The 341841-nt window shown below is 71.2% G+C and carries 347 protein-coding genes and 1 tRNA gene; 184 read left to right on the top strand and 164 right to left on the bottom strand.

The window, feature by feature from the left end:
• Nucleotides 1-27: 27 nt before the first annotated feature.
• Both ACLF3M_RS03605 and ACLF3M_RS03610 read left to right on the top strand, forming a co-directional pair.
• Nucleotides 28-927, top strand: coding sequence for a polysaccharide deacetylase family protein (locus tag ACLF3M_RS03605; RefSeq protein WP_430655480.1), 900 nt, complete (start codon nt 28-30; stop codon nt 925-927).
• A complete protein-coding gene (locus ACLF3M_RS03610) occupies nt 924-1814 on the top strand; it encodes a polysaccharide deacetylase family protein (protein WP_430655481.1) in 891 nt (296 codons plus the stop codon). The genes ACLF3M_RS03605 and ACLF3M_RS03610 overlap by 4 nt, the downstream gene beginning before the upstream one ends.
• Here the strand turns inward: ACLF3M_RS03610 and ACLF3M_RS03615 are convergent.
• Complete coding sequence (locus ACLF3M_RS03615; RefSeq protein ID WP_430655482.1) at nt 1802-2710, bottom strand: isocitrate lyase/PEP mutase family protein; 909 nt, start codon at nt 2708-2710, stop codon at nt 1802-1804. The two genes, ACLF3M_RS03610 and ACLF3M_RS03615, sit on opposite strands and share 13 nt — an antisense overlap.
• A gap of 172 nt (nt 2711-2882) precedes the next feature.
• Here ACLF3M_RS03615 and ACLF3M_RS03620 point away from each other — a divergent pair, with 172 nt between their 5' ends.
• The 10 genes from ACLF3M_RS03620 to ACLF3M_RS03665 all read left to right on the top strand — a co-directional run bounded on the left by ACLF3M_RS03620 (nt 2883) and on the right by ACLF3M_RS03665 (nt 12002).
• A complete protein-coding gene (locus ACLF3M_RS03620; RefSeq protein WP_430655483.1) occupies nt 2883-4811 on the top strand; it encodes an elongation factor G in 1929 nt (642 codons plus the stop codon).
• Nucleotides 4812-4900: 89 nt separating this feature from the next.
• Nucleotides 4901-5242, top strand: a complete 342-nt coding sequence (locus ACLF3M_RS03625) for an STAS domain-containing protein (protein ID WP_430655484.1) — start codon at nt 4901-4903, stop codon at nt 5240-5242.
• Complete coding sequence (locus tag ACLF3M_RS03630; RefSeq protein ID WP_430655485.1) at nt 5232-5672, top strand: ATP-binding protein; 441 nt, start codon at nt 5232-5234, stop codon at nt 5670-5672. Before ACLF3M_RS03625 ends, ACLF3M_RS03630 begins: the two co-directional genes overlap by 11 nt.
• Before the next feature lie 99 nt (nt 5673-5771).
• Nucleotides 5772-6827 carry a phosphate ABC transporter substrate-binding protein PstS gene (gene pstS / locus ACLF3M_RS03635; protein WP_430655486.1) on the top strand — a complete coding sequence of 352 codons (1056 nt, stop codon included), beginning with the start codon at nt 5772-5774 and terminating at the stop codon, nt 6825-6827.
• Nucleotides 6828-6831: 4 nt separating this feature from the next.
• Nucleotides 6832-7797 (top strand): phosphate ABC transporter permease subunit PstC, encoded by a 966-nt coding sequence (pstC, locus tag ACLF3M_RS03640; protein WP_430655487.1) that lies wholly within the window; start codon nt 6832-6834, stop codon nt 7795-7797.
• A gap of 4 nt (nt 7798-7801) precedes the next feature.
• Nucleotides 7802-8713 carry a phosphate ABC transporter permease PstA gene (pstA, locus tag ACLF3M_RS03645; RefSeq protein ID WP_430655488.1) on the top strand — a complete coding sequence of 304 codons (912 nt, stop codon included), beginning with the start codon at nt 7802-7804 and terminating at the stop codon, nt 8711-8713.
• Between the two features lie 14 nt (nt 8714-8727).
• Nucleotides 8728-9552: a phosphate ABC transporter ATP-binding protein PstB gene (gene pstB / locus ACLF3M_RS03650; RefSeq protein ID WP_430655489.1), complete on the top strand. Its 825-nt coding sequence runs from the start codon at nt 8728-8730 to the stop codon at nt 9550-9552.
• A 13-nt stretch (nt 9553-9565) separates the two neighbouring features.
• Nucleotides 9566-10288, top strand: coding sequence for a phosphate signaling complex protein PhoU (gene phoU / locus ACLF3M_RS03655; RefSeq protein WP_430655490.1), 723 nt, complete (start codon nt 9566-9568; stop codon nt 10286-10288).
• 6 nt (nt 10289-10294) lie between these two features.
• On the top strand, nt 10295-11005 hold the full coding sequence (gene phoB, locus ACLF3M_RS03660) for a phosphate regulon transcriptional regulator PhoB (protein ID WP_430655491.1): 711 nt from the start codon (nt 10295-10297) through the stop codon (nt 11003-11005).
• Nucleotides 11006-11024: 19 nt separating this feature from the next.
• A complete protein-coding gene (locus ACLF3M_RS03665; RefSeq protein WP_430655492.1) occupies nt 11025-12002 on the top strand; it encodes a 1-aminocyclopropane-1-carboxylate deaminase/D-cysteine desulfhydrase in 978 nt (325 codons plus the stop codon).
• On the opposite strand, the gene ACLF3M_RS03670 is transcribed toward ACLF3M_RS03665, so the two are convergent.
• Nucleotides 11999-13000, bottom strand: coding sequence for a hypothetical protein (locus ACLF3M_RS03670; protein WP_430655493.1), 1002 nt, complete (start codon nt 12998-13000; stop codon nt 11999-12001). The genes ACLF3M_RS03665 and ACLF3M_RS03670 overlap by 4 nt on opposite strands.
• Before the next feature lie 145 nt (nt 13001-13145).
• Between ACLF3M_RS03670 and ACLF3M_RS03675 the strand changes: the two genes are divergently transcribed.
• Both ACLF3M_RS03675 and recQ read left to right on the top strand, forming a co-directional pair.
• Nucleotides 13146-13562: an OmpA family protein gene (locus tag ACLF3M_RS03675; RefSeq protein WP_430655494.1), complete on the top strand. Its 417-nt coding sequence runs from the start codon at nt 13146-13148 to the stop codon at nt 13560-13562.
• A gap of 77 nt (nt 13563-13639) precedes the next feature.
• Nucleotides 13640-15445, top strand: coding sequence for a DNA helicase RecQ (recQ, locus tag ACLF3M_RS03680; protein WP_430655825.1), 1806 nt, complete (start codon nt 13640-13642; stop codon nt 15443-15445).
• Nucleotides 15446-15561: 116 nt separating this feature from the next.
• On the opposite strand, the gene ACLF3M_RS03685 is transcribed toward recQ, so the two are convergent.
• Nucleotides 15562-15831, bottom strand: coding sequence for a hypothetical protein (locus ACLF3M_RS03685; protein WP_430655495.1), 270 nt, complete (start codon nt 15829-15831; stop codon nt 15562-15564).
• A gap of 56 nt (nt 15832-15887) precedes the next feature.
• Nucleotides 15888-17117, bottom strand: coding sequence for an amidohydrolase family protein (locus ACLF3M_RS03690; protein WP_430655496.1), 1230 nt, complete (start codon nt 17115-17117; stop codon nt 15888-15890).
• Nucleotides 17118-17219: 102 nt separating this feature from the next.
• Between ACLF3M_RS03690 and ACLF3M_RS03695 the strand changes: the two genes are divergently transcribed.
• Entirely contained in the window at nt 17220-17843 is a 624-nt protein-coding gene (locus ACLF3M_RS03695; protein WP_430655497.1) for a TetR/AcrR family transcriptional regulator, read from the top strand.
• Nucleotides 17840-18307 carry a cupin domain-containing protein gene (locus ACLF3M_RS03700; RefSeq protein ID WP_430655498.1) on the top strand — a complete coding sequence of 156 codons (468 nt, stop codon included), beginning with the start codon at nt 17840-17842 and terminating at the stop codon, nt 18305-18307. The genes ACLF3M_RS03695 and ACLF3M_RS03700 overlap by 4 nt, the downstream gene beginning before the upstream one ends.
• A 27-nt stretch (nt 18308-18334) precedes the next feature.
• On the opposite strand, the gene ACLF3M_RS03705 is transcribed toward ACLF3M_RS03700, so the two are convergent.
• The 4 genes from ACLF3M_RS03705 to ACLF3M_RS03720 form a co-directional block, all read right to left on the bottom strand.
• Nucleotides 18335-19897 carry an acyl-CoA synthetase gene (locus tag ACLF3M_RS03705; protein ID WP_430655499.1) on the bottom strand — a complete coding sequence of 521 codons (1563 nt, stop codon included), beginning with the start codon at nt 19895-19897 and terminating at the stop codon, nt 18335-18337.
• A gap of 86 nt (nt 19898-19983) precedes the next feature.
• Nucleotides 19984-21651, bottom strand: a complete 1668-nt coding sequence (locus tag ACLF3M_RS03710) for an FMN-binding glutamate synthase family protein (RefSeq protein ID WP_430655500.1) — start codon at nt 21649-21651, stop codon at nt 19984-19986.
• 85 nt (nt 21652-21736) lie between these two features.
• Complete coding sequence (locus tag ACLF3M_RS03715; protein WP_430655501.1) at nt 21737-23476, bottom strand: thiamine pyrophosphate-binding protein; 1740 nt, start codon at nt 23474-23476, stop codon at nt 21737-21739.
• Between the two features lie 2 nt (nt 23477-23478).
• A complete protein-coding gene (locus ACLF3M_RS03720) occupies nt 23479-24315 on the bottom strand; it encodes a hypothetical protein (protein ID WP_430655502.1) in 837 nt (278 codons plus the stop codon).
• Between the two features lie 91 nt (nt 24316-24406).
• Here ACLF3M_RS03720 and ACLF3M_RS03725 point away from each other — a divergent pair, with 91 nt between their 5' ends.
• Nucleotides 24407-25390, top strand: a complete 984-nt coding sequence (locus ACLF3M_RS03725) for a thiamine pyrophosphate-dependent dehydrogenase E1 component subunit alpha (RefSeq protein WP_430655503.1) — start codon at nt 24407-24409, stop codon at nt 25388-25390.
• A gap of 1 nt (nt 25391) precedes the next feature.
• Complete coding sequence (locus ACLF3M_RS03730) at nt 25392-26366, top strand: alpha-ketoacid dehydrogenase subunit beta (RefSeq protein ID WP_430655504.1); 975 nt, start codon at nt 25392-25394, stop codon at nt 26364-26366.
• Nucleotides 26367-26510: 144 nt separating this feature from the next.
• Here ACLF3M_RS03730 and ACLF3M_RS03735 read toward each other — a convergent pair whose 3' ends face one another.
• Entirely contained in the window at nt 26511-27680 is a 1170-nt protein-coding gene (locus ACLF3M_RS03735; protein WP_430655505.1) for a multidrug effflux MFS transporter, read from the bottom strand.
• 161 nt (nt 27681-27841) lie between these two features.
• Here ACLF3M_RS03735 and ACLF3M_RS03740 point away from each other — a divergent pair, with 161 nt between their 5' ends.
• Genes ACLF3M_RS03740 through ACLF3M_RS03755 form a run of 4 tightly spaced genes read left to right on the top strand, consistent with a single transcriptional unit; the run spans nt 27842 to nt 32138 of the window.
• The gene (locus ACLF3M_RS03740) at nt 27842-28882 is read left to right on the top strand and encodes an ABC transporter ATP-binding protein (RefSeq protein WP_430655506.1); all 1041 of its coding nucleotides are present in this window, start codon (nt 27842-27844) and stop codon (nt 28880-28882) included.
• Between the two features lie 30 nt (nt 28883-28912).
• On the top strand, nt 28913-30229 hold the full coding sequence (locus ACLF3M_RS03745) for an ABC transporter substrate-binding protein (protein ID WP_430655507.1): 1317 nt from the start codon (nt 28913-28915) through the stop codon (nt 30227-30229).
• 50 nt (nt 30230-30279) lie between these two features.
• A complete protein-coding gene (locus tag ACLF3M_RS03750; RefSeq protein WP_430655508.1) occupies nt 30280-31236 on the top strand; it encodes a carbohydrate ABC transporter permease in 957 nt (318 codons plus the stop codon).
• Nucleotides 31236-32138, top strand: coding sequence for a carbohydrate ABC transporter permease (locus ACLF3M_RS03755; protein WP_430655509.1), 903 nt, complete (start codon nt 31236-31238; stop codon nt 32136-32138). Before ACLF3M_RS03750 ends, ACLF3M_RS03755 begins: the two co-directional genes overlap by 1 nt.
• Nucleotides 32139-32208: 70 nt before the next feature.
• Here ACLF3M_RS03755 and ACLF3M_RS03760 read toward each other — a convergent pair whose 3' ends face one another.
• On the bottom strand, nt 32209-32970 hold the full coding sequence (locus tag ACLF3M_RS03760; protein WP_430655510.1) for an SDR family oxidoreductase: 762 nt from the start codon (nt 32968-32970) through the stop codon (nt 32209-32211).
• A gap of 68 nt (nt 32971-33038) precedes the next feature.
• Between ACLF3M_RS03760 and ACLF3M_RS03765 the strand changes: the two genes are divergently transcribed.
• Nucleotides 33039-34079, top strand: a complete 1041-nt coding sequence (locus ACLF3M_RS03765) for a C-terminal binding protein (RefSeq protein ID WP_430655511.1) — start codon at nt 33039-33041, stop codon at nt 34077-34079.
• Between the two features lie 150 nt (nt 34080-34229).
• Here the strand turns inward: ACLF3M_RS03765 and ACLF3M_RS03770 are convergent, their stop codons facing one another.
• Nucleotides 34230-34793 (bottom strand): cupin domain-containing protein, encoded by a 564-nt coding sequence (locus tag ACLF3M_RS03770; protein ID WP_430655512.1) that lies wholly within the window; start codon nt 34791-34793, stop codon nt 34230-34232.
• 79 nt (nt 34794-34872) lie between these two features.
• Between ACLF3M_RS03770 and ACLF3M_RS03775 the strand changes: the two genes are divergently transcribed.
• Complete coding sequence (locus ACLF3M_RS03775) at nt 34873-36306, top strand: NAD-dependent succinate-semialdehyde dehydrogenase (protein ID WP_430655513.1); 1434 nt, start codon at nt 34873-34875, stop codon at nt 36304-36306.
• A 53-nt stretch (nt 36307-36359) separates the two neighbouring features.
• Here ACLF3M_RS03775 and ACLF3M_RS03780 read toward each other — a convergent pair whose 3' ends face one another.
• Together ACLF3M_RS03780 and ACLF3M_RS03785 are read right to left on the bottom strand one after the other, a co-directional pair.
• Nucleotides 36360-36737, bottom strand: a complete 378-nt coding sequence (locus ACLF3M_RS03780; RefSeq protein WP_430655514.1) for an endonuclease domain-containing protein — start codon at nt 36735-36737, stop codon at nt 36360-36362.
• A 94-nt stretch (nt 36738-36831) separates the two neighbouring features.
• Complete coding sequence (locus ACLF3M_RS03785; RefSeq protein WP_430655515.1) at nt 36832-37848, bottom strand: Rieske 2Fe-2S domain-containing protein; 1017 nt, start codon at nt 37846-37848, stop codon at nt 36832-36834.
• Between the two features lie 221 nt (nt 37849-38069).
• On the opposite strand from ACLF3M_RS03785, the gene ACLF3M_RS03790 reads away from it, so the two are divergent.
• Genes ACLF3M_RS03790 through ACLF3M_RS03800 form a run of 3 tightly spaced genes read left to right on the top strand, consistent with a single transcriptional unit; the run spans nt 38070 to nt 41642 of the window.
• Nucleotides 38070-38885: a creatininase family protein gene (locus ACLF3M_RS03790; RefSeq protein ID WP_430655516.1), complete on the top strand. Its 816-nt coding sequence runs from the start codon at nt 38070-38072 to the stop codon at nt 38883-38885.
• Nucleotides 38878-40239 (top strand): FAD-binding oxidoreductase, encoded by a 1362-nt coding sequence (locus ACLF3M_RS03795; protein WP_430655517.1) that lies wholly within the window; start codon nt 38878-38880, stop codon nt 40237-40239. The genes ACLF3M_RS03790 and ACLF3M_RS03795 overlap by 8 nt, the downstream gene beginning before the upstream one ends.
• On the top strand, nt 40236-41642 hold the full coding sequence (locus ACLF3M_RS03800) for an FAD-binding oxidoreductase (RefSeq protein ID WP_430655518.1): 1407 nt from the start codon (nt 40236-40238) through the stop codon (nt 41640-41642). Before ACLF3M_RS03795 ends, ACLF3M_RS03800 begins: the two co-directional genes overlap by 4 nt.
• A 55-nt stretch (nt 41643-41697) precedes the next feature.
• Here ACLF3M_RS03800 and ACLF3M_RS03805 read toward each other — a convergent pair whose 3' ends face one another.
• From ACLF3M_RS03805 to ACLF3M_RS03815, 3 genes are all read right to left on the bottom strand, one after another.
• Complete coding sequence (locus ACLF3M_RS03805; protein ID WP_430655519.1) at nt 41698-42636, bottom strand: alpha-E domain-containing protein; 939 nt, start codon at nt 42634-42636, stop codon at nt 41698-41700.
• A 5-nt stretch (nt 42637-42641) separates the two neighbouring features.
• Nucleotides 42642-44126, bottom strand: a complete 1485-nt coding sequence (locus tag ACLF3M_RS03810) for a circularly permuted type 2 ATP-grasp protein (RefSeq protein WP_430655520.1) — start codon at nt 44124-44126, stop codon at nt 42642-42644.
• Nucleotides 44127-44270: 144 nt separating this feature from the next.
• On the bottom strand, nt 44271-44993 hold the full coding sequence (locus ACLF3M_RS03815) for a DUF1194 domain-containing protein (protein ID WP_430655521.1): 723 nt from the start codon (nt 44991-44993) through the stop codon (nt 44271-44273).
• Nucleotides 44994-45092: 99 nt separating this feature from the next.
• On the opposite strand from ACLF3M_RS03815, the gene ACLF3M_RS03820 reads away from it, so the two are divergent.
• Entirely contained in the window at nt 45093-46142 is a 1050-nt protein-coding gene (locus tag ACLF3M_RS03820) for a hypothetical protein (protein WP_430655522.1), read from the top strand.
• A gap of 137 nt (nt 46143-46279) precedes the next feature.
• On the opposite strand, the gene ACLF3M_RS03825 is transcribed toward ACLF3M_RS03820, so the two are convergent.
• A complete protein-coding gene (locus tag ACLF3M_RS03825) occupies nt 46280-46885 on the bottom strand; it encodes a nucleoside 2-deoxyribosyltransferase (RefSeq protein WP_430655523.1) in 606 nt (201 codons plus the stop codon).
• 41 nt (nt 46886-46926) lie between these two features.
• Here ACLF3M_RS03825 and ACLF3M_RS03830 point away from each other — a divergent pair, with 41 nt between their 5' ends.
• Nucleotides 46927-47721, top strand: a complete 795-nt coding sequence (locus ACLF3M_RS03830) for an alpha/beta hydrolase (RefSeq protein WP_430655524.1) — start codon at nt 46927-46929, stop codon at nt 47719-47721.
• Nucleotides 47718-49409, top strand: coding sequence for an adenine deaminase (gene ade / locus ACLF3M_RS03835; RefSeq protein ID WP_430655525.1), 1692 nt, complete (start codon nt 47718-47720; stop codon nt 49407-49409). Before ACLF3M_RS03830 ends, ade begins: the two co-directional genes overlap by 4 nt.
• 116 nt (nt 49410-49525) lie before the next feature.
• Here ade and ACLF3M_RS03840 read toward each other — a convergent pair whose 3' ends face one another.
• Nucleotides 49526-51862: a bifunctional salicylyl-CoA 5-hydroxylase/oxidoreductase gene (locus ACLF3M_RS03840; protein WP_430655526.1), complete on the bottom strand. Its 2337-nt coding sequence runs from the start codon at nt 51860-51862 to the stop codon at nt 49526-49528.
• 114 nt (nt 51863-51976) lie between these two features.
• Here ACLF3M_RS03840 and ACLF3M_RS03845 point away from each other — a divergent pair, with 114 nt between their 5' ends.
• From ACLF3M_RS03845 to ACLF3M_RS03870, 6 genes are read left to right on the top strand one after another with little or no spacing between them, the layout of a single operon-like run.
• Nucleotides 51977-52708 carry an SDR family NAD(P)-dependent oxidoreductase gene (locus ACLF3M_RS03845; protein ID WP_430655527.1) on the top strand — a complete coding sequence of 244 codons (732 nt, stop codon included), beginning with the start codon at nt 51977-51979 and terminating at the stop codon, nt 52706-52708.
• Nucleotides 52705-53217, top strand: coding sequence for a MarR family winged helix-turn-helix transcriptional regulator (locus ACLF3M_RS03850; protein WP_430655528.1), 513 nt, complete (start codon nt 52705-52707; stop codon nt 53215-53217). Before ACLF3M_RS03845 ends, ACLF3M_RS03850 begins: the two co-directional genes overlap by 4 nt.
• Complete coding sequence (locus ACLF3M_RS03855) at nt 53214-54041, top strand: enoyl-CoA hydratase family protein (RefSeq protein ID WP_430655529.1); 828 nt, start codon at nt 53214-53216, stop codon at nt 54039-54041. The genes ACLF3M_RS03850 and ACLF3M_RS03855 overlap by 4 nt, the downstream gene beginning before the upstream one ends.
• Nucleotides 54041-55201: an acyl-CoA dehydrogenase family protein gene (locus ACLF3M_RS03860; RefSeq protein ID WP_430655530.1), complete on the top strand. Its 1161-nt coding sequence runs from the start codon at nt 54041-54043 to the stop codon at nt 55199-55201. The genes ACLF3M_RS03855 and ACLF3M_RS03860 overlap by 1 nt, the downstream gene beginning before the upstream one ends.
• 17 nt (nt 55202-55218) lie before the next feature.
• Nucleotides 55219-56859, top strand: a complete 1641-nt coding sequence (locus ACLF3M_RS03865) for a benzoate-CoA ligase family protein (RefSeq protein WP_430655531.1) — start codon at nt 55219-55221, stop codon at nt 56857-56859.
• On the top strand, nt 56856-57254 hold the full coding sequence (locus ACLF3M_RS03870) for a RidA family protein (RefSeq protein ID WP_430655532.1): 399 nt from the start codon (nt 56856-56858) through the stop codon (nt 57252-57254). The genes ACLF3M_RS03865 and ACLF3M_RS03870 overlap by 4 nt, the downstream gene beginning before the upstream one ends.
• Here ACLF3M_RS03870 and ACLF3M_RS03875 read toward each other — a convergent pair.
• Nucleotides 57248-57475, bottom strand: a complete 228-nt coding sequence (locus ACLF3M_RS03875) for a hypothetical protein (protein WP_430655533.1) — start codon at nt 57473-57475, stop codon at nt 57248-57250. The two genes, ACLF3M_RS03870 and ACLF3M_RS03875, sit on opposite strands and share 7 nt — an antisense overlap.
• Before the next feature lie 334 nt (nt 57476-57809).
• Here ACLF3M_RS03875 and ACLF3M_RS03880 point away from each other — a divergent pair, with 334 nt between their 5' ends.
• Genes ACLF3M_RS03880 through ACLF3M_RS03895 form a run of 4 tightly spaced genes read left to right on the top strand, consistent with a single transcriptional unit; the run spans nt 57810 to nt 61782 of the window.
• Nucleotides 57810-59027 carry an NADP-dependent isocitrate dehydrogenase gene (locus ACLF3M_RS03880; protein ID WP_430655534.1) on the top strand — a complete coding sequence of 406 codons (1218 nt, stop codon included), beginning with the start codon at nt 57810-57812 and terminating at the stop codon, nt 59025-59027.
• Between the two features lie 14 nt (nt 59028-59041).
• The gene (locus ACLF3M_RS03885) at nt 59042-59491 is read left to right on the top strand and encodes a hypothetical protein (RefSeq protein ID WP_430655535.1); all 450 of its coding nucleotides are present in this window, start codon (nt 59042-59044) and stop codon (nt 59489-59491) included.
• Between the two features lie 2 nt (nt 59492-59493).
• Entirely contained in the window at nt 59494-60168 is a 675-nt protein-coding gene (locus tag ACLF3M_RS03890) for a DUF599 domain-containing protein (protein WP_430655536.1), read from the top strand.
• 60 nt (nt 60169-60228) lie between these two features.
• A complete protein-coding gene (locus tag ACLF3M_RS03895; RefSeq protein WP_430655537.1) occupies nt 60229-61782 on the top strand; it encodes a DHA2 family efflux MFS transporter permease subunit in 1554 nt (517 codons plus the stop codon).
• 112 nt (nt 61783-61894) lie between these two features.
• On the opposite strand, the gene ACLF3M_RS03900 is transcribed toward ACLF3M_RS03895, so the two are convergent.
• A complete protein-coding gene (locus tag ACLF3M_RS03900; protein ID WP_430655538.1) occupies nt 61895-62986 on the bottom strand; it encodes a P1 family peptidase in 1092 nt (363 codons plus the stop codon).
• A gap of 75 nt (nt 62987-63061) precedes the next feature.
• Between ACLF3M_RS03900 and ACLF3M_RS03905 the strand changes: the two genes are divergently transcribed.
• Together ACLF3M_RS03905 and hpxZ are read left to right on the top strand one after the other, a co-directional pair.
• Nucleotides 63062-64222: an amidase gene (locus ACLF3M_RS03905; RefSeq protein WP_430655539.1), complete on the top strand. Its 1161-nt coding sequence runs from the start codon at nt 63062-63064 to the stop codon at nt 64220-64222.
• Complete coding sequence (gene hpxZ, locus ACLF3M_RS03910) at nt 64222-64617, top strand: oxalurate catabolism protein HpxZ (RefSeq protein ID WP_430655540.1); 396 nt, start codon at nt 64222-64224, stop codon at nt 64615-64617. The genes ACLF3M_RS03905 and hpxZ overlap by 1 nt, the downstream gene beginning before the upstream one ends.
• 89 nt (nt 64618-64706) lie before the next feature.
• Here hpxZ and ACLF3M_RS03915 read toward each other — a convergent pair whose 3' ends face one another.
• Nucleotides 64707-65327, bottom strand: a complete 621-nt coding sequence (locus ACLF3M_RS03915) for a hypothetical protein (protein ID WP_430655541.1) — start codon at nt 65325-65327, stop codon at nt 64707-64709.
• Complete coding sequence (gene alaS / locus ACLF3M_RS03920; protein ID WP_430655542.1) at nt 65311-67971, bottom strand: alanine--tRNA ligase; 2661 nt, start codon at nt 67969-67971, stop codon at nt 65311-65313. The genes ACLF3M_RS03915 and alaS overlap by 17 nt, the downstream gene beginning before the upstream one ends.
• Nucleotides 67972-68141: 170 nt before the next feature.
• Here alaS and ACLF3M_RS03925 point away from each other — a divergent pair, with 170 nt between their 5' ends.
• The gene (locus ACLF3M_RS03925) at nt 68142-68678 is read left to right on the top strand and encodes a ferritin-like domain-containing protein (RefSeq protein ID WP_430655543.1); all 537 of its coding nucleotides are present in this window, start codon (nt 68142-68144) and stop codon (nt 68676-68678) included.
• A 7-nt stretch (nt 68679-68685) separates the two neighbouring features.
• Here the strand turns inward: ACLF3M_RS03925 and ACLF3M_RS03930 are convergent, their stop codons facing one another.
• Both ACLF3M_RS03930 and ACLF3M_RS03935 read right to left on the bottom strand, forming a co-directional pair.
• Nucleotides 68686-69537, bottom strand: coding sequence for a DUF6065 family protein (locus ACLF3M_RS03930; protein WP_430655544.1), 852 nt, complete (start codon nt 69535-69537; stop codon nt 68686-68688).
• Between the two features lie 74 nt (nt 69538-69611).
• Nucleotides 69612-69833 carry a hypothetical protein gene (locus ACLF3M_RS03935; RefSeq protein ID WP_430655545.1) on the bottom strand — a complete coding sequence of 74 codons (222 nt, stop codon included), beginning with the start codon at nt 69831-69833 and terminating at the stop codon, nt 69612-69614.
• Nucleotides 69834-70256: 423 nt separating this feature from the next.
• Between ACLF3M_RS03935 and ACLF3M_RS03940 the strand changes: the two genes are divergently transcribed.
• On the top strand, nt 70257-72248 hold the full coding sequence (locus tag ACLF3M_RS03940; protein WP_430655546.1) for a hypothetical protein: 1992 nt from the start codon (nt 70257-70259) through the stop codon (nt 72246-72248).
• Nucleotides 72249-72313: 65 nt separating this feature from the next.
• On the opposite strand, the gene recA is transcribed toward ACLF3M_RS03940, so the two are convergent.
• The 8 genes from recA to flgB all read right to left on the bottom strand — a co-directional run bounded on the left by recA (nt 72314) and on the right by flgB (nt 78647).
• Complete coding sequence (gene recA, locus ACLF3M_RS03945; RefSeq protein ID WP_430655547.1) at nt 72314-73348, bottom strand: recombinase RecA; 1035 nt, start codon at nt 73346-73348, stop codon at nt 72314-72316.
• A 240-nt stretch (nt 73349-73588) separates the two neighbouring features.
• Nucleotides 73589-75166: an ATP-binding protein gene (locus ACLF3M_RS03950; protein ID WP_430655548.1), complete on the bottom strand. Its 1578-nt coding sequence runs from the start codon at nt 75164-75166 to the stop codon at nt 73589-73591.
• Between the two features lie 68 nt (nt 75167-75234).
• Nucleotides 75235-76299, bottom strand: a complete 1065-nt coding sequence (locus tag ACLF3M_RS03955; RefSeq protein ID WP_430655549.1) for an EscU/YscU/HrcU family type III secretion system export apparatus switch protein — start codon at nt 76297-76299, stop codon at nt 75235-75237.
• Nucleotides 76299-77069, bottom strand: a complete 771-nt coding sequence (locus tag ACLF3M_RS03960) for a flagellar biosynthetic protein FliR (RefSeq protein ID WP_430655550.1) — start codon at nt 77067-77069, stop codon at nt 76299-76301. The genes ACLF3M_RS03955 and ACLF3M_RS03960 overlap by 1 nt, the downstream gene beginning before the upstream one ends.
• A complete protein-coding gene (locus ACLF3M_RS03965) occupies nt 77066-77344 on the bottom strand; it encodes a flagellar biosynthetic protein FliQ (RefSeq protein ID WP_430655551.1) in 279 nt (92 codons plus the stop codon). The genes ACLF3M_RS03960 and ACLF3M_RS03965 overlap by 4 nt, the downstream gene beginning before the upstream one ends.
• A gap of 106 nt (nt 77345-77450) precedes the next feature.
• Nucleotides 77451-77744, bottom strand: a complete 294-nt coding sequence (locus tag ACLF3M_RS03970; RefSeq protein ID WP_430655552.1) for a flagellar hook-basal body complex protein FliE — start codon at nt 77742-77744, stop codon at nt 77451-77453.
• On the bottom strand, nt 77744-78151 hold the full coding sequence (gene flgC / locus ACLF3M_RS03975) for a flagellar basal body rod protein FlgC (protein ID WP_430655553.1): 408 nt from the start codon (nt 78149-78151) through the stop codon (nt 77744-77746). Before flgC ends, ACLF3M_RS03970 begins: the two co-directional genes overlap by 1 nt.
• Before the next feature lie 28 nt (nt 78152-78179).
• Nucleotides 78180-78647 (bottom strand): flagellar basal body rod protein FlgB, encoded by a 468-nt coding sequence (gene flgB / locus ACLF3M_RS03980; RefSeq protein WP_430655554.1) that lies wholly within the window; start codon nt 78645-78647, stop codon nt 78180-78182.
• A 90-nt stretch (nt 78648-78737) separates the two neighbouring features.
• Between flgB and ACLF3M_RS03985 the strand changes: the two genes are divergently transcribed.
• The 4 genes from ACLF3M_RS03985 to ACLF3M_RS04000 all read left to right on the top strand — a co-directional run bounded on the left by ACLF3M_RS03985 (nt 78738) and on the right by ACLF3M_RS04000 (nt 81558).
• The gene (locus ACLF3M_RS03985; RefSeq protein WP_430655555.1) at nt 78738-78998 is read left to right on the top strand and encodes a hypothetical protein; all 261 of its coding nucleotides are present in this window, start codon (nt 78738-78740) and stop codon (nt 78996-78998) included.
• Between the two features lie 37 nt (nt 78999-79035).
• A complete protein-coding gene (locus ACLF3M_RS03990; protein WP_430655556.1) occupies nt 79036-79296 on the top strand; it encodes a hypothetical protein in 261 nt (86 codons plus the stop codon).
• Nucleotides 79293-80015, top strand: coding sequence for a flagellar type III secretion system pore protein FliP (fliP, locus tag ACLF3M_RS03995; RefSeq protein ID WP_430655557.1), 723 nt, complete (start codon nt 79293-79295; stop codon nt 80013-80015). The genes ACLF3M_RS03990 and fliP overlap by 4 nt, the downstream gene beginning before the upstream one ends.
• A 130-nt stretch (nt 80016-80145) precedes the next feature.
• Complete coding sequence (locus ACLF3M_RS04000; protein ID WP_430655558.1) at nt 80146-81558, top strand: hypothetical protein; 1413 nt, start codon at nt 80146-80148, stop codon at nt 81556-81558.
• 24 nt (nt 81559-81582) lie between these two features.
• Here the strand turns inward: ACLF3M_RS04000 and speE are convergent, their stop codons facing one another.
• The 9 genes from speE to ACLF3M_RS04045 all read right to left on the bottom strand — a co-directional run bounded on the left by speE (nt 81583) and on the right by ACLF3M_RS04045 (nt 89692).
• Nucleotides 81583-82452 (bottom strand): polyamine aminopropyltransferase, encoded by an 870-nt coding sequence (gene speE / locus ACLF3M_RS04005; protein ID WP_430655559.1) that lies wholly within the window; start codon nt 82450-82452, stop codon nt 81583-81585.
• 74 nt (nt 82453-82526) lie between these two features.
• Nucleotides 82527-82979, bottom strand: coding sequence for an adenosylmethionine decarboxylase (gene speD, locus ACLF3M_RS04010; RefSeq protein ID WP_430655560.1), 453 nt, complete (start codon nt 82977-82979; stop codon nt 82527-82529).
• A 197-nt stretch (nt 82980-83176) separates the two neighbouring features.
• Nucleotides 83177-85993, bottom strand: coding sequence for a hypothetical protein (locus ACLF3M_RS04015; protein WP_430655561.1), 2817 nt, complete (start codon nt 85991-85993; stop codon nt 83177-83179).
• Entirely contained in the window at nt 85993-86556 is a 564-nt protein-coding gene (locus tag ACLF3M_RS04020) for a protein phosphatase CheZ (RefSeq protein ID WP_430655562.1), read from the bottom strand. Before ACLF3M_RS04020 ends, ACLF3M_RS04015 begins: the two co-directional genes overlap by 1 nt.
• Nucleotides 86549-86929: a chemotaxis response regulator CheY gene (locus tag ACLF3M_RS04025; RefSeq protein WP_430655563.1), complete on the bottom strand. Its 381-nt coding sequence runs from the start codon at nt 86927-86929 to the stop codon at nt 86549-86551. The genes ACLF3M_RS04020 and ACLF3M_RS04025 overlap by 8 nt, the downstream gene beginning before the upstream one ends.
• An 85-nt stretch (nt 86930-87014) precedes the next feature.
• A complete protein-coding gene (locus ACLF3M_RS04030; RefSeq protein WP_430655564.1) occupies nt 87015-87707 on the bottom strand; it encodes a MotE family protein in 693 nt (230 codons plus the stop codon).
• 1 nt (nt 87708) lies between these two features.
• Nucleotides 87709-88128 (bottom strand): DUF6468 domain-containing protein, encoded by a 420-nt coding sequence (locus ACLF3M_RS04035; RefSeq protein ID WP_430655565.1) that lies wholly within the window; start codon nt 88126-88128, stop codon nt 87709-87711.
• On the bottom strand, nt 88125-89189 hold the full coding sequence (gene fliM, locus ACLF3M_RS04040; RefSeq protein WP_430655566.1) for a flagellar motor switch protein FliM: 1065 nt from the start codon (nt 89187-89189) through the stop codon (nt 88125-88127). The genes ACLF3M_RS04035 and fliM overlap by 4 nt, the downstream gene beginning before the upstream one ends.
• Complete coding sequence (locus ACLF3M_RS04045; protein ID WP_430655567.1) at nt 89186-89692, bottom strand: flagellar basal body-associated FliL family protein; 507 nt, start codon at nt 89690-89692, stop codon at nt 89186-89188. The genes fliM and ACLF3M_RS04045 overlap by 4 nt, the downstream gene beginning before the upstream one ends.
• A gap of 200 nt (nt 89693-89892) precedes the next feature.
• Between ACLF3M_RS04045 and ACLF3M_RS04050 the strand changes: the two genes are divergently transcribed.
• The 5 genes from ACLF3M_RS04050 to ACLF3M_RS04070 are packed head-to-tail and all read left to right on the top strand — an operon-like array spanning nt 89893 to nt 93859.
• Nucleotides 89893-90639, top strand: coding sequence for a flagellar hook-basal body complex protein (locus ACLF3M_RS04050; protein ID WP_430655568.1), 747 nt, complete (start codon nt 89893-89895; stop codon nt 90637-90639).
• A gap of 12 nt (nt 90640-90651) precedes the next feature.
• Complete coding sequence (gene flgG, locus ACLF3M_RS04055; RefSeq protein ID WP_430655569.1) at nt 90652-91437, top strand: flagellar basal-body rod protein FlgG; 786 nt, start codon at nt 90652-90654, stop codon at nt 91435-91437.
• A gap of 5 nt (nt 91438-91442) precedes the next feature.
• Nucleotides 91443-92360, top strand: coding sequence for a flagellar basal body P-ring formation chaperone FlgA (flgA, locus tag ACLF3M_RS04060; RefSeq protein ID WP_430655570.1), 918 nt, complete (start codon nt 91443-91445; stop codon nt 92358-92360).
• The gene (flgH, locus tag ACLF3M_RS04065) at nt 92357-93082 is read left to right on the top strand and encodes a flagellar basal body L-ring protein FlgH (protein WP_430655571.1); all 726 of its coding nucleotides are present in this window, start codon (nt 92357-92359) and stop codon (nt 93080-93082) included. Before flgA ends, flgH begins: the two co-directional genes overlap by 4 nt.
• 48 nt (nt 93083-93130) lie before the next feature.
• Nucleotides 93131-93859 (top strand): SOS response-associated peptidase, encoded by a 729-nt coding sequence (locus ACLF3M_RS04070; RefSeq protein WP_430655572.1) that lies wholly within the window; start codon nt 93131-93133, stop codon nt 93857-93859.
• Nucleotides 93860-93928: 69 nt separating this feature from the next.
• Here the strand turns inward: ACLF3M_RS04070 and dksA are convergent, their stop codons facing one another.
• Both dksA and ACLF3M_RS04080 read right to left on the bottom strand, forming a co-directional pair.
• Nucleotides 93929-94345 carry an RNA polymerase-binding protein DksA gene (dksA, locus tag ACLF3M_RS04075; protein WP_430655573.1) on the bottom strand — a complete coding sequence of 139 codons (417 nt, stop codon included), beginning with the start codon at nt 94343-94345 and terminating at the stop codon, nt 93929-93931.
• Between the two features lie 147 nt (nt 94346-94492).
• Nucleotides 94493-94909 (bottom strand): flagellar assembly protein FliX, encoded by a 417-nt coding sequence (locus tag ACLF3M_RS04080; protein ID WP_430655574.1) that lies wholly within the window; start codon nt 94907-94909, stop codon nt 94493-94495.
• Nucleotides 94910-95067: 158 nt separating this feature from the next.
• On the opposite strand from ACLF3M_RS04080, the gene ACLF3M_RS04085 reads away from it, so the two are divergent.
• From ACLF3M_RS04085 to ACLF3M_RS04135, 11 genes are all read left to right on the top strand, one after another.
• Nucleotides 95068-96177: a flagellar basal body P-ring protein FlgI gene (locus tag ACLF3M_RS04085; RefSeq protein WP_430655575.1), complete on the top strand. Its 1110-nt coding sequence runs from the start codon at nt 95068-95070 to the stop codon at nt 96175-96177.
• Entirely contained in the window at nt 96174-96467 is a 294-nt protein-coding gene (locus ACLF3M_RS04090; RefSeq protein WP_430655576.1) for a rod-binding protein, read from the top strand. The genes ACLF3M_RS04085 and ACLF3M_RS04090 overlap by 4 nt, the downstream gene beginning before the upstream one ends.
• Complete coding sequence (locus tag ACLF3M_RS04095) at nt 96464-96859, top strand: hypothetical protein (RefSeq protein WP_430655577.1); 396 nt, start codon at nt 96464-96466, stop codon at nt 96857-96859. Before ACLF3M_RS04090 ends, ACLF3M_RS04095 begins: the two co-directional genes overlap by 4 nt.
• Nucleotides 96860-97034: 175 nt before the next feature.
• On the top strand, nt 97035-97853 hold the full coding sequence (locus ACLF3M_RS04100; RefSeq protein WP_430655578.1) for a RibD family protein: 819 nt from the start codon (nt 97035-97037) through the stop codon (nt 97851-97853).
• Entirely contained in the window at nt 97850-98827 is a 978-nt protein-coding gene (locus tag ACLF3M_RS04105; protein WP_430655579.1) for a zinc-dependent alcohol dehydrogenase, read from the top strand. The genes ACLF3M_RS04100 and ACLF3M_RS04105 overlap by 4 nt, the downstream gene beginning before the upstream one ends.
• A gap of 19 nt (nt 98828-98846) precedes the next feature.
• A complete protein-coding gene (locus ACLF3M_RS04110; protein WP_430655580.1) occupies nt 98847-99284 on the top strand; it encodes a 6-pyruvoyl trahydropterin synthase family protein in 438 nt (145 codons plus the stop codon).
• 14 nt (nt 99285-99298) lie between these two features.
• Complete coding sequence (locus ACLF3M_RS04115) at nt 99299-100333, top strand: glycosyltransferase family 4 protein (RefSeq protein WP_430655581.1); 1035 nt, start codon at nt 99299-99301, stop codon at nt 100331-100333.
• Nucleotides 100334-101203: a class I SAM-dependent methyltransferase gene (locus tag ACLF3M_RS04120; protein WP_430655582.1), complete on the top strand. Its 870-nt coding sequence runs from the start codon at nt 100334-100336 to the stop codon at nt 101201-101203.
• Between the two features lie 13 nt (nt 101204-101216).
• The gene (locus tag ACLF3M_RS04125; RefSeq protein WP_430655583.1) at nt 101217-101690 is read left to right on the top strand and encodes a cupin domain-containing protein; all 474 of its coding nucleotides are present in this window, start codon (nt 101217-101219) and stop codon (nt 101688-101690) included.
• 11 nt (nt 101691-101701) lie between these two features.
• The gene (gene otnK / locus ACLF3M_RS04130; protein ID WP_430655584.1) at nt 101702-102973 is read left to right on the top strand and encodes a 3-oxo-tetronate kinase; all 1272 of its coding nucleotides are present in this window, start codon (nt 101702-101704) and stop codon (nt 102971-102973) included.
• Nucleotides 102974-102978: 5 nt separating this feature from the next.
• On the top strand, nt 102979-103626 hold the full coding sequence (locus ACLF3M_RS04135; protein ID WP_430655585.1) for an aldolase: 648 nt from the start codon (nt 102979-102981) through the stop codon (nt 103624-103626).
• Between the two features lies 1 nt (nt 103627).
• On the opposite strand, the gene ACLF3M_RS04140 is transcribed toward ACLF3M_RS04135, so the two are convergent.
• From ACLF3M_RS04140 to ACLF3M_RS04155, 4 genes are all read right to left on the bottom strand, one after another.
• On the bottom strand, nt 103628-104089 hold the full coding sequence (locus ACLF3M_RS04140; RefSeq protein ID WP_430655586.1) for a GNAT family N-acetyltransferase: 462 nt from the start codon (nt 104087-104089) through the stop codon (nt 103628-103630).
• A gap of 183 nt (nt 104090-104272) precedes the next feature.
• A complete protein-coding gene (locus ACLF3M_RS04145) occupies nt 104273-104740 on the bottom strand; it encodes a hypothetical protein (RefSeq protein WP_430655587.1) in 468 nt (155 codons plus the stop codon).
• A 611-nt stretch (nt 104741-105351) separates the two neighbouring features.
• Nucleotides 105352-106488 carry a bifunctional 2-methylcitrate synthase/citrate synthase gene (locus tag ACLF3M_RS04150; RefSeq protein WP_430655588.1) on the bottom strand — a complete coding sequence of 379 codons (1137 nt, stop codon included), beginning with the start codon at nt 106486-106488 and terminating at the stop codon, nt 105352-105354.
• 101 nt (nt 106489-106589) lie between these two features.
• Nucleotides 106590-108128 (bottom strand): MmgE/PrpD family protein, encoded by a 1539-nt coding sequence (locus ACLF3M_RS04155; RefSeq protein ID WP_430655589.1) that lies wholly within the window; start codon nt 108126-108128, stop codon nt 106590-106592.
• 180 nt (nt 108129-108308) lie between these two features.
• Here ACLF3M_RS04155 and ACLF3M_RS04160 point away from each other — a divergent pair, with 180 nt between their 5' ends.
• The 8 genes from ACLF3M_RS04160 to ACLF3M_RS04195 all read left to right on the top strand — a co-directional run bounded on the left by ACLF3M_RS04160 (nt 108309) and on the right by ACLF3M_RS04195 (nt 114504).
• The gene (locus ACLF3M_RS04160; RefSeq protein WP_430655590.1) at nt 108309-109223 is read left to right on the top strand and encodes a LysR family transcriptional regulator; all 915 of its coding nucleotides are present in this window, start codon (nt 108309-108311) and stop codon (nt 109221-109223) included.
• A 39-nt stretch (nt 109224-109262) separates the two neighbouring features.
• Nucleotides 109263-109634: a hypothetical protein gene (locus ACLF3M_RS04165; RefSeq protein ID WP_430655591.1), complete on the top strand. Its 372-nt coding sequence runs from the start codon at nt 109263-109265 to the stop codon at nt 109632-109634.
• A gap of 58 nt (nt 109635-109692) precedes the next feature.
• Nucleotides 109693-111081, top strand: a complete 1389-nt coding sequence (locus ACLF3M_RS04170; protein ID WP_430655592.1) for a dihydroorotase — start codon at nt 109693-109695, stop codon at nt 111079-111081.
• 15 nt (nt 111082-111096) lie between these two features.
• Nucleotides 111097-111381, top strand: coding sequence for a hypothetical protein (locus ACLF3M_RS04175; RefSeq protein ID WP_430655593.1), 285 nt, complete (start codon nt 111097-111099; stop codon nt 111379-111381).
• A gap of 42 nt (nt 111382-111423) precedes the next feature.
• Nucleotides 111424-111708 carry a hypothetical protein gene (locus ACLF3M_RS04180; protein ID WP_430655594.1) on the top strand — a complete coding sequence of 95 codons (285 nt, stop codon included), beginning with the start codon at nt 111424-111426 and terminating at the stop codon, nt 111706-111708.
• Nucleotides 111705-112652, top strand: a complete 948-nt coding sequence (locus tag ACLF3M_RS04185) for an N-carbamoyl-D-amino-acid hydrolase (protein ID WP_430655595.1) — start codon at nt 111705-111707, stop codon at nt 112650-112652. The genes ACLF3M_RS04180 and ACLF3M_RS04185 overlap by 4 nt, the downstream gene beginning before the upstream one ends.
• A gap of 79 nt (nt 112653-112731) precedes the next feature.
• Nucleotides 112732-113694 carry an N-carbamoyl-D-amino-acid hydrolase gene (locus ACLF3M_RS04190; protein WP_430655596.1) on the top strand — a complete coding sequence of 321 codons (963 nt, stop codon included), beginning with the start codon at nt 112732-112734 and terminating at the stop codon, nt 113692-113694.
• Between the two features lie 216 nt (nt 113695-113910).
• Nucleotides 113911-114504: a hypothetical protein gene (locus ACLF3M_RS04195; protein WP_430655597.1), complete on the top strand. Its 594-nt coding sequence runs from the start codon at nt 113911-113913 to the stop codon at nt 114502-114504.
• Between the two features lie 45 nt (nt 114505-114549).
• Here the strand turns inward: ACLF3M_RS04195 and ACLF3M_RS04200 are convergent, their stop codons facing one another.
• Nucleotides 114550-116052 (bottom strand): ABC transporter substrate-binding protein, encoded by a 1503-nt coding sequence (locus tag ACLF3M_RS04200; protein WP_430655598.1) that lies wholly within the window; start codon nt 116050-116052, stop codon nt 114550-114552.
• Between the two features lie 69 nt (nt 116053-116121).
• On the opposite strand from ACLF3M_RS04200, the gene ACLF3M_RS04205 reads away from it, so the two are divergent.
• On the top strand, nt 116122-116511 hold the full coding sequence (locus ACLF3M_RS04205) for a RidA family protein (RefSeq protein WP_430655599.1): 390 nt from the start codon (nt 116122-116124) through the stop codon (nt 116509-116511).
• Here the strand turns inward: ACLF3M_RS04205 and ACLF3M_RS04210 are convergent, their stop codons facing one another.
• Entirely contained in the window at nt 116512-117471 is a 960-nt protein-coding gene (locus ACLF3M_RS04210) for a tripartite tricarboxylate transporter substrate-binding protein (protein ID WP_430655600.1), read from the bottom strand. It abuts the gene before it with no gap.
• 82 nt (nt 117472-117553) lie between these two features.
• Nucleotides 117554-118228: an aspartate/glutamate racemase family protein gene (locus tag ACLF3M_RS04215; protein WP_430655601.1), complete on the bottom strand. Its 675-nt coding sequence runs from the start codon at nt 118226-118228 to the stop codon at nt 117554-117556.
• 198 nt (nt 118229-118426) lie between these two features.
• On the opposite strand from ACLF3M_RS04215, the gene ACLF3M_RS04220 reads away from it, so the two are divergent.
• From ACLF3M_RS04220 to mtnA, 3 genes are read left to right on the top strand one after another with little or no spacing between them, the layout of a single operon-like run.
• Entirely contained in the window at nt 118427-118855 is a 429-nt protein-coding gene (locus ACLF3M_RS04220) for a DUF983 domain-containing protein (RefSeq protein ID WP_430655602.1), read from the top strand.
• A 9-nt stretch (nt 118856-118864) separates the two neighbouring features.
• Entirely contained in the window at nt 118865-119332 is a 468-nt protein-coding gene (locus tag ACLF3M_RS04225; protein WP_430655603.1) for a UPF0262 family protein, read from the top strand.
• 7 nt (nt 119333-119339) lie between these two features.
• Nucleotides 119340-120428 (top strand): S-methyl-5-thioribose-1-phosphate isomerase, encoded by a 1089-nt coding sequence (gene mtnA, locus ACLF3M_RS04230; protein ID WP_430655604.1) that lies wholly within the window; start codon nt 119340-119342, stop codon nt 120426-120428.
• A 44-nt stretch (nt 120429-120472) separates the two neighbouring features.
• Here mtnA and ACLF3M_RS04235 read toward each other — a convergent pair whose 3' ends face one another.
• A complete protein-coding gene (locus tag ACLF3M_RS04235) occupies nt 120473-120691 on the bottom strand; it encodes a hypothetical protein (protein WP_430655605.1) in 219 nt (72 codons plus the stop codon).
• Between the two features lie 194 nt (nt 120692-120885).
• Between ACLF3M_RS04235 and ACLF3M_RS04240 the strand changes: the two genes are divergently transcribed.
• From ACLF3M_RS04240 to ACLF3M_RS04250, 3 genes are all read left to right on the top strand, one after another.
• Complete coding sequence (locus ACLF3M_RS04240) at nt 120886-121722, top strand: transporter substrate-binding domain-containing protein (protein WP_430655606.1); 837 nt, start codon at nt 120886-120888, stop codon at nt 121720-121722.
• Between the two features lie 163 nt (nt 121723-121885).
• On the top strand, nt 121886-122566 hold the full coding sequence (locus ACLF3M_RS04245; protein ID WP_430655607.1) for an amino acid ABC transporter permease: 681 nt from the start codon (nt 121886-121888) through the stop codon (nt 122564-122566).
• Nucleotides 122566-123240, top strand: coding sequence for an amino acid ABC transporter permease (locus ACLF3M_RS04250; protein ID WP_430655608.1), 675 nt, complete (start codon nt 122566-122568; stop codon nt 123238-123240). Before ACLF3M_RS04245 ends, ACLF3M_RS04250 begins: the two co-directional genes overlap by 1 nt.
• A 72-nt stretch (nt 123241-123312) precedes the next feature.
• On the opposite strand, the gene ACLF3M_RS04255 is transcribed toward ACLF3M_RS04250, so the two are convergent.
• Together ACLF3M_RS04255 and ACLF3M_RS04260 are read right to left on the bottom strand one after the other, a co-directional pair.
• The gene (locus ACLF3M_RS04255; protein WP_430655609.1) at nt 123313-123774 is read right to left on the bottom strand and encodes a DUF3237 domain-containing protein; all 462 of its coding nucleotides are present in this window, start codon (nt 123772-123774) and stop codon (nt 123313-123315) included.
• A 1-nt stretch (nt 123775) separates the two neighbouring features.
• Nucleotides 123776-124192, bottom strand: coding sequence for a rhodanese-like domain-containing protein (locus ACLF3M_RS04260; RefSeq protein WP_430655610.1), 417 nt, complete (start codon nt 124190-124192; stop codon nt 123776-123778).
• A gap of 107 nt (nt 124193-124299) precedes the next feature.
• Here ACLF3M_RS04260 and ACLF3M_RS04265 point away from each other — a divergent pair, with 107 nt between their 5' ends.
• A complete protein-coding gene (locus ACLF3M_RS04265) occupies nt 124300-124509 on the top strand; it encodes a hypothetical protein (protein ID WP_430655611.1) in 210 nt (69 codons plus the stop codon).
• A 48-nt stretch (nt 124510-124557) separates the two neighbouring features.
• Here the strand turns inward: ACLF3M_RS04265 and ACLF3M_RS04270 are convergent, their stop codons facing one another.
• The 10 genes from ACLF3M_RS04270 to ACLF3M_RS04315 form a co-directional block, all read right to left on the bottom strand.
• Entirely contained in the window at nt 124558-125730 is a 1173-nt protein-coding gene (locus ACLF3M_RS04270; RefSeq protein WP_430655612.1) for an isovaleryl-CoA dehydrogenase, read from the bottom strand.
• A gap of 3 nt (nt 125731-125733) precedes the next feature.
• Nucleotides 125734-127356: an acyl-CoA synthetase gene (locus tag ACLF3M_RS04275; RefSeq protein ID WP_430655613.1), complete on the bottom strand. Its 1623-nt coding sequence runs from the start codon at nt 127354-127356 to the stop codon at nt 125734-125736.
• Nucleotides 127353-128579 carry a phenylacetate--CoA ligase family protein gene (locus tag ACLF3M_RS04280; RefSeq protein WP_430655614.1) on the bottom strand — a complete coding sequence of 409 codons (1227 nt, stop codon included), beginning with the start codon at nt 128577-128579 and terminating at the stop codon, nt 127353-127355. The genes ACLF3M_RS04275 and ACLF3M_RS04280 overlap by 4 nt, the downstream gene beginning before the upstream one ends.
• Complete coding sequence (locus tag ACLF3M_RS04285) at nt 128576-129415, bottom strand: ABC transporter ATP-binding protein (protein WP_430655615.1); 840 nt, start codon at nt 129413-129415, stop codon at nt 128576-128578. Before ACLF3M_RS04285 ends, ACLF3M_RS04280 begins: the two co-directional genes overlap by 4 nt.
• A complete protein-coding gene (locus ACLF3M_RS04290; protein ID WP_430655616.1) occupies nt 129412-130698 on the bottom strand; it encodes an ABC transporter substrate-binding protein in 1287 nt (428 codons plus the stop codon). Before ACLF3M_RS04290 ends, ACLF3M_RS04285 begins: the two co-directional genes overlap by 4 nt.
• A 26-nt stretch (nt 130699-130724) precedes the next feature.
• Nucleotides 130725-131795 carry a branched-chain amino acid ABC transporter permease gene (locus tag ACLF3M_RS04295; RefSeq protein WP_430655617.1) on the bottom strand — a complete coding sequence of 357 codons (1071 nt, stop codon included), beginning with the start codon at nt 131793-131795 and terminating at the stop codon, nt 130725-130727.
• 1 nt (nt 131796) lies between these two features.
• Nucleotides 131797-132690 carry a branched-chain amino acid ABC transporter permease gene (locus ACLF3M_RS04300; protein WP_430655618.1) on the bottom strand — a complete coding sequence of 298 codons (894 nt, stop codon included), beginning with the start codon at nt 132688-132690 and terminating at the stop codon, nt 131797-131799.
• 4 nt (nt 132691-132694) lie between these two features.
• On the bottom strand, nt 132695-134590 hold the full coding sequence (locus ACLF3M_RS04305) for an AMP-binding protein (RefSeq protein ID WP_430655619.1): 1896 nt from the start codon (nt 134588-134590) through the stop codon (nt 132695-132697).
• Nucleotides 134587-135396, bottom strand: coding sequence for an ABC transporter ATP-binding protein (locus ACLF3M_RS04310; protein WP_430655620.1), 810 nt, complete (start codon nt 135394-135396; stop codon nt 134587-134589). The genes ACLF3M_RS04305 and ACLF3M_RS04310 overlap by 4 nt, the downstream gene beginning before the upstream one ends.
• 76 nt (nt 135397-135472) lie before the next feature.
• On the bottom strand, nt 135473-136210 hold the full coding sequence (locus ACLF3M_RS04315; protein ID WP_430655621.1) for a glycerophosphodiester phosphodiesterase: 738 nt from the start codon (nt 136208-136210) through the stop codon (nt 135473-135475).
• Between the two features lie 111 nt (nt 136211-136321).
• On the opposite strand from ACLF3M_RS04315, the gene ACLF3M_RS04320 reads away from it, so the two are divergent.
• Nucleotides 136322-137755 (top strand): oligosaccharide flippase family protein, encoded by a 1434-nt coding sequence (locus tag ACLF3M_RS04320; RefSeq protein ID WP_430655622.1) that lies wholly within the window; start codon nt 136322-136324, stop codon nt 137753-137755.
• Here ACLF3M_RS04320 and ACLF3M_RS04325 read toward each other — a convergent pair whose 3' ends face one another.
• Entirely contained in the window at nt 137756-138832 is a 1077-nt protein-coding gene (locus ACLF3M_RS04325; protein WP_430655623.1) for a hypothetical protein, read from the bottom strand.
• A gap of 205 nt (nt 138833-139037) precedes the next feature.
• Here ACLF3M_RS04325 and ACLF3M_RS04330 point away from each other — a divergent pair, with 205 nt between their 5' ends.
• Nucleotides 139038-139343 (top strand): hypothetical protein, encoded by a 306-nt coding sequence (locus ACLF3M_RS04330; RefSeq protein WP_430655624.1) that lies wholly within the window; start codon nt 139038-139040, stop codon nt 139341-139343.
• A gap of 3 nt (nt 139344-139346) precedes the next feature.
• Here the strand turns inward: ACLF3M_RS04330 and ACLF3M_RS04335 are convergent, their stop codons facing one another.
• From ACLF3M_RS04335 to ACLF3M_RS04380, 10 genes are all read right to left on the bottom strand, one after another.
• Nucleotides 139347-140312, bottom strand: coding sequence for an ABC transporter ATP-binding protein (locus ACLF3M_RS04335; protein ID WP_430655625.1), 966 nt, complete (start codon nt 140310-140312; stop codon nt 139347-139349).
• Nucleotides 140309-141187, bottom strand: a complete 879-nt coding sequence (locus ACLF3M_RS04340; RefSeq protein WP_430655626.1) for an ABC transporter permease — start codon at nt 141185-141187, stop codon at nt 140309-140311. Before ACLF3M_RS04340 ends, ACLF3M_RS04335 begins: the two co-directional genes overlap by 4 nt.
• Nucleotides 141184-142125 carry an ABC transporter permease gene (locus ACLF3M_RS04345; RefSeq protein ID WP_430655627.1) on the bottom strand — a complete coding sequence of 314 codons (942 nt, stop codon included), beginning with the start codon at nt 142123-142125 and terminating at the stop codon, nt 141184-141186. Before ACLF3M_RS04345 ends, ACLF3M_RS04340 begins: the two co-directional genes overlap by 4 nt.
• 16 nt (nt 142126-142141) lie before the next feature.
• Nucleotides 142142-143689: an ABC transporter substrate-binding protein gene (locus tag ACLF3M_RS04350; protein WP_430655628.1), complete on the bottom strand. Its 1548-nt coding sequence runs from the start codon at nt 143687-143689 to the stop codon at nt 142142-142144.
• Between the two features lie 170 nt (nt 143690-143859).
• Nucleotides 143860-144552: an SDR family NAD(P)-dependent oxidoreductase gene (locus ACLF3M_RS04355; RefSeq protein ID WP_430655629.1), complete on the bottom strand. Its 693-nt coding sequence runs from the start codon at nt 144550-144552 to the stop codon at nt 143860-143862.
• Nucleotides 144545-145543 (bottom strand): ABC transporter ATP-binding protein, encoded by a 999-nt coding sequence (locus ACLF3M_RS04360; RefSeq protein WP_430655630.1) that lies wholly within the window; start codon nt 145541-145543, stop codon nt 144545-144547. Before ACLF3M_RS04360 ends, ACLF3M_RS04355 begins: the two co-directional genes overlap by 8 nt.
• Nucleotides 145540-146649 carry an NAD(P)/FAD-dependent oxidoreductase gene (locus ACLF3M_RS04365; protein ID WP_430655631.1) on the bottom strand — a complete coding sequence of 370 codons (1110 nt, stop codon included), beginning with the start codon at nt 146647-146649 and terminating at the stop codon, nt 145540-145542. Before ACLF3M_RS04365 ends, ACLF3M_RS04360 begins: the two co-directional genes overlap by 4 nt.
• Entirely contained in the window at nt 146646-148040 is a 1395-nt protein-coding gene (locus tag ACLF3M_RS04370) for an FAD-dependent oxidoreductase (RefSeq protein WP_430655632.1), read from the bottom strand. Before ACLF3M_RS04370 ends, ACLF3M_RS04365 begins: the two co-directional genes overlap by 4 nt.
• A complete protein-coding gene (locus ACLF3M_RS04375) occupies nt 148037-148336 on the bottom strand; it encodes a (2Fe-2S)-binding protein (protein WP_430655633.1) in 300 nt (99 codons plus the stop codon). Before ACLF3M_RS04375 ends, ACLF3M_RS04370 begins: the two co-directional genes overlap by 4 nt.
• Nucleotides 148320-149450 carry an NAD(P)/FAD-dependent oxidoreductase gene (locus ACLF3M_RS04380; RefSeq protein ID WP_430655634.1) on the bottom strand — a complete coding sequence of 377 codons (1131 nt, stop codon included), beginning with the start codon at nt 149448-149450 and terminating at the stop codon, nt 148320-148322. Before ACLF3M_RS04380 ends, ACLF3M_RS04375 begins: the two co-directional genes overlap by 17 nt.
• Nucleotides 149451-149509: 59 nt before the next feature.
• On the opposite strand from ACLF3M_RS04380, the gene ACLF3M_RS04385 reads away from it, so the two are divergent.
• Both ACLF3M_RS04385 and ACLF3M_RS04390 read left to right on the top strand, forming a co-directional pair.
• On the top strand, nt 149510-151018 hold the full coding sequence (locus ACLF3M_RS04385; protein ID WP_430655635.1) for an ABC transporter substrate-binding protein: 1509 nt from the start codon (nt 149510-149512) through the stop codon (nt 151016-151018).
• A gap of 4 nt (nt 151019-151022) precedes the next feature.
• Nucleotides 151023-152087, top strand: a complete 1065-nt coding sequence (locus ACLF3M_RS04390) for a maleylacetate reductase (RefSeq protein ID WP_430655636.1) — start codon at nt 151023-151025, stop codon at nt 152085-152087.
• A 52-nt stretch (nt 152088-152139) separates the two neighbouring features.
• On the opposite strand, the gene ACLF3M_RS04395 is transcribed toward ACLF3M_RS04390, so the two are convergent.
• Nucleotides 152140-152700 (bottom strand): NADPH-dependent FMN reductase, encoded by a 561-nt coding sequence (locus tag ACLF3M_RS04395; RefSeq protein ID WP_430655637.1) that lies wholly within the window; start codon nt 152698-152700, stop codon nt 152140-152142.
• Between the two features lie 32 nt (nt 152701-152732).
• Nucleotides 152733-153347, bottom strand: coding sequence for a nuclear transport factor 2 family protein (locus ACLF3M_RS04400; RefSeq protein WP_430655638.1), 615 nt, complete (start codon nt 153345-153347; stop codon nt 152733-152735).
• A 119-nt stretch (nt 153348-153466) separates the two neighbouring features.
• Here ACLF3M_RS04400 and ACLF3M_RS04405 point away from each other — a divergent pair, with 119 nt between their 5' ends.
• Nucleotides 153467-154462, top strand: a complete 996-nt coding sequence (locus ACLF3M_RS04405) for a Bug family tripartite tricarboxylate transporter substrate binding protein (RefSeq protein ID WP_430655639.1) — start codon at nt 153467-153469, stop codon at nt 154460-154462.
• Nucleotides 154463-154468: 6 nt separating this feature from the next.
• Here ACLF3M_RS04405 and ACLF3M_RS04410 read toward each other — a convergent pair whose 3' ends face one another.
• On the bottom strand, nt 154469-155857 hold the full coding sequence (locus ACLF3M_RS04410) for an amidase (protein ID WP_430655640.1): 1389 nt from the start codon (nt 155855-155857) through the stop codon (nt 154469-154471).
• Complete coding sequence (locus ACLF3M_RS04415; RefSeq protein ID WP_430655641.1) at nt 155854-156027, bottom strand: hypothetical protein; 174 nt, start codon at nt 156025-156027, stop codon at nt 155854-155856. The genes ACLF3M_RS04410 and ACLF3M_RS04415 overlap by 4 nt, the downstream gene beginning before the upstream one ends.
• A 97-nt stretch (nt 156028-156124) precedes the next feature.
• Here ACLF3M_RS04415 and ACLF3M_RS04420 point away from each other — a divergent pair, with 97 nt between their 5' ends.
• Complete coding sequence (locus tag ACLF3M_RS04420) at nt 156125-157102, top strand: NADPH:quinone reductase (protein WP_430655642.1); 978 nt, start codon at nt 156125-156127, stop codon at nt 157100-157102.
• Here the strand turns inward: ACLF3M_RS04420 and ACLF3M_RS04425 are convergent, their stop codons facing one another.
• On the bottom strand, nt 157103-157351 hold the full coding sequence (locus tag ACLF3M_RS04425; RefSeq protein ID WP_430655643.1) for a DUF6489 family protein: 249 nt from the start codon (nt 157349-157351) through the stop codon (nt 157103-157105).
• A 94-nt stretch (nt 157352-157445) separates the two neighbouring features.
• Here ACLF3M_RS04425 and ACLF3M_RS04430 point away from each other — a divergent pair, with 94 nt between their 5' ends.
• From ACLF3M_RS04430 to ACLF3M_RS04485, 12 genes are all read left to right on the top strand, one after another.
• Nucleotides 157446-159188 (top strand): SMP-30/gluconolactonase/LRE family protein, encoded by a 1743-nt coding sequence (locus ACLF3M_RS04430; RefSeq protein ID WP_430655644.1) that lies wholly within the window; start codon nt 157446-157448, stop codon nt 159186-159188.
• 20 nt (nt 159189-159208) lie between these two features.
• Nucleotides 159209-160492 (top strand): ABC transporter substrate-binding protein, encoded by a 1284-nt coding sequence (locus tag ACLF3M_RS04435; RefSeq protein WP_430655645.1) that lies wholly within the window; start codon nt 159209-159211, stop codon nt 160490-160492.
• Complete coding sequence (locus tag ACLF3M_RS04440; protein WP_430655646.1) at nt 160493-161416, top strand: carbohydrate ABC transporter permease; 924 nt, start codon at nt 160493-160495, stop codon at nt 161414-161416.
• Entirely contained in the window at nt 161413-162252 is an 840-nt protein-coding gene (locus tag ACLF3M_RS04445) for a carbohydrate ABC transporter permease (protein ID WP_430655647.1), read from the top strand. The genes ACLF3M_RS04440 and ACLF3M_RS04445 overlap by 4 nt, the downstream gene beginning before the upstream one ends.
• The gene (locus tag ACLF3M_RS04450) at nt 162249-163028 is read left to right on the top strand and encodes an SDR family NAD(P)-dependent oxidoreductase (RefSeq protein ID WP_430655648.1); all 780 of its coding nucleotides are present in this window, start codon (nt 162249-162251) and stop codon (nt 163026-163028) included. Before ACLF3M_RS04445 ends, ACLF3M_RS04450 begins: the two co-directional genes overlap by 4 nt.
• A complete protein-coding gene (locus tag ACLF3M_RS04455; RefSeq protein ID WP_430655649.1) occupies nt 163025-164191 on the top strand; it encodes a mandelate racemase/muconate lactonizing enzyme family protein in 1167 nt (388 codons plus the stop codon). Before ACLF3M_RS04450 ends, ACLF3M_RS04455 begins: the two co-directional genes overlap by 4 nt.
• An 18-nt stretch (nt 164192-164209) precedes the next feature.
• Entirely contained in the window at nt 164210-165175 is a 966-nt protein-coding gene (locus ACLF3M_RS04460; RefSeq protein WP_430655650.1) for a tripartite tricarboxylate transporter substrate binding protein, read from the top strand.
• Between the two features lie 124 nt (nt 165176-165299).
• The gene (locus tag ACLF3M_RS04465; RefSeq protein ID WP_430655651.1) at nt 165300-166835 is read left to right on the top strand and encodes an ABC transporter substrate-binding protein; all 1536 of its coding nucleotides are present in this window, start codon (nt 165300-165302) and stop codon (nt 166833-166835) included.
• On the top strand, nt 166835-167785 hold the full coding sequence (locus tag ACLF3M_RS04470; RefSeq protein WP_430655652.1) for an ABC transporter permease: 951 nt from the start codon (nt 166835-166837) through the stop codon (nt 167783-167785). Before ACLF3M_RS04465 ends, ACLF3M_RS04470 begins: the two co-directional genes overlap by 1 nt.
• A complete protein-coding gene (locus ACLF3M_RS04475) occupies nt 167782-169590 on the top strand; it encodes a dipeptide/oligopeptide/nickel ABC transporter permease/ATP-binding protein (protein WP_430655653.1) in 1809 nt (602 codons plus the stop codon). Before ACLF3M_RS04470 ends, ACLF3M_RS04475 begins: the two co-directional genes overlap by 4 nt.
• Nucleotides 169590-170561, top strand: a complete 972-nt coding sequence (locus tag ACLF3M_RS04480; protein ID WP_430655654.1) for an ABC transporter ATP-binding protein — start codon at nt 169590-169592, stop codon at nt 170559-170561. Before ACLF3M_RS04475 ends, ACLF3M_RS04480 begins: the two co-directional genes overlap by 1 nt.
• A 17-nt stretch (nt 170562-170578) precedes the next feature.
• Nucleotides 170579-171391: a creatininase family protein gene (locus tag ACLF3M_RS04485; RefSeq protein ID WP_430655655.1), complete on the top strand. Its 813-nt coding sequence runs from the start codon at nt 170579-170581 to the stop codon at nt 171389-171391.
• Between the two features lie 83 nt (nt 171392-171474).
• On the opposite strand, the gene ACLF3M_RS04490 is transcribed toward ACLF3M_RS04485, so the two are convergent.
• From ACLF3M_RS04490 to ACLF3M_RS04530, 9 genes are all read right to left on the bottom strand, one after another.
• Nucleotides 171475-172440: a 2-hydroxyacid dehydrogenase gene (locus tag ACLF3M_RS04490; protein WP_430655656.1), complete on the bottom strand. Its 966-nt coding sequence runs from the start codon at nt 172438-172440 to the stop codon at nt 171475-171477.
• 7 nt (nt 172441-172447) lie between these two features.
• Nucleotides 172448-174115, bottom strand: a complete 1668-nt coding sequence (ggt, locus tag ACLF3M_RS04495; RefSeq protein WP_430655657.1) for a gamma-glutamyltransferase — start codon at nt 174113-174115, stop codon at nt 172448-172450.
• Nucleotides 174112-174780 (bottom strand): RraA family protein, encoded by a 669-nt coding sequence (locus tag ACLF3M_RS04500; RefSeq protein WP_430655658.1) that lies wholly within the window; start codon nt 174778-174780, stop codon nt 174112-174114. Before ACLF3M_RS04500 ends, ggt begins: the two co-directional genes overlap by 4 nt.
• Before the next feature lie 4 nt (nt 174781-174784).
• Nucleotides 174785-175591, bottom strand: a complete 807-nt coding sequence (locus tag ACLF3M_RS04505) for an ABC transporter permease (protein WP_430655659.1) — start codon at nt 175589-175591, stop codon at nt 174785-174787.
• Nucleotides 175588-176409 carry an ABC transporter permease gene (locus ACLF3M_RS04510; protein WP_430655660.1) on the bottom strand — a complete coding sequence of 274 codons (822 nt, stop codon included), beginning with the start codon at nt 176407-176409 and terminating at the stop codon, nt 175588-175590. The genes ACLF3M_RS04505 and ACLF3M_RS04510 overlap by 4 nt, the downstream gene beginning before the upstream one ends.
• On the bottom strand, nt 176406-177440 hold the full coding sequence (locus ACLF3M_RS04515; protein ID WP_430655661.1) for an ABC transporter ATP-binding protein: 1035 nt from the start codon (nt 177438-177440) through the stop codon (nt 176406-176408). Before ACLF3M_RS04515 ends, ACLF3M_RS04510 begins: the two co-directional genes overlap by 4 nt.
• 1 nt (nt 177441) lies before the next feature.
• Nucleotides 177442-178464: an extracellular solute-binding protein gene (locus ACLF3M_RS04520; protein WP_430655662.1), complete on the bottom strand. Its 1023-nt coding sequence runs from the start codon at nt 178462-178464 to the stop codon at nt 177442-177444.
• Nucleotides 178465-178605: 141 nt separating this feature from the next.
• Complete coding sequence (locus ACLF3M_RS04525; protein WP_430655663.1) at nt 178606-180057, bottom strand: amidohydrolase family protein; 1452 nt, start codon at nt 180055-180057, stop codon at nt 178606-178608.
• A gap of 13 nt (nt 180058-180070) precedes the next feature.
• Nucleotides 180071-181111, bottom strand: a complete 1041-nt coding sequence (locus ACLF3M_RS04530) for a TRAP transporter substrate-binding protein (RefSeq protein ID WP_430655664.1) — start codon at nt 181109-181111, stop codon at nt 180071-180073.
• 211 nt (nt 181112-181322) lie between these two features.
• On the opposite strand from ACLF3M_RS04530, the gene ACLF3M_RS04535 reads away from it, so the two are divergent.
• On the top strand, nt 181323-182057 hold the full coding sequence (locus ACLF3M_RS04535; RefSeq protein WP_430655665.1) for an aspartate/glutamate racemase family protein: 735 nt from the start codon (nt 181323-181325) through the stop codon (nt 182055-182057).
• Here ACLF3M_RS04535 and ACLF3M_RS04540 read toward each other — a convergent pair.
• Nucleotides 182054-182944 carry a polysaccharide deacetylase family protein gene (locus tag ACLF3M_RS04540; RefSeq protein ID WP_430655666.1) on the bottom strand — a complete coding sequence of 297 codons (891 nt, stop codon included), beginning with the start codon at nt 182942-182944 and terminating at the stop codon, nt 182054-182056. The two genes, ACLF3M_RS04535 and ACLF3M_RS04540, sit on opposite strands and share 4 nt — an antisense overlap.
• 119 nt (nt 182945-183063) lie before the next feature.
• Here ACLF3M_RS04540 and ACLF3M_RS04545 point away from each other — a divergent pair, with 119 nt between their 5' ends.
• From ACLF3M_RS04545 to ACLF3M_RS04580, 8 genes are all read left to right on the top strand, one after another.
• Entirely contained in the window at nt 183064-184560 is a 1497-nt protein-coding gene (locus ACLF3M_RS04545) for an amidohydrolase family protein (protein WP_430655667.1), read from the top strand.
• Nucleotides 184561-184671: 111 nt separating this feature from the next.
• A complete protein-coding gene (locus ACLF3M_RS04550) occupies nt 184672-185574 on the top strand; it encodes an ABC transporter permease (RefSeq protein ID WP_430655668.1) in 903 nt (300 codons plus the stop codon).
• A complete protein-coding gene (locus tag ACLF3M_RS04555; protein WP_430655669.1) occupies nt 185571-186368 on the top strand; it encodes an ABC transporter permease in 798 nt (265 codons plus the stop codon). Before ACLF3M_RS04550 ends, ACLF3M_RS04555 begins: the two co-directional genes overlap by 4 nt.
• A 27-nt stretch (nt 186369-186395) precedes the next feature.
• The gene (locus ACLF3M_RS04560) at nt 186396-187448 is read left to right on the top strand and encodes an extracellular solute-binding protein (protein WP_430655670.1); all 1053 of its coding nucleotides are present in this window, start codon (nt 186396-186398) and stop codon (nt 187446-187448) included.
• Nucleotides 187449-187516: 68 nt separating this feature from the next.
• Nucleotides 187517-188563, top strand: coding sequence for an ABC transporter ATP-binding protein (locus tag ACLF3M_RS04565; RefSeq protein ID WP_430655671.1), 1047 nt, complete (start codon nt 187517-187519; stop codon nt 188561-188563).
• A complete protein-coding gene (locus ACLF3M_RS04570; protein ID WP_430655672.1) occupies nt 188560-189273 on the top strand; it encodes an aspartate/glutamate racemase family protein in 714 nt (237 codons plus the stop codon). The genes ACLF3M_RS04565 and ACLF3M_RS04570 overlap by 4 nt, the downstream gene beginning before the upstream one ends.
• A 6-nt stretch (nt 189274-189279) precedes the next feature.
• Complete coding sequence (locus ACLF3M_RS04575) at nt 189280-189888, top strand: TRAP transporter small permease subunit (protein WP_430655673.1); 609 nt, start codon at nt 189280-189282, stop codon at nt 189886-189888.
• Nucleotides 189885-191192 carry a TRAP transporter large permease gene (locus tag ACLF3M_RS04580; protein ID WP_430655674.1) on the top strand — a complete coding sequence of 436 codons (1308 nt, stop codon included), beginning with the start codon at nt 189885-189887 and terminating at the stop codon, nt 191190-191192. The genes ACLF3M_RS04575 and ACLF3M_RS04580 overlap by 4 nt, the downstream gene beginning before the upstream one ends.
• A 7-nt stretch (nt 191193-191199) precedes the next feature.
• Here the strand turns inward: ACLF3M_RS04580 and ACLF3M_RS04585 are convergent, their stop codons facing one another.
• The 6 genes from ACLF3M_RS04585 to ACLF3M_RS04610 all read right to left on the bottom strand — a co-directional run bounded on the left by ACLF3M_RS04585 (nt 191200) and on the right by ACLF3M_RS04610 (nt 199764).
• Complete coding sequence (locus tag ACLF3M_RS04585; RefSeq protein WP_430655675.1) at nt 191200-192696, bottom strand: amidohydrolase family protein; 1497 nt, start codon at nt 192694-192696, stop codon at nt 191200-191202.
• Complete coding sequence (locus ACLF3M_RS04590; RefSeq protein ID WP_430655676.1) at nt 192693-193877, bottom strand: amidohydrolase family protein; 1185 nt, start codon at nt 193875-193877, stop codon at nt 192693-192695. Before ACLF3M_RS04590 ends, ACLF3M_RS04585 begins: the two co-directional genes overlap by 4 nt.
• Nucleotides 193878-193943: 66 nt before the next feature.
• Complete coding sequence (locus ACLF3M_RS04595) at nt 193944-195653, bottom strand: ABC transporter ATP-binding protein (RefSeq protein WP_430655677.1); 1710 nt, start codon at nt 195651-195653, stop codon at nt 193944-193946.
• A complete protein-coding gene (locus ACLF3M_RS04600; protein WP_430655678.1) occupies nt 195650-196795 on the bottom strand; it encodes an ABC transporter permease in 1146 nt (381 codons plus the stop codon). The genes ACLF3M_RS04595 and ACLF3M_RS04600 overlap by 4 nt, the downstream gene beginning before the upstream one ends.
• 4 nt (nt 196796-196799) lie before the next feature.
• A complete protein-coding gene (locus ACLF3M_RS04605) occupies nt 196800-197786 on the bottom strand; it encodes an ABC transporter permease (RefSeq protein WP_430655679.1) in 987 nt (328 codons plus the stop codon).
• A 40-nt stretch (nt 197787-197826) separates the two neighbouring features.
• On the bottom strand, nt 197827-199764 hold the full coding sequence (locus ACLF3M_RS04610; protein ID WP_430655680.1) for an ABC transporter substrate-binding protein: 1938 nt from the start codon (nt 199762-199764) through the stop codon (nt 197827-197829).
• Nucleotides 199765-199871: 107 nt separating this feature from the next.
• Here ACLF3M_RS04610 and ACLF3M_RS04615 point away from each other — a divergent pair, with 107 nt between their 5' ends.
• Nucleotides 199872-200843, top strand: coding sequence for a mannonate dehydratase (locus ACLF3M_RS04615; RefSeq protein WP_430655681.1), 972 nt, complete (start codon nt 199872-199874; stop codon nt 200841-200843).
• A gap of 105 nt (nt 200844-200948) precedes the next feature.
• Here the strand turns inward: ACLF3M_RS04615 and ACLF3M_RS04620 are convergent, their stop codons facing one another.
• The gene (locus ACLF3M_RS04620; protein WP_430655682.1) at nt 200949-202112 is read right to left on the bottom strand and encodes a mandelate racemase/muconate lactonizing enzyme family protein; all 1164 of its coding nucleotides are present in this window, start codon (nt 202110-202112) and stop codon (nt 200949-200951) included.
• 125 nt (nt 202113-202237) lie between these two features.
• Nucleotides 202238-203212 (bottom strand): Bug family tripartite tricarboxylate transporter substrate binding protein, encoded by a 975-nt coding sequence (locus tag ACLF3M_RS04625; protein WP_430655683.1) that lies wholly within the window; start codon nt 203210-203212, stop codon nt 202238-202240.
• Between the two features lie 120 nt (nt 203213-203332).
• Between ACLF3M_RS04625 and ACLF3M_RS04630 the strand changes: the two genes are divergently transcribed.
• The 4 genes from ACLF3M_RS04630 (at nt 203333) to ACLF3M_RS04645 (ending at nt 208219) form a co-directional block, all read left to right on the top strand.
• Nucleotides 203333-204901 (top strand): ABC transporter substrate-binding protein, encoded by a 1569-nt coding sequence (locus tag ACLF3M_RS04630; RefSeq protein ID WP_430655684.1) that lies wholly within the window; start codon nt 203333-203335, stop codon nt 204899-204901.
• A gap of 16 nt (nt 204902-204917) precedes the next feature.
• A complete protein-coding gene (locus tag ACLF3M_RS04635) occupies nt 204918-206288 on the top strand; it encodes an amidase (RefSeq protein WP_430655685.1) in 1371 nt (456 codons plus the stop codon).
• Between the two features lie 111 nt (nt 206289-206399).
• Nucleotides 206400-207314: a polysaccharide deacetylase family protein gene (locus ACLF3M_RS04640; protein ID WP_430655686.1), complete on the top strand. Its 915-nt coding sequence runs from the start codon at nt 206400-206402 to the stop codon at nt 207312-207314.
• The gene (locus ACLF3M_RS04645; RefSeq protein ID WP_430655687.1) at nt 207314-208219 is read left to right on the top strand and encodes a polysaccharide deacetylase family protein; all 906 of its coding nucleotides are present in this window, start codon (nt 207314-207316) and stop codon (nt 208217-208219) included. The genes ACLF3M_RS04640 and ACLF3M_RS04645 overlap by 1 nt, the downstream gene beginning before the upstream one ends.
• Here ACLF3M_RS04645 and ACLF3M_RS04650 read toward each other — a convergent pair.
• Nucleotides 208212-209162 (bottom strand): tripartite tricarboxylate transporter substrate binding protein, encoded by a 951-nt coding sequence (locus tag ACLF3M_RS04650; protein ID WP_430655688.1) that lies wholly within the window; start codon nt 209160-209162, stop codon nt 208212-208214. The genes ACLF3M_RS04645 and ACLF3M_RS04650 overlap by 8 nt on opposite strands.
• Before the next feature lie 73 nt (nt 209163-209235).
• Between ACLF3M_RS04650 and ACLF3M_RS04655 the strand changes: the two genes are divergently transcribed.
• Together ACLF3M_RS04655 and ACLF3M_RS04660 are read left to right on the top strand one after the other, a co-directional pair.
• Nucleotides 209236-210186, top strand: coding sequence for an isocitrate lyase/PEP mutase family protein (locus ACLF3M_RS04655; RefSeq protein ID WP_430655689.1), 951 nt, complete (start codon nt 209236-209238; stop codon nt 210184-210186).
• Nucleotides 210187-210197: 11 nt separating this feature from the next.
• Nucleotides 210198-211169, top strand: coding sequence for a Bug family tripartite tricarboxylate transporter substrate binding protein (locus ACLF3M_RS04660; protein ID WP_430655690.1), 972 nt, complete (start codon nt 210198-210200; stop codon nt 211167-211169).
• A 35-nt stretch (nt 211170-211204) separates the two neighbouring features.
• Here the strand turns inward: ACLF3M_RS04660 and ACLF3M_RS04665 are convergent, their stop codons facing one another.
• Both ACLF3M_RS04665 and ACLF3M_RS04670 read right to left on the bottom strand, forming a co-directional pair.
• Entirely contained in the window at nt 211205-211642 is a 438-nt protein-coding gene (locus tag ACLF3M_RS04665) for a CBS domain-containing protein (protein WP_430655691.1), read from the bottom strand.
• 95 nt (nt 211643-211737) lie between these two features.
• Nucleotides 211738-213510, bottom strand: coding sequence for a glucan ABC transporter ATP-binding protein/ permease (locus ACLF3M_RS04670; RefSeq protein WP_430655692.1), 1773 nt, complete (start codon nt 213508-213510; stop codon nt 211738-211740).
• Between the two features lie 164 nt (nt 213511-213674).
• Between ACLF3M_RS04670 and ACLF3M_RS04675 the strand changes: the two genes are divergently transcribed.
• The 4 genes from ACLF3M_RS04675 to ACLF3M_RS04690 all read left to right on the top strand — a co-directional run bounded on the left by ACLF3M_RS04675 (nt 213675) and on the right by ACLF3M_RS04690 (nt 217401).
• Nucleotides 213675-214676 (top strand): Bug family tripartite tricarboxylate transporter substrate binding protein, encoded by a 1002-nt coding sequence (locus ACLF3M_RS04675; RefSeq protein WP_430655693.1) that lies wholly within the window; start codon nt 213675-213677, stop codon nt 214674-214676.
• 99 nt (nt 214677-214775) lie between these two features.
• Nucleotides 214776-215171, top strand: a complete 396-nt coding sequence (locus tag ACLF3M_RS04680) for a DUF5675 family protein (protein ID WP_430655694.1) — start codon at nt 214776-214778, stop codon at nt 215169-215171.
• 201 nt (nt 215172-215372) lie between these two features.
• Nucleotides 215373-216416: a TauD/TfdA family dioxygenase gene (locus ACLF3M_RS04685; RefSeq protein WP_430655695.1), complete on the top strand. Its 1044-nt coding sequence runs from the start codon at nt 215373-215375 to the stop codon at nt 216414-216416.
• Nucleotides 216417-216432: 16 nt separating this feature from the next.
• Complete coding sequence (locus ACLF3M_RS04690; protein WP_430655696.1) at nt 216433-217401, top strand: Bug family tripartite tricarboxylate transporter substrate binding protein; 969 nt, start codon at nt 216433-216435, stop codon at nt 217399-217401.
• A 7-nt stretch (nt 217402-217408) separates the two neighbouring features.
• Here ACLF3M_RS04690 and ACLF3M_RS04695 read toward each other — a convergent pair whose 3' ends face one another.
• From ACLF3M_RS04695 to ACLF3M_RS04715, 5 genes are read right to left on the bottom strand one after another with little or no spacing between them, the layout of a single operon-like run.
• Nucleotides 217409-218536 carry a hypothetical protein gene (locus tag ACLF3M_RS04695; protein WP_430655697.1) on the bottom strand — a complete coding sequence of 376 codons (1128 nt, stop codon included), beginning with the start codon at nt 218534-218536 and terminating at the stop codon, nt 217409-217411.
• Complete coding sequence (locus ACLF3M_RS04700) at nt 218533-219498, bottom strand: tripartite tricarboxylate transporter substrate binding protein (RefSeq protein ID WP_430655698.1); 966 nt, start codon at nt 219496-219498, stop codon at nt 218533-218535. The genes ACLF3M_RS04695 and ACLF3M_RS04700 overlap by 4 nt, the downstream gene beginning before the upstream one ends.
• 54 nt (nt 219499-219552) lie before the next feature.
• A complete protein-coding gene (gene ypfJ, locus ACLF3M_RS04705) occupies nt 219553-220428 on the bottom strand; it encodes a KPN_02809 family neutral zinc metallopeptidase (RefSeq protein ID WP_430655699.1) in 876 nt (291 codons plus the stop codon).
• 49 nt (nt 220429-220477) lie between these two features.
• Nucleotides 220478-221209 (bottom strand): aspartate/glutamate racemase family protein, encoded by a 732-nt coding sequence (locus ACLF3M_RS04710; RefSeq protein WP_430655700.1) that lies wholly within the window; start codon nt 221207-221209, stop codon nt 220478-220480.
• Nucleotides 221210-221252: 43 nt separating this feature from the next.
• Nucleotides 221253-222248, bottom strand: a complete 996-nt coding sequence (locus tag ACLF3M_RS04715; protein ID WP_430655701.1) for a TauD/TfdA family dioxygenase — start codon at nt 222246-222248, stop codon at nt 221253-221255.
• Between the two features lie 108 nt (nt 222249-222356).
• On the opposite strand from ACLF3M_RS04715, the gene ACLF3M_RS04720 reads away from it, so the two are divergent.
• Nucleotides 222357-223511, top strand: a complete 1155-nt coding sequence (locus ACLF3M_RS04720; protein WP_430655702.1) for a M20/M25/M40 family metallo-hydrolase — start codon at nt 222357-222359, stop codon at nt 223509-223511.
• Here ACLF3M_RS04720 and ACLF3M_RS04725 read toward each other — a convergent pair whose 3' ends face one another.
• From ACLF3M_RS04725 to ACLF3M_RS04740, 4 genes are read right to left on the bottom strand one after another with little or no spacing between them, the layout of a single operon-like run.
• Nucleotides 223512-223715: a YeeE/YedE thiosulfate transporter family protein gene (locus ACLF3M_RS04725; protein ID WP_430655703.1), complete on the bottom strand. Its 204-nt coding sequence runs from the start codon at nt 223713-223715 to the stop codon at nt 223512-223514.
• Nucleotides 223716-223770: 55 nt separating this feature from the next.
• Nucleotides 223771-224934, bottom strand: a complete 1164-nt coding sequence (locus ACLF3M_RS04730) for an MFS transporter (RefSeq protein WP_430655704.1) — start codon at nt 224932-224934, stop codon at nt 223771-223773.
• 10 nt (nt 224935-224944) lie between these two features.
• Nucleotides 224945-225697 (bottom strand): SDR family NAD(P)-dependent oxidoreductase, encoded by a 753-nt coding sequence (locus ACLF3M_RS04735; RefSeq protein WP_430655705.1) that lies wholly within the window; start codon nt 225695-225697, stop codon nt 224945-224947.
• Complete coding sequence (locus tag ACLF3M_RS04740; RefSeq protein WP_430655706.1) at nt 225694-226764, bottom strand: ketopantoate reductase family protein; 1071 nt, start codon at nt 226762-226764, stop codon at nt 225694-225696. The genes ACLF3M_RS04735 and ACLF3M_RS04740 overlap by 4 nt, the downstream gene beginning before the upstream one ends.
• 115 nt (nt 226765-226879) lie before the next feature.
• Between ACLF3M_RS04740 and ACLF3M_RS04745 the strand changes: the two genes are divergently transcribed.
• Together ACLF3M_RS04745 and ACLF3M_RS04750 are read left to right on the top strand one after the other, a co-directional pair.
• A complete protein-coding gene (locus tag ACLF3M_RS04745) occupies nt 226880-227740 on the top strand; it encodes a DMT family transporter (RefSeq protein ID WP_430655707.1) in 861 nt (286 codons plus the stop codon).
• Entirely contained in the window at nt 227737-228708 is a 972-nt protein-coding gene (locus ACLF3M_RS04750) for a DMT family transporter (RefSeq protein ID WP_430655708.1), read from the top strand. The genes ACLF3M_RS04745 and ACLF3M_RS04750 overlap by 4 nt, the downstream gene beginning before the upstream one ends.
• On the opposite strand, the gene ACLF3M_RS04755 is transcribed toward ACLF3M_RS04750, so the two are convergent.
• Nucleotides 228639-229061, bottom strand: coding sequence for a gamma-glutamylcyclotransferase family protein (locus ACLF3M_RS04755; protein ID WP_430655709.1), 423 nt, complete (start codon nt 229059-229061; stop codon nt 228639-228641). The genes ACLF3M_RS04750 and ACLF3M_RS04755 overlap by 70 nt on opposite strands.
• A gap of 44 nt (nt 229062-229105) precedes the next feature.
• Here ACLF3M_RS04755 and ACLF3M_RS04760 point away from each other — a divergent pair, with 44 nt between their 5' ends.
• The gene (locus ACLF3M_RS04760) at nt 229106-230503 is read left to right on the top strand and encodes a hypothetical protein (protein WP_430655710.1); all 1398 of its coding nucleotides are present in this window, start codon (nt 229106-229108) and stop codon (nt 230501-230503) included.
• A gap of 3 nt (nt 230504-230506) precedes the next feature.
• Here ACLF3M_RS04760 and ACLF3M_RS04765 read toward each other — a convergent pair whose 3' ends face one another.
• A complete protein-coding gene (locus ACLF3M_RS04765; RefSeq protein ID WP_430655711.1) occupies nt 230507-230809 on the bottom strand; it encodes a putative quinol monooxygenase in 303 nt (100 codons plus the stop codon).
• 188 nt (nt 230810-230997) lie between these two features.
• Here ACLF3M_RS04765 and ACLF3M_RS04770 point away from each other — a divergent pair, with 188 nt between their 5' ends.
• The 8 genes from ACLF3M_RS04770 (at nt 230998) to ACLF3M_RS04805 (ending at nt 238137) form a co-directional block, all read left to right on the top strand.
• Nucleotides 230998-231633 (top strand): TerC family protein, encoded by a 636-nt coding sequence (locus tag ACLF3M_RS04770; RefSeq protein WP_430655712.1) that lies wholly within the window; start codon nt 230998-231000, stop codon nt 231631-231633.
• A 111-nt stretch (nt 231634-231744) separates the two neighbouring features.
• Nucleotides 231745-232722, top strand: a complete 978-nt coding sequence (locus tag ACLF3M_RS04775) for a DctP family TRAP transporter solute-binding subunit (protein ID WP_430655713.1) — start codon at nt 231745-231747, stop codon at nt 232720-232722.
• 73 nt (nt 232723-232795) lie between these two features.
• Entirely contained in the window at nt 232796-233392 is a 597-nt protein-coding gene (locus tag ACLF3M_RS04780) for a TRAP transporter small permease (RefSeq protein ID WP_430655714.1), read from the top strand.
• Nucleotides 233389-234666 carry a TRAP transporter large permease gene (locus tag ACLF3M_RS04785; protein WP_430655715.1) on the top strand — a complete coding sequence of 426 codons (1278 nt, stop codon included), beginning with the start codon at nt 233389-233391 and terminating at the stop codon, nt 234664-234666. Before ACLF3M_RS04780 ends, ACLF3M_RS04785 begins: the two co-directional genes overlap by 4 nt.
• Nucleotides 234663-235343, top strand: a complete 681-nt coding sequence (locus ACLF3M_RS04790; protein WP_430655716.1) for a DNA-3-methyladenine glycosylase family protein — start codon at nt 234663-234665, stop codon at nt 235341-235343. Before ACLF3M_RS04785 ends, ACLF3M_RS04790 begins: the two co-directional genes overlap by 4 nt.
• Before the next feature lie 21 nt (nt 235344-235364).
• A complete protein-coding gene (locus ACLF3M_RS04795; protein ID WP_430655717.1) occupies nt 235365-236369 on the top strand; it encodes an MBL fold metallo-hydrolase in 1005 nt (334 codons plus the stop codon).
• Between the two features lie 102 nt (nt 236370-236471).
• The gene (locus tag ACLF3M_RS04800) at nt 236472-236897 is read left to right on the top strand and encodes a YciI family protein (protein ID WP_430655718.1); all 426 of its coding nucleotides are present in this window, start codon (nt 236472-236474) and stop codon (nt 236895-236897) included.
• Nucleotides 236890-238137: an RNA polymerase sigma factor gene (locus ACLF3M_RS04805; protein ID WP_430655719.1), complete on the top strand. Its 1248-nt coding sequence runs from the start codon at nt 236890-236892 to the stop codon at nt 238135-238137. Before ACLF3M_RS04800 ends, ACLF3M_RS04805 begins: the two co-directional genes overlap by 8 nt.
• Here the strand turns inward: ACLF3M_RS04805 and ACLF3M_RS04810 are convergent.
• The gene (locus ACLF3M_RS04810) at nt 238118-239284 is read right to left on the bottom strand and encodes an FAD-binding domain-containing protein (RefSeq protein WP_430655720.1); all 1167 of its coding nucleotides are present in this window, start codon (nt 239282-239284) and stop codon (nt 238118-238120) included. The two genes, ACLF3M_RS04805 and ACLF3M_RS04810, sit on opposite strands and share 20 nt — an antisense overlap.
• Before the next feature lie 80 nt (nt 239285-239364).
• On the opposite strand from ACLF3M_RS04810, the gene ACLF3M_RS04815 reads away from it, so the two are divergent.
• Complete coding sequence (locus ACLF3M_RS04815; RefSeq protein WP_430655721.1) at nt 239365-239961, top strand: HD domain-containing protein; 597 nt, start codon at nt 239365-239367, stop codon at nt 239959-239961.
• Here ACLF3M_RS04815 and ACLF3M_RS04820 read toward each other — a convergent pair.
• Genes ACLF3M_RS04820 through ACLF3M_RS04840 form a run of 5 tightly spaced genes read right to left on the bottom strand, consistent with a single transcriptional unit; the run spans nt 239939 to nt 244102 of the window.
• Nucleotides 239939-240700, bottom strand: coding sequence for an alpha/beta fold hydrolase (locus ACLF3M_RS04820; protein ID WP_430655722.1), 762 nt, complete (start codon nt 240698-240700; stop codon nt 239939-239941). The two genes, ACLF3M_RS04815 and ACLF3M_RS04820, sit on opposite strands and share 23 nt — an antisense overlap.
• A gap of 4 nt (nt 240701-240704) precedes the next feature.
• A complete protein-coding gene (locus ACLF3M_RS04825; protein WP_430655723.1) occupies nt 240705-241595 on the bottom strand; it encodes a DMT family transporter in 891 nt (296 codons plus the stop codon).
• Nucleotides 241592-242890 (bottom strand): NAD(P)H-dependent oxidoreductase, encoded by a 1299-nt coding sequence (locus ACLF3M_RS04830; protein WP_430655724.1) that lies wholly within the window; start codon nt 242888-242890, stop codon nt 241592-241594. Before ACLF3M_RS04830 ends, ACLF3M_RS04825 begins: the two co-directional genes overlap by 4 nt.
• A gap of 10 nt (nt 242891-242900) precedes the next feature.
• A complete protein-coding gene (locus ACLF3M_RS04835; protein WP_430655725.1) occupies nt 242901-243101 on the bottom strand; it encodes a hypothetical protein in 201 nt (66 codons plus the stop codon).
• The gene (locus tag ACLF3M_RS04840; protein WP_430655726.1) at nt 243098-244102 is read right to left on the bottom strand and encodes an NAD(P)H-quinone oxidoreductase; all 1005 of its coding nucleotides are present in this window, start codon (nt 244100-244102) and stop codon (nt 243098-243100) included. Before ACLF3M_RS04840 ends, ACLF3M_RS04835 begins: the two co-directional genes overlap by 4 nt.
• A 120-nt stretch (nt 244103-244222) precedes the next feature.
• On the opposite strand from ACLF3M_RS04840, the gene ACLF3M_RS04845 reads away from it, so the two are divergent.
• On the top strand, nt 244223-245476 hold the full coding sequence (locus ACLF3M_RS04845) for an ABC transporter substrate-binding protein (protein ID WP_430655727.1): 1254 nt from the start codon (nt 244223-244225) through the stop codon (nt 245474-245476).
• 15 nt (nt 245477-245491) lie between these two features.
• Here ACLF3M_RS04845 and ACLF3M_RS04850 read toward each other — a convergent pair whose 3' ends face one another.
• From ACLF3M_RS04850 to ACLF3M_RS04865, 4 genes are all read right to left on the bottom strand, one after another.
• Nucleotides 245492-246268: an RMD1 family protein gene (locus tag ACLF3M_RS04850; protein WP_430655728.1), complete on the bottom strand. Its 777-nt coding sequence runs from the start codon at nt 246266-246268 to the stop codon at nt 245492-245494.
• 50 nt (nt 246269-246318) lie between these two features.
• Nucleotides 246319-247323, bottom strand: coding sequence for a tripartite tricarboxylate transporter substrate binding protein (locus tag ACLF3M_RS04855; RefSeq protein WP_430655729.1), 1005 nt, complete (start codon nt 247321-247323; stop codon nt 246319-246321).
• Nucleotides 247324-247429: 106 nt separating this feature from the next.
• Nucleotides 247430-248395, bottom strand: coding sequence for a Bug family tripartite tricarboxylate transporter substrate binding protein (locus ACLF3M_RS04860; protein ID WP_430655730.1), 966 nt, complete (start codon nt 248393-248395; stop codon nt 247430-247432).
• 78 nt (nt 248396-248473) lie between these two features.
• The gene (locus tag ACLF3M_RS04865) at nt 248474-249637 is read right to left on the bottom strand and encodes a diaminopropionate ammonia-lyase (RefSeq protein ID WP_430655731.1); all 1164 of its coding nucleotides are present in this window, start codon (nt 249635-249637) and stop codon (nt 248474-248476) included.
• A gap of 107 nt (nt 249638-249744) precedes the next feature.
• Between ACLF3M_RS04865 and ACLF3M_RS04870 the strand changes: the two genes are divergently transcribed.
• On the top strand, nt 249745-250716 hold the full coding sequence (locus tag ACLF3M_RS04870; protein ID WP_430655732.1) for a tripartite tricarboxylate transporter substrate binding protein: 972 nt from the start codon (nt 249745-249747) through the stop codon (nt 250714-250716).
• A gap of 149 nt (nt 250717-250865) precedes the next feature.
• Here the strand turns inward: ACLF3M_RS04870 and ACLF3M_RS04875 are convergent, their stop codons facing one another.
• The 7 genes from ACLF3M_RS04875 to ACLF3M_RS04905 form a co-directional block, all read right to left on the bottom strand.
• The gene (locus ACLF3M_RS04875; protein ID WP_430655733.1) at nt 250866-251285 is read right to left on the bottom strand and encodes an acyl-CoA thioesterase; all 420 of its coding nucleotides are present in this window, start codon (nt 251283-251285) and stop codon (nt 250866-250868) included.
• Nucleotides 251282-251689, bottom strand: a complete 408-nt coding sequence (locus ACLF3M_RS04880; RefSeq protein ID WP_430655734.1) for an acyl-CoA thioesterase — start codon at nt 251687-251689, stop codon at nt 251282-251284. The genes ACLF3M_RS04875 and ACLF3M_RS04880 overlap by 4 nt, the downstream gene beginning before the upstream one ends.
• 3 nt (nt 251690-251692) lie before the next feature.
• On the bottom strand, nt 251693-252871 hold the full coding sequence (locus tag ACLF3M_RS04885) for a M20 family metallopeptidase (protein ID WP_430655735.1): 1179 nt from the start codon (nt 252869-252871) through the stop codon (nt 251693-251695).
• A 92-nt stretch (nt 252872-252963) separates the two neighbouring features.
• Nucleotides 252964-253932: a tripartite tricarboxylate transporter substrate binding protein gene (locus ACLF3M_RS04890; protein ID WP_430655736.1), complete on the bottom strand. Its 969-nt coding sequence runs from the start codon at nt 253930-253932 to the stop codon at nt 252964-252966.
• A gap of 56 nt (nt 253933-253988) precedes the next feature.
• Nucleotides 253989-254870 (bottom strand): fumarylacetoacetate hydrolase family protein, encoded by an 882-nt coding sequence (locus tag ACLF3M_RS04895; RefSeq protein WP_430655737.1) that lies wholly within the window; start codon nt 254868-254870, stop codon nt 253989-253991.
• The gene (locus ACLF3M_RS04900; RefSeq protein ID WP_430655738.1) at nt 254867-256306 is read right to left on the bottom strand and encodes an amidase; all 1440 of its coding nucleotides are present in this window, start codon (nt 256304-256306) and stop codon (nt 254867-254869) included. The genes ACLF3M_RS04895 and ACLF3M_RS04900 overlap by 4 nt, the downstream gene beginning before the upstream one ends.
• Before the next feature lie 4 nt (nt 256307-256310).
• Nucleotides 256311-256922 (bottom strand): LysE family translocator, encoded by a 612-nt coding sequence (locus tag ACLF3M_RS04905; RefSeq protein WP_430655739.1) that lies wholly within the window; start codon nt 256920-256922, stop codon nt 256311-256313.
• Nucleotides 256923-256990: 68 nt separating this feature from the next.
• On the opposite strand from ACLF3M_RS04905, the gene ACLF3M_RS04910 reads away from it, so the two are divergent.
• A complete protein-coding gene (locus ACLF3M_RS04910) occupies nt 256991-257890 on the top strand; it encodes a polysaccharide deacetylase family protein (protein ID WP_430655740.1) in 900 nt (299 codons plus the stop codon).
• Nucleotides 257891-257930: 40 nt separating this feature from the next.
• Here ACLF3M_RS04910 and argB read toward each other — a convergent pair whose 3' ends face one another.
• Both argB and ACLF3M_RS04920 read right to left on the bottom strand, forming a co-directional pair.
• The gene (argB, locus tag ACLF3M_RS04915; RefSeq protein WP_430655741.1) at nt 257931-258815 is read right to left on the bottom strand and encodes an acetylglutamate kinase; all 885 of its coding nucleotides are present in this window, start codon (nt 258813-258815) and stop codon (nt 257931-257933) included.
• A 64-nt stretch (nt 258816-258879) separates the two neighbouring features.
• Nucleotides 258880-260250 carry a vWA domain-containing protein gene (locus tag ACLF3M_RS04920; RefSeq protein WP_430655742.1) on the bottom strand — a complete coding sequence of 457 codons (1371 nt, stop codon included), beginning with the start codon at nt 260248-260250 and terminating at the stop codon, nt 258880-258882.
• A gap of 222 nt (nt 260251-260472) precedes the next feature.
• Here ACLF3M_RS04920 and ACLF3M_RS04925 point away from each other — a divergent pair, with 222 nt between their 5' ends.
• Nucleotides 260473-261363, top strand: coding sequence for a hypothetical protein (locus tag ACLF3M_RS04925; protein ID WP_430655743.1), 891 nt, complete (start codon nt 260473-260475; stop codon nt 261361-261363).
• Nucleotides 261364-261418: 55 nt separating this feature from the next.
• Here ACLF3M_RS04925 and yihA read toward each other — a convergent pair whose 3' ends face one another.
• The 5 genes from yihA to rpmH are packed head-to-tail and all read right to left on the bottom strand — an operon-like array spanning nt 261419 to nt 264650.
• Nucleotides 261419-262087 (bottom strand): ribosome biogenesis GTP-binding protein YihA/YsxC, encoded by a 669-nt coding sequence (yihA, locus tag ACLF3M_RS04930; protein WP_430655744.1) that lies wholly within the window; start codon nt 262085-262087, stop codon nt 261419-261421.
• Nucleotides 262084-263889, bottom strand: coding sequence for a membrane protein insertase YidC (gene yidC / locus ACLF3M_RS04935; protein ID WP_430655745.1), 1806 nt, complete (start codon nt 263887-263889; stop codon nt 262084-262086). The genes yihA and yidC overlap by 4 nt, the downstream gene beginning before the upstream one ends.
• Nucleotides 263889-264155 carry a membrane protein insertion efficiency factor YidD gene (gene yidD, locus ACLF3M_RS04940; protein ID WP_430655746.1) on the bottom strand — a complete coding sequence of 89 codons (267 nt, stop codon included), beginning with the start codon at nt 264153-264155 and terminating at the stop codon, nt 263889-263891. The genes yidC and yidD overlap by 1 nt, the downstream gene beginning before the upstream one ends.
• On the bottom strand, nt 264152-264493 hold the full coding sequence (rnpA, locus tag ACLF3M_RS04945) for a ribonuclease P protein component (RefSeq protein WP_430655747.1): 342 nt from the start codon (nt 264491-264493) through the stop codon (nt 264152-264154). The genes yidD and rnpA overlap by 4 nt, the downstream gene beginning before the upstream one ends.
• 22 nt (nt 264494-264515) lie before the next feature.
• Entirely contained in the window at nt 264516-264650 is a 135-nt protein-coding gene (rpmH, locus tag ACLF3M_RS04950; protein WP_430655748.1) for a 50S ribosomal protein L34, read from the bottom strand.
• 253 nt (nt 264651-264903) lie between these two features.
• Between rpmH and ACLF3M_RS04955 the strand changes: the two genes are divergently transcribed.
• The 4 genes from ACLF3M_RS04955 (at nt 264904) to ACLF3M_RS04970 (ending at nt 269320) form a co-directional block, all read left to right on the top strand.
• Nucleotides 264904-266319 carry a dihydrolipoyl dehydrogenase family protein gene (locus ACLF3M_RS04955; RefSeq protein WP_430655749.1) on the top strand — a complete coding sequence of 472 codons (1416 nt, stop codon included), beginning with the start codon at nt 264904-264906 and terminating at the stop codon, nt 266317-266319.
• A 61-nt stretch (nt 266320-266380) separates the two neighbouring features.
• Complete coding sequence (locus tag ACLF3M_RS04960) at nt 266381-267175, top strand: 3-hydroxybutyrate dehydrogenase (RefSeq protein ID WP_430655750.1); 795 nt, start codon at nt 266381-266383, stop codon at nt 267173-267175.
• Nucleotides 267172-268272 (top strand): patatin-like phospholipase family protein, encoded by a 1101-nt coding sequence (locus tag ACLF3M_RS04965; protein WP_430655751.1) that lies wholly within the window; start codon nt 267172-267174, stop codon nt 268270-268272. Before ACLF3M_RS04960 ends, ACLF3M_RS04965 begins: the two co-directional genes overlap by 4 nt.
• 61 nt (nt 268273-268333) lie before the next feature.
• Entirely contained in the window at nt 268334-269320 is a 987-nt protein-coding gene (locus ACLF3M_RS04970) for an alpha/beta hydrolase family protein (RefSeq protein WP_430655752.1), read from the top strand.
• A gap of 81 nt (nt 269321-269401) precedes the next feature.
• On the opposite strand, the gene ACLF3M_RS04975 is transcribed toward ACLF3M_RS04970, so the two are convergent.
• Genes ACLF3M_RS04975 through ACLF3M_RS04990 form a run of 4 tightly spaced genes read right to left on the bottom strand, consistent with a single transcriptional unit; the run spans nt 269402 to nt 272234 of the window.
• Nucleotides 269402-269782 carry a DUF3293 domain-containing protein gene (locus ACLF3M_RS04975; protein ID WP_430655753.1) on the bottom strand — a complete coding sequence of 127 codons (381 nt, stop codon included), beginning with the start codon at nt 269780-269782 and terminating at the stop codon, nt 269402-269404.
• Nucleotides 269782-270966 (bottom strand): class I SAM-dependent rRNA methyltransferase, encoded by a 1185-nt coding sequence (locus ACLF3M_RS04980; protein ID WP_430655754.1) that lies wholly within the window; start codon nt 270964-270966, stop codon nt 269782-269784. Before ACLF3M_RS04980 ends, ACLF3M_RS04975 begins: the two co-directional genes overlap by 1 nt.
• Nucleotides 270967-270975: 9 nt before the next feature.
• Nucleotides 270976-271338 (bottom strand): hypothetical protein, encoded by a 363-nt coding sequence (locus tag ACLF3M_RS04985; protein WP_430655755.1) that lies wholly within the window; start codon nt 271336-271338, stop codon nt 270976-270978.
• Between the two features lie 5 nt (nt 271339-271343).
• Nucleotides 271344-272234 carry a DMT family transporter gene (locus tag ACLF3M_RS04990; protein ID WP_430655756.1) on the bottom strand — a complete coding sequence of 297 codons (891 nt, stop codon included), beginning with the start codon at nt 272232-272234 and terminating at the stop codon, nt 271344-271346.
• A gap of 64 nt (nt 272235-272298) precedes the next feature.
• On the opposite strand from ACLF3M_RS04990, the gene ACLF3M_RS04995 reads away from it, so the two are divergent.
• Together ACLF3M_RS04995 and ACLF3M_RS05000 are read left to right on the top strand one after the other, a co-directional pair.
• On the top strand, nt 272299-272955 hold the full coding sequence (locus ACLF3M_RS04995; RefSeq protein WP_430655757.1) for an SMI1/KNR4 family protein: 657 nt from the start codon (nt 272299-272301) through the stop codon (nt 272953-272955).
• Nucleotides 272956-273090: 135 nt separating this feature from the next.
• Nucleotides 273091-273639, top strand: a complete 549-nt coding sequence (locus ACLF3M_RS05000; protein WP_430655758.1) for a hypothetical protein — start codon at nt 273091-273093, stop codon at nt 273637-273639.
• Nucleotides 273640-273663: 24 nt separating this feature from the next.
• On the opposite strand, the gene ACLF3M_RS05005 is transcribed toward ACLF3M_RS05000, so the two are convergent.
• Nucleotides 273664-274452, bottom strand: coding sequence for an aldolase (locus tag ACLF3M_RS05005; RefSeq protein WP_430655759.1), 789 nt, complete (start codon nt 274450-274452; stop codon nt 273664-273666).
• Between the two features lie 67 nt (nt 274453-274519).
• On the opposite strand from ACLF3M_RS05005, the gene ACLF3M_RS05010 reads away from it, so the two are divergent.
• Both ACLF3M_RS05010 and ACLF3M_RS05015 read left to right on the top strand, forming a co-directional pair.
• Entirely contained in the window at nt 274520-275086 is a 567-nt protein-coding gene (locus tag ACLF3M_RS05010) for a peroxidase-related enzyme (RefSeq protein WP_430655760.1), read from the top strand.
• Nucleotides 275087-275198: 112 nt separating this feature from the next.
• Nucleotides 275199-276560 (top strand): hypothetical protein, encoded by a 1362-nt coding sequence (locus tag ACLF3M_RS05015; RefSeq protein WP_430655761.1) that lies wholly within the window; start codon nt 275199-275201, stop codon nt 276558-276560.
• An 18-nt stretch (nt 276561-276578) separates the two neighbouring features.
• Here the strand turns inward: ACLF3M_RS05015 and ACLF3M_RS05020 are convergent, their stop codons facing one another.
• Nucleotides 276579-277322, bottom strand: a complete 744-nt coding sequence (locus tag ACLF3M_RS05020; RefSeq protein ID WP_430655762.1) for a VIT1/CCC1 transporter family protein — start codon at nt 277320-277322, stop codon at nt 276579-276581.
• Between the two features lie 101 nt (nt 277323-277423).
• Between ACLF3M_RS05020 and ACLF3M_RS05025 the strand changes: the two genes are divergently transcribed.
• From ACLF3M_RS05025 to gap, 3 genes are all read left to right on the top strand, one after another.
• Nucleotides 277424-278446 (top strand): alpha/beta hydrolase-fold protein, encoded by a 1023-nt coding sequence (locus ACLF3M_RS05025; protein ID WP_430655763.1) that lies wholly within the window; start codon nt 277424-277426, stop codon nt 278444-278446.
• Between the two features lie 109 nt (nt 278447-278555).
• The gene (gene tkt / locus ACLF3M_RS05030; RefSeq protein ID WP_430655764.1) at nt 278556-280601 is read left to right on the top strand and encodes a transketolase; all 2046 of its coding nucleotides are present in this window, start codon (nt 278556-278558) and stop codon (nt 280599-280601) included.
• A 29-nt stretch (nt 280602-280630) separates the two neighbouring features.
• Complete coding sequence (gene gap, locus ACLF3M_RS05035) at nt 280631-281647, top strand: type I glyceraldehyde-3-phosphate dehydrogenase (RefSeq protein WP_430655765.1); 1017 nt, start codon at nt 280631-280633, stop codon at nt 281645-281647.
• Nucleotides 281648-281952: 305 nt separating this feature from the next.
• On the opposite strand, the gene ACLF3M_RS05040 is transcribed toward gap, so the two are convergent.
• Complete coding sequence (locus ACLF3M_RS05040) at nt 281953-282375, bottom strand: DUF6636 domain-containing protein (RefSeq protein WP_430655766.1); 423 nt, start codon at nt 282373-282375, stop codon at nt 281953-281955.
• A 38-nt stretch (nt 282376-282413) separates the two neighbouring features.
• Between ACLF3M_RS05040 and ACLF3M_RS05045 the strand changes: the two genes are divergently transcribed.
• From ACLF3M_RS05045 to ACLF3M_RS05065, 5 genes are all read left to right on the top strand, one after another.
• Nucleotides 282414-283607, top strand: coding sequence for a phosphoglycerate kinase (locus ACLF3M_RS05045; RefSeq protein ID WP_430655767.1), 1194 nt, complete (start codon nt 282414-282416; stop codon nt 283605-283607).
• 233 nt (nt 283608-283840) lie between these two features.
• Nucleotides 283841-285292 carry a DUF1254 domain-containing protein gene (locus ACLF3M_RS05050; protein WP_430655768.1) on the top strand — a complete coding sequence of 484 codons (1452 nt, stop codon included), beginning with the start codon at nt 283841-283843 and terminating at the stop codon, nt 285290-285292.
• 247 nt (nt 285293-285539) lie between these two features.
• Nucleotides 285540-285737: a hypothetical protein gene (locus ACLF3M_RS05055; protein WP_430655769.1), complete on the top strand. Its 198-nt coding sequence runs from the start codon at nt 285540-285542 to the stop codon at nt 285735-285737.
• A gap of 84 nt (nt 285738-285821) precedes the next feature.
• Nucleotides 285822-286376 carry an NUDIX domain-containing protein gene (locus ACLF3M_RS05060; RefSeq protein ID WP_430655770.1) on the top strand — a complete coding sequence of 185 codons (555 nt, stop codon included), beginning with the start codon at nt 285822-285824 and terminating at the stop codon, nt 286374-286376.
• Nucleotides 286376-286786, top strand: a complete 411-nt coding sequence (locus ACLF3M_RS05065) for a hypothetical protein (protein WP_430655771.1) — start codon at nt 286376-286378, stop codon at nt 286784-286786. Before ACLF3M_RS05060 ends, ACLF3M_RS05065 begins: the two co-directional genes overlap by 1 nt.
• 2 nt (nt 286787-286788) lie before the next feature.
• Here the strand turns inward: ACLF3M_RS05065 and ACLF3M_RS05070 are convergent, their stop codons facing one another.
• The 3 genes from ACLF3M_RS05070 to ACLF3M_RS05080 form a co-directional block, all read right to left on the bottom strand.
• Nucleotides 286789-287586, bottom strand: coding sequence for a creatininase family protein (locus ACLF3M_RS05070; RefSeq protein WP_430655772.1), 798 nt, complete (start codon nt 287584-287586; stop codon nt 286789-286791).
• A gap of 73 nt (nt 287587-287659) precedes the next feature.
• Complete coding sequence (locus tag ACLF3M_RS05075; protein ID WP_430655773.1) at nt 287660-288106, bottom strand: M10 family metallopeptidase C-terminal domain-containing protein; 447 nt, start codon at nt 288104-288106, stop codon at nt 287660-287662.
• Nucleotides 288103-290031: a calcium-binding protein gene (locus tag ACLF3M_RS05080; RefSeq protein ID WP_430655774.1), complete on the bottom strand. Its 1929-nt coding sequence runs from the start codon at nt 290029-290031 to the stop codon at nt 288103-288105. Before ACLF3M_RS05080 ends, ACLF3M_RS05075 begins: the two co-directional genes overlap by 4 nt.
• 166 nt (nt 290032-290197) lie before the next feature.
• Here ACLF3M_RS05080 and ACLF3M_RS05085 point away from each other — a divergent pair, with 166 nt between their 5' ends.
• Nucleotides 290198-290482 carry a hypothetical protein gene (locus ACLF3M_RS05085; protein WP_430655775.1) on the top strand — a complete coding sequence of 95 codons (285 nt, stop codon included), beginning with the start codon at nt 290198-290200 and terminating at the stop codon, nt 290480-290482.
• Nucleotides 290483-290488: 6 nt separating this feature from the next.
• On the top strand, nt 290489-290794 hold the full coding sequence (locus ACLF3M_RS05090) for a hypothetical protein (protein ID WP_430655776.1): 306 nt from the start codon (nt 290489-290491) through the stop codon (nt 290792-290794).
• Nucleotides 290795-290859: 65 nt separating this feature from the next.
• Here ACLF3M_RS05090 and ftsY read toward each other — a convergent pair whose 3' ends face one another.
• From ftsY to dapF, 3 genes are all read right to left on the bottom strand, one after another.
• Nucleotides 290860-291828, bottom strand: a complete 969-nt coding sequence (gene ftsY, locus ACLF3M_RS05095; protein ID WP_430655826.1) for a signal recognition particle-docking protein FtsY — start codon at nt 291826-291828, stop codon at nt 290860-290862.
• Between the two features lie 224 nt (nt 291829-292052).
• On the bottom strand, nt 292053-293342 hold the full coding sequence (gene mtaB, locus ACLF3M_RS05100; protein WP_430655777.1) for a tRNA (N(6)-L-threonylcarbamoyladenosine(37)-C(2))-methylthiotransferase MtaB: 1290 nt from the start codon (nt 293340-293342) through the stop codon (nt 292053-292055).
• On the bottom strand, nt 293332-294171 hold the full coding sequence (gene dapF / locus ACLF3M_RS05105; RefSeq protein ID WP_430655778.1) for a diaminopimelate epimerase: 840 nt from the start codon (nt 294169-294171) through the stop codon (nt 293332-293334). The genes mtaB and dapF overlap by 11 nt, the downstream gene beginning before the upstream one ends.
• A 213-nt stretch (nt 294172-294384) precedes the next feature.
• Here dapF and ACLF3M_RS05110 point away from each other — a divergent pair, with 213 nt between their 5' ends.
• Nucleotides 294385-295353 carry an ATP-grasp domain-containing protein gene (locus ACLF3M_RS05110; RefSeq protein WP_430655779.1) on the top strand — a complete coding sequence of 323 codons (969 nt, stop codon included), beginning with the start codon at nt 294385-294387 and terminating at the stop codon, nt 295351-295353.
• Nucleotides 295354-295362: 9 nt separating this feature from the next.
• Here the strand turns inward: ACLF3M_RS05110 and ACLF3M_RS05115 are convergent, their stop codons facing one another.
• Entirely contained in the window at nt 295363-296139 is a 777-nt protein-coding gene (locus ACLF3M_RS05115) for an IclR family transcriptional regulator (protein WP_430655780.1), read from the bottom strand.
• A 189-nt stretch (nt 296140-296328) separates the two neighbouring features.
• Here ACLF3M_RS05115 and ACLF3M_RS05120 point away from each other — a divergent pair, with 189 nt between their 5' ends.
• From ACLF3M_RS05120 to ACLF3M_RS05160, 9 genes are all read left to right on the top strand, one after another.
• Complete coding sequence (locus ACLF3M_RS05120) at nt 296329-297315, top strand: Bug family tripartite tricarboxylate transporter substrate binding protein (RefSeq protein ID WP_430655781.1); 987 nt, start codon at nt 296329-296331, stop codon at nt 297313-297315.
• An 11-nt stretch (nt 297316-297326) separates the two neighbouring features.
• Nucleotides 297327-298271 carry a DUF6282 family protein gene (locus tag ACLF3M_RS05125; RefSeq protein WP_430655782.1) on the top strand — a complete coding sequence of 315 codons (945 nt, stop codon included), beginning with the start codon at nt 297327-297329 and terminating at the stop codon, nt 298269-298271.
• 3 nt (nt 298272-298274) lie between these two features.
• Nucleotides 298275-299000: an NAD(P)H-dependent oxidoreductase gene (locus ACLF3M_RS05130; protein WP_430655783.1), complete on the top strand. Its 726-nt coding sequence runs from the start codon at nt 298275-298277 to the stop codon at nt 298998-299000.
• Between the two features lie 180 nt (nt 299001-299180).
• Nucleotides 299181-299387: a 50S ribosomal protein L35 gene (gene rpmI / locus ACLF3M_RS05135; RefSeq protein ID WP_430655784.1), complete on the top strand. Its 207-nt coding sequence runs from the start codon at nt 299181-299183 to the stop codon at nt 299385-299387.
• A gap of 13 nt (nt 299388-299400) precedes the next feature.
• Entirely contained in the window at nt 299401-299766 is a 366-nt protein-coding gene (gene rplT, locus ACLF3M_RS05140) for a 50S ribosomal protein L20 (RefSeq protein WP_430655785.1), read from the top strand.
• A gap of 83 nt (nt 299767-299849) precedes the next feature.
• Nucleotides 299850-300935 (top strand): phenylalanine--tRNA ligase subunit alpha, encoded by a 1086-nt coding sequence (pheS, locus tag ACLF3M_RS05145; RefSeq protein WP_430655786.1) that lies wholly within the window; start codon nt 299850-299852, stop codon nt 300933-300935.
• 165 nt (nt 300936-301100) lie between these two features.
• The gene (gene pheT, locus ACLF3M_RS05150) at nt 301101-303575 is read left to right on the top strand and encodes a phenylalanine--tRNA ligase subunit beta (protein ID WP_430655787.1); all 2475 of its coding nucleotides are present in this window, start codon (nt 301101-301103) and stop codon (nt 303573-303575) included.
• A 72-nt stretch (nt 303576-303647) separates the two neighbouring features.
• Nucleotides 303648-304046 carry a hypothetical protein gene (locus ACLF3M_RS05155; protein ID WP_430655788.1) on the top strand — a complete coding sequence of 133 codons (399 nt, stop codon included), beginning with the start codon at nt 303648-303650 and terminating at the stop codon, nt 304044-304046.
• Nucleotides 304043-304408, top strand: a complete 366-nt coding sequence (locus ACLF3M_RS05160; RefSeq protein WP_430655789.1) for a hypothetical protein — start codon at nt 304043-304045, stop codon at nt 304406-304408. Before ACLF3M_RS05155 ends, ACLF3M_RS05160 begins: the two co-directional genes overlap by 4 nt.
• 75 nt (nt 304409-304483) lie before the next feature.
• Here the strand turns inward: ACLF3M_RS05160 and ACLF3M_RS05165 are convergent, their stop codons facing one another.
• Nucleotides 304484-304891 (bottom strand): VOC family protein, encoded by a 408-nt coding sequence (locus ACLF3M_RS05165; protein WP_430655790.1) that lies wholly within the window; start codon nt 304889-304891, stop codon nt 304484-304486.
• Between the two features lie 119 nt (nt 304892-305010).
• Between ACLF3M_RS05165 and ACLF3M_RS05170 the strand changes: the two genes are divergently transcribed.
• The 6 genes from ACLF3M_RS05170 to ACLF3M_RS05195 all read left to right on the top strand — a co-directional run bounded on the left by ACLF3M_RS05170 (nt 305011) and on the right by ACLF3M_RS05195 (nt 310738).
• The gene (locus tag ACLF3M_RS05170) at nt 305011-306210 is read left to right on the top strand and encodes an MFS transporter (protein WP_430655791.1); all 1200 of its coding nucleotides are present in this window, start codon (nt 305011-305013) and stop codon (nt 306208-306210) included.
• Between the two features lie 51 nt (nt 306211-306261).
• Nucleotides 306262-307125 (top strand): hypothetical protein, encoded by an 864-nt coding sequence (locus tag ACLF3M_RS05175; protein WP_430655792.1) that lies wholly within the window; start codon nt 306262-306264, stop codon nt 307123-307125.
• A gap of 100 nt (nt 307126-307225) precedes the next feature.
• Nucleotides 307226-309031 (top strand): translation elongation factor 4, encoded by a 1806-nt coding sequence (gene lepA, locus ACLF3M_RS05180; RefSeq protein ID WP_430655793.1) that lies wholly within the window; start codon nt 307226-307228, stop codon nt 309029-309031.
• Between the two features lie 149 nt (nt 309032-309180).
• Nucleotides 309181-310167, top strand: coding sequence for a tripartite tricarboxylate transporter substrate binding protein BugD (locus tag ACLF3M_RS05185; RefSeq protein WP_430655794.1), 987 nt, complete (start codon nt 309181-309183; stop codon nt 310165-310167).
• A 56-nt stretch (nt 310168-310223) separates the two neighbouring features.
• Nucleotides 310224-310314, top strand: a tRNA-Ser gene (locus ACLF3M_RS05190).
• A gap of 163 nt (nt 310315-310477) precedes the next feature.
• Nucleotides 310478-310738, top strand: coding sequence for a hypothetical protein (locus tag ACLF3M_RS05195; protein WP_430655795.1), 261 nt, complete (start codon nt 310478-310480; stop codon nt 310736-310738).
• Between the two features lie 18 nt (nt 310739-310756).
• Here the strand turns inward: ACLF3M_RS05195 and ACLF3M_RS05200 are convergent, their stop codons facing one another.
• From ACLF3M_RS05200 to ACLF3M_RS05215, 4 genes are all read right to left on the bottom strand, one after another.
• Entirely contained in the window at nt 310757-310903 is a 147-nt protein-coding gene (locus tag ACLF3M_RS05200) for a hypothetical protein (protein ID WP_430655796.1), read from the bottom strand.
• A gap of 87 nt (nt 310904-310990) precedes the next feature.
• Nucleotides 310991-312346 carry a Rieske 2Fe-2S domain-containing protein gene (locus ACLF3M_RS05205; protein WP_430655797.1) on the bottom strand — a complete coding sequence of 452 codons (1356 nt, stop codon included), beginning with the start codon at nt 312344-312346 and terminating at the stop codon, nt 310991-310993.
• The gene (locus tag ACLF3M_RS05210; protein ID WP_430655798.1) at nt 312343-313641 is read right to left on the bottom strand and encodes an NAD(P)/FAD-dependent oxidoreductase; all 1299 of its coding nucleotides are present in this window, start codon (nt 313639-313641) and stop codon (nt 312343-312345) included. The genes ACLF3M_RS05205 and ACLF3M_RS05210 overlap by 4 nt, the downstream gene beginning before the upstream one ends.
• A gap of 43 nt (nt 313642-313684) precedes the next feature.
• A complete protein-coding gene (locus ACLF3M_RS05215; RefSeq protein ID WP_430655799.1) occupies nt 313685-314374 on the bottom strand; it encodes a GntR family transcriptional regulator in 690 nt (229 codons plus the stop codon).
• 122 nt (nt 314375-314496) lie between these two features.
• Here ACLF3M_RS05215 and ACLF3M_RS05220 point away from each other — a divergent pair, with 122 nt between their 5' ends.
• The 4 genes from ACLF3M_RS05220 to ACLF3M_RS05235 are packed head-to-tail and all read left to right on the top strand — an operon-like array spanning nt 314497 to nt 318710.
• Nucleotides 314497-315378, top strand: a complete 882-nt coding sequence (locus tag ACLF3M_RS05220; protein ID WP_430655800.1) for a VOC family protein — start codon at nt 314497-314499, stop codon at nt 315376-315378.
• Nucleotides 315375-316877, top strand: a complete 1503-nt coding sequence (locus ACLF3M_RS05225) for a bifunctional 3-(3-hydroxy-phenyl)propionate/3-hydroxycinnamic acid hydroxylase (protein ID WP_430655801.1) — start codon at nt 315375-315377, stop codon at nt 316875-316877. The genes ACLF3M_RS05220 and ACLF3M_RS05225 overlap by 4 nt, the downstream gene beginning before the upstream one ends.
• Complete coding sequence (locus tag ACLF3M_RS05230) at nt 316874-317722, top strand: fumarylacetoacetate hydrolase family protein (protein ID WP_430655802.1); 849 nt, start codon at nt 316874-316876, stop codon at nt 317720-317722. Before ACLF3M_RS05225 ends, ACLF3M_RS05230 begins: the two co-directional genes overlap by 4 nt.
• Before the next feature lie 28 nt (nt 317723-317750).
• Entirely contained in the window at nt 317751-318710 is a 960-nt protein-coding gene (locus ACLF3M_RS05235) for a tripartite tricarboxylate transporter substrate binding protein (protein ID WP_430655803.1), read from the top strand.
• On the opposite strand, the gene ACLF3M_RS05240 is transcribed toward ACLF3M_RS05235, so the two are convergent.
• Together ACLF3M_RS05240 and ACLF3M_RS05245 are read right to left on the bottom strand one after the other, a co-directional pair.
• Entirely contained in the window at nt 318707-319753 is a 1047-nt protein-coding gene (locus ACLF3M_RS05240) for an Ldh family oxidoreductase (RefSeq protein ID WP_430655804.1), read from the bottom strand. The genes ACLF3M_RS05235 and ACLF3M_RS05240 overlap by 4 nt on opposite strands.
• 20 nt (nt 319754-319773) lie before the next feature.
• On the bottom strand, nt 319774-321756 hold the full coding sequence (locus ACLF3M_RS05245) for a hypothetical protein (RefSeq protein ID WP_430655805.1): 1983 nt from the start codon (nt 321754-321756) through the stop codon (nt 319774-319776).
• Nucleotides 321757-321871: 115 nt separating this feature from the next.
• On the opposite strand from ACLF3M_RS05245, the gene ACLF3M_RS05250 reads away from it, so the two are divergent.
• Genes ACLF3M_RS05250 through ACLF3M_RS05270 form a run of 5 tightly spaced genes read left to right on the top strand, consistent with a single transcriptional unit; the run spans nt 321872 to nt 325911 of the window.
• Nucleotides 321872-322819 (top strand): class I SAM-dependent methyltransferase, encoded by a 948-nt coding sequence (locus ACLF3M_RS05250; protein ID WP_430655806.1) that lies wholly within the window; start codon nt 321872-321874, stop codon nt 322817-322819.
• A complete protein-coding gene (locus ACLF3M_RS05255; protein WP_430655807.1) occupies nt 322816-323703 on the top strand; it encodes a lysylphosphatidylglycerol synthase domain-containing protein in 888 nt (295 codons plus the stop codon). Before ACLF3M_RS05250 ends, ACLF3M_RS05255 begins: the two co-directional genes overlap by 4 nt.
• Nucleotides 323696-324304: a class I SAM-dependent methyltransferase gene (locus ACLF3M_RS05260; RefSeq protein ID WP_430655808.1), complete on the top strand. Its 609-nt coding sequence runs from the start codon at nt 323696-323698 to the stop codon at nt 324302-324304. The genes ACLF3M_RS05255 and ACLF3M_RS05260 overlap by 8 nt, the downstream gene beginning before the upstream one ends.
• A 47-nt stretch (nt 324305-324351) precedes the next feature.
• On the top strand, nt 324352-325014 hold the full coding sequence (locus ACLF3M_RS05265; RefSeq protein ID WP_430655809.1) for an acetyltransferase: 663 nt from the start codon (nt 324352-324354) through the stop codon (nt 325012-325014).
• Nucleotides 325015-325911 carry a hypothetical protein gene (locus ACLF3M_RS05270; RefSeq protein WP_430655810.1) on the top strand — a complete coding sequence of 299 codons (897 nt, stop codon included), beginning with the start codon at nt 325015-325017 and terminating at the stop codon, nt 325909-325911.
• Nucleotides 325912-325918: 7 nt separating this feature from the next.
• Here ACLF3M_RS05270 and ACLF3M_RS05275 read toward each other — a convergent pair whose 3' ends face one another.
• The gene (locus ACLF3M_RS05275) at nt 325919-326551 is read right to left on the bottom strand and encodes a class I SAM-dependent methyltransferase (RefSeq protein ID WP_430655811.1); all 633 of its coding nucleotides are present in this window, start codon (nt 326549-326551) and stop codon (nt 325919-325921) included.
• Entirely contained in the window at nt 326548-327477 is a 930-nt protein-coding gene (locus ACLF3M_RS05280; protein ID WP_430655812.1) for a glycosyltransferase family 2 protein, read from the bottom strand. Before ACLF3M_RS05280 ends, ACLF3M_RS05275 begins: the two co-directional genes overlap by 4 nt.
• A 119-nt stretch (nt 327478-327596) precedes the next feature.
• Between ACLF3M_RS05280 and ACLF3M_RS05285 the strand changes: the two genes are divergently transcribed.
• Nucleotides 327597-328409 (top strand): phytanoyl-CoA dioxygenase family protein, encoded by an 813-nt coding sequence (locus ACLF3M_RS05285; protein ID WP_430655813.1) that lies wholly within the window; start codon nt 327597-327599, stop codon nt 328407-328409.
• On the opposite strand, the gene ACLF3M_RS05290 is transcribed toward ACLF3M_RS05285, so the two are convergent.
• The 6 genes from ACLF3M_RS05290 to ACLF3M_RS05315 all read right to left on the bottom strand — a co-directional run bounded on the left by ACLF3M_RS05290 (nt 328390) and on the right by ACLF3M_RS05315 (nt 335194).
• Nucleotides 328390-329118, bottom strand: coding sequence for a WbqC family protein (locus ACLF3M_RS05290; protein ID WP_430655814.1), 729 nt, complete (start codon nt 329116-329118; stop codon nt 328390-328392). The two genes, ACLF3M_RS05285 and ACLF3M_RS05290, sit on opposite strands and share 20 nt — an antisense overlap.
• On the bottom strand, nt 329118-330254 hold the full coding sequence (gene rffA / locus ACLF3M_RS05295; protein ID WP_430655815.1) for a dTDP-4-amino-4,6-dideoxygalactose transaminase: 1137 nt from the start codon (nt 330252-330254) through the stop codon (nt 329118-329120). The genes ACLF3M_RS05290 and rffA overlap by 1 nt, the downstream gene beginning before the upstream one ends.
• Nucleotides 330255-330325: 71 nt before the next feature.
• A complete protein-coding gene (locus tag ACLF3M_RS05300; RefSeq protein WP_430655816.1) occupies nt 330326-331999 on the bottom strand; it encodes a SulP family inorganic anion transporter in 1674 nt (557 codons plus the stop codon).
• A gap of 34 nt (nt 332000-332033) precedes the next feature.
• On the bottom strand, nt 332034-332393 hold the full coding sequence (locus ACLF3M_RS05305; protein WP_430655817.1) for a potassium channel family protein: 360 nt from the start codon (nt 332391-332393) through the stop codon (nt 332034-332036).
• 87 nt (nt 332394-332480) lie between these two features.
• Complete coding sequence (locus tag ACLF3M_RS05310) at nt 332481-333464, bottom strand: DUF2950 domain-containing protein (RefSeq protein WP_430655818.1); 984 nt, start codon at nt 333462-333464, stop codon at nt 332481-332483.
• A 2-nt stretch (nt 333465-333466) separates the two neighbouring features.
• Nucleotides 333467-335194 carry a DUF3300 domain-containing protein gene (locus ACLF3M_RS05315; protein WP_430655819.1) on the bottom strand — a complete coding sequence of 576 codons (1728 nt, stop codon included), beginning with the start codon at nt 335192-335194 and terminating at the stop codon, nt 333467-333469.
• Nucleotides 335195-335475: 281 nt separating this feature from the next.
• Between ACLF3M_RS05315 and ACLF3M_RS05320 the strand changes: the two genes are divergently transcribed.
• The 5 genes from ACLF3M_RS05320 to ACLF3M_RS05340 are packed head-to-tail and all read left to right on the top strand — an operon-like array spanning nt 335476 to nt 341480.
• Nucleotides 335476-336849 carry a bifunctional enoyl-CoA hydratase/phosphate acetyltransferase gene (locus ACLF3M_RS05320; RefSeq protein WP_430655820.1) on the top strand — a complete coding sequence of 458 codons (1374 nt, stop codon included), beginning with the start codon at nt 335476-335478 and terminating at the stop codon, nt 336847-336849.
• Nucleotides 336846-338012, top strand: a complete 1167-nt coding sequence (locus ACLF3M_RS05325) for an acetate/propionate family kinase (protein ID WP_430655821.1) — start codon at nt 336846-336848, stop codon at nt 338010-338012. Before ACLF3M_RS05320 ends, ACLF3M_RS05325 begins: the two co-directional genes overlap by 4 nt.
• Before the next feature lie 9 nt (nt 338013-338021).
• Nucleotides 338022-338810, top strand: coding sequence for an enoyl-ACP reductase FabI (gene fabI / locus ACLF3M_RS05330; protein ID WP_430655822.1), 789 nt, complete (start codon nt 338022-338024; stop codon nt 338808-338810).
• A gap of 13 nt (nt 338811-338823) precedes the next feature.
• The gene (locus tag ACLF3M_RS05335; protein WP_430655823.1) at nt 338824-339282 is read left to right on the top strand and encodes a hypothetical protein; all 459 of its coding nucleotides are present in this window, start codon (nt 338824-338826) and stop codon (nt 339280-339282) included.
• Entirely contained in the window at nt 339282-341480 is a 2199-nt protein-coding gene (locus tag ACLF3M_RS05340; protein ID WP_430655824.1) for a DUF3141 domain-containing protein, read from the top strand. The genes ACLF3M_RS05335 and ACLF3M_RS05340 overlap by 1 nt, the downstream gene beginning before the upstream one ends.
• Nucleotides 341481-341841 lie beyond the last annotated feature (361 nt).

The raw sequence follows: 341841 nt of genomic DNA on the forward strand, positions 1-341841 counted from the left end.
AAATCGTAAAACAGCCCCCGAGGCCCCGTGATCGCCGGCGAAGACCGCCTCCTCCACGCCCCCCTGCCCTTAAGGCCCAGGCTGACCTGGCCGGGCGGCGCGCGGATCGCAGTCTGGGTCTGCCCGAACATCGAGCATTACGAGTTCAAGCCCGCCCTGATCCGCCAGCGCGACCCCTGGCCGCGCACGCCGCATCCCGACGTGCTGTCCTATTCGCTGAAGGACTACGGCAACCGCGCCGGGCTCTGGCGGATGATGGAGGTGATGGACGCCCACGGCATCCGCGGCACCGTCTCCTTCTCCATGGCCGTCGGCGACATGTTCCCCGAGGTGCTGGACGCCATCCTCTCCCGCGACTGGGACGTCTTCAGCCACGGCCTCTTCAACACGCGCTACCACTGGGGCTTGTCCGAGGAGGAGGAGCGCGCGGAGATCGAGGCCTCCGTCGCGGCCTGGAAGCGCCTGTCGGGCAAGCGGCTGCGCGGCTGGTTCTCGCCGGCGGCGTCCAACACGCTGCGCACGCCCGATCTCGTGGCGGAGGCCGGCATCGACTACCTCTGCGACCTCTACCACGACGACCAGCCGACGCCGGTGCGCGTGCGCCGCGGACGGCTGATCACGCTGCCCTACCAGATGGACCTCAACGACGCCGTCGCGATCGGCGCCGGCGCGATGGACGGCGAGGAATTCGCCGGGGCCGCGCGCGACATGTTCGACACGCTGTACGCGGAAGGAGAGGCGCAGCCGCGCGTGATGTGCGTCGCGCTGCATCCCTACATCATGGGCCGGCCGCACCGCGCGATGTATCTGGATGCGATCCTGGCCCATATGCGCCGGCACGACGGCGTCTGGTTCGCGACCGGCGCCGAGATGGCGGATTGGTACCTCGCCCACCACTACGACGCCGCCGTGGCGGCCGCGCGATGATCGCGCGCGGCCCGGATCACGCGATCCATCCCTATGCCGCGCAGCCCGCGCGCCCGGATTTCCGCTGGCCCGGCGGCAGGCGCGTCGCGGCCTATATCCTGCTGCACATCGAGCACACCGAGATCGAGCCGCCCGCCGACGCGCATCGCGACCCGCGCTTTCGCGGCGCCTTCTTCACGGGCACGCCGGACTGGCATTCGTATTCCTATCGCGACTACGGCAACCGCATCGGCGCCTGGCGCATCCTGGACCTGCTCGACGCGCTGAAGCTGCCGGCCGGCGTCGCCGTGAACCTGCTCGCGGCGCGGCGGCATCCCGAACTCATCGCGGCCTGCGCGTCGCGCGGCTTCGAGCCGGTGGCACATGGCATCTCGGCCTCACGCATGATCACCGCGCGCTTGGACGAGGCCGAGGAGCGTGCCGCGATCGCCGAGGCGCGCGACGGCTTGGCCGCGATCTGGCCTGGTGCGACCGGCTGGCTCGGCCAGGACCACGGCGCGACGGAGCGCACGACGCGGCTGCTGGCCGAGGCCGGCTTCGCGTATTCGCTGGACTGGGCGAATGACGACGAGCCCTACCGTCATGCCTCGGGGCTGCTGGCGCTCCCGCCACCGGGCGAGTGGGACGATGTGCAGACGCTCTGGCTGCGCCGCGTGCCCGTGACGCGCTGGCCCGGGCTGATCCGGGACGCGCTGGACCGGCTGGAGAGCGAAGAGCGCGGCGGGCGCGTGCTCGGGATCGGGGTGCATCCCTGGATGCTCGGCGCGCCGCATCGCGTGCGGTATCTGCGGGAAAGCCTGGAGGACCTGGCGCGGCGCGAGGGGGTTTTCGTGGCGACAGCGGGCGAGATCGCCGCGTACGCCGCCACGCAGCTTCAGCGGGCGTAGCGCTTCTCCATCGCGTAGTACGCGTTGAAGCCGACAGTGTCGTAGAGCTCGTCGAAGGGCAGCAGACGGTCGGGCCCGGGATGGCCGCCGGACGCGATCAGCGCCAGCGCGTCCTTCTGTGCCTTGATCACCGCGTTCAGCAGCGTCACGCCGAGCAGCAGGATGCGGTAGCCGATCGCCTCCGCTTCCGTCGCCGTCAGGAAGACGCGGCCGGGCTTCTCTATCTGGGCGAGCATGGTCGGCACGCCGCGCGTGACGCGGTGCAGCGCCTCCATCTCCGCCGTGCTCGCCGGCGCCTCGAAATAGACGACGTCGGCGCCGAGATCGGCGAACGCCTCCGCCCGCCACAGCGCCTCCTCGAGCCCGACCGCGGCGCGGCTGTCGGTGCGGCCGATCACCAGCAGGTCGCCGCCCGCCCGGCGGATCGCATCGCGCGCCTCCAGCGCGGCGCGCAGTCGGATCAGCGCCTCCTCGCGCGGCGCGACTTCCAGCCCCTGGGCGAAGCCGCAGCGCTTGGGGAAGACCTGGTCCTCGATCATCACGCAGGCGAAGCCGATCTGGTGATAGCCGGCGACGGTGCGCCGCACATTGATCGGGCTTCCGAAGCCGGTGTCGGCGTCGCCGATCACGGGGATGTCGGTCGCCGCACAGACCTCCCGCCCCGCATCCAGCAACTCCCGGTAGGAAACCAGGCCGGCATCCGGCAGCCCCAGGCGCGCCGCGCTGACGGCGTAGCCCGAGAGGAAGGCCGCAGGGAAACCGGCCTGCGCGATCAGCCGCGCGCCGAGCGCATCATGGCAGCCCGGCACCACCGCGATGCCCTTGCGATCCAGCACGGCGCGCAGCCTGGCGGCGGGGGAGGGCAGCGGGGCGGTCGGCTCGGGGTCCAGGATCATGCGGGCTTCCTCCTCGGCCGGACCCTCGCATGGCCGACCCGTGCCGGCCACCCGCGCGGTTTTTCCTCGCCCCCGGCCCGGCCTGCGTTATCGTCGCGCTGACGGGTCCCCCGACCCGACGGGGACCCCGCCCTAGCAGCACGGCCGAGCACGGCCGCGGAGGAAGGCGCCCATGTCCCCAGGCACGCACGGCCCCAGGGTCGCCGCGCTGATTGGTCCCTACGCCAGCGGCAAGTCCGCGCTGTTCGACGCGATGCTCGGCGCCGCCGGCCACCCGACGCGCCGCAGCGGCAACGGCAGGACCCATCACGCCGGCACCGAGATGCGGGTCGGTCAGGCGAGCTTCCTCGGCGACCCCTGGACGCTGCTGGACTGCCCGGGCTCGATCGAGTTCGGCCATGCCGCGACCTGCGCGCTGGCGGTAGCCGACATCGCCGTGGTGGTGGTCGACCCCGACCCCGCCCGCGCCGGCATGGCCGCGCCCTGCCTGCGCCAGGTCGAGGAGCTCGACATCCCCGCCGTGGTCTTCGTGAACAAGCTCGACACGCTCACGGCCTCCCCGCCTGAGCTGGTGGAGGCCTTGCAGGCTCATACCCGCCGGCGCCTGCTGCTGCGCCACCTGCCCTGGCGCGAGGGCGAGCGGATCGTCGGCTATGTGGACCTCATCAGCGAACGCGCCTGGCGCTTCGTGAACGGCACGGCCTCCGAGCCCGCCCCCTTCCCCGAAGCGATGCGCGGCGCCGAGGCCGAGGCGCGCGCCGCGCTGGCCGAGGCGCTCGCCGACGCCGACGACGCCCTGCTGGAGGCTATCGTCGAGGACCGGGCGCCGGACGCCGCCGCCCTCTACCGCCCGCTGCATGCCGAGGAAGCCGCAGGCCATGCCATCGGCGTGCTGCTCGGGGCCGCGGAACATGCCTCCGGCGTGCGGCGCCTGTGGAAGGCGCTGCGCCACGACGCGCCCGACGTCGCCGAGACCGCCGCGCGCCACGGCGTCCCCGCCGGCGCGGAGCCCCTCGCCCAGGTCTTCCGCACGGTCCAGGCCGGCCATGCCGGGCGGCTGAGCTACGTCAGGCTGTGGCGCGGCGCTGTGAAGGACGGCGGTGCGCTGGACGGCCAGCGCATCGGCGGCCTCTGGCGGTTCCCCGGCGGCGAGCCGATCAAGGCGAGCGACGCGGTGGCCGGCGACGTCGTCGCGCTCGGCCGTCTCGACCAGGCCGCGACCGGCGACACGCTGGGCGGGCCACGCCTGCCCTTCCCGGCGCCGCCGCCCGCGACCTATGCCCTGGCGCTAGAGCCGGAGGACCGCAAGGACGAGGTGAGGCTCGGCGCCGCCCTGACCCGGCTGGTGGAGGAGGACCCCTCGCTCATCATCGAGCAGGCCGCCGAGACCGGCGAGACCATCCTGCGCGGCCAGGGCGAGCAGCATCTCCGCGCCGCGGTCGAGAAGCTCGCGCAGACCGTGAAGCTCGCCACCCACCGCCCGCGCGTGCCGTACCGGGAGACGATCAAGCGCCAGGTCCGCCACCACGCCCGCCTGAAGCGTCAGACCGGCGGCCACGGCCAGTTCGCCGATGTGACGATCGAAGTTGCGCCCCGGCCGCGCGGCACCGGCTTCGCCTTCGTTGACCGCATTGTCGGCGGCGCCATCCCGCGCAAGTTCATCCCGGCCTGCGGCGACGCCGCGGAGGAGGCCGCGCGCAAGGGCCCGCTCGGCAACCCCGTCGTGGATATCGAGGTGACGCTGGTGGATGGCGGCTTCCACAGCGTAGACAGCTCCGATATGGCCTTCGCGACCGCGACGCGCATGGCGCTGCAGGAGGCGCTGGCCAAGGCCGAGCCCGTGCTGCTCGAGCCCGTGGAGCAGGTGACGGTCGAGGTCCCCTCGGCCTTCACCCCCGCCGCCCAGCGCCTGCTGACCGGCCGCCGGGGACAGATCCTGGGCTATGCCGAGGACCCCGCCCGGCCCGGCTGGGACCAGGTGGAGGCCATGGTCCCGGCGGCCGAGCTGCACGACCTCATTTTGGAGCTGCGCGGCCAGACCCAGGGCCTCGGCACCTACCGCCACCGCTTCGACCATCTGGCGGAAAGCCGATCACGCTAGGCAACCCCTGCGGGTCTGGCATAGCATCCTCGCTCGACCGGTCACCGGCCGGCAACGAGGCCGGCCAGGGCCATGGCGGAGGGTTCGCAGTGCGATTCGAAGTGGTGGAAGTCAGCCCGACGGTGAACAAGCTCGTCATGGTCGGCCGCCTGGATTCGGCGACCGTCGGTGGCGTCGAGGCACCCTTCACCGCCGCCGTCGCCGCCGAGGGCAAGAGCGCGATCCTCGACATGCGCCAGCTTGAATTCCTCTCCTCGCTCGGCATCCGGCTGCTGCTGTCATCGGCCCGGGTCGTCACCCGCCGCGGCGGCAAGGTCGTGCTGTTCGGCGCGCAGCCCATGGTGGCCGAGGTGCTGACCGCCATGGCGCTCGACGCCGTGCTGCCGCATGTCGCGACCGAGCCGGAGGCAATGGCCAAGATTGCGGCCTGACGCACCCACCCTGACGCGCGACGTCCCGCTCGACATTGCCGCCGTCGAGGCGGCGCAGGACGAGATCGCCGCGTTCCTCGAGGAGCGCGGCGTACCGCCTGCGGCCTGCTACAAGCTGCGCCTGATCGTCGAGGAATTGCTGGCCAACCTGATCATGCACGGCCGGTTCGACGGCGCGCCGCCGCCGGCGAAGGTCTCGGTCGAGATCACGCCGGACGCGCTGCTGCTCACGATCGAGGACGCCTCCGCCCCGTACGACCCGCGCGAGGCGCCGGAACCCGCGGCGCCGAGCCTCGACGACGACAAGGTCGGTGGGCTCGGCTTGTCGCTGGTGCGGCGCATGGCGGAGATCCGGTCCTACCAGCGGCTGCCCGAGGGCTGGAACCGCTGCGAGATGGCCCTGCCGCTCGGGGACGCGCCGGCGGGCTGACCAATCCGCCGGCGCGTCGTCATCGTTCTGTCACAAAACTGCAATCGCCCGGTCTTGGCGGAGGTCTAGAAGGCGTCCGCACGACCGGAGCGACTCCGCTTGAACAGGCGAACCCTTCTTCTCGGCAGCAGTGCGGCTCTCGGCGCGATGGGGCTGCGGCCCGCCCTGGCCCAGGCCGCCACGGTCACCGGCGCCGGCGCCACCTTCCCCCGCCCGGTCTATGAACGCTGGGGCCAGGCGGCGCGGGAGCCACTGGGCGTCACGCTGAACTACCAGTCCATCGGCTCCGGCGGCGGGATCAACCAGATCACCAACCGCACCGTGGATTTCGGCGCCACCGACGCGCCCCTGCCGGAAGCGCAGCTCACCGAGCGCCGGCTCATGCAATTCCCGACGGTGATGGGATCCGTCGTGCCGATCGTGAACATCCCCGGCGTCGCCGACAACGCGCTGCGCCTGACGCCGGAGGTGCTGGTCGAGATCTACCTCGGCACCATCACCCGCTGGAGCGACGCGAAGATCGCCGAGCTCAACCCGGGCCTGCGCATCCCGAACCTGCCGGTCAGCCCGGTCTATCGCGCCGACAGCTCCGGCACGACCTTCGTCTTCACGAGCTACCTCGCCCGCCTGAGCCCGGCTTGGAAGGACGGGCCGGGAGCCGGGACCTCCGTGCAATGGCCGAAGGGCCAGGGCCAGCGCGGCAACGAGGGCGTCTCCAACGCCGTGCGCAACACGCCGGGCGCCATCGGCTACACCGAGAATGCCTATGCCACCGTGAACCGCCTGGTCTCGACGCAGCTGCGCAACCGCGCCGGCAACTTCGTGAAGCCGGAGATGGCCAACTTCATCGAGGCCGCGCAGCAGGCGGATTGGAACGTGCCAGGCTTTGCGGCCGACCTGATCAACCTCGGCGGCGCCGGTACCTGGCCGATCGTCTCGCCGACCTTCATCCTGGTGCCGACCGACGTGACGGCGGAGAAGGCGGAGACGCTGCGCAACGCGCTGCGCTTCTTCGACTGGGCCTTCCGCAACGGCGCCGAGGCCGCGCGGCGGCTGGAATACATCCCGCTGCCCGAGGCCGTGCAGGACCAGGTGCGCGGCGCCTGGACCCGGCTGCGCGCGCCAAGCGGCCGGGCGCTCTGGCCGGTCGGCTGACGGCGTGTCGCTCGCCATCGCCCCTGCCGCCGCGCGCCGATCCTCCGGCAGCGTTGGCGACCGCGTCTTCGAAGCGCTGTGCCGCGGCGCCGGGCTGCTGGTGCTGGGGATCCTCGGCGCGATCATCCTGACGCTGTTCCTGGGCGGGCTGCCGGTCTTCCGCGAGTTCGGGCTGCGCTTCCTCACCAGCACGGACTGGAACCCCGTCGAGGGGCGGGAGAGCTACGGCGCCGTCGTCGCGGTGCTGGGCACGCTCCTGACCGCGGTGCTGGCGATCCTCGCCGCCGTGCCGGTCGCCTTCGGCGTCGCGGTCTTCCTGACGGAGCTCGCGCCGCCCTGGATGCGCCGCCCCGTCGGCACCGCGATCGAGCTGCTGGCCGCGGTGCCGTCCATCATCTACGGCATGTGGGGCCTCTTCGTCCTCGTGCCCTTCGTGCAGGTGCACATCCAGCTGGCGTTCGGGGAGACGCTGGCGGCGATCCCCGTCATCGGATGGATCTTCGCGAGCGACAACTACGCCGGCACCTCGGTTTTCGCGGCCTCGCTCGTGCTCGCGATCATGATCCTGCCCTTCATCGCGGCGACGATGCGCGACGTCTTCTCGCAGGTGCCCCCCGTCTACAAGGAAAGCGCCTATGGCCTGGGCGCGACGCGGTGGGAGGTGATCCGGAGCGTCGTGCTGCCCTACACCCGGATCTCCGTCGTCGGCGGGATCATGCTGGGGCTCGGGCGCGCGCTCGGCGAGACGATGGCGGTGACCTTCGTGATCGGCAACGCGAACCGGCTCCCGGGCTCGCTCTTCGATCCTTCCAACACCATCGCCTCTGTCGTCGCGCTGGAATTCCCGGAAAGCCTGGCGGGCAGCCTGAAGCAGTCGGCGCTGCTGGCGCTGGGCTTCCTGCTGTTCGTGATCTCCTTCCTCGTGCTCGCGGCGTCGCGCTGGCTGCTGCGCTCGCGGCTGAAGGGCTGAGGCGATGTCGGCGACGACCCTGCAGCGCCCCGCGCTTCGATCGGCCAAGGATCTCGAGGTTGCCGCGCGGCTGAACCGGCGCCGGCGCCTGGTGGACGCCGCGATCCGCTGGTTCTGCATCGGCGCGACCGCGGTCGGGCTGTTCTTCCTAGCTTCCATCCTGCTGACGCTGGCCTGGCGGGGGCTGGAGGCGATGGCGCCCACCATCTTCACCCGCGCCTTCGAGCCCACGACCTATGGCGACGACAGCCTGCCCACGGGCGGGCTGCTGCATGCGATCGTCGGCACGCTGATCCAGGTCGGCGCGGCGACGCTGATCGGCACGCCGATCGGGCTGCTCGTCGGCACCTATCTCGCGGAGTACGCGCGCAACTCGCCGCTCGGCAACGCCGTGCGCTTCGTCTCCGACGTGCTGCTCTCCGCGCCGTCGGTGCTGATCGGACTCTTCATCTACCAGCTCGTGGTGCTGCCGATGGGCGGCTTCTCCGGCCTGGCCGGCGCGCTGGCGCTTGCGATCATCGTCATCCCCGTCGTCGTCCGTACGACGGAGGACATGCTGCAGCTGATCCCCGTTGCGCTGCGCGAGGCGGTGATCGCGCTCGGCGCGCCGAAATGGAAGATGATCGTGCTCGTCTGCTACCGCGCCGCGCTGTCCGGCATCGTCACGGGCGGGCTGCTCGCGGTGGCGCGCATCACCGGGGAGACGGCGCCGCTGCTGCTGACCTCCTTCGGCAACAACGTCGTGACCGCCGATCTTGGCCAGGCCATGTCGAGCCTGCCGATCGCGATCTACCAGCAGGCCAATTCGGGCTTTCCCGACCTGGTCGCCATCGCCTGGACTGGCGCGCTGATCACCACGCTCGGCGTGCTCGCCATCAACATCCTCGCCCGCGCGCTGATCCGCTCGCGACAATGACCGGAACCCTGACCATGGCCGACGCCTCCGCGATCGAGGCCCCCTTCGGCGGCGTGCAGGCACGCTCCGACACCGCGGTCAACGCGGTCTCCCGCATCTCCATCCGCAATCTGCGCTTCTGGTACGGCGAGAACGAGGCGCTGAAGGGCATCAACCTCGAACTGCCGGACCGCCAGGTTACGGGCCTGATCGGGCCGTCGGGCTGCGGCAAATCCACGCTGCTGCGCGTGCTGAACCGGATGTACAGCCTCTACCCCGGCCAGCGCGCCGAGGGCGAGGTGATCATGGACGGCGCCAACCTCCTCGATGGCGGCGTGGATCTGAACGAGCTTCGGTCCAAGGTCGGCATGGTGTTCCAGAAACCCACCCCCTTCCCCATGACGATCCACGAGAACATCGCCTTCGGCGTGAAGCTGCACGAGAGGCTGTCGAAGTCGGAGATGGACGACCGCGTGGAATGGGCGCTGACGCGTGCCGCGCTCTGGTGCGAGGTGAAGGACCGGCTGCATGCCTCCGCGCTCGGCCTCTCGGGCGGGCAGCAGCAGCGGCTTTGCATCGCGCGCACGATCGCGGTGCGGCCCGAGGTCATCCTGCTGGATGAGCCGACCAGCGCGCTCGATCCCATCAGCACGCTGAAGATCGAGGAGCTGATCGACGAGCTGAAGCGCGACTTCACCATCGCGATGGTCACGCACAACATGCAGCAGGCCGCACGCTGTGCCGACCAGGTGGCGTTCTTCTACCTCGGCGAACTGGTGGAGGTCGCGCCGGCCGCGCGGATGTTCACCGCGCCAAAGGAACGCCGCACCCAGGAATACATCACCGGCCGGTTCGGCTGAGGAGACCCCCGCCATGCCGACCGACAGGGCCGACCACATCGTGCGTTCCTATGATGAGCAGCTGCGCAGGCTCCGCGACATGGTGGCCCGCATGGGCGGGCTCGCGGAGCGCCAGGTGCATGACGCCACCCAGGCGCTGGCCCGCCGCGACGCCGCGCTCGCGGCCGAGGTCGTCGCGCGCGACGCCGCGCTCGACCAGCTGGAACGCGAGATCGAGGCCTTCTGCATCCGCATCCTCGCGACCCGCCAGCCCATGGCGCAGGATCTCCGCTTCATCGTCGCGGCCATGAAGGTCAGCCACGACCTCGAGCGGATCGGTGACTACGCCCGCAACGGGGCCAAGCGCAGCGTGGTGCTGGCCCAGCAGCCCGCGCTCGGCAGCCTCAACGGCTTCCAGCGCATGTCGGTGATGGTGCAGGAGAACCTGAAGCTCGCCATCGACGCGCTGGTGAACGACGACGCGGACGCGGCGCAGCGGGTCTGGGCCTCCGACGAGCCCATCGACAACGTCTACAATGGCATCTTCCGCGAGATGCTGACCCACATGATGGAGGATCCCCGCAACATCACCGCGGCGATCCACCTCCTTTTCATCGCCAAGAACCTCGAGCGCATCGGCGACCACGCCACCAACATTGCCGAGACCGTGCATTACGCCGTGCGCGGCGACAGCCTGCCGGAGGACCGCCCCAAGGCCGACGCCTCGGCCTATGCCGTCATCCGGCCGCCGGAGTAAGGCGCGATGGCCGAGGCGAGCGGCTTCGCGAAGCCGACCATCCTGGTCGTGGAGGACGAGGCGCCGCTGCTGACGCTGCTGCGCTACAACCTGGAGAAGCAGGGCTTCCGGGTTGAGGAAGCCGCCGACGGCCAGGAAGCGCTGCTCCGCGTCTCCGAAAGGACACCTGACCTGATCCTGCTGGACTGGATGCTTCCGACCCTGTCGGGGATCGAGGTCTGCCGCCAGATCCGCCGCAAGCCCGCCACGCGCGAGTTGCCGATCATCATGGTGACGGCGCGCAGCGAGGACCAGGACGCGGTGCGCGCACTGGACACCGGCGCGGACGACTACATCGCCAAGCCCTTCGCGATGGACGCGCTGCTGGCGCGCATCCGCGCGCTGCTGCGCCGGTCGGGCGCCGCGCCAGCCAGGGGAAGGCTCAACTGGCAGGACATCGTGATGGACCAGGACGCGCATCGCGTCACGCGGGGCGGGCGGTCGCTGCATCTCGGTCCCACGGAATACCGGCTGCTGGAGTTCTTCCTGCAGCATCCCGGGCGCGTCTTCTCGCGCGAGCAGCTGCTGGACGGCGTCTGGGGCCGCGACATCCATGTCGAGCCGCGGACGGTCGACGTGCATATCCGCCGGCTGCGCAAGGCCGTGAACGGGGATGGCGAGATCGACGTGATCCGCACCGTGCGCTCCGCGGGTTACGCTCTGGACGTCGAGGGGTAGCGCGCGCCAGGATCGGCGCATGCCGCGCTTCCCGCTGCTTGCCGGACCAACGCCCTATGAGGCCGCGCCGCATCTGGCCGCCGCGCTCGGGCTCGGGCGGCTGCATGTGAAGCGCGAGGACCTCTCGGGTGCCGCGCTCGGCGGCAACAAGATCCGCTCGATCGAGCTGATCCTGGGCGCCGCGCGCGCGGCCGGCGCCGACACCGTGCTGACCACGGCGGCGAGCCAGTCGAATTTCTGCCGCGCGCTGGCGGGCTGCGCCGCGCGCGCCGGCATGGGCTGCCGCCTGCTGCTGCGGCGCGCCGGCGGGATGGAGGAGACCGGCAACCTGCTGCTGATGCGGCTGTTCGGCGCGGAGATCGCCTGGACCGACGCGACCGATCCCTGGGACCCCGCGATCACCGCCGAGCTCGATGCGATGGCGGATGCCGTGCGCGCGGAGGGCGGCGTGCCCTTCGTCGTGCAGCTGCCCGGCGAGACCGCGGCACTCGCGGCCTCGGCCTGGGCGCTGGCGGCCGAGGAACTGGTCGAGGATTTCGACCGCGCGGGCAGCGCGCCGGACCTGCTGGCGCTGGCCTGCGGATCGGGGCTGACGTTGGCGGGGCTGGCGCTGGGTTTCGCGGAACTCGGGCTTCCCGTGCGGCTGCTCGGCGTGTCTGTCCAGCAGCCGGTCTCCCGGCTGCGCCCCTGGGTCGAGGAGGTCGTCGGCCGCACCGCCGCGCTGCTGGGCTGGGATGCTGCCGGCGCGATGGACCGCGTGACGATCACCGACGACCGCATCGCTCCGGGCTATGCGAAGCCGAGCCCCGACGGTCTCGACGCCCTGCGCCTGGCCGCCCGGACCGAGGGCCTGGCGCTCGACCCCAGCTACACCGCCAAGGCGATGGCGGGGCTCGCCGGCGCGGTCGGCGGGCTGGTGCCGCGCCGTGGCGCGGCGGCCTTCCTGCATTCCGGCGGCACGCCCACGCTGTTCCAGCAGGCCGCGGCGCTGCGTTAACTTCCGGCCTCCATCCGATACAGCGGCACCAGCGCCAAGCGGCGCAGCGCGTTGCGGGCCAGCGCCTCGATCTCGCGCCGGTCGGTGGTGTCGGGGTCCACGGCCAGCCAGGCCGCGGCGAGACGGCGCCAGAAGACGCCGAGGTCGAGCAGCCGGTCGCGGTAGCCTTCCTGCTCGCGGATCAGCCGCGTCGGCGAATCGATCGGGGATTCGCGCCGCATCGCCAGGCCGGCCTGGGCCAGCAGCCATTCCGCGGTCTGCCGCGGCCGGCCTATCTGCGGCAGCAGCGCGTCCAGCGCGCGGGTCAGCAGGTCCCCGGCCCAGCGCCGGTCGGCGCCGAGCGAATCGCGGGCTCGGCGCAGCATCCGCTCCATCGCGGAGTAGTCGGGCTGGGCGGCAGCGACCTGCAGCACGCGCGCATGGGCGTTCGAGAGCTTCTGCAGCCGGCGCGCCAGCGGCGCCATCGTCGCCATGGAGAAGCCGCCCTGGGTGATGCATTGCGCCACCGCCTGCTCGAACATGTCGGCGCCGGGCGGCACGCGGCGCATCGCATCCGCCAGCGCCAGGCCTTCCTCCCCCGCGGTGGCGGCGAGCCGCGCGACGAGGGCGCTGGTCGCGGCGTAGAGGTGATGATCCTCCGGCAGTTCGGCGTCGTCGTCGAGCAGCACGGCGGGCACGGGATCGCCCGGCTGGATCCGGTCCACGCAGCGCAGCGCCGGCGGGATCAGGCGCAGCAGGCGGAAATCGCGCGTGCCGGGCTCGATGTCGAAAAGCTGGTGCGCGCTTTCGAGGTCCACGACCATGCGCAGATGCGCGAAGGGCCGGACCACGCCAATCCCCCCCGCCGCATCGCGTTCGAAAGCGAGTCCCTGCTCGCGCAGCCAGGCTGCCTCGAAGTCGAATCGCGGGGGCGGCCAGGCCTCGTCCCCCGCCGTGCCGGGGAAGCGCACCGGGTCGAACCGCTTGGGGTCGGGCAGCCTTTCATGGGTCGGGGCCATGAAGGAGGCGGAGTCGGATCGGGCCGGTGCGGTGGACACCCTCTCAAACTGAGGGAGGATGGTTAACGCTGCGTGCGCGACTCTGGATTGACGCATGGCCGTCCGGCAGGCGACGAATGGCTCGGATAAAACTGGAGCGATTCGCATGCGGCGCCGCGCTGCTCTTCTCACCTCTCTCGGCTTACCCGCGCTGGTCGCGGCCTGCGGCAACCGCCAGCGCATGGACCTGCTGTCGCAGCCCACGCGTTCGGTCTTCTTCGCCGATGACAGCGTGGCGCTCGATGCCGCGGCGCAGGGCGTGGTCCGGGACGTTTCCGACACCTACAAGCGCTACACGCGGACCTGGTCGCGCATCCAGCTCGTCGGCTACGTCGCGCCGGAGCCGGGTCAGGCGCCGCTGGTCTCCCTCTCCCGCGCGCGGGCCGAGGCGGTGCGCAACGCGCTCATCGCGGACGGCGTGCCGGGCAACATCATCACCTTCGAGGGCCGCGGCGCCGCGGCCTTCTCCAGCCCCGACATGGCCGTCGAGGCCCGCCGGGTCGATATCCGCTTCGCGCTCTGATGATTCGCGCGCGGGCCGGCACGGTCCGCGCGCGCAACCCCGGCTGACGGATGCGCGTGGCCGTGGCATCCCACGACATGCCCTATGATGGCCGATTCGCCGGCGATCCGCTCCAGGTCCTGAACGCCGTCTTCGGCCATCCCGGCTTCCGCGGCCGGCAGGAGGAAGTGGTCCGCCACGTCGCCGGCGGCGGCTCCGGCCTAGTGCTCATGCCGACGGGCGGTGGCAAGTCGCTCTGCTACCAGGTGCCGGCGCTGTGCCGGGACGGCGTCGGCGTCGTGGTCTCCCCCCTCATCGCGCTGATGGAGGACCAGGTCGCGGCGCTGCGGCAGCAGGGCGTGGCCGCGGCCGCGCTGCATTCCGACCTGCCGGAAGGCGAGGCGCGCGGCGTCTTCCGTGACCTGCACGACGGCACGCTGAAGCTGCTCTACGTCTCGCCGGAACGGCTGCTGCTGGAGAGCATGCTGAACCGGCTGGAGCAGCTGCCCGTCGCGCTGTTCGCCATCGACGAGGCGCATTGCGTCAGCCAGTGGGGGCATCACTTCCGGCCGGAATACCGCGGTCTCGGCGTGCTGTCGGAACGGTTCGGGCGCACGCCGCGCCTCGCACTCACCGCGACGGCCGATGCCCGCACGGTGGAGGACATCCGCGCCCAGCTCGGCCTGCGGGACGACCCGGTCTTCCGCGGCGGCTTCGACCGCCCGAACATCCGCATCGAGGCCGCGCCGCGCGAGAGCGAGCGCGCGCAGCTCCGTGCCCTGCTGAAGGAACAGGCCGGCACGCCGGGGGCGGGCATCGTCTATTGCGGCACGCGGGCCAGGACCGAGAAGACGGCCGAGGCGCTGCGCGCCGACGGCTTCGACGCGCTCGCCTTCCATGCCGGGATGGACGCCGAGGCAAAGCGGGACGCGCATCGCCGCTTCGCCCGCGGCGACGAGGTCATCATGTGCGCGACCATCGCCTTCGGCATGGGGATCGACCGGCCCGACGTGCGCTGGGTCTGCCACCTCGACCTGCCGCGCAGCCCGGAGAGCTGGTACCAGGAGATCGGCCGCGCCGGACGGGATGGCCTGCCCGCGCGCGCCCTGCTCCTGTATGGCGCGAACGACATCGCGCTGGCCCGCCACCGGATCGAGGAAAGCCCGGCCGCGCCGGAGCAGAAGCGGATCGAGCGGCAGCGGCTGGACGCCATGACGGCGATCGCCGAGGCGCCGGCCTGCCGCCGCAAGCTGCTGCTCCGCTGCTTCGGCGAGGACACCGAGAGCGAGAACTGCGGCAATTGCGATGTCTGCCACGCACCGCCGAAGCTCTTCGACGGCACGGTCGCGGCGCAGAAGCTGCTGTCGGCGGCCTACCGGACGGGGCAGCGCTTCGGCGTGCTGCACCTCGTGGACGTGCTGCGCGGGCGGCTGACGGAGAAGGTCGCGCAGTTCTCGCATGACCGGCTGCCGACCTTCGGGATCGGCAAGGACGAGCCCGACGGCTTCTGGCGGTCCGTCGCGCGGCAGCTGGTGGCGCAGGGCGCGCTCGACGTCGCGGTGGAGAACCATGGCGAGGTCGTGCTGGCCGAGGAGGCACGGCCTATCCTGAAGGGCGAGCGCAAGGTCATGCTGCGCGAGGAGATCGCGAAGCCCGCCGGGCCGAAGGCGCGCGTGACGCCGGCGGCCTCCGGCGATCCGCTGTTCGAGAAGCTCCGGGAGTGGCGGCGGACGGAGGCGCAGGGCCAGGCGGTGCCGCCCTATGTCATCTTCCACGACAAGACGCTCGCCGAGATCGCCGCCGCGAAGCCGCGGACGCTGGACCAGCTGGCGGCGATCAACGGCGTCGGCGGGAGCAAGCTGCAGCGCTACGGCGCGGCGGTGCTGAGGGTGATCGCGGCATAGCCCGCGATCGGCCTGAGTGTGCGCACAAGGTGGGCACGCCAGGCCGTGAATCGCCGGGCCAGGGAAAGCTGGACCCGTATCGGGCTGACGACAGTCAGCCCGATACGGGTCCAGCCTCAGGGCGCCGGCACGAGCGGGCCCCAGAGGCGCTGCTGGCGCTGTTCCTCCCAGCGCCGGATCTGCCAGTCGCGGTCGGGCGGGCGGCGGTCGAGGGCGCGGGCGCGGGCTTCCGCTGCCTGGCGCTCGCGCTGGCGGGCCCACCATTCGTCACGGCGGCGGGCCTCCTCCTCGGCGCGGCGGCGCAGCGCGTCGCTGGAATAGTGCGGCGCGGGATCGGCGGCGGCCGGCGAGGCGAGCAGCAGGAGAAGGACCTGGCGGCGGAGCATGAAAGGCGAACGCGGCGGGACGAGGCGAGGCTGCGCCGCGCCTGACGAGGAGAAGGTCAGAACGCCTCCTTCACGAACCTCCCGCCCAGCATGATGGCGCTGATGTGCTTCCCCTGCCCCGTCAGCAGCGAGAGGTCCTTCAGCGGATCGCCTTCCACTACGATGAGGTCGCCGAAGGCGCCGGGGGCGACCACGCCGACCTGGCCTTCCATCCGCAGCAGCCTGGCCGCGTGCATCGTCGTGCTGCGGATCACCTCGATCGCCGGCAGGACCTCGCCGCGGATCACGAATTCCTGGGATTGGTGGCGGTGCATCTCGCCGAGCAGGTCGGTGCCGAAGGCCATGGTCAGCCCGGCGCGCTTCATCTTCTCCAGGCTCTCGAGGCCGGCGAGCCGCACGGTGTCGATCTTGGCGACGGATTCCGGCGGCAGGCCGAGCGACGCGCCCTCGTCCTTCAGCGCCTGGTAGGTGACCAGCGTCGGGCAGGCGATGGCGCCGGCCTCGGCCGCCTTCCGTGCGGTCGCTTCCTCGATGAGGTTGCAGTGTTCCAGGCTGCGGACGCCGCATTCGACGGCGCGGCCGATCGCCTCGTCGGTGTAGAGATGCGCGGCGACATAGGTCTGCGCCATCGCGGCTTCCTCCACCGCGGCGCGGATCTCGTCCTTGCTGTAGCCGAGGAAGGCGATGGGGTCGGTCGGGGACGCCACGCCGCCATTGGCCATGATCTTGATGTAGTCCGCGCCGCCCTTGATCTCCTCACGGGAGGCGCGGCGAACGGCGTCCACGCCGTCCGCCAGCCGCCCCAGCGCGCCGAGGCGCTGTTCCAGCCAGTGCCTGTCGCGATTGTCCCAGCGGCCACGCCCGTCGCTGTGCCCGCCGGTGGCGCTGATCGCCTTGCCGCAAAGCACCATCCGCGGGGCGTCGAAATGCCCCTCGTCGCGCGCGGCGCGCAGGCCCTGCGTGGCGCCGCCGAGGTCGCGGATCGTGGTGAAGCCGCGCATCAGCATCCCGTGCATGATCCGCGCGGCGCGGAAGGCGACGAGCGCATCGGGCAGCAGCGCGTGGCGCTCCAGGTTCACCTCCGACGCGATGACATGGACATGCGCGTCGATGAGGCCGGGCATCAGCGTGCGGCCGCGGAGGTCGATCTTCCGCGCGGACGCCGCCGCGATGCGGGTGTCCGATACCTCCTTGATCCGGCCGTCCTCGACCAGAACATGGCCGTCCACGGCGTGGTCGGCGCTGCCGTCCAGGATGCGGGCGTTCTCGAACAGCGTGGCGCTCATGCGGCGGTCCTCCGGCAGGGCGCGCAGGCTAGGCCGGGGCCGGGCGGGCGCCAACCGGGCGACGCTTGACGGGGCAGATCTTTTCATGTCATTGATAGTGACATGAATACGGCCGTCATGCGGAAATACGAAAGCCCGCTGCGCCAGGCACAGGCCGAGGAGACGCGCCGACGCATCCTGGCGGCGGTGGAGACGCTGCTGCAGGCCGAGCCGGAGGCGCCGCTCTCCTTCGACGCGGTGGCCGCCGCCGCGGGCGTCGAGCGCCGCACCGTCTTCCGACACTTTCCCAACAAGGACGCGCTGCTCGCAGCCTTCTGGACCTGGCTGAACCAGCGCGTGGCGCTGCGCACCTGGCCGGAGACCGAGGCCGACTTGCGGACCATGCCGGCCGAGACCTTCGCCGGCTTCGACCGCCATGACGGCGTGATCCGCGCGGCGCTCGCCTCGGCGTCGGGACGGGAGATGCGGATGGGGGTCAATGCGGAACGCCAGGCCGCGTTCCGGGCGAGCCTGGCCGAAGCCGCGCGCGGCGTGGACCCGAAGCGTGCGGACCAGGCCGCGGCGGTGGCGCAGTTGCTGTTCAGCGCGAGCGCCTGGCAGAGCCTGAAGGATTATTGGGGCATGGACGGCAAGGCGGCCGGCGAGGCCGTCTCCTGGGCCATCGCCGCGCTGGCCGAGGCGCTGCGGCGCGAGGCCGCATTGAAGAGGAAGGAGGAAAGGCGATGAGCGTGACGCTGACCAGGGCCGAGGCCCTCGAGACGCTGTGGGTCATGGCGGACCGCATCCGCTTCGCGGGCGTGCTGCCGGGGACGGACCTCGTCGTCGCGGAGGTGACCGTGCCGCCGGGCGCGGGCACGCCGATGCACGCCCACGCCTCGCCCGAGCTGTTCCGCGTGATGTCGGGCATACTCGATTTCGAGACGCTGGAGGATGGCGCGCGGAAGGTGATGCGCGCGGGCCCAGGCGACGTGCTGCGCGTCGCGCCGCAGGCGCCGCATGGCTATGCGAATGCGGGCGAGACGCCGGCCGAGGTGCTGGTCGTGCTGGACCGGACGATGGAGGCGTTCTTCCGCGAGATCGGCAGCCCGGAGCCGGCGCAGGGCCCTCCGGGGCCAGAGGATTTCGCGCGGATCGGCGCGGCCTGCGCGCGGCACGGGATCGCGTTCGTCGAGGTGCCGAAGGCGGCGTGAGGGACAGGGGGCGGTGCCGGCTGACGCTCAGAACGCCACCCCCTGCTCCGCCAACCGCGCCTTGACCAGGGTCTTCGGCACCTTCCCGTAGCCCGATTTCGGCAGCGCATCCCACACCACGACCCGCAGCGGCTGCTTGTACTTCGCGATGCGGTCCTTGAGGTGCGCGAGCACCGCGGCCTCGTCCACGCTCGCACCATCCCGCGGCACGACGCAGGCGACGCCGGCCTCGCCCCATTTCGGGTGGGGAAGGCCGACGACCGCGCATTCCGCGACGGCGGGATGCGTGAGGATCGCCTCCTCGGCCTCGCGCGGATACACGTTCGACCCGCCGGAGATGTACATGTCCGACGCGCGGCCGGTGATCCAGAGGAAGTCGCGCGCATCCATCCGGCCGAGGTCGCCGGTGTGGAACCAGCCGCCGGCGAAGGCTTTCCGAGTTGCCTCCTCATTCTCGAAGTAGCCCGCGAAGACGGCCGGCCCTTTCACGCAGATCTCCCCGACCTCGTCCGGCGGCAGGCGCGTGCCGTCCGCGTCGAGGATCGCGACCTCCATGCCGGTCCGCGCGACCCCGCAGGACCCCGCATTCTCCAAGACGTGCATGTCCGGGCGCAGCACCGTGATGTTCCCGGTGACCTCGCCTAGGCCGAAATACTGCACGAGGCAGGGGCCGAGCTTCGCGAGCGCCTCGGCCTGGTCGGCCTCATACATCGGCGCGCCGGCATAGATGACGTGGCGGAGCGACGAATGGTCGTGCGCGTCCACGGCGGGGTGGCGGACCAGCGCCGTCAGGATGGTCGGGACGGTGAACATGTTGGAGACGTGGTGCTTCTCCACCAGCGCCCAGCACTCCGCGGGGTCGAGCTTCTCGGTCGCGGTCAGCACGGTGACGGCGCCGCGCGCGACCTGGCTGAGCTGGTGGATGCCGGCGCCATGCGACAGCGGCGCAACGACGAGAGACGCATCGCGCTCCGTCGTGCCGGGGACCAGGTCGGCCAGGTGGTTGGTCACGACGAAGCTCATCTGGCCATGCGTCAGCACCGCGGCCTTCGGCCGGCCCGTCGTACCGGAGGTGTAGAAGAACCAGCAGGGGTCGTCATAGGCGACCTCGGCTTCCCTGTCAGGCAGCGTCGGCGCGGAGGCCGCGAGCAGGTTCTCGTAGTCCAGCTCGTTGGGCTCGCGGTCGTCCCAGGCAATGACCTCGCGGAGATGCGGGGACGCATCGCGGACGGCCTCCGCATGCGCGCGGAAGCCCACGTCGCGCAGCATGACGACGGCGCGCGAGGAGGCGCCGAGATACGCAACCTCCTGCCGCGCCAGGCGGAAGTTGGTGGGCACCCAGACCGCACCGGCCTTGAAGCAGGCCCACATGGATTCGAACATGCGGTTAGAATTGCGGGCGTGGACGAGGACACGATCGCCCTTGCCGACGCCGAGGCCGCGGAGCGCTTCGGCCAGACGATCCACGCGGGCGTCGAGCTCGGCGAAAGTCCAGATGCGGTCGCGCCAGACGAGCGCGGGGGCATCGGGGATGCGCCGCGCGGTCTGGGTCAGGAGGCGGCCGAGATTGGCGGCGGTGGCGGGGCCCAAGGCGAAGGTTCCTCCGGTGAAGCACCCCCGCCCTGACCCTCTCCCGCAAGCGGGGGAGGGTCAGGGCGGGGGTGCGGAGGATAGGGCTACGTCGTCGCTGTCTCCAGCCGCGCGCCCATCACGGCGCGGTAGGGCATCCGCGGAGCAAAGCTGTTCGCATCCGCCATCTCCCAGGCGTCGATGAAGCGTGGATCCTGCGTGCCGCGCAGCAGTTCGCCGGCATCCGGCTCGGGATAGAGCTGGGCGAAGGACCGGACCTCGTGAAGCGACACGCGACGCCAGAAATGCTCCGGACGCAGCTGCGCGGGATGGTCGAGGCCCGCCGCAGCCACCAGCTCGCCCAGCGCATCGAGCGTCGCGTCGTGGAAATGCCGCACGCGCATCCACTTGTCCTCGACCTGCAGGGCGCGCCCCCGCGTCGGGTCCTGCGTCGCGACCCCCGTGGGGCAGCGGTCGGTGTGGCAGGACAGCGACTGGATGCAGCCCAGCGAGAACATGAAGGCGCGCGCCGCGTTGCACCAATCCGCGCCCAGCGCCATGGCGCGCGCCATGTCGAAGGCGGTGGCGACCTTGCCGCTGGCGCCGATCCGGATGCGCTCCCGCAGGCCGATGCCGATCAGCGCGTGATGGGCGAAGGTCAGCCCCTCGCGCAGCGGCATGCCGATATGGTCCATGAATTCCAGCGGCGCGGCGCCGGTCCCGCCCTCGGCTCCGTCGATGACGATGAAGTCGGGCGTGATGCCCGTTTCCAGGATCGCCTTGCAGATCGCCAGGAACTCCCAGCGATGCCCGATGCAGAGCTTGAAGCCAGCGGGCTTGCCCCCCGAGAGGCGCCGCATCTCGGCGATGAAGCGCATCATCTCGATGGGGGTCGAGAAGGCGGTGTGCGCGGGCGGCGAGATGCAGTCCCTGCCCTGCGGCACGCCGCGGATACGGGCTATCTCGGCGCTGACCTTGGCCGCGGGCAGCACGCCGCCATGGCCGGGCTTCGCACCCTGGCTGAGCTTCAGCTCGACCATCTTCACCTGCGGGCGGTTCGCGGTCTCCACGAAGCGCTCGGCGGAGAAGGTGCCGTCGGGGTTGCGTGCGCCGAAATACCCCGAGCCGATCTCCCAGATGATGTCGCCGTTGTTATCGATGTGGTACGGGCTGAGCCCGCCCTCCCCCGTGTCATGCGCGAAGCCGCCGGCCGCCGCGCCCCTGTTCAGCGCGCGGATCGCGTTCGGCGACAGCGAGCCGAAGCTCATCGCCGAGATGTTCAGCAGCGACGCGCTGTAGGGCTTCGCGCAGTCGGCGCCGCCGATCAGGACGCGGGGCTGCTCCTCCGATGGGCGCCTGGCGGCCAGGCTATGCTGAAGCCATTCATGGCCTTCCGCATAGACCTGGTACTGGGTGCCGAAGGGGCGCTTGTCCAACTGCCGCTTGGCGCGCTGGTAGACCACCGACCGCTGGTCGCGGCTGAACGGCGTGCCGGTCTTCTCGTCCTCGAAGAAGTACTGCCGCATCTCCGGCCGGATGCTCTCCAGGATGAAGCGGAGATGGGCGGAGATCGGGTAGTTCCGCAGCACGGCATGGGTGGGGTGGAAGAGGTCGCGGAAGCCGAGCGCCGTCAGCGCACCGAACAGGACGAGTGAGGCGAGCCACCACCAGCTCTGCCAGACCGCCAGCCCCAGCAGCGACAGCGCGGCGAGGACGACGGCCAGTGTCAGGCAGATGAAGCGCGGCGTGATGGCTAGCGCGAACAGGCGCGGCATGGCGGAGCGACCCCCTGGGACCTTCCGCAGCCTATTCGTTCCACCCTGCCAGCGCGTTACGAAATCGGCCCGCACCGGCGAAAAATCACACGGGCCGGTCGCCCTTCTCCACCTTCAGCGTCCGGTTGTCGGCAGCCGGCAGCATCCGCGCGGGGTCGCGCGTCACGACGATGTCGAGGATCGTCGGCGTGTCGGTGTTGGCCAGCCCCTCGCGCAACGCGGCATCGAGCTTGCCGGGGTCGGTGACGCGGATGCCGTGGCAGCCCATGGCCCTGGCGACCTGGGAGTAGTCGATCTCCGCGAGGTCGGAGCTCTGGTAGTTGCCGGCGCCGTAGACCGCGTGCTGCAGCGCCTTCACATAGCCGCTGGCGGCGTTGTTGAAGATGCAGCAGACGAAGGCGGCGCCGGCGCGACGCGCGGTCTCGAGCTCGCCCATCGACATGTTGAAGCCGCCGTCGCCCGTCAGAGAGACGACACGCCGCTGCTTCCCCACGCCGAGCTGCGCGCCGATGCCGCCCGGCACACCATAGCCGATGGACGCCATGCCGCGGTCTGCCACGAAGCCGCGGCCGGCGCGCTTGGTGTCGTAGAACAGCGCGCCCCAATGCGCGGCGAAGCCGCCGTCGGTGACCAGCACCGCATCCTCCGGCATCACCCTGTTGAGCTCGCCGAGCAGGCGGCCGACATTGATCGGCGATTCCGTGGATTCCAGGCGCTCCTTCGCGCCCTCGCGCCAGGCGGCCATGCGCTTCGGCACCTCGGCGCACCAGCCGGCGCGGGACGCGGCGCGCTTGCCGTTGTCCTGCAGCGCCGCGTGCATCTCCTCGATCGTCGCACGAGCGTCGCCGGCCAGCGCCACGTCGGTGCGAGTGGTCCGCCCGATCTCCTCGGGCAGCACATCCACATGGATCAGTGGCACGCCGGCGGGCATCAGGGTGAAGCGCTTCGTCGCGATCTCGCCGAGCTTGCAGCCCAGCACCAGCAGGCAGTCCGACATCGCGATCATGTCGTTGGCGATGCGGGAATAGCGCCCGAACACGCCGGCGGAGAGTGCGTGCGTGCACGCGATCGCGCCCTTGCCCGACATGGTGTGCGCGACGGGGATGCCCTGAGATTCGGCGAAGCGGGTCAGAGCCTCCGCCGCCTCGCTGATATGGATGCCGCCGCCGGCCAGCACGATCGGGCGCTCCGCCCTCGCCAAGAGCGCCGCGGCGCGTGAGAGGTCCTGCGCGTCGGGCCGCATGCGGCGGGCCTGGGCGCGCAGCGTGCCCGGGTCCACCCAGAAATCCGACGCGTCGAAATCATGCTCGCCATGCGCGATGTCCTCGGGCACGGCGATCAGCACGGGGCCTGGTCGGCCGGATGTCGCGACCGCGAAGGCGCGGCGGAGGTGTTCGGGGACACGGGAGATGACCTCGACGCGGATCGCCTCCTTCACCAGCGGGCGCAGCACGTCGAACTGCCGCGTCTCCTGCGTCATGTTCTTCCAGGCGTGGAGGCGGTTGGCGTCGCCGATGATGGCGACCATGGGCATGCCGGCATTGAAGGCCTCGGCCAGGCCGGTTGCCAGGTTGGTCGCCCCCGGCCCGAGCGTGCCGTCCACCAGGCCCGGCTTGTTGCTCACGCGGGCATAGGCGTCCGCCGCGAAGGCGCCGGAGCGTTCGTCGTTGATCAGCATGTGCTGCACGCCGAGCGCGCGGCAGGCCTCGTAGAACGGCAGGAGTTGGAAGCCGCCCATGCCGAACATCGGCCCGGTCTCGTGCAGCTTCAGCATCTCGGCCAGGGCCTGGCCGCCGGTCATGCGGCGGGTGGCGTTCGAGGACATGGTCAGTGGTGCTCCAGGATCGCCGCGACGAAGTCGCGCGCGGATTGGCCGATGCGCCCGCCGCGCTGGACGGCGAGCGGGTTGAGGGCGGAGACGAAGCCATCGTTCCAGGTGGACATCGCGTCGCCGATGCGCGCGGAGAAGCAGGAGACGCAGGCGCCGGCGATCCCCCCGTCCTGCAGGGCCGGCAGGCGCGACACCCCTGCCCCGTCCACGCCGATGCCGGCGTCGTTGTAGAGCGCGGCGAGGACCGGCGCCTTCACCGCCGTCTCCGGCCTGCCGCCGAGCAGCCCGCCATGCGAGCCCGTCACGACGACCTGCCAGGCGTCGGCCGGCACGACCAACCCGTTCGAATCGAGCGCGAGGACGCGAATGCCGGCACGGCCGGCGCCCTCGATCTCGCGGCGCGCCTCGTCCATGTCGTCGGCGGCGGAAGCGGCGGGCAGGCGGGCCTCGGCCAGGATGCGCAGCGCCTCGGCGGCCGGCATGCCGGGCTCCAGGCCCAGCGCGGCGGCGGGCGCGTTGACGAAGGACAGCGTCCCCCGCGCCAGCATGTCGGCGCCCTCGCCGATCCGGGCGGTCATGTGGCCGACGCAGGCGCCGGGCACGCCGCGCGCGCCGAGCCAATCGAGCCCGCCGATCCCCGCCTGTTCCCGCCCGACCCCGGCATCGTGAAGGATCACGGACGACACGCCGCGCCGCGCCGCATACCAGGCCGCATAGACGCCGCCATGGCTCGCACAGAGGGCGGCGGGCCCCTCGGCGTCGCCGCTCCCGCGCGCCTCGGGCGCGGCCGGCAGATGCGTCACGCTGTCCAGCACCAGCGCATCCGCGCCCATGAATTCTCCTCCCCGGCTTGATTCCTTCGCCCGCTCCCGCATGCTCCGCAAGCCCCCGGAAGAGGGGCAGGGTTGGAGGGGGACGGTCAGCATGAGCGGCGACAACCGGGCGAGGCTGCTGGCGCTCTACGCCACGATGTGCCGCATCCGCGCCTTCGAGGAGACGGCGCTGGCCGCCCATCGCGCGGGCGAGATACCGGGACCGCTGCATGTCTCGATCGGCCAGGAAGGTGTGGCGGCCGGCGTCTGCATGAACCTGCGCACCAATGACCGCATCACCTCCAACCATCGCGGCCACGGGCATGCCATCGCCAAGGGTGCGGGCATCGCAGGGATGATGGAGGAGCTGTTCGGCCGCGCCGGAGGCCATTGCCGGGGCAAGGGCGGGTCGATGCACATCGCCGACTTCTCCGTCGGCATGCTGGGCGCGAACGGCGTCGTCGCTGGCGGCATCCCGATCGCAGTCGGCGCGGCGCAGGGGCTGAAGATGCTGGGCTCCGACGCCGTCGTCTGCTGCTTCTTCGGCGATGGCGCGATCAACCGCGGGCCCTTCCTGGAAGGGCTGAACTGGGCGGTGCTGTACAACCTGCCGGTCCTCTTCGTCTGCGAGGACAACGGCGTCGCCGCCTTCACCCGCGCCGACGCCGTGACCGCCGGGCCGGGGATCACCGCCCGGGCCGAGGCGCTCGGCGTGCCCTGCACCAGCGTGGACGGCAACGACGCGGCTTCGGTGGACGAGGCCGCGGCGCGCCTGGTGGCCGAGATCCGTGGCGGCGGCGGCCCGCGGCTGCTGCACGCCACCACCTTCCGCCTGATGGGCCACACCAGCACCGACCCCGCTTCCTGGCGCGAGACCGGCGAGGTGGATGCCGCGCGCGCGCAGGAACCGCTGCTGCGGCTGCGCGCCCGGTTGCTGGAGGAAGGGGCGAGCGTCAAGGCGCTCGACACCATCGAGGGCGACGCGCGCGCCGAGATGTCGGAGGCGCGCGCCGCGGCGCTCGCGGCCCCCTGGCCCGATCCCGCCATCGCCTGGGAAGACGTACAGGACAGCGGCGCCTTGCAGGAGGCCCACTGAGATGGCCGAGGTCACGCTGGTCGAGGCCGCGCGCCTTGCCGCCCTGCAGGAGATGCGCCGAGATCCCCGGGTCTGGGTGCTCGGCGAGGACGTCGCGCACGGCGGCCTGTTCGGCCAGTACCGCGGCTTCCTCGACGAATTCGGAGCGGAGCGCGTCGTCTCCACCCCGATCAGCGAATCCACGATCATGGGGGCGGGGCTGGGCGCCGCGCTGGTCGGCACGCGGCCGATCATCGAGATGCGCATCTTCGACTTCGTGATGTGCGCGATGGACGAGTTGGTGAACCAGATCGCCAAGATCCGCTACATGTTCGGCGGCCAGGCCAAGCCCGCCGTCGTGGTGCGCATGCCGCACGGCATCTGGCGCAACTCGGCGGCCCAGCATTCGCAGTCGCTCGAGGCCTGGTTCACCCACATCCCAGGCCTCGTCGTCGTCACGCCGGCGACGGCGGCCGACACCGCGGGGCTGCTGGTCCAGGCGATCCGCAGCGAGGATCCCGTGCTGTTCTTCGACCCGAAGAACCTGTTTCCGCTGAAGGGAGATGTCGCGCAGACCATCGCGCCGATCCCCTTCGGCGTCGCGCGGCATGCGCGCGAGGGATCGGACGTGACGATCGTCACCTGGTCCTCGGTCGTGCCGGCGGTCGAGGAAGCCGCGGCGACGCTGGCGGCGCGCGGCATCTCGGCCGACGTGCTGGACCTCCGCACGCTCTGGCCCTGGGACGAGGCGGCGGTCTGCGCCTCCGTCGCGCGGACGAAGCGGCTGCTGGTGGTCCAGGAAGCCGTGACGACGACAGGCTTCGGGGCGGAGGTGGTGTCGTGCGTGATCGAGAGGCTCGGGCCGGCGGCGGTGAAGGGCGTCGCGCGGCTGGGCCAGCCGCGCGTGCCGGTGCCCTTCGCGCCGCCGCTGGAGGACGCGCTGAAGCCGGACGCCACGAAGATCGTGGCGGCGGCGGAGAGGTTGGTGAAGGGGTAGGTCGCGCAGACCCCCACCCGGCCGCTGCGCGGCCACCAGCCTTCGGCGCTGTGGCAGTGCCCCAACCCCCGAATGCGCGAAAGGGGAATTGGCGCCACCGCTCCCTCTCCCGCGTGCGGGGGACGGTCGGGGCGGGGGTTGGCTTTACCGCTTCAGCACCAGATGCGCCGCCAGCCCGCCCACCCCCGCGCAAGCCACTACCGCCGCCATCGCCCAGGGCCCGCCGCCGAAGGCGCCCATCAGCGTCCCGACGACGGCGCCGCCGGCGAACTGGATGAAGCCGAGCACGGCCGAGGCGCTGCCCGCGAACCTCCCCATCGGCGCCATCGCCTGCGCCGAGGCCAGCGGCAGCACCGCGCCCATGATGGACATGAACAGGAACAGCGAGGCCAGCAGCGGCCACAGCCCGCCCGTCGCGACCGCGACCGGCACCAGAAGCGCCGCCGCCGCGCAGGCTGACAGCGACGTCAGCAGCAGCCGCGCGGGCTCGTGTCGCCGCACCAGGCGCGAGATCACCTGGCTCGCCAGGATCAGGCCGAAGGCGTTGGAGCCGAAGGCGATGCCGTATTGCGTCGGCCCCAGCCCATGCGTGCCCATCAGCGCCGCCGGCGATCCCGCGAGATAGGCGAAGAGCCCGACCATCGGCACCGCGCCCGCGAGCGCGTAGGACAGGTACCGCCGGTCGAGCAGGATCTGCAGGTAGACCGCCAGCACCTGCCCCGGCCCGTCGCGCCGGCGGCGTTCCGGCGCCAGGCTCTCCGGCAGCACCAGCCAGGTCAGCAGGAAGGTCGCGACGCCATAGGCCGCGAGCGCCCAGAACAGCGCCCGCCAGCCCGCCAGCGCCAGCAGGAAGCTGCCGAGCATCGGCGCCAGGATCGGCGCCGCCCCCATCACCAGCATCAGCGAGGCCATCAGGCGCACCGCGCCGCGTTCGTCCGCGACGTCCCGCACCACGGCGCGCGCGATCACCATCCCCGCACAGCCGCCGACGGCCTGCATCACCCGCAGCCAGGTCAGCACCTCGGCCGAGGCCGCCAGCGCGCAGCCCACGGAGGCCAGCGCGAAGACCGCGAGCCCCGCCAGCAGCGGCCGTCGCCGTCCCAGCCGGTCCGACAGCGGCCCGAAGACCAGCTGCCCGAAGGCCACGCCGATCAGGAAGGCCGCGAGCGTGCGCTGGATCGCCGCCGGCGAGGCCGCGAGGGCATCCTGCATCGCCGGGAAGGCCGGCAGATAGAGGTCCACGCCGAGCGGCGCCAGCGCCGTCAGCGAACCCAGCAAGGCGGCGAGCCGCCGATGGCCGTCCGGCATCCGCATCCAGGGGTTGTGCTCGGAATGCGAGTAGCGCCGTGCCGGGGCGCCGTCCAGCGATGCCGCCGTTGCGCGCCCGTGCCATGCGCGGTTGCGCTGCCACGCGCGCCCCTCTACGGTCCGCGCCGGACGTAGCCTCCGCGAGTGGGGCGCGTGGAGGAAGGCGTATGGCGAGCGTCTCGGTGCGGCAGGCCCTGAAGTCCTTTGGCAGCACCAAGATCCTGCACGGCGTTGATGTCGAGATCGCGGATGGCGAGTTCGTGGTGCTGGTCGGCCCGTCGGGCTGCGGCAAGTCCACGCTGCTGCGCATGATCGCCGGCCTCGAGAACATCAGCGGCGGAGAGATCGCGATCGGCGGCCGCGTCGTGAACAGGGTTCCGCCCAAGGACCGCGACATCGCCATGGTCTTCCAGAACTACGCGCTCTACCCGCACATGACGGTGCGGGAGAACATGGCCTTCTCCATGAAGCTGGCGAAGGCGCCGCGCGAGATCATGGACGAGGAGGTGAATCGCGCCGCGAAGATCCTCGGCCTCGATGCGCTGCTGGACCGCTATCCCCGGCAGCTCTCGGGCGGGCAGCGGCAGCGCGTCGCGATGGGCCGCGCGATCGTCCGCCACCCGCAGGTCTTCCTGTTCGACGAGCCGCTGTCGAACCTGGACGCGAAGCTGCGCGTGCAGATGCGCTCCGAGATCCGGGAGCTCCAGCTACGTCTCGCCACGACCACGATCTACGTCACCCACGACCAGATCGAGGCCATGACCATGGCCGATCAGATCGTCGTGATGAATGGCGGCCGGATCGAGCAGGCCGGCGCGCCGCTCGCGCTTTATGACAGGCCCGCCAACACCTTCGTCGCCGGCTTCATCGGCAGCCCCGCGATGAACCTGATCCCCGGCCAGGTCGCCGATGGCGGCTTCCGCGCCGAGGGCGGCGCGCTGCTGCCGCTGCCGCCCGGCGCGTCCACGCGCGCCACGACCTATGGCATCCGGCCCGAGCACCTGTCGCTCGCCGAGGACGGGATCGAGGCGCGGCTGGTGGTCGTGGAGCCCACGGGGTCCGAGACCCAGGTCGCGATGCGCATCGCCGAGACGCCGCTGACCGGCGCCTTCCGCGAGCGCGTCGCCGGCCGCATGGGCGACAGCATCCGCGTGAAGCCCGACCTGTCGCTGGTCCATCTGTTCGGCCCCGACGGGCAGCGCGTGTGACTGACGAGAACCGAGGAGGAAGCGAAGCTCATGGCTAACCTGATCACCCGTCGCACCGCGCTGGCGCTCGGCGGGTCCGCATTGGTCACCGGCCAGGCCGGCGCGCAGATCGCGACGCAGCCCGCGACGCCGCCGAACCTGCCGATCGAGCGCGGTGCGACGCTCCGCATGCTGCGTCCCGTGCGCTTCGTCCAGCCCGACGAGGACGTGTGGCGCGCGAACTGCCAGCGCTTCGCCCAGGCCAACGGCATCGAGGTCCGCGTGGACTTCGTGGGCTGGGAGGACATCACCCAGCAGACCGCGGTCACGGCCAATACCAATGCCGGCCCGGACATCATCGTCGGCTTCGGCGCGAGCCCGCATCTTTTCACCGACAAGATCCACGACATGACCGATGTCGCGACCTATCTCGGCACCAAGTATGGCGGCTGGCGGCCCTTGGCGCAGGTCTATGGCACGCGCGCCAACCGCTGGATCAGCCTGCCCTTCGGCGCTTCCGGCGGACCTGCCATGTGGCGCATGTCGGCGGTCCGCGAGGCCGGCTTCGACGCGGTCCCGGACGACCATGCCGGCTTCCTGCGCCTCTGCCAGGCGCTGAAGCGCATCAACAAGCCCGCGGGCTTCGCGCTGGGCAACGCGGTCGGCGACGGCAACGCCTTCGCGGAATGGCTGGTGTGGTCGCATGGCGGGTCGCTGACCGACGAGCAGGGCAACGTCTCGATCAACAGCCCGCAGACCATCAACGCGCTGAACTACCTGCGCGAGCTCTATCCGACCTTCGTGCCGGGGACGCTCGCCTGGGGCGACATCAGCAACAATCGCGCCTATTCCGCGAACGAGTGCTTCCTGACGCAGAACGGCATCTCGTTGTACTTCTCGCTCCTGAACGACCCGGCGCTGCGCCCGATCGCGGACGATACGCAGGTGACGCCGATGCCGAAGGGGCTGGCCGCCGCGCCGCCGAATGCGGGGCTGACGCTGAACGCCATGGTGTTCCGTCACAGCCGCTTCCCGAACGCCGCGAAGGCGCTTCTGCAGTTCCTGCTGGAAGCCGACCAGTACGACCCCTGGCTGCAGGCGAATGTCGGCTACTGGTCACAGCCGCTGAACGCCTATGCCGCCAGCGCCACCTGGACGCGCGACCCGAAGGTCGCCGTGCTGCGCGACACCATGAACAACCCGTTCTGGAACGGCTACAAGGGCCCGATCACCGAGGGCTCGGTCGCCGCGACGGCGGACTACGTCATGGTTCAAATGTGCGCCTCGGTGGCTTCCGGCCAGGCGACGCCACAGGCCGCGGCCGCCGAAGCCGAGCGCCGCGCCGCGCGTTACTTCCGACGCCGCTGAGCCGAACCGGCGGCGTCCCCGACCGGGACGCCGCCTTGCGGGAGGACCTCATGTCCACAGCCACCGCCGCCCCGGTCTGGACGAAGGCCCGCCAGGAACCCGGCGCGCTGACGCGGTTCTTCGACAACAAGGCGGTGCTGGTGATCCTGTGCCTGGCGCCGGCGGTCGGGCTGCTGATGACCTTCCTGACCTACCCGCTGGGCCTGGGCATCTACCTCGCCTTCACCGACCAGACGATCGGGCGGCGCGGGATCTGGGTGGGGCTCGAGAATTTCGAGTTCCTCTTCGAGGACCCGATCTTCTGGAACGCGGTCTTCTACAGCGTCTTCTACACGGCCGTCGCGACGATCGGGAAATTCGGACTGGGGCTCTGGCTCGCGCTCCTGCTGAACCAGCATCTACCCATGAAGTCGTTGCTGCGCGCGATCATCCTGCTGCCCTGGATCGTGCCGACGGTGCTGTCGGCGATCGCCTTCTGGTGGATCTACGACCCGCAGTTCTCGATCATCTCCTGGGCGCTGATCAAGATGGGCCTGCGCGAGACGAACGTCGACTTCATCAACACGGCCTGGCCGGCTCGCTGGTCGCTGATCGCGGCCAACATCTGGCGCGGCATCCCCTTCGTCGCGATCTCGCTGCTGGCGGGGCTGCAGACCATCTCGCCGTCTCTCTACGAGGCTGCGCTGCTCGACGGCGCGTCGCCCTGGCAGCGCTTCCGGCACATCACCTTCCCCATGCTCATGCCGATCCTGGCGATCGTCATGACCTTCTCCATCATCTTCACCTTCACGGATTTCCAGCTTGTCTATTCGATCACCCGCGGCGGTCCCGTGAACTCGACCCACATCATGGCCACGCTGGCCTTCCAGCGCGGCATCCCCGGCGGGCAATTGGGCGAGGGGGCGGCGATTGCGGTGGCGATGATCCCCTTCCTCGTCTTCGCGACGCTGTTCAGCTACTTCGCGCTGGCGCGGCGGAAGTGGCAGCAGGGCGAGGGGAACGACTGATGTCCGACGTCGCCGCGAGCCCGGGGAACAGCAACACCGCCTCCGCCACGCCGGAGCTGCTGGCATGGGACAGCAGGACGCGCCGCGTCGTGACGCTCTATGTCCCGCTGGCCTGCTTCGTGCTGATCCTGCTGTTCCCGTTCTACTGGATGACGGTGACGGCGTTCAAACCGAATGCGGAGCTCTACAACTTCGCGGATAACAACCCGCTCTGGATCACCTCACCGACGCTGGACCACGTCTATCACCTGCTGTTCCGCACCTCGTACCCGCACTGGCTGTGGACGACGATGATGGTGGCGGTGGCGGCGACCTTCCTGTCGCTGGTCGCCTCCACGCTGGCGGCCTATGCGATCCAGCGGCTGCGCTTCCAGGGCAGCCAGTATGTCGGGCTCGCGATCTACCTGGCCTATCTGGTGCCGCCGTCGATCCTGTTCATCCCGCTGGCGACGATGGTGGTGCAGCTCGGGCTGTTCGACACGCCCTTTGCGCTGATCCTGACCTATCCGACCTTCCTGGTGCCGTTCTGCACCTGGCTGCTGATTGGGTACTTCAAGTCGATCCCGTATGAGCTCGAGGAATGCGCGCTGATCGACGGCGCCACGCGCCTGCAGATCCTGCGCCAGATCACGCTGCCGCTGGCCATCCCCGGCCTGATCAGCGCTGGCATCTTCAGCTTCACGCTGTCCTGGAACGAGTTCATCTACGCGCTCGCCTTCATCCAGAGCAGCGAGAACAAGACGGTGCCGGTGGCGATCCTGACGGAGCTGGTAACGGGCGACGTCTACCAGTGGGGCGCGCTGATGGCGGGATCGCTGCTGGGCTCGCTGCCGGTGGCGATCTTCTATTCGTTCTTCGTGGACTACTACGTGTCCAGCCTGACCGGCGCGGTGAAGGAGTAAGGACCCACTGACCGAAGTCCCTCCTCTGCTCGCGGGGGAGGGAGCCGCTCACGAGGGGGAGGACGGCGCGCTAAAGCTTCCGCTCCATCGCCGCCACGTAGCTCCGGTTGTGCGTTGGCGCGATCCAGACCTCGTTCAGCACGACATGCGGCGGCAGGCAGGCGACGTAGCGGATGAGGTCGCCGACATCCTCGCTCTGCACCATCCTCGCGCGTTCCTCGGCACTCACGGGATTGGGCCGCTTGTCGAGGATCGGCGTCGCGACCTCGCCGGGGCAGATCACGGTGCTGCGGATGCCGTTGGCGCCTTCCTCCATGTTGATGCTGTGGCTCATCGCGACCACGCCGTGCTTGGCCGCGGTATAGCCAGCGCCGGACAGCGGCGAGACGATGCGCCCCGCCAGGCTCGCGGTGTGGATCAGCACGCCGTCGCCGCGGCTCCGCATGAAAGGCAGCGCCACCGTCGCGCAATACATCGCGGAGGAGAGGTTGCCCCGCACCAGCTCGTCCACGCCGTCGGTCGTCAGCACCGCCCAGCGGCGCGGCGTGATGTTGAGGCCGGCGTTGTTCACGAGGATGTCGAGACGCCCGAAGCGCTCGCCGATGAAGGCGCCGACCTTCTTCACCTGGCTCGCATCCATGAGGTCCGCGGGCTGCACCTCGGCCTTGCCGCCCGTCGCCTTGATGCGCCTGGCGACATCGGCGAGCGGCGGACGGCGGCGGCCGGTCAGCACCAGCGTCGCCCCTTCCTCCGCCAGCTTGAGCGCCGCCGCTTCCCCGATGCCGCTGCCGGCGCCCGTGACCCAGGCAACCTTCCCCTCGAGACGTGGCATCAGCCCCTCCCCTTGTCGCGCTGCGAAGCCTAGAGCAACGTCACGCCACGGCAAGCAGCGAGGAAACGATGAAGCCAAGGATCCTGACGCCAGCGGGCGCGTCCTTCACGACGGCCGGCGGCGGCTACGACCTCGAGCTCGAGGCGCTGGAGCGGCTCGGTGCCGAGATCGTGGAATGCCCGGCGACGGAGGACGGCTTCATCGCGGCGGCGCCGGAGGCCGATGCGGTCTACGCCAAGGGCATGAAGATCTCGGCGCGGATGATCGAGGCGCTGGCCAAGGCGAAGGTCATCACCTGCGCCACGGTCGGCGTGGATTACGTGGACGTCCCGGCGGCGACCGCGCGCGGCATCCCCGTGACCAATTGCCCCGACACCTTCATCGAGGAGGTGGCGGACCACGCCATGATGCTGCTGCTGGCAACTCATCGCCGCTGCATCGAGCAGGACCGCATGGTGCGCGAGGGCCGCTGGAGCGACGGCCGGCCGCAGCTGCTGAAGGTCCCGCGGCTGATGGGCAGCACGCTCGGCTTCGTCGCCTTCGGCCGCGTCGCGCGGCTGACCGCGATGCGGGCGAAGGCCTTCGGGCTTCGGATGATCGCCTATGATCCATTCGTGGACGAGCTGACGATGTCCGCGCTCGGCGTCGTGCCGGCGAGCCTCGACCAGGTACTGTCGGAATCCGACTTCGTGTCCATGCACGCGCCCGACACCGCGGAAACGCGTAAGATGCTGACGACGAAGCACTTCGCGCGCATGAAGAGGACCGCGATCTTCATCAACACGGGCCGCGGCCCCACGGTGGACGAGGCCGCGCTGATCGCCGCGCTGCAGTCGAAGCAGATCGCCGGCGCGGGGCTCGACGTGTTCGAGATCGAGCCGGTGAAGGCCGACAACCCGCTGCTGCAGATGCCGCATGTCATCCTGTCCCCGCACAACGCGAGCGCCTCCGCGCGCTTCGACGAGGCACGCAAGCGCCGCGCGGGGCAGGAGATGGCCCTGGTCCTGTCGGGGCGCTGGCCGATGAGCTGCGTGAACCCGACGGTGCTGCCGGGGTCGGGGCTGAGGCGGTGGCAGCCCTATGCGATGGAGCGCGGGCCGAACAGCTAGGGAGCGCATCGTAAGAGCCCTCCCTACCCGCAGGGGGGAGAGGGATGGGTGAGGGGGGCGCGGAGAACAACGAGCGCGCTTCTCACTTCGCACGTCCCCCTCACCCAACCCTCTCCCCCATGAGCGGGGGAGCGGGCTTTCTGCCCTGCGTCACACTGCCTCCTTTCGCAGCCCGTCCAGCATCGAAGCATCCGTGATCGGCGCGGTGTCCCAGGGCGCCTCCGGGGGCGGGTCCAGCGTCTCGAACACCGTGGCAAGCTCGATCGCCCCGGCCGCGGCCGGCCGCGGATAGGGCGTGGGATCGGGCTCCCCGGCCCGCTTCGGGCGGCCGATGCCGATGAAGAAATCCTCGAGCCCCGCCGGCACCAGCACCCACAGGAATCGGAACGGCTCCTCCCCGTCATTGATGAAGCCGTGCCTGACATGCGGGGGTGCGGCCATGAAGGTCCCGGCCTCGATCCGCCGCACGACCCCGTCCAGCCGGCCGAGACCCCTGCCCTGCACCACCCAGAACAATTCGGTCTGGGCGGGATGCGCGTGTTCCCGGATCTTGCCGAGCGGCGGCAGTTCCTGCAGCCCCGCCGCGACGCCCGCCGGCGCGCCCGCCCTGTGGGGCGAGGTCAGCACCTCGATCCAGCCATTGGCGGGCTGCGGCTGCCAGTGCTGGTCGCCCTCGCCCGGCTTCACGATCAGCATCGTGGCACGTCCGGTCATCGGCCTCCGCTCCCGGGCGGTTCCCTCCTTGCGCCGGGCGTGCGAGTGTCCGCCCCGAAACGCAGCTGGAGGAAGGCGCATGTACCAGGACACGCAACTCTTCATCAACGGCGAGTGGCGCGACGCGCGCGGTGGCCGGAAGGACCCCGTCCTCAACCCCGCGACCGAGGAAGTGATCGGCCAGGTCGCGCATGCCTCGAAGGCCGACCTCGACGAGGCGCTGGACGCCGCGGCGAAGGGCTTCGCAGCCTGGAAGACGGTCTCGGCTTTCGATCGCTCCAAGGTCATGCGCAAGGCCGCCGACATCCTGCGAAGCCGCGCCGACAAGGTCGCGCAACTCATGACGTTGGAGCAGGGCAAGCCCCTGCCGGAAGCGAAGATGGAGGTAATGGCGGCCGCCGACATCATCGACTGGTTCGCCGAGGAAGCGCGCCGCGCCTATGGCCGCGTCGTGCCCGCGCGTGCCGAGGGCATCTACCAGCTCGTCGTGAAGGAGCCGGTCGGCCCGGTCGCCGCCTTCACGCCGTGGAACTTCCCGATCAACCAGGTCGTGCGTAAGCTCTCGGCGGCGGTCGCGACGGGCTGCTCCATCATCGTCAAGGCGCCGGAGGAGACACCGGCAAGCCCGGCGGAACTCATTCGCGCCTTCGCCGATGCCGGCGTGCCGAACGGCGTCATCGGCCTGGTCTACGGCGTGCCGGCGGAGATCAGCGAATACCTCATCCCGCATCCCACCATCCGCAAGGTGACCTTCACCGGCTCCACCCCCGTGGGCAAGCACCTGGCGGCGCTGGCCGGGCAGCACATGAAGCGCGCGACGATGGAGCTTGGCGGGCATGCGCCGGCGATCGTCTTCGACGATGCGGACCTCGACCTCGCGGCGAAGACGCTGGCGGCGGCGAAGTTCCGTAACGCCGGCCAGGTCTGCGTCAGCCCGACGCGCTTCCTGGTGCAGGAAAGCCTGTACGAGCCCTTCGTCGAGAAGTTCGTGGCGGTGGCGAAGTCGCTGAAGGTCGGCAACGGCATGGAGCAGGGCACGCAGATGGGTCCGCTCGCGCATGACCGGCGCATCCCCTGGGTCGAGGGCCTGGTTGCCGATGCGCGGCAACGCGGCGCAGATGTCCGCGCGGGCGGCGAGCGCATCGGCAACAAGGGCTATTTCTACCAGCCGACGGTAATGACCGGCGTGTCGAAGGACGCGCGGATGATGAACGAGGAGCCGTTCGGGCCGCTCGCCATGATCTCGCCGTTCAAGGAGTTCGACGAGGTAGTGGAGGAGGCGAACCGACTGCCCTACGGCCTGGCGGCTTATGCCTTCACGCGCAGCGCCAAGACCGCGAATGCGGTGGCGGCGAAGGTCGAGACTGGCATGATGACGATCAACCACCTGGGCCTCGCGCTGCCCGAGGTGCCCTTCGGCGGCGTGAAGGACAGCGGCTACGGGTCCGAGGGCGGGTCGGAGGCGATCGAGGCGTATCTCAACACGAAGTTCGTCACGCAGGCGGGGTTGTAGGGGACGCACTTTCCCGCTTTGGCGCGGTTCCCTCCCCCGCTCGCGGGGGAGGGTCAGGGAGGGGGTGCTTCGTCCGAGGCGCCCCTTGCTTCCTTCAGCGCCCTGGCCATGTCCGCGAGCACTCCGTTCAGGTTCTCCAACACTTCGTTGTTCCAGTAGCGCAGGACACGCCAGCCGCTGGCGTTCAGCGCGGCGTCACGTGCTTCGTCACATTCTCCGCCGTGCTGGCCGCCATCGATCTCGAAGACGACGCGTGCTTCGACGCAAGCGAAGTCCGCGATGACACCGCCGATGGGGTGCTGGCGGCGGAAAGTGACGCCCAGGGCTGAACGACGGATAGCGCGCCAGAGGACCTTCTCGGCGGCCGTCGCATCACGGCGGAGGCGGCGGGCGGAGTCGCGGAGGACGGGATCGATCAGGGTGCGTCGCATCGTTTGAACGTCGCTCTGACGAAGCACCCCCACCCTGACCCTCCCCCGCGGGCGGGGGAGGGAATCTCCCGGGGCGGAGAAGCCGTGCGCCCCGCTACTCCGCCGCGTGCTTCACCTCGGGCTTCTGCTCCGCCAGCAGCTTCAGCAGCATTCGCCGCATCAGCACGCCCGGCCGGTCGCTCGGCATGTTCATCTCGATCCCCGCCTGGTCCAGCGGCACGTCCCAATCCGTGCTTTCCAGGATGTCGCGGTCCTCGTCCGTCACCAGGCGGTCGAAGGCGATGATGTCCTCGGCCCTTGCATCGGCCTCGCTGTCGTTGCGGAAGACGAACTGGACGACCTGGCAGGTCCGATCGTCGATCGGCGTGGCGGCGGTGACGATCGAATGGCTCAGCCCGTTGGGGTAGCGGATCCGCAGCTTGCGCAGGAAGGGCATGTACCAGCGGCCGCGCATGTGGCGGACCGTGGTGTCGCTGTCCATCCGCAGCACCTTCTTCTGGATCTCGGGGTTCCGCACGGGAACCTCCGTGATGAAGAGGAAGCCGTCTGCGTATTCCTCGACCTCCAGCTTCGCCGGCTCGGGGTGGCCCTGGTCGCCGAAGCTGGCGCGGTGGACGAAGGCGAAATGCGCGTTGTCGAAGCTGTTCTCCATCAGGCGCAGGCCCGCGCAGTTCCAGACCTCGTAGAACTCGTCGATGCGGCGGAAGCCCTCGGCCTCCTCCTCGAACTCGGGGATGTCGAAGAGCGGCTCCTCGAGCGCCACCCAGACATAGCCGTAGCGCGCCTCCGCGCGGTAGGATGGGACGCGCATGTTCGTCGCGCCCTGCCTGTCCACCGGGCGCTGCGGCACGCGCATCACGCGGCCGTCCCCGCCGAACTCCCAGCCGTGATAGCCGCAGGCGAGCCAGCCATTGCTGTAGAAGCCCTTAGACAGCTTTGCCGTGCGGTGGCAGCAGCGGTCGTCCAGCGCGGCGGGTTTGCCGTCTCCATCCAGCCACAGCACGATGTTCTGGCCGAGCAGCGTGAAGGGCTTCGGGCCGTCCTTCAGGTGCTCCACCGGGATCACGGGGTACCAGAAGCGGCGCAGCGCGGGGGTCTGGGTCTGCAGCATGTCGGTCCAACCTCCGGAATGGCGCGGCGAATCGTGCAAGCCTCGGACCAGCGGCGCAAGCCGGAGGCCTGCCGACAGCCGCGGCCGCGCCGCCCGCATCGCGGGCAGGCTGCCCATGCGCAAGGCAGGGAAGCGCAGCCCAATGGCGCCAGGCGCGTCCCGGGACCTCCCGCTCCGCCGCAGCCTCCCATATACGTGCCGCGCCCGAAGGAGACGATTGCATGAGCGCGCTGCCCACCCGCTACTGGCAGGACCTGCCCTGGCCGGCCTTCCGCGACCTGCCGTCCAACACCGTCGCGGTCCTGCCGGTGGCGAGCATCGAGCAGCATGGCCCGCACCTCCCCGTCGCGGTGGACACGGTCATCGGCAACGGCGTGATCGCCCGGACGCTTTCGGTCCTGCCGGCGGACTGCCCGGTGCTGGTGCTGCCGACTCAATGCGTCGCGAACTCCGTCGAGCATCTTCGCTTCCCCGGCACCATCACCACCACGCCGGAGACGCTTCTGAACCTCGTCGTGGACATCGGCGCCTCCGTCGCGCGGGCCGCGGTGAAGCGCCTGGTGATCTGCAACAGCCATGGCGGCAATGTCGGCGTGCTGGACATCGCGGCGCGGCGCATCCGCATCCAGTCCAACCTGTTTGTCGTCAACGCCATGTGGGCGCGCATGGGCAAGCCAGAGGCGCTGCGCGACCCCGTCGAGAGCGCCTACGGCATCCATGCCGGGCGCGACGAGACCTCCGTCCTGCTGGCGCTGCGGCCGGACCTGGTCAGGATGGACAAGGCGCGGAACTTCGTCAGCCGCTGGCAGGGTGTGGCGAACTCCGCGCCGATGCTGCATCCGCAGGCGGGCTCGCCGCTCGCCTGGCAGGCGCAGGATCTGCAGCCCGCGGGCGCGGTCGGCGACGCCTCGGCCGGGACGGCGGAGATCGGCGAGATGCTGCTGGACCATGCCGCCCGCAACATGTCGACGCTCTGGCAGCAGGTCGCGGCCTTCGACGCTGAGAACTTCCTGGCGAACGAGCCCAGCGATGCCTGACATCGCGGGGCTGCGCGACGAACTCGCTGACATCGAGCTGCAGGACGATCGCGCGCTCCTGAAGCTCAAAAGCCGCGACTTCTACTGGTACAGCCCGATCCTGAAGAAGCAGCTTGACGGGAAGACGGCGGAGCTGATCGCGCGGCCCAGGACGGAAGACGAGGTGCTGCGCATCCTGACAGCGTGTCGGGCGCGCCGGGTGCCGGTAACCGTGCGCGGCGGCGGCACCGGCAATTACGGGCAATGCGTGCCGCTCGAAGGTGGCGTGCTGCTCGACATGACGGCGATGGCCGCGCCCATCGCGATCGTGGACGGCGTGGTCGAGGTCGAGGCCGGGGCGAAGATGATCGACCTCGACCTCTGGTGCCGCGACCAGGGGTGGGAACTGAAGCTCTGGCCGTCCACCAAGCGCACCGCGACGATCGGCGGCTTCGTCGCCGGTGGCGGCGCGGGCGTCGGCGGCATCAGCCACGGCACGATGCGGGAGCGGGGCAACTTCCATGGCGCGCGCGTCGCGACGATGCAGGATCCGCCGCGGATCCTGGACCTGGAAGGCCAGGCCGCGAACCCCGTGAACCGGACCTACGGCACAACCGGCGTGCTGACACGCATCAAGGTGCCGCTGACGCCGGCGCAGGCCTGGCGCGACGTCGCCATCGTCTTCGACGACTTCACGCGGGCGTCGCGCTTCGCGCTGGAGCTCACGCATTCCGACGGCATCCCGAAGAAGATGTGCGCCGTCTTCGACAGCCAGCTCCCACCCTTCTTCAAGGGCCTCGCGGATGCCGTGCCGGCGGGGAAGGCGCTAGTGCTCTGCGCCATCACGCCCGCGGGCATGACGGCGCTGAAGGAGCTTGCCGCCGAGCATGGCGGCCGTGTCGTCGCAGAGCAGGATGCCGTCGCCGCGGAACGCGACCCCGAGCTCACGCCCTTCTACGAATATTGCTGGAACCACACGACGCTGCAGGTCCTGAAGAAGGACCGCGGCGTCACCTACCTGCAGTGCCGCATGCCCTTCGAGGACACGCTGGCGGCGCTGGAAGCCGTGCGCATCCCCTTCCGCGACGAGATCTGGATGCACATGGAATGCGTGCGCTTCGGCGGCCGCATCACCATGTCGGCGCTGCCCGTGGTCCGCTGGACCAGCGCCGAGCGCATCTACGAGATCATCGCCGCCTTCGAGAAGCATGGCATCGGCATCGCCAACCCGCATGTCCTGACGATCGAGGAAGGCAGCAACTACAGACGCGTCCCCGGGGACCAGTTGGGCTTCAAGCAGAATGTCGATCCGCTCGGCCTGCTCAACCCCGGCAAGATGCGCGATTTCACGCCGCCGGAGACTGCCGCCGCATGAGTGTGACGAAGGTGATGGAGGCCCTGCCTGGCCTCGACTGGACCACCGATCCCGCTTTGGTGCGGCAGAAATCGCGCGACTTCTTCTGGTATTCGCCTGTGCTGAAGCGCCAGCTCAACAAGGTCACCGGCGAGGCCGTGGTGACGCCGCGCTCCGAGGAGGAGGTGAAGGCCGTCCTCGCCGCGGCCTATGCGCATGGCGTGCCCGTCACGCCGCGGGGCGCGGGCACCGGAAACTACGGCCAGGCGATGCCGCTGAACGGCGGGATCGTGCTGGAGCTGATGGCGATGAACCGCATCCTCTGGGCGAAGCCGTCGGTGGTGCGGGCGGAAGCGGGCATCAAGCTGATCGAGCTGGATGCGCAGCTCAAGAAGATGGTGGGCGGCGAGATCCGCTTCCATCCCTCGACGCTGCGCACCGCGAGCCTCGGCGGCTTCGTTGCCGGCGGGTCGGGCGGCGTCGGCAGCATCACCTGGGGCGGGCTGCGCGAGCCCGGCAACTTGCTGGGCCTCAAGCTCATCACGATGGAGGCCGAGCCGCGCGTGATCGAGCTGCGCGGCCCGGAGATCACCAAGGCCAACCACGCCTACGGCACCACGGGCATCATCACCGAGATCGAGATGGGCCTGGCGCCGGCGCATGAGTGGGTGGACGTCGTCGTGTCCTTTCCCTCTCTCATGGCCGCCGCACGCTTCTCCGACACCTTCACGCGCATGGACGGCGTGCCGAAGAAGCTGGCCTGCGTCGTCCCGGCGCCGCTGCCGCAGAAGCATTTTCGTCAGTGGGGCGCCAAGGTGCCGGAAGGCGAGACCGTGGCCTGCCTGATGGTCGCGCCGGACTTCGTGGAGGTGCTGGGGCCCGTGATCGCCGGCCATGGTGGCAAGGTGATCCACCAGGAGCCGACGGCCGAGGCCGCGGTGCCGCTTTACGAGCACAGCTGGAACCACACGACCCTGCAGATCCTGAAGACCGACAAGACCATCACCTACCTGCAGGCGTTGTTCCCCGCGCCCAACCACCTCGAGCTCATCGCGAAGCTCGAGAAGCAGTTCGGGAATGAGGTTCTGTACCACCTGGAATTCGTGCGCTTCTCCGGCACGGTCTGCGCGGTCGGCCTGCAGATCGTGCGCTTCACGACGGAAGAGCGGCTCGAGGAGATCATGCGGCTGCACGAGGAAGCCGGCGCGCCGATCTTCAATCCGCACACCTACACGCTGGAAGACGGCGGCATGAAGCGGGTGGACGAGGAGCAGTTGGCGTTCAAGCGGCGGACCGACCCGAAGGGGCTGCTGAACCCCGGCAAGATGGCGGCCTGGGACGACCCGCACTGGACGCCGGGCCGGGCGAAGCAGGTCGCGATGTACGAGACCGAGTTCGAGGCGCCGGCGGAGGTGCTGGAGTAGGGCGTCGCCCGCTCTTCGCGGCTCCGTGCACGACGGCGAGCGGGCGAGCGATGCCCTACCCGCTGAGATACATCCTCTGAATCGCGTTCCCGAGTTCGATGTTCCGGTCGATGCGCGCGGTCAGCCAGTCGTGCAGGCCCTGCGCCATCACCATCTCGATGCCGACGGTCAGCCCGTCGCTGATCTCGGCCGCGATCTTCTGCGGCTCGCCGCGGCGCCCGCCCGTGGACTCCGCGATCCGCTCCAGCGCGCTCTGCACGCGGGCGTGGCAGGCGACCAGCGACCGCGGCAGTTCCTCGCGCAGGATCAGCATCTCAGCGACCAGCCGCGGCTCCAGCCGCTGGTGGTACATCCATTGGAAGGCGCGCAGCGCGGAGACCGAGCGCAGCAGCGCCTGCCATTCGGCATAGGCGACAGCGCCTTCGCTGCCCGGCCCGGCCAGCGCATGGTGCTTGGCGTCCAGCAGCCGCGCGGTGTTGTCCGCGCGTTCCAGCATCACGCCGAGATGCACCCAGAGCCAGCCCTCGTTGCGCATCATGGTGTCCGCGGCCGCCCCGTTGAACAGCAGCGTCCGCGCCCGCACCCAGTCGAGGAAGCCGGGCAGCATGTCCTCCCCGCTCGCGGATGCCGCGCGCACCCGCATCTCGCGCCAGGTGTCGTTCAGCGCTTCCCACATGTCCACGGTGAGCGCGGTGCGCACGGCGCGGCCGTTGCGGCGCGCGACCTCGATGCAGTTGGCGATGGAGGAGTGGTTGTCGGGATCGAGCGCGAGCCAGGCCACGACCGCGTCCGGCGAGACGGCCTTGCCGGCCGCGCGGAAACCGTGCTCGGCGCCGGCGGAGACCAGCAGGTTGCGCCATTCGTCATGCATGCTGCCGAGGGTGCCCGACACTCCCGCCATGCGCAGCGCCACCTGCATGCCGCGCGCGATGTTGCCGGCGCGCTCGACGTAGCGCCCCATCCAGAACAGGCTGTCTGCGGTGCGGGAGAGCATGGCCGTCAGCCCTGCGACTGCGACTGCGACTGGGATTGCCAGCCGGCAGCCGCGCCGTCGTCCACCACCCAGGTATCCTTCGTCCCGCCGCCCTGGGACGAGTTCACGACCAGCGAACCCTCGCGCAGCGCGACGCGCGTCAGGCCCCCCGGCACGATCCGCACCTCCCTTCCCATCAGCACATAGGGCCGGAGGTCCACATGCCGAGCCGCGACGCCCTGCTCGGCCAGGGTCGGCACGGTGGACAGCGCGAGCGTGGGCTGGGCGATGTAGTCGTGCGGCCTGGCGGTGATCCGCGCGGCGAATTCCGCCTGCTGCGCCCTGGTGCTGTGCGGCCCGACCAGCATGCCGTACCCGCCCGACCCGCGCGCCAGCTTCACGACGAGCTTGTCGATATTGGCCAGGACGTAGCGCCGGTCCTCGTCCCGCTCGCAGAGCCAGGTCGGGACGTTCTGCAGGATCGGCGCCTCATTCAGGTAGAAGCGGATCATCTCGGGGACATAGGGGTAGATCGCCTTGTCGTCCGCGATCCCCGCGCCCGGCGCATTGGCCAGCGTCACGTTCCCTGCGCGGTACGCCGCGAAGATGCCGGGCACGCCGAGCATGCTGTCGGGCTTGAACGTCCTGGGGTCGAGGAAGTCGTCGTCGATGCGGCGGTAGAGCACGTCCACGCGCCGCGGCCCCGCGGTGGTGCGCATGTAGACCACGTCGTCCTCGACGATGAGGTCGGCACCTTCCACCACCTCCACGCCCATCTCGTCGGCCAGGAAGCAGTGCTCGTAATACGCGCTGTTGAAATGGCCGGGCGTCAGCACCGCGACGCAGGGCGTGCCCTTGCAGTTCGGGGGTGCGGCTTCCTTCAGCGTCTCCAGCAATTCCTCGGGGTAGTGGCCGACGGGCTGCAGCCGGTGGTCGGAACAGAGGCCGGGAAACAGCCGCAGCATCGCCTCCCGGTTCTCCAGCATGTAGGAGACGCCCGACGGCGTGCGGCAATTGTCCTCGAGCACGTAGAAGTTGTCGGGGCCGGTGCGCACGAGGTCGATGCCGGAGATGTGGCTGAACACGCCGGCGGGCGGCAGGAAGCCGACCATCGGCCTGCAGAAGGCCTCGTTCTCCGTGACGAGCGCGGCGGGCACCCTGCCCGCCCGGATGATCTCCTGCGCGTTGTAGACGTCGCCGATGAAGGCGTTCAGCGCCTTGACCCGCTGCGTCAGGCCGGCCGCGAGGCGGTTCCATTCGCTGCGGGCCAGGATGCGGGGGATGACGTCGAAGGGGATCAGGCGCTCGGGGTCGCCACCTTCGCCATAGACCGCGAAGGTGATGCCGACGCGGCGGAACAGCGCCTCCGCTTCCTTGCGCTTGGCCGCCAGCGCGCCGAGGCCGTGCTTCTCGATCCAGGCCGCGACGCCGGCATAGGCGGGCCTGATGCCGGAGGCGTCCTGCATCTCGTCGAAGGCGCGGATGGGCTGGAGCACGCTGAGCTCGGTCACGTCGGGCTGTCCGGCTTCCTCATTCCCTCCGTTGTCGCGGAAACGGGACCGGCTGGGAAGGGGAACCGTTCCGCGGACGGGCAGCCGTTACGGACCGGTGCCCAGAAGCTGGGCGCCCCTTGCCTCGCCGCTGGACAGAGCGCGTCAGACCGGGCTCGCATCACCCGGAACACGCCCCTGCGCGATCTCCCGCACCAGCTTGGCGCGCATGGCGCGGGCGATGTCGCGCCGGTCCTCGGCCCGCATGACGAAGGCGCCGGGGCCGCCGATCACGTCGCGCTCGAACAGCGCCGCCAGACGGCCGTCCCGCCAGTTGGACGAGACCTCGATCGCCAGGCCGTTGATCACCACGCCCTGCGCGACCAGCGCGTCGCGCGCGTCCGGCGCCGGGGTGCGGCTGCGCATGTCGGGCCCGTCGCCGGAGACGTCGATCGTCCGCTCATCCGCCCGCCAGGGGGCGGCGGCCAGGAGCGCGCCGGCATGGACCAGCGCGTCGCCGATCGCGTTCCAGGACTGCGGCGATCGCGGCGCCGCGCGCATTGCCTCGGCAGCGGCCTCGGCCGAGGCGGCATCGGCGATCCGCAGCCATTCCACGACGGTCGCCGCCCCGCCTGGCGATCCCCATTCCACCATCGCGACGCCGATCGCCCGCCGCGGCCTGGACCGGATCACGGCCAGGACCGAGGGATGCGCCAGCGCTTCGGCGATGCCTTCGCGCTGCAGGGCGAATTCATCCGCGTCGATCGAACCGGAGGCGTCCACCGCCAGGACCAGCAGCAGGTCCACCGCCGCGGACTGCGGCAGCGCCGGCGCTGCCAGCGCCGTCGGCACGGCAAGAAGCACGCGCCGCTGCATCGCCCTGGTCATGGCGGCCTCCGTTCCGTTGCGCAGCAGTGGTGGTGGCGGTCCCGCGCCCGTCAAGCCGGAACCGCCTGGCCCCCCGCGCGTCTCGCAACGGGGGCATCCATGTTCGAAGACACCATCACCCTGCCCGCCCATGGCACGGCGCTGTTCCCGGGGCTGCGGCTGGACGCCTACAGCCTGGACCTGCCGGAGCGCAGCGGGCAGCAATTCGGCGACCGCGCGAGCCACCGCGCCTTCGACGCGATCCTGGCGCAATGGCGTCGACGCGCCCGGGCGGAGGGCCATGATCCGCTTGGCTCTGACCCCGATCCGGATCGAGCCGCGCTGGACGGGGCGCTCGCCGGGCCGCCGCGTGCAGCCGGCCTGGTGCAGGCCACCATCGAGGACTACGCCGGCGCGCTGGCGCAGGTGGTGCGCCGCTTCCTGCTGCTGCCGGATTGGCAGGGCACGCAGCGCGTCGTGGTGGGCGGCGGCCTGCGCGCCAGCCATGTCGGCGAGGTCGCGATCGGGCGCGCCGCGGCGCTGCTTCGTACGGCGGAGGCCGGCGTGCGGATGGGCCCGATCCGCCACCACCCCGACGAGGCCGGGCTGATCGGCGCCGCCCATCTGATCCCGCGCCCACAGCTGGAGAGTTGCGACGCCGTGCTGACGGCGGATCTCGGCGGGACCTCCTTCCGCGCCGGCGTGGTGCTGCCGAGGCTCGGCGTCGCGGCGGACCTGAGGGCGGCGGGCGTCTGGCGCAGCCGGATCTGGCGCCATGCCGAGGATCCCCGCGCCGACCGCGCCTCATCGCTCGGGCGCCTGGCGGGGATGCTGGGCGACCTGGCCGGAGAGGCCGCGGCGGCCGGCATTGCGCTCGCGCCGGTTGTCGCGGTCGGGGTGCCCGGCGTGCTGGATGCCGAGGGCCGCCTGCTGCGCGGCGCGGAGAACCTGCCAGGCGACTGGCAGGCCGAGACCTTCCGCCTGGCCCCGGCGCTGGCCCGGCTGCTGCCGCTCGAAGGCGGCGGTCATCCCGCGGTGCTGCTGCACAACGACGCGGTGGCGCAGGGCCTGTCGGAGGCGCCCTTCGCGCGCGAGGTCTCGCGCTGGGGCGTGCTGACAATCGGGACGGGCCTGGGGAACGCCCGCTTCACCAACCTGCCGAGGCGCTGAACTGAACCCAGCGGAAAGCCCTCTCCCCCCGCTTATGGGGGAGAGGGTTGGGTCAGGGGGACGCGGAGGATTTTGGACAGACTTGCCAACTTCGCCGCCCCGTCACCCTGACCTCTCCTCCCGCGGGTGGAGAGGGTTCAGTCGCGCGAGGCAGCGAGAGCCTTCACGCATTCCTCGAACGCCGCGAGGTCGGTCCAGCGATCCACCTCCGGCACGTCGCGGCGGATGAAGAGCCCGCCGGCTTCCTTGATTCCGCCGTCGATCATGAGGTTGTCGCCGAGCCCGAAATCCTCGACCGCCATCTCCTGCCCGTCGCGCCAGCGGCCCTCCGTGTCGCGATGCGCGGCGGGACCGAGGAAGCCCAGCGTGCGCGGCACCAGCCCCGCCGCGACGTTGCTGTAGCCCAGCACCCTGCGGCCCAGCGCGCGCATGAAGCCGACCTCGTAGACCGTACCCGCATCCGCCGACGGCCCGCGGAACGGCGTGAGGTTCGCGATCACCGCATCGGCGTCACGCATATGCGCCTCGTTCCGGCGGTAGATCCAGAGCCAGCGCGGGATGTCGGCCTCCTCGGGATGCTGCGGGTGCGCGTCCACGGGGAAGATGCCGGTCAGCCCATGCGCGGCGCAGATCTCGCGCTTGCGGTCGGCCATCGCATGCGGGTCGGGCAGAAAGACGTCGGGGCCGGCGAGATAGACCTTCATCGCGCCCTTGTGCCCGATAAGGCATGGGTTGAGGAACATGGGACTTGCCGCACGCATGACGGGCGGTCTTGCATGGGCCGATGGACCTGGAAGCCGAGTACAACAACCGCCTGCGCGTGCCCGACAGCGCGGCGCTGATCGCCGGCTGGGCCCGGGACGCTGCGGCATGGCGGGAGGCCTGCCCGGGCGCCGAACTCGGCCTGGCCTACGGCGCGGGCGAGAGGGAGAAGCTGGACCTGTTTTCCGCCGGCGTCGACGCGCCGGTCGCGGTCTTCATCCATGGCGGCTACTGGAAGGCGCTGGACCGCAGCTTCGCAAGCCATTGCGCGCGCGGCCTCGTGCTGCGCGGCGTCAGCGCGGCCGTCCCGTCCTACGATCTGTGCCCCGTGGTCGGCATCGGCGATATCGTCCGGCAGATACGCGCAGCCTGCCGGTTCCTGTGGGCGCGGACGGGACGCCGCATCCTGGCGGTCGGGCATTCCGCGGGCGGGCATCTCTCAGCGATGCTGTTGGCGACGGACTGGCGCGCCCTCGATCCGGCGCTGCCGGCCGACCTGGTGCATGCGGCGCTGCCGGTCTCCGGCGTGTTCGAACTGGAGCCGCTGCTGCCGACCACGGTCGCGCAGGGGCTTAACCTGGACGCGGCGAGCGCCCGCGCCTTGTCGCCGCGCTTCATGCCCTCGCCCGCGCGGCCGCTGTACTGCCTGGTCGGCGGGGCCGAGAGCGACGAGTTCATTCGCCAGACCCGCGACATGGCCGCGGCCTGGGGCGGAAGCTGGGAAGCGTTGCCGGGCGCCGACCATTTCACGGTGATCGCGCCCTTCGCCGATCCGGATTCGACCATCGTGGCGCGGGCGCGGGCGATGGCGCGATGAGCCTCGGGGACCGCATCGACCAGGGGCGCGGCGCCGCGCCGGCCGAGCTCGTGCTGAAGGGCGGGCGCGTCTTCGACCTCGTCACCGGTGCGCTGGTGGAGACCGACGTCGCGGTCAGCGGCGACCGCATCGTGGGCACGCATGGCGTGTTCCAGGGCCGGCGCGAGATCGACGTCGGCGGCCTGGTGCTGGTGCCCGGCTTCATCGACACGCACCTGCATATCGAGTCATCCCTGGTCACGCCCTTCGAGTTCGAGCGCTGCGTCGCGCCGCGTGGGGTGACCACCGCGATCTGCGATCCGCACGAGATCGCCAATGTCGCGGGGATCGAGGGCATCGCCTGGTTCCTGCAGGCCGCCGAGCGGATGGTGATGGACCTCCGCGTGCAGCTGTCGTCCTGCGTGCCGTCATCACCGCTGGAGACCTCCGGCGCGCGGCTCGAGATCGCGGACCTCCTGCCGCTGCGCGGCCACCCCAAGGTCATCGGTCTCGCGGAGTTCATGAACTACCCTGGCGTGCTGGCGAAGGATCCGGGCTGCCTGGCAAAGCTCGAGGCCTTCCAGGACGGGCACATCGACGGGCACGCGCCGTTGCTGCGCGGAATGGCGTTGAACGGCTACCTCGCCGCCGGCATCCGCACGGACCATGAGACGACCGGCGCGGAAGAAGCGCTGGAGAAGCTGTCCAAGGGCATGGCGGTGCTGATCCGCGAGGGCTCGGTGTCGAAGGACCTGCACGCCCTGCTGCCTATCCTGACGGAGCGGCATTCGCCCTTCCTCGCGCTCTGCACCGACGACCGCAATCCCCTCGATATCGCGGAGCACGGCCATCTCGACCACATGATCCGCACGGCCATTTCTGTCGGCGTGGAGCCGCTGGCCGTCTATCGCGCGGCGAGCCATTCGGCGGCTCGCATCTTCGGCCTGCGCGACCGCGGACTTGTCGCACCGGGCTGGCGCGCCGACATCGTCGCGCTGGACAGCCTGGAGGGCTGTCACGCACAGCTCGTGCTGGCAGGCGGCGTGGTGGTGGAGGAAGCCGCCTTCGCACGGCGCGAGTCGATCGCTCCGGTCGCACGGCGTTCCGTGAAGGCGCGCCGCGTCGCCGCATCCCATTTCCGCAGGCCCGCGCCGAACGCTGCCACGCCCGTCATCGGCATCGTGCCGGGCCGCATCATCACGGAGCGGCTGGAGGCGGTGCTGCCCGTGGTGGACGGCGCGGCGGCCTGTGACCTCGCGAACGACTGCCTGAAGGTCGCGGTGCTGGAGCGGCACGGCCGCAACGGCAACCTGGCTGTCGGCTTCGCGCATGGCTTCGGGCTGAAACGCGGCGCCATCGCGTCCACGGTCTGCCACGACCACCACAACATCATCGTGGTCGGCGCCGACGACGCGGACATGGCGCTGGCCTGCAACCGGCTCGGCGAGATCGAAGGCGGCTTCGTCGTGGTGGAGGCGGGCCGCGTGCTGGCCGAACTGCCACTACCGGTCGCGGGACTGATGAGCCTGGAGAGCTTCGAGACCGTGCGCGACGCCCTGGTCGGCCTGCGCGCCGCGGCGACGAGCCTCGGCACGACGCTGGAGGAGCCGTTCCTCCAGCTCGCCTTCATCGCGCTACCGGTGATCCCCCACCTGAAGATCACTGACCGCGGCATGGTGGACGTCGATCGGTTCGAGCTGATCCCCTGAACCCTCTCCCGCTTGCGGGGGGCCGACGCACTGCGTCGGCGCCGGAGCGGTCGGCTTCAGCCGACGGCGCGCAGGCTGGTGCCTAGCAAAGCGAGGCGGGTGGGGGTGAGCGCGCCCTACTCGGCCGCCCTCGGCAGTTCCGCCGTGGCCGGCGCATGGCTCTTAGGCCGCGCCTTGATCCGCAGGTCCCGCAGATCCGCCTGGTTGCGCGCCTCGTTGCGCAGCAGCGCGTCCTTGCCCCAGCGGTATTGCGGCGGGCAGGCGACGTCGCGGACGCCATACTGCGCCGCGGCCTGCATGGTGAAGAACGGGTTGGTCAGATGGGGCCGGGCCAGCGCGACCAGGTCGGCGCGTCCCGCGCCAAGAATGGTGTTCACCTGGTCGGCGGTGGTGATGTTGCCGACGCACATGCTGGCGATGCCGGCCTCGTTGCGGATCATGTCGGACCACGGCACCTGGAACATCCGGCCGTAGACGGGCTCCGCGTCGTGCACGGTCTGGCCGGTGGAGACGTCGATGAGGTCGGCGCCCGCGGCGGCGAAAGCGCGCGCGATGGCCAGGCAATCCTCATCGGTCAGCCCGCCATCCTTCCAGTCGGTCGCGGAGATGCGGACCGACATCGGCTTGTCGGCGGGCCATACCGCGCGGATGGCATTGAAGACCTCCAGCGGAAAGCGCAGCCGGTTCGCGACGCTGCCGCCGTACTCGTCGATGCGGATGTTGGTCAGCGGCGAGAGGAACGACGCCAACAGGTAGCCATGGGCGCAATGCAGCTCGACCATGTCGAAGGCGGCTGCAATGGCGCGCCTGGTTGCCGCGACGAACTCCTCGCGCACCGCGTCCATGTCGGCGCGGGTCATCTCGCGCGGGGTCTGGCTCTGCGTGAAGTAGGGGATCGGGCTGGCGGAGATGATGGGCCAGCCGCCGGTCTCCAGCGGCTGGTCGATGCCTTCCCACATCAGCTTGGTCGCCCCCTTTCGCCCGGCATGGCCGAGCTGGAGGCAGATCTTCGTGGCGCTCCGGGCGTGGACGAAATCGACGATGCGCTTCCAGGCCGCCTCCTGCTCGTCGTTCCACATGCCCGTGCAGCCCGGCGTGATCCGCGCCTCGGGAGAGGTGCAGGTCATCTCGGTGAAGACCAGCCCGGCGCCGCCCAACGCGCGCGACGTGTAGTGCTGGAAGTGGAAGTCGTTCGGCAGACCGTCCTCGGCGGAATACATGTCCATCGGCGAGACCACGACGCGGTTGGCGAGCTGCATGCCGCGCAGCGCGAAGGGCTGGAACATAGGCGGCTTGGCGTCGTCTGCCTTCAGCCCCTTCGCCCGCGCTTCCCGCGCGAACAGCGTCTGCGTCTCCGCCACGAACTCTGGCGCCCGCAGCGCCAGATTGTCCCAGGTGATCGCCTTGGACCGCGTCATCACGCCGAAGGCGAACTGCGTGGGATCGAAGTGCCAGAAACGCTTCACATGCTCGAACCAGACCAGCGAGACGTCGGCGGCGTGCTGGATCTTCTCGACATCCTCGCGACGCGCGGATTCGAAGCGCGCGAGGCAGGTCGTCACGTCGCCGCCGGCCCGGAAGGCCTGGTGCAGCGCGATCGCATCCTCCATCGCGAGCTTGGTGCCGGAGCCGATGGAGAAATGCGCGCTGGCCTTGGCATCGCCGAGCAGGACGATGTTGTCCTTGACCCACGACGCGCACTTGATCGCGGGAAAGCGGCGCCAGTTGCTGCGGTTGATCAGCAGCTTGTGGCCTTGCAGGTCCTCCGCGAAGACGCCTTCGAGGTAGCGCGCGCTCTCCTCCTCGGTCATGTGTTCGAGGCCGGCGCGGGCGAAGGTCTCGGGGTCGGTCTCCAGCACCCAGGTGCTCGCGCCCTGCTCGTACTGGTAGCAATGCGCGATGAAGATGCCCTCGGGGCGCTCGCGGAAGAAGAAGGTGAAGGCGTCGAAGGGGCGCGTGGAGCCCATCCAGGCGAAGCGGTTGGGGCGCAGGTCCACCTCGGGCCTGAAGTGGTCGCGCCAGCGTTCGCGGATCGGTGAGTTGATGCCGTCGGCCGCGACGATCAGGTCGGCGTCGGGGAAATCCTCGGGCTTCGCCTCGCGGCGGTATTCCAGTTCCACGCCCAGACCGCGCGCGCGTTCCTGCAACAGCAGCAGCAGGGTGCGGCGTGAGCAGCCGCAGAAGCCGTTGCCGCCGATGCGGTGGACCGATCCCTTCGCGTGGATCTCGATGTCGTCCCAATAGGCGAAGCTCTCGGTGATCGCGCGGTAGGAGGGCTCGTCCGCGGCCTGGAATATGTCGAGCGTCGCGTCGCTGAACACCACGCCGAAGCCGAAGGTGTCGTCGGCGCGGTTGCGCTCCACGACCGTGATGCGCGCGGCCGGGAAGTCGCGCTTCATCAGGATGGCGAAGTAGAGCCCGGCGGGCCCGCCGCCGATCACCGCGATGCGCATGGCACCTCTCCTCCAGATGTGATACTTTAGGCCTAAAGGATTTTCGCGGTCCAGCGGATTCAGCGCTTGCCCCCGCACGGCGCGATGTTTTAGGCTTCAAGCATCGGAGGGTCCATGCGGCCAACGCTTTCCGGGATCGAGGCTCTCGTCACGGGCGGCGGCACCGGCATCGGCGCGGCCTGCGCGGCGGCGCTGACCGAAGCGGGCGCGCGCGTGACCGTGATGGGGCGGCGCGAGGGGCCGTTGCGGGCGGTCGTGGAACGCGGCCATGCCGCAGCCTTCGTCCAAGGCGACGTGACCGCGCCCCCTGCCCTGCCCACCTTCGCGATCCTGGTGAACGCCGCGGGTGCCGCGGAAAGCGCGCCTTTCCTGAAATCCGACGATGCGCTGTTCGAGCGGATGTGGCGCGTGAACGTGATGGGCGCCGTCGCGGTCACGCGCGCCGTGCTGCCCGGGATGCTCGATGCAGGCTTCGGGCGCGTGGTGCACATCGCCTCCACCGCGGCGCTGAAGGGCTACGCCTATGTCACGGCCTATGTCGCGGCCAAGCACGCGCTGCTCGGCCTGACCCGCGCCCTGGCGCAGGAAGTCGCGAGCAGGGGCATCACGGTCAACGCGGTCTGCCCGGGATTCACGGACACCGACATCGTCGCGGAGTCCGTCGCGCGCATCGTCGCCACGACCGGCCGCAGCGAAGCCGAGGCGCGCGCCGAGCTCGCCAAGCACAACCCGCAGCGCCGCCTGGTGACACCGGACGAAGTCGCGACCGCCGTGCTCATGCTCTGCGTGCCGGGGGCATCGGCCATCAACGGCCAGGCCATCGCCGTGGACGGGGGCGAGACATGAACGACATCTCCCCGATCGCGGTGGATGCCGAGACCGCGCTGGCCCATGCCCCGCCCGGCCACAAGGACGAGCTGCGGCTGTGGCTGCGCCTGTTGACCTGCACGACGCTGATCGAGGGCGAGATCCGCACGCGCCTGCGCCGCGACTTCGACACCACCCTGCCCCGCTTCGACCTGATGGCTGCGCTGGATCGCGCCAGGGACGGGATGACGCTGGGCGAGATCTCGCGCCGCATGATGGTCAGCAACGGCAACGTCACGGGCTTGGCCGCGCGGCTGGAAGCCGAGGGCCTGGTGGAACGCCGCGCCCAGCCCGGCGACCGGCGCGTCCAGCTGCTGCGGCTGACGCCGAAGGGCCGGCGGGAGTTCGCGCGGCAATCTGCCGCCCACGAATCCTGGATCGCCGAATTGCTGGACGGCCTGGCGGAGACGGAGAGCACGACCCTCTTCCGCCTGCTCGGCCGCGCCAAGGCCTCGGTCCGCGCCGCGCTCTCGCCGGAGGAAGCATGATCACCGCCATCAGCGGCCCGCTCGCCGCCTACCGCGCGAAGCACCTGAAGCTGGAGGTCGCGGGCGCCGTCGCGACGCTGACGCTTGACCGGCCGGAGCGGAAGAACCCGCTGACCTTCGACAGCTACTCCGAGATGGCGGCGATCCTGCGCACCGCGACGCATGACGACGGCGTGAAAGCCTTCGTCGTCACGGGCTCGGGCGGCAATTTCTGCTCGGGCGGCGACGTGCACGAGATCATCGGCCCGCTGCTAGAGCGCGACACCAAGGGGCTGATGCAGTTCACCTCCATGACGGGCGAGCTGGTCAAGGCGATGCGCGCCTGCCCGCAGCCAATTGTGGCCGCGGTGGACGGCGTCGCGGCCGGTGCCGGCGCTATCATCGCGATGGCCTCCGACATCCGGCTCGGCACGGCGCGGGCGAAGGTGGCGTTCCTGTTCAACCGCGTCGGGCTCGCGGGCTGCGACATGGGCGCCTGCGCGATCCTGCCGCGCATCATCGGCCAAGGGCGGGCAAGCGAGCTTCTGTATCTCGGCCGAAGCCTCGGCGGCGAGGAAGGGCTGGCCTGGGGTTTCTTCAACCGGCTGCACGCGCCGGAGGAATTACACGCCGCTGCAGCGGCGATGGCGAAGGAGATCGCTGAGGGACCCTCCTTCAGCCATGCCATGACCAAGCGCATGCTGCAGATGGAGTGGGCGATGTCCATGGACCAGGCGATCGAGGCCGAGGCCGTGGCCCAGGCGCTCTGCATGACCACCAACGATTTCCGCCGCGCCTACGACGCCTTCGTCGCGAAGCAGCGACCCGTGTTCAAGGGCGACTGATGCCGGACCGGACCTTCCTCGACTGGCCCTTCTTCGAACCGCGCCACAAGGCGTGGGCGGCGGAGGTTGAGGCCTGGGCGGCCGCTCATGCCGAAGCGCTGGTCGACGAGCACGACGCCGACGGCAGCACCATCGCCCTGGTGCGCGCGATGGGCGAGGCGGGGCTACTGCGTGTCCCCTGCCCCGAAGATGGCAGGCTCGACGTGCGCAGCCTCTGCCTGGCGCGCGACATCCTGGCGCGCCATGCGGGCCTCGCGGATTTCGCCTTTGCGATGCAGGGCCTTGGCACCGGGCCCGTGGCGCTGTTCGGCACCCCTGCGCAGCGTGACGCCGTGCTGCCTGCCGCGCGCGCGGGCACGGCGCTCGCAGCCTTCGCGCTGTCGGAGCCCGACGCCGGCAGCGACGTCGCGGCGCTGGCGACCGTCGCGGAGAAGGACGGCAACGGCCATTACCGGCTCACCGGCCGCAAGACCTGGATCAGCAATGGTGGCATCGCCGCGACCTATGTCGTCTTTGCCCGCACCGGCGAGGCGCCGGGTGCCAAGGGGCTCTCCGCCTTCCTGGTGCATGCCGACACGCCCGGCTTCAGCATCGAATCCCGCATCGAGGTTACCGCGCCGCATCCGCTGGCGACGCTGGCCTTCGACGCGGCACGCATCCCCGCGGACGCGATGATCGGCAAGCTCGGCGATGGCTTCAAGGTGGCGATGGGCACGCTCGACGTCTTCCGCTCCACAGTCGGCGCCGCGGCGCTCGGCTTCGCGCGGCGGGCGCTGGACCTTACGCTCGATCGCGCCACGAACCGCCGGCTGTTCGGCGCGACGCTCTTCGACCAGCAGATGTCGCAGGCCGCCATCGCGGACAGCGCGACGGAGGTCGAGGCCTCGGCGCTGCTCGTCTACCGCGCGGCCTGGCTGAAGGACGCCGGCACGCCCCGCATCACGCGTGAGGCCTCCATGGCGAAGCTGCATGCGACCGAAACCGCGCAGCGCGCGGCCGATCGCGCCGTGCAGATCCATGGCGGCCTCGGTGTCACGAAGGGCCACAAGGCCGAGGAACTCTATCGCGAGGTCCGGGCGCTCCGCGTCTACGAAGGCGCCTCGGAGATCCAGCGCGTGGTGATCGCCCGCGCCGAGAAGGAACGCCGCACGTCAGCCTGAACCAAGGGAGACGGGAGATGGACGGGATGATGACCGCGCAGCTCGCGCCCAGTGCGCATGCCGACACCTTCGCGCGCGACAACCTGCCGCCGCGCGAGCAGTGGCCGGATTTCCTGCTCGACCGGCCGGAATACCGCTACCCCGCGCGGCTGAACTGCGCGGTGGAACTGCTGGAACGCAACATCGAGCGCGGCCGCGGCGACCACCCCGCCATCGTCACGCCGGCCGAGACGCTGACCTACGGCCAACTTGCCGCGCGCGTGAACCGCATCGCCAACGTGCTGACGACGAAGCTCGGCTTCGTGCCGGGCAACCGCGTCCTTCTGCGAAGCATGAACAATGCCTGGATGGTCGCCTGCTACTTCGCCGTGCTGAAGGCCGGCGGTGTCGTAGTCGCCACCATGCCGCTGCTGCGCGCGAAGGAACTCGGCCAGATGTGCCGCAAGGCGCGGATCAGCCACGCTTTCTGCGACATTCGCCTGGTAGAGGAACTGCGGAAGACGGACGCGCCCGACCTCAAGCACCTCGTTACCTGGGGCGACGGGCAGCTGGAGGCACTATGCGAAGCGGCCTCGCCGAACTTTACGGCCTGCGACACCGCCGCCGACGATGTCTGCCTCTTCGGCTTCACCTCCGGCTCTACAGGCGAGCCCAAGGCGACGATGCATTTTCATCGCGACATGATGGCGATCTGCGACGGCTATGCCATGCAGGTGCTGCGGCCGGAGCCGACCGACGTCTTCCTCGGCACGCCGCCGCTGGCCTTCACCTTCGGCCTCGGCGGTCTGGTGCTGTTCCCCTTCCGCGTCGGCGCCACCGGCGTGCTGCTGGAACGAGTGACGCCGGAGGAACTGCCGGCCGAGATCGCCAGGCACAAGGCGACGGTGACCTTCACCGCGCCCACGGCCTATCGGATCATCGCCGGCCTGGCGAAGCAGCACGACCTGTCGTCCCTGCGCAAATGCGTCAGCGCCGGCGAGACGCTGCCGAAGCCCGTCTTCGAGGCCTGGCAGGCCGCGACGGGCCTCAAGCTGATGGACGGCATCGGCGCGACGGAGATGCTGCACATCTTCATCGCCGCGCGGGAGGATCAGATCCGCCCCGGCGCCACCGGCATCCCGGTCCCCGGCTACCGCGCGAAGGTTGTGGACGAGAACGGGAAGGAGGTGCCGCGCGGCACCCTTGGGCGTCTCGCGGTTCAGGGGCCGACGGGGTGCCGCTACCTCGCCGATCCGCGCCAGGCCAACTACGTGCAGGACGGCTGGAACATCACCGGCGACACCTATGTCCAGGACGAGGACGGCTATTTCTGGTACCAGGCGCGCAACGACGACATGATCATCACCGCCGGCTACAACGTCGCCGGGCCGGAGGTCGAGGTCGCGCTGCTGACGCATCCCGCCGTCAAGGAGTGCGGCGTGGTCGGCGCGCCGGATGCGGATCGCGGCATGGTGGTCCGCGCCTATGTCGTGCTGCATCCCGGGCACACGGCGGGTCCCGACCTCGCCAAGGCGCTGCAGGACCACGTGAAGGCCGAGATCGCGCCCTACAAATATCCTCGCAGCATCGTCTTCGTGGAGACGCTGCCGCGCACCGAGACCGGCAAGCTGCAGCGCTTCGCGCTTCGTAAGCAGGCCCAGCAGGAGCCCGCGGCATGACGCTGACTGCCCTGCAGCCACCGGGCTGGCCGGCGCCGCGCGGCTACGCGAACGGCATGATGGGCCGTGGCCGCGTCGTGCTGGTCGGCGGCATGATCGGCTGGGACGAGGCGGGGCGCTTCCCCCAGGGCCTGGTCGCGCAGGTCCGTCAGGCCCTGCTCAATATCCTGACCGTTTTGAAGGAAGCCGGTGGCGGGCCGGAACATATCGCGCGGCTGACCTGGTATGTCACCGACATGGAGGAATACCGCGCCAGCCTGAAGGAACTTGGCCCCGTCTATCGCGACGTCATGGGTCGCCACTTTCCCGCCATGGCGCTGGTGCAGGTCGTCGCGCTGGTCGAGCGCGACGCCCGCGTCGAAATCGAGGCGACGGCGATCCTGCCGGATCAGTAGGCCTCGGCCGGCGGCTCCCCCGTGTCCGCCGGCGCGGCGGCGGCGTCGGAGGCGCCCTCGCGCCAGCCCTTCCGCTCCTCCCGCATGCGCTTGACCAGCATGGCCGCGCCGATCAGCCCGGCGCCGGCCGTCGCGGCCACCGCGACCGCCCCCACCGCCGCCAGGCCCGCGCCCACCATCACGGGGGCCGCCATCATCCGTCCGGCGCAGCGCATCAGCATGGGCATCTCCTCATCCGGCCCGGGATGTGGGCCCGGGCGGCGGCGGCACAACCGCCAGCGACCGCTCCGCCGCGCAGGAACAGACCACGCTGCCGTCCGACAGCAGGTTCGGGACGGTCGGTTCCCCGCAATGCGGGCACTCCACGGCCTCCCTGATGGGCAGGGTCGTTGCAGTCACATCCCTGCCCTAGCCCGGGCGCATCCCCGGCGGCAAGCCGCGGACTTGCCCGCCCGCGGCCCCGTTGGCATGTTCCGCCGCCCGCAAAGGGTTGCGGCGCCGTGGGCGTCGGCGAGGAAGGCAGCAGGTCCCGCCTTGGGACCCAAGAGGATCGGCATGGCCAAGATCAAGGTGAAGACGCCCGTCGTGGAGATGGACGGCGACGAGATGACCCGCATCATCTGGGGGTTCATCAAGGAGAAGCTGATCCTCCCCTACCTCGACATCGACCTGAAGTACTACGACCTCGGCGTCGAGTACCGCGACCAGACCGACGACCAGGTGACGGTGGACGCGGCGAACGCGACCAAGAAGTACGGCGTCGGCGTGAAGTGCGCGACCATCACGCCTGACGAGGCGCGGGTGAAGGAGTTCAACCTGAAGAAGATGTGGCGGTCGCCCAACGGCACGATCCGCAACATCCTGGACGGCACGATCTTCCGCGAGCCCATCATCTGCAAGAACGTCCCGCGCCTGGTGCCGCACTGGTCGAAGCCGATCGTGGTCGGCCGCCACGCCTATGGCGACATCTACCGGGCGGTGGAGATGAAGGTGCCGGGCGCCGGCACGGTGAAGATGACCTATACGCCCGAAGGCGGCGCCGCGCAGGAGATCGGCGAGTTCGTCTTCAAGGGCCCCGGTGCGGCGATGATGCAGCACAACCTCAACAGCTCGATCGAGGGCTTCGCGCGCGCCAGCTTCAACTACGGCCTGCAGCGCAACTACTCCGTCTATTTCAGCCACAAGAACACGATCCTCAAGGCGTATGACGGCAACTTCAAGGACATCTTCAAGGCGATCTTCGACGCCGAGTTCGCCGACAGGTACAAGGCCGCCGGCCTCACCTATGAGGACCGGCTGATCGACGACATGGTGGCCTCCGCGCTGAAGTGGGAAGGCGGCTACATCTGGGCCTGCAAGAACTACGACGGCGACGTGCAGTCCGACATCGTGGCGCAGGGCTTCGGCTCGCTTGGCCTGATGACCTCCGTGCTGCTGTCCCCGGATGGCTCGACGGTGGAATCCGAGGCCGCGCATGGCACGGTGACCCGCCACTACCGCCAGCACCAGAAGGGCCAGGAGACGAGCACGAACCCCATCGCCTCCATCTTCGCCTGGACGCGGGGGCTCGCCTATCGCGGCAAGTTCGACAACACCCCTGATGTCGTGGAGTTCGCGGATGCCCTGGAAGCCGTCTGCATCGAGACGGTCGAGAGCGGCGACATGACCAAGGACCTCGCGATCCTGATCAGCAAGGACCAGCCCTGGCTCAACACCCAGGCCTTCCTGAACAAGCTCGACGAGAACCTGAAGAAGAAGATGAAGCTGGCCTGAGCGGCGGCCTCGCGATGACCGGCCCGGGCCTTCGTGCTGCGGCGGCGCTCCTCGCGCTGACCGCGACCGCGGCCCGGGCCGATTGCTTCGACTGGGACATGGCCGGCGCGCTGCTGCATCAGGGCACGCTGCGCGGCCTGCCGCCGGGCCCGGTGCAGTGGCGGGCCGGCACGCGCCCCGTCGGCGGCGACCACAGCGAGACGGCGGTCGAGCTGCGCTGGACGCAGGGCGGCCGCAGCGTCCGCCAGTCCATCTTCGCCGAGCTTCAGGACGGCACGCCGGCGCTGCGCGTCGTGGACGGGCAGCTCCGTCTCCGCGTCTCCTACTGCGAGCGCTACGGACGCTGCCGCCAGGTCACCCTGCCCTATCGCTGGGACCGTGCCGCCGGCCGCTTTGCCGGTGCCGACCGCAACGCACGGGAATCGCTCGAGGCCGTGGCCTGCCAGCCCGACGAGACGGGCTGACCATGCCGTTCAGCCTGCTCGACCTGCTCGCGCTCGCGGTCTTCGCGGCGTGCTGGCTCGGCTATGCGACCGCCGTGGACCGCATCCCCTCGATCCGCGCGCGCAGCGTGATCACCGCGATGGATGAGCACCGGCGCCGCTGGATGTGGGCGACGCTCTCCCGCGAGAACCGCATCGCCGACATGTCGGCGATCGGCAACCTCATGAACTCCACGAGCTTCCTGGCGACGACCAGCATCTTCATCCTGGGCGGCCTGGTCGCGATGCTGAGCGCGTCGGATCTCGGCCGCCGCGTGGTCGCGGCGCTCCCGTGGTCCGAGGTGCCGGGCGAGGCGGCGTGGGAGCTGAAGATCGCGCTGCTGCTGCTGATCTTCGTCAACACCTTCTTCGAGCTCACCTGGGCGCTGCGCCAGTTCAATTACGGCTCGATCCTGATCGGCGGCTTCCCGCCACCCGCCGAGGGCGAGAAGGGCGCGCGGCAGGTGGAGGCCGCGGCCGCGGTCCTGAACCGTGCCGCGCGGCACTTCAACACGGGGCTGCGCAGCTACTACTTCGGCCTGGCCGCGCTGGCCTGGATCCTCCACCCGCTTGCGCTGATCGCGGCCAGCCTTTTCGTGGTCCGCGTGCTTCACCGCCGCGAGTTCCGCTCCGCGGTACACGACGCCGTCCGCACCTGAGCTGGCGTCCCTCGGGGCGCTGGTGCGTTGGCGGCGCGACAGACAGCAGGACGACGCCTGATGGCCGACGGCCAGACCGCCCCCATATCGATTCCCATGCCGCAGGAAGCCGCCGCAGCGCTGCCCACGACACGGCCGCGGCGCGAGTTGTGGCTGGCGCTAGGCGGCGCGCTGCTGACGATGGCGCTGGCCGCGCTCGACCAGAACATCGTCAACACCGCGCTGCCGCGCATGGTCGGCGACCTCGGGGGGATGGCGCATATCTCCTGGGTGGTGACAGCATTCATGCTGACGGCGACGGTGACCTCGCCGCTCTACGGCAAGCTGTCGGATCTGTATGGGCGTCGCCGCCTGTTCTTCCTGGCGATCTCGCTGTTCCTGTCGGGCTCGCTGCTGTCGGGTCTGGCGCAGTCCATGGGCCAGCTCATCACGTTCCGTGCGCTGCAGGGCCTGGGCGCCGGTGGCCTGCTCGTGCTGGCGCAGGCGGCGATCGGCGATGTCGTCGCGCCGCGCGACCGGCCGCGCTACCAGGGGCTCTTCACCGGGGTCTTCGCGGTGGCGTCCGTCGCGGGGCCGCTCCTCGGCGGCGTGATCACCTCGGCGCTCTCCTGGCGCTGGGTGTTCTACGTCAACCTGCCGCTCGGGCTTCTTGCACTGGTGCTGATCGCGATGGGGCTGCGCACGCCGACCGAGGTGCGGGTCCGCCGCATCGACATCGCCGGCGCCGTGCTCTTGGCCGGCATGACGGCCGCGCTGCTGCTGCTGCTGGCCTGGGCGGGGATCGAGTTCCCCTGGGTGTCCTGGCAGGCCGCGGCCATGCTCGCACTCGTCGGCCTGCTGCTCGCGCTGTTCCTTCTGCGCGAAGCACAGGCGCCCGACCCGCTGATCCGGCTGCGCCTGTTCCGCAACGCCGTCTTCGCGCGCGGCGTGACGGTGGGCGGGATGATGGTCTTCGCGATGCTGGGCTCGACCGTCTTCATCCCGCTCTATTTCCAGCTGGTCTTCGCCATGAGCCCGGCGCTTGCCGGCGCGATGCTGCTGCCGCAGGTCGTGGGAATGGTCGCGACCTCCGTCGTCGGCGGCCGCATCGTCTCGAGGCTCGGGCGCAACAAGCCCTTCCTCCTGGCCGGCATCGGGCTGGAGGCGGCGGCGTTGGCGATGCTTGCGCTGCTCGCCTGGTCCGGCGCGGCGCCGGCCTGGTTCCTGGTCGCGATGGGGCTGCTCGGCATGGGCATGGGGATGGGCATGCCGAACCTGACGGTCGCGGTCCAGAACGCGGTGTCGCAGAAGGAACTCGGCGCGGCGACGGGGGCGATGACCTTCCTGCGCTCGCTCGGCGGCGCGCTGGGCGTCGCGGCATCGGGGGCGATCATGACGTCGCGTCTCGCCGCGGCCTCGGCCGCGATCGGGCCGACGCTCGACGTCGGGGCGATCACGCGGCAGGGCGTGCAGGCGATCGCGGCTCTGACGCCTGCGCAGCATGCCGTGGTCGGCGACGCGTACCGCACGGCGCTGACGGGCTGCTTCACGCTGAGCGGCGTGGTGATGAGCGCGGCCTTCCTGCTCGTGATGGGCCTGCCGGAGCAGACGCTGCGCGCGCGGATCAAGGGCTAGCCCGCGATCGGCCCGAGTGTGCTCACCGAAGGTGGGTACGCCAGGCCGTGAATCGCCGGGCCAGGGAAAGCTGGACCCGTATCGGGCTGACGACAGTCAGCCCCATACGGGTCTAGCCTGCCGACGCATTCCCGGTCGCTGCGCGCAGCGCGACAACGCGGTCCAGCGGCAGGGCGCGGCCGGTGACGCGGCGGCCTCCGAGCCGGCTCTCGACGGTGGTCGCCATCGTCAGCGCGTTGAGCACGGCTTCCTCCGTCGCCTCGATTGCCGCGACGAAGAGCGGCGACATCCGGTCGTTCGGCCAGTCCGCATAGCGCGCCTCCGTCGCGCGGCGTTCCGGCGTGCGCAGCACCTCGGGATGCGTCGCGAAGGCGATGGCGTAGTCGCCGGAGCCGTCGGAGAACGCGGCACCGGTGCGCGCGATCCCCGCCATGGCGCGGCGCGCCAGGCGCTGGAGGTTGCGGTCCGACAGCGGCGCGTCGGTCGCGACGACGACCACGACGGAGCCGTCGGCGTCGGCCTGCCGCGCCACTTGCTCGGCCAGGAAGTACCTGCCGAGCAGCTTCCCCACGGGCAGGCCATCCATCACCAGCGCGCCGCCATAGTTCGCCTGCACCAGCGCACCCACGGTCCAACCGCCGAGCGCCGGCGGCAGCAGGCGGGACGACGTCCCGATCCCGCCCTTCCAGCCGAAGGCCATGGTGCCGGTGCCGGCGCCGACGCTGCCTTCCTCGACCAGGCCGGTCGTGGCGGCCGCCAGCGCGGCGCGCAGGTGATCCGCGGTCACGCCGCGGGCACGGATGTCGTTGAGGCGGCCATCGTTGGTCTCGCCCACCACCGCGTTGACGCTGCGCACGGCCTCGTTGCCCGGCAGTGCCAGCGTCCAGTCCACCAGCGCCTCAACGGCGCGGCCGACGGCGAGCGTGTTGGTCAGCAGCACTGGCGTCTCGATCTCGCCGAGCTCCTGCACCTGCGTGACGCCTGCCATCTTGCCGAAGCCGTTCATCGCGAAGACCGCCGCCGGCACGCGATCCGCGAAGGGATTTCCCCCGTGCGGCAGGATGGCGGTGATGCCGGTGCGCGTCGCCTCGCCTTCTGTCACCGTGACCTGGCCGACGCGAACCCCAGCGACATCGGTGATGGCGTTGAGCGGACCCGGTGCCAGGATGCCGGGGGCGAAGCCGAGGTCGCGGGCGCGGGGCATGGGATCCTCCTCGGCGCCTTCTAGTGGTCGGCGCCTTGCACGGCGATAGTGGCCCAGCACGCGACAGGAGATGCGATGTCCCCCTTCGTCCCCGGCCCAGCAATCCGCGTCGAAGGCCGGTCCGGCGGCCCGCTCTCGGGCCTGACCTTCGCCGCCAAGGACCTGTTCGACGTCGCGGGATATCCGACCGGCGGCGGCAATCCCGACTGGGCCAGGCAGAACCCGATCCCCGAGCGCCATGCCTGGGCGGTGCAGACGCTGCTCAATGCCGGGGCGACGCTGGTCGGCAAGACGATCACGGACGAGGTCTCGCTCGGCATCCTCGGCGAGAACGCCTTCGACGGCACGCCCGAGAACCCCGCGGCACCAGGGCACGTGCCGGGCGGGTCGTCCTCGGGCAGCGCCAGCGCCGTCGCAGCGGGGCTCTGCGACACCGCGCTCGGCACCGACACCGGGGGCTCTGTCCGCGTGCCCGCGAGCTTCTGCGGGCTCTACGGCATCCGGCCGACGCATGGGCGGCTCGACCTGACGGGCATGATGCCGCAGGCGCCGAGCAGCGACACGACGGGCTGGTTCGCGCGCGACGCCGGGACATTCGCGCGCGTGTCGGACGTGCTGCTGAGCGAGGCGATCGGCCCTGCCCTGCCCACGAAGCTGGTCATCGCCACCGACGCCTTCGGCTTCGCCGAGCCCTCCACCGCCGCGGCGCTGCAGCCACTGCTGGGGAAGCTGACGCGCCTGGTCCCTGATCATCGCGAGGACCTGCTGGCCCCGCCCGGCCTGACCGCCTGGGCTCGCGCCCAGCGTACGCTGCAGCCCGTAGAGGCCTGGGACACCTTCAAGGCCTGGGTCGAGCGCGACAACCCGCGCTTTGCCTTCTCCGTCGCGCGGGGGCTGGTGATGGCGGCGATGACGCCGGAGGCGGAGCGCGGCTGGGCCGCGATGGTGCGGCAGGAAGCGCGCGGGCGGATGCGCTGGCTGCTGCCGTCGGGCACGGTGCTGGCCATGCCGTCCACGCCCTTCCCCGCGCCGAAGGCCGGGCTTCCGGTCCCGGCGCTGACGCCGATCCGCGACGCGATCCTCGGCCTCTGCGCCGTCGGCGGGTTGGCGGGGCATCCACAGGTGAACATCCCCGGCGCGCTGGCGGAAGGCCGCCCCGTCGGCCTGTCGCTGATCGCCGCGCGGGGCGCGGATGCGTTGCTCGTACGCACCGCGCTGGCGCTGGAGGACGCGTGATGGAGGTCAACATCCCCGAGGTCGTGGAGGAGGTCCGCGCCCTTTTCGAACGCTACGAGCAGGCGCTGATCGACAAGGACGTCGAGGTGCTCGACGCGACCTTCTGGAACTCGCCGCACACCATCCGCTACGCCGTCCACGAGAACGGCTACGGCTTCGACGAGATCCACGCGCACCGCGTCCGCCGCCCGCCGGGACCGGGGACGAAGCTGAAGCGCCGGCGGCTGGTGATCACCACGCTCGGCCGCGACATCGCGACGGTGAACCTGGAATACGACATGCGCGGGCGCGACATGCCCGGACGGCAGACCCAGACCTGGGTGCGGTTCCCCGATGTCGGCTGGAAGGTGATCTCCGCGCATGTGTCGGTGACGGAGAAGGCGCCGCCATGGTGAGCAGTGGAGTGCTGCGCCCACCCTGACCTTCACCCGCAAGCGGGGGAGGGGAGGGATGGGGTGGGGGCGGCGTGCCTTCCGCTCGCGTCTCACAACCCCCGCCCCGGCAGCGCCCCGTCCGGCCGCACCGCGCACCAGCGCCGCCGCGCGGCCTGGTCGGGCTGGTCGGCTTCCGCCGCGGCCTCGCAGGACTCCACCTTCCCGTCCTCGGCGTAGCGCAGCCCGATGCTGAAGGCGGGCACCAGAGTCCCGGCGATGCTGAAGCGGTGGAAGGCGTAGGTCGTCTCGCAGCAGCCGTTGCGCGCCATGGCCACGAGCCAGGCGCCGTCGCGGCGGAACTGGAAGCCGCTGATCGTGCCGGCCGGCACGAAGCGGCCCGTCGCGGGATCCATGCGCCAGAGCTCGTATTCGGTGTTGGCGTTGCCGACCATCGACGGCACCCAGAGATCCTGTGCACCGTCGCCATCGGCATCGCGCAGGCCAGGCCGGCCCTGGTCGGGATCGCCGGCCTCGATGCGCTGCACGGCGCGGCCATTGGCATCGAGAACCCGGATGCGCCAGGTCGCGTCAGCGGGCTCGGCGCGCAGCACCACCGGCGGCCGGCCGGGCCGCGTCGCGCGCAACGTGATCTCCGCCGCCGCGGCCGGCACCGCGCTGCCGAGCAGCACGGCGCCGATCACCGCGGCAAGAAGCCTAGGCGGCGACACCATGCGCCAGCGTCTCGCGCACCGCGGCGAGCGCCTCCGCGGACTTCGCGGCGTCGGGCCCGCCGGCCTGCGCCATCTCCGGGCGGCCCCCGCCGCCCTTGCCGCCGACCGCGGCGGCCGCCGCACGCACCAGCGCAACGGCATCCGCCCTGCCCTTCGCAGCTTCGGCCAGGCCCGCGACGATGCTGGCCTTGCCGCCTTCGGTGCTCACCAGCACGGCGACATCCGCCGTGCCGCCCTTCAGGATCGCCTCGGCCAGGCCTTTCAGGTCGCGCGCCGGCACTTCGCCCACGTCGCGCAGCGCGACGCGCAACCCGCCGATCGTCTCGACCTCGGCCGCCGCGCCGCCGGTCGCAAGCTTCTTCCGCAGGTCCGCGACGTCGCGTTCCAGCTTGCGGCGCTCCTCGACCAGCGCGGCGATGCGCTCGGCGAGTTCCTGCGGGCGGACCTTCAGCGCGGCCGCGGCCTCGTTCAGCTGGCGGTCGCGCTCCTCGATCACCTTCAGCGCGGCCTCGCCGGTCACGGCCTCGACGCGGCGGACGCCGGCGCTGACCGCGCCCTCGCTCACGATGCGGAAGAGCCCGATGTCGCCGGTGCGCCGCACATGGGTGCCGCCGCAGAGCTCCAGCGAATAGACGCCGTGCTTCTCGGTCGCGTTGGGGTCGTGCGCCATGCCGACGACGCGGACCTCCTCGCCATACTTCTCGCCGAAGAGGGCCATGGCGCCGGCCGCGACTGCCTGCTCAGGCGTCATCAGCCGGGTCGTGACCTCGGCATTCTCGCGCACGCGGGCGTTCACCTCCGTCTCGACCCAGGCGAGGTCCTCGTCGGTCATCGGCGCGTGGTGGGAGACGTCGAAGCGCAGCCGGTCCGGCGCGTTCAGCGAGCCCTTCTGGGAGACATGCGTGCCGAGCCGCCGGCGGAGCGCCTCATGCAGCAGGTGGGTCGCGCTGTGATGCGCGCGGATTGCGCCGCGGCGGGTGTGGTCCACCTCGGCCTGCACCGCGAGCCCGACCTTCGCCTCGCCATGCGCGACCACGCCATAATGCACGAAGAGGTCCACGAGCTTCTTCTGCGTGTCGCGCACGATGATGCGCGCGGCTTCGCCGGCCGAGATCAGCCCGGTGTCGCCGACCTGGCCGCCGCTCTCGGCGTAGAAGGGTGTCTGGTTCAGCACCACCGCGACCTCGGCGCCGACGGGCGCGCTGTCCACGAGCTTGCCGTCATGCACGATGGCCAGGATCTCGCCCTCGGCGGTCTCGGTGTTGTAGCCCAGGAACTCGCTCGCCCCGACCTTCTCCTTGAGGTCGAACCAGAGCGTCTCCGTCGCGGCCTCGCCCGATCCGGCCCAGGCGGCGCGGGCGCGCTTCTTCTGCTCGGCCATCGCGGCGTCGAAGCCTGCGGTGTCCACGGACTTGCCCTCGCCGCGCAGCGCGTCCTGCGTGAGGTCGAGCGGGAAGCCATAGGTGTCATAGAGGCGGAAGGCGACCTCGCCGGGCAGCACGCCCTTGTCGCCGAGCTTCGCCGTCTCTTCGGACAAAAGGCCCAGCCCGCGGGCGAGCAGGCTGCGGAAGCGGCCTTCCTCCAGCTTCAGGGTTTCGGTGATCAGCGCCTCGGCGCGGATCAGCTCGGGATAGGCGGTGCCCATCTGGCGGATCAGCGTCGGTACCAGCCGATGCAGCAACGCGTCCTGCGTGCCCATGAGGTGCGCGTGGCGCATTGCGCGGCGCATGATGCGGCGCAGCACGTAGCCGCGGCCCTCGTTCGAGGGCAGCACGCCATCGGCGACCAGGAAGGAGGACGCGCGCAGGTGGTCGGCGACGACGCGATGGCTGGCCCGGAAGGGCCCGTCGGGGTCCTGGCCCGTGGCCTCGGCGGACGCCAGGATCAGCGCGCGCAGCGTGTCGGTGTCGTAGTTGTCGTGCTTGCCCTGCAGGATGGCGGCGAAGCGTTCCAGCCCCATGCCGGTGTCGATCGAGGGCTTGGGCAGCGGCACGCGCGTGCCGGGCGGCCCTTCCTCGTACTGCATGAAGACCAGGTTCCAGATCTCGACGAAGCGGTCGCCATCGGCGTCGTCGCTGCCGGGGGGCCCGCCGGGGATCGTGTCGCCGTGGTCGTAGAAGATCTCGGAGCACGGGCCGCAGGGGCCGGTGTCGCCCATGCGCCAGAAATTGTCGGAGGTCGGGATGCGGATGATCCGGCTTTCCGGCAGCCCCGCGATCTTCTTCCAGTAGGCCGCGGCGTCGTCGTCCTCGGAATAGACGGTGACGAGCAGCTTGTCCTTCGCCAGTCCGAAATCCCTGGTCACCAGCTCCCACGCATAGTGGATGGCCTGTTCCTTGAAGTAGTCGCCGAAGCTGAAATTCCCCAGCATCTCGAAGAAGGTGTGGTGGCGCGCGGTGTAGCCGACGTTGTCGAGGTCGTTGTGCTTGCCGCCGGCACGAACGCATTTCTGCGCTGTGGTCGCGCGCACATAGGGGCGGCGTTCCTGGCCGGTGAAGACGTTCTTGAACTGCACCATGCCGGAATTCGCGAACATCAGCGTGGGATCGTTGCGCGGAACCAGCGGCGAGCTCTCGACGACTTCATGGCCGTTGCGCCGGAAGTAGTCCAGGAAGGTCGCGCGGATGTCGTTGCTGCTGGTCATGGGCGGTTATGCCGTTGGTCTCGCGGGGGAAAAGTCGTCTCCCCTAGCGCGCGCGTAGCGCTGCGTCGAGGGCCGCGGTGCCGGAACCCTCCCCCCCGGCCCGCCGTTCCGTCGGGGATGCCGGGCCAAGGGCGCCGGTTTCCACTGCCACCGATCGGAGGGACACCCCCATGGCCGAAGACTTCAAGTCGCTGCTGGGCGAGCTGCTGCAGGACACCTACAGCGCCGAAACCCAGCTTCTCGAGGCGCTGCCGGAGATGGCGGAAGCAGCCGCAACCCCGCAGCTCAAGCAGGCCTTCCAGGAGCACCTGGCCATGACCCAGCGCCAGGTCGAGCGGCTGGAGAAGGTCGCCGAGATGCTCGGCGTGGATCCCGAAGGCGAGGATTGCGAGGCGATGGAAGGCCTGATCGCCGAGGGCGAGGAGATCGTGGATGAGCACGATGAGGGCCCGGTGCGCGACGCCGCGCTGATCGTCGCCGCGCAGAAGGTCGAGCATTACGAGATCGCTGCCTACGGCTCCCTCGTTACCATGGCCAAGGCGGCCGGGATGCGGGAAGCGGCCGACCTGCTCGCCCAGACGCTGCAGGAAGAGAAGGACACGGACGAGTTGCTGACCCAGGTCGCCGAGCAGCAGGTCAACCCTGCGGCGCTGCGCGGCGCGGCGGCGAACGACGCGACCAAGGGCCGGAAGGGCAGCGCGGCATAGCGGGCCCCTAGGCCGCGGCCGACGCGCCCCGGTACGGGCAGGCGCGCGCGGCGGCTGACACCGACGGCTCCGGCACGGTGCGTCCGTCCCCTGCAACCGCAGGGGACGGACCCTGCCGACGCCGTCGCCGTGCCTCGGCGGCGTAGCGCCCCTGCCGATGTGCGGGGTCCTGGTTCGGGGCGACGACGTCGCGCTGGAAGTCGTACCAGTCATCCGGCGCCCATGATTCGAGCTCCTCGACAAACCCGGCCCCGTTCAGCACGGCATCGGCATAGGCGGCCTGCGGGATGGGCTGGACCTGCAGGAAGGGCTCGTCGCCGCGGAACTGCACGGGACGATCGGTGCGGGTGAGGCGAAGGTTGGTGAAGAGCGGGCCGAACCAATGGTCGGCCTCCACCACGCCCTCATAGGGCTCGAAGCCGGGATGACGCGGCAGGTTGGCGAGCGGGCGGACCAGCAGGCTCCAGCCCGGAGTCGTGCGCGCAGCCAGCCCCGTCCAGACCTGGACGACGCCGGGTTCCTGGATGGCGGTCAGGAACGGCGGGGAGTGCTCCCGCGCAGCCTCCGGCGCTGCGGCGTCGAAGCGGGCGCGGAAATGCGGGAACTGCGCCGCACCGAGCGGCATCCAGTCGGCAAGCCCCTCGCAGGTCCACCAGGCCTGGCTGCCGTCCCAATGCAGATCGAAATCGAGCGGCGGCCGGACGTGCCAGCCGAAGCCGGACGCCGTGCTGACGGCGTCGCAGTAGCGATAGGCCCGCGTCGGCAGGCTGCCGAGCGCCGAGCGGTCGGCGCGTTCGGGCGCCGGCGCCTGGTCGATCATGCGGTAGAAGGTGACGACGGGGGAAGTCGGCCGGTCCATCGCTGGGTCCCGCGATCTGGCGGTTTCGGACAGGGGTGGTCGGGGCGGAGGGCTCACCCCCTCCGCCCTGCCGGTCAGCGGCGCAGTCCGGCGCCGAGGCGCACCTTGCCCGCATCGGCGATCGCGGCCGGCAGCGGCTTCGGCGCGCCCTTCAGGCCGGCGCCGAGGCGCACCTTGCCCGCATCGGCGATCGCAGCCGGCAGCGGCTTGGCCGCGGCGCGCAGCCCGGCGCCGAGGCGGACGCGGCCGTGATCCGCGACGTCGGCGGCGGAGAGCGGGGGGGTGATGGTCGGCATGGGCGGAATCTCCTTCCGGGGGGAACATGGCCCGCAGGACATGGCGGGGGGGCGAGGGCGCCGCCGCGACATGGCTTATATTCCTTGTTCTGTTTCTGTTCAAGTATTTTTTCTTAGGTGGATCTGAACGTAGGGTTAACGGCTTCTCGCGATGGCGGGTGATCGCACGCTCCAGGGTGCGCCGCGCCGGCGCCAGGCTCGGCAGAGGCGATCGGGCGCGATCTGCTGCCTTTTGAACCGGAAACGAGCGGACCAAAGTGCCGAGACGGGCGGTGGCAGTGATCGCGTCAATGCAACCGAAGAGAGAGCAGACTTGGAAATCGTTTGGTAAAGCCTCCTCCGCAGCGACGCCGTATCTCTTTTTATCAACTGGTGGCTGTATCGGCGGCATAAATTAGCTACTATTTGGGGATGGTCGGGACGATGTCTGCCATCCTGCCGCTCCGCACGCCCCACGGCGACACCCCGTCGCCGGATGCCTTCCCGCGCCTGCGTCTCGTGCTGATCGGACGGATGGAGGCCTGGAGCCTCGCCGCGCTTCCGGTCCTGCCCCGGGCGCGGAAGACCCGTGCGCTGCTCGCCGTGCTCGCCATGGCGAGGGGCCAGCCCGTGCCGCGCGGGCGCCTGGCGGAACTGCTCTGGTCCCGGCGCGGCGAGGAACAGCAGCGCGGCTCGCTCCGCCAGGCCGTGCATGAGCTGTCCGAGAGCCTCGCCCCGATCGGCGTGCCGCTGCTCGTCTCGACGCGGGAGACGGTCGCGCTGCGCGGCGATCTCGTCTGGACCGACGCCGTGGAGCTGATGCGCGCCCGCCCGGGCAAGGCCGACGCGCTCGACCTGCTGACGGACGAACTGCTGGTGGACATGGACGGGCTCGACGCCGCCTTCGACGCCTGGCTGGCGGAGCAGCGCGCCCGCCTGCGCCAGGCCGCGGCGACGCGTGCGGCCGCCATGCTTGCCACGGCGGAGGGGCCGGCGGCCGTCGCCGCGGCCGCTCGGCGGCTGCTCGAGCTCGACATGCGGCATGCCGAGGCCTGGCGCGCCCTGATCTCCGCGCTGCGCGAGGCCGGCGACCGCGCCGGTGCCCTAGCGGCGGAGGAGCAGCATCGCGCGCTGTCGGCCGCGCCCGGCGTCGCGGCGGCGACGGAACGCGGCGCCGCGCCCGCTGCCCGCGGCGGCGACCCGACCACCCCCGCAGCCCCCCTCGCGGCCTCCGCCAGGCCGCGCAGCGCGCGCGGCGCGCGGCTCGGCGTGCTGCCGCTGCGCGTGCTCGGGACCGAGACCGAGGCGCATCTCGCCATCGGGCTGGCCGAGGAGATCGCGACCGCGCTCGCGCGGTTCCGCTGGCTCTTCGTCGCGGACGGCGCCTCGCTCGCCGCGGCCTCGGCACGGCTCGGCGAGACGAAGGCGGCCGAGGAGCTCGGCCTGGACTTCCTGCTTGGCGGCACCGTGCAGCGCAGCGGCGCGCGGGTCCGCGTCTCGCTCCAGCTCACGGACCTCCGCCCGCCCGCCACTATCGTCTGGAGCCAGCGCTTCGAGAGCGAGACCGGCGACATGCTGGCGCTGCAGGACCAGACCGCCGCCGAGCTCGTCGCGCGCATCGACCCGGAGATCCTGCTGATCGAGGCCGAGCGCGCGACGCAGCGGCGCAGCGTGGCGCCGACCGCCTACGACCTGCTGCTGCGCGCGATTCCCGCCCTGCACCGGCTGGACCGCGACGGATTCCTGGAAGCCGGCGCCCTGCTGGAACGCGCGACGGCGCTCGACCCGGATTATGCGCCGGCCTTCTCCTGGCACGCCTATTGGCATCTGTTCCTGGTCGGCCAGGGCTGGTCGCGGAACGGGCAGGCCTTCGCCGAGGCCGAGCGGCTGGCGAGCCGCGCCATCGGGCTCGACCCGCAGGACGCGCAGGCACTGACCATCCACGGCCATGTCCGCGCCTATCTCCACCACAGCCTGCCGGAGGCACGGGCGCTGCACGAGCGCGCGCTGGCGCTGAACCCCAACCTCGCGATGGCCTGGGTCTTCTCCGGCATGACGGAGAGCTATCTCGGCGAGCATGAGCGGGCGCTGCAGCGGCTCGATCGCTACAAGCAGCTTTCACCGCTGCACCCGCATGCCTTCTTCTTCGACGCGGCGCGCGGCATCCCGCTGCTGCTGCTCGGCCGGCACGAGGAGGCCGCGGAGGTCGCGCGCCAGGCGATCGCGCTGCAGCCCGCCATCAGCTATCCCTACAAGGTCGTGCTCAGCGCACTGGGGCACATGGGCGCGGCGTCGGAGGCCGCGGCCTGGCGCGCGCGGCTGGCGGAGATCGAGCCGGACTTCACCCTGGCGCGCGCGATCGCGCGCAACCCGATGGCCCGCCTCGAGGACCGCACGCATTACGAGACGGGCCTGATGCTCGCCGGCGTGCGCTAGGGCCCGTCATGCAATGCCCGCGGCAGCGGGACGCGCCTCCCCCTCGATAGGGGGAGGCGCTTGCGCTACTCCGCCGCCGCCGCCTCGCTCTCCTCGCCGGCGAGCATGGCATTGGCCAGGCCCGCGGCCTGGTCGCGGATGCGCTTCTCCACGCTTTCGGCGACCGCGGGGTTGTCGCGCATGAACTGCTTCGCGTTCTCGCGCCCCTGGCCGATGCGCTGGCTGTCGCAGCTGAACCAGGCACCCGACTTCTCGACGACGCCGGCCTTCACGCCGAGGTCGATGAGCTCGCCGACCTTGGAGATGCCCTCGCCATACATGATGTCGAACTCCACCTGGCGGAACGGCGGCGCCATCTTGTTCTTCACCACCTTCACGCGGGTCTGGTTGCCGGTGACGGTGTCGCGTTCCTTGATGGAGCCGATGCGCCGGATCTCCATGCGCACGGACGCATAGAACTTCAGCGCGTTGCCGCCCGTGGTGGTCTCGGGGTTGCCGAACATCACGCCGATCTTGAGGCGGATCTGGTTCAGGAAGATCAGCAGCGTGTTGGAGCGCGACACGCTGCCCGTCAGCTTGCGCAGCGCCTGCGACATCAGGCGGGCATGCAGGCCGACATGGCTGTCGCCCATCTCGCCCTCGAGCTCGGCGCGGGGCACGAGCGCCGCGACGCTGTCCACCACCAGCACGTCCACCGCGCCGGAGCGCACCAGCGTGTCGGCGATCTCAAGCGCCTGCTCGCCGGCGTCGGGCTGGCTGATCAGCAGGTTGTCCACGTCCACGCCGAGCTTGCGGGCATAGCCGGGGTCGAGCGCGTGCTCGGCGTCGATGAAGGCGCAGGTGCCGCCGCGCTTCTGGGCTTCCGCGATGGCGTGCAGCGCGAGCGTCGTCTTGCCCGAGCTTTCCGGACCGTAGATCTCCACGATGCGGCCCTTCGGTAGGCCGCCGATGCCGAGCGCGAGGTCGAGGCCGAGGGAGCCGGTCGAGATGACCTCGATCTCCTCGTCGGCGGCCTTGTTGCCCATGCGCATGATGGAGCCCTTGCCGAAGGCCCTCTCGATCTGGCTCAGCGCGGCGTCCAGGGCCTTCGTCTTGTCCATGGGATGGCTCTCCGGTCTCAATTGAAGGACTTATCAACCAATAAGCGCATTCTGAGCAGACGTTACCACTGCTGGTAACATCTGCGCCACATCGAAGTCGAGCGCGGCGACGCGCCACAACCGCACTGCGGCCTGGACGGAATATGACCCAATCCACCCCGCCATACAAGAACATTTAGGAAACACGCAGGTGGAACGCTGGGTTCCACGCCCGCCTTACCAGACGCGCGGAGTCGCCCCCTACCCCGCCGCGGCGGGCGCGTCGGCCGGCAGGATGGCGCGCAGTTCCGCCACCAGGTCCGAAAGCCCATAGGGCTTGGGCAGCAGCCGCAGCTTCTCCGCCGCGAGGTCGCGGCCAAGCGCGGCCTCGGCGTAGCCGGAGACCAGCAGCACCGGTAGGTCGGGGTCGCGTTCGCGCAGCCTGGCGGCGAGGCCGAGCCCGTCCAGCCCCGGCATCACGACGTCGGAAACCAGCGCGGCCGGCTTCACGGCCTGGGTGTCCAGCATCTCCAGCGCCTCCTCCGCCGAGGTCGCCGTCATCACCTCGAAGCCGGCGCGGCGCAGCGCGCGTTCGGCCAGCCGCAGCAGGGGTGGCTCGTCCTCGACCAGCAGCACCGGCGCGCCGGACGGCAGCGCCGGCGGCGCGGCGGGCACGGCGGCAACCGGGGCGGCTATGAGGGGCGCGGCGGCGTCCGCCGCACCTTCGTGGCGGGGGAGCCAGATGCGGAAGGTCGAACCCTCGCCGGGCCGGCTCTCGGCGGCGATGAAGCCGCCGGACTGGCGGACAATGCCGTGCACGGTGGACAGGCCGAGCCCACTGCCGCCCTGCTCCCGCTTCGTCGTGAAGAAGGGGTCGAAGATGCGCGGCAGGAGTTCCGGCGGGATGCCGCCGCCGGTGTCCGAGACCTCCACCGTGACGTAGCGGCCGGGCGGCAGTTCCTCCTGCCCCAGCGGCTCGGGCTGCAGCACCACGGCGTGGCCGGTCGCGATGCGCAGGCTGCCGCCGCCCGGCATGGCGTCGCGCGCGTTGAGCGCCAGGTTCATGATGACCTGGTCGAGCTGCGTAGGGTCTATGCGCACGCGCCGTCCGGGCTCGTCGAGCTCGAGGCTGAGCCGCACGCGGCTGCCGAGCAGCCGGCGCAGCAGCGCCGCCATCGCGCCGACGGCGTCGTTGAGCTCGACGACGCGCGGCTGCAGCGCCTGCTGGCGGGCGAAGGCGAGGAGCTGGCGCACCAGCGCCGCGCCGCGCGCGGCCGATTCCATGATCTGGCGGAGATCCGGCGCCGCAGGTCCGTCGGGCTCGCGCGCGAGGGCGGCTTCCGCGCTGCCGCCGATGGCGCTGAGGAGATTGTTGAAATCATGCGCGATCCCGCCGGCCAGCGCGCCGACGGATTGCAGCCGGGCGGCGGCGGCGTTGCGCACGGTCTGCTCGGCGGCGGCCAGCGCGCTGACGCGCAGCAGCGCGAGATGCTCGCGCCCGGGCAGCGGGCGGCGTTCCACCTGCACCTGCGGCGCGCCGGCCGAGGCGAGCGCGGCCTCCACGCGCCGCCCGGCATCAAGCGCCGCGGCGGTGCCGTCGCGCAGGCTGGGCTCGATCAGCGCGACCGCCGGCATGCCCGCGCGCAGCGGCAGCGTCGGGCCACAGAGCCGCGCGAGTTCCGGATTCCAGGCGACCAGCCGGTCCTGGTCGTCCAGCAGCGCGAGCCCGGGCGAGGACGCGTCCAGCACGGCGCGCAGCAGCGGACCCGCCTCGGTGCGGCCAGCAACGCCGCGCAGCAACGCATCGAGCCCCCATCGCGATTCCGCGCGGTCACCCATGCATGCCCCCTCCGGTTGTGGCGGAACCCGCGCTTATCAACCCATACATGTGGGCGCCGCTTCGGGGATCAAGATCGTTGCGGAGCCGCGGCGCCGGCGCGTCGCCAGACGAAGGCGATGACCTCGGCGACCGCCTGGTAGTGCTCGGCGGGGATCTCGGCACCGACCTCGACCCGGTGCAGCGCGCGGGCCAGCGGCGGGTTGGCGACCAGGGGGACGCCGGATTCCTCGGCCCTGGCGCGGATGCGCGCGGCAAGCTCGTCCACGCCCTTGGCGACGACCGTGGGCGCGGCGTCGCCGCCTTCATAGGACAGCGCGACGGCGTAGTGGGTGGGGTTGGTGATGACGACGGCGGCGCGCGGCACGGCGGCCATCATTCGCACCCGCGCACGGCTTTCGCGGATCTGGCGCCGCTTCGCGCGCAAGGCCGGATCGCCCTCGTTCTCCTTCACCTCCTCCCGCAATTCCTGCCGCGTCATGCGGAGCTGGCGCATCAGGCGCAGCCTGACCCAGAGCAGGTCCAGCACCGCGACGCCGGCGAAGGCGAGGAGCGTCGCCACCATCAGCCGCCCGGTCTGCCGCGCGGCTTCCAGCAGCATCGCGCCGGCGGGCAGGTGCAGCGCGCCCTGCAGCGAGGCGGGATCGCCGAGCGCCACCCATAGCGCGGCGCCTACGACGCCGAGCTTGAGCAGGCTGCGGATGAACTCGATCGCACCCTCCGCGCCCAGGATGCGCTTCAGCCCCGACCAGGGATCGAGCTTGTCGAGCCGGGGCGCGAGCGACTGCGCCGAGACGAGGCCGCGCGTCTGCAGCAGCGTCGCCGCGACGGCGGCGAAACCCGCCGCGCCGGCGACCGCGCCGACCAGCAGCAGCGCGCGCCAGCCCAGCGCCGCGGCGCCGTCCGCCATCTCGATCTCATGCGCGCGCGAAAGCAGGGCGCGCATCGCCTTCATCAGCTCCGTCCCCTGCGCCGGCAGCACGAGCCAGGCCGCGAGCGCGGCGGCGAGCAGCGCGGCGAAGCCCGTGGCCTCGCGCGAGAGCGCGACCTGGCCCTGTTCGCGCGCGCGCTCGATCCGCCGCGGTGTGGCGGCTTCCGAGCGGTCGGCGGCGTCGGGGGCGTCCTCCTCTGCCATCAGCGCGCGCCGGGCAGCGCCATGAAGGCCTGGCTCAATGCCGCGCCATAGGTCAGCAGCATCGCCGGCGCGAGGAGCGCGAGCAGCGCCAGCCCCGCCAGGATCTGGCCGGGCACCACGACGAAGAAGGTCTGGACCTGCGGCACCAGGCGCGACAGCAGGCCGAGCGCGATGTTCAGCACCACGGCGGCGATGACGAAGGGCGCGGCGAGGCGCAGCGCGAGCGAGAGCGAGGCCGCGCCGGCCTGCGCCACCGAACCCGCGACGGTGCCGAGCGGCAGCGGCGCGCCGGCGGGCAGCACGACATAGGTGTCGGCCAGCGCGCGGAGCGCGACGGCGTGCAGCCCGGTGCCAAGCACGAGCACGGCCGAGACCAGGCCGAAGGCGCGCGCCATGGCGGTGGCCTGGCCGCCGATCTCGGGGTCGGAGACCATCATCCCCTGCAGCCCGATCAGCGCCGCGATAGCCTGGCCGGCGATGGCGAGCGCGAGCGCCGCGAGCCGCGCGAGCCCGCCGAACCAGAGCCCGGCGACGACTTCCTGCGCGACCAGCCGCGCGGCCTCGGCCGTGTCGTCGGGGGCGGAGGGCAGCCCGGGCAGCAGCGCGGCGGTGATGGCCAGCGCAAGGGAGAGCCGGATGCGGGCGGGGATCTCCTGCTCGCCGAGCCCGGGCAGCAGCATCGCCGCTGCGCCGATGCGGGCGAAGACCAGCATGGCCTGGAAGGCGAGCGCGGGCAGATCGCGGACGAGCTGGAGATCGCTCTCCGTCACTTCATGCCGCCGATCTCGACGGCGCGGTCGAACAGCATCTCGGTCCAGCCGCGCATGGCGCCGAGCGTCATCGGCCCGAGCAGCAACATGACCGCGCCGCAGACGATGAGCTTCGGCAAGAAGGCGAGGGTCGCTTCCTGCACCTGCGTCAGGGCCTGCAGAATGGAGACGGCGAGGCCGACGACGAGCACCGCCAGCAGCGGCGGGCCCATGGCCTGGAGCGCCACGATCAGCGTTTCGCGCAGCGACTGCGCCAGGGCTTCTTCCGTGCTCACGGAGGTTTTCTCCGGTGGAGTGCTGGGTCCGGCGGGGAGCGCCCGCGGGAAACCGGCGCAACGCTCCCTCCCCCGCTTGCGCGGGGGCCAGGGGTGGGGGTCGGCGCTAGATCGGCATCCTCATGACGTCCTGGTAGGCGGCGACGACGCGATCCCTGACCGCGACCGTCGTCTGCAGTGCGAGCTCCGCGCGCGAGATCGCCAGCACCGCGTCGGTGACACTGCCCTGCCCTAGCATCGCCGCGGTGGACGCGGTCTCGGCACTGCGGCCGACCTCCACGCCCTGTTCCAGCGCGCGCTGCAGCATGCCGCCGAAGCCGCCTTCTCCCGCGGGCGGCGCGGCCCCGGCGCCCGCGGCGGCGCGATAGGCGGCGGCCGCGGCGGCGGCGACGCTCGTCATCAGCGCAGCGCCTCGATCGTGCGGGTCAGCATAGCCCGCGTCGTCTCCAGCACGGACAGGTTCGCGCTGTAGCTGCGCTGCGCCTCTCGCATGTCCATGACCTCGATCAGGCTGTCCACATTGGGGGTCTTCACGTAGCCCTCCGCATCCGCGGCGGGATGACCGGGCTCGTAGCGCGTGGGGAAGTCGCCGGGCTGGGTGCCGATGCCGGCGACGGCGACGGTCTGCGCGCCGAGCATCCGGTCCATCGTATTGGCGAAGGTCACGGTGCGGCGGCGATAGGGGTCGGCACCCGGCGATTCGCCGGTGCTGTCGCGGTTCGCCAGGTTCTCCGCCACCACTCTCAGCCGCGTCGCCTGCGCCGCCATGCCGGCGGCGGAGATGCGCAACGCCAGATCGAGGTACATGACCTAATCCTCCTCTCCGCCCGCACCGTCAGCGCCCGAGCGTCGTGCGGAACATGCCGGTGAATCGCTGGTGCACCGCCATGGCGAGCTGGTGCGCCGTATCCGTCTCCGCGATGCGCACCGCCTCCCGGTCCAGGGAGACGGCGTTGCCGTCCGGCGAAACCTCCGCCGGCCGGCGCTCCGGCCGCGCACCCGAGGCCGAGGCCGGGCTGCCCGCGCCGTGCCCAGCCTGCGTCCGGGCAAGGGCGAGCCGCATCTGCCCCGCGAGTTCCTGCGCGAAGGGCGCGAGGTCCGAGGGGCGGAAGCGCGGCGTGTCGGCATTGGCGACGTTCTGCGCCAGCACCGCCTGCCGCCGGTCGAGCCAGTCCAGCCGCCGCGCCGCGAGCGCCAGCGGGTTGCCCGCTGCCTGCCCGGCCGGCGCGCCGCCTATCCCGACGCCGCGCGGGTGCACCCCGCCGCGCTGCCGCCCACCTGTGAAGCCTGCGATGCCATCCATGCGCGCCGCTATGGGCCGGCGTTGGTAAAGGAAGGGTAAGAGCGCAGCGCGCAATGTTCCCTTCATTCCTTCCCTCTACACCCCTGGCGCATGGACCTGACCCAGCCTTCCGCCCGCCATGCCGAAGCCGTGCTCGCCGCGATCGAGACGCTGGGCGGCACCGTGGCCGTGGCGCGCGCCCTCGTCGAAAGCGGCCGGATGATCGAGCTCGCGGGGCTGGAGCGCGATTGCGCGATGCTGTGCGCCGCGATGATGGCGCTCGACCCGCCCGAAGCGAAGCGGCTGCGCCCGGCGCTCGAGGAGCTGCTGTTCCAGGTCAATCGGCTGGCCTCGCAGCTGGATCCGGCCTGACCCCGTCACCCACCGCGCGTCCCAGGATGGAGACCGCATGCAAGAGATCGGCTGGAACGGCCTGTTGACCGCCGCACTCGCCCTCGCCGGCGTGCTCGGCGCGCTGGTGCTGGCGTTGCGCGGTTTGCGCGCGGCGGGCATGGCGCGCGGCGGCGCGCGGCTCGGCATCGAGGAGGCGGTCGCGCTCGACGGGCGCCGGCGGCTGCTGCTGGTGCGCTGCGACGGGAAGCACCTGCTGTTGCTCACCGGCGGCGCGCAGGACCAGGTCGTGGGCTGGCTGCCGGAGACGCAGGCATGAGGATCGCGCTGCTCCTGCTCCTGCTCCTGCTCCTGCCGGGGACCGCGGCCGCCCAGGGGATCAGCCTCGATCTCGGCGCGACGGGCGGCGGTTCCACCGCGCGGCTGATCCAGCTGACCGCGCTGATCGGCGTGCTGTCGCTGGCCCCTGCCCTGCTGGTGATGGTCACGGCCTTCGCGCGCATCATCATCGTGCTGTCGCTGCTGCGCAGCGCGATCGGCGCGCCGGCCATCCCGCCCAACCCGGTGCTGATCGCGCTCGCGCTGTTCCTGACGCTGTTCGTCATGGAACCGGCGCTGGTCGCGAGCTGGGAACAGGGCATCCAGCCGATGTCGGAGGGCCGGCTGGACGAGGTGCAGGGCGTGATCGCCGCGGCCGAGCCCTTCCGCCGCTTCATGGCGGCGCAGGTCCGCGACGCCGACCTCGCGCTCTTTCTCGACCTCGGCGGCATGCCGGCGGCCCCGGCGGCCGAGGCGCCCTGGCGCGCGCTGATGCCGGCCTTCCTCGTCGGGGAACTCCGCCGTGCCTTCGAGATCGGCTTCCTGCTCTTCCTGCCCTTCCTGGTGATCGACCTCGTGGCGGCAAGCGTGCTGATGTCGCTCGGCATGATGATGCTGCCGCCGACGGTGGTCGCGCTGCCGTTCAAGCTGGCCTTCTTCGTGCTGGTGGATGGCTGGCGGCTGGTGGCGGGCAGCCTTGTGCAGGGCTTCGTGCAGTAAAGGCAGGCGAGACCGGGGCGCCGCCGTCCTTGTTGTTGCGCTCGCGCGAAGTCCCTCCCCGGCGCAGCAAAGCGCTTCGCGGTTCCGTGCGGCCGGGCATAAGCTGCGCCGGGCGGGGCCGGAGGGACGGATGCGCTGGTCGAGGATCGGGCTTCTGGCAGCGCTGCTCTGGCACGGCACGGCATCCGCGCAGGACACCCTGGCGAGCTGCGCGGGACTTGATGCGCGGGCGCTGCTCGACGCGACACTGGACGTCAGCGCCCGGGTCCGGCCGCCGACACAGCTGGTCGGCCGTATCGACCGTTCCGCGCAGGACGGCGCGGCAACCGGGTTCGGGGTGCTGCTCGTCGTCCAGGCGCCGACGGGCATGTCGCCGCGGGAGTGGTCCGAGGTACGCTTCATCGCGGCGGCAAGAAGCCAGGAGCGCCTGATCAGACGCACCGGCCGGGAGGACGACTACGCCCGGGCGGCCGTGCTGGCCGAACTCGTCCGGCGCGACGATACGACCGCCCTGCTCCGGGTCTTCACGCCGGAGCGCACCCGCCGTTCAGTGTTCTTCTCGGAAGGCTGGCAGCTTGTCGTCCTGGCCTGCCGCCCCGACTTCCAGCCCGTCGGCTTCGCGGCGGTGCCGGTCAGGCTGAACGACTGGGGCTTCGCGGTCGCTTCCACGGTGGCCTTCGCCGTCGCGGGCTGGCTCTTCCTCGCGTTCTGGGCGTGGCGGCGGAACGCGAAGCGAATGCAGGACGCGTGGCGGCGCGCCCACCCCGGCATCGCCTCGCCCGACGCGCCGACACCCCTGCGCGAAGCGCTGCGCACGCCGCTGCACCGCGGCCGCGTGCTCTGGAAGCTGTTCCGCGCGGCCGACCCGGTCTTCATCAGCCAGGACGGCCTTGGCAACGGAAGCCTGGGCCGGCTGCAGCTCCTGCTGTTCTCGACCGTCGTCGCCAGCCTCCTGCTGTATGTCTACATGCGGACCGGTATTCTGGTCGGCTTCTCCACCGACCTGCTGACGCTTCTCGGCATCACCGGCGCCAGCACGGCGCTTGCCAGACTGGCCAGCGCGAAGCGGGCCGTGTCCTACGAGACGGAAGCGGTGCTGCTCCGGCTCGGGGTGGTGGACGTCAACGACAACATGCCGAACTGGGGCGACGTGATCGCGTCCGACGGCGAGATCGACGTGACACGCATCCAGGCCCTGCTGTTCAGCGTCGTCGTGCTGTTCGCCCTCGTGCTGACGGGCTCCGCCGATCTCGCGGGCTTTACCCTGCCGCGCGAGGTCAACTGGCTGCTCGGCATCAGCCAGGGCGTCTACGTCGCGGGCAAGCTGGTCCCGAGCGAGGCCTGCGGCCAGCTGGACACGGGCGTGCGGGAACTGATCAAGGCTGCGGTCGAGAAGCAGCACGGCGTGGACGGCGCCGATGTGCGCTTCACGGCGGCGAAGGAGGCGGTGAAGCGCACCTTGCGCGAGGTCTATGGATCGCGCGCCAGGCTCAATGTGATCACCAACGCCAAGGCGTCGCAGATCGCCTCCGCCGAGGCCTGACCCACCGGGCGCTCCGGCGTCGACTCACCGCCGTGGCAGGTGCCGCGCGATATAGGGCGGCAGATTGAACGCGCCGAGATGGATTTCGGGCGTCCAGTATCCCGTGGTGTCGAGCACGCCCGCGACCTCCGCCCGGCGGCGAATCTCCTCCACCGGCACCTGGCGCAGCGACGCGTCCTTCGCCGCCCAGCCCAGCGTCATGAAGCCGCCGACATAGGTCGGCACCGCCGCGACATAGGCCGAGACGTCGGCGAAAGACTTTGCCCGGCGTAGCGAGGTCTCGCGCAGCTCGTCGGCCTGCATCGCGGGCACGCCGCACTGGTTCACGACGACGCCGCGATCGGTCAGGATACGCGCGCAATTCCCGTAGAACTCGTCGGTGAAGAGCACCTCGCCGACGCCGATGGGATCGGTGCTGTCCACGATGATCGCGTCGAAGGACTCGGCCGGCGCCTGGCGAACGTGATCGATGCCATCGCCGACGATCACCTCCGCCCGCGGGTCGGTCCAGGCGTCGCCGGCGATGCCGGGGAGGAATTCCTTCGCGAGCCGGATCACCTCGCCGTCGATCTCGACCATGACGGCCTTCTCGACCGTTCGGTGCTGCAGCACTCGCTTCAGCACGCCGCCGTCGCCGGCGCCGATGATCAGCACGCGCCTGGCCGTGCCATGCGCCAGCAGGGGGACGTGCGCGATCATCTCTTGGTAGACGAACTCGTCCGTCTCCGTGATCTGGACAACGCCGTCGAGAAGCATGACGCGGCCATGGCTGTGGCTTTCGAACACCATGATGTCCTGGAAGCCGGACTTCACGCGGGCGAGCTCGCGCTTGACCAGGAAACGCTGGCCCCAATCCGCGTAGAGCGTCTCGTTCACCCAGGAATCGGTCGGCATGGTGTCATCCGATTGTCATGGAAAAAGGGCCGGACCTTGCGGCCCGGCCCCTCTACACCGTCGAGGCGTTGGCGTCAGCCGATCAGGCCGCGCTTGTGCTCGGCAAGCTGCACGCGCTCGGGCTGGAAGCCCTTCTTGATCGCAGGCAGGGCCTTCGCGGGGTCGCAGTCGCCGCACATGAAGATGTCGATCGCGGCATAGTCGCGCTCGGGCCAGGTGTGGATGGAGATGTGGCTTTCCGCCAGCACCAGCACCCCCGACACCCCGCCATTGGGCGAGAAGTGGTGGAAATGCCCGTGCAGGATCGTCGCCCCCGCGGTCAGCGCGCCTTCGCGCAGCACCGCATCGATGTGGTCGGGATCGTCGAGCCGCGTCGCGCCCCAGAGATCCACGATCAGATGCACGCCGGCATAGCGAAGGCCGCCGCGATTGATGAAATAGTCGCGCTCCACTTCGGGCAGCACGGTGTCGATCCGGGTGTCGCTCGGCAGATCCGAGACCATCCCCGGTTGGACGAGAGATTCCATTCTCTGGACCCCTTCCAGCCAGCAGATGACCTTGGTGGCCGCGGGCGCGGCACCTCGTGGGGTCAACGGCGGGCGCATATGGGGCAAGGGGGTCGGGGGCGCAAGCCATAATCGCCCCCCGGGGACGGAAAAAACGCGGGTGACCCCAGCCGGCCACGCGGGGCTTTACCGGCGCCCCCCGGGGGGCAGCCGGTGACTTACCTTGCCGCCGCGGGTGCTGTCCGCAAGGTCTCCAGCCGCTGCGGCAGCAGGCGGGCGAGTTCGAGCTGCTGGCGCAGCCGCGGCAGGTCTGCAACACCGCCCGCGCGGCCGGCCGTCAGCAGGTCGAAGGTCTCTGCCTCCGGCGTACCGGCCATCCGGTCGGCATGCGATTCGCGCAGCGCCGCGAGGCCCGTCTCGTCGCCGGCCAGCGCCAGCAGCGCCGCGCTGCGCGCGACCAGGCGGCGCGCCGCGTCGGAAAGCGGCCCCGGCGCCAGCGTGTCGAGATGGGCGCGCAGCACGGCCGCGGCGGGCGCCCAGTCCTGCCGCGAGGCGAGGAATTCGGCGAGCTCCGGTGCCGCCTCGGGCCCGGCCTCGCGAAAGCGCGTGACGGCCTGCTCGGCCGCGCCCATCCGCGCCAGCGCGCGCGCATCGGCCAGCGCGCGCGCGGCGCGCAGCGCGTCCGGCAATCCCGGAGCGTCGGTGTCCGCCAGCGCGGCGCGGGCCGCGCCGGGATCGCCGCCCTCGAGCGCGAGCGCGGCCAAGCGCAGGCCGATCGCGGCGCGCGCCTCGGGCGCTTCGGCGCGCGCCAGTGCCTGTCCCAGAAGCGAGCGCGCGCGATCCGGCAGGTCGAGCGCGGCGAAGCGTTCCGCCAGCGCGGCCAGCACCTCCGCCGTGCGGCCGCCGTTCGGCAGCAGATTGCGATTCGCCTCGAACAGCGCGACGGCGGAGAGCGGCGGTTCGGCCGAGAGCGCGGCGAGCAGCGCGTCGCCCTGCAGTGGCCTCAGCGTGGCAGCGAGATCGGGGAAGAGCCGCTCGGTATCGCGCAGTGCATCCAGTGCGCCACGGGGATCGCCGGCCTGCCGGCGAAGCTCCGCCAGGCGCAGTCGTGCCGCGCTTTCCAGCGCGTCGCCGCGCCAGGCCGCGAGCACCGCCTCCATCGCGCCCGCCGCGCCGGCCGCGTCTAACGTGCCGGCGGCAAGCTTCATCTCTGCCGCGCGGCGCATCGCGATGGCGCGCGCCCGGCGGTCGCGGCCGCGCGCGATCGCCTCATAGGCGTCCAGCGCCGCGGAATCGCCTGACGAATCCAGTAGCCGCGCGCGGGCCAGCGCAAAGGCCGGGTTCTCGTCTTGGCCCGCAACCAGGCGGCGCGCGGCGGCGGTCTCGTTCGCCTCCGCCAGCGCCTCGGCGGCGAGCGGCGCGAGGCGCGCGCGCAGCGGCTCCGGCCAGGCGCGGAGGATCGGCAGGCCGGCCGCGATTCCGGGCGCGCCCCGTTCTGCGTCGTTCCGCGCGGCGAGCAGCAGGCCACGCCACAGCGCGGCCTCGTCGCTGTCGGGCAGGCGCGGGTTGAGCAGTGCCTCGGCCTCCGCGAGGCGGCCGGCGACGAGGGCGGCGGCGGCCTGCAGGGCCTGGGCGCGCGGCTCCTCTGCCAGGCGCGGATCCTCGCGCAGCGCGAGCGTCGCCATGGCCTGGGCTTCCGCGCCGAGGCCGAGCGCAAGCAGCGCCTCGGCGTGGCGGATGCGCGCGAGGCCGCGGCCGAGCGGCGGCGCGCCGGCGACGTCGAGGCCGGCATTGCGCTCGCGCTGCAGAAGTGCGGGCAGCGCTTCCGCCGGCAGGTCGAAGAGGCGGGAGAGGTGCTGCGCGTCGTCCGGCGCAGGATCGGCGCCGAGGCCGAGCGCCGCGCCCGGACCCGGCGAAGCCACGAACCCCATTGGCAGCGCGCGCAGCGCGACGGTGTCGGCCCGCGGCAGGATGGCGGCGCCGAGGCGCGTCGGCAGGATGTCGAAAGTCGCGGCGCGGCGGCCGCGCGGCGTCGCCTCGTTGCCGTCGCGCATGGTCCCCACCAGCAGCGCGCCGCCGGTCTCGGGATCCAGCACGACGACAGTCTCGGCGGCGCGCGCGGCACGCAGCAGCAGGCGTGGCGGCGGGCCGCGCTCGATCTCGGGCTGGATTGCGCGGAGCGCGGCGTCCTCCGGCGCGTCGTCGAGCAGCCAGGCCGCGCGCTCGCGACGCAGGCGCGGGCGGGCTATCGCCTCGGCGGGAATGCGCAGCACGGTCGCGCGCGGACCGGCAGCGAGTTCGGCATGGGCAAGGCGCGTGTCGCGCAACCCCACGGGATCAAGCGTCAGCGGCTCGTCGAGCACGACCATCCAGGTATCGCCACGACGCAGCAGGGCGGCGCCGGTCTCGGCCGCGACAGGGATGACGAGGGCGCCGTCCTGCAGGCGAAGTGGCGTGGCGCGCGGCGGCGCCGGAGCGACGGGCGCCGCCTGCTGCACGGCGGCCGGTTCGGCAAGCGGCGGTGCGGCGACGGGCGGCGACGGCAGGGCCAAGGCGGGCGCGGACGATTGCGGCGTTGGCGCGGGCGCAGGTGCTGCGCGTGCCGTCGTTGCGGGGGCCGGCGCCGGCCGCGGCGCCGCGGCGCGCGGTTCGGGTCGCGGCGAAGGACGCGCCTCGGCCTGGGCAGGCGGTGGCTCCGTTCCATCGAGCAGGTCCACCACCACGCGCGGCCCGAGGCGGAAGGCGCGCGCGCGGGCACCCGGCGCGAGCGCGATGGTCGCGCTGTCGCCCGCGGCCTCTATCCCGCGCGCGTTGCGCGGCAGGCGGCGGGCACCGAGGTCGAACTCGGCCGCTTCCGCGAAGCGGATCACCACGCGGCCTTCCTCCTCCTCCAGGAGGAAGCCGGTCTCGCGGGGAAAGTCGAAGACGACGCGGCCGAAGGTCGGATGATCGCCGGTCCGCACGCCCACCCGCGACTGCCCCAAAGCGAGACCCGGCGCCAGTAGCAGGATCAGGAGAAGGGCCGCACGGACCATCAGAGATCTGCCAGCAGGCGGTCGATGTCGGCCTGGCTGACGCCGGCACCGGGCAGCTGCGGGCCGTTGGCCAGCGCGCGGCCCTCGGTGGTCGGCGCGTCGTCGGCCGCGGCGGGATGGTAGCGGCCGGAGACCGCGGCGACGCGCTGCTCGATCGCCTTCAGCGCCGCGACAACCTTCCCGATGCGCTGGCCCGTGATGTCCTGGAAGGAACAGGCCTCGTAGATGCGCGTGATCACACCCTGCAGGGCGGCCGCCTGCGCGGCGCCGACGTCGCCCGCGACCTTCTCCAGCACCTCGCAGCAATCCAGGATCTCGTTCGTCGCCTGGGCGGTGTGGTCCACGATGGCGTCGAGCTCGTCGGTGGCGGAGGGGATGTGGCTGTCGGTGATGTCCTCCACCTTCAGGCGCGCCACTTCCTCCTTCGCGCGCACCACGGTGCGGCCGAGCGCCTCGAGCTCGGCGAGCAGCGCGGCCTCGGTCGCGGTCAGGTCGCCGGCCATGCTGCCGAGCACGGCGCGCACCGCGGCCTCGATCCGGGGATCGGGGGTCCCGTCAGGCATGCACGAGCACCTTCTCGATCTTCTCGCGCAGCGTCTCCGCGTTGAAGGGCTTGACGATGTAGTTGGAGACGCCGGCCTGCTTGGCGGCGACCACGTTCTCCGTCTTGCTCTCGGCGGTGATCATGATGAAGGGCGTGTGCTTCAGCCTGGCGTCCGCACGGACTTCCTTCAGCAGGTCGAGCCCCGTCATCGGCGCCATGTTCCAGTCGCTGATGACCAGGCCGAAATTCCCGTTGCGCAGCTTGGCCAGCGCTTCCTGGCCATCGGTCGCCTCCTCGACATTCTCGATGTCGAGCTGCTTGAGCAGGTTGCGGATGATGCGGAGCATCGTCTTGTAGTCGTCCACGATCAGGACGGGCGTGTTCTTGTCCATTTCCGGGGTCACCCTGTTGTGGTCGCCGTCCTGGCGGGACGCGCGCGCAGCCTGCCGCACCCGCATGAAGGCTTCGCGAACGCGTTCACCGCGACGCCTGCTGGGACGAGCGGCGTTCCTGTTCGACCCTTTCGGCGCGCAGCCTGGCCAGCTCGCCGGTCAGAGCGCGGGCCCGGTCGGGCTTCATCGCGGCCAGGATCGGCGCCGCCTTGGCCTCGCGCATGCGGTCGGCGATGGGCAGCAGGACCGGCATCTCGAGCTCGTCGAAGATCACCGCGGCGTCGCGCGGTCGCATGCCCTCGTAGAGCCGCACCAGCCCGCGCAGCCCCGCTTCCTCCCGCGCGGCGCGGTCCCGTTCCAGGGTTTCCAGGCGGGACTGGAGCTGGGTGAGTTCCTCGATCCGCTGGGTCAGGCGGCGTTCGGCGGCAGCGAGGATGACCTCGCGCTGCGACGCCACCTGTTCCCGCGCCTCGAGCTCCGCCCGGCGGGCGCGCAGCGTCTCCAGCACCGCGCGTTCCGCAAGCTGCTCGGCGGTGGGTTGTGGCGCGGCCTGGGGCACCGGCGCGGGCTGCACGGCGGGTGCCGCGGCCTGGCGCGGCGGCGGCGGCGCATCCGCGGCACGGGCGGCGAGCATGGCCCGCGGCGCGGCCGGCGGCGCCATCACCGCCACTTCCAGCGGCGCGACCGCCGAGCCCAGCAGCCGTTCCGCCTTCACCAGCACCAGCAGCGCGGCGGTCGCGATCGCGAGCGGCAGCAGGCGCGGGCGGAACCGCTTCATCTCAGCGCAGCCCCTTGAGCGCGCGCAGCAGGTCGCGCTCGGCGTCGCTGCGCACGGATGGCGCCGGCGCGGCGGCGACGGGCTCGGCGCCAATCGGCCGGGCGGCACGCACCAGCCGGTCCATCCGGTCGGCCAGCACCTCCGACCGCTCGACCAGAAAGGCCAGGTCGTCGCGCAGCTTCTCGGCCGTTGCGATGCGCTCCGCGACCAGGCGGCCGGATTGCTCGGTGGTGGCGCGCAGGCGCGCGAGCGCGGCCTCCGCCGCCTCGGTCGCCTCCGCCATCCCGCGCGCGCCTTCGGCCAGGCCGCCGCCTTCCGCGCGCAGCACCGCGATGCGCCGTTCCAGCCGCCAGGCGAAGGGGATCAGGCCAGCAAGCAGGACCAGCAGAAGCCCTTGGAAGATCCACTCGATCAGCGTCATGCCGCTTCCTCCGGCAGCAGCGGCACCGGCCGCGCCTTCTCGATGCGGACCGCCAGGCGGCTTTCGCGCCTGCCGAGCTGCGCCTCGAACAAGGCAACCTCACCGCAGCGCAGCTTCACGGGCGCGCCGGGCGGCGAGGCCAGCAGGATGCGGTCGCCGACGCGCAGGTCCAGCACCTGGCTCAGCGGCATGGTCTGCTCGTCCAGCACGACGTCGAGCGCGACGTCGGTCTGGCGCAGCTCCTCCGCCAGATGGGTCTCCCAGATGCTGTCGCGGCCGAAGCGCTCGCCCATGAATTGCTGCAACAGCAACTCGCGCACGGGCTCGAGCGTGGCATAGGGCAGCAGGACCTCGAGCCGGCCGCCGCGATCCTCCATCTCGATATGCATGCGCGACAGCACGGCGGCGTTGGACAGGCGGGAGATCGCGGCGAAGCGGGGGTTCACCTCCAGCCGGTCGAAGTGGAAATCCACCTCGCAGAGCGGCTCGAAGGCGGCCTTGAGGTCGCCGAGCACGACGGTGATCAGGCGCTCGACGAGGGTGCGCTCGATGGTGGTGTAGGGGCGGCCCTCGATGCGCATCGCCGCGGTGCCGCGCCGGCCGCCGAGCAGGACGTCCACGACGGAGTAGATCAGCGCCGAATCCACGACGATCAGGCCGTAATTGTCCCACTGCTCCGCGCGGAAGACCGCGAGCATGGCCGGCAGCGGGATGGAGTTGAGGTAGTCGCCGAAGCGCTGCGACGCCATGGCGTCGATCGAGATCTCGACATTGTCCGATGTGAAGTTGCGAAGCGTCGTCGTCATCAGCCGCACCAGGCGGTCGAAGACGATCTCCAGCATCGGCAGGCGTTCATAGGCGACGAGGCCGGAGGAGATGATGCGCTCGATCCCGCTCTGCGCACGGTCGGAGGCGGGACCGCTGTCGAAGCCGAGCAGGCTGTCGATCTCGGCCTGGTTCAGCACGCGGGTGCTTTCCGGCGCCGCGGGGGGCGCGCCGGCGGCTTCCTGTTCCAGCGCGGCCCCCCAGGCGGCCGCCATGTCGTCGTCGGTCCCGCTCACTGCACCAGGATCTCCACGAAGAGCACGTCGGTGACGCGGGCCGGCGCGGCCGCGAGGCTCGCGCGCGCAATCAGTTCCTCCCGCAGGCGGTGGGATCCGGCGCTGCCGCGCAGCTCCTCCGGCCGGACTTCCCGCAGATAGGTGGAGAACAGGTCGATCAGCCGCGGCATCGCTGCCTGCACGGTGGCGACGTCCTCCTGCCGGGAGACTTCCAGCTTCGCCTTCACGCGCACGAAGCTCGCGCGGCGGCCCGGCGCATTCAGATTGGAGACGATGTCGGGCAGGTCCACGAAGGCGGGCTGCGGCGCCGGGGGTGTTGCGGCCTCCGCCGTTTCCTGCGCGTGGTCGCCGCCGAGCAGCGGCTTGAGCACGCCGGAGAACCAGAGCCCCGCGCCGATCGCGGCCACCACCACGGGGAGCGCGAGAAGCATCAGCTTCTTCCTGCCGCCCTTCTTCGTCGCCGGCGTCTCGCCGCCTTCCGGTTTCGCCTCCTCGGCCGACATGCCGTGCCCGAACGCCTCCTGCAGGGGTCGCGACGTTTCTGGGGCCGGGTCGCTTAAGGAAGGCTTGAGACGCAGCACGGTGTTGCCGGCCGGCGGCAATTTCTTCCGCTCGGGCTGCAGCGGAGGGCGCAGGACGCGTCGGGAAGCCTGGCACGCCGGTTGCGCAGGCGTACCCGATCTGACCTGCAGGAGCATGCCGCATGGACAGCCCGGGCTACATTGTCCTCTCCCGCCTCGTTGCCGCGCAGCGGATGACGGCGGTGACCGCCAACAACATCGCGAACGCCGACACGCCGGGCTTCCGGGCCTCGCGGCCAGTCTTCGGCACCATGCTGGAGCGCCAGGTGGATGCGGATGCGCCGCGCGGCGGGCGCGAGCTCGCCTTCGCGCAGGACCGCGCGACCTGGCGCGACGGCAGCGCCGCGCCGCTGCAGCGCACCGGCAATCCGCTCGATGTCGCGCTGTCCGACCAGGACGCCTTCCTCGCTGTCGCGACGCCGCGCGGTGAGCGCTATACCCGCGCCGGCCGCTTCAGCCTCGACGTGCAGGGGCGCGTGGTGGACCCCGACGGCAATGCGGTGCTCGGAACCAACGGCCAGCCGATCCGGCTGGAGCCGGGATCGAGCCGCATCGAGATCAGGGGCGACGGCAGCGTCTCGACCGAGGCAGGGCCGGTCGGGCAGCTCCGCATCGTGCGCTTCGACGATGTGCAGCGGCTGCGCGCGGAAGGCGAGCGCAACTTCGCTGCCCCCGAAGGCCAGCAGGCCCAGCCCGTGGAGCGGCCGGGCGTCGTCCAGGGCACGGTGGAAGGCAGCAATGTCCGCCCCGTCCTGGAGCTCACGCGCCTGACCGAGGACCTCCGGCAATTCCAGTTCGTCTCTCAGATGGCGGAACGCGAAGGCGAGCGGCTCGGTACCGTCGTCGAACGCGTGCTGCGGCGGCGCTGAGGAGACTGACCGATGCGCTCTCTCCACATCGCCGGCACCGGCATGATGGCCCAGCAGACCAATGTCGAGGTCATCTCCAACAACATCGCGAACATGAGCACCACCGGCTACAAGCGCCGGCGCGCGGAGTTCCAGGACCTGCTCTACCAGAACCTCCGCCGCGTGGGGTCGCAGTCCGCCGATACGGGATCGGTGCTGCCGTCCGGCGCGCAGGTCGGCCTTGGCGTTAAGACCGGCGCGGTCTACCGCATCGCCGAGCAGGGCAGCCTGAGCCAGACCGGCAACCGCTTCGACCTCGCGATCCGGGGCAACGGCTATTTCCAGGTGCAGCTGCCCTCGGGCGAGACGGCCTATACGCGCGACGGCACCTTCTCGCTCTCGCCGGAAGGCGTGATCGTGACCGCCGACGGCTTCGTCGTGCAGCCCGGCGTGACCATCCCGGCCAATGCGACGGACGTCACGATCAATGCCAGCGGCGAGGTGCTGGCCAAGATCGACGGCCAGGTGCAGCCGCAGAACGTAGGGCAGATCCAGCTCGCGATCTTCGCCAACGAGGGCGGGCTGGAAGCGGTTGGCGACAACCTGCTGCTGGCGACGCCGGCCTCCGGCCAGGCGCAGCAGGCCGCGCCGGGAACGGCGGGCTACGGCCAGGTGATGCAGGGCTTCATCGAGACGTCGAACGTCAACGTGGTGCAGGAGATCACCTCCCTGATCACTGCGCAGCGCGCCTATGAGATGAACAGCCGCGTCATCTCCGCCAGCGACGAGATGCTCTCCACCATCTCGAGGCTGCGGTGACGGCGATGCGGTGGCTCGTCCTGGCCTTCGCGCTGCTCGCCGCGCCGGCGCGCGGGGAGCTCGCGACGCTGCGCCCCTTCGCGGTCGTGGACGACGCCGTCGTGCGGCTGTCGGACCTGTTCGACAATGCGGGGCCGCGCGCCGCGGTCGTGCTCGGCCCGGCGCCGGCGCCGGGCGGCCGGCAGGTCATCGAGACCGCGCAGATCGCCGCCATCGCACGCGCCAACGGCATCGCCTGGCGGCCGGTCGGCGGCGGGGAGCGCGTGGTCCTGGAAAGACCGGGCCGGCAGCTCTCGCGCGACGAGATCGTGCTGGCGCTGCGCGGCGCGCTGCGCGGCCAGGGGCTGGAGGAGGAGGCGGAGCTCGAGATCCAGGCCTTCGCGCCGCCCATGGTGCCTGAACGCGCCTTCGTCCAGCTCGCGGTGGAAGGCGCTGTGCTGGACCTGCCGGGGGCGCGCTTCGCCGCGACGCTCGCGATCGTGGCGGAGGGCATGCCGACGCAGCGCGTGCGGCTGGCCGGTCGCGTCGTGGCGACGGTCCCGGTGCTGGTCGCGACCCGCCGGTTGGCGCTGGGCGAGGTGATGCGTGCGCAGGATGTGCGACAGGCCCGCATTCCCGCGGGACGGCTCCGCCCGGGATCGGCGCAGGAGCCGGAGCAGGTGGTGGGCCAGGCGCTGCGCCGCCCCGCCGCGGCGGACCAGCCGATCATGCTGGCCGACCTCTCGACGCCGCTGGCGATCGAGCGCGGGCAGACCGTGACGATGATCTACGACATCCCCGGCATGGCGCTGACCGCGCAGGGCCGCGCGATGGAAGGCGCGCCGCGCGGCGCGAGCCTGCCCGTGATGAACCTGGTCAGCCGCGTGGTCGTGGAGGCGCAGGTCGTAGGACCAGGGCGCGTCCGGGTGGGGAGCCTGCGATGAGGAGCATGGCGTTGCTGCTGGCCGGCCTGGCGCTGGCGGGGTGCCAGAGGCTGTCGGACCTCGGCCGGCCGCCGGCGATGGCGGCGATCGAGAACCCGACGGACGACCCGAACTGGCGGCCGGTCAGCATGCCGACGCCGGCGCTGAACCAGCCGCCGGCCTCGGCCAATTCGCTGTGGCGCCCGGGCAGCCGGACCTTCCTGCGCGACCAGCGCGCGGCGCAGGTCGGCGATCTCGTCACCATCCTCGTCGCGATCCAGGACGAGGCGCAGTTCCGCAACAACACCGAGCGGCAGCGCAACGGCACCGACGAGATGGGCATCCCGCGCCTGTTCGGCCTGCCGAGCTCCTTCCCGACGGTCTTCCCGAACACGATCGACCCGTCGCGCCTGGTGACCACCAACGGGTCGCAGAACGCGACCGGCACGGGCCAGACCCAGCGCAACGAACGCGTGACGGTGAACGTCGCGGCGACGGTCGTGCAGCTGCTGCCGAACGGGAACCTGGTGGTGAACGGGCGCCAGCAGGTGCGGGTCAATTCGGACCTGCGCGACCTGACGGTCAGCGGGATCATCCGGCCGCAGGACATCGCCTCCGACAACACGGTGCGCCACGACCGGCTGGCGGAGGCCCGCATCGCCTATGGCGGGCGCGGCGTGATCGCCGACATGCAGAGGCCGCGCTGGGGGCAGGAACTGCTAGACACGCTGTTGCCGTTCTGATGTCCCGGCATCGCTGCGGAACCGCGGGCGCCGCCCTATATCGGGTCGATGTGCGGACGCTTCTTCCTCCAGCGCGACCCCGCGGGCCTCGCGCGCTACTTCGAGACGGTGAACCCCACGCCCAACCGCGCGGCGTCGTGGAACGTGGCGCCGACGCAAGAATCGCTGGTCGTGAGGCGCCACCCCGACAGGGGCGCCAGGCACCTCGATCCGCTGCGCTGGGGGCTGGTGCCGCGATGGGCGAAGGACACGAAGGACGCGGCGAGGCTGATGAACGCCCGGGCCGACGGGCTGGCCGACAAGCCGTCCTTCCGCGACGCCTTCGCGAAGCGCCGCTGCCTGGTGCCGATGGATGGCTTCTACGAATGGCGGAAGGACGAGGAGGGCGGCCGCCAAGCCTATGCCGTCGCGCTCGCGACCGGGGAGCCGATGGCGGTCGCCGGCCTGTGGGAGGGCTGGAAGTCGCCGGACGGCGAGTGGCTGCGGACCTTCACGGTTATTACCACCGAGGCGAACGAGAAGCAGGCGCTGGTGCATCACCGCATGCCCGCCATCCTGCCGCCTGAGACGTGGGACGCGTGGCTCGGCGCGGAGCCCGCTACGCCGGAGGAACTGCTGGAGCTGCTGCTGCCCTGCCCCGCGGAGGAGCTGGCGATCTGGCCGGTGGACAACCGTGTCGGCCGCGTGGCGGAGAACGATGCCCGCCTGCTGCAGCGCGATCCCATGGCGACGCCGCCACCCGGACTGGACGATCCGCCGCCTGATCTCGGCGGCTGAAAAGCGAACGGCCCGCCTGGTCGGCGGGCCGTCGGAGGGGCTCGGGAAAGAGCGACCGCAGAAGCGGTCTCAATCGTCGCGGTGGACGCGCTCCATCCGCTCGTGGCGCTCCTGCGCCTCGATGGACAGCGTCGCGATCGGCCGGGCTTCGAGGCGGCGAAGGCCGATCGGCTCGCCGGTCTCCTCGCAATATCCGTAGGTGCCGTTCTCGATGCGCTCGAGCGCCTGGTCGATCTTGCTGATGAGCTTGCGGGCGCGGTCGCGGGTGCGGAGTTCGAGGGCGCGGTCGGTCTCGACGCTTGCGCGGTCGGTGAGGTCGGCCTCGGCGATCCCGCCTTCGCCCAGGCTGTTCAAGGTCTCGCCGGCCTCGCGGAGCAAGTCGCCCCGCCACTTCAATAATTTCTGTCGGAAGTACTCGAGCTGGAGTGGGTTCATGAACTCTTCGGCGGACGACGGTCGGTAGTCCGGCGGCAAGGTCACGAGCATGATACGTTCTTCCCCAAGCCCACCACGGCAGGCCCGGCGCCCGGCCATCGAAGGCGGGCGGACCATAGTGGCGGGATCGGGGCCGACACAAGACCCTGATTTGCGACAAGTTTCTGATGGTCGCCAGAATTTGCGGGCGTGCCGCGGTCAGGCCACGGCGCGGCGGCGCCTGGCCAGCTCGATGCGGGCCCGCAGCGCAACGCCTGCAACGGCTTCGCGGAGGCCGGGATCGAGGGGGATGTCCTCCGACTCGGCGAGGGCGGCCAGGCGCTCGAGCCTCGCGAGGTCGTTACCTCCGCGCAGCAGATCGAGTTGAAGGCCGCGCAACTCCTCCAACGTGGAGTGAGCGCGTCGGCCAGCGCGGGCCTCCGGCGGCTCGGGTGGCGTAGCGTCCGGCAGCCCCAACAGCGCGCCGACCGCGCCGGCGCCGGCGGCGACGCTGGGCCCGGCGGCCTCGCGACCGGCGGGCAGCGAGAAGCCGCCCCCAGCCCTGCCCGCGCGCCGCGGCGGCATTCCGCGTCCGACCGACCCCACCCTGACGACCACCAGCACCTCCTGCGCCATGACGGCCAGGGCTGCCGCCCGGCGGCAGCCCCTGCCCCGACCCGGCAAGCCCTGCCGGTCGCGGGGCCACCGGATCCTGGCACGCGGGTTGCGCTGTGCCCCCCGCGGCCGATTTGGCCGGCCCGGAGGAGAGCGTGGCGGAAAATCCTTGCCCGAGGATGAGGACGGCATGGCGCCGGCTGGCGGCAGCGGTCGTCGCCGTGCTGCTGGCCGCTCCGCCCGCCCTGGGCCAGGTCCGCATCAAGGACATCGCCGATATCGAGGGCGTGCGCGACAACCAGCTCGTGGGCTACGGGCTCGTGGTCGGGCTGAACGGGACGGGCGACCGGCTGCGCTCCTCCCCGTTCACGCGGCAATCGCTGATCGGCGTGCTGGAACGGCTCGGCGTGAACACGCGCGACCAGGAAGTGCGGCTGGATACGCGCAACGTGGCCGCGGTGATGGTCACGGCGAACCTGCCGCCCTTCGCCAGGCCGGGCAGCCGGATCGACATCGCGGTGTCCACCTTGGGCGACGCCAGCAACATCACGGGGGGAACGCTGCTGGTCACCCCGCTGCTCGGCGCGGATGGCGAGGTCTATGCCGTGGCGCAGGGCGCGGTGACGACGGGTGCGATCGCGGCGCGCGGCCAGGGCAGTTCCGTCGTGCGCGGCGTGCCGACGGCGGGCCGCATCCCGAGCGGGGCGACGGTGGAGCGCGAGGTGCCCTTCCAGTTCGCGCAGGGCGGGACGCTGCGGCTGTCGCTGCGCAACCCCGACCTGACGACGGCGCGGCGCGTGGCGGCGGCGATCAACCGGGCCTCGGGCGGCGGCGTGGCGAATGCGACCGATCCGCGGACCGTGGCGCTCAATGTCGGCGGGCGCGATCCCATCGCCTTCCTGACGGAGATCGAGCAGCTTCGCGTGCAGCCCGACCAGGTCGCGCGCGTGGTGATCGAGGAGGCGTCGGGCACCATCGTGATGGGCGCCAATGTCCGCGTCAGCACGGTGGCGATCGCGCAGGGCAACCTGACGATCCGCATCACGGAGACGCCGCAGGTCAGCCAGCCTAATGCGCTGTCCAATGGGCAGACCGTGGTGACGCCGCGGACCAACATCGAGGTGGACGACCAGGCCGAGCGGCGCATGGGCATCCTGCGCGGCGGCGTGACGCTCGAGGAGTTGGTGCGGGGGCTGAACAGCCTCGGGGTCGGGCCCCGCGACCTCATCAGCATCCTGCAGGCCGTCAAGGCGGCGGGGGCGCTTCAGGCGGAGTTGGAGATCCGATGATCAGCACGGTGGCCTCCGCGCCGGCGGCCTCGCATGGCCAGATCCGGCGGGTGGCGCAGGAATTCGAGGCGCAGGCCGTCTCCGCGATGTTTCAGCCGGTCTTCGCGGCGCTGCCGACTGATGGCCCCTTCGGCGGCGGCAAGGCGGAGGCGCAGTGGCGCCCCATGCTGGTGGACGCGATCGCACGCGACCTCGCGCGGGCCGGGGGCCTCGGCATCGCGCCGGCGGTCGAGCGCGCCTTGCTGCGCGCCCAGGAACTCAGCCGCAACCCGACGGGAGAGACCGCATGATCGAAGCCGTGATGACCGCCGCGCGCCGCCTGATGGAAGCGCTGAGGGCAGAGAACGAGGCGCTGGCGCGGCTCGACCTGGCTGCGGCGGGGCCGCTGGCGCGCGGCAAGCGCCAGGCGGCGGATGCCTTCGAGGCCGCTTATGCCGCCGCACACCGGTCTGGCGCCAAGGCTGCCGGGGCGGAGCGCGACGCGGCGGAGCACATGGCCGTCAGTCTGCGCGACCTGACCGCGGAGAACCGACGGCTGCTGGAACGCGCGATCGATCTGCAGTCGCGGGTGATCGAGACGATCGCGGGGGCGGCGAAGCCCGCAGGGCCCGGGACCTATGGCGCGCGTGGCCGGCAGCGCGAGGGGCGCGCGGGGGCGGTGTCGGTGCTGTCGCGGGTGTAGGTCGGTGCGCTCGCCCCCTCCTCATCCCTCCGCAGCATTGCGGGGGACGCGGACCAGGGCGTGAAGTTCGACAGCGACTTCTCCTCCCCCGCGGTGCGGGGGAGGCTGGGCAGGGTCTACGGCGAAACCTCCGCCCCGCATTGCCCCCGTCGCCCCACTTCGGCATTAGGGGCGCATGGCCGATGCGCCCCCTGACGACTGGACCGCGCTGCTGGAGGCGCGTCGTGGCCGCGAGAACCGCAGCGCGCATGGCAGCGCGATGCCGGACACGCCGCTCGTGCGGCTCTTCGCGCCGGTGCTCGCCCCGCCGACGGCGCCCGATGGCTGCCGCGTCGTGGGGCGGCTCGCGCAGACGCTGGATGGGCGCATCGCGACGGAAGGCGGGTCCTCGCAGTGGATCGGTGGGCGCGAGGACATCGTCCACACGCACCAGCTCCGCGCGCTCTGCGACGTCGTGCTGGTCGGCGCCGGCACGGTGCAGCACGACGACCCCCGGCTGACGACGCGCGAGGTGCCGGGCCCGAACCCGGTGCGCGTCATCCTCGACCCCGGTCGCCGCCTGCCGGCGACCCACGGCGTCTTCCGGGACGGCGCTGCACCGACGCTGCTGGTCGCCGCTGCGGACGGGCCCGCGACACATGGCCAGGCGGAGGTGCTGCGCATCCCGCGCGACGGCGCCGGGCTCGATCTGCCGGCGCTGTTGCGCGCGCTCGCCGCGCGCGGGCTGACCCGCATCTTCGTCGAGGGTGGTGGGCGCACCGTCTCGGCCTTCCTTGCGGCGGGGCTGCTGGACCGGCTGCACCTGACCGTCGCGCCGGTGATCCTGGGATCGGGCATCCCCGCCTTCTCCCTGCCGCAGGCCGCGCGCATCGCGGACGGGCTGCGCGTGCAATGGACGGTCTGGCCGCTGGGGCAGGACATCCTCTGCGACGTGGCCCTGGACCGCGCTCGGCCCGAGGTCTGCCTCGGCACGCCGCGCAAGGTGCATGCATGAAGGCGCGCGCGCTCTGGACCGTGGCACCCGGGGTCGCGGAGATCCGCGAGCAGGCGCTGCGCGCGCCGGCGCCGGACGAGGCCCTGGTCAGGACGCGTGCCAGCGGCATCTCGCGCGGGACGGAGCGGCTGGTCTTCACGGGCCGCGTGCCGGAAAGCCAGTGGGGCGCAATGGCGGCGCCGCTGATGCAGGGCGCCTTTCCCTTCCCCGTTTCCTACGGCTACGCCGCGGTGGGCGAGGTGCTGGAAGGCCCCGACGCGCTGGTGGGCAGCCGCGTCTTCTGCCTGCATCCGCACCACGATGCGTTCCTCGCGCCGGCGGCAATGTGCGTCCCCGTCCCCGACGCCGTACCCGATCGCCGCGCGGTGCTGGCCGCGAACATGGAGACCGCGGTGAACATCCTGTGGGATGCGCGGCCGCTGGCGGGGGAGCGCGCGCTGGTGATCGGATCGGGGGTGGTCGGGCTGCTGGTGGCTTTCCTGCTCTCGCGCATCCCGGGGATCGAGCTGGACGTCTGCGACATCGACGGCTCCCGCCGCGGGATCGTGGAACGCCTCGGCGCGCGCTTCTGCCTGCCGGAGGAGGTGCCGGGCGGGCGCGACCTCGTCGTTCATGCCTCCGCCAGCGCGCCGGGGCTGCGGATGGCGCTGGCCCGCTGCGGCTTCGAAGGGCGGATCGTCGAGGCGTCCTGGTTCGGCGACCGCCAGGTGGAGCTGCCGCTCGGCGAGGATTTCCACGCGAAGCGCCTGCAGCTGATCTCGACCCAGGTCGGCGCGGTCGCGCCCGCGATGCGCGGCCGGCGGTCGCATGCGGAGAGGATGGCGCTGGCGCTGGCGCTGCTCGCGGACGACCGGCTTGAAGCGCTGCTCGGGCCGGACATCCCGTTCGAGGAACTGCCGCGACGGATGGGGTCGGTGCTGGTCGCGCCGGCCGGCACGCCGCAGCCCCTCTGCCCCGTCGTCACCTATATATAGAGAGAGCGAGCACGCCCCGATGTTCAGCCTGACCGTCGTCGACCACATCATGATCGCGCACAGCTTCCGCGGCGAAGCCTTCGGCCCGGCGCAGCGGCTGCACGGCGCGACCTTCGTGGTGGAGGCGGAGTTCCGCGCCCCGAAGCTGGACGACCTGCACCTGCTGATCGACATCGGCCTGGCGAAGGACGTGCTGCGTGCGGTGCTCGCGCCGATCGACTACCGCAACCTGGACGCGGAGCCGGTCTTCGCGGGGAAGAACACGACGACCGAGTATCTCTGCCTGCACATCCAGCAGGAACTCGCCGCGGCCTGCCGCGACGGGCGGCTCGGAGACGGCGGCAAGGGCGTCACCGGCATCAAGGTCCTGCTGCGCGAGAGCCACATCGCCTGGGCGGCCTTCGAGGGTCCGGTCGCCGATCCCACGACCGCGGCGCCCTCAGGCGCACCGGCCTGACCGGACCAGCCAGCATGGACGTGGCGCTGCTCGTCCCCGGTCCCTTCGACACGATCTCGGGCGGCTACATCTACGATGGCCGACTGGTGGAGGGGCTGCGCGCGAACGGGCATGACGTGCAGGTCGTGGAACTCGCCGGGCGCCACCCGCTGCCGGACGACGAGGCGCTCGCGAGCGCGCGGCACGCGCTGGACGCGGTGCCCGCGGGGGCGCGGATCGTCATCGACGGGCTCGGCCTGCCGTCATTCGGACCGCTGGTGGAGGAGCTGGAGCGCCGCCGTGCCGTCGGGCTCATCCACCACCCCACAGCGCTCGAGCACGGCAACCCCGGCGAGGTGCGCGATGCGCTGCGCGCCGCGGAACTCCAGCTGTTCCCGCGGTTGGCGCGGCTCGTCGCGACCAGCAACCTGACCGCGCAGCGCCTCGCGCCGGAATTCGGCGTCGATCCCGCCCGCGTCGGCGTGGTGGAGCCCGGCACGGATCCCGCGCCGCGCAGCACGGGGTCGGGCGATGGCTGCTCGATCCTGGCGCTGGGCTCCCTGATCCCGCGCAAGGGACACGACGTGCTGCTGCGCGCGCTGGCGATGCTGCCGGACCTGGAGTGGCGGCTCACCATCGCGGGCGGCGCGCGCGATCCCGTCTATGCGCATGGGTTGCAGGCGCTGGCCGAGGAGCTCGGCATCGCGCAGCGCGTGGACTTCCCGGGCGAGGTGGACGGCGCGGTGCTGGAGGCGCTGTGGCAGGGCGCGGACATCTTCGCGCTGGCGAGCCATTGGGAAGGCTATGGGATGGCGGTGGCCGAGGCGCTGGCGCGCGGCCTGCCGGTGGCAGTCAGCGCGGGCGGCGCGCTGGCGGACCTCGTGCCGGTCGAGGCAGGCGTGGTCTCGCCACCGGGCGACGTGGTGTCGCTGGGCAAGGCGATGCGGCGCGCGATCTTCGACACGGAACTGCGGGCTGAGATGGCGGAGGCGGCCTGGCGGGCCGGGCAGCGACTGCCGCGCTGGGAGGACCGCGCGGCCGCCTTCGTGGCCGAACTGGAGAGGGCGTGAGTGGCTGAGACCTTCGACGGCGACTGGCTCGACCAGCGCGAGCCCTTCGACGCGGCCGCGCGCGATGCGGGCCTCGCGGCGCGACTGTCACAGGTGCTGCCGCAGCGGCCGCGGATCATGGACCTCGGCGCCGGGACAGGATCGCTGCTGCGCTGGCTCGGCCACTTCATCGGCCGGGCGCAGGCCTGGACGCTGGTGGACGCCGACGAGGCGCTCATCGAGCGCGCCTTCGAGACCATCGCCGACCGCGCGGAGCAGGCGGGCTGGGGCGTGACCTTCCCGGGCAGGCGGGTGCTGCTGGTGCACAGCCCGCGCGGGGCCTGGCGGGTGGAGGGCCTGGTCGCCGACTTGCGGGAGGCGCCGGACAACCTGCCGCTGCACCAGGTGGATGCGGTGGTGAACACGGCGCTCTGCGACCTGGTGAGCCAGGACTGGATCGAGCGGATGGCGGCAGCGTGCGGCGCGCGGCGCCTGCCCTTCTACGCCGCGCTGAACGTGACGGGGCGCGAGCGCTTCGGCCCGCCGCACCGCGCCGACGCGTTGGTCGCGCGCGGCTTCGCCCGCGACCAGGCTCGCGACAAGGGGTTCGGGGGCGTCGCGCTCGGCGCCAGGGCGCCGGCCGCGATCGCCGGGGCCTTCGACGCGCGGGGCTACGAGGTGCTGCGCGCGCCATCCGACTGGATCGTGCCGCGGCGCGACCCGCTGATGGCGCTGGAACTCGCCGAGGGCCATGCGCGCGCGGCGCTCGCCTGGGAACGCCGGTTTGAAGACCGGATCGCGCAGTGGGTGATGGACCGGACGCGCCAGGCGAGCGAGCGTCGGCTTTCCGCGCGCGTCGGGCATGCCGACCTGCTCTGCCTGCCGCGCTGAGGAGGAGCCGGTCATGGCCGAGAAGCCGATCGCCATCGTCGCGCTGGACGCGCCGTCCAAGGGACCGTCGGGCTACCCCGAGGATCTGCGCCGGAAGGTAGCGGGACGCGAGAAGCAGGTCCTGGGCGACGTCTTCGGCCTGAGCAATTTCGGCGTGAACCGGACGGTGCTGGCGCCGGGCGCGCAATCTGCCTTGCGGCACGCGCACCGCGCGCAGGACGAGTTCGTCTACATCCTGGAAGGCGAGCCGACGCTGGTGACGGATGCCGGCGAGACGCCGCTGAGGCCCGGCATGTGCGCGGGCTTCAAGGCCGGCACGGGCGATGCGCATTGCCTGGTGAACCGGACGGACGCGACGGTCGTCTATCTCGAGGTCGGTGACCGCTCGCCCGGTGACGCGGTCGTCTATCCCGACGACGACCTGGCCGCCGCGATGGGCCCGGACGGCAAATGGCGCTACAGCCGCAAGGACGGCACACCTTTATAGAGGGGACGCGCATGGCCCTGCTGCTCGGCTGCGTCGCGGACGACTTCACCGGCGCGACGGACCTCGCCTCCATGCTGGTGAAGAACGGCATGAGCTGCGTGCAGGTCATCGGCGTGCCGGGGGGAGAGCTGCCGGAGGCCGATGCGGTGGTCGTCGCGCTGAAGTCGCGGACGGCGCCGGTGGCGCAGGCGGTGGCGGAGAGCGTGGCGGCGGCCGACGCGCTGGTGGCGGCAGGGGCCAGGCAGCTCTTCTTCAAGTACTGCTCGACCTTCGACAGCACGGACGAGGGCAATATCGGGCCCGTCGCCGATGCGCTGCTGAGGCGGCTGGGATCCGGCTTCGCGATCGCCTGCCCGGCCTTCCCGGCCAATGGCCGCAGCATCTACCAGGGGCACCTCTTCGTCGGCGCGCGGCTGCTGAACGAGAGTGGGATGGAGAACCACCCGCTGACGCCGATGAAGGATCCCGACCTCGTGCGCGTGCTGTCGCGCCAGACGGATGGAGGGGTCGGACTGGTGCCCTTCGCTGTGGTGGACCAGGGCGCGGCGGCGATCCGGCGGGAAATGACTCGGCTGGCCGAGAGCGGCCGGCGCTACGCGATCGTGGATGCCGTCGGCGACGCGCATCTCCAGGCGATCGGCGAGGCCTGCGCGAGCCATGCGCTGGTCACCGGCGGCTCGGGCGTCGCGATGGGCCTGCCCGGGAATTTCCGGCGCGCCGGGCTGCTGTCGCAGCGCAGCGACGCCGCGGTGCTGCCGAAGGCCAGCGGGCTCTGCGCGGTGGTGGCGGGGTCGTGCTCGCGCGCGACGCTGGGGCAGATCGGCTTCGCCCGCGACCATGTGCCGGTGCTGGAGCTCGATCCGCTGGCGACGCCGGACGCGGGCACGCTGGCGCGGCAGGCGCTGGACTGGGTCGAGGGCAAGCTCGCCGCGGACCGGCCGGTGGTGATCGCGGCGAGCGCGCCGCCCGAGAAGGTCGCGGCGCTCCAGCAGAAGCTCGGCCGCGATGCCGCGGGGGTGCTGGTGGAGCACGCGCTGGCAGAGGTCGCGCAGGGGCTGACGGCGCGAGGCGTCAGGCGGCTCGTGGTGGCGGGCGGCGAGACCTCGGGCGCGGTGGTGACGCGGCTCGGCGTGACAAGCTTGCGGATCGGGGCGGAGATCGACCCCGGCGTGCCCTGGACCTTCGCCGAGCCCACCGGGATCCACCTGGCGCTGAAGAGCGGGAATTTCGGCGCGCGGGACTTCTTCCTGAAGGCGTTCGCGCCGGCATCCGTGGAGGGCTGAATCGGATGGCCGACAGCATGGACGAGGCCGCGATCCGGCAGGAGCTGGCCGCGCTCGGGAAGTCGCTCTTCGACCGCGGCTACTCCGTCGGCACGGCAGGGAACATCAGCGTGCGGCTGGCGGACGGCTACCTCATGACGCCGACGAATTCCTGCCTCGGGCGGCTGGATCCCGCTGGGATCAGCAAGCTCGGGCCGGATTGGTCTCACCTGTCCGGCGACAAGCCGTCAAAGGAAGTGTTCCTGCACCGCGCAGTGCTCACGGCGCGGCCGGAAGCGGGGGCGGTGGTGCACCTGCATTCCACCCATGCGACGGCGGTGTCCTGCCTGGCGCCGGAAGGGGGCGACGCCGAGATCCCGCAGCTGACCCCCTACTTCGTCATGCGCATCGGGCGCCGCCTGCCCTGCGTGCCCTATTATCGGCCGGGCGATGCGGCCATGGAGCCTGCTGTCTTCGAGGCCGCGAGATCGGCGAAGGCGCTGCTGCTGGCGAACCACGGTCCGGTCGTCAGCGCCGCGACGCTGCGGGATGCGGTGTACGCGTCGGAGGAGTTGGAGGAAGCGGCCCGCCTCGCGCTGATGCTGCGCGGCGTGCCGGGCGTGCGGCGCCTGACGCCGGCGCAGGTGGACGACCTGCTGACGACCTACGGGTGAGCTACAGAGACGCCGCGGGGTCCAGGCGGATCACGTAGCTCCGCCAGTCCGTGCGGGCGGCGATGCGCTCGTAGAGGGCGACGGCGCCGGCGTCGGCCTCCGGGACGATCCAGCGCAGGTGGCTCCAGCCGCGGGCGCGGCCCAGCGCGCAGGCCTCGGCGATGAGCGCGCGCGCGACGCCTTGGCCGCGCGCCTGGGGCAGGACGAACAGGTCATCGAGCATGCCGCAGCGCCTGGCGAAGACGATCTCCGGCAGGTCGAAGAGGATGGCGAAGCCGACCGGGGCGCCGTCGCTCTCCGCGACCAGCACCTCGGCCGTGGGATGCGCGGCGAGCAGCGCGGCCTGATCCTCCGGCGCCGCGACGGCCTCCCCGGCCAGGGTCTCGCGCATCTCTGCGGCGTAGGCCGCGAGCAGCGGCGCGAGCGCACGGCGCTCCTCGCGCGGCAGGGGGCGGATCAGCATCGCAGCAGGATAAAAGGGGGAATGGCGGACCGCGAAGCGGTCCGAGGCCGCAAATGCGGCCCGCGGACAGTCCGGCGAGCCAGGCGCGCGGAGCGCGCGCCCGGCGTTTGAGGGCACCACATAAACGCAAGAAGGGCGCCACCCCTGCGGGTGGCGCCCCCCATGCCGGGATCGGCGGTCAGATCAGGACGCGGCCTCGGGCGCCGGAGCGGCGGCGGCGGCGGCCTTCTTCGCGGCGCGGGTGGCAGCGGCCTTCTTCGCGGCCTCGGAGCGGCCCGTCGACTTCTTGGCGGCGGCCTTCCTCGGCGCCGCCTTCTTGGCGGCGGCCTTCCTCGGCGCGGCCTTCTTGGCAGCGGCCTTCTTCGGCGCGGCCTTCTTGGCGGCGGCCTTCCTCGGCGCCGCCTTCTTGGCAGCGGCCTTCTTCGGCGCGGCCTTCTTCATGGCCTTCTTCGGCGCGGCCTTCTTGGCAGCGGCCTTCTTCGGCGCGGCCTTCTTGGCGGCCTTCCGCGGCGCGGCCTTCTTGGCAGCGGCCTTCTTCGGCGCGGCCTTCTTGGCAGCCGGCTTCCTCGCCGTCTTCTTCGCGGCGGCCATCGCCATCGCCTGGGCGCGCGGCTCGGCCTCGGTCTCGGTGGTCTCGATGATATCGGTCATGTCAGGTCCTTGGTTGGTCAGGTGTTGACGCGTTCCGTGGTGGCCGACCTCGTCGAAGCGGGGCCGAGGCAGCCACGAAAGCAGGATGGAGTGGAGGCCCTGTGGCCGGCGCGGATCCCGTATCGCGCCGAACCACCCAGGCCGCCGTCCAGGAACACGCCGGCGCCGGGCTGCGCTGCGCTATCCCGCGCTTGGCGCCTTCCCTGGCTTCTCTCCCGCCGCGGCATTGCCTGCGGTGGTGTGGAGGAAGCGGCGAGGCTGATGCCTCCTTCCTCCCCGAGCCTGCGGTCCATGGACCGATCCTTCCTGCTGCGCGCCTCCGCTGCCGTGCCGCTTGCCGCTTCCCGTCCGCTTCGTCGTCGCGTGCTGCGGTGACTCTGCTTCGTTCGTCGGCGCGCGAATCGCGTCAAGCGAGTGCGTGCGAATCACAAGTGATGCGCGCGCACTCAAACTGTCAAACGGATTCGCACGCGATGCGCGCGTTCGACGCGTCGCGCGTGCGATTTTCTTCGCGGCGCGACGTCGAAGCACGTCGATGATGGCGATGAAGCGGCGCGCGGATGGCGCCGCAGCACGCCGCGCGACGTGGTGTCGCGCGGCGTTGAAGCGCGTCAGCCGCGCCGATTCACCGGCGGCACCGGCCGCTGCTCGGCACCGGTGTAGTGCGACAGCGGGCGGATCAGCCGGTTGTCCGCGGCCTGCTCGAAGACATGCGCGGCCCAGCCGGTGACGCGGGAGCAGACGAAGATCGGGGTGAAGAGCGGGATGTCGAAGCCCATGAGGTAGTAGGCAGGGCCCGCGGGGAAATCGAGGTTGGGGTGGATCTTCTTCTCCCGCAGCATGATCCCGGCCAGCACCCGGGACGTCTCCATCCAGCGGCGGTCGCCGACCACCTCGGCCATCTTCTCGGCGTACCTGGTCATTGTCGGCACGCGGCTGTCGCCGTTCTTGTAGACGCGGTGGCCGAAGCCCATCACCAGCGCCTTGTGGTCGAACTTGCCGTGGATCCAGGCCTCCGCCCTGTCGGGCCCGCCGATCTCGGTCAGCATGTGCATCACGGCCTCGTTGGCGCCGCCATGCAGCGGGCCCTTCAGCGCGGCGATGGCCGCCGCGATGGCGCCGTGGATGTCCGCCCCGGTCGAGGTCACCGTCCGCGCCACGAAGGTGGAGGCGTTGAAGGTGTGCTCGGCGTAGAGGATCATCGAGACGTCGAAGGACTTGATGACCTCGGGCTGCGGGACCTTCCCGAAGACCATGTGGAAGAAGTTCTCGCACCAGGACAGCGACGGATCGGGCGCGATGGGCTCGAGGCCCTTCGACAGGCGGTTGGACGCGGCCACCGCGGTCGGCAGCTTGGCCAGCAGCCGCATCGCCTTGCGCCGCTGGGCGGCGTCGGAGACGTCGCCGGCCTCGGGGTCCTCGGTGCCCATGAAGGAGACGGCGGTCCGCACCGCGTCCATGGGGTGCGCGTCCTTCGGAATGGCGCGGAGGACCGACATCAGCGCTGGGGTGATGGTGCGGTTCGCGCGCTCTTCCTTCTGGAAGGCGGCGAGCTCGGCCGCGGTCGGCAGCTCGCCGTGCCAGAGCAGGTAGGCGACCTCCTCGAAGTTGCTCTCCTCGCAGAGGTCCTGCACGGCATAGCCGCGATAGGTCAGGCTGTTGGTCTCCGGCATGACCTTGGAGACGGCGGAGACGTCGGCATAGACGCCGACCAGGCCCTTGTAGATGGTGGGTGTGGCTTCGGTCATCGCGTTCCTCATCGTCCTTGTGCTTGGGGGATGGGTGGTCGGCTGTGATGCACCCCCACCCCATCCCTCCCCCGCTAGCGGGGGGAGGGGGCATCGGGTTCTCAGAAGATACCGGGCTTGCTGTCGAGCAGCGTGCCGGCGGGCAGCACGACGTTGAGCTGGTCCAGCTCCCCGGCCGCCAGGCTCGCCAGGTTCTCCGCCGCGTCCAGGAAGCGGTTCGCCTCGCGCGTCGAGATGATGCCCTCGGTCAGCGTCCGGAACTTCTGGACGTACTGGGCACGCGCGAAGGGGCGGGCGCCGTTCGGGTGAGCGTTGGCGACGCCGAGCTCGTCCACCAGCGTGGTGCCGTCCTTGAAGAAGACCTCGACCCGGCCGCCGAAGCTGAGCTCGTCGGGATCGCGCGAGTGGTACCTGCGCGTCCACTCCGGATCCTCGGTGGTCTCGATCTTGTGCCAGAGGCGGACGGTGTCGGGCCGCTGCGCCCGCCGCGGCGCGTAGCTGTCCACGTGGTGCCAGCGCCCGTCCTGCAGGGCGACTGCAAAGATGTACATGATGGAGTGGTCCAGCGTCTCACGGCTGGCCTTGGGGTCCATCTTCTGCGGGTCGTTGGCGCCGGTCCCGATCACGTAGTGCGTGTGGTGGGAGGTGTGGATGACGATCCGGTCGATCGCCTCGACATCGCTGATCTTCTCCCTCATGCGGAAGGCCAGGTCGATCAGGGCCTGGGACTGGTACTCCGCTGAGTGCTCCTTGGTGTAGCTGTCGAGGATGGCGCGCTTGGGCTCGCCGGGCTCGGGCAGCGGCACTTCATAATAGGTGGGCTCGTAGACGGTCTTGCGGCCCTTGCTGTCGGCCTGGGTGCGGCCCGACAGCACCCAGGCGATCACGCTGTCTTCGCCTTCGTAGATCGGGGATGGCGCGCCCTCGCCGCGCATGCAGCGATCCACCGCCTCGATCGCGAGCTTGCCGGCATGGGCGGGCGCATAGGCCTTCCAGGAGCTGATCTCGCCTTTGCGGGACTGGCGGAAGCTGACGGAGGTGTGCAGGGCCTGCTGGATCGCCTGGAAGATCACCTCCTGCTTCAGGCCGAGCAGCGTGCCGATGCCGGCGGCCGCGGACGGGCAGAGATGGGCGATGTGGTCCACCTTGTGCTCATGCAGGCAGATCGCGCGCACCAGGTCGATCTGCAGCTCGTAGCCCGTGGCCAGTCCGCGGATCAGGTCGCGGCCCGACTTCCCCATGGTCTGCGCGACCGCGAGGATCGGCGGGATGTTGTCGCCGGGATGCGAGTAGTCGGCCGCCAGGAAGGTGTCGTGGAAGTCGAGCTCGCGCACCGCCGTGCCGTTCGCCCAGGCCGCCCATTCCGGGCTGACCGTCGTCGCCGACTTCACGCCGAACACCGTCGCGCTGCCCTTGCGGGGATGACCGAGCGCCATGCCGCGGGCGGAGACGACAGGGCGGCGGTTGATCGCGGCGATCGCCACCGAGGCGTTGTCGATGATGCGGTTGATGATCATCTCCCGCACCTCCTTGTCCACCCCGACCTTGTCGGTCGCGACGGCGGCCATCTTCCAGGCCAGCTGCTCCTCGCGCGGGAGAAGCGCCTTGGACGGGTGGACCTTCACTGCGTGTTTTTTCATCGGCCTTCCTCATCGCTGCCGTCAGAACGGATGCGGGATTTGTGCTCCCGGCCGGAACCATCGTCCATTCCGATTGGGCGAGCGGCGCGATATGGATTTCGTATGAGCGGCGGGGTATATCGCACCCCGCAAGGTTGAGGCGGGCAGAACCCAAGAGCCGGAACAGGCATCGGGCCCGCCATGGATTTTCGTCTTGTACGCCGCCTTGGCCATTTCCTGGCCGTCGCCGAGGAAGGGCATTTCGGCCGCGCCGCCGCACGGCTCGGCATCTCGCAGCCGCCGCTCACGGCGCAGATCCAGGCGCTGGAGAAGGAGCTCGGCGTCCAGCTGCTGGAGCGCACCGGCAAGGGTGCGCGCCCGACGCGGGAAGGCGAGGCGCTGATTCCGCTCGCCCGGCGCCTGGCCCAGGATGCCGGCGAGCTGGAATCGCTCGCGCGGGAGTTGCGCGCGGGGCGCCACGCACCCGTCTCGATCGCCTGCGTGACCTCGGCGCTGTTCGACTATCTGCCGCCGCTGGTCCGCGCCCTGCAGGCCGCGCGGCCCGACGCCGCGGTCAGCGTGCGGGAGCTCGACACCACCGACGCGGTGGAGGCGCTGCGGCGCGGCGAGGTGGACCTGGCGCTGCTGCGGCTCGACCGCGACCGGCATCCCGTGCGGCTGCGGCCGCTCGGGCGCGACGTGCTGGCCGCCGCGCTGCCGTCGGGGCATCCGCTGGCGGAGACCAGGGCGCCGCTGCCGCTCTCGTTGCTCGCGGACGAGCCGCTGCTGATCCTGCCGCGCGGCATAAGCCCTGCCTATTCCGACGCGATGGTCGCGGCCTGCCGGGCCGCGGGTTTCGCGCCTCGCGTGGTGCGGGAGGTCGGCAGCGCGATGGCGCAGCTCGGCTTCGTCGCGGCGGGGCTCGGCGTCGCGCTCGTCTCGGCGGGGATGGCGCGGCTGCGACCGCCGGGCGTGGCGTTCCGGGAACTCGCCGGCCCGCTCTATGCCGTCGGCGTCGCGCTGGCCTGGAACGCCGAGCGCGAGAGCGAGGTGACGCGGCTCGCACTCGACTTCGCGGAGATGCTGTTCCCGACCCAGGAGGCCGCCGCGCAGTGACGACGTGACGCCGCGCGGCGGAAGGGCGAGGATCGCTCCATGCGCGTCCTGCTCTTCCTCTGCTTCCTGGCCGGCGCCGCCGCGATCGAGCTGCAGCGCTTTCTCGCCCCGCCGCTGCCGCCAGGCGAGAGCTACCTGGTGATCGGGCCGGGGCTGGTCGTCGTGGCGCTGCTCGCCGCGCTGCTGGTGGCCGCTGGCGTGGCGCCGGCGAGGCTAGCGATCGGCGCCATGGCGGCCTGCGCGCCCGCGGTCGCGATCGGGCACATCGCGGTCGAGGTCGGCGCCGACCCGACCGCGCACAACCTCTGGCCGATCGAGCTGGTCTTCGTCTTCCTCGTCGGGCTCGGCCCGGCGGTGGCCGGCGCGCTGGCCGGATTGCTGGTCCGCCGCCTCTCCGGCCAGGCCGGGTAGGTTCCAACGCTGCCCGATTCAGGTCTAGCGTGAGGCCGCCATTGCCGGAGCCCCACGCATGACCGACGCCGCGCCCTTCGACCTCGTCCTGACCGGCGACCTCGTGCTGTCGGACCGGGTGCTGCCCGGCGGCTGGGTCGCGGTGCGCGGCGAGACCATCGCGGCGATCGGCGAGGGCTTGCCGCCCCCGGCCAAGGCCTTCGCCGACCATCGCGGCCGGCTGGTGATGCCCGGGCTGGTGGACGGGCACATGCACACCTCCTCCTCGACGGGCTGGCCGGGGATCGAGGGCGCGACGATGTCGGCCGCGGCCGGCGGCGTCACCACCGTCTGCGATATGCCCTATGACGTGCCGGACCCCGTCACCACCGCGACCATCTTCAAGGACAAGGTCGAGCATGTCGGGCGGCTCTCCCATGTCGACATGGCGCTCTACGCGACCATCAGGAAGACAGGCGGGGGCGACGACATCCCCGCCCTGGCCGAAGCCGGCGCATCGGCCTTCAAGGTCTCGACCTACGAATACGACGCGCACCGCTTCCCCCGCATCGACCACCCCACCATGCTGGCGGCCTTCGCGGAGATCGCCGCGACGGGACTGATGGTCGCGGTCCACAACGAGGACCAGGAGCTGGTGGTGAAGCTGACCGAGGCCGCCAAGGCCGCGGGCAACACCTCCCCGATCTGGCACTGCCGCACCCGGCCGCCGATCACCGAGACCATGGCCGACCTCGAGATCTTCGAGATGGCGCTGGAGACCGGGGCGCATGTGCACATCGCCCATTCCTCTCTGGCTCGGGGCTTCGAGCTGGCGAAGCTCTATCGCGGCCAGGGAGCGAAGACCTCGGGAGAGGCCTGCATCCAGTATCTCTGCATGACGGAGGAGGACATCGTCCGCCTCCAGGGCTTCGGGAAGTGCAACCCGCCCTTCCGCAGCGCCGCCGAGGTCGAGCGCATGTGGGGCGCGGTCGCCGAGGAGATCGTGAGCTACGTCTCGACCGACCACGCGCCCTGGCCGAAGCCGAAGAAGGAATACAAGGGCGACATCTTCGCCGTCGGCGCCGGGCTGACCGGCATGCAGAGCTTCGCGCCGCTGATGTACACGCTCCTGGTGGAGCGCGGGCAATCGCCGACCGTCATGGCGCGCCTATGCTCGGAGGAGCCGGCGCGCTTCCACGGGCTCGACCCGAAGAAGGGGGGCATCAGGCTCGGCGCGGATGCCGATTTCTGCGTCCTGCAGCCTGGCGACCACAGCTTCGACGAGCGGATCATCCAGGACCGCGAGGATGCGCGCTGGTCGCCCTATCACGGGCGGACGATGAAAGCGAAGGTCGTCTCCACCTGGCTGCGCGGGGCGGAGATCTTCGACGGCACGGCGGTGAAGGCGAAGCCCGGGACGGGCCGCTTCGTGCCGCGCCAGCACCGGCGCAGCGCGCTCGATTCGTGAGGAGGAGGGAAGGACATGGCGGAACAGCCTAGACCGAAGCCGGGCAGCCCGCTGATCGCCGTGGAGCGCGCGAAGCCCCGGCCGCGCGAGCTGCCGCACGCGCCGGAACACGAGCCCGCGCCCTGGACGCTGTCGCAGATCGCCGGCGCCGCCATCCTGGTCATCTGCGGCATCGCGGTGGTCGGCTTCTTCGCGCTCGGCCTGCCGCTGGCGGCGATCGGCGGGCCCTCGGTGCTGATCGTGCCGCTGCTCGGCATCGCGCTCTTCATGCGCCGCGGGATGGGCGGAGGGCGGCGCTGAGCCGGGGCTGACGCGGGATCGGAGCGGCGCTACATCGCCGGCATGGCCGAACGCCCGCCGCACCAGCGCTGGATCAAGCGACCGCCGCGCCCGTCCCGGGGCGTGCAGGAGGAATTCCGGGTCCCACCCGGCATGCCGCAATTCCTGCTGGCCTGCGCGGTCTCGCTGGTGGGCGGCGTCGCGGGCGCGGTGATCGGGCCGCTGCTGGCGCCGGACCGCGCCGGGATGGCCGGGCTCTTCGCGGGGCTCGGCTTCGTGCTGACCTTCATGGGGGTCTGGTCGGCGATGGGCGGCACGCGAGAGGATGTGAGGAAGCTGTTCCGATGAGCCGCAGGCTGATCCTGGCCGGCGCCCAGATGGGCCCGACGCAGCGCGCCGACAGCCGCGAGGCGACGCTCAAGCGCATGATTGCGCTGCTGGAGCAGGCGCATGCGAAGGGCGCAGGGCTCGTTGTCTTTCCCGAGCTCGCCTTCACCACCTTCTTCCCCCGCTGGCCGATGGCCAAGGACGATCCGGAGCTGCTGGCCTGCTTCGAGACCGCGATGCCCAATCCGCGGGTGCAGCCTCTCTTCGACCGCGCGAACGAACTCGGGGTCGGTTTCTATGTCGGCTATGCCGAGCTCACGCCCGACGGCCATCGCTTCAACAGCGCGATCACGGTCGGGCCGGACGGCGCGATCCTGCTGAAGTACCGCAAGGTCCACCTGCCCGGCAGTGACCGCGTGAAGGATGGCCAGACCTACCAGCAGCTCGAGAAGATGTATTTCGAGTACGGCGACCTCGGCTTCCCCGTCGCGCGCGGGCCGGCGGCCTGGGGACGTCCGGTGCTCGGCATGCTGGTCTGCAACGACCGCCGCTGGCCCGAGGGATGGCGGGTGCTCGGCCTCGGCGGGGTCGAGCTGGTGATGGTGGGCTACAACTCCGCGGCCTATGACCCGAACGGGGGCGAGAGCGAGAGCGCCGAGCTCCGCACCTTCCACTCGACGCTGGCCGCGCAGTCCAATGCCTATATGAACGCGACCTGGGCGATCGCCGTCGCCAAGGCCGGGAACGAGGACGGCGCGGGCCTGATCGGCGGGTCCTGCATCGTGGACCCGAACGGCGTCGTGGTGGCTCAGGCGAAGACGCTGGGCGACGAGGTGATCGTCGCCGAGGTTGATTTCGACGCCTGCCGCCAAGGCAAGGAGAAGATGTTCAACTTCGCCCAGCACCGCCGGCCCCGGCACTATGCGCCGATCGTGCTGCAGGTCGGCGCGACGCCGCCGGACTAGGCGGCGGGGCGCGGCCCCGCCCATGCCCTCACCCGCAACCGCGGAGGAGGGAGCAGATCCCTTCCCCCGAGGTCACCGCATGTCCCGCCGCATCGTCGTCGCCGCCGCCCAGATGGGCCCGATTCAGAAGGAAGAAGGGCGCGAGGTCGCGGTCGCGCGCATGGTCGGCCTGATGGGGAAGGCCGCAAGCCGCGGCGCGGAGGTCGTCGTCTTCCCCGAGCTCGCGCTCACCACCTTCTTCCCGCGCTGGTACCACGAGGACCTGGCCGAGGCCGACCGCTGGTACGAGCATTCCATGCCGTCCAACGCGACGGCGCCGCTGTTCGACGCGGCGCGTCGCCTCGGCCTCGGCTTCCACCTGGGCTACGCCGAGAAGACGCCGGACGGGCGTCGCTTCAACACCGCGATCTACGTCCATCCCTCGGGCCAGGTCGCGCTGAAATACCGCAAGGTGCACCTTCCCGGCCACGCGGAGTTCGACCCGGTCCGCAAGGTGCAGCACCTGGAGAAGCGGTATTTCGAGCCCGGCGACCTCGGCTTTCCCGTGGTCCGCGCGCCGGTCGGCGCTACCCAGGTCAACATCGGCATGATGATCTGCAACGACCGCCGCTGGCCGGAGGCCTGGCGCGTGCTCGGCCTGCAGCAGGTCGAGCTGGTCATGCTGGGCTACAACACGCCGTCGCTGAACATGGAGAACCGCGGCTTCGAGGCGCATCACCTCCGCGTTGCGCACAGCCACCTCTCGATCCAGGCGGGCTGCTACCAGAATGCCTGCTTCGGCGTGGGCGTGGCTAAGGCGGGAACGGAGGACGGGCACGAGCTGTTCGGTCATTCCATCATCGTCAACCCGCAGGGCGAGATCATGGCCCAGGCCACGAGCTGGGACGACGAGGTGATCGTCGCCGACTGCGACCTCGGCATGTGCGAGCTCGGCCGGACCACGATCTTCAACTTCGCCCGCCACCGGCGGCCGGAGCACTACACGCGGATAACGAGCCAGGTCGGCAGCGAGCCGCCGCCGGTGTGGGCGCCGTCGCCCTGACGCCGGCGCGGCCCCGCCGGGCAAGCGCGCCGAATTGAAGCCGGCGGATGTAGCCGCCCTTGTCGCGGCCGGCGGCGCGCGCCTAGCGTCGCCCCGCGTCGGCTTGCTGCCGCGCCCTTTCTTTCTCAGCGCCGCATCGGCCGCCGCAGAAAGGTGTCACGGCGGGGCCGCGGCGCCGGCTTCCGGCACGCGACCTCCCGAACGGGAAGAGGGAGGATGGATATGCATCGCATCACGCTGTCCGTTGGCCTGGGCGCCGTCGCCGCCCTCGCCGTCGCCATGCCCGCCGCGGCCCAGGCGCCGACGGGCGCCGCCGAACGCGAGGCCATGATCCAGAGCGCCCTCAGCGCCGCACCGCCGACGCTGCGCGACACGGTCCGGGTCGCCGACTGGAACGGGAACACGCTGCGCGAAGGCCCGGCCGGCTTCACCTGCCTGCCCGCGCCGCCCGGCCTCGCCGGCCCGATGTGCGTGGACGAGGTGTGGATGGGGTGGATCCAGGCCTGGTCGAAGCGCGAGCCCTTCAGGCCCTCCCGCGTCGGCTTCGCCTACATGATGGCCGGTGACAGCGCGACTGGCGGCGCGAGCAACATCGATCCCTTCGCGACGACCCCGACCGCGTCGAACGACTGGATGGTCGAAGGGCCGCATGTGATGATCCTGACGCCCGACACGGCGTCGCTCGATGCCGTCGGCCCGCATCATCACGGGGGCGGACCCTACGTCATGTGGGCGGGAACGCCCTATGCCCATGTCATGGTGCCGGTCGGGCCGAGGCCCGAGCAGCGGTCCACCTCGGCGACGCGTTGAGCGGCGGGCCAGCACCTTGCAGGGCGCCCCGGCTGTCGCAGCGCGTCAGTCGAGGCGGATGCCTTCCATCCGCATGATCCCGTCCGGCACGGCGCGAAAGCCCGAGAGCCGGACGGCATGCGCGAAGCGCCAGGCCTCGTGGATGACGTAGACCCGGTGCCGCGCGGGCAGCGCGATCGCCATGGCCTCGTTGTAGAAGCGCGCGCGCTCCGCGGGGTCGACCGTGGCGCGCGCGGACTCCAGCGCGGCGTCCACGCGGGGGTCGCAGAATTTGCTGTCGTTGTTGGCGCCGCGGCAGTGGTTGAAGGCGAAGATGTTGCCGTCGGGATCGACGCGCCCCGACCAGCCGATCAGGAAAGCCTGGAAATCGCCGGTGTTCATCATTTGCGCGGCGGTGGCGAGTTCCCGGGTCTCGATCCGCATCGCAATGCCGGCCTCGCGGACCATGGCCTGCATGACCTCCGCCATCTGGCGGAATTCCGGGATGTTGGGAACGAGCATCGTCACCTCCGCCGCGGGCTGGCCGGCGTCGACCAGCAGCCGCCGCGCGGCGGCGATGTCGCGCGGCAGCATCGGGAAGGACGGCGCGTAGAAGGGGCTGCCGGGCGGGATGGGTTGGTTGCCCGGGGTGTTGGTGCCTTCGAAGACCACCTGGTTCAGGGCATCGCGATCCAGCGCGCGGTCGAAGGCCTCGCGCAGGCGGGGATCCCCCCCGAAGGGATTCCGGGCACGCGGGCCGTTGCCGACATTGAAGATGATCGAGGTGAAGCCGAAGCCCCGCGCCTCCGCGAAGCGCAGCCGTGGATCGCGGCGCAGCGCCGCGACGTCGGAGGCTGCGACGCGCTCCATCAGGTCGAGTTGGCCGGAACGCAGGTTCAGCAGCCGCACCGTGGAATCCGGCATCGGGCGAAAGGCCAGGTTCTCCACCTGCACGGCGGCGGCATTCCAGTGGCCAGGGAAGCGGCGGAAGTCGATGCGGTCCTGCGGGACCATTCCCGTGAAGACGAAGGGGCCGGAGCAGATGGGAGCGCGGGCGAACTGGCCTTCGGCGGCGCGGACCGCGCGCGGCGAGACGATCATGCCCGCCCGATCCGCCAGCTGCGCGAGCAGCGGCGCCGAAGGTGCGGAAAGCCGCAGCACGACGGTGCGGGCATCCGGCGTCTCGATCGCGGCGATCTCCGCGATCTCGCTGCGGCGACGGGACGACGGCAGGGTCGCAGCGCGTTCCAGGCTGAAGCGCACGGCCTCGGCGTCGATCGGGTCGCCATCGTGGAAGGTGAGGCCCGCGCGAAGGCGCAGCGTCAGCGCGCGGCGGTCGTCGCTCCAGGACCAGGACTCCGCCAGGCGCGGGACGAACGCAAGATTCGCGTCGATGTCGAGCAGCTTGTCGCAGAGCGCCGTCAGCACGCTGCGGCCGGCGATGGTGTTGGACAGCACGGGATCGAGCGTGTCGATGTCGGACGCTAGCCCGACGCGCAGCGTGGCGGCGAGTTGGCCGAAGGCCGGCGCGGCGGCGAGCGTCGCGACGAGGACGAGACGGCGGAGCATGGACGCGATCCTCCCAGGCCGCTGTTTCGGGTCTAGGCTGCGGCCACGGACAGGGGATGGAGGCTATTGATGCCGCGTGAGGCTGTGAAGGCGCCGGGCTGCGCGCCCACCCCGCCCTTCTTCTCTCAGGCCGTGAAAGTCGGGACCATGGTCTTCGTGTCCGGCCAGCTTTCCCGGGATGCGCAGGGGAATGTCGTGGCGAAGGGTGACATGGCCGGGCAGGCGCGGCAGGTGATCCTGAACATTCGGGAGATCCTGCGTGCGGCTGGCGGTGATCTGCGCCACGTCGTGAAGCTCACCGCCTTCATGACCGACATGGCGCGCGCGCCGGAAGCCTGGGCGGTGCGCGAGGAGTTCTTCGCGGCCCACCCGCCGGCCAGCACGGGCGTAGAGGTCAGCCGCCTGACGCATCCCGATTTCCTCATCGAGATCGAGGCGATCGCGGTGCTGGAAGATTGATCAGCCCAGGCTGATCCCGGTCTCGCGCACCAGTTCCTGGATCAGCGCACGTTCCCGCACGACGCGGGCCGCGAGCGCGTCGGCCTCGGCCCGCGTCGGCTCGGCGCCCATCACGGCGAAGCGTGACTGCACGTCCGGCTCGCGCGTCGCCGCATCCACCGCGGCTTCCAGCGCGCGGCGCGCAGGCTCCGGCGTGCCGGCGCGGCAGAAAACAGCGTTCCAGCTCGTCTGGTCGAAGCCGGGGAAGCCCGACTCCGCGATGGTCGGCACGCCCTCGATCCCGCCGCGGCGCGTGGCGGTCACCGCGATCGCGACCGCGCGGCCGCTCTCCACGACCGGCTTGATCGAGCCCGCGGTGATGATGGCGGAATCGAGCGTGCCGGCCGCGACGTCGCGCGCGGCCTCGGCGCCGCCGCGATAGGGCACGTGCTCCAGCTTGACCCCCGCGCGATGCGCCAGCAGCACGCCGGCGAGATGGCCGACGCTGCCCACGCCTGGCGAGCCGTAGGACAGCCCGTCGCGCGCTCGCGCCGCGGCGAGGTAGCCGCGGAGGTCGGCGGCGTTCACCCCGCGCGCGGCGGCGAGGATGTAGGGCACCTCCGCCACCGTGCCCACCGCGGCGAAGTCGCTGCCGTAGTCGAAGGGCACGCTGCGGTTGATGAACTGGGCGACGACGAAGGAGGCGGATTCGAAGAGCAGCGTGTGGCCGTCCGCCGGCGAGGACGCGACCTGGCCGGCCGCCAGCGCGCCACCGGCCCCGGGACGGTTCTCCACCACCACGGACTGGCCGAGAACCGCGGCCATGCGCGGCTGGATCAGCCGCGCCAGCGTGTCGGAATTGCCGCCGGGTGCGAAGGGCACGAGCAGGCGCAGCGGCCGGTTCGGAAAGCCGCCCTGCGCGGCGAGGCGCGGCGCGGGCAGGGCGAGGGCGGCGGCGAGCAGCAGTCGTCGGCTTGTCATGATCTCTGGCGGTTCCTTCCGGCGACCGTTACCGTGCCAGAAGGTTTGCCCCGATGTCCCGAGAGATCGGCGAAATCGTCCCTTACTCCGCCGCCCGCGCCAGCGCCGGGCGCGCGGCGATCACCGCCTGCAAGGCGAGCGCCGTCGCGGCCTGGCAGGGCTCGATCACCGGCACGCCGCAGGCCGCCTCCACCGCCGCGCGATGGCCGGCCATGCCGGCGCAGCCCAGGATCACGGCCTCGGCCCCCTGCGCGACGATCTGCCGCGCGGTGCGGATCAGCGCCTCCCTCGGCGCGACCGGGTCGGTCAGCACCTCCATCGGCATGTTGAGCGGGATGTGGCCGGCGAGGCGCGATTCCAGTCCCATTGCCGCAAGGGTCCGTCGCTGCCGCTCCATGGAAGGATCGGCGAAGGCGATGATGCCGAAGCGGTCCGCCCGCGCGATGGCGGCAGCGATGGCGCTGCGCAACGGGCCGAGGACCGGCGCGTGCGTCACCGTGCGCGCGGCGTCCACGCCGGGGTCGCTGACACAGGCGAAGACATAGGCGGCGGCGGGCTCGCGCTGGACCAGTTGGACGAGAGGCTCGGCCACCGCGAACCAGTCACGCCAGGTCACGATGGCGGGCGGGCCGCCGTCGAGCTGCGTCACCTCGATCCGCGGCAGGCCGGGCGCGGCGAAGCCGGCGAGCGCCTCCGCGATCCCGTCGGTGCAGGACCGCGTGGCATTCGGGTTCACGACCAGGATGCGCTCCGTCATGGCAGCCTTTCCCTCGGCACGGCGTTGGCGGGAGGATCGGCGAGGCAGGCCGGGGCCGCAACCCGCGAACTTGATCGCGGGACGCGGCCAGCCCATATTGCACTGCACAACGGCGCTACCTCGCCCGAGGAGGTCAGCGGGCGGATTCTCCGTCCGCGCCCCGTCCCGTCAGGGGCAGAACGCCGGAAGGAACGCCTCATGCGCTGGGAGCCCGATCGCTCGGCACCCGCCCTGCCCTATGTCCAACCGTCCAGCTTCTGGACCGCGGTCGGCCGCGGCCTGCGCAACCGCTGCCCGGTCTGCGGCGAGGGCCACATCTTTCAGGGCTACCTGAAGGTCGTGCCGGAATGCGCGGTCTGCCACGCGCCGCTGGGCTCGATCCGCGCCGACGACGCGCCGCCCTATTTCACCATCTTCATCGCGGGGCACCTGCTGCTGCCGCCGGTTCTGTGGGTCGAGAAGGCCTACATGCCGCCGATGTGGGTGCACATGGCGATCTGGCTGCCCGCCTTCACCATCGCCTGCCTGCTTCTGCTGCGCCCGATCAAGGGCGCGACGCTGGGCTGGATGATGCGGCTCGGCATGACAGGCGAGCATGGCGCTGCGCCGCCGCCAGGCGACCGCTAGCGGGGGACCATGGTCGAGAGGGACCTCACCAGCATCGTCCTGCCGGACGCCCAGCCGCTGCCCAGCCCCTATGCCGAGGCCGATCGCCGCCAAGCCGTCGAGGACCTGCTGGCCGGCAACGTTTTCCGGCCGAAGGACCTGGCACCTCCCTTCGTGCTGTCGCTGACCGTGCGCGACGGCAGGCTGGGCTTCGACATCCGCGACGCCGGCGACCAGCCGCTGCGGGCGCTGGTGCTCGCCCTCGGTCCGTTCCGGCGGCTGATCAAGGACTATCACCTCGTCGTCGAAAGCCACGAGAAGGCGGTCGCAGAAGGCGCGAACGAGACGCGGATCCAGGCCATCGACATGGGCAGGCGCGGCCTGCACAACGAGGGCGCGACGCTCCTGATCGAGCGGCTCTCGGGACGGATCGAGCTGGATTTCGAGACGGCGCGGCGGCTCTTCACCCTGGTCTGCGCGCTCCACCAGCGGATCTGAGGCTTCGATGAAGATCGACGGCGTGTCCTATCGCAGCGTGTGGGTGGATCGCGAGGACGGCTGGTCCGTCCGGATCTTCGACCAGACCAGGCTGCCCTGGGCCATCGAGATTCTGCGCCTGGTCGACGAGGACCAGGCGGCGCAAGCCATCCGCTCCATGCAGACGCGCGGCGCGCCACTGATCGGGGCGGTCGCCGCCTATGGCGTGGCGCTGGCGATGCGGCGGGATGCGTCCACTGCCAGGCTGGACCATGTGGTCGAGATGCTGGGGAAGACCCGGCCGACCGCGATCAACCTGCACTGGGCGTTGCAGCGGATCCGGGCGGCGCTGCACAACCTGCCGGCGGCGGACCGCGTCGCGGCTGCCTATGCCGAGGCCGCGGCGATCTGCGACGACGACGTAGAGACCTGCCGCAAGATCGGAGAGCACGGCCTCCCGCTGCTGCAGGAAATCGCGGGCCGGAAGGGCCGGGTGAACGTGCTGACCCATTGCAACGCGGGCTGGCTGGCAACCGTGGACTATGGCACCGCCCTGTCCCCGATCTTCCAGGCGCATGATCTCGGCCTCGATGTGCATGTCTGGGTGGACGAGACCAGGCCGCGCAACCAGGGCGCGGCGCTCACGGCCTTCGAACTCGGCAAGCACGGCGTCAGGCACACCGTCGTTGCCGACAATGCCGGCGGGCACCTCATGCAGCATGGCAAGGTGGACATCTGCATCGTCGGCACGGACCGCGTGACGCGGCAGGGCGACGTCGCCAACAAGATCGGCACCTACCTCAAGGCGTTGGCGGCGCGGGACAACGGCGTGCCGTTCTGGGTCGCCCTGCCCCATTCTACCCTCGACATGCAGGTGCGCGACGGCGTTGCGGAGATCCCGATCGAGGAGCGGGCGGACGCCGAGGTCACCGATCTGACCGGCCGCACCGCCGACGGCAGGATCGAGACGATCCGCGTCGTGGCCGAAGGCAGCCCCGCGGCCAACCCCGCCTTCGACGTCACCCCTTCCCGCCTGGTCACGGGGCTGATCACGGAGCGCGGCCGCACCGAGGCGTCCGAAGCCGGCATCGCAGCCCTCTACCCCGAGAAGGTCTGAGGACGCGCCTTCGCCCTCAGGCGGCAGGCGTAGCTGGCTGCCAGTCAGCCGATCGCGCGCTTCGTCGCCTGTGACGCGTCGGCGCCGCGCGGCTCCAGCAGGCTGAGGCCCGTCACCAGCGACACGCCACCGACACCGGCCAGCAGCGCCGCGACCAGCGGCGGCAGGCGGCCGGGCAGCGTCGCCTCGCCCATCACGAGCAGGACGGTGAGGAGGACGGCGAGCAGGCCGACGACGACGAGGCCGAGGGCGAGGCGGGGCATGGGGTGGGGTATCCCGGGCTGGAGGCGTGAAGCGATCCTGTGCCTTCTACGCAGGCAGGACGGCGCGGAAGCGACCCGGGCGGGGCCGGATTGTGGCGATTGATGCATTATCTATTCTGCACCCATGCCCGGGGTGCGTGGCGCGGCGCGCTCCGGGGTGGGACATTCCCCGCCGATCCCGAAGGAGAAAACCGATGCGGCGCAGCCTGATCGCAGCCCTGTTCTGCCTGGCCTTGGCCGGCCCGGCCCTGGCCCAGGGCCAGCCCCCGCTCCGCTGCGCGGTGGACGGCACCTTCGCCCCGCACGCCTTCCCGACGCTTCAGGGCGGCGTGCAGGGCTTCAACGTCGACCTCTTCCGAGAGGCCGCGCGGCGCATGGGGCGCGAGATCACGATCGACAGCGCCAGCTTCTCCGGCCTGATCCCGGCGATGAACGCCGGCCGCTACGACTTCCTCTGCGCGCCGGTGACCGCGACGGCGGAGCGCGCGCAATCCATGCTGCTGACCGAAGGCTACCTCTACACCAGCTTCCAGTTCGGCATCCGCCGGGGCTCCGCGCCGATCACCAGCCTCGAGGACCTCCGCGGCAAGGCGATCAGCGTGAACAAGGGGAGCGCCTATGATGCCTGGGCGACGCAGAATGCGGCGCGCTACGGCTTCACCGTGCAGACCTACGACACCCAGAGCGACGCGGTGCAGGCGGTGGTTTCGGGCCGGGCCTACGCCAATCTCGGCGGCAATACGGTGGTGCGCTACGCCGCGACGCGTACGCCGCAATTCGTGCCGGACTTCGTGATCACCGAGACCCGCGCGCACTGGTCGGCTGTGCTGCCGATGGGTGCCACGGAGATGCGCGCGCAGCTGGAGAACGCACTGGAGTGCATGAAGCGCGACGGCACTATCGCGCGGCTGTCGCAGCAATGGTTCGGCACGGCGCCGGCGCCGGACGACGCGGAGAACACGGTGTTCCCGGGCACGGGCGTTCCGGGGATGGCTGGCTACGATCCGACGCCGCGTGAGCCGCGTTGCTGATCACGACGTTGACCTCCCCCGCGCCAGCGCTTCCCTCCCCCGCTTGCGGGGGAGGGCTAAGGTGGGGGTTCGAGGACAGGCGACACGCTGAGCGAAGCACCCCCACCCTGACCCTCCTCCGCATGCAGGGGAGGGAGATCATCGGGCGGGGGAGGTCGCGTTCGTGAAGGGCTGGGAAGGCTTCGCCTTTTCCTTCCTGAACGCGCGCATCGCGGCGGAGTACTGGCCGAAGATCGTCGAAGGCCTGTTCGTCACCATTGCCCTCGCCGCGCTGATCATCGTCGCGGGGCTCGCGCTCGGGCTTCTGCTGGCGGTCATCCGTACGCTGGCCATCCGGCCGGTCAATTGGGCGATCGTCTTCGTAGTGGACCTTTTCCGCGCCCTGCCGCCTCTCGTCGTCATCGTGCTGATCTACTTCGGCCTGCCCGCGGCCGGCATCGGCTTCTCCGGCTTCTGGGCGACCTGGCTGTCGCTGACGCTCGTCCTCATGGCCTTCGCCGAGGAGATCTTCTGGGGCTCGATCTGCGCCGTGCCGAAGGGGCAGTGGGAAGCGGGCCGCGCGCTCGGCCTGCATTTCCTGCCCACCATGCGTCTGATCGTGCTGCCGCAGGCGCTGCGCATCGCCATCCCGCCGCTGACCAACCGCACCATCGCGATCACCAAGGGCACGGCACTCGGCTCGGTCGTCGCGGTGTCGGAGATCCTGGGCGCGGCGCAATCCGGCATGGCCTTCTCCGGCAACCCGACCCCGTTGATGCTGGGCGCGATCGCCTATCTCCTGCTCTTCCTGCCGGTCGTCGTTGCTTCGCGCTTGCTCGAATCGCGGCTGCGCTGGAAGCACTGATGCAGGACTTCCTCGACGCCTTCTTCGACCCCGAGATTGCGCAGGCCGCGTGGCCGATCCTGTGGCTCGGCTTCCAGAAGACGGTGCTGCTGGCGCTGACCACCGTGCCGCTCGGGCTCCTCGCGGGGCTGGTGCTGGCGCTGCTCTCGACGCGGCCGGAGCGCTGGGTGCGCTGGCCGCTGGTCGGCTTCATCGACGTCTTCCGCGCCATCCCGCCGCTGGTGCTGCTGATCCTGGTCTATGCGGGCCTGCCCTTCGCGGGGCTCGAGTTTGGCGCCTGGGGCTCGGTCGCGATCGCCTTCATGCTGAACACCGGCGCCTACTACGCCGAGATCCTCCGCGCCGGCATCGAGAGCGTGCCGCGCGGCCAGGCCGAGGCAGGGCGCGCGCTCGGCCTGCGTCCCTGGCAGGTCTGGGTGTTCATCGTGCTGCCGCAGGCCGTGCGCAACGTGCTGCCCGACCTCATCGGCAACACGGTCGAGGTGGTGAAGCTGACCTCCATCGCTTCCGTCGTCGCCCTGCCGGAACTGCTGTTCCAGGCGCGCCAGGCGCAGAGCGCGACCTACAACGCGACGCCGATCATGGTGGCCGCGGTCGCCTATTTCGTCCTGCTCTGGCCTTTCGTGCGGCTACTGTCGCGGCTGGAGAACCGGCAACTCGCGTCGCGCCGTTAGTCGGACGATCGGAGCGCCGCTGGGGCGGAGCGAGCGCTGAGCGCCGGCGCCGGAGGCATGAACCCGATCGGCCTAACGGATCGCATAGACGTCGTAGATCGGCCCCTGCGGCGGGCGCTGGCCGACCGCGACGCCAATGACGCGGTTCAACCATTCCAGCGGACCCGGGCCCGTCTCGAAGCGAAGGGCGGTGCGCATGTAGTAGGTCGCGGGGTCCACCGCCTCGCCGGCCGCGAGCCTGGCCAGCACATCCGGCGGGCCGGCGCGGATGCCGGTGTAGGTCAGGCCGATCAGCTGCCCGTCCTCCGCCCGCAACATCACCCGCACATCCAGCCGCGTTGCGCCGTCCGGCCCCGTCAGCATCCAGTCCGCGCCTCCGGGCAGAACGACGCCCTTCGTCGCCGGCCCGGAGAAATGCCCGCCCGTGACGAGGCCGACGCGGCGGTCGCCGGCCGGGGTCTGGCCGATGGCCGCGCCCTCGACCGTCATGACCATCCGGAACAGGAAGTCGGCATCGAGAGGCAGCGGATCCATCTCAGCGCTGCCGCCACGGCAGGCCGTCGGCCTTCCAGCCCGCAACGGTGCCGCGATGGCCTTCCGCATCCACCGGTCCTTCAAAGCCGTCGGCGACGTTGAAGGCGTGCGGGAAGCCGGAGGCTTGCGCGGCCTGGCCGGCGGCCAGCGACCGCGCGCCGGATCGGCAGATGAAGTAGAGCTTGCTGTCGGCGGATGCGCCGGCGCGGTGCAGATGCTCGGCGAAGGCGCCGTTGACCTGCATGCTTGGATAGACCTGCCACGGGATCAGCACGACCTGCTTGCCGATCCCGTCGAGGTCCGGCACGCCGACGAAGTTCCACTCGGCATCCGTGCGCACGTCGACGAGGACGGCCTTCGGATCCTGCGCGAGTTCCTGCCAGGTCGCACGCGGGCTCACGTCGGGCACTCCGGCCATGCCTGCCTCCTCTTGTTCCGGGCCGAAGATGGCGAGGCGAAGGCGCCTCGGCAACCTCCGTGTCGCAGCGGCGTTGCGGGGCTTCTGACAGAAAAGAGCTGTCCCGCATGCGCACCGAACCGATCCATGCCCACGCCCCGTCGCTGATCGAGACCGAGCAGGCCTATGCCGATGCCGATGCCGGGATCGACCATATGGGCAGGCGCCATGCAAGCAGCGCGCTGGATGCCTTCCGCATGGATTGGCCCTGGGTGGTGGCGCTGGTGCTGCTGACTGGCTTCGTCATCGCGGCGCTGGCCGGATACTTCCGCCTGTAGGCCTCTGCAGGTCGGGTCCGGGCAGGGCAACGGTCTCCTCTGGGCCGCCTAGGCCGTCTCCCGGAAGATTTCGCGCCCGATCAGCAGGCGGCGGATCTCGCTGGTGCCAGCGCCGATCTCGTAGAGCTTGGCGTCGCGCAGCAGGCGGCCGGCGGGGTAGTCGTTGATGTAGCCGTTGCCGCCGAGGATCTGGATCGTGTCGAGCGCGGCCTTGGTCGCGGCCTCGGCCGCGAAGAGGATGGCGCCGGCGGCGTCCTTGCGACTGGACTTGCCGCGGTCGCAGGCGCGGGCGACGGCGTAGACATAGGCCCGGCAGGCATTCAGCGCGGTGTACATGTCCGCGACCTTGCCCTGGATGAACTGAAACTCGCCGATCGACTGCCCGAACTGCTTGCGGTCGTGGATGTAGGGCACGACCAGGTCGAGGCAGGACTGGATGATCCCGATCGGTCCCGCGGCGAGCACCGCGCGTTCATAGTCCAGACCCGACATCAGCACGCGCACGCCGCCATTGACCTGGCCGAGCACGTTCTCCGCCGGCACCTCGCAATCCTGGAAGACAAGCTCGCTCGTCGGGCTGCCGCGCATGCCGAGCTTGTCAAGCTTCTGCGCCGCGCGGAAGCCCTTGAAGTCGCGCTGCACGATGAAGGCGGTGATGCCATTTGGGCCGGCGTCGGGGTCGGTCCGGGCGTAGACCACCATCGTCTCGGCGTAGTGGGCGTTCGTGATCCAGAGCTTGGTGCCGTTCAGGATCCAGCGGTCGCCGCGCTTCTCCGCCCGCAGCTTCATCGAGACGACGTCGGATCCGGCGCCGGGTTCGGACATCGCGAGCGCGCCGAGATGCTCGCCGGAGACGAGCTTCGGCAGGTAGCGGCGCCGCTGCTCCTCGGTGCCATTGAGGCGGATCTGGTTGACGCAGAGGTTGGAATGCGCGCCGTAGGACAGGCCGACGCTGGCGCTGGCGCGGCTGACCTCCTCCATGGCGACGGTGTGGGCGAGGTAGCCCATGCCCGAGCCCCCATACTCCTCGGGGACCGTGATCCCGTGCAGGCCGAGCGCTCCCATCTCCGGCCAAAGATGGCGAGGAAACTCGTCCGTGCGGTCGATCTCGGCGGCGATCGGCGCGATGCGTTCGTCGGAGAAGGCGCGGGTGGTGTCGCGCAGCGCGTCGATCTCGTCGCCGAGCTCGTGGTCGAGCATGGGCATCTGGTTGGCGGCCATGGCCTATCCCCTCGCGCTCAGTTCCTGGCGCAGCACGCCGCGCATGATCTTGCCGGTCGCGGTCTGCGGCAAGGCGTCGCGGAACTCGACCTGGCGGGGGTAGAGATGCGCGGCCAGGCGGGTTCGGACGAAGTCCTGGATCTCCGCGGCGAGAGCAGGGCCGGTCTCGACGCCAGGCTTGGCGACGATCACCGCGGTGACGCGCTCGGTTCGCTCGCCGTCGGGCAGGCCGATGACGGCGGCGAGCGCGACGGCGGGGTGGCGGAGCAGGCAATCCTCGACCTCGCCGGGTCCGATCCGGTAGCCTGCGGAGGTGATGACGTCGTCGTCGCGGCCGACGAAGAAGAGGTAGCCCTGCTCGTCCATGACGGCGCGGTCGCCGGTGACCATCCAGGTGCCGCGGAACTTGGCCTTCGTCTCCTCGGGGCGGTTCCAGTAGCCGAGGAACATCACGGGATCGGGCGCGCGGATCGCGACGACGCCTTCGGTGCCGGCGGGCACAGGCAGGCCGACACCGCCGAGCAGCGTGACCTGATGACCCGGGACAGCGCGGCCCATGCTGCCTGGCTTCACCGGAAAGAGGCCCGCGCAGTTCGAGACCACCAGATTGCACTCGGTCTGGCCGTAGAATTCGTTGATGGTCAGGCCGAAGGCCGCGCGGCCCCAGTCCAGCATCTCCGCGCCCAGCGTCTCGCCGCCGGAGCCTATGCTGCGGAGCTTGTGGCCGAAGCGTGTGGAATCGGCGACGCCGCGCATCATCTTGAGCGCGGTGGGCGGCAGGAATGCGTTTCGCACCTCGTGCTTCGCCATGATGGCGAAGGCCTGCTCGGGGTCGAACTTCTGCATGCGGTGCGCCAGGACGGGCACGCCGTGGAAGAGGCTGGGCAGCAGCACATCGAGCAAGCCGCCGATCCAGGCCCAGTCCGCCGGTGTCCAGAACAGGTCGCCGGGCTGCGGGAAGCGCTCCTGCGGAAGCTCGACGCCGGGCAGGTGGCCGCGCAGCACGCGATGGCCGTGCAGCGCGCCCTTGGGGCTGCCGGTGGTGCCGGAGGTGTAGATGATCAGCGCGGGATCGTCGGGCCCGGTCGCCACGCAGTCGTGGGCGTCGCGCGCCCGCGCCATCTCCGCATGGAGGTCGAGCGCGCCGCCGCCGCCGACCGCGAGCACGGTCCGCAGCGCCGGCAGCCCGTCGCGGATGGCCGAGATCTTCGCCAAGCCCGCCTGATCGGTGACCAGTGCCGCCGCGCCGCAATCCGTCAGGCGGTAGTGCAGCGCATCCTCGCCGAAGAGCAAGAAGAGCGGCACGGCGATCGCACCCATGCGATACGCCGCGAGATGCGCGACCGCCGCCTCCGGCGATTGCGGCAACAGCACGCCGATGCGGTCGCCGCGCGCGATTCCATGCGCTTCGAGGACGTTCGCCAGGCGACAGGCGCGCCGGTGGAGGTCGTCGAAGGTGATGGTTTCGGCCGCGCCGTCGTCGCGTAGGTGGATCAGCGCCGTGCGGCCGGACCCAACCCAGCGGTCGCAGGCTTCCTCGGCGATATTGCAGCGGGCGGGCAGGTTCCAGCGGAAGGACTGGCGGATCTCGTCGTAGCTGTCGCCAGGCGGCAGCAGAGCCGTCATGTCGGCCGCGTGTCCTCGATGACCTTGCCGTCGTTAGGCAGGGCGCCCGGTTCTTCCAGGCGCACCTCGCCGCGGAGGCGCGTGATGCCATGCAACGACCGCGCGAGGCTCTCGACCAGCGCGGCGTCGCGAACCGGCGCCTCGACCCGCAGGACCATGGTGTCCCGGCCCTGCTCGCTGCCGACGACCAGGCGCACGCGACCGAGGCCGGGATGGGCGCGCATGACCTCGGCCACCTGTTCCGGACGGACGAACATCCCGCGCACCTTGGTCGCCTGGTCGGCGCGGCCCATCCAGCCCTTGATGCGCGCGTTGGTGCGGCCGCAGGGAGACGGACCCGACAGGATCGCGGAGAGGTCGCCGGTGGCGAAACGGATCAGCGGATCGGGGCTGTCGAGCAGTGTCACCAGGACCTCGCCAACCTCGCCTTCGGGCACGGGATCGCCGGTGCCTGGGCGGACGATCTCGACGACGACGTCCTCGTCCACGACCAGGCCCTCGCGCGCCTCGGACTCATAGGCGATCAGGCCGAGATCGGCGGTGCCGTAGCTCTGCAGCACGGTCAGGCCGCGCTCGGCATAGAAGCTTCGCATCGCCGGCAGGTAGGCGCCGCCGGTGACGTGGCCCAGCCGGAAGGACGACAGGTCCAGGCCGAGCGCGTCGCCCGCTTCCAGGATCGCCTTCAGGTAGTCCGGCGTGCCGGCGTAGCAGGCGGGCTTCAGATGCGCTGCCGAGCGCGCCTGCGCTTCGGTGTTGCCAGGGCCGGCGGGAAAGACGGGGCAGCCCAGCGCGCGGGCGCCGCTCTCCAGCATCATGCCCGCGGGGGTGAAATGGTAGGCGAAGCAATTGTGCAGCAACTGCCCGCGCCGCAGCCCGGTCGCGTGGAGCGCACGGGCGAAGCGCCAGGGATCGGCGCCCTCGGCCTGCGCCTCGTGGATCGGGCCGGGCGAGGCGAAGACGCGAGCCATGTCGCGGAAGGGCGTGACGTTGAAGCCGCCGAGCGGCGGCGCCTCCGCCTGCAGGCGGATCAGGTCGGATTTGCGGGTGACGGGCAGGTGCGACAGGACCTCGAGGTCCACCACGCCCTGGGCGTGCACGTCGTGCAGCAGGTCGTGATAGGCGACCGAAAGCTGCGCGCGCGCGATGGCGGCGGGAAGCTGCACGGCCAGTGCGGCGGTGCGTGCCGAAGCCGTCCGGGTCTCGAGCCCGTCATAGTGCTTCACAGCCAGCGTTTCCGTCGCTTGTAGGACTTCAGGTTGCGGAAGGATTTGCGTTCCGCGCCGTGGCCCCCGAGGTAGAACTCCTTGACGTCCTCATTATCCGCCAGCGCCTGGGCCGTCCCGTCCAGCACGACCTTTCCCTGCTCCATCACATAGCCGTAGCTCGCGACGGAAAGCGCCATGCGGGCGTTCTGCTCAACCAGCAGGATGGTGATGCCGAGTTCCTCGTTGAGGCGGCGGATTATCCCGAAGACCTCCTTCACCAGCAACGGCGACAGGCCCATGGAGGGCTCGTCCATCAGGATCAGCTTCGGGCGGGCCATCAGTGCGCGGCCGATCGCCAGCATCTGCTGCTCCCCGCCCGAGAGATAGCCGGCCAGGCCCGTGCGTTCCTTCAGCCGCGGGAAGTAGGCATAGACCATCTCGATGTCGGACTTCACGCCGCCGTCGCTGCGCGTGAAGGCGCCGAGGCGGAGGTTCTCGAGGCAGGTCATGTCGGCGACGATCCGGCGGCCCTCCATGACCTGGAAGACGCCCTTGCGGACGATCTGGTGCGCCTCGATCCCGTTGAGACGCTCGCCGGCAAAGCGGATTTCGCCGCGCGTGACCTCGCCCTCCTCGGATTTCAGCAGGCCCGAGATGGCCTTGAGCGTGGTGGACTTGCCCGCGCCGTTGGCACCGAGCAGTGCGACGATCTTCCCCTTTGGCACGGCCAGCGAAAGGCCGCGCAGCACCAGAATGACGTCGTTGTAGACGACCTCAATGTTGTTGACCTCGAGCAGCGGCGGCTCCGCAGTTGCCTGCGGAGCCTTGCTGTCGAGCGTCGAGGCCTGGCTCACCAGCCCAGCCAGTCGTTGCGGCGATCCAGGTTGATCGTCGTCACGGGCTCGAGCCGCATGGTGCCGTTCTGCATGAGTTCGGCGACCGTGCCGTTCGAGGTGTCGCCCGAGACACGCGCGCGATAGAGCCCGACGCGCATCGTCCCGCGATGGTCGGTGGCGGTGAAGGTGGACGGCACGCAGACCCCGTCGAAGCCCGCCGGCACCCAGTTCTGCCGGGCGTAGAAGCCGTCGCGGATGCGCGTGCCGTCGATGGCGCCGCCATTAGCGCCGGCGGTGTCCATCGCTTCGACCATCAGCATCGCCGCGCAGACGCCGGCGAGGTAGTGGACAGGACGATACGCCATGCCGGCCTGGTCGGAGGTGCGGGAGATCGCGCGCAGCGCCTGCATGCCCGGCGCGTCCTGGCCCCAGACGGTGGCGGTGCGGACGGGGAAGACGACGCCGTTGGCCGCGGTGCCGGCCGCCTTCATCGCGTTCTCGTCCATGCCCCAGACGTTGCCGAGGAACTGCACCTGCACGCCCGCGGTCTGGCAGGCCCTGAGGACGGAGATGTTGGACCCCGCGGTGTTGCCGAGATAGGCGTAGTTCGCGCCCTGCTGGCGCAAGGTCAGGCATTGCGCGGTGTAGTCGCCGGGCGTCAGCGCGAACTGGATCGCGGGCAGCACGTCGAAGCCGAGCTCGCGGGCCAGAGTCTCGCCGGCTTCCTTGGGCGAGTTCGGGTAGGGGTGGTTGGCGCCCATGTGGACGTATTTCGGCCGCCCCTGCTGGTTGCGGCTTTCCCAATCCTGCTTGGCCCAGATCAGCATCCCGCGCAGCGCGTCGGAATAGGACGGGCCGTAGAAGAAGTTATAGGGCGCGGCCTCCACGCCCTGGCGGCCGCTCCGCGCGCCGGCATCGGTCAGCGCGGCGGAATAGGACCCGGAGATGAAGGGGATGCGGTCGCGCGTGACGAAGCGCACCAGCGCTTCGGTGTCGGCCGTGCCCCAGCCCTGGATGGCGACGACCCGGTCGCGCGACCAGGCCTGGTACTGGCTGACCGCGCGCGGCGCCTGGTAGCCGTAGTCGAAGCCCAGCACGTTCAGGCGCCGGCCGTTGATGCCGTTGCGCGTCGCGTTCACCCAGTTCAGCGCGTCGCGCACGCCCTCGCCATAGGGCACGCCGACGTCGCTGGTGGCACCCGAATTGTCCATGAGGTGCCCGACCGGGATCGGCTGGGCGGCGGCGGGCAGCACAATGGACAATGCGCCGGCGGCGGCGAGGATGGTCTTGCGTGCGAACATCTAGTGGTGATCCTCCCAGTCTGTGTTCAGTGCGAATACGGGTAGAGCTTCCAGTACGCCTTCACCAGACGCCAGCGATGCGCCAGGCCGTCCGGTTCAAAGATCAGGAAGGCGATGATCGCGGCGCCGATCGCCATTTCCCTGAGGTAGGAGATCGAGGCGCCGATCTTGAGCGCCTGGTCGATCGCGCTGCCCGCCAGCAGGTTCGCGCCGCCCTGCACGACTTCGGGCAGCAGCACCATGAAGGCCGCGCCCATCAGGCTGCCCATGATGCTGCCCAGGCCACCGATGATGACCATGCCCAGGAACTGGATGGAGAAGAGGATGTTGAATGCCTCCACGCTGACGAACTGGAGGTAGTGCGCGTAGAGCGCGCCGGCTATGCCGGCGTAGAGGCTCGCGATCCCGAAGGACAGCGTCCGGTAGTAGGCGAGGTTGATGCCCATGAGCTCGGCGGAGAGATAGTGGTCGCGCACCGCGACCAGCGCGCGGCCGTCGCGCGTGCGCATCAGGTTCGCCGCGCCGGCATACATCACGACCACGAAGAACAGGACGACGTAGAGGTAGCTTTCCTCGCGGTCGAAGGCGAATCCGAAGATCTCCGGCGGCTCCGTCAGGCGGCCCGCGACGCCGCCGGTGAACCACCGCGCGCGGGCGAAGAAATCCTCCAGGATGAACTGCGCGGCGAGGGTCGCGATGGCGAGGTAGAGGCCCTTCAGCCGCGCCGCCGGCGCCCCGAAGACCAGGCCGACGATCGCTGTGATGACGCCGGCGAGCGGGATGCAGGCCCAGACCGGGACGTGCAGGCTCTCGTGCAGCCAGGCCGAAGCAAAGGCGCCGACGCCGAAGAAGGCGGCGTGGCCGATACTGATCTGGCCGGTGAAGCCGACCAGGATGTTCAGCCCAAGCGCGGCGATCCCCATGATGCCGATGTTGATGAGCTGTGAGAGCTCGTAGCGCCCCAGGAAAAGCGGCGAGGCCACCACGATTGCAAGGCCGAGCCACATCGCCAGCCGGCTGTTGCGCGTCGGGAAGATCGTCGTGTCGGCGCGGTAGGTCGTGCGGTAATCGCCGGCCGGGGTGAGGCTCGCGCTCATCTCACACGCGCTCGATGTTCTTCGTGCCGAACAGGCCGTAGGGCTTGATCAGCAGGATCAGCACCAGCGCGTAGAACGGCGCGATCTGGAACATGTTGCCCCAGTTCAGCCACTGGCTGTCCACGTACTGCGCCCAATTCTCCAGCAGGCCCACGATCACGCCGCCGAGCACGGCGCCGAGGATCGAATCAAGCCCGCCCAGGATGACGGCCGGGAACACCTTGATTCCGTAGAAGGACAGCGCGGAGGAGACGCCGTTCACCACCCCGACGACGACGCCAGCGACCGAGGACACCACAGCCGAGATTGCCCAGGACATCGCGAAGACCTTGGGCACGGAGACACCGAGGGATTGCGCGACCTGCTGGTCGAAGGCCGTCGCGCGCATCGCCAGCCCGTGCTTGGAGCTCGTGAAGAACCAGGCGAAGCCCAGCATGATCAGAAGCGAGATGCCGAGCGAGACGAGATAGACCATCTGCACGTCGAGCCCGAGGACCTGCACGCGTTCCTGCGCGAAGATCGGCGGAAAGGGCTTGGCGAAGACGCCGAAGATCCACTTCATCAGCGCCTGGAAGAAGATGCCGAGACCGATGGTGGCCATGATGACGCTGATCACGGGCTCCCCGATCAGCGGGCGCAGCACCACGACCTGCAGCACCAGGCCGAAGAGCGTCATGAAGGCCATCGTGAAAAGGAAGCCCATCCAGAACGGGAGCTGCCATTCCGTCAGGAACCACCAGCAGACCCAGGCGCCGACCAGCAGGAACTCGCCCTGCGCGAAGTTCACCACCTGGGACGCCTTGTAGATCAGCACGAAACTCATCGCGACGACGCCGTAGAGCGCGCCGACGATCAGGCCGTTGAGCGTGAGCTGGAACAGCAGGGCGAGATCCATGGTCCTACTCCGCCGCCATCGCCACGCTGGTAGCCAGGCGCATCACCGACAGCGTCGTCCGGATGCGTTGCTTCGTGCCGTCCTGAAAGGCGATGGTGGCGTCCACGGGGATGGCGTCGTCGCCGCGGTAGATCGCCTCGATGATGTCGCCGTATTTCTGCGCAATGACGCCGCGCCGCACCTTCCGCGTGCGGGTCAGCTCCTCGTCGTCGGCGTCGAGCTCCTTGTAGAGCAGCACGAACTCGCGGAGCTGCTGCGCCGGCGGCAGCGTTGCGTTGACCTTCTCAACCTCGGCCCGCAGCAGCGCCAGCACCTGGGGCTTGGCCGACAGGTCGGAATAGGTGGTGAAGGCGATGCGGTTGCGCTCTGCCCATTTCGACACGATGGGGAAGCGGATGCAGATCATCGCGGCGAGATGCGGCCTGCCCGCGCCCAGCACGACGGCCTCCGCGACATAGGGGCTGAACTTCAGCTTGTTCTCGATGTACTGCGGGCTGAAGCGGTCGCCGCCGGTCGTCTCCGCGATGTCCTTGATGCGGTCGATGACGACCAGGCGGCCGTCAGGACGGCGATAGCCGGCGTCGCCGGTGTGCAGCCAGCCTTCCCGCAGGTCGGGGTTGTCGTTCACGCCGAGATAGCCGCTGAACATGTTGGGGTGCCGCGTCACGATTTCCCCGACGCCGTTGGGATCGGGCTGGTCGATGCGCAGCTCGATCGTGTCGTCGAAGGCGACACCGACGCTGTCGAAATCCACCTCGCCGGCGCGGTGCAAGGTATAGGCCCCGAGCAGCTCGGTTTGGCCATAGAGCTGGCGCAGCGGCACCCCCATGGCCTGGAAGAAGCGGAAGGTGTCGGGGCCGAGCGCCGCGCCACCTGTCGCCGCCGAGGTCAGGCGCGAGAAGCCGAGCCGGTCGCGCAGCGCACGGAACAGCAGCATGTCGGCCGCGGCGGAGCGCCTGCCCTGGTCCACCGCCTCCAGCCCCATCCGCATCCCAAGATCGAACATGCGCCGCTTGAAGGGCGAGGCGTCCATCACCTTCGCGCGCACATCCGCTGCGATCGACTCCCAGACGCGCGGCGCGAAGAGCACGAAGGTCGGTGCGATCTCCCGGAAGTCGGCCATCATCGTCTCGGGTTCCTCGACGAAGTTGACCTTCATGCGGCTGATCAGGCCCCAACCCAGGACGTAGATCTGCTCCATGATCCAGGGCAGCGGCAAGACGGAGACGTATTCGTCCCCCGACCCTTTGGGATCGGCCTTGAGATAGGCCTCGCAGTGCCGAACGAGCGCGCGGGAGGACAGCATCGCGAGCTTCGGCCGCGCCGTGGTGCCGGAGGTGGTGCAGAGGATCGCGACGGCGTCCGGGTTCATCGCCGCCAGCAGCGCGTCGTAATCCGCGGGATCCTCGTTCGCGCCGACCTTGCACAACGCCTCCACCGACATCAGCCGGTCGGCCTGCAGCTTCCGCATACCGCGGGGATCGTTGTAGATGATGCGTTTGAGGGTCGGCACGCGCTCCGACGCCGCGAGCAGCTTGTCCACCTGCTCCTCGTCCTCGGCGAAGGCGACGGAGGCGCCGGCATGGGCGAGCAGATAGGCGACCTCGTCGTCCAGCGCGTCGCGATAGACGCCAAGGCTGCGGCAACCCAGGGCATGGGCGGCGATCTCGCCCATCACCCAGTCCGGCCGGTTGTCGCCGATCAGCGCAACTACCTCTCCGGGCTGCACGCCGACCCGCTTCAGGCCGAGCGCGAAAAGCCGCGTGCGCGCGTGGTAGTCGTTCCAGGTGAAGCTGCGCCATATGCCGAACTGCTTCTCGCGCAGCGCGATGTCGGCGCCATGCGCGGCGGCGTTGTTGGCCAGGATGCGCGGCAGCGTGTCGCCATCGAAGCGCGTCACGCTTCCACCCCCATGGGCTGCTCGACTTCCTCCGCCTCGCCGAGGTAGGCGCTCCTGACATGCGCGTCGGCAAGCACGGCATCCGGCTCGCCCTCGGCAATCCTGCGGCCGAAATCCAGCACCATGACGCGGTGGCTGATGTCCATCACGACGCCCATGTCGTGCTCGATCATCAGCACCGTCATGCCCCATTCCTGGTTGAGGTCCACGATGTAGCGGGCCATGTCCTCCTTCTCCTCGAGGTTCATGCCCGCCATCGGCTCGTCCAGCAGGATCAGCTTGGGCTTCAGCGCGATGGCCCGCGCCAGCTCCACGCGCTTGCGAAGCCCATAAGGCAGCGTGCCGGCCTGCGCCTTGCGGACGTGCTGGATCTCGAGGAAGTCGATGATCTCCTCGACCTCCGCGCGGTGCGCCAGCTCCTCCCGCTGCGCGCCGCCGATCCAGTAGAGCATGCCGCGCAGGAAGCCCGATTTCAGCAGGTGGTGCCGGCCGACCATGATATTGTCGAGCACGCTCATGTGGCCGAACAGCGCCAGGTTCTGGAATGTGCGTCCGATCCCGAGGCCAGCGCGCCGGTTCGGCCCCATGCGCGTGATGTCCTGGCCTTCGAAGGTGACGTGCCCCTCGGTCGGCCGGTAGCGGCCGGAGACGCAGTTGACCATCGAGGTCTTGCCCGCGCCGTTGGGCCCGATGATCGAGAAGATCTCGCCGCGGCCGACGGAGAACGAGACATCCGTCAGGGCCCGGACGCCGCCAAAGCGCAGGCTGACGTGATCCGCCGTGAGGATCGGCGAGGCTTCCGCCAAACGGACGTGCTCCCTTGTCGTGTTCGTGACGACTTGCGCCCCAATCTAGCGGCCGCAGGACGCCGACCGCAACCTGTCAGCCCCGCAGCGCCACGGCCAGAGGCGGGTCGTCGGTGGCGAAGACGTCCACGCGAAGCTCGAGCGCGCGGCGGATCGTGTCGGCGTGGTTGGCGCCCCATGTGCCGACAGCGAGGCCGGCCGCGCGGAAGCGCGCGATCATCGGTGCATCCAGCACGCCGACCGTCATGCCGACCTCCGCCACGCCGAGCCTGCGCGCCACCGCGATGATGCCGTCCACGCCGATGTCGTGCAGCGTCGGGATCTCTACCAGCCAGGCGACGCCGGCGAGCCCGCCGGCCGCCTGGGCCTCGGCCATGTCCTCCGCGTTGAAGCCGATGATCCAGCTCCGTCCGCGCTGGCCGGACGCGTCCAGGGCCGCCAGCGTCCTGCCGACCAGGCCGGGATAGCGGCTGCGCCCGGCATCGGTCTTGATCTCGATGCGCGGCGCCACGGGCGTGGGTGCCAGTATGGCAAGGTATTCGGCCAGTGTCGGCGGCGCCTCCCCGCCCGTGCCGCGCACGCGCACCCCCAGCAGGTCGTTGGACGTCATCGCGGCGACAGGGCCCTTCGCGTCGGTCGTGCGGTCCAGCGTGGCGTCATGCATCACGACGACCCCGCCGTCGGCGGTCAGATGGACGTCGCATTCGGCCTGCTCGACAGGCAGCTTCGCGCTTTCGCGAAATGCCAGGCTCGAGTTCTCGGGCCAGAGAAAGAGCCCGCCGCGATGCGCGGCGATCAGGGTCCGGTTTGCCATGGCGCCATGCTGGCGCGGAGCAGGCGTGAAATCCAGCCGGGACGGAACCGTTGCCGTCCAGGCGCGCTGAAGCGGCGGCGCGGTCGCGCCGTCCACCCCGAGGGGAATCGCTTGCGCCTGCCATCCTCCCGCTCGCCCGTCTGGGTGCTCGCGGAAACCGCGACCTCGGCCCTGTTCTCGCTGTTCTCCATGCTGGCCATCGGGCGCGTGATCGGGCCGGAGGCGGCGGGTACGGGCATGATCGCGATCGCGAGCTTCGCCCTGCTCGACCTTATTGGTTCAACGCTGTTCCCGGATGCGCTGGTGCAGCACCGCGCGCCGACGGCCCGCCACGCCGCGAGCGCGCTGACCTGCGCGACGCTCGTCGGCGCGGCAATGGGTGTGGTGCTCGCGGTCTTTGGCCCCTTGATGGCGCGCTGGTCCGCCGCGCCCGCCGTCGAGGCACTGTGCTGGGTGCTCGCGCCGCTGCTGCCGATTTCAGCCTTCGCCGGCGCCGGGGCAGGGCTGCTGCTGCGCGACCATCGCTACGCGCCCCTTGCGGCCCGCGTGCTCGTCGGGCAGCCGCTGGCGCTGGCGGCCGGCCTCGGCCTGGCGGCAAGCGGGCACGGGCCCTGGGCGATGATCGCGAACCAGGCGGTGGCGACGGTCGTGGCCTTCGCGATCGTGCTGGGCTTCGGGCGGCTCTGGCTGCGGCCGATGCTGGATCGCGGCGCATTGCGGGAGCTCTGGCCCGTGGCGCTGCCGCAGGTCGCGGCGCTCGCCGTGCTGATCGGGCGCTATCGCCTGTTCCTGGTGCTTCTCGGGCTGGTGACGACAGAGTCAGTTCTGGCCGTCAGCCACTTCGCCTTCCGCATGCTGGACGCGGCGCTGGTGGTGGTCTGGCAGTCCATCGGCCGGATCGCGATGCCGCGGCTCTGCGGGCTGCAGGGCGACCGGCACGCCCAGGCCGAGGCGTTCGGCGACATCGCGCAGCTTCTCGCCCTGCTCGGCATGCCGATCGCGGCCGGAGTCGCGCTGACCGCCCCGGATCTCGTGCATGCGCTGCTGGGACCGGCATGGCAGGACGCCGCGGGGGCGGCGCGGATCGTGGGCGTCGCCGCGCTGCTGACCTTCGTCAACGGCGATCCGCTGAGCCTCTTCGTCGCGCGCGGCAAGGCGCGTTGGAACCTCTATGTGAACCTCGTCTCGCTGACGGTGCCGCTGGTCGCGCTGCTGGTCATCCGGCCGCAGACCGCGGAGGGCGCGGCCCTGGCCTGGGCGTCGCAATCCCTGGTGCTGCCACCGCTGCTGACCTGGCTGGCCCTACGGGAGGTGAAGCGGCCCTGGACCTGGCTGCTGGCGAAGCTGGCGCCGGGGCTGGTATCCACGGCGGCCATGGCGGCGGTGGTGCTGGCGCTGCAGGCGACCCTGCGCCTCTCGTCCTTCCTGGACCTCGCGGTCTCCGGGCTGGCCGGCGCCACGGTCTATGCGGCGGTCGCCTGGATCATGCTGCGGGGGCGCATCCCGCGCGCGCTGCTCCGGCACCCCGTCGCGGCGACGGCGTGATCAGTCCAGCACGCGCAGCGCGGGCAGCGGCTCCACCAGCCTCGCGCCGGACCGGCACAGCGCTTCCCGCCGGTCGGGCGCTGGCGTGCGCAGCAGCAGGATGAAATCCGGCCGGGCGGCGTCCAGCGCCGCCAGCGGGCGAACCGGGACTCGGCACGCCGGCAGCAGCGCGCCGGCCCCTGGGGCGACATCGTCGGCGATCCAGGGCAGCAGGTCGGGCCCGATCCCGGCATGGCGGAGCAGGCGGTCGGGCGCGGCGCCGGCGCCGAAGCCGGCCACGCTGCGCCCCGCCCGCCGCAGCCCGACCAGGAAATCGAGCAGGCCGCACTTCGCTTCCAGGACACGGCCCGGCAAGGCCCGGAAGGAGGGCGGCAGGCAGAAGGCGGCCTCCGCCCGGCGCCTGGCGGCGAGCGCGGCGGAGGCGGGCTTGCCGCGATCCTCGGCGTGGCCGGCGAGCAGGCGCAGCGTCCCCTCGCCTGGCTCGATGTCGAACAGCGCCAGGCCATGCTCGGCCAGCATCGCCTCGGCGGCAGCCAGGGACAGCCAGGTTGGGCGTTCAGGCCCGATGGCATCGAACCGCAGGTCACGCAGGATCGTCAGGATGCAGGGCAGGTCGAGCCGCAGCACGCCGCCCGGGGCGAGCAGGATGCGGGACGCCGCCAGGATCTCATGGGGGTCGGGGGCCAGGGCCAGCGCGCCACGGTCCCGGATCAGCCCCGGCGCCACGCCCGCCCCGCGCAGGCGTCGGGCCAGGCCCGGCGCGAAGGCTTCCAGGCCCGGTGCGCCGAGGTCGAGGACCGGCGTCTCGGCGTCCAGCGGGGACCGGCCCGATGCCGCCGGCGCCGATGCCGGGCCCTCGATCTGAAGCACCCGGCAGCCGAGGCACGCAAAGACTCGGAGGGGGCGAAAGGCCGGTGGCTCGGCCTCGGGCGGCATGGCGCCCTCGGGCCGGGCGGGCAGCAGGCCGAGGTCGAGCAACGCGTCGCCGAGCGGACCGCCGCAGCAGCGGCAGGACGGCTCGGTCGCACCGAGGGCGGCCGACGGGGCCTGGAGCCAGCCGATCCCTTCCTGCCTCATCGGCCCTCCCCTTCTGATTGCCGCCGGAACGGACGCGGAGCGCCCCGGGATCGAACCGGTTTCCCGGGTTCACAACCATGGGATGCGCGCGAGCCGTTTTGCCGGCACAATGGGCGCAAGCTCGGTCGGATTCTGCCGCAAGCCGTCGTGAAGCGCGGGGTTGTGTGGCTAGACTGCCGGCACGCCAGGAATCGGACGCCCCATCATGACGCTGCATCTCGTCGTCCATCAGCCCGAGCCCGGAACCGACCCGGACATCGTGGACGAGACCCGTGCGACGCTGGCCGATGCCGTATGGGAAGTCGCCGAATCGCACTGGGCGCCAGCGGACGAGGTCATGATGGTCTCCTCCGACCTGTCGGCCGACTACCTGCTGGCCCATTTCCGGCGGGCGCTCAGCCGGCGCGGCGTGACGGATCCCGGCTTCCTGATCGTGGCCCCGATGGCCGAGCGCCCGGCGCTTCTCGGCGCGCCGCCGGCGGTGAAGGCCTGGATGGCGGAGGCGCTGTAGGGATCAGCCGTGCAGGTGGCAGGCGACGCCGCCCTGCCCCGCCAGCGCCGTCCAGCGCGGCATCTCGCGCGAGCAGACCTCCATCGCCTGGGCACAGCGCGGATGGAAGGGGCAGCCCGACGGCGGGTTCGCGGCGGAGGGGATCTCGCCCAGGATCCGGGGCAGTTCCGCCCGGCGTGAGGGATCGGGGATCGGCGAGGCATCCCGCAACATTCTTGCGTATGGATGCAGAGGATCGGCCAGGACGCGGGAAGCCGGCCCTTCCTCCACGATGCGGCCGAGATACATTACCGCGACGCGGTCGCAGAACCAGCGCACGACGCTGAGGTCGTGGCTGACGAAGAGGAAGGCCAGGCCGCGGCGCTGGCGAAGCTCCTTCAGCAGCAGCAGCACCTGCGCCTGGACGGAGACATCCAGCGCGCTGACGGGCTCGTCGGCGATGATGAGCTCGGGCTCGACCGTCAGCGCGCGGGCGATGCCGATGCGCTGGCGCTGGCCGCCGGAAAACTCATGTGGCAGGCGGTCGAGCGCCGCGGGCGGCAGGCCGACCTCCTCGAGCAGGGCAGCGGCGCGGCGGCGGGCCTCGGCGCCGTCCGCGATGCCGTGCACGCGCATCGGCTCGACCAGCGCGGAGCCGATGGACTGGCGGGGGTCGAGCGAGGAATAGGGGTCCTGGAAGACGATCTGCAGCTTGCGCCGCAGCGCCTTCAGCGCGTCGCCGCGGGCGGTGCTCAGGTCCTCGCCGCGGTAGAGGACGCGGCCTGCATCGGGCTCCACCAGGCGTAGCAGCGCGCGGGCGACGGTGGACTTGCCGCAGCCGGATTCGCCGACGAGCCCGAAGGCCTCGCCGGGCGCGATGGTGAAGGAGACGTCCTCCACGGCGCGCACGGTGACGGTGCGGGGCTTCGGAAATCCTTTCCGCGACACGAAGTGCTTGCGCAGCCCTTCGACCTGCAGGACGGCGCTCATTCGTTGCGCAGCTTAGGGTCGGTGGCGTCGCGCAGCCCGTCACCCGTCATGTTGAGCCCGAGGACCAGGAGCAGGATCGCGACCCCGGGGAAGACCGCGAGCCAGGGCGCATCCAGTATGTTCTCGAACCCATCGCGGGTCATGCCGCCCCAGGTCGGCGTTGGCGGCTTCACGCCGAGGCCGATGAAGGAGAGCGAGGCCTCGACACGCACTGCGGTGGCGAGCCAGAGCGTGCCCATCACCATCACCTCGGAGGTGATGTTGGGCAGGATGTGGCGGAACAGGATGCGGGCATGACTGAAGCCGAGCGCGCGTCCGGCCTCGACGAAGGCGCGTTCCTTCAGCGCGAGCGTCGGCGCGCGGGCGATGCGGGCGAAGGGCGCGATGGCAGTGAGCGCGATGGCGACGATCAGGTTGACCAGGTCAGGCCCCAGCAGCGCGACGACGATCAGCCCGAGGATCAGCGAGGGGAAGGACAGCAGCACGTCCATCGCCTGCATGGTGACGAGGTCGAAGCGCCCGCCGATGTAGCCGGAGACCATGCCGATCGCGCCGCCGATCACCATCGCGATCGCAATCGCCGAGAGCGAGACCGAGAGCGAGATGCGCGCGCCCCACATCAACCGCGACAGGATGTCGCGCCCGAACTGGTCGGTGCCGAGGGGATAGTCGCCGCCCGGCGGCTGCAGGCGGCTCAATATGTCCTGCTCGGCAGGGTCGTGCGGGGCGAGCCAGGGTGCGAGCACCGCGGCGAGCAGGATGGCGACGCAGATCAGCAGCCCGACCATGGTGGTGGGATTGCTGCGCGCCTTGCCCAGCGCGCGCTTCCAGGCCGCCGGTCGCGGCGGCACCACGTTGTCGACGGTGGTGCTCATGCCGCCTTTACCCGGGGATCGAGCACGCCGTAGAGCAGGTCCGTGACCGCGTTCACCACGACGATCAGGAAGCAGTAGATCACCATCAGCCCCTGCAGCATCGTGTAGTCCCGCTGGTTCAGCGCGCCGACGATGATCTTGCCCAGGCCCGGGCGGTTGAAGACGATCTCGGTCAGCACGGAATTGCCGAGCAGGATTCCGACATAGAGCCCGACCACGGTGACGATCGGGAGCGAGGCGTTGCGCAACCCGTGCACCCAGACCACGCGGTTCCATGGCACGCCCTTGGCGCGCGCCGTCCTGATGTAGTCCTCCGAAAGGCTCGCCAGCATCGCGCTGCGCGTCACCCGCGTGATGTAGGCCGCCATGACCAGGCCCAGCGTGACGGCAGGCAGCACCAGCTTGTGCAGCCGGTCGAGGGGGCTCGACAGGTCGGCATTGCCGATCACCGGGAACATTCGCCAGTGGAGTGCAAACAGCAGCAGCGCGAAGATCCCCGACACGAAGACCGGGAAGGACAGCCCGATCAGCGACAGGATGCGCGCGGCGACATCGATGGCGCGGTTGCGGTGCAGCGCCGCCCAGATGCCGACCGGCACGCCGATGGCGATGCCGAACACCATAGAAGCGAGGGTGAGATCGATGGTGTGCGGCAGTACCGCCGAAACCTCCGTCAGTACAGGGCGGCCGGTTACGAGCGACCGCCCGAAATCCCCGGTCAGGGCGTCGCCGATGAAGGCCACGTATTGTGCCCAGAGCGGCCGGTCGAGGCCGAGGCGGAGATGCAGGGCCGCGATCGCCTCCGGCGTCGCCTGGTCGCCCAGGATGACCAGCGCGGGATCGCCGGGAACGATCCGGACGATGACGAACACCAGCGTCAGGACCGCGAGCAGCGTCGGGACAGCGGCAAGCAGGCGCCTGATGAGGAAGTAGACCACGCCTGCCGCCTGCCCCCTACCGCAGCCTGGTGCGTTCGGTGATCAGCGGCCCGAGCGACATCGAGCCCCTGAGGTCATAGCCGTAGTCCACGTTGTTGCTGCGCGCGAAGACCAGCAGGGTCTCGATCAGCGGCACCCCGCAGACATTCTGGACCAGGATCCGCTGCGCCTCGGCCCAGAGCCGCCGCTGCTCCTCGATGTTGGTGCTGACGCGCGCCGCGTCGATCTGCTGGTCGGCCTGGTTGCAGTGCGAGAAATTGGTCACCGCCGTCGGCGTGCCGACGATGGAACGGCCGTGGAAGAATTGCGTGAGGTAGATGTCGGCCACCGGGAAGCGCGCCGCGGAGTAGTAGACCAGCGGCGAGAGATCCTGGCGGATCTGCTGGTGGAAGGTCGCGTGCTCAACGACCTGCAGGTCGAGCGTGATGCCGGCGCGGCGGAGCTGCTGCTGCACGACCTGCATCATTGCCAGCATCTCGGGTAGCTGGGTGTGGATGACGCGCACCGTCAGCCCGTTGGGATAGCCGGCCTCGGCCAGCAGCTGGCGGGCGCGGTTCGGATCGTACTGCAGCAGGGGCACGTCGTTGGTAAAGCCGAGATAGCCGCGCGGCACCAGGCTCTGGCCCTCGCGGTTCACGTCCTGGCCACGGAAGCGCACGAGCTCGGGGCGGTTGATCGCGTGGGCGAGCGCCTGGCGGACACGGATGTCGTTGAAGGGCGGCTTGGTCACGTCGAGATTCAGTATCGCGAGCTCACCGGGCTCGAACGCGTCCACGGTCGTGTTCGGCACCTGGCGCGTTCGGTTGATCCAGGTCTGGTCGGCGCGGCCGTAGTTGATGTCGAGCTCGCGGTTCTGGAACGCGAGGTCGCGCGACGCGTCGGAGGGGATGAAGCGGTAGCTGACACGCCCGATCTGCGGTGCGCCGCGGAAGTAGCCGGTGTGCGCCGCCAGCTCCGCCGACTGGTTCGGCGTCACGCGGTCCAGCGCGAAGGGCCCGCTGCCGATGGGGTTGCGCGCGAAGTCGGCACCGCGCTGCTCGACCGCCCTGCGGGAGACAATGAAGCCGCCGGAATAGTTGGTCAGGATGCCAAGCAGGCTCGGCACGTTCTCCTTCAGCGTGATGCGGACGGTGTAGGGATCCACCGCTTCGATCGCGTCGAAGGCGCGGAAATCCGCCGAGAAGGCGGAGCTCTGCGGGTTGGCCGCCTTGCGCAGGCTGAAGACGACGTCGTCGGCTGTCACCTCGCCGAAGCCGCCCTGCCACTGCACGCCTCGGCGAAGGTGGAAGGTCCAGGTGCGGCCGTCCGGGCTGCTCTCCCAGCGCTCGGCCAGGTCGGGCTCGATGCCGGCGGGGTCGATGGAGCCGGGGGCAAAGCGCACCAGCCCGTTGAACATCCAGGCCACGACCACGCGGTCAATCGTCGAGACCGCGAAATGCGGATCGAGCCGGCCGAGATCCTGCGCGGCCATGCCGACGCGCAGCGTCGGCCCGGACTGCGCCATCGCCCCCGCCGCCGCCAGCGTCATGGCGGAGGCGAGCAGGGCCGTTCGCAACGCTTTCATCTGTCCTCTCCCCTGGCCCGACGGGGCCTTGTCTTGCCGATGTCCCGTTCGATCGCATCCTGCCGCGCGAAACGGCCGATGTCGAACGGGTCGAGCCCAGTGGCGGTCTGGCCGACGGCGCCGACCGCCAGCACCGGTGGGTCAATCCGTCCAGCGCCGTGGCGCCGGGGTCAAAGCAGCGCCTCGAAGCGGCAATTAACGCGGACCTCGCCGACCGTCGCGGTGTTGGGCAGCCGCAGCACGGTCTCGACCAGGACGGCGACGTCCTCCGGCCGGCTCATCTGCTCGCGCGGCCAGCTGGCCTTGGCGGTCATGTTGGTGGCAACGAAGCCGGGGCAGAGCGCGGTGGCGCGAATTCCGTCGTTCCAGCCCTGGCGCCGCACCTCCTGCGTGAGCGCCACGACCGCGAACTTGCTCATGGCATAGCCAAGATTTTCATTTGCCACGCGCTTGCCGGAAAGCGAGGCGATGTTGACCACCCTGCCCTCGCCGCTGGCGACCAGCTGCGGCCAGGCCGCGCGGATGACGCGCATCGGGCCCTTCACGTTCACCCGCCACATCGCGTCGTGCGGCGTCTCGTCGGCATCCAGCAGGCGGGCCATGGGATTGATGCCGGCGGCGTTGACCACGGCGTCCACGCGGCCGAAGCGCGCGATCGTGGCGGCGACCCAGGCCTCGGCGGCGCCTTCCTCCTCGGCGTCGTAGCGCTGGACCAGCAGGTCGGGCGTGCCGGGCAGCTTCGACGGGTCGCGGACGCCCGCGCTGACCAGCCAGCCCGAGCCATGCAGGCGGCGCAGCACCTCCCGCCCGATGCCGCGAGCGGCGCCGCTGACCATCACGACGCGGCCGGATGGATCAAGCATGGGCCAGGACTCCGGTCGCGACATGGCAACGCGCGGCATGGCCGGGCGCGACCTCGACCAGTGCCTGCTCGGCCTCGCATCCCGTGCGCTTTAGGGGGCAGCGCGGCGCGAAGCGGCAGCCCTTCGGCATACCATCCAGCGGCGGCACGCGGCCCGGGATCGCAGCGAGCGCCTGGTCCGGCGTATCGAGCCGCGGGATCGCAGCGAAGAGCGCGCGGGTGTAGGGGTGCCGCGGGCTTGCGAAGATCGCGCCGACCGGCCCCTGCTCCACGATCTCGCCGGCATACATGACGGCGACGCGATCGGCGATCTGGGCGACGACGCCGAGATTGTGCGTGATGAACAGCACTGCCGTGCCGTGGCTGCGCCGGAGGTCCGCCAGCAGGCCCAGCACCTGCGCCTGGATCGTGACATCCAGCGCCGTCGTCGGCTCATCAGCCAGCAGCACCATGGGATTGCAGGCCAGAGCGATCGCGATCATCACGCGCTGGCGCATGCCGCCGGAGAACTGGTGGGGATATTCGTTCAGGCGCTGCGCGGCGGAGGGGATCTTCACCTCCTCGAACAGCTCCTGCGCGCGGGCCATCGCCTTGTCGCGGTCCATGTTGCGATGGATGCGGAGCGATTCCGCGACCTGGTCGCCGACCGTCATCACCGGGTTCAGCGACGTCATGGGCTCCTGGAAGATCATCGCCATGCGGTTGCCGCGGATCTTCTGCATCTCCGCCTCCCGCAGGCCGCTGAGGTCGCGGTCGTCCAGGACGATGCGGCCACGCGGGACGCGGCCATAGGGCGGTTGCACCAGGCCCATGACCGACAGCGCGGTGACGGACTTGCCGCAGCCGCTCTCGCCGACCAGCGCCAGCGTCTCGTCCCGCATGAGGTCGAGCGAAAGGTCGCGCACCGCGGGGTGCCAGCGCCCGTTGATGCGGAACTCCGTCCGCAGGCCTCGGATCGCCAGCGCCGGACGGGGATCGGACGCGCCGCTCACGCGTCGAACCGGGCCTGGGTGAAGGGCGCGACGGGGAGGTTGGTGGCGCCGCGCGCCATGAGCTCTGCCACCGCAGCCCCGGCTGCCGGGCTGACCTGGAAGCCGTGGCCGGAATAGCCGAAGGAATGGAACAGGCCCGGCAGGGTGCGGCTTTCGCCGATCACCGGCACCTCGTCAGGGGTACGGGCCTCGGTGCCGGTCCAGGTCCGCACGATGCGGGCGCCGGCCACGACCGGGAACAGCTCCGCCGCGATGCGCGCGGCATGTGCGAGGTTGCCGAACAGGACCGTGGAGGTCTCTGTCGCGGGGTCGTTGAGGCCCTGGTGACCACCGCCGATCACCACCGTGCCGGAAGCGGTCTGCTTGAACGACAGCGCGCGCGCGGTCGGACCGACCGTCGGCGTGCAGAACGGCGGCAGACGCTCCGTCACGATCATCATCGAGGCCTTGACCCCGCAGGGGATCTCCTCGCCGGCCATGCGGGCGATCGTCGTCGCCCAGGCGCCGGCGCAGTTGGCGACACGCTCGGCTTCCCAGGTCTTCTCCTCCGTCACGACGCGGATCGTGCCCTCGGCCGTGCGCTCGATCGCGGTCACGCTAGAGCCTTCGACGATCTCGGCGCCGGCTTCCTGCGCGGCGCGCCGGAAGGCCATGACGGTGCGCATGGGATCGGCGGAGCCGTCGTCGCGGCAGACGAGCGCGCCGACGACATGCGGCGCGATGGCGGGCAGCAGGCGGCGGACCTCGGCCCGGTCCACGACCTCCTCATGCGTCCAGCCGAGCGCGCGCACTTGCTCCGCGCGCTTCTCGAGCTGACGGAGGTCGGCCTCGCTCTCGGCAACCTTGACCTGTCCGCCGGGCTGGAATCCGCAGTCGTCGCCCACCAGCGCCTCGATGTCCTGCCACATGTCCGCGGCCACACAGGACAGCGCGATCTCGCGGAGGTCGCGGCCGAGCCGGCGCACGCCGCCCGCATTGACCCCCGAGGAATGCCGCCCGACATGCCGGCGTTCCAGCACGGTGACCCGCCAGCCCGGCATGCGGGCGAGATGCAGCGCGGTGGACAGGCCGTGCAGGCCGCCGCCGATGACGACCGCGCGCTTCATTGGCTGAGCGCGGCAAGCTCGCCCAAGGTCAGCGGCTTCGTCGGGAAACGCGTCCGGAACGGCTCGACCTCGGCGGGATCCACGCCGCGCGCCGCCGCGATCACCGCATGCACCGCGGGCCCGCAGACGCGGCCCTGGCACGGCCCCATGCCGGTGCGCGTGAAGGCCTTGGTCTGGTTCGCGCCCATGCAGCCCAGCGTCACGGCCTGGCGCACCTTGCCGGCCGTCACCTCCTCGCACCGGCAGAGGATGGTGTCGTCGGCGATTGCCGCCGCGGAAAGCGGGGGGAAGAGCGCGTCGAGAAAGGGCCGCACCGAGAGTTGCCGGCGCAGCGCCAGGCGCTCGGTCCCTGCCTCGGCGTCACGCTGGTCTGCCGTCAACCTGCCGAGCGCGCGGGCGGCTTCCAGCGCGGCGATCCTGCCGGCATGCGCGGCGGCGCGGGCGCCGCCGATGCCGCCGCCGTCGCCGGCGACCATCACGCCCTCGACCGTCGTGTTGCCCCATTCGTCCAGTACCGGCTGCCAGCAGGCCTGCACGGCGTTCCATTCGTGCCGGCAGCCCGGAATGGCGCGCGTGACCTGGGTATTGGGCACCACGCCGTCATGCAGCAGCAGGAAGTCGGCCTCGTGCGGCGTGTCGTCCACGATGACGCGCTGCAGCTTGCCGTCCCCTTCCGCGCGCACGGCTTGCGCGGAGACCACGCGAACGCCGGCGCGCTTCACCGCGCGCTGCCAGGTCACACCCTTCCAGAGATAGCCTGGCGCCATCAGCGCACGCGGCAGCTGGCGCAGCGCCTGCGGAGGGATGCCGTGCGAGAGATCGGCGATGCCCGCAAGGCGTCCGCCCGCGTCGATCGCCTGCTTCGCATAGAGCCAGAGCAGCGGCCCCTGCCCTGCGATCCAGATCCGCGCCTCCGGGATCAGCCCCGCGGTCTTCAGCGCGATCTGCGCGGCGCCGACCGTCATCACGCCGGGCAGCGTCCAGCCGGGGACCGGCACAGGTCGTTCCGTCGCGCCGCTGCAGAGAAGGATGCGGCCCGCGACGATCGATCGGGCCTGGCCGCCCTCGGTCCAGAAGACCTTGCCGCCGGGCTCGACCGCCCAGAGCGTCGCGCCGAATCGCGTCTCGGCGCCGGAATTACGCAGGGCGAGCGCGAGCTTCGCGCCATCGCTGTCCTGGTCGTCCTTCGGCGCGCGACGCTCGATCCCGCGATGCACCTGGCCGCCGGGGCCGGCATTCTCGTCGAGCAGCAGCACGGAAAGTCCGCGCCCTCGCGCCGTCGCGGCGGCCGCCATGCCTGCAGGACCGGCGCCGAGGACGAGCAGATCGACCTTTGACGCGCCCGTGCCGGTCGCGCCGGCCTCCGCCGACCACTCCGCCTCAGCGCTCACGCCGCGTCCTCCACGTCGAGGTTGCGCACGCCGTGCTGCGGGCCTGCGCGCAGCCCCGCGCTAACGGCGGTCATGCAGGCCTGCACGTTGGGCATGCCCTCGACCTGCACCAGGCAGTCGAAGCAGGCGCCCATCAGGCAGAGCGGGCCGCGCGCCGCACCGGTCACCGGGGTCTCCCGGAAGGTCAGCACGCCGGCCGCAAGCAGCGCCGTCGCCAGGCTTTCCCCCGCGCGTGCCGGCAGTTCCTTCCCGTCCCACAGGATAGTGCAGTCCGGCGGGTCAGTGCGCTTGAACATGCGGCGTCATTCCGGCGAAGCGGGAGGGATGGAGGTCGCGCGCGAAATCCGGCATCGCGCCCGTCAGCACGGCCTCGGCGAGCGGGCCGGCATGCACGGCAGCGAGCGTCACGCCGGAATGGCAGACAGCGGCGAAGCAGCCGGGATGCGTGCTGCTCTCGGCATAGGCCGGAAAGCCGTCCGGCGTCATCGGGCGCAGCGCCGCCCAGGTGCGGACGAAGCGGGCGCGGGCAAGCGGCGGCAGCACCTGGATCGCGCGGGCTGCCATGCGCGACAGCGCGTCCACCGTGGTGGGGACGTGCAGGATGCCGTCTTCCTCGTTCGTCACGCCGATCTGGATCGTGCCATCACCGGTCTGGCGGATGGCGCTGGCCGGCAAGGGCAGGATCGGCGCCAGGCGCTCCGTGACGATGTTCTGGCCGCGAACGGGGCGGACCGGAACATCGAGACCGACCATGCACGCGATGCGCGTCGTCGCGATGCCGGCGGCGACCACGATGCGGGCCGCGAGCACCTCGGTCCCGTCCGCGCGCTCTATGCGGTAGTCGCTGCCGATCCTGTCCACGGAGACGACCGGCGCGCCGGGCAGATGCCGGCCGCCGGCCTCCCGCAGGCCAGCATGCAGGCCGCGCAGCAGGGTCAGCGGGTCAACATGGCCATCGGTGGGATCGTAGCTCGCGCCGATCACGCGCGGGCCCAGCGGGCAGCCCGGGAGCAGATCCTCGAGCTCCTTGCGGTCCACCACGCGGACCGTGTCGTGGCCCTGGTTGTGGCGGCGCCGGACGAAGCTGCGGCGGTCCTCCAGCTCCTTCTCGCTGAGGCAGAATGTCAGACCGCCGGCCCGGCGGTACTGCACGTCGCGCCCGGCCAGCGCCGAGACGCGCTCCGCGAGCTCCGGCCAGAGCTCGATGCTCTTCCGCGTCCAGGCGCCGTAGGCTGGCATGCCGTCGCCCTTGGACTGCCCCCAGACGAGGCCGAAATTGCCGCGGGCAGCGCGGAAGGCGACGTCGCCCTCGTCCAGGATGACGACGCGCGCGCCACGCGTCGCGCAGCCGTAGCCGATGGCCGTGCCGACCATCCCGCCACCGACCACGGCAACATCGTAGCGCTCCATGGTTGCGAGCGTGACCCGCCTGGGCTCATCCTGCAATATGGTCGAGGGAGAGAAGACGCATGCGGCGTGGCATCGCAACGGCGGCGCTGGGCATGGCGCTGGCCGCGGGCGCGCAGGCGCAGACGCTCCGTGTCGGCCAGGCCGGCGACACCATGGGCACGGCAGACCCGCACCGGGCGGTGGCCACCCAGGACAAGTCGCTGCTGTCCTGGGCCTATGACGGGCTGGTGAGATTCCCGCCGGGCAGCGCCGATCCCGCGCGTCTGGAGCCCGACCTCGCCGAGAGCTTCGAGCGATCCGCGGACGGGCGCAGCTTCACCTTTCGGCTTCGCCCCGGTGTGCGCTTCCACGACGGCAACTCCCTGGAAGCCGAGGACGTCGTCTTCTCGCTCCGGCGTTCCGCCGACCCGCGGCGCAGCGCCTTCGCCGGCGACTACGCCGCGGTGACGGGCGTGGAGCTTATCGACGCCATGACGGTCCGCGTAACGCTGCGCGATCCCGTGGCGGGGGCGCTGGGCCTGTTCGCGAACTACCATGGCGGGATGATCGTTTCGCGCCGCGCGGATGCGGGCGGGCAGCAACCCGGCACCGGCCCCTTCCGTCTGGTGAGCGCGACGGGCGGAACGGCGCGCATGGTCGCCTTCGACGAGCATTGGCGGGGGCGTCCCGCGATCCGCGCCATCGACCAGCGCTTCATCACCTCCGACGCGACGCGGGAGCTCGCTTTCACCGCCGGCGAATTGGACCTCATCATGGGCCGCCGCGAGCAACGCTGGGTGGAGCGGATGCGCGCGCAGCCCAACACGGCGGTGGACGTCTTCTCGCCGGGCGAGTTCCGCACCCTGCTGATCAGCCGCCGCAACGCACCGCTGGATGATCCGCGCGTGCGCCGTGCGATCCAGCACGCGGTGGACCCGCAGGCCATCGCGCGCTTCGTCGGGCTGGACGTCGCGACGCCCTGGCCGAGCCCGGTGCCGCCGGGCTATCTCGGCACGACCGAGGACGTGCCGCGATTCGCGCCCGACCCGAACCGGTCCCGGGCCCTGCTGGCCGAGGCCGGGCACCCCAACGGCATCACCATCCGCGCCGTCGTCTCCTCCATCTCGGCCCAGCTGCCGATCATGGAGGTGATCCAGGCCCAGCTCCGGCGCGCCAACATCCGGCTCGAGATGGATGTGGTGGAGCATGCGACCTATCACGCGCGCATCCGGCAGGACCTGTCGCAGCTGACATTCTACGGCGCGGCGCGCTACCCCGTGGCGGACAGCTACCTCACCCAGTTCTACCATTCCGACAGCGCGCCAGGCAGGCCGAACGCCTCGCTGAACTTCGCGCATTGCGGCGCCGCGGACGCCGAGATCGACGCGGCGCGCGCCGAGCCGAACGAGGCGCGGCAGATGGCGCTCTGGGCCGAGGCGCAGCGCAGGATCCTCGAGGCCGGCTGTTCCGTGCCGCTCTTCGACCTCAGGCAGGTCTGGGTGCGGCGGAGCAACCTCAACTACGGCTATCGGCTGGAGGGTGCGCTGAACCTCGGGCCGGCCATCACCCACGCCACCCGACTGGAGTAGCGCCATGCGCGGCTTCACCTGGACCGGCCTGCCGTCCCGCGTCGTCTTCGGCAGCGGCACGCTGGCACGCCTGCCCGACGAGCTGGACGCGATGGGGCTGAAGCGCGTGCTCGTCCTGTCGACCCCACCGCAGGAGAAGGAAGCACGGGCGCTCGCGTCGCGGCTGGGCGGGCGAGCGGCGGGCGTCTTCGCCGGCGCGGTGATGCACACGCCGGTCGAGGTGTCGCAACGAGCGGTCGCGCTGGCGCAACAGCTCGACGCGGATGGGACGGTGGCGGTCGGCGGCGGTTCCACCATCGGGCTCGGCAAGGCGATCGCGCTTCGCACGGACCTGCCGCAGGTCGCCGTGCCGACGACCTATGCCGGCAGCGAGATGACGACGATCCTCGGCGAGACCGCGGGCGGGGAGAAGCGCACCCAGCGCACGCTGAAGGTGCTGCCGGAGCTCGTGATCTACGACGTGGAGCTCACCCTGTCCCTGCCGCCGGCGCTGTCGGCGACATCGGGGCTGAACGCCGTCGCGCATGCCGTGGAGGCGCTCTATGCGCCGGACTGCAACCCCGTGGTGTCGCTGATGGCGGAAGAGGCGATCGGCGCCCTGGCTCGTGGCCTGCCGCGTGTCGTCGCCGCGCCCCGCGACGTGGAAGGCCGGTCCGACGCGCTCTACGGCGCCTGGCTCTGCGGGGCGGTGCTCGGGATGGTCGCGATGTCGCTGCATCACAAGCTCTGCCACGTGCTGGGCGGGAGCTTCGGGCTGCCGCATGCCGAAACGCATGCGGTCGTCCTGCCCCATGCCACGGCCTACAACGCCGCACACGCGCCGGACGCCATGGCGCGGATTGCGCGCGCGCTGGGCGCGCCGCAGGCCGCGACGGGCCTGCACGAGCTGGCGAAGCGGCTGGGCGCGCCGCTCGCGCTGCGCGATCTCGGCCTGAAGGAGGGCGATCTCGATCGCGTGGCAGAGATCGCGAGCCGCGACCCCTATGCGAATCCACGGCCAATCGAACGGGCGGGGATAAGGAAGCTTCTCGGGGATGCCTCTGCGGGCAATCCGCCGGCCTGCGGGTAGGAGGCGATGTCCGCCTCCAGCGCCACCGACCGGTCAAGGATGCGGCGCTGCATCAGCGGCGCAGCCGCAGCGTCCAGTCGCGCAACGCAACCATCTGTTGCGCGATCAGGCCGCGCGCCGTTTCGTCCGTCAGCCGGCCCTCCGCGTCGAACTTGGACGCGGCGGCGCCGATCAGCACTTCCGGCTTGTTCAGCAGCATGGCGTTCAGACCCGCCAGGATTTTGCGCAGATCGTATTGCGACCGCGCCGTCCCGTAGGCGCCACCGGCCGCGCCCATGATGGCGACAGGCTTGCCGTCGAAGGGTTGGTCCGGCACGCGGGACGCCCAGTCGATCGCGTTCTTCAGCACGCCGGAAATCGAGAAGTTGTATTCGGGGCTCGCGATCAGCAGGGCATCCGCTTCCTTGATCATCGCGCGAAAGGCCGCCACCGCGGGCGGGTAGCCGCTGCCCGTGCGGAGATCGTCGTCATAGGGCGGGATGTTGCGCAGTCCTTCGTACAGGTTGACCTGCATGCCGTCCGGCGCGAGCTCGGCGGCCATCCGCAGGATGCTGGTGTTGAAGGACGCCTTGCGCAGGCTGCCCGAGATCGCCATCACCTTCAGCACGCTCATGCATCCATCCTCTCTCTGTCGACTGACTCTTGTCAGGCCGGCCAGGCCAGCGTCTCGCCGCGCAGCCAGGCAGCGCCGGCGCGATACAGCGCTTCGACGCGCTCGCCCTTCAGCCCCGGCATGTCGCGCTTCACCTCGTAGCCGATGCGGGTCTGGAGGTACGCCAGGTGGCGGTAGCCCTCGGGGAAGCGGGCCAGCAGCTCCTTGTCGAGAACGAGGCGCGCGGCCGGGTCTACCGGGTCCATGCGATCCTTCTCATAGATGGGCTGGCGCATCACGATGCCGAGCCGGCCGGCGCGTTCCTCCACGAAGTCGTAGAAGCGGCCGGTGCAGACGACGTCCACCAGCACGCCTTCGACTTCGGCGCGCTGGCTGATCGTCATCTTGGTCTGCGCGATGGCGCGCGCGCCCGCGACGTCCACGCTGATCCCGCCGAGGAAATGCAGGATGGACACGCCCTTGGCCCAGCCGGCCTGGCTGGCCGCGATGAAATCGGCGGCCGGTGCCTGGCACCAGGTCGCCATCATGAAGCCGTCCTCGTGCCAGCAGGTCCGGAACCGCTCCCAGTCGCCGGCATCGCGCCAGATCGCCCAGTTCTGGACGAGTTCGGCCACGCGCTGTCGCTGGGCCATCGCGGCATCGGACATGGGGCAGGTCTCCGGAGCGTGGCGCGTCCGGTAGATCGCGGCGCGGGGACGGTCAAGCGACACCCTGCTTGAAGGATGCCGCCTGCCGTGCGAAGGCCGCGAGGACGGAGGAAAACGGCATGACGCTCGCCCTGCCCCGCCGCGCGCTGCTCGGCGCCGCGGCCTTGATGCCCCTTGGCGCGGCGGCACAGACCGCCCGTCGCGCCTGGCCCGACCGGCCGATCCGCTTCCTGCAGGGCTTCGCCGCCGGCGGCGCCACCGACATCATCGCGCGCCTGCTGGCGCCAGCCATGGCGGCGGAGCTCGGCCAGCCCGTCGTCGTGGAGAACCGCCCCGGCGCGGGAGGCACGCTGGCGGCCGAGGCGCTCGCGCGCGCGTCGAAGGACGGCACGACGCTGATGCTGATCAACAACGGCTTCGCGGTCTCCGCCGCGCTGTACCGCCGCCTGCCCTATGACCCGGTCACCGATGTGGACCCGGTCTCGCTCGTCTGCTCGGTCGGCCTGGTGCTGCTCGCGGGGCCCGCCAGCGCGCCGGATGCGGTGGCGGATTTCACCGACCTGGTGCGGCGGGCGAAGGCACAGCCCGAGCGGCTGAACGTCGCGACGGTCGGCGTCGGCAGCACGCAGCACCTGGTGGCGGAAGCCGTGCAGGCCGCGGGCGGCTTCAGGATGACGCATGTCGCCTATCGCGGCACACCGGCGGCCCTGATCGGGCTGCGAAATGCCGAGGTCCAGGCGGTCGTCGAGCCGATCTCGGCCGTGCTCGGCCAGATCCGCGGCGGCGAGGCCCGCGCGCTGGCAGTAACGTCGAGGGAGCGTTCGCCGCTGCTGCCGGACGTGCCGACGGTGGCGGAACTGCTCGGCCAGCCGGATTTCGACATCCAGACCTGGTACGCCGTCGCCGCGCCGATGGGCACGCCGGAGGACATCCTGGTTCGCCTGGACGAGGTGACGCGCGCCGCCGTCGCGGTGCCGGACGTTCGGACGCGGCTGATCGAGCTCGGCGTGTCGCCGCGAAGCCTGGGGTCGCGGGCCGAGGTCCGCGCGATGGTGCGCGAGGAGATCGAGCGCTGGCGCCGCGTGGTCGCCAGCGCCAACATCGAGCAGCAGTAGGGTCGGCTAGTCCGGCGCCATGGCCGGCCGGCGGCGGTGCCACTCCGTTTCCTGCTGGTAGGCATGCGCGGCGCGGAGAACGAGCGCGTCGGCGAATGCCGGGCCGGCGATCTGCATGCCCGTCGGCATGTCGCCGGAGCCGAAGCCCGTGCAGACCGACACCGAGGGCCCGCCCGTGACGTTGAAGGGCGCGGCCAGCGAGCCAAGCTCGAAGACGCCGTAGCGGGAGACATCCTCGATCCGCGGCGCCTCCCCGGGCTGGCCGACCGTCACCAGCAGGTCGTGGCTGGCGAAGGCGCGGGCCATGGCGGCGCAGAGCACGCGGCGATGGCGCTGGGCGCGCAGGTAGTCCTCGCTGCCAATGGCCGCGCCCAGCACCACGCGTTCCCGGAACAGCGATCCGTAGTCGAAGAAGCGCTCGCGCAGCCAGGGCGCATGGATCGCATGCGCCTCGGCGATCATGATGGTGGCGGCGACGGCGTGCCATTCGGCAAGCGGCGGCAGTGCGACATCGGCGACCGTCGCGCCGAGGTCGCGGAAGACGCCGAGCGCGGCGTCGAGGTTGGCGAGCATCGCCGGGCTCGCGCGGTTGTCGGCTTCGTGGAAATGGCGGATCACGCCGATCCGCAGCCCCTTCAGCCCGGCGCCGAGCGTGTCGAGACCCGCGGCGGCGCGGCCGGCCGAGGCCGGGTCTTCCGCGTCGGCGCCGGCCATGACCTGCAGCAGCAGCGCGCAATCCTCCGCCGTGCGGGCCATCGGACCGACATGGTCCAGCGACTGCGCCAGCGGGAAGACGCCGCTGCGCCCGACCAGGCCGTAGCTCGGCTTGATGCCGGTGATTCCGCAGAAATGCGCGGGCGAGCGGATCGAGCCCATGGTGTCCGTGCCGGTGGCGCCAAGCACCAGCCCGGCGGCGACCGCCGCGCCCGACCCGCTGCTCGATCCCCCAGTGAAGCGCGCGGGATCCCAGGGATTGCGCGCAGGCGGCGTCGGCAGGTCGAAGGACGGGCCGCCCAACGCGAATTCATGCGTCGTCAACTTGCCGAGCAACACGGTGCCCGCCGCAGCAAGACGCGACGCGGCCGCGCCGTCGGCGGCGGGGACATGGCCCGTTCGGATGCGGGAACAGCAGGTCGTCTCGATCCCCGCAGTGGCCACGATGTCCTTGTGCGCGAACGGAATGCCGTCCAGCGGGCCGAGCGGCGCCCCGGCGGCGTGGCGTGCCTCCGACGCACGGGCACCCGCCAGCGCGCGTTCCTCCGTGACCTTCACGAAGGCATGCAGTTGCCCGTTCAGCCGAGCGATGCGGTCCAGGCAGGCCCTGGTCAGTTCCACCGGCGAGAGGCGCTTCGCGCGGAAGGCGGCGCCGGCCTCCGCGATTGTTGCCGGCATCATCGCGCGGCGTCCGGGCGGAAGGTGGTGGCGGGCTCGGCCTCGGCCGGCGTGCGGCCGACCAGCTTCAGCATGGCCTGCAGCAACTGATGGCCGCGCGACAGGTCCGTTACCGCTTCCTGCGGCAGGTCGTAGCCGGCGCGGCGAAGCTGATCGGCAAGCGGCTCGGGCATGGCGGGGTCCTCCGGGGCGCGGAGCCTAGGACAGGTCGCGCCTCTTGGCGAAGCCGGGCCGGCGGATGACATAGCGTCACGAACGGAGGAACACGCGATGCGCGCAGCCTGGTACGAACGCAACGGCCCCGCCCGGGACGTGCTGGTGGTGGGTGAGATGCCGACGCCCTCGCCCGGTCCCGGAGAGGTGCTGGTACGCCTGGCGACCTCCGGCGTGAACCCGTCGGACTGGAAGACCAGGTCGGGCACGCGACCGATGGCCGCGCCGCGCGTCATCCCGCACAGCGACGGGGCGGGCGTGATCGAGGCCGTGGGCGAGGGCGTGGACCGCGCGCGCATCGGCGAGCGGATCTGGATCTGGAATGGCCAGTGGAAGCGCGCCTTCGGCACGGCGGCAGAGTACATCGCGCTGCCCGCCGCGCAGGCCGTGCGGCTGCCGCATGATACGGGATTCGAGGCCGGCGCCTGCCTGGGCATCCCCGCGCTGACAGCCTGGCGCGCGGTGCAGACCGATGGTGGCGTGGCCGGCCAGACCGTGCTGGTGGCGGGCGGCGCCGGGGCAGTCGGCCACTACGCCATCCAGATGGCGAAGCTGCTCGGCGCGGCGCGCGTGATCGCGACGGTCAGTTCCGCCGCGAAGGCCGCGCATGCCTGCGCGGCCGGCGCCGACGAGGTCATCGACTACCGCACTGAAAACGTCGTGGAGCGCGTGCGCGACCTCACGCGCGGGTGCGGCGTGGACCGGGTGGTGGAGGTGGACCTCGCGGCCAATGCCGCGCTGCTGCCGCAGGTCGTGGCACGCGACGGCCTCTGCGCCTGCTACGGCTCGGGCAAGGCGGATGTGACGCTGTCCTTCGGACCGATGATCCTGTCGGGCGCCGCGATCCGCTTCTTCATCGTCTACGAACTGTCGGAACAGGCCCGCGCGCAGGGTGTTGCCCAGGTCAATGCCTGGCTCGAGGCCGGCAAGCTCCGGCACGCGATCGGCAAGGTGCTGCCGCTCGCGGACATCGTGGCCGCGCATGAGGCGGTCGAGGCCGGCGCGGTCATGGGCAACGTCGTGCTGGCCTGCTGATCAGCCGCCGGGCTTGTCGGGTCCAGGGCCGGCGGCGCCGCGCAGCGCCCTCAGCAGCGCCTCCGGGATCTGCGGCATGAGGGGGAGCCAGGCCCGCAGCAACGCATCGGGCGAGGTGGCGGAGGCTGCCTCCGCCATGCGCGCCTGCATCCTCTCCATCGCTGCGGCCTGTAGCGGCGCGACATCGGGCAGGCCGAGGAAGCGCCGGGCTTCCTCCGGCGTGCAGTCCACTTCCATCGTAACCTTCACGGCCCCTCTCCCGGCTTGGCTCCGGGTGGAACGCGCTGCGGCGCGCGATGTCGCACCCGACACTTGACCACATGCTGGTCGCTATGCCCACATGGTGAGAACGAAGGGCGTCCAGGTGCAGGCAAGCAAGGCCAGGCGGGTCGAAGCCGCCGCGAACGACGCGGCGCAGGATGCCGCACAAGGCACGCAGGCCCTGGTCCGTGCGCTGCGCCTGCTCGATCTCGTGACAGCCGCACCCGCCCCCCTGCGGACCGCCGCCGTCGCCGAGGCGGCCGGCCTGTCGCGTGCCACCGTCCACCGCATGCTGGGCGCACTGGCCGAGGCGGGGCTGCTGCGGCAGGACGCCGAGACCGGCGCCTGGCGGCTCGGCCTCAAGATCTTCGAGATGGCGCACCGGGTCTGGGATTCCTTTGACCTGCGCGGCGCGGCGGAGCCCGAGCTCGCGCGCCTGGCGGCGCTCAGCGGCGAGACCGCGCGACTCGCGCTGCTCGACGGAGACGGGTGCCTCTATGTCGACCAGCGCGAAGCGGCGCGGCCGGGCGTGCGGCTCGGCAACGGCGTCGGCGCGCGGGCGGCGCTGCATGGCTCGGCCTGCGGGAAGGCGATGCTGGCGAACCTGCCGCCGCCCGAACGCCGCCGGCGCATCGCTGCGCTCACACTGACGGCGCTGACACCGGCGACGATCACGGACGCGAAGGACTTCGGGCGCGAGCTCGATCTCGTGAAGGCGCGGGGCTACGCGGTCTCGGTCGAGGAGAGCACGGAGGGCGTCGCCGGCGTCGCAGCGCCGGTGCTGGACCACCTCGGCACACCGATCGCCGCGGTATGCGTGCTCGGCCCCAGCTTCCGCCTGCCTCCCGATCGCCTGCACGCGCTGGGGCGCGAGGTGATCGAGGCCGCACGGCGCATCTCCGGCAATGCGGGACACGTGGACATGTCGATCGCCACCACGCGGCCCACGGCGCCGCCAAGCCCCGGCGTGCGCGTCGCCGTCGAGGTGCAGCCCTTCCTCGGCGAAGGGCCGGTCTGGCTCGGCGAGAAGCTGCTCTGGGTGGATATCCTGGCGCCTGCCCTGCACCTGAGCGACCCGTCGCGCGGGACGGACGAGGCGATTGCGATGCCCGATCTCGTCGGCGCCGTCGTACCTCGGCGCAATGGGGGCTTTGTCGCAGCGATGGGCGGCGGCTTCCGCGTGCTGGACGAGACGGGACGCGTCGGCGAGACGCTGCGCACTGTGGAGGCCGACAAGCCGGGCAACCGGTTCAACGACGGCAAGTGCGACCGCGCCGGCCGCTTCTTTGCCGGCACCATGGCGATGGACGCCGGACCGGGCCAGGGCACGCTGTGGCGGCTTGATCCGGACCGGGCGCTGACGCCGGTGGAGACGGGACTGCATGTCTCGAACGGGCTGGGCTGGAGCCCGGATGACCGTGTTTTCTACTTCACCGACACGGGGTCGCGGACGATCTGGGCGTATGACTACGACATCGCCACCGGCGCGGCGGCGAACCGACGGCCCTTCGCCAGCTTCGTGGACGGCGTGGCCAAGCCGGACGGGCTGGCGGTGGACGCCGAGGGCTTCGTCTGGACGGCGCTGTGGGATGGCTGGGGCGTCGCGCGGCACGCGCCGGATGGGCGGCTGGACCGGTTCGTCTCGCTGCCGGTGCCGCGGCCGACGAGCCTGGCCTTCGGCGGGCCCGGCCTGCGCACGCTTTTCGTGACCAGCGCGCGGGTGCGGCTTTCGGCGGCGCAGCTGGCCGACGCGCCGCTTTCCGGATCGGTCTTCGCCTTCGAGCCGGGCGCGCCGGGACTGCCCGTCGGCGTCTTCGCGGGATGAATGGGATGGGAGGAAGGATGATGACGAATTTCTCGATCGGCCGCCGCGCGGTGCTCGCGGGAGGCGCGGCGCTGTTCGCGCCGAGGCTGGCGCGCGCGCAGGGGCAGACCCTGACCTATGTCGGCTGGAGCCATGACGAGGCGGCGTCGAAGCCCGTGCTGACCGAGGCCTTCGACCGCTTTCGTGCGGCGAATGCCGGCATCCGGCTCGACACGATCGGCTTTCCCTGGGCGCAGATGCAGCAGAACCTGGTCCTGCGCATCCGGTCCAACCAGCCGATGGACGTCGCGCAGTTGGCCGAGCGCTGGTTGCCGCAATTCGGCACGGTCCTGCGCGCGGCCGATGTGCGGGAGGTCTTCCCGGACCTCGAGCAGAGGATCGACCCGGGCCTGCTGCGCATCGGCCAGGTCGGCGGCAAGCAGCTGGCGCTGCCCTGGACAGCGGCCTCCATCGGCATGGTGGGCAACCGCAAGGTGCTGGCCGATGCCGGCGTGACGGAGATGCCGCGCAGCGTGGATGCCTTTGCCGACGCGCTGCGGAAGGTGAAGCGCAGCCAGCCAGAGGCGGTGCCCTATTCCTTCGCGACGAAGAACAACCTGACGATGTCGCCGGACTTCCAGGTCTGGCTCTGGACCTTTGGCGGCAAGCTGTTCGACGCCGAGGACAAGGTCGCGGTGGAGTCCGATGCGGGCCGGGCGGCGCTGACCTTCCTGGCCGACCTCGCGAAAGACGGGCTGATCGCGCGCGACGTGGACCGGCCGGACAGCCGGCGCCTCTTCGGGCAGAACCGCACGGCGTTCTATCACGACGCGCCGCTGGCGCGGGGCTTCGCGCGCGACAATTCCGGCCAGGGCGCCGCCTTCGACGCCAATGTCGCGGCGGTGGCGACGCCGGTGCTTCGCAGCGGCGATCCCACGCGGTCGCTGATGTGGGGCCACCTTCTGACCCTGCCCAATCCGCGCGGCGCGCGTATCGCGGGCGATTCGGCGGGGCCGAAGCTGATGCGCTTCCTCGCAATGGATGACGACACGCAGCTCCGCTACTTCCGCGCGGTCGGGTTGTTCCCGGTCACGCGCAGCGCGATCGCCAGCCTTGGGTCCGACAGCTACGTCGTGGAATGGACGCGCAACGCCGGCACGGCGGAGATGGACGAGCCCTCGACCTGGCCGAACGCCGCTGATCTCACGAACATCGTGGGCGAGGAAGTCCAGGCCGCGCTGCTGCAGGCCAAGCCGCCAGCCCAGGCCATCGCCGACATGGCGAGCCGGCTGCGTCGCGCGACTGCGAACCAGCGGCGGACCTGAATGGACGGCATGGCACTGCGCGGCGTGGCGGCGGCGCCGCGCCCAGGCGGCCTGGCACGCCGCCAGGCGCGCTTCGGCCTGCTGCTCGCCATGCCGGCCATGGCCGCCTTCGGCACGGTGATCCTCTATCCCTTCCTGGATTCGCTGCGGCGCGCCTTCTACGAGGACACGCTGATGACGGTGGAGCCGACCTTCGTCGGCTTCGCCAACTTCGCGCAGCTGTGGGATGACGGGACGATCGTCGGGACCTGGCTGGTCACGGTCGTCTTCGTCGTGCTGACGACGGCCGCGACCTTCGCGCTGGGCCTGGCGTGGGCGATCATCCTGAACGAGCGGTTCCCCGCGCGGACGCTGGTGCGTGCTGCCTCGCTGTTGCCCTGGGTGCTGCCGAGCACGGTCGTCGCCTTCCTCTGGGCCTGGCTGCTGAATGGGCAGTACGGCGTGCTGAACGCAGTGTTGCTGACCCTGGGCATCCTGGACGAACCGGTCGCCTGGCTCGCGACCTCCTCCGGCGCAATGGCGGGGATCGTGCTGGCCAAGACCTGGTTGTCCATCCCGCTCTTCGCGGCCTTCCTGCTGGCGGGGCTGCAGGGCCTGCCGAAGGAACAGGTGGAGGCCGCACGCATCGACGGCGCCCACAACTGGCAGGTCTTCCGGCACGTCGCCTGGCCGCATCTGCGCCCGACGGTCGCGGTGCTGCTCGTGCTCGGCGCGCTGGGCAATCTGCAGCAGTTCGACGTGATCTACGCCATGACGGGCGGCGGGCCCGTGCGCGCCACCACCGTGATGTCGGTCGAGGTGCAGCGCCAGGCCTTCCAGGCGTGGAATTTGGGGCTGGCCGCGGCGGTGGGCGTGATCTGGTTCCTAACCATCGCCGGCCCCGCCTATTTCCGGCTGCGCGGCATCATGAGGGAGGCCGCATGATCGACTTCGCCTCCCGCACCGCGCGCGCGATCTTCGCGCTGACCTTTGTCGCGATGGCGGCCTTCCTGGGCTTTCCCGTGTTCTGGATGGTCTCGACCGCCTTCAAGCCCGGCGCGGAGATCTTCGTCCGCTTCCCGACCCTGCTGCCCTCCGCGCCGACGCTCGAGAACTTCCGGGGCGTGCTGGGCCAGGGCGAGTTGCCGCTCTGGCTGACCAACTCGCTGCTGACCGCCGGCGGCGCCGCGCTGCTGACCACCGCGCTGGCGACGCTCGCCGCGCATTCCTTCGCACGGTTCCGCTACCGCGGGCGTAAGGCGATGATGGCGCTGATGATCTCGGCCCAGATGTTCCCCTTCGCGGTGCTGCTGATCTCGCTCTATCCGCTGCTGCAGGCCGTGGGGCTGCTGGACAGCCGGCTTGGGCTGACGATCGCCTACATCGTCTTCGCCCTGCCGACCGGAACCTACATGCTGTTCTCCTACTTCGTCCGCCTTCCGGAGGAGCTGATGGAGGCCGCGCGGATCGATGGGGCCTCGGAACTCGCGATCCTGTGGCGGGTGGTGCTGCCGGTCTCGGTCCCCGGGCTCGTTACCGTGGCGCTCTACTCCTTCATGTGGGCCTGGAACGACCTGCTCTACGCGATGACGCTGATCACCTCGCCGGGGCTACGGACGGTCGGGCCGGGGCTGCTGATGTCGCAGCTCGGCGAGATGCGGCAGGACTGGGGGGCGGCGATGGCGGCGTCGCTGGTGGCGTCCCTGCCGGTGGTCGTGGCCTTCGCGCTGGTTCAGCGCTGGTTCGTGCAGGGGCTGACGGCGGGGGCAGTGAAGGGATGAGGCTGGACGGCAAGCGCTGCATCGTCACCGGCGCCGCCGCCGGTATAGGCCGCGCCATCGCCCTGCGCTTCGCCGCGGCCGGCGCGACGCTGGTGCTGGCCGACCGCGACGATGCAGGGCTGGCGTCGCTGGACATCGGGGCCGAACGCGTCGTGGTGGACGTCACCGAAGCCGACGCGCCCGCGCGAATCCTGGCGCATGGCGTGCCCGACGTGCTGGTGAACAACGCAGGCGTGACCAGCGTGCGCCCACTGCTCGATACCGCCGACGCCGATTTCGACGCGACTATCGCAATCTGCCTGGCCAGCGCCTTCCGCCTGGCGCGTGAGGCGGTGCGGGCCATGACCGCCTGCGGCATTGGCGGCGCCATCGTCAACATGGCCTCGGTCAACGCGATGGTCGGGCAGCCCTGCGTCTCGGCCTATGCCGCGGCTAAGGGCGGGATCCATGCACTGACCCGCCAGCTCGCTGTCGAATGCGGGCCGCACGGCATTAGGGTCAACGCGCTCTCCCCCGGCCTGATCGTCACCGAGGCCTTCGCCGCCAGGCTCGACCCTGAGGACATCCGTCTGACCGTCGAGGCCTATCCGCTCGGTCGCCTCGGCAAGCCTGAGGACGTGGCCGAGGCCGCACTGTTCCTCGCCTCCGAAGCGTCCTCCTTCATCACCGGCGCCGACATTCCCGTCGATGGCGGTCTCACCGCGATGGCGGGCGCGGCCGTCGTCTCGCCGCGTATCCGCGCCTGGACCGGCCGCCCGCCCCTGAGGTTCGCATGACCGACGACAAGCTGCGCATCGTCTCCGCGAAGCACTGGATGCTGCGGATCCCGCTGCATGCCGACATGGAATGGGCGTCCGGCCGCCGCACCGGCGTGACGCGCCTGGTCGTCAGGCTGGAGACCGCCGGCGGCACGGTTGGCTGGGGCGAGACGATCTGCCTGCTGGACGCGATCCCCGCCGTGCTGGAACGCGTCGTGTTGCCCATCGCCCTGACCAAATCCGTGGACCAGGCGGAGGCGCTGCATCGCCACGTCCTCGGCGCCGGCTACTACCACCATAAGCGCGCCGCCGTGATGGCGATCTGCGCCGTCGAGATGGCGATGTGGGACGCCTTCGGCCGCGCCTGCGGCCAGCCGCTGCACCGCCTTTGGGGCGGGACCTGGCGCGACCGCGCGGCGATGGCCGCGTATATCCTGGCCGCCGATCCGGCGGCGGCGGCGGAAGCCGCGCGCGTCTACCTCGATCGCGGCCATCGCGAGTTCAAGGTGAAGATCGGCATGTCGGAAGCGACCGACATCGCCCTGGTGCGCGCAGTGCGGGAGGTCGTCGGCGACCGCCCGCTGCGCGCCGACGTCAACGGCGCCTGGACCCCCGGCACGGCGAAACGCATGCTGGAGCGCCTGCGCCCCTTCGACCTGCAATACATCGAGCAGCCGCTCGAGCTCGACGACCTCGCAGGCCACGCCGCGCTGCGCCGCAGCCAGCCCGTGCCGGTCGCGCTGGACGAGAGCGCCTACACGCTGTCCGACATCGGCAACATCGTGCGCGCCGAGGCCGCCGACGTCATCCTCCTCGACCCGCACGAGGCGAGCGGCCTCTGGCCCGTGGTGAAGCAGGCCGCGGTCTGCGAGAGCGTCGGCATCCCCGTCACGCTGCATTCCGGCGGTGAGCTCGGCCTGTCGCAGGCGGCCTATCTCCATCTCGCGGCGTCCATCCCGAACATGACGATCGCGCTCGACACCGAACGAGCACATCTCGCCGCCGACATCGTGCGGGAGGGCTTCGCGCTGGATGATGGCTGTTTCGCCGTGCCGACCGGCCCGGGCCTCGGCGTCACGGTCGACGAGGCCGCTGTGGAGCGCCACGCGGTGACGCGGATCGAAGGCGCCTATCTCGACGACCGGCGGCCGGGCTGGTTTCCGGTGAAGCCGGCCTACTGAGCCCAGGGAGGAACGACGATGATCGCCCGCCGCACGCTTCTCGCTACCCTCGCGCCGCCCGCCGTCGCGGCGGCGCAGGCGGCCTGGACACCCACGCGCCCGATCCGGATCGTCGTGCCGTACACCGCCGGCGGCGCCTCCGACATCTCGGCGCGCCTGATCGCGGAACGGCTGCGCGGCCCGCTCGGCCAGGCCGGCGTGGTGGAGAATCGCGCCGGTGCTTCGGGCATCATCGGTACGGATGCGGTGGCAAAGGCCGCGCCCGACGGGCAGACACTCGCGCTCGTCGCCTCGTCGCATGTCGCGAACAAGGCTCTGTTCCCTTCCCTGCCCTTCAACCCGATAGCCGATTTCGCGCCTATCATCCTGACCGCGCATGTCCAGATCGTGATGGTTGTGCCCGCGTCGCACCCCGCGCGCGACGTGCCGGGCTTCGTGGCCTGGGCGCGGGCGCAGAGCGGGCGAGCCGCCTACGCGTCCTCGGGCAACGGATCCAACCCGCACATCTTCGCGGCCGACCTGCTGAAGCGCGCGGGGGTGGAAATGGAGCACGTGACCTACCGCGGCTCCACCGCCGCCCATGCCGATCTGCTGGCGGGCCGGACGCAGATGATGTTCGACGCCTACGCCGCGGTGCAGCCGCACATCCAGGCCGGCACGCTGCGTATGCTGGCCCAGGCTGCGCCGCAGCGGTCCCGGCTGTTGCCGGACACGCCAACCGTCTCGGAAGGCGGCTTCCCCGGCTATGGCGCGACGTCCTGGGGTTGCCTGCTGGCGCCCGCGGGCACGCCGTCCGCCGCCATCGCCGCCCTGAATGGCGCGGCACGCGGCATCCTGGCGACCGACGAGATGCGCGAACGCCTGGCCCTGCTTGGCGCCGAACCCGCCGGCGGATCGCCGGAAGAGCTGCTGACCTTCATGCGCGGCGAACAGGCGCGCTACGTCGCCCTTATCACCGAACTCGGCATCAAGGGCGACAGCTGAGGCGCCCCCTGCCTCGTGCGCCGGCAGAGGCGGCCCGCTGAACGGGTTGCCCTCCCCCGAAAGGCTTGACAGTCCCCGCCGCAACGCGTGGCATCCCCGCTACTTCGCCAGGGAGACAACGGGGATGACGATGACGACCCTCACGCGTCGCGCGGCCTTCGGTCTGGCCGGCGCTGGCGCCCTTTCCTTCGTCGGTCCCGCCCACGGCCAGCCGCGGCCGGGCACGCTGCGCTTCGGCCTCTCGGTCTGGCCGCCCAACCTGCAGCCCTGGCAATCGGTCGGCCAGGCCGCCGGCATGATCAAGATGCTGATCGGCCGCCGGCTGGTCGGCTTCACCGACGCCGGCGAGCTGCGCGGCGAGCTCGCGACGGAGTTCGGGCGGGATGAGCGCGACGGCGCATGGGTCTTCAAGCTCGACCCCCGCGCCACCTTCCACAACGGCGACAAGGTCACGTCCGAGGACGTGAAGTGGTGCATCGAGCAGATTGCCGGCGAGCGCTCCTCCGCCTACTACCGCACGCAGATGCAGGACATCGCGCGGATCGAGACGCCGGATGCGCAGACCATCCGGCTCTTTATGAAGGAACCCACCGCAACCGTCCCGCAATGGTTCGCAAACTACAACATGCCCATTGTCTCGCGTGGCACGCGGGACATGAACAACCCCATCAATTGCGGGCCCTACCGCATCTCGGCCCAGGAACGCGGCAGCTGGATCGAGCTGCAGGCCGTACCGAACTACTGGCAGCCCGGCCAGCCGAAGACGCGCACCATCCGCATGACCCTGATCGCCGACGAATCGCTGCGCCTCGCCGCGCTGCAATCCGGCGACCAGGACTTCATCGAATTCGTGCCCTGGACCGGCATGGCGGCGGTGGAAGCCGATCCGCGCTTCAGGCTCGAGAGCACGATGGGGCCCTTTATGGACATCCTGTTCAACGGCACGCGGCCGCCTTTCGACAACCCGCTGGTCCGCCGTGCCGTCGCCCACGCCGTCAAACGCGAGGACATCGTCCGCGTCGCCTTCTCCGGCCGCGGCAAGATCCTGGAAGGCATGCCGATCGTCGAGGGCACGCCCTGGTGGGACGCCGAGCTCTCGCGCGGCCACAACTACGACCCCGAACGCGCCAAGGCCCTGCTGAGCCAGGCCGGGCTTGCCAACGGGTTCAACACGACCTTGCTGACCACCGGCGCCTTCAACATGCACAAGGACAGCGCCGAAGTCGCGCAACAGTATCTCGCCGCGATCGGCATCCGGGCGGAGCTGCGCGTGGTGGACTGGGCGACGCGCACCAGCATGGGCATCCGCGGGCAGTACGACCTGGCGGTGCATGGCGTCTCCGCCGACTTCAACGACCCCGACGGCCTGACGGTCGTGTTGGACACCTCGCTCTCCGCCGCGCATGGGCGGAGCTTCGGCCTACGCACGCCGCGCACCACCGAGTTGCTGCGCAAGGGCCGCGAGGAATTCGACACGGCGAAGCGCATCGAGATCTACCGGGACATGCAGCGCGCCGCGCTCGAGGAAGTGCCGATCGTGGGCCTCGCCTGGCGCGAGCAGGGCTACGCGTTCGACCGCCGCGTCACCGGTTTCAAGATCCTGCCCGGCGCCCTCAGCCTGTCGAGCGGCGTGAACCTGGAGTTCGTGGCAGTCTCCTGATGCTCTGGCTGATCAAGCGCATCGCCGTCTCCGTCGTTCTGGTCTGGGTGGTGGCGACGGTGGTGTTCCTCACCCTGCACATGGTCCCGGGCGACCCGGCGGAGCTGCTGCTTTCCGGCGGCGGCACCTCCCCCGACCCCTACGCCGTGCAGGAACTGCGCGAGAAGCTCGGCCTCGATCGGCCTATCCTGTTGCAATACCTGGAGTTCCTGGAGCGGCTCACGCAGGGCGACCTAGGCAATTCGCTGGTGGACGACTACCCCGTGGCGCAGGAGATCGCGTTGCGCCTACCCCGCACGCTGGAACTCATCGCGGCTGGCACGCTGCTGGCGGTGGTCATTGCGCTGCCCGCCGGCACCTTCGCAGCTGTGCGCGCCGGTGGAACCTTCGACCGCATCGCCTCCGCCACCGCGGCCTTCCTCCAGGCGCTGCCGGTATTCGTGCTGGGGACACTGCTGATCCTGGTCCTGGCGCAATGGCTGCGCTGGATGCCGGCCGGCGGCTACACGCCGTTCGCGCAGGATCCGAGCCGGCACCTCCTGCTGCTGCTGCTTCCCGCTGTCGCAATCGCGAAGGGTCTGGCGGCGACGGTGTTCCGCATGGCACGGGCCTCGGTGCTGGACCAGCTCTCGCGCGACCATGTGCGCACGGCCCGCGCGAAGGGCCTGACGCCGGGTCGCGTCATCCGCCGCCACGTCGTCCGCAACGCGATGATCCCGGTGACGACGGTGATCGGGCTACAGATGGGGACGCTGCTCGGCGGCACAGTGCTGGTGGAGTACGTCTTCAACTGGCCGGGCCTCTCCACGCCGCTGCTGCGCGCGGTGGAAGCGCGGGACTACCCGATGGTGGTCGGCATCGTGCTGACGGTCTCGGGCCTGTTCCTGTTGATCAACCTCGTGATGGACCTGCTCTACGCCGTGCTCGATCCGCGGATCGCGCGGTCTTGAGGAAGCTGATCCTGCCCGGCATCGTCGTCGCCGGGATCATCCTGGTCGCGGTGGCGGCGCCGCTGCTGCCACTGCCGGATCCGATCCGCCAGGATGTCGGCAACCGGCTGGCGGCCTGGCTGCCGGGCAGCCCGCTCGGCCGCGACGAATTCGGGCGCGACATCCTCTCCCGCATCATCTGGGGCGCGCGGGCCTCGCTCGCGGTGGCCTTCGCCTCGGCGGCGATCGCCGGCCTGATCGGGACGGCGCTCGGCCTGCTCGCGGGCTGGTTCCGTGGCGTTGCGGAGTTCCTCGCCGTCCGCACCGCGGACATCGTGCTGTGCTTCCCGCCGATCCTTCTGGCGCTGCTGGTGGTGACGATCCTCGGCCCCGGCACCGGCACGCTGATCCTGGTGCTGTCCATCCTGTATCTCCCGGGCTTCGTGCGGGTCACCTTCGGCGAAGTGCTGTCAGCGCGCAGTCATGACTACGTGGAAGCGGTGCGCGCACTTGGTGCGCCGACGCCGCGCATCCTGCTGCGTACGATCCTGCCGAACATTGCGGGGCCGGTGACCGTGCAATTCTCGCTCGCCGTCGCCGCGGCGGTGGTGGTGGAGAGCGGCCTTTCCTTCCTCGGCCTTGGCGTGGTGCCGCCGACGCCGTCCTGGGGCCTTATGATCCGCGGCGCGCGCGCGACGATGGAGCAGGCGCCGACTTACCTGCTCTGGCCCTGCGCAGCGCTGACGGTGACGATCCTGGCGATGAACCTGCTCTGCGACGCGCTGCGCGACGCGGTGGATCGGAAGGGCGGCGCACGCGCGCCGAAGCTGCGCGCGATCGATCGCCTCCTTCCCGGCCTGCTGCCGGCTCGCGATCCCGCGCCGCTGCTCGACGTCCGCGGCCTGACGGTGGAGATCGCGACGCCGGGCGGCATCATCCGGCCGGTCGAGGACGTCTCCTTCTCCGTCGAGGCCGGCCAGACGCTGGCGATCGTAGGCGAGAGCGGGTCGGGCAAGTCCATCACTGCCACCGCCGTGATGGGCCTGCTGCCGCCGGTCGCGCAGGTCACAGCCGGCATCGCACGCTTCGAAGGCCGAGACCTGCTGGAAATGGAGGAGGAGCAGCGCCGCCGGCTGCGCGGCGGGGCCATCGCAATGGTCTTCCAGGACCCGATGAGCAGTCTCAACCCCGTGCACCGCGTCGGCGACCAGGTTGCCGAGGCGATCCGCGTCCATCGCAAGGCGGCGGACACCGACCGTGAGGCCGTAGAGTTGCTTCAACGCGTCGGCATCGCCGATCCCGAACGGCGCGCACGCGCCTATCCGCATGAGCTTTCCGGCGGCATGCGCCAGCGCGTGATGATCGCGATGGCGATCGCCAACCGGCCGCGCCTGCTGATGGCTGACGAGCCCACCACGGCGCTCGACGTCACGGTCCAGGCCGGGATCCTGGAATTGCTGGCGGAGCTGCGGCGTGAGGAAGGGATGGGCGTGGTGCTGATCACGCATTCCCTCGGCGTCGTGGCGGAGACCGCAGACCAGGTGGCGGTGATGTACGCGGCGCAGGTGGTGGAGCGCGGCAGCGTTGCCGAGGTCTTCGCGCGGCCGCTGCATCCCTATACCCGCGCCCTGCTCGCGGCCGTCCCGGATGGCGACGAGGAGCCCGAGGGAATCCCGGGCGTCGTGCCGCGTCCCGATGCCTGGCCACCGGGCTGCCGCTTCGCCCCGCGCTGCCCGCATGCGAAGCCCGCCTGCGAGCGCCGGCCGGAGCTCGAGCAGGTCGGTGAGCGAGAGGTCCGCTGCCTGCGGTGGCGGGAGATCGCGTGATGGCCGCACTGGTCGAGGCCAGGGCCGTCGAGATGACCTTCGCGTCGCGCGGCATCGTGGCCCGCGGCAGGCCGGTGCGGGCCGTCGCCGGCGTGGATGCCGAGGTCGCTCGCGGCGAGGCGCTCGGCGTCGTCGGCGAGAGCGGCAGCGGCAAGAGCACGCTTGGCCGTCTGCTGCTCGGCCTGCTGGCGCCGACCGGGGGCAGCGTTACTTTCGACGGCGCGCCGCTGCCGAGGCCGGGCAGCGCGGCCTGGCGGAAGCTACGCTCGCGCATGGGCATCGTCTTCCAGGATCCGTTCGGCAGCCTCGATCCCCGGCGCAGCGTCGGCGCGCAGATCGCAGACGGGATCGAGATCCATGGCGGGCTCAGCGCGGCGCAGCGTGCGGAGCAGGTCAAGGCTCTGCTAGCGCGCGTCGGGCTCGATCCCGCGCGCGCCGATGCTTTCCCGCATGAGTTCAGCGGAGGTCAGCGCCAGCGCGTCGGCATCGCGCGCGCGCTGGCGACCGGGCCGGACTTTCTGATGGCTGATGAGCCTGTCAGCGCGCTCGATGTCTCGATCCAGGCACAAGTGGTGAAGCTGCTGGCGCAGCTGCGGCGTGACCTGGGTCTCGCTATGGTCTTCATCAGCCACGACCTGCACGTGGTCCGCCATCTCTGCGACCGGGTCGCCGTGATGTATCTCGGCCGCGTCATGGAGGAAGGGCCGGCGAGCGAGGTCTTCGCGTGGCCGCTGCATCCCTATACCCGCGCGCTACTGTCGGCGACGCCGGCGCTGGATCCCGCCAGGCGCGCCGCGCGCATCATCCTGCCCGGCGATCCGCCGAGCCCATCCAGCCCGCCTTCGGGCTGCGTGTTCCGCACGCGTTGCGCGCATGCGCGCCCGGCCTGCGCCGAGGAGGTGCCCGCGCTGCGGTCGCTCGGTGGCCCGGGGCAGCGCGTTGCCTGCATCCGCGCCGAAGAGATCGGCTGATTAGGAAGGAGAGCCAGATGACCGATGTTCCGATCACCAAGGTCCGCATGGGCGAGATCACGGGCGACGAGGCCCGCGCGCTGTATTCCAAAAACCCCGTGATCCTGCTGCCGATGGGCAGCCACGAGGACCAGGGCCCGCACGCCCCGATGGGCGACTACTTCCTGGCGGAGAAGATGGCCGAGTTGATCGCGCTGAAGGCGACGGCGGAAGGCACGCGAACCGTCGTCGCGCCGGTGCTGCCCTTCGGCAAGGGCGATTTCTTCGGCCCGATGATCGGCGGCATCGCGCTGTCCGCCGCGACCTTTCGGGCCGTGCTGGACGAGCTGTTTTCCGAGTTGCTGCGGCACAAGCTGACGAAGCTGGTCGTGATCAACGGCCATGGCGGCAACGTGAACGCGATCAACGAGGCGACGCGGGCGGTGATGCACATGGGCGGACCGGTGATCCCCGCGCTCTATCTCTGGCGCATCGCCTATGCCGAGATGCCAAAGCTGCTGGGGGCGGAGAAGGCGAAAGCGGTCAGCAGCCACGGCGCAGACCCGCTGACCAGTCTCTGCATGCACCTGTTCCCGGAGCGGATCCGCGCCGACCTGATCCCTGAGCCGCGCAAGGGTACCGGCTCGGCGCTCGGGTTGCCGTTCCAGGGCTGGGGGTCGCTCAGCTTCAACGGGGCAGAAGTCACGACGCCGCACGAATACGACGTGGTCAGCCCGAACGGGCTGGGCACCGGCGATCCCAGGCTGTGCAGCGCGGAGAGCGGCAAACTGATCGCGGAGAGGCTGACCGAGATCGGCGCGGGATTCTGCCATCACTACGCGAAGCAGTAGGGCGAAAGGGCTACCCTTCCCTACTTCAGCGCCTCCCTCCCCCGCAGGCGGGGGAGGGCAACCGAAGGGCGGGGGAGGTCATTTCACAGCACGACGTCCTGCGCCGGGATATCCTCGCCCTTGTGCACGCGGAGGATGTTCCCGAGCCAATGCGCCACGCTGCGCCTGGAATTCTCATAGGCCGTCGACGCCGTGTGCGGCGTGCAGATCACGTTCTGCATGTGCAGCAGCGGATGGTCTGCGGGCGGCGGTTCCTGGTCGAACACATCCACCGCCGCGCCCGCGAGGTGACCGGACTTCAGCGCCGCGACCAGGTCGACCTCCACCACGATCCCGCCGCGCGCGACGTTCACCAGCAGCGCGCCCTTCTTCATCAGGGCCAGCTTCTGCGCGTTGATCATGCCGGCGGTCTCCGGCGTCAGCGGGCAGTTCAGCGACAGGATGTCGCATTCCGCGAGCATCTGGTCGAGCGGCCGGTACTGGACGCCGAGCGCGTGCTCCTCAGCTTCCGGAAGCCGCCTGCGGTTGTGATAGAGGATGGTGCAGTCGAAGCCGCGCAAGCGCTTCGCGACCCCCTTGCCGATCGCGCCCAGCCCCAGGATTCCGACGGTCTTGCCGGAAACGAGAATGGAGTGGCGCCAGACCTCGTTCTTCGGCCAGCCGCCGGCGACCACGGAGACATGCGCCTGCACGATGCGGCGCGCGATCGCGATCATCAGGCCGATCGTCGCCTCCGCTACTGGGATCGCGTTCGATCCCGTGGTCCGCGCGATGCGGATACCCTTTGCCCGGCAGGCCTCGACGTCGATGTTGTCGATGCCGACGCCCCACTTATGAAACAGCTTGATGCGTGGCGCGGCGGCGACGATGTCCGACGTGATCGGCAAATCCCACCAGACGCCGTAATCGGCGTCCGAGACACCTTCCTTCACGTCGTCGGGGCTGCGGCCCTTGATGCCGGAGACGGTGAAGCCCTCCGGCAGAAGGGAGCGGATGATGGCCTCCTGCTCCTCGCCGATGGGCTGCAGCATCACGATCTTCTGTGTCATGGCGTCCTCAATTCTTGGCCGCGGCGTCGGGGGAAAAGCGGATGCCGGCGCGCGCCAGCCCGCCGCCGAGCGCGACGACCGAGCCATCCGCGCGCCAGCAGGCCGCACCGGTCATGCTGCCGTCGGGATTGAAGGCGATCGCATTCAGTCCCCCGCCAATGGTCTTCACGCGCTCGACGCGATGGCCGCGCGCGGCGAGCGCCGCGGCTAGGTCGCTCGAATAGGCGGGCTCGAGTTCCAGCCCGAAGCCGCGGGTCCAGGCGCGCGGCGCCTCCACCGCGCGCTGCAGGTCCATGCGGTGGTCTATCAGGTTGATGATGGCCTGCATCGTGCTGCCGAAGATCCGCAGACCGCCGGGCTGGCCGAGCGCCCAGCGAAGGGCGCCGTCCTTCGTTACCATCATCGGCGCCATGGACGTATAGACGCGCTTGCCCGGCGCGACCGACAGCGCGGTGCCGGGGCGAGGTTCGAAATTCAGCATGTAGTTGTTGGCAATTATCCCCGTGCCGGGAATGCCGAGGCGCGCGCCGAACAGGCTGTTGATGGTCTGAGTCGTCGCGACGACGTTGCCCATGGCGTCGGCCACGGTGACATGCGTGGTGTTCGGGGATTCCCGGAGCAAGGGATCGGGCAGCCACTCCTGCGCGCGGTCCATGCGGATCGCGCTCCGTCGCTTCGCGGCATAGTCCTTGGCGATGATCCTTGCGACCGGCACGTCCACGAAGGCGGGGTCGGCGGTGGCCACCGCGCGGTCGGCGAAAGCAATCTTCAGCACCTCGGCCAGCAGGTGCACGTTGTCCGCGCCGCCGAAGCCCACCGCGCCGACATCGAACCCTTCGAGGATGTTCAGCATCTGCGCGATGTGAACGCCGGACGACGCGGGCGGCGGCGGGCCGATGATGGTGTAGCCGCGATAGGTGCCGATGACGGGCTCGCGCTCGATCGGCGCCGCCCGAGCAATGTCCTCGGCCGTCATGATCCCGCCGCAGCGCTGCAGCGTCTCCGACATCAGCGCGCCGAGCGCGCCGCCATGCAGCAGGTCCGGACCATCCTTCGCGATGGCGCGCAGCGTCCCGGCATAGGCGGGCTGGGCCAGGCGCGCATCGCTGCGCAGCCGGTCGCCGCCGGGATAGAAGATCGGCCCGAGTTCCGGGTCGCGCGCCATGTCGGACTCGACATCCGCGATGGCGCCCGCGAGGTAGGGCGAGACCGTGAAGCCACGCTCGGCCAGCCGGATCGCGGGCTGCAGCACGTCGTCCAGAGACATGGTGCCGTAGCGTTCCAGCGTGCTCGTCCAGGCCCGCAGCGATCCCGGCACGGCGACCGCAAGCGCTCCGACGGCGTTGGCGCGGCCGGCGGATTCCAGCACCTCGGGCCCCGCGCCGGGAGCGAGCGGGAACATGGTCTCGTAGGACGCGCCGGGCGCCGTGCTCTGCCCGTCGATGATGACGTGCCGGCCGTCGGCCAGCCGGACATGGCCGATGCCGCCGCCCAGGATGCCGACCATCATCGGCTCCACCACCGTCAGCGCGAAGAGCGTCGCGATCGCGGCGTCCGCGGCGTTGCCGCCGGCCGAGAGGATTTCGCCGCCCGCCGCGGAAGCCAAGGGATGATTGGAACAGACGACACCGCGAGAGCCCGTGGCGGGCCGCTTGGCGCAGGCGAAGTCCGTCACGACAGCCCCGCCAGGACCTTGGCCGAGGCGCCGCTGAGCTCACCAAGCTTGGCACCGGCCGCGCACTTCGCCTGGTTGGCCAAGCCCCTCTCCTGCCGCGCGATCGCCGCGCGCGCCTCGGCCTCAGCCTCCGCCGGCGGAAGCACGAGCACCCCGGACTCGTCGCAGAGCACGGCGTCGCCCGGGCAGACCACCGCGCCGCCGATCGAGACCGGCACATTCAGCCGTCCGCCAAGGTCATAGATCCGCGTCGTGATCGGCGCGAGACCGCGCCCCCAGAGCGGGAAGTCCGACGCCTCGACCTCCTCCAGGTCGGTGCAGGGCCCGTCCACCACGCCGGCCTTGGCACCGGCGGCTTTGGCGGCAACGGTCACGCCGCCGCCCCAGCAGGCGTGCCGGATGTCGCCGAGCCGGTCCACCACCAGCACGTCGCCACGCCTCAGCAGGCCCAACGCGTGATGCAGCAGCGTGCTGTCGGGCCCCGGGATCTGCACCGTCACGGCCGTGCCCGCCACGCGCTTGCCGCGCAGCAGCGCACGGATGTCGCGGTCCACGAAGCCCCAATGGCGCCAATGCCCGATGGTCGCGGTCTCCGCCTGCTCCAGCAGGGCGACGACCTCGGGCGAGATCGGCGCAGGCATCGGCTCGACGACGTATTTCGGCATGGGATCAGTCCTTGGCGAGGGTCTTGGTCAGCCCGGCAGCGCGCTCCACCAGCAGCACCACGGCGAGCGCGATGACGATCAGCAGCATGGACAGCGCAGCGACCAGCGGGTCGGTACGGTTCTCGGCGTAGCGGAACAATTCGACCGGCAGCGTGGTCAGGCGCGGTCCGACGATGAAGAGCGAGATGACGGTCTCGTCGAAGGAAACCAGGAAGGACAGCGCGGCGGCCGCCAGGATCCCGGGGACGGAAAGCGGCAGGGTAACGCGCAGCGCTGCCCGGACCGGGCCCGAGCCCAGGGTGCGCGCCGCGGCTTCCAGCTCGGCCGGCACCGCGGCGATCGCGGTCGTCATGATGCGCACCGCGAAGGGCACCGCGAGCGTGCAATGAGCCAGCACCAGCCCGGGCCAGGTCGCCACAAGCTTCAGGGGTTGCAGCGCGAGCAGCAGGGCGAGGCCGATCACCAGCGTTGGCAGCAGCAACGGCGCCGCCAGCAGGTCTGCGAGCAACCGTCGGCCCGGGAAGGTCAGCCGCGCGATCGCATAGGCCGTCGGCAGACCGACCAGCAGGGACAACACGGTCACGACAGCCGCCAAGGTCGCAGAGGTCGCGAGCGCCGTCATAATCTCGGCATTGGCGAACAGCGCCTGGTACCAGCGCAGCGACAGGCCCGGCGGCGGGAAGGCCAGGAACTGGCCGGCGGAGAAGCTCACCACCGCCACGACCACGACCGGCGAGAGCAGCAGCGCATAGCCCGCGGCGGCCGCGATCCACAGCACCGGCCCGGCGCGACGTGGCCCGGCGCGATTCATCGCCCACGCTCCGGGATCAGCGACCGCAACACAGCCAGAGCACCGACCGCAGCGAGCAGCATCATCGCCATGGCCGATGCTGCGGGCCAATCCACGCTCTCCAGCGCCTGGTCGAAGATCTCGGTGGCCACGACAAAGACGCGGCCGCCGCCCATCAGCCGCGGGGTGATGAAGGCGGAAATGCCGAGCACGAGGCAGAGCGCGAAGGCCGCCGCCAGCGCCGGCGATGCCAAGGGCAGCGTCACGCGCAGGAAGGTGCGCGCACGGCCCGCGCCGAGCGTCGCTGCCGCCTCGTCCAGCCGCGGGTCCAGCCGCCCGAGGCCCGCCAGCAGCACCAGCACGGCATAGGGCATCAGGCTCTCCGTCAACCCGATGCGCACACCGGTCCAGTTGTTGATCAGCCGCTGCTCCGGCAGGCCGAGGCCGACCAGCAGCGTGTTGACCAGGCCGGCGTCGCCCAGGATGGCCAGCCAGCCGATGATGCGCGCCGTGCCGGACACCAGTAGCGGCGCGACGGCGGCCAGCGCCAGCGGTCCCCGCCAGCGCGGCGACGCGGCGCGGATCGCCATCGCGACAGGCAGCGCCAGCGCCACCGCGATCGCCGCGCAGCCCGCGGCCAGCACCAGCGTGTCGAGCGCGATCTCGCCGATGAACTCGTCCTGCAGCAGCTTCGTGTAGGTCTGCAGGCCGAGATCCGGCCGCATCGCGCCCATCTCGTCCGTGCGGTTCAGGCTCATCCGGAACAGCACCAGGACAGGCAGCCCGAAGCCCATGGCGATCACCGCCAGCGCGGGGGCGGCGAGCAGCCAGCCGATCATGCGGGGAAGACGCGCAGCGCGTCGCGCGGCAAGGTGGCGCCCACGGCATCGCCCGCGCGGATTGCCATTGTCGCTGCGACCTCGGCCTGCAACGGGCCGATTTCCGTCTCGATGGTCAGCAGCGCCGTTGCCCCTTCGTAGGTCCGCGTGATGATCCGCCCTCGGAGCACGCCGGCGTCGCCGACCATCACGCGGTGCGGGCGGATAAAGACCTGGGCGGCGCCCGCCGGCGGCGTGTCCGCCGCGTCCAGCAGGCAGGAGCCGACGCGTACGCAGCCCGGCGCCTCGACCGTCGCGGCGAAGCGGGAGGAGCGGCCGACGAAGCCCGCGACGAAGGGTGTGGCGGGGCGTTCAAAGAGGTCTTCCGGCGTGCCGAGTTGCTCCAGCCTTCCGGCATTTATCACCGCGACCAAGTCGGCCATGGCCAGCGCTTCGGCCTGATCGTGGGTCACGAAGACAGTGGTGGTGCCGAGGCGGCGTTGCAGCGCGCGGATCTCCTCCCGCATGCCGTCGCGAAGCTGGGCATCGAGCGCGGAGAGCGGCTCGTCCAGCAGAAGCAATTCCGGCCGGATCGCCAGCGCCCGGGCAAGCGCGACGCGCTGCTGCTGGCCGCCGGAAAGCGCGCGTGGCTTGCGATGCGCGAGGTCGGACAAGCCGACCAGCGCCAGCGCCTCGGCCACGCGCTCCTGGCGCTCGGCGCGGGAAAGCCGGCGCGTCTCCAGCCCGAAGGCGACATTGCCGGCGGCCGTCATGTGCGGGAACAGCGCATAGGACTGGAAGACGACCCCCATGTTGCGCACCTCGGGCGGCAAGGGAGTGACGTCGTGGCCGGCGACCAGCACGCGCCCGGCATCGGCGCGCTCCAGCCCCGCGATCAGGCGCAGCGTCGTCGTCTTGCCGCAGCCCGAGGGACCCAGCAGCGCCAGCAGCGCGCCGCGTTGCAGCCCGAGCGACAGCCTGTCCACCGCCGGCGGGTTGGCCCCAAAGCGGCGCGTCAGCCCTTCCAGGACGAGGTGGTGCTCCGCGGCCAAGTCAGCGGCCAGAGGCTGCGATGACCTCGCGCCGCCAGCGCTGGTTCCAGTTGTCGCGCACCTGCAGCATCTCGTTCCAGTCGAGAGGGATGACCCGGCTGCGATACTCCGGCGCCAAAGCCGTGCGCGCCATCGCCGCGGGGCTGACCGTCGCGCGCGTGTTGGTGGGGCCGTAGAACATCCGCTCCGTAAAGGCCGCCTGCGGACCGGTGGACAGCGCATGGGTGACGAAGGCCGCGGCGCGCGCGCGGTTCCTGGCATTGGCGACGATGTTGATCGTGTTGATCTGGAACACCGTGCCTTCCTGCGGCAGCACCACGCCGATACGGCCATTCGACTGGTCGCGATAGAGCTGCGCGCGCGCGTTCCAGCCCGTGGCGAAGCGGACCTGGTCGTTCAGGATCAGCGTGTAGCCATCGGGATTGGGATCGAAGGTCTGCACGGACGGCGCGAGCTGGCGCAGCCGCGGAAAGGCCTGGTTCGCCTCCCGCCAGTTCCCCGTCGTCGAATGCGCCAGGATTGCGGTCAGCGCCAGGCCCTGGATGTTCGGCGGCGCGGAGACCGCAAGGCGCCCGCGCCAGGCAGGATCCCACATGGCCGCGAAGCCGGTGGGCGCCGGGCGCACGTTCTGCGCGTCGTAGACGAGCACAAGATGGTCGTAGGTCACCGCGGGCCCGCAGCCAACGCCGGCGTCGCGGGCCTGCTGGTCGAGCTCCGCGAAGACCGGGAAGTCGGCGGGGTTGAGCCGCTCCACCAGGCCCTCGGCGCAGGCGATCGCGGCGGTGGTCACGTCCATGATGACCACGTCGATCTGCGGATCGGCCCGCTGCGCACGGAGCGTGCCGAGCATCTGCGCGCTGGTGCCGCCCTCCACGTACTGCACGCCGCCGAAGGGCGCGACGACGGTCGCGGTATAGTTGTCCCGGAAGATCCCGGCATAGGCCAGCAGCGTCATCGGCGACTGTGCCTGGGCCATGACGGGCGCGGCGGCGAGGGCGGCGAGGAGCGCAAGGAAACGGCGCATGGCCTGGCATCCCGAATGGTGGCGGTCGTTCGACGTTCACACAGGCTGCCGGTCCAGGCAACCGGGCGCGGCGCGGTTCGCGGCGCCGTTCCTCCCGGAGCTCGCCGTGGCAAAACCGCGTCGCCGGCATTCATCAGGAGTTTACAAGGGACCCGCGGCGTGTCGCAGGCTCGGCGGCGCGGCGGCGTCGTCTTGCCAGGCCTCGGGATCGCGACGGCGCGCCTCCGCGTCCAGCCGCCCCTGCTGCACGCCGAGCGCGCGCGCGGCAGAGGCCATGTCGATCGGCAGGACCGTCCCCTCTGCCACGCGCTGCTCGCCGGCGACCCAGACGTCGCGGATCGCGCGCTCGGCCGCGACATGGATCAGGTTCCGCAAGGGGTCTCGCACGGGCTGCATAGCGGGGTGATCCAACCGGCACGCCACGATATCGGCCCGGGCGCCGGCGGCGAGGCGGCCGAGATCGTCCCGCCCCAGCACGCGCGCGGCGCCGATGGTGGCGGAATGGAAGATTGCGGCGGTGTCGCAGCGGTGGCGCGGGCCGGCGGCGGCACGGGCCAGCAGCTCCGCGAGCCGCATCTCCTCCAGCAGGCTCTGGGGATGCGTGTCGGTGCCGATCGCGATCGTGATGCCGGCCTCGAGATAACGCCCGAGGTCGTGCAGCAGCGTGCCGTCGCGCAGGAAGACCAGCGGGCAATGCGCGACGGCGGTGTCGCTGCCGGCCAGCAGCGCCAGGTCCTCCCGCGTCGGCCAGACCAGCCAGGGATGCTCGTCGGTGAAGACCGCGTGGCCGACGATGGTGCGCGGTCCGAGGAAGCCGAGGCGATGCAGGAAGGCAATGGGGGTCGTGTCGTGGCGCCGCGCCATGCCGGCGAACTCGGCAAGGCTTTGCGCGGCGTGGGTGTGCAGCGGCCGGCCGGTGCGGCGGGCCAACGCCGCGCTCCGCGTCAGCAGGTCCGGCGTGCAGGTGTCCACCTGCGCCGGCGAGACCATGGCGGAAAGCCGGCGGCTCGGGTGCCGCTCGGCCTGCTCCATCACGGCGCCGGCTTCGGCGAAGGCGGCCTCACCAAGGTCGGCCGACCATTCGTACTGCGTCTCCTGCCCGGTGTCGGTGTACCAGGCGGCCGAGCGGAACATGGGCGCTGCCACCGCGCGCAGCCCGCTTTCCGCCAGCAGGTCGAGCCAGCCGGGATAGGCGTGGCTGAGATCCACCGCCGTCGTCACGCCGCCGGCCAACAGCTCCGCGAGGCCGTAGCGCGCCGCGGCAAGCTGCGCCTCGGCGTCCGGGAGGAAGCATTGCCGGAAGCGGTGGCGGGACGAATAGAAGAGGCGGGGGTTGCCGAACTCCTCGACATAGCCACGGAAGAGGGGCGATTGCGCGGGGTGGCAGTGGATGTTGATCAGGCCGGGGATGACGAAGAGCGCCTCGCCTGCGATCTCCCGTGCCGCGACGCCTTCCCAATGCCCGCCGGCCTGCAGGATGGTGTCGCCCGCGAAGGCGAGGTCGGCGTCGCGCAGGTAGACATGCCGGCCCGCCGCCGCGTCCCAGGCGACTAGCCAGGCGACGCGGCGGAGACAGGTGACAGGCGCGGTCACGCCGCGCCGCACCCTACCTGATCGCCACGCCGCGGGCGCGGCCGACGGTGTCGTTCCAGACCTGCGCGCAGCTGGGGTAACCGCGGGCGCAGCGCTGTGCCCATTCGCTGACGATCACCTCCTCCGAGATCCGCCGCAGCCGCGCCTTGTCGGCCTCGCTGACCTGGACGAGGGTCATGTTGTAAGCCCCATGCGCTTGCCGCAGGCAGCTCGGCAGTCCGATCGAGCAGGCCGTCGCATCCTCGTTGGTCACGCTCGCGAGCTGCCACAGCTCGTCCTCCATCCGCCTGAACTGCGCGGTGAGTGCCTCGCGCTGCGCGGGCGGCAGGCGGTTCCACCAGGCGAGGTTCACGAGATGCGCCTGCACCGAGCCCGAGACCGAGAGCGGCATGAGATGCGTCGTCACCTCCGGCCACTTGCCCGTATTGGCCGAGGTGGGCGAGGTGATGCCGCAGGTCGCCAGCCCCCGCTGCAGCGCCGGGTAGACTTCCGGGAAGGCCAGCGTGACCGGCGTCGCGCCCAGGCGCTCAAGCAAGGCCGACATGGATGCGGTGAAGGACCGCACCTTCATCCCGCGCAGGTCGTCCAGAGTCCGGATCGGCTGGTTGCAGAAGAAGACCTGCGGGCCGAAGGGCCAGATCGCGAGCACGCGCGCGCCGAAGCGCTGCTCGATGCGGGCGTTGAAGGCTTCGCGATAGGCGTTCACGGCGATGCGCAGCTCACCCATGTCGGTGGAGACGCCGATGAGGTCGATGCCCTCGAGGAAGGGATCGTCGCGCGCGGCGAGGCCAACCTGCGTGGAGACGATGTCGAAGGTGCCGGCGCGCACAAGCCGTAGCGCATCGGCCATGTTGAGCCCGAGCGTCTGGAACTCGCTGCGCTCGATGCGCACGCCATCTGCGGCGGTCATGCGCTCCATGGCGGCGGTCTCGACCGGGAATTGGGTGCTGGCCTGCTGGGACTGGCTGAGCCAGCGCATGGTGGTCTGGCCGGACGCCGCCCCGGCCGACAGCGTCAGCGCGAGGGCGGCGAGAAGAAGACGAGCTCGACGCATGGTGCCGGGTTCCCCCCCGTGGTTACCGCAGCATTACGGCGCGGCGCCGTGCCTCGCCGCAAGCCCGCCGACGCTGCGCAAGACATCGCCCGGAGCGGAGCGTAGCCCAAGGCCTGCACAGGCTGCCGCTTTTCAGGGCAGCACGCAGCGCGGCGACAGAGGCGGGCCGGCCCGGCATACTCGGCGCCGTGTCAGCCGCGGGAGCCCTGCCTTGCGCCTTCTCGTCGCCAATCCGAACACCTCGCCGCAGGTGACGGAGCTCTGCGAACGCGCCGCCCGTGCGGTGGCCTCGCCAGGGACCGAGATCGTGCCGCTGACCGGGCGCTTCGGCGCGCGCGTCATCAATTCCCGCGCCGAGAACGCGGTCGCCGCGCACGCCATGCTGGACCTGCTGGCGGAGCACGTGCCGGGCGCCGATGCGGTGCTGCTGGCGGTGTCCTACGACACCGGCCTGCTCGCGGCGCGGGAGGTGCTGGGTGTGCCGGTTGTTGGCATGACGGAGGCCGCGATGCACGCGGCCTGCCTGCTCGGCACACGCTTCGGGCTAGTGACCTTCGGGACGCCGGGCGTCTACCGCGAACTCGTTGCGCAGTATGGGCTGGCGGGAAGGCTGGCCGGGATCAGGGCGATCACCGCATCGCCTATCGATGCCTATGCCAACCCGCGCACGGTGGACGACCTGGTCGCTGCTGCGGCCGCCGCGCTGGTGACGGAAGCCGAGGCCGAAGTCGTTGTGCTGTGCGGCGCGGCGATGGCCGGCATGCCGCCCCGCATCGCGGACCGGGTTCCGGTGCCCGTGCTGGACGGCATCGCGGCGGGGGTGGGGCTATGCGAGATGCTGGTGCGCCTCAAGCCCATCAAGGCAAGGGCCGGCAGCCTCGCGCATCCCGGCGAGCGGCCGACGATCGGGCTGGCGCCCGCGCTTGAGGCCCTGCTGAAGGGTTAGGCCGCCCGTGTCGGATCGGCGTGGATGAAGTCCGCGATGTCGGCGGCGCGCGTGATCCAGACCTCGCCGGCGCGGGCTCGCAGGTGATTCATCGCACGCGCCAGGTGCTTCCGCCGGAAGGGCTGCCCAATGATGTTGTTGTGGAGCGCCAGGCCGAAGACGAGCGGCGGGCTGTCCGGGGCGCGGCTGTCCTCGATCATCTGGTCCACCTGGTCGATGATCATGTCCGCGAACTCGGCGGCTCCGACCTGGCGGCCCATGATGGCGGCGCTGTCGTTGATCTCCTGCGAATAGGGCAGCGCGAGCAGCGGCCCTGTGGCTGTGGCCAGCCAGATCGGCTGGTCGTCGGCGCACCAGTCCAGGATATAGCGGTAGCCCGCTTGTCTGATCAGTTCGGGCGTCCGCTCGGTTTCCGCCAGCCACGGGCCGAGCCAGCCGGGCGGCGGCCTGCCTTCGGCCTGCGCGATGCGCTGCGTGGCTTCGGCGATCAGGGCCCGCTCCGCGGCTTCGTCCAGCCCGCCCTGGCTCTCGGAATTGGTGCGGCCGTGGCAGGAGATCTCGTGGCCCAGCGCACGGCAAGCCGCGACGAGGTCGGGGGCATGGTCGTACATCTCGCTGTTGAGCAGAATGGTGAGCGGAAGCCCGCGGGATTCGAACAGCCGCAGCAGGCGCCAGGCGCCGACCCGCGTGCCGTATTCCCGCCAGGACGCGTTGAGCACATCGGGCTGCGGCATGCCTGGGACCAGATCCTCCACCAGGCCCTCCCCGAAGGCGTAGTGCTCGACATTCAACGCGACATAGACGGCGAGACCCTTCTCGCCGGGCCAGCGGAAGCGCGGGCGCTCCTCGATGCTGCGATAGGAGAAGCGGCTGTGGGTCTTGAGCATCGCGGTTCTCAGGCGGTCGGGCACGCGGCCGCGGCGCCGCGGCCAACGATGCGGCCGACCTCCGCCGCGTGGCTCATCGGGGCTGGCCAGGTACCGCGCGAAGCGGCCAGGATGCGCCGATGTCCCTGCTGATCCGCAACGCCCAGATCCTCACCTTCGACGCCGGCCGCGTCTGGCCCGAGGCCGACATCCTGATCGGCGACGGCCGCATCCTGGCCATCGGGCCCGCGCTCTGTCCAGAGAGGCCGCCCGCGCGCGTCATCGAGGCCCGAGGCCGGCTTGCCATGCCCGGCCTGATCAACGCGCATTTCCACTCGCCCGGCAGTTTCCTGCGCGGGATGGTGGACGGGCTGCCGCTCGAGGTGTTCATGCTCTACGAGGTGCCGCCGCTCGCGACCGGCGTGCCCGTCAAGCGCCTGAACTACGTCCGCACCATGCTCGGCGCGATCGAGATGCTGCGCGTCGGCGTGACGACCGTGATGGACGACGCCTTCCATGTCCCCGTCGCCTCGGCCGAGGGCATCGACGGCATCGCCGAGGCCTATCGCGACAGCGGCCTTCGCGCGCGGCTCGCGATCGACCAGCCGAATGTCGTGGAATACGAGAAGTACCCCTTTCTGGCCGACCTCCTCCCGCCCGATATCCGCGCCGGCATGGACGCCGCGCCGATCCAGCCGGCCGAGGAACTGCTCGAGCTCTACGACCACCTCATCACGCGCTGGGACGGGACGGCGGGCGGGCGGATCGGCGCGGCGTTGTCCTGCTCGGCCCCGCAGCGGGTCACGCTGCCCTATTTCCAAGCGCTGTCGGCGCTGTCGGCGAAGCACGACCTGCCCTTCAACTGCCACATCCTGGAGACCAAGCTGCAGCGTGTCTTGGGCGAGGAAAAATACGGCAGGAGCCTGGTGCGCCTGGTGCACGACATCGGTGTGCTGGACGAGCGTATGGTTGTCATCCACGCCATCTGGATCGACGGCGCCGACATGGCGCTGCTGGCGCAGGCCGGCGCGACGGTGGCGCACAACCCCGTCTGCAATCTCCGCCTCGGCAGCGGCGTCATGCCGTTCCGCGCGCTGCGTGACGCCGGCGTGCCCATCTGCATCGGCACGGACGAGGCGGTGGCCGACGATGCGATCAACCCCTGGGCCGCGCTGAAGATGGCGGGGCTGGTGCACACGCTTTCCGACGTGGACTACCGCCGCTGGCCCAAGGCGCCGGAGATCCTGGATTGCATGATGCAGGGCGGCGCGCGGGCGCTGCGCTGGCCGGATATCGGCCGTCTGGCGGTGGGCGCGCGGGCGGACATCGTGCTGCTCGACCTGGATACTTTGCCCTTCACGCCACTGAACGACCTGAGCCGCCAGCTCGTGTTCTGCGAGCCCGCGGGCTCGGTCCGAATGACCATCGTGGACGGCCGCGTGCTGTACGAGGACGGCCACGTCACCACCGTGGACGAGGCCGCGCTTCGTCAGGAAGCGCGCGAGCTCACCGCGGCTTATCGCGAATCCTTCGAGCCCGCGGTCGCGGAGGCTCGCCGGTTGGAGCCCTACTACCGCGATATGGTTCTCCGCGCCCATGCGCGCGACGTCGGGCTGCGCAGGCGCCTGACCATCTGACGGGCAACACGCCCGGAATGTGGACAGGCCCGATGCAGCCTCGGGCTGGACGCCCGATTTATGACGGCTATTTCAGACGCCGCATCTCACGGCCGCGTTAGCGTCCTTGCCGTGACGAGCCGAACGACAACCGGGGTGCCATCGGCATCGCGCCCCCTGCCCGCGGCCGCGACGGGCTGGTTGCTGGCCGGGCCGTCCGTCCTGTTCCTGCTCGGCTTCTTCATCCTGCCGGCGGCACAGACGCTCTGGCTTGGTGTCGCCGCGCGGACCGAGGCCGGCGTCATGCAGTACGGCTTCACGCTGGAGAACTATCAGCGCGCCTTCGCCACCGATCTCTACTGGCGCATCCTGCTGCGGACCGCCCGGATGGCCAGCCTGGCGGCGCTGGCCGCCGCCATCGTCGGCTTCCCGCTGGCCTGGGCGGTCGCGCGCGCCGCGCCCTGGATCTCCCGCATTGTGACCCTGGTGCTGGTGACGCCGCTGCTGGTGAATGTGGTGGTGCGGTCCTATGGCTGGTCGGCCATCCTCAGCCGCAACGGGCTGATCGCCTGGACGCTGGGCGGCATCGGCATCGAGGACGCGCCGTCCATCCTTTATACCGAGGCGGCGGTCCTGATCGCCTCGGTGCATGTCTTCCTGCCCTTCATGGTGCTGCCGCTTGCCGGCGCCATCGCGCGGATCCCGCCGGCCGCGGAGCAGGCCGCGACCATCGCGGGCGCCGGACCGTTGCAGCGCTTCCTCCGCATCGTCCTGCCGCTTTCCCTGCCGGGCCTGGCCGTGGGACTGCCGCTGGTCTTCTCGCTGACCGCCGCGGCCTATGTGACGCCGCAGATCCTGGGCGGGAACTTCTCGCCGCTGCTCGGGACGCTGATCCAGCAACAGGTGCTGACGCTGCACGACTGGCCCTTCGGTGCCGCACTGTCGACCTTGCTGGTCGCGATGGTGCTGGCGGTGAACCTGGTCTTCATCGGCATCGTCGGGCGACGGCTGCGGCGCTGGACGGCAGCGGCATGACGTCCGACCGCCTGCCCTGGCCGCTCGGTCTCTGCGTGGCCGTGCTGCTGGCGGTTATCGTCGCGCCGCTGGTCGTGCCGATCGCCATGTCCATCTCCGACACGCCCTACATCGTCTTCCCGCCCGAGGGCTTCACCTTGGAATGGTACGGCGCGGTGCTGTCGGACCCGGAGGCGCAGGCGTCCCTGATCGTCTCGCTGAAGATTGCGATGCTCTCGACCGTCATTGCGCTCGCGCTCGGCATTCCCTGCGCCATGGCGCTGGTGCGTTGCCGCTTTCCTGGCCGCGCCGCCGTTCTGGCGCTGGTGCTCGGGCCGCTGGTCGTGCCCCTCATCGTCACCGGCGTGGGGTTGCTGCAGTTCTTCTCCGCGATAGGCCTACGCGGCGCCTTCATCCAACTGCTGATCGGCCATACCGTCATCTGCATCCCCTACGTCGTGCGCTCCGTCTCCGGCGCGCTGACCACGGCCGATCCGACGCTGGAGGACGCGGCCCGCGTCCTCGGCGCCGGCCCGGTGCGGATCTTCACCCACGTGATCTGGCCGCAGATCCGGCCAGGCATCGCCGCCGGCGGGATCTTCGCTTTCATCATCTCCTTTGATGACTTCGCGATTTCCATGTGGCTGGCCGATGCCCGCAGCTTCCCGCTGCCCCTCTTCCTCTACGCCGCCATCCAGAAGTTCTTCGACCCCTCCATCGCTGCGCTATCGGCGCTGATGGTCTTCTTCGCGCTCGGCCTGGTGCTGCTGATCGAGAAGGGCCTCGGCATCGGCGTGCGGCGGATCGCGGGATGAGTGGACGTCAGACAGGGAATGCATGACATGATGAACACCACCCGCCGCGCTCTGCTCGGCACCGCGCTCGCCGCGCCCTTCGTCAAAAGCGTCGCCGCCCAAACCCGGGAGATCGTCGTCGGCATCTGGGGCGGGGCGCAGGGCGACTTCGTCAAGCGCCAGATCATCCCGGCCTTCGAGCGCGACTTCGGCTGCAAGGTGCTGGCCGAGGAAGGCTTCACACTGGCGAACGTCGCGAAGATGCGCGCGACCAAGGAAAATCCCCGCTTTTCCGTGATGTTCATCGACGACCTCGCGATCCCGATCGCGAAGGCCGAAGGTCTGATCGCCGAACTCCCGCGCGACCGCATGCCGGCGTTGGCGAACCTCTATCCCCGCTTCATGTACGAGGATGGTTACGGCACCGCGCTCGGCATCTCGCTCGGCGGCATCTTCCACAACACCCGCGTCCGCCCACCCGAAACCTATGCCGAGCTCTGGGAAAGCCGCTACCGCGGCAAGATCAAGCTGGTCAGCCCGAACAACACGCCGTCGATGTTCTTCCTGATCGTCGCGGCCGCCGTCGAGACGGGGAAACCCTTCGCTGAGGCGCAGTATGAAATCGACAAGGCCTTCGACCGCGTCGCCGCGATCCGGCCGAACATCCAGAACATCTTCGGCGACGGTATCCAGGCCGCGAACGAGATCGCTCAGGGCCAGGCCGATATCGGCCTGCTCGACTACTCCAAGTATGTCTACCCCTACACTGCGCGTCGCGCGCCGGTGACCATGGCCTTCCCCCGGGAAGGCAGCTTCGCCGGCACCAATTGCCAGGTGCTGGTAAAGAACGGCCCGCACCAGGATCTCGCGGCCGCCTTCATGAACCGCATGCTGGAACCTGCGGTCCAGAAGCCGTTCAGCGAATTCGCGCTGACTTCGCCGCCAATATCGGGGCTGGAGTTCTCCGCGGACACGCTGCGCTGGATCGCCTACCCCGTGGCGGAGATGGACCGTCGCGGGCTGTTCACGCCGGACTGGTCCTACATCAATGCGCGCCGCTCCGCCTGGACCGAGCGCCTGAACAGGATCTTCTCCCTCTGACGCAGGCGACGCAGGGAGAGGGCGTCACCCTGCGCGCTCTCTCGAAATCCTTCGGCGCCACGCCGGTGGTGCGCGGTGTCGATCTCGACGTCACGCCGGGCGAGATGCTGGCGCTGCTGGGTCCGTCCGGCTGCGGCAAGACGACGACGCTGCGCATGGTCGCCGGGCTGATCGAGCCGACCGGCGGCGATGTGCTGATCGGCGGCCGCTCGGTGCTCGGCGTGCCTGCGCATCGGCGCGACCTCGGCATGCTGTTCCAGGCCTATGGACTGTTCCCCCACCTGACCGTCGCCCGCAACGTCGCCTTCGGGCTGGAGATGCGGAAGGTCCCGAAGGCGGAGGCCGTGCAGCGCATCGCGGAGGCGCTGAAGCTGGTACGGCTCGATGGCTTCGCCGATCGCATGCCGGCGCAGCTCTCCGGCGGGCAGCAGCAGCGCGTCGCGCTCGCGCGCGCGCTGGTCTACCGCCCGCGCGTACTGCTGCTGGATGAGCCCTTCGGAGCCCTCGACCGCAAGCTGCGGGAGGAGATGCAGGTCGAGCTTCGCCTGCTGGTGCGTCGCCTGGGCCTGACCACCATCATGGTGACCCATGACCAGGAGGAGGCGCTGACGCTCGCCGATCGGCTCGCTGTGATGGAGCACGGACAGCTGATGCAGGTCGGGACCGGGGCCGAGGTCTATGACCGGCCGGCAAGCCGCTTCGTCGCGGATTTCATGGGGGTGGCGAACCTGCTGGATGGCCGCGTCGCCGAGACCGGCGCAGTGGTCGCGCTGGAAGTCGCGAAGGGCGTGCGCCTCGCCGTGGCGGCACCCGCCGCGGCACCAGCGAAGGGCAGCCTCGCCGCCGTCGCGATCAGGCCGGAGGCGATCGCGCTGTTGCCGGCCGGCGCCGGCGCGGAAGACGAGGGGAACCTGCTGCCCGGCACCATCGAGCAGGCGATCTTCAAGGGGCAGAGCCTTGATGTCTGGGTCGCGACATCAGCGGGCCGGCTGCTCGCGCGGATGGATCGCGTAGCGCTGGCCGCGGTGCCGGAAGCGGGTTCCGCCTGCACGCTGCGCTTCGCGGCGTCCCGTGCCATCCTGCTGCCGCGCGATGCGGAGTTGGAGAACGCATGAACCCGGCGATCGGCACGATCACACCGTCGTCTAACCGGGTGGTGGAGCGCACGATGGCCGCTATCCTGCCGCACTTCGCCGGCGTGGATTCCTGCATCGCTCGCATCACCTACTACGGCGCCGGCATCGGACAGCCGAAGGACGGCTACGATCCCGAGGCCTATCGCCACGCAGCCTGGCAGCTCGGTCATGCCAAGGTCGGCGTGGTCTGCTGGAACGGCACGCGCGGCGCGGGTATCGGGCTCGACGCCGACCGGGCGCTCTGCGCGACGATGGCCGAAGCGGCGGATTGCCCCGCCACCACCGCCTCGCTCGCCACGGCGACGCTGCTGGACCGGCTGGACGCGAAGCGCATCGCCTTCGTCACGCCGGGCAACGCGGCCTATGCAGAGGAAGCGGCCGCGGGCTTCGGCCGCACGCTGGTCGGCACGCGCACGCTGGGGCTGACCGACAACCACGCGTCGTCGCTGGTTCCGCCCGACCGCATCGCCGCGCTGGCGAGGGAGGTTGCGGCCGACGCGAAGCCGGACGCCATCCTGCTCTGGAGCACCAACCTGCCGGGCTGGTCGGTGATGGCGACGCTGGAGGCAGAGACCGGTATCCCCGTGATCGATTCTGCAGCCTCGGGGCTGTGGGGCTGCCTGGTCGCGCTCGGCCTCGACCCCGCACCGGCCGGGCACCTTGGCCGCATCTTCCGCATTCCGGGCTGACGCTTCATGAACGCCGACGAGAATCCGCTGAACCGCTGGCTCGGCCCGCCGACGAAGCTGCTCGCGCTGATCGGAGGGTGGTGGCTGATGGCGTTCTCCGCCGTCACCTGCATCGAGATCGTCGGCCGCAAGCTGCTGGGCTTCTCGATCCAGGGCCTGGACGAGGTGGGCGGCTACACCACGGCGGTGTTCTCGGCGCTGGCCTTCGGATGGGCGCTGGTGACGAAGTCGCACACACGCGTGGATTTCCTGCTGGCGCATATGCCGGCCTGGCTGCGGGCGGTGCTGAACGTCACGGCCTATGCGCTGCTGGCGGGCCTTGGCGTCTTTGCCGTCCTGCGCGGCTACGACGTGCTGGACGAGACGCTGCTGTTCGACTCGCATGCCGTGACGCCGCTCGGCACGCCGCTCTGGATCCCGCAGGGGCTGTGGCTGCTCGGCCTGATCGTGTTCATGGTTGCCGCGGTGCTACTCGCGGTGCATGCGGGCTGGCTGCTGCTGACGGACCGTGCGCGCGTGAACCGGCTCTACGGCCCAATCACGCTGGACGAGGAGGTAGAACTGGAAGCAGGCGCCGTCGTGGCGCGCACCGGTGGCAAGGATGCGATGTCGTGATCGGCGTGGCCGAGACCGGGATCGGCTTCCTGCTGCTCGTCGGGCTGCTGTTCCTCGGGCTGCATGTCGCAACGGCGATGTTCATGGTCGCGGTGCTGGGCGCGGTGATCTACCTCACGCCCGCCATGGTCAACACGGCGGGGATGCAGTTCTGGTCGGCGATGGAAGACTACACGCTCCTCGCCATCCCGCTCTACATCCTGCTGGGCGAGATCCTGGTGCGCAGCGGCAGTACGGACAAGCTGTACCGGAGCCTGGCGGACTGGCTGAACCCGCTGCCGGGCGGGTTGTTGCACACCAATGTCGGAGCGAGCGCGATCTTCTCGGCGGTCTCCGGCTCCTCGGTCGCGACGGCGGCGACGGTGGCGACCGTCGCCCTGCCCTCCTTCCGGCGGCGCAAATACGACGACCGGCTGGTGCTGGGATCGATCGCGGCGGGCGCGTCGCTCGGCAACCTGATCCCGCCGGGGATCGCCTTCATCGTCTATGGCGCGCTGACCAACACCTCGGTCGGGCAGCTCTACGCAGCCGGCGTGATCCCGGGCGTCCTGATGACGCTGCTCTTCATGGCGACGATCATCCTGATGTCCTGGCTGAAGCCCGGATGGGTCCGCCAGAAGGAGGTACTCGACCCGCTGCTGGAGCGCCTGAAGCGGATGGTGGACCTGCTGCCGCCGCTGATCATCTTCTCCATCATCATGGGCTCGATCTACACGGGCTGGGCGACGGTGACGGAAAGCGCGGCGCTGGCGGTGATCGCCGCCCTGCCGATCGCCGCGCTCTATGGAAAGCTGAACGTCCGCATGCTGCATGACTGCTTCATCGCGACCGCGCAGCTGACGGCGATGAGCATGCTGGTGCTGGCCTGCGCCTTCTACCTGAACTTCGTGCTCGGGCTGCTGGGCGTGACGCCAGCGCTGGGCAAGTTCGTCACCGAGCTCGGGGCGTCGCGGATCGAGCTGCTGATCGCGCTGTCGGTCTTCTATCTTCTGCTGGGCATCTTCTTCGAATCGCTGCCGATGATGGTGGGCACGGTGCCGATCGTCTTCCCCGTCGTGATCGCCGCCGGCATAGATCCCGTCTGGTTCGGCGTCTTCATGGTGCTGATGTGCGAGATCTCGCTGCTGTCGCCGCCGGTCGGCATGACGCTCTACGTGATCCAGGCAGTGCGGCGGGAAGGCACGATCGCCGAGGTGTTCGTCGGCACCATTCCCTTCTTCGCGGCGATGGTCGTCATGACGGCGCTCCTCGTCGCCTTCCCGGACCTAGCGCTTTGGATGCCGCGGATGATGTACAACCCGTGACGACGCGTCAGCCGCGGCGGATGACCGGATAGGCCGAGGAGAAGATCTGCTCTACCGGCGGATGGCCGAGCGTGCGGCGTGGGTACTGCGCCATCACGCGGCCGAACTGCGACTGCGCGCGGGCCGCCAGGTCGTCCCAGTCCACGCCCGGGATGCGTCCGTCCTGGAGCGAGGCACGGCCGTCCACGATGACGCTGCGCATATCGGTTCCGCGCCCCGACAGCATCATGGTCTGGATGGGATCGACGACCTGGCCGAGATGGGGCGCCGAGAGGTCGAAGACGGTGATGTCCGCCTTCGCCCCCGGCGCAAGCCGCCCGAGGTCGTCGCGCCCGAGCGCCTTCGCACCGCCCAGCGTCGCGGAGTCATACAGGTCCTCCGACCGGCAGGCCTGCGCGTCGCCGTCCACCACGCGGCAAAGCATCATCCCTGTCTGCATGTTCAGCACCATGTCGGGCGGCCAGGTGTCGGTGCCCAGGCCGACATTGATACCCATGCGACGCACCCGCGCGAAGCTTTCCAGCGCCGCGCCGTGCCGCGCCATCACGAGCGGGCAATGCACGATGGTGGCCCCGGCGTCGCGGATTATCTCGAGGTCGCGACCCGGCCGCGGTATCCGTGAGGAGCCCGAGACATGCGTCCCGTGCGGCAGCAGCGCCCAGGGCCCGAGCGCGCCGAGGCTTTCCAGCCAGTCCGCCGGGCTCATACCGCGCAGCTTCAGGACGAGTTCGTACTCGATCGCGGACTGGCAGCAATGCTGGCGGAGCGGCACGCCAAGGTCCCGCGCCGCCGTCGCACCGCGGCGCACCAGTTCCGGCGTGCAGGTCTCGATCCGGTCGGGGGCGAGCATGGTACGCACCAGGCCGCCGGCGCGGCCTTCGAAGGTTTCGCAGAAGCGGATGGCCTCGGCGAGGTTCGCGAGGCCACGCTCCTCGTCGAAGAAGGCGGCAATGGTGCCATCCGCGTCCACCACCTGGTTGCCGCTGCGGTAGGCGGGGCCGAGATAGGCGCGGATGTTGAGCGCCTCGGCCTCGGCGGCCGCGCTGGCGAACTCGTCCCAGGTCTCGCCCCAGGCGCGGTAGAACAGCGACGCGATGGGCAGCGCGGTAGTGATGCCGTTGCGCAGGAGATGCGCGAAGGCGTAGCGCTTCTGGAAGACCAGCTCATCCGGCGCGAGCATCTCGACGGGCCCCGCGTCCAGGTAGTCGCGCGGCCAGACCCGGCCTTTCTTCCAGCCGGGCTGGTTGTCGTAGGCGAGGATGGTGGTGTCGAGGTCGGACAGCGCATCGAGGTCGATGAAGCCCGGCCCGATCAACGCCGCCCCGTACTCCACGCGGCGCGCCACCGCGCCGGGATAGCCGTGCCCGACGAAGACGATGCGATCGCCCTCGAACACGATTTCGCCGTTCTCCAGGAGGGCGTGGTGGCCGTCGCGATGCCCGACGACCCAGCGCGCGGTGAGCAGCGTCGGCCCGTCCAGCCTGCCCCATGGCAGCGCCGTCATGGCGGGGCGATCGACGGCACGCCGCCCTCCGCGACGATGCGGCCGCGCTTGATCACCAGGCGGTCGGGGGTGCGGGCTACCACCAGCTCCGCCACGCTCTCCGCCGGCATCAGGACGATGTCTGCGTCGCAGCCGACATCCAAGCCGTAGCGCGCGACGCCCATGGCCTGCGCGCCGCCTTCGGTGCAGACGCGCAGCGCCACCTCGACCTCGTCATCGCGCCGGAGGTTGTTGCGCAGCCCGACCAGCATTGCGCGTTCCACCATGTCGCCATTACCATAGGGGCTCCAGGTGTCGCGGATGCCGTCATTGCCGGCGCAGACCACGACGCCGGCGGCCCGCAGCGCCACGACCGGCGGCACGGGCCGCGACGCGGCGCCGGTCGTCATGATGGCGATGCCGGCCTCGGCCAGCGCGGCGAACAGATGCTCCTGCCCAGGCGCGCCGAGGCAGAAGGCGTGGCTGACCACCACACGCCCCTGCATGCCGAGCGCGCGTGTGCGTTCGATGATGAGCTCCATCGAGAAGGCGCCCATCTCGCCGGGCTCGTGCAGGTGGATGTCCACGGGTCGCCCGTGCTTCTGCGCCAGAGCGAAGACGGCATCGAGATGCCCCTTGGGATCGCGCTCGATCGCGCAGGGATCGAGGCCGCCGACGACCTCGGCACCGGCCGCGAGCGCGGCGTCCATCAGTTCCAGCGTGCCGGGCCGAACCAGCATGCCGGATTGCGGGAAGGCCACGAGCTCGATGTCCACGACGTCGCGCAGGCGGTCGCGTGTCTGCATAACGCCCTCGATGCCCCAGAGGCCGTGGTCGGTGTCCACGTCCACATGGCTGCGGATATGCGTGCTGCCATGGGCTAGAGACCCCAACGCCTGGCGTGCCGACTGCCGCGCGGGGTCGATGTCGAGCCGGCGCTTGTTCAGGCGTTCGTTGTCGATCTTGTCGATCAGCCGCGGCCCGACCTCGTTCCGGTACCACGGCAGGCCCAGCATGTTCTTGTCGAGATGGGTATGGGCTTCGACCAGGCCGGGGATGGCGATGCGGCCGCGTCCCTCGATCACGAACCCCTGGGCGGTCAGCCCGGCGCCGATCCCAGCGATGCGGCCATCCACGACGGCGATGTCGGTGACCGCGCCACCCCAGGGGCGCACGTCACGCAGCAGCATGGTCCCGGCCATCGTCCTCTCCCGTCTTGGCGCCGGTCCCAGCCGACTTCAGCCGCCGGGCGGCGTCAAGGCGAGCCGTCAGGCCGGCACGGTGTAGCGGTGGCGGAGGTGGATGCGCCGCGCCTCCGGATCCGGCCGCGGCACGGCGGAGAGCAGCGCCTTGGTGTAGGCATGCGTCGGCTCGTCGCAGACCTGCGTCGCCTCGCCGGTCTCGACGACCTTGCCGCGATGCATCACCGCGACCCGGTCGCACATGTATCGGATCACCGAGATGTCGTGGCTGATGAAGACATAGGCGAGGTTCAGCTCGTCCTGCAGTTCCAGCAGCAGATCGAGCATGCGCGCGCGCAGGCTGACGTCGAGCGCCGCCGTCGCCTCGTCCGCCACGATGACGCGCGGCTTCAGCGCCAGCGCGCGGGCGATGCAGATGCGTTGCCGCTGGCCGCCGGAGAACGCATGGGGATAGCGCTCGGCCCAGGACGGATCGATGCCGACGCGCTCCAGCAGGTGGGAGACGCGGTCGCGGAGTTCCGCACCCCTTGCCAGGCCGTTCACCAGCAGCGGCTCGCCGACGATCTGCGTGACGGTCATGCGCGGGTTGAGGCTGGCGAAGGGGTCCTGGAAGACCATGCGGATCTCGCAGCGCGCCGTGCGCAGCGCCTCGCCCTCGGCCTTGGCCAGGTCGATCTCGCTGCCATCGGCGCGGCGATAATGGATCGCGCCGGCCGTGGGATCGGTCACCCGCAGGATGCAGCGGCCGAGCGTCGTCTTGCCCGATCCGGATTCGCCGACAACGCCGAGCGTCTCGCCGGGCCGCACGTCCAGCGTCACGCCATCCACGGCGCGCACCTCGCCGACCGTCCGCCGCATGATCCCCTTCCTGATCGGGAAGATCATCGAGAGGTCCTCGAGGCGCAGGATCGGCGCCGGCGGCACCGCGGGCGGGGTGCGGGCGAGCCTGATTTCCGAGGGATGCTCGAGCTTCGTCACGTTGCCCAGCAGCATGCGCGTGTAGGGATCGCGCGGCGCGGCAAAGACGGGCCGGACCGGCCCGCTCTCCCGCACCCTGCCGCGCTCCATCACCACGACGTCGTGCGCGATCTCCGCGACCACCCCCATGTCGTGGGTGATGAACATCACCGTCATCCCCCGGCTTTCCTGCAGCCGGCCGATCAGGTCGAGGATCTCGGCCTGCGTCGTGACGTCGAGCGCCGTGGTGGGTTCGTCCGCGATCAGCACGGCGGGGTCGCAGGCCAGCGCCATCGCGATCATCACGCGCTGGCGCATGCCGCCGGAGAACTCGAAGGTGTAGCGGTCCACGGCCTTGCGGGGGTCCGGGATCTCGACCTGGGCGAGCAGGTCGATCGCGCGTTCCTTCGCCGCCCTGCGCGACAGGCCGAGATGCAGGCGCAGCGCCTCCCCCACCTGGTCGCCGACCTTGTGGACGGGCGAGAGCGACGACATCGGCTCCTGGAAGATCATCGCGATGTCGCCGCCGCGGAGCTGGCGGATCGGCCGCCCGCGCGGATGCAGCGACGCCAGATCCACCGTGCCCTCCGGCCGGTGGAACAGGATCTTCCCGCTGGTGATGCGGCCGGGCGGGTCGACGATCTGCAGGATGGAGCGCGCGGTGACCGACTTGCCGGAGCCGCTTTCGCCGACCACGCAGGTGGTCCGCCCGCGCGCGAGCGAGAAAGACACGCCGTCCACCGCGCGCACCAGGCCGACGCGCGTCGGGAAGGAAACGTGGAGATCCTGGATTTCCAGGACGGCCGGCGCGTCGCTCATTTCTGGTAGGGATCCGCGGCGTCGCGAAGCCCGTCGCCCAGGAAGTTCAACGCAAGCACCGCCACCACCACCGCCGCGCCCGGCGCGAAGAGCCAGGGCGCGGTTGCGATGGAGCGCACGTTCTGCGCCTCCCGCAGCAGCACGCCCCAGGAGATCACCGGCGGCTGCAGCCCGAGGCCGAGGAAAGAGAGCGACGTTTCCGCCAGGATCATCGCCGGGATCGCCAACGTGATGGAGGCGATGATGTGCGACGCGAAGGACGGCAGCATGTGACGGAAGATGATCCGCTTCTCCGATGCGCCATCCAGCCGGGCGGCCGTCACGAAGTCCTCCGTGCGAAGCGACAGGAAGCGCCCGCGTACCACCCGCGCCAGCTGAGCCCACCCGACCAGCGACAGGATGATGGTGATGCAGAAATAGATCCGCTCCGGAGGCCAGTTCTGCGGCAACGCGGCGGCAAGCGCCAGCCAGATCGGGATGGTCGGCAGCGACAGCACGAACTCGATCACGCGCTGGATCACAAAATCAACCTGCCCGCCGTAATAGCCGGAGATCCCGCCGAGGATCAGGCCGATGACCAGCGACAGGAACACGCCAACGAGGCCAATGAAGAGCGATGTCTGCGACGCCTTTACCATCCGGCTGTAGACGTCGCGTCCCAGCCGGTCCGCGCCGAAGAGGAACACGGCGTCCCTGGGGTTCTCCGGCACGAAGAGATGGATGTTCGTCGTGAACAGGCCGAACAGTTCGTATTCGTAGCCTTCGCCAAGAAAGTTCAGGTAGACGCGACGGTTCGGGTCCGGCGTGAAGGTCGGCGCGAGCGTCACGGGATCGCGTACCAGGCGCATCGGGACGACGTGCGGACGGAAACTCCAGCCCTGGTCCGTCGTCTCGAACAGGTGCAGGGCCTGTGGGGGGTGGTAGACCGCGCGGGCGTTCTGCTTGCCGGGATCGGTAGTCGCCAGGAAATCCGGCACCAGCGCGACGCCGTAGAGCAGCAGAACGATGATGCCACCGAGCATCGCCAGGCGGTGGCGCCGGAAGCTCCACCACATCAGCTTCCACTGCGACGCCGCGGCCACGCGGGTGTCGGCGCGGTCCTCGGTTGGCGCGGTGCTCGTGGAGGGGGGGATGACGTTCATGCGCTCAGTCGTAGCGGATGCGCGGATCGACCAGCGCAAGCAGGATGTCGGAGAGCAGCATGCCGACCAGCGTCAGCGTGCACATCAGCAGCAGGAAGGCGCCGGCGAGGTACATGTCCTGGCTCAGCAGCGCCTGAAGCAGCAGCGGGCCGGCGGTCGGCAGCGACATCACGACCGCGACGATCGTGGCGCCCGAGATCAGCTGCGGCAGCATCCACCCGATGGTGGAGACCAGTGGGTTGATCGCCAGCCGCACCGGATACTTCACGAGAAGCCGCAGTTCCGACAGGCCCTTGGCGCGCGCCGTCACGACATAGGGCCGGTGCAGTTCGTCCAGCATATTGGCGCGCATCACCCGCACCAGCCCCGCCGTCCCGTTCACCGCCAGGATGACCACCGGCACCCAGAGATGCTGCAGCAGATCCACGAACTTTGCCCAGGACCAGGACGCGGTCTGGTACTGCTCGCTGAAAAGGCCGCCGACTTCCTGCCCGAACTGCACGACCGCGACGTACATCAGCACCAGCGCGAGCAGGAAGGACGGGATGGCCAGGCCGAGGAAGGCGACGAAGGTGAACACGTAATCCACTACGCTGTACTGCCGCACGGCCGAGAGCACGCCGATCGGCAGCGCCAACGCCCAGGTCAGCAACAGCGTGGAGGAGGTCAGCGCCAGCGTCAGCCCCATGCGTTCCCAGATCAGGCCGGACACCGGCTGCTGCCATTCGAAGGACAGGCCGAAATCCCCGCGCAGCAGGATGCCTGTCACCCATTTCCAGTACTGCACGATGAAGGGCTGATCGAGGCCGAAGCGCTCGCGCAGTTCCATCGCGGTGCGCTGGTCCACAATCTCGTTGGAGGCCGCAAGCGTCGCGATATAGGTCGTGACGTAGTCGCCCGGCGGCAGCTGGATCAGGAAGAAGGCAAGGAAGCTCACCGCCACCAGAGACGGGATCATCCAGAGCAGGCGGCGGACGATGAAACCCAGCATGCTTGGTGGGCGAGGGCTTGCGCCCCCGCCCTGTTCCGCGTCAGGACGTGAAGAAGAACTGCTGCGGCAGCGACGGGCCGGGGTGCGGCCAGGACCAGCTGTAGGGCATCTGCCGCGGCACGCCGCGCAGGCGGTTCTGCGCGACGCCGAACAGGTTCGGCGCCAGGTTCACGCCGATGCACTCGTACTGGTCGGCGGCAATGTCGAAAACCTGCTTCATCAGCTCCCCTTGCCGGCGCGTGTCGGGCGTGGACCGCGCGGCGTCATAGAGCCGCATGCGCTCCTTCTGATGATCCGGCGGCTCCTGCCCGTCCCGGCCGCCGGAGGCGTACCACATCGCCCAGGGGATGGCGTAGCGCGTGCCCTGGGTGTGCTGGGCGAAGAAGTCGCGGGGATCGAGCATCGGCTCCAGCCCGCCCGGCCCTGGCCAGACCGCGACGTCGTGGTCGTTGTTGTCTCCCCGCGTGTAGTACAGCGACCGGTCGATCGTGTTGATCTTCACGTCGATCCCGATCTCCGCCCAGTGGCGCTTGATCAGCTCCAGCGCGTCGTTGTTGTCGGGATAGAGCGCGGTGATGACGTCGATCGAGAAGAAGACGCGCTGTCCGTCCGGCCGCAGCCGGAAGCGCTGCGCGTCGCGCCGGTTGTAGCCGATACGATCGAGAATCGCGTTCGCCTCGCGCGTGTTGTGGTCGGTGAACTGGCGCGCGAGCTTCTCGTGGTACCAGGGATGGCTCGGGCGCGGTCCCCACTGCCACGGCTCGGACTGGCCGAGATACACGATCTCCACGATCTCCGCCCGGTTGATGCCGAGCGAGAGGGCGCGGCGGAAATCCTTGTTCGCGAACATCTCCCGCATCTTCGGGTCCTTGTGGGTGATGTTCGGGTAGATCGTCATAGAGTTCGAGCCGGCGTTCACCGTGTCGAACATACGGTAGTTGCCGCGCTGCATGTTCTGCGCGACGACCGGCTTGTTCGCGATGACGTCGATATGCCGCTCCTGGATGTCGAGACGGCCGCCGATGACGTCGAGCATCATGCTCTCGACATCCTGGTAGACCTGGAAGTTCAGGCGATCGACATAGGGCAGCTGCCGTCCCTGGTCGTCCACTTGCCAGAAGAAGGGGTTGCGCCGCATCGTCACGCGCGTGGCGCCGCCCTGGTAGGGCTCCTCGATCATCCAGGGATCGAGCGTCGGCTTGTCCGCATTGCCCCAGCGGGACGGGATCTCGATGTCGCCGCAGCGCTGGCGGAACAGCTGCGCCCAGTCCGAGACATTGGCCTGGCGCAGCGTGGCCGCCAGGTTCGCGTTGTACTTCGGGTGGAACTGGCTGCAGTAATGCCGCGGGAACAGCGTGGGATGCTGGCCGAGCGGCGTCGCCATGATCTGCAGGAACAGGCCGTACGGCCCGTCGAAGGTGAACTTCACCGCGGTGTCGCTGACCTTCTCGCAGACCACCGGCTTCCCATTGATCACCCAGAGACTGGGTGGCGAGCGGTAGAGCTCGTTGTTCAGCACGCAGTCATTGATGGAGAACAGGACGTCGTCGGCCGTGAAGGGCTGGCCGTCGGACCAGCGCATGCCCGGGCGCAGGTGGAAGACGAACTCCTTCGAATCCGCGCTGACGTCCCACCGCATCGCGACGCTCGGCAGGACGTCCGTGAATTCCAGGTTCCAGCGCGTCAGGCCCTGGTTGCCGATCAGCCGCAGTATGCCGTTGTGGTCGGACCCGCCGCGCAGGCCGCGGCGGATCGTGCCGCCGTAGCGCCCGTTCGGTTCATTCGGCGTCACGACCAGGGGCGCGGAGCCGATGCGCTGTTCCAGCGGCGGCAGGCGGCCGGCCTGGACGGCGGCGGCGATGTCGGGGGCTTCCTTCGCCGCGGCCTGGGCGAAGACCGGCATGGGGGCCAGCGACGCCGCGGCCAGACCCGCCGTGCCCTGCAGCAGGGCGCGACGCCCCAAATTCCCGTCCTTCATGGCCGTTGCCTCCTCGAACCCGATGTTTCCCGGGAGAGTGCAGGCTGGCACGCCGACCCGGAGGGCGGCAAGGTTCCGCATTCTGGAACGGTGATGAAAGTCGCGACATGCTGCTCGGAACCCAGCTCCAGGCCCGGGACGACGACGACTACCGCGTGTGGGCGCAGCTCGGCGTCACGCATCTCTGCGCCGACCCGCCGGGCAACCCGCATCGCTGGGGCCTCGAGGACCTCGAGCGCCTCCGCGATCACGTCGCGCGGTTCGGGCTGACGCTAGACATGGTGCAGCTGCCCCTGTCGTCCCGCACGATAGAGCAGCAGCACAGCCCACATATCCTGACGGCGAAGGAGCCGGAGCGCGAGCGCGAGCTCGATTCCATCTGCGCCCTGATCGAGCGCATCGCCCGCGCCGGCATCCCCGCCGCCAAGTACAACCTCAACATCATCGGCATCCCCCGCACGCCGGACGAACCCGGCCGAGGCGGATCGCGCAATGCCGCCTTCCGCTGGGAGAAGACGGACCAGGCCGCCCCACCCGGCATCGCCGGCGTCGTTGAGGCGGAGGAGAATTGGGCGCGGATCGAGCACTTCCTCGCGCGGGTCGTACCGGTGGCCGAAGCCAACCGCGTGCGGCTCGCCTGCCACCCGCACGACCCCTACACCCCGCCGGGCTATCGCGGCGTGACGCGCGTGCTGGGCACGGTCGAGGGTCTGAAGCGCTTCGTGACCACGCAGGAAAGCCCCTATCACGGGCTGAACTTCTGCCAGGGCACGATCGGCGAGATGCTGGAGAACCCGGCCGAGGAGATCTTCGACGCTATCCGCTGGTTCGGCGAGCGCGGCAAGATCTTTAACGTCCACTTCCGCAACATCCGCGGCAGGCGCCTGTCCTTCATGGAGACCTTCCCCGAGGAAGGCGACATGGACATGGTGCGGTCGCTGAAGCTCTACCGCGAGCTCGGTTATCCCTACATGCTGATGCCCGACCACGTTCCGCATATCAGCGGCCGCGATCCCCAGGGCATCGCCTTCGCCTTCTGCTACGGCTACATCCGCGCCCTGATCCAGGCAACGGCATGATGCGGCCCCCTCCCCCGCTTACGGGGGCTCGCGGCGCTGCCGCGAGGCCGCAGTGGCCGGCTTCAGCCGGCTGCACGTAGGCTGGATGGGATGGAGGGGATGACGCTAAGGATACCCCCATCCCCCATCCGGCTTGCGCGGCATCTTCCGCTCCCAATGCACGTAGCGGTCGGTAGCCAGGTAATCCTCGTCCACCTCCACGCCCCAGCCCGGGCGATCCGGCCGCGGCAGCAGGTGCCCGTCCACCGGCAGGTACGGGTCCTTCACATAGGTCCCGACATCGTCGCGCCCGTCATCCGCGCCGGGCGGCAGGCGGTATTCCAGGATGCGGAAGTTTGGCGCGGCGAGACACAGGTGCAGGTTCACTGCCGTCGCCAGCGGCCCCATCGGGTTGTGCGGCGCAAGCGTGACGTAATGCGCCTCCGCCAGCGTCCAGATCCGCCGCATCTCGCCGACGCCGCCGACAACGCAGACATCGGGCTGGATGATGTCGGCGCCGCGCGCGTTCAGAAGCGCCAGGAACTCATAGCGGCTGTACAGGGATTCACCGGTGGCCAGCGGGCAGCGGATCTGCGACTTGATCTCGGCCCAGGCCGGGATGTGCTCCGGACGGATCGGCTCCTCAAAGAAGAGCGGGTCGAAGGGCGCGAGCGCATTGCCCAGTGCGACGGCCTGCCAGGGCTCGAAGATCTTGGCGTGGGCGTCGAAGGCGAATTCATAGTGCACCGGCATCACCTCGCGCAGGCCGCGGAAATAGTCATGAGCGGCGCGCGTCACCTCGCCCCAGCGATGCGCGTGCAGGTCCAGGCGATAGGGGCTGAGCTTGAAGGCGGTCAGGCCGTAGCGCTCGTTCAGCGCGGCGACGCGGTCCTTCGCCATCGCCGGATCGTGCGCGGTGTAAATGCCCTGGTAGACCCGCACGCGGTCGCGCATCGCCCCGCCCAGCAGCGCGTAGACCGGCACGCGAAGCGCCTTGGCAGCGATGTCCCACAGGCACTGGTCGATCGCCGAGATCGCCGCGAGTCCCAGCGCCCCTGGCGGGAAGCGCGCCTGCTGCACGAGCTTGAGCGTGAGGTACTCGACGCGCCGGGGATCCTCGCCAGCGATCATGCCGGCGAGGTAGTCCAGCAGCGGTGGCAAGGCACGGTCGGGGCCGTGGTTGTAGCACTCGCCCCAGCCCGTGATGCCATCATCGGTGTCGACGGCGACGATCACCCGCGGCCGCTCGCCGTCCCGGCTCATGAAGCTGCGCAGGCGTTCGATCCGCATGGCTTGCCTCAACCGGTGCCCGAACGCGGCGTGCGTGCCTCGCCGCAGAGCGTCGCGCTCCCGGTGAGTCTCCGCGTTCCCATGCCCCATCCTAGACGAAGGCTGCGCGGCAAGGCGAGACGCCGCTAGTCCGGCCTTGCGCCGCTGCTCCGCACCGCCTCGGCCCAGCGCGCCCGCTCGGAGGCCAGGAAGGCGTCCAGCGAGCGGCCGCCGAGATCAACGGGCTGTGCGCTGCGCGCCCGCATCAAGGTCGCGTAGGGGTCCGATGCCGTGACCTCGGCCAGCACGGCGCTCAACCGCGCGACTGCCGGCGCCGGCGTGCCGGCCGGGACAAAGACGCCGAACCAGTTCGGCACATCCAGGCCGGGATAGCCGAGCTCCACCAGGCTCGGCACGTCCGGCAGATCGGGCGCACGATCCTTCGTGGCGACGGCGACGATGCCCGCCTGGCCGCCCTGGTGCAGCGGCAGCGCGGTGGTCAGGGCGTCGACGAGCATCGCGACCTGGCCGCCCGCCAGGTCGGTCAGCGCGGGCGGGCTGCCACGATAGGGAACGTGGACCATGCGCAGTCCGGCCGCGCTCGCGAACAGCTCGGCCGTCAGGTGGGTCAGCGATCCGCTTCCCGAAGACGCGAAAGGCACCTCGCCCGGCTTGGCCCGCGCCGCGGCGACCAGCGCGTCCAGCGTCGGCGCCGGCAGGGCGCGCGGGCTGACCAGCATCACGTTGGCCTGGGCGCCGAGCAGCCCGATGCAGGTGAAGTCGGAATCCGGATCGTAGTTGAGCCGGCCATAGAGCGGCTTCGCGATGCCCATCACCGCCGGCCCGACAGCGAGCATGCTGTAGCCATCGGCCGGCGACTTCGCCACGGCCTCCGAGCCTACGTTGCCCCCGGCGCCGGCGCGGTACTCGATTACCACGGGCTGGCCGAGCACGCGCGACATGCCCTCCGCCGCCGCGCGCGCCAGGATGTCGGTGATGCCGCCCGGCGCGAAGGGCACGACCATCCGCAGCGGCCGCGTCGGGAAGGCAGGGGTCTGCGCGAGGGCCGGCGCGGCCATGGCGGCGCCGGCGAGGATCAGCGTGCGGCGGGTGGCGGTCATCGCGATCTCCTGACGCAGGCGAGTGTGATGCCGTCCGCGCAGCGCGTCCATGCCGCGATCCGCGGCTTGCGCGGGCTTCGCGACGCGCGGAGACTGCGCCTGCTACGGATGGAGGCGGGAATGCGTCGGGGATGCCTGCTGCTCGGTCTGGCGGTGGCCCTGGGTTGGGCGCCGGCCTCGGCGCAGACACTGGCCGTGGCGCTTGCCTCCAACCCGACCTCGGTGGATCCGCATTTCCACAATCTCGTGCCGAACAACGCGATTGCCGCGCATGTCTTCGACAAGCTGGTGCACCAGGACGAACGGCAGCAGCTGATCCCAGGCCTTGCGGAGTCTTGGCGCGCGGTGTCGGAGACAGAGTGGGAATTCCGCCTGCGCCCTGGCGTCACCTTCCACGACGGCGCGCCGCTGGAAGCCGAGGACGTGGCCGCCAGCCTGCGCCGCGTCCCCACCGTGCCGAACAGCCCCGGCCCCTTCACGCAGTTCACCCGCGGCATCGCGGAGGTCGAGGTGGTGGACGCCCGCACGCTGCGCATCCGCACGCGCGGTCCGCAGCCTCTGCTGCCGACGGACCTCTCCGTCATCAACATCATCCCCCGCCGGCTCGAGAGCGCGACGACGGCGGACTTCAACGCCGGCCGGGCCATGGTCGGCAGCGGCCCCTTCCGCTTCGACAGTTTCACGCCGGGGGAGCGTGTCGTGGTCACGCGCAACGAAGGCTATTGGGGCGGCGCGCCGCCATGGCAGCGCGCCACGCTGCGGATCGTGCCGAACGACTCCGCCCGAGTCGCCGCGCTGCTCGCCGGCGACGTGGACGCGATCGAGGCGGCGCCGATCACCCAGCTCGAGCAGCTGCGCCGGCGCAACGAAATCAAGCTGTGGCGCATCACCTCCAATCGCGTGATGTTCATCAGCTTCGACACGTTCCGCGAGGTCACGCCGCACGCCACCGCGCGCAACAGGCAGCCCCTGCCGTCCAACCCGCTGCGCGACGTCCGCGTCCGCCAAGCCCTCTCCCTCGCGATCAATCGCCAGCTGATCACGGAGCGCCTGATGGAGAACGAGGCGATTCCCGCGGGCGGGCTTCTCGCCGACGGCTTCTTCGGCGCAAACCCGCGCCTGACCCCGCCGGCCTTCGACCCGGACCAGGCCCGCCGCCTGCTGCGGGAAGCCGGCTATCCCGACGGCTTCCGCCTGACCGTGCACGGCCCCAACGACCGCTTCCCGAATGACGACAAGATCCTTCAGGCCGTGGCCCAGATGCTGACCCGCATCGGCATCGAGACCCGAGCCGAGGCCATGCCCTTCAACCTCATCCTCTCCCAGGGCGGGCCGCCGCAGCACGCCTTCTCGGCGATGCTGCTGGGCTGGGGCAGCAACACTGGCGAGGCGTCGTCGCCCCTGCGCGCGCTGGTTGCGACGGTGGACCGCGACCGGGGCCTCGGCGTCGGCAACCGCGGCCGCTATTCCAACCCGGCGATCGACGCCGTGATCATCCGCGCGCTCGGCACGGTGGACGATCCCGCGCGCAGCGCGCTGCTGCAGCAGGCCAGCGAGATGGCGATGCAGGACCAGGCCCTGGTGCCCATTCTCTATCAGGTCAACATCTGGGCGACGCGCGGCAGCATCGCCTACACAGCGCGCGCCGACGAATGGACGCTGGCGCGCTTCTTCACGCCCGCCAACTGAACGGAGAGCTCACCGCATGACCCAGGACGCCTGGCGGCTGCCCGCGATGGAACTCGCCGCCCGCTTCCGCAGCGGCGCGCTGACGCCGAGCGAGGCGCTGCGCAGCGTGCTCGACCGCATCGCCGCGGCGAACGCCGAGGTCAACGCCTTCGCGACGCTCGACGCCGCGGGGGCGGAGAAGCAGGCCGCCGCCGCCGATGCGCGCTTCGCCGCGGGCACCCCGCTTGGGCCCCTGGACGGCGTAGCGGTCTCGATCAAGGACAACATCACGGTGGCTGGCCTGCGCTGCGCCTGGGGCAGCGAGCTATACCTGGACTACGTGCCGGAGCAGGACGAGACGCCGGTCGCGCGGCTGCGCGCGGGCGGCGCCGTGGTCCTCGGAAAGACCAACGTGTCGGAATTCACCCTCGGCCGCGGCAACGTGGACACCAAGTCCTTCGGGACGACGCGCAACCCCTGGAACACGGCTCTGACGCCGGGCGCGTCCACCGGCGGCGGCGCGGCGGCAGTCGCATCGGGCTTCGGTCCCGTGACGCTCGGGACGGACGGCGGCGGCTCGATCCGTCGGCCCGCCTCCCATTGCGGCCTGGTCGGGCTGAAGCCGAGCACCGGCCGCGTCGCCCGCCGCAACGGCCTGCCCGTCATCCTGGACGACGCCGAGGTGATCGGACCGATTGCGCGCACGGTGGACGACCTCGCGACCACGCTTTCCATCATCCAGGGCCCGCTTGACGAGGACCGGCTGTCCATCGGGGTCCCCGGCCCGCATGAGGAGCCGCCGCCGCGCAAGCTGAAGATCCTCTACGTGCCGCGCTTCCTGCAGTACCAGGTGGAGGAGCCCGTCGCGGCCTCCTGTGCGGCCGCGGCGCGCAAGCTGGCGGCGCTCGGCCACGACGTGACCGAAGGCACGATGCCCGTTGATCTCGAGCTCTTCGAGAGGAACTGGCCGACGATCACCGCCGCCGGCCTCGGCTGGCTGCTGCGCGGCAAGGAATGGCGCGGCAGGATCGGTGCGATCTACGAGGAGATGATGGAGAAGGCAGCGACGCTGACCGCGGCCGACTACATCGAGGCGCTGAACGGCTTCCGCGAGGTTCAGGCCCAGTTCGCCCGCGCCTTCCGGCACTGCGACGTGATCGTGACGCCGAGCGCCGGCGCCCTGCCCTGGGACGCCACGAAGTTCGGCCCGCCCCATCACCGCGCCTTCACCGGCATCGTGAATGCCGGCGGGCTGCCCGGGATGAACGTGCCCTGCGATCCCGCGCCGAATGGGCTGCCGATCGGGATCCAGCTCATCGGCGGCTTCGGCCAGGACTGGCTGCTGGTGGCACTCGCGCGCCAGTACGAGGCTGTGCATCCCTGGGCGGATCGCTGGCCCCCGATCTGATCGATCGTGATCTCCTGCCGGTGGGATGCGTCGGGCCGCGCCGCGGCAGGACAGCGATCGGTTGTCCTTCGCGACGCGTAGGCGAATACTCCGTCTCCGGAGAGGACGCCGATGAATCAGGAAGACCGGATCCCCGACATCCCCTTGCCGCGCCGCCCGAAGCTCGCCTGGCCGGATGGCGCGCGCGTCGCGCTCTGGGTCGTGCCCAATGTCGAGCACTACGAATACCTGCCGTCGGTGGGCGCGAGACGCGATCCCTGGCCGCGCACGCCGCATCCCGACATCCAGGGCTACGGCACGCGCGACTTCGGCAACCGCGTCGGCTTCTGGCGGATGGCGGAGATGCTGGACCGGCTGAAGATCAAGGCGACGCTCAGCCTCGGCGTCGCGGCCTTCGAGCACTACCCCGAGGTGATGAAAGCGTCGCTCGACCGCGGCTGGGACGTGCTGTGCCACGGGATCTACAACACGCGCTACCTCTGGGACATGCCAGAGGAGGAGGAACGCGCCTTGATCGCGGATTGCGTGGACAGCTACGCGCGGCTGACGGAGGGCGGCCGCATGGCTGGCTGGCTGAGCCCAGCGCTGTCGCACACCTTGAACACGCCGGACCTCGTGGCGGAGGCCGGCTTCACCTATTTCTGCGACTTCGTGCATGACGAGCAGCCCTGGCCCATCCGCACGCGCGGCGGCCATCGCCTGATTTCGCTGCCCTACACCGTGGACCTGAACGACGCGGTGACAAACCGCGCGGGCCTGGAGGCGCCGGATTTCGCGCGCATGATGCGCGACCAGTTCGCGCGGCTCTACGACGACGGCCGCACGAACGGGCGCGTGATGTGCGTCGCGGTGCATCCCTACAACATGGGCCAGGCGCATCGCGCGCGGTACCTGGAGGAAGCGCTGGCCTGGATTCTCTCGCATGAGGCGGTCTGGCCCGCCACCGGCGCGGAGATCGCGCAGTGGTATCTGGATCACCACCATCCCAGTGTGATCGAGGCGCTGTCCGCCGACGGGAAGTGGTGATGCCGGGCGAACGCAAGCCGGGCATGGACCATGCCCACTACCCCTACCGCCCGCTGCCGGCGCGCCCGGCTCTCCGCTGGCCGAACGGCGAGGGCCTCGCCTTCGCGCCCGTCATCCACCTCGAGCACTGGGAACTGCTGCCGCAGCCCGGCACGAAGCGTGTCGCCGGCGCCCAGGGGCCCTGGGGCAGCTTCGCGCCGGACTGGCGCACCTTCACCTATCGCGACTACGGCAATCGCATCGGCATCTGGCGCGTGCTGGAAGCGCTGGAAGCCCGCGGACTGCGCGCCACCATCGCGCTCGGCGCCGCCGCCGCGGCGCGCCACCCCGAGCTCGTCGCGGCCTGCGTCGCGCGCGGGCACGATTTCGCCGCGCATCCCTCCCACGCCACGCGCATCCATGCGTCCCACATGACGGAGGCCGAGGAACGCGCCGCCATCGCCGCGGCGATCGGGGCTGTGCAGACCGCGACCGGCACGCGCCCGAAAGGCTGGATCGCGCAGGACTTCTCGGAGTCCTACCGCACGCCGCAACTCGTCGCTGAGGCCGGGCTGCAATGGCTGGCGGACTGGCCCAACGACGAGCAGCCCTATGCGCTGAACAGCAGCCCCCGCATCGTCTCCGTACCCGTCGCCGTCGAGCTCGACGATGCGCAGATGCTCTGGTCGAAGCTGATCCCGAGTTGGGAATGGCCGCCGCTCGTTGCCGAGGCCGCGTCGCGCCTGACCGCCGATGCCGCGGACGGTGCCGGTCGGTGTTTGCTGCTCGGCCTGCACCCCTGGCTGGTCGGGCAGCCCCACCGCATCCGGTACCTCGAGGAAGCGCTGGATAGCGTACTGGCCGCGAAGCCCTGGTGCACGACGGTGGACGGGATCGCCGAGGCGGCCGCGCCGCAGCTCAGGTAAGATTGAGGCGCGGGATCAGCGTGCGGTAGAGGTCGCGGTCTCTCCCGATCTCGCGCGCGAAGGCATCGGGCGGCAGGAAGGCCGCGTTGACCTGCGAGCGCACGGCGAAGGTCTGGAAGTCCACATGGCCGACGCCCTCGCGCACCGCGTCCACCCAGCCGGTGGTCAGCGCGGGCGGCAGCCCCTTCGGCGCGAAGAAGCCGATGTCCACGGATTGCACGAGGTCCAGCCCCGACTCCCTCAGCGTCGGCACCTCGGGCGCGAAGGCGCTGCGCTCCGCGCCGAACTGCGCGATCGCACGCAGGCGGCCATCGCGCACCGCGGGCATGATGGCGACAGGCAGGCCGATGACGAAATCGGCATGGCCGCCGAACACCGCCGTCATCGCCGGCGCAAGCCCCTGGAAGGGCGCATGCAGGATCTTTACCCCCGCGACCTCGGCCATTGCCTCGCCGGCCAGGTGCACCGCGGTGCCGGCGCCGGAACTCGCGAAGACCGCCTTCTCTGGGTTCGCGCGGGCATAGGCGACGAACTCCGCGAAGTTGCGATAGGGCGCATCGGCCCGGGCGGCCATCACATGCGTGTTGTTCGTCACGCGGGCCAGCGGTACCAGATCGTCGAAGCCATAGGCCGCATTGGGCAGCAATGGCAGGATGGTCAGCACCGCCGCCGCGGCATAGAGCATCGTCATGCCATCGGGATGCGCCGTCGCCACCGCTCGTCCGCCGATCGCGCCGCCGGCACCGGGGCGGTTGTCCACGATCACCGGCCGCCCGAAGCGGGCGCTCAGCGCCGGCGCCAGGGCGCGCACCTCGCGGTCCGTCACGCCGGGCGCATAGGGCACCAGCACCGTCGCGGTGCCGTCGAGCAGCTGCGCCCGTGCCTGCTGCGCCGCCAGCGCCGCCGCCACCGCGCCCAGCACCTCGCGCCGACCGAACCGCATCCCGTCCTCCAGCTTTCCAGTCCCGGCCGGAATGCTAGGGTTCGCGGCCAGGATCGAAAAGAGGAGCGCCGCCATGCCTGAGGGCAACGCCACGACGCGCAAGACGACGCGGCTGCGGCAGCTTCTGGCGGGCGAGGAGGTAGTGGTCTCCCCCGGTGTCTATGACGGCTACTCGGTCCGCCTGGCGGAGCGCGCGGGCTTCCGGACGGCCTCCACCAGCGGTGCGGGCGTCGCCAACGCCAGGCTCGGCGTGCAGGACACCGGGCTGATGTCCTTGCACGAGAATGTCGAGGCCTGCCGCGCCATGGCGGCCGCCGTTTCCATTCCGCTGATGGCCGATGCCGACACCGGCTATGGCAATGCCGTGACGGTCTTCCAGGTCGTGCGCCTGTTCGAGGATGCCGGCGTCGTCGGCATCAACATCGAGGACCAGGAATTCCCCAAGCGCTGCGGCCACATGAAGGGGAAGGAGCTGATCCATCCCATGGAGATGGCCAGGAAGATCGAGGCGGCCGTGAAGGGCCGCCGCGACGGCGACTTCATCATCAACGCCCGCACCGACGCCATCGCCGTCGAGGGGATCGAGGGCGCGGTGAAGCGCGCGAAGATCTACGCCGAGGCTGGCGCCGACATGCTGTTCCCCGACGCCGTGCGCGGCGAGGACGACATCGAGCGCCTGGTGGATGCGATCCCGATCCCTGTTTCCATCAACATCGGCTTCGGCATCCGAAGCCGCCCGACGACGCCGCTCATTCCCGTGAAGCGCCTGCAGCAGCTCGGCGTGAAGCGCGTCAGCGTGCCTCGGATGCTGCCGGCAGCGGCGATCAAGGCGATGACGGAATCGCTGCGGCTGCTGCGCCATAGCGTCGAAACCGGCGAGGTCGTGGACCGGCCGGACCTGCTGGCCTCGATCGACGACATCAAGCAGCTCATGGACTACGAGACACTCGAGCGGCTGGAGGACGAGCTGCTGCTTCCCGAACAGCTCTTCCGCAAGTACCAAGCGGAGAAGGCAAGGATCTGAGGAGGACGACCATGCCCGACGTCTCTCGTCGTACCCTGCTTGCGGCTTCCGGTGCGCTGGTGCCCGTGGCGGCCCGCGCGCAGGTCTTCCCCGACCGGCCCGTTCGCATGCTGGTGGGCTTCCCGCCGGGCGGCGTCACGGACATCGTCGGCCGTGTCGTCGCGGAGGGCATGTCCCGCAGCCTCGGCCAGCCTGTGGTGGTGGAGAATCGGCCCGGAGCCGCGGGCAACATCGCCTCCCAGGCCGTGGCGCGGGCAGCGCCGGATGGCTACACGCTGCTGCTGACCACCAATGCCAGCCACGGTGCGAACCCCGCTCTCTATGCCAATCCTGGCTACGACGCGGTGCGCGACTTCTCGCCGATCGCGTTGCTGGCGACGGTGACGAACGTGCTGGTCGTGCATCCCTCCGTGCCCGTGCGCACCGTGCAGGAACTGGTCGCGCTGTCCCGGGCGCAGCCCGGCACGATGAACTTCGCCTCGGCCTCCACCGGCGCGGCCGGGCACCTGGTCGGCGAGATGTTCAAGTCGCGCACCGGCGCCGACATCACCCATGTCCCTTATCGCGGCGCGGCGCCGGCGCAGGCCGACGTCACCGCGGGCCGGGTGCAGATGATGTTCGGCACGCTGCAGACCGTGCTGGAGCCCGTACGCACGGGCCAGCTCCGCGCGCTGGCTGTCACCTCGCGGGAGCGCATCCCGGAGATGCCGGATGTGCCGACGCTGGCGGAGGCGGTCATTCCCGGCTTCTCCGCCGACGCCTGGTTCGCGCTGATGGGCCCTGCGCGGATGCCGGAGCCCATCGTCGGCCGGCTCTACGACGCCGTCCGCGCCGCGCTGTCGGACGCGACGCTGAAGGAGAGGCTCACGTCACAAGGGGTCGTGATCGACGTCGCCGGCCCCGCCGAGCTCGGCCGCTTCGTGGAAGCCGAGCTGACGAAGTGGGGCGAGGCCGTGCGCGTCTCCGGCGCCAAGGCCGACTAGCTCAACCCGGCCCGAAATCCGCCGCGGGACAGGAGCTAGCCTGCGGTCTCCACGTAATGCCTGAGTTCCTCGGCCTCGTGGACGGCATCGTCGATGCGCTGCTTCACGAGGTCGCCGATGGACACCAGCCCGGCCAGGCTTCCGTCGTCCTCGATGACCGGCAGGTGACGGATGCGGCGGTCTGTCATCACCGACAGCGCCTCGTTGATCTTCGTCCGCGGCGTGACGGTCTGCAGCGCACGCGTCATCAGCAGCCGCGCGGGCATGGTGATGGCGTCGGTGCCATGCGCGGCGATGCACCGGACGATGTCGCGCTCGCTGACGATTCCGAGCACGTCGCCCGCGCCGTCACGCACCAGCACCGCGCCGATCCGGGCTTCGGACAAGGTCCGGGCGATCACGCCGACCTCGTCCTCCGCGCCGACGGAGACGACCCTGGTGCCCTTGCCCTTGAGGATCCTCGCGATGGTCATGGCCTTGTCTCCCGACAGGAGGAAGCAAGCCTGCCAAACGGCCCTGCAACGAAGCAAGGAATCCCTGTGCTGCGGCGCGGCAATCGCGCCGCAGCTCAGGCGTGGGCCGCGGCCGTTTCGGTCCCGGCCAGCTGCGTCCGCACCAGCTCCGCGAAGCGGCCACCCAGCGCGACCAGCGCGTCGAAGCTGCCGCGCTCCACCACCCGGCCGCCCTCGAAGACCATGATCTCGTCGGCGTCGCGCACGGTGGACAGGCGGTGGGCGATGATGAAGGTGGTACGGCCGGCCATCAGCGCCTTCAGCGCCTTCTGGACCCGCGCCTCGGTCGCGGCGTCGAGCGCACTGGTCGCCTCGTCCAGGATCAGCACCGGCGGGTCCTTCAGCAGCGCGCGCGCGATGGCCAGGCGCTGGCGCTGCCCGCCGGACAGGGCGCTGCCGCGCTCGCCCACCAGCGTGTCGTAGCCCTGGGGCTTGCGGCTGATGAAGTCATGCGCCTCGGCCATCCGGCAGGCCCGCTCGATGTCATCGTCGGTCGCGTCGGGGCGGCCGACCAGCAGATTGTCGCGGATCGACCGGTTGAACAGCAGCGCCTCCTGGAAGACCACGCCGATGTTCCGCCGCAGGCTATCCAGCGTGATGTCGCGGAGGTCGTGGCCGTCCACCGTGATCTTCCCTTCCACGGGGTCCCACAGCCGCTGAAGGAGCGACATGGCCGTGGACTTGCCGGCGCCGGTCTGGCCGACCAGCGCGACCGTCCGCCCGGGCGGCGCCACGAAGTCGATCCCGTCCAGGATGCGCGGCCCGCCGGGGTAGGCGAACGCCACGTTGTCGAACCGCACCTCGCCGGCGACGCGGCCGAGCGACATGGCATCCGCCCTCTCCGGCACGGAGGACCTCGCATCGAGCACCGCGAAGAACTGCTCGAGCGAGGGCATCTGGAAGACCAGCCGCGCCACGAAGCCGACGGCGCCTTCCAGGCGGGATATCAGCAGCGTCGCGAAGCCCATGAAGGATACGATCTCGCCGACCGACGCCTTGCCCACGAGGTGCAGCATGGTGCCGAGCACGAAGATCATGATCGTCGTGAGCGTCGCAGCCGCCCGCGTCAGCACGGCCACCACCGCCCACCAGTTCAGCACCGGGAACTGGCGGTCCAGCACCTGGCGGACGATGTCGCCGAACAGCCGCGCCTCGGAGTTCAGGCGCGAGAAGGACTGCACTACCACCACGTTCGACAGCGCGTCCTGGACGTTGCCGGCGAGCTGGGTGTTCAGCGCCTCCACCTGGCCCTGCTGTGCCTCGGTCTTGCGGATCACCCACACCGAGACGACGACGAACAGTGCCACCAGCATGATCAGCAGCAAGCCGAGCCGCCAGTTCAGGAACATCGTCAGCGGCAGCAGCACGCCGGCCGCAATGAAGGTCGTCAGGTGTTCGCGGAAGAAGGAAAGCCAGAGGTAGAACAGGTTGTCGCTGCCCAGCAGCATCACCTTCATCAGCCTGCCGGATTGGGTGTCGCCGTGGAACGAGAGAGGGAGCGACAGCACGTGCTGGAAGTAGCGCCCCATCACCACCAGGCGGTTGCGGTGCGCCATCCGGTCGGCCAGCAGCGCCACCGCCACGTTGGCGCCGATGGCGGAAAGCCCGACCGCCCCCCACAGTGCGAGGAGGGAGAAGGCTTCCTCCCAGATCGCCGCCGTGGCCATCCGCTCCGACCGCGACAGCAGGTCCACCACGCGGCCGAACAGCACCGGTTCCAGGAAGGACAGGCCGGCCAGCGCCAGGGACGCGAAGGCCAGCCCGATCGCCACCCAGCGATCCGGCGCCAGCAGCGCGAGCACCCGCCCGTAAAGCCTGAGGACATGCATGCCCGGCCCCTTACCGACTTCCGGCCCCGCCGTCACCGGGGCAGCGGGTCACGGCGCCAGGACAGGCACGGGTCCGGCAGCTTGCAACCAGCGGCGGGCGGGGGCAGGTACAAGGCAGCGCTGCAGCGGGGCGGCAGTTCCCGCGCCAGCGGAGGAGACACGTCATGCCGCTCAACCGTCGCCAGACCCTCGGGGGGCTTGCCGCCCCGCTCGTCCTGCCGGGCCTGGCCGTCGCGCAAGGCCAGTGGTCGCCGACCCAGACCGTCCGCATCATCGTCGGCTTCACCCCCGCCGGCACCACCGACATCGCCGCCCGCATCCTGTCCGAGCCGCTCGGCCGTCGGCTCGGCCAGACCGTGGTGGTGGAGAACCGCCCCGGCGCCGGCGGCAACCTCGGCAACCAGGTCGTCGCCCAGGCCGCGCCGGATGGGCATACCCTGCTGATGCAGACCATCAGCGGCGGCGCCATCAACTACGCGCTCTATGGCGCGCGCATGCCGATCAAGCCGGAGGACCTGGCCGCGGTCGCGCTGATGATCCGCGTGCCGAACGCGATCTTCGTCACGCCCTCCCTGCCCGTCCGCTCGCTGCAGGAGCTCGTCGCCTATGCCAAGGCCAATCCGGGCAAGCTCAACATCGGCTCCTCCGGCGCCGGCACCTCGCTGCACATGACGGGCGAGCTGCTGAAGCTCGAGGCCGGGATCGACATGACGCATGTGCCCTTCCGCGGCGCCGGCCCGATGCTGCAGGAGGCGATCGCCGGCCGCATCGAGGTCGGGGTGGACAACCTGCCGAGCGTGATCGGCCACCTGCGCGACGGCCGCCTGCGCGCGCTGGCCGTCACCACGCGGGAACGCACCCCGGCCATGCCGGACGTGCCCACGACGGCCGAGCAGGGCCTTCCCGGCGTCGAGGCGACCGCGTGGTTCGGCCTGCAGGCCCCCGCGCGGACCCCCGCACCGATCGTCCAGCGCTATTCCGACGAGATCAACCGGATCCTCCGCGAGCCCGAGATGCAGGGAAAGCTCGCGGATCTCGGTGGCATGGCGCCCAACCTCACGCCCGACGGCGGCACCAGCCCGGCCGCCTTCGACGCCTTCATCAAGGCCGAGATCACGAAATGGGCCGAGGTGGTGCGCCGCTCCGGCGCGACGGCGGACCAATAGGGCGCCGCGGCCGACGCAGTTCCGGGACACACGCAGATTGCGTTCCGTCCCGGGCCGCCGCTAGCCTCCGCGCGCCGGAGAGAGACAGGGGGGCGCGCGATGAAGCTCGATCTGACCCGGAAGATCCTGACGGCCGAAAGCACGATCGGCGAGCTGCTCGTCAACGGCAAGCGCTTCTGCGTCACGCTCGAGGACGTGGTTCGCGACAGGAAGATCGACGGCGAGACGGCGATCCCCGCCGGCTCCTACGCCATCGAGATCAAGAAGTCTCCGAAGTTCGGCAGGCTGATGCCGCGGCTGATCGACGTGCCGGGATACACGGGTGTCCTGATCCACTGGGGCAATACGGCGAAGGACACCGAGGGCTGCATCCTGGTCGGCGAAAGCAGTTCCAAGAACTTCGTGGGATCGAGCAGGGTGACCTTCGACGCGCTGTTCGACACGCTGCAGCAAGCGAGCAAGGGCGGTCAGGCCATCACGATAACAATCAGGTAGCGATCCCCGGTCGATGCCGATGTCCCGCACCCGCATGACAGCGCGCGGGCGCCGGCACAGCGTGCAGCCCGGCGGTTGAGTCGCCCGGTCGGCCATGCCACGATAACGAGCGGAACCGGCGCGGCCAGTTCGCCTCGGTCTTCCCGGCCTGCAGGACGCGCCACATCGGACACCGCCGCGTCGGCGGCAGGGAGGCTCAGCGTGCCGCCACTTACGCCGATCGCCGGGCGCGTGGCCTGGACCGGCGCCGATCTGGCCGCCGACAAATCCTGGGTCAAGGCGCTGCCTGCCGGCGCCGTCGCCGAGATCGAGGCCGCGCTTGCCGGGCTCGGCGATCGCGCGCCGCCGCGCTTCGGCGCCGCCGAGTTCCCGCTGCCGCGTACCGAGCCCTTTCTGCGCGCGGTCGCGGAGGAGCTGGAATACGGGCGCGGCCTGGTGCGGCTGACCGGTCTCGATCCCGCGCGCCATGCGCCGGCCGACCTCAAGCGCGTCTTCTGGGGGCTGATGTGCCATCTCGGCACGCCGCTGCCGCAGAACACGACGGGCGAGATCCTGGCCGAGGTCAAGGACGAGACCGGCACCGGTGCGTCCGTCGCCGCCGGCTCGGCCCGCGCGCGCAGCCGCTCAACGGGGCCGCTGCGCTTCCACACCGACAAATGCGACGTGCTGGCTCTGCTCTGCGCGGCGAACGGCATTGCCGACGGCGTCTCCCGCATCGTCTCGACCGTTGCGATCAACGACGCGATGGCGGAGCGCCGGCCCGACCTGCTGGCGGAGCTCTACCAACCCTTCTGGCGCGCCCGCCCCGCCGACGAGGAGGGCGAGGGCATGGCGAGCCGCCCCTTCGCCATGCCGGTCTTCGCCCGTGGCCCCGACGGCAGCTTCACCAGCCAGTACAGCCGCACCTATGTCGAGATGGCGCAGGGCATGCCCGGCGTCCCGCCGCTGACCGCGAAGCAGGTCGAGGCGATGGACATGCTCGCCGCGCTGGCCGAGGAGCTCTGCGTCGAGATGCCCTTCGAGCCCGGACAGATCCAGCTGATGAACCAGCACGTCACCTATCACGGCCGCACGGCGTATGCCGACGACGCCGCATCGGGCGCACGGCGAAACCTGCTGCGAATCTGGCTGGCGAGCCCGCTCAGCCGCGCGCTGCCGGCCGGCCATGCCGACCAGTGGGGCGCCGTCGCGGCCGGCGCCTTGCGCGGCGGGGCCATCCCGGGGCAAAGCGCCTTCGCCGCCTGACCGGGAGACGAACGACATGTCCATCCGCCGCCGCGCGTTGCTGGCCACTGCGCTCGCCCTGCCGGCGCTTCAGGCTGCCGCGCAGCCCTGGGCGCCGTCCCGCCCCGTGCGCCTGGTCGTTCCCTTTACTGGCGGTGGCGCGACCGACCTGACCGCGCGGCTTCTCGCGGAACGCCTGACGCCGATGCTCGGCCAGCCCGTGGTGGTCGACAACCGTCCCGGTGCCGGCGGCAACCTCGGCGCCGACCTCGTCGCGAAGGCCGATCCGGACGGCCACACCCTGCTGATGTGCACCATCGGCACGGCGAGCATCAACCAGTTCCTCTATGCCCGCATGCCCTTCCGGCAGGAGGACCTGGCCGCCGTCGCGCTGGCCAATCTCGTCGCCAACGGCGTCGTGGTGAACCCGTCGCTGCCGGTCCGCACGCTTGAGGAGTTCATCGCCTACGCCAAGGCGAATCCCGGTCGCATCAACTACGGCACGCCGGGCAACGGCACCTCGGGACACATGTGCGGCGAATACCTCAAGGCGCGCGCAGGCATCGACATAACGCACATCCCCTATCGCGGCACCGGCGCGCTGATCCCCGACCTCATCAGCGGCACGCTGCAATGCGCGGTGGACAACATCCCGGCCTACATCCCGCATGTCCGCGAAGGCCGGATGCGCCTGCTGGCGGTGACGTCGAAGGAGCGCTGGTTCGCCTTCCCCGAGGTGCCGACCGTCATCCAGTCCGGCATCCCCGGCTTCGAGGCCGTGGCCTGGTTCGGCGTGCAGGCCCCCGGCCGCACGCCCCCAGCCATCGTGAACCGCTACGCCGAGGCGGTCCTCGAGATCTCCCGCGATCCCGCCGTGATCGCCCGCCAGCGCGACTTCGGCGCCGAGCCCAACCCGCTCGGCCCCGCCGCCTTCGAAGCCTTCATTCGCGAAGAGAACGAGAAGTGGCGGGAGGTGGTGCGGGTGTCGGGCGCGAAGCTCGACTGATCCCTTGCTATTCCGCGATCTCCACGGCGATACGCGCCACTGCGTGCGCGATCGCCTCGGCGCGCGGCAGGTCCACGCTCGTCGGCCAGCGATCGTCGGGCGCGTGGAACCAGGGATTGTCGCCGATCAGCGAGAGATAGCGCCCGCCGCGCTGCTCGATCTCATGCGCCTCGCCATTCGCCTTGCCGCCGGTGACCGCCTCGATCGGCTCGGCAGGGTGGCCGGCGGCGACGAGGGCGTCCTTCATGCGGCCGGCCAGCCCTTCGACATTGCTCCGCACCACGAGGTGCTGCGCATCGGCGCAGCCGAGATTGGCCCCGAGATGGATCACCAGCGCGCTGTCGGAGGCGAGCGCCGGTTCGCGCTCGAACGCCGACTGCGCGCCGAGATGGCCGATCTCATGCCCGCAGGTCGCCAGCGCGACGACCGCCCGCGAGCGTGGCGCGGCGGCGAGCGCCCGCAACGCCTCGACCCAGGCGAGAATGCCGCCCGCCCGCTCCGCCGTGCTCGTCCACCAGGATGTGCGCGGCGTCAGCAGCACCAGCGGCGGCGCCCCGCCCGGCAGCTCGGCACGGATGTTCGCGCTCTCCCCCATCCCGCGACGGCCGCTCACCGTGAGGTTCGCCGGCGCGCCCTGCCCGGCCAGGTCCATGAGCCAATCGGCCTCGCTGCCCGGCAGTTGCAGCACCGGCGGGCCGAAGGGCCGGGCGAGGTCATGCGCGTTCAGCGGCGCGATCCCGCCCCCGCGCGTCGTCAGCGCGATCACGATCCCCGTGTGCCGGCTTTGCCGGCGCGCGAGGGCGAAGGGGTTGTTCGGCAGGCTCGCCTCGCGCGGATGCATCCGCGCGCAGCCGAAGCGCGCGGCGGAGCCGATCGGCCCGAGCGTGCCGACGATGCCACCCCCATCCGTGATGCCGCCGTCGAACAGCGGCAGCCCCTTCACCAGCCGGCCGCGCACCAGCAGCGTGGCGGGGCCGGGCATGAAGGGAGCGAAGCGGATGCGCACGGCCTGCGCGGCCGCGCCGGCCTGTTGCGCGAGGTCGCGGAGCCAGGCCGCGGCGGCGGCATCCCCGGCGCTGCCCGTGCGCTTCTCGCCGAAGCCGTCATAGTCAGCGAAAAAGGCCGCCGCCTTCATTCCACGCGCGCCCCGGAGACCTGCACGAGCCGCCGCAGCCGCGCGACTTGGCCCGGCCAGGCCGCGGCATAGGCGGTCGGCGAGGGATCGAGCGTGATGTCGCCGCCGTCGCGCTGCAGCGCCTCGCGCAACGCGGTGTCCTCCGACATCACCTTCACGACGCCGGCGTGGATCCGTGCGACCAGCGCCGGGGGCATGCCGCCTGGACCCACGATCGAACTGTCGCTGACGATGACCGGGCCGTCCGGCACCGTCTCGGCCAGCGTCGGCACCTCCGGCAGCGCGGGAATGCGGCGCGCCGCCGTGGAGAGCAGGACGCGGACCGCATCCTGCTGCTGGCGCGGCAGGACGATGTTGGAAATGGCGAAGGCGAAGTCGACCTCGCCGGTCTCGACGGCGAGCGTGGCCTGGTTGGCGCCCCGGTAGGGGACATGCGTGCCCTCGGCGCCGATCGCCTTGAGCATGGCGGCGGCGGCCATGTGCGCGACCGTGCCGACACCACCGGAGCCGTAGCGCAACCCGCCCGCAGGCGCGCTGCGCGCAGCCGCCAGCAGCGCCGCGATGTCACGCCACGGCGCGGCGGGCCGGACGGCGAGCAGCGCAGGGTTTTCCGCGAAGGACGAAATGGGCGTGAAATCGCGCGTCACATCGTAGCCGGGGTCGTTGCCCATCACGGCGTGGGTGATCGCCGTGCCGCCGCTCCAGAGCAGAGTTGCGCCGTCGGGCGCCGCGCGTGCGACGGCCTGCGCCGCCAGCAGGCCGCCTGCGCCGGCGCGGTTGTCGACGACGATGGCGACGCCCAGCGCCTCGGCAAGCTTCCCCGAGATGAGCCGCGCAAGCGTGTCGGTCGAGGCGCCCGGCGCGAAGGGGACGATCAGCCGAATGCTGCGCGGCAGGTCCTGCGCCAGGGCCGGCCTCGCCAGCAGCGCGGCCGCACCCAGCAGCGCGTGACGACGACGCATGATGCGCTTCCTCCGAATGGATGTCGAAGGAAGCGTAGGCTTGCGCTGCCAGGGCTACAACCGCTCCGGCGCGAAGGTGTCGCAGGCCTCGAGCCGCCCGCTCTCGAGACCCCGCCGGAACCAGCGCGCGCGCTGTTCCGACGAGCCATGCGTGAAGCTTTCGGGCTGCACGGTTCCGCGCGCGCGGCGCTGCAGCCGGTCGTCGCCGACCGCCGCGGCCGCGTTCAGCCCTTCCTCGATGTCGCCCTGCTCCAGGATGTTTCGCGCTTCCTGCGCGCGCCGGGCCCAGAATCCGGCCAGGCAATCCGCCTGCAGCTCGACGCGCACCTGCAGCGCATTCGCCTCGGCCTCCGAAGCGTGCTGGCGGAGCTGGTCCACGCGCCGCAGCACGCCAAGCTGGTTCTGCACGTGATGCCCGACCTCATGCGCGATGATGTAAGCGCTGGCAAAGTCGCCATTCGCGCCGAGCGTCCGCTGCAGCTGCGCCATGAAGCCGAGGTCGATGTAGACCCGCTGGTCGTTCGGGCAATAGAAGGGCCCGACCTGCGACTGGGCCACGCCGCAGCCGCTCTCCGTCGCGCCGGAGAACAGCACCAGTCGCGGATTCTCGTATTGCCGCCCGAGCGAGCGGAAGACCGGGTTCCAGACATCCTCCGTCTCCGCCAGCACGCGGGACACGAAGCGCGCCGCCGCATCGTCCTGTGGCGGGCGTTGCGCCGGGGCCTGCTGCTCCTGCGGCGCGAGCTGCCCGCCGCCGCCGGACAGGATCACGCCGGGGTCGACGCCCAGGAACAGCGCGAGCAGCACCAGCACCACCGTGCCGAGCCCGCCGCCCACCACCATCCGGCCGCCGCCCATCCCCCCGCCGCCATAGCCCTGGCCGCGCCGGTCCTCGACATTCTCGCTCTCGCGTCCATCATCGAGCCGCATGGCCTGTCCTCCGGTCCGGGTCGGGAACGTCGCCCGCCGCGCCGGGGTTTCAGCGCCCCATCAGCAGCGCGGCGAGCGGCGCCGAGAGGCCGACCGCCTCCCGCCCCGCCGGCGCGGCGAAGGGTCCCGTCATCGGCTTCGGCAACCCCAACGCGACGAGCATCTCCGCCATCTTCACCGCGCAGGCGATGCCATCCAGCAGCGGCACCTTAACGAGCGGCTGCAGCACGCGGTCCATCCCCGCCAGCACCGCACCCGCCAGGATCACCGCGTCGGCGCGCGCGGAAAGCTCCTCCACCGCCTCCAGCAGGCGTCGTTTCGCGATTTCAGGCTCGCGCATCACGTCCTGCACCGTGCCCGGGATCGCCCGCACCTCGCTGCAGCGCGAGGCGAGGCCGTGCCGTGCCACGAGCTCCTCATAGGCGCTCGGCTGGCCGATCGTCAGGATCGCGAAGCGCGCGCCGACCAGGCAGGCGGTCAGGCAGGCCGCCTCCGTCATGCCGACCACCGGGCAGGGCATGATCTGCCGTGCGGCGTCCAGTGCGGTGTCGTGGCTGACGGCCAGCACCACCGCGTCCACGCTGCCGGCATGCCCCGCCAGCAGGTCGAGCATGGCGTGGGAAGCGATCGCGTTCTCCGCCCGGGTCGAGATCACGCGCGGGCCGAAGGCGGGCGTGGCGCCGACGATCTCCGTCCCCGGCGCCGCCGCCGCGCGCGCGGCGGCCGCGCAGGTCTCGGTGATAGGGGCGGTGGTGTTGGCGTTGGCGATCAGGATGCGCATCGCGCAATCCTCGCGCGCCGCGCCCCGCGCCGCAACAAGCGCCTCAGCCGCCGACCATCCCGCCCACCGCGCCCGGCGCCGGCCCCTCGCCGATTGCGGCCATGCCGGCGGGCAGTGCGCGGGAATTCGCAGTCACCAGCAGCAGCCGCACCGCCTGGCGCTGCGCGCCCTCGGCGGCGCCCTCGACGCCCTCGGCGCGCCGCTTCCAGACCTGGAGCGGGTTGAACAGCAGCACGTCGCCCGGCCGCACCTCGATCTTCAGCGCCAGGCCCGGCTCCGCGCAGATCGCGTCCAGCAGGTCCAGCGCCTCGACCTGCGCGGCCGTCAGGCGCGGCGTCTCCGGCAGGCGCTGCGCGGCCTCGATCGCGTCGCGGGCATAGCGGCCGATGAAGGCGCCGGATGCCGCGCTGAACACCGGCAGGTCGGCGACTCGCGGCGCCTCCTGCGGGCCGAGCAGCAGATGCGGCAGCGGCGCCTGCAGCAGGCCCAACGCCGCCCGATCCCGCTTCAGCATCTCGTTGTGGACCGCGGCGGCGGCAACCAGCATCACGGGGTCGCCCTCCGGCGGCTGGCGCAGCGTCAGCATCGCGACGACATCGGCGGCATCCGCGTGGAAGCGCCAGCGCGCCGCGCCGGAGGCCGGGCTCGCGACCCGCGTCACCGCCTCGCCGCCCGGCCCCTGCGGCAGGGCGCGGCCGAGATGCACGCCGAGCACCAGCAGCAGCGCCTCCGCCTGCGCCTCGCCGATCCGGTCGAGCGGCAGACCGCGCAGCAGCGCGAAGCCCCGTCCGATGTCGAGCCTGGTCGCGGCCTGGCGCAGCACGGGACCGAGGCGCGGCAGCGGCGCCTCCGCGGCGCCTCCAGGCACGCGCCCGCCAAGCGCGGCAAGCGCCGATTCCAGTTCGGCCGCATCCTCCGCACCCAGCGGGATCATCCAGTCCGGCATGCGGAGATCGGCGGCATGCCAAGCGGCCTGCCCGGCCTGAGGCGCAAGCCGGGGCCGGGCGGGGGCATTGGGCGTCGGGGGGCTGGCGCTCATCCCCGTGAGGCTAGCAGCCCCGCGGGGCCGCGCACACATGACCGATGCGTCAGCTTGCGAGGCCAGCGCTTCGCCCGCACTCTTGCGCACGACATCCGGAGAAGCCGCATGGACGCCGCTACCGCGCGCCACCCTGCCCTCGACCTGCCTTTCGACGCCGAGGCGATCCTTGCGGGGCTGAAGCCCTGGGTCGAATGCGAGAGCCCGACCTTCGATGCCGCCGCCGTTAACCGCATGATGGATCTGGCATCGCGCGAGCTGGCGCTGCTCGGCGCGCGGATCGACCGCATCCCGGGCCGGATGGGCTTCGGCGACTGCGTCCGCGCACGCTTCCCGCACCCGGCGGGCGATGCGGTGCCGGGCATCCTGGTGATGGCGCATCTCGACACCGTCCACCCCGTCGGCACCTTGGCGAAGCTGCCCTGGCGTCGCGACGGCGGCACGGTGCGCGGCCCCGGGATATTCGACATGAAGGGCGGCACTTATCTCTCGGTCGAGGCGATCCGCCGCATCCTGGCCGCCGGCATCGCGACGCCCCTGCCCGTGACTTTCCTGCTGACCTCGGACGAGGAGATCGGGAGCCCCTCGACGCGAGACCTGATCGAGGCCGAGGCATCCCGGTCACGATACGTGCTGGTGCCGGAGCCCGCGCGCCCCGATGGCGGCGTGGTCACCGGCCGATACGCCATCGCGCGCTTCAACCTGCGCACGACAGGGCGCCCCAGCCATGCCGGCGCCACCCTCGGCGAGGGCCGCAGCGCGATCCGCGAGATGTGCCGCCAGGTGCTCGCGATCGAGGCGATGACGACGGAAGACTGCACCTTCTCCGCCGGCGTCTTCCATGGCGGCACCTGGGTGAACTGCGTGCCGACGCATTGCGACGCCGAGGTCCTGTCCATGGCCAAGCGCCAGGCCGACCTTGATTCGGGGGTGGAGCGCATGCTGGCGCTGACGTCGTCCACCAACGAGGTGCTGCTCGAGGTGAAGCGCGGCGTGACCCGGCCGGTCTGGGAACCCGATGGCGGCGTGATGGCGCTGTACGATCATGCGCGCGGCCTTGCGCGGTCGCTCGGCTTCGACATCAGCCACCAGTCCAGCGGTGGCGGCTCGGACGGCAACTTCACGGGGGCGATGGGCATCCCGACGCTGGATGGCCTCGGCGTCGGCGGTGCGGGGGCGCATACGCTGGACGAGCACATCGCCATCGGCACGCTGGTTCCGCGCGCGAAGCTGATGGCGGGGCTGCTCTCGACGTTGTCGTGATCAGCGCTGCGGCTGGCCGAAGAGCGGCCGCAGCCTGATCCCAGGCCAGCGGCCCGGGATCACGGCAACCAGCCGGACCAAGCTGTACAGGCTGCCCGAGGACGCGCCGCCGATGTAGGCGCCGACATTGCAGCCGAAGGAAAGCCGCGCGCCGAGCAGCAGCCCGGCATCCGCCGCCGCGGAGTGATTGGCGAGCCACAGCATGGACAACGCGTCCCGCGCAGGTCCCGCCCTGTTTTCACGCGGGGACGGCCTTCCGTTACGCGGTGCGACGGCCGCCCGTGAAAGCGAGCACGGCGCCGAGAAGCGCGAAGCCGCCCGTCATCGCCGCGAAGGCGCCGAAGCCGAAGAAGGCCAGCAGCAGCCCGCCCAGCGCCGCCGCCCCCAGCCATCCCACGCAGGCCGAGGTCACGTTCAGCCCCAGCACCGTCCCCCGGATCTCCTCGGGCACCGAACCCAGCGAGGCCATCACGCAGGGCCGTGCGACGGAGGTGCAGAGCACGAAAAGGAAGCCAAGCACGACCGATGCCGCGACGCCGCCCTGCCACAGGAAAAGCGGCAGCGAGACGAGCCCCGCCCCGACCATCGCAACGCCGTAGGTCGTCTTGCGGTCGCCGAACCGGTCCGCCAGCTGCCCGCCCGCCAGCGTGCCCAGGATGTTGCCGCCGGCGAACAGCATCAGCGGCACCGCGAGCCCCGCCACCGACACGCCATAGCTGAGTTGCAGGAAGGACGCGAAGAAGGTGATCGCCAGCGCGTAGCAGCTGCGCTCGGCGATGCCCATCAGCAGCAGCCGCGCGACCGGGCCGGTCAGCGCGGCGCGGTAGCTGCCGCTGCCGTAGCGGCCTTGCTGCACGCCGCCCGCCGGGGCGCGCGTCACCAGGAACAGAGCGGCCGCCGCGCCGAAGGTGACGGCGGCGAAGCCGAGATGCACGCCCCGCCAGCCCACGATCGCGCCGATCGCCGCGGCCAGGGGAAGGCCGAGCAGCATGGCAATGGACTGCCCCGACAGCGCCCAGCCCAGCGCCCGCCCGCGCTGACCGTCCGGCACGCGCGACGACACCTCGGTCGCGACCGCCGCGGAGACCGCTCCTGCGGAGAACCCGGCGAGCGTCACCCAGAACGCGACGCCCCAATAGGTCTCCGCCAGCGCGACGCCGGTCATGCACACCGTCAGCCCGACCGGCCCGCCGATCAGGAAGGGCCGCCGCCCGATACGGTCCGACCACGACCCCGCCAGCAGCGAGGCGATGCCCCAGGCCACCGCATTGACCGCCATCAGGTTGGCGGTGAGCGGCACCGTGGTCTCGAGGTCGCGCGCCATCTCGATCAGGAAGGGCGCGCGGGTGTTGCCGCTGGCGCTGATCGCGAACATCGCGAAGGCCGCGCTCGCGATCAGCGCCCACGGCAAGGGCTGCTTCACCAGGCGGCGCTCAGCCGCCGTCCACCGAGAGCACCTGGCCGCTGATCCAGTTGGCCTGCTCGCTGGCGAGGAACAGCACGCCGTTGGCGATGTCCTGCGGCGTGCCGAGGCGCCGTACCGCGATCCCCTCCACCAGCGCCTTCTTGCCTTCCTCGCCATAGCTCTCGAACTGCACCAGCGTCGCGGGATTGGACAGCACGAAGCCCGGCGCCACGGAGTTCACGGTGATGCCGAACTGCCCGAGCTCGCGAGATAGCTGCCGAGTCAGCCCGACGAGCGCGTGCTTCGCCGCGCAATAGGCCTGGATGCCGGTCTTGCTCGGCTTGAGCCCCGCGCCCGAGCTGATCGTGACGATCCTGCCCTTCCCCGCCTTCTTCATCCCCGGCACGACCGCACGGGCCAGGTTGAAGGCGGCATGGGTGTTGATGTCGAAGATGGCGTGCCAGTCCTCCTCCGGCACCTCCTCAACCGGGCGCATGGCCTGGCCGCGCACGCCGCCGGCGTTGCAGACCAGCACGCCAATGGGGCCGCCCGTCGCGGCCTCGACGGACCTGATCCAGTTCGCGGCGGCGCCCTTGGCCGTGAGGTCGAAGGCGGCGGTGACGATGCCGGTGCCGGCGCGCGTCTCCGCCAGCTCGGCCTCCGACAGGTCACAGGCGAAGACGCGGGCACCGAGCTTGTCGAAGCTCTGCGCGATGGCGCGGCCGAAGCCGTGCCCCGCGCCGGTGACGGCGACGGTGACGCCGTCATAGCGGATGTTCATCGGAGGCCCTTCATCAGCTCGTTCAGGTTGTCGTCGGACATGCCGCGCTCGCCGCGCTCGCATTGGTGGATCATCGCGATCAGCCGCTCCAGCGCCGGGCAGGCGATGCCGTGCTTCGCGCCGATCGGGATCACCACACCGATCTGCGCATCCGCCGGCGTCGCACGGCGCCGCACCCAGAGGTCGCGCCAGATGCCGGAATGCGTCTTGGCGTTGGGCCGATTGAACTCGACCAGCGCGGCGACCGAGGCGCGCGCCGCGTCCTCGCTCGCGCCGGCGTAGAACGCCTTGGGGTCGAAACCGTTGAAGCCGAGCGGCGTCACGCCCTCGGCCCGCGCGACCGCCATCACCTCCGAACACAGGGCGCGCACCAGCGGCAGGATCTCCGGCCTCGCCAGCGTGTCCGCAATGCCCTTCTCCGCCAGGCCCTGCATGTAGAGCAGCGAGGAATAGGCGAGTTTGCCCCACAGGAAGCCCCAGATATTGGGCGTCAGGACCGCGTTCGGCTCGAAGGTCTCGCGCAGAATCCCGTGCAGCGCGGTTACCCGCGGCGTCATGGCGCCGTCGAGCTCGCCGACGACCACCGCGCCGCGGTTGCCGTAGATGATCCGTCCGGGCCCGAGCCAGTCCGCGCCGAAATTGACGAAGGCGCCCATGGTGCGCTCGGCGCCGCAGACCTCAGCGATCACGCGCTCGCATAGCCCGTTCTGCAGCGACAGCACGTAGCCGTCCGGCGCCAGGTGGGGCAGCAGCGCCCGGCAGGCTGCCTCGGTGTCGTGAGTCTTCACTGCCAGGAAGATGCGGCGGTAGGTCCCCTGCACCGCATCCGGCGCATAGGCCGGCGCCGTGACCTTGAAGGCAGCCACCGGCCCTTCGATCTCCAGCCCGCGTCCGGGGTCGCGGATGGCGGCGACGTGATCGGGCACGATGTCCACGAAGACCACGGCATGCCGCGCGCGGATCAGATGCGCGCCCACGGTGCCGCCGATCGCGCCGGCGCCCCAGACCAGGATCGGCCCGCGGTCCACGGCGTCGCGCGCCGCCTGCTTCCCGGCTTCCTTCGACACCTCGGCGCAACTCCCTCATGCGTGCGGCGCGCTTGCCCGCGCCGGCGACCGCGGATCAGATGCATCCAACGCTAGCCGGGAACCACGGGACGTCAATGCGGCCTGACCGCACGCCATGAGGGAGGTCGACAATCTTAGCGGCGCTGCGCTGATGTCGGCGGCCGCCGTCGTCTTCGCGGCCGAGGCGCTGGCGATCCGCTGGATGACGTCACGCGGGATCCCGGTGGAGGTGCAGGTCTGCGCCCGCGCGCTCGGCCAGCTCGTCTGGATTTGCCCCACGGTGCTGCGTACCGGCCTGCAGGTCTTCCGTACGCGGCGCCTGCCGCTGCACCTGCTGCGCGGCCTGGCCTCGCTGCTGACCTGGGCGGGCTACTACGGTTCTTTCACCCGGATCGAGGCGGCAACGGCGACCGCGCTGTCCTTCACCAATGTCATCTTCACTACCTTGGCCGCCGGCCCGCTGCTGGGTGAGAAGGTGGATCGCTGGCGCTGGATCGGTGCGCTGACCGGCATCCTCGGCATCGCGGTGATGCTGCGCCCGGGCGGCGGCACGGACCCCGTCGGCGCGGCCATGGCGATCGGCGCCGCGCTCGCCTGGTGCGGGATCACCATGACCTCGCGCAGCCTGACGCGGACCGAGGCGACGACAACCATCCTCGGCTGGGTCGGCCTCGTGACCTTCGGCGGCAGCCTGCCCTTCGCGATCCTGGCCTGGACACCGTTGAACATCGGCGACATCGCGATCCTGGCCGTCATCGTCCTCTTCTCGCCCTCCATCATCTTCCTGGTCACAGAGGCGCTGCGCTACGGCGAGGCCTCGGCGATCGCGCCCTTCCAGTATCTGCGCCTGGTCTTCGTGGCCGCCACGGCCTGGCTGATCTGGGGCGAGGCGCCGGATGCCTGGGGCTGGATCGGGACGGCGATCATTCTGGGCGGCGCGCTGGTCGTCACGGTGTCGGAGGCCCGCAAGCGATGAGCCCGTTGGCGCAGGCCGCGCTGCTTGCCGTCGCCTCGGCCTTCATGTTCAACATCGAGACGGTCGTGGTGAAGGCCATCGAGGGCGTGCCGCTGGCGACCATCGTCTTCGCCCGTGCGCTCGGCCAGCTGCTCTGGACCGCGCCGGCCTTCATCCGCGATCCCATCGGGCTGGTCTCCACGCGCCAGCTCGGGCTCAACCTGCTGCGCGGCGCGCTCTCCGGCGTGTCCTGGTTCATGTATTTCGCGAGCTTCGGGCGCCTGTCGCTGGCGGTCGCGACGGTGCTGTCCTTCACTTCCGTGCTCTTCGTCACCGCGCTGGCCAGGCCGGTACTGGGGGAAACGGTGCGTTGGCGCCGCTGGACCGCGACGCTCGTCGGCTTCCTCGGCGTGGTGGCGATCGTCCGCCCCTGGGACGCGGCCGGCGGCATTCCGCTGGAATGGCCGGTGCTGGCGGCGATCGGTTCGGCCTTCCTCGGCGCCGGCATCGTGCTGACCACCAAGATGCTGGCGCGCAGCGAGCGCACCGAGACCATCATGTTCTACATCGGCCTGGTCACGACCGCGATCGCCGCCCCCTTCGCGCTGCCGCAACTCGCCTGGCCGGGGTGGTGGAATGCGGGGTTGCTGCTGCTGACCGGGACGGCGGGGCCGCTCGCGATGGTGCTCTGGATCAACGCGCTCCGCCTAGCCGATGCCTCCGTCATCGCCCCGATCTCCTATGTGCGGCTGGTCTTCGCGGCCTGCTTCGGGATCGTGCTGTTCGACGAGATGCCGGACAGCTGGCTCGGCATCGGCGCGGCGCTGATCGTCGGCAGCGCGCTCTACATCACGCAGCGCGAGGCGAAGGTGGCGAACCGCAAGGCCGCGCCGCTCGCCGCCTCGCCACTGACGCCGGCTCAGCCCGCGAAGCCCGCCTCGGCGAGCGCCGCGTCGAGCGGCGACGCATCCAGCCCGAAGTCTCGGTAGCCCTGCCGGAGATGCGCGACATACCAGTCTTCGGGCGGACCCGGCCGGTGTTTCCGCTCGACATAGGTCCAGGCCTCATTCCCATCAGGCAGCGGGACGCGGATGCGTTCGTAGCAGCCGGCCGCGACCCCTTCCCAGCGATCCAGCGCGCGCAGATGCGCCGGCGTGACGCGCCAGAGCCCGACCGGCACCGCCGCCGCCGCGACCGGCAGGATGGAGGCATAGCGGTTCACCGCCAGCCGCCAGCCCGCCAGCTGCGCCACGCCCTCGGGCCTCGCGCCGCGGCACCGGCCCAGCAGCCTGGCGTGGTCGAGGTTGCTGCCATAGGCGGCGTAGAGGCGCGGCAGGGCCATGCCGCAGCCTCGCGCCACCGTGCCGGCCGCGCAAGGATGGCGCGATGATCCTGCTGCTTCAGGCCGCGCCGCTGGTCCTGCTGCTGGGGCTGCTGCTGTCGGGCCGTGCCGGGCCGGTGCCGGCGGTGCTCGCCGCGCTGGCCGCGGCCGTGCCGGCCGTCCTCGCCTCGGTCCCCGCCGCCGACGCCGCCGGCCTGCTGGCGAACGAGGCGCTGCGCGGCGCCTTCCTCGCGCTCAAGCCGATCGGCGTGGTCGCGGGCGGCCTGCTGTTCCACGCCGCGGTGACGCAGGAGACGGCTGCCGCGCCGACGCGCCCTGATCCGCGCCGCATCTTCATCGCCACCATGCTGGCCGGCGCCTTCCTGGAAAGCGTGACGGGCTTCGCCGTCGGCGCGGTCTTCGCGTTGTCATCGCTGCGCGCGATGGGTCTCGGCGGGGCGCCGGCGGGCACGATGGCGCTGCTGTCCCTGACCCTGGTGCCCTGGGGCGCGCTGGGGCCCGGCACGGCGCTCGGCGCGGCGCTGGTGGGGCTGCCGGCGCAGCAGATCGCCGCCGCCACGGCGCTGCCCAACGCGGCCTGGATCCTGCTGCTGGCGCCCCTGCTCTGGCGGCTCTCGGCGCTGGCCGGCGTGCCCGTCCCTGCAAATGAGCGTCTGGTCCAGGCCGCCGCGCTGCTCGCCATGGCCGTGCTGCTGGTCGTGCTGCACGGCGTCCTGCCCTTCGAGGTGATCGGCGTCGTCGCGCCGGGCCTGCCGCTGCTCGTGCTGCTGTGGCGCCTCGATCCGCCGCGCGGAGGGAAGGGCTGGCGCCGCGCTGGCGCCCTGCTCGGCCCCTATCTCGGCCTGACCGCGGCGCTGCTGGCGGCCCAGTCATGGACGGCGGCGCCGGCCTGGGCCCCCTTCCCCGAACTGCCGGGGCTGCCCATTACCCATGTTGCGGTTGTCCTGTGGCTGGTGGCGGGCCTGCTGCTGCTGCGCCGGCCTGACGGCGCCGCGGCCGCTCGCCAGGCGCTGGAACGCGCGAGGAAGCCGGCCATCGCGATGCTGCTCTATGTCGTGCTGGCGCGCTGGCTGTCGGGATCGGGCATCGCGGCGTCGCTGGCCGAGGCGCTGGCCGGCGCGCTCGGGCCGGCCGCGCCCTATGCGGTGCCGGTGCTCGGGCTGACGGCAGGCATCGTCACCGGCAGCAATGTCGGCTCCGCCAGCGCGCTGATGCCGGTGCAGCAGGCGCTCGGCCAGGCCGCAGGGATGCCCGCCCTGCTCGCGCCGTCGCTGCACAATTTCGCGGGCTCCGCCGGGGCCGGCATGTCCTTCGCGGTCACCGCCATGATCTGCGGCCTGCTGGCGGACGGCACCAGGCCCGTCCGCCTCTGGCGCCTGCTCTGGCCGTCGATGCTGGCAGTTGTCGCGCTGGGCTGGATCGCGGTCGCGATGCGCCCGTGACCTTCAGCGCGCGGCGCTGTCCACGACGACCTCGCCCGAGACGGGGTCGGTCACCCCGAGACCGCCGCCGAGGTCCGCCAGGGTGTCGCGGAAGCTGTCGAGAGTGGCGATCATGTGCGGCCGCGCCGCGGCCATGGCCGCGAGGTCGTCCCACTCGCCTACCACGCAGAAGGTGCTCTCCCCGGTGCGGGCCAGCATCATCCGCCGGCAGCCCGGCCAGTCCGCCTTCGCCTTCCGATGCGCCTCGATGAACTCGGCTTCGCGCCCCGGCTTCACGCGGAACCGCACGGCATTCAACGCGGTCATGCTAGTCCTCCCTTGGCCTGCCCCGCGGGCGGCCGTGAGCCCGGCGGCGACAGGCTAGCAGGTCGGTGCCTTGCCCGGGCATTGCGGGATTGAAATGCGGCGAACACTTTCCGGACACGCTTGGCGCCGCTAGCGTCCGGCCCGGGGAAGCGCGGCCAGAGGTGGTGCCGCCTCTGGAGACGTGACGGATGGATTTCCTGCTCGCTGAAGGGGCCCAGTTCCTTCAGATCCTGTGGCTCAACATCATCCTGTCCGGCGACAACGCGGTGGTCATCGGCCTGGCGGCGGCCGGGCTGCCGGAACGCCTGCGCAACAAGGCCGTGCTGTTCGGCATCGTCGCGGCGGCGGTGCTGCGCATCATCTTCTCCATCTTCGCGACCTTCCTGCTGACGCTGTGGTGGATCGACATCGTGGGCGGGCTCGCGCTGCTCTACATCGCCTGGGGCTTCTTCAGGGAACTGCGCGGCGGCGACGAGGGCGAGGAACACGCCGGCGAGCACAAAGAGAAGACACTCATGCAGGCGCTCTGGCAGATTATCATCGCCGACGTCTCGATGAGCCTCGACAACGTGCTGGCCGTCGCCGCGGTCGCGCGCAACAACCTGCCGATGCTGGTGGTCGGCCTGCTCGTGTCCATCGTGCTGATGGGCGTGCTCGGCGGGTTCCTGGCGAAGCTGCTCGACCGCTACAAGATCATCGCGTGGATCGGCCTGGCGCTGATCGCCTGGATCGGGATCGAGCTGCTGTGGGAGGGCCTGGTCATCGCCAATGCCACGCTGCATCTCGGGCTGCCCCTTCCGGAGCCGCACGCCGCAGGTCACTGAAACGCACTCCCCGGACCCGCGCGGGCCCGGGATTGAAGGATTGCCGGCAGTTAACCTATACGGCCGGGGAAAGGCGGGCGCCGGGTGCCCGCACCCCGGGGAGACGCCACCATGACCCTCACTCGCCGCCTGGCCCTTGCGGCCGGCCTGATCCTTCCGCTCAGCGCCGCTCCGGCGCTGTCCCAGACGCAGGTTACGATCAGCCACCCGCTGCCGCTGAACAGCCACTACGGCGCCGGCGCGACCGCGTTCAAGGAAGCCTTCGAGCGCGCAACGAACAACCGCTACCGCGTTAGCATCCAGCGCAACGATAACGAGCGCGAGGGCATCGAGGCCGTCCAGATCGGCACGCAGGAATGCACGATCACCTCCACCGGCCCGGTCGGGAATTTCGTGCCCGAGGTCCGGGTCCTCGACGTGCCCTTCCTGTTCCGCGACACCGCCCATGCCCGCGGCGTGCTGGACACCCAGATCGGCACCGAGCTGCTCGCCCGCTTCAATTCCCGCGGCCTGGTCGGCGTGGTGTGGATGGAGAACGGCTTCCGCCACCTCACCAATTCCCGCCGCGAGGTGAACGCGCCGGCCGACGTGCGCGGCCTGAAGGTGCGCACGATGGAGAACCAGGTCCATATGCGGGCCTTCCAGACACTCGGTGCCCTGCCGACGCCGATGGCGTTCAGCGAGCTGGTGCCGGCCCTGCAGCAGGGCACGGTGGATGGGCAGGAGAACCCGATCCCGGTGATCGTGGCGAACAACCTGAACCAGGTGCAGCGCTTCCTGACGCTGACCGGCCACGTCTATTCGCCGGCCGTGCTGATCTGCAACCCGGGCTTCGTGGGCCGGCTGAACGCCGCCGACCGCGTCGCCCTGCAGGAGGCCGCGCGCGCCGGTGCCGCGGCGAACCGCGCCCGCGTCACCGCCGACGAGCAGACCGGCGTGGACGAGCTGCGCCGCCGCGGCATGACCGTCGTGACCAGCGTGGACAACGCGGCCTTCCAGCAGGCGCTGCAGCCCGGCGCGTCGCAGATCGAGAGCGGCCTGGACCAGGCGATGCTGCGCCGCATCCGCGACTGGCGCCCGGGGTCGTAACCGGACGCGGAGAGGCTGATCGAAGGGGGCGCGGGGCAGCCCGCGCCCCCTTTCGCGTGAGCAGGGGGTAACGATGCACGCGATGAACGTGCTGCCGCTGCAGGTGACCGTCGTCGCGACGCTGGTCGCGGTCGCGGTCGCGCTCTGGGCGGGATCGGGGGGTGGCGCCCGCGCGGCGCTGCGCGGCGTCGTGCTCCGGCTCGACCGCGCGACGACGGCGCTGGCCGCGATGCTGGCCTGCCTCGCGCTCGCCGTCGCAGTGGGCGCCGGCCTGTGGCAGGTGATCGCGCGCTTCGCAACCGAGACACCCTCCATCTGGTCCGAGGCGCTGGTGCGCATGGCGCTGATCTGGATGGCCTATCTCGGCCTGGCGCTGGCGCTGCGCACGGGCGCGCTGGTCTCGATCGACGTAGCGCACCGCTATTCCGGCGGCGCGCTGCGCCGCGCGCTGGAAGCGGCCGCGCTGGCCTGCTCGCTGTCGATGATGGGCATCATGTTCTGGTTCGGCTGGGAGATGGCGTTGCGCGTCCGCTTTCAGGAACTCGCGGGTCTCGAGGTCTCGATCGCCTGGGGCTACGCCGCGATCCCCGTCGGCGCGGTCTTCGCCATGGTCGGCGCGATGGCGCATTTCCTCGACCGTCGGTCCGAAGAGCTGGAGGCCGCGGTATGAGCGGGATGATGCTCACCGTGATGCTGGTGCTTTTCGCCGCCAGTATCCCGGTCGCCGTCGCGATCGGCCTTGCCGCCGTCGTCGGCGTGGCGGGCTACACGAATTTCGCGCTGATCGTCGCCGCCCAGCAGCTTTTCGTCGCGCTGGACAAGTTCCCGCTCGCGGCCATCCCCTTCTTCATCCTGGCCGGCAACCTGATGGATGTCGGCGGGATCTCGCGCCGGCTGGTGGAATTCGCGAAATCCATCGTGGGCGGCGTGCAGGGCGGGCTGCCCGCGACCTGCGTCGTGACCTGCATGATCTTCGCCGCGATCTCCGGCTCCTCCGTCGCGACGACCTTCGCGATCGGAACCATCATGATCCCGGCGCTGGTGAAGGCCGGCTACCCCGTCGCCTTCGCCGCCGCGCTGCAGGCGACGGCCGCCGAGCTTGGCGTGATCATCCCGCCATCGATTCCGATGATCCTATACGGCGTCACCACCCAGACCTCGATCCCCGAGCTCTTCATCGCGGGCTTCGGGCCGGGCTTCCTGATCGGCGGTGCGCTGATTGCGACCGTCCTCGTGTGGTGCCGCATCAAGGGCTGGGGGAAGCTGGATGGCGAAGGCCGGCTGCCCTTCGGCTCCGCGCTGCGCCAGGCCGGGTGGGCGCTGTTCATGCCGGTCGTGGTGCTGGGCGGCATCTACGGCGGCGTCACCACGCCGACCGAGGCATCCGTCATCGCGGTCGTCTACGCCATCCTCGTCGGCATGTTCCTCCACCGCGAGCTCGGCTGGCGCGACCTCTACCCGATCTTCCGCAAGTCGGTGATCAGCTCCGCGGTGATCATGTTCATCATCGCCTGCGCGGCGCTGTTCTCCTGGCTGCTGAACCGGCAGGGCGTGCCGGACCTGGCAGCGGCATGGCTGGTGGAGACCTTCGACGGTGCGGCGATGTACCTGCTGGGCGTGAACCTTTTCCTTTTCGTCGTCGGCATGTTCGTGGAGACCTCGGCCTCCATCATCGTGCTCGCGCCGATCCTGGCCGAGGCCGCACAGCGCTTCGGCATCGACGGCGTGCATTTCGGCACGATCATGGTGGTGAACCTGGCGCTCGGCATGATCACGCCGCCCTTCGGCGTGAACCTCTTCGCCGCGGCGCAGGTGGCGGGCACCGGCATCGACAAGATGATGCGCTACCTCCCCGTCTTCATCGGCGTGATCTTCGCCTGCCTGATGGTGATCACCTACGTCCCCTGGATCACGCTGACGCTGCCGCACCTGGTGTTCCGGTGACCGTCACCGCGCTCGTGGCCAGGCCGACCCGCCCGGCGCCGCCGGTCTGCGTCCCGGAGGCGCTGACGCATCTGCGGCGCGATCCCGTGCTGAAGCGCGTCATCCGCCAGATCGGGCCCTGCGCGCTGCGGCCGGTGCGGCGCGAACCCTACGAGGCACTGGTCCGCGCCATCGCCCACCAGCAGGTGCACGGCCGCGCGGCCGAGGCGATCCTCGGCCGCTTCATCGCGCTCTATCCCAGCCACGACTTCCCGCCCGCGCACGCCGTGCTGGAGACGTCGGCGGAAGCGCTCCGCGGCTGCGGCCTGTCCGGGTCCAAGGTCGCCGCCATCCGCGATATCGCGGAGAAGGCCGTGGGCGGCCTGGTGCCGACCCGCAAGGCCGCCGCGCGCCTGACCGATGAGGCGCTGATCGAACGCCTGGTGGCGATCCGCGGCGTCGGCCGCTGGACCGTCGAGATGCTGCTGATCTTCACGCTCGGCCGCCCCGACGTGCTGCCGGTGGACGATTTCGGCGTGCGCGAGGGATGGCGCGTCGCCACCGACGCGGACGCCCAGGTGAGGCCGCGGGAACTCGCCGCCATCGGCGAGGCCTGGGTCCCCTGGCGGTCCATCGCCGCCTGGTATCTCTGGCGGGCCGCGGATGCCGCCAAGGCGAGCACCTTCAAGCCGCAGTAGCGCGGGTGTAGGCATCGGCGGGTGAGGCCGACGCTGCACCCCAGGCTGCTCAACGGACGCACCGGCGACCCCGGCGTCTTCATGGAGGCGCTGCACGCCCCCGACGCCGTGCTGTTCGATTGCGGCGACCTCGCCGCACTGTCCACGGGGCACCTGCTGCGCGTCGGCCTGCTCTGCGTCAGCCATGCGCATATGGACCACTGGGCCGATCTCGACCGGCTGCTGCGCCCCCTGATCGGGCGGGAGAAGCTGCTGCGCATCGTCGGCCCGCCCGGCTTCGCCGAGCGGCTGCACCACCGCCTCGCCAGCTACACCTGGAACCTGGTGGACCGCATCGCGCCCGTGCTGCGCATCGAGGCGACGGAGGTGCACCCCGACCGCCAGCGCCGCGCCGATTTCTGCCTGCAGACCGGCTTCGCGCGGGAGGATCGCGACGACGCGCCGCGCGGCGACGTCGTCCTCGACCTCGGCGCGCTGCGCCTGCGCGCTGCCCTGCTCGACCACGGCACGCCCTCGCTCGGCTTCGCGGTGGAGGAGGCGATGCACCTCAATGTCTGGCGCACCAGGCTGGAGGAACGCGGCCTGCCGACGGGCCCGTGGCTTGCCGCCCTGAAGGATGCAGTGGCGCGCGGCCTGCCCGACACCCACCCGATCCCGGTCTTCGCCCGCGCGGGCGAGGCCGCGGCCGCGCAGCCGCTCGGCGCGCTGCGCGACCTCGTCGGCATCACCCCGGGCCAGCGCATCGCCTACCTCACGGATTTCGGCGACACGCCGGCGAACCGCGCAGCCGCAGTCGCCCTGGCGCGCGACGCCGACATGCTGTTCATCGAGGCGCCCTTCCTCGCCGCCGACGCTGCCATCGCCGCCGACCGGATGCATATGACCACGGCCTCGGCGGGCGCCATCGCGCGGGAGGCCGGCGTGAGGCGGCTGGAGCCCTTCCACCTCTCGCCGCGCTATACCGGCCAGGAAGCCACCTGGCTGGCCGAGATCGAGAGCGCCTTCGGCGGCCCGCTCTGGCCCTGAGGGCCACGAAAAAGAGCTTGGCGGGATGTCGAGCCCGGCTTGGCCCGTTCGTCCTATCCCATGCCGGCCGCATTCGGCCGCGGCAATTCGGAGGAACAGAGCATGCGCGTGATGGTGCTTGTGAAGGCGACCGAGGACAGCGAGAAGGGCGTAATGCCCTCCGCCGAGCTCATCGAGGCCATGGGCAAGTTCAATGAGGAGTTGGTGAAGGCCGGCGTTATGCTGCAGGGCGACGGGCTGCGGCCGTCCAGCCAGGGCAAGCGCGTTGCCTTCGATGGGAGCAAGCGCACCGTCATCGACGGCCCCTTCGCGGAGACGCGCGAACTCGTCGCGGGCTACTGGATCTGGGAGGTGCGCGACATGGCCGACGCCGTGGAATGGGTGAAGCGCTGCCCCAATCCGATGCCGGGACCGAGCGAAATCGAGATCCGGCCTTTCTACACTCTCGAGGACTTCGCCGAGTTCATGACGCCGGAGGCGCGCGCACCGCATGACCGTGCGGCGGAGGCCTTGGGCAAGCGTGGATGACGCCGCCGGCGCGGTCGAGGCGGTCTTCCGCATCGAGCGCGCGCGGCTGATCGCCGGCCTCGCGCGCATGACGCGCGATGTCGGGATCGCCGAGGAACTCGCGCAGGACGCCTTCGTTGCGGCACTCGCGGAATGGCCGCGCACGGGCGTGCCGGACGTCCCGCGCGCCTGGCTGCTCGCCCATGCGAAGCGCCGCGCCATCGACGGGTTCCGCCGCCGAACGATGATCGCGCGCCGGCAGGCCGAGATCGCGCAGACGGAGAATCGCGACTTTCACGTCGCGGCGATGGAGGCCGCCATGGACGACGATCTCGGCGACGAACTGCTCGGCCTGGTCTTCGCGGCCTGCCATCCCGTGCTGCCGCCGGACGCCCGTGCCGCGCTGACGCTGCGCCTGGTCGGCGGCCTGAGCACCGAGGAGATCGCGCGCGCCTTCCTGACGACCGAGCCCACCATCGCGCAGCGCATTGTCCGCGCGAAGCGCAAGCTGCGCGAGGCCGGCCTCGGCTTCGAGGTCCCCCGCGCTGCCGACCGCGCGGCGCGTCTCGGGTCGGTGCTGGAGGTCGTCTACCTCGTCTTCAACGAGGGCTATGCCGCCACTGCCGGCGAGGACCTGATACGCCCGTCGCTCTGCGCCGAGGCGATGCGCCTCGGCCGTATCCTGGCGGGGCTGCTGCCGGAGGAGCCGGAGGTGCTCGGCCTGCTCGCGCTGATGGAGTTGCAGGCCTCGCGCCAGGCCGCACGCACGGCGGCCGACGGATCGCTGATTGCGCTGCCTGACCAGGACCGCGCACGCTGGGACCGGCTGCTGATCCGGCGCGGGCTGGCGGGGCTGGCGAAGGCGGAGGCGTTGGGCGGCGCAGACGGCGTCTACGCCCTGCAGGCCGCGTTGGCAGCGTGCCACGCGCGGGCCGCGGACTGGGCAGCAACGGATTGGCCGCGCATCGCTGGGCTCTACGACCGCCTGCTGGCCGCGATGCCGTCGCCCGTCATCGCGCTGAACCGCGCCATCGCCCACGGCATGGCCTTCGGGCCGGAGGCCGGTCTGGCGCTGCTCGAGGGCCTCGACGACGCGCTGCCGGGCTATGCGCCCCTGCCCGCCGCCCGCGCCGACGCGCTGCTCCGCGCGGGGCGCCGGGGCGAGGCCCGCGCGCAGTTCGAGGCCGCGGCGGCGCTGACGCGGAACGCGCGGGAACGCGATTTCCTGCTGGTCCGGGCGGCTACAGCAGCGTCTCGATGAGGCGCGGGATGCTTTCCCGGAACGCGAAGAACCCCTTCGTCGCCAGCGGCCAGCACGCGGAATCCCACTCCCGCCGCACGCGCCGCAACGGCACGCCCAGCCCCGTCAGCACTTCCGCCGTCCAGCCCGTCGGGGCCCAGGGCGTGACGACCGGCACCCCATGCGACGCTGCCCAGCCCGCGACATCCGCCGGCGCGAGCGCGACGGCGTCCGCGCCGAACCGCGCGGCAGCCCGCGCCAGGCTATCCGCCACCGCCGACCGCGCGTATTCCGCCACGGCGGGCGCGCAGCCCAGCGGCGATCGCGCCTCCGGCACCGCGACGCCGGCGATGGCCGCGACCGGCGCGCCCGGCGGCAGCAGGCTTTCGGGATGGAGGTCGTCCTCGTGCAGCAGCAGCGCGAGGGGCCCGTCCGGCAGCGCATCCGGCTGCCGCAGCGGCCGCACCGGCGGGGGCAGCGGCGCCGCCAGCGGCAACGGGTTCTCGTCGAGTTCGCCGGCGGGATCGAAGCGGCCGAGCGTGTGGCGCCGGATGTTCTCGGCCCGCGCGACATAATGCTTGCCCGGCGTCTGGATCCCCGCGACCCAGCGCCAGGACAGCGTGTTGGACGCGGCGTCGCCGTCCAGCAGATGGCGGAGCATGAAGTCCGCGCCCAGCGTCCAGGGCAGGCGCAAGGTGAAGATCCAGATGCTGGCGAACCACATGCGCACGTGATTGTGCAGCCAGCCGGCTTCCGTCAGTTCCGCGACCCAGGCATCGAAGCAGGCAATGCCGGTCGAGCCGGTCATGGCGCGGTCCGGCGCCTCGCCCTTCGTCGCCGCGAGAGCCTCGTCGCGCTCGGCCTGGTAGGCGTGCCACGCGCCGGGCCGCAGTTCCAGCCAGCCCTTCCAATAGCTGCGCCAGAACACCTCCTGGATGAACTTGTCGGTGCCTCGCGCGCCATGCGCGTCCAGCGCCGCGCGCACCAACTCCGCCTCCGTCACCAGCCGGTGCCGCACCGCCGGTGACAGGCGGGACACGTCGCGCCGGCGCCCAGGCCCGGGATCGCTGTTGCGCCCCTCGGCATAGTCGCGGCCCATGCGGGGCGTGAAGTCGGACAGGCGCCGCAGCGCGCCGGCTCGATCGGCCGGGAAAATCTCGCATGTCATCGCGCCGCAGATCGGCCCGCGGGCGGATCGCGCAACCCTGCATTGGGATCGGCACGCCCGCGCACCATATGATCGGGTCCATGGACGACGCTGACATCGACGGCACCATCGCCTTCCTGGCGCTGGCCGAGCGGCTGAAGGACACGCTGCGCAACAGCCGCACCTCCACCGGCCGCACCGAAAGCACCGCCGAGCACACCTGGCGCCTCGCGCTGATGGCACTGCTGCTGGGGCCGGAACTCGGCGTGGATGCCGGCCGCCTGATCCGCATCTGCCTGGTGCACGACCTCGCCGAGGCCTTCACCGGCGACCTGCCCGCCCCATCCCCCCGCAAGCCCGGAGTCAAGCAGGCGCGGGAGCGCGAGGCGCTGGCGACCCTGACCATGACCCTGCCGTCGCGCCAGCGTGCCGAGATCTTCACGCTATGGGAGGAATACGAGACCGGCAGCACGCCCGAAGGCCGGCTCGCCAAGGGGCTCGACAAGCTCGAGACGATCGTCCAGCACGCCCAAGGCCTGAACCCCGCGGATTTCGACTACGCCTACAACCTCCGCTACGGGCAGAAGGACACCGCCGTCCATCCGCTGCTCGCCGCGCTGCGCGCCAGGCTGGACCAGGCGACGCAGGGCCGCATCGAGCCCGGCGAGGACGCGCTCACGCTGCCAGGAACGCCGTGACCTCCGCCAGGAAGCCCTGAGGGTTGTCGGCATGCAGCCAGTGGCCTGCCTTCATCGTGTGGAAGACGGCGGCCGGGAACAGCGCGCGGAAGCGGGCGTGGTCGTCGGGCTTGATGTAGTCCGAGTTCTCCCCGGCCAGCACCAGCACCCTGCCGTCGTAGCGGCCGGGCGGGTCCGGCCAGCCGCCGATCTTCGGCATCTCCGCGATCAGGGTGTCGAGCGCGATGCGCCAGCGCGGCGGGTCCGCGTTGAACAGCAGATTCTGCAGCAGGAAGCCGCGCAGCGGCGCCTGCGGAACGGCGTCCACCAGCGCGGCGTCCGCCTCGCGCCGGGTCAGCCCCGGCTTCAGCGGGATGCCGCGCATCGCCGCGAGGTAGCGGATGAAGGACGGGGCGGGATAGGCGACGGGCGCGATGTCGGCAACGAGCAGGCGCTCCACCACATCGGGATGCGCCAGCGCCAGCGCCATCGCAACCTTGCCGCCCATCGAGTGCCCGATGATCGCCGCCGGCGCCGCGCCCTTCGCGCGAAGCGTCTCCGCGACGTCCTCGGCCATCTCGGCATAGGACATGGTGGCCGCGTGCGGCGAGGCACCGTGGTTGCGCAGATCCATCGCGATGACGCGATGCGTCGCCGACAACGCCTTCTGGATCGCGCCGAAATTCTGCGCGGCACCCAGGAGCCCGTGCAGGAAGACCACGGGCGCGCCGGCGCCGGATTCGACGGTGTTGAGGATCATGGCGCTACCCCCGAGCGGCCAACACGACACTCACGAAGATCAGCGCGCCGCCAAGGATGACGTCGAGCCCGATCTCCTCGCCCAGCCACAGCGCGCTGACCAGCAGCCCGATCACCGGCACGAGCAGGAACCAGACCGACGCCACCGCGCCGGGCAACCGGCGGCTCGCCTCGATCACGCACCAGGTGCCGATCGGCGCGGCGAGGAAGCCGATATAGATCGCATGCGGCCAGGACTCGCGCCCGATGCCGCCCTCCGGCTCGAAGACCAGCGCCATCGGCAGCAGCACCAGCGTCCCGAAGGCGAAGCACCAGGGCAGCAGCTCCATCATGCTGCTGCGCGGCGGCCATTTGCGGCTGGCGATGATGGCGATGGTCCAGGCGAGCCCGGCCGCCATCAGCATGAGGTAGCCCGACAGCGACTTGCCGTCGTTCCAGTCCACCGCCCAGGGCCCGATCAGCACGACGGATCCCGCCAGGCTCAGCCCCGCCGCGAACCAGCGCATGGCGGAGACGCGCTCCCCCAGCAGCAGCACCGACAGCGGGATCAGCCAATAGGCCACGACGTTGGACAGCACCGCCGTCCGCCCCGCCGGCACCTGCGCGACGGCAAGGTGCGTCAGGACGAAGAAACAGCCGAGCTGGAAGATGCCGATCATCACCACGGCGCGCCAATCCTCGCGCCGTGGCACGCGCAGCCTGCCGAGAACCGCCAGCAGCACGGCCGCGCTGATCGCCGCGAAGCCCGCGCGGGAGGTGCCGAACCATAGCGGCGTGGCGTCCGACAGCGCGGCCTTGGTGATCGGCCAGGCGCCGCCGAACAGCACGATCGCGATCAGCAGCAGGCGCAGCGCGGGCCACAGCCCCATGCCTTCCTCGCCGCGCGCCTCGCTCACAGGGCAAAGAGCTCCGCGCGCATCGCCAGCGCCTCGCCCGGCGCGCGCGGCGCCAGGTCGGCCTCCGTCACCAGCGCGCCCTCCGCAACGTCGCGCGCCAGCGCGACGCCATGGGCGAGCCCGATCGGCACGGCGCGCAGGTCGCGCGACCGCGCCGCCGGAACGCATTTGCCCCAGACCGTCGCGCCGCCCTCTCCGTCCAGCATCTCGCCCGCCTTCAGCGGCCGCTTCGCCACCGCGACGCAATCCGCCGTCCAGCTCGTGGAGCAGCCCGTCGGTTCCTTCCGCAGCACGGCGGATGCGACCGAAACGCCGAGTTCAAGCCCGATGAAGTGATAGGGGCGCCACAGCGCGGCGTATCGCCCGCTGTCATCGGTCGCGACGCCGTATTCCGCGAAGCAGCGCCGGGCGTAGTCGGTCTCGCCCTCGAAGACGACATAGACGCCCCAGCGGAGGTTGTCCGGGATTTCCGCGCCGTCACGCGTCAGGGACGACACGACCTCCACCATACCCTTGCGCGGCAGGAGGCCGCCCTCGTTGTGCGGGCGCAGCAGCGTCGGCAGTTGCGAGGTGCCGCAGGGTGGGAAGCCCAGCCCGTCCTCGGGCGGCGCCAGGCCGACCGCGTTCGCGATCGCCGCCATCTCGATGCCGGACTTCGTGCCGTCGAGAAAGGAGTTGAACATGCGCGGGTTCATGCCGCCCGCCGCGGCCTGTTCCGCGCTCAGCCCGTAGAAGTCCCATACCGTCTCCGGCGTCGAGGCGTGGTAGCGCGGCAGGTACTTCGTCCCCTTCCCGGCCGCGACGACGGCGAAGCCGGCTGCGCGAACGGTGTCCACCATCTCCGCGACCAGCGCGGGCTGGTCCCCATAGGCCATGGAGTAGACGACGCCCGCCCGCTCGGCCTCCTTCGCCAGCACCGGGCCGGCCAGCACGTCGGCCTCCACATTCACCATGACGACATGCTTGCCGTTCCGGATGGCGTGCCGCGCATGGCGCAGCCCGGCCGCGGGATCGCCGGTGGCCTCCACCACGACCTCCACGCGGGGATCGGCGATCAGCGCAAGCGCATCCTCGGTCACCGGTGTCGCAGCGATCAGCGCGGCATCCCAGCCGATGCGCGCCAGGGCCTGCTTCACGCGCGGCACCGAGAGATCGGCGATGCCCTGGATCGTCATGCCCGGCGTGCGCGGCGCCTGGTGGAGGAACATCGAACCGAACTTGCCGGCGCCGATCACGGCGACGCGGATCGGGTTGTTCTCGGCCGCGCGGCGCAGCAGCAGGCGGTGCAGGTTCAAGCTGGACCTCTCATGGCTGCCGCCATTGCCGCGGCCCGTAGCCCGGCAGCTGCACGCCGGATTGCGGGCGGCGCATCAGGACTAGTCCGCCGATCGCGGCGAGGAGCACCGCCGCGCCCTGGGTGATGCCCCGGGCGCCCCGGCTGCCGATGCGCATCGCCAGCACCAGCCCCGACAGCCCGGCCGCGATCAGCACCCAGCCCAGCATCACCCCACCGTCAGCATGATCTTGCCGACATGCGCGCTGCTCTCCATGAGGCGATGCGCCTCCGCCGCTTCGTCCAGACGATACACCCGGAAGATGCGCGGCGCGGCCTGCCCTTTCGCCAGCAGCGGCCAGACCTTCGCTTCCAGTTCGGCGGCGATCGCGCCCTTCTCCTTCGTCGTGCGCGGCCGCATCGTGCTGCCCGTCACCGTCAGCCGCTTCACCATGATCGGGCGGAGGTCCACGTTCTCTGCGACATGACCGTTGAGGAAGGCGATCATCACGAGCCGCCCGTCCAGCTTCAGGCAGCGCAGGTTGCGCGGGAAATAGGGCGCGCCGACCATGTCGAGAACGACGTCCACGCCCTTGCCGCCGGTCAGCCGCTTCACCTCCTCCGCGAAGTCCTGCTGGCGGTAATCGATGGCCTCGTCGGCGCCGAGCTCGCGGCAGGCCGCGACCTTCTCCGCGCTGCCGGCGGTCGCGTACACCGTCGCGCCGAAAGCCTTCGCCAGCTGGATCGCGGTGACGCCGATGCCGCTCGTCCCACCATGGATCAGCACCGTCTCGCCGGCCGCGAGCCGCCCATGCCCGAACAGGTTGGCCCAGACCGTGAAATAGGTCTCGGGGAGCGCGGCCGCGCGGATCGCGTCGTAGCCCGCCGGCCAGGGCAGCGTCTGCGCCTCCGGCGCCGTGCAATATTCGGCATAGGCGCCGCCGTTGGTCAGCGCCGTCACCTTGTCGCCGGCTTTCCAGCGCCGAACCTCGGCGCCGACCGCCACGACCTCGCCCGCGCATTCCAGGCCGATGATCGGGCTCGCCCCGGGGGGCGGCGGATAGGTGCCGCCGCGCTGCGCCACGTCGGGGCGGTTCACGCCGACCGCCATGACGCGGATCAGCACCTCGTCCGCCCTCGGCGCCGGCACGGGCCCGCGCGCCGGGACCAGCACCTCCGGCCCGCCGCCGGCGCCATGCGCGACGAAGGCCATCTCCTGCGGAACCGAGACCATGCGCAACCTTCCTTTCCCGTCCCACGAGGGACCATGCGCCCCCCCGCAACGTCAAGCCAAGGAGGCTTGCGCGATCCGGCCGCGCGATGTGAGCTAGGACCACTCTCAGGGAGCAACCGGATGGAGCGCGGCCGCGCGATCGGCGGCTGGCAGGTCGGACGGCGCGGGCTGGGCCTCGCGCTGGGCGCGGCGCTTGCCCGCCCGGCGCTCGCCCAGGCGCCGGCGGACCTTCGCCTCGGCGCGATCTTCCCGCTCTCCGGCCCGCTCGCGCTCCTCGGCGACGAGAGCTACCGCGGCCTCGAGCTCGCGGTCGAGGAACGCAACGCCGCCGGCGGCGTGTTCGGGCGCCCGCTGCGCCTGCTTCGCGCGGACGCGACCGACGAGGCCTCGGGCGCCGCCGAGGCGCGTCGCCTGGTCGGCGGCAACGATCGTGTCGCCGCGATCTTCGGCAGCTTCTCGACCGCCGTCGCGCTCGCCGGCAGCCAGGTCGCCGAGGCCGCGGGCGTCCCCTGGCTCGAGCTCGGCGCGGTCGGCGACCAGCTGACGGAGCGCGGCTTCCGCTGGGTCTTCCGCGTGTCCCCCGCCGCCGCCGATTACGCAGCGACCGCGATCGAGGCCGTGACCGAGGTCCTGGCCCGCGCCCAGGGCGTCGCGCCGACCTCACTCCGGCTCGGCATCGCGCATGACGAGGGGCCGGGCGGCACCTCGGTCGGCACCGCGCAGGAGGAGATGGCCAAGGCGCGCGGCCTGACCGTGGTGGAGCGTGTCGGCTATGCCCCACGGCCATCGGACCTCGGCGCGCTGGTGCAGCGGCTCCGCGGCCAGGACGCCGAGGTCCTGCTGCATACGGGCGGGCCGGCCGACGAGATCCTGCTGTTCCGAGCGCTGCGCGACGCGGGCTGGCGGCCGCGCATGGTGATCGGCACGGGCAATGGCTACGGCCTGACCGAGACCGCGCGAAGCCTCGGCGACGCCATCCTCGGGACGATGAGCGCGGACCTCACGCCCTTTGCGGTGAACGAGCGCTTCGCGCCGGGCGCGCGCGCCTTCGCCGACACCTATCTCCGGCGCTACGGGGCGGAGCCGCGGTCCGGCCACGGGCTGGCGGCACATGTCGGCGCGAAGCTGTTCCTGGACGCGCTGCAGCGCGCCGGGGGCGTCGAAAAGGACAAGCTCCGCGCCGCCATCCTCGGCCTCGACGTTGCGGAGGCGACGACGGCGACGGGCTGGGGTGCGAGGTTCGACGAGCGCGGGCAGAACCAGCGGGCGAAGCCCGTGCTGTGCCAGTGGCAGCAGGGCCAGCACGCCCTGCGCCAGGTTGTGATCGCCCCCGCCGCGGCGGCGGTGGCGGACGCGATGCCACGGCTCGGCTAGCCCGCGACGGTGCCGTTACTTGAACAGGCCGTAGACCGCCGTGCCGAGTTCGAGCGCGATGAGCAGCACGACGGCCAGTTCGAGCCCGCGGGACCGCCGTGCCTCCACCAGCGACAGCAGCGTCTCAGAGATCTCGCGGATCATCTCGAGCTTGCGCGACAGCGCCTCGGTGCGCTCCTCGATCTCCCATTCGTCGGCGAGTGTCGCGTAGAGCGTTCCAAGCGCCGGCAGATCCCACAGCAGGTCGGGCTTGGCGGCCGTGTCCACCCGCGCCCCGGCGCGGGAGCGCGCGGCGATCGCCTCCCCGATCGAGGCGAGCATGACGGAGGAGGACGGCGCAAGCCGCCCGCGCCGCAGCCGCGCCAGCACGGGGTCGAGCCGGTCGAGCGTGCGGACCAGCATCGCCTCCTGGTGGGACAGCAGCGCGCTGCGGGCCAGCGCCTCCGCCACCACGGCGAGGCGGGCGGGCGCGAAATCGGACAGCAGCACCACGCCATCCTTGTCCGTCCCCTCGCGCGCCGGGTCGAGCTGGAGGGTCGCGGTCTCCTCGGCCGGCGGCTGGACGGGATCGCCGATGCGCGGCAGCAGACGATCCTGCAACGCTGCCGTCGCCTCGGCGGACATGCCGATTGTCACCAGCGCGCCCCAGCGGAAGCCGAAGGCGAGGCCATCGCCGCCATCGGCGAGGGACACCACGCCCGGCAGCGTCGCCCCGGTGCGCTCGAGCCCCCGCATGTCCAGCCGCTCCCCGAGCAGCAGGGCGCGGGCTGTCAGGGGCGAGGTGGCGTCCATGCTCGCAGGCTACAGGCCCGCGAGGACGCCAGCGAGCAGGCCTGGGCGGCTCAGTCGGCCCGGATGTTGGCCGCCCGTACCAGCGGCTCCCACACCGCGATCTCGCTGCGGAGATAGTCGGTGGCCATCTGCGGCGTGCTCTCCGGCACGAGCTGCATGGCGAGTTCCGTCAGCCGCCCACGGACGCCGGGCTGGGCAGCGACACCCGCGACGCTACGCGCGATCCCATCCACGACGGGCTGCGGCGTGCCGGAGCGGACCAGCACCATGTGCCAGGTATAGGCCTCGTAGCCCGCGACGCCCTGCTCGATGAAGGTCGGGATGCTGGGCGCGAGCGGCGAGCGTTGCTTCGTGCTGATCGCCAGCGCCTTCAGCTCGCCCGACCGCGCATAGGCCAGCGCGGAAGCCGCGATGTCGAAGATCATCGGGATGCGGCCCGACAGCACTTCCGGCATCGCCGCCGAGGACCCGCGGAAGGGAATGTGGTTGGCACGCAGCCCGCCGGCCTTGTGCAGGAAGAGCTCGGTCGCGAGGTGCACCGCGCCGCCATTGCCGGAGGACGCGTAGTCGTAGCGGCCCGGGTTGTCCCGCAGCACCCCGATGAATTCCTGGATGTTGTTGGCGGGGAAGGAGGGGTGGACCAGCAGGACCACCGGCACCTGCCCGATCAGCGAGACCGGGGTGAAGTCGGCAATGGGATCGAAGGGCAGGCGCGGGAACATCGCCCGCGTCACGGCATGCGCGACGGTGGTGTAGAGGATGACGCTGCCGTCCTGGGGCCCCTTGGCGACCATGTCGGTGCCGATAACCACGCCCGACCCCGTGCGGTTCTCCACTACGATGCGATGCGGCAGCGCCTTGGACATCTCGTCGGCGAAGAGGCGGGCGGGAATGTCGGTCGGGCCGCCGGCGGCGAAGGGCACGACCATGCGGACGGGCTGGGTCGGCCAGGCCGGCGCCTGGGCGACGGCGGCGCGCGGGAGGGACGGCGCCGCGGCCAGCGCGGCCCCGGCAGCGAGGAGGCCACGGCGGCCCAGGCGCGCGTCGAGCGTCATCGGACGTTGTCTCCCATCACGGCCTTGCCCGGCCGCGCGTTGCTTTGCGCGCCTGCAATGAAGGATGGCGCGCGCCGGAGTCAACGCCCCGGCTTCGGGGAGAGGCCTATTCCACCCGGATATTTGCCTGGCGGATCAGCCCTTCCCACTTGGCCGTCTCCTCCCGCAGCCAGGCGGCGGCGGAGGCGGGGGTCGAATCCGAGACCAGACGCATCGCGAGGTCGCCCAGGCGCTGCTGCACCACGGGCTCCGCGGCCGCGCGGTTGAACGCCGCGTTGACGGCCTCGATCACCGGGGCCGGCGTGCCGGTCGGCGCGAGCACCATGTGCCAGGTATACGCGGTGAGGTCGTCGAAGCCGGCCTCGGCGGTGGTCGGGACATCCGGCAGTTGCGGCAGGCGGCGCGTGTCCATCACGGCCAGCGCCCGCGTCTCGCCCCGCTGGGCGAAGGTGACGGCAGTGGTGGCCACATCGACAATGATCGGCACGGTGCCGTTCAGCACGTCGGGCATCGCGGCCGCGGTGCCGCGATAGGGCACGTGGTTCCCGGTCACGCCCATGCGCTGCAGCATCAGCGCGGCCGCCAGGTGGTTCGCGCCGCCATTGCCCGAGGAGGCGTAGTCGAGCCCCTGCCGCGCCTCGCGGAAGCGCGCCTGAAGCTCACGCAGGTCGCGCGCCCGGAAGTCCTTGTTCACGGTGATGATCATCGGGATGACGCCGACGAGCGCCACGGGCGTCAGGTCCGCCATGTCGAAGGGCAGGCGCGGGAACAGGCCGCGCAGCGAGGCATGGGCGACGGTGGTGTAGAGCAGCGTCAGCCCGTCCTTCGGCGCCTTCGCCACGGCATCGGTGCCGACGACGACGCCGGCGCCGGTCCGGTTCTCCACGATCACGCGGTTCGGCAGGAACTCGCCCATCCGCTCGGCGAAGAGACGGGCGGGGATATCGGTCGGGCCGCCGGCGGCAAAGGGAACGACCAGGCGCACGGGCTGGCTGGGCCATTGGCCCTGGGCGCGCGCGATGGCCGGCAGGGAGAGCGCGGCGGCCGCGCCCAGGAACATGCGGCGGAACATGGCATTCCTCGGGAGTTTCTTGGACGTGCCGGACAAGCGCGCCCGGAGTGCCGCGGTTGCGGCAAACAGGACCTGCCGTCAAGCGCCCGTGACCAGCTTTTCGTAGGTCTCCCGGTCCGTTGCGCCTTCCGTCCCGAACAGCAGGACGCGGCTGTCCGCATCCAGCCTGAGCATCCCGCGGGAGAAGGGATCGCGCCCCGCCAGCAGCAGCGCCGCGAGGCCTGCCACCGCGCTCTCGCCCGCGACCACCGCCGGCTTGCGGCGGGCCAGCAGCCGCATGCAGTCCACCGCGCTGTCGTCCGGGACCGCCATGAAGGCGAAGGCCGCGCGTTCCAGTTCCTGCCAGGCCAGCATGCTGGGTTCGCCGCAGGCCAGCCCCGCCATCAGCGTATCGAGGTCGCCCTGGACCGAGACTGCCTCTCCCGCCTCGGCCGAGGCCAGCAGGCAGGCCGCCCTGTCGGGCTCCACCACGACCAGCTTCACCCCGGCCCCGAACCGGCCCCGCATCTGGACCGAGACCGCGGCCGCGAGGCCGCCCACGCCGCCCTGGACGAAGACATGCGTCGGCGGCGCCTCGATCTGGTTCGCGGCCTCCTCGGCCATCAGGCGGTAGCCCTGCATGACGTCGCGCGGCACCTCGGTGTAGCCAGCCCAGGAGGTGTCGGAGACAACGAACCAGGCCTCGCGCCCGGCCTCCTGCGAGCAGGCGCGGACGGCGTCGTCGTAATTGCCGGGGACAACCCGGATCTCGGCGCCATACTGCGCGATAGCGTCGCGGCGGCCCTGCGACACGCCCTCATGCACGTAGATCACGCAGCGGCAGCCGAAGCGCTTCGCGCCCCAGGCGACGGAGCGGCCATGGTTGCCGTCCGTCGCGCAGGTCACGGTGATGGCGGATGTCGCGTCCCTGAACTCGCCGGTTTCCAGCGCCGCGGCGCCGGCATTCGGCGCGACGTCGCGCCGCGCGAGCTCGGTCGTGAGCAGCTTCTGCACCGCGAAGGCCCCGCCCAGCGCCTTGAAGGATCCCAGGCCGAAGCGCGGCGCCTCGTCCTTGTAGGACACGGCGCCGACCCGCGCGCCCTGCGCGACATCGGGCAGCGTGACAAGCGGGGTCGGCTCGTAGCCCGGCCAGGCTTCGATCTCGGCGCGCGCCCGGCGGAAGCCGCCATCGGGCAGCACGACGACGCCGGGCGTGCCGTGGCGGCGGTTGAGCAAGAGGCGATAGGGGCGGGCGGGGATCATGGGGCGGAATGTGCCGCCGTGGCGGAGCGAGGCGCAAGCCGGCGGGATCCTTGTTGCGCCCCCGCCTGAAGCCGCGCGAGGATCGCGCCAGCACGGGAGGAGACGACATGATGACGACCCGCCGCATCCTGCTGGGTGCCGCGACGGCGCTTGCCGCGCCGCACCTGGTCGCGGCCCAGCCCGCCTGGCCTGCCGACCGCCCCGTCGAGGTCATCGTCCCCTTCCCGCCCGGCGGCGGCGTGGACATCATGGCGCGGCTGGTGATGCCGCTGGTCGCAGCGCAGATCCCGGGCCTCAGGCCCGTCATCGTGAACCGCGCCGGCGCCGCCGGGCAGCTCGGCCTCGAGGCGACCTTCAACGCCGCACCCGACGGCTATGTGCTCGGCGCCACAACCATCCCCGCGCACAACGCCATCCCGCTGGAACGGGCCGTGCGCTACCGCGCGATGGACTTCACCTTCATCTGCAACATCGTCGAGGATGCGAACTGCTTCTACGTCCGCGCCGACAGCCCGCTGCGCAGCGTCGCTGACCTCGTGAACGCCGCGAAGGCGCGGCCCGGGCAGCTGACCTACGGCACCACCGGCATCGGCAGCGACGACCACCTCTTCATGGTGATGTTCGAGGGCGTCGCGGGGCTGCAACCGCTGGTGCACGTCCCCTTCAGCGGCACCGCACCGCTGATCCCGCAGCTGCTCGGCGGCAACATGGACCTCGCCGCGATCAATGTCGGCGACGCGCTGCAGCTGCAGCGCGAGGGCAAGGTGCGCATGCTCGCCCAGGCCGCGGCGCAGCGCCAGCCCGAGGCACCGGACACGCCGACCTTCCGCGAGCTCGGTTTCGACGTCGTCGCCGGCGCGAGCCGCGGCATCATCGGCCCGCCGGGCATGCCGCCGGCGGTCGTCGCGCGGCTGGAGGCGGCGTTCCGCACCGCGCTGGCCGACGCCGATTTCCGGCGCGAGGCGGAGCGCCAGTCCATGCCGCTGCGCACGATGGTCGGCGCGGAATACCGCGCCTTCGCGCAGGGCGTGGACGACAATCTGAAGCGGCTCTGGCAGACGCGTCCCTGGCGTGGGTAGTCGCTACTGCGCGCCCTACGAAGCCCTCTCCCCCACTCACGGGGGAGAGGATTGGGTGAGGGGGACGTGCAGGATAGGGCTGCGCTTCGCGTTGCGCCGCCCCCCCACCCTGCCCTCTCCGCCCTGCGGGTGGAGAGGGTTCCGGCGCCTCATCCTTCGATGGCGCCCTCGGCCAGCAACGTCTCCCGCAACTCCCCCCAGATCGGCACCTTCTCCCCGGTATCCTGGCGCGCGACGACGCACACGATGCGCGCCGTGCAGAGATCCTGCCCCTCCTTCATCATTGCGTATTCATGCACGAAGGACGTGCGGCGGAAGCTCGCGCAGCGCACGCCGAGCATGACCTCGTCGCGGAAGACCGCGGCACGGAGGTAGCGCACGTCGATCTGCGCCACGACCGGGCTCGGGCGGTCGTAGCCCGGCGGCGCGCCCGTCAGCTTCTCCCAATGCTCGATGCGCAGGTCCTCGAAGAGCGTCAGGTAGGCCGTGTGGTTCGCATGGGCGTAGAGGTCGCACTCGATCCAGCGGATGCGGTGAGGGCGCAGGATGGACCAGGGCTGGCCGGTCACGCGCCACGCTCCGGCGGCACCTGGCGCGGCCGCCGGGCGGCATCGATGGCGACGAAGGTGAAGACGGCGGAGGTGACGCGGTTGGCGCTGTCGTCGGCGCGTTCCCGCCGCCACGCCTCGATCTCGATGCGCATGGAGCTGCGCCCGACCTGCACGATGCGGCCATAAATCGAGACCTCGTCGCCGATCAGCACCGGCGAATGGAAGACCATCGCGTCCACCGCGACCGTCGCGACGCGGCCGCGCGCCCGGCGCCCCGCGGCATTCCCTGCAGCGAGGTCCATCAGTCCCATCAGCCATCCCCCGAAGATGTCGCCGTTCGGGTTGGCGTCAGCCGGCATGGCGACGGTCCGGAGCAGGGGCGGGTCCTGCGGCGGGGCGGCCGGCTTCGCTGCGTCGGGCATGGCTCACACTCCGGCGGCATCGAGGCGGAGGATCGCTCGCGCCAGCGCCTGCGCGCGCGGCACGATGCTGTCGAGCTCGAGATACTCCTCGGGGCTGTGCGCCTTGCCGCCGACGGGCCCGACCGCGCAGAGCGTCGGCGCGCCCATCGCCGCGGTGAAGCCGCTATCCGCGCAGCCGCCGGAGAAATTGGGCTTCGCGTCGAAGCCTGCCTCCCGCGCGGCACCGCGATAGAGCTCGTAGACGCGCCGCGAGGCGTTGTCCTGCGTCAGCGGCAGGAACTCGCCCCTGATCGTCAGCTTCGCCTTCGTGCCCGGCACGAAGGACCTGGCGATGATCGCGTCGATTTTGCCCATGACCTCGTCGCGGTCGGCGGGCTCGACGTAGCGGAGGTCGATCTGGCCCTGCGCCCAGGGCGCGACGGTGTTCACGCTCTGCCCGCCCTGCACCAGCCCCACATTCAGCGTGATGCCGCGCGCGAGGTCGGTCAGCGCGTGGATCGCCGTGATCTTGTGCGCGAGCTCTCCGATGGCGCTGATGCCGGCTTCGAAGTTGCCGCCGGAATGCGCGGCCTTGCCCTCGATGTCGAAGACCGAGAAGACCCCGCCCTTGCGGCCGGTCACCACGCCCTGGTCGGGGCGGCCGGGTTCGGAGTTGAAGACGACGCGCGCGCTGCGCGCCTCCGCCTCGATCACCGGGCGGCCTTCGGGCGAGCCGATCTCCTCGTCGCCGGTGAAGAGGGCGACGAGCGGGCCGGGCGCGCCGCCGAATTTTTGGAAGGCGGCGAGGACGAACATGTTCATCACCAGGCCCGCCTTCATGTCGGCGACGCCGGGGCCATAGGCGCGGTTGCCCTCGATCGTGAAGGGTCGCCGCTGCGGCTCGCCCTTCGGGAAGACGGTGTCGCGGTGGCCCATCAGCACGATGTTCTGCCTGTCGTTGCCGGCATTCCCACCTTCGCCGCCGACGACGGCGCGCAGGCAGTCGCCGAAGCGGGATTGCGGCAGCGTCTGCACGGCAATGCCGTTCGCCGCCATGAAGCGCGCGACCTGCGCGCCGACGGCATTCACGCCTGCCTTGTCGTAACTGCCGCCGTCGGTGTCCACCATCGCGCGCAGCGCGTCGATCATCGCGCCGCGCTGCTCGGCGAGCCAGGTCAGGATCGCGGTCTCGTTGGTGCTCATACGGTGCCCTCTTGCCGCGCGCAGGCTGCCATCGGCGCGCCGCAACGGGAAGGGCGCGTCGGCCGGAGAGCCTACCCCGCGCGGCCTCCCGGCTAATCCACCCGGCCGATCTTCTGCACCGCGCGCACCAGCCGCGCGCTGTCCTCGGCGAAGAAGCGCGCGAAGTCCGGCGCATCCATGTAGGCGACCGGCGCGCCTGCGGCGTTGAAGGCCTGGATCAGCTGCGGGTCCTGCACGGCCTGTCGCACCGCGTCGCGCAGCACCGCCATCACCGGCACCGGCGTGGCGGCGGGGGCGAACATGCCGGCCCAGATGTAGAACTCGACATCGGGGTAGCCGCTTTCGATGAAGGTCGGGACCTCGGGGAAGGCCGGCACGCGTTCCTTGCCCCAGCAGCCCAGCACGCGGATGCGCCCTTCCCGCACATGCTGCGTCAGCGTGCCGGGCGCGGAGGCCAGCGCCTGGATCTGGCCCGACAGCAGCGCGGTGATCGCGGGGCCGGCGCCCTGGAAGGGCACATGCAGCAGGCGGATCCCGGCGGACGCCGCCAGCATTTCCATCGCGACATGCAGCGTGCCGTAGGTGCCCGACGAGCCATAGGGGATCTCGCCCGGCCGCGCCTTCGCGGCGTCCACGAACTCCGCGATGCTGCGCCAGGGGGCGGAGGCCGGGACCGCCAGCATGGTCGGATCGGCATTGACCAGCGCGATCGGCGCGAACTGGTCGGCGGTGTAGGGCGGTGGGCGGTTGAAGAGCCTCTCGGCCTCTGGGATCACCGCAAGGGACGACAGTGCCATCACCAGCGTGTAGCCATCCGGCGCGCTACGCGCGACGAAGGCGTTGCCGATCGCGCCCGCCGCGCCACCGCGGTTCTGCACCACGACGGGCTGGCGGATGATCCGCTCCATCGCCGCGGCCACGGGCCGCGCGGCGAGGTCGGCCTGCCCGCCCGGCGGGAAGGGCACGACGAGGGTGATTGGGCGGGTCGGAAACTCCGCGGGCTGCGCGTGAGCGGCCAGGGGCGCGAGCGCGGTGGCGGCGAGGATGGTGCGGCGGTGCATGGCGTTTCTCCCGTTGTTGTCGGCCGAGCTGAGCGCCCCTCGCCCGCAATGCGGCCCTACCCCACCATGTTCTCCAGCACCCCGATCCCCGTCACCTCGATGCGCACCACGTCGCCCTTCCCGAGGAACTTCGGCGGGCTGAACCCGATCCCCACCCCGGCCGGCGTCCCGGTTGCGATGACGTCGCCGGGCTCCAGCGTGATCGCCGCGCTGATCGCCTCGATCAGCGTCGGGATGTCGAAGATCAGGTCGGCCACCGGCGCCTTCTGCCGCTGCTCCCCGTTGACCCAGGTCGTCAGCACCAGCTTCGTGGGATCCGGCACCTCGTCCGCGGTCAGGATCGCCGGGCCCATCGGGCAGAAGCTGTCGAGCCCCTTGCCGAGGATCCACTGGCTGTGCCGCTTCTGCAGGTGCCGCGCGGTGACGTCGTTGACGATGGTGTAGCCGAACACATGCCCCAGCGCGTCGGCCCTGACGATGCCGCGCCCGCCATGCCCGATGACGACGGCGAGCTCGCCCTCGTAGTCCAGTCCGCCGGTGGGATCGAGGTCGCCGAGGATCCTCTCGCCATTGGCGATGATGCTGGTGTGCGGCTTGCTGAAGACCACGGGATGGGGCGGCACCACGTCCTTCGCCCCGCCGTCGAAGCCCGATCCCGCGAACTCCCTGGCATGCTCGTGGTAGTTCTTGCCGACGCAGAAGACGTTCTTCGGCGGCCGGACCGGCGCGCAGAGCTTGGCGCCATCCACCTTCGGCGCGGTGGCGATCGCGGCGCGCAGGCGCATCAGCATCGCGGCCTCGGCACCCGCCAGGTCGGCCATGGTCTCGCCGCGCAGCGTCGGCTCGACCGCCGCCAGGTCGAGCACCGCGCCATCCGCCGCCAGCGCCCCGATCTCCTGCCGCACGCGGCCGGGCCGGGTGAAGGTCACCAGCCTCATGATCGCTCACTCCCGTTCTTCGGGACGCGCATCTGCCCGGTTTCCTCCGGCTTCGCCAGGGGGAGGCTCGCCGCCTTCTCGATCGCGCGCGCCGCGCGGAAGGCCAGGTCGTCGCGATACATCGGTGCCGCCACCTGCACCGCCCGCGGCATGCCGTGCTCGTCCAATCCGACCGGCACGCTGATCGCGGGCTGGCGCGTTAGGTTGAAGGCGAAGGTCCAGGGCGCCCAGTCCCGCCAGAGGCACTCCAGCGGCTTCACCGTCGGCGCATCCGCGTCGAAGGCCGCCGTCGGCGTGCAGGCCGTCAGGATCAGGTCGTGGCGCTGGTGGAAGCGTGCCATGGCGTGCCCGCATTCCACCCGCAGGATGTCGGCGCCGAGGAACTCCGCCGCCGTCATCGCGCCCATCTGCTGCGCGACCTCGCCGATGCCGGCTTCCAGCAGCGGTCGCTGCATCTCGGGCGTCGCCTCCCACACCCGCGCCATCGCCACGCCCCAGACGCGGGAAAAGATGGCCCGCGCATCCGGCATCCTCGGGTCGGCTTCCTCCACGATGGCGCCGGCCTCCATCAGCAGGGTGGCCGCGACGCGCAGCGCGGCCTCGCCCTCGGCGTCCAGCGGCGGCTCGAAGCCGAAGCTGCGCACGATCGCGACGCGAAGCCCCTTCACGCCGTCCTCGATCCCGCCGCGCCAGTCGCGCGCGTCATCGGGCAGGGACACGGGGTCGCGCAGATCGTGCCGGGCCATCGCCGAGAACATCAGCGCGGCGTCGCGCACCGTCCGCGTCATCGGCCCGGCCACGGCGACCGAGGAGAAGGCGCCATGCGGCCATTGCGGGATGCGGCCATAGGTCGGCTTCACCCCGACGAGCCCGCAATACGCGGCAGGGATGCGGATCGAGCCGCCGGCATCGGTTCCGACATGCAGCGGCCCGAAGCAGGCCGCGCCCGCCGCCCCCGCCCCGCTGGACGATCCGCCCGGCGTGCGCTGCGGGTTCCAGGGGTTGCGCGTGATGCCGTGCAGCGGGCAATCGCCGGGCGACTTCCAGCCGAACTCGGTCGTCGTGGTCTTGCCGATGATGACCGCGCCCTCGGCCTTCAGCCCCAGCACCGCCGGCGCGTCCTCGGCCACGGGGCTCGCGTCGGTCGTGCGGCTGCCGCGGCGCGTCGGGAAGCCCGCGAGGTGCAGCAGGTCCTTAACCGTGCTCGGCACGCCGTCGAGCATGCCGATCGGGCGGCCCGCCATCCAGCGCGCCTCGCTTTCCCCGGCCGCGCGGAGCGCCTGCGGGTTCATCACGGCGAAGGCGTTGACCCACGGGTTGTAGCGCGCGACGCGCTCCAGCACGGCCTTCAGCGCCTCGATGGGGCTCAGCGCGCGGCGGGCATAGAGGCCGAGAAGGTCCTCCGCCGACATCAGGGCGGGATCGGTCTCCGTCATGGCGTCAGCGTGCGGCGATGGTGACCGCGGCGCCGGCCATCGCGGCGCCGCAGGCCTGGTTGATCCGCCGCACGGCGCGCCGGCTGCGGAACAGCCGCCGCGCGCGCACCGCAAGGGCGACATAGGCCGCCAGAACGGCGCCGTAGACCACCGCGAGCGTCGCGAGCAGCACGGCTAGATCGGCCAGGCCCACGGCGCGGACATCGAGCAGCGTCGGCGTGAGCGCGGTGTAGAACAGCATGGTCTTCGGATTGCCGAGCGTCAGCACGATCCCGGCGGCGACCAGGCGCCCACCCTCGCCCGACGGGGGCGGCGCGTCGCCCGGCGCCTCGGCCGGCGCCGTCCAGAGCCGCCAGGCCAGCCAGGCGAGATAGGCAACGCCGAGCCATTTCAGCACGAGGAAGAGCGGCTGCGCCGCTTCGGCCAGCAGCGCGAGGCCGAACACGGCGGCGGCAAGCCAGATCGCATCGCCCACCAGCAGGCCGAGGCAGAACCAGCCGATGCCGCGCGGACCGCCGCCCACCACGCGCGACAGCAGGCTGGCGATGGTCGGGCCCGGCGAGGCGGTCGAGACGGCCAGCGCCAGGGCGAAGCCGAGCAGGGCAAGGATTTCCATCCGCCGACACTCGCGCCGCGCGCCGCGCCATGCAAGCGTAGGGAACACCGACGACGGCGGAGGAACGGATGGCTGAGCTCAGCGAGAACCCGTGGGAATGGACCGAGCCGCAGTGGCGGAGGATCGTCGGCCGCGCCCGCGCTGGCCGGTCGCTGGCGCCGACATCCTGGCCGGGCGGCGCGCGCTGCGCTGTGACGCTGTCCTTCGATGCGGACCACGAGACCATCCCGCTGCGCGACGCCGACCAGAGCCCGATGCGCATCAGCCAGGGCCAGTTCGGCAACCGCCAGGGCGTGCCGCGCATCCGCGCGCTGCTGGATCGCCACGGCATCCGCGCGAGCTTCTTCTACCCCGCCGTCTCCGCCCTGCTGCACCCCGAGGAGATCCGCGCCGTCGCCGCCGAGGGCAACGAGATCGGCATCCACTCCTGGATCCATGAGGCCAACACCAAGCTGCCGCCGGGCGTCGAGCGCGAGCTGACGCTGCGCGCCGCCGACACGCTGGAGAAGGTCAGCGGCCAGCGCCCGGTCGGCATGCGCACCGCGAGCTGGGATTTCAGCGTGGACACCATGGGCATCATTAAGGAGCTCGGGCTGGTCTACGACAGCTCGCTGATGGCCGACGACGATCCCTATGAGCTGGTGGATGACGGCGTGCCGACCGGCATCGTCGAGCTCCCGCCGGAGTGGATCCGCGACGACGCGCCCTATTTCAACTTCGTCCGCTTCTCCGCGCTCCGTCCCTACACCGCGCCTTCGGCGGTCGAGGAGATCTTCTACGGCGAGTTCGAGGGCGCCTATCGCGAAGGCGGGCTGTTCCTGTTGACGATGCACCCGCATGTCATCGGCCACCGCAGCCGGATCAGCATGCTCGATCGCCTGGTGCAGCGGATGAAGGCGCTGCCCGGCGTGTGGTTCGGCACGCATGCCGAGGTGGCGCGGTGGTGTCGGGAGAACGGGGGGAAGTAGGGGGCGAAAGGCCCTCTCCCCCTCATGGGGGAGAGGGTGGCTACGGCCGGATCAGCGTGCCGGCGCCGCCGTCGGTGAACAGCTCCAGCAGCACGGCGTGCGGGACGCGGCCATCCAGGATCACTGCGCCCTTCACGCCGCGCTCCACGGCATAGATGCAGGTCTCGACCTTCGGGATCATGCCGCCCGAGATCCAGCCATCGGCGATGCCCTTGCGCACCTCGGCGACCGTCATCTCCGGGATCAGCCTGCCATCGGGCCCGAGGACGCCGCGCACGTCGGTCAGCATGAGTAACCGCTGCGCCGCCAGCGCGCCGGCGATCGCGCCGGCCACCGTGTCGGCGTTGATGTTGTAGGTCTGCCCATCCGCGCCCACGCCGACCGGCGCGACCACGGGGACGATGTCGGCCCCGATCAGCAACTCCAGGATCTTCGGGTCGATCCGCTCGGGCTCGCCGACGAAGCCGAGGTCCACGTCCCGCGCCTCGCCCGTCGCCTCGTCCTTCACGCGCCGCGTCACCTTCCTCGCGCGCACCAGGCCGCCATCCTTGCCGGAGATGCCGACGGCCATCGCCCCGGCGCGCGTAATGGCCTCCGCGACCTGCTTGTTGACCGGGCCGGCGAGCACCATCTCGACGACATCAAGCATCTCGGCGTCGGTGACGCGCAGGCCCTGCACGAAGGTGGACTTCACGTCGAGCCGCTTCAGCATCGCGTTGATCTGCGGCCCGCCGCCATGCACCACGACAGGATTGACGCCCACCTGTTCCAGCAGCGCGATGTCGCGCCCGAAGCGCAGCGCCGTCTCCTCCTCGCCCATGGCGTGGCCGCCATACTTCACCACGATGGTCTCGTCGTCGTAGCGCTTGAGGAAAGGCAGCGCGCCGGCAAGGGCCGCCATCTGGTTCAGCGCGTCATCGGTCATGGGCCAGGCGTTCCGTGTGCGTCCCGGGCCGATAGGCGGCAGGCCCGGCAGGGTCAAGGGACCCTCAGATCACCGGGATCGAGACCTCCGAGACCTCGCCCGGCGCCAGCCGCACCGGCATCTCGTACCAGGCATTGTCCACCCTCGCCCGGACCAGCCACTGGCCCGCGGGCAGCACGACGCGCGGCCTGACGTCGGAGAAGGCGATGCTGGGGATGCTGTCGCCCTGCCGGATGAACTCCCACGCCTGGGCCAGCACCGGCACGCCGTTGCGCCGCGTGGCGAGCTGCATCTCCCCGGCACCGAGATCCACGCGCAGCGTCACGAGTTCGCCGGCCGGGACGAAGACCACGGCGTCGGCCGAGGCCTCTCCCACGCGGTAGCGGACGCGGTAGCTGCCCTGCACCAGCCGCATCAGCGGCTGAGCCTGGTCGGAGCTCAGCACGGGCTCGCCCGCGCGATAGCCCGCGACCTCGTCGGCCCAGACCATCCAGCTGCCGCCACGCGGCGCGGTCTCGGCGGACAGCGCGCCGATCGTGCGCAGCAGGCCGGGGTTGAAGACGACGCGCTGCGTGGTGGCGGGCGCGACCGCGTCGAAGCGCTCGATCACGCGCAGCGACCCCGCGCGGGCCCGCACCTCGTAGCGGCCGGCCGGCACGCGCACGATCGGCCGCGTCAGCGAGTTGCCCGACAGCACCGTGCGCTGCGGGCTGGTCAGCGTGACCAGCGTCCAATCGCCGACCTGGACAGGGACGCCGTCCTCCGCCTCCACTGCCTCCAGTGTCAGCGTGGTGAAGGCGAGCGGCGCGGGCGGCGGCGCGGGCGGCGGCGGCGAAGCCGAGCCCACGGCATCCACCAGAGCGCGGGCGAGATCGGCCGCCGAGGCCGCGGGCACGAAATGGCCGCCGGTCGCCTGGGCGATGCAGCGAAGCTGCGCCTGGTCGCGCGCCATCGGCACGTCGAAGCCGATCACGTTCACCTGCAGCCGCGGCATGCGCAGCTTCAGTGCCCGGATCGTCCCGCAGGGATCAGGCAGGCAGGTCTCGATCCCGTCGGACACCAGGATGATGCGCGGCGCCAGGCGCGCGGCCTGGGTGATGCTCTCGGCCAGCGGCGTGCGGCCGCGCGGCGTGACCCCGTCCACCGCCCGGGCGAAGCTCGAGGCGTCGAGCGGCCCGGGACGGATGAGCACCTCGATGTCCTGGCAATCGCCGGCCCGCCGGTGACCATAGGACATCAGGCCCATCCGGGTCTGCGCCGGCAGGGCGGTGGACAGTGCGGCCACCGCCTCCCGCGCAATGGCGATCTTGGCGCGCCCGTCCACCCGCCCCCACATCGAGTTGGAGGCGTCCAGGACGAGCATCGTGTCCTGCGCCTGCGCCGGCGCGGCGAGGGCGAGCACGAGCCACGCCAGCACGAGAAGCGCACGGCACATGTGACGATCTGACAACGTCATAGCACCGGCGGTCAAACCACCGGATGCAAATGAAGACCTCGATCACGGAATTGCGATCACGGGCTGCGCCCTCCTGCCCCTGACAACCCGCGGCGCGTCTCGTACCAAGGACCTTCAACCCTGGCGCGCAGCGCGCGACTCGAAACCACAGGGCTGCGGCCCAGGTTGCTGCGCCGGGACCGGTCGCGTATGGCGGCGGCGATGCCCGAACCGGTCCGCCTCGCCTTCGCCGTCGTCTATCTCGCGAGCCCCGCGGCGATGCCAGTCGTCGAGCGGCACCTGGAATTCGTCGAGCGCTTCGCACCCCCGGGCGTGGATTGGTGGATCGAGGCGGTCGCCCATCGCGCCAACCAGGCCTTCCGCGACCGCCTGGCCGCCATGCCCCGCCTCCGGCTGCATGGCCCCGGCAGCATCCCCCCGGTCGAGGAGAAATGGGGCTCGCGCGAGCACGCCCATTACCTCGACGCGCTGGTGCGGCATGCGGTCGCCCGCGGCGCGACGCATCTCTGCACTCTCGACGACGACAGCTTCCCCGCCCGCGCCGACTGGTTCGAGGTGGTGCGCGCGCGCCTCGAGGAAGGCCACGCCTTCGTCGCGACCTTCCGGGCGGAGAACGGCGACCGCATCCTCCCGCATCCGAGCTTCCTCGCCACCACCGCCGATTTCGTCGCGCGGACCGGGGCGCGTTTCCTGCCGGAGGACGATCCCGACCTCCTCCCCTTCCTGGCGGCGCACGGCCAGACGAAGGACACCGGGGCCGGCTACGCGCTTGCGGCGCAGCGGGCGGGGCGCGGCTGGGCCCGGCTGCCGCGGTCCAATGCGGTGAACGACCACGACATCATGGCCGGCCTCTACGGCGACATCGCCTTCCACTTCGGCGGCGCCAACCGGATCCGGACGCAGACCTTCCGCCGGCAGAAGCGCCGCCTCGACGCCCTGGCGCCGCCGGAAAGGCGGGCCAGGCTGGAAGCGGCGCTCGCCGAGAACCGCCGGGACCACGAGGCGCTCATGGCCCGGGTCGCGACCGACATGGACGCCTACCTCGCCTATCTGCGGGGCGCGGGCCTCGATGGCCGGGTGCAGAAACCCTGAACCGCCGGCGGTCGACAAAGTCGGCCGAGGCCACGTCACGCCGGAGGCGTGCCGATCAGGCCGCCAGCGACGCGACCTCGGCCCGCAGTTCCGGGATGCCGAGGCCGGTCTCGCTGCTGGTGACCAGCACGAGCGGATGGGCGGCGGTCCGCTTGCGCGCGATGGCCTGCACTTCCTGCAGCCGCTTCTCAAGCTGCGCGGGCTTAACCGCATCCGCCTTGGTCAGCACGAGTTGGTAGGCGACCGCGGCCTCGCCCAGCAGGTCCATCGCGGCGCGGTCGGCGGGCTTGGTCTCGACCCGGCAGTCCATCAGCAGCAGCACGCGGCGCAGCGAGGGCCGGCCGCGCAGGAAGTCGAACATCAGGCCCTGCCAATCCTCCTTCACCGATTTCGCGGCCTGGGCGTAGCCGTAGCCCGGCATGTCCACCAGGGTCAGGCGGCCCTCGCCGAGATCGAAGAAGTTGAGCTGGCGCGTGCGGCCCGGCGTGTGGCTGACGCGCGCCAACGCCTTCTGCCCGGTCAGCGCGTTCAGCAGAGACGACTTGCCGACATTGGACCGGCCGCAGAGCGCGATCTCCGGCACTCCCGTCGCCGGCGGCAGCTGGTCGATGCGCTGCGCCGCGTAGAAGAACCGGCAGGGCCGGGCAAAGAGCAACCGACCCGCCTCGATAAGCGCGGCACGGTCGGCTTCGTTCTTCGCCTCCAAAAGCCCGCCCGCGCTCACCCCTTCTTCGCGGCCTTCTCGGGCTTGACCGGGGCAACGTAGGTGCCCCTCTTTTTCTGCTCCTCCCGGTCCATCCGCATGATCCACCATTGCTGGGAGATCGAGAGCAGGTTGTTCCAGGTCCAGTAGATCACCAGCCCCGCCGGCATGCCGGCCAGCATGAAGGTGAAGATCAGCGGCATCCAGGCGAAGAGCTTGGCCTGGATCGGATCGGGCGGCGCAGGGTTCAGCTTGTACTGCAGGAACATGGTCAGGCCCATCGCGATCGCCCAGGCCGGCATATGCAGCAGGCTCGAGAGATGCGCGGGGTCGAACGGCAACAGGCCGAACAGGTTGAAGAGGTTCGTCGGATCCGGCGCCGAGAGGTCCTGGATCCAGCCGAAGAAGGGCGCGTGGCGCATCTCGATCGTGACGAAGAGCACCTTGTAGAGCGCGAAGAAGACCGGGATCTGGATCAGGATCGGCAGGCAGCCCGAGGCCGGGTTCACCTTCTCCGACCGATACAGCGCCATCATCTCGGCCTGCGCCTTGGCCGGGTCGTCCTTATGGCGCTCCTTGATCTCCGACATCTTCGGCCCGAGGACCTTCATCCGCGCCATGGACTTGTAGGATTTGTTGGCGAGCGGGAAGAACAGGATCTTCAGGCACAGGGTGAAGACCAGGATCGCCACGCCGAAATTGCCGAAGCTCACGCCGAGGAAGTGCAGGATGTGGAAGAACGGCTTTGTCAGGAAGTAGAACCAGCCGAAATCCACGGCCTTGTCGAAATCCACGATCCCGTAGCGCGACGCATAGGCGTCGAGGAGGTTGACCTCCTTCGCGCCGGCGAAGGTGCGGGTGTCGAAGCTCGCTTCCGCGCCGGGCGCGATGGTCTCCGCCGCAGGCAGCGCCATGTCGGCCTGCCAGCGATCGCGCCCGTCATTGATGTGGCGGAAGGCCGTGCGCACGCGCGTCGCCTGGTTCTGCGGCATCAGCGCGGTCAGCCAGTACTTGTCGGTGAAGCCGGCCCAGCCGCCCGCGCTCTCCGTCTCGAAGGCGGGGCCGCGGCGCTTCTCGGCCTCGGCCTTGGCGTCCTTGTAGGTCCACTCCACCAGCCGACCGTCGAGCACGCCGACGAAGCCTTCATGCAGGATGAAGAAGCCCGCGACCTCCGGCGTCGCATCCCGACGGATACGGGTCCAGGGGAGGAGTTGCACCGCCTCGGTCCCGCGGTTCTGCACGCTCTGCCGGATCGCGAGCATGTAGTCGCGGTCGATCTCGAGGCGGATGCGGAAAACCTGGCCCTGCCCGTTGTCCCAGGACAGCGTGACCGGCCGGTCCACGCCGAGCGGCCCGCCCTCGACCGACCAGTCGGTGTCGGCGTCGGGCACGCGGGTGCGGCCATCGGCGGCGGACCAGCCCCACTGCACGAAATAGGGATGCACGTCGGTGCGCGGCGCCAGCAGGCGCACCGGCGGGGAGTTGCGGGCCACCGTCTCCCGATGGTCGAGCAGCACGAGGTCGTCGATGCGCGCGCCGCGCAGGTTGATGCTGCCCGAGACGCGCGGCGCCTCGATCCGGATGCGCTGTTCCGGCGTGGCCGGGGTGGCGGCGGCGGTGGCGGTGCCGGGGGTGGCCGGTGCCGCCGCGCCGCCGGCCGGTCCGGCCGGCAACTGGGCGGGGGTCGCCGGCGCGACCTGCGTGCTGCGCTGCTGCTCCAGCCGGCGCTGCTCGGCCTCGCGGGTCGGGCGGTTCCACATCTCGAAGATCAGCAGGATGCCGATCGAGACGGCGATCGCGATGAAGAGTCGCTTCTGGTCCATCACGGAAGGGATGAGCCTTTCGTCCCGACGGGCAGGCCCGCGGTCAGGGTTGGCACGGGGTCGTAGCCGCCGGGGTGCCAGGGGTTGCAGCGCAGGATGCGGCGCCCGGTCAGCCATGCGCCCTTCAGCGCCCCATGCGTCGCCACCGCCTCCAGCCCGTAATCCGAGCAATGCGGCAGGAAGCGGCAGTTGCAGCCGATGATCGGGCGCAGGCCATAGCGGTAGGCGTGGATGGCGCCCCGCAGCAGATGCTGCTGGGGTGTCACGGCGTGACCCCCGCCTGCTTCAGCGCCCCGCGCAGGTCGCCCAGCAGGATCTGCCACGGCCGTCCGGCCGTCGCCTCCCGCCCGATCAGGACGAGGTCGAAGCCCTGCAGGTCCCCGCCGCCGAGCATCAGGCGCGCGGCTTCTCGGAGGCGCCGCTTGGTGCGGTTGCGGACCACGGCATTGCCGATCTTCTTCGTCGCGGTGAAGCCGACGCGCAGGTGCTGGCCCGGCACGGGCAGGGCCTGCAGCACCAGGCCAGGCCGCGCCGCTCGCTGGCCCTTGCCCGCAACCCGCTGAAAATCGCGGCGCTGCTTCAGGCGCGGCGGACGCGCCGGCATGACATGCGCCCCGATGCGCGGATCAGGCCGACAGGCGCTTGCGGCCCTTGCTCCGGCGGTTGGCGAGGACCTTGCGGCCGCCGACCGTCTCGGTGCGGGCGCGGAAGCCGTGCCGACGCTTCCGGACGAGCTTCGAGGGCTGGTAGGTACGCTTCACGACACACTCCAAAGCACTTGGGCCAAAGCACTCGAGCCAACGCTGGGCGGCCGCGCCGGAGCCAGGACGGCCCGGGACGGCCGATCGCGGCCCCTCTGCAAACGGATCCGCCGGCGGCAGGCATGGCTCACCCCGAGGGGTCACCCAGGCGCACCCCGGCGAAGGCCGCGACGTATAGGGATGCGGCCGCCCCCCCGTCAACCGACCATCGGCGGGATGGGCGCGCCCCGCGCCCTGTTCTATGGACCCTTCCATGCCCGATTTCGACCTCGTGGTGATCGGCGCCGGCGCCGCCGGCCTTTCGGTGACGGCGATCTCCGCCGCGCTGGGCCTGAAGGTCGCACTGGTCGAGCGCGGCGAGATGGGCGGCGACTGCCTGAACTACGGCTGCGTCCCGTCGAAGGCGCTGCTGGCCTCGGCCCATGCCGCCGCCGCCGCCCGCCGGGCCGGCCGGCTCGGCATCCGCCTGCCCGAGCCGGAGGTGGACTGGGACGCCGTCCGCGCGCATGTCCGCGGCTCCATCGCCCGCATCGCACCGACCGACTCCGAGGCCCGCTTCCGCGCCATGGGGGTCGAGGTCATCCGCGCCTCCGCCCACTTCACCGCCCCCGACCAGGTCGAGGCCGGCGGCCGCCGGATCACCTTCCGCCGCTGCGTCGTCGCCGCCGGCAGCGCCGCGGTGGTTCCCGACATTCCCGGCCTCGGTCCCGTCCCCTGGCTGACCAACGAGACGCTCTTCGCCCTGGATGAGAAGCCCGCGCACCTGCTGATCCTCGGCGGCGGCCCGATCGGGCTGGAGATGGCGCAGGCCCATGCGCGGCTGGGCTGCCGCGTCACCGTGATCGAGGCCGGCACCATCGCCGGGCGGGAGGATCCCGAGCTTGCGGATGGCCTGCGCCGCGCCCTGCTGCGCGACGGCGTCGCGCTTCATGAAGGCGCGACCGTCGAGCGCTTCGAGCCCGGCCCCGTCGCGATCCTGGCCGACGGCACCCGGGTCGAGGGCAGCCACCTCCTGCTGGCCACCGGCCGGGCGCCCCGGCTGGCGGGGCTGGACCTCAAGGCCGCGAAGGTCGACTCCACCCCACGCGGCATCGTGACCGATCCGGGCCTGCGTTCCGTGTCCAACCGCCGGGTGTGGGCCGTCGGCGACATCGCCGATCCCCGACGCATCGGGCCCCGCGCCTTCACCCATGTCGCGTCCCAGCATGCCGGGGTCATCGCGCGGCGCATGCTGTTCCGCCTTCCCGCCAAGGTGGATTACGCCGCCCTGCCCTGCGTGACCTACACGGGCCCCGAGCTCGCCCAAATCGGGCTCACCGAGGCCGAGGCCCGCGCGGCGGGCCTCGATCCCCGCCCCTATCGCTTCCCCCTGCCCGAGACCGACCGGGGCGTCGCCGAGGCGCTGGAGGAGGGCCTGGTCAAGCTGGTGGTCTCGCCGAAGGGGCGCCTGCTCGGCGCCGGCGTGCTCGGGCCGCATGCCGGGGAGATGGCCGGGATGTTCGGCCTGATGATCGGCCGCAAGCTGCCGCTGTCGGCCCTCGCCGGCCTGGTGCTGCCCTACCCCACACTTTCCGAGGCCGCGAAGCGCGCGGCGGGCGACTTCTACGCGCCCAAATTACTTTCAACCTTCTCGAAGAAGCTGGTCGGCTTGCTCTGGCGCCTGCCCTGAGCAACCTTCCCGGCGACAAGCGCTTGCTGCAGCGCGGCGAAGCGAATGAGCAGAGGACGGCATGGCGAAGATCCTGGAGGGCCGGACGGCCCTGGTGACCGGCTCCACCTCCGGCATCGGGCTCGCCATCGCGCTGCGCTACGCGCAGGACGGCGCGAAGGTCATGCTGAACGGCTTCGGGAAGCCGGAGGACATCGCCCGCGCCCGCGCCGAGGTCGGCCTGGCGATGGGCGCGCCCAAGGCGCCCTATTCCAACGCCGACATGACCAGGCCCGCCGAGATCCGCGAGATGGTCGCGGCCTGCCAGGCCGAGCTCGGCGGCTGCGACATCCTGGTCAACAATGCCGGCATCCAGCACGTCTCGCCGGTCGAGGATTTCCCGGACGAGCAGTGGGACCGCATCATCGCGATCAACCTCGTCTCCAACTTCCACGCCATCAAGGCGGCGCTGCCGGGGATGAAGGCGAAGGGCTGGGGGCGCATCATCAACGTCGCCTCGGCGCACGGGCTCGTCGCAAGCCCCTTCAAGACGGCCTATGTCGCGGCCAAGCACGGCGTCCTCGGCCTGACCAAGTCGGTCGCGCTGGAAGTCGCGCGCACGGGGGTCACCTGCAACGCGATCTGCCCGGGCTTCGTCCGCACGCCGTTGGCCGAGGCGCAGGTCAAGCCGCTCGCGGAGAAGCACGGCGTCAGCGAGCAGGTCGCGCTGACCGACCATCTGCTCGACCGCCAGCCCACGAAGAAATGGGTCGAGGTGGAGGAGATCGCGCAAGCCGCGATCTACCTCGCCGGGCCGCACAGCGGGTCCATCAACGGCACCTCCATTTCCGTGGATGGGGGTTGGGTGGCGCAGTGACCGAGGACGAGTTCCGCCGGGAAGCCGCCGACGCGATCGGCGCCGCCCCCGTCGCCCGTCCTGCCGTCGCGAAGCCCGTCGCCGTCCGCCGCGTGAACCTTGCCCTGCAGGGCGGCGGAACGCATGGCGCCTTCACCTGGGGCGTGCTGGAGCGCCTGCTGGAGGACGAGCGCATCGAGTTCGAGGCGGTCTCCGGCACCTCCGCCGGGGCGGTGAACGCCGCCGTCCTCGTCCAGGGCCTCTGCGAGGGCGGACGCGCCGGCGCGACCGCCGCGCTGGATCGCCTCTGGCGCGACGCCGCGGCGAGGCTTGCCGTCTCGCCGCTGCAGAACACGCCGATCGAGAAGGCGATCTGGGGCTATGACCTCACCTGGTCGGTAGCCTACCAGACCTTCGAGACGCTGACCCGCGTCCTCTCGCCCTACCAGATCAATCCAACGCCCTATGACTGGAACCCGCTCCGCGCGGTGCTGGCCGATGCGATCGACCCCGCGGTCCTGCGGGAGGGGAAGGGGCCGAAGCTCTTCATCTCCGCGACCTCGGTCCGCACGGGCAAGCCGCGCGTCTTCGCGCGCCACGAGGTGACGGTGGAGGTCATCATGGCCTCGGCCTGCCTGCCGCAGTTCTTCAAGGCGGTGGAGATCGACGGCGAGCCCTATTGGGATGGCGGCTATCTCGGCAATCCCGCGCTCTGGCCGCTCTACGAGCAGGGCGGCGCGCCCGATCTGGTCCTCGTGCAGTTGAATCCGACGGTGCGCGAGGAATTGCCGACGCATCCCACCGACATCACCAACCGCCTCAACGAGATCAGCTTCAACGCCTCCCTGATGGCGGAGATGCGCGCGATCGACTTCGTCCAGCGCCTGCTGGATGCCGGCCGGCTCGAGCAGCCGCGCTACCGGCGCCTCTTCCTGCATGTGATCGAGGACGAGGAGCGCATGCGGGAGTTCAAGCTGTCCACCAAGCTGAACGGCGACTGGACCTTCCTGCAGACGCTGAAGCGCTACGGTCGGGACGCCGCGGACAGATGGCTCGCCGAGCACTTCAGCAAGCTCGGGCGGGAAAGCAGCGTGGATATCAGGGACAGGTTCCTCTGAGGACCTCTCGGCACGTCGAGCCGGCCCGGCTCAGGGCGACCGCAGGTGAGAGGACGGATCGATGAAGATGTCGCTCGCCTTCCTCCTCGCCGCGCTCGTCGTCCTGGTCGTTCATCCCGCTGCTGCGTCCGTCGGCTTCACGATGGTGCATGTGCCGGACGGAGCGGAGCCAGCGCTCGAGACGGGCGTCTGGTACCCAACCGATGCGCCCTCCCGCCCGACCACCCTGGGCCTGTTCACCCAGGACCTCGCGCCCGAGGCGCCGGTGCGGGGACGCGGACTGGCACTGGTGGTGATCTCGCATGGCAATGGCGGCAACTTCGCCAGCCATGCCGCCACGGCATTCGCCCTCGCGCAGGCCGGCTTCGTGGTCGCCGCGCCGACCCATACCGGCGACAACCACCGTGACCAGTCGCGCGCGACCGATATCGCCGGTCGCACCCGCGGCCTTGCCGTGGTGATCGACCACATGGCCTCACGCTGGGCGCCGGGCGTGATCGACCCTGCGCGCATCGCGGCCTTCGGGCACTCCGCGGGGGCGTTCACCGTGCTGACGCTCGCCGGCGGCGAGCCTGACCTGTCCCGCATCGGGCCGCATTGCGCGGCCAACCCCGGTCTCTACGACTGCCGGCTGATCGCGGCCACGCGCAGCGGCCCGGTCGACAGGCCTGGCCCGGCAGCGCCGCCCTTCCTCCGCGACGGACGGCTTCGTGGCATCGTCGTCGCCGCACCGGCTCTCGGCTTCACCTTCTCGCCCTCGGGGTTGGCCGCGGTCACGGCGCCGGTCCAGCTCTGGCAGGCTGCGGACGATGCCATCCTGCCGTCGCCCCTCTACGCCGAGCCGGTGCGCGACGCGTTGCCGCGCCCGCCGGAGTTCCACGTCGTCGAGCATGCCGGCCACTTCGACTTCCTCGCTCCATGCTCTGCGGCCCTGGCACGCGCGGCGCCCGCGATCTGCACCAGCGCATCGGGGTTCGACCGCGCCGAGTTCAGCCGGCGCTTCGACGCCGAGGTCATGGGATTCCTCACCAGGATGCTTTCGCCCTGACCCCGGCGGGGTGGCGAAGCGGAGGGGGCCGACGCAGACGGCGCGGTGCTGCCGAGTTCGCGCTGAGGCCGATGTTGCGCGTCATCGGCCGGCCAGCCCGAGCACGATCCGCGCAGGCTGTCCCGGCGCAACCATCACGAACGCATTCTGCCGGAAGCGCCGCGCGACGCATGCCAGCCAGCGCTCATTCCCCGCGACCAGCAGATGCGCCTCGCGCCACCCGCGCGCGCTGCCCCAGCCTTCCGCCAGCACGCGCCCGCGCGCGACCTCGCGCAGCCGCGCATTCATCCGCTCGTTCCAGCCCTGCGGCGTCCTGCGGCTGAACGGGTTCCACGCTGTCACGAAGCCCGCGCGCCGCACGCGGCGTGCCCGCAGCAGCGCATCCATCGCCGCGCTGCGCTTCCCGATCCGCACGACGATCCCGGCGGCCTCGTACTCCGTCCGCAGATAGGCCGCGCGCATCAATCCAGCGCCAGCAGCTGGCCCTTGAGATACGCGCTCTCCGGCAGCGCGGGATGCACGGGATGGTCCGGCCCCGCGCCGACGCTCGCCAGGATCTTTCCGCGTCGCTTCGCGCGGTGAAGGCCCCAGGCAACCGCATCCGCAAAATCGACAGGTCCCACATGGTGCGAGCACGACGCGATGAAGAGCACGCCGCCCTTCGCCGTCACGCCGGCCGCCAGCCGCGCGAGCTTCGCATAGCCCTTAAGCGCCGCCGGGATGTCCTTGCGCGTCTTGGCGAAGGCCGGCGGGTCGGCGACGACGACGTCGAATTTCCGGCCCGACGCGACCATGCGTTCCAGCTGTTCCAGCGCCTCGGCCTTCAGCGACACCACGCGGTCCCCGAAGCCCGCGCGCTGGGCGGCCTGCATCGCGAGGTCCAGCGCGTGCTCGCTGCGATCGAGCAGCGTGACCTGCGCCGCACCGGCCTGCGCCGCCGCGAGCCCAAAGCCGCCGAGATGGCAGAAGGCGTCGAGCACGCTCCTCCCCTTCGCCAACCGCGCCACCAGCGCGCGGTTCGGTCGCTGGTCGAAGAACCAGCCGGTCTTCTGACCGCCGAGCAGGTCCACGGGGAAGGACAGCCCGCCTTCCTCGACCACCGCCGTCCCGTCCGCGCCATGCAGCAGCGCGACGCCCTCCTCCAGCCCTTCCAGCCTGCGCACCGCGGCGTCGTTGCGCGCGACGATCACGCGGGGCGAAACAAGCTCCTGCAGCGCCGCCAGGATGTCGGGCAGCGCGCGGTCCATCCCCGCGGTGTTGGCCTGCACCGCCAGTGCGTCGCCATAGCGGTCGACCACCAGCCCGGGCAGCCCATCGGCCTCGGCATGCGCCAGGCGGTAGAAGGGCGCGTCGAACAGCCGCTCGCGCAGCGCGAGGCATTCGGAAAGCCGCGCGCGAAACCAGGCGGCGTCGCAGCCGGCATCGGGGTCTTCGTCCAGCCAGCGCGCCGCGATCAGGCTGTGCGGGTTGAAGTGCCAGGCGCCGTGCTTCACGCCGTCGTCGCCTTCCAGCCGCACCACGCTGCCCGGCGGGACGGCGCGCGCGGTCGCGGTCATCGCGATCTCGTTGGAGAAGGCCCAGGGGTGCCCCGACTTGATGCGGCGGTCGGCACCGGGGTTCAGGCGGATCAGCGGACGGTCGGTCATCCGCGGCGTCTAGACGCGCCGAGGCGCGGGCGGAAGCGGCGGACGGCGCGCCGGCGGCATCTCCGCCATGAAGCCGAACGCGAGCTGGTCCGCGCTCCGCTGCTGGTTCGGGCCTCGACCCTGGGCCTGCGCCGCCAGCCCGAAGCGGCGGCAGAAGCCGAGCAGGTTGCGCCGCGCGACCTCGGCCGAAACGTCGAGTGGTATCTCCATCCCGTTCCCGAGCGTGATCCAGGCGCGATTCGGGCCATCCGGGCGAACCTGCAGGGCCAGGCCAAGCATCGTCCCGGCCATCCCGTGCAGTTCGTCCTTGCGGTAGCCGGCCTGCACGAGTTGCCGGGCTTCGTCCCTGTCGCGCTCTGCGCCGTCGGTCATGGCCGTCACCCCCTGATCGCCAGCACCACCCCGCCGATCGTCAGCGACAGCGCCAGCACCTCCCGCGCGCCCAGCGGCTCGCCGAGGAAGATTGCCGCCGTCACCACGCCGACCACCGGCGTCAGCAGCGTCCCCGCCGCGGCGGCCGAGGCCGGCAGCCGCTTCAGCGCCGCGAACCAAGCGAGGTAGGAGAGGCCGAGCGGCACCGCCCCGCCATAGAGCAGCAGCAGCCAGGAACGCGCCGAGACCTCCTCGACCGCCCAGCGGTCGAAGACCAGCGCGCCGATCAGCAGCGGAAAGCAGCCGAGCCCGGTCTGCCAGGCCACCAGGGCCGCCGGCGGCATCGGCACCGGCCAGCGCTTCGTCACCACGGTCCCGAGCGAGAACAGGATCGCCGCCGCCAGCGCCAGCGCCACGCCCGGCAGCTTCTCCACGCCGGCCTGAACGCCATTCCCCAGCACCAGCACCGACAGCCCGACAAGGCCCATCGCCAGCGCGAGAAGCCGCAGCGCGGTGATCCTCTCGCCCAGCAGGGCATAGGCGAAGAAGGTGGCCCAGAGCGGCACGGTGTAGCAGACGATCGTCGCCTCGCCGGCGCCGAGCCAGAGCAGCGCGAAGCTCGCCAGACCCATCCAGGCCGTGACGTTCAGCGCCGAGGCGAGCGCAAGCCGCGGGAAGACCCGCGCCGGCACGGCCAGCGCCTCGCCGCGCCGCAGCGCCATGGCGGCCAGCAGCAGCACGCCGACGGTCGCGCTGATCCCGCGGATGGAAAACGGCGGGACCTCCGGCAGCAGCAGCTTCATCGCGGGCCAGTTCAGCCCCCAGCCGACGACTGTCGCGAGCAGCAGGGCCAGGCCGGTCGGGTCCAGGCGGCCGGGGCGCGGTTCAGCGGCCAAGGCGCGGCCCCCCTGCCCTTCCCCGCGGCCCGCGCCTAGCCTCGCCGGCGATGGGGGTGGCGGCGTGATCCGGCGTGCGATTCTGGCGATGCTGGCCGCGATCGCGGCCGGGCTTGGCTGGTTCGCCCTGCATAACGGCGGAGGAAGCATGCCACCGATCGGGCCCGCCCGCGCCGACGAGGCCAGCTGGCGCGCGCTGCTGGCCGAGCTCAGCGCGCTCGCCATCGCCGATCCCCTGATCCGGCCTCGCCTGACGCCGGCGCAGGTTGAGGCTCGCTGGCTCGGCGAGCCGCCCGCGACGGAGGAGGAGATCGCCGCCGCCGAGGCGCGGCTCGGCATTCGCCTGCCCGGCTCCTACCGCGGCTTCCTCCGCGTCTCGAACGGCTGGAACCACCCGTCCTCCTTCATCGGCCGCGTGCGCCCGGTCCAGGAGATCGCGCCCTTCGTGGCGGAGAACCGGGACTGGGCGGTGGTCTACGCCGATATCGGCGACGACGTGTCCCGCCACATCCTGGCCACGCTGCAGATCAGCCGCTTCGATCACGACGGCGGAGACGACGCCGTGATGCTGCTGGCGCCGGCCGCGCTGTCGGCGGCCGGCGAGATGGAGGCGTGGTTCTTCGCGAACTGGGTGCCCGGCGCGCACGTCCATCCGTCCTTCTGGCACCTGATGGTGGCGGAGGTGGAATCGCTGAAATACATCGCGGCAAGCCGACGCTGACCCCGCGGAGACGAACGCCGGAATGCCGCCCCGTGGCGGACGGGCGGCCATGGCCTTGACCCGCGCAATGCCTGTCTGGAACGCTACCGGGACAAGCAAGGAGCGAGCCGTCCCCCCATGATCCCGTCGCGTCGAATGGCCTGTGCCGCTGCGCTCGGCCTGCTGCTCGCGCCGCGTGTCGCTGCGGCCCAGCGCACGGTGTACGAGCGCCTCGCCTTCGCCACGCCGCAGGAGGCCGCGCAGGCCTTCCTGCGCGCCTGGCGTAGCCAGGATTTCGCCACCGTCTACTGGATCCTGGCGCCCGAGACCCAGAACGCGATTGCCGAGACATACGAGCGGCTCCTGGTGGAGCCGCTCGTCGGACGCGTCCCGCCAACTGCAAACCGGCTCGCGGTGGCGGAAGAGGCAATGCCCATCCTGGCCGCGCGCGAGCACCACAACGACATGGCATGGCTGTTCGACTTCATGATGCAGGTGGGCCGGCGACGCGGCGCGACCCCCTTCGTCCTGCCCGAAGGCGTCGAAGCCGGCACGCCGGCCATGCTGCCAGACGGCCGCGCGGCGTCGAAGGTCGGGATGCTCGAGATGCTGCTCACGCGCTCGCCGGCAGGGCATTGGCGCGTGCTCGGCGTCTTCGGCCCCGGCGCCGACCGCAGCCAGTTGCCCTGGGGCATCGGCCCCTAGACTCATTCCCCGCGACGGCGCCGATCAATCCGCGAAGTCGGGCTCTTCCTTCGCCAGGATGCGCTTCGCGCTTTCCAGGAAGAGCTTCGCGCTCTCGCGGTCGCCGACACGCATCTGGGCGTAGGTCCTGGCCGCGATCTCCGGGGGCACGACCTTCAGCGGGCGGCCCATGGACAGCGCCAGGCGCTGAGCCTCGGCGGCGCGCTCGAGGTAGTACAGGTCGTCCCAGGCCTCGGCGGCGTTGGCGCCGCAGACCATCACGCCGTGGTTCTTCATGAAGACGATGTCGGCGTTGCCGATGCTGGCGGCGATGCGGTCGCCCTCGGCGGTGTCGAGCGCGAGGCCGTTGTAGTCCTCGTCCACCACGGTGCGGCCGTAGAACTTCAGCGCGCTCTGCCCGGCCCAGAGCAGCGGCGGGCCTTCCAGCATCGCCAGCGCCGTCGCATTCGGCATGTGGGTGTGGAAGCACGCTCTGGCGCGCGGGACGTTCCTGTGCACGCGGGCATGGATGAAGAAGGCGGTTGCCTCCGGCACGCCGTCGCCGGCGATGACATTGCCCTCGAAGTCGCAGACCAGCAGGCGGGACGCCGTGACCTCACTGAAGGCCCAGCCATAGGGGTTGACCAGGAACAGGTCGTCGCGGCCGGGAACGACGAGGGAGAAGTGGTTGCAGATGCCCTCATGCAAGCCGAGCCGGGCTGCCATACGGAAGCAGGCCGCCAGGTCGACTCGCGCCTGGCGCACCGCTTCGGCATCCAGGGCCGAGTTGCGCAGCAGCGCCGGGGTGGCGGGCTCGTTCAGGGCATGGGCCATGGCGCGTCTTCTCCCTCTGTCGCGCGATCCATTGCAGGCCGGCGCCCCGCCGGCAAGGAGGCCACCCGTGACCGACCCCATCAGCGCCTTCCCCGTCCCCGCGCTCGACACGCTTCCCGAGGACATTCGCGCCCGCATCCTGGTGGTGCAGGAGAAGTCCGGCTTCATCCCGAACGTATTCCTCGCACTCGCCTGGCGGCCCGAGGAATTCCGCGCCTTCATCGCCTACCACGACGCGCTCATGAACAGGCGCGAGGGGCTGACGGCGGCCGAGCGCGAGATGATCGTCCTCGCCGTTTCCATCGCGAACCAGTGCCAGTACTGCGTCGTCGCGCATGGCGCGATCCTTCGGGTGCGCGCCAAGGACCCCGCGATCAGCGAGCTCCTCGCTGCGAACTGGCGCAAGGCGCCGATCTCCGCGCGGCAGAAGACGATGCTGGAGTATGCGACCAAGGTCTCGACCGCCTCGCACCTGGTCTCCGCGTCCGACCGGCAGGCCGTGCTGGATGCCGGCTTCACGCAGGACGAGCTCTGGGACATCGGCGCCGTCGCCGCCTTCTTCGACATGTCGAACCGCCTGGCGAATGCGATGGACCTGAAGCCGAACCCCGAATTCCAGGCGATCGGCCGATAGGCCGAGCGAGTTGACGCAGCCGTGACGCGCGCCGCGCGTCACGTGATTGGCCGTCCCGCGTCCTGGGCGAGAGAACCACGCCACCGCAGGACGGACGCCCCAGGGGGACCCGATGAATCCACTGACCTGGCCGCGACAGGCCCTGATCGCCTCGGGGCTGCTGCTCCTGCTTCTCGTCATCGGCTGGGGCGTGGCCTTCAGCCGCGGCAGCACGATCAGCGAGACCCGCAACCAGCTGCGCGCCGCCCAGGCCCGCGCCGGCCAGCTTGACCAGACGCTGGAACAGGAACGCCGCGCGAATGGCGACCTCGCCACCATCACCCAGCGCAGCCAGGCCGCCGAGCGCGGCCGCGCCGAGGCCGAGGCGCGCGCCCGCCAGCTGTCGGACCAGGCGGCCCAGGCCCAGCAGCAGCTCGCCGCCCTGACGCCGCAGATCGACCAGACTCGCCAGGCGCTCGACCAGGCGCGGCAGCAGGGCGAGCTGCTCGGCGCGCAGCGCGACCAGGCAACGAACGACGTCCAGCAGGCCGAGGCACGGCTGGCCGCGCTCCGCCAGTCGCTGCAGCAGGCGGAATCGCAGCTGAACGAGCGCACCGCCGCGCTGCGCGAGATGGAGACGGCGCAGCAGCGGTCGGCCGCCGCCCGCGATTCCACCGCCGAGGCGCTGCGCACCCTGGAAGGCCGCTCCTCGGAGGCGGCGGCCGCGGTCCAGGCCGCCGAGGCGCGGCTGGCCCAACTCGCCGCCGAGGCCGGCCGCGCGCAGGAGGTCCTGACGACGCGCGAGGCCAATGCCGCCGCCGCCGAGCAGCGGCTGCGCGGCCTGAACGACCAGCTCGCGCTGGCCGAGGCCGACCTCGCCGCCCGCCGGCGCGCGCTGAACGAGACGGAATCGCGCCTGGCCCAGGCGACGCGAGGCGCCGAGGAGACGCAGACGCGCCTGGCTGCGCTGCAGGCCGACGTGACCCGCGCGACGACCGGCGCGGGCGAGGCCGAGACGCGGCTCGGCGCGCTGCGGAGCGAGCTTTCGCAGCTCGACGCCACGCTGACCGAGCGCCGCCAGGCCGCCGAGCGCGCGGCGGCCGAGGCGACGCGCCTCGCCGCCCAGCGCGCCGAGGCCGAGCGCGCCGCCGAGCAGGCGCAGCAGCGACTGACCGAGCTCACCCGCCGCCTGCAGGCCGACCAGCAGCGGGCGGAAACCACGGCGCGATCGGCCGAGGAGCAGGATCGGCGCCTGGCCGCCGCGCGGCAGGAGATCGAGCGCGCCGATGCGACGCTGCAGGACCGCCGCCGCGCCGCGACCGAGGCCGCGCAGCGCGTCGCCGCGCTGAACGAGGAGACGAGCCGCGCCGAACAGGCCTCGCGCGACGCGACGCAGCGCCTGTCCGAGTTGCGCCGTTCCATCGCCGAGGCCGAGCAGCGCCTGCGGGACCAGCGCCCGCCGGCGCCGGCGACGACCGGGGCTGATGGCGGGTAGGCCGCCGGGGCGGAGCCCCTACCCCGCCACCCCCGCGGCCACATAGGCCGCCACCGCCGCGCCCGCGCCGATCGCCAGCGCCTGCACTGCGCCGCGCAATGGCGCCAGTCCCGTGGCGCGCGCCTTCAGCCAGCCGAAGACGAAGAGCGCCGCGCCGGTCAGCGCGCAGGAGGCAAGCAGAGCCGGCCGCCCCGTGCCGGCCGCCATGTAGGGCAGCAGCGGCACCAGCCCGCCCGCGACCGAGGCGGCGGCGATCGTCACCGCCGATCTCGCCGCGCGGTTCGGGTCGGGCTCGGTCAGCTCCAGCTCGAAGCGCATCATGAAGTCCACCCACTTCTTGCGGTCGGCGGCGATGCAATCCACGGCCATCCGCAGCGCCTCGCCGCGCACGCCGTAGCGATGCAGGATCGCCGCGACCTCCCATTTCTCGCGCTCGGGGTAGATCCGGCTCTCCTCTTCCTCGCGCAGGCGCTCGAGCGCGTAGTTCTCAGCCTCGCTCCGCGCGCCGAGGTAGCCGCCGAGGCCCCGCGCGACCGCCACCGCGGCGACGGCAGCCAGGCCCGCCTCGATGACGATCCCGGCCGGGGCCGAGGCCGCCGCGAGCGCCGCGGCCAGCGCGAAGGGCACGGCAATCCCGTCCGCGACGCCGATCACGAGGTCGCGGACGGTCTCATGTTCCGCGAAATGCTTTTCCTCATGTGGCGGCCCCGGCGGCATGGGGGGCAGGCCGTCGCGCGTCGGCTCGATCGGGGCGTCGGTCATGCCGCGAGACTACCGGCGCCCTGACGACCGCGCCAACTCTTCCCCCCGCGCAGCCGCCCCGGCATGCTCCGCGCAACGACCATCCCAAGGGGGGAACCACCATGCGAAGCCTGTTCGCCGCGCTCTCGGCCCTGCTGGTCGCCTGCGCCGCCGCGGCCCAGCCGCTGCAGATACGTGAGATCGGCAGCCTGCATGCCGGCGGGCGCGTCGCCGGCGTCAGCGGCCTGCCGGAGCAGGAGATCGTCTTCTCCCCAGGCGCGCCGCCGCTGCGCATCAACCCCAATGGCGAGTTCCAGGTCGAGCAGATGTACGCGCAATACGTCCGGCTGCAGGACCCGCGCGCCCGCTACCCCCTGATCCTGGCGCATGGCGGCGGGCTGACCGGCGTGACCTACGAGACGACGCCGGATGGCCGGCCGGGCTGGCAGATGCATTTCCTGCGCGCCGGCCACGACGTCTTCGTCACCGACGCGATGGAGCGCGGCCGGTCGGGCTGGGCGCGCTTCCCGCAGATCCTGGCCGGCGAGCCGGTCTTCCGCACCATGGGCGAGGGCTGGGATCTGTTCCGCATCGGGCCCGCCGGTGGGTGGAACGTCGACCCTGCGCAGCGCCGCGCCTTCCCGGAGTCGCGCTTTCCCGCCGCGGCCTGGAACCAGTTCATGATGCAATCCGTGCCGCGCTGGGTAACGACCGATCGCCAGGTACAGGCGGCCTATGATGCGCTGGTCCAGCGGATCTGCCCCTGCGTCGTGCTGGTGCACAGCCAGGGCGGCAATTTCGGCTTCACCATGGCCCTGAACGCGCCGGACAAGGTCATGGCGGTGATCGCGGTCGAGCCCTCCGGCGCGCCGCCCCAGGCCTCCGAGGCCGCGCGGGTGCGGGGGATCCCGCACCTCGTGGTCTGGGGCGACAACATCCGCGGCAACGCCTTCTGGGAGCGGATCCGCGCCAATGTGGAGCGCTGGCAGGGCCAGATCCGTGAGGCCGGCGGCACCGCCGACACGCTCGACATGGCGGCCGAGGGCGTGCGCGGCAACAGCCACATGATCATGATGGACGACAACAGCGACGACGTCGCCGCGCGCATCCAGGCCTGGATGGAACGGCGCGGCCTGATGCGCTGAGGCATGGCCTCGCATCTGGCGCCGGACCGATCCGCCGGCACCGCGGGTTGTCCGGGGGAGGGGGCGCGGTTATGAGGGCGCCACCCCTTCGACCCCCAGGATTGCCCGCTTGGCCAGCCTCGAACCCGACAAGCAGCCCGGCGCCGGGCCCAATCCGGCCCAGGCCCGCCAGGCCGCGCTGCTCGCCCGGCCGGCCAGCGAGGCACGCCGCATGGCCGACGCCATCCGCGCGCTCGCCATGGACGCGGTGGAGAAGGCGAAGTCCGGCCATCCCGGCATGCCGATGGGCATGGCCGATGTCGCGACGGTGCTGTTCACCCGCTTCCTGAAATACGACGCCGCCGATCCCCGCTGGCCCGACCGCGACCGCTTCGTGCTGTCGGCTGGCCATGGCTCGATGCTGCTCTATTCGCTGCTGCACCTGACCGGCCATGCCGGGATGGGCATCGAGGAGATCAGGAACTTTCGCCAGCTCCACTCGCCCGCGGCCGGCCACCCCGAATTCGGCGAGCATCCCGGGATCGAGACCACGACCGGCCCGCTCGGCCAGGGCATCGCCACTTCGGTCGGCATGGCGATCGCCGAGCGGCATCTCGCGGCGCGCTTCGGCAGGTCGCTGGTGGACCATCGGACCTGGGTGATCTGCAGTGACGGCGACCTGCAGGAGGGCATCAGCCACGAGGCCGCGTCGCTCGCCGGCCATCTCGGGCTCGACCGGCTCTGCGTCCTCTGGGACGACAACTCGATCTCGATCGACGGCGACACCGCGCTGTCCTTCACCGACGACACGCTGAAGCGCTTCGCCGCCTATGGCTGGGCGGTGCGCCGCGTGGACGGGCACGACCACGAGCAGGTTGCGGCCGCCATGTCCTGGGCGATGCGCAACCGGAAGCCCACGCTGATCGCCTGCCGCACCATCATCGGCTTCGGGTCGCCTGCAAAGGCCGGCACGGCCGCGAGCCACGGCGCGCCGCTGGGTGCGAGCGAGATCGAGGCCGCGAAATCCGCCCTCGGCTGGAACCACCCGCCCTTCGAGGTTCCGGAGGGCCTGAAGTCGGCCTGGGAAGACGCCGGCCGCCGTGGTGCCGGCACCCGACGCTCCTGGCTGAAGCGCCTGGCGAAGCATCCACAGAAGGACGAGTTCGACCGCGCCATGGCCGGCAAGCTGCCGGAGAACTGGCACGAGCCGCTGGCCGCGCTGCGCGCGAGGCAGGCCGAGGAGAAGCCGAAGATCGCCACCCGCATCGCCTCGCAGCGCGCGCTGGAAGCCCTGGTGCCGGCGGTGCCCGAGATGATCGGCGGCTCGGCCGACCTCACGGGGTCGAACAACACCAACGTGAAGGGCATCCCCATCATCGGCCCTGGCAACTATGCCGGCCGCTACATCCACTACGGCGTGCGCGAGCACGGCATGGCCGCTGCGATGAACGGCATGGCGCTGCATGGCGGGATCATCCCCTATTCCGGGACCTTCCTCGTCTTCGCGGACTACATGCGCGGCGCGATCCGCCTGGCCGCGCTGATGCGCCAGCGCGTGATCCATGTGCTGACGCATGACAGCATCGGCCTCGGCGAGGACGGGCCGACGCACCAGCCGGTCGAGACGCTGGCGTCGCTGCGCGCCATGCCGAACCTGCAGGTGATGCGGCCGGCGGATGCGATCGAGACCGCGGAATGCTGGGAGATCGCGGTCAGGCGCACGGACGGGCCGACGGTGCTGGCGCTGTCGCGGCAGAACCTGCCGGCGGTGCGCACCGACGCCGGGGAGAACCGCTGTTCGCGCGGCGGGTATGTGCTGGCCGAGGCGTCCGGCGCGCGCCAGGCGACCCTGATCGCGACGGGGTCAGAGGTCCACGTCGCGCTCGCCGCGCGCGAGGCGCTGGAGGCCGAGGGCATCGCCGCCGCCGTCGTCTCCCTGCCCTGCTGGGAGCTCTTCGCCCTGCAGGACGAGGCCTATCGCGCACAGGTGTTGGGCGAGGCGCTGCGCGTCGGCGTCGAGGCAGCCATCTCCATGGGCTGGGAACGCTGGCTCGGTGACGGCGTGTTCATTGGCATGGGCGGCTTCGGCGCCTCCGCACCGGCCGAGACGCTCTACAAGCATTTCGGGATCACCGCCGAGGCGGTGGTCGCAGCCGTCCGCAAGCGGCTGGGCTGACGGTCAACCGGGGAAGAGGAAGAGCTGAGATGGCGGTGAAGGTTTCGATCAACGGGTTCGGGCGCATCGGGCGCCTGGTGCTGCGCGCGGCCTGCGAGGCTGGCCGCGACGACCTGGAATTCGTCACCATCAACGACCTCGGCTCCGTCGAGGCGAATGCGCACCTTTTCCGCTACGACAGCGTCCATGGCCGCTTCCCCGGCGAGGTGATCGTGGAAGGCGACAGCATCACCATCAAGGCCCGCGGCCGGACCTATGGCCCGATCAAGGTGACCGCCGAGCGCGACCCGACGAAGCTGCCGCTGAAGGGCGTGGATGTCGCGATGGAGTGCACCGGCATCTTCACCAGCAAGGAGAAGGCCTCCGCCCTGCTGACCGCCGGCGCGCGGAAGGTCGTGATCTCCGCCCCCGGCGACAACGCCGACGCGACCATCGTCTACGGCGTCAACCACAAGACGCTGACGAAGGACATGACCGTCATCTCCAACGCGTCCTGCACCACCAATTGCCTCGCGCCGATCGCCAAGGTGCTGCACGAGAATTTCGGCATCGCGCGCGGCTACATGGTGACGATCCACGCCTATACCGGCGACCAGAACACCGTGGACACGCTGCACAAGGACCTGCATCGCGCCCGCGCGGCCGCGGTTTCCGCGATCCCGACCAGCACCGGCGCGGCGAAGGCGGTCGGCCTGGTCATGCCGGAGCTCAAGGGCAAGCTGGACGGCACGGCCATCCGCATCCCGACGCCGAACGTCTCGCTGGTGTCGCTCGACATCGTGCCGGTGAAGGAAGGCGTGACGAAGGAAGCCGTGAACGCCGCGATGAAGGCGGCGGCCGAGGGCGAGCTGAAGGGCATCCTCGGCTACAACACCGCCCCGCTGGTCAGCGTGGACTTCAACCACGACCCCCACAGCAGCACCTTCGACGCGACGCAGACCCAGGTCGTGGATGGCGGCCTGGTGCGCGTGCTGTCCTGGTACGACAACGAATGGGGCTTCTCCAACCGCATGAGCGACACGACGGCGCTGTTCGGGAGCCTGTAGTCCGCAGCACTCCCGCGCTGTCCCGCAAAGGAGGCTCCCTCTCCCGCCTGCGGGGGAGGGAAGCGCCGGGTCGGGTGAGCGGCTGCTTTAGGATTTTAGGCTTTTAGTCTTTTAGCGTTGTTGCGCGGTCCACATCGGACAAGTCCTCCGTCCCGGGCGCACGGCATCCCTCGGACAAATACCCGCGCCTGCGGAAGCCGCGATGACCGCCACGGATGAGCCCCGGGGCGCGCCCGGGGATGTCAAAGAGCCAAGCCAGAATATAGGAAGATTATCCACCCCGCGAGCGCAATCCGCGCCCGCGCTCAGAACAGCCTCAACTGCGTCCGGGATGCCTGAAAGCCGTGCCCGGCGCCGTTGGTGCACCACAGCCCTGCCTCTTCCGAGTCGCAGGTGATCCCCTGCCCCAGCCAGCGCGCGCCATAGCCCAGCACGAAGGCCTCGTCGTTGTGCACGCTTGTCGCCCGGCAGGGCAGCGTGACCTGGCCCTCCGCGTTCAGCGCCAGATGCCCCGGCCAGGGATCGCTGCAACCACGGGCCGGCGGCGGCGTCGCATGATCGTGCTCCAGCACGTCGCAGCGCAGCGTTCCCGCGGAGAACAGGCAATGGATGTTGCCGGACGGCGTCTGGAAGGCGTCGGGGGGTGGTTGGAAGGGCTGCTGGCCCGATGCTACCACCGGCGCCACGACCAGGGCCGCAACAAGCGACAGCGACGCGGTCCGTCTCATGTGCCCTCCGTAACGCGCCCCCTGGCAGGATCGAAGCGATGGCGTTCCGCACCATTGATGCCCTGGACCCCCGAGGCAAGCGCGTGCTGCTCCGCGCCGACCTGAACGTGCCGGTCAAAGACGGCCGCATCACCGACCGCACCCGGATCGAGCGCCTGTCCCCCACCATCCGGGAACTCGCGGACAAGGGCGGCCGCATCATCATCTGCAGCCATTTCGACCGTCCCAAGGGCCGGCGCGTGCCGGAGATGTCGCTTAAGCCGATGGCCGAGGCGCTGTCGGCCAGCCTGAACCGCCCCGTCGCCTTCGCCGATGACTGCGTCGGGCCCGAGGCCGAGGCCGCCGCCGCGGCGCTGCAGGAAGGCGAGGTCCTGCTGCTCGAGAACACGCGCTTCCACGCCGGCGAGGAGAAGAACGACCCGGCGCTCGCGCAGGGCCTGGCGAAGCTGGCCGACGTCTTCGTCAACGATGCCTTCTCCGCCGCCCATCGCGCGCACGCGTCCACCGAGGGCGTGGCTAAGCTGCTGCCTTCCTATGCCGGGCGGCTGATGGAGGCGGAGCTCAAGGCGCTGGATGCCGCGCTCGGCAATCCCGCGCGGCCGGTGGTCGCGATCGTCGGCGGCGCCAAGGTCAGCACCAAGCTCGACCTGCTGGGCAACCTGACGCGCAAGGTCAACGTGCTGGTGATCGGCGGCGCGATGGCAAACACCTTCCTCGCCGCGCAGGGCCATCCGATGGGCCGGTCGCTGCAGGAAGCCGAGATGCACGACACCGCGCGGCAGATCCTGGAACAGGCCGCTGCCGCGGGCTGCGAGATCCTGCTGCCGGTGGACCTGGTGGTAGCGGCGGAGTTCGCGCCGAACCCGTCGACGCGGACCGTCGCCGTGGACCGCGTGCCCGAGGACATGATGGCGCTCGATGTCGGCCCCGACACGGTGGACCTGGTGGAGGCGCGGCTGCGCAAGGCCTCGACGCTGGTCTGGAACGGCCCCTTCGGCGCCTTCGAGACGCCGCCCTTCGACAGCGCGACGGTCGGCGTCGCGCAATCCGTGGCGTCGCTGACGGCGTCCGGCGCCCTGAAGTCCATCGCGGGCGGCGGCGACACCGTGGCGGCGCTGAAGCATGCGGGGGTGGCTGACCGCATGACCTATGTCTCGACGGCGGGCGGCGCGTTCCTGGAGTGGCTGGAGGGCAAGGTGCTGCCGGGGGTCGCCGCGCTGGAGCAGGGTTGAGGGGCTGCCCGCTCGTCGAGGCGGGACGACCACGACCGAGCCTCTACGGCGGTGGCCCGGGTGGTCGGACTGCTCTGCGAAAAGATCGACCCGGAACGGGCTTTGCCTTCGTCTTTCAGCGGTATCCATTTCCGGCGTCCTGCATTCAGCCGCGGCTTCAGCTGGTTCCAGCCATGGTAAGCTCGGCGCGGGCCCTGTGCTCGCACCGATCCAATCGAATTGGGAGATCCAGCATGGCTGCCACTCGACGCCTCGCCTTGACCGGCACGAGCCTGCTCCTCTCGACCGCGGCGCTCATCCGTACTCCCGCCCTGGCGCAGAGCGACGTGCCGGCCTCGCTGTCGGGTCCGCACAGCGAAGACGAACTCGCGGCCATCGCGGCGGATGCGTATGTCTATGCCTACTCGCTCCTCTCGGTTGAGATGTCCCGCAGGGTCATCACCAATGTCGAGCGCGCGGAAACCACGCGCGCGCCGATGGGACAGTTCGCCAAGCTGCGCGAATATCCGACCGCAGCGTACCGCGACGTCACCGCGCCCAACGCCGACACGCTCTACGCCAACGCCTTCGTCAACGTCGGCGAGGAGCCCTGGGTCCTCTCCTGGCCCGACATGGGCGACCGCTACTACGTCTGGAATATCTACAATGCCTGGGTCCCGGTGACGGAAGCGCCGGGCTCACGGACGACCGGGCAGAAGGCGCAGGCCTATGCCATCACCGGGCCGAACTGGCGCGGGACGCTGCCCGACGGGGTCGGGCGGATCATTTGCCCCACGGCGACGGCCTGGATCCTGGGGCGGGTCTACTCGTCGGGGACGCCCGCGGATTTCCGGGCGGTCTGGGCGCTGCAGGACCAGTTCAGGCTCGTGCCGCTGAGCTCCTATGGCCGGTCCTATACGCCGCCGCCGGGACGCGTCGATCCGAACATCGACATGCGCCGCTCCGTCCGCGACAGCGTGAATGCGCTGGACGGTCCGGCCTTCTTCTCGCTGACGGCGGAGCTGATGACGACCAATCCGCCGGCGCCGGAAGACGGGCCGATGCTGCTGAAGCTTGAAAAGCTCGGCATCCTGCCCGGCAGATCGCTCGAGGTCGCGAGCATCCCGCCGCCGGTCGCACGCGCGATGGAGCGGGGGCGCAGGGCGGGCTGGGAGCGCATCGCCGCGCATACGCGCGAGGCCGGCACGCCCGGCAATGGTTGGATCATCAATCCCGCCAACTACGGCTTCGCGACGGACTACCTGGCGCGGGCATGGCTTTGCGCCTTCGGCATCCCGGCGAACCAGCCAAGGGATGCGGTCTATCCCTACACCATGCTCGACAGGAACAACCGACCGCTGGACGGGCGGAACAAGTACGTCATCCGCTTCCCGAGCCGGGCCGACCTGCCGCCGGCCAACGGTTTCTGGTCGCTCACCATGTATGACGAGGGCTGGTTCTTCGTCCCGAACCCGCTGAACCGCTACACCGTCAGCGAGCGCAACCAGCTGAAGGCGAATACGGACGGGTCCATCGACCTCCATGTCCAGAAGGACTCGCCCGGGGCCGACAGGGAATCCAATTGGCTGCCTGCCCCGGAAGGGCGGTTCATCCTGTGTATGCGCCTCTACTGGCCGGTGGAGCCGCCCAACCGCTCCGTCCTGAACCTGACCTGGTTGCCGCCGTTCGTAGATCGCGTCGGATAGGTCCCCACCCGGGGCCGAGCCGGTTGGTGCGGACATCGCGATGCCCGCACCAACAGCCCAGACGAGACTTCCGCGTTCCGCGCCGCGTTTCTGAATCATCAACCCGTGCCGCTTTTCTAGCATTGGTTGCTGGACAGTTGACGGCAGGGCCACGCATGCTTCCCGCGTGCGCCCCATCGGCCCTGATCGTCGCAACCCGCCGAACCGGTTAACCCGGCGTTCAGACCTTCGCCCTATCGTGCTCCGCATGATCAGCATGAACTCGCTCGCCGCCTTCACGGCGGAGGTCTCGCGGATCCAGGGTCCGGCCCAGGCGCGCGCCACCACGGGAACGCCATCGGCCACGACGCCGGCCCAGCCGGAAGCGCCGCGCCGCCTCGACAGCCTGCCGGCGCAGCCGACGGCGCCGCTGCCCCGCGGATCGCTGCTCGACCTCCGCATCTGAGCCTCTCCCGGCCGGAACCTTCCGCGGCCCTTCCGTGATCACGGGCGCCTTGCGGCGCGGGCGGCAAATCGCCACCCTTGGCGCATGTCCGTCGCCACCACGAATTTCGTGCGCCGCGTCCCGGAAGGGGAGGACCGCGAGCGCCTGACCTGTGCCGATTGCGGCTTCGTCGCCTACGAGAACCCCAAGGTCGTCGCGGGCTCCGTCGTCGAGGTGGACGGCCGCATCCTGCTCTGCCGCCGCGCGATCGAGCCCCGCCACGGCTTCTGGACCATCCCCGCGGGCTACATGGAGCTCGGCGAGACCGTCGAGGAAGCCGCCCGCCGCGAAGCCCGCGAGGAAGCCTGCGCCGACATCGCGCTCGACGGCATGCTGGCGATGTATTCCATCGCGCGGATTGGCCAGGTGCAGGTGATGTTCCGCGCCCGGCTGGCGACCCCCGGCTTCGCCGCGGGCCCCGAGAGCCTCGAGGTGCGGCTGTTCGCCTGGGACGAGATCCCCTGGGACCTCCTGGCCTTCCCCTCGGTCCATTGGGTGCTGCGGCACTGGAAGGAAGCGGGATCCGGCCCGCTCGGCCCGCCGCGGTCCAACCCGCCCGACGACCTCCGCGGCATCCGGCCCCTGCAGGGGGGTGCGTGATGCGCGCCCGGCTTCTCCTGCCGGCGCTGATCGGGCTGTTGCCCGCGACGGTCCTGGCGCAGGGCCAGCCCCCCCGGCCGGCCGACCGGCCGGCGCCGCCCGCGGCCGCGCGCCCCTTCGGCACGGGCGCCCAGGCCCGGCTGCCGCCCACGGTGAACGGGCCGATCAACCTAGTGCCGAATGGCCAGACGCCCTATCGCCCGCGCGACGCCGCCCCCATGCCCAACCGCGACATCGAGGCGCCGCGCGACCGCTTCGCCAACAACCTTACCCCGCGCTTCGAGCCGCTGATCCTGCCGCAGGAGCGCCGCCAGGGCGTCACCTTCGGCAACGAGCAGCCCCGCGGCACGCCGGACCGCCCCTTCGACAACCTCGTGCCAGGCGCGCGGCTGCGCATCCCCTTCGAATAGGATCAGCGCGGGCCGTTCGCCCGGCCCGGCGACCACACGGGATCGGGCGCCCGCCAGATCGCGGGATCGCGCAGCATCGCGGCGAGGCCGTCTGCCATCGCCTCGAACATCGCCCTGCCCTTCTCGGCCGTGGCGGCGCGGGGATCGCCGCGCACGCCCGTCTCCGGCGCGCGCTCCGCGAAGGACCAGAAGCGCGTCACCGCCGCGTCGCCCGCGGAAAAGCCGGCAGGCGAGACGCTGCGCGCGACCTCGTCCCGGCGGACCTGTGCGGGATCGAGATGCAGCCAGAGGCTCGTCTCGCCCTCGCAGGCGTGCTGGATGCCGGGCTGCGTCGCGAGGTTCGCGCGGATCGCCTCGGGCGCGAGCTTCGTGATGGTGGTGCCGCAGACCGGCACGCCGAATTCATGCGCGAGTTCGCGCGCGGCGACCGCCATCGGCTCGATGTTGCCGCCATGGGAGTTCAACAGGAACAGGCGGGAGAAGCCGTCGGCGCGGATCGACCGGACCACGCAGCGCAGCACGCCGGCGAAGGTCGCGTAGTCCAGGCTGATCGTGCCGCCGAACGGGAAATGGTGCTCCGACAGCCCCATCCACATCGGCGGCAGCACCACCGCCGCGCCCTCGTCCAGCCGCTCGGCGCCGGCGATGGCGACGGCGTGGCCGATGAAGCTGTCGGTCCACACCGGCAGGTGCGGCCCGTGCTGCTCCATCGCCGCGACGGGCAGCACCACCACCGCGTCCCCGGCGGCGAGGGCGCGAAGCTCCGCCGCCGTCATGCGTTCCCACCGGACCTCGACCATCGCGCCTCTCCCTGGACTGGCGCGGGGAGAATGGCGCGCGGCGCGGCGGCGCGGAAGCCGGTGGGATCGCGCGCTACAGCGCGAAGTCCGCCGCGGTCCAGGCGCCCACGGTCTGCACATGGATCTCGAAGAGCAGGATGTTCGTCGAGCTCCAGCCCCGCACGGCCGTGTAGTCCACGACGTCGTCCACGGGCACGACGGTGACGCGGCCCGACAGCGGGCCCGATGTGAACCCGATGCCGAGGAAGGCGCTGCCCGCCCCCAACGGGCCGAAGGCCGCGACGTTGATCACGTCGGCGCCGATGACGAAGTCCGTCACGACGTCCACGCCGGACAGCGTCGGCCCCGCGTTCGGCGAGAAGGCGAAGACGTCGTTGCCGGTGCCGCCCGACAGCGTATCGGCCGATGCCCCGCCATTGAGGGTGTCCGCCCCGGCATTGCCGGCAATGGAATCCGCCCCGCCGGATCCCGCCAGGCTGTTGGCGCCGCCATTGCCGGCCAGCGTCCCGGCGCCGGTCATTCGCGCATCCTCGATGTTGAGCGCGCCGCGCAGGGTGCTGGGGGCCGCCAGGGTGAAGCTGCCGCCGCCGAGCAGCCAGGCATCGCGGGCCCCGCCGGAATCCGTGACGCTGTCCGCGGCGTCGTAGACGAAGGTGTCGTTGCCGAGGCCACCCCGCGCGTGTCCGCGCCCGGACCGCCATCCAGGCTGTCATTGCCGTCCTCGCCGTCCAGCACGTCGTCGGCCGCGCCGCCTGACAGCGTGTCGGCGTTGATGCCGCCGGCCAGGCGATCCGCGCCGTCGCCGCCGGACAGCACGTCGTTGCCCGCGCCGCCGGACAGGCTGTCCGCGCCGGCGTCGCCGGCAAGGCTGTCGAGGCCGAGATCCCCGGCAAGGGTGTCGTTGTCGGCCCCCCCGACCAGCGTGTCGTTGCCGTCGCCGGCGAAGAGGCTGTCATTGCCCGCGCCGCCGTCCATCGCCTCCTTGGCGGAGGAGCCGACCAGCGTGTCGTTCCCGGCCTCGCCGAGCAGCACGTCCTTCTCCGCCGGCGACGCCGTCCCGCCTGAGGACAGGCTGTCATTGCCCTCGCCGCCCGACAGCGTGTCGGCGCCGCCAAGGCCGAGGAGCAGGTCGTCGCCGAGCCCGCCGAGGATGGAATCCGCGCCGGCGCCGCCGGTCAGACGGTCGCCGGCGTCGCCGCCATCGAGCGTGTTGGCGCCCGCGCCGCCATCGAGGCTGTCCGCCTCGGCACCGCCGAGCAGCGAATCGTCACCATCGCCGCCCGACAGGCTGTCCGCCCCTTCCCCGCCGTCGAGCGTGTCCGCATCCGCCTCGCCGGCCAGGGTGTCGGCGTCCTCCTCGCCGGCCAGCAGGTCGTTGCCGGCACCGCCCGTCAGGATGTCGGCGCCGCCGGCGCCGAAGACGGTCGCCGCGCCGGCGCCTCCGATGATCCGGTCGTCGGCGGGTTCCTGCGCGCCCTCCCGCCCGAAGACGACCGCGCCGTCGGCGTCGCCGAGCGTGAATTCGAAGCCGCGCTCCGGCGTCAGGCCCTCGAAGGCGACGCCGCCCAGGATGAAGGTCCCGGCGCCGGCCAGCACGAAGCCTGGCAGCAGCCCGCCCGCCGTGGCGGGGTCGTAGGCGAGCTGCACCGTCTCGAACACGCCAAGAGCGGCGGCGGAGACGGCGAGCCGCGCGGCGGTGTCGAAGCGCACGCCCTCGATGCCGGCGACCTGCGCGCGGCCGATGTCGAGCAGCGTGCCGCCGGCGACCGCGACGGCGAGCATGTCCTCCCCCGCGCCGCCGTCGAAGAGCTCGCCGAAGCCCGCCGCGGTCTCGGCGGTGGAGAGGCGGATGGTGTCGTTGCCGATCCCGCCCCGCACGGCATCGCGCCCGGCGCCGGGATCGAGCAGGTCGTCGCCGGCGCGGCCGAACAGCGCATCGTTGCCGCCCTCGCCGAGCAGCGTGTCGTTGCCGGTGCCGCCTTCCACCAGGTCGGCGCCGCCGCCGCCGGCGATGCTGTCATTGCCGGCGCCGCCGAACAGCCGGTCCGCCCCGCCCGCCCCGCTGGCCACGTCGTTCCCCGCCGCCGTCAGCACGGCGAGGTCGCCGCCGCTGAAGACGAGGGAGTCGAAGGCGCCCGCGGCCAGCGACAGGCCCGTCGCGGCGTGCAGCAGCGTCCCCGGCAGCGGCGTCGCCACCGTCCAGGACGCCGCCGTGCCGGACCGCCATTCTATACCCGTGATCGTGCCGGAGCCCGGCAGCCCCGTGCCGAGCGTCAGCGCGGCCAGGTTGTTGCCGCTCAACACCAGGATGCGCGGGTCCGCCCCGCCGACCGCGAAGGCCATGGTGGAGCCGTCGCCGCCGAGGAAGGTCAGCGGCAGCGGGCCGAGGAAGCGCAGCGGCGCCCAGTCGCCCGGCGCCGAGGTCGAGACCGTGACGATCGCCATGATCGATACCCAGCTGTCCGGCGTCGCCAGTCTGCCGAACGCGGGCGTCGATGCATACCCGGAATCATGCGGGCGGCGCGCGCAACACGCGACACAATGTTTCGGCTGTTTCGGCCATACAATCAGACGCTTCCGCAGTCGCTCGAAGCGCGCCTAGGCTCCGTGCATGATCGCCTATCGCACGCTTCTCGTCCTTGCGACGCTGCCGGCGCTGGTCGCGGTCTGGTTCTTCCTGGAAGGCCTGGCCGACGGGAGCGTCTCCGGCCTGAACCTCGGCCTCTGGCTCGGGCTGCTGGCGAGCGTCTGCGGCGCGCCCGTGCTCGGCTTCGTGCTGCACGGGCGGGGGCAGCCCGGGGCGGCGAAGGTGGTGCTCTCGCTGGGCGCGGTGCCGACGGTCTGCGCTGCGCTGCTGCTGGTGGTGCTGCTCCTCAACCCTCCGCACTGGCAGTGAGCCATGATGAACCTCTGGGTCTGGCGGATCTTCCTCCTCATCGCCGTGCCGTCTCTCGCCGTCGTCGGGATGAGCATCGGCTCGCAGCTGCCGCATGCGCTGGCGACGCGCAGCGACGACCTGCCGGGGCTGCTCGGCTGGGCGGCGGCGCTGGCCACGGGCGTGCTGATGGTGGTGGCGTCGGTCGTGCTGCGCTACCGCGGGCGGACGGGGACGGCCGCCTTTCTCGCCGGCATCGTCGCGATGCCGGCGGCGGTCGGGATCAGCATATTCGCGCTGATCGTGCTGCTCTTCATCCTGAAGGGGATGTAGGGGGGGTGAAGGGGCGGTCCGATTCAAACCGCCGCGGCTGACGCCGCTTCGGTCATCGGGACGCCTCAGTCCAGCCCGACGAGCCCCCGCGCGAAGTCCCGCGCCTCGAACGGGCGGAGGTCGTCGGCCTTCTCGCCGACGCCGACGACGTGCACGGGCAGGCCGAATTCCTGCGCGAGCGCGACGACCACGCCGCCCTTGGCGCTGCCGTCGAGCTTCGTGACGGCGAGCCCGTTGACCTCCACCATCTCGCGGAAGACCTTCACCTGGCTCAACGCGTTCTGGCCGGTGGTGGCATCGAGCGTCAGCAGCACGGAATGCGGCGCGGCGGGATCGACGCGGCGGATGACGCGCACGACCTTGCGCAGCTCCTCCATCAGCGCGGCCTTGTTGTGCAGGCGGCCGGCAGTGTCGATGAGCAGCACGTCCATCCCTTCGTCCTTCGCGCGCGTCAGTGCGTCATGCGCCAGCCCCGCGGCGTCGGCGCCCATCTTCGCGGGTGCCACGACCGGGCATCCCGTGCGGTCGCCCCAGATCTGCAACTGCTCCACCGCGGCGGCCCGGAAGGTGTCGCCGGCGGCGAACATCACCGTCATGCCCTGGCGGCGATATTGCTGGCCGAGCTTGGCGATGGTCGTGGTCTTGCCCGTGCCGTTGACGCCGACGACGAGCACGACATGCGGGGCATGCGCGGCGACGATCTCCAGCGGCTTCGCGACAGGGCCGAGGATCTCGGCGATGGAGTCCGCGAGTGCGGCCTTGACTTCCTCGTCGGTGACTTCCTTGCCGAAGCGGGTCTTGCGGAAGTCGTCCACGATGCGCCGCGCGGCGGCGACGCCGAGGTCGGCGGCGATCAGCGTCTCCTCGAGCTCCTCCAGCGCCTCGTCGTCCAGGCGGCGCTTGCGGAAGACCGTGGTGAGGGCGTCGGTGAGCCGCGCGGTGGAGCGCGAGAGGCCCTGCTTGAGGCGCGCGAACCAACCGCCCTTGGGCTCAGGCCCGCTCTCTGGCCCGGGCTCTGGCTCGGTGCCGGCCAGCGCCTCGCGCTCGGCCGCCGCGTCGTCGCGCGGCAGCGCGGCCGGCGGCGCTTCCGGCGGCGGCAGGGGCGCGACCGGCGGCAGCTCGATCGGCGGCGTCGCGTCGTAGGGCGGCGGCGCGTTCACGTCGGGCAGCACCGGCACGGCGGGCGGCGGGATCGGCGGTTCCGGCTCGGCGGGCGCATCGCGGCCGCGCAGGCGGTCCCAGAAGCCCTTCAGCGCCATTACGCAACTTCCCCGATGAGACCGTCCTCGTCGTGGCCAACGACGCGGAAAGCGCGCAGTTCGCCCGGCGCGCGGTAGGCGTCGCCCGGCGCGGCGAAGGCGTCGCCCGGCGCGGCGAAGCCGTCGCCCGGCCGGAGATCGCCCCCGCGCGGGCGGAGCGGCGCGAAATGCTCGGTATGGCCGCGGCCGTTGCCTTCCATCAGCACCTGCTCCGTGCGGCCGAGGCGGCTTTCGTGAAAGCGGCGCGCCGCGCGGCGGCCGGCCTCGCGCAGCGCGGCGGCGCGTTCGCGGCGCAGCGGCACCGGCACGGCGGGCATGCGCGCGGCCGGCGTGCCGGGGCGCTCGGAATAGGGGAAGACGTGCAGCCAGGTCAGGCCGCATTCTTCGACCAGCGCCAGGCTGTCGGCGTGATGCGCGGCGGTCTCGGTCGGGAAGCCTGCGATCAGGTCGGCGCCCAAGGCGATGCCGGGCCGCAGGCGCCGCGCGCGTTCACAAAGGGCAATGGCGTCGCCGCGCAGGTGCCGCCGCCTCATCCGCTTCAGGATCACGTCCGCGCCGTGCTGCAGCGAGAGATGCAGATGCGGCATGAAGCGCGGCTCCTCGGCGACCAGGCGCCAGAGATCGTCGTCCATCCCCGCGGGATCGAGCGACGACAGCCGCAGGCGCCTGAGGTCCGGGACCGCGGCCAGCAGCCCGCGCAGCATCGCCCCGAGGCGCGGCGCGCCGTAGCTCGCGATGTCCACGCCGGTCAGCACGACCTCGTTGACGCCGCGCGCCACCAGGGTACGCACCTGCTCCGCCACCACGCCGGGCGGCACGGACCGCGAGGGCCCACGGCCGAAGGGGATGACGCAGAAGGTGCATCGGTGGTCGCAGCCCTGCTGGACCTGGACGAGGGCACGCGCGCGGCTCGCGACGTCGGCGACGGGAGGCACCGGGACGTCGCGCACGGCCATCACGTCGGAGACCTGCGCGGGCCGGTCCAGCGCGGCCCAGGTCCCGGGCCGGAGCTTGTCGGGATTGCCGATCACGCGCGCCACGCCGGGCAGGCCGGCCCAGCGATCGGGCGCGATCTGCGCGGCGCAGCCCGTCACGACGATGCGCCGGCCGGGATCGGCGCGCGCCGCGCGGCGGATGGCCTGGCGCGCCTGGCTCTCGGCCTCGGCGGTCACGGCGCAGGTGTTGACGATCAGCGCATCGGCATGTCCGGCGCGCGCGGCGAGGTCGCGCATCGCCTCCGACTCGTAGGCGTTGAGCCGGCAGCCGAAGGTGAGGGTGTCAGGCGCCATAGCGCGCGAGGTCGAGCTCGCCCGTGAAGGAGGTCGCGACGGGGCCGGTCATCAGGACATGCCCGTCATTCCGCCATTCCATCGTCAGCGTGCCGCCCGGCAGCTCCACCGCCGCGCGCCGCCCGGTCAGGCCGCGGCGGGCGGCGTTGACGATGGTGGCACAGGCGCCGGAGCCGCAGGCCAGCGTCATGCCCGCGCCGCGCTCCCACATCACGAGCCGGATGCGCTCGGGCGAGAGCACCTGCGCGAAGCCGATATTCGCGCGCTCGGGGAAGATCGGGTGCCGTTCGAGCTTCGGGCCGATTTCGGCGACGGGAATGGCGTCGAGCTCCGGTACGAAGAAGGTCGCATGCGGGTTGCCCATGGAGCACGCCGCGGGGTCGGAGACCGGCCCGAGCGCGAGCGGGACGTGCAGCGTGTCGCATTCCTCGGCCAGCGGCACGTCGCGCCAGCCCAGCCGCGCGGGCCCCATGTCGGCACGCCAGAGGCCGCCGGCCAGGCGCTCCACCGGCAGGTCGCCGGCGACGGTGCGGACGACGACGCGATCCCTGCCGGCCTGGTCCGCCACCAGGGACGCGATGCAGCGCGTGGCGTTGCCGCAGGCCTCGGCCTCGGAGCCGTCGGGGTTGAGGATCCGCATGAAGACATCAACGTCCCCTGGCGCGCCGGCGGGCGGGGGCTCCATGACGATGAGCTGGTCGAAGCCGATCCCGAAATGGCGGTCGCCAATGCCGCGGGCGGCGTCCGGCGTCACGGCAAGTGGCGTCTCGCGCCCGTCCAGCACGACGAAGTCGTTGCCCAACCCGTGCATCTTGCGGAAAGCGACCATGGTCCCCGGCATATAGAGCGCGGGAAGCTACGCCGGAACCCGCGCCGGCGCCGGTCGGGGGCGGAGACGGCGCATGGCCCGCAGACCCGCCGCTGGAGAGACCCGTTGCATCGGCTGCCCTGTATCTGCGAAGAATTTCTCCCATTTGCGCTCCGGCGGCACCCTTCCTAGATGCTTCTTCCAAGTCCAGGGCAGCCACGGAAGCTCACAGCCATGTCCCGCATCCATGTCATCCATGAGAACGACGCCTGGGTGGTGCCGCTGCGCGCCGCTTTCGAAGGCCTCGGCGCGCCGCATGAGGAGTTGTTCCTCGACACCGGCATCCTCGACCTGACGCAGCCGCCGCCGGAGGGCGTGTTCTACAACCGGATGTCGGCCTCCTCGCATACCCGCGGCCACACCTTCGCGCCGGAATATGCGGGCGCAGTCATCGAATGGCTGGAGCGGCATGGCCGCACGGTGGTCAACGGCCGCCGGGCGCTTCAGCTCGAGCTGTCAAAGGTCGCGCAGTACCAGGCGCTGGCCGCGCATGGCATCCCGACGCCGGAGACCATCGCCGTGGTCGGCACACAGCATATCCCTGACGCCGCCGCGAAGCTCGGCTTCCCCGTCATCCTGAAGCACAACCGCGCGGGCAAGGGCCTCGGCGTCCGGCTGGTCAACAGCGAGGCCGGGCTGACGCAGGCGCTGGAGGCGATGGCCCATGACGCCGATCCCCATGCGCAGCCGCGCGACGGCATCTGGCTGGTGCAGCGCTACGTCGCGGCGCCGGAGCCCTTCATCACGCGGGCCGAGTTCGTCGGCGGCAGGTTCCTTTATGCGGTGCGGGTGGACACCTCGGAGGGCTTCGAGCTCTGCCCCGCCGATGCGTGCCAGGTCGGCGAGGGCGAGTTCTGCCCGGCCGTGGCCCCGGGCGAGAAATTCCGCATCGTCGAGAGCTTCAGCCATCCGCTGATCCCGCGCATGGAGGCCTTCCTGACGGCGAACGGCATCGGCGTCGGCGCCATCGAGTTCATCACCGACCGCGACGGCCGCACCTTCGCCTACGACGTGAACACCAATACGAACTACAACGCGGACGCCGAGCGGAAGGCCGGGCGCGAGGGGGCGCGCACGGGCATGGGCGCGATCGCGGCGCATCTGCACAGGCTGCTGGACAGCCGGCTGGCGAAGGCGGCCTGACTGGTTGCGCTAGGACGCGGCGACGAGCCGCGTCGCGCGCTGGCCGAGATCCCGCACGATCCGCAGGAGCTTCTCCTCGGGCTCCCGGGTGATGTGCTGGATTGAGCCGACCAGCGCGACGGACCCGGCCAGGCGGCCCTGGCCGTCGCGCACCGGCGCGGCGAGCGCATTGACGCCGAGAAGGGCTTCCTCCGGCGCCGTCGCGTAGCCCTGCGCGCGCACCCGCGCGATCTCCGTCGACAATGCCCGAGCATCGGTGATGGTGTGCGGCGTCAGGTGCGGGCGCGGCTCCGCCAGCAGGCGCTCGAGCGCGGCAGGGGGGCCGAAGGCGAGATGCACCTTGCCCTGGGCGCTCGCATGGGCGGGCAGGCTGCTGCCGACGCGCACGCCGATGTCGATCGCGTTCGTCCCCGGCAGCGTCGCCAGCACGAAGGCGCCGAAGGGTGTCGGCGTGCTGATCACCACCGATAGCCCCGAAGCGTCGCGCGCCTCCCGCAGGGCGGGCTGCACGATGGCGGCGAGATCGGTGCCCGCCGGCGCCAGGCGCCCCAGCAAAGCGACCTTGGGGCCGAGCTGGAAGCGGCTGGTGGCGGGGTCCTGCAGGAGATAGCCGCGGTCGAGCAGCGTGCGGAGATGGCGGAAGGTCGCGCCCTTTGCGAGGCCGAGCCGGGTCGCGATCTGAGTGACGCCGAGCGGCTCCTCCGCCAGCGCCACGGCTTCCAGCACGCCGAGGACGGTATCCGCGGCCTGCACGCCGCCCTGCCGACCCTTGGTCTCGTCCGCCATACCTGTCCGCCAATCATTGTTCCCGACAGGAGAACACACGCTAGCCGGCATGGCAAGCCATAACACCCTGACATCCCTGCGCTTCTCTCTTGCCAGCGAGATTCCGCTTGACTAGGAAGCGGCTGATGCGTTCTCTGGAGGCGCACGTCGTTCTCGGGGAGAGAACGACAGTAACACGGAGGAAGCGCCATGGCCGAGGTCACCCTGTCCCGCCGCCTGCTGCTCGCCAGCGCCGGCGCGCTCGCCGCGCCGCGTCTGGCGCGCGCGCAAGGCCCGTCCTGGCCCTCGCGTCCCATCCGCTGGATCATCGGCTTCGCGCCCGGCGGCGTCGGCGACCTCAGCTCCCGGCTCGTCGCCCAGAGGCTCGGTACCGCGCTCGGCCAGACCGTGGTGATCGAGAACCGGCCCTCGGCCGGCGGCATCGTCGCCGCCGAGACCGTCGCCCGCGCGCCGGCCGACGGCTACACGATGCTGCTGCTGACGACGAGCGATTCCACCGCGGCCGCGATGTATCGCCGCCTGCCGTACGACATGATGAAGGACTTCGAGTTCGTCTCGCCCATGTCCTTCTTCGACCTGGTGCTGGCAACTGGCGCCAACGCGCCGTACCGCACGCTCGGCGACGTCATCGCCGACGCGCGCGCGCGGCCAGGCGCGCTGAACCTCGGCTCCATTTCCGTCGGCAACGGCCAGCATCTCGGCGCGGAGTTCTTCCGCTCGCTCACGCGCACCGACATGACGATCGTGACCTACCGCAGCACCCCGGACCTGCTGAACGCGACGGCGTCGGGCGACGTGCAGCTTGCGGCGGAGGTGATGGCGCCGGTGCTGCCGCAGATCCAGGGCGGGCGGCTGAGGGGCCTGGCGCTGGCCTCTCCCGCGCGCTTCCCCGGCCTGCCCGACGTGCCGACCGCGGAGGAGGCCGGCGTGCCCGGCTACATCGTGCGGTCCTGGAACGGCATCGTGCTGCCCGCCGGCGCGCCGCGTCCGATCGTGGAGCGGCTGAACGCCGAGCTCGCCAAGGTGGTCGCGCTGCCGGAGATCAGGGACAAGCTGCTCGAGCTCGGCGTGGCGCCGGCCCAGCCCACCACGCCGGCCGGCTTCCGCGACTTCGTGGCCCAGGAGAACGCGTTCTGGTCGCGCATCGCGACCGAGGCCAATATTCCGAAGCTGTGAGGGCGAGGACGATGCCGGACACCCATCTCGACGCCGCTCTGGACGCGCGCGTCGACGCCATCCTGCGCGGCGCGATCGACCCGCATGTCCATTCCGGGCCGTCGATCGCCGCCCGCGCGGTGGACCACCTGGAGCTTGCGCGCGACCTGTCGGCTGCCGGCTTCGCCGCGGTGATCACCAAGGACCACGACTACAGCGGCGTGATGACCGCGGCGCTGATCGCCAGGCACCATCCCGATCTGACGACCCGAGTCTATTCCTGCATCGTGCTGAACAACGTGATCGGCGGCATGAACCCCTATGCCGTCGAGCATTGCGCGGCGATGGGCGGGAAGATCGTCTTCATGCCGACGCTGTCCGCCGAAAACCACCTGCGTTGGGAGAAGACCTCGGGCTACGCCCATCCTGCCTCGACCCAGAAGATCCGGCCCGCTTCCGCCGTGCCGGTGCTGGACGCCAACGGCGCCGTGCGCGACGACGTGAAGGAGATCCTGGACGTGGTCGCGCGCAACGACCTGGCGCTGGCCAGCGGCCACCTTCACGTCACCGAGACCTGGAAGGTCTTTGAGGAGGCGCAGCTCCGCGGCGTGAAGCGCCTGGTATTCACCCATCCCGAGGAGATCGTGGACGCCAGCCTGAACGACGTGCGCGGCATCGCGGCGATGGGCGCCTTCGTCGAGCACTCCATCTGCATGTTCCTCGACGGATCGAAGTTCAAGGTACGGCGGGAGGAGGAGCTCGCGGACTTCATCGAGGCCGCGGGTGTGGGGCAGACCATCATCGCCTCCGACCTCGGCCAGGTCGGCGCCTATCACCCGCTGGAGGGCATGCGGCGCGGCGTGCGGCTGTGCCTCAGGCTGGGCTACGAAGACGGCCAGGTCAGGCAGATGGTGAGCACCAATGCCGCGCGCGCCTTCGGCCTCGAGGCCGATGTGGCGCGCGTGCTGGGACACTGACCCGTGCACGCGCTGATCGTCCACGCCCACCCGGAGCCGACCTCCTTCAATGCCGCCATGACCGCGGCGGCGGTCGCGGCGATCCGGGCGGCGGGGCACGACGTGGAGGTCAGCAACCTCTGCGCCGAGGGCTTCGGCGCGGTGGCCGGGCGCGGCGACATGACTACCGTCGCCGATCCCGCCCGCTTCCACCTTCAGGCCGAGCAGGACCTGGCGGCGCGCAACGGCGCCTTCGCCGCCGATGTCGCGCGGGAGCAGGACCGGCTGCGGCGGGCCGATCTGCTGGTCCTGCAATTCCCGATCTGGTGGGGTGCGCCGCCGGCGATCCTGAAGGGCTGGTTCGACCGGGTGCTGGCCTATGGCTTCGCCTATGTGGACGGGCGGCGCTTCGACACCGGGTTGCTGAAGGGCCGCCGGGCGCTGATGGGGGTGACCACGGGCGGCACGACGGAGCGCTTCTCCGACGCGGGCGCCTATGGCGAGATCGGGCGGGTGCTCTGGCCTGTCCGGCGGCTGACGCTGGAATACATGGGCCTGGCGGTGGAGGAGCCCTTCGTCGCCTATGCCGCGCCCCGCGTGGACGCGGGGACGCGGGACGGCTACCTCGCGGCCTGGGGCGCGCGGGTCGGGGCGGCGCTGGATGCGCAGGCGGCGGCCGGGCCCTCGGTCGCCGGGCCGGACAGCCTGCGGCCGGTGGAGACCGCCCGGGGCTGGGCCTCGGGCGGCTGAGGCGGCCCGCCCCGGGTGCAGGCCGCGCTTGCCAGCCCGGCGCCGCGGCCCTATAGGCCGCGCTCCCCGCGCCGTGGCCCCATGGACATGCCCGGCCGGGACCAGCGTCCCTGCCGCATGGTGCGGTCCTGGCCTCCGGGCCGGGGGCAAGGTGGGGCGCTTCACCCCGAGGAGGGCCAAATGTCCAAGATGAAGACGAAGTCGAGCGTCAAGAAGCGCTTCCGACTGACCGCCTCCGGCAAGGTCAAGGCCGGCGCCGGCAACAAGCGCCACATGCTGACCGCCAAGACCACCACCATGAAGCGCCAGAACCGCGGCATGTTCGTCCTCGACAAGCAGGACGGCGACACGGTGAAGCAGTGGATGCCCTACGGGCTGGATCGCTGAGGGGGTCTGAGACATGGCACGCGTCAAGCGGGGCGTCACGAAGCACGCCCGCCACAAGAAGGTCCTCAAGCTCGCCAAGGGCTATGTCGGCCGGTCGTCCACCGCCTACCGCCCCGCGCTCGAGCGGGTCGAGAAGGCGCTGCAATACGCCTATCGCGACCGCCGCACGAAGAAGCGCGAGTTCCGTGGCCTCTGGATCCAGCGGATCAACGCGGCGGTGCGCGAGCACGGGCTGACCTATTCCCGCTTCATCGCCGGGCTGAAGGCCGCGGGCGTGGAGATGGACCGCAAGGTGCTGGCCGAGATCGCCTTCGACGACGCGGCGTCGTTTGCCGCCATCGTCGAGAAGGCGAAGGGCGCCCTCCCCGCGCAGGCCTGAAGCCCCTTCCGGGCTTCGCGCTGATCGAACACAAGAGGGCCGCTCCCGGCAGGGGGCGGCCCTTTGCGTATCTGGAGCAGACGATGTCAGACGACCTGACGACACTCCGCGCCGAGACGGAAGCCGCGCTGGCTGCAGCAGCGGACCTCCGCGCGCTGGATGCGGTGCGGGTGGCCGTGATGGGCAAGTCGGGCAGCCTGTCCGGGCTGCTGAAGGGGCTCGGCGCCGTGCCGGCGGAGGCCCGCAAGGAACGCGGCGCCGCGCTGAACCGGCTGAAGGCGGAGATCGAGGCGCTGCTGGAGACGCGGCGCAAGGTGCTGGAGGAAGCCGAGCTCGAGGCGCGGCTGAAGGCGGAACGCGTGGACGTCTCGCTTCCCCCACGCCCCTTCGCGCCGGGCACGGCTTCCGATGGCGGCATCCACCCGATCAGCCGCACCATCGAGGAGCTGACCGCGATCTTCGGCGCGATGGGTTTTCGGGTCGTGGAAGGCCCGGACATCGAGAGCGACTGGCACAATTTCGGCGCGCTCAACATCCCGGACCACCACCCCGCGCGGCAGGACCACGACACCTTCTATCTGCCCGGGACGATGCCGAACGGGCACCGGACGGTGCTGCGCACGCAGACCAGCCCGCTGCAGATCCGCACGATGCTGGCGGAGCCGCCGCCCATCCGCATCATCGCGCCGGGCCGCACCTATCGCGCCGACCACGACGCCACGCATTCGCCCATGTTCCACCAGGTCGAGGGGCTGGTGATCGACCGCGCGATCACGCTCGGCCATCTCAAGGGCTGCCTGATCGACTTCCTCCGCGCCTTCTTCGGCATCGCCGACCTGCCGGTGCGGTTCAGGTCGTCCTACTTCCCGTTCACCGAGCCCTCGATGGAGGTGGACATCGGCTGGAACCGCAAGACCGGCGAGTTGGGCGGCGGCGGCGACTGGCTGGAGATCCTGGGAAGCGGGATGGTGCACCCGAAGGTGCTAGCGAATTGCGGCCTCGACCCGCGGGATTGGCAGGGCTTCGCCTTCGGCATGGGTATCGAGCGCATCACCATGCTGAAGCACGGCATGCCGGATCTGCGGCCGTTCTACGAATGCGACCTGCGCTGGCTCCGGCACTACGCGGCCGACCCGCTGGCGCCCGCCAGCCTGCACGAGGGTATCTGACGTGAGGTTCGTTCTTCGACTCCCTCTCCCCCCTCAGGGGGGAGAGACGTGGGGTGAGGGGGGCGCCTGGATCGCGCACGCCTTCCATGCCCCCCTCACCCAACCCTCTCCCCCCTATGGGTGGAGAGGGCTTCGCGCGCCTTCTCCGAACGCGGAGCACACTCCATGAAGTTCACGATGTCCTGGCTGCGCGAGCACCTAGATACCGACGCCTCGCTCGACGCGATCACCACGACGCTGTCCGCCATCGGCATCGAGGTCGAGGGCGTGCACAACCCCGCCGCCGAGCTCGCGGAGTTCCGCATCGCCCGCGTGATCGAGGCGGTGCAGCACCCCAACGCCGATCGCCTGCGCGCACTCCGCGTCGATCTCGGCGACGGTCGCGAATACTCCGTGGTCTGCGGCGCGCCGAATGCGCGCACCGGCATGAAGGGCGTCGCCGCCCTGCCCGGCCAGTTCATCCCTGGCACCGGCATCACGCTGAAGGTCGGCGAGATCCGCGGCGTGAAGTCGGAAGCGATGATGCTGTCGGCGCGCGAGATGGGCCTCGGCGACGACCACTCCGGCATCGTGGACCTGCCGGAGGATGCGCCGGTCGGCACGCGCTACGTGGACTATGCCAGCCTCGACGACCCCGTGATCGAGATCAAGGTCACGCCGAACCGCGGCGACGCGCTGTCGGTGCGCGGCGTTGCCCGGGATCTGGCGGCCGCTGGCTTGGGCAAGCTGAAGCCGTGGGACGTCGCACCGCTGCCCGGCGCCTATCCCTCGCCGCTCCAGTGGAAGATCGAGGACCAGCGTGCTTGCACCTGGGTGCTGGGCCGCGCCGTGCGCGGCGTGCGGAACGGGCCGAGCCCGAAGTGGCTGCAGGACCGCCTGACCGCGATCGGGCTTCGGCCGATCAACGCGCTGGTGGACGTCACCAACTTCTTCACCTTCGCCTATGGCCGCCCGCTGCACGTCTTCGACGTGAAGAAGGTCGCGGGCAGCACGCTCGCGATGCGCATGGCGCGCCCGGGCGAAGAGCTGGCCGCGCTGAACGGGAAGACCTACTCGCTCACGGAAGAAGACGGCGTCATCGCCGACGCCGAGCGCGTGGAGGCGCTGGGCGGCGTCATCGGCGGCGAGCATTCCGGCTGCGACGAGGCGACGACCGAGTGCTTCATCGAATGCGCGCTGTTCGATCCCGTGCGCATCGCGCTGTCCGGTCGGCGCCACGACATCCGCACCGATGCGCGGTCCCGCTTCGAGCGCGGCATCGATCCCGCGCTGCTGCCCAAGGCGCTCGACGCCGCGGCACGCATGATCATCGAGCTCTGCGGCGGCGAGGCGTCGGAGGTTTCGTCCGCCGGCGCCGAGCCCGCCTGGGCGCGCCAGGCGACGCTGCGCTTCGAGCGCATCTCGGGCCTCGGCGGCCTCGACCTGCCGCGTGACGAGGCGGTGCGGCGGCTCACCGCGCTCGGCCTCTGCACGGTGTTGCAGGACGAGCAGCGCGTGACGGTCGCCGTGCCGCCCTGGCGGAACGACATCGCGGGGCATGGCGCACTCGACCAGGATCCGGCGCTGCCGGCGGATCGCGCGAAGCGGGCCGCGGAGGGCTGCGCCGCGATCGAGCCGGAATGCGACCTGGTGGAGGAGGTGCTGCGCCTCGGCGGGCTGGATGCGGTCCCGCCGGTGTCGTTGCCTGTGACGTCGCCCGTGCCGCGGCCGTCGCTGACGCCGAAGCAGGCGCGCGCGGCACTCGCCCGGCGCGTGCTGGCCTCGCGCGGGATGCAGGATTGCGTGACCTACGGCTTCCTGTCGCGCGACCAGGCGGCGCTGTTCGGGGACACCCCCGACAGCCTTCGCCTGGAGAACCCGATCGCGAGCGACCTCGACCAGATGCGCCCGACGCCGGTCGCCTCGCTGGCGATGGCGGCTTCGCGCAACGCGGCCCGCGGCTTCGCCGATGTCGCGCTGGCGGAGATCGGGGGCGCCTATCGCGACCCGCATGCCGGCACCAGCCAGCTCGCCGTCGCGGCGGGTGTCCGCGCGGGCATGTCGGGCGCCAACTGGGCGGCACCGGCACGGGCCGTCGATTGGCTCGACGCGAAGGGCGATGCGGTCGCGGTGCTGGCCGCGCTCGGCGCACCAATGGCGGGCGTGCAGGTCACGGCCGACGCGCCGGCCTTCTACCACCCTGGCCGCTCGGGCGTGCTGCGGCAGGGGCCGAAGGTCGTGCTCGCGACCTTCGGCGAGTTGCACCCGAAGGTACGCGCCGCGCTCGACATCCAGGGGCCCGCGGTGGCCTTCGAGGTGTTCCTCGACGCGATCGCGGAGCCGAAGAAGCGGAAGAAGGGCGTGCCCGACCTGCCGGCCTTCCAGCCCGTGCGCCGCGACTTCGCCTTCCTGGTGGATGCCGGCGTCGCGGCGGATGCGCTGCTGCGCGCCGCGCGCGCGGCGGACAAGGCGCTGATCACCGAGGTCACGCTGTTCGACCGCTACGCCGGCGACAAGCTGCCGGAGGGCAAGGTGAGCCTGGGCATCCAGGTCACGCTGCAGCCGCGCGAGCGCACGCTGACCGACGCTGAGATCGAGGCGGCCGGCCAGAAGGTGGTCGCGGCAGTGGCGAAGGCGACGGGGGCGGTGCTGCGCGGTTGATGCGTGCCGTCCTGGCATTGCCGCGCAGCCTGCACCAGATGCTAGGATGGATATCCATGGGAGTGCCTGGCGATGCTCGTCCTGCCGCCTGATGCCGGCCGCGCCCTCGCTGAGGCAGTCGAGAAGATCCTCGGCGCGGCCGAGCGGATGCTCGGCATGGTCAGCCAGCTTCAGAGCCCCGGCGCATCCAGCACGGCCATCCAGTACTGCCACGAGTTGTTCGAGGTCGCACGCGGGCTGATGGGCGCGCTGCAGAACGACCCGCGCGAGCTCGCGGCTGGCTTCCGGCGCGTGCTGGAGATCACCGATGCCCTGGCGCGGCTGGCCGAGGCCGAGCCCAGCCCGGATCTGCGCTCGGCGTTTCTGGATCAGGTGCGCGTGCTGATCGAAGCGAGTCGCGCCTACGCCCCGGCAATCCGCACGGCAGCCGAACGCGAGAAAGCGCCCTGGGTGCGCCTGCTGCCGCAATGAGCGGCACAAAGGACAATCTGCCGAGCGTGGTCCCCCCGCCCGCTGCACCGTCCGAACAGGACATCGAGGCACTGCGGCGCCAGATCGCCCAGGCTCGCGAGCAGGTTCAGCAGACCGCGCGAGCGATGGACCAGGGCCAGATCCAGGAGATGAACGACCGCTCGATGATCACCCGCGTGGTGATCTTGGTCTTCGGCGGCTCGATCGGGGCGGTGCTGCTGGCGATCGTTATTGCCGGCATCGCGTCGGGCAAGGCGGAGGCCATCGCGACGCAGGCGGTGGACCTGCTGAAATCGGTCGTGCTGCCCATCGTGACGCTGGTGCTCGGCTACTATTTCGGTCGCGCCGGCAAGGCAGGCTGAGGCCTCCGGCGCCGCCGCCAGCAGGACTGGGCGCCGCCCGGCCCGTCAGTTGGCAATCCCGTGGTCCGGCGCCGATCAGCCCTGCCCCGCCATCACCATCCACATCACGCCGAAGCGGTCGGACACCATGCCGAAGGCGGGTGAGAAGAAGGTGGGCGAGAGAGGCATGCGGACCTCGCCGCCGTCGGACAGCGCGGCGAACAGGCGCCCGGCCTCGGCTGCATCCTTGGCCGCCAGCGCCAGGCCGAAGCCACCGAAGGCCGTCTTCCCCGAGCACATGCCATCCGAGCAGAAGATCACGGTCTCGCCCACCTTGAATTCGCCATGCATGACCTTGTCGTCGTTGCCCGGCGGGACCTGGGCGGGCTCCGGGCTGTCGCGGTAGCGCATCATCGCCCTGGTCTCGGCGCCGAGCGCCTGGCCGTAGAAGGCCAGCGCCTCCTCGCAGCGGCCTTCGAAGAAGAGGTAGGGCACGGTGTGCATGGGCGGGTTCTCCTGGACAAAGGGGAACGCTAAACCGAATGGTGAAGTGATGGCAAGGCCCTCGCGCCGTCGTGCGCGGGTGCGCTGACGGCGATAGCATTCCGCGGCAGTGTGGTCCCATGGGCGACACGGCGTCACCTCCGGGCAAGGCGCGGCATCTCGGCACCCTGTGCCTGGCGGTGGTGCTGGTGCTGTCCGTCTGGTTCGCCGGCACCGCAGCGGTGCCCTCGCTGCTGGCCGGGGGGCTGGTGACGCGCGCGGAGGCAGCGTGGCTGACCGCGGCGGTGCAGCTCGGCTTCGTCGCGGGCACGCTGGTCTCGGCGGTTCTGTCGCTGGCGGACCGGCGGGACCCGCGGCTGCTGTTCCTGGCCTCGGCGTTGGTCGCGGCTGCCGCGACCCTGGCGCAGACGCAGGTCGCACCGTCCGGCATCACGGCCTTGGCCCTGCGCTTCGTCGCCGGCGCGGCGATGGCCGGCGTCTACCCCGTGGGCATGAAACTGGCGGCGAGCTGGGCCAAGGGGGGCAGGGATGGCGACCTCGGGCTGCTGATCGGGCTGCTGGTTGGCGCGCTGACGCTGGGGTCGGCGCTGCCGCATCTGATCCCGACGCTGCTGGGCGGGATCGGCTGGCAGGCCGCCTATCTCGGCGCCGGGGTGCTGGCGGGGATCGGGGGGCTCGCGATCCTCGGCTTCAGGCCCGGGCCGCTGCTCGGGACGCGGCCGCCCTTCCGGCCGTCCCAGATGCTGGAAGCCTGGCGGAACAGGAAGCTGCGCTACGCCAATCTCGGCTATCTCGGGCATATGTGGGAGCTCTACGCCATGTGGGCCTGGGTCGGGCTGTTCCTGGCCGGCGTGCTGGGCGGGGAGGCCGGCCAGGCCGGCCCCTGGGTCTTCGCCGTGATGGCGGCCGGCGCCGGCGGCTGCGTGCTGGCGGGGCTGCTCGCGGACCGGTGGAACCGCGCCTCGGTGGCGGCTCTCTGCATGCTGGTGTCGGGCAGCTGCGCGCTGCTCGTTGGGCCGGCGGCGATGCTGGCACCTGCCCTCGCGATCGGCGTCGCGCTGGTCTGGGGCTTCGCGGTGGTGGCGGATTCCGCGCAGTTCAGCGCCTGCGTCGTGACGCTCTCGCCGCCGGACTACGTGGGCACGATGCTGACAGTACAGACCAGCCTCGGCTTCCTGCTCACCGCGGGGACGATCGGGCTGATGCCCCACGCTGTCTCGGCGCTCGGCTGGCACTGGGCCTTCGCGGTGCTGGCGCCGGGGCCGTTCCTCGGGGCCTGGGCGATGTGGCGGCTGCGGGGGCATGTTGCGCCGGCCTGAAGGATCGCGGCGGGCGGCGGGCACGCCCGGAGGGAGGCAGGGCAGCGCGTCATGGCGCCGATCGTCGAAGCCAGGCTGATCGGCGGACGCCTGGGCAACAAGATGTTCCAGACCATGCTCGCACACGCGCTGGCCCGGCGCGTGCCGGGCGCCGTCGTCACCGGTGATCCGCTGCCGGAATTCGGCCTGACCCCGCCGACGCTGCCGCGGCCGGTGAGGCACGTCACCATGCACGGCCATCGCCCCGACATGGACAGGGCCGCGGCCCTGCTCGCGGGCGGGGAGGTGGACGCCGTCGTCACCTGGGCGCTGGGCTGCCGGATGGAATACATCGAGCCCGTCGGGACGGTGCGGGCGCTGTTTCCCCGCGCGGCGCCGGCGATCCCGGGCTATGGGCCGGACCGGCTGCTGATCAACATCCGCGCGCCCTACATGCGCCGCCCGAGCGATACCCGGGTGCATGCCAGCTACTGCCCGCTGCCGCTCGCGTACTATGAGCGGCTGATCGCCGGGACGGGGCTGCGCCCGGTCTTCCTCGGGCAGATCGGGCGCGACGCCTATTCCGCCGCGCTCCGGGCCCGCTTCCCGGATGCCGAGTTCCAGCCCTCCCGCGGCGCCATGGTGGATTTCGAGACGATCCGCGCCTCCCACCATGTCTGCGTCGCCGTCAGCACCTTCTCCTGGCTCGCGACCTGGTTGTCGGACGCTGCGACGATCCACCTACCCATCGCGGGCCTCTATCATCCCGGGCTGCGGCAGGACATCGACCTGCTGCCCGTCGCCGATCCGCGCTACCGGTTCCACCTGTTCGCGCCGCGCCCCTGGGGCGGCCTGCCCGCCGACCTCGCCGCGGCGGTGGACGGCACCGAAACGGGCGAGGAGGTCAGCGCCGAGGCCGCCGCCGCGCTGGTCTGACGACTGCCGCCCTGGGACCTCGGCCCGGCCCTGCCGTGACGTCGCCGCTTCCCAGCGCGGCGCACAACCCCTATCTGAGCGGGGAATCCACGGGCCCCCGATGACAGACGTACCGCTCGACCGAATCCGCAATTTCTCGATCATCGCGCACATCGACCATGGCAAGTCCACGCTGGCTGACCGGCTGATCCAGTCCACCGGTACCGTGGCGGCGCGTGAGATGAAGGAACAGCTCCTCGACAACATGGAGCTGGAGCGAGAGCGCGGCATCACCATCAAGGCGCAGACCGTCCGCCTGGCCTACCTGGCCAAGGACGGCCGGACCTACACGCTGAACCTGATGGACACGCCGGGCCATGTGGACTTCGCCTATGAGGTGTCACGCAGCCTTGCCGCCTGCGAGGGCTCGCTGCTGGTCGTGGACGCCTCCCAGGGGGTCGAGGCGCAGACGCTGGCCAACGTCTACCAGGCTATCGACGCCAACCACGAGATCGTGCCGGTCCTCAACAAGATCGACCTGCCAGCGGCTGAGCCCGACCGGGTGAAGCAGCAGATCGAGGACGTGATTGGCCTCGATGCCTCCGACGCCGTGATGATCAGCGCCAAGACGGGTCTGAACATCGAAGGCGTGCTGGAAGCCATCGTTACCCGCCTGCCCGCGCCCAAGGGCGAGCTGAACGCCACGACCAAGGCGCTGCTGGTGGACAGCTGGTACGACGCCTATCTCGGCGTCGTCGTGCTGGTGCGGGTGAAGGACGGCGAGCTCCGCAAGGGCCAGCGCATCCGCATGATGTCGAACGGATCGGTCCACACGATCGAGCAGGTCGGCGTGTTCACCCCGAAGATGGTGCCGGTCGATCGCCTGAGCCCCGGCGAGATGGGCTTCGTCACCGCGGCAATCAAAACCGTCGCTGACACCAATGTCGGCGACACTATCACCGACGACCGCAATCCCGCCGACGCCCCCCTGCCCGGCTTCAAGCCCTCCATCCCCGTGGTCTGGTGCGGCCTCTACCCCGTGGACGCCGACGATTTCGAGAAGCTGCGGGAGAGCCTCGCGAAGCTGCGGCTCAACGATGCCTCCTTCCACTACGAGCCCGAGACATCGGCGGCGCTCGGCTTCGGCTATCGCTGCGGCTTCCTGGGCCTGCTCCACCTCGAGATCATCCAGGAACGGCTCTCGCGCGAGTTCGACCTCGACCTCATCGCGACGGCGCCCTCGGTCGTCTACAAGATCCGCAAGACCAACGGCGAGGCGATCGAGCTCCACAACCCCGCCGACATGCCTGACGGCAGCGTTGTGGACGTGATCGAGGAGCCCTGGATCAAGGCGACGATCATGGTGCCCGACGACTACCTCGGGCCTGTGCTGACGCTCTGCAACGAACGCCGCGGGCGGCAGGTCGAGCTGACCTATGTCGGCAACCGCGCCATGGCAGTCTATCGGCTGCCGCTGAACGAGGTGGTCTTCGACTTCTACGACCGGCTGAAGTCGGTCAGCCGAGGCTATGCCAGCTTCGACTACCAGCAGGACGGCTACGAGGAAGGCGACCTCGTCAAGATTTCCATCCTGGTGAATAACGAGCCCGTGGACGCGCTGTCCTTCATGGCGCACCGCTCCGCCGCCGAACGCCGCGGCCGGCAGATCTGCGAGAAGCTGAAGGAGCTGATCCCCCGCCAGCTCTTCAAGATCCCGATCCAGGCCGCGATCGGCGGGCGCGTCATCGCGCGCGAGACGATCAGCGCGCTGTCGAAGGACGTCACCGCCAAGTGCTACGGCGGCGACATCAGCCGCAAGCGCAAGCTCCTCGAGAAGCAGAAGGAGGGCAAGAAGCGCATGCGGCAGTTCGGCAAGGTGGAGATCCCCCAATCCGCCTTTATCGCCGCGCTGAAGATGGACGCGTGACAGTTACGACCGCGCGCGTGATTTGCGCGGCCTGAGAATTCGCCTTGCAGTTTCCGCTGTGGAACAGGTCCGTGAAGTATATTACACGAACCTTACGAGCCCGGGCCTGTTCGCCCGAAGGCAAAAAGCTTCCACGGAAGACGCTGCACATGACGATCCTGTCCCGCCGAGCCCTGCTCGGCGCCTCGGCCGCACTAGCTGCCCCTGCCCCCGCGGCCTTCGCCCAGGGCGCCTTCCCCAACCGCCCCATCACCATGATCGTCCCCTTCGCTGCAGGCGGCCCGACCGACACGGTCGGCCGGCTGATCGCGCAGGTCATGGGCAACGACCTCGGCCAGCCCATGGTGGTGGAGAATGTCGGCGGCGCTGGCGGCACGCTCGGGGCGCAGCGCGTCGCCCAGGCCAGGCCGGACGGCTACACCGTGCTGCTGCACCACATCGGGATGTCAACCATCCCCGCGCTCTATCGCCGCCTGGCCTACGACCCGATCAACGGCTTCGAGACGCTGGGCCTGGTGACCGAGGTCCCGATGACCCTCGTCGCCCGCCGCAACTTTCCCGCCGCCAACCTCGCCGAGTTGGTCCAGGTCGTCCGGCGCGAGCGCGACCGCATCAACCTGGCCAATGCCGGCGTCGGCGCGGCGAGCCACCTCTGTGGCCTGCTCTTCCAGAAGGCGATCGACACCGCGGTGACGACGGTGCCGTATCGCGGCACGGGCCCAGCGATGAACGACCTGGTGGGCGGGACGGTGGACCTGATGTGCGACCAGACCACCAACACGACCGAGCAGATCCGCGCCACCACGATCAAGGGCTTCGCCGTGACGACGGACCGTCGCGTGCCCTCGCTGAATGAGCTGCCGACAGCGGCCGAGGCGGGGCTGCCGAATTTCGAGGTCACGGTCTGGCACGGCCTCTATGCGCCGAGGGGCACGCCGGCGCCGATCGCCGCCAGGCTGAACCAAGCGCTGGTGAAGGCGCTGCGCGACGAGACCATCGAGCGGCGCTTCGCCGAGCTCGGCACCACGCCGGTCGCTGCCGAGCGGGCGACGCCGGAGGTGCACCGTGCCTTCTGGCAGGCGGACACCGCGAAGTGGCGGCCGCTGATCCAGGCCGCCGGCCAGTACGCGGACTGAACGGCCCGCGGGGTTGCCGGGGGCAGGTGGGGTGGCTAGAACCCCGGCCCTGCGCTGGATGGGTGGCCGAGCGGTCGAAGGCGCACGCCTGGAAAGTGTGTAGACGTCAAAAGCGTCTCGTGGGTTCGAATCCCACCCCATCCGCCAGAAGGCGGTCTTTATCAGATACTTAGGCGCTGATTGCGGCAGGGTCTACAAGTCCGCCCACAAGATTGCTGCCACGAGGCCTGCGATCGGCCGACTGACGACAAAGACGTTGACGGCAGGGGCGAAGAACAGTTCACCTGTTCGCGCAGGGCGGGAGGGTTCTGTGCGCGTCGTCCGCTGGCTTATCACGGCTGTGTCCTGTGCCACCGTCACGTGGTGCTTCATCCTGATCGCGGTCACGCAGCCCGAGGTGTTGCCGACCCTGGTCGCCCTCATGGCCGGCTGCTTCCTGCTTGAATTCCTGCTGCTCCTCCGCTCCCAGCGGAAGGCCAAGGCTGCTGGCCGCGAGGTCGAATCGCGACCTGTAGTGCCCGCCGCGTCCCGCACCCATTCGCAAGAGGAACCGGAAGCGAAGCGCGCATGAATGGCGCGGCGAAGATCATCAGAACCTCGGCCGGGATCTCACGCCGCGCCATGTCGCCTCGGTAGTCGCCTCGTCCGGCAGGCACCCGCGGATGTCCGGCAGGCCCGCTGCCGCGAAGCTGTCGTTCAGGTCGATCCAATCCACCATGGCGGCGCCGGCGATCATCCGTGCTTCACCCGGCCGCCAGGCAGCGGCAACGGCAGGCGGGCGGCGCAGGCAATTGCTTTGATTGGCCAGTCCGACCCGACCCGATCAGATGTCCAGCACGAGCCGCCCACTCCGCGCGCGCGAGCAGCACAGCGCGATCTGCCGGTTCGCCGCCTTCTCCTCCGCCGTCAGCACGCTGTCGCGGTGCTCGGGCTCGCCGGCGAGGACGGTGGTCACGCAGCTGCCGCAGACCCCCTGCTCGCAGGAGAGCGGGACGGGGATGCCGGCTTCGACGAGCACCTCGGCCGCGCTCCGGTCGGCCGGGATGTCGAGGACGCGTCCGCTGCGCCGCGCCTCGATGGTGAAGGGCGCGCCGCCGGTCGCGACCTCGGCGGCGAAGCGCTCGACGTGGAGCCGCACCGGCGGCAGGCCGAGCGCCGCATGCGCCGCGGAGACCGCATCGACCAGCCGCTGCGGCCCGCAGACATAGATCTCGGCTTCGGGATTCGCTGCCAACGCCGCCGCGATGTCGAGCCGCCCGCCCTCGGCCGCGTCGTGCAGCCTCAGATGCGGCGCGACGGCGCCGGCGCGGAGGTCGGGCAGGAAGGCCGCCGTGTCGCCGCTGCGTACGCAGTAATGCAGCACGAATTCTTCGCCGAGCCGCGCGAGGCGCGTCGCCATGCCGAGCAGCGGCGTGATGCCGATGCCGCCGGCGATCAGGCAATGCGCCTTCGCCGCGCCGACGAGGGCGAAATGGCTGCGCGGCGATCCCACGCGCAGCGCATCGCCCTCGTGCAGCGCATGCACCGCCGCCGATCCGCCGCGCGAGGCCGCCTCCAGCAGCACCGCGATGCGCCAGCGCCCATCGGCCTCGGGCTCGCCGACCAGCGAATAGGGACGCACGAGCCCGCCCGAGAGATGCAGGTCCGCATGCGCGCCAGGCACGAAGCCCGGCAGTGCCCCGCCATCCGCCCGCGCGATCTCCAGCAGCACGATGCGCTCGGCCAGGACGCGCCGCTGCGCAACGACGGCGTCGTGGATCGCGGGCGCGGCGATCTCCACCAGCACGTAGTCCCGCTCGATCGTGACGGGAAAGGTCTCGGCGTCCTGGCTGTCCTCGAGCTCCGCGCCCCGTGCCGTCATCGTGGGGAAGCTGCGCACCCGCATGCGCTCGGGGTCGCACCAGGACCGCCCGGTGCGGATGTCGAATTCCCAGCCATGCCACGGGCAGCGCAGGATCTCGCCCTGCCGCGTCAGCTCGTAGTGGCCGGGCCGGTCGGACAGCACCAGCCCCGTGAGCTGGCCCGCACAGAGCGAGGCGCCCTCATGCGGGCAGCGGTCCTGGATCGCCAGGTACTCCTCGCCGAGGCGGAAGAGCGCGATGTCGCGGCCCGCGACGGTGACGCGCTTGCGCCCGCCAGGCGGTACCTCGTCCACCGTCGCGACGACGTGGCGGGTCACAGCCGGTCCGCCGCGAGATGCGCGGCCTGGGCGCCGTATTCGTACCAGGCCTCCTTCGCCGCTCGCCAGGGCGCCGACTGCATCGGCGTCACCGGTAGCGGCAAGTCGACGTCGGGCAGCCGGCCCAGCAGGTGGTCCGCCAGCACGCGGCCAAACATCGTCCCGGGCGATATGCCGCGCCCGTTGTAGCCGGACACGCCGATGATGCTGTCGGCGAAGCGGTGCAGCCGCGGCACGGCGTCCGAGGTCATGCCGATCTGCCCGTGCCATTCGCATTCGAAGCCGAGTCCGGCGAGCGCGGGATAGAGCTTCGCCAGGGCACGGCGTGCCCAGGATCGGTGGATCGCGGTGCCGGTGCCGCGCAGCGCGCCGACGCTGCCGAAGACCAGGCGGTGCCGGGCATCCAGCCTGAACGACGTCATGACCTCCTTCGTGTCCCAGCAGCCCTGGCGCCCGGGCAGGATGGTGGCGCGCAACGCCTCCGGCACGGGCTCGGTCGCGAAGTTGAAATAGGGCAGATGGAGCTGCTCGGCGCGCACGCTTGCCCAGGGACCGGTGGAGTAGGCGTCGGTCGCGACGATGATGCGTTCCGCGGCCAGCTCGCCGCCGGGCGTACGCAGCACCCAGCCCTTGCCGCTGGCGTCGCAGGCCTGCACGGGACTGCGCGTGTGGATCGTAACGCCGGCCGCGATCGCCGCGCGCGCCAGGCCGCGCGCATAGGCCAGCGGCTGCAGCGTGCCCGCGCGTTCGTCGAGCAAGGCGCCGGCATAGCCGCGCGCGCCGGTCCATGCCGCGGTCTCGCCGGCCGAGAGCACGCGCACCGGCGCGCCGCGGCGCTGCCACTGCGCCTCGCGCGCCTCGATCTCCTCCTTTCCGGCCTTGCCGACGGCCAGGTGCAGCGTGCCGGAGGTCGTGAGTTCGCATTCGATGCCGTGCCGCGCGATCAGCGCCATCACCTCGCGCGGGCCGCCGCCGAGCAGGCGCAGCACGCGCTCGCCGTGGATCTCCCCTAGGATGCCGGGCACGTCGTCCGGCATCAGCCAGAGCCCGGCATTGATCAGCCCGACATTGCGGCCGGCGCCGCCGAAGCCGATCTCCATGCCTTCCAGCAAGACGACGCGGACGCCGGCTTCCGCTAGGTGCAGCCCCGCGGAAAGGCCGGTGTAGCCGCCGCCGACGATCGCGACCTCGGCCTGCGTCCCGCCGGACAACGGCGTGGTCGGCGGCGGCGGCGGCGCGGTGCGTTCCCAAAGGCCGTGGCTGCGGGGATCGGCGGCGAGGGGCGCGTCGGTCATGGCGGCCGATCCTGGACCGAGACGGGGCGCCGGGCCACTCCCGTTACGCCCCGGACGCGAAGACCGTCCCGTCCTCCAGGATCACCGCGGCGGTCGCATTGTAATGCGCGACCAGCAACCCGACGGCGGCGTCGGCGTCGCGCTTCAGCACGGCATCCAGGATCGCCTGGTGTTCGGCCGCGACGTCGCGGCGGGGGAAGGCGCGGCGCGCGGCAAGCTTGCGGTAGCGCTGGTGGCGGTCGGTCAGCTGCGCGCAGAAGCCGATCAGCCAGCGCGACCCGCAATGCGAGACCAGCGCGTCGTGGAAGGCGCGGTGGCGCGCTTCCCACAGCGCCTCCACCGCGGGGTCTTCGCTGTCGAGGCCGCGCGGCGTCCGCAGCAGGCGATGGCCGGCCAGCAGCACCTGCTCCTCCCAGGCCTCGGTCGCGTCGGCCATTGATTGGCGGAGCGCGCGTTCCTCGAGCCAGCAGCGGGTGCGGGTGAGCTCGCGGAGTTCGTCCGCACTGACGCCGGGAACGGCGAAGCCGCGCTGGTCCTCGGCGGCGACGATGCCGTCGGCGGAGAGGCGGTTCAGCGCCTCCCGCAGGGGGGTCTGACCGACCTCGTAGCGCTGCATCATCGCCTTGATCTGCAGCCTCTGCCCCGGCGGCAGCTGGCCCGACAGGATATCCGCGCGGATGCGCTCCTGCACGGAGGAGGCATGGGTCGGCGCGGCGGTGCGCGGGGTGGTCACGCGGTCGGGTGCCTCATACACAAAACGGGTGCGGCCGGCGGAAATGTATACATCGGGGTTTACGAACCGGGCAATATGGATCATGACTCCCGCTGTCCGAAGCCCTGGGAAGAGACGTCGGGATGGTCGATTTCCCCGTCACCGCGCTGCGCAGCGTGGAGCTGCTGGTCCCCGACCTCGACGCGGCGGAGCGCTTCTACACCGCGACCTGGGGACTGGGTGTCGCGGCGCGCGCGGCTGGCCGGCTCTGGCTTCACGCGACCGGCGACGACCATCATGTGCTGGCGCTGGAACAGGGGCCGGCGGCGATCCGCTCCGTGACCTTCCGCGCGGCGGCGCTGGACCGCGTGCTGGGCATGGCGCGCGCGGCGGGCGCCGCGATCGTCGCGCCCCCTGCCCCGCTCGACGAGCCCGGCGGCGGCGTTGCCGCGACGCTGCGCGATGTCAGGGGCTTCGTGCTGCGCCTGGTCACCGGCGACGCGCGCCGCGCCGCGCAGGCCCCGTCGCGCGACCGGCCGGACCGCCTCGCGCATGTCAACCTGAACTGCCGCGACGTGGACGCCGTGGCGCGCTTCTTCGAGGACGGACTGGGCTTCCGTCTCGCGGACCGGTCGAAGCTGATGGCGTTCGAGCGCTGCAACAGCGACCACCATGCCGTCGTGCTGGCCGAGGCGCCGGTGGATGGCCTCAACCACGTCGCCTTCAACATGCCGAGCTGGGAGAGCGTGATGCGTGCGTCGGGCCGCATGGTGGATGCGGGCTTTCCGCTGGGCTGGGGCCCCGGCCGGCATGGGCCCGGCAACAACGTCTTCGCCTATTTCGTGGACCCCTTCGGCTTCGTCGTCGAATACACCGCCGAGGTCGAGGTCGTGGCCGAGGACCATGTCGCCCGTGGCCCCGATTTCTGGGTCTGGCCACCCGGCCGCACCGACCAGTGGGGCATCGCGCCGCCCAAGTCCGACGCGACGAAGAAGGCGCAGCTCGCCATGCTGTTCGCGCCGTGACGGAACGCCACGAGGCCGTCGTCATCGGCTTCGGCCCCTGCGGCGCCGTCGCCGCGGGGATGCTCGGCCAGGCCGGCTTCGAGCTGCTGGCGATCGACCGCGCGACGGAGGTCTACGACAAGCCGCGCGCCATCGCGATCGACCACGAGATCCTGCGGCTGCTGGACGGGATGGGCGTGGCCGAGGCCGTGCTACCCTACACCGCGCCCTTCCCGCCATCGGATCACTTTGGAGCCGACGGCCTGCCGATCCGCCACATCGACATGGTGCCGGAGCCCTACCCCATGGGCTTCGTCCCCACCATGGTCTTCACCCAGCCGCCGGTCGAGGAAGCGCTGCGCGCGCATGCCGCAGGCCTGCCCGGCGTGACGGTCGAACTCGGCACCGAGCTCATCGCGATCGAGCCGCGCGAGGACGAGGTCCGCCTGACGCTGAGAGACGCGCACGGCAACAGGCGCGACGTCGCCGCCGGCACCGTCGTCGCCTGCGACGGCGCATCGTCCTTCGTGCGCCGCAGCCTCGGCATCGCCTTCGAGGACCTGGATTTCGACGAGCCCTGGCTGGTGGTGGACCTCCGCGTCTCGCCCTCCGGCCTGGCCAGGCTGCCGGTCAACGCCGCGCAGTTCTGCGAACCTGCGCGGCCCATCACCTACATCGTGGGCCCCGGCAACCACCGCCGCTTCGAGATCATGCTGAACCCCGGCGAGGATCCGCAGTCGATGCAGCGGCCGGAAGCGGTGATGCGCCTGCTGTCGCGCTGGCTCGCGCCGGGCGACGCCGAGCTCTGGCGCGCCGCCAGCTACCGCTTCCACGCGCTCGTCGCGTCCGAATGGCGGCGTGGCCGCGTGTTCCTGGCGGGCGACGCCGCGCACCAGCAGCCGCCCTTCATCGGCCAGGGCATGTGCCAGGGGCTGCGCGACGTCGCGAACCTCGTCTGGAAGCTTGCCGCGGTCCGCGACGGCGCCTCGCCCGCGCTGCTCGACACCTACGGCGAGGAACGCGCGCGCCATGTCCGCACGCTGACCACGCGCATCAAGGCGATTGGCCGGCAGATCTGCGAACGCGACCCCGAGGCCGCGAAGGCGCGCGACGCCGCGCTGCGCGAACAGGGCGGCGGCCGCGCGCCGGTCGTCACGCGGCAGGAGATCGTGCCACCGCTCGAGACCGGCCTGCTCGCGCGGGGCTCGCCCGGCGCCGGCCAGCTCTTCCCCCAGCCCTGGGTGCGCGAGGGCGCGGGCTGGAAGCGCATGGACCGCCTCGCCGGCACGGGTTGGCGCGTCTTCCTGTCCACGGCCGCACCGCCGATCCCGGGCGCGCTGCGCATCGCGCCCGACGGCGACCTCGTCGAACGCGACGGCGTCGCCGACGCCTGGTTCGCGAAGCACGGCGCGATCGCCGCGCTGGTGCGCCCCGACCACTACGTCTTCGGCACTGCCGCCGACCTCGCGCAGTTCGATGCGCTGCGCGCACAACTCACACCGATGGGAATCGCCGCATGAAGCTCGCCAGCTTCCTTCACCACGGCACCGCCAGCTGGGGCGTCGTCGGCGACGGCGTGATCCACGACGTCGGCGCCGTGCTGCGCGGCCGCCTGCCCGATCTGAAAGCCGCCATCGCCGCCGGCGCGCTGAACGCCGCGCAGCAGGAATCCGCCGGCGCCGCGCGCATCGCGCTGGACGCGATCGAATGGCTGCCGGTGATCCCCAATCCCGACAAGATCCTCTGCATCGGCCTGAACTACGAGGAGCACCGCAAGGAGACCGGCCGGTCCGTCGTCGGCAACCCCACGATCTTCACGCGCTTCCCCAACAGCCAGACCGGCCACCTGGCGCCGCTGATCCGTCCGAAGGTCTCGACCGATTTCGACTACGAGGGCGAGCTTGCCGTCATCATCGGCACCTCCTGCCGCCACGTCGCGAAGGACGCGGCCTACGCGCAGGTCGCGGGCTATGCCTGCTACAACGACGGCAGCGTGCGCGACTGGCAGCGCCACACCCACCAGTTCACGCCGGGGAAGAACTTCGTCGGCACCGGCCCCTTCGGCCCCTGGATGGTCACGCCCGACGAGGTCGGCCCGATCGGCCCGCAGCGGCTCGTCACCCGCGTCAACGGCGCCGTGGTCCAGGATGCGAGGCTCGAGGAGATGCTCTTCGATATCCCGACCCAGATCGCCTACTGCTCCACCTTCACGCGGCTCGAGCCCGGCGACGTCATCGCCACCGGCACGCCGGGCGGCGTCGGCGCCAAGCGCACCCCGCCGCTCTGGCTCAAGCCCGGCGACGTGGTGGAGGTCGAGATCGACCGCGTCGGCCTGCTGCGCAACCCCGTCGCCGACGAGACCTGAAGAACAACGAACAGGGAGGAAACCGCCAATGACCACCACGACACGGCGCGCGCTGCTCGGTGCGCTCGCGGCCCTGCCCGCGCTGCCCGTCCTCGCGCAGCCCCGCAGCATCCGCATCATCGTCGCCCAGCCGCCCGGCGGGAACCTCGACATCCTGGTGCGCGGCATTGCGGAGGGGCTGCGCGCCGAGCTCGGCACCGCCGTAATCGTGGAGAACCGCGCCGGCGGCAACGGCGTCATCGGGCTTGAGGCCTGCGCCCAGGCCGCGCCCGACGGCACCACCTTCTGCGCGGTGAACATCGAGAATCTCTCGACCGTCCCCTGGGTCGAGCCGGAGCTCTACGCGCGCTATTCGTCGATCCGGCCCGTGTCGCAGATGGCCGGCGCGCGCAGCGTCATCGTCTCCTCGATGGACACGCCGCCCGGCGACCTGCGGGACTTCGTGGCCTGGGCGAAGGGGCGCAGCGGGCTGAACTACGGCTCCTCCGGCAGCGGGTCGGCGCAGCAGCTGCTGTTTGAATGGCTCAAGGCGCGCGACGGGCTGCAGATCGAGCACATCCCCTTCCGCGGCATCGGCGAGGCCTTCCGCGAGCTGATCGGCGGCCGCATCCAGCTGAGCTACAGCGCGCTCGCGCTCGCCATGCCGCCGATCCAGGCCAATCGCATCCGCCCGCTCGCGGTGCTCGGCCGCCGGCGCATCGCGGAACTGCCGGACACGCCCTCGCTCGGCGAGCTCGGCTATGCCTTCCCCTATGACGGACCGTGGTGGGGGCTGTCGGCGCCTGGCGGAACGCCGGACGCGACCGTCGCACGCATGTCGGAGGCCGTGCGCAACGTCGTCACCAACCCCGACTTCATGCAGCGCATGCTGGCGCCAAACTTCTTCTACGGCATTGGCTCCTCGCCGCAGGACTTCGCTGCGGTGATCACGCGTGAACGCGAGGCGAGCCAGGAACTCGTGCGCCTCGCCGGGCTGCTGCCGCGCTAGATCGGCAGCGGAACCGACAGCTTCTCCGCCCAGGGGCGCAGCGTCGACAGCGTCTCCGGCCGCAGCGCGATGCCCCGCGCCAGCGCGGCTTCCTTGCGGCGCAGGCCGGACTCGCCGGGCAGGCGCACGGCATCGCGGCCGGGCCGCGGCGGGCTCGCGCGGCAGGACGCCGCGATCGCGTCGGCCTGCCGGGTGAAGGCATCCAATCCGGCGAAGGCGCCGGGATCGATCACCTGGATGAAGGCGGCATTGGCCAGGCCCTTCGGCCCGTCGGCGCGGCCATGGCCGGACAAGCCCTGGCTCAGCATCTCCGCCTGCAGCGCCCAGCCATAGCCCTTCTGACCGTGGTCGGTGCCGCCGGCCGGCAGCACCGTCCCACCCTTCTGCAGCACCGCTGGATCGTCAGTCGGCTCGCCCCGCGCATCCATCAGCCAGGGCCGGTCATAGCGCCGTCCTTCCCGCGCCAAACGCAGCGCCATGTTGTTCGTGGTGATGGAGGCGCTGATGTCGACCATCACGGGATCCCCGCCGGTCGGGAATCCGAAGGCCGACGGCGCCGGCGACAGCGCGCCGCGCAGGCCCCCGAAGGGCGCGACCGTCGCCGCGCCGGGTGCGCAGGTCGTCATGGTGAGCACCAGCCCGCGCGACGTCGCGCGTTCCAGATAGGCCGCAAGCGCCCCCATGTGGTGCGCATTGCCGATCGCGATGCCCACCATGCCGAAGCGCCCGACGCGCTCGAAGCCGATGTCGAGCGCGTGGGAGACGAGCCAGCAGCCCGGCAGACGGCGCCCGTTCCAGGCGATGGTCGCCCCGCGGTCGGCGATAACCTCGGGCTCGCCATCCCGCGCCATAACGCCGGATTGCAGATCCTCGAGGTAGCGCGGCAGCAGCGCAACGCCATGCGTGTCGTGACCGAGCAGGTCGGCTTCCGCCAGCACCTCCGCGACGACGCCGGCCTTCGCCGCCTCCAGCCCCGCCGCGCGCAGCAGCGCCGCGGCGAAGCCGCGCAGCCCGTCCACCGTTATCCCACCCGGCCCGTCCATTCCGTCCCCCACCCGCCGCCTCAGCGCGGCGCCGTCCGCCAGACCCGCATCCCGTCACGCTCGAAGGCGGCCAGCCGGCCATTGCGGTCCCATGCCGGCATCGCATCCGGCCGCGCGATCAGGAAGCCCACGCCCTCCTCCCGCAGCCGCGCCAGGGCGGCCGCGGCGTCCGGCGAGTCGCGCAGCCCCGCCAGCGCCGTCACCCGCCGCGCCGCCGCCGGCGCACGGGGCGGGCCGGAGCCTTCCATCACCCCGGGCCGCGAGAGCCAGGCCGGCACGCCGGCGACGCCGATCACCACCGTCGCGTCGTCGAACCAGACCTCCTTGGGATCGAGCCCCAGCATCGCGAAGCTCTCGCCGGGCCGGGCCTCGGCGCGGATCCAGCGCGCGGCCTCGGCCAGGCCCGGGCGCAGCGGCGTCGTGAGGTAGTTCGTCGCCGCCCAGGCCATGCGCGGCTGCCGCGCCGCTGGCAGCCAGAGCGCCGCCGATCCGAGCGCGAGCACCGCGCCGAGCGCGAGCGGCACCGGCCGCGCCAGCGCGGGAAAGGCCAGCAGCGCGAAGCGCGCCGCCCAGGCCGTCGTCACCGCCGTGAGCAGCACGAAGGCGCGCTGCCGGAAATCGGTGATGTCGCCATGGAAGGGCATCGGCGCCAGCAGCATCAGCAGGCAGGCCCAGCCTGCCAGCAGCAGCGGGAACAGGTCGAAGCCCGCCAGCGCGCGCCGCCGGCCGAGCCAGGCCGCCGCCAGAGGCACCAGCAGCCCGAGCACGCCGGTCATCGCCAGCAGCGCCAGCACCAGACCGATCGGCGCGGCGCCGGCCGGGCTCAGCGCCCGGTCGATCGCGGGATAGACCCCGTCGATGCCGGTCGGGTTGTGCCGGATGAACAGCGCCTGCAGGTGCCAGAACAGGTAGTATTCCCACCCGCGCTCCGCGATGGTGTGCCGCCCGATCCAGAGCAGCGCGGCGATCCCCGCGGGCAGGCCGGCCGCCATCGCCAGCAGCCGCAGCCGCAGCGACGGCCAGGGTAGCAGCAGCCAGGCCGTCGCGGCGAAGGGCACGACCAGCCAGACGAAGATGTGGGCGCGCAGCATGAAGGTCAGCGCCAGCATCACGACCGCTAGGCCGAGCTGCCCCCAGCCGCCTTCCCGCGCCCAGGCCACCAGCATCCCCGTCGCCGCCAGCGCCACCGGCAGCGCGAAGAGCGAGCCAGGTGCCGTCTCCATCATCCAGTGGAAGCCGAGGAAGCCGTGCTTCAGCCCGTAGAGCGACGGGTCGGGCAGCAGCGCGAAGAGCAGCAGCGCCAGCGCCCCGCAGGCCAGGCCGCCGAGCGCCCGGCCCAGCGCGAGCGTCCCGAGCGGCATCATCGCCGCGCCGAGCGGGAACCAGAAGGCCGTCACCGCATCGAGCGGCGCAATCAGCCCGAGACGCACCGGCAGCGCCGCCAGCGCATGCGAGCCCGTGTGGTAGAGCGCGGAGGGAATGCCCGCGAGCGCGATATCGCCGCGCTGCATCGCCAGGGGATCGCCGATCTGGGCGATGGTCCCGGCATGGATGAAGACGTCCATCCACATCCGGATCGGCCCGCCCGCAACGAAGCCCGCATAGCGCGCGCTGGCATCGAGCGACCACAGCGCGGCGAAGCCGAAGGCGGCGACCAGCGCCAACCGCCACGCCGGGCCGTTCTCGTCCTCCGGCGCGCCGAAGCGCAGCCCGACCAGGCCGAGCGGGATCAGCGCCCCGCCGAACAGCGGGTCGCCGAGCCCCACGACCCCCGGCAGCATCAGCAGATGCGCCGCGACGGCGAGGCCGAGCAGCAGCGCCGTCTCCGACGGGATGAGCAGCCCGGCGGTCCGGCCGGCGAGCCGCCCCCAGCCCAGCGCCGCCAGCCCGAGGCCGAAGCCGAGCAGCCCGAGCGCGACGCCCCCATTGGCCGCCACCACCACCCCCAGCAGCGCCGGCAACAGGACGATGCCGGCCAGGACCGGGGGGCGGAGGGAAGGCAAGCGGGTCACCGATCCGTCGTTGCAACCGCCCGCCGGGGCGTCAAGCCCGGCGCCGGCGGGCTGGACAAGCGCCGCCGCCTGCCGCACCAGCGCCGGCATGGATGGGGATCGGCCCTTGCGGGACCCGGAACCGGCGGCGGGGGCGGGCGCGCGCCGCCTGTGCCTGGCCTGCGGTGCGGCCGAACCGATCGCCGCGGCCGGGCCGGTCTGGCCGCCCGGCCACCCCTGCCCCGCCTGCGGCCATGCGGTGCCGGTCGAGGAAGGCATCCCCCTCTTCGCCCCCGCCCTCGCCGACACCGTCGCGGGCTTCGACCCCGCTTCCTTCGCGCGGCTCGCTACGATGGAGGAAGGCCATTTCTGGTTCGTGCCGCGCAACGCGCTGCTCGGCGGGCTGGCCGCGCGGCACGCGCCGGGCGCGCGGCGCATCCTCGAGATCGGCTGCGGCACCGGCTTCGTCCTCGCCGAGCTCGCCCGCCGCTTTCCCGCCGCGCAGCTTGTCGGCAGCGAGCTCCATCCCTCCGGCCTGCGCACGGCGCGTGACAGGCTCGGCGCCCGCGCCGCCTTCGCCCAGATGGATGCCCGCGCCATCCCCGCGGAAGGGGCCTTCGACCTGATCGGCGCCTTCGACGTGATCGAGCACATCGAGGAGGATGAGGCCGCGCTGGCCGCCATCCACGGCGCGCTGGCGCCAGGCGGCGTCGCGATCGTCGCGGTGCCGCAGCATCCCTGGCTCTGGAGCGAGGCGGACGAGGTGGCGCACCACGCCCGCCGCTACCGCCGCGGCGAGATGGAGGCGAAGCTGAAGCGCGGCGGCTTCGCCGTGCTGCACAGCACCTCCTACTGCGCGCTGCCGCTGCCGCTGATGATGGCGAGCCGCGCCCTGGCCCGGCTGCGCCGGCGGGCTGGCGAGGCGCCGCAGGCCTCCGAGGTCGAGGCCGCGCCCCCCGGCCCGGTGAACGCCGCGCTGCGGGCGGTGCTGCAGGCCGAGGTCGCGCTGGGCCGGGCGGGGCTGCGCTTTCCCGTCGGCGGGTCGAGGGTGGTGGTGGCGCGCCGCGGGACATGAGGCGCCTCGCGCGCGCCTGGCCGGTGCTGGTCGGCGCCGCCGCGCTGGGCTGGGTCGCCCTCACCTTCGATTGGGGGCAGGCCGGCGCGGCGCTGGCGCGCATCCGCCCCTGGCCGCTGCTGCCCGAGGTCTTCCTGCTCTCGCTCGCCGTCTATGCCGCCTGCGCCGTGCGCTGGATGGCGATCAGCCGCCTGCCCTGGCGCGCGCGGACCATGGCCAGCGTGCATGCCTATGTCACCGTCACCATCGCGCTCGGCATCGCGACGCCCATGCAGCTCGGCGAGGCGCTGAAGGTGAAGTACGCGCGCGACGCCGGGCTGCCGCTCGGCGCCTCCGCGGTGAACCTGGTGCAGGAAAGGCTGCTCGACCTCGCCGCCATCGCGGCGATGGCGGCGGCGGGGCTGCTGCATGGCCTGACCGGCTCTGCCGCGCTCGCCCTGGCCGCGCTGCTGCTGCCGGTGCCGGTCGCGCTGCTGCCGCGGCTCGGCCGGCGCTGGATCGCGCGCAGCCCGCGCCTGCTCGCCTGGACCGGCCCGCCGCTGCCCGCCCCGGCGGTCGGCGCGGTGCTGGCCGCCACCGTCGCCAAATGGGGCCTGACGCTCGCCACCTGGCTGGCGCTGCTGGCCGCGGTGGACGTCGTGCCCGGCCCCTGGCAGGGGATGCTGCTGCTCGGCGCCGTCGCGGGGGCAGGCATCGTCTCGATGGTGCCGGCCGGGCTCGGCGTGCAGGAGGTCTCGGCCATGGCGCTGCTCGCCGCCATGGGCTACCCGGCCGAGGCGGCGGAGGCCGGCGCGCTGGCGCTGCGGCTGCTGTTGCCGGTGATGCTGGTCATCGGCGTCCTGCATCTGCCGCTGCTGCGGCACGGAGCCCCCAGGAATGGCTGAGAAGAGCGGCCTCTTCGCGATCCTGCGCCGCCCAGCGGTCTACGACTTCGTGCAGTGGCTGTTCCGCGCCGAGCGCAACCGCGCCTGGTTCGCCGGGACCTACCTGCGCGCCCGCGAGGGGGAGCGCATGCTCGACGTGGGCTGCGGCACCGCCGACATCCTGCGCTACCTCCCGCGGGTGGACTATGTCGGCTTCGAGCCGAACCCGGACTATGTCGCCGCCGCGCGCGCCGCACATGGCGCTGCCGGCACCTTCCATGCCGGCTTCTTCGACGCGGCGGCGGCCGCCGCGCTCGCCCCCGTGGACCTCGCGCTGGTCGGCGCGGTGCTGCACCACATGGACGACGCGCAGGCCACCGAGCTTTTCGCGCTGCTGCGCCGCGTGGTGAAGCCGGGCGGGCGGGTGGTGACCATCGACAATGTCTACGCGCCCGGCCAGAACCCCGTGGCGAAGCTGCTGATCGGCCTGGACCGCGGCCGGCATGTTCGCGCCCCTGAGGCCTATGCCGCGCTGGCCGCGCCGCATTTCGGCAGCGTGACGGGCGAGGTCGTGCACCAGGCCTGGCCGCCCTACACCTTCTGGATCATGACGGCGCGCTGAGCGCCGCGAGTTTGGAGCCGCCGCCGCCGCCATGGTAGCCTGACGTCATGCGCGAGATCGTCATCTTCGGCGCCGGCGACATCGCGGCGCTCGCCTGGTTCTACTTCACCCATGACACCGCGCGGAAGGTCGCGGCCTTCACGGTGGACGCCGCCTATCGCCAGGGCGACACCTTCATGGATTTGCCGCTGGTGCCGTTCGAGGAGATCGCGGCGCTGTATCCGCCCGACCGCCATGACCTCTTCGTCGCGCTGAGCTATGCGAAGCTGAATGCCGTGCGCGCCGCGAAATGCGCGGCCGCCCGCGCACTGGGCTACACGCTGCCGAGCTATGTCAGCAGCCGCGCCACGGTCTTCGCGGACCTGTCGCACGGCGACAACTGCTTCATCCTGGAAGACAACACGATCCAGCCCTTCGCGAGGATCGGCAACAATGTCACGCTCTGGTCCGGCAACCACATCGGCCACCACTCCGCGATCGAGGACGATGTCTTCATGGCGTCCCACATCGTGGTCTCGGGCGGCGTGCGGATCGGCCAGGGCTGCTTCATCGGCGTCAACGCGACGCTGCGCGACCACATCACCATCGGGCCGCGCTGCGTCGTCGGCGCCGGCGCGCTGCTGCTGGCCGATGCCGAGCCCGAGGGCGTCTACATGGGCGCCGCGACGGAGCGCGCGCGCGTACCCTCTACCCGCCTGCGCGGGATCTGAATGCAGCGCTGGTATTCGCTTGGCCATGTCTATGTCGCGGCGGGCGAGAACGACTGGCTGGCGAGCCATGCGAGCTACCCGACGCCGCTGGTGCTGCCGGACGGGCGGCTGCGCGTCTTCTTCTCGCCGCGCGACCGCGGCGGGCGCTCCTCCATCTTCTCGCTCGACCTCGCGCTGCGGGGCGACGGCTTCGAACGGCTCGGGCCGCCGATAGGGCCCTGGCTCGAGCCCGGGGCGCGCGGCGCCTTCGACGACGCCGGCGCGTCGGTGTCCTGCATCCTGCCTCGAGCGGATGGCGGGATCGAATGCCTCTATCTCGGCTGGACGCTCGGCGTCAGCGTGCCCTTCCGCACCGCGATCGGCGTGGCGACCGCCGGCCCGGGCGAGACGCGGCTTCGGCGCGCCTCACCCGCGCCGCTGCTGGACCGGAGCGCGGAGGATCCCTTCGTGCTAGGTTACCCTTGGGCGCTCGATCGCGATGGCGAGCGGTGGCTGTGGTACGGCACGCACCTCTCCTGGGGCGCCGGCTGGATGGAGATGGACCACGCGATCAGGCGTGCGGTGCGTGGCACGGGCGGCGCCTGGCGGCGCGACCCCGAGCCATGCCTGCGCCCCGCCGGCGGCGAGGAATTCGCGCTGTCGCGCCCCTGCGTGCTGCGCGACGCCGAGGGCTGGCACCTGTGGTACTGCCGACGCTTCGCGGAGTACCGGCTGGGCTATGCGCATTCGGCAGACGGCGTGACCTGGACGCGCGACGACGACGCGCTTTACTTCGACGGGGCAGAAGAGATCCGCACCTATCCCGCCGTCTTCGACCTCGGCGGCCGGCACTACATGCTGCACAACGGGGCCGGCTACGGGCGCAGCGGCTTCTCGCTGGCGGTGCTGGAGGCCTGAGCCGACGTCACCCGTGCCGCACGATCACGGTGAACTCCCACAGCCCGTAATCCTGCAACAGCGCGACATGCCGGCCGTAGCGGTCGAGGCACATGCGCAGCATGTCGGCGGGGTCGGCGTAATGCAGGTCGGACCGGCGCCTGTCCGGGTCGCTCGATAGGCTCAGCACGTTGAAGGCGAAGCCGCGGCGGGATGCGCGCGACAGCGTCGCGATCGTGTCCTCGACATGCGCCCGCCATTCGGCATCGGGCGTCGCGCCCTTCACGTTGAGGATGCCGCTGCCGATCGCGTAGTCCTCCGCGCCCTCGGGCACCGCGCCGACATGCCAGGCGCGGTCCGCGCCCTCGCCGTGCAGGGCGCGCGCGGCCTCGATCATCGGCGCGGCGAGGTCGTAGCCGACGAAGCGGCCGCGATGCCCGGCCGCGCGCAGGAAGGGCAGGAAATCGCCGTAGCCGCAGCCGAGATCGAGCACCGAGGCGTCGGGATCATCCCCGACGAGCCGCACGAACTGCCGGTGGCGCAGCCGGTGCGACGCCTCGCCATTCCAGTCCACGCCGCGCGGCGTCGCCCCGTGCTCCGCGATGCGGCCGGCATAGTAGCTGCCGATCCAGCCGAGCAGCGCGTCGCGATCCCCGGTCAAGGTGCCGCCCCGGCCCGATGGACGGCACGGATCACCGTGTAGGGCCGCCGCTTCGTCTCCTGCAGGATGTTCGCGATGTAGAGGCCGAGCACGCCGAGGATCATGACGATCGTGCCGCCGAAGAACCAGACGGAAAGGATGACGGAAAGCCAGCCCTCCACCCCGATCCCGTGCACCAGCCAGCGCATCAGGAAGAAGCCCATCGCGGCGAGGGACAGCGCGAAGACCAGCAGGCCGAAGTGGAAGATCACGTGCAGCAGCCGCGTGGAGGTCGTCGTGACCTGCTGCACCGCCATCTCCAGCCGCCGGCGGAAGCTGTAGGTGGTCGGCGAAAGGGAGAGCTTGCGCACCTCCATCGCCGTCTGCCGGAAGCCGGTCGCAAGCCAGAGCTCCGAGATCTGGAAGGACCGGTCCTGGTGCGTCACCAGCGCGTCCACGTAGGGCCGCCGCATCAGCCGCGCCGTGACGAGGTTGCGCGGCAGCTTGCTGTCGCTCAGCGCGCCGACCAGCGCGTAGAAGGCCGCCCCGGCGACGCGATCCACCAGCCCGCCGCGGCGCTCGGCCTGGACGCCATAGACGACGTCCCAGCCGCCCTGCTGCATGGTCGCGTGGAAGGCCCCGAGGATCTCCGGCTCCTCCTCGAGGTCGCTGTCGAGCAGGAAGACCAGCTCGCCGCTGGACTGTGCGAGGCCCGTCATCATGGCGCGGTGGTGGCCGAAGTTGCGCGACAGCTCCACCACGACGACACGTGGATCGCCGCGCTGGATCTCGAGCGCAAGATCCAGGCTCTCATCCGGGGAGCCGTCATCCACCAGCACCATCTCGACCTCGTCGGCCACCGCCTCCGCGGCCTGCATGGCGCGGCGGTGGAACTCCCTGAGGCCGGGCGCGGACCGATAGAGCGTCGAGACGATCGAGAGCTTCATGCCGGCCGAGCCGATAATCCATCGAGCCGCGCCTTGTCCATGCGGCCGGGCGCGGCGCCGGGTCTTGCGGCCTCGGCGCCATCGGCTATGGAAAGGCGCCGCAACGACGGAGGCGCGCCATGGACCCGGTCAGCCGCTACGGCGTCAGGATGGCGCTGCCCGAGGGCGACGCGCTCGACGAGGCCGCGGAAAGCCTGCGCCTGCTCGGCTTCGCCGTGGTGGACAGCGGCCTCGACGCCGCGGCGCTTGACGCGCTGCGGCGGGATTTCGATGCGCTGCGCGCGGCACGGACCGCTCGCTTCGGCGCCGCACGCCTGGCCGCGATCGGCGAGGCCGAGCTGCTGCGCTGCCCGCTGGCGGAGTCCGCGGCCTTCCTGTCGCTCGCCGCAAACCCCGCGATCCTCGCACTCTGCGAGCGGCTGATCGGGCCGGGCTTCGTGCTCAACCAGCAGAACGGCATCGTCAATCCCGCCGGCGCCCAGACCTACAGCCAGTCGCCCTGGCATCGCGACCTGCCCTACCAGCACTTCGTGAGCTCCCGCCCGCTCGCGATCAATGCGCTGTTCTGCCTCGACGAGTTCACGCTGGAGAACGGCGCGACCCATGTCCTCCCGGCCTCGCACAAGGAGGAAGCCTTCCCCTCCGCCGCCCTGATCCGGCGCGAGGCGCGGCAGGTCGCCGCCCCCGCCGGGTGCTTCATCGTGCTGGACTGCATGGCCTATCACCGCGGCGGCGTGAACCGCAGCGGGATGGACCGCCGCGCGGTGAACCATCTCTACGGCATCGCGATCCTGCGCCAGCAGATCGACCTGCCGGCCGCGCTCGGCGAGGGCTTCACGGCCGACCCCGCGCTGCGCCAACTCCTCGGCCTCGCCCACCCGCAGCCGCGTTCGGTCGAGGAATACTACGCGATCAGGGAGAGGAAGTGCTGAAGGGCCGCCCCAGCAGCGCCGGCGCGGCGTCGCCGGTGTTGAGGATCAGGTCCACTACGCTCACCGCGGGTTCGAAGCCGTCCCAGAGCTGGGGATACTCGGGGTAGCCCGCGTAATCCATCCAGGCGACGTCGATGCCGCGCCGCGCGAAGGGCGCGGGATCGAGATAGGCCTTCGCCGCCGGCCCGGAGAGGTAGCGCGATGCTCCTGCCGCCTCGGCCAGCGCGGCCAGCCGCTCCGACGGGTCCATCCCCGGCAGCGCGTCGCGCGGCAGCAGCGCGCCGTCGCGCAGCACCGGCCGTTCGATCCCCAGCCGCGCCATCGTCGCGCGGATCAGCGCCTCGTTCACGGCGGTCAGCATCGGCTCCGCGGCGACGGCGGTCAGCGCGCGCTCGATCCAGGGGAACTCCGCCTCGAAATGCGCGGCGCGGCGATAGGCCAGCGCGATGGCGCGCAGATGCTCCGCCGCCCAGCCCGGCCCGGCGATACGCGTCTCGTCCACGGCCTGGAGGTAGCGCCCCTTCACCTCCACCGGCACGGTCAGCCATTGCGGGCCCTGCGCCGTCCTGATGCGGTTGCGGTTGCGCCAGTCGCGGCGCGTGTACTGCACGCTGTCGAGCAGCACGAGCGCATCGGCCTGGCGCAGCATGTCGAACCAGCCGCGCCAGGGTAGGTAGTTCGACTGCGTGACGACGACGGTGCGCGCCATCAGCGCGTGGCGTCCCCCAGCGCGGCGACGACGCGGTCCACATCGGCCTCGGTGAGCGCGAGGTGCATCGGCAGCCGGACCAGCCGCGCGGCGACGTCATCCGTCACCGGCATCGGCGCCGGCGTGCGCGCGAAGCGCAGCCCCGCCGGCGCGGAATGCAGCGGGACATAGTGGATCACCGCGCTGACGCCGAGCTCGCCGAGCCGCGCCAGCATCGCCTCCCGCGCCGGGGCCGAGCGGGCGAGCACGTAGTAGATATGGCCGTTGTGCCCGGCCTCGGCCGGCACCAAGGGCCGGCGCAGCCGCCCGGCCTGCTCGAGCGGCGCCAGGGCTGCGTGGTAGCGGTTCCAGGATTGCAGCCGAGCTCGCGTGATCTCGCGGCTCTGCTCGAGCTGCGCAAGCAGGAAGGCGGCGGTCACCTCGCTCGGCAGGAAGGACGATCCGAGATCCACCCAGGTGTAGCGCGAGATCTCGCCGCGATAGAACTGCGCGCGGTTGGTGCCCTTCTCCCAGATGATCTCGGCGCGCAGCGCGAAACGGGGGTTGTTGACGACCAGCGCCCCGCCCTCGCCGGCGATGACGTTCTTGGTCTCGTGGAAGCTGAGTGCCGCGAAGTCGCCGAAGCCGCCGAGCGGCCTTCCCTTCCAGGTCGCGTGCAGCGCCTGGGCCGCGTCCTCGATCACCAGCAGCCCGTAGCGGCGAGCGAAGGCGGAGATCGCCTCCATGTCGCAGGCGACGCCGGCATAGTGCACGACGCAGACCGCGCGCGTGCGCGGCGTGACCGCCGCCTCCAGCAGCGTCTCGTCGATGTTGAGCGTGTCGGGGCGGATGTCCACGAAGACCGGCACGGCGCCGCGCAGCACGACGGCATTGGCGGTGCTGGCGAAGGTGAAGGACGGCATCAACACCTCGTCCCCGGGACCGAGGTCGCAGAGCAGGGCCGCCATCTCGAGCCCCGCGGTGCAGGAATGCGTCAGCAGCGCCCGCCCGCCCCCGGTGAAGTCCGAGATCAGGCCGTGGCAGGCCTTGGAGAAATGCCCGTTCCCCGCGAGGTGCCGGCGCTCCAGCGCCTGGCGGATATAGTCGAATTCCTTGCCGGCCAGGGTGGGCGCATTGAAGGGCACGCGGTCGCTCATGGGCGACCCGTTACACCAGGGCGGGCGGAAGGGCCATCGCCGGCGCGGCCGCGCCGTCGCAGCCAGGCCCGTCAAGGCTCCGTCTTGGTTCCGCCGGCTTCCGACGCCACCTGGTCGAGGGAGACGTCGCGCTCGATGCCGCCCACCAGGGCGGCCAGGCCTTCGCGGCGAAGCAGGTCGCGCACGCGCCCGCGCGCGCCGACGATCCGCAGGCCGATCCGCCTCGCCGAGACGAGATCATGCAGGGTGCGCAGCATGCGCGCGCCGGCGAGATCCATGGTAGGCGACGACGACAGGTCGCACACGACGAGGCGGATCGGCCGGTCGCCCGCGTCCAGCCGCTTCCGCACGGCATCGAGGACGTTGTCCGCGTTGACGTAGAGCAGCGAGGCCTCCGGCCGAAAGGCGAGCACGCCCTCGATCGGCAGGTTGTCGGGATGACGCTCGGTGTCGCCGAAGATCGCCGTGCCGGGCACCCGGCCGAGGAAGGCGACATGCGGCCGGCTCGCGCGCAGCAGCAGCATTAGCACCGAGGCGAGCGCCGCCAGCAGCACGCCCTGCAGGATGCCGAACAGGAGCACCCCGGCCAGCGCCACCGCGGCGGCGACGAAGTCCGTGCGGCTGAGCTGACAGAGCCTGGCCAGCGCGCGGAGGTCGATCAGCCCGGCGACGGCGGTCAGCACGATCGCGGCGAGCACCGCCTTGGGCAGATCCGCCAGCGGCCCCGTCAGGAACAGCAGGCAGAAGGCGAGCGTCGCGGAGCAGACAAGAAGCGACAGCGGGCTGACCGCGCCCGCCCGCTCGTTCACCGCTGTCTGCGACAGGCCGCCGGCAACGGGGTACGCGCCGCCGAGGCCGGCGAAGAGGTTCGCGCTGCCGAGCGCCAGCAGCTCCTGCCTCGGGTTCACGTCGTAGCCGTGCTTCTCGGCGAAGCTGCGCGCGGCGGAGATCCCCTCAATATAGGCCAGCAGCACGCAGCCCGCGGCGAGGGGAAAGATGCCGTCCACATCCGCGAACCCCAGGGAAGGCAGGCCGATCCCCGGCAGGCCTGGCGGGATCGCGCCCGTGACGACGACGCCCCGCGCGCGCAGGCCGAACGCCGTCACGCACAGGATGCCGAGGACGACGACGCCAAGTCCGACCGGCCAGGTCGGCATCCGCCGCGCGCCGAGCAGGAGAAGCGCGATCGCCGCGGCGCCAAGCGCGAGCGTCACGGGGTTCGTACCGGGTATCTGGCCGGCCAGCAGGACGACGCGCTCGATCACGTTGGTGCCGCCGCCCGGCACGCCGAAGAGGCTCGGCATCTGCGTCAGGGCGATCGTGATCCCGGCGCCGGCGCGGAAGCCGATGAGGACGCTGTCGCTGATCAGCTTCACCAGCACGCTCAGCCGCGCCACCCAGGCGACCAGGCAGACCAGCGCGACGGCGAAGGCGGTGAGCGTCGCGATCTCGAGATGGCGCGCGGGATCGCCGCCCGCCATGCCCGCGACGCTCGCGCCCACCATGAGCGAGATCGCCGAGGTCGGCCCGATCGCGAGCTGGCGGGAGGAGCCGAGCAGCGCATAGCCGATGCCGCCGAGCATGTAGCCATAGATCCCGACTTGCGGCGGCAGGCCCGCGAGAGCCGCGTAGGCCAGCGCGACGGGAATCGCATAGGCGGCCAGCGTCACGCCGGAGACGAGATCGGACCGGGCGGCGCGGGCGGAATAGCGGCCGAGCCAGGCGGCGGGCGGGAAGCCGATCACCGGGGGATCCTTCGCGCGGCGGCCCCGCCGGGCGCTACTCCTCCGGCGGGGCCGGGGATGATCCTCGGCGGCCGATGGGCGTGGCCTCGAAGGCGGTGACCGCCAGCGCCGCCACCAAGCCCGTGAAGAGGATGCCCAGCAGGCCGATCGCGACGGCCATCACCCTGGTCACGCGCGTGCTCGGGGCGAAGTCGCCGTACCCGATCGTGAGGCTGGTGACGAAGGCGAAGTAGATGCCCTCCGGCACGCCCCATCTCTCGATGACGCCGACCACGCCGCCGAGGCTCGCGATCAGCAGCATGAGGCCCGACAGCACGGGCCACATCACCCGCAGGCGGCGAAGCAGGGCGAGCAGGAAAAGTCGGCGCAGGTCCGACAGCGCACCTGGTTCCATCCGGGTCAGCCTCGAGAAAGCGGCGATCGACAATACGCGCGGGCGCGGCAGGTCGGCCCGACAAGCCCGTGCGTGGCGGGCTGGCGCTCAATCCGCGACCTTCTCCCAGCCCTGGCCGGGATCGAAGCTCGCGATGCCGGCCGCGATGCGCGCCGTCTCCGGTCCCAGATTGGCCTGCCAGACATCGCCCGCGTGGCTGATCATGAAGGTCATGATGCCCGTCGAGCCCCAGCGATACGGTGTCGCGATCGCCGCCCAGCCCCCGATCATTCGCCCGTTCACGACGTAGTCCGCGGCCCCGCCCGGCGCCGCGGGGCCCTGTCGCTCCAGCATGCGGAAGAGATAGCCGTGGAAAGGCTGCGGCGTGTCGGCGCGCGTGCGGGCGTAGCCGCCGGCGCTCGCCGCCGCGAGCATCGGGCCGAGCGGGCTGCCGGGCTCGCCGGGCGCCGTATCCCAGTAGAGCCCGTCGCGCTGCCCGGGTGTCGAGAAGAAGCGCCTGGCATAGGCGCTGAACGCGCCCTGCCGCCCGGCCGTGCGGGCATAGTCGTCCTGCGCGTCCGCGATCGCGCGCAGCGTCTCGATGGTGTCGAGCTCGTTGCGGCCGATGCGGCGGTCCAGGATCTCCTGCCGGGCGGCCGCGGAATCGAAGCGCCAGGCATTGCCGCGGCGGACCAGCGGCAGCGGCAGCGGCCAGCCATCGGGGCCGACCTGCAGCACGGCCCGGTCGGGCGAGGGCCGCGTGATCTCCGACTTTTCCGCCTGCGCCGCGAGGAAGCGTTCCCGCGCCTGGCGCGCGATGCCGGGATCGATGTCGCGCACCAGCGGCATGTTGGCCGAGCCGATCACGCGCTCCAGCCGCCGCATCTCGCCCGAGCGGATGGCGGCGACGAAGGCGGCGAAGCCGTCCTCCGGCGAGCCGAAGGCTTGCGGCGCGACCGCCCGCGGCGCCTCCGCACGGGGCTCTGAAGGAGCGCCCGCGGTGTCCGCGGCGGGCGCCTGTGCCCAGGCGGCGCCGGCCACCAGCAGCGCCGCCAGCGCGCCTCTAATCGTGGATGCGATCGCGTCACGCATGGTCAGCGCCTCCCCCCTCGGCCACCGCCGCCGCCACCGGCGCGTGCGCCACCACCGCCACCCCGGTGCGGTGCCGCGGCGGCGCGCTGCGGGGCCTGCCGGCTTGCCGCGCCGCGCTGCGCGGCGGCACGTTCGGCGCCACCGCTGCCCATACCCTGGAAGGCCTGTGGAGACCGCTGCGGAGCCGGGCGCTGCTGCACTTGCGGTCGGCCGTTCGGCGATTGCGGAACCGAGGGTCGCTGGGCTGCCGCCGGGCGCTGCGCGGCGCCGGCCTGGGCCGCGCGATTGCCCGCAGCCGGGCGGTCCGCGGCGCCCGGGCGCTGGCCGCCGGCGGCCGGGCCGCGATCGGCCAGGTTCTGCCGCTGCGCGCCGCCGGCCTGCCGGTCGCCCGGTCCGCCGCGGTCTCCGAGCCCGCCGCGGTCACCCACTCCGCCGCGATCGCCCACGCCGCCCCGGTCGCCCGGTCCGCCGCGGTCTCCGAGCCCGCCGCGGTCGCCTACTCCACCGCGATCGCCCACGCCGCCCCGGTCGCCCAATCCGCCGCGGTCTCCGAGCCCGCCGCGGTCGCCTACTCCACCGCGATCGCCCACGCCGCCCCGGTCGCCCAACCCTCCGCGGTCGCCAACGCCGCCTCGGTCTCCAAGCTGCCCGCCTCGGTCCACCTGGTCCATGCGTCCCCGGAACTGCTCCCGGCTCTGCGCCCGGTCCCGCGCGGCCTGGCCGCCATCCCCGCGGTAGCGGTCGCGGACCTCCTGGTTCCGATAGGCGACGCCCTGGCGGTGCGAGGAATCGTGCCGCCAGGTGTTGCCGCTTATCTGCTGCCGGTTGACGTTGATGTTGTTGTAGCGGTTCGCATTCACGTTGATGGACCCGCCGCCCCAGCCCGGCGAGGCCCAGCCCCAGAGCGAGCCGACCAGCGCCACGCCGCCGGCGAAGGCCATGCCGGTCAGCAGGGCCGATCCCAGCCCCCATCCCGCGGGCGGCGGATAATAGGCCGGCGGCGCGGCGGGATAGGGCCAGGTCCCGTAGACGACGTTCGGGTTGTAGGCCGGGACATAGACCGTCTCGGGCTGCGTGGGCTGAATCACGATCGTCTGGGGCGGCGCCTGCACCACCGTCGTCGCGGCGGCCGACGTCGTGGGCGGCCTGACCGTGGTCTGCGACACCGTGACGGTCTGCTGCGGCCCGCTCTGCAGATGGCCGGCGGCCTGGGCGCGGCCGCGCAGGACCTGGACGGTGTTGAGCACGTCCTCCTGCTGGTCCAGCAGCGCGTCGCCGACCTGCTGGGTCCATTCCAGCTGGTCGTTCATCATCGCCAGCACGTCGGGGAAGGGCACCAGGGACTTCACCGAGGGATCCCAGGGCTGCGCCTGCAGCGCCTGTGCCAGCGCATCGCCGCGCAGCTGCGCGTTCTGGCCCTGCCGCAGCCAGCGCTGCGCCTGCACGACCTCAAGCGGATAGGTCGCCGCCATCATGACCTGCGTCAGGAGCTCGTCCGGGTAGAGCGCGATCGGCGCGAGCAGCTGCTCCAGCTGCATCTGGGTGAGACGCTCACCCTGCGGCGCCTGGACCGGCGCGGGTGCCGGACTTGGCGCCTGGGCGAAGGCCCAGTGCGCGGGAAGGCCGGCGGTGGCGGAGACCCAGCCGATGCTTGCGACGCCAAGCAGCAGCGCCGCGCGCCGCCAGCCCGTCACCGGCACAGGGGCCTGCTTCGTGCCTGCCAGTCTCATTGCCATTCCCCACCTGCGCCGGCGTCGAGTCGCCGCTCCCAACGTTAGGAAGCCGGAGCGGCATGCGTCGCCTGCAATCGTTGTCGAATTCCGCGCGTCAATCCACTCGCATTCGCAAAGGCACGCGGGCCGGCCTCCGGGACGATACCTCAAAGGGTGTTTTTCGATAGCGCGCGGCCTTGTGCGCCCGTGGTCGCTCCACCAACGTGCGGTGCAACATAAGCCCCCGGGAAGCCCCGGGCGGCCCGCGCGACGGGCGGACAAGGGCGAGGAGAGCGAGCGTGAGCACCCGGGACGAGGCTGCCCCCCTGGTCGGGTTGTCGCGGCGCGACGCCGCGCCGGGCTTGGTCGCCACCAGCGAGCACGAGCTGCAGGCCCGTGGCTTCGACGTGGTCGCGGCGCTGTTCGGTGCGCCCGACGCGGCGCCGGGAAAGCTGCCCGACGCGGCGCTGGCTATGCTGGTGCATGGCATCGTGCTCGACTTCGTTGCGCATCGCCTGCCCGGGCCGGGCAGCGAGGTCCTGGCGCAGGAGCTGCGCTTCGGCCTCGATCCCGCGGTGGGCGACCGCGTCACCGTCTCCGGCAGCATCGCCTCGCGTCCCGCGGAGGACACCGTCGTGGTCGCGCTGGCCGTGGATTGCGCGCGCGGGCGCCTGGCGGAGGGCAGCGTGACGCTGCGCCTGCCGGAGGAGCCCGTCACGCTACGGCCGGAGGCGCGGCCCGACATCATCCTGCATCGCCACAGCCATCTCGAGCGGCTGATGCAGGGCGCAGCGCGCGCCCCGGCTCTCAGCGTCGCCGTCGCCTGGCCCTGCGACCGCGACAGCCTGCTCGGGCCGCTGCAGGCGATGCGCGACGGCGGGCTGAGACCCGTCCTGGTCGGGCCGCGCGCGGCGATTGCGGCCGCCGCCGCGGCGGCCGGCGTCACGCTGGACGGCGCCGAGGTGCTGGACGCCGCCACCCCGCTCGAGGCCGCGATGGCGGCGGTGAGGCTCTGCCGCGACGGCGCCGCGGAGGCGCTGATGAAGGGCAGCCTGCACACGGACGAGCTAATGTCGGCCGTGGTGTCGCGCGAGGGCGGGCTGCGCACGGCGCGCCGCATCAGCCATGTCTTCGCGATGGACGTGCCGTCCTATCCCAGGGCGCTCTTCGTCACCGACGCCGCGATCAACATCGCCCCCGACCTCATGACCAAGGTGGACATCGTCCAGAACGCCGTGGACATGCTGCACGCACTGGGCAACCCGCAGCCCAAGGTCGCGATCCTGTCGGCGGTCGAGACGGTCAATCCGAAGATCCAGGGCAGCATGGACGCGGCGCTTCTGTGCAAGATGGCCGATCGCGGCCAAATCACCGGCGCGCTGCTGGACGGGCCGCTCGCCTTTGACAACGCGGTCAGCCGCGCCGCGGCGGAGATCAAGAAGATCGTCTCGCCGGTCGCGGGCGAGGCCGATATCCTGGTCGTGCCGGACCTCGAGGCGGGGAACATGGTGGCCAAGCAGCTGAGCTACCTCGCCGGCGCGGACAGCGCCGGCATCGTGCTCGGCGCCAAGGTGCCGATCATCCTGACCAGCCGCGCCGACAGCGTGGCCTCGCGGCTCGCCTCCATCGCGCTGGCGCGGCTGCTGGCGGCGGCGAAGGGCAAGGCGGCATGACCGCGGCCCTGGTCGGCGTCGTCAATGCGGGATCCTCCTCGCTGAAGTTCTCGATCTATGACGGCGACGAATGCCTGCTGAACGGACAGGTGGACGGCATCGGCGTGCGGCCCGCGGCGAAGGCGAGGAGCGGGACGGGCCAGGCGCTGCCACCGCCCGACGTCACGACGGCGCCGCCGGCAACCCCGGGCGAGGCGCTGGTCGCGCTGCTGCCCTGGCTGCAGGAGTGGCTGGCCGGCAGGCGCCTCGCCGCGATCGGGCACCGCGTGGTGCATGGCGGGCCGCGCCACGCCGCGCCGGCGCGCGTGACGCCGGCGCTGGTGGACGAACTCGCGGCCTTCATCCCGCTCGCGCCGCTGCACCAGCCGCACAACCTCTCGCCGATCCGCGCCGCGCTGGAGCGCAACCCGGACCTGCCGCAGGTCGCCTGCTTCGACACCGCGTTCCACCGCACCATCCCCGAGGTCGCGCAGGTCTTCGCCCTGCCCTACGACATGGCGGAGCGCGGCATCCGCCGCTACGGCTTCCACGGCCTGTCCTACGAGTATATCGCCTCCGTCCTGCCGCTTGTGGCGCCCGCGGTCGCGGGCGGACGCGTGGTCGTCGCGCATCTCGGCAACGGGGCCTCGCTCTGCGCGCTGCGGGCGGGGCGCAGCATGGCGACGACGATGGGCTTCTCGGCGCTCGACGGGCTACCCATGGGCACGCGCTGCGGGCAGCTCGACCCCGCCGTCGTGCTGCACCTGCTGGCCGAGGGCATGGACGCCCCGGCGATCGAGGCGCTTCTGTACCGGCGATCCGGCTTGCTCGGCCTGTCCGGCATCTCGTCGGATTTCCGCGACCTGCTGGCGAGCGACGAGCCGCGCGCGCGCTTCGCGATCGAGGTCTTCGTCCACCAGGTCGCGCGCAACCTCGCATCCATGGCCGGCGCGATGGGCGGTCTCGACGGCATCGTCTTCACCGCCGGCGTTGGCGAGAACGCCGCGACGATCCGCGCGGCGGTGTGCCGCGCCTGCGCCTGGATGGGCGTCGAGCTCGACGAGGCCGCGAACGCCGCCAACGCAGCGCGCATCAGCGCCGAGGGCAGCCGCGTCGGCGTGCATGTCGTCCCGACCGACGAGAACCTGATGATCGCCCGCCACACGCGGTCGCTGCTGGGCTGAGGAGGGCGCATGACACGGACCGAAGGGCTGCCGCCCGTCCTGACCGGCAAGAAGGCGCTGGTCGTCGGCGTGGCCAATGACCGCTCCATCGCCTGGGGCTGCGCCTCGGCGATGCGCAAGGCCGGCGCCGACATCGCCATGACCTACCTGAACGAGCGCGCGAAGCCGCATGTCGAGCCGCTGGCGAGGCAGGTGGAGGCGTCGCTGTTCATGCCGCTCGAGGTGCGCGACGCGGCGCAGCTGGACGCCGTGTTCGATGCTGTGGACAAGGCCTGGGGACGGCTCGACATCCTGGTCCACTCCATCGCCTTCGCGCCCAAGGAAGCGCTGCAGGGCCGCGTGGTGGACTGCCCGCGGGAGGGATTCCTGACGGCGATGGATGTGTCCTGCTGGTCCTTCCTCGACATGGCGCGCCGTGCGGAGCCGCTGATGAAGGATGGCGGAACGATGCTGACCATGACCTATCTCGGCGCCAACGAGGTCGTGGACAACTACGGCATCATGGGGCCGGTGAAGGCGGCGCTGGAATCGGCGGTGCGCTACGTCGCGACGGAACTCGGGCCGAAGGGCATCCGTGTGCATGCCGTCAGCCCCGGTCCGCTCGCCACGCGCGCGGCCTCCGGCGGCATCAAGGATTTCGACGAACTGATGGAACGGGTCTCCACCCGCGCGCCGGTGCGCCGGCTGGTGACGATCGAGGAGGTCGGCGCGGCCTGCGTCTTCCTCGCCAGCGACTACGGCGCGGCGATGACGGGCGAGACGCTCTACATAGACGGCGGCTACCACATCCTGGCGTAGAGGGACGATCGCCATGAGCCTATCAGGCAAGGGCTTCAGCGCCGACGCGGTGCGCGACCTCGTGAGGTCGCGCAAGGAGGCGGAAGAAGCGGAGAAGCGCGCCTACGAGGCCGCGCAGAAGGCGGAGCGAGAGAAGCTGCGCGCGTCCTTCGAGGAACGCGACGTCCAGCCCGAGGCCATGGACCGCATCGCGGCCCTGGTCGCCAAGCAGGTCGAGCGCGGCGAGAAGCAGGCACTGGTGCTGCAATTCCCATCGGAATGGCTGCCCGACCAGGGCCGCGGCGTGACCAGCAGGGACCCGAACTGGCACGCAAAGCTCGAGGGCTTCCCGAAGCGGGCCTACGACTTCTTCGTCCGAGAGCTCGCGCCGCGCGGCTTCCAGCTCAAGGCGGAGATCCTGGACTGGCCGAACGGCATGCCAGGCGACGTCGGCTTCATCCTGACATGGAAGAGCGCCGAGGAGCAGATCTGATGACCGCCATGGACGGCATGTTCCCCTGGGCATCTTACACGCTCGATGCGTGGCAGCGCTCGGTGCTGTTCCTCGACGTGCTGCGCCAGCGCGGCAATGCCTTCCTCGAGCGCGAGGACGACCCGATGCGGCACGTCCTCAGCTTCGACTTCGACGTGGTGATGGATGGCAGCGGCCTGCCGAGGCCGGTGAACTACTGGATGGCGCGCATGCGCCCGCCGCCCGCCGCGCCGACGCCCGATCAGCGCAAGCGGCCCTTCATCGTCATCGATCCGCGCGCCGGCCACGGGCCGGGCATCGGTGGCTTCAAGGCCGACAGCGAGATCGGCGTGGCCATGAATGCCGGCCATCCCTGCTACTTCGTCGGCTTCCGCCCCGACCCCGAGCCGGGCCAGACGATCGAGGACGTGGTCCGCGCCATCATCGCCTTCGCCGAGGAGGTCGGCCGCCGGCACCCGCAGGCCGAGGGCAGGCCGGTCGCGATCGGCAATTGCCAGGCCGGGTGGGCGCTGCTGATGGCCGCCGCGATCCGGCCGGAGGCCTTCGGGCCGCTGCTGGTCGCCGGCTCCCCGGTCTCCACCTGGGCCGGCGTGCCCGGCAAGGCGCCGATGCGCTACCTCGGCGGGGTGCTCGGCGGTTCCTGGCTCACCGCGATGACCGGCGACCTCGGTGCCGGGAAGTTCGACGGCGCCTGGCTGGTGAGCAACTTCGAATCCGGCAATCCGGCGAACACCTACTGGATGAAGCAGTACGAGGTCTGGGCCGACGTGGATCGCGCCGCCGACCGCTACCTCGGCTTCGAGAAATGGTGGGGCGGCCATGTCACGCTGAACGCCGAGGAGATGCAGTTCATCGTGGACCAGCTCTTCATCGGCAACCGGCTGGCCAGCGGCGAGCTCACCTTCTCGGACGGCACGCGGGTGGACCTGCGCAACATCGCCTCGCCGATCATCGTCTTCTGCTCGGAAGGCGACGACATCACGCCGCCGGCGCAGGCGCTGTCCTGGGTGAGCGACCTGTACAGGGACATCAACGACCTGCGCACGCACGGCCAGACGATCGTCTATTCCGTGCATGGCAGCATCGGCCATCTCGGCATCTTCGTCTCGGGCGGCGTCGCGCGGAAGGAGCACAACGAGTTCGCGTCCAACATGGACATGATCGACGTCCTGCCGCCCGGCCTGTACGAGGCAGTGCTGCAGGAATCGAAGGGCCTGCACGGCGAGGAGCTGGCCGGCGGCGACTGGCTCGTCGGATTCGAGGCGCGCGATATGACCGACCTCGCGCGCCACGGCGGCACGACCGAGGAGGACGAGAGGCGCTTCGCCGCCGCGCGCCGCGTGTCGGAAGCGAACCTCGCCCTCTACCGGATGGTCGCGCAGCCCGCGCTGCGCGCCGTGGCGACGCCGCCGGTGGCGGAGACCCTAGCCCAGCTGCATCCGGCGCGCCTTTCCTACACGCTGTTCTCCGACCGCAATCCGTGGATGGCCTGGGTGCGCCAGGCGGCCGAGATGGTCCGCGAGCATCGCCAGCAAATCGAGCGCGGCAACCCCGGCCGCATCGCCGAGAAGGTGCTGTCGGACACGATCGAGCAGGCCCTGACGGCCTACGGCCAGCAGAGCGACGCCGCGAGGGAACGGCTGTTCCAGGTGATCTACGATTCACCCCTTATGCAGGCCATGACGGGCCTCGCGGCGGAGACCGCGCCGCCGCGCCCGCGCCCGGGCGAGACGCCGGAGCATCGCCGCTTCGTCGCCCTCGCGACCGAGCGGCTGCGCGCCCGCATGACTGAGGGCGGCATCCACGAGGCGCTGCTGCGCTCGCTCGCCTGGGTGCGCCTCTCGACCGGCCGTGCCGATGAACGTTCCTTCGCGGTGATCCGCCGCATCCGGGAGGCCTATGGGCGGCAGACGCTGCCCTTGCCGGAATTCAAGCGCATCGTCCGCGAGCAGTTCTTCATGCTGTTGGTGGACGAGGCCGAGGCACTCGCCACGCTGCCGCAGCTGCTGCCGGCCGATCCCGAGAAGCGCGCCGAAGCCTTCGCGCTTATCCGCTCCGTGGTGGATGCGACCGGCGACATCCCGCCGCAGGAGGCGGAGCGGCTGGCGACGATCGAGCGCATCTTCCTCGGCGAGCCCGATCCGGCTGCCGGCGGGAAGGTCCGGCGTCTCCGTCCCGCTGGCTCGACCGCCGCCTGATACCGCCGAGCTTATGGCCTGACCTGCGGCGCGCGCGGCAGGCCGAGCGGCCGAAGGCCGCCGCCGCTTGTGCGTTGTGCGAGGCGCACGCCTTCGGCGTGACAAGCCAAGCCGGCGGATGCCGGCGCTTGAGGGCGTTTGTGTGTCAACACAAACGCAAGACGCTATGAGACACCCCGCGCGCCGGCGAACCGCCGGCGGCGCGTGACGTCAGTGCCCGCCCATGACGAGAGTGGTGAAGGGCAGCATGGCGACCTGGATGCGGAGCAGGATCGCATGCACCAGGCCGACGGCGTCGATCGCGTGCAGCGCGAAGCGCCGGCCGGCACCGAGCGAGGGGTCCTGCAGCGCGTCGTGGTTC

It is taken from the genome of Falsiroseomonas sp. HW251, from assembly GCF_050563545.1.
GTDB lineage: Bacteria > Pseudomonadota > Alphaproteobacteria > Acetobacterales > Acetobacteraceae > Falsiroseomonas.

Excerpts from the sequence above, each read along its gene's own strand:
- ACLF3M_RS03610 (WP_430655481.1), top strand. The coding sequence starts at position 924 with ATGATCGCGCGCGGCCCGGATCACGCGATCCATCCCTATGCCGCGCAG.
- ACLF3M_RS03615 (WP_430655482.1), bottom strand. The coding sequence starts at position 2,710 with ATGATCCTGGACCCCGAGCCGACCGCCCCGCTGCCCTCCCCCGCCGCC.
- ACLF3M_RS03620 (WP_430655483.1), top strand. The coding sequence starts at position 2,883 with ATGTCCCCAGGCACGCACGGCCCCAGGGTCGCCGCGCTGATTGGTCCC.
- pstA (WP_430655488.1), top strand. The coding sequence starts at position 7,802 with ATGTCGGCGACGACCCTGCAGCGCCCCGCGCTTCGATCGGCCAAGGAT.
- pstB (WP_430655489.1), top strand. The coding sequence starts at position 8,728 with ATGGCCGACGCCTCCGCGATCGAGGCCCCCTTCGGCGGCGTGCAGGCA.
- phoU (WP_430655490.1), top strand. The coding sequence starts at position 9,566 with ATGCCGACCGACAGGGCCGACCACATCGTGCGTTCCTATGATGAGCAG.
- phoB (WP_430655491.1), top strand. The coding sequence starts at position 10,295 with ATGGCCGAGGCGAGCGGCTTCGCGAAGCCGACCATCCTGGTCGTGGAG.
- ACLF3M_RS03665 (WP_430655492.1), top strand. The coding sequence starts at position 11,025 with ATGCCGCGCTTCCCGCTGCTTGCCGGACCAACGCCCTATGAGGCCGCG.
- ACLF3M_RS03670 (WP_430655493.1), bottom strand. The coding sequence starts at position 13,000 with ATGGCCCCGACCCATGAAAGGCTGCCCGACCCCAAGCGGTTCGACCCG.
- ACLF3M_RS03675 (WP_430655494.1), top strand. The coding sequence starts at position 13,146 with ATGCGGCGCCGCGCTGCTCTTCTCACCTCTCTCGGCTTACCCGCGCTG.
- recQ (WP_430655825.1), top strand. The coding sequence starts at position 13,640 with ATGCCCTATGATGGCCGATTCGCCGGCGATCCGCTCCAGGTCCTGAAC.
- ACLF3M_RS03685 (WP_430655495.1), bottom strand. The coding sequence starts at position 15,831 with ATGCTCCGCCGCCAGGTCCTTCTCCTGCTGCTCGCCTCGCCGGCCGCC.
- ACLF3M_RS03690 (WP_430655496.1), bottom strand. The coding sequence starts at position 17,117 with ATGAGCGCCACGCTGTTCGAGAACGCCCGCATCCTGGACGGCAGCGCC.
- ACLF3M_RS03695 (WP_430655497.1), top strand. The coding sequence starts at position 17,220 with ATGAATACGGCCGTCATGCGGAAATACGAAAGCCCGCTGCGCCAGGCA.
- ACLF3M_RS03700 (WP_430655498.1), top strand. The coding sequence starts at position 17,840 with ATGAGCGTGACGCTGACCAGGGCCGAGGCCCTCGAGACGCTGTGGGTC.
- ACLF3M_RS03710 (WP_430655500.1), bottom strand. The coding sequence starts at position 21,651 with ATGCCGCGCCTGTTCGCGCTAGCCATCACGCCGCGCTTCATCTGCCTG.
- ACLF3M_RS03715 (WP_430655501.1), bottom strand. The coding sequence starts at position 23,476 with ATGTCCTCGAACGCCACCCGCCGCATGACCGGCGGCCAGGCCCTGGCC.
- ACLF3M_RS03720 (WP_430655502.1), bottom strand. The coding sequence starts at position 24,315 with ATGGGCGCGGATGCGCTGGTGCTGGACAGCGTGACGCATCTGCCGGCC.
- ACLF3M_RS03725 (WP_430655503.1), top strand. The coding sequence starts at position 24,407 with ATGAGCGGCGACAACCGGGCGAGGCTGCTGGCGCTCTACGCCACGATG.
- ACLF3M_RS03730 (WP_430655504.1), top strand. The coding sequence starts at position 25,392 with ATGGCCGAGGTCACGCTGGTCGAGGCCGCGCGCCTTGCCGCCCTGCAG.
- ACLF3M_RS03735 (WP_430655505.1), bottom strand. The coding sequence starts at position 27,680 with ATGCGGATGCCGGACGGCCATCGGCGGCTCGCCGCCTTGCTGGGTTCG.
- ACLF3M_RS03740 (WP_430655506.1), top strand. The coding sequence starts at position 27,842 with ATGGCGAGCGTCTCGGTGCGGCAGGCCCTGAAGTCCTTTGGCAGCACC.
- ACLF3M_RS03745 (WP_430655507.1), top strand. The coding sequence starts at position 28,913 with ATGGCTAACCTGATCACCCGTCGCACCGCGCTGGCGCTCGGCGGGTCC.
- ACLF3M_RS03750 (WP_430655508.1), top strand. The coding sequence starts at position 30,280 with ATGTCCACAGCCACCGCCGCCCCGGTCTGGACGAAGGCCCGCCAGGAA.
- ACLF3M_RS03755 (WP_430655509.1), top strand. The coding sequence starts at position 31,236 with ATGTCCGACGTCGCCGCGAGCCCGGGGAACAGCAACACCGCCTCCGCC.
- ACLF3M_RS03760 (WP_430655510.1), bottom strand. The coding sequence starts at position 32,970 with ATGCCACGTCTCGAGGGGAAGGTTGCCTGGGTCACGGGCGCCGGCAGC.
- ACLF3M_RS03765 (WP_430655511.1), top strand. The coding sequence starts at position 33,039 with ATGAAGCCAAGGATCCTGACGCCAGCGGGCGCGTCCTTCACGACGGCC.
- ACLF3M_RS03770 (WP_430655512.1), bottom strand. The coding sequence starts at position 34,793 with ATGACCGGACGTGCCACGATGCTGATCGTGAAGCCGGGCGAGGGCGAC.
- ACLF3M_RS03775 (WP_430655513.1), top strand. The coding sequence starts at position 34,873 with ATGTACCAGGACACGCAACTCTTCATCAACGGCGAGTGGCGCGACGCG.
- ACLF3M_RS03780 (WP_430655514.1), bottom strand. The coding sequence starts at position 36,737 with ATGCGACGCACCCTGATCGATCCCGTCCTCCGCGACTCCGCCCGCCGC.
- ACLF3M_RS03785 (WP_430655515.1), bottom strand. The coding sequence starts at position 37,848 with ATGCTGCAGACCCAGACCCCCGCGCTGCGCCGCTTCTGGTACCCCGTG.
- ACLF3M_RS03790 (WP_430655516.1), top strand. The coding sequence starts at position 38,070 with ATGAGCGCGCTGCCCACCCGCTACTGGCAGGACCTGCCCTGGCCGGCC.
- ACLF3M_RS03795 (WP_430655517.1), top strand. The coding sequence starts at position 38,878 with ATGCCTGACATCGCGGGGCTGCGCGACGAACTCGCTGACATCGAGCTG.
- ACLF3M_RS03800 (WP_430655518.1), top strand. The coding sequence starts at position 40,236 with ATGAGTGTGACGAAGGTGATGGAGGCCCTGCCTGGCCTCGACTGGACC.
- ACLF3M_RS03805 (WP_430655519.1), bottom strand. The coding sequence starts at position 42,636 with ATGCTCTCCCGCACCGCAGACAGCCTGTTCTGGATGGGGCGCTACGTC.
- ACLF3M_RS03815 (WP_430655521.1), bottom strand. The coding sequence starts at position 44,993 with ATGACCAGGGCGATGCAGCGGCGCGTGCTTCTTGCCGTGCCGACGGCG.
- ACLF3M_RS03820 (WP_430655522.1), top strand. The coding sequence starts at position 45,093 with ATGTTCGAAGACACCATCACCCTGCCCGCCCATGGCACGGCGCTGTTC.
- ACLF3M_RS03825 (WP_430655523.1), bottom strand. The coding sequence starts at position 46,885 with ATGTTCCTCAACCCATGCCTTATCGGGCACAAGGGCGCGATGAAGGTC.
- ACLF3M_RS03830 (WP_430655524.1), top strand. The coding sequence starts at position 46,927 with ATGGACCTGGAAGCCGAGTACAACAACCGCCTGCGCGTGCCCGACAGC.
- ade (WP_430655525.1), top strand. The coding sequence starts at position 47,718 with ATGAGCCTCGGGGACCGCATCGACCAGGGGCGCGGCGCCGCGCCGGCC.
- ACLF3M_RS03840 (WP_430655526.1), bottom strand. The coding sequence starts at position 51,862 with ATGCGCATCGCGGTGATCGGCGGCGGGCCCGCCGGGCTCTACTTCGCC.
- ACLF3M_RS03845 (WP_430655527.1), top strand. The coding sequence starts at position 51,977 with ATGCGGCCAACGCTTTCCGGGATCGAGGCTCTCGTCACGGGCGGCGGC.
- ACLF3M_RS03850 (WP_430655528.1), top strand. The coding sequence starts at position 52,705 with ATGAACGACATCTCCCCGATCGCGGTGGATGCCGAGACCGCGCTGGCC.
- ACLF3M_RS03855 (WP_430655529.1), top strand. The coding sequence starts at position 53,214 with ATGATCACCGCCATCAGCGGCCCGCTCGCCGCCTACCGCGCGAAGCAC.
- ACLF3M_RS03860 (WP_430655530.1), top strand. The coding sequence starts at position 54,041 with ATGCCGGACCGGACCTTCCTCGACTGGCCCTTCTTCGAACCGCGCCAC.
- ACLF3M_RS03865 (WP_430655531.1), top strand. The coding sequence starts at position 55,219 with ATGGACGGGATGATGACCGCGCAGCTCGCGCCCAGTGCGCATGCCGAC.
- ACLF3M_RS03870 (WP_430655532.1), top strand. The coding sequence starts at position 56,856 with ATGACGCTGACTGCCCTGCAGCCACCGGGCTGGCCGGCGCCGCGCGGC.
- ACLF3M_RS03875 (WP_430655533.1), bottom strand. The coding sequence starts at position 57,475 with ATGCTGATGCGCTGCGCCGGACGGATGATGGCGGCCCCCGTGATGGTG.
- ACLF3M_RS03880 (WP_430655534.1), top strand. The coding sequence starts at position 57,810 with ATGGCCAAGATCAAGGTGAAGACGCCCGTCGTGGAGATGGACGGCGAC.
- ACLF3M_RS03885 (WP_430655535.1), top strand. The coding sequence starts at position 59,042 with ATGACCGGCCCGGGCCTTCGTGCTGCGGCGGCGCTCCTCGCGCTGACC.
- ACLF3M_RS03890 (WP_430655536.1), top strand. The coding sequence starts at position 59,494 with ATGCCGTTCAGCCTGCTCGACCTGCTCGCGCTCGCGGTCTTCGCGGCG.
- ACLF3M_RS03895 (WP_430655537.1), top strand. The coding sequence starts at position 60,229 with ATGGCCGACGGCCAGACCGCCCCCATATCGATTCCCATGCCGCAGGAA.
- ACLF3M_RS03900 (WP_430655538.1), bottom strand. The coding sequence starts at position 62,986 with ATGCCCCGCGCCCGCGACCTCGGCTTCGCCCCCGGCATCCTGGCACCG.
- ACLF3M_RS03905 (WP_430655539.1), top strand. The coding sequence starts at position 63,062 with ATGTCCCCCTTCGTCCCCGGCCCAGCAATCCGCGTCGAAGGCCGGTCC.
- hpxZ (WP_430655540.1), top strand. The coding sequence starts at position 64,222 with ATGGAGGTCAACATCCCCGAGGTCGTGGAGGAGGTCCGCGCCCTTTTC.
- ACLF3M_RS03915 (WP_430655541.1), bottom strand. The coding sequence starts at position 65,327 with ATGGTGTCGCCGCCTAGGCTTCTTGCCGCGGTGATCGGCGCCGTGCTG.
- alaS (WP_430655542.1), bottom strand. The coding sequence starts at position 67,971 with ATGACCAGCAGCAACGACATCCGCGCGACCTTCCTGGACTACTTCCGG.
- ACLF3M_RS03925 (WP_430655543.1), top strand. The coding sequence starts at position 68,142 with ATGGCCGAAGACTTCAAGTCGCTGCTGGGCGAGCTGCTGCAGGACACC.
- ACLF3M_RS03930 (WP_430655544.1), bottom strand. The coding sequence starts at position 69,537 with ATGGACCGGCCGACTTCCCCCGTCGTCACCTTCTACCGCATGATCGAC.
- ACLF3M_RS03935 (WP_430655545.1), bottom strand. The coding sequence starts at position 69,833 with ATGCCGACCATCACCCCCCCGCTCTCCGCCGCCGACGTCGCGGATCAC.
- ACLF3M_RS03940 (WP_430655546.1), top strand. The coding sequence starts at position 70,257 with ATGTCTGCCATCCTGCCGCTCCGCACGCCCCACGGCGACACCCCGTCG.
- recA (WP_430655547.1), bottom strand. The coding sequence starts at position 73,348 with ATGGACAAGACGAAGGCCCTGGACGCCGCGCTGAGCCAGATCGAGAGG.
- ACLF3M_RS03950 (WP_430655548.1), bottom strand. The coding sequence starts at position 75,166 with ATGGGTGACCGCGCGGAATCGCGATGGGGGCTCGATGCGTTGCTGCGC.
- ACLF3M_RS03955 (WP_430655549.1), bottom strand. The coding sequence starts at position 76,299 with ATGGCAGAGGAGGACGCCCCCGACGCCGCCGACCGCTCGGAAGCCGCC.
- ACLF3M_RS03970 (WP_430655552.1), bottom strand. The coding sequence starts at position 77,744 with ATGACGAGCGTCGCCGCCGCCGCGGCCGCCGCCTATCGCGCCGCCGCG.
- flgC (WP_430655553.1), bottom strand. The coding sequence starts at position 78,151 with ATGTACCTCGATCTGGCGTTGCGCATCTCCGCCGCCGGCATGGCGGCG.
- flgB (WP_430655554.1), bottom strand. The coding sequence starts at position 78,647 with ATGGATGGCATCGCAGGCTTCACAGGTGGGCGGCAGCGCGGCGGGGTG.
- ACLF3M_RS03985 (WP_430655555.1), top strand. The coding sequence starts at position 78,738 with ATGGACCTGACCCAGCCTTCCGCCCGCCATGCCGAAGCCGTGCTCGCC.
- ACLF3M_RS03990 (WP_430655556.1), top strand. The coding sequence starts at position 79,036 with ATGCAAGAGATCGGCTGGAACGGCCTGTTGACCGCCGCACTCGCCCTC.
- fliP (WP_430655557.1), top strand. The coding sequence starts at position 79,293 with ATGAGGATCGCGCTGCTCCTGCTCCTGCTCCTGCTCCTGCCGGGGACC.
- ACLF3M_RS04000 (WP_430655558.1), top strand. The coding sequence starts at position 80,146 with ATGCGCTGGTCGAGGATCGGGCTTCTGGCAGCGCTGCTCTGGCACGGC.
- speE (WP_430655559.1), bottom strand. The coding sequence starts at position 82,452 with ATGCCGACCGATTCCTGGGTGAACGAGACGCTCTACGCGGATTGGGGC.
- speD (WP_430655560.1), bottom strand. The coding sequence starts at position 82,979 with ATGGAATCTCTCGTCCAACCGGGGATGGTCTCGGATCTGCCGAGCGAC.
- ACLF3M_RS04015 (WP_430655561.1), bottom strand. The coding sequence starts at position 85,993 with ATGGTCCGTGCGGCCCTTCTCCTGATCCTGCTACTGGCGCCGGGTCTC.
- ACLF3M_RS04020 (WP_430655562.1), bottom strand. The coding sequence starts at position 86,556 with ATGCCTGACGGGACCCCCGATCCCCGGATCGAGGCCGCGGTGCGCGCC.
- ACLF3M_RS04025 (WP_430655563.1), bottom strand. The coding sequence starts at position 86,929 with ATGGACAAGAACACGCCCGTCCTGATCGTGGACGACTACAAGACGATG.
- ACLF3M_RS04030 (WP_430655564.1), bottom strand. The coding sequence starts at position 87,707 with ATGAAGCGGTTCCGCCCGCGCCTGCTGCCGCTCGCGATCGCGACCGCC.
- ACLF3M_RS04035 (WP_430655565.1), bottom strand. The coding sequence starts at position 88,128 with ATGACGCTGATCGAGTGGATCTTCCAAGGGCTTCTGCTGGTCCTGCTT.
- ACLF3M_RS04045 (WP_430655567.1), bottom strand. The coding sequence starts at position 89,692 with ATGTCGGCCGAGGAGGCGAAACCGGAAGGCGGCGAGACGCCGGCGACG.
- ACLF3M_RS04050 (WP_430655568.1), top strand. The coding sequence starts at position 89,893 with ATGGACAGCCCGGGCTACATTGTCCTCTCCCGCCTCGTTGCCGCGCAG.
- flgG (WP_430655569.1), top strand. The coding sequence starts at position 90,652 with ATGCGCTCTCTCCACATCGCCGGCACCGGCATGATGGCCCAGCAGACC.
- flgA (WP_430655570.1), top strand. The coding sequence starts at position 91,443 with ATGCGGTGGCTCGTCCTGGCCTTCGCGCTGCTCGCCGCGCCGGCGCGC.
- flgH (WP_430655571.1), top strand. The coding sequence starts at position 92,357 with ATGAGGAGCATGGCGTTGCTGCTGGCCGGCCTGGCGCTGGCGGGGTGC.
- ACLF3M_RS04070 (WP_430655572.1), top strand. The coding sequence starts at position 93,131 with ATGTGCGGACGCTTCTTCCTCCAGCGCGACCCCGCGGGCCTCGCGCGC.
- dksA (WP_430655573.1), bottom strand. The coding sequence starts at position 94,345 with ATGCTCGTGACCTTGCCGCCGGACTACCGACCGTCGTCCGCCGAAGAG.
- ACLF3M_RS04080 (WP_430655574.1), bottom strand. The coding sequence starts at position 94,909 with ATGGCGCAGGAGGTGCTGGTGGTCGTCAGGGTGGGGTCGGTCGGACGC.
- ACLF3M_RS04085 (WP_430655575.1), top strand. The coding sequence starts at position 95,068 with ATGAGGACGGCATGGCGCCGGCTGGCGGCAGCGGTCGTCGCCGTGCTG.
- ACLF3M_RS04090 (WP_430655576.1), top strand. The coding sequence starts at position 96,174 with ATGATCAGCACGGTGGCCTCCGCGCCGGCGGCCTCGCATGGCCAGATC.
- ACLF3M_RS04095 (WP_430655577.1), top strand. The coding sequence starts at position 96,464 with ATGATCGAAGCCGTGATGACCGCCGCGCGCCGCCTGATGGAAGCGCTG.
- ACLF3M_RS04100 (WP_430655578.1), top strand. The coding sequence starts at position 97,035 with ATGGCCGATGCGCCCCCTGACGACTGGACCGCGCTGCTGGAGGCGCGT.
- ACLF3M_RS04105 (WP_430655579.1), top strand. The coding sequence starts at position 97,850 with ATGAAGGCGCGCGCGCTCTGGACCGTGGCACCCGGGGTCGCGGAGATC.
- ACLF3M_RS04110 (WP_430655580.1), top strand. The coding sequence starts at position 98,847 with ATGTTCAGCCTGACCGTCGTCGACCACATCATGATCGCGCACAGCTTC.
- ACLF3M_RS04115 (WP_430655581.1), top strand. The coding sequence starts at position 99,299 with ATGGACGTGGCGCTGCTCGTCCCCGGTCCCTTCGACACGATCTCGGGC.
- ACLF3M_RS04125 (WP_430655583.1), top strand. The coding sequence starts at position 101,217 with ATGGCCGAGAAGCCGATCGCCATCGTCGCGCTGGACGCGCCGTCCAAG.
- otnK (WP_430655584.1), top strand. The coding sequence starts at position 101,702 with ATGGCCCTGCTGCTCGGCTGCGTCGCGGACGACTTCACCGGCGCGACG.
- ACLF3M_RS04135 (WP_430655585.1), top strand. The coding sequence starts at position 102,979 with ATGGCCGACAGCATGGACGAGGCCGCGATCCGGCAGGAGCTGGCCGCG.
- ACLF3M_RS04140 (WP_430655586.1), bottom strand. The coding sequence starts at position 104,089 with ATGCTGATCCGCCCCCTGCCGCGCGAGGAGCGCCGTGCGCTCGCGCCG.
- ACLF3M_RS04145 (WP_430655587.1), bottom strand. The coding sequence starts at position 104,740 with ATGACCGATATCATCGAGACCACCGAGACCGAGGCCGAGCCGCGCGCC.
- ACLF3M_RS04150 (WP_430655588.1), bottom strand. The coding sequence starts at position 106,488 with ATGACCGAAGCCACACCCACCATCTACAAGGGCCTGGTCGGCGTCTAT.
- ACLF3M_RS04155 (WP_430655589.1), bottom strand. The coding sequence starts at position 108,128 with ATGAAAAAACACGCAGTGAAGGTCCACCCGTCCAAGGCGCTTCTCCCG.
- ACLF3M_RS04160 (WP_430655590.1), top strand. The coding sequence starts at position 108,309 with ATGGATTTTCGTCTTGTACGCCGCCTTGGCCATTTCCTGGCCGTCGCC.
- ACLF3M_RS04165 (WP_430655591.1), top strand. The coding sequence starts at position 109,263 with ATGCGCGTCCTGCTCTTCCTCTGCTTCCTGGCCGGCGCCGCCGCGATC.
- ACLF3M_RS04170 (WP_430655592.1), top strand. The coding sequence starts at position 109,693 with ATGACCGACGCCGCGCCCTTCGACCTCGTCCTGACCGGCGACCTCGTG.
- ACLF3M_RS04175 (WP_430655593.1), top strand. The coding sequence starts at position 111,097 with ATGGCGGAACAGCCTAGACCGAAGCCGGGCAGCCCGCTGATCGCCGTG.
- ACLF3M_RS04180 (WP_430655594.1), top strand. The coding sequence starts at position 111,424 with ATGGCCGAACGCCCGCCGCACCAGCGCTGGATCAAGCGACCGCCGCGC.
- ACLF3M_RS04185 (WP_430655595.1), top strand. The coding sequence starts at position 111,705 with ATGAGCCGCAGGCTGATCCTGGCCGGCGCCCAGATGGGCCCGACGCAG.
- ACLF3M_RS04190 (WP_430655596.1), top strand. The coding sequence starts at position 112,732 with ATGTCCCGCCGCATCGTCGTCGCCGCCGCCCAGATGGGCCCGATTCAG.
- ACLF3M_RS04195 (WP_430655597.1), top strand. The coding sequence starts at position 113,911 with ATGGATATGCATCGCATCACGCTGTCCGTTGGCCTGGGCGCCGTCGCC.
- ACLF3M_RS04200 (WP_430655598.1), bottom strand. The coding sequence starts at position 116,052 with ATGCTCCGCCGTCTCGTCCTCGTCGCGACGCTCGCCGCCGCGCCGGCC.
- ACLF3M_RS04205 (WP_430655599.1), top strand. The coding sequence starts at position 116,122 with ATGCCGCGTGAGGCTGTGAAGGCGCCGGGCTGCGCGCCCACCCCGCCC.
- ACLF3M_RS04210 (WP_430655600.1), bottom strand. The coding sequence starts at position 117,471 with ATGACAAGCCGACGACTGCTGCTCGCCGCCGCCCTCGCCCTGCCCGCG.
- ACLF3M_RS04215 (WP_430655601.1), bottom strand. The coding sequence starts at position 118,228 with ATGACGGAGCGCATCCTGGTCGTGAACCCGAATGCCACGCGGTCCTGC.
- ACLF3M_RS04220 (WP_430655602.1), top strand. The coding sequence starts at position 118,427 with ATGCGCTGGGAGCCCGATCGCTCGGCACCCGCCCTGCCCTATGTCCAA.
- ACLF3M_RS04225 (WP_430655603.1), top strand. The coding sequence starts at position 118,865 with ATGGTCGAGAGGGACCTCACCAGCATCGTCCTGCCGGACGCCCAGCCG.
- mtnA (WP_430655604.1), top strand. The coding sequence starts at position 119,340 with ATGAAGATCGACGGCGTGTCCTATCGCAGCGTGTGGGTGGATCGCGAG.
- ACLF3M_RS04235 (WP_430655605.1), bottom strand. The coding sequence starts at position 120,691 with ATGCCCCGCCTCGCCCTCGGCCTCGTCGTCGTCGGCCTGCTCGCCGTC.
- ACLF3M_RS04240 (WP_430655606.1), top strand. The coding sequence starts at position 120,886 with ATGCGGCGCAGCCTGATCGCAGCCCTGTTCTGCCTGGCCTTGGCCGGC.
- ACLF3M_RS04250 (WP_430655608.1), top strand. The coding sequence starts at position 122,566 with ATGCAGGACTTCCTCGACGCCTTCTTCGACCCCGAGATTGCGCAGGCC.
- ACLF3M_RS04255 (WP_430655609.1), bottom strand. The coding sequence starts at position 123,774 with ATGGATCCGCTGCCTCTCGATGCCGACTTCCTGTTCCGGATGGTCATG.
- ACLF3M_RS04260 (WP_430655610.1), bottom strand. The coding sequence starts at position 124,192 with ATGGCCGGAGTGCCCGACGTGAGCCCGCGTGCGACCTGGCAGGAACTC.
- ACLF3M_RS04265 (WP_430655611.1), top strand. The coding sequence starts at position 124,300 with ATGCGCACCGAACCGATCCATGCCCACGCCCCGTCGCTGATCGAGACC.
- ACLF3M_RS04270 (WP_430655612.1), bottom strand. The coding sequence starts at position 125,730 with ATGGCCGCCAACCAGATGCCCATGCTCGACCACGAGCTCGGCGACGAG.
- ACLF3M_RS04275 (WP_430655613.1), bottom strand. The coding sequence starts at position 127,356 with ATGACGGCTCTGCTGCCGCCTGGCGACAGCTACGACGAGATCCGCCAG.
- ACLF3M_RS04290 (WP_430655616.1), bottom strand. The coding sequence starts at position 130,698 with ATGTTCGCACGCAAGACCATCCTCGCCGCCGCCGGCGCATTGTCCATT.
- ACLF3M_RS04295 (WP_430655617.1), bottom strand. The coding sequence starts at position 131,795 with ATGAGCGCGAGCCTCACCCCGGCCGGCGATTACCGCACGACCTACCGC.
- ACLF3M_RS04300 (WP_430655618.1), bottom strand. The coding sequence starts at position 132,690 with ATGGATCTCGCCCTGCTGTTCCAGCTCACGCTCAACGGCCTGATCGTC.
- ACLF3M_RS04315 (WP_430655621.1), bottom strand. The coding sequence starts at position 136,210 with ATGGCAAACCGGACCCTGATCGCCGCGCATCGCGGCGGGCTCTTTCTC.
- ACLF3M_RS04325 (WP_430655623.1), bottom strand. The coding sequence starts at position 138,832 with ATGAGGCAGGAAGGGATCGGCTGGCTCCAGGCCCCGTCGGCCGCCCTC.
- ACLF3M_RS04330 (WP_430655624.1), top strand. The coding sequence starts at position 139,038 with ATGACGCTGCATCTCGTCGTCCATCAGCCCGAGCCCGGAACCGACCCG.
- ACLF3M_RS04335 (WP_430655625.1), bottom strand. The coding sequence starts at position 140,312 with ATGAGCGCCGTCCTGCAGGTCGAAGGGCTGCGCAAGCACTTCGTGTCG.
- ACLF3M_RS04340 (WP_430655626.1), bottom strand. The coding sequence starts at position 141,187 with ATGAGCACCACCGTCGACAACGTGGTGCCGCCGCGACCGGCGGCCTGG.
- ACLF3M_RS04350 (WP_430655628.1), bottom strand. The coding sequence starts at position 143,689 with ATGAAAGCGTTGCGAACGGCCCTGCTCGCCTCCGCCATGACGCTGGCG.
- ACLF3M_RS04355 (WP_430655629.1), bottom strand. The coding sequence starts at position 144,552 with ATGCTTGATCCATCCGGCCGCGTCGTGATGGTCAGCGGCGCCGCTCGC.
- ACLF3M_RS04365 (WP_430655631.1), bottom strand. The coding sequence starts at position 146,649 with ATGAAGCGCGCGGTCGTCATCGGCGGCGGCCTGCACGGCCTGTCCACC.
- ACLF3M_RS04375 (WP_430655633.1), bottom strand. The coding sequence starts at position 148,336 with ATGTTCAAGCGCACTGACCCGCCGGACTGCACTATCCTGTGGGACGGG.
- ACLF3M_RS04380 (WP_430655634.1), bottom strand. The coding sequence starts at position 149,450 with ATGGAGCGCTACGATGTTGCCGTGGTCGGTGGCGGGATGGTCGGCACG.
- ACLF3M_RS04385 (WP_430655635.1), top strand. The coding sequence starts at position 149,510 with ATGCGGCGTGGCATCGCAACGGCGGCGCTGGGCATGGCGCTGGCCGCG.
- ACLF3M_RS04390 (WP_430655636.1), top strand. The coding sequence starts at position 151,023 with ATGCGCGGCTTCACCTGGACCGGCCTGCCGTCCCGCGTCGTCTTCGGC.
- ACLF3M_RS04395 (WP_430655637.1), bottom strand. The coding sequence starts at position 152,700 with ATGAGCGTGCTGAAGGTGATGGCGATCTCGGGCAGCCTGCGCAAGGCG.
- ACLF3M_RS04400 (WP_430655638.1), bottom strand. The coding sequence starts at position 153,347 with ATGTCCGATGCCGCGATGGCCCAGCGACAGCGCGTGGCCGAACTCGTC.
- ACLF3M_RS04405 (WP_430655639.1), top strand. The coding sequence starts at position 153,467 with ATGACGCTCGCCCTGCCCCGCCGCGCGCTGCTCGGCGCCGCGGCCTTG.
- ACLF3M_RS04410 (WP_430655640.1), bottom strand. The coding sequence starts at position 155,857 with ATGATGCCGGCAACAATCGCGGAGGCCGGCGCCGCCTTCCGCGCGAAG.
- ACLF3M_RS04415 (WP_430655641.1), bottom strand. The coding sequence starts at position 156,027 with ATGCCCGAGCCGCTTGCCGATCAGCTTCGCCGCGCCGGCTACGACCTG.
- ACLF3M_RS04420 (WP_430655642.1), top strand. The coding sequence starts at position 156,125 with ATGCGCGCAGCCTGGTACGAACGCAACGGCCCCGCCCGGGACGTGCTG.
- ACLF3M_RS04435 (WP_430655645.1), top strand. The coding sequence starts at position 159,209 with ATGACGAATTTCTCGATCGGCCGCCGCGCGGTGCTCGCGGGAGGCGCG.
- ACLF3M_RS04440 (WP_430655646.1), top strand. The coding sequence starts at position 160,493 with ATGGACGGCATGGCACTGCGCGGCGTGGCGGCGGCGCCGCGCCCAGGC.
- ACLF3M_RS04445 (WP_430655647.1), top strand. The coding sequence starts at position 161,413 with ATGATCGACTTCGCCTCCCGCACCGCGCGCGCGATCTTCGCGCTGACC.
- ACLF3M_RS04450 (WP_430655648.1), top strand. The coding sequence starts at position 162,249 with ATGAGGCTGGACGGCAAGCGCTGCATCGTCACCGGCGCCGCCGCCGGT.
- ACLF3M_RS04455 (WP_430655649.1), top strand. The coding sequence starts at position 163,025 with ATGACCGACGACAAGCTGCGCATCGTCTCCGCGAAGCACTGGATGCTG.
- ACLF3M_RS04460 (WP_430655650.1), top strand. The coding sequence starts at position 164,210 with ATGATCGCCCGCCGCACGCTTCTCGCTACCCTCGCGCCGCCCGCCGTC.
- ACLF3M_RS04465 (WP_430655651.1), top strand. The coding sequence starts at position 165,300 with ATGACGATGACGACCCTCACGCGTCGCGCGGCCTTCGGTCTGGCCGGC.
- ACLF3M_RS04470 (WP_430655652.1), top strand. The coding sequence starts at position 166,835 with ATGCTCTGGCTGATCAAGCGCATCGCCGTCTCCGTCGTTCTGGTCTGG.
- ACLF3M_RS04480 (WP_430655654.1), top strand. The coding sequence starts at position 169,590 with ATGGCCGCACTGGTCGAGGCCAGGGCCGTCGAGATGACCTTCGCGTCG.
- ACLF3M_RS04485 (WP_430655655.1), top strand. The coding sequence starts at position 170,579 with ATGACCGATGTTCCGATCACCAAGGTCCGCATGGGCGAGATCACGGGC.
- ACLF3M_RS04490 (WP_430655656.1), bottom strand. The coding sequence starts at position 172,440 with ATGACACAGAAGATCGTGATGCTGCAGCCCATCGGCGAGGAGCAGGAG.
- ACLF3M_RS04500 (WP_430655658.1), bottom strand. The coding sequence starts at position 174,780 with ATGCCGAAATACGTCGTCGAGCCGATGCCTGCGCCGATCTCGCCCGAG.
- ACLF3M_RS04505 (WP_430655659.1), bottom strand. The coding sequence starts at position 175,591 with ATGAATCGCGCCGGGCCACGTCGCGCCGGGCCGGTGCTGTGGATCGCG.
- ACLF3M_RS04510 (WP_430655660.1), bottom strand. The coding sequence starts at position 176,409 with ATGATCGGCTGGCTGCTCGCCGCCCCCGCGCTGGCGGTGATCGCCATG.
- ACLF3M_RS04520 (WP_430655662.1), bottom strand. The coding sequence starts at position 178,464 with ATGCGCCGTTTCCTTGCGCTCCTCGCCGCCCTCGCCGCCGCGCCCGTC.
- ACLF3M_RS04530 (WP_430655664.1), bottom strand. The coding sequence starts at position 181,111 with ATGCGTCGAGCTCGTCTTCTTCTCGCCGCCCTCGCGCTGACGCTGTCG.
- ACLF3M_RS04540 (WP_430655666.1), bottom strand. The coding sequence starts at position 182,944 with ATGCTCAAGACCCACAGCCGCTTCTCCTATCGCAGCATCGAGGAGCGC.
- ACLF3M_RS04545 (WP_430655667.1), top strand. The coding sequence starts at position 183,064 with ATGTCCCTGCTGATCCGCAACGCCCAGATCCTCACCTTCGACGCCGGC.
- ACLF3M_RS04555 (WP_430655669.1), top strand. The coding sequence starts at position 185,571 with ATGACGTCCGACCGCCTGCCCTGGCCGCTCGGTCTCTGCGTGGCCGTG.
- ACLF3M_RS04560 (WP_430655670.1), top strand. The coding sequence starts at position 186,396 with ATGATGAACACCACCCGCCGCGCTCTGCTCGGCACCGCGCTCGCCGCG.
- ACLF3M_RS04570 (WP_430655672.1), top strand. The coding sequence starts at position 188,560 with ATGAACCCGGCGATCGGCACGATCACACCGTCGTCTAACCGGGTGGTG.
- ACLF3M_RS04575 (WP_430655673.1), top strand. The coding sequence starts at position 189,280 with ATGAACGCCGACGAGAATCCGCTGAACCGCTGGCTCGGCCCGCCGACG.
- ACLF3M_RS04585 (WP_430655675.1), bottom strand. The coding sequence starts at position 192,696 with ATGACGGCGCTGCCATGGGGCAGGCTGGACGGGCCGACGCTGCTCACC.
- ACLF3M_RS04590 (WP_430655676.1), bottom strand. The coding sequence starts at position 193,877 with ATGGCCGGGACCATGCTGCTGCGTGACGTGCGCCCCTGGGGTGGCGCG.
- ACLF3M_RS04595 (WP_430655677.1), bottom strand. The coding sequence starts at position 195,653 with ATGAGCGACGCGCCGGCCGTCCTGGAAATCCAGGATCTCCACGTTTCC.
- ACLF3M_RS04600 (WP_430655678.1), bottom strand. The coding sequence starts at position 196,795 with ATGAACGTCATCCCCCCCTCCACGAGCACCGCGCCAACCGAGGACCGC.
- ACLF3M_RS04605 (WP_430655679.1), bottom strand. The coding sequence starts at position 197,786 with ATGCTGGGTTTCATCGTCCGCCGCCTGCTCTGGATGATCCCGTCTCTG.
- ACLF3M_RS04610 (WP_430655680.1), bottom strand. The coding sequence starts at position 199,764 with ATGAAGGACGGGAATTTGGGGCGTCGCGCCCTGCTGCAGGGCACGGCG.
- ACLF3M_RS04615 (WP_430655681.1), top strand. The coding sequence starts at position 199,872 with ATGCTGCTCGGAACCCAGCTCCAGGCCCGGGACGACGACGACTACCGC.
- ACLF3M_RS04620 (WP_430655682.1), bottom strand. The coding sequence starts at position 202,112 with ATGCGGATCGAACGCCTGCGCAGCTTCATGAGCCGGGACGGCGAGCGG.
- ACLF3M_RS04625 (WP_430655683.1), bottom strand. The coding sequence starts at position 203,212 with ATGACCGCCACCCGCCGCACGCTGATCCTCGCCGGCGCCGCCATGGCC.
- ACLF3M_RS04630 (WP_430655684.1), top strand. The coding sequence starts at position 203,333 with ATGCGTCGGGGATGCCTGCTGCTCGGTCTGGCGGTGGCCCTGGGTTGG.
- ACLF3M_RS04635 (WP_430655685.1), top strand. The coding sequence starts at position 204,918 with ATGACCCAGGACGCCTGGCGGCTGCCCGCGATGGAACTCGCCGCCCGC.
- ACLF3M_RS04640 (WP_430655686.1), top strand. The coding sequence starts at position 206,400 with ATGAATCAGGAAGACCGGATCCCCGACATCCCCTTGCCGCGCCGCCCG.
- ACLF3M_RS04645 (WP_430655687.1), top strand. The coding sequence starts at position 207,314 with ATGCCGGGCGAACGCAAGCCGGGCATGGACCATGCCCACTACCCCTAC.
- ACLF3M_RS04650 (WP_430655688.1), bottom strand. The coding sequence starts at position 209,162 with ATGCGGTTCGGTCGGCGCGAGGTGCTGGGCGCGGTGGCGGCGGCGCTG.
- ACLF3M_RS04655 (WP_430655689.1), top strand. The coding sequence starts at position 209,236 with ATGCCTGAGGGCAACGCCACGACGCGCAAGACGACGCGGCTGCGGCAG.
- ACLF3M_RS04660 (WP_430655690.1), top strand. The coding sequence starts at position 210,198 with ATGCCCGACGTCTCTCGTCGTACCCTGCTTGCGGCTTCCGGTGCGCTG.
- ACLF3M_RS04665 (WP_430655691.1), bottom strand. The coding sequence starts at position 211,642 with ATGACCATCGCGAGGATCCTCAAGGGCAAGGGCACCAGGGTCGTCTCC.
- ACLF3M_RS04670 (WP_430655692.1), bottom strand. The coding sequence starts at position 213,510 with ATGCATGTCCTCAGGCTTTACGGGCGGGTGCTCGCGCTGCTGGCGCCG.
- ACLF3M_RS04675 (WP_430655693.1), top strand. The coding sequence starts at position 213,675 with ATGCCGCTCAACCGTCGCCAGACCCTCGGGGGGCTTGCCGCCCCGCTC.
- ACLF3M_RS04680 (WP_430655694.1), top strand. The coding sequence starts at position 214,776 with ATGAAGCTCGATCTGACCCGGAAGATCCTGACGGCCGAAAGCACGATC.
- ACLF3M_RS04690 (WP_430655696.1), top strand. The coding sequence starts at position 216,433 with ATGTCCATCCGCCGCCGCGCGTTGCTGGCCACTGCGCTCGCCCTGCCG.
- ACLF3M_RS04695 (WP_430655697.1), bottom strand. The coding sequence starts at position 218,536 with ATGAAGGCGGCGGCCTTTTTCGCTGACTATGACGGCTTCGGCGAGAAG.
- ACLF3M_RS04700 (WP_430655698.1), bottom strand. The coding sequence starts at position 219,498 with ATGCGTCGTCGTCACGCGCTGCTGGGTGCGGCCGCGCTGCTGGCGAGG.
- ypfJ (WP_430655699.1), bottom strand. The coding sequence starts at position 220,428 with ATGCGGCTCGATGATGGACGCGAGAGCGAGAATGTCGAGGACCGGCGC.
- ACLF3M_RS04710 (WP_430655700.1), bottom strand. The coding sequence starts at position 221,209 with ATGCGCATCCTGATCGCCAACGCCAACACCACCGCCCCTATCACCGAG.
- ACLF3M_RS04715 (WP_430655701.1), bottom strand. The coding sequence starts at position 222,248 with ATGAGCGCCAGCCCCCCGACGCCCAATGCCCCCGCCCGGCCCCGGCTT.
- ACLF3M_RS04720 (WP_430655702.1), top strand. The coding sequence starts at position 222,357 with ATGGACGCCGCTACCGCGCGCCACCCTGCCCTCGACCTGCCTTTCGAC.
- ACLF3M_RS04725 (WP_430655703.1), bottom strand. The coding sequence starts at position 223,715 with ATGCTGTGGCTCGCCAATCACTCCGCGGCGGCGGATGCCGGGCTGCTG.
- ACLF3M_RS04735 (WP_430655705.1), bottom strand. The coding sequence starts at position 225,697 with ATGAACATCCGCTATGACGGCGTCACCGTCGCCGTCACCGGCGCGGGG.
- ACLF3M_RS04745 (WP_430655707.1), top strand. The coding sequence starts at position 226,880 with ATGAGGGAGGTCGACAATCTTAGCGGCGCTGCGCTGATGTCGGCGGCC.
- ACLF3M_RS04750 (WP_430655708.1), top strand. The coding sequence starts at position 227,737 with ATGAGCCCGTTGGCGCAGGCCGCGCTGCTTGCCGTCGCCTCGGCCTTC.
- ACLF3M_RS04755 (WP_430655709.1), bottom strand. The coding sequence starts at position 229,061 with ATGGCCCTGCCGCGCCTCTACGCCGCCTATGGCAGCAACCTCGACCAC.
- ACLF3M_RS04760 (WP_430655710.1), top strand. The coding sequence starts at position 229,106 with ATGATCCTGCTGCTTCAGGCCGCGCCGCTGGTCCTGCTGCTGGGGCTG.
- ACLF3M_RS04765 (WP_430655711.1), bottom strand. The coding sequence starts at position 230,809 with ATGACCGCGTTGAATGCCGTGCGGTTCCGCGTGAAGCCGGGGCGCGAA.
- ACLF3M_RS04770 (WP_430655712.1), top strand. The coding sequence starts at position 230,998 with ATGGATTTCCTGCTCGCTGAAGGGGCCCAGTTCCTTCAGATCCTGTGG.
- ACLF3M_RS04775 (WP_430655713.1), top strand. The coding sequence starts at position 231,745 with ATGACCCTCACTCGCCGCCTGGCCCTTGCGGCCGGCCTGATCCTTCCG.
- ACLF3M_RS04780 (WP_430655714.1), top strand. The coding sequence starts at position 232,796 with ATGCACGCGATGAACGTGCTGCCGCTGCAGGTGACCGTCGTCGCGACG.
- ACLF3M_RS04785 (WP_430655715.1), top strand. The coding sequence starts at position 233,389 with ATGAGCGGGATGATGCTCACCGTGATGCTGGTGCTTTTCGCCGCCAGT.
- ACLF3M_RS04800 (WP_430655718.1), top strand. The coding sequence starts at position 236,472 with ATGCGCGTGATGGTGCTTGTGAAGGCGACCGAGGACAGCGAGAAGGGC.
- ACLF3M_RS04810 (WP_430655720.1), bottom strand. The coding sequence starts at position 239,284 with ATGACATGCGAGATTTTCCCGGCCGATCGAGCCGGCGCGCTGCGGCGC.
- ACLF3M_RS04815 (WP_430655721.1), top strand. The coding sequence starts at position 239,365 with ATGGACGACGCTGACATCGACGGCACCATCGCCTTCCTGGCGCTGGCC.
- ACLF3M_RS04820 (WP_430655722.1), bottom strand. The coding sequence starts at position 240,700 with ATGATCCTCAACACCGTCGAATCCGGCGCCGGCGCGCCCGTGGTCTTC.
- ACLF3M_RS04840 (WP_430655726.1), bottom strand. The coding sequence starts at position 244,102 with ATGGTCTCGGTTCCGCAGGAGATGGCCTTCGTCGCGCATGGCGCCGGC.
- ACLF3M_RS04845 (WP_430655727.1), top strand. The coding sequence starts at position 244,223 with ATGGAGCGCGGCCGCGCGATCGGCGGCTGGCAGGTCGGACGGCGCGGG.
- ACLF3M_RS04850 (WP_430655728.1), bottom strand. The coding sequence starts at position 246,268 with ATGGACGCCACCTCGCCCCTGACAGCCCGCGCCCTGCTGCTCGGGGAG.
- ACLF3M_RS04855 (WP_430655729.1), bottom strand. The coding sequence starts at position 247,323 with ATGACGCTCGACGCGCGCCTGGGCCGCCGTGGCCTCCTCGCTGCCGGG.
- ACLF3M_RS04860 (WP_430655730.1), bottom strand. The coding sequence starts at position 248,395 with ATGTTCCGCCGCATGTTCCTGGGCGCGGCCGCCGCGCTCTCCCTGCCG.
- ACLF3M_RS04865 (WP_430655731.1), bottom strand. The coding sequence starts at position 249,637 with ATGATCCCCGCCCGCCCCTATCGCCTCTTGCTCAACCGCCGCCACGGC.
- ACLF3M_RS04870 (WP_430655732.1), top strand. The coding sequence starts at position 249,745 with ATGATGACGACCCGCCGCATCCTGCTGGGTGCCGCGACGGCGCTTGCC.
- ACLF3M_RS04880 (WP_430655734.1), bottom strand. The coding sequence starts at position 251,689 with ATGCCCGACGCAGCGAAGCCGGCCGCCCCGCCGCAGGACCCGCCCCTG.
- ACLF3M_RS04885 (WP_430655735.1), bottom strand. The coding sequence starts at position 252,871 with ATGAGCACCAACGAGACCGCGATCCTGACCTGGCTCGCCGAGCAGCGC.
- ACLF3M_RS04890 (WP_430655736.1), bottom strand. The coding sequence starts at position 253,932 with ATGCACCGCCGCACCATCCTCGCCGCCACCGCGCTCGCGCCCCTGGCC.
- ACLF3M_RS04895 (WP_430655737.1), bottom strand. The coding sequence starts at position 254,870 with ATGAGGCTGGTGACCTTCACCCGGCCCGGCCGCGTGCGGCAGGAGATC.
- ACLF3M_RS04900 (WP_430655738.1), bottom strand. The coding sequence starts at position 256,306 with ATGACGGAGACCGATCCCGCCCTGATGTCGGCGGAGGACCTTCTCGGC.
- ACLF3M_RS04905 (WP_430655739.1), bottom strand. The coding sequence starts at position 256,922 with ATGGAAATCCTTGCCCTGCTCGGCTTCGCCCTGGCGCTGGCCGTCTCG.
- ACLF3M_RS04910 (WP_430655740.1), top strand. The coding sequence starts at position 256,991 with ATGGCTGAGCTCAGCGAGAACCCGTGGGAATGGACCGAGCCGCAGTGG.
- argB (WP_430655741.1), bottom strand. The coding sequence starts at position 258,815 with ATGACCGATGACGCGCTGAACCAGATGGCGGCCCTTGCCGGCGCGCTG.
- ACLF3M_RS04920 (WP_430655742.1), bottom strand. The coding sequence starts at position 260,250 with ATGTGCCGTGCGCTTCTCGTGCTGGCGTGGCTCGTGCTCGCCCTCGCC.
- ACLF3M_RS04925 (WP_430655743.1), top strand. The coding sequence starts at position 260,473 with ATGCCCGAACCGGTCCGCCTCGCCTTCGCCGTCGTCTATCTCGCGAGC.
- yidC (WP_430655745.1), bottom strand. The coding sequence starts at position 263,889 with ATGGACCAGAAGCGACTCTTCATCGCGATCGCCGTCTCGATCGGCATC.
- rnpA (WP_430655747.1), bottom strand. The coding sequence starts at position 264,493 with ATGCCGGCGCGTCCGCCGCGCCTGAAGCAGCGCCGCGATTTTCAGCGG.
- ACLF3M_RS04955 (WP_430655749.1), top strand. The coding sequence starts at position 264,904 with ATGCCCGATTTCGACCTCGTGGTGATCGGCGCCGGCGCCGCCGGCCTT.
- ACLF3M_RS04960 (WP_430655750.1), top strand. The coding sequence starts at position 266,381 with ATGGCGAAGATCCTGGAGGGCCGGACGGCCCTGGTGACCGGCTCCACC.
- ACLF3M_RS04970 (WP_430655752.1), top strand. The coding sequence starts at position 268,334 with ATGAAGATGTCGCTCGCCTTCCTCCTCGCCGCGCTCGTCGTCCTGGTC.
- ACLF3M_RS04975 (WP_430655753.1), bottom strand. The coding sequence starts at position 269,782 with ATGCGCGCGGCCTATCTGCGGACGGAGTACGAGGCCGCCGGGATCGTC.
- ACLF3M_RS04980 (WP_430655754.1), bottom strand. The coding sequence starts at position 270,966 with ATGACCGACCGTCCGCTGATCCGCCTGAACCCCGGTGCCGACCGCCGC.
- ACLF3M_RS04985 (WP_430655755.1), bottom strand. The coding sequence starts at position 271,338 with ATGACCGACGGCGCAGAGCGCGACAGGGACGAAGCCCGGCAACTCGTG.
- ACLF3M_RS05000 (WP_430655758.1), top strand. The coding sequence starts at position 273,091 with ATGGCCTGTGCCGCTGCGCTCGGCCTGCTGCTCGCGCCGCGTGTCGCT.
- ACLF3M_RS05005 (WP_430655759.1), bottom strand. The coding sequence starts at position 274,452 with ATGGCCCATGCCCTGAACGAGCCCGCCACCCCGGCGCTGCTGCGCAAC.
- ACLF3M_RS05015 (WP_430655761.1), top strand. The coding sequence starts at position 275,199 with ATGAATCCACTGACCTGGCCGCGACAGGCCCTGATCGCCTCGGGGCTG.
- ACLF3M_RS05020 (WP_430655762.1), bottom strand. The coding sequence starts at position 277,322 with ATGACCGACGCCCCGATCGAGCCGACGCGCGACGGCCTGCCCCCCATG.
- ACLF3M_RS05025 (WP_430655763.1), top strand. The coding sequence starts at position 277,424 with ATGCGAAGCCTGTTCGCCGCGCTCTCGGCCCTGCTGGTCGCCTGCGCC.
- gap (WP_430655765.1), top strand. The coding sequence starts at position 280,631 with ATGGCGGTGAAGGTTTCGATCAACGGGTTCGGGCGCATCGGGCGCCTG.
- ACLF3M_RS05040 (WP_430655766.1), bottom strand. The coding sequence starts at position 282,375 with ATGAGACGGACCGCGTCGCTGTCGCTTGTTGCGGCCCTGGTCGTGGCG.
- ACLF3M_RS05045 (WP_430655767.1), top strand. The coding sequence starts at position 282,414 with ATGGCGTTCCGCACCATTGATGCCCTGGACCCCCGAGGCAAGCGCGTG.
- ACLF3M_RS05050 (WP_430655768.1), top strand. The coding sequence starts at position 283,841 with ATGGCTGCCACTCGACGCCTCGCCTTGACCGGCACGAGCCTGCTCCTC.
- ACLF3M_RS05055 (WP_430655769.1), top strand. The coding sequence starts at position 285,540 with ATGATCAGCATGAACTCGCTCGCCGCCTTCACGGCGGAGGTCTCGCGG.
- ACLF3M_RS05060 (WP_430655770.1), top strand. The coding sequence starts at position 285,822 with ATGTCCGTCGCCACCACGAATTTCGTGCGCCGCGTCCCGGAAGGGGAG.
- ACLF3M_RS05065 (WP_430655771.1), top strand. The coding sequence starts at position 286,376 with ATGCGCGCCCGGCTTCTCCTGCCGGCGCTGATCGGGCTGTTGCCCGCG.
- ACLF3M_RS05070 (WP_430655772.1), bottom strand. The coding sequence starts at position 287,586 with ATGGTCGAGGTCCGGTGGGAACGCATGACGGCGGCGGAGCTTCGCGCC.
- ACLF3M_RS05075 (WP_430655773.1), bottom strand. The coding sequence starts at position 288,106 with ATGACCGGCGCCGGGACGCTGGCCGGCAATGGCGGCGCCAACAGCCTG.
- ACLF3M_RS05080 (WP_430655774.1), bottom strand. The coding sequence starts at position 290,031 with ATGGCGATCGTCACGGTCTCGACCTCGGCGCCGGGCGACTGGGCGCCG.
- ACLF3M_RS05085 (WP_430655775.1), top strand. The coding sequence starts at position 290,198 with ATGATCGCCTATCGCACGCTTCTCGTCCTTGCGACGCTGCCGGCGCTG.
- ACLF3M_RS05090 (WP_430655776.1), top strand. The coding sequence starts at position 290,489 with ATGAACCTCTGGGTCTGGCGGATCTTCCTCCTCATCGCCGTGCCGTCT.
- mtaB (WP_430655777.1), bottom strand. The coding sequence starts at position 293,342 with ATGGCGCCTGACACCCTCACCTTCGGCTGCCGGCTCAACGCCTACGAG.
- dapF (WP_430655778.1), bottom strand. The coding sequence starts at position 294,171 with ATGGTCGCTTTCCGCAAGATGCACGGGTTGGGCAACGACTTCGTCGTG.
- ACLF3M_RS05110 (WP_430655779.1), top strand. The coding sequence starts at position 294,385 with ATGTCCCGCATCCATGTCATCCATGAGAACGACGCCTGGGTGGTGCCG.
- ACLF3M_RS05115 (WP_430655780.1), bottom strand. The coding sequence starts at position 296,139 with ATGGCGGACGAGACCAAGGGTCGGCAGGGCGGCGTGCAGGCCGCGGAT.
- ACLF3M_RS05120 (WP_430655781.1), top strand. The coding sequence starts at position 296,329 with ATGGCCGAGGTCACCCTGTCCCGCCGCCTGCTGCTCGCCAGCGCCGGC.
- ACLF3M_RS05125 (WP_430655782.1), top strand. The coding sequence starts at position 297,327 with ATGCCGGACACCCATCTCGACGCCGCTCTGGACGCGCGCGTCGACGCC.
- rpmI (WP_430655784.1), top strand. The coding sequence starts at position 299,181 with ATGTCCAAGATGAAGACGAAGTCGAGCGTCAAGAAGCGCTTCCGACTG.
- rplT (WP_430655785.1), top strand. The coding sequence starts at position 299,401 with ATGGCACGCGTCAAGCGGGGCGTCACGAAGCACGCCCGCCACAAGAAG.
- pheS (WP_430655786.1), top strand. The coding sequence starts at position 299,850 with ATGTCAGACGACCTGACGACACTCCGCGCCGAGACGGAAGCCGCGCTG.
- pheT (WP_430655787.1), top strand. The coding sequence starts at position 301,101 with ATGAAGTTCACGATGTCCTGGCTGCGCGAGCACCTAGATACCGACGCC.
- ACLF3M_RS05155 (WP_430655788.1), top strand. The coding sequence starts at position 303,648 with ATGCTCGTCCTGCCGCCTGATGCCGGCCGCGCCCTCGCTGAGGCAGTC.
- ACLF3M_RS05160 (WP_430655789.1), top strand. The coding sequence starts at position 304,043 with ATGAGCGGCACAAAGGACAATCTGCCGAGCGTGGTCCCCCCGCCCGCT.
- ACLF3M_RS05165 (WP_430655790.1), bottom strand. The coding sequence starts at position 304,891 with ATGCACACCGTGCCCTACCTCTTCTTCGAAGGCCGCTGCGAGGAGGCG.
- ACLF3M_RS05170 (WP_430655791.1), top strand. The coding sequence starts at position 305,011 with ATGGGCGACACGGCGTCACCTCCGGGCAAGGCGCGGCATCTCGGCACC.
- ACLF3M_RS05175 (WP_430655792.1), top strand. The coding sequence starts at position 306,262 with ATGGCGCCGATCGTCGAAGCCAGGCTGATCGGCGGACGCCTGGGCAAC.
- lepA (WP_430655793.1), top strand. The coding sequence starts at position 307,226 with ATGACAGACGTACCGCTCGACCGAATCCGCAATTTCTCGATCATCGCG.
- ACLF3M_RS05185 (WP_430655794.1), top strand. The coding sequence starts at position 309,181 with ATGACGATCCTGTCCCGCCGAGCCCTGCTCGGCGCCTCGGCCGCACTA.
- ACLF3M_RS05200 (WP_430655796.1), bottom strand. The coding sequence starts at position 310,903 with ATGATCGCCGGCGCCGCCATGGTGGATTGGATCGACCTGAACGACAGC.
- ACLF3M_RS05210 (WP_430655798.1), bottom strand. The coding sequence starts at position 313,641 with ATGACCGACGCGCCCCTCGCCGCCGATCCCCGCAGCCACGGCCTTTGG.
- ACLF3M_RS05220 (WP_430655800.1), top strand. The coding sequence starts at position 314,497 with ATGGTCGATTTCCCCGTCACCGCGCTGCGCAGCGTGGAGCTGCTGGTC.
- ACLF3M_RS05230 (WP_430655802.1), top strand. The coding sequence starts at position 316,874 with ATGAAGCTCGCCAGCTTCCTTCACCACGGCACCGCCAGCTGGGGCGTC.
- ACLF3M_RS05235 (WP_430655803.1), top strand. The coding sequence starts at position 317,751 with ATGACCACCACGACACGGCGCGCGCTGCTCGGTGCGCTCGCGGCCCTG.
- ACLF3M_RS05240 (WP_430655804.1), bottom strand. The coding sequence starts at position 319,753 with ATGGACGGGCCGGGTGGGATAACGGTGGACGGGCTGCGCGGCTTCGCC.
- ACLF3M_RS05255 (WP_430655807.1), top strand. The coding sequence starts at position 322,816 with ATGAGGCGCCTCGCGCGCGCCTGGCCGGTGCTGGTCGGCGCCGCCGCG.
- ACLF3M_RS05260 (WP_430655808.1), top strand. The coding sequence starts at position 323,696 with ATGGCTGAGAAGAGCGGCCTCTTCGCGATCCTGCGCCGCCCAGCGGTC.
- ACLF3M_RS05265 (WP_430655809.1), top strand. The coding sequence starts at position 324,352 with ATGCGCGAGATCGTCATCTTCGGCGCCGGCGACATCGCGGCGCTCGCC.
- ACLF3M_RS05270 (WP_430655810.1), top strand. The coding sequence starts at position 325,015 with ATGCAGCGCTGGTATTCGCTTGGCCATGTCTATGTCGCGGCGGGCGAG.
- ACLF3M_RS05280 (WP_430655812.1), bottom strand. The coding sequence starts at position 327,477 with ATGAAGCTCTCGATCGTCTCGACGCTCTATCGGTCCGCGCCCGGCCTC.
- ACLF3M_RS05285 (WP_430655813.1), top strand. The coding sequence starts at position 327,597 with ATGGACCCGGTCAGCCGCTACGGCGTCAGGATGGCGCTGCCCGAGGGC.
- ACLF3M_RS05290 (WP_430655814.1), bottom strand. The coding sequence starts at position 329,118 with ATGGCGCGCACCGTCGTCGTCACGCAGTCGAACTACCTACCCTGGCGC.
- rffA (WP_430655815.1), bottom strand. The coding sequence starts at position 330,254 with ATGAGCGACCGCGTGCCCTTCAATGCGCCCACCCTGGCCGGCAAGGAA.
- ACLF3M_RS05305 (WP_430655817.1), bottom strand. The coding sequence starts at position 332,393 with ATGGAACCAGGTGCGCTGTCGGACCTGCGCCGACTTTTCCTGCTCGCC.
- ACLF3M_RS05310 (WP_430655818.1), bottom strand. The coding sequence starts at position 333,464 with ATGCGTGACGCGATCGCATCCACGATTAGAGGCGCGCTGGCGGCGCTG.
- ACLF3M_RS05315 (WP_430655819.1), bottom strand. The coding sequence starts at position 335,194 with ATGAGACTGGCAGGCACGAAGCAGGCCCCTGTGCCGGTGACGGGCTGG.
- ACLF3M_RS05325 (WP_430655821.1), top strand. The coding sequence starts at position 336,846 with ATGACCGCGGCCCTGGTCGGCGTCGTCAATGCGGGATCCTCCTCGCTG.
- fabI (WP_430655822.1), top strand. The coding sequence starts at position 338,022 with ATGACACGGACCGAAGGGCTGCCGCCCGTCCTGACCGGCAAGAAGGCG.
- ACLF3M_RS05335 (WP_430655823.1), top strand. The coding sequence starts at position 338,824 with ATGAGCCTATCAGGCAAGGGCTTCAGCGCCGACGCGGTGCGCGACCTC.
- ACLF3M_RS05340 (WP_430655824.1), top strand. The coding sequence starts at position 339,282 with ATGACCGCCATGGACGGCATGTTCCCCTGGGCATCTTACACGCTCGAT.